372 protein-coding genes, 9 tRNA genes, 6 rRNA genes and 2 pseudogenes (2 of these 389 only partly in view) are annotated in these 461,373 nt (G+C 42.9%); 166 read left to right on the top strand and 223 right to left on the bottom strand.

Features of this window, described 5'->3' with window-relative positions:
* The 3 genes from JMX18_RS08015 to JMX18_RS08025 all read right to left on the bottom strand — a co-directional run.
* Positions 1-407: the 5' portion of a hemerythrin domain-containing protein gene (locus JMX18_RS08015; protein WP_201586620.1), read on the bottom strand. 208 nt of this gene lie to the left of the window's left edge; only the first 407 of its 615 coding nucleotides appear in the window; its start codon is at positions 405-407; its stop codon lies beyond the left edge, outside the window.
* 260 nt (positions 408-667) lie between these two features.
* The gene (locus JMX18_RS08020) at positions 668-2,215 is read right to left on the bottom strand and encodes an AbgT family transporter (RefSeq protein WP_227674700.1); all 1,548 of its coding nucleotides are present in this window, start codon (positions 2,213-2,215) and stop codon (positions 668-670) included.
* Between the two features lie 262 nt (positions 2,216-2,477).
* Positions 2,478-2,738 (bottom strand): hypothetical protein, encoded by a 261-nt coding sequence (locus JMX18_RS08025; RefSeq protein ID WP_201586622.1) that lies wholly within the window; start codon positions 2,736-2,738, stop codon positions 2,478-2,480.
* A 227-nt stretch (positions 2,739-2,965) separates the two neighbouring features.
* Here JMX18_RS08025 and JMX18_RS08030 point away from each other — a divergent pair, with 227 nt between their 5' ends.
* Positions 2,966-4,075 carry an ABC transporter substrate-binding protein gene (locus JMX18_RS08030; RefSeq protein ID WP_227674609.1) on the top strand — a complete coding sequence of 370 codons (1,110 nt, stop codon included), beginning with the start codon at positions 2,966-2,968 and terminating at the stop codon, positions 4,073-4,075.
* A gap of 116 nt (positions 4,076-4,191) precedes the next feature.
* On the opposite strand, the gene JMX18_RS08035 is transcribed toward JMX18_RS08030, so the two are convergent.
* The 9 genes from JMX18_RS08035 to JMX18_RS08075 all read right to left on the bottom strand — a co-directional run bounded on the left by JMX18_RS08035 (position 4,192) and on the right by JMX18_RS08075 (position 14,450).
* Positions 4,192-5,424, bottom strand: a complete 1,233-nt coding sequence (locus JMX18_RS08035) for an FUSC family protein (RefSeq protein ID WP_201586624.1) — start codon at positions 5,422-5,424, stop codon at positions 4,192-4,194.
* A 449-nt stretch (positions 5,425-5,873) separates the two neighbouring features.
* Positions 5,874-6,947 (bottom strand): hypothetical protein, encoded by a 1,074-nt coding sequence (locus JMX18_RS08040; RefSeq protein ID WP_201586626.1) that lies wholly within the window; start codon positions 6,945-6,947, stop codon positions 5,874-5,876.
* 153 nt (positions 6,948-7,100) lie between these two features.
* Positions 7,101-8,210, bottom strand: coding sequence for a 3-dehydroquinate synthase (aroB, locus tag JMX18_RS08045; protein ID WP_201586628.1), 1,110 nt, complete (start codon positions 8,208-8,210; stop codon positions 7,101-7,103).
* 45 nt (positions 8,211-8,255) lie between these two features.
* Positions 8,256-8,816 carry a shikimate kinase AroK gene (aroK, locus tag JMX18_RS08050; protein ID WP_201586637.1) on the bottom strand — a complete coding sequence of 187 codons (561 nt, stop codon included), beginning with the start codon at positions 8,814-8,816 and terminating at the stop codon, positions 8,256-8,258.
* 172 nt (positions 8,817-8,988) lie between these two features.
* Positions 8,989-11,418, bottom strand: coding sequence for a type IV pilus secretin PilQ (pilQ, locus tag JMX18_RS08055; RefSeq protein ID WP_201586638.1), 2,430 nt, complete (start codon positions 11,416-11,418; stop codon positions 8,989-8,991).
* A 26-nt stretch (positions 11,419-11,444) separates the two neighbouring features.
* The gene (locus tag JMX18_RS08060; protein WP_201586639.1) at positions 11,445-11,972 is read right to left on the bottom strand and encodes a pilus assembly protein PilP; all 528 of its coding nucleotides are present in this window, start codon (positions 11,970-11,972) and stop codon (positions 11,445-11,447) included.
* Complete coding sequence (gene pilO / locus JMX18_RS08065; protein WP_201586640.1) at positions 11,972-12,721, bottom strand: type IV pilus inner membrane component PilO; 750 nt, start codon at positions 12,719-12,721, stop codon at positions 11,972-11,974. The genes JMX18_RS08060 and pilO overlap by 1 nt, the downstream gene beginning before the upstream one ends.
* Positions 12,718-13,395, bottom strand: coding sequence for a PilN domain-containing protein (locus JMX18_RS08070; RefSeq protein WP_201586641.1), 678 nt, complete (start codon positions 13,393-13,395; stop codon positions 12,718-12,720). The genes pilO and JMX18_RS08070 overlap by 4 nt, the downstream gene beginning before the upstream one ends.
* Positions 13,395-14,450, bottom strand: coding sequence for a pilus assembly protein PilM (locus JMX18_RS08075; protein WP_201586643.1), 1,056 nt, complete (start codon positions 14,448-14,450; stop codon positions 13,395-13,397). The genes JMX18_RS08070 and JMX18_RS08075 overlap by 1 nt, the downstream gene beginning before the upstream one ends.
* A 190-nt stretch (positions 14,451-14,640) precedes the next feature.
* On the opposite strand from JMX18_RS08075, the gene JMX18_RS08080 reads away from it, so the two are divergent.
* Positions 14,641-17,307 (top strand): penicillin-binding protein 1A, encoded by a 2,667-nt coding sequence (locus JMX18_RS08080; RefSeq protein ID WP_201586651.1) that lies wholly within the window; start codon positions 14,641-14,643, stop codon positions 17,305-17,307.
* Between the two features lie 235 nt (positions 17,308-17,542).
* Here the strand turns inward: JMX18_RS08080 and rpoC are convergent, their stop codons facing one another.
* The 14 genes from rpoC to JMX18_RS08150 all read right to left on the bottom strand — a co-directional run bounded on the left by rpoC (position 17,543) and on the right by JMX18_RS08150 (position 37,485).
* Entirely contained in the window at positions 17,543-21,760 is a 4,218-nt protein-coding gene (gene rpoC, locus JMX18_RS08085; RefSeq protein ID WP_201586652.1) for a DNA-directed RNA polymerase subunit beta', read from the bottom strand.
* A 147-nt stretch (positions 21,761-21,907) separates the two neighbouring features.
* The gene (gene rpoB / locus JMX18_RS08090; protein WP_201586653.1) at positions 21,908-26,026 is read right to left on the bottom strand and encodes a DNA-directed RNA polymerase subunit beta; all 4,119 of its coding nucleotides are present in this window, start codon (positions 26,024-26,026) and stop codon (positions 21,908-21,910) included.
* A 602-nt stretch (positions 26,027-26,628) separates the two neighbouring features.
* Positions 26,629-27,003, bottom strand: coding sequence for a 50S ribosomal protein L7/L12 (rplL, locus tag JMX18_RS08095; RefSeq protein ID WP_201586654.1), 375 nt, complete (start codon positions 27,001-27,003; stop codon positions 26,629-26,631).
* A gap of 136 nt (positions 27,004-27,139) precedes the next feature.
* Positions 27,140-27,667, bottom strand: a complete 528-nt coding sequence (gene rplJ, locus JMX18_RS08100; RefSeq protein WP_201586655.1) for a 50S ribosomal protein L10 — start codon at positions 27,665-27,667, stop codon at positions 27,140-27,142.
* A 427-nt stretch (positions 27,668-28,094) separates the two neighbouring features.
* Positions 28,095-28,796 carry a 50S ribosomal protein L1 gene (rplA, locus tag JMX18_RS08105; protein WP_201586657.1) on the bottom strand — a complete coding sequence of 234 codons (702 nt, stop codon included), beginning with the start codon at positions 28,794-28,796 and terminating at the stop codon, positions 28,095-28,097.
* Complete coding sequence (gene rplK, locus JMX18_RS08110) at positions 28,797-29,228, bottom strand: 50S ribosomal protein L11 (RefSeq protein ID WP_201586658.1); 432 nt, start codon at positions 29,226-29,228, stop codon at positions 28,797-28,799.
* Positions 29,229-29,328: 100 nt separating this feature from the next.
* A complete protein-coding gene (gene nusG, locus JMX18_RS08115; protein WP_201586659.1) occupies positions 29,329-29,859 on the bottom strand; it encodes a transcription termination/antitermination protein NusG in 531 nt (176 codons plus the stop codon).
* Positions 29,860-29,916: 57 nt separating this feature from the next.
* On the bottom strand, positions 29,917-30,405 hold the full coding sequence (gene secE, locus JMX18_RS08120) for a preprotein translocase subunit SecE (RefSeq protein WP_201586660.1): 489 nt from the start codon (positions 30,403-30,405) through the stop codon (positions 29,917-29,919).
* A 52-nt stretch (positions 30,406-30,457) separates the two neighbouring features.
* Positions 30,458-30,533: transfer RNA gene (locus JMX18_RS08125), tRNA-Trp, on the bottom strand.
* A gap of 357 nt (positions 30,534-30,890) precedes the next feature.
* Positions 30,891-32,081: an elongation factor Tu gene (tuf, locus tag JMX18_RS08130; RefSeq protein WP_201586661.1), complete on the bottom strand. Its 1,191-nt coding sequence runs from the start codon at positions 32,079-32,081 to the stop codon at positions 30,891-30,893.
* 250 nt (positions 32,082-32,331) lie between these two features.
* Complete coding sequence (gene fusA, locus JMX18_RS08135; protein WP_201586662.1) at positions 32,332-34,458, bottom strand: elongation factor G; 2,127 nt, start codon at positions 34,456-34,458, stop codon at positions 32,332-32,334.
* 386 nt (positions 34,459-34,844) lie between these two features.
* Entirely contained in the window at positions 34,845-35,318 is a 474-nt protein-coding gene (gene rpsG / locus JMX18_RS08140; RefSeq protein WP_201586664.1) for a 30S ribosomal protein S7, read from the bottom strand.
* A gap of 231 nt (positions 35,319-35,549) precedes the next feature.
* Positions 35,550-35,924: a 30S ribosomal protein S12 gene (gene rpsL / locus JMX18_RS08145; protein WP_011281154.1), complete on the bottom strand. Its 375-nt coding sequence runs from the start codon at positions 35,922-35,924 to the stop codon at positions 35,550-35,552.
* A 370-nt stretch (positions 35,925-36,294) separates the two neighbouring features.
* On the bottom strand, positions 36,295-37,485 hold the full coding sequence (locus JMX18_RS08150; protein ID WP_201586666.1) for an EcsC family protein: 1,191 nt from the start codon (positions 37,483-37,485) through the stop codon (positions 36,295-36,297).
* A 547-nt stretch (positions 37,486-38,032) separates the two neighbouring features.
* Here JMX18_RS08150 and JMX18_RS08155 point away from each other — a divergent pair.
* Positions 38,033-39,274 (top strand): beta-ketoacyl-ACP synthase II, encoded by a 1,242-nt coding sequence (locus tag JMX18_RS08155; RefSeq protein WP_201586668.1) that lies wholly within the window; start codon positions 38,033-38,035, stop codon positions 39,272-39,274.
* Positions 39,275-39,277: 3 nt separating this feature from the next.
* On the top strand, positions 39,278-41,044 hold the full coding sequence (locus JMX18_RS08160) for an anthranilate synthase component I family protein (protein WP_201586670.1): 1,767 nt from the start codon (positions 39,278-39,280) through the stop codon (positions 41,042-41,044).
* Positions 41,045-41,148: 104 nt separating this feature from the next.
* Here the strand turns inward: JMX18_RS08160 and hisC are convergent, their stop codons facing one another.
* The 8 genes from hisC to JMX18_RS08200 form a co-directional block, all read right to left on the bottom strand.
* Positions 41,149-42,288, bottom strand: coding sequence for a histidinol-phosphate transaminase (hisC, locus tag JMX18_RS08165; protein ID WP_201586672.1), 1,140 nt, complete (start codon positions 42,286-42,288; stop codon positions 41,149-41,151).
* A gap of 116 nt (positions 42,289-42,404) precedes the next feature.
* The gene (gene hisD / locus JMX18_RS08170) at positions 42,405-43,700 is read right to left on the bottom strand and encodes a histidinol dehydrogenase (protein ID WP_201586674.1); all 1,296 of its coding nucleotides are present in this window, start codon (positions 43,698-43,700) and stop codon (positions 42,405-42,407) included.
* Between the two features lie 428 nt (positions 43,701-44,128).
* Positions 44,129-44,836, bottom strand: a complete 708-nt coding sequence (gene hisG / locus JMX18_RS08175) for an ATP phosphoribosyltransferase (RefSeq protein ID WP_201586679.1) — start codon at positions 44,834-44,836, stop codon at positions 44,129-44,131.
* A 75-nt stretch (positions 44,837-44,911) separates the two neighbouring features.
* Positions 44,912-46,180 (bottom strand): UDP-N-acetylglucosamine 1-carboxyvinyltransferase, encoded by a 1,269-nt coding sequence (murA, locus tag JMX18_RS08180; protein ID WP_201586681.1) that lies wholly within the window; start codon positions 46,178-46,180, stop codon positions 44,912-44,914.
* Positions 46,181-46,272: 92 nt separating this feature from the next.
* Positions 46,273-46,518, bottom strand: coding sequence for a BolA/IbaG family iron-sulfur metabolism protein (locus JMX18_RS08185; protein ID WP_201588293.1), 246 nt, complete (start codon positions 46,516-46,518; stop codon positions 46,273-46,275).
* Positions 46,519-46,628: 110 nt separating this feature from the next.
* Positions 46,629-47,663 carry an alpha/beta hydrolase gene (locus JMX18_RS08190; RefSeq protein ID WP_227674610.1) on the bottom strand — a complete coding sequence of 345 codons (1,035 nt, stop codon included), beginning with the start codon at positions 47,661-47,663 and terminating at the stop codon, positions 46,629-46,631.
* Between the two features lie 185 nt (positions 47,664-47,848).
* A complete protein-coding gene (locus tag JMX18_RS08195; protein ID WP_227674611.1) occupies positions 47,849-48,652 on the bottom strand; it encodes a BON domain-containing protein in 804 nt (267 codons plus the stop codon).
* Positions 48,653-48,851: 199 nt separating this feature from the next.
* Positions 48,852-49,349, bottom strand: a complete 498-nt coding sequence (locus JMX18_RS08200; protein ID WP_201586682.1) for a YraN family protein — start codon at positions 49,347-49,349, stop codon at positions 48,852-48,854.
* 171 nt (positions 49,350-49,520) lie between these two features.
* On the opposite strand from JMX18_RS08200, the gene rsmI reads away from it, so the two are divergent.
* Together rsmI and JMX18_RS08210 are read left to right on the top strand one after the other, a co-directional pair.
* Complete coding sequence (rsmI, locus tag JMX18_RS08205; RefSeq protein WP_201586684.1) at positions 49,521-50,450, top strand: 16S rRNA (cytidine(1402)-2'-O)-methyltransferase; 930 nt, start codon at positions 49,521-49,523, stop codon at positions 50,448-50,450.
* 69 nt (positions 50,451-50,519) lie between these two features.
* The gene (locus JMX18_RS08210; protein ID WP_201586686.1) at positions 50,520-51,542 is read left to right on the top strand and encodes an adenosine kinase; all 1,023 of its coding nucleotides are present in this window, start codon (positions 50,520-50,522) and stop codon (positions 51,540-51,542) included.
* 108 nt (positions 51,543-51,650) lie between these two features.
* On the opposite strand, the gene JMX18_RS08215 is transcribed toward JMX18_RS08210, so the two are convergent.
* Both JMX18_RS08215 and nfuA read right to left on the bottom strand, forming a co-directional pair.
* On the bottom strand, positions 51,651-52,955 hold the full coding sequence (locus JMX18_RS08215) for an O-acetylhomoserine aminocarboxypropyltransferase/cysteine synthase family protein (protein WP_201586693.1): 1,305 nt from the start codon (positions 52,953-52,955) through the stop codon (positions 51,651-51,653).
* A gap of 192 nt (positions 52,956-53,147) precedes the next feature.
* Positions 53,148-53,822: a Fe-S biogenesis protein NfuA gene (gene nfuA, locus JMX18_RS08220; protein WP_201586701.1), complete on the bottom strand. Its 675-nt coding sequence runs from the start codon at positions 53,820-53,822 to the stop codon at positions 53,148-53,150.
* A gap of 610 nt (positions 53,823-54,432) precedes the next feature.
* Here nfuA and JMX18_RS08225 point away from each other — a divergent pair.
* The 3 genes from JMX18_RS08225 to JMX18_RS08235 all read left to right on the top strand — a co-directional run bounded on the left by JMX18_RS08225 (position 54,433) and on the right by JMX18_RS08235 (position 57,039).
* On the top strand, positions 54,433-55,473 hold the full coding sequence (locus JMX18_RS08225; protein WP_201586702.1) for an alpha/beta fold hydrolase: 1,041 nt from the start codon (positions 54,433-54,435) through the stop codon (positions 55,471-55,473).
* A gap of 305 nt (positions 55,474-55,778) precedes the next feature.
* Positions 55,779-56,126, top strand: a complete 348-nt coding sequence (locus JMX18_RS08230; RefSeq protein WP_201586703.1) for a carboxymuconolactone decarboxylase family protein — start codon at positions 55,779-55,781, stop codon at positions 56,124-56,126.
* A gap of 283 nt (positions 56,127-56,409) precedes the next feature.
* Positions 56,410-57,039, top strand: a complete 630-nt coding sequence (locus JMX18_RS08235; RefSeq protein ID WP_201586706.1) for a glutathione S-transferase family protein — start codon at positions 56,410-56,412, stop codon at positions 57,037-57,039.
* An 88-nt stretch (positions 57,040-57,127) separates the two neighbouring features.
* Here JMX18_RS08235 and JMX18_RS08240 read toward each other — a convergent pair whose 3' ends face one another.
* Complete coding sequence (locus tag JMX18_RS08240) at positions 57,128-57,595, bottom strand: CinA family protein (protein WP_201586714.1); 468 nt, start codon at positions 57,593-57,595, stop codon at positions 57,128-57,130.
* A 192-nt stretch (positions 57,596-57,787) separates the two neighbouring features.
* Between JMX18_RS08240 and JMX18_RS08245 the strand changes: the two genes are divergently transcribed.
* The 4 genes from JMX18_RS08245 to JMX18_RS08260 all read left to right on the top strand — a co-directional run bounded on the left by JMX18_RS08245 (position 57,788) and on the right by JMX18_RS08260 (position 62,014).
* Positions 57,788-58,435 (top strand): dual specificity protein phosphatase family protein, encoded by a 648-nt coding sequence (locus JMX18_RS08245; RefSeq protein WP_201586724.1) that lies wholly within the window; start codon positions 57,788-57,790, stop codon positions 58,433-58,435.
* A 117-nt stretch (positions 58,436-58,552) separates the two neighbouring features.
* Entirely contained in the window at positions 58,553-59,608 is a 1,056-nt protein-coding gene (locus JMX18_RS08250; protein ID WP_201586726.1) for a bifunctional nicotinamide-nucleotide adenylyltransferase/Nudix hydroxylase, read from the top strand.
* Between the two features lie 124 nt (positions 59,609-59,732).
* The gene (locus JMX18_RS08255; protein WP_201586728.1) at positions 59,733-61,130 is read left to right on the top strand and encodes a nicotinate phosphoribosyltransferase; all 1,398 of its coding nucleotides are present in this window, start codon (positions 59,733-59,735) and stop codon (positions 61,128-61,130) included.
* Complete coding sequence (locus JMX18_RS08260; protein ID WP_201586730.1) at positions 61,124-62,014, top strand: SGNH/GDSL hydrolase family protein; 891 nt, start codon at positions 61,124-61,126, stop codon at positions 62,012-62,014. Before JMX18_RS08255 ends, JMX18_RS08260 begins: the two co-directional genes overlap by 7 nt.
* A gap of 127 nt (positions 62,015-62,141) precedes the next feature.
* On the opposite strand, the gene JMX18_RS08265 is transcribed toward JMX18_RS08260, so the two are convergent.
* Together JMX18_RS08265 and JMX18_RS08270 are read right to left on the bottom strand one after the other, a co-directional pair.
* Positions 62,142-62,414: a type B 50S ribosomal protein L31 gene (locus JMX18_RS08265; RefSeq protein WP_201586737.1), complete on the bottom strand. Its 273-nt coding sequence runs from the start codon at positions 62,412-62,414 to the stop codon at positions 62,142-62,144.
* A gap of 326 nt (positions 62,415-62,740) precedes the next feature.
* Entirely contained in the window at positions 62,741-63,175 is a 435-nt protein-coding gene (locus tag JMX18_RS08270; protein ID WP_201586739.1) for a COG4315 family predicted lipoprotein, read from the bottom strand.
* 553 nt (positions 63,176-63,728) lie between these two features.
* Between JMX18_RS08270 and JMX18_RS08275 the strand changes: the two genes are divergently transcribed.
* A complete protein-coding gene (locus JMX18_RS08275) occupies positions 63,729-65,366 on the top strand; it encodes an FAD-dependent oxidoreductase (protein ID WP_201586741.1) in 1,638 nt (545 codons plus the stop codon).
* A gap of 122 nt (positions 65,367-65,488) precedes the next feature.
* Here JMX18_RS08275 and JMX18_RS08280 read toward each other — a convergent pair whose 3' ends face one another.
* Positions 65,489-66,172, bottom strand: coding sequence for an LOG family protein (locus tag JMX18_RS08280; protein WP_201586743.1), 684 nt, complete (start codon positions 66,170-66,172; stop codon positions 65,489-65,491).
* A gap of 310 nt (positions 66,173-66,482) precedes the next feature.
* Here JMX18_RS08280 and JMX18_RS08285 point away from each other — a divergent pair, with 310 nt between their 5' ends.
* Positions 66,483-67,418, top strand: a complete 936-nt coding sequence (locus JMX18_RS08285; RefSeq protein ID WP_201586746.1) for an alpha/beta hydrolase family protein — start codon at positions 66,483-66,485, stop codon at positions 67,416-67,418.
* Here JMX18_RS08285 and JMX18_RS08290 read toward each other — a convergent pair.
* Entirely contained in the window at positions 67,408-68,103 is a 696-nt protein-coding gene (locus JMX18_RS08290; protein WP_201586747.1) for a putative quorum-sensing-regulated virulence factor, read from the bottom strand. The genes JMX18_RS08285 and JMX18_RS08290 overlap by 11 nt on opposite strands.
* Before the next feature lie 140 nt (positions 68,104-68,243).
* Between JMX18_RS08290 and JMX18_RS08295 the strand changes: the two genes are divergently transcribed.
* Positions 68,244-68,837 carry a M23 family metallopeptidase gene (locus JMX18_RS08295; RefSeq protein WP_227674612.1) on the top strand — a complete coding sequence of 198 codons (594 nt, stop codon included), beginning with the start codon at positions 68,244-68,246 and terminating at the stop codon, positions 68,835-68,837.
* Positions 68,838-68,954: 117 nt separating this feature from the next.
* Here JMX18_RS08295 and dtd read toward each other — a convergent pair whose 3' ends face one another.
* A complete protein-coding gene (gene dtd / locus JMX18_RS08300) occupies positions 68,955-69,407 on the bottom strand; it encodes a D-aminoacyl-tRNA deacylase (protein WP_201586748.1) in 453 nt (150 codons plus the stop codon).
* Between the two features lie 112 nt (positions 69,408-69,519).
* On the opposite strand from dtd, the gene asd reads away from it, so the two are divergent.
* Positions 69,520-70,353, top strand: coding sequence for an archaetidylserine decarboxylase (gene asd, locus JMX18_RS08305; protein ID WP_201586749.1), 834 nt, complete (start codon positions 69,520-69,522; stop codon positions 70,351-70,353).
* 48 nt (positions 70,354-70,401) lie between these two features.
* Here asd and JMX18_RS08310 read toward each other — a convergent pair whose 3' ends face one another.
* From JMX18_RS08310 to fadB, 6 genes are all read right to left on the bottom strand, one after another.
* A complete protein-coding gene (locus JMX18_RS08310; protein WP_201586753.1) occupies positions 70,402-71,055 on the bottom strand; it encodes an HD domain-containing protein in 654 nt (217 codons plus the stop codon).
* A gap of 174 nt (positions 71,056-71,229) precedes the next feature.
* Positions 71,230-71,775 carry a DUF1287 domain-containing protein gene (locus tag JMX18_RS08315; RefSeq protein ID WP_201586755.1) on the bottom strand — a complete coding sequence of 182 codons (546 nt, stop codon included), beginning with the start codon at positions 71,773-71,775 and terminating at the stop codon, positions 71,230-71,232.
* Positions 71,776-72,003: 228 nt separating this feature from the next.
* Complete coding sequence (locus JMX18_RS08320) at positions 72,004-72,579, bottom strand: isochorismatase family protein (RefSeq protein ID WP_201586756.1); 576 nt, start codon at positions 72,577-72,579, stop codon at positions 72,004-72,006.
* A gap of 224 nt (positions 72,580-72,803) precedes the next feature.
* Positions 72,804-73,601: an acetoin reductase gene (locus JMX18_RS08325; protein WP_201586758.1), complete on the bottom strand. Its 798-nt coding sequence runs from the start codon at positions 73,599-73,601 to the stop codon at positions 72,804-72,806.
* A 176-nt stretch (positions 73,602-73,777) separates the two neighbouring features.
* Complete coding sequence (fadA, locus tag JMX18_RS08330; protein WP_201586765.1) at positions 73,778-74,950, bottom strand: acetyl-CoA C-acyltransferase FadA; 1,173 nt, start codon at positions 74,948-74,950, stop codon at positions 73,778-73,780.
* 125 nt (positions 74,951-75,075) lie between these two features.
* Positions 75,076-77,235, bottom strand: coding sequence for a fatty acid oxidation complex subunit alpha FadB (fadB, locus tag JMX18_RS08335; protein ID WP_201586767.1), 2,160 nt, complete (start codon positions 77,233-77,235; stop codon positions 75,076-75,078).
* Between the two features lie 628 nt (positions 77,236-77,863).
* Here fadB and JMX18_RS08340 point away from each other — a divergent pair.
* Positions 77,864-78,904 carry a polyprenyl synthetase family protein gene (locus tag JMX18_RS08340; RefSeq protein WP_201586769.1) on the top strand — a complete coding sequence of 347 codons (1,041 nt, stop codon included), beginning with the start codon at positions 77,864-77,866 and terminating at the stop codon, positions 78,902-78,904.
* A 128-nt stretch (positions 78,905-79,032) separates the two neighbouring features.
* Positions 79,033-79,851, top strand: a complete 819-nt coding sequence (locus JMX18_RS08345) for a DUF72 domain-containing protein (protein WP_201586771.1) — start codon at positions 79,033-79,035, stop codon at positions 79,849-79,851.
* 327 nt (positions 79,852-80,178) lie between these two features.
* On the opposite strand, the gene JMX18_RS08350 is transcribed toward JMX18_RS08345, so the two are convergent.
* Positions 80,179-80,808, bottom strand: coding sequence for a superoxide dismutase (locus JMX18_RS08350; protein ID WP_201586773.1), 630 nt, complete (start codon positions 80,806-80,808; stop codon positions 80,179-80,181).
* Between the two features lie 371 nt (positions 80,809-81,179).
* Between JMX18_RS08350 and rdgB the strand changes: the two genes are divergently transcribed.
* The 5 genes from rdgB (at position 81,180) to JMX18_RS08375 (ending at position 87,458) form a co-directional block, all read left to right on the top strand.
* Positions 81,180-81,857: an RdgB/HAM1 family non-canonical purine NTP pyrophosphatase gene (gene rdgB / locus JMX18_RS08355; protein WP_201586779.1), complete on the top strand. Its 678-nt coding sequence runs from the start codon at positions 81,180-81,182 to the stop codon at positions 81,855-81,857.
* 339 nt (positions 81,858-82,196) lie between these two features.
* Positions 82,197-83,534: a trigger factor gene (gene tig, locus JMX18_RS08360; protein WP_201586780.1), complete on the top strand. Its 1,338-nt coding sequence runs from the start codon at positions 82,197-82,199 to the stop codon at positions 83,532-83,534.
* Positions 83,535-83,889: 355 nt separating this feature from the next.
* Entirely contained in the window at positions 83,890-84,525 is a 636-nt protein-coding gene (gene clpP, locus JMX18_RS08365) for an ATP-dependent Clp endopeptidase proteolytic subunit ClpP (RefSeq protein WP_201588297.1), read from the top strand.
* Positions 84,526-84,673: 148 nt separating this feature from the next.
* Positions 84,674-85,951 carry an ATP-dependent protease ATP-binding subunit ClpX gene (gene clpX, locus JMX18_RS08370; RefSeq protein WP_201586785.1) on the top strand — a complete coding sequence of 426 codons (1,278 nt, stop codon included), beginning with the start codon at positions 84,674-84,676 and terminating at the stop codon, positions 85,949-85,951.
* Between the two features lie 559 nt (positions 85,952-86,510).
* Positions 86,511-87,458, top strand: coding sequence for a c-type cytochrome (locus JMX18_RS08375; RefSeq protein WP_201586787.1), 948 nt, complete (start codon positions 86,511-86,513; stop codon positions 87,456-87,458).
* Positions 87,459-87,559: 101 nt separating this feature from the next.
* Here the strand turns inward: JMX18_RS08375 and JMX18_RS08380 are convergent, their stop codons facing one another.
* The 3 genes from JMX18_RS08380 to argS form a co-directional block, all read right to left on the bottom strand.
* Positions 87,560-88,657: a PTS transporter subunit IIC gene (locus tag JMX18_RS08380; RefSeq protein WP_265088821.1), complete on the bottom strand. Its 1,098-nt coding sequence runs from the start codon at positions 88,655-88,657 to the stop codon at positions 87,560-87,562.
* 140 nt (positions 88,658-88,797) lie between these two features.
* Complete coding sequence (locus JMX18_RS08385; protein WP_201586789.1) at positions 88,798-89,610, bottom strand: SPOR domain-containing protein; 813 nt, start codon at positions 89,608-89,610, stop codon at positions 88,798-88,800.
* An 81-nt stretch (positions 89,611-89,691) separates the two neighbouring features.
* Positions 89,692-91,521, bottom strand: coding sequence for an arginine--tRNA ligase (gene argS / locus JMX18_RS08390; RefSeq protein WP_201586790.1), 1,830 nt, complete (start codon positions 91,519-91,521; stop codon positions 89,692-89,694).
* Positions 91,522-92,075: 554 nt separating this feature from the next.
* On the opposite strand from argS, the gene JMX18_RS08395 reads away from it, so the two are divergent.
* Positions 92,076-92,294 (top strand): DUF2788 domain-containing protein, encoded by a 219-nt coding sequence (locus JMX18_RS08395; protein WP_201586791.1) that lies wholly within the window; start codon positions 92,076-92,078, stop codon positions 92,292-92,294.
* A 112-nt stretch (positions 92,295-92,406) separates the two neighbouring features.
* Here JMX18_RS08395 and cmoB read toward each other — a convergent pair whose 3' ends face one another.
* Together cmoB and cmoA are read right to left on the bottom strand one after the other, a co-directional pair.
* Positions 92,407-93,453 (bottom strand): tRNA 5-methoxyuridine(34)/uridine 5-oxyacetic acid(34) synthase CmoB, encoded by a 1,047-nt coding sequence (gene cmoB, locus JMX18_RS08400; RefSeq protein WP_201586792.1) that lies wholly within the window; start codon positions 93,451-93,453, stop codon positions 92,407-92,409.
* Positions 93,454-94,121: 668 nt separating this feature from the next.
* A complete protein-coding gene (cmoA, locus tag JMX18_RS08405) occupies positions 94,122-94,925 on the bottom strand; it encodes a carboxy-S-adenosyl-L-methionine synthase CmoA (RefSeq protein ID WP_201586794.1) in 804 nt (267 codons plus the stop codon).
* Between the two features lie 186 nt (positions 94,926-95,111).
* Here cmoA and msrA point away from each other — a divergent pair, with 186 nt between their 5' ends.
* From msrA to JMX18_RS13260, 4 genes are all read left to right on the top strand, one after another.
* Entirely contained in the window at positions 95,112-95,633 is a 522-nt protein-coding gene (msrA, locus tag JMX18_RS08410; protein ID WP_201586795.1) for a peptide-methionine (S)-S-oxide reductase MsrA, read from the top strand.
* 161 nt (positions 95,634-95,794) lie between these two features.
* Positions 95,795-96,487, top strand: coding sequence for a thiopurine S-methyltransferase (gene tmpT / locus JMX18_RS08415; protein WP_201586796.1), 693 nt, complete (start codon positions 95,795-95,797; stop codon positions 96,485-96,487).
* A gap of 48 nt (positions 96,488-96,535) precedes the next feature.
* Positions 96,536-96,871, top strand: a complete 336-nt coding sequence (locus tag JMX18_RS08420) for a DUF1499 domain-containing protein (RefSeq protein WP_265088822.1) — start codon at positions 96,536-96,538, stop codon at positions 96,869-96,871.
* Between the two features lie 23 nt (positions 96,872-96,894).
* Entirely contained in the window at positions 96,895-96,969 is a 75-nt protein-coding gene (locus JMX18_RS13260; RefSeq protein ID WP_265088834.1) for a DUF1499 domain-containing protein, read from the top strand.
* 3 nt (positions 96,970-96,972) lie between these two features.
* Here the strand turns inward: JMX18_RS13260 and JMX18_RS08425 are convergent, their stop codons facing one another.
* The 4 genes from JMX18_RS08425 to JMX18_RS08440 all read right to left on the bottom strand — a co-directional run bounded on the left by JMX18_RS08425 (position 96,973) and on the right by JMX18_RS08440 (position 103,222).
* Positions 96,973-99,864 (bottom strand): restriction endonuclease, encoded by a 2,892-nt coding sequence (locus JMX18_RS08425; RefSeq protein WP_201586797.1) that lies wholly within the window; start codon positions 99,862-99,864, stop codon positions 96,973-96,975.
* A 78-nt stretch (positions 99,865-99,942) separates the two neighbouring features.
* Positions 99,943-100,728 (bottom strand): SMODS domain-containing nucleotidyltransferase, encoded by a 786-nt coding sequence (locus tag JMX18_RS08430; protein ID WP_201586801.1) that lies wholly within the window; start codon positions 100,726-100,728, stop codon positions 99,943-99,945.
* Positions 100,718-101,218 (bottom strand): SLATT domain-containing protein, encoded by a 501-nt coding sequence (locus JMX18_RS08435; RefSeq protein ID WP_201586802.1) that lies wholly within the window; start codon positions 101,216-101,218, stop codon positions 100,718-100,720. The genes JMX18_RS08430 and JMX18_RS08435 overlap by 11 nt, the downstream gene beginning before the upstream one ends.
* Before the next feature lie 9 nt (positions 101,219-101,227).
* Entirely contained in the window at positions 101,228-103,222 is a 1,995-nt protein-coding gene (locus JMX18_RS08440) for a site-specific DNA-methyltransferase (RefSeq protein ID WP_201586803.1), read from the bottom strand.
* 311 nt (positions 103,223-103,533) lie between these two features.
* Here JMX18_RS08440 and JMX18_RS08445 point away from each other — a divergent pair, with 311 nt between their 5' ends.
* Positions 103,534-104,976, top strand: a complete 1,443-nt coding sequence (locus JMX18_RS08445; RefSeq protein WP_201586804.1) for a lytic murein transglycosylase — start codon at positions 103,534-103,536, stop codon at positions 104,974-104,976.
* 155 nt (positions 104,977-105,131) lie between these two features.
* Here JMX18_RS08445 and JMX18_RS08450 read toward each other — a convergent pair whose 3' ends face one another.
* The 3 genes from JMX18_RS08450 to JMX18_RS08460 form a co-directional block, all read right to left on the bottom strand.
* Complete coding sequence (locus tag JMX18_RS08450; protein WP_201586805.1) at positions 105,132-105,434, bottom strand: hypothetical protein; 303 nt, start codon at positions 105,432-105,434, stop codon at positions 105,132-105,134.
* A 313-nt stretch (positions 105,435-105,747) separates the two neighbouring features.
* Positions 105,748-106,614, bottom strand: coding sequence for a glutamate racemase (gene murI / locus JMX18_RS08455; RefSeq protein ID WP_227674613.1), 867 nt, complete (start codon positions 106,612-106,614; stop codon positions 105,748-105,750).
* Positions 106,615-106,922: 308 nt separating this feature from the next.
* Positions 106,923-107,645: a DUF1285 domain-containing protein gene (locus tag JMX18_RS08460; protein ID WP_201586809.1), complete on the bottom strand. Its 723-nt coding sequence runs from the start codon at positions 107,643-107,645 to the stop codon at positions 106,923-106,925.
* 532 nt (positions 107,646-108,177) lie between these two features.
* Here JMX18_RS08460 and JMX18_RS08465 point away from each other — a divergent pair.
* Positions 108,178-109,815: an electron transfer flavoprotein-ubiquinone oxidoreductase gene (locus tag JMX18_RS08465; protein ID WP_201588299.1), complete on the top strand. Its 1,638-nt coding sequence runs from the start codon at positions 108,178-108,180 to the stop codon at positions 109,813-109,815.
* 95 nt (positions 109,816-109,910) lie between these two features.
* Here JMX18_RS08465 and JMX18_RS08470 read toward each other — a convergent pair whose 3' ends face one another.
* A complete protein-coding gene (locus JMX18_RS08470; RefSeq protein ID WP_201586811.1) occupies positions 109,911-111,407 on the bottom strand; it encodes an alanine/glycine:cation symporter family protein in 1,497 nt (498 codons plus the stop codon).
* 1,114 nt (positions 111,408-112,521) lie between these two features.
* Between JMX18_RS08470 and JMX18_RS08475 the strand changes: the two genes are divergently transcribed.
* The 3 genes from JMX18_RS08475 to JMX18_RS08485 all read left to right on the top strand — a co-directional run bounded on the left by JMX18_RS08475 (position 112,522) and on the right by JMX18_RS08485 (position 115,364).
* On the top strand, positions 112,522-112,782 hold the full coding sequence (locus JMX18_RS08475) for a DUF4212 domain-containing protein (protein WP_201586814.1): 261 nt from the start codon (positions 112,522-112,524) through the stop codon (positions 112,780-112,782).
* Positions 112,783-112,786: 4 nt separating this feature from the next.
* Positions 112,787-114,655: a sodium:solute symporter family protein gene (locus JMX18_RS08480; protein ID WP_201586815.1), complete on the top strand. Its 1,869-nt coding sequence runs from the start codon at positions 112,787-112,789 to the stop codon at positions 114,653-114,655.
* A 163-nt stretch (positions 114,656-114,818) separates the two neighbouring features.
* On the top strand, positions 114,819-115,364 hold the full coding sequence (locus tag JMX18_RS08485; RefSeq protein WP_201586817.1) for a hypothetical protein: 546 nt from the start codon (positions 114,819-114,821) through the stop codon (positions 115,362-115,364).
* A gap of 111 nt (positions 115,365-115,475) precedes the next feature.
* On the opposite strand, the gene JMX18_RS08490 is transcribed toward JMX18_RS08485, so the two are convergent.
* From JMX18_RS08490 to JMX18_RS08540, 11 genes are all read right to left on the bottom strand, one after another.
* Complete coding sequence (locus tag JMX18_RS08490; protein ID WP_201586824.1) at positions 115,476-116,081, bottom strand: rhomboid family intramembrane serine protease; 606 nt, start codon at positions 116,079-116,081, stop codon at positions 115,476-115,478.
* A gap of 84 nt (positions 116,082-116,165) precedes the next feature.
* The gene (locus JMX18_RS08495; RefSeq protein WP_201586826.1) at positions 116,166-117,218 is read right to left on the bottom strand and encodes a 5'-nucleotidase; all 1,053 of its coding nucleotides are present in this window, start codon (positions 117,216-117,218) and stop codon (positions 116,166-116,168) included.
* 226 nt (positions 117,219-117,444) lie between these two features.
* A complete protein-coding gene (locus tag JMX18_RS08500; protein ID WP_201586828.1) occupies positions 117,445-118,734 on the bottom strand; it encodes a TRAP transporter large permease in 1,290 nt (429 codons plus the stop codon).
* Entirely contained in the window at positions 118,731-119,258 is a 528-nt protein-coding gene (locus JMX18_RS08505) for a TRAP transporter small permease (RefSeq protein ID WP_201586830.1), read from the bottom strand. The genes JMX18_RS08500 and JMX18_RS08505 overlap by 4 nt, the downstream gene beginning before the upstream one ends.
* Before the next feature lie 21 nt (positions 119,259-119,279).
* Positions 119,280-120,338: a TRAP transporter substrate-binding protein gene (locus tag JMX18_RS08510; protein ID WP_201586832.1), complete on the bottom strand. Its 1,059-nt coding sequence runs from the start codon at positions 120,336-120,338 to the stop codon at positions 119,280-119,282.
* 335 nt (positions 120,339-120,673) lie between these two features.
* Positions 120,674-120,788, bottom strand: a 5S ribosomal RNA gene (gene rrf, locus JMX18_RS08515).
* Positions 120,789-120,912: 124 nt separating this feature from the next.
* Positions 120,913-123,768, bottom strand: a 23S ribosomal RNA gene (locus tag JMX18_RS08520).
* Positions 123,769-124,075: 307 nt separating this feature from the next.
* A tRNA-Ala gene (locus JMX18_RS08525) sits at positions 124,076-124,151 on the bottom strand.
* Between the two features lie 8 nt (positions 124,152-124,159).
* Positions 124,160-124,236: transfer RNA gene (locus tag JMX18_RS08530), tRNA-Ile, on the bottom strand.
* Positions 124,237-124,488: 252 nt separating this feature from the next.
* Positions 124,489-126,027 (bottom strand): 16S ribosomal RNA (locus JMX18_RS08535).
* The 16S, 23S and 5S rRNA genes sit together here with 2 tRNA genes alongside, the layout of an rRNA operon.
* A 763-nt stretch (positions 126,028-126,790) precedes the next feature.
* Positions 126,791-127,495 (bottom strand): DNA glycosylase, encoded by a 705-nt coding sequence (locus JMX18_RS08540; RefSeq protein ID WP_201586834.1) that lies wholly within the window; start codon positions 127,493-127,495, stop codon positions 126,791-126,793.
* 107 nt (positions 127,496-127,602) lie between these two features.
* On the opposite strand from JMX18_RS08540, the gene upp reads away from it, so the two are divergent.
* Both upp and JMX18_RS08550 read left to right on the top strand, forming a co-directional pair.
* A complete protein-coding gene (gene upp / locus JMX18_RS08545; RefSeq protein WP_201586840.1) occupies positions 127,603-128,262 on the top strand; it encodes a uracil phosphoribosyltransferase in 660 nt (219 codons plus the stop codon).
* Positions 128,263-128,328: 66 nt separating this feature from the next.
* Entirely contained in the window at positions 128,329-129,081 is a 753-nt protein-coding gene (locus JMX18_RS08550; protein ID WP_201586843.1) for an SDR family NAD(P)-dependent oxidoreductase, read from the top strand.
* A gap of 80 nt (positions 129,082-129,161) precedes the next feature.
* Here the strand turns inward: JMX18_RS08550 and JMX18_RS08555 are convergent, their stop codons facing one another.
* Complete coding sequence (locus JMX18_RS08555; RefSeq protein WP_201586844.1) at positions 129,162-129,863, bottom strand: hypothetical protein; 702 nt, start codon at positions 129,861-129,863, stop codon at positions 129,162-129,164.
* A gap of 205 nt (positions 129,864-130,068) precedes the next feature.
* On the opposite strand from JMX18_RS08555, the gene JMX18_RS08560 reads away from it, so the two are divergent.
* A complete protein-coding gene (locus tag JMX18_RS08560) occupies positions 130,069-131,031 on the top strand; it encodes an alpha/beta fold hydrolase (protein WP_201586845.1) in 963 nt (320 codons plus the stop codon).
* 10 nt (positions 131,032-131,041) lie between these two features.
* Here JMX18_RS08560 and JMX18_RS08565 read toward each other — a convergent pair whose 3' ends face one another.
* Both JMX18_RS08565 and tyrS read right to left on the bottom strand, forming a co-directional pair.
* The gene (locus JMX18_RS08565; RefSeq protein ID WP_201586846.1) at positions 131,042-131,272 is read right to left on the bottom strand and encodes a DUF1653 domain-containing protein; all 231 of its coding nucleotides are present in this window, start codon (positions 131,270-131,272) and stop codon (positions 131,042-131,044) included.
* A 120-nt stretch (positions 131,273-131,392) separates the two neighbouring features.
* The gene (tyrS, locus tag JMX18_RS08570) at positions 131,393-132,604 is read right to left on the bottom strand and encodes a tyrosine--tRNA ligase (protein WP_201586848.1); all 1,212 of its coding nucleotides are present in this window, start codon (positions 132,602-132,604) and stop codon (positions 131,393-131,395) included.
* A 129-nt stretch (positions 132,605-132,733) separates the two neighbouring features.
* Between tyrS and JMX18_RS08575 the strand changes: the two genes are divergently transcribed.
* From JMX18_RS08575 to JMX18_RS08585, 3 genes are all read left to right on the top strand, one after another.
* Positions 132,734-134,116 (top strand): anhydro-N-acetylmuramic acid kinase, encoded by a 1,383-nt coding sequence (locus tag JMX18_RS08575; RefSeq protein WP_201586850.1) that lies wholly within the window; start codon positions 132,734-132,736, stop codon positions 134,114-134,116.
* A gap of 173 nt (positions 134,117-134,289) precedes the next feature.
* The gene (gene fabF, locus JMX18_RS08580) at positions 134,290-135,654 is read left to right on the top strand and encodes a beta-ketoacyl-ACP synthase II (protein ID WP_201586859.1); all 1,365 of its coding nucleotides are present in this window, start codon (positions 134,290-134,292) and stop codon (positions 135,652-135,654) included.
* A 137-nt stretch (positions 135,655-135,791) separates the two neighbouring features.
* Positions 135,792-136,472: a hypothetical protein gene (locus JMX18_RS08585; protein ID WP_201586861.1), complete on the top strand. Its 681-nt coding sequence runs from the start codon at positions 135,792-135,794 to the stop codon at positions 136,470-136,472.
* A gap of 155 nt (positions 136,473-136,627) precedes the next feature.
* Here the strand turns inward: JMX18_RS08585 and JMX18_RS08590 are convergent, their stop codons facing one another.
* The 6 genes from JMX18_RS08590 to JMX18_RS08615 form a co-directional block, all read right to left on the bottom strand.
* Positions 136,628-138,463: an aminopeptidase P family protein gene (locus JMX18_RS08590; RefSeq protein ID WP_201586863.1), complete on the bottom strand. Its 1,836-nt coding sequence runs from the start codon at positions 138,461-138,463 to the stop codon at positions 136,628-136,630.
* Positions 138,464-138,695: 232 nt separating this feature from the next.
* Complete coding sequence (locus JMX18_RS08595; RefSeq protein WP_201586865.1) at positions 138,696-140,252, bottom strand: peptide MFS transporter; 1,557 nt, start codon at positions 140,250-140,252, stop codon at positions 138,696-138,698.
* Between the two features lie 215 nt (positions 140,253-140,467).
* Positions 140,468-141,670, bottom strand: coding sequence for a cytochrome-c peroxidase (locus JMX18_RS08600; RefSeq protein WP_201586873.1), 1,203 nt, complete (start codon positions 141,668-141,670; stop codon positions 140,468-140,470).
* A gap of 146 nt (positions 141,671-141,816) precedes the next feature.
* Positions 141,817-142,239 carry a hypothetical protein gene (locus JMX18_RS08605; RefSeq protein ID WP_201586875.1) on the bottom strand — a complete coding sequence of 141 codons (423 nt, stop codon included), beginning with the start codon at positions 142,237-142,239 and terminating at the stop codon, positions 141,817-141,819.
* 154 nt (positions 142,240-142,393) lie between these two features.
* The gene (gene lnt / locus JMX18_RS08610) at positions 142,394-143,971 is read right to left on the bottom strand and encodes an apolipoprotein N-acyltransferase (RefSeq protein ID WP_201586882.1); all 1,578 of its coding nucleotides are present in this window, start codon (positions 143,969-143,971) and stop codon (positions 142,394-142,396) included.
* A 254-nt stretch (positions 143,972-144,225) separates the two neighbouring features.
* Entirely contained in the window at positions 144,226-145,125 is a 900-nt protein-coding gene (locus tag JMX18_RS08615) for a CBS domain-containing protein (protein ID WP_201586885.1), read from the bottom strand.
* Positions 145,126-145,384: 259 nt separating this feature from the next.
* On the opposite strand from JMX18_RS08615, the gene JMX18_RS08620 reads away from it, so the two are divergent.
* Complete coding sequence (locus tag JMX18_RS08620) at positions 145,385-146,665, top strand: Lnb N-terminal periplasmic domain-containing protein (RefSeq protein ID WP_201586886.1); 1,281 nt, start codon at positions 145,385-145,387, stop codon at positions 146,663-146,665.
* Positions 146,666-146,699: 34 nt separating this feature from the next.
* Here the strand turns inward: JMX18_RS08620 and JMX18_RS08625 are convergent, their stop codons facing one another.
* On the bottom strand, positions 146,700-147,500 hold the full coding sequence (locus JMX18_RS08625; protein ID WP_201586888.1) for a hypothetical protein: 801 nt from the start codon (positions 147,498-147,500) through the stop codon (positions 146,700-146,702).
* A gap of 114 nt (positions 147,501-147,614) precedes the next feature.
* Complete coding sequence (locus tag JMX18_RS08630; protein ID WP_201586890.1) at positions 147,615-148,181, bottom strand: YcgN family cysteine cluster protein; 567 nt, start codon at positions 148,179-148,181, stop codon at positions 147,615-147,617.
* 183 nt (positions 148,182-148,364) lie between these two features.
* Between JMX18_RS08630 and JMX18_RS08635 the strand changes: the two genes are divergently transcribed.
* The 5 genes from JMX18_RS08635 (at position 148,365) to mutY (ending at position 152,438) form a co-directional block, all read left to right on the top strand.
* A complete protein-coding gene (locus JMX18_RS08635) occupies positions 148,365-149,102 on the top strand; it encodes a dienelactone hydrolase family protein (protein ID WP_201586892.1) in 738 nt (245 codons plus the stop codon).
* Between the two features lie 253 nt (positions 149,103-149,355).
* The gene (gene ylqF, locus JMX18_RS08640; protein ID WP_201586894.1) at positions 149,356-150,309 is read left to right on the top strand and encodes a ribosome biogenesis GTPase YlqF; all 954 of its coding nucleotides are present in this window, start codon (positions 149,356-149,358) and stop codon (positions 150,307-150,309) included.
* A 170-nt stretch (positions 150,310-150,479) separates the two neighbouring features.
* Positions 150,480-150,749 carry a type II toxin-antitoxin system RelB/DinJ family antitoxin gene (locus JMX18_RS08645; protein WP_201586895.1) on the top strand — a complete coding sequence of 90 codons (270 nt, stop codon included), beginning with the start codon at positions 150,480-150,482 and terminating at the stop codon, positions 150,747-150,749.
* On the top strand, positions 150,736-150,993 hold the full coding sequence (locus JMX18_RS08650; protein WP_201586896.1) for a type II toxin-antitoxin system RelE/ParE family toxin: 258 nt from the start codon (positions 150,736-150,738) through the stop codon (positions 150,991-150,993). Before JMX18_RS08645 ends, JMX18_RS08650 begins: the two co-directional genes overlap by 14 nt.
* A gap of 179 nt (positions 150,994-151,172) precedes the next feature.
* On the top strand, positions 151,173-152,438 hold the full coding sequence (mutY, locus tag JMX18_RS08655) for an A/G-specific adenine glycosylase (protein WP_201586897.1): 1,266 nt from the start codon (positions 151,173-151,175) through the stop codon (positions 152,436-152,438).
* A gap of 20 nt (positions 152,439-152,458) precedes the next feature.
* Here the strand turns inward: mutY and JMX18_RS08660 are convergent, their stop codons facing one another.
* Positions 152,459-153,361 carry an acyl-CoA thioesterase gene (locus JMX18_RS08660; RefSeq protein ID WP_201586898.1) on the bottom strand — a complete coding sequence of 301 codons (903 nt, stop codon included), beginning with the start codon at positions 153,359-153,361 and terminating at the stop codon, positions 152,459-152,461.
* Positions 153,362-153,695: 334 nt separating this feature from the next.
* Positions 153,696-156,614, bottom strand: a complete 2,919-nt coding sequence (gene rapA, locus JMX18_RS08665; RefSeq protein WP_201586899.1) for an RNA polymerase-associated protein RapA — start codon at positions 156,612-156,614, stop codon at positions 153,696-153,698.
* A 509-nt stretch (positions 156,615-157,123) separates the two neighbouring features.
* Here rapA and JMX18_RS08670 point away from each other — a divergent pair.
* The 4 genes from JMX18_RS08670 to JMX18_RS08685 all read left to right on the top strand — a co-directional run bounded on the left by JMX18_RS08670 (position 157,124) and on the right by JMX18_RS08685 (position 162,555).
* Positions 157,124-159,442, top strand: coding sequence for a sensor histidine kinase (locus JMX18_RS08670; protein ID WP_201586900.1), 2,319 nt, complete (start codon positions 157,124-157,126; stop codon positions 159,440-159,442).
* A gap of 114 nt (positions 159,443-159,556) precedes the next feature.
* Complete coding sequence (locus JMX18_RS08675) at positions 159,557-160,522, top strand: response regulator (RefSeq protein WP_201586902.1); 966 nt, start codon at positions 159,557-159,559, stop codon at positions 160,520-160,522.
* A 128-nt stretch (positions 160,523-160,650) separates the two neighbouring features.
* Positions 160,651-161,601, top strand: coding sequence for an NAD(P)-dependent oxidoreductase (locus tag JMX18_RS08680; RefSeq protein ID WP_201586903.1), 951 nt, complete (start codon positions 160,651-160,653; stop codon positions 161,599-161,601).
* 9 nt (positions 161,602-161,610) lie between these two features.
* Positions 161,611-162,555 (top strand): D-2-hydroxyacid dehydrogenase, encoded by a 945-nt coding sequence (locus tag JMX18_RS08685; protein WP_201586904.1) that lies wholly within the window; start codon positions 161,611-161,613, stop codon positions 162,553-162,555.
* Between the two features lie 33 nt (positions 162,556-162,588).
* Here JMX18_RS08685 and JMX18_RS08690 read toward each other — a convergent pair whose 3' ends face one another.
* Together JMX18_RS08690 and JMX18_RS08695 are read right to left on the bottom strand one after the other, a co-directional pair.
* A complete protein-coding gene (locus JMX18_RS08690; protein WP_406947369.1) occupies positions 162,589-164,211 on the bottom strand; it encodes a flavin-containing monooxygenase in 1,623 nt (540 codons plus the stop codon).
* A gap of 343 nt (positions 164,212-164,554) precedes the next feature.
* Positions 164,555-165,268: an RluA family pseudouridine synthase gene (locus JMX18_RS08695; protein ID WP_201586906.1), complete on the bottom strand. Its 714-nt coding sequence runs from the start codon at positions 165,266-165,268 to the stop codon at positions 164,555-164,557.
* Positions 165,269-165,567: 299 nt separating this feature from the next.
* Here JMX18_RS08695 and trxA point away from each other — a divergent pair, with 299 nt between their 5' ends.
* From trxA to JMX18_RS08710, 3 genes are all read left to right on the top strand, one after another.
* Positions 165,568-165,894, top strand: a complete 327-nt coding sequence (trxA, locus tag JMX18_RS08700) for a thioredoxin (protein WP_201586907.1) — start codon at positions 165,568-165,570, stop codon at positions 165,892-165,894.
* Positions 165,895-166,380: 486 nt separating this feature from the next.
* Positions 166,381-167,649: a transcription termination factor Rho gene (gene rho / locus JMX18_RS08705; RefSeq protein WP_201586908.1), complete on the top strand. Its 1,269-nt coding sequence runs from the start codon at positions 166,381-166,383 to the stop codon at positions 167,647-167,649.
* 309 nt (positions 167,650-167,958) lie between these two features.
* A complete protein-coding gene (locus JMX18_RS08710) occupies positions 167,959-168,195 on the top strand; it encodes a glycine zipper family protein (protein ID WP_201586910.1) in 237 nt (78 codons plus the stop codon).
* A 180-nt stretch (positions 168,196-168,375) separates the two neighbouring features.
* On the opposite strand, the gene ypfJ is transcribed toward JMX18_RS08710, so the two are convergent.
* Positions 168,376-169,263: a KPN_02809 family neutral zinc metallopeptidase gene (gene ypfJ, locus JMX18_RS08715; protein ID WP_201586912.1), complete on the bottom strand. Its 888-nt coding sequence runs from the start codon at positions 169,261-169,263 to the stop codon at positions 168,376-168,378.
* 521 nt (positions 169,264-169,784) lie between these two features.
* Between ypfJ and JMX18_RS08720 the strand changes: the two genes are divergently transcribed.
* Positions 169,785-170,147, top strand: a complete 363-nt coding sequence (locus tag JMX18_RS08720; RefSeq protein ID WP_201586914.1) for a hypothetical protein — start codon at positions 169,785-169,787, stop codon at positions 170,145-170,147.
* Between the two features lie 114 nt (positions 170,148-170,261).
* On the opposite strand, the gene JMX18_RS08725 is transcribed toward JMX18_RS08720, so the two are convergent.
* The 8 genes from JMX18_RS08725 to rpmI all read right to left on the bottom strand — a co-directional run bounded on the left by JMX18_RS08725 (position 170,262) and on the right by rpmI (position 177,977).
* Positions 170,262-170,699, bottom strand: a complete 438-nt coding sequence (locus JMX18_RS08725; protein ID WP_201586916.1) for a BLUF domain-containing protein — start codon at positions 170,697-170,699, stop codon at positions 170,262-170,264.
* Between the two features lie 31 nt (positions 170,700-170,730).
* Positions 170,731-171,255, bottom strand: coding sequence for a BLUF domain-containing protein (locus tag JMX18_RS08730; protein ID WP_201586918.1), 525 nt, complete (start codon positions 171,253-171,255; stop codon positions 170,731-170,733).
* Positions 171,256-171,325: 70 nt separating this feature from the next.
* Positions 171,326-171,949: a hypothetical protein gene (locus JMX18_RS08735; protein ID WP_201586920.1), complete on the bottom strand. Its 624-nt coding sequence runs from the start codon at positions 171,947-171,949 to the stop codon at positions 171,326-171,328.
* Between the two features lie 774 nt (positions 171,950-172,723).
* On the bottom strand, positions 172,724-173,023 hold the full coding sequence (locus JMX18_RS08740) for an integration host factor subunit alpha (RefSeq protein ID WP_201586922.1): 300 nt from the start codon (positions 173,021-173,023) through the stop codon (positions 172,724-172,726).
* A 217-nt stretch (positions 173,024-173,240) separates the two neighbouring features.
* Positions 173,241-175,655, bottom strand: a complete 2,415-nt coding sequence (gene pheT, locus JMX18_RS08745) for a phenylalanine--tRNA ligase subunit beta (RefSeq protein ID WP_201586924.1) — start codon at positions 175,653-175,655, stop codon at positions 173,241-173,243.
* A 78-nt stretch (positions 175,656-175,733) separates the two neighbouring features.
* On the bottom strand, positions 175,734-176,789 hold the full coding sequence (gene pheS / locus JMX18_RS08750) for a phenylalanine--tRNA ligase subunit alpha (protein ID WP_201586925.1): 1,056 nt from the start codon (positions 176,787-176,789) through the stop codon (positions 175,734-175,736).
* Positions 176,790-177,316: 527 nt separating this feature from the next.
* Entirely contained in the window at positions 177,317-177,673 is a 357-nt protein-coding gene (gene rplT / locus JMX18_RS08755) for a 50S ribosomal protein L20 (RefSeq protein WP_201586926.1), read from the bottom strand.
* A gap of 106 nt (positions 177,674-177,779) precedes the next feature.
* The gene (gene rpmI, locus JMX18_RS08760; protein ID WP_201586927.1) at positions 177,780-177,977 is read right to left on the bottom strand and encodes a 50S ribosomal protein L35; all 198 of its coding nucleotides are present in this window, start codon (positions 177,975-177,977) and stop codon (positions 177,780-177,782) included.
* Positions 177,978-178,399: 422 nt separating this feature from the next.
* On the opposite strand from rpmI, the gene hisIE reads away from it, so the two are divergent.
* The 6 genes from hisIE to JMX18_RS08790 all read left to right on the top strand — a co-directional run bounded on the left by hisIE (position 178,400) and on the right by JMX18_RS08790 (position 184,347).
* Complete coding sequence (hisIE, locus tag JMX18_RS08765) at positions 178,400-179,230, top strand: bifunctional phosphoribosyl-AMP cyclohydrolase/phosphoribosyl-ATP diphosphatase HisIE (protein ID WP_201586929.1); 831 nt, start codon at positions 178,400-178,402, stop codon at positions 179,228-179,230.
* 312 nt (positions 179,231-179,542) lie between these two features.
* Positions 179,543-179,839, top strand: coding sequence for a Sec-independent protein translocase subunit TatA (tatA, locus tag JMX18_RS08770; protein WP_201586930.1), 297 nt, complete (start codon positions 179,543-179,545; stop codon positions 179,837-179,839).
* Positions 179,840-179,886: 47 nt separating this feature from the next.
* Positions 179,887-180,630 carry a Sec-independent protein translocase protein TatB gene (gene tatB / locus JMX18_RS08775; RefSeq protein WP_201586931.1) on the top strand — a complete coding sequence of 248 codons (744 nt, stop codon included), beginning with the start codon at positions 179,887-179,889 and terminating at the stop codon, positions 180,628-180,630.
* A complete protein-coding gene (gene tatC / locus JMX18_RS08780; protein WP_201586933.1) occupies positions 180,617-181,477 on the top strand; it encodes a twin-arginine translocase subunit TatC in 861 nt (286 codons plus the stop codon). The genes tatB and tatC overlap by 14 nt, the downstream gene beginning before the upstream one ends.
* Before the next feature lie 158 nt (positions 181,478-181,635).
* Complete coding sequence (locus JMX18_RS08785; RefSeq protein ID WP_201586935.1) at positions 181,636-183,132, top strand: UvrD-helicase domain-containing protein; 1,497 nt, start codon at positions 181,636-181,638, stop codon at positions 183,130-183,132.
* Between the two features lie 147 nt (positions 183,133-183,279).
* Positions 183,280-184,347, top strand: a complete 1,068-nt coding sequence (locus JMX18_RS08790; protein WP_201586937.1) for a tRNA dihydrouridine synthase — start codon at positions 183,280-183,282, stop codon at positions 184,345-184,347.
* Between the two features lie 84 nt (positions 184,348-184,431).
* Here JMX18_RS08790 and JMX18_RS08795 read toward each other — a convergent pair whose 3' ends face one another.
* On the bottom strand, positions 184,432-184,857 hold the full coding sequence (locus tag JMX18_RS08795) for an MAPEG family protein (protein WP_201586939.1): 426 nt from the start codon (positions 184,855-184,857) through the stop codon (positions 184,432-184,434).
* Positions 184,858-184,871: 14 nt separating this feature from the next.
* Positions 184,872-185,285 carry an OsmC family protein gene (locus tag JMX18_RS08800; RefSeq protein WP_201586941.1) on the bottom strand — a complete coding sequence of 138 codons (414 nt, stop codon included), beginning with the start codon at positions 185,283-185,285 and terminating at the stop codon, positions 184,872-184,874.
* A gap of 403 nt (positions 185,286-185,688) precedes the next feature.
* On the opposite strand from JMX18_RS08800, the gene JMX18_RS08805 reads away from it, so the two are divergent.
* Complete coding sequence (locus JMX18_RS08805) at positions 185,689-186,204, top strand: RNA pyrophosphohydrolase (protein ID WP_201586942.1); 516 nt, start codon at positions 185,689-185,691, stop codon at positions 186,202-186,204.
* Positions 186,205-186,336: 132 nt separating this feature from the next.
* On the opposite strand, the gene JMX18_RS08810 is transcribed toward JMX18_RS08805, so the two are convergent.
* Together JMX18_RS08810 and JMX18_RS08815 are read right to left on the bottom strand one after the other, a co-directional pair.
* Complete coding sequence (locus JMX18_RS08810; protein WP_201586944.1) at positions 186,337-187,143, bottom strand: NRDE family protein; 807 nt, start codon at positions 187,141-187,143, stop codon at positions 186,337-186,339.
* Between the two features lie 71 nt (positions 187,144-187,214).
* A complete protein-coding gene (locus JMX18_RS08815; protein WP_227674614.1) occupies positions 187,215-188,864 on the bottom strand; it encodes a DUF4139 domain-containing protein in 1,650 nt (549 codons plus the stop codon).
* A gap of 265 nt (positions 188,865-189,129) precedes the next feature.
* Here JMX18_RS08815 and lgt point away from each other — a divergent pair, with 265 nt between their 5' ends.
* From lgt to JMX18_RS08830, 3 genes are all read left to right on the top strand, one after another.
* A complete protein-coding gene (gene lgt, locus JMX18_RS08820) occupies positions 189,130-190,014 on the top strand; it encodes a prolipoprotein diacylglyceryl transferase (RefSeq protein WP_201586947.1) in 885 nt (294 codons plus the stop codon).
* A gap of 70 nt (positions 190,015-190,084) precedes the next feature.
* Positions 190,085-190,945, top strand: a complete 861-nt coding sequence (locus tag JMX18_RS08825) for a thymidylate synthase (protein WP_201586949.1) — start codon at positions 190,085-190,087, stop codon at positions 190,943-190,945.
* A 34-nt stretch (positions 190,946-190,979) separates the two neighbouring features.
* Positions 190,980-191,561 (top strand): dihydrofolate reductase, encoded by a 582-nt coding sequence (locus tag JMX18_RS08830; RefSeq protein WP_201586951.1) that lies wholly within the window; start codon positions 190,980-190,982, stop codon positions 191,559-191,561.
* A 191-nt stretch (positions 191,562-191,752) separates the two neighbouring features.
* Here the strand turns inward: JMX18_RS08830 and uvrC are convergent, their stop codons facing one another.
* The 3 genes from uvrC to JMX18_RS08845 all read right to left on the bottom strand — a co-directional run bounded on the left by uvrC (position 191,753) and on the right by JMX18_RS08845 (position 195,937).
* Positions 191,753-193,600, bottom strand: coding sequence for an excinuclease ABC subunit UvrC (uvrC, locus tag JMX18_RS08835; protein ID WP_201588300.1), 1,848 nt, complete (start codon positions 193,598-193,600; stop codon positions 191,753-191,755).
* 239 nt (positions 193,601-193,839) lie between these two features.
* Positions 193,840-195,363, bottom strand: coding sequence for a DUF3360 family protein (locus JMX18_RS08840; protein ID WP_201586953.1), 1,524 nt, complete (start codon positions 195,361-195,363; stop codon positions 193,840-193,842).
* A gap of 223 nt (positions 195,364-195,586) precedes the next feature.
* Positions 195,587-195,937 carry a hypothetical protein gene (locus tag JMX18_RS08845; protein WP_201586955.1) on the bottom strand — a complete coding sequence of 117 codons (351 nt, stop codon included), beginning with the start codon at positions 195,935-195,937 and terminating at the stop codon, positions 195,587-195,589.
* A 202-nt stretch (positions 195,938-196,139) separates the two neighbouring features.
* On the opposite strand from JMX18_RS08845, the gene JMX18_RS08850 reads away from it, so the two are divergent.
* Positions 196,140-196,694, top strand: coding sequence for a DUF4442 domain-containing protein (locus JMX18_RS08850; protein WP_201586957.1), 555 nt, complete (start codon positions 196,140-196,142; stop codon positions 196,692-196,694).
* Between the two features lie 181 nt (positions 196,695-196,875).
* On the opposite strand, the gene rplS is transcribed toward JMX18_RS08850, so the two are convergent.
* The 4 genes from rplS to rpsP form a co-directional block, all read right to left on the bottom strand.
* Positions 196,876-197,295, bottom strand: coding sequence for a 50S ribosomal protein L19 (gene rplS / locus JMX18_RS08855; protein WP_201586959.1), 420 nt, complete (start codon positions 197,293-197,295; stop codon positions 196,876-196,878).
* Positions 197,296-197,479: 184 nt separating this feature from the next.
* Positions 197,480-198,241: a tRNA (guanosine(37)-N1)-methyltransferase TrmD gene (gene trmD / locus JMX18_RS08860; RefSeq protein ID WP_201586968.1), complete on the bottom strand. Its 762-nt coding sequence runs from the start codon at positions 198,239-198,241 to the stop codon at positions 197,480-197,482.
* Positions 198,242-198,319: 78 nt separating this feature from the next.
* Positions 198,320-198,850, bottom strand: coding sequence for a ribosome maturation factor RimM (gene rimM, locus JMX18_RS08865; RefSeq protein WP_201586970.1), 531 nt, complete (start codon positions 198,848-198,850; stop codon positions 198,320-198,322).
* Between the two features lie 162 nt (positions 198,851-199,012).
* A complete protein-coding gene (gene rpsP / locus JMX18_RS08870) occupies positions 199,013-199,282 on the bottom strand; it encodes a 30S ribosomal protein S16 (protein ID WP_201586978.1) in 270 nt (89 codons plus the stop codon).
* A 385-nt stretch (positions 199,283-199,667) separates the two neighbouring features.
* Here rpsP and JMX18_RS08875 point away from each other — a divergent pair, with 385 nt between their 5' ends.
* On the top strand, positions 199,668-201,134 hold the full coding sequence (locus tag JMX18_RS08875) for an ATP-binding protein (protein WP_201586980.1): 1,467 nt from the start codon (positions 199,668-199,670) through the stop codon (positions 201,132-201,134).
* A gap of 35 nt (positions 201,135-201,169) precedes the next feature.
* On the opposite strand, the gene JMX18_RS08880 is transcribed toward JMX18_RS08875, so the two are convergent.
* The 13 genes from JMX18_RS08880 to JMX18_RS08940 all read right to left on the bottom strand — a co-directional run bounded on the left by JMX18_RS08880 (position 201,170) and on the right by JMX18_RS08940 (position 213,858).
* The gene (locus JMX18_RS08880) at positions 201,170-201,349 is read right to left on the bottom strand and encodes a hypothetical protein (protein ID WP_201586982.1); all 180 of its coding nucleotides are present in this window, start codon (positions 201,347-201,349) and stop codon (positions 201,170-201,172) included.
* 104 nt (positions 201,350-201,453) lie between these two features.
* Positions 201,454-203,151 (bottom strand): ATP-binding protein, encoded by a 1,698-nt coding sequence (locus JMX18_RS08885; RefSeq protein ID WP_201586984.1) that lies wholly within the window; start codon positions 203,149-203,151, stop codon positions 201,454-201,456.
* Positions 203,152-203,341: 190 nt separating this feature from the next.
* Entirely contained in the window at positions 203,342-204,058 is a 717-nt protein-coding gene (locus JMX18_RS08890; RefSeq protein WP_201586986.1) for a response regulator, read from the bottom strand.
* A gap of 582 nt (positions 204,059-204,640) precedes the next feature.
* Positions 204,641-205,057: a F0F1 ATP synthase subunit epsilon gene (locus JMX18_RS08895; RefSeq protein ID WP_201586994.1), complete on the bottom strand. Its 417-nt coding sequence runs from the start codon at positions 205,055-205,057 to the stop codon at positions 204,641-204,643.
* A 137-nt stretch (positions 205,058-205,194) separates the two neighbouring features.
* A complete protein-coding gene (gene atpD, locus JMX18_RS08900) occupies positions 205,195-206,628 on the bottom strand; it encodes a F0F1 ATP synthase subunit beta (RefSeq protein WP_201586996.1) in 1,434 nt (477 codons plus the stop codon).
* 37 nt (positions 206,629-206,665) lie between these two features.
* Entirely contained in the window at positions 206,666-207,547 is an 882-nt protein-coding gene (gene atpG, locus JMX18_RS08905) for a F0F1 ATP synthase subunit gamma (RefSeq protein ID WP_201586998.1), read from the bottom strand.
* Between the two features lie 218 nt (positions 207,548-207,765).
* Entirely contained in the window at positions 207,766-209,310 is a 1,545-nt protein-coding gene (atpA, locus tag JMX18_RS08910) for a F0F1 ATP synthase subunit alpha (protein WP_201587000.1), read from the bottom strand.
* 97 nt (positions 209,311-209,407) lie between these two features.
* Positions 209,408-210,031 (bottom strand): F0F1 ATP synthase subunit delta, encoded by a 624-nt coding sequence (locus JMX18_RS08915; RefSeq protein ID WP_201587002.1) that lies wholly within the window; start codon positions 210,029-210,031, stop codon positions 209,408-209,410.
* A 13-nt stretch (positions 210,032-210,044) separates the two neighbouring features.
* Complete coding sequence (locus tag JMX18_RS08920) at positions 210,045-210,515, bottom strand: F0F1 ATP synthase subunit B (protein WP_201587004.1); 471 nt, start codon at positions 210,513-210,515, stop codon at positions 210,045-210,047.
* 131 nt (positions 210,516-210,646) lie between these two features.
* On the bottom strand, positions 210,647-210,895 hold the full coding sequence (atpE, locus tag JMX18_RS08925; protein ID WP_105244316.1) for a F0F1 ATP synthase subunit C: 249 nt from the start codon (positions 210,893-210,895) through the stop codon (positions 210,647-210,649).
* A 39-nt stretch (positions 210,896-210,934) separates the two neighbouring features.
* Positions 210,935-211,801, bottom strand: a complete 867-nt coding sequence (gene atpB / locus JMX18_RS08930) for a F0F1 ATP synthase subunit A (RefSeq protein WP_201587006.1) — start codon at positions 211,799-211,801, stop codon at positions 210,935-210,937.
* 533 nt (positions 211,802-212,334) lie between these two features.
* Positions 212,335-212,736 carry an ATP synthase subunit I gene (locus JMX18_RS08935; RefSeq protein WP_201587009.1) on the bottom strand — a complete coding sequence of 134 codons (402 nt, stop codon included), beginning with the start codon at positions 212,734-212,736 and terminating at the stop codon, positions 212,335-212,337.
* A 198-nt stretch (positions 212,737-212,934) separates the two neighbouring features.
* Positions 212,935-213,858, bottom strand: coding sequence for a metal ABC transporter solute-binding protein, Zn/Mn family (locus JMX18_RS08940; protein WP_201587013.1), 924 nt, complete (start codon positions 213,856-213,858; stop codon positions 212,935-212,937).
* A 200-nt stretch (positions 213,859-214,058) separates the two neighbouring features.
* On the opposite strand from JMX18_RS08940, the gene JMX18_RS08945 reads away from it, so the two are divergent.
* From JMX18_RS08945 to gluQRS, 6 genes are all read left to right on the top strand, one after another.
* Positions 214,059-214,604, top strand: coding sequence for a transcriptional repressor (locus tag JMX18_RS08945; protein ID WP_227674615.1), 546 nt, complete (start codon positions 214,059-214,061; stop codon positions 214,602-214,604).
* A 128-nt stretch (positions 214,605-214,732) separates the two neighbouring features.
* Entirely contained in the window at positions 214,733-215,497 is a 765-nt protein-coding gene (locus tag JMX18_RS08950) for a metal ABC transporter ATP-binding protein (RefSeq protein WP_201588301.1), read from the top strand.
* A 57-nt stretch (positions 215,498-215,554) separates the two neighbouring features.
* The gene (locus tag JMX18_RS08955) at positions 215,555-216,364 is read left to right on the top strand and encodes a metal ABC transporter permease (protein ID WP_201587018.1); all 810 of its coding nucleotides are present in this window, start codon (positions 215,555-215,557) and stop codon (positions 216,362-216,364) included.
* Between the two features lie 243 nt (positions 216,365-216,607).
* Positions 216,608-217,441, top strand: a complete 834-nt coding sequence (locus tag JMX18_RS08960; protein ID WP_201587020.1) for a metallophosphoesterase — start codon at positions 216,608-216,610, stop codon at positions 217,439-217,441.
* 502 nt (positions 217,442-217,943) lie between these two features.
* Positions 217,944-218,384 (top strand): RNA polymerase-binding protein DksA, encoded by a 441-nt coding sequence (dksA, locus tag JMX18_RS08965; protein ID WP_201587027.1) that lies wholly within the window; start codon positions 217,944-217,946, stop codon positions 218,382-218,384.
* 157 nt (positions 218,385-218,541) lie between these two features.
* Entirely contained in the window at positions 218,542-219,570 is a 1,029-nt protein-coding gene (gene gluQRS / locus JMX18_RS08970) for a tRNA glutamyl-Q(34) synthetase GluQRS (RefSeq protein ID WP_227674616.1), read from the top strand.
* 170 nt (positions 219,571-219,740) lie between these two features.
* Here gluQRS and ftsW read toward each other — a convergent pair whose 3' ends face one another.
* Together ftsW and murD are read right to left on the bottom strand one after the other, a co-directional pair.
* Positions 219,741-220,940 carry a putative lipid II flippase FtsW gene (ftsW, locus tag JMX18_RS08975; protein WP_201588303.1) on the bottom strand — a complete coding sequence of 400 codons (1,200 nt, stop codon included), beginning with the start codon at positions 220,938-220,940 and terminating at the stop codon, positions 219,741-219,743.
* 281 nt (positions 220,941-221,221) lie between these two features.
* On the bottom strand, positions 221,222-222,655 hold the full coding sequence (gene murD / locus JMX18_RS08980) for a UDP-N-acetylmuramoyl-L-alanine--D-glutamate ligase (protein WP_201587028.1): 1,434 nt from the start codon (positions 222,653-222,655) through the stop codon (positions 221,222-221,224).
* A gap of 591 nt (positions 222,656-223,246) precedes the next feature.
* Between murD and JMX18_RS08985 the strand changes: the two genes are divergently transcribed.
* The 3 genes from JMX18_RS08985 (at position 223,247) to JMX18_RS08995 (ending at position 226,455) form a co-directional block, all read left to right on the top strand.
* Positions 223,247-224,746, top strand: coding sequence for a SulP family inorganic anion transporter (locus JMX18_RS08985; protein ID WP_201587030.1), 1,500 nt, complete (start codon positions 223,247-223,249; stop codon positions 224,744-224,746).
* 164 nt (positions 224,747-224,910) lie between these two features.
* The gene (locus JMX18_RS08990; protein ID WP_201587032.1) at positions 224,911-225,765 is read left to right on the top strand and encodes a universal stress protein; all 855 of its coding nucleotides are present in this window, start codon (positions 224,911-224,913) and stop codon (positions 225,763-225,765) included.
* A gap of 351 nt (positions 225,766-226,116) precedes the next feature.
* A complete protein-coding gene (locus tag JMX18_RS08995; RefSeq protein WP_201587034.1) occupies positions 226,117-226,455 on the top strand; it encodes a P-II family nitrogen regulator in 339 nt (112 codons plus the stop codon).
* Positions 226,456-226,627: 172 nt separating this feature from the next.
* Here the strand turns inward: JMX18_RS08995 and JMX18_RS09000 are convergent, their stop codons facing one another.
* The 3 genes from JMX18_RS09000 to JMX18_RS09010 all read right to left on the bottom strand — a co-directional run bounded on the left by JMX18_RS09000 (position 226,628) and on the right by JMX18_RS09010 (position 228,528).
* Complete coding sequence (locus tag JMX18_RS09000; RefSeq protein WP_201587035.1) at positions 226,628-227,011, bottom strand: DUF2147 domain-containing protein; 384 nt, start codon at positions 227,009-227,011, stop codon at positions 226,628-226,630.
* Between the two features lie 218 nt (positions 227,012-227,229).
* Positions 227,230-227,493 (bottom strand): hypothetical protein, encoded by a 264-nt coding sequence (locus JMX18_RS09005; protein ID WP_201587036.1) that lies wholly within the window; start codon positions 227,491-227,493, stop codon positions 227,230-227,232.
* A gap of 99 nt (positions 227,494-227,592) precedes the next feature.
* The gene (locus JMX18_RS09010; protein WP_227674617.1) at positions 227,593-228,528 is read right to left on the bottom strand and encodes a DNA/RNA non-specific endonuclease; all 936 of its coding nucleotides are present in this window, start codon (positions 228,526-228,528) and stop codon (positions 227,593-227,595) included.
* A gap of 223 nt (positions 228,529-228,751) precedes the next feature.
* On the opposite strand from JMX18_RS09010, the gene JMX18_RS09015 reads away from it, so the two are divergent.
* Together JMX18_RS09015 and JMX18_RS09020 are read left to right on the top strand one after the other, a co-directional pair.
* Positions 228,752-228,842: transfer RNA gene (locus JMX18_RS09015), tRNA-Ser, on the top strand.
* 282 nt (positions 228,843-229,124) lie between these two features.
* Complete coding sequence (locus JMX18_RS09020) at positions 229,125-230,480, top strand: tyrosine-type recombinase/integrase (protein ID WP_201587042.1); 1,356 nt, start codon at positions 229,125-229,127, stop codon at positions 230,478-230,480.
* 68 nt (positions 230,481-230,548) lie between these two features.
* Here JMX18_RS09020 and JMX18_RS09025 read toward each other — a convergent pair whose 3' ends face one another.
* On the bottom strand, positions 230,549-231,916 hold the full coding sequence (locus JMX18_RS09025) for a hypothetical protein (protein WP_201587044.1): 1,368 nt from the start codon (positions 231,914-231,916) through the stop codon (positions 230,549-230,551).
* 507 nt (positions 231,917-232,423) lie between these two features.
* On the opposite strand from JMX18_RS09025, the gene JMX18_RS09030 reads away from it, so the two are divergent.
* The 6 genes from JMX18_RS09030 (at position 232,424) to JMX18_RS09055 (ending at position 237,446) form a co-directional block, all read left to right on the top strand.
* Positions 232,424-233,338, top strand: a complete 915-nt coding sequence (locus JMX18_RS09030; protein ID WP_201587046.1) for a YagK/YfjJ domain-containing protein — start codon at positions 232,424-232,426, stop codon at positions 233,336-233,338.
* Positions 233,339-233,465: 127 nt separating this feature from the next.
* On the top strand, positions 233,466-233,765 hold the full coding sequence (locus JMX18_RS09035) for a hypothetical protein (RefSeq protein ID WP_201587048.1): 300 nt from the start codon (positions 233,466-233,468) through the stop codon (positions 233,763-233,765).
* A 28-nt stretch (positions 233,766-233,793) separates the two neighbouring features.
* Positions 233,794-234,789 carry a DUF932 domain-containing protein gene (locus JMX18_RS09040; RefSeq protein ID WP_201587050.1) on the top strand — a complete coding sequence of 332 codons (996 nt, stop codon included), beginning with the start codon at positions 233,794-233,796 and terminating at the stop codon, positions 234,787-234,789.
* A gap of 199 nt (positions 234,790-234,988) precedes the next feature.
* Positions 234,989-235,993: a YqaJ viral recombinase family nuclease gene (locus tag JMX18_RS09045; RefSeq protein ID WP_406947370.1), complete on the top strand. Its 1,005-nt coding sequence runs from the start codon at positions 234,989-234,991 to the stop codon at positions 235,991-235,993.
* 102 nt (positions 235,994-236,095) lie between these two features.
* Positions 236,096-237,007 carry a recombination directionality factor gene (locus JMX18_RS09050; protein ID WP_201587053.1) on the top strand — a complete coding sequence of 304 codons (912 nt, stop codon included), beginning with the start codon at positions 236,096-236,098 and terminating at the stop codon, positions 237,005-237,007.
* A gap of 178 nt (positions 237,008-237,185) precedes the next feature.
* Complete coding sequence (locus tag JMX18_RS09055; RefSeq protein ID WP_201587058.1) at positions 237,186-237,446, top strand: helix-turn-helix transcriptional regulator; 261 nt, start codon at positions 237,186-237,188, stop codon at positions 237,444-237,446.
* Positions 237,447-237,562: 116 nt separating this feature from the next.
* Here the strand turns inward: JMX18_RS09055 and JMX18_RS09060 are convergent, their stop codons facing one another.
* Entirely contained in the window at positions 237,563-238,288 is a 726-nt protein-coding gene (locus JMX18_RS09060; RefSeq protein WP_201587059.1) for a GntR family transcriptional regulator, read from the bottom strand.
* Between the two features lie 147 nt (positions 238,289-238,435).
* Here JMX18_RS09060 and JMX18_RS09065 point away from each other — a divergent pair, with 147 nt between their 5' ends.
* The 3 genes and pseudogenes from JMX18_RS09065 to JMX18_RS09075 all read left to right on the top strand — a co-directional run bounded on the left by JMX18_RS09065 (position 238,436) and on the right by JMX18_RS09075 (position 241,599).
* Positions 238,436-239,725, top strand: a complete 1,290-nt coding sequence (locus tag JMX18_RS09065) for an SLC13 family permease (RefSeq protein WP_201587061.1) — start codon at positions 238,436-238,438, stop codon at positions 239,723-239,725.
* An 18-nt stretch (positions 239,726-239,743) separates the two neighbouring features.
* Positions 239,744-240,544, top strand: coding sequence for an amidohydrolase family protein (locus JMX18_RS09070; protein ID WP_201587063.1), 801 nt, complete (start codon positions 239,744-239,746; stop codon positions 240,542-240,544).
* Between the two features lie 162 nt (positions 240,545-240,706).
* Positions 240,707-241,599: pseudogene (locus tag JMX18_RS09075) on the top strand (IS3 family transposase).
* A 203-nt stretch (positions 241,600-241,802) separates the two neighbouring features.
* Here the strand turns inward: JMX18_RS09075 and JMX18_RS09080 are convergent.
* Both JMX18_RS09080 and JMX18_RS09085 read right to left on the bottom strand, forming a co-directional pair.
* A complete protein-coding gene (locus JMX18_RS09080; RefSeq protein WP_201587066.1) occupies positions 241,803-242,402 on the bottom strand; it encodes a hypothetical protein in 600 nt (199 codons plus the stop codon).
* A 47-nt stretch (positions 242,403-242,449) separates the two neighbouring features.
* Complete coding sequence (locus JMX18_RS09085) at positions 242,450-242,635, bottom strand: hypothetical protein (protein ID WP_201587068.1); 186 nt, start codon at positions 242,633-242,635, stop codon at positions 242,450-242,452.
* Between the two features lie 183 nt (positions 242,636-242,818).
* On the opposite strand from JMX18_RS09085, the gene JMX18_RS09090 reads away from it, so the two are divergent.
* The 10 genes from JMX18_RS09090 (at position 242,819) to umuD (ending at position 256,205) form a co-directional block, all read left to right on the top strand.
* A complete protein-coding gene (locus tag JMX18_RS09090; RefSeq protein WP_201587070.1) occupies positions 242,819-245,293 on the top strand; it encodes a type I restriction-modification system subunit M in 2,475 nt (824 codons plus the stop codon).
* 2 nt (positions 245,294-245,295) lie between these two features.
* On the top strand, positions 245,296-246,597 hold the full coding sequence (locus JMX18_RS09095) for a restriction endonuclease subunit S (RefSeq protein ID WP_201587071.1): 1,302 nt from the start codon (positions 245,296-245,298) through the stop codon (positions 246,595-246,597).
* Positions 246,598-246,635: 38 nt separating this feature from the next.
* Positions 246,636-248,273, top strand: coding sequence for an RNA-binding domain-containing protein (locus tag JMX18_RS09100; protein WP_201587073.1), 1,638 nt, complete (start codon positions 246,636-246,638; stop codon positions 248,271-248,273).
* 160 nt (positions 248,274-248,433) lie between these two features.
* Entirely contained in the window at positions 248,434-251,487 is a 3,054-nt protein-coding gene (locus tag JMX18_RS09105; protein WP_201587074.1) for a type I restriction endonuclease subunit R, read from the top strand.
* Positions 251,488-251,568: 81 nt separating this feature from the next.
* Positions 251,569-252,150: a hypothetical protein gene (locus JMX18_RS13210; protein WP_227674618.1), complete on the top strand. Its 582-nt coding sequence runs from the start codon at positions 251,569-251,571 to the stop codon at positions 252,148-252,150.
* Positions 252,147-252,452, top strand: coding sequence for a hypothetical protein (locus JMX18_RS09115; RefSeq protein ID WP_201587075.1), 306 nt, complete (start codon positions 252,147-252,149; stop codon positions 252,450-252,452). Before JMX18_RS13210 ends, JMX18_RS09115 begins: the two co-directional genes overlap by 4 nt.
* A gap of 68 nt (positions 252,453-252,520) precedes the next feature.
* Positions 252,521-253,605, top strand: a protein-coding gene (locus JMX18_RS09120; RefSeq protein WP_201587076.1) for an IS3 family transposase whose coding sequence is annotated in 2 segments (ribosomal slippage) — positions 252,521-252,986 and positions 252,986-253,605 — 1,086 coding nt in all. Because the reading frame shifts where the segments join, the coding sequence is not laid out codon by codon here.
* A gap of 8 nt (positions 253,606-253,613) precedes the next feature.
* Positions 253,614-254,261 (top strand): DUF4868 domain-containing protein, encoded by a 648-nt coding sequence (locus JMX18_RS09125; protein WP_227674703.1) that lies wholly within the window; start codon positions 253,614-253,616, stop codon positions 254,259-254,261.
* Between the two features lie 207 nt (positions 254,262-254,468).
* Positions 254,469-255,779, top strand: coding sequence for a Y-family DNA polymerase (locus tag JMX18_RS09130; protein WP_201587077.1), 1,311 nt, complete (start codon positions 254,469-254,471; stop codon positions 255,777-255,779).
* On the top strand, positions 255,780-256,205 hold the full coding sequence (umuD, locus tag JMX18_RS09135; protein ID WP_201587078.1) for a translesion error-prone DNA polymerase V autoproteolytic subunit: 426 nt from the start codon (positions 255,780-255,782) through the stop codon (positions 256,203-256,205). It abuts the gene before it with no gap.
* A 330-nt stretch (positions 256,206-256,535) separates the two neighbouring features.
* Here the strand turns inward: umuD and JMX18_RS09140 are convergent, their stop codons facing one another.
* The 8 genes from JMX18_RS09140 to JMX18_RS09175 form a co-directional block, all read right to left on the bottom strand.
* Entirely contained in the window at positions 256,536-256,961 is a 426-nt protein-coding gene (locus JMX18_RS09140; RefSeq protein WP_201587079.1) for a PaaI family thioesterase, read from the bottom strand.
* Positions 256,962-257,007: 46 nt separating this feature from the next.
* The gene (gene trhA / locus JMX18_RS09145; RefSeq protein WP_201587082.1) at positions 257,008-257,634 is read right to left on the bottom strand and encodes a PAQR family membrane homeostasis protein TrhA; all 627 of its coding nucleotides are present in this window, start codon (positions 257,632-257,634) and stop codon (positions 257,008-257,010) included.
* A gap of 126 nt (positions 257,635-257,760) precedes the next feature.
* Positions 257,761-258,486, bottom strand: a complete 726-nt coding sequence (locus JMX18_RS09150) for a DUF3726 domain-containing protein (protein ID WP_201587084.1) — start codon at positions 258,484-258,486, stop codon at positions 257,761-257,763.
* Positions 258,483-260,243, bottom strand: a complete 1,761-nt coding sequence (locus tag JMX18_RS09155) for a hypothetical protein (protein WP_227674619.1) — start codon at positions 260,241-260,243, stop codon at positions 258,483-258,485. Before JMX18_RS09155 ends, JMX18_RS09150 begins: the two co-directional genes overlap by 4 nt.
* A gap of 80 nt (positions 260,244-260,323) precedes the next feature.
* Positions 260,324-262,015, bottom strand: coding sequence for a BCCT family transporter (locus tag JMX18_RS09160; protein ID WP_201587086.1), 1,692 nt, complete (start codon positions 262,013-262,015; stop codon positions 260,324-260,326).
* 202 nt (positions 262,016-262,217) lie between these two features.
* Entirely contained in the window at positions 262,218-263,207 is a 990-nt protein-coding gene (locus tag JMX18_RS09165; protein WP_201587087.1) for a membrane dipeptidase, read from the bottom strand.
* 138 nt (positions 263,208-263,345) lie between these two features.
* A complete protein-coding gene (locus JMX18_RS09170) occupies positions 263,346-264,809 on the bottom strand; it encodes an aldehyde dehydrogenase family protein (protein WP_201587089.1) in 1,464 nt (487 codons plus the stop codon).
* Between the two features lie 244 nt (positions 264,810-265,053).
* A complete protein-coding gene (locus tag JMX18_RS09175; RefSeq protein ID WP_201587092.1) occupies positions 265,054-265,443 on the bottom strand; it encodes a RidA family protein in 390 nt (129 codons plus the stop codon).
* Positions 265,444-265,749: 306 nt separating this feature from the next.
* Between JMX18_RS09175 and JMX18_RS09180 the strand changes: the two genes are divergently transcribed.
* Positions 265,750-266,676: a LysR family transcriptional regulator gene (locus tag JMX18_RS09180; RefSeq protein ID WP_201587093.1), complete on the top strand. Its 927-nt coding sequence runs from the start codon at positions 265,750-265,752 to the stop codon at positions 266,674-266,676.
* A 119-nt stretch (positions 266,677-266,795) separates the two neighbouring features.
* On the opposite strand, the gene JMX18_RS09185 is transcribed toward JMX18_RS09180, so the two are convergent.
* Complete coding sequence (locus JMX18_RS09185; protein WP_201587097.1) at positions 266,796-268,574, bottom strand: FAD-dependent oxidoreductase; 1,779 nt, start codon at positions 268,572-268,574, stop codon at positions 266,796-266,798.
* Positions 268,575-269,240: 666 nt separating this feature from the next.
* Here JMX18_RS09185 and JMX18_RS09190 point away from each other — a divergent pair.
* The gene (locus tag JMX18_RS09190) at positions 269,241-270,386 is read left to right on the top strand and encodes a CynX/NimT family MFS transporter (RefSeq protein WP_265088823.1); all 1,146 of its coding nucleotides are present in this window, start codon (positions 269,241-269,243) and stop codon (positions 270,384-270,386) included.
* A gap of 61 nt (positions 270,387-270,447) precedes the next feature.
* On the opposite strand, the gene JMX18_RS09195 is transcribed toward JMX18_RS09190, so the two are convergent.
* A complete protein-coding gene (locus JMX18_RS09195; RefSeq protein ID WP_201587099.1) occupies positions 270,448-270,693 on the bottom strand; it encodes a hypothetical protein in 246 nt (81 codons plus the stop codon).
* 388 nt (positions 270,694-271,081) lie between these two features.
* Between JMX18_RS09195 and trhP the strand changes: the two genes are divergently transcribed.
* From trhP to JMX18_RS09220, 5 genes are all read left to right on the top strand, one after another.
* Entirely contained in the window at positions 271,082-272,455 is a 1,374-nt protein-coding gene (trhP, locus tag JMX18_RS09200; protein ID WP_201587102.1) for a prephenate-dependent tRNA uridine(34) hydroxylase TrhP, read from the top strand.
* 14 nt (positions 272,456-272,469) lie between these two features.
* Positions 272,470-273,273 carry a YdcF family protein gene (locus JMX18_RS09205; RefSeq protein ID WP_201587104.1) on the top strand — a complete coding sequence of 268 codons (804 nt, stop codon included), beginning with the start codon at positions 272,470-272,472 and terminating at the stop codon, positions 273,271-273,273.
* A gap of 1 nt (position 273,274) precedes the next feature.
* Positions 273,275-273,532, top strand: coding sequence for a YfhL family 4Fe-4S dicluster ferredoxin (locus tag JMX18_RS09210; RefSeq protein WP_201587106.1), 258 nt, complete (start codon positions 273,275-273,277; stop codon positions 273,530-273,532).
* 296 nt (positions 273,533-273,828) lie between these two features.
* Positions 273,829-274,467 (top strand): hypothetical protein, encoded by a 639-nt coding sequence (locus tag JMX18_RS09215; RefSeq protein ID WP_201587107.1) that lies wholly within the window; start codon positions 273,829-273,831, stop codon positions 274,465-274,467.
* Positions 274,468-274,744: 277 nt separating this feature from the next.
* Positions 274,745-276,268 carry a phospholipase D-like domain-containing protein gene (locus JMX18_RS09220; RefSeq protein WP_201587109.1) on the top strand — a complete coding sequence of 508 codons (1,524 nt, stop codon included), beginning with the start codon at positions 274,745-274,747 and terminating at the stop codon, positions 276,266-276,268.
* A 95-nt stretch (positions 276,269-276,363) separates the two neighbouring features.
* Here the strand turns inward: JMX18_RS09220 and JMX18_RS09225 are convergent, their stop codons facing one another.
* From JMX18_RS09225 to rsmH, 7 genes are all read right to left on the bottom strand, one after another.
* Positions 276,364-277,335 carry a putative RNA methyltransferase gene (locus tag JMX18_RS09225; RefSeq protein WP_201587111.1) on the bottom strand — a complete coding sequence of 324 codons (972 nt, stop codon included), beginning with the start codon at positions 277,333-277,335 and terminating at the stop codon, positions 276,364-276,366.
* 126 nt (positions 277,336-277,461) lie between these two features.
* Positions 277,462-278,580, bottom strand: a complete 1,119-nt coding sequence (gene mraY / locus JMX18_RS09230) for a phospho-N-acetylmuramoyl-pentapeptide-transferase (RefSeq protein ID WP_201587113.1) — start codon at positions 278,578-278,580, stop codon at positions 277,462-277,464.
* A gap of 3 nt (positions 278,581-278,583) precedes the next feature.
* Complete coding sequence (locus tag JMX18_RS09235; RefSeq protein WP_201587121.1) at positions 278,584-280,050, bottom strand: UDP-N-acetylmuramoyl-tripeptide--D-alanyl-D-alanine ligase; 1,467 nt, start codon at positions 280,048-280,050, stop codon at positions 278,584-278,586.
* Between the two features lie 144 nt (positions 280,051-280,194).
* Entirely contained in the window at positions 280,195-281,937 is a 1,743-nt protein-coding gene (locus JMX18_RS09240; protein ID WP_406947353.1) for a UDP-N-acetylmuramoyl-L-alanyl-D-glutamate--2,6-diaminopimelate ligase, read from the bottom strand.
* 54 nt (positions 281,938-281,991) lie between these two features.
* Entirely contained in the window at positions 281,992-284,091 is a 2,100-nt protein-coding gene (locus tag JMX18_RS09245; protein WP_201587123.1) for a peptidoglycan D,D-transpeptidase FtsI family protein, read from the bottom strand.
* On the bottom strand, positions 284,088-284,528 hold the full coding sequence (ftsL, locus tag JMX18_RS09250) for a cell division protein FtsL (RefSeq protein WP_201587125.1): 441 nt from the start codon (positions 284,526-284,528) through the stop codon (positions 284,088-284,090). Before ftsL ends, JMX18_RS09245 begins: the two co-directional genes overlap by 4 nt.
* A 240-nt stretch (positions 284,529-284,768) precedes the next feature.
* On the bottom strand, positions 284,769-285,911 hold the full coding sequence (gene rsmH / locus JMX18_RS09255; protein ID WP_227674620.1) for a 16S rRNA (cytosine(1402)-N(4))-methyltransferase RsmH: 1,143 nt from the start codon (positions 285,909-285,911) through the stop codon (positions 284,769-284,771).
* A 242-nt stretch (positions 285,912-286,153) separates the two neighbouring features.
* Here rsmH and gltX point away from each other — a divergent pair, with 242 nt between their 5' ends.
* The 4 genes from gltX to JMX18_RS09275 all read left to right on the top strand — a co-directional run bounded on the left by gltX (position 286,154) and on the right by JMX18_RS09275 (position 289,752).
* Positions 286,154-287,689 (top strand): glutamate--tRNA ligase, encoded by a 1,536-nt coding sequence (gene gltX, locus JMX18_RS09260; protein WP_201588308.1) that lies wholly within the window; start codon positions 286,154-286,156, stop codon positions 287,687-287,689.
* A gap of 307 nt (positions 287,690-287,996) precedes the next feature.
* Positions 287,997-288,072, top strand: a tRNA-Ala gene (locus JMX18_RS09265).
* Between the two features lie 138 nt (positions 288,073-288,210).
* Positions 288,211-288,286 (top strand) — tRNA-Glu (locus JMX18_RS09270).
* Between the two features lie 425 nt (positions 288,287-288,711).
* Positions 288,712-289,752, top strand: a complete 1,041-nt coding sequence (locus JMX18_RS09275; protein WP_201587127.1) for a hypothetical protein — start codon at positions 288,712-288,714, stop codon at positions 289,750-289,752.
* Between the two features lie 124 nt (positions 289,753-289,876).
* Here JMX18_RS09275 and JMX18_RS09280 read toward each other — a convergent pair whose 3' ends face one another.
* The gene (locus JMX18_RS09280) at positions 289,877-290,770 is read right to left on the bottom strand and encodes a DMT family transporter (RefSeq protein ID WP_201587129.1); all 894 of its coding nucleotides are present in this window, start codon (positions 290,768-290,770) and stop codon (positions 289,877-289,879) included.
* 236 nt (positions 290,771-291,006) lie between these two features.
* Between JMX18_RS09280 and JMX18_RS09285 the strand changes: the two genes are divergently transcribed.
* On the top strand, positions 291,007-291,660 hold the full coding sequence (locus JMX18_RS09285; RefSeq protein ID WP_201587131.1) for a LysE family translocator: 654 nt from the start codon (positions 291,007-291,009) through the stop codon (positions 291,658-291,660).
* 121 nt (positions 291,661-291,781) lie between these two features.
* On the opposite strand, the gene JMX18_RS09290 is transcribed toward JMX18_RS09285, so the two are convergent.
* Complete coding sequence (locus JMX18_RS09290) at positions 291,782-292,330, bottom strand: rhodanese-like domain-containing protein (protein WP_201587133.1); 549 nt, start codon at positions 292,328-292,330, stop codon at positions 291,782-291,784.
* 255 nt (positions 292,331-292,585) lie between these two features.
* On the opposite strand from JMX18_RS09290, the gene JMX18_RS09295 reads away from it, so the two are divergent.
* Positions 292,586-292,936: a glutaredoxin family protein gene (locus JMX18_RS09295; protein ID WP_201587134.1), complete on the top strand. Its 351-nt coding sequence runs from the start codon at positions 292,586-292,588 to the stop codon at positions 292,934-292,936.
* 11 nt (positions 292,937-292,947) lie between these two features.
* Here JMX18_RS09295 and JMX18_RS09300 read toward each other — a convergent pair whose 3' ends face one another.
* Entirely contained in the window at positions 292,948-294,072 is a 1,125-nt protein-coding gene (locus JMX18_RS09300) for a Fic family protein (RefSeq protein WP_201587136.1), read from the bottom strand.
* Between the two features lie 291 nt (positions 294,073-294,363).
* Here JMX18_RS09300 and JMX18_RS09305 point away from each other — a divergent pair, with 291 nt between their 5' ends.
* On the top strand, positions 294,364-298,260 hold the full coding sequence (locus JMX18_RS09305; RefSeq protein WP_201587138.1) for an esterase/lipase family protein: 3,897 nt from the start codon (positions 294,364-294,366) through the stop codon (positions 298,258-298,260).
* 211 nt (positions 298,261-298,471) lie between these two features.
* On the opposite strand, the gene acnA is transcribed toward JMX18_RS09305, so the two are convergent.
* Both acnA and JMX18_RS09315 read right to left on the bottom strand, forming a co-directional pair.
* Entirely contained in the window at positions 298,472-301,258 is a 2,787-nt protein-coding gene (acnA, locus tag JMX18_RS09310; RefSeq protein ID WP_201587140.1) for an aconitate hydratase AcnA, read from the bottom strand.
* A gap of 315 nt (positions 301,259-301,573) precedes the next feature.
* Positions 301,574-302,575 carry a DUF3025 domain-containing protein gene (locus tag JMX18_RS09315; RefSeq protein WP_201587142.1) on the bottom strand — a complete coding sequence of 334 codons (1,002 nt, stop codon included), beginning with the start codon at positions 302,573-302,575 and terminating at the stop codon, positions 301,574-301,576.
* A 144-nt stretch (positions 302,576-302,719) separates the two neighbouring features.
* Between JMX18_RS09315 and JMX18_RS09320 the strand changes: the two genes are divergently transcribed.
* Positions 302,720-303,433: a metal-dependent hydrolase gene (locus tag JMX18_RS09320; RefSeq protein ID WP_201587145.1), complete on the top strand. Its 714-nt coding sequence runs from the start codon at positions 302,720-302,722 to the stop codon at positions 303,431-303,433.
* A 102-nt stretch (positions 303,434-303,535) separates the two neighbouring features.
* Positions 303,536-304,093 carry a YchJ family protein gene (locus JMX18_RS09325; RefSeq protein ID WP_201587147.1) on the top strand — a complete coding sequence of 186 codons (558 nt, stop codon included), beginning with the start codon at positions 303,536-303,538 and terminating at the stop codon, positions 304,091-304,093.
* On the opposite strand, the gene JMX18_RS09330 is transcribed toward JMX18_RS09325, so the two are convergent.
* The 3 genes from JMX18_RS09330 to JMX18_RS09340 form a co-directional block, all read right to left on the bottom strand.
* Positions 304,090-304,998 carry a class II glutamine amidotransferase gene (locus JMX18_RS09330; protein WP_201587149.1) on the bottom strand — a complete coding sequence of 303 codons (909 nt, stop codon included), beginning with the start codon at positions 304,996-304,998 and terminating at the stop codon, positions 304,090-304,092. The two genes, JMX18_RS09325 and JMX18_RS09330, sit on opposite strands and share 4 nt — an antisense overlap.
* 42 nt (positions 304,999-305,040) lie before the next feature.
* Entirely contained in the window at positions 305,041-305,340 is a 300-nt protein-coding gene (locus tag JMX18_RS09335) for a hypothetical protein (protein WP_201587151.1), read from the bottom strand.
* A 275-nt stretch (positions 305,341-305,615) separates the two neighbouring features.
* Entirely contained in the window at positions 305,616-306,788 is a 1,173-nt protein-coding gene (locus JMX18_RS09340; protein ID WP_201587152.1) for a homoserine kinase, read from the bottom strand.
* Positions 306,789-306,966: 178 nt separating this feature from the next.
* Between JMX18_RS09340 and hisF the strand changes: the two genes are divergently transcribed.
* The 9 genes from hisF (at position 306,967) to JMX18_RS09385 (ending at position 317,056) form a co-directional block, all read left to right on the top strand.
* Positions 306,967-307,752, top strand: coding sequence for an imidazole glycerol phosphate synthase subunit HisF (hisF, locus tag JMX18_RS09345; RefSeq protein ID WP_201587153.1), 786 nt, complete (start codon positions 306,967-306,969; stop codon positions 307,750-307,752).
* A 271-nt stretch (positions 307,753-308,023) separates the two neighbouring features.
* Positions 308,024-308,545: a 6,7-dimethyl-8-ribityllumazine synthase gene (gene ribH, locus JMX18_RS09350; protein ID WP_201587154.1), complete on the top strand. Its 522-nt coding sequence runs from the start codon at positions 308,024-308,026 to the stop codon at positions 308,543-308,545.
* A 181-nt stretch (positions 308,546-308,726) separates the two neighbouring features.
* The gene (gene nusB, locus JMX18_RS09355) at positions 308,727-309,569 is read left to right on the top strand and encodes a transcription antitermination factor NusB (RefSeq protein ID WP_227674621.1); all 843 of its coding nucleotides are present in this window, start codon (positions 308,727-308,729) and stop codon (positions 309,567-309,569) included.
* Positions 309,570-309,659: 90 nt separating this feature from the next.
* Positions 309,660-310,697 carry a thiamine-phosphate kinase gene (gene thiL / locus JMX18_RS09360; protein ID WP_201587155.1) on the top strand — a complete coding sequence of 346 codons (1,038 nt, stop codon included), beginning with the start codon at positions 309,660-309,662 and terminating at the stop codon, positions 310,695-310,697.
* A 3-nt stretch (positions 310,698-310,700) separates the two neighbouring features.
* Positions 310,701-311,300 carry a phosphatidylglycerophosphatase A family protein gene (locus tag JMX18_RS09365; RefSeq protein ID WP_201587156.1) on the top strand — a complete coding sequence of 200 codons (600 nt, stop codon included), beginning with the start codon at positions 310,701-310,703 and terminating at the stop codon, positions 311,298-311,300.
* 160 nt (positions 311,301-311,460) lie between these two features.
* Positions 311,461-312,843, top strand: coding sequence for a bifunctional UDP-N-acetylglucosamine diphosphorylase/glucosamine-1-phosphate N-acetyltransferase GlmU (glmU, locus tag JMX18_RS09370; protein ID WP_201587157.1), 1,383 nt, complete (start codon positions 311,461-311,463; stop codon positions 312,841-312,843).
* A 159-nt stretch (positions 312,844-313,002) separates the two neighbouring features.
* Complete coding sequence (glmS, locus tag JMX18_RS09375) at positions 313,003-314,847, top strand: glutamine--fructose-6-phosphate transaminase (isomerizing) (RefSeq protein ID WP_201587159.1); 1,845 nt, start codon at positions 313,003-313,005, stop codon at positions 314,845-314,847.
* Between the two features lie 187 nt (positions 314,848-315,034).
* Positions 315,035-316,030: a diaminopimelate dehydrogenase gene (locus tag JMX18_RS09380; protein ID WP_201587161.1), complete on the top strand. Its 996-nt coding sequence runs from the start codon at positions 315,035-315,037 to the stop codon at positions 316,028-316,030.
* Between the two features lie 390 nt (positions 316,031-316,420).
* Complete coding sequence (locus tag JMX18_RS09385) at positions 316,421-317,056, top strand: LysE family translocator (RefSeq protein ID WP_201587163.1); 636 nt, start codon at positions 316,421-316,423, stop codon at positions 317,054-317,056.
* Positions 317,057-317,388: 332 nt separating this feature from the next.
* Here the strand turns inward: JMX18_RS09385 and JMX18_RS09390 are convergent, their stop codons facing one another.
* The 13 genes from JMX18_RS09390 to JMX18_RS09450 form a co-directional block, all read right to left on the bottom strand.
* Positions 317,389-318,819, bottom strand: a complete 1,431-nt coding sequence (locus JMX18_RS09390; protein WP_201587165.1) for an MDR family MFS transporter — start codon at positions 318,817-318,819, stop codon at positions 317,389-317,391.
* A gap of 35 nt (positions 318,820-318,854) precedes the next feature.
* Positions 318,855-319,469, bottom strand: coding sequence for a TetR/AcrR family transcriptional regulator (locus JMX18_RS09395; RefSeq protein WP_201587167.1), 615 nt, complete (start codon positions 319,467-319,469; stop codon positions 318,855-318,857).
* 316 nt (positions 319,470-319,785) lie between these two features.
* Positions 319,786-320,643, bottom strand: coding sequence for a sulfite exporter TauE/SafE family protein (locus JMX18_RS09400; protein WP_201587169.1), 858 nt, complete (start codon positions 320,641-320,643; stop codon positions 319,786-319,788).
* A gap of 129 nt (positions 320,644-320,772) precedes the next feature.
* The gene (locus JMX18_RS09405) at positions 320,773-321,276 is read right to left on the bottom strand and encodes a flavin reductase (RefSeq protein ID WP_201588309.1); all 504 of its coding nucleotides are present in this window, start codon (positions 321,274-321,276) and stop codon (positions 320,773-320,775) included.
* A 253-nt stretch (positions 321,277-321,529) separates the two neighbouring features.
* Complete coding sequence (locus JMX18_RS09410) at positions 321,530-322,558, bottom strand: methionine synthase (protein ID WP_201587176.1); 1,029 nt, start codon at positions 322,556-322,558, stop codon at positions 321,530-321,532.
* Positions 322,559-322,609: 51 nt separating this feature from the next.
* On the bottom strand, positions 322,610-323,632 hold the full coding sequence (locus tag JMX18_RS09415; protein ID WP_201587177.1) for a DUF1852 domain-containing protein: 1,023 nt from the start codon (positions 323,630-323,632) through the stop codon (positions 322,610-322,612).
* Positions 323,633-323,861: 229 nt separating this feature from the next.
* Complete coding sequence (locus JMX18_RS09420) at positions 323,862-324,575, bottom strand: ABC transporter ATP-binding protein (RefSeq protein WP_201587178.1); 714 nt, start codon at positions 324,573-324,575, stop codon at positions 323,862-323,864.
* A gap of 4 nt (positions 324,576-324,579) precedes the next feature.
* The gene (locus tag JMX18_RS09425; protein WP_201587179.1) at positions 324,580-325,782 is read right to left on the bottom strand and encodes an ABC transporter permease; all 1,203 of its coding nucleotides are present in this window, start codon (positions 325,780-325,782) and stop codon (positions 324,580-324,582) included.
* Complete coding sequence (locus JMX18_RS09430; RefSeq protein WP_201587181.1) at positions 325,779-326,930, bottom strand: efflux RND transporter periplasmic adaptor subunit; 1,152 nt, start codon at positions 326,928-326,930, stop codon at positions 325,779-325,781. Before JMX18_RS09430 ends, JMX18_RS09425 begins: the two co-directional genes overlap by 4 nt.
* On the bottom strand, positions 326,930-327,535 hold the full coding sequence (locus tag JMX18_RS09435) for a TetR/AcrR family transcriptional regulator (protein ID WP_201587183.1): 606 nt from the start codon (positions 327,533-327,535) through the stop codon (positions 326,930-326,932). Before JMX18_RS09435 ends, JMX18_RS09430 begins: the two co-directional genes overlap by 1 nt.
* A gap of 254 nt (positions 327,536-327,789) precedes the next feature.
* Positions 327,790-328,419 carry a YceI family protein gene (locus tag JMX18_RS09440; protein WP_201587185.1) on the bottom strand — a complete coding sequence of 210 codons (630 nt, stop codon included), beginning with the start codon at positions 328,417-328,419 and terminating at the stop codon, positions 327,790-327,792.
* A gap of 44 nt (positions 328,420-328,463) precedes the next feature.
* The gene (locus tag JMX18_RS09445; protein WP_201587187.1) at positions 328,464-331,571 is read right to left on the bottom strand and encodes an efflux RND transporter permease subunit; all 3,108 of its coding nucleotides are present in this window, start codon (positions 331,569-331,571) and stop codon (positions 328,464-328,466) included.
* On the bottom strand, positions 331,568-332,896 hold the full coding sequence (locus JMX18_RS09450; protein ID WP_201587189.1) for an efflux RND transporter periplasmic adaptor subunit: 1,329 nt from the start codon (positions 332,894-332,896) through the stop codon (positions 331,568-331,570). The genes JMX18_RS09445 and JMX18_RS09450 overlap by 4 nt, the downstream gene beginning before the upstream one ends.
* An 838-nt stretch (positions 332,897-333,734) precedes the next feature.
* Here JMX18_RS09450 and JMX18_RS09460 point away from each other — a divergent pair.
* Positions 333,735-333,899 carry a hypothetical protein gene (locus JMX18_RS09460; RefSeq protein WP_201587191.1) on the top strand — a complete coding sequence of 55 codons (165 nt, stop codon included), beginning with the start codon at positions 333,735-333,737 and terminating at the stop codon, positions 333,897-333,899.
* Positions 333,900-334,020: 121 nt separating this feature from the next.
* Here the strand turns inward: JMX18_RS09460 and recG are convergent, their stop codons facing one another.
* Complete coding sequence (gene recG / locus JMX18_RS09465; RefSeq protein ID WP_201587193.1) at positions 334,021-336,339, bottom strand: ATP-dependent DNA helicase RecG; 2,319 nt, start codon at positions 336,337-336,339, stop codon at positions 334,021-334,023.
* Positions 336,340-336,675: 336 nt separating this feature from the next.
* Here recG and JMX18_RS09470 point away from each other — a divergent pair, with 336 nt between their 5' ends.
* The gene (locus tag JMX18_RS09470; RefSeq protein WP_227674622.1) at positions 336,676-337,554 is read left to right on the top strand and encodes a patatin-like phospholipase family protein; all 879 of its coding nucleotides are present in this window, start codon (positions 336,676-336,678) and stop codon (positions 337,552-337,554) included.
* 189 nt (positions 337,555-337,743) lie between these two features.
* Here JMX18_RS09470 and JMX18_RS09475 read toward each other — a convergent pair whose 3' ends face one another.
* Positions 337,744-339,312, bottom strand: coding sequence for a phytoene desaturase family protein (locus JMX18_RS09475; protein WP_201587197.1), 1,569 nt, complete (start codon positions 339,310-339,312; stop codon positions 337,744-337,746).
* 352 nt (positions 339,313-339,664) lie between these two features.
* Positions 339,665-340,252, bottom strand: coding sequence for a hypothetical protein (locus JMX18_RS09480; RefSeq protein ID WP_201587199.1), 588 nt, complete (start codon positions 340,250-340,252; stop codon positions 339,665-339,667).
* A gap of 478 nt (positions 340,253-340,730) precedes the next feature.
* On the opposite strand from JMX18_RS09480, the gene argA reads away from it, so the two are divergent.
* Positions 340,731-342,053 carry an amino-acid N-acetyltransferase gene (argA, locus tag JMX18_RS09485; protein ID WP_201587200.1) on the top strand — a complete coding sequence of 441 codons (1,323 nt, stop codon included), beginning with the start codon at positions 340,731-340,733 and terminating at the stop codon, positions 342,051-342,053.
* A 224-nt stretch (positions 342,054-342,277) separates the two neighbouring features.
* On the opposite strand, the gene JMX18_RS09490 is transcribed toward argA, so the two are convergent.
* Positions 342,278-343,009 carry an FKBP-type peptidyl-prolyl cis-trans isomerase gene (locus JMX18_RS09490; protein WP_201587201.1) on the bottom strand — a complete coding sequence of 244 codons (732 nt, stop codon included), beginning with the start codon at positions 343,007-343,009 and terminating at the stop codon, positions 342,278-342,280.
* Between the two features lie 410 nt (positions 343,010-343,419).
* Between JMX18_RS09490 and JMX18_RS09495 the strand changes: the two genes are divergently transcribed.
* On the top strand, positions 343,420-345,135 hold the full coding sequence (locus JMX18_RS09495) for a mechanosensitive ion channel (protein WP_201587202.1): 1,716 nt from the start codon (positions 343,420-343,422) through the stop codon (positions 345,133-345,135).
* 88 nt (positions 345,136-345,223) lie between these two features.
* On the opposite strand, the gene JMX18_RS09500 is transcribed toward JMX18_RS09495, so the two are convergent.
* On the bottom strand, positions 345,224-346,636 hold the full coding sequence (locus tag JMX18_RS09500; RefSeq protein ID WP_201587203.1) for a hypothetical protein: 1,413 nt from the start codon (positions 346,634-346,636) through the stop codon (positions 345,224-345,226).
* A 290-nt stretch (positions 346,637-346,926) separates the two neighbouring features.
* Here JMX18_RS09500 and JMX18_RS09505 point away from each other — a divergent pair, with 290 nt between their 5' ends.
* Complete coding sequence (locus JMX18_RS09505; RefSeq protein WP_201587204.1) at positions 346,927-347,607, top strand: SDR family NAD(P)-dependent oxidoreductase; 681 nt, start codon at positions 346,927-346,929, stop codon at positions 347,605-347,607.
* Positions 347,608-347,723: 116 nt separating this feature from the next.
* Here the strand turns inward: JMX18_RS09505 and JMX18_RS09510 are convergent, their stop codons facing one another.
* From JMX18_RS09510 to JMX18_RS09520, 3 genes are all read right to left on the bottom strand, one after another.
* Positions 347,724-348,461, bottom strand: a complete 738-nt coding sequence (locus JMX18_RS09510) for a lysophospholipid acyltransferase family protein (RefSeq protein WP_201587205.1) — start codon at positions 348,459-348,461, stop codon at positions 347,724-347,726.
* Positions 348,462-348,559: 98 nt separating this feature from the next.
* Positions 348,560-350,449 (bottom strand): DNA topoisomerase IV subunit B, encoded by a 1,890-nt coding sequence (parE, locus tag JMX18_RS09515; protein ID WP_201587207.1) that lies wholly within the window; start codon positions 350,447-350,449, stop codon positions 348,560-348,562.
* Between the two features lie 118 nt (positions 350,450-350,567).
* The gene (locus tag JMX18_RS09520; protein WP_201587209.1) at positions 350,568-351,161 is read right to left on the bottom strand and encodes a YqiA/YcfP family alpha/beta fold hydrolase; all 594 of its coding nucleotides are present in this window, start codon (positions 351,159-351,161) and stop codon (positions 350,568-350,570) included.
* 145 nt (positions 351,162-351,306) lie between these two features.
* Here JMX18_RS09520 and JMX18_RS09525 point away from each other — a divergent pair, with 145 nt between their 5' ends.
* On the top strand, positions 351,307-351,567 hold the full coding sequence (locus JMX18_RS09525; RefSeq protein WP_201587211.1) for a DUF1289 domain-containing protein: 261 nt from the start codon (positions 351,307-351,309) through the stop codon (positions 351,565-351,567).
* A 99-nt stretch (positions 351,568-351,666) separates the two neighbouring features.
* Here the strand turns inward: JMX18_RS09525 and nrdD are convergent, their stop codons facing one another.
* Positions 351,667-353,460, bottom strand: coding sequence for an anaerobic ribonucleoside-triphosphate reductase (gene nrdD, locus JMX18_RS09530; RefSeq protein ID WP_201587213.1), 1,794 nt, complete (start codon positions 353,458-353,460; stop codon positions 351,667-351,669).
* Positions 353,453-353,911, bottom strand: a complete 459-nt coding sequence (gene nrdG / locus JMX18_RS09535; protein WP_201587215.1) for an anaerobic ribonucleoside-triphosphate reductase activating protein — start codon at positions 353,909-353,911, stop codon at positions 353,453-353,455. Before nrdG ends, nrdD begins: the two co-directional genes overlap by 8 nt.
* Before the next feature lie 402 nt (positions 353,912-354,313).
* On the opposite strand from nrdG, the gene JMX18_RS09540 reads away from it, so the two are divergent.
* Complete coding sequence (locus JMX18_RS09540) at positions 354,314-355,207, top strand: pirin family protein (protein WP_201587219.1); 894 nt, start codon at positions 354,314-354,316, stop codon at positions 355,205-355,207.
* Between the two features lie 228 nt (positions 355,208-355,435).
* On the opposite strand, the gene JMX18_RS09545 is transcribed toward JMX18_RS09540, so the two are convergent.
* The 7 genes from JMX18_RS09545 to JMX18_RS09575 all read right to left on the bottom strand — a co-directional run bounded on the left by JMX18_RS09545 (position 355,436) and on the right by JMX18_RS09575 (position 366,036).
* Positions 355,436-356,971: an OmpA family protein gene (locus tag JMX18_RS09545; RefSeq protein ID WP_201587220.1), complete on the bottom strand. Its 1,536-nt coding sequence runs from the start codon at positions 356,969-356,971 to the stop codon at positions 355,436-355,438.
* Positions 356,972-360,145 carry a hypothetical protein gene (locus JMX18_RS09550; protein ID WP_201587221.1) on the bottom strand — a complete coding sequence of 1,058 codons (3,174 nt, stop codon included), beginning with the start codon at positions 360,143-360,145 and terminating at the stop codon, positions 356,972-356,974. It abuts the gene before it with no gap.
* 539 nt (positions 360,146-360,684) lie between these two features.
* Positions 360,685-360,799 (bottom strand): 5S ribosomal RNA (gene rrf / locus JMX18_RS09555).
* A 122-nt stretch (positions 360,800-360,921) separates the two neighbouring features.
* Positions 360,922-363,777 (bottom strand): 23S ribosomal RNA (locus JMX18_RS09560).
* Positions 363,778-364,084: 307 nt separating this feature from the next.
* A tRNA-Ala gene (locus JMX18_RS09565) sits at positions 364,085-364,160 on the bottom strand.
* A gap of 8 nt (positions 364,161-364,168) precedes the next feature.
* A tRNA-Ile gene (locus JMX18_RS09570) sits at positions 364,169-364,245 on the bottom strand.
* 252 nt (positions 364,246-364,497) lie between these two features.
* Positions 364,498-366,036: ribosomal RNA gene (locus JMX18_RS09575) — 16S ribosomal RNA — on the bottom strand.
* Between the two features lie 1,525 nt (positions 366,037-367,561).
* Here JMX18_RS09575 and thrS point away from each other — a divergent pair.
* The 4 genes from thrS (at position 367,562) to rnr (ending at position 374,225) form a co-directional block, all read left to right on the top strand.
* Positions 367,562-369,496, top strand: a complete 1,935-nt coding sequence (gene thrS / locus JMX18_RS09580; RefSeq protein ID WP_201587223.1) for a threonine--tRNA ligase — start codon at positions 367,562-367,564, stop codon at positions 369,494-369,496.
* A 23-nt stretch (positions 369,497-369,519) separates the two neighbouring features.
* Positions 369,520-370,023, top strand: a complete 504-nt coding sequence (gene infC / locus JMX18_RS09585) for a translation initiation factor IF-3 (RefSeq protein ID WP_201587224.1) — start codon at positions 369,520-369,522, stop codon at positions 370,021-370,023.
* Positions 370,024-370,556: 533 nt separating this feature from the next.
* Positions 370,557-371,801 (top strand): toxic anion resistance protein, encoded by a 1,245-nt coding sequence (locus tag JMX18_RS09590; protein ID WP_201587226.1) that lies wholly within the window; start codon positions 370,557-370,559, stop codon positions 371,799-371,801.
* Between the two features lie 144 nt (positions 371,802-371,945).
* Complete coding sequence (rnr, locus tag JMX18_RS09595) at positions 371,946-374,225, top strand: ribonuclease R (RefSeq protein ID WP_201587228.1); 2,280 nt, start codon at positions 371,946-371,948, stop codon at positions 374,223-374,225.
* 119 nt (positions 374,226-374,344) lie between these two features.
* Here rnr and JMX18_RS09600 read toward each other — a convergent pair whose 3' ends face one another.
* The 3 genes from JMX18_RS09600 to hisA form a co-directional block, all read right to left on the bottom strand.
* Complete coding sequence (locus JMX18_RS09600) at positions 374,345-374,635, bottom strand: hypothetical protein (protein WP_201587230.1); 291 nt, start codon at positions 374,633-374,635, stop codon at positions 374,345-374,347.
* A gap of 88 nt (positions 374,636-374,723) precedes the next feature.
* Complete coding sequence (locus JMX18_RS09605) at positions 374,724-376,436, bottom strand: mechanosensitive ion channel family protein (protein ID WP_201587233.1); 1,713 nt, start codon at positions 376,434-376,436, stop codon at positions 374,724-374,726.
* 78 nt (positions 376,437-376,514) lie between these two features.
* Positions 376,515-377,255, bottom strand: coding sequence for a 1-(5-phosphoribosyl)-5-[(5-phosphoribosylamino)methylideneamino]imidazole-4-carboxamide isomerase (hisA, locus tag JMX18_RS09610; RefSeq protein WP_201587243.1), 741 nt, complete (start codon positions 377,253-377,255; stop codon positions 376,515-376,517).
* An 884-nt stretch (positions 377,256-378,139) separates the two neighbouring features.
* Here hisA and JMX18_RS09615 point away from each other — a divergent pair.
* From JMX18_RS09615 to JMX18_RS09685, 15 genes are all read left to right on the top strand, one after another.
* Complete coding sequence (locus JMX18_RS09615; RefSeq protein ID WP_201587245.1) at positions 378,140-379,489, top strand: Na(+)-translocating NADH-quinone reductase subunit A; 1,350 nt, start codon at positions 378,140-378,142, stop codon at positions 379,487-379,489.
* A 5-nt stretch (positions 379,490-379,494) separates the two neighbouring features.
* Positions 379,495-380,730, top strand: coding sequence for an NADH:ubiquinone reductase (Na(+)-transporting) subunit B (locus tag JMX18_RS09620; protein ID WP_201587247.1), 1,236 nt, complete (start codon positions 379,495-379,497; stop codon positions 380,728-380,730).
* Positions 380,711-381,619, top strand: coding sequence for a Na(+)-translocating NADH-quinone reductase subunit C (locus JMX18_RS09625; protein WP_201587249.1), 909 nt, complete (start codon positions 380,711-380,713; stop codon positions 381,617-381,619). Before JMX18_RS09620 ends, JMX18_RS09625 begins: the two co-directional genes overlap by 20 nt.
* A 1-nt stretch (position 381,620) precedes the next feature.
* Entirely contained in the window at positions 381,621-382,292 is a 672-nt protein-coding gene (locus JMX18_RS09630) for an NADH:ubiquinone reductase (Na(+)-transporting) subunit D (RefSeq protein ID WP_201587251.1), read from the top strand.
* Positions 382,292-382,900: an NADH:ubiquinone reductase (Na(+)-transporting) subunit E gene (gene nqrE / locus JMX18_RS09635; protein ID WP_201587252.1), complete on the top strand. Its 609-nt coding sequence runs from the start codon at positions 382,292-382,294 to the stop codon at positions 382,898-382,900. The genes JMX18_RS09630 and nqrE overlap by 1 nt, the downstream gene beginning before the upstream one ends.
* 87 nt (positions 382,901-382,987) lie before the next feature.
* Entirely contained in the window at positions 382,988-384,223 is a 1,236-nt protein-coding gene (nqrF, locus tag JMX18_RS09640) for an NADH:ubiquinone reductase (Na(+)-transporting) subunit F (RefSeq protein WP_201587253.1), read from the top strand.
* A 184-nt stretch (positions 384,224-384,407) separates the two neighbouring features.
* Positions 384,408-385,208 carry an SDR family NAD(P)-dependent oxidoreductase gene (locus JMX18_RS09645; RefSeq protein WP_201587259.1) on the top strand — a complete coding sequence of 267 codons (801 nt, stop codon included), beginning with the start codon at positions 384,408-384,410 and terminating at the stop codon, positions 385,206-385,208.
* A 192-nt stretch (positions 385,209-385,400) separates the two neighbouring features.
* Positions 385,401-386,480, top strand: coding sequence for an FAD:protein FMN transferase (locus JMX18_RS09650; protein WP_227674623.1), 1,080 nt, complete (start codon positions 385,401-385,403; stop codon positions 386,478-386,480).
* A gap of 153 nt (positions 386,481-386,633) precedes the next feature.
* On the top strand, positions 386,634-388,136 hold the full coding sequence (gene nhaD / locus JMX18_RS09655) for a sodium:proton antiporter NhaD (RefSeq protein WP_201587271.1): 1,503 nt from the start codon (positions 386,634-386,636) through the stop codon (positions 388,134-388,136).
* A gap of 164 nt (positions 388,137-388,300) precedes the next feature.
* The gene (gene nqrM, locus JMX18_RS09660) at positions 388,301-388,546 is read left to right on the top strand and encodes a (Na+)-NQR maturation NqrM (RefSeq protein ID WP_201587272.1); all 246 of its coding nucleotides are present in this window, start codon (positions 388,301-388,303) and stop codon (positions 388,544-388,546) included.
* Between the two features lie 318 nt (positions 388,547-388,864).
* On the top strand, positions 388,865-390,121 hold the full coding sequence (locus JMX18_RS09665; RefSeq protein WP_201587273.1) for an MFS transporter: 1,257 nt from the start codon (positions 388,865-388,867) through the stop codon (positions 390,119-390,121).
* Position 390,122: 1 nt separating this feature from the next.
* Positions 390,123-391,160 (top strand): alpha/beta hydrolase, encoded by a 1,038-nt coding sequence (locus JMX18_RS09670; protein WP_201587274.1) that lies wholly within the window; start codon positions 390,123-390,125, stop codon positions 391,158-391,160.
* 63 nt (positions 391,161-391,223) lie between these two features.
* Entirely contained in the window at positions 391,224-392,021 is a 798-nt protein-coding gene (locus tag JMX18_RS09675) for an arylesterase (protein WP_201587275.1), read from the top strand.
* A 27-nt stretch (positions 392,022-392,048) separates the two neighbouring features.
* Positions 392,049-392,750 carry an ABC transporter ATP-binding protein gene (locus tag JMX18_RS09680; RefSeq protein WP_201587276.1) on the top strand — a complete coding sequence of 234 codons (702 nt, stop codon included), beginning with the start codon at positions 392,049-392,051 and terminating at the stop codon, positions 392,748-392,750.
* A gap of 55 nt (positions 392,751-392,805) precedes the next feature.
* A complete protein-coding gene (locus JMX18_RS09685) occupies positions 392,806-395,394 on the top strand; it encodes an ABC transporter permease (protein WP_227674624.1) in 2,589 nt (862 codons plus the stop codon).
* 17 nt (positions 395,395-395,411) lie between these two features.
* On the opposite strand, the gene JMX18_RS09690 is transcribed toward JMX18_RS09685, so the two are convergent.
* Genes JMX18_RS09690 through JMX18_RS09700 form a run of 3 tightly spaced genes read right to left on the bottom strand, consistent with a single transcriptional unit; the run spans position 395,412 to position 398,221 of the window.
* A complete protein-coding gene (locus JMX18_RS09690) occupies positions 395,412-396,434 on the bottom strand; it encodes an RES domain-containing protein (protein WP_201587279.1) in 1,023 nt (340 codons plus the stop codon).
* Positions 396,435-396,436: 2 nt separating this feature from the next.
* Entirely contained in the window at positions 396,437-397,369 is a 933-nt protein-coding gene (locus JMX18_RS09695) for a sce7725 family protein (RefSeq protein ID WP_201587280.1), read from the bottom strand.
* Positions 397,370-398,221 (bottom strand): sce7726 family protein, encoded by an 852-nt coding sequence (locus JMX18_RS09700; protein WP_201587281.1) that lies wholly within the window; start codon positions 398,219-398,221, stop codon positions 397,370-397,372. It lies immediately after the preceding gene.
* Between the two features lie 629 nt (positions 398,222-398,850).
* Here JMX18_RS09700 and JMX18_RS09705 point away from each other — a divergent pair.
* A complete protein-coding gene (locus JMX18_RS09705) occupies positions 398,851-400,182 on the top strand; it encodes a valine--pyruvate transaminase (RefSeq protein ID WP_201587282.1) in 1,332 nt (443 codons plus the stop codon).
* Between the two features lie 78 nt (positions 400,183-400,260).
* Here the strand turns inward: JMX18_RS09705 and JMX18_RS09710 are convergent, their stop codons facing one another.
* From JMX18_RS09710 to hisB, 4 genes are all read right to left on the bottom strand, one after another.
* The gene (locus JMX18_RS09710) at positions 400,261-401,193 is read right to left on the bottom strand and encodes a DJ-1/PfpI family protein (RefSeq protein ID WP_201587287.1); all 933 of its coding nucleotides are present in this window, start codon (positions 401,191-401,193) and stop codon (positions 400,261-400,263) included.
* A 330-nt stretch (positions 401,194-401,523) separates the two neighbouring features.
* Positions 401,524-401,901, bottom strand: a complete 378-nt coding sequence (locus JMX18_RS09715) for a hypothetical protein (protein ID WP_201587289.1) — start codon at positions 401,899-401,901, stop codon at positions 401,524-401,526.
* A 117-nt stretch (positions 401,902-402,018) separates the two neighbouring features.
* Positions 402,019-402,663 (bottom strand): imidazole glycerol phosphate synthase subunit HisH, encoded by a 645-nt coding sequence (hisH, locus tag JMX18_RS09720; protein ID WP_201587291.1) that lies wholly within the window; start codon positions 402,661-402,663, stop codon positions 402,019-402,021.
* The gene (hisB, locus tag JMX18_RS09725) at positions 402,664-403,302 is read right to left on the bottom strand and encodes an imidazoleglycerol-phosphate dehydratase HisB (RefSeq protein ID WP_201587293.1); all 639 of its coding nucleotides are present in this window, start codon (positions 403,300-403,302) and stop codon (positions 402,664-402,666) included.
* A 236-nt stretch (positions 403,303-403,538) separates the two neighbouring features.
* On the opposite strand from hisB, the gene JMX18_RS09730 reads away from it, so the two are divergent.
* From JMX18_RS09730 to JMX18_RS09750, 5 genes are all read left to right on the top strand, one after another.
* The gene (locus tag JMX18_RS09730) at positions 403,539-403,961 is read left to right on the top strand and encodes a hypothetical protein (protein ID WP_201587295.1); all 423 of its coding nucleotides are present in this window, start codon (positions 403,539-403,541) and stop codon (positions 403,959-403,961) included.
* 141 nt (positions 403,962-404,102) lie between these two features.
* Positions 404,103-404,178, top strand: a tRNA-Phe gene (locus tag JMX18_RS09735).
* Between the two features lie 176 nt (positions 404,179-404,354).
* A complete protein-coding gene (locus tag JMX18_RS09740; protein ID WP_201587297.1) occupies positions 404,355-404,855 on the top strand; it encodes a DUF4385 domain-containing protein in 501 nt (166 codons plus the stop codon).
* Between the two features lie 34 nt (positions 404,856-404,889).
* Entirely contained in the window at positions 404,890-405,564 is a 675-nt protein-coding gene (locus tag JMX18_RS09745) for a phosphoglycolate phosphatase (RefSeq protein ID WP_201587299.1), read from the top strand.
* A gap of 67 nt (positions 405,565-405,631) precedes the next feature.
* Complete coding sequence (locus tag JMX18_RS09750; protein ID WP_201587300.1) at positions 405,632-407,341, top strand: formate--tetrahydrofolate ligase; 1,710 nt, start codon at positions 405,632-405,634, stop codon at positions 407,339-407,341.
* A 7-nt stretch (positions 407,342-407,348) separates the two neighbouring features.
* On the opposite strand, the gene JMX18_RS09755 is transcribed toward JMX18_RS09750, so the two are convergent.
* Complete coding sequence (locus JMX18_RS09755) at positions 407,349-408,938, bottom strand: YifB family Mg chelatase-like AAA ATPase (protein WP_201587303.1); 1,590 nt, start codon at positions 408,936-408,938, stop codon at positions 407,349-407,351.
* Positions 408,939-409,197: 259 nt separating this feature from the next.
* Here JMX18_RS09755 and JMX18_RS09760 point away from each other — a divergent pair, with 259 nt between their 5' ends.
* A complete protein-coding gene (locus tag JMX18_RS09760; protein ID WP_201587311.1) occupies positions 409,198-410,160 on the top strand; it encodes an arylamine N-acetyltransferase family protein in 963 nt (320 codons plus the stop codon).
* Between the two features lie 268 nt (positions 410,161-410,428).
* Positions 410,429-411,952, top strand: a complete 1,524-nt coding sequence (hemN, locus tag JMX18_RS09765; protein ID WP_201587313.1) for an oxygen-independent coproporphyrinogen III oxidase — start codon at positions 410,429-410,431, stop codon at positions 411,950-411,952.
* A 67-nt stretch (positions 411,953-412,019) separates the two neighbouring features.
* On the opposite strand, the gene JMX18_RS09770 is transcribed toward hemN, so the two are convergent.
* The 6 genes and pseudogenes from JMX18_RS09770 to grpE all read right to left on the bottom strand — a co-directional run bounded on the left by JMX18_RS09770 (position 412,020) and on the right by grpE (position 419,097).
* Positions 412,020-413,426, bottom strand: a complete 1,407-nt coding sequence (locus JMX18_RS09770) for an esterase-like activity of phytase family protein (RefSeq protein ID WP_201587315.1) — start codon at positions 413,424-413,426, stop codon at positions 412,020-412,022.
* A 146-nt stretch (positions 413,427-413,572) separates the two neighbouring features.
* The gene (locus JMX18_RS09775; RefSeq protein ID WP_201588310.1) at positions 413,573-414,433 is read right to left on the bottom strand and encodes an SPFH domain-containing protein; all 861 of its coding nucleotides are present in this window, start codon (positions 414,431-414,433) and stop codon (positions 413,573-413,575) included.
* A 309-nt stretch (positions 414,434-414,742) separates the two neighbouring features.
* Positions 414,743-415,198: pseudogene (locus JMX18_RS09780) on the bottom strand (NfeD family protein); the annotation flags it as partial.
* Between the two features lie 199 nt (positions 415,199-415,397).
* Complete coding sequence (locus JMX18_RS09785; protein ID WP_201587319.1) at positions 415,398-415,949, bottom strand: porin family protein; 552 nt, start codon at positions 415,947-415,949, stop codon at positions 415,398-415,400.
* A 313-nt stretch (positions 415,950-416,262) separates the two neighbouring features.
* Entirely contained in the window at positions 416,263-418,203 is a 1,941-nt protein-coding gene (gene dnaK, locus JMX18_RS09790; RefSeq protein WP_201587322.1) for a molecular chaperone DnaK, read from the bottom strand.
* A gap of 288 nt (positions 418,204-418,491) precedes the next feature.
* Complete coding sequence (gene grpE, locus JMX18_RS09795) at positions 418,492-419,097, bottom strand: nucleotide exchange factor GrpE (protein WP_201587323.1); 606 nt, start codon at positions 419,095-419,097, stop codon at positions 418,492-418,494.
* 433 nt (positions 419,098-419,530) lie between these two features.
* Between grpE and JMX18_RS09800 the strand changes: the two genes are divergently transcribed.
* Complete coding sequence (locus tag JMX18_RS09800; protein WP_201587324.1) at positions 419,531-420,835, top strand: alpha/beta hydrolase; 1,305 nt, start codon at positions 419,531-419,533, stop codon at positions 420,833-420,835.
* Here the strand turns inward: JMX18_RS09800 and JMX18_RS09805 are convergent.
* The 6 genes from JMX18_RS09805 to JMX18_RS09830 form a co-directional block, all read right to left on the bottom strand.
* A complete protein-coding gene (locus JMX18_RS09805; protein WP_201587326.1) occupies positions 420,812-421,939 on the bottom strand; it encodes a metallophosphoesterase in 1,128 nt (375 codons plus the stop codon). The genes JMX18_RS09800 and JMX18_RS09805 overlap by 24 nt on opposite strands.
* A gap of 162 nt (positions 421,940-422,101) precedes the next feature.
* Positions 422,102-423,193: a metallophosphoesterase gene (locus JMX18_RS09810; RefSeq protein WP_227674625.1), complete on the bottom strand. Its 1,092-nt coding sequence runs from the start codon at positions 423,191-423,193 to the stop codon at positions 422,102-422,104.
* Positions 423,194-423,346: 153 nt separating this feature from the next.
* Entirely contained in the window at positions 423,347-424,324 is a 978-nt protein-coding gene (locus tag JMX18_RS09815) for a TIGR01777 family oxidoreductase (RefSeq protein WP_201587328.1), read from the bottom strand.
* A 259-nt stretch (positions 424,325-424,583) separates the two neighbouring features.
* Entirely contained in the window at positions 424,584-425,225 is a 642-nt protein-coding gene (locus tag JMX18_RS09820) for an L-threonylcarbamoyladenylate synthase (RefSeq protein WP_201587332.1), read from the bottom strand.
* A gap of 122 nt (positions 425,226-425,347) precedes the next feature.
* Complete coding sequence (dprA, locus tag JMX18_RS09825; RefSeq protein ID WP_201587338.1) at positions 425,348-426,640, bottom strand: DNA-processing protein DprA; 1,293 nt, start codon at positions 426,638-426,640, stop codon at positions 425,348-425,350.
* 35 nt (positions 426,641-426,675) lie between these two features.
* A complete protein-coding gene (locus tag JMX18_RS09830) occupies positions 426,676-427,713 on the bottom strand; it encodes a LysM peptidoglycan-binding domain-containing protein (protein ID WP_455237863.1) in 1,038 nt (345 codons plus the stop codon).
* 473 nt (positions 427,714-428,186) lie between these two features.
* Between JMX18_RS09830 and JMX18_RS09835 the strand changes: the two genes are divergently transcribed.
* A complete protein-coding gene (locus tag JMX18_RS09835; protein WP_265088824.1) occupies positions 428,187-429,350 on the top strand; it encodes a cytochrome-c peroxidase in 1,164 nt (387 codons plus the stop codon).
* A gap of 107 nt (positions 429,351-429,457) precedes the next feature.
* Here the strand turns inward: JMX18_RS09835 and thrC are convergent, their stop codons facing one another.
* The 4 genes from thrC to fmt form a co-directional block, all read right to left on the bottom strand.
* Positions 429,458-430,879 carry a threonine synthase gene (gene thrC, locus JMX18_RS09840; RefSeq protein ID WP_201587343.1) on the bottom strand — a complete coding sequence of 474 codons (1,422 nt, stop codon included), beginning with the start codon at positions 430,877-430,879 and terminating at the stop codon, positions 429,458-429,460.
* Positions 430,880-431,261: 382 nt separating this feature from the next.
* Complete coding sequence (locus tag JMX18_RS09845; protein ID WP_201587345.1) at positions 431,262-431,729, bottom strand: hypothetical protein; 468 nt, start codon at positions 431,727-431,729, stop codon at positions 431,262-431,264.
* Positions 431,730-433,343, bottom strand: a complete 1,614-nt coding sequence (locus JMX18_RS09850; protein ID WP_201587347.1) for a transcription antitermination factor NusB — start codon at positions 433,341-433,343, stop codon at positions 431,730-431,732. It lies immediately after the preceding gene.
* A gap of 84 nt (positions 433,344-433,427) precedes the next feature.
* Positions 433,428-434,486: a methionyl-tRNA formyltransferase gene (fmt, locus tag JMX18_RS09855; protein WP_201587351.1), complete on the bottom strand. Its 1,059-nt coding sequence runs from the start codon at positions 434,484-434,486 to the stop codon at positions 433,428-433,430.
* A gap of 335 nt (positions 434,487-434,821) precedes the next feature.
* Between fmt and JMX18_RS09860 the strand changes: the two genes are divergently transcribed.
* Positions 434,822-437,527 carry a hybrid sensor histidine kinase/response regulator gene (locus JMX18_RS09860; protein WP_201587358.1) on the top strand — a complete coding sequence of 902 codons (2,706 nt, stop codon included), beginning with the start codon at positions 434,822-434,824 and terminating at the stop codon, positions 437,525-437,527.
* Between the two features lie 88 nt (positions 437,528-437,615).
* Here JMX18_RS09860 and JMX18_RS09865 read toward each other — a convergent pair whose 3' ends face one another.
* The 8 genes from JMX18_RS09865 to rpmH all read right to left on the bottom strand — a co-directional run bounded on the left by JMX18_RS09865 (position 437,616) and on the right by rpmH (position 444,963).
* Positions 437,616-438,290: a riboflavin synthase gene (locus JMX18_RS09865; RefSeq protein WP_201587360.1), complete on the bottom strand. Its 675-nt coding sequence runs from the start codon at positions 438,288-438,290 to the stop codon at positions 437,616-437,618.
* A gap of 387 nt (positions 438,291-438,677) precedes the next feature.
* On the bottom strand, positions 438,678-439,742 hold the full coding sequence (gene ribD, locus JMX18_RS09870) for a bifunctional diaminohydroxyphosphoribosylaminopyrimidine deaminase/5-amino-6-(5-phosphoribosylamino)uracil reductase RibD (protein WP_201587362.1): 1,065 nt from the start codon (positions 439,740-439,742) through the stop codon (positions 438,678-438,680).
* 81 nt (positions 439,743-439,823) lie between these two features.
* Positions 439,824-440,291, bottom strand: a complete 468-nt coding sequence (gene nrdR / locus JMX18_RS09875) for a transcriptional regulator NrdR (protein WP_201587371.1) — start codon at positions 440,289-440,291, stop codon at positions 439,824-439,826.
* A gap of 45 nt (positions 440,292-440,336) precedes the next feature.
* Positions 440,337-441,788: a tRNA uridine-5-carboxymethylaminomethyl(34) synthesis GTPase MnmE gene (gene mnmE, locus JMX18_RS09880; protein WP_201587372.1), complete on the bottom strand. Its 1,452-nt coding sequence runs from the start codon at positions 441,786-441,788 to the stop codon at positions 440,337-440,339.
* Between the two features lie 112 nt (positions 441,789-441,900).
* Positions 441,901-443,586 carry a membrane protein insertase YidC gene (yidC, locus tag JMX18_RS09885; protein ID WP_201587374.1) on the bottom strand — a complete coding sequence of 562 codons (1,686 nt, stop codon included), beginning with the start codon at positions 443,584-443,586 and terminating at the stop codon, positions 441,901-441,903.
* 227 nt (positions 443,587-443,813) lie between these two features.
* On the bottom strand, positions 443,814-444,188 hold the full coding sequence (yidD, locus tag JMX18_RS09890) for a membrane protein insertion efficiency factor YidD (protein WP_201587376.1): 375 nt from the start codon (positions 444,186-444,188) through the stop codon (positions 443,814-443,816).
* 11 nt (positions 444,189-444,199) lie between these two features.
* The gene (gene rnpA / locus JMX18_RS09895) at positions 444,200-444,562 is read right to left on the bottom strand and encodes a ribonuclease P protein component (protein ID WP_201587378.1); all 363 of its coding nucleotides are present in this window, start codon (positions 444,560-444,562) and stop codon (positions 444,200-444,202) included.
* A 266-nt stretch (positions 444,563-444,828) separates the two neighbouring features.
* Complete coding sequence (rpmH, locus tag JMX18_RS09900; RefSeq protein ID WP_007394757.1) at positions 444,829-444,963, bottom strand: 50S ribosomal protein L34; 135 nt, start codon at positions 444,961-444,963, stop codon at positions 444,829-444,831.
* A 577-nt stretch (positions 444,964-445,540) separates the two neighbouring features.
* On the opposite strand from rpmH, the gene dnaA reads away from it, so the two are divergent.
* The 5 genes from dnaA to JMX18_RS09925 all read left to right on the top strand — a co-directional run bounded on the left by dnaA (position 445,541) and on the right by JMX18_RS09925 (position 453,724).
* Complete coding sequence (gene dnaA, locus JMX18_RS09905; RefSeq protein WP_201587380.1) at positions 445,541-447,013, top strand: chromosomal replication initiator protein DnaA; 1,473 nt, start codon at positions 445,541-445,543, stop codon at positions 447,011-447,013.
* 275 nt (positions 447,014-447,288) lie between these two features.
* Entirely contained in the window at positions 447,289-448,464 is a 1,176-nt protein-coding gene (dnaN, locus tag JMX18_RS09910) for a DNA polymerase III subunit beta (protein WP_201587384.1), read from the top strand.
* A gap of 119 nt (positions 448,465-448,583) precedes the next feature.
* Complete coding sequence (gene recF / locus JMX18_RS09915; RefSeq protein ID WP_201588313.1) at positions 448,584-449,771, top strand: DNA replication/repair protein RecF; 1,188 nt, start codon at positions 448,584-448,586, stop codon at positions 449,769-449,771.
* A gap of 565 nt (positions 449,772-450,336) precedes the next feature.
* A complete protein-coding gene (gyrB, locus tag JMX18_RS09920) occupies positions 450,337-452,982 on the top strand; it encodes a DNA topoisomerase (ATP-hydrolyzing) subunit B (RefSeq protein ID WP_227674627.1) in 2,646 nt (881 codons plus the stop codon).
* A 103-nt stretch (positions 452,983-453,085) separates the two neighbouring features.
* On the top strand, positions 453,086-453,724 hold the full coding sequence (locus tag JMX18_RS09925; RefSeq protein WP_201587385.1) for a manganese efflux pump MntP: 639 nt from the start codon (positions 453,086-453,088) through the stop codon (positions 453,722-453,724).
* Between the two features lie 140 nt (positions 453,725-453,864).
* On the opposite strand, the gene rlmF is transcribed toward JMX18_RS09925, so the two are convergent.
* The 3 genes from rlmF to JMX18_RS09940 form a co-directional block, all read right to left on the bottom strand.
* Complete coding sequence (gene rlmF, locus JMX18_RS09930; RefSeq protein ID WP_201587387.1) at positions 453,865-454,932, bottom strand: 23S rRNA (adenine(1618)-N(6))-methyltransferase RlmF; 1,068 nt, start codon at positions 454,930-454,932, stop codon at positions 453,865-453,867.
* A 76-nt stretch (positions 454,933-455,008) separates the two neighbouring features.
* Positions 455,009-455,674, bottom strand: coding sequence for a LysE family translocator (locus JMX18_RS09935; protein WP_201587394.1), 666 nt, complete (start codon positions 455,672-455,674; stop codon positions 455,009-455,011).
* A 215-nt stretch (positions 455,675-455,889) separates the two neighbouring features.
* Positions 455,890-456,945 (bottom strand): fructosamine kinase family protein, encoded by a 1,056-nt coding sequence (locus tag JMX18_RS09940; protein WP_201587400.1) that lies wholly within the window; start codon positions 456,943-456,945, stop codon positions 455,890-455,892.
* Positions 456,946-457,256: 311 nt separating this feature from the next.
* On the opposite strand from JMX18_RS09940, the gene JMX18_RS09945 reads away from it, so the two are divergent.
* From JMX18_RS09945 to JMX18_RS09955, 3 genes are all read left to right on the top strand, one after another.
* Complete coding sequence (locus tag JMX18_RS09945; RefSeq protein WP_201587402.1) at positions 457,257-458,054, top strand: crotonase/enoyl-CoA hydratase family protein; 798 nt, start codon at positions 457,257-457,259, stop codon at positions 458,052-458,054.
* Between the two features lie 82 nt (positions 458,055-458,136).
* Entirely contained in the window at positions 458,137-459,084 is a 948-nt protein-coding gene (locus JMX18_RS09950; RefSeq protein WP_201587405.1) for an AEC family transporter, read from the top strand.
* Positions 459,085-459,241: 157 nt separating this feature from the next.
* Positions 459,242-461,373, top strand: partial view of a cation-translocating P-type ATPase gene (locus tag JMX18_RS09955; RefSeq protein WP_201587407.1) — the 5' portion only. Its footprint extends 547 nt past the window's final position; 2,132 of the gene's 2,679 nt are visible here — the first part of the coding sequence; its start codon is at positions 459,242-459,244; the stop codon falls past the right edge of the window.

Raw genomic sequence — 461,373 nt, forward strand, 5'->3', positions numbered from 1 at the left:
TCAAAGCCTGCTTTTAATTGTGGATATTCCTGTATAAAACGAGGAAAGTATCTTTTGTCCTCAATACTATGATGTTGATGTAGTTTAAAAACATGTTCCTCGATACGTGGCAATACTTGCAAGCGATAGTTCGACCAATTTAGTGCGCCCATTTGATACTCGGCGCTCAGCTGCTTCAAAACTTTCTGGCGTTTGCGTATGCCATTATGAGTATTAAGCCAGTTGGCAGTTCTATTGACATATTCAGCATTACGCCAGTGACTGGCAGGCAGTTTTTCATATAGAAACAACCAGTCTAGCTGCAGTCGACTGTCAGGATGACGGGGAGATATTTTCGCTAGCTTTTCATTTGAGGTATTCTGATTATCTTTATTGTGAGTAGCGTTTTTTGTGTCGAAGGTATCCACTTTATCGTCCTCATTTGTAATCGACTGGTTGCCAGCTCTATAAGCTACTTATTAATAATACTAATACAACTCAGTCGATTATATAATATACATATCTAATATATAAAGGCTATAAAAGCAAAAACAAGCTGACTTTAGACACTTGTGCCTTCAATAGAGTGGTCCTTAAATTAGCCCGTTATAAAGACCAACATCAAAAAACCCTTGCCATTAATAGCAAGGGTTTTCTGTTTTTTAAAATAGCTTTTATAATTTAACCATTATTTTGCTGGATAAAAAGTTTCCGCACCTGGACCTACAGGGAGACCAAACACAAATACCCAAATACAGAATAATAGCGTCCAACCAATGAGGAAAGTTATAGAGTAAGGCAACATCATAGCCATCAAAGTCCCTACCCCAGTATCCTTTTTATAACGCATGGCTACCGCCAAAATAAGCCCAAAATAGCTCATCATTGGGGTAATAATATTGGTTGTCGAGTCGCCAATACGATAAGCGGCTTGAATCATTTCAGGAGCATAGCCCGTTAGCATAAGCATCGGCACAAATATCGGTGCGGTCACCGCCCACTGGGCAGAAGCTGAACCTAACATCAAGTTGACCATCGCACAGATAAGGATGAAGCCAACCAGTAGCAAAGGTCCTGTCAGACCTATATCATTTAGGAAGGTCGCTCCTGATACGGCCATGACCGAGCCTAAGTTTGACCAGTTGAAAAAAGCAGTAAACTGGGCAGCAAAGAATACCAGGACAATATAAATACTGAGTGAGCTCATGGCTTGGCTCATGGCATCTACCACGTCTTGATTGTTCTTTATGCTCCCAGTAATCTTGCCGTAAATATAACCCGGTATAGCAAAGAATACAAAAATAAAGACTACAATACCTTTCAAAAATGGCGAGCCAGATACTAGTCCGGTCTCAGCGTTACGCAATATACCCTCAGTAGGCACCACCGTCCAAGCCAGTAGTAAGCAAAATATCAGCATACTGATACCTGCCCACATCAGACCCTTTTTCTCAAGAGACGTTACTTTTTCAATTTGAGTTTCTAATACTGAAGGATCATCAGCATCACTCGGATTGTATTTACCAAGGCTGGGCTCAACGACTTTTTCAGTGATAAGATAACCTAGCCCACTAATCAGGAAGGTACTGGCCACCATAAAATACCAATTGGCCTCTGCCCCAACAGTATAAGCAGGATCGATAATACGCGCCGCTTCTTGGGTAATTCCTGATAATAAAGGGTCTACCGTGCCCAGTAACAAGTTAGCACTATAGCCTGCTGAAACCCCAGCAAATGCAGCAGCGATACCTGCCAGCGGATGCCTCCCAAGTGAGTGGAAGATCACTGCCGCCAGCGGGATCAATACCACGTAGCCAAGCTCAGCGGCGGTATTTGACATAATACCGGCGAACACTATCGTTAGCGTGACTATCTTTGGTGGGGCATTCATTACTAGTCCGCGTAGTGCCGCTGATATCATCCCTGAATACTCAGCGATACCCACCCCTAGTAATGCCACTAATACCGTACCCAGAGGTACAAAACCTGTGAAATTGGTGACTAGGTTTTCGACGATACGAGCAAGTCCTTCACCGTTTAATAAGTTAACCACATAAATAATGCCATCGGCACTACGGCCTGCTGTGCCTTCAGGTCTAGGATCGATAACCGACACGCCAAAATAGGATAATAGAGCCGATAGGAGCAATAAAAATACCGACATCCAGACAAATAGAATTACGGGATGCGGTAATAAATTGCCTAACCATTCCACGCCTCTTAAAAAGCGCTGCATACGAGAGCTTTGCGCTCTGGTTTCAAATTCATTATCTGACGGATTTGGCGGGCTGCCATTGGGAGATTGACTTCCTTGCATAGCTTATGATTTCCATATAAGGTTTGAATGAGATTCATGTTTAATGAAACACGGATGGTTTATAAAAATGTGGGATTGAACCACAGTTCTATCTTAAAAACAAACCTTTTTAGTGGGCTATACAAATTTTTAGGAATACGAGAAAGATACTGTATCAGCACCATTTGACGCCAAGTATCTTTTAACGAGGCCTAGTCAACAAGCGATAAATCCCACTACCCAGCATATAACAGACGACAATCATCACAATAAATACCAACGCCGCTAAGATATAAACAAACCAGGCTGGCAAACGGGTTAACCAACCGATAGTAAAAGCTGCACCCAAGTAAGCTTCAATGGGCCAGTAAATCACCGGTGTAGAAGTACTAGCATTCAGCAGAGCAATTAATCCTCCTAAACCCAAAATAGCGGTTATTATTCCAACAGTTCTATGGTTCATCCTTTAATCCTTTTTTTTAATTAGATAACGCTGTGTTGATACTAGTAGCCTTATCCATAATTACTTTATTGCTGCTACTCGATGAAAACCAAATCAATTCAAGTCGTTACCTATCAAATTACGGTGTACAATAGGTAGCATATTATAATCTTTGACCCTGCACCCATGATACAATTTAGGGGTTATGTCTCAGTCATTCATTTGTTGTTTTATTTAGGAGAGCTATTTTGTCACGTTTATCTTCACAGACTTCTACTCATATTGTCCCTAAAGTCCTGCTATGTGGCGCTATCGGACTTGCGCTTGCCAGTTGTAGTAACTCTGATAATGGCACCAATGCTAACGTCGCTGATAATGATGTGACCCTAAATTTATATAACTGGTCAGAATATATGCCGCAAGAAATTCTTGATGGCTTTAAAAAAGAGACTGGTATCAATGTCAATTACACTACTTTTGATTCTAACGAAGCCATGTACGCCAAACTAAAGTTGTTAGATGATTCCAGCCAATATGATCTTGCCATTCCGTCCACTTATTATGTTGAAAAAATGGCTAAAGAAGGCTTATTACAGGAGCTTGATAAATCAAAGCTGAGCAACTTCAAAAATCTAGACACTTCCTTTACTAATATTAAAGTCGATCCCGAGAATAAATACTCAATCCCCTATATGTGGGGCAGCACAGGTCTGGCTATCAACGGTGATGTCATCGACCCTGCCACTGTAAATAGCTGGAATGATTTATGGCGCCCTGAATACAAAAATCAAGTCATGTTGATGAACGATATGCGCGAAGTATTTGGCATGGCGTTATTAACCCTTGGCTACTCCGGCAACAGCAGTAATCCTGATGAGATTAAAGCCGCCTACGATAAGCTCACCACTCTTATGCCCAATGTTAAAACCTTTAACTCCGATGCGACCCGCATCCCTTATATCGAAGGTGAGACCAATATAGGCATGACCTGGAATGGTGAAGCAGTTATGGCTAATGACGAGGGCTTGACTAGCTTGGTCTATAAATATCCAACCGAGGGCGCGATACTTTGGATGGATAACTTTGTGATACCCAAGAACGCCAAACAAGTAGATGCCGCTCATCAATTTATCGATTATCTGATGCGCCCTGAAAACGCTAAAATTGTTAGTGAAGAGATTGGTTATGCCTCGCCCAATATGGCAGCGCGTGAGCTTATGGATGAGGACGTTCGTAACAATCCAACCATTTATCCTTCTCAAGCAGTGCTTACCAAAGCTGAGTTCCAAGAAGACGTCGGTGATGAAGCGTTACAAGTCTATCAGCAGTACTGGGATATGCTAAAGACTGGCCGCTAGTATCTAACCAATGCTTAAGCCTTTATTATTAATAAATAAAAATTAATAAATAAAAACGCTAGTGGATCTCCACTAGCGTTTTTTTAGTTTTAACCTCTGTGCTTATTAATTCTCTATTAAAGATGCAAATCTGTCTCCCCGCCTCGCTCCTCAATTCGGCGCTGCTCGCGGCGTTGGTAGCGTAGACCGGAGGCGTTATACCACTGCGGACTGGTCTTTTGCAATAAGTCGCTTAAGCGTTGTAGCTGTGATTGCAGCGTTTGAGTTAGCCAAAAATAGCCTTGCCATTCAAAGGCTAGATTTTGCACACTCGGATAGTCTGACACCGTAATACGAGTAATGGGGCGAAAGACTTCATCACTAGGACTACGAAGCACTGCTGCCATATGCTGCATAGCTTGGGTCAACTCGTGCTGATAATGGGTGAGTAAAATATGATTATCTTCATCAATCTCAATACTTGCTAACCGCGGCGCCGCTGACAACAGTAAGTCAATAGTACCAATGATATTGCGATGAGTTCGCTGAATAGTCTCAATGGTCTCTTTTTTGATACCGGATTCACTGATAGTCGCTGCCATGTGGGGGCGTACTGCTAACAGGCGCTTGTTGATCTCTTTTAACTCTTTAACCAATGCTTTGTTGACCGGGATGTCAGGCACTTTATTGGTAGCATAAATGACATTAGTAGAGTCACCGTTTTTAATAGGCTGAAACGTATGATGGGTCAAGGTATCAGCACCGATATGGTCGCCTACTCCTGAATATAAATTGCTACAAGCTTCCAAATTACTGGCTAATAAAAAACGCCACATCAAAGTCGACTTGAGCGGTAATATCAAGGTAGCTCCTACCGCCACACCAGCCCCAATCAGAATATTAAAAGCGCGATATAAGCCATCTTGGCTGACATTGCTTTGGTCAGGGCTTGAGACAATCATTAGCATAGTAATGCCAGTCAGCAAACCAATATAACCTAATTGCTTGACCGCTACATAACCGATGATGCCGCTAATAGTGCCAATCAACAGGCAGTACAACCATAACCAGTTGCCCATATCTTGACTTAACCACAAAAAGCCCAAGCCGACAACCACGCCCAATAGCGTCCCTAAGATACGCTCTTTGGCTTTGGTATAAATAGCTCCTTGATACTGTAACAACCCTAATATCACAAACACCGTAATGGTCGTCCATTCACCGTGCGGTAAATGAGTAAGCGTATTGAGCAACAACGCTACTAATACCGCTACACCCAAACGTATGGCATGTAAAATGTCAGCGTAAAGGTAACGAGCATAAGGTTCAACAAAGGGCGCAATAATACGCTGCCAAAGGGTCAGTTTCACTTAACGGCACTCTTCTCTTTCAGAGGATTAAATAATATAGGTTAAAAAACAACGTCTTCTATCTATTAAAAGATAAAAGACGTTAAAGGTCAAAGGATGCTAACACATAATATAAAAAACACCCTAATTAACAAAGGTTAAAATTACCAAGTATTACACTGCAAGTAGATCTGAGAGGCTTACAGCGGCTTGCCAAGCTGCTCAGTAAGCAGACTATAAATATAATATTGGATAGAAATACAAGCCCCCTCATTCTCAAGCATTTTAATCATGATAGAAAAAAGTAAGCAAATAGTATCGTTTTTGATGAGCAGAATATGCAATAAAAAAATATTAAAGCAAGTGCTTGCGCTTAGATCATGACAGCAATCAGAATATAAAAACCCCATTATATCAATAATATAACGGGGTTTTAGTTACTCTAATTAGCAGTAGTTATTATGAGCATCTTAATTGGTCTTTTCTTCAATTAACTCTTTAATGCTATCATTATTACCTTTATTCGCATTAGTCTCACTATTGCTATTTGAGCCAGCACTATTATTAGCATTAGCGCTATTTTTATTAGCATTCGCACTACTGCCATTGTTACTACTAGGTGGTTTTGGAGCAGCAACAACAGGTGGTTTACTGGCTTCCGCAGCTTTGTCTTCTTTTTTCACAGAGTCAGAAGGTTGGCCCCCTTCAACACCAACCGTGCGCTCTTCATTTACGGACAAAGTCGCAGAAGTATCCGCTGACTGACGGATGCTTTCATTAGTATTAATACTGCTATCACTACCATTTCTCGCAGGTGATTTATCAGTATCGGACTCTGCATTTTCCGCTGCAGGGGTAGTTTCTTGACGTACCGGTACCTCACGCTTAGTAGGCTGCAGCTTAACCGAGCGGGAACGTTTGGTACTCAAATCCTTAAGGGGTTCAGGGCGCTCATAGTTATCAATAATACTAACATAACGGTTAATCTCCTCTGGTATTACCCTGACGTCAGATGGCAAGCCAAAATCCACTAATTTTGCTGCTCCAACCGCCTCTTGAGGACTGCTCATCAGCCCATAAGTGAGCATATAACGCAGCTGATTGTCTTCATCACGGTAGCGGAAATAGGAAAACTTATTACGGTCCTTACGGCCTTCTAAATAGCTGACAATTACGTCGTTTTCAGCTACGTTCATTACCTGTACAGTCCACTTGCCCTTATTCGCCAACAGATAGCGTTTGTCTTTAAATTCATCAGGATAACTACGTAAATCTCGTACCGTATCTTCAAAGTTAATCGGCTGTACGTCAGTATCAAGTTCATGTAACGCCTCGATAGAGAGCGGCTGCTTGAGCTCTTGGACAGTTACATTGGGCGTAGCTATCGGAGCATTTTCTATTTTCGTTCCAATCGCCGGGGTTTGCACAAACATCCACAGTAATGCTGTTATCACCCCAAGTATCAAGGTCATCATCAACCATATTAATGCCTGGCGGCGATAGGACTTGCTAGCTTGGCGAGTCGTTGAAGGTGATACAGCCATGAAGTTTCCTTGATAGAACTATTATGATAAATAGAGCCGTTATGTTAAAAATATAATAATAACAAAGACAGCCTATCGCTTGATAATCACCATTAGTTGAACGGACTATAAGCTCAGGTTTTATTGGTATTAGTAAAGCTACATTATAACGCCTTATTGCACCGGCATGGATAGTACATCCGTTAATAACTGGCTCTCAAAGTCATCTGTTAATGCCGCCTCTCCTAATGATTTTAACAAAATTAGCCGAATTTGTCCGCCTTTGACCTTTTTATCATGACCCATTAAATTCAAAGCAATAGCAGGATCGATAGGCGGCGGAGTCACTGGCAGATTAGCAAGTTTTAGTATGTGCTTAATGCGAGCTACCTCTTCTATAGTCAGCCAGCCCATGCGCTGTGATAGCTCGGCGGCCTGTACCATGCCGGCCGCGACCGCTTCACCATGCAGCCAATTACCATAGCCTTCGTGGGTCTCAATCACATGACCAAAAGTGTGACCAAAATTGAGCAAGGCACGGACGCCCGCCTCCCTTTCATCTTGGGCTACCACCTCTGCTTTATACTCACAGCAACGCTTGACAGCTTCACCGAGTACAGCCAAATCAAGCGCCATCATCGCCGGCAAATTTTCTTCAAGCCAACTCAAAAACTCCGCATCCATAATCAGCGCATACTTGATAACTTCAGCTAAGCCTGCTGATAGCTCACGCGGCGCTAAAGTCTGTAAAGTACTCATATCTGCAAGCACCATTTGTGGCTGCCAAAAGGCACCAATCATATTTTTGCCCTGCGGATGATTGATACCGGTTTTGCCGCCTACACTAGAATCTACTTGGGATAACAAAGTGGTTGGGATTTGAATAAAGTTAACTCCGCGCATAAAACTTGCCGCTGCAAAGCCCGTCATGTCTCCAATAACGCCGCCACCAAGCGCAATTAAAGTAACATCACGATTGAAATGCTGTGCCATTAATACGTCATAAATCTGATTAATACTGGACTGGTTTTTATATTGCTCACCATCCGGCAGAATACAAGTCGCTACTGTGAACTGTGCCTCCAGCTCTGCTTGTAAAGGCTGCAAATATAAAGGAGCAACCGTATCATTAGTCACAATCAATACTTGCTGACCACTAATATAAGGGGTAATCTGAGTCGCCATACTGCTGTTATCAGCGCTACTTTTTTCAGTAATGACTATAGGGTAGTCATGACTTTGGGCATGTACTATTAAACTATCATGAAACAACGACCTTACCATAAAACATTCCTATCCAATGATACCATTAATATTGAGCCAGCTAAATTATGATGATTGTTGGTCAATGTCTACAGCTTCAGGCAACAAAAAAGACTCCAGCTTATGTATGAGCTGATTGACCATGTGCCTTGGATAAGTATGACCGGTGGGCATGACAATATGCGCAATTTCCCGATATAAAGGATCGCGAACACTATACAAATCTTGTAATATTTTTCTAGGATTAGGCTGCTGTAATAATGGTCTTGATTTGTCCTTGGCGGTACGTGCCATTTGCACATCAACCGGTGCATTAAGATAAACCACCACACCGCGCTGCTGTAAAAAATCACGATTTTCAGCCGATAAGACGGCACCGCCGCCAGTGGCAAGCACAATTTGCTTACGCTGGGTCAGCTCATCTATGGCTTTGGTCTCGCGTTCACGAAAACCTGCTTCACCTTCCTTGGCGAATATCCAAGCTATATCAGCGCCAGTCTGCGCTTCGATATACCAGTCACTATCCACAAAATCACGGCCTAGCTGTTTGGCCAATAATCGTCCAACCGTGGTCTTCCCCGCTCCCATCGGCCCGATTATAAATACCGACGGCAATTCCTCCAACATAATACTTACTCGGCTAAATTAACTATCATACAACGTCAAGGATATTCTGGCTAGTAACAAGCGGTGATTAATAATCGCAAACCAATCAAAGCATCCTAAAAATTAGACCCTAAAAAAGCAAGCACTGAGGCTTGCTTTTTAGTAGGAAGATAAAAACTTCGGCTAGGGCTCTTTAATCTAAACGGCTCATGCCATTATTAATAAGCTTGGGCGTGACAAAGATCAGTAATTCTTCTTTATTGTTACTGCGCACATCTTTACGGAATGCTCGACCAATATAAGGCAGATCACCTAAGAAAGGCACCTTATCAACGCCATTATTTGAGCGATTTCTAAAGATTCCGCCTAGTACCACCGTCTGTCCATCTTCAACGATGACATTGGTAGAGATAGAATCCTCAGAGATAGCCACCTGATTATTAATAATCATGGGTGTACCATTAGTAATCAATAACTGTAAGCCGATTTTGCCATCTGGGGTAATGTTTGGGGTAGCTTCCAAACTTAGTGCCGCCTCCTTAAAGCTAGTAGAAGTGGCACCACTAGCCGCCGCTTCTTGATAAGGAATTTGCGTACCTGATGAGACTTTCGCAGTCTGCTTGTCCGCTGTCAAAATCTTCGGCGTCGAGATAACTTCACCGCGATTGTCCGCTTGCAGGGCTGATAACTCTAAATCCAGCATAACATCTGACATAGCCAGCAAACCAAAAGCAATACTGCCCGCTGGATTCGCTACGCCTAAGTCCACATTTAAATTGTCTGGACGGCTGATATCATAGGAAGGATAAGATACGGTTTGTCCATTCACCGTAGTAGTCTCTATATCGAAGTCTTTTAGATCCCACAAGGTTTGATCACTACCACCAACTAATAGATTACGATTATTAGCAGCACCATTCGATAATATCCCCCAACGTACGCCAATCTCTTTACTAAAGCTATCGGTCGCGCTGACGATCCGCGCCTCAATCATAACTTGCCGTACTGGAATGTCGATTTTACTGATAAGTCTGCGAATATTCTCGATGCTCTGCGCCACATCTTTTACAATCAAGGTATTAGTACGCTCATCAATAGTCACCGTCCCACGATTGGATAGTAGCGTATTGTTATCTCCAGCTCCATCTAGACGGCTATTTATACCACTACTGCCTCTATTTGATGGCCCACTGCCTTGAGAAATTAAGTTGGAGATATCTTTGGCAATAGCGTAGCTGAGGCGAATATATTCCGTGCGTAGCGGTGCATAAGCTTCAACCGCTTGCTGTGCTTCTAACTCTTGTGCTTCTTGGGTAGCAAGCTCAGTAGCAGGTGCAATTAAGATAACATTGCCATTTTCACGCTTATCGAGATTTTTACTTTTTAGGATAATATCAAGTGCTTGATCCCAAGGTACGTTGATGAGACGCAAAGTGATACTGCCACTTACCGAGTCGCTGGCAACAATATTCATATCGGTAAACTGGGCTAGAATATCCAGAACACTGCGCACCTCTACATCTTGGAACTCCATAGATAAGGGTTCGCCAGTATACACTTTTTCTTCAAGCGTAGGCTCGCGTAGGAGCTTAGGTTTTTCGATGCTGATATTTAGCTGATTGCCTGATTGATAAGCTTGATACTCATAATCATCCGTCATATTAATAGTAATGACACCATTTTGACCTTGATTCCTAGTATCAATGCTGTCAACCAAACCACTATTAACATTGAGACGACGCAGCAGATTTCTGGGTATAGTGCTTCCGGTCATGCGCACTACCAGCTTGTTACCTTGACGTTGTACATCAACTGGAATGGCTTCGCTGACCAAAGCCATACTGATATTGCCGCCGCCATTACCTCCAGCGGTAAAATTAAGTGCCGATAAACCATCATAGCTATACTGTCTACTGACCTGAGAGGCTGCGAGATTGGGATCCAACAATGGATTGACTCGCACTACCATAGTATCAGCAGGGACAGTGGTTTTGATAACCGACGTACGACTAACGCTTGGGGCAACCACGACATTACTAGCTTCTACAATAGGGGTGACCATTGGCGTAGTAATGAGCGTATTGGTATTGCTGATGACATTATTTGTGGTGGTAACTGGGCTAATCGTAGTCGCTGTGACAGCCGTTGGGGTAATAGTAGTCGTTGAAGTAGTAGCCGCTGGCGCTCTTAGCGCCCTACTGCCATCCGTCAGGGTTAATAATAACTCATTGCCATCAATCGCCGTAGTGTAATTACCGCTTTGCTCTAAACCTACAATCAGCCGAGTCGTGCTATCATTACTCAGGGTGGTAACATCCTTAACCATACCGATATTATAATCACTATAGCGACTGGCAAGTCCATTTTGCACCTGCTCAAAATCTAATACCAAGCGGCTGGGAGCATCTAGCTGATAGGCGGTTGGCAACACAGGTTCACCAGTAAACCCTAAGCGTAGCTGCGTGACGGCAGGTGCTGTTTGTACTACCGAGACATTATTGATCCGCGGCTCAGCATAGGCGTTACTACTTATTGCAACCATACTGACTGCCAATGCTGAAATGGCAAAAGTAGAGGAAACTCGGTTACTCATCATCGTTACCTTGTTATTACGTCCTGTCATTACTTATTCCTCAAAAACTTACCAATTTAACTTATGGGAGAAACCAGCGACTGCGGTCTTTCAATAAACCCTGCGCGGCTGTCTGGTACAATTTCAATCAAATTAATCTGGGTGGGAGTGATCTCAACCACGCGTCCATCATTGAGTCCAAGATAATCACCAACGGTTATGCTGGCGACCGAACCATCTGGACGCTGGATCAAAGCATATTGCAGCCCCTCAGGTGAGATAACCATCCCACGGAAGGTTAATTGTGCAAGCTCATACTGCTCGAGTGCATCCTTAGCTCTCGTAATATCTGGGCGTACACCATCTATAGAAGTCTGAGTATTCTGTACATTTACCAAACTGGGAGGTAAAAACGGACTACGTAGCAAGCTAGCACTATAAACAAAGTCTTCTATCAGCTCAGCTTGAGGTGGAGGCTCGATAGGCTGAGCCTGCTCATTACGAATCTCATTCATTGACTGCTCTGCCATTCCAATACGGTCTGAACAACCTGTCGTCAAAGTTGCCATACTAACTATCAATAACGCCGGTAACTGCTTCATCATTAGTTGCTCCCTGCATCATCAATAACGGCATCATCTTCCGATGCTGAGTCTTTCGAGCGATAAGTTTTGGTTTGCAGCACCAAGTTCAGCTCAGGAATAGCCTCTAGCGTTGGTTGTGGGTTACTAACTTCAAAGTCATGCATAGTGATAATACGTGGCAAAGCAGCAAGGCCACTCATAAAGCTGCCGAACTGATGGTATTCACCCAATGCAGCGATACGAATAGGCTGCTCAATGAAGAATTCATTTTCAACTTCAGGCTCTACAGAGATATCTTGGAAACGTATATTACTACCGACACCAGTCATATTAATGCCTTCAACCAACTCAGATACTCGGGTGTCTTTAGGCAGCTGATCTAACAGGGTATTGAATTCTGTTTCCATCTGCGCTACTTGGAGCTTATAAGCTTCCAGATGACGGGCACGTGATTCTTTTTCGCGGTAGCTATCAAGTAAGGTTTGTTGCTCACTTTCAGCGGCATTGATTTGATCAATTTTACTGCTGATGGGCAACGCCCAAGATAAAGCGGCAATAAAAGCGACGATGAATATTAATACCGTAACTTTGACCACTATTGGCCAACTACCATAGTTTTCGCTGTCTAGCGACTGAAAGCTGCTACGAAAATCATTAAAAGTAAACGGTTTTTTTGCGCTAATCACAGCATTAGTAGTGTTTGTTTTTTTAACGACACTTTTTTTGAGGTTGCTTTTATTAAGCAGACTGCTTTTACGGGTAATTTTCATGAGTCACCTCCAGCTTTAGCGGTAACACTAGCCAGCGTAGCTGTCTCATCAACGGTTGGCACGGTATTTTGCGACTGTACTTGAGTAGTGACTACAAACTGTACATAACTATCTTCAGGATAGACGGGGCGTGGTTGCCCATTGACAGTCTGAGTCTCATTTAGATCAGGTGCAGGCTGATAAGCACTGATATTCTGCTGAATATTACGTACTGCTGAGTTGCCCATCCATTGACTGTCATCGAGGTTGCGAATTAGACTTGATACCACATTTGGATTGTCAGCAAGACCCGTTAAGGTTAATAAATCCCCTTCTCGCTTTAAGCTATTTAGATACAGTGCTGGTGGCAGAGCTCTAGCCATGTCGTCCCATAAATGCACTGGTACTGGTCGACGGCCTTGCAAGTCTTGAATAACCTGCATGCGCGAGATAATATCTTCTCGGCGCTGCTCTAAAGTATCGATTTCTACTAAAGCGGCATCTAAGCGACTGTTTTCTTGTTTAATCAGCGCATTGGCATCAAGCTGCTCATCAAGCTCACTATTAAAATAACTCCACGTTGCAAGTGCCGCTAATAGCGCCAACAAAGTAACGGTTGCCACTAACATGATAAATTCTTTGTTACGGCGCAAACGCTCTTCTTGTCGCCACGGTAGTAAATTAATATGAGCCATTAGTCAAAGCTCCTTAGGGCTAAACCACACGCAGCCATTAAGCTCGGTGCATCATTTATTAGCTGCTCGCTATCAATATGGGAGTTGATGGTCATATTAATAAATGGATTGGCAACCGAGACTGGCACATTAAGTTTTTGCTGTACCATGCCAGCAAGCCCTGGAATAGCGCTACTGCCACCAGCGATTACCAAATGGTCGATAGTATTGTATTGGCTAGAAGAGAAATAAAACTGTAGAGAGCGGGTAATTTGTTGCAGGATACTTTCCATAAAGGGCGTCAAAATCTCAGGATAATAATCATCCGGTAGAGTGTTGGTACGCTTATTAATCATGGCCTCTTCAAAGGATAGTCCGTAACGATTTTGGATAGATTCTGTGAGTTGTAGACCACCAAATAGCTGTTCACGGTTATAAACAAACTCACCATTTTTGGCTATATATAAGGTCGTTTGATTGTGGCCGATATCTACCAAAGCCACCAACTCAGGTAAATAAGGCAAGCTATCAACCATTAATTTAAAAGCACGCTCAATGGCATGAGACTCAATGTCTATCACTTTTGCCTTCAACCCCCCAAAAGCTAGCGCATCGATACGTTGTTCGACATTCTCTGAACGTGAGGCGGCCAATAATACCTGCACCATATTATCGCCTACTAAGGAAGGGCCTAGTACTTCAAAATCTAGGTTGACTTCATCTAGTGGATACGGAATATATTGATCGGCATCTAAGCGAATTTGCGCTTCACGTTCAATATCACTAAGTGCCATATCCATATCGATAACTTTAGTAATCACTGATGAACCTGATACTGAAGTTGCCGCCTCATTAGCGCTTATTTGGCAGCGTTTTAGCAAGCGGCCAATAGCTTCTCCCACAGCTTCAGTATCAACAATAAGCTTATCTATCACCACCCCCGGTGATAAACTTTCAATACCATAGGACTTCAGATGAAATAGGCCTTGCTGACGCTGAACGTCAGCTAGCTTCACTGAAGTGGCACAAATATCCACTCCAATAAAATGTTGACTCTTAGAAGGAAATATCTTCACGAACTCTACACCTTACATGGGAGGTTTAGGTTAACATTAATGCAATAATTAGATACAATACTTTACTTTGTAGTAATACTCAAGTATTTAAATAGCTAGACGTGATAAATTACACATTTAGTATGACCCACCTGTTTTGTTCAAGGTATAATGTGCTATTCGTTGCAATTTTTAATCGATAAGTCTTATTATGACCCAGAAAAATACTACCGCTCGTCTTCTTCACTTTTTGGTAGGGCTTGTCATTGCTTGCTTAGCTCTGGCCATCATCCTAGCTTTAGCCGTGCCCATTGGGTTCTATGGCATGGCGATGTATTTATCGCCAACCTTGCCTAGCATTCAAGAGATTAAAACCGCTAATCTAGAAATGCCGCTACAAATTTATAGTCAAGACGATAAGCTTATTGGTCAGTATGGCAATCGTTTGTCGTTACCAGTTACCTTCGATGAGATTCCTGAAGATCTAACTAATGCTTTTTTGGCAGCAGAAGATTCTTCCTTTTTTCAGCATAGCGGTATTAGTATTAAAGGACTTGGTCGGGCAGTCACTGAAGCAGTCACTGACGATGAGGGTCAGACCGGCGGTTCAACCATCACCATGCAGGTAGCAAAAAACTACTTTTTAAGCTCAGAGCGTACTTTAAACCGTAAGCTTACTGAGCTTTTTTTAGCTCGAAAAATGGAAGATGAGCTTAGTAAAGATGAGATTTTGACTTTATATGTCAATAAAATTTATTTGGGTGAAGGCGCATACGGGATACGTGCAGCAGCCAAAAAATATTATAGTAAATCTTTAGAGAATCTCACTATTGCTGAAATGGCTATGCTTGCAGGCCTGCCAAAAGCCCCTTCGAAATATAACCCTGTAGCCAATCCTAGTCGTGCCCTTACTCGTCGCAACTGGATTATTGGGCGCATGCATGAGCTTGGTTATATCGATGCAGCGCAACAGGATGAAGCTATCAATTCGCCTGTTGGTCTCAACTTGTATCAAGAAAAGCTTGATGTAAATATGCCTTATTTGGCAGAAATGACTCGTTATGCTTTGGTCAGTCGCTATGGTGAACAAGTGGTTAATGGGGGTTGGCGTGTACGGCTAACGATCGATAGCCAAGCCCAACAAGATGCAGAAGCTGCGGTACTCAAAGGCTTGATTGCCTATGATCATCGTCACGGTTGGCGCGGTCCCGAAGCAGTTGATGAGCCGGTTGAGAACTTCAGACGTTATAGCAGTATGTATCCTGCTAAAGTAACCAAAGTAAACTCTCGTAGCTTTGAGGCAACTATGCCCTCAGGCGAGAATGTAACGGTTAACTGGTCTGGCATGAGCTGGGCACGTAAGTACATATCCGCCGACCGTTTTGGTCATCTACCAAGTAATGCCTCCCAAGTCGTTAGCGAAAAAGATATTGTGCGTTTAATCAAAACTGATAACGGCAATTGGCAGTTAGCGCAGATACCAGATATTCAAGGTAGCTTAGTCTCCTTAAATCCAGATACAGGCGCTGTTAGAGCACTCGTTGGCGGTTTCGACTTTAATCACAGTAAATTTAATCGTGCTTTACAAGGCTGGCGTCAGCCCGGATCAATTATCAAACCCCTGATATATACTACTGCTCTTGAAAAAGGCTATCGTCCTGACAGTATTGTCTCAGATCGCCCCATTCAAGTTGGAGATTGGAAGCCAAACAACTCTGATGGTCGTTTTTTGGGGGATATTACCTTGCGTCGTGGACTTTATTTGTCGCGCAACTTAGTCTCTATTCGCTTATTACAAGCGATTGGTATCTCTGATTCTCGTGATTTATTAGACCAATTTGGCCTCGATAAAGAAAAGCTTCCAACCACACTGTCATTAGCTTTAGGTACTGGTCAAGCCACTCCTTTACAGATGGCAACCGCCTATGCAACCTTTGCTAATGGTGGGCATCGTATTCAGCCTTACTTTATTGAACAAATTTATAATTATGATAATGATTTATTATTTCAAGCCAACCCGCAACAAGCTTGTGCTCTATGTTTTAACGACCAGCTTGATGAGCTTAATGCGCAACTAATAGCGGATGGTCAGGAAGGCGAAGAAGATAAGGATAGCCCTGACAGCGAACAGCTTACTACCACTGATGCGACAGAGAGCAGTGAGAGCGAAAAAGATAGCGAGCAGGTAAACTCAACTGTGGATTTGAGCGTTTATGATGCTAGTCCAACAGCGGATCGGCTAAAAGCTCCCGTAGTGCAATACCTACCTGCTGCTCAAGCACCCCGTATTTTGAAGCCAAGAGTAGCTTACGAGATGGCTGATATCTTACGCGACGTGATACAACGGGGTACGGGTGTGCGCGCAAAAGCATTGGGCCGCAATGACGTAGGTGGTAAAACAGGGACCACTAACGAAGCAAAAGATGCTTGGTTTGCAGGATTCCATCCTACTAATACTACGGTAGTATGGATGGGTTTTGATCAGCCCTCCACTATGGGTCGCCGTGAGTATGGCGGTGTCGCTGCTCTACCGGTTTGGATAGACTTTATGCGAGCACAATTGAAAAACACTCCCAATCAATGGGTATCGCTAGACAATCGTTCAAAATCTGAAAAGCAGCGTCAGCGTATTATTGAAATGACGGACGCTGGTGTAGTTACCTCTGATGAGGAAAATGGGGCTAATAGCAGCAATACCTCCAAACCTGCTAAACCTAAAGTACAGCAACGTAAAGCACCTGAGCCTGAACCGTCAGTAGAAAATGATGCTAATGAAAGTGGCAGTAATACTACTAACCGCAATAACGGTGGCAGTAGTACTAGACAAAACCAACTACCATTAACCCCTGTAGAACAAATGCCTCCAATGCCAGAATAGTAATGTTTCAATAACTGACTTATTTCATGAATAATTAAATCACTATTAAAAAGGCCCGCTCAATGCTATTGAGCGGGCCTTTTCACTTCAACCTGTTAGCCTTGCTGCAAACGCTAGACTTCGATTAATAGCTTGAAGAAACTCTAAAAAATTATTTTTCCCTAAAATTCAGCAACAAAAAAAAGCCAGCAACAAGGCTGGCTTTTTGATTATGATATCAGAATTATTGAGACAATTAGTTGTCTTGATTAAGCTCTTGTGCAAACGCTTCATCGAAGCTGGCGAAGTCTTTACTATCCGTACTAGCACCCATATCGAACGCTGCATTAAGATCTTTATCTTGCAACTTCTGCTCAGCTTTCTCTTTACGAGCTTTATGATACGCAAGACCCGTACCTGCAGGGATTAAGCGACCAACAACCACGTTTTCTTTCAAGCCGCGCAGCTCATCAACTTTACCCGTTACCGCTGCTGCTGTTAATACTCGAGTAGTCTCTTGGAAAGAGGCAGCTGAGATAAAGCTTTCAGTGGCCAAGCTGGCTTTTGTGATACCTAGCAATTGACGCTCATACTGAATTGGGAATTTATCTTCTTCAATCAGCTTAGCATTAAGGGCTTTGATATCAGCATATTCAACTTGATCGCCTTTAAAGTAGTTTGAATCACCAGCGTCAGTAACTTCAACTTTGCGCAGCATCTGACGAATAATAACTTCAATATGCTTATCGTTGATTTTTACCCCTTGTAAGCGGTAAACGTCCTGTACTTCGTTAACGATATAGTTAGCAAGCGCTGTCTGACCTTTTAGACGCAAAATATCGTGCGGATTCTGCGGTCCATCAGCGATAACTTCACCACGTGCTACCGTTTCGTTTTCAAAGACGTTGATTTGACGCCATTTTGGAATCAGCTCTTCATGCACTTCACCATCTTCATTGGTAATGATAAAGCGGTTCTTACCTTTAGTCTCTTTACCAAAGCTTACTACACCCGTCATCTCAGCCATAATAGCGTGATCTTTCGGACGACGTGCTTCGAATAAGTCAGCAACACGAGGTAGACCACCGGTAATATCTTTAGTACCTGAAGTCGCTTGTGGTACACGGCCTAAAATAGAACCAGCCGCTACTTTTTCGCCATCACTAACGCGAATGATAGTCTCAGCAGGTAAGAAGTAAACCACTTCTTTACCTTCGTCAGTATTCAAGATAATAGCGGGACGTAAGTCTTTTGCTGTACTTGAACGATCACGAGTAGCCAAGATCTCAAACGAGCTCATACCAGTGGCATCATCGACTTTAACTGTCGCAGTCATACCGTCAGTAATATCACTGAAACGTGCCGTACCGGCGAATTCAGTAATAATAGGATGCGTATGCGGATCCCATTTAGCGATAGTCTGGCCGCCTTCAACTTGCTCTTCATTTTTGACCAAAACGCTTGAACCATAAGGTACTTTATAACGCTCACGCTCACGGCCAAGCTCATCAGTTAGAGCAATTTCAGCTGAACGTGACACAATAACTAAGTGCCCATCGGTATGCTGAACCGTTTTCATATTTTCAAAATGTGCTTGACCGGCATTACGTACCGAGATGCTGTTATCTACTGAAGCTGAGCTTGCGGCCCCGCCCACGTGGAAAGTACGCATAGTTAACTGAGTGCCTGGCTCACCGATAGACTGGGCAGCCATAACCCCTACTGACTCACCAATGTTAACTTTGTGACCACGAGCAAGGTCACGACCGTAACACTGTGAACAAACACCATGCGGTACATCACAAGTAATAACCGAGCGCACCCAGATATCATCAATAGCGTTTTCGTCAAGAATATCAACCCAGTGCTCATCGATCAGCGTACCTGCTGGAATCAGAACCTTATCGGCATCATCATTGTAGGTCACGTCACGTGCGGTTACTCGACCAAGAACCAGCTCACCGAGTTTTTCGATGATCTCGCCACCTTGGATATGCGGCGTCATGAGTAAACCTTCTTCAGTACCACAGTCTTCACTAGTGATAACTAAATCTTGCGCTACGTCGACCAATCGACGAGTCAGATAACCAGAGTTAGCGGTTTTCAATGCCGTATCTGCCAGACCTTTACGTGCACCGTGAGTAGAAATAAAGTACTGCAGTACAGTTAGACCTTCACGGAAGTTGGCTTTAATCGGGGTCTCAATAATTGAGCCATCCGGTTTTGCCATCAAACCACGCATACCTGCCAACTGACGAATCTGTGCGGCACTACCACGAGCACCTGAATCGGACATGATAAAGATCGAGTTAAACGACTTCTGCTCTTCTTCTTCACCTTGCGCATTGATTACTTTGTCAGTAGCTAAGTTGTCCATCATCGCTTTGGCGACTTTATCATTGGTACGCGACCAGATGTCGACCACTTTGTTATAACGCTCACCAGCAGTAACAAAACCTTGCTCGAACTGGTCTTCAATTTCACGCACTTCAGCTTCTGCTACGCCAATAATTTGCTTTTTGCTTGGCGGAATAACCATATCATCGATACCGATAGATACCCCTGATAAGGTCGCTTGAGCGAATCCTAAGTACATCAATTGGTCAGCGAACATTACGCTGTCTTTAACACCCATCTTACGGTAGCAAGAGTTGATTAAACGTGAGATGTTTTTCTTAGTCATCTCTTGATTGCACTCATCAAACGCCATACCTTTAGGCATGATGTTCCAGATAAGTAAACGACCAGCAACCGTATCTTTTAGACTGGTTGTTTTAGTTCGATTACCTTCTTCATCAATGTGTGTTTCTGTCACACGAACTTTGATTCTAGCGTTCACATGCAAATCGTTTGAACCAATAGCGCGTAATGCTTCATTGACGGTAGCAAAGATCATGCCCTCGCCTTTAGCATTCACTGATGAGCGACTAATATAATACAGGCCTAAGACCACATCTTGTGACGGTACGATAATCGGATCACCGTTAGCGGGCGATAAGATGTTGTTGGTTGACATCATTAAAGCGCGCGACTCAAGCTGTGCTTCTAAGGTCAATGGCACGTGTACCGCCATTTGGTCACCATCAAAGTCAGCGTTAAATGCGGTACAAACCAGAGGGTGCAGCTGAATCGCCTTACCTTCAATAAGTACTGGCTCAAACGCTTGTAGACCCAAACGGTGCAAAGTCGGCGCACGGTTTAGTAGTACTGGGTGCTCACGAATAACCATCGCTAGCATATCCCACACTTGCGGCTCTTCACGCTCAACCATCTTTTTGGCAGCTTTGATGGTGGTAGCCATACCGTGTGACAGCAGTTTTGAATAAGTGAATGGCTTGAATAGTTCAAGCGCCATTTTCTTCGGCAAACCGCACTGATGCAAACGCAGTGTTGGACCAACCACAATAACCGAACGACCTGAATAGTCGACACGCTTACCTAGTAAGTTCTGACGGAAACGACCTTGCTTACCTTTGATCATGTCTGCCAAAGATTTGAGAGGACGCTTATTACTACCGGTAATCGCACGACCACGGCGGCCATTATCAAGCAGGGCATCAACTGATTCTTGTAGCATACGTTTTTCGTTACGCACAATGATATCAGGGGCGCTGAGCTCAAGCAGACGCTTTAGACGGTTATTACGGTTAATAACGCGGCGGTACAAATCGTTTAGATCTGAAGTCGCAAAACGGCCGCCTTCTAGAGGTACTAGTGGACGCAAGTCTGGTGGCAATACTGGCAAAATGGTCATCACCATCCACTCAGGCTTATTATTAGAATCACGGAAAGCTTCTAATAATTTAAGACGCTTAGACATCTTTTTAAGCTTGGTTTCAGAACCCGTTTGCGGAATCGCTTCACGTAACTCGTCAATCTCGATATCTAAATCGATATCTTTTAACAAGTCTTGAACCGCTTCAGCACCCATTTTGGCGACGAATTCATCACCGAACTCTTCAAGCGCACGATAATAATCTTCATCGTCCAGCAATTGATACTTCTCTAAGCTGGTTAGACCTGGCTCAGTAACGATATAGCTCTCAAAATAAAGGACACGCTCAATGTCACGCAAGGTCATATCGAGTAGCAAACCGATACGGCTTGGTAATGATTTTAAGAACCAAATATGAGCAACAGGACTGGCAAGATCGATATGACCCATACGGTCACGGCGAACTTTAGCGGTAGTGACTTCAACGCCACACTTCTCACAAATAACGCCTTGGAATTTACGACGCTTATATTTACCACATAGACATTCAAAGTCTTTTACCGGGCCAAAGATTTTGGCACAGAATAGACCATCACGCTCAGGCTTAAAAGTACGGTAGTTAATCGTTTCAGGTTTTTTAACTTCACCGTGTGACCATGATTTAATCACATCAGGTGAGGCAAGGGTAATCTGGATACTATCAAATTCCTGATTACCACTTGCGGTAGGGCTTTGCATGATATCGAGTAAATCTTTCAAGTTGCTTCTCCGTTATCTTTATAATCATCTGATAGCGTATTACTGACGCAAATAAGATGAATGAAGGCAATGAATAGGGTTGAGATAAAAGGTTAATAGCAGCCCCAACCTAGCTGGTTGCTGCTTTTAACCTTACTTAGAGCTAGCCTAGTTGCTTTGCTTTAACTCAATATTAATACCCAATGATTTGATTTCTTTGGTCAGTACGTTAAATGATTCAGGCATACCTGGATCCATGTACTGCTCACCATCGACGATGTTTTTATACATACGAGTACGGCCTTCAACGTCATCCGATTTCACCGTCAACATCTCTTGCAAGGTGTAAGTCGCACCGTAAGCTTCTAGTGCCCACACTTCCATCTCACCGAAGCGCTGACCACCGAACTGAGCTTTACCACCAAGTGGCTGCTGAGTAACCAGTGAATAAGAACCGGTAGAACGCGCATGCATTTTGTCATCAACCAAGTGGTTAAGCTTCAGCATATACATGTAACCTACCGTCACTTTACGGTCAAACTTCTGACCGGTACGACCGTCATACAAGGTTTGCTGACCATCACGTGCTAGACCTGCAAGCTCTAACAGATCTTTGACTTGGTGCTCATGCGCTCCGTCAAATACTGCCGTACCCATAGGTACACCGCCACGCAGGTTATTAGCTAAGGCCATGATATCGTCGTCTGACAAGCTATCAAGGTCAACGCTCTCGCCGCCCACTTGGTTGTAAATTTTATCTAAGAAATCACGCAAGTCTTTCATCGCCGCTTGCGCTTTTAGCATCTCATCAATCTTATCACCCAAGCCTTTTGCTGCCATACCCAAATGGGTCTCTAGCACCTGACCGATGTTCATACGTGATGGAACACCTAGTGGGTTCAAAATGATGTCAACGGTATTACCATTTTCGTCATAAGGCATGTCTTCAACCGGCATAATGCGCGACACCACCCCTTTGTTACCATGACGACCCGCCATCTTATCACCGGGCTGGATACGACGTTTAACCGCTAGATATACCTTAACGATTTTTTGTACGCCGTGCTGTAGATCATCACCAGCCGTTAGCTTGCGTTTTTTCTCAGCAAACTTACTATCGATATCTTTTTGCTTGTCGACTAAATAGTCAGCGATCTGCGTTAGACGCTCAGAGATCTCTTCTTCAACCGGCTGAATATCAAGCAAGGTCTCAAGGGTCATATCTTTCATATCAGCAGCAGCCATAACCGTACCAGCTTTTAGACCGGCACCGCCACTAACTTTTTGACCGTCAAGTAGCGTACTAATACGTCCACGAGCGGCCTCTTCAAAGATACGGAGCTCTTCTTTTAAATCTTTACGGTAGCTATCGAGCTGCGACTTTTCAATCGCACGTGCTCGCGCGTCTTTTTCTACGCCATCACGGGTAAAGACTTGCACGTCAATAACCGTGCCTTTGCTTGATGTAGGTACACGTAATGAGGTGTCTTTTACATCAGCAGCTTTTTCACCAAAGATGGCCCGCAGTAGTTTCTCTTCTGGCGTTAGTTGGGTTTCACCTTTTGGCGTAACTTTACCCACTAAAATATCACCAGCGTCTACTTCGGCACCGATATAAACAATACCGGCTTCATCGAGACTAGATAGCGCTGCCTCACCGACGTTTGGAATATCAGCAGTGATCTCTTCTGTACCCAGCTTGGTATCACGGGCCACACAAGTTAGCTCTTGAATATGAATAGTAGTAAAGCGATCTTCTTTCACTACTTTTTCAGACAGCAAGATGGAGTCTTCAAAGTTATAACCATTCCAAGGCATAAAGGCGATGCGGATGTTCTGACCCAAAGCCAGCTCACCTAAATCCGTTGAAGGACCGTCAGCTAAGATATCACCTGAAGCGATAGCATCACCTTGGTTAACGATGATACGCTGGTTAATACAAGTGTTTTGGTTTGAACGGGTGTATTTGATCAAGTTATAGATATCAATACCCGCTTCACCAGCGGTCATCTCATCTTCATTTACTCGCACCACAATACGAGACGCATCAACGTCTTCGATCACACCGCCACGCTTGGCAATCACACAAACACCAGAGTCACGAGCTACGTGACGCTCCATACCCGTACCCACTAACGGCTTATCAGCACGTAGGGTTGGCACTGCCTGACGCTGCATGTTCGAGCCCATAAGCGCTCGGTTAGCATCATCATGCTCTAGGAATGGAATCAGACCCGCTGCTACCGAAACTACCTGACTTGGTGATACATCCATATGCGTCACTTTGTCAGCGGGCATCCGTACAAACTCACCATAGCTACGCACACTGATCATCTCTTCACTGAGCTCACCTTTATCATTCATTGGTGAATCAGCCTGTGCAATAACAGTACCGACTTCTTCAATCGCTGATAAGTACTCAATCTCATCAGTAACCTTACCATCAACCACACGGCGATAAGGAGTCTCGAGGAAACCAAAACTATTGGTCTTAGCAAAAGTTGCTAACGAGTTAATCAAACCAATGTTCGGACCTTCAGGCGTTTCAATAGGGCAAACCCGGCCGTAATGAGTATCATGGACGTCACGTACTTCAAAACCTGCACGCTCACGAGTCAAACCACCAGGCCCTAACGCAGATACACGGCGTTTATGGGTAACTTCAGACAACGGGTTGTTCTGATCCATAAACTGCGATAATTGGCTTGAGCCAAAGAATTCTTTTACCGCCGCCGCTACTGGCTTAGAGTTAATCAAATCCTGTGGCGACAAGTTATCAGATTCAGCTGACGATAAGCGCTCTTTTACCGCACGCTCAACACGGACTAAACCAACACGGAATTGGTTTTCAGCCATCTCACCTACTGAGCGAATACGGCGGTTACCTAAATGGTCAATATCATCGACTTCACCGCGGCCGTTACGAATCTCGATCAACTCTTTGAGCACATTAACAATATCATCATTAGTTAATACACTACGTTCGCGCTGAACATCTGGATCATCAGTATTCTCGAAATCCAGACCCAAACGACGGTTGAACTTCATACGACCAACGTTAGACAAATCATAACGATCAGCGTTAAAGAACATACTGTCGAATAACTTCTCAGCAGTCTCGACCGTTGGTGGCTCACCTGGACGCATGACTTTGTAGATTTCAATCAATGCTTCTTCACGACTTGAAGTACTATCAGCACGTAGAGTATCGGCAATATAAGTCCCTTGATCGATATCATTAGTGAATAAAATAGTGAACTCTTTTATTGAATCACTCGCTTCAAAAGCACTTAACTTAACCAATAATTCATGATCAATCAAAGTGTTAGCATGAGCGATAACTTCATCACCTACTACAATATCTTCTGCTAAAATACGCTCGTATAGATACTCATCAGGCACCGCAATACGAGTCATACCCGCTTCTTCGATTTGACGAATACGGCGCGCATTAATACGTTTACCTTGCTCGACCAGTACTTCACCTTCAGGTGATACGATATCGAACTGCGCCATCTCACCGCGTAGGCGATCGGGAACAATGTCAATCTCGAACTGCTCTTCGCCTTTATAAACCGTTGATTTTTCAAAGAAAGTTTCTAAAATCTCGCTAGTAGTAAGGCCTAAAGCACGTAGAATAATAGACGCTAGCAATTTACGACGACGGTCAATACGAGCAAAGACTAAGTCTTTAGCATCAAACTCAAAATCGAGCCACGAACCACGGTAAGGAATAATACGAGCGTTATAAAGCACTTTACCACTTGAGTGCGACTTGCCTTTATCGTGATCAAAGAAAACGCCTGGCGAGCGGTGCAATTGCGAGACGATAACACGTTCAGTACCGTTAATAATAAAGGTACCGTTATCAGTCATGAGCGGCATTTCACCCATATAGACACTTTGCTCACGGATATCTTTGATCGCCGCTTTGCTGTCTTTGTCCTTACTATCTTTATCTTTGATAATAAGACGGATTTTTACGCGCATAGGAGCGGCGAAAGTCGAGCCGCGCAAAATACATTCGCGCTCATCAAACTCAGGCGTACCTAAATAATACTCCACGAATTGCAGCTCAGCATTGCCAGAGTGACTTTCGATAGGGAAAATAGAAGAAAACGCAGCTTGAAGACCAGAATTCTCACGAGCTTTTGGCTTTTTGTGCTCTTGCAAAAAGTGCTCATAAGAATCTACTTGAATAGACAGTAAATATGGAATGTCCATTACAGTGGGCAATTCAGCAAAACTTTTGCGAATACGCTTTTTTTCAGTATAAGAATATGCCATCGAGAGTCCTTACAGTAGACGTGAAAACAAATGAAAAGCGTGACCAACCTGCACTAATACTAGGCAAACTTGGCGACGTAAACGACAATAAAAAAATAACGCAATAATAGAATGTTAAAACCTGTCTGAGCACGGCTATATGGTTGCGTTTGCTCAGAATTCAACCGTAAATAAAGTAGAACCATCCATTCTAAATCATCTATCTTTTAGCGCTATGAATATACAGAAGCAAATATACAAAAAACATATAAAAGTAGTATCGTCAACTCTATCTACCGTCTATGAGCCTACGTACTGACAGTAAAACCATTTAGATAAGAAAAATAATTAGGATAATGAGCAGTTAGGGTTAATACAAACTACATTGTTAATAGAGAAGTATGCAGACACGAAAAAATGCCAAACATCTACGGACGTTTAGCCTATATCAACTAATTTTCAAAAATGGCGTGTTTGCTTGCATGTATATTGTCTGTCCTTTTGATGGGTATCCACCGCTTGTGATACGTATGTTGGTAGACACAAAAGGTCAAGCTCACAATTATAATAAAAAAAAGCTGGCAATGCAAGGCATTACCAGCTTTTTTTGTAGCACGATGAACTTATTTTAGTTCAACAGTAGCACCAGCTTCTTCAAGTTTCTTTTTCAACTCTTCAGCTTCGTCTTTATTAGCAGCTTCTTTGATTGGTGCTGGAGCACTTTCAACCAAGTCTTTTGCTTCTTTTAGACCAAGGCCAGTGGCTTCACGTACGGCCTTAATGACAGCAACTTTCTTCTCGCCAAAGCTAGCAAGAACAACGTCAAACTCGTCTTTTTCTTCAGCAGCAGCACCGCCTTCAGCAGCAGCAGCAGGTGCAGCAGCAGCTACAGCAGCTGTTACGCCGAATTTTTCTTCCATATCACTGATTAATTCAACGATATCCATTACTGACATTTCAGCGATTGCGTTTAACACATCTTCTTTAGATAGTGCCATGGGAACTCTCCGTTATCTGATAAAATTTAGTTGATTTAAAATTGTTAAACTGTTGGTCTATTAATAGCGTTATGCCAATATTTAGTACCTTGGAAAACAGCTGACAATGTTAATAAATTTACGTTAAAACAAGCTATTAAGCCGCTTCTTTTGCGTCTTTGATTGCTGCTACAGTACGAACAAACTTGCCAGGAACTGCGTTCATAGTCTGGACTAGCTTGGTCACTGGTGCATTCATAGTTGCCATGAGGATAGAGATTGCTTCGTCGCGCGTTGGTAGCTTCGATACACGCTCTAGCTCTTCAGGACCATAAACTTCACCGCCGACTGACACTAATTTGGTTTCTAAAGCTTTGTTATCTTTACTAAAGTCGAAAACGACTCTAGCAGCAGATCCCAAATCTTCCATAGAAAAAGCCAAAAGTAATGGACCAGTCATACTGTCTGACATGCTCTCAAACTTAGTGCCTTCAAAAGCGCGTTTTGCTAGGGTATTTTTTACCACTTTCAAAACGACACCTTTTTCACGGGCTTGTTGGCGCAGCTCAGTGAGCTTTGCAACACCAATACCGTGATAATCGGCAGCTACTGCTGAGTAAGCATTAGCAGCAACTTCAGACATTTCAGCCACAACTTGTTGTTTTTGCTCTAGCGTTAATGCCATAAGTTGACTCCTTTAATCTTACCAACCAAGTCGTTAATTAAAGCTTAAAACGATAGTTTAACCATCAACTAAGGAGCTTGATTGACTTGATACGATACATCACCAATAAGTCCTATAAAAATAACACCTATTGATAATGACTGATTACGGCACCGTTATCAGAATGACGTTGAGTAATAAGTTACCTTATCCGCTCTTATCAAAATGGGTGGGTCACCGTCTGCGTAGGACAATTAAGATTTTCATCTTTCATCGATTAACAAGATCAGCTTTTAATCATTAAAAATAACCCTTAGAGCCATTAATAACACTTTAAAACTGCTCTTTACCTACGGTCTTAGACAGCGTAGCAAATACTACGCTGACCTAATTTGAAAATTCTTTAGTTATTTATTGAGTTATCTATAAGACAGAAAATCAAAAATACTTATTTAGCCATACGGTATGGTACAGGATCAATAGTGATGCCTGGGCCCATAGTGCTAGATAAAGTGATTTTCTTAATAAAGATACCTTTAGAAGTTGCAGGTTTCGCACGCTTTAGGTCAGATAATAATGCTTGAGCGTTTTGGATGATTTGCTCTGCAGTAAAACCTACTTGACCAATAGTGGTATGGATAATACCTGCTTTGTCAACACGGTACTGTGCTTGACCGGCTTTAGCGTTAGTTACCGCTTCTGCAACGTTAGGCGTTACCGTACCCACTTTTGGGTTAGGCATCAAGCCACGTGGACCTAGGATAGTACCTAGCTGACCAACTACACGCATAGCGTCAGGAGCAGCAATAACTACGTCGAAGTCCATATTGCCCGCTTTGATCTCTTCTGCTAGGTCTTCAAAACCAACGATATCTGCACCGGCTTCTTTAGCCGCTTCAGCAGCAGCACCTTGAGCGAAAACCGCAACACGTTTAGTTTTGCCTGTACCAGCAGGCAGGTTAGTTGCACCGCGTACGACTTGATCAGATTTACGTGGGTCAACACCCAAGTTAACTGCAATATCGATAGACTCTTTGAATTTAAGCGCTGGCAAATCGTTTAGAATTTGAACGGCTTCTTCAATCGTGTACTGTTTTTCGTTATCAACACGGCTTTGAATTTCTTTTTGGCGTTTGGTTAACTTACTCATTTACACACCCTCCACGGTAATACCCATTGAACGAGCAGTACCGGCGACAGTACGAATAGCAGCATCAAGATCAGCTGCCGTTAAATCGGCATCTTTAGTTTTAACGATTTCTTCTAACTGCTCACGGTTCACTTTACCTACTTTGGCAGTGTTCGGAGTACCTGAACCTTTAGCGATGCCAGCAGCTTTGCGTAATAAGAACGCCGCTGGTGGTGATTTCATGATAAAGGTAAAAGATTTATCACTATAAACGGTGATTTCAGTTGGGATCGGCAAACCTGGTTCTTGGTTAGCAGTCGCAGCGTTAAATTCTTTACAGAACGCCATGATATTCACGCCTTTTTGACCCAGTGCTGGACCAATTGGTGGTGAAGGGTTGGCTTTACCTGCTGGGACTTGTAGTTTGATGTAACCATCAATCTTCTTAGCCATGTTACTCTCCTAAATGGGTGATAGCGCTAGCCTATTAATCACTGATATAGTAATCATTAATTAATAAACAACAGCTCCCCGGTTGATGAATTTTTGCTGTTTAGTCTAGTTTTTCGACTTTACTAAACTCAAGTTCAACCTGAGTAGGTCGATTAAATACGTTTACAGTTAAGTGTAGTTTGGATTTCTCGTAGTCTACTTTTTCAACCATGCCTTTGAAGTCAGTGAATGGGCCATCAATAACCAATAGCTCTTCACCGGGCTCAAATAAAGTTTTCGGACGTGGTGCCGCTTCAGTTTGGTTCAAACGATTGAGAATACGATCTGCCTCTACCTGAGTAATAGGCGCCGGGGTTTCTGGTGTACCACCAATGAAGCCCATAATACGCGGACATTCATTAACAATGTGCCAAGTATCATCGTTCATCTCCATCTGAATCAATACGTATCCAGGAAAGAACTTGCGCTCACTTTTACGTTTTTTGCCGTCTTTCATTTCGACGACTTCTTCGGTAGGTACTAAGACATCACCAAAAGATTCAGCAAAGTCACTACGATTTATGCGCTCGATTAATGAGCGTTGCACTTGTTTTTCATATCCTGAAAACGCTTGGACAATATACCAACGCATATGACGCTCCTAATCGTATAAGTAAAATTTGGGCAAAAAGGGACTAATACGTACCTCTTAGCCAATAAACAGACCAACAAACCAATTAAAAAAGTTATCCAATAACCAGATAAAGAAGCCGACAATCGCAATAACCACAATAGTCTGCCAAGTGTACTGAAAGGTTTCATCTTTACCCGGCCAAGTGACTCGGCGCAGTTCAACAGCAGCATCTTTTAATAAGGTTTTAAAAGCACGGCCTTGATTGGTCAGTGCTAAACAAATTAATGCAAAAACAGCTAGAGCAACTATGAGTCCAATTCGTACCCAAATATCATTGGCAGGTTGCCAATAACCTGGTAAATATTGGTTGACTAAAGTCGCACCTATTAAAGCTACAATGGCTAATAGCCATAACACCACATCTTTTGCAGATCCGGTCTTAGCCACTTCAACTGCAGTGGTCTTATTAGTTGCGGATACATGTTTACCTTTGCTCAGCATTCCACCAGCCCTCGCCTTGGCATCAGATAACTTGGAATCGAGGTTATCCTGATTATTGCTCATAAAGAACTCGCTTTGGAGAAGAAGGTATACAACAGAAGGTGTGGTAAGAAGATGGCAGGCGATGTAGGACTCGAACCTACAACCCTCGGTTTTGGAGACCGATGCTCTACCAATTGAGCCAATCGCCTATGGGTGTTAAAGCACAGCATTATACAATATTGAGTATAGAATGCAAGCTTTTGAGATAAAAAACTTGTTAGTTAATCGCTAATTTAACAGTTAGTCGGCCTAACTAACCTAGCATTTAAGATAAATGCTATTAAGACAATAGTCAGCTTATATTAAAACCATAACTTTTTTAGCGAATAATATAGATTATCTGCAGCGTCAATATAGCAATCCTAAACCTTAATTACAATAGAAAAGCAGCAAATTTTATGACGAATTTGATTTTGAGATGTTATGTACACACCCACAAAAAAGCCGCCCTCAACAAAGAGAGCGGCTTTAGACTAATCTGCTAAATCATCAGTAATGATTAAGTCTTAGTCTCTAACGTTTGCAACAACACCAGCACCTACGGTACGGCCGCCTTCGCGAATAGCGAAACGTAGGCCTTTGTCCATAGCGATTGGGTGGATAAGCTCTACGCCCATCTCAACGTTATCACCAGGCATTACCATTTCTGTACCGTCTTGTAATTGGATTGCGCCAGTTACGTCGGTAGTACGGAAGTAGAACTGTGGACGATAACCGTTCAAGAACGGAGTATGACGACCACCTTCTTCTTTGCTTAACACGTATACTTCAGCGTCAAACTTGGTGTGCGGGGTGATTGAACCTGGCTTAGCTAGTACTTGGCCACGTTGGACGTCTTCACGCTTGGTACCACGTAGTAGTACGCCACAGTTCTCACCAGCACGACCTTCGTCTAGTAGTTTGCGGAACATCTCTACACCGGTACAGGTGGTTTTTTGAGTGTCTTTGATACCAACGATTTCGATTTCGTCGCCAACGCGAACGATACCTGATTCAACACGACCAGTAACTACGGTACCACGACCTGAGATTGAGAATACGTCTTCAATAGGCATTAGGAATGCTTTGTCAACGTCACGCTCAGGCTCTGGGATGTAGGTGTCTAGAGTTTGTAGTAGTTCTACAACTGCAGGTTCGCCGTATTTGCCGTCGTCGCCTTTTAGGGCTTGGGTGGCACTGCCTTTCATGATTGGGGTGTCGTCGCCTGGGAAGTCGTAGTCGTTAAGAAGTTCACGAACTTCCATTTCTACGAGCTCAAGCAATTCTTCGTCATCAACTAGGTCGCACTTGTTCATGAAGACGATGATGTACGGTACGCCAACCTGACGTGATAGCAGGATGTGCTCACGGGTTTGTGGCATTGGGCCATCTGTAGCTGATACGACTAGGATTGCGCCGTCCATTTGAGCGGCACCGGTGATCATGTTTTTAACATAGTCAGCGTGACCTGGGCAGTCTACGTGAGCGTAGTGACGAGTCTCGGTGTCATATTCAATGTGGCTGGTGTTAATGGTGATGCCACGGGCTTTTTCTTCTGGGGCGCTATCAATGGCTGCATAGTCTTTGGCTTCGCCGCCAGAGGTTTTAGCAGCTACGGTGGCGATAGCAGCGGTTAGTGTGGTTTTACCGTGGTCAACGTGTCCGATGGTGCCGACGTTGACGTGGGGCTTGTTGCGTTCAAACTTGGCCTTTGCCATGGGTATTTCCTCTTTATTTGGGATCAATTAATCAAATAATAGATTTAATGATTGTTATCCAATGACTAAAATCATGCTATTTGAAATAACTTTGATCACTTTAAGATAATTGATAAAAGGTTGCACATGCAATGTGCAGATATTATAAGAAAATTACCACCAATAACAAGTCTTTTAATAAGTTATTGGCGTATTCTCCACTGACAATACAAAGATAAGCTCTATATTGTCAGGATTAACGATCTTGTATTTACTCTTCTTCGTCTTTACCGGTGAATTTCTTCATGATTTCTTCAGCGACAGACTTAGGTGTTTCAGCATACTTTTGGAATTCCATAGAGTATGTTGCACGGCCTTGAGACTGTGAACGAAGGTTGGTTGCATAACCAAACATTTCTGCTAATGGTACTTCAGCACGAATCTGCTTAGTGCCACCAGGTAGATCATCCATACCTTGAACCATACCACGGCGACGGTTTAGATCACCCATGATATCACCCATGTATTCTTCTGGAGTCTCTACTTCTACTTTCATGATAGGCTCAAGAAGCGCTGGATTGGCAGCCATAAAGCCTTTTTTGAAAGCAATCGAACCTGCCATCTTAAATGATAGCTCATCCGAATCCACGTCATGGTACGAACCATCATACAACGTCGCTTTTACGCCAACGATAGGATAGCCGGCCAAAATACCATTTTTCATACGCTCTTGAATACCTTTATCAACAGCATTATGGAACTCTTTTGGTACTACACCGCCAACAACTTCTTCAGCGAATTCATACTCAACGTCGCCCGCTGGATCAAGTGGCTCAAGACGTAACCAAACGTGACCGAATTTACCACGACCACCGGTCTGACGTACGAACTTACCTTCTTGTTCGACACCATTACGGATAGTCTCACGGTACGCAACTTGTGGTGCACCGATGTTAGCTTCAACTTTAAATTCGCGTTTCATACGATCTACTAGAATCTCAAGATGCAGCTCACCCATACCACTGATGATCGTCTGGCCCGACTCTTCATCCGTATGTACACGGAATGATGGATCTTCTTTAGCCAAGCGACCTAATGCCATTGACATTTTTTCTTGGTCAGCTTTAGTCTTAGGCTCAACCGCTAGGCTGATAACTGGATCTGGGAATTCCATACGTTCAAGAGTAATGACGTTGTTTTCATCACATAGAGTATCACCAGTACCGACATCTTTCATACCAACTAAAGCGGCGATATCACCAGCACGAATCTCTTCTAGCGTTTCTTGAGACTCAGCGTGCATCTCAACGATACGGCCGATACGCTCACGCTTCATTTTAACTGGGTTATAAACACTATCACCCTGTTTAATTACACCTGAATAAACACGTACGAAGGTTAAATTACCTACGAACTTATCATTCATTACTTTAAAGGCAAGTGCTGAGAACGGCGCATCATCAGACGCTGGACGCGTAGCTTCAGTCTCGTCTTTATCATTCAAAATACCAGCAATCTCAGGTACATCCATTGGCGCAGGCATATATTCAATAACCGCATCCAACATTCTCTGAACACCTTTGTTTTTGAACGCTGTACCACAAAGCATTGGAATGATTTCGTTAGCGATAGTACGCTGACGAATAGCATCATGGATCTCTTCTGGCGTTAGCTCTTCACCTTCAAGATATTTATCCATCAGCTCTTCATTCGCTTCAGCAGCGCTTTCAACTAGATTGTTACGCCATTCTGTAGCTTTTTCTAACAATTCAGCTGGGATTTCACGCGCTTCAAACTTCATGCCTTGAGATTCTGTATCCCAATAAAGCGCTTTCATCGATATTAAGTCGACCACGCCTTCAAAGTCGTCTTCTTTACCAATTGGAATAACGATTGGCACTGGGTTACCACCAAGACGAGTTTTAACTTGTTCTATGACACGATAAAAGTCTGCACCAACACGGTCCATCTTGTTAACAAATGCAAGGCGTGGAACCTTATACTTGTTAGCCTGGCGCCATACGGTTTCAGACTGTGGCTGAACGCCGCCTACTGCACAATAAACCATGCAAGCACCGTCAAGTACACGCATTGAACGCTCTACTTCGATCGTAAAGTCAACGTGGCCCGGGGTATCAATAATGTTGATACGGTGTTCTGGAAACTGCTGATCCATGCCAGACCAGAAACAAGTAGTAGCCGCTGAGGTAATAGTAATACCACGCTCCTGCTCTTGCTCCATCCAGTCCATAGTAGCTCCACCATCATGAGTTTCGCCCAGTTGGTGGTTTTTACCAGTATAAAATAAAATACGTTCTGTCGTCGTTGTTTTGCCAGCGTCAATATGCGCTGAAATACCAATATTACGATAGCGTTTTAGGGGTGTTTTACGAGCCATAGTATTTTCCTAGGGAAATTCGTGTATGTATAAATTAATGGTGTTGCTCTACCTCGTAGTATCAATAAAAGCAGTCGGCTTTTACATATTGTTCGTCAAGGTATCTAATAAAAATTATATGTAGATAAAAAGAGATAATATGAAGAATATGGAGGCATCGAATTTGGAATACCAACCTTAGAGCCTAACTTTATAAAAAGGTTTCTAAGCCAGTACCATGATAGACGTCCGCCATTTGGACTTTTTTGTATTAAATAATACAGCTTAAGCGACTTGGCTTAAACTATAAAAAGCTAAGACCCAAAAGTCCAAACTAAAATGGCGACAATCAATAGAATAACTAAACAGTATAAATCTACTATTATAAGTCAAAGACCTATAATAATTTAGAAGCGGTAATGTGAGAACGCTTTGTTGGCATCAGCCATACGGTGAACTTCATCACGCTTCTTCACAGCATTACCTTTACCTTCTGAGGCATCTGCTAATTCACCGGCTAAACGTAAAGCCATTGATTTTTCAGAACGCTTAGAGGCAGCTTCGGCTAACCAACGCATAGCCAAGGCAGTACGACGGGAGGGACGTACTTCCATTGGTACTTGGTAGGTTGCACCACCAACACGGCGAGCTTTTACTTCGACCATTGGACGAACGTTTTCTAGTACTTCTTCAAAAAAAGCTACTGGATCTTCGATATTACGTTTTTCACTTACAGTATCAAGAGCACCATAAACGATACGCTCAGCAGTAGATTTTTTACCATGGCTCATCACGTGGTTGATGAATTTAGCGATGGTTTGGCTACCAAACTTAGGATCCGGTAGGATCTCACGGGTAGCGACAATGCGACGTCTTGGCATAATAAATTTCCTTGTCTTCAGGAGTGTCTGACATTCACAATTACGTGCTAGCTCTTAATTTTTAGCTATTGCTGCTCTAAAAATTAGCGTTTAGCTATAAATTGTCAGTCAGCCTTACTGCATGGTGGTATGTAATTACTGGTTTTAGTATTAGTAACGACACCAAACCCATGCACAGTTAATGGGTAATGCAAAAAAGCGAGGTTAATAACCGATTAATAAAATCAGTTATTAAACTTTAGGCTTCTTCGCACCGTACTTAGAGCGACCTTGTTTACGGTCTTTAACGCCTGCACAGTCAAGTGCACCACGAACGGTGTGATAACGTACACCTGGTAGGTCTTTTACACGACCACCACGGATAAGAACCACGCTGTGCTCTTGTAGGTTATGACCTTCGCCGCCGATATAGCTTGATACTTCATAGCCTGAAGTCAAACGTACACGACATACTTTACGCATGGCTGAGTTAGGTTTTTTTGGAGTAGTAGTATATACGCGAGTACATACACCACGGCGCTGTGGGCACGCTTCCAACGCAGGAACTTTTGATTTTTCCTTGATGGTTTTGCGACCCTTACGAATCAATTGGTTAGTTGTTGCCATAAGGCATCCTTCTCCCGTTTGGTATGAAACAAAAAAATGGGCCAATCCGCAAGCCATCTGACCGAAGTCATTGGTTAGGGGCTACCCATTTTTAGGACAATGTATTATAAAGATATGTTGTTGCTATTTCAACCACTTATACGTAGTTTCACTTTACAATGTTCAATAGATATGCATCAGCTATCACTGATTCGCTTTAGCATAGTCTAATTTATGATGAAATAATAACAACGCTACCATTTAATGGTGATAGTTGCCTATTTTTCAAGGTTATTGACTATAAAAAACCTAAGCTAGAACTATTCCAGCTTAGGCCATTACGCTATGCAAATTAAATTGTGCAGCATCGAGTACTTACCACCGCTCGCAATTATTTATTATTACTTGACTGGGCTTTTTTATAATTCTCGTCTACGGACTCTTCATCAGTTACCTTTGGATCTGACTTTGCGTCTTTTTTTGACTTTACATCATCAGCCTTAGTGCCATCATCGATAGACTTATCTGACTTTTTGTCGGCGCTGCTATCCGTATTATTTTTACCTTTATTGTCTTTATCTTTACTATCTTTCTTTGTAGCGTCAGCGTCTTTGCTGACTTTAGCTTCACTACTGCTATCATCGGTAATTGAACGATTAGCCAGCTTTGGTTCCGGGGCAAAAGTCGCTTGGGCAACCCCAATCACCTCATCAATCAAGCGACTGTTATAGCTCATGCCTATAGCAACAGCGGTAACCGGTAACAGACGACGTAACCAAGATAAGTTAATCTGATCAAGATCGATACCCACTTGTCCTGCAATGCTATCTACTTGCTCTGCATAATAATTAACATTCTGGTTCTTAAGACCCAAGTTTTTGAGTTCGCTATGTAAACCACGGCTTTGAGCGTTATCAAGTAAGCCTTTACCTACGCCTAGACCTGCGAGCAACGCTTGTTTTTCTTGCATTTTACTTAAGTCGGCATTGGCTAAAAGCTCATAAGCCATTTTTACCCCTTGCTTACCAGTAAGCGGCTGGTCATAAACGGCTGACAATTGATAAACCGTACGCAGTGAAACTAATAGTAGCCACAGTGTATCTGCTAACAAGCCAGGTAAACCCGCTAAACCTGTAAGGCCACCTAAAGTTGCTAGAGCACGATTTTGGTTGGCGATATCAGTGGCTAAAGCATAACGCTGCTCGTCATCTAAAGCGCTAATATCAGCAAAACGATGATTATTAGGTAAGTCTAATTGGCTCCATCTGGCGGCCAGCATAGCAACTTGAACAAATGTTCCATCAATAGTATTTTTAAATAGACTATTAGGTACTATTTTTTTGGCGTATTTACCATAAGTGGCAAAGCGTGGACCTAGCAGCTGCTGCGTAGTTTTTAGCGTCTGTTCGCGGAACAGATCTTGCTGATAGTCTTCATCCCCCAAATCTACCGCCTTATACTGACGTGGTTTACCAGTCTTAGCATTTACGCTATCAATAAATGAGCCCATACGCTCAAGGTTGTCACGGGTAAAGTGACTAACTGTGCTGATGCCTTTATAAAGAGTGCTGCGCTTTGCCATAATCATATCCTTGAAGTTATAAATTTAGCTACTGATTTAAGTGGTGAATGTCATTTGATAGTTAGTATAATTATTTAATGGGTCAATTGTATAGCTATATACTGCTTCCCTAACCCGCCTTATAGATAATTTAATACGATACATCTTATCTTTTATTATAATCTTATCTTTTATTATAAGAATAGCTTACTGAATTTATCCTCGTATTGATGCATTATTCTAGAGGAATTTTACCTGTTATGTCAGTGCTAACAATGTTATTAACCTTGCAAAGTTTGTATCTAAAAGTATTCGTAACTTATTTTTGCGTTCTCTTATAATACCGTGGAAACCAATCACTTTAAAATGCTTACATATAGTTATCAATAAACCAGATAAAAACTGGGTTTTTCGACTATTTTCAAGCAGAATAAAGCTTTTATGTGACTGATACGTTATTATAGCGTGACGTGAATCATCATCAACCCTGACCTACAAGATTAGAAAGGTTGATGTAAAAAAGTTATGAATAAGCCATCAGAATAAGCATTTAAAAAAGGAATAGAATATGCGCCGAGTGGTTATCACAGGAGCCGGGATTGTCTCTTGCATCGGACACGATTTAGCGACCGTTACTACTGTCCTAAAAGAAGGTCAGTCCGGTATTGTCTTCAATGAAAGCTATGCTGAACATGGGTTTAAATCCCAAGTCAGCGGTAGTGTGGATAAAAGTGAGCTGGACACTAAGTCTATCGACCGTAAATTAAAACGGTTTTTTAGTGATGCCAGTCTCTATGCTTATGTTAGCGCCTTGGCCGCTATCGAACAGGCAGGCTTGGCCATTGAGACCGTAAATAACAACCCAAGAGTAGCGCTGGTCGCCAGCTCAGGCGGTGCCTCTACAGAAAACATCGTCAATGCGGTAGATGCTATGCGCGAAAAAGGACTGCGCGGCGTCGGTGCGATGGCGGTACCCAAAACCATGGGCAGCTCCGTATCAGCAGCACTAGCGACGGGGCTTAAAATTCAAGGGGTCTCCTACTCGCTGACCTCTGCTTGTGCCACTTCAACCCATTGTATCGGTCATGCCGCTGAGCTTATTCAGTTGGGTAAAGCCGATGTGGTGCTCGCTGGCGGTAGTGAATCTGAGCATTGGACTCAGTCTTGCATGTTTGATGCGATGGGCGCGGTTAGCACCCAATATAATGAGACGCCAAAAAAGGCCTCAAGAGCTTATGATAAAGACCGTGATGGTTTTGTGATTGCCGCTGGCGGCGCTATGCTGGTGGTTGAGAGCCTTGAGCATGCCACCGCACGCGGTGCTAATATCTTGGCAGAGATTGTCGGTTATGGTGCTAGCTCTGATGGCGCTGAGATGGTGGCACCTAGCGGCGAAGGTGCCGTTCGTTGTATGCAGCAAGCGCTAGATCAAGCGGGCTTAACTAGCGTCGATTATATCAACAGTCATGGCACCAGTACGCCGCTAGGCGATATCACCGAGCTTAAAGCCATTGCTAAAGTATTCTCTCAAAATGATAATAAAGACAATGTACCACCCATTAGCTCCACCAAATCGATGACTGGTCATAGCTTAGGAGCGGTCGGCGCGCAAGAGCTCATTTATTGCCTGCTTATGCTCCAAGACAATTTCATTGCCCCTAGTATCAATGTTGAAACTTTGGATGCTGAGGCTGAAGGCTTCGATATTGTCACCCAAAAGCGCGACGTTAAACTGGATACGATTATGAGCAACAGCTTTGGCTTTGGTGGTACCAACGCTACCCTAATTATTAAAAGGTTTGAACCCTAGTTTATGAGCTCGCAGAAGCACTTACAGCAAAATAAAGACCTATCCCTACCAACGCCAGCTATTAAAAATAATAGCTGGCGTTTTGGCGACTTATCGGCAGCAGAGTTATTACCCTTATTACAGCGGCATTTACTAGCGCAAGATAAACAGGCGCATTGGCAAATCGTATGGCTAAACAATGAAGGCCGACAAGTTATTGGTTTACTGCCTAAAGTAAGCTGGTCGGTTTATTTTTCGGCTATTGATACGGATATCACTAATGTCGAAAAATTAGCTTCATTTTATAATCCAGATGCACCTTATAATCCGAACTCACTTTATAGCGTAGTCAAAACTTGCCGTGACGATCACGACAATTACTCTACTAATAAAGCAGTCATCACAACTCAAATGAGCTATAGCGCTTGGCAACAGGAGCTAATCGATTATAGCCAAACCTACGAAGACGCTAGCGATAATATAAATATAAAATCGGCAAAAGTAGCTGACGATACCCGTTATAACCACGGACTTATCGGTTTTATAGGTTACGATATTGCTGCGCATGAGTTCAGCGCAAAGCTTGATATCAAGCAGTTATCTCAGCCTTGCGCAGTGTTAGGACATTATGATATTTATCTGACGCCAGCTAATGATAGCTGTGATACAGATAACCATATAGATAACGCAGGCTGGCAGTTAAACGTCAATACCGTCAATACCACCCCTCATTCTGATGATGATTCACATGAGGTTGTAGCTAAACTGCGTGCTTATTTGGACACGTTAGATGCCAAACTAGCTCATAAAAAACCCGTTGAATATACGCCAGCGCCATTAATCCTAACGGCAAATTGGCAACAGAGCGATTATCAACAAGCGTTCGAACAAACCCAGCGCTATTTAGAACAAGGGGATTGCTATCAGATTAATCTAACTCAAAGCTGGCAAGGTCAATTCGATAATTCAAAAGTGGATAAACTAACCTTAGCGCTGATTGATTATTTGCCAGCCTTACAGCGTAATACTAATGCCCCCTTTGCCGGTTATTTGGCGGCCACAAAACCTGTCAGTGACTGCGATCACTTAGGCTCTGATTCTGATTCTGATTCTGATTCTGATTTTGGGTATAGGTATGATAATTTTGAGCTACTTAGCTGCTCACCTGAGCTGTTTTTTACCTTTATAACCGACTCTACAACCAATACCCAGCATATTCGCACCAAACCTATCAAAGGCACGATTCCGCGTGGTGATAATGTTGAGCAAGATTTAGCTCTCAAACAACAACTGATTGATAGTGATAAAGACCGCAGCGAAAATGTCATGATCGTAGACTTGCTACGTAATGATTTGGGCAAATATGCCAAGACCGGTAGCGTCAAGGTTCCGCAGCTGTTTGACATCGAAAGCTTTAGTAACGTCCACCACATGGTTAGCACCATTACCGCCGAGCTCAAGCCAAATGTGCATCCACTGACCGTACTATTTAATAGCCTGCCAGCCGGTTCAATTACTGGCACTCCTAAAAAGCGAGCGGTTGAAATCATTACTGAATTGGAAGCTGCTCCACGCGGTGCTTACTGCGGCACTTTAGGCTACATGAACTTTGATGGTAGCGGTCAATGGAATGTGCTGATTCGCAGCCTACAAGCGTATAGCTCTAATAAAGAGACGCAAGTTAACCTGTGGGCAGGTGGCGGGATTACGGTGGCTTCTGACTGTCGGTCTGAATACCAAGAATGCTTGGATAAGGTAGGTAATTTGCTGGCGGTATTGGCTCAGAAGTAGCTTTTATAACAGCAAAAAGCTGGATTAAAATCCAGCCTATGCCAATAGCTTTACTTACTTATTTACGAGTGGAACGGCTATAACTAAAACCCAAATCAGCTGGTTTATTCAGAGCTAACGGACTTATGAAAAGCCTCTAAGGCTTCGATAAGGCGCTTATGCTGCTCTTTGGTGCCAACCGTAATACGCAAATATTCGCTAATACGCGGCTGATTAAAGTGACGCACAATGATGCCTTGTGCGCGTAACATGTTAGCGATCTCGCTAGCGTTGCCCTCTTGAGGACGCGCAAAAACAAAGTTAGCCTGCGAAGGTAGCACTTGGTAATCCAATGCCTTCAGGCTCGCTGTTAATGACTCACGCAAATCAATAACCTGCTGACAAGTTTGCTCAAAATACTCATTATCGAGCACACTAGCCGTAGCTCCAGCTTGCGCCAACTTATCTAAGGGATAACTGTTAAAGCTATTTTTCATCCGAGTTAGCGCTTCAATCAAGGATGCATTACCAAACGCCATTCCTACCCGTAAACCTGCAAGCGAGCGCGACTTGGAAAAGGTTTGGGTAACCAGTAAGTTATCAAATTCATCAATTAAGCTTATCGCTGAAACCGCTGTCTGCTTGCCATTCTCGTCAGTAACTGCAGCGCTATTAGCAAAATCAATATAAGCTTCATCAATCACGATCACGGCATTCGGATGCTCGCTGGCAAGCTTGCTAATATCTGCCAGCGATAATAGTAGCCCAGTTGGCGCATTGGGATTAGCAATAATGATGCCGCTACAAGGCTGACGATAGGCATCAGGGTCGATACTAAAGTCATCTTCAAGCGCAATCTGTACCAAATCCACACTAAAGGTTTGCGCATAAACTGGATAAAAACTATAGCTGATATCAGGAGCCAATAAAGGGCGCTCTTTCATAAAGAAGCTAGCAAATACCAAGGCCAAGACTTCATCTGAACCGTTTCCGACGAACACTTGGTTGATATTAAGATTATGTCGCTCAGCCAATGCCGCACGCAAATCATCAGATTCAGGCGCAGGATATAAACGCAGCGCATCCGCTTGTGAGGCTAATAAAGCGCTCACCGCTGTGCTCACTTGAGGCGATGGTGGAAATGGGTTTTCATTGGTGTTGAGCTTGCATAAATTTTCGTGCTGAGGCTGCTCGCCCGGTACATAAGGTGACAAGTTGCGTGCTTTGGCTGACCAAAGTCTATTATCAATTTTCGTTTCACTCATAATTTACCCTACTGCTCACGACCTAACTACTTATGGTTACGGATTAATGGTTACGGATTATAAAATGACTAAAAGCAGATTATTTTTCTCGCAATTTTAATATAGCTTACATTCTCTTATTTATAGCGATAACGAGCTGAGCGTGCATGCGCCTCTAAGTCCTCATGCTGAGCTAAGATATCAGCCGTCTTTGCTAAAGGTTTACTGCCGCTCTCACTGCAATAAATGAGCGATGATTTCTTTTGAAAATCATACACCCCTAATGGAGATGAAAAGCGTGCCGTACCTGACGTGGGCAACACATGGTTGGGACCTGCGCAGTAGTCGCCAATTGCCTCTGGCGTATGACGACCCATAAAGATCGCCCCAGCGTGACGAATATCATTCAGTAGCGCATCAGGATCATCAACGGAGAGCTCTAAATGTTCAGGGGCAATGCGATTAATGAGCGCCATGCCCTCGCTTCTATCTTTGACCCATATCAAAGCACCACGATTCTGTAATGAATCGCGAGCGATATCTGCTTTTGGGAGCTCTGCTAAGGCTTTTTCGATCTCTGCCGCCACAGCCGTTAATTGCTCGCGGCTGGTAGTCACAAAGATAGCTTGGGCAATACGGTCATGCTCAGCTTGCGATAATAAATCCATGGCTAGCCAGTCCGCCCGATCGTTCTCCTCACCTTCAGCATAGACTAGCACCTCGGAAGGTCCGGCAATCATATCGATGCCCACTTGTCCAAAGACCGCCCGTTTTGCCGCTGCTACGTACTTATTACCCGGCCCAGTTATCTTATCTACCGCTGGAATAGTTTGGGTGCCGTAAGCTAAAGCAGCAACCGCTTGAGCACCACCAATAGTAAAGACTTTATCAACCCCTGCCAAATGAGCGGCGGCCAATACTAAGGGATTCAGCACGCCTTTGGGCGCTGGCACTACCATGATGACTTCTTTTACTCCGGCTACTTTTGCAGGAATAGCATTCATTAATACTGAAGAAGGATAAGAAGCCAAGCCGCCCGGCACATAAATACCGACACGGTCGAGCGCCGTTACCTTTTGACCCAAGCGGTTGCCGAGCTCATCAGTATATTGCCAAGTCTCTTGTTGCTGGCGTTCATGAAAGGTTCGTACGCGAGCAGCCGCTGTGGTTAGCGCCTCTCTGACCTTACCATCAAGATTATCAAAAGCTTCAGCCAGCGCCTGTTGCGATAGACTCAATTCGTCCATCGAAGTCGCAGTATGCTGATCAAACTTCTGGGTCAATGCCAGTACTACGCTGTCACCATCATGACGAACTTGAGCGATTATATCGTCCACGGTCTTTAATAATTGGGCATCATTGACGGTTTCAAAAGCTAGTAATTTAGATAATTGCTGCTCAAAATTGCTATCTGAGGTACTTAATTGGCGCATAACTTAATCCTAGGTTAAGGGCGCTCACTCTTTATTATATGCGGTTGCTGTTCTTTTAGAGTACGCCATTCATTAGTTTATAAAACTAAAAGTAAGATAAATACGGGAACTTGCCTGAACTTGATACTATAATTAGCAAAAACAATGAGTAAAAAGTTAGTCACAAAGTCATTGTAAAATAGTATTTATATTTAGTTTAACGGATTCAGCTGCTAAAGGGTATAGGCATCATAAAATCCAAAATATATTCATCCTAAATATGAGACATAATAAAACCAGTTTAGCATGCCTAATTAAAATCCAAGGGCTAAACTGGTTTAAAAAACTTGATGATTAAAGTTAATATTGTTAATAGGAGCGTTATTAATTACTACAAATCCAAAAACTTACTAGTCAAAGAGCAAGCCTAGTACTTAATAATAAGTGCCCTATGAAACCGCAGCAACACTGCCTTTAAAGCTCTCTATTATCGGCTCAAGTAACCAAAATTTACGCTTATAACTGACTTGATTGACAATAAGGCGCGAAGACACATCGCAGATATGCTCAAGCGGCTCTAAACCGTTAGCGATTAGAGTATTGCCGGTATCGACCACATCAACGATCAAATCTCCTAAACCGACCAAGGGCGCAAGCTCCATCGAGCCATAAAGCTTGATAACATCGACTTGCTGACCTTGACTAGCAAAATACGCACGCGCCACATTGACATATTTGGTTGCAATACGCAGACGACGATTGGGCAGGGTTGCGCCTTTTACCCCAGCTGTCATCAGCTTACACTGAGCAATTTGCAAATCTAACAGCTCATAAACATGATTAGCACCATGTTCAAGCAAAACATCTTTACCTGCTACGCCAAAATCAGCAGCGCCGTGCTCTACATAAGTCGGTACGTCGCTGGCACGTAAAATCAACACCCGCACATCAGGATTGGTGGTCGGAAAAATAAGCTTGCGAGAAGCTGCCGGGTCTTCTAATAATTCAATGCCAGCGGCCTGTAACAAAGGCATGGTCTCTTCTAAAATGCGCCCTTTCGATAAGGCTAAGGTCAGGCCATTGAACTCGTTATCTACTTCATTTATCAGAGTGTTTGTCGATGAGCCTTTTTGCTCAGTCTGTTGTTGTTCAGTCATAGTAGCTAGCTACCCGTTGTGGTCTAGGTTGTAGGTATTGCGCCTTGGCAGTTTTATAAGTAACTTAGTAATGAACTAATCATTAGTATTAATACGCTCAATGGTCACGCCCAGCGCCCGTAACTTATTTTCAACATCTTCATAGCCGCGGTCGATATGATAAATGCGGTCAATAAGACTCTGCCCTTCAGCGGCAGCGGCAGCCATTACCAATGACATCGAAGCGCGTAGATCCGTTGCCATAACTGGAGCGGCAGTAAAATTTTCGACGCCTCTAACCACTGCGGTATGACCATCTACTTGAATAGAAGCCCCCAAACGATTAAGTTCAGGGACATGCATATAACGGTTTTCGAAGATATTTTCAATAATCGTACTGGTACCATCGGCTAGACAACAAACCGCCATAAGCTGAGCTTGCATATCAGTAGGAAAGCCTGGATGAGGCTGGGTACGAATATCGACAGGTTGTGGACGCCCCTTCATCTGAGCACGAATCCAATCCTCGCCCGTAGTGATAGTCGCCCCCATGGCTTCGAACTTTTCTAGCACCGGATAAAGCAGGTCTGCCCTAGTATTTTTTGTCATGACATCACCGCGGGTCATCAGCGCACCAGCTAAATAGGAGCCAGTTTCGATGCGATCTGGGACTACTGAATACTCACAGCCATGCAAACGATCTACCCCTTCAATGGTCATCGTTGCCGTACCAATACCGCTAATCTTTGCGCCCATGGCTACTAGCATATTGGCCAAATCAACCACTTCTGGCTCCAGCGCACAGTTACCAAGAATAGTTGTACCCTTAGCCAATACCGCTGCCATAATAACGTTTTCAGTACCACCAACGGTAATCATATCAAATGAGAAGTTACAGCCAATTAGCTTGCCGCCTTTAGGAGCACGCGCTTTTACGTAGCCGTTTTCTACGCTAATTTCAGCTCCCATAGCTTCAAAAGCTTTTAGATGCTGATCCACCGGACGTGAGCCAATAGCGCAGCCACCCGGTAATGAAACCTCAGCTTCACCAAAACGTGCTAGCAATGGCCCTAGTACCAAAATTGAGGCGCGCATAGTTTTGACCAGATCATAAGGCGCATAAAAGCTATTGATACTATTGGTATCACAGGTAACGGTATCATCCTGTTTTTGAATATCAATACCCATACCTGCAATCAGCTGGATCAAGGTACGCACATCCTGCAACCAAGGTACGTTATGGATGGTAGTTGGGGTTTCAGCCAATATCGTTGCTGCTAATAAAGGTAAAGCGGCATTCTTGGCGCCTGAGATAGTGACTTCTCCGGCGATACGACTACTTCCGGTAATTAAAAACTGATCCATAACGTTGATAACCTAGCTGTTGATATAAAATGTGAGTGTAGTAGAGATATAGATTGCTATAAAAGACCAGCAAGCACCAGCCAAATATAAGCTTAGCCTTTGGACTGAGCTTCCCATTCAGCAGGGGTCAACGCTTGAATATTAAGCGCATGAATATCGCCACTGGCAATTTTGTCATTAACTAACGCATAGACCGCCTGTTGGCGCTGTACTAAGCGCTTGCCCTCGAAGCTTGTATCAACTACGCGAACATCAAATTTATTACCTTGATTGGCCGCTTGAATGAAAGCGTCTGGAAAGTGCTGTTGTAAAAATGCGATTAGATCGTCAGCATTCATGCTCATAAGAGATCCTATTTTTAAAAGGTGAGATAATAGTTATATGTTAAATGGCGTCATTATAACAAGAGTTTGACGCTCTTACAGTACTGTCTACGATTAACCATTTATTAATTAAGCTGTTTATGCAAATAACTTAGTACTTGCGCTCGTACACCATTGACCCAGCGTAAGGGCGGCGCCATCGCCCCAATACTGGTAGCATGACTTGCCCCTTTAATCTCACCATTTTCGACGGTAGCGCCAAAATCTTTTAAGGCTTGAGTCATTTTGATCGTATTGCTCTCATGGACGGTTTTGTCATTCTCAGCGGTGAGCAATAAGTAAGGCGGCTGATTGCCTTTAATATGTCTATCCGGCATCACCTCATCTGGGGTAGCCGTACTGGCAAAAGCCGTACTGCCGCCGTATTGGCGAAAGTCATAACTATAAGGGCCTGCAATACCAATGACTGCACTGATGTCGTTGGGACTGATTCCGTAAGGCGCTAAAAAATCTTCGTTTGAGACCGCCGCTAGCGCATTAAAAGCACCTGCTGAATGTCCAATGACTGCAAAGCGCTGAGGATCGGCATGCAGGTTAGATGCGTTGTTATAACTCCATGCAATCGCTTGAGCGGTATCTTCAACATAATCAGGATAGACATGCTCAGGCGCTTTTCGATAGTTAATCACAGCGGTGATATAACCTGCCTGCGCTAAGCTTTGTCCGACAAAGGCGTATTCATCCTTATTGCCACTTTCCCATGAGCCGCCGTGGACAAACACTACCATCGGATAGCTCACATTAACAGTACGCTTGGCTTGCATAGCTTGCGCTAGAGCTTTGGGATAATAAACATCTAAATCCTGTAAGGGCTCATCACCATATAAAATATTTTTACTAACCCCAACACCGCCACTTGATGTAATACCATTGACTACAGCTAGAGCTGAGAGAGCTTGAGCCTGTTGAGCGGCCATCAAGGTACCACCCAGAGCTATAGCCGCAGTAATGCCCGCACCTACCCCTTTTAGTGAAAGAGCTTTGCTGGTCGCATTGCTTGTACCGTTATCGATGGTTTTTTGGTCTGTAGTGTTTGTTTGATTTATAGCATGGGCATTTTCTCGATTGCTATTATTAGGCGCTTTTTTCGAACCTTTCATAACTTATATCCCTATTATCATTTAAGCGTTAGGTAACCACCTATCCATAGCCGCAGTATTTTAATGGTTGATATGCGCAACCATTATCATTCTCTACCACTGATATAGTAACGGATTACTAAAAGTAGGCCGTGCGCTTACTGTTAATAATATTTAGGGTTCTTGTGAACAAACTATAGTAGGTGCTAATTGCCATACAAATCAACATAAGTGCTTGAAGGGTCTTGTTCAGTAGGTACTGGTTCGTTAACAGAGCTGGCTGGTACGCTTGTTGAAGCGGCATTTCTGACAATAGGAGTGGCTACCAGCGGCTGAGCATCCGCAGAAGCGCTCACGTTATTTTCAAACATAATATCTTCATCACTAATAGGCGCACCGGTATCGTTGACCAGAGTCGTTAGTAATACCAGCTCGGTAACACCAGCTGTACTATTAGCAATATCGATTAAATGGCTCTGCTGGGTTGGGGTCAACCGCCCCATTACATATACCACGCCAGTGTTTGTCACTACTTTAATTTGTGAGGATTTGATGCTGTTGTTTGCCAAAACCTTTGCCGTTATCTTTGAGCTGATATAACCGTCTTGCACGTTTGAGCTGTAGCCACGGGCAACACTGACATTGAGCTCATTATAAACCTTGCGTACATCAGGCATAGAACCGATAACTTCCTCGACCTGAGTCTTGAGCTCCTCAGTAGGAATCTCACCAGTCAATAGTACTTCACTATAAAAACTATCAATACTCATACGGCTGTTCTGCTGTAAATTTTGCTGCAAACCATAAGCATTGATTTTGGCCGTATGCTCAATACTACGATCAAGCAGACGCTGCGGAATCGTGCGCTCAGTCACGGGTACGCCGTAGGTTCCCTCTGTGCTATTGGTAAGATAATTGGTGGTACAGCCGGTACTGACTATGCTAGCTATGAGTAATGTGCTTAGCATAGTACGGCGAGGTAAGGTAGAAATAGTAGTGAGCAAACGCATCCTTGTCATCATTGACCTCTTAGAGCTTAGGATTGTAGATTGAATAAATTAAGCTACTTTACTTAGTTTTTATCATGAGCAGTTAGGTTTTTGGTAACGGCAACTTGTTGAGAAGTTAATAACTCTAATTGATAACTATAAATTAGGTAAATAAATACTACAGTCATAAATATACTTATTATCAATAATCATATAATACTTACCAGGCGCTAGCTACAAAAGCAGCCGCTAACCATTCTGGCTGATAGCTGGCATCTAAATTTTCATGGTCTACACTATCATGCTGATCATCCTTGATAGGTGGGTATCTGATATCATAGGCAATCACATCAAATCGGCATTCATAGTTGGCATATTGAGGATGATACTGTAAAAAGTATTTAGCGGTTTTGGTGATTTTACGTTGTTTTGCCGAGGTAACACTTAACGCCGCATCACCAAAGCTGGAGCGCAGGCGCTGACGTACTTCAATAAATACTAGCGTTGGCCATGCTTGCCCGGCTTCAACCATGATTAGATCCAATTCACCGGTTTTTGGTTGCTGCCAGTTTTGCGCAATCAACACCAAACCTTGGGCTTGCAGGAATAATAAAGCTTGCTGCTCAAAATAGCGACCTTGACGCTGCTTAGGAGAGCTCACAGCCAATGGTCGGCGACTATTCTTATTAGCACTGGTTTTCGAGCTTTTGGGCGCCATAATCTTGGCTTCTGTCTATGAACATTTAAGAATTATCATAGCACAACATGCTAAACTAGGGCGGTTCATAACTTATATTTAATATTGGATTTAATATGAGAGTGTATTGAATATATAACTCCCTATTTAGCTTTGAATATTTTTAACTTTTATAACGCCTGTGAGGTTTTCATGTCTACCCCTACCGCGATGCCGGCTCGCCTTTACATCGTTGCCACCCCTATTGGCAACCTTGGCGATATGACGGCACGCGCCATTGACACTCTAAAACAGGTGGCTATTATCGCTTGTGAAGATACTCGCACCTCAGGTAAATTGCTGGCGCATTTTGGCATTGATACCAAAAGCGAGCAGACTATTAATGATAGCTCTAATGATAAAACTGATAAAACAGCAGATAAGAAAGGTCATAATAAGCTGTGGGCGTATCATGAACACAATAGCGCTATTCAAACCCCCAAAATTATTGAGATGATTCAGCAAGGTCATTCGGTGGCCTTGATTAGTGATGCGGGCACACCACTGGTTAGCGACCCTGGTTATCAGTTGGTGCAAGCGGCGCATAGCGCTGGTGTTACCGTCGCGCCTATCGTTGGCGCATCAGCGGCAATCGCTGCCTTGTCAGTAGCAGGACTGCCCTCTGACCGTTTTAGCTTTATTGGATTTTTACCCGCAAAAACTCATGGTCGTCAAAAGCAGCTTGATGCTCTAAAATCCCGTACTGAAACCCTGATATTTTATGAAGCACCGCACCGTATTATTGCCAGTTTAAAGGATATGGCGGAAATATTCGGCGCTGATCGTGAAGTTACTTTTTGTCGTGAGCTCACCAAAACTTTTGAGACTGTCTATAAATCTACCTTAGGCGCTTTAATTGATTTTGTTAGCGCTGATGATAATCAACAACGCGGTGAAATCGTAATTGTAGTTGCTGGCAACAGTAGTGCAACTGACGACGATGACATTAGTACTCATGATGCATTATTGCAGCGCTTATTAGAAGATTTATCAGTCAAAAAGGCGGCGGCTTTGGGGGCGGATATTACCGGTGTAAAAAAGAATGCGCTGTATCAGCGGCTGCTTGAACTCCAAAATGAGTAAAAGCCACTATTTGATTTTTATTTTGATACTTTTTATTTTTTATTTTGATATAAAGGTAGGAGAGCTAAAATGTACGATGTAATGGCGATAGGTAATGCATTGGTAGATCATGAATATGTGCTGATTGATGCCGCCTTAGAAGATACCGGTTTAGTCAAAGGTCAGATGACGCTGGCAGGGCTTGAAGAACAAAAAGAGCTGCTTGCCTTTCTTGATTTGGCTGATATTGAACCTTCAAAACAAGCAGGTGGCGGCTCAGCAGCTAATGCGATGTTTACTTTTGCTAGTTTGGGCGGCAAACCCTTTTATGCGTGCCGAGTTGGAGATGACGAGCCTGGCCAATTCTACCTGCAAGACTTAAACCAAGCAGGCGTTGCTACCTCCAAAAAGTCTATCCATGCTGGCGGGGTAACGGGGTCCTGTGTGGTCGCTGTCACCAACGATGGCGAGCGCACTATGCAAACCTATCTTGGTACCTCAAGCGATATCACCGAAGATAACGTCGATTTTGAGGCATTAACCCAAGCCGACTGGTTATATATCGAGGGTTATTTGGCCATGTCTGAAAGTATTCAGCCAGCGATGACCAAACTGCGCCAACAAGCAGGAATTCATGGTGCCAAAATTGCGGTAAGTTTCGCCGATCCGGCGGTAGTAAAGTTCGCTAAAGACGGTTTACTTAATATGCTGGGCAATAAAGTAGCGGTGATATTTTGTAATAGTGAAGAGGCCAAGCTATTTACCGATAAAAAACAAATAAAAGCTTCAGCACGTGCTTTGTTAGATTATTGTCAAATTGCCGTAGTAACCGATAGCGCTAATAATACTATTATTGCGCAGCAGCCTGATGACGAGAATGGCGAGATTATATTTCATGAAGTACCCACCCCTACAGTCACCAATGTCGTCGACACCAATGGTGCAGGCGACAACTATTCTGGCGCTTTTTTATACGCATTATCGCAGCAGTATAGCTTACCGGAGTGTGGCCGGTTGGCTGGCGAAATCGCCTCTCAAGTGGTGCAGCAATTCGGTCCACGCCTAGAGCCACAAGAGTACCAAGATATCGCTCGCCGGGTACTGACCGTTTAGAAACTCAAAAATTAATAAATTTAACACTTATCAAAGCGTGAAAAAGCCCATATTTATAATACGGGCTTTTTGCTTATGCTAAAGATGAAAATCTAGTACAAAGTGCTTTTAAGCGGACGCTAAAGCCTGCTCTAAATCGGCTTTGATATCGTCAATATGTTCAATACCAATAGACAAACGTACCATATCTTCACTCACGCCTGCTTGCTCAAGCTCTTGCTCATTCAACTGACGGTGGGTAGTGGTTGCTGGGTGGCTAGCTAGAGACTTGGCATCGCCAATATTGACCAAACGAGTAATTAAGTTTAGCGCGTCAATAAAATGCGCACCAGCCTCGCGGCCGCCTTTTACGCCGAAAGTCAAAATCGCTGAAGGCGTACCTTTCATATACTTTTGTGCCAGCTCATGATCAGGATGATCGGTGAGTCCTGCATATTTAATCCAAGCGACCTTATCATGGTCACGTAAGTATTCAGCAACTGCTTGCGCATTTTCTACATGGCGCTCCATACGCAGACTCAGGGTTTGCATACCTTGCAGAATACTAAAAGCGTTCAGAGGACTGAGCGCTGCCCCTGTATTACGCAGAGGAGCCACACGAGCTCGGGCAATATAAGCTGCTGCGCCCACGTCTTTTACAAAGTTTACCCCATGATAGCTGACATCAGGCGTATTCAATAATGGAAAACGCTCGGGATGATCGCCCCAAGAGAAGTTGCCACTATCGACAATAGCGCCGCCGATTGAAGTACCGGTGCCGCTCATATATTTAGTCAACGAATGAACGATAATATCAGCACCAAACTCAAACGGACGGCAAAGCGCGGGCGTAGCCACAGTATTGTCAATCACCACTGGCACCCCATATTCATGAGCGATATCACTTATGGCCTGAATATCAACAATATTACCCAAAGGATTACCGATACTCTCGGCAAAAACCATTTTGGTTTTTTCATCGATTAAGTCATGAATAGCTTCTGGATTTCGATGATCAAAGAAGCGCACCTCGATACCTTGACGCGGCAAAGTATGGGCAAAGAAATTATAAGTGCCACCATAAAGGGTAGAAACCGCTATGATATTGTCGCCCATCTCACAAATAGTTTGCACCGCATAAGTGATAGCTGCCATTCCAGAAGCTACCGCCAAGGCACCAATACCACCTTCTAATGCCGCCACCCGCTCTTCTAATACCGCATTGGTTGGGTTCATGATACGAGTATAAATATTACCTGCGACCTTTAGATCAAATAAATCTGCGCCGTGCTGGGTATCATCAAAAGCGTAGGAGCTGGTATGATAAATCGGTACGGCTACGGCTTTGGTCGTCGGCTCAACACTATAACCGGCATGAATGGCTAAAGTTTCTAAGCGCTGATTATTAACATTATTTGCTTGATCATCACTCATTATAGGTTCCTTATAAATTACAGAGGTAAACTAAAAACTATCGATAAATGGAGCGCTAACAAAACGTTAGCAATAAAAAAGCTGGGTTAATCATAACCCAGCTTCTATATGAATAAAACCGCAATTTTTTCATCAATTTATGACGATTATTCATAACTAATGAAAAACAATGCCATTCTTAGTCTTTAATCGTTACTTATAATAAGCGTTTGCCGCATAAGTATGGTCAGTGTCATCAATAACTTGCGTGAGCTCTGGAATTTGCTGCTTAAGCTGTACTTCAACGCCTTGACGCAGCGTCATCTCTACCGCTGAGCAGCCTTGACAACCACCGCCGAACTTCAATACGGCGGTGATACCTACACCATCTTCTTCGATAAGCTCAAGCAAATCTACCATACCGCCATGAGCCGCTAGGCTTGGGTTAATCTCAGCCTGCAATACATAGTTGATACGCTCTTCAATACTAGCATCAGCGCCCACTTTGGGCACTTTTGAGTTCGGCGCACGGAAGGTTAACTGACCCCCGAAACGATCCTTATTATAATCGATAACCGCATCTTCTAAATAAGGCACAGAAGCGGCATCGATAAACGCATCAAAATCCTCATAGCTGAATTTTACATCAGCGTTATCTTCTTCACCCGGTTGGTTATATGCCATGCAGCACTCTGCACGCGGCGTACCTGGGTGCTCAACAAAAATACGCACACCAATACCAGCGGTATCTTGCTTAGATAACAACTCAGCTAAGTAACCTTGAGCGGCTTCAGTGATAGTAATATTGCTTTTAACTTCAGTCTGCTCGGTATCCAGCGCTGATTCAAATTCGGTAGGCTGGTTAGCAGTTGGGTTCTGTTCACTCATAATGCATCCTATAGATTATGACACCAGCGCTCTTTTAAACGTATTTTTGGTGTCGTTAATTGGGGAGATAGAGGCTATCAAGCATCAAGTTGCATGGATTATCTTGTCATCAACCTGACGGGTTATGTTCGATTGAATATAGTGAGTTCAATATAAAAAAGATACAGCGGGACTGGTATGAATTTTGCGCAGCATCGAAACGGCGTAGGCACAGCACGCCAGTAAAATTTATACCAGTTCCGCGTTTAAATATAATGTATCTATTTTAGTTAAAATTGACTATAACTAGACTCATAACCTTGATAGCTATCCATTTATAAGGTCTATTATAGCGCACTTATATGATAATTCCGACCATGCTACTGCGATTTACTAGTCACCGCAATAAAGTCAAGGCTATAAATAGTATCATTGGCTTACTTAATAGCTTTTAGCATGTACAAAAAATAAATAATATAACCAGTAAACTATCTGCTATGGTCTATATTAAGGTTGGTTTGCTGATTATCAAGCATTGAGTGTCCTATTAATAATTTAATAGTAGCCTCAGTAAATCAGAGCAAAATCTGTCTTATTACCCCACTGATTTTAATCTAAATGAGCTGTTTTTATGACTACAGAAACCTTGACCCTAGTAAACACTAAAGATGGTGAGAAAATTGCAGTATGGAAAGTCACAGCTCATAAAAACCCTAAACCTATTAATAATACGGTGGTTAAAGGACAAAACGTCTTCTTGACCCACGGGACTTTCTCCAACAAAAAAGTCTGTTTGAGAATCGCAGAGTATTTGGCTGAAATAGGTCATGACTGCTATATCATGGAATGGCGCGGGCATGGCGATAGCTCGATACCAAAGCATAAATTTAACTTCGAAACCATCGCTACTTACGATTATGAAGCTACTTTTCGTTACCTCTTTGAGGAGTTAGAGCTGGATAATCTACACTGCGTAACTCATAGTGGCGGCGGGGTGTGCTTAGCGATGTTTTTGGTGCAGAATGTGCACTATATCGACAAATTAAACAGTATCACCACCTTTGCTTGCCAAGCATACGGAGCGATATCAAGCCCTAAAAGCCACGCTAGAATTGTCGCCACCAAACTATTCAATCGACTTTTAGGTTATATTCCTGCAAAAAAGCTTAACATGGGCCCGGTCAATGAAAGCTACTACACTATGCGCCAATGGTACGACTGGAACCTAAATAAAGACTTTAAAAGTAGTTTTATCCATAAAAACGACATGACTCAAGAGGGTATTAAACAAGATACTCTTTATCAGCATTCTCTTTATCAACATACTTTGAATAAAAACAATTCCTGTAGCAACAAAACTAATAAAAAACCTAAAACTTCAAGCCCTAATGATAAGGAGTATATTGACTATCGCCAATATATGTCCAAAATTACTACGTCCATTTATGCTATCAGCGCTAAAGGTGATAACTTCATTTCCCCTACCAATGGTTGCCAGCTATTTTTCGCTAACTTTACTAACCCTACCAATATCTTTCATGAGTACTCAAAAGCGAATGGAAATTTAGAAGATTACGATCATACTCGTATTTTGGTAAGTCGTAATGCTGCGACCGAGATTTGGCCAACAGTCGCTAATTGGATCGCAGCACATATAGTGAGTTCAGTATAAAAACGATACAGCGGGACTGGTATGAATTTTGCGCAGCATCGAAACGGCGTAGGCACAGCACGCCAGTAAAATTCATACTAGTTCCGCGTTTAAATATAATGTATCTGTTTTATTTAGAATCGACTATACCTCAGCCTCTTAATGACTATCAAGTTCAATCATTACTCATACATTACTATTCAGCACCTTGATTTAATATACATTTTTATATATTATAATTATACATAAAAACTAATGATAAAAATTATTGGTTGCTCAGTTTTTTATTTCTTAAACTATTAGTACTGCTAAATGAGGATCATCCCATGAGTAAGTCATTTAACGATATCACCAAACACGTCTCGAGCAATATGGTTAAGCTGCACAAAAACATTCCAGAGACTAGCAAAGCCTTTTCTCAGCTTAGTAGCGCCTCAACCGTAGATGGTGTTTTAGATAAAAAAACCAAAGAGCTTATCGCGCTAGCATTAGCGGTCGGGGCACGCTGTGATGCCTGTATCGGCTTTCATACCAAAGCATTGGTTAGGCTTGGTGCTACCGAACAAGAAGTCGCTGAAACCCTCGGCGTATGTGTCGCGATGGGCGGCGGCCCGTCAATGATGTATGCTGCCGAAGCGGTTGCCTCCTTTGAAGAGTTTAGCAAAGATAAGTAAGCCTTTATTGAAAGTATAAAAAACGAAACTGCCAATAGTTATTGAACTTTTGGCAGTTTTTTATGGCTTTTTTTATAGTTATTTTAAAGTGATAACCAGGCTACTAAGGAATTTACTTGAGAAATACTAAAAGTTTGAGCTAATAAGTGTTTAAAGTCATTTTGTACCTATTACATCTATTCAAATTAACTTCACATAAGATAACTGAACAAACTTTTATGATTGGTTAGACTTTATATTGTTAATACAACGATATAAATAAACAATTATAAAGGAGTATGTTATGAAGTTATACGTGATTCCAGGTACCTGTGCAGTGGTTCCGCATACCGCTCTTGAGTGGGCCGACGCAGATTATGAGCTGGAGCTTTTAGATCATGACTCTGTCAAGTCAGAAGCCTACTTACGTATCAATCCGCAAGGTGCAGTACCATCGATAGTAGATGGCGCTACGATTATCACCCAAAACATTGCTACTCAGGTTTATATTGATGCCTGCTATCCTGATGCTCATATTTTTGGTAAAAACGACTCTCCTGCCGAAAAAGGTCAGCTGATGCATTGGTTAGCTTTCTTGAACGCAGATCTGCATAAAGCATTTGCCCCGCTCTTCGGTCCTGAGGGCTTTATTGAAGATGAGTCTGCACAGCAGCAGTTAAAAGCTAAGGCGAAAGAAAATATTGCGCACCTGCTAAGATTGCCAAACGAGCAACTGGGCAAGCAAGATTATCTAACGGGCAGCAAAACCACAGCCGATATCTATCTTTATATCACCTTAACATGGGCGAAGAAGTTTGAGATTGATCTGTCTAAATATAATAATCTAAACGGCTTTATCAAGCGTATTGAAGCTGACGAAGGGTTGACAGCCGTTATTGAGCAGCAAGGTTTAGAGAAGATTGAATCGCTGTAGATACTAATTATTGAGAAAATTTTATAACCAAAATTTTTATTATCTAACCTTTCTAACTTTTAGAGAGGTTTTTTATATTCTCAGCGCCTCACCCTGCCACAACCTCGATAATACTCTTACAAATACGAGCACTTAAATTACTCAGCTTCTCATCTGGCGAACCCTCACAAAAGCAATGAAAGTCATAAATCTGATCTTTATAATCGATACAGTAAAAAAACGTGCCGACAGGCTTCTCTATGGTTTCAGAGCCGCCTTCTTTTACTAAGCCGGTGCAAGCGACATAAACATCGGACTCAAAGATAGCTTTAGACTTCTTTATCAACTCTCTAGTGACAGCTAACGACTCAGAGGTATGCTCGCTCATTATTTGGCTAGAAATTTTTAACACATTCTTTTTGACCCAGTCGTCATAACAAACCAATCCACCCATCAATATATCACCTGAATAATCGGTGAGTGAAAATTTATGCGCTAGATAGCCTGCCGTTGCACTCTCAATAAAGGTAATGGTTAGCTGGTTCTCTGCTAATAGTTTGGCACATTTATCAAACATGATGAGCTCCATAAAGTCGATTAGTCTTGTGTATTATAGATGTGGTTATCATAAGGTGTTAGGGCAGCCTATCCCTTTATTAAAAGCCAGCGTTCATTGATAGTATGGTGTTAACTCTGCCAGCATTCGTTGTCAATGAATAGACATAGTTAAGCCTATTTATTACATAACTTTAGTAAGTTAAGGTCAACCATGAATCCATTATCTAGTAGTCGCTTGATCAATAACCGCCCAACTAAGCATTGGCGACAGCGCTATAAATCAGCACTGAGTCTGAGCCTCATAAGTCTACTAGTAAGCTGCCAGTTAACTGCTTGTAGTCCCAATCAGGAGGTCGTGCCTCTACCCGAGAGCGCAATCGAAATTGACGATTCAGTTAATTTATATCAGGTTGATAATTTATTATTTCGCAGCGAGCAATTGGGTTTAGCTGACATTCCATTGTTAATAGATAATGATATTGACGCTATTATTAATCTGCGCTACTTCAATCAAACAGCAAACGATGAGCTATTAGATAAGATCGTTGAAGATACGTCCGTGACTTTATACAATCAACCTCTTAAAGCATGGAATGTAACGCCGCAGGAGATTGCACAAGTACTCAGCCAGATAAAGGCTCTACAAGATCAAAACAAGCGAGTTTTGGTTCATTGCTATCATGGCGCGGATCGAACAGGATTGATTGTAGCTATGTATCGCATTATTGAGCAAGGCTGGTCGATTGAGGATGCCAAGCAGGAGATGACGGCTGGAGGGTATGGCTATCATCCCATTTGGATAAATCTTGAAAAAATGCTAGACCCTATAACGCTCAATGCGGTACGTGAACAACTATAACCGTAGCATCCTAAAACATCTTTACACTTGTCAGCCAGTCATCGGCTGTGGCAGTATTAGCGTCATTGTGCCCTAGTCGATAAACGATTAATAGATTTGCTGCAAGGAGTTGCGTTTATGAGTGCCGAACAAACTAAAAATAATATAGATGAGTTAAACGCTAAGCCTTATAAGTATCTGGTATTTATCGGGCGTTTTCAGCCATTCCATTTTGGTCATAAGGCGGTTATTGATAAAGCCTTAGAATGTGCAGAAAACGTGATTATGCTTATCGGCTCTGCTAACTTGCCGCGCAGTTTACGCAATCCTTTTTCAGTCGCTGAACGTACTGCCATGATCAAAGGGGCCTTTTCAGATCAACAAGCGGCTCGCATCCACTGCGTTGGTCTCGATGATGCTCTGTATAACGATACACGCTGGCTAAAATACGTCCAAGCTGGGGTCAAGTCCGTAACCCATGACTTAAATGCTAATATCGGTTTGATTGGTCATTCAAAAGACAACTCCTCTTATTATTTATCTTTATTTCCCAATTGGAAATCACTGTCAGTACCCAGCTATAAAAACTTATCGTCAACCCCCATTCGTGACAGTTATCTCATGGGCGCTACCCCAACGCCTGAGCGTACGCCAGAATCGACCCGTGAAGTATTGAATGAATTTAAGCAAACCGCTGATTATCAGCGCTTGCATGAAGAAGCGGGCTTTATCGATAAATATAAGAAGCAATGGGAGTCTGCGCCTTATCCGCCAACCTTTATGACCGCTGATGCGCTGGTAGTGCAGTCAGGGCATATCTTACTGGTCGAGCGCCGGAGTATGCCGGGACGTGGACTCTGGGCGTTGCCGGGTGGTTTTATTAATCCCAAAGAAACCTTGTTCGATGCCTGTATCCGTGAGCTACGTGAAGAAACCCGTCTTAAAGTACCAGAACCCGTATTACGTGGCTCCTTTCATAGTCAGCATACCTTTGATGATCCCTACCGCTCGGCGCGTGGACGCACCATTACCCAAGCCTTTTATTTGCAATTAAAGAACGATGCTAAAGGTTTGCCAAAAGTGAAAGGTAGTGACGATGCTGCTCGAGCCTTTTGGTTACCGCTGGCTGAGCTTGATGCCAAGATGATGTTTGAAGACCATTATGCGATTATTACCAAGATGGTTGGATTGTAATGGTTTTTTCTACTTGAGCTTTAGGCACTTATATTAATTCTCTAAAAAATGTCGACTGAGCCGATAGACGGCAAAGGCCATTCGCTGCATGGTTTGCAGCATATTAAAGCAGAGGAGTTCTGTGATGTACACTGGTAGTTTTAATAATTTAATCTTAAATTCAGACAGCTATAAGACCTCACACTGGCTACAATATCCGCCGGGTAGTGAATATATGTCAAGCTACGTTGAAGCTCGTAAAGGTGACTACGATACGGTGTTTTTTGGCCTGCAAGCCTTTATTAAAGAGTATTTGCAAGCGCCCATTACCAGCACTCATATTGATGAAGCTGAAATGGTCATCAAAGCGCACGGTCTACCCTTTAATCGAGCCGGTTGGGAGCGCTTGGTCGAAAAACATGGCGGTTATCTGCCTATACGTATTCAAGCGCTTCCGGAAGGCAGTATCGTACCGGTATCAAACGTGGTCTGCCAAATCGTCAATACGGATCCTGAATTTTACTGGTTACCCAGCTACCTTGAGACTACCCTGCTGCGGGCTATTTGGTACCCTTCTACCGTCGCTAGCTTATCTTACTATTGCAAAAACGTGATCAAAACGGCGCTAGAGAAATCTGCTGATAATACTGACAGCTTACCCTTTAAACTGCATGATTTTGGTGCGCGCGGGGCTTCCAGCATGGAGACCGCTGCACTCGGTAGCCTTGCTAATCTGGTCAATTTCTCCGGTACCGATAGCATGACGGCATTGGTTGCCGCCAGTCGCTGGTACGGTATGGATAAAGACATGCCGGCGTTCTCTATTCCTGCCGCTGAGCACAGTACCATGACTGCTTGGGGACGCCAGCGTGAAACCCAGGCTTATGAGAATATGTTGGATCAGTTCGGTGGGGACGGCAATACCGTGGCGGTAGTCTCTGACAGCTATGACTTATGGAATGCTATAGATAATATCTGGGGCGATGCGCTCAAAGATAAGGTTGAAACTATGGGCGGCACCCTAGTGATCCGTCCTGATAGCGGCGATCCGGCTAAAGTAGTACGTGAAGCGCTGGAGCGCCTAGCAGTGAAGTTTGGCACCACCATTAATAGTAAGGGCTATAAAGTCTTGCCTGACTATATACGTCTCATTCAAGGCGATGGTATCAATCCGCAAAGTTTAGGCAAAATACTTAATACTATTATGGAAGCTGGCTTTAGTGCGGAAAACGTCACCTTTGGCATGGGCGGCGGTCTGCTGCAGCAAGTCAACCGTGACACCATGAGCTGGGCGATGAAAGCCAGCGCTATCCAAATCGATGGCGAATGGATAGATATCTTTAAAGACCCCATAACTAGCCGTGCTAAACGCTCCAAAAAAGGCCGCTTGGCGCTGGTTAAAGACAGTAACGGCACGCTTAACACTATTAAAGAACAAGCCTTAGAAAATCCGGCGGATAATCTATTACAAGACGTGTTTGTCGATGGCAAATTATTGGTTGACGATAGTCTGACTACTATTCGGGAGCGCACGGGATGGTAACGGCTACTAATAAAAAAACTACAGAACAAACCACTCTTGGCTTTAAAGCAGCAGCAACCCCCAAAGTAGCAGCTATAGCCAAGGATGTGCTCCTAGCTCCCATTTATCTGTACCAAGGGCACAAAGTAAAGCGCGATACCGTACGTTTACCAGAACCTGAAGGCGAGCGTCATGGCAGCGTCAAGCTAAACGTAACCGAGGCTGCAAATGATAATCTGCCAACCTTCCAGCTTATGATTGTTGGTGATTCATCGGCAGCGGGCGTTGGTAGTGACACGCAAACCGATGCATTGGCAGGTAAATTGATTCCGGCATTACAGCAGCAGCCCGCCATCGATTCAAGCTTTGCTCAGCTGGACTGGTCACTGCAAGCGACGACCGGCCATACCAGCTTTGATATTTTGCGTAGGCTTTATGTATTGCCCACGCCCAATGAAGCTATTGATGTGATGATACTCAGTCTTGGGGTAAATGACACTACTGCTAACGTCGCTACCGAGACTTGGCAACAACAGCTTGAGGAGATTATTGCCGTAGCCAAGCGCAAATTTAAGGTCAAGACTCTGATATTTTCCAGCCTGCCCCCAATGGCAAAAATGCCCGCTTTGCCCTCACCGCTAAACGGCTTTATCGGTGCCAAAGCCACGAAGCTTGATGATATATTGCAGCAAGTTTGTAGCGAACATGACGGCGTATACTATATGGCAGCTGACTTTGCACGTATGGCCGAAGAGCATAGCAATGGCGAGCCTATAGATGGCACCGTTATGTTTGCTCGTGATGGCTTTCACCCCAGCTCTATTACCTACGGCTACTGGGCACTGCAATTAAGCGATCTGATCGCTCAGTTACTTACTAATACCAATAATAATTTATCGAATTAATAGAAAGGCTGGCTCAAAAACAACGCAAAATCAAACAAAAAAAACCGCTGATTATTCAGCGGTTTTTTTATGATTTTACTAAAAATATTGGCATCTAATAAAATTGGTGTCTAATAAATGAGAAAATTTACTCAGCAGAAGATTTTTTGCTACGGCCACCAAAAGCACCAAAACGCTTGTTAAAGCTAGCAACACGACCTTCAGTAGAGCTTTTACGCTGCTCGCCAGTATAGAACGGATGCGAGGCACTTGAGATATCAAGTGGGTAGTATGGGTATTCTTTACCTTCGTATTCACGAGTCGCTTTAGTATTAGCGGTTGAACGAGTCAAAAAATACACGTCAGCGTTAGTGTCGTGGAATAATACTTCTTGATAATTAGGATGGATATCTTTACGCATAATAAACTCTCTAGGTCCGATGTATGCAAAGTACGCTTGGCATAGCTATTAATAATATACCAAACTGAGCACACGTAACTGAGGCACTAAGGACATCTCAAAGCTGGCAATCGCATCACTGGCTTATTCCAGCACCCGACACCATACCTCTGCTCTCTTAGCCTTTCCCCAGCGGGAAAATGAAACCGAGATTTTAACGGTTTTTGGAATTTGATGCAAGTTACATTTCTAGGATAGACCAGGCGTTATCAGATTGATGATATTTTGCTTAAATAAAAAACAGTAGCTATCTATGCTACTGTTTTTTTATTGTTTTCACTACGTTTTTATTTGGTCTTAACCACGTGCCAGACGCCGCCTTTATTGTCACCATCGACGTCACCTACTTTGGTGTCATTGGCATAAAAATATAGCGGTTTGCCATTGACTGCCCACTGATAGCTGCCATCTTCACGCTGGAAGGCGGTAAACTGACCGGTGGCTTTAGCGTTGCTGGGTGCTTTAAATGCTGGCCACGCAACCAAGCAAGCTGCGCCGCACTCTGATTTATTCATACTGTCTTTGTCAAAGGTATATAGCGTCATGTGATTTTTTGAATCAACTAGCACACCGTTTTTACTGGTTACGGGTACTGTATTACTGGCGGTAGACTTGACTTCGTGTGTCCCTGTGGTGTCCATACCAACCATATTTTTCATAGTCGTACAACCACTGACGGCCAGAACTCCTGTTAGTGCCGATAACATCAAAATACGCTTCATAATAACTTCCTTATCATTATTGAAATAAAAGTAACTGCTAAAGAGCATCCAGCCTAAGCTAAGCGGTGCCATTTGTTGAACTATTTCAATATAGCACAAGCTTTAATGGATTAATTTTCCTAAAGCATAAACTTACAAAAACTATAAATTAATAAAACTAAAAATGGCTTACTACTTTAAGTTGACACTCTATTTATAGGTGCCAACCACTTTTTATTCTTACTAAGAATTATTTATCTTTATTGTTAACTAAAAACACATTAGAAATATTTATTATTTAGTACCATTTATCTATATCTATTGACAAAAGTTACTCATTTATCTACTTATAAACTAGGATAAACTTCCGTAGACTGTATCTATTGTTGATAGACATTTTTATAAAAACTGTGACTGTAGCGGTTTGTTATCTACATTGAACTTAGCGCTCTCCATACACATATCAATAGTCTTACCTCGGTAAACACCATACGATTAAAAACAGCCGCTAGCAACAGCTCTAAAATAAAAACTATTGCCAACGGCTGCTAATAATAAGGATATGACCAAAATAATGACTCAATCTTTAAAAGACCAAGCCTTCAAGGCTGATACCGCATTTGATAATGGGCTTAGCGCTGCAAATAATCAAACACCCGCGAAACGGGTTGGTATTTTAGGCGGCGGCACAGCAGGTGCGACGATAGCCATACGACTTGCGGCGCTTGGACTTGAGACCTATATACTTGAAAAGAAAACCTCGCTTATCGATGGCCCGCCCATGTGCCATCTGCACGCGGGTGGCAACTTATACCGTGAGATTCCAGATGAAGACTGTGTAGCGCTGCTAGAGCAATGTATCGATATCTTGCGCCTCTACCCTTATACCATCGACGTGCGTCCGACAGTTTTTGCAGTGCCGACTCGTGATGACGGCACGCCCGAGGATTTGCTACCGCGTCTCGATATTTTAACCAACGCTTATCGTGAGCTGATTGAACGTGATGTTAATAATAAAGTTTTGGGTGAGCCTGAAGAATACTACCAGCTCTACAGCCAAGAGCAGCTGATTGAGCTATCAGAGCGTGAACAAGTGGCGGTGCCAACCTGCGTTGATGAATGGATGATACCGGTTGCCAAATATTTGGATTTAAATAAAGTTAAATATCCGCTCATTGTAGTTCAGGAATACGGCTGGAATATCTTTCGTCTAGCCGCTTCAGCGCAGTTGGCGCTCGAAGGCTATGATAACGCTCATGTTTACACGGATACCCGAGTTCAGCAAGTAGTAGCGGTTGGGTGTGAGAATTGTACCAATGCCGATCACCATGTGGTGAAATGGCGTATCGATTATCAGCAAAATGCTAATCAAAACAGCGAAGAGAATAAGACAAACGACTTTGACGGCTCTGAAACTCAGTCTATTGAGGTCGATTATCTGGTCAATGCTTGCGGTTTTCGTACCGGTATCATTGATGATATGGTTGGGGTTGATGTCAAGCGCATGGTTGAGTTTAAGTCCTCTTATATTACTCATTGGGATGATGCCGGTGGTCAGATTCCAGAGATTATTATCTATGGGCAGCGTGGCACCCCTGATGGTATGGCGCAGTTAACCCCTTATCCAGGCGGCTATTTTCAGATTCACGGTATGAGTAAAGACATTACTTTATTCGATGATGGATTAGTAGCATCTTCCACAGCCAGCGCCCAGCCCAAGCTGCCAGCTGAATACTTGCATTATATCGAAGATGGCTGGGATAAAGCCCCACTACAAGCGCGTAGCCAGCAGTCGATCAATTATGTGGCCGAATTCGTCCCGACTTTTAATAGTGCTCGCACCGTTGGTAACGCTCTGTATGGTGGTCAACAAATTCCGGGAGAGGATGATACCTTACGGGTGGCTGATGTGAGCTTGTACCCCAATCTTAGTTATGCGCGCGCCGAAAACGTCAAAGCGTCCTCAACCTTGATTGCCGCTGATGAGATTGTCAGTCAATTAATAGAGTTAGGACTATTAGATAACAATTCGACGGCTAATCACCACCGCTATCATCATGAATGGGACTATCTCGTTCATAATGATAGCACTACTATCGACAATGTTGCCCGCAAACTGGCAGGCGAACGTGGATTTCCGCTAGCAATGGCAGGCGTTAATCATAGCATCCGTGAGATAGCGTTAGATGACTTGACTCCGATTCAGGGTTAACGCTAGCTTCAACATCTCCTTATGTCTTATTAGTGATTACTAAAACCAAAAGGGAGCAAATAACCCATTACTGGCTATTTGCTCCCTTTTTTATACCCCTTAATAGTGCTTAAAGCATCAACTTAACGCTTATTCCCAGCCATTTTGTCGGTATCAACCTCATCGTCAATTTTGACAATCTTATGCAATAAATCAACGGCTTCGTCGATAGTATTGCAAACAATCAACCGATCGAGGTCTTGCTGCTTCATAAAACCTTGCTCAGCGGTGAATTTCAAATGCTCAATCAGACGGTCATAAAACCCATTGATATTAAGGATAATCATTGGTTTTTCGTGTTGATATAGCTGCCGCCAAGTCGCAATTTCCATGATCTCTTCTAAAGTACCGAGTCCACCTGGGAGGGTAATAAAAGCGTCGGCATACTCTGCCATTACTGTCTTACGGGTGTGCATAGTATCGGTGAAATGCAAGCGTGTCAGCCCCTGATGCGCTATCTCATGCTTGAGCATAAAGGTTGGAATTACCCCAACTGCTTCGGCGCCGCCATCAATGACTTCATCGGCTACTGCGCCCATTAAACCAATACTAGCGCCGCCATAAACCAAACCCAAGTGATTACGCGCTAAAGCCCGACCCAGCTCGCGTGCGGCAGCCTCATAAAGCTCACCATTACCCAAACGTGAGCCACAATAAACGGCAACTAGCGGCATAGTAAGACTTGATCTATCTACCGCCTTTTCAATATGCGCAATATCTTGCCCGGTTAATACCTCATAAGTTTGATTATTAATTTTCATTTGCATATAACGCCCTTAATTTTACTTAGTTTAGCCTTTGAGTGGTTTATCTAAATTATTTTTGCTAATTTATAGCGTTGAATAGACCGTGTTGACCCGCCATTCTTAATATCTTCTTGTTACTTATAATAGAGAGAGATAATATTTTGTATCTACTATTATTGGATTACTCTTTTCAGTATTTATCTTAACATAAGCCGTGCTATTACATATTAGCCATCGTGCCATCATATAATAGCGGCGATTTAGCACTACGCAGTAACTACATTTTGTAAGTTAATAAAAACGATAAAGTCTATCAAATTAAAGGAAGAACATGTCTAATAATCATACCTTATCGGCAGCAGGCCAGCAGAGCCAGAGTAACGATACGCATTCATTAACTCCAATAACCATTATCAACGAGCGTAATCAACCCTTAGCAGCCACCATTTATCGTCCTAACAATGCGGTAAAAAAAGCGGTAATGATTGCGCCTGCAACCGGTATCAGGCGTCAGTTTTATCACAGCTTTGCTAGCTTTTTGGCCAATCAAGGTTTTGGAGTCATTACCTTTGACAATGAAGGTATTAGCGAGTCGCTCACTACCGATTTGGCTAAATCTGATGCCTCCTTAGTAAGCTGGGGACGTCATGATATGCCAGCCGTCCTTGATACTCTACAACAGGAGTTTGCAGACGCCAGTTATCATCTGCTTGGTCATAGTGCGGGTGGTCAGCTCATTGGACTGATGCCCAACTATAAAGTCATCGACTCCGTGTTCAATGTGGCGTGCTCATCAGGACAAATCAAAAATATGGCTATGCCTTATAAAGCCAAAGCGATGGGCTTTATGGATGTATTTATTCCTCTGGGTAACTTAATCTTAGGCTACACGCCCGCTGATAAAATCGGCATGGGTGAGCCGTTACCTCGCAGTGTGGCTCGGCAATGGCGTGAGTGGTGTAATGGCGCCGGCTACATAAAAACCGTGTTGGGCAAAACCATTCATAACCATTTCTATAATGAGATTGATATGCCCGCACTGTGGCTGGGCTTTAGTGATGACGATATCGCCAATAGTAAAAATATGGATGACATGATAAGGGTCTTCCCGCAAATGCCAGTAGAAAAAAGGTTTTTACACCCAAAGGATTTTGGTCTTAATCATATCGGTCATATGCGTTATTTTAGTAGTAAAACCTACGCCAAAGCACCGGAGCTTTGGCAAATGGCGGTGGATTGGTTAAATAAAAACCAAACTACTCCCTAAACGATAAGTCACTTTTTTCAGCCTCTAAACGTTTATTCAAAGCTGAATAAAGTGACGGCTGCAGATTGTGAATATTACCCAGCATCCATTTTACATAGCCGATGGGCACTTCTTTGATTAGCTGACCTTTATATTTGCCAAAAGGCATTTTGCTAATGGGATGGGCAGTGTTGGAAATGGTATGAGCTGCGGCAAAATCAGTCGGCTCAATCTCTAAACGCTCGCAGCACGCTTTATACAGCAGATAACACATGCGTGCATCCCCTAACGCATCGTGAGCGGCGATGGTCATTTGATTGGCCTCAGCCTTACCTAGTAATTGTTCGATACATTTAGACTGACTATAATAACGCCACTCTGGAAAGGCCACGCGCGCCAATCTCACAGTGCAAATCAGCTTGGTAGAGGGTCTACCAATTACTCGCCAATCGAAGCGTATATTGTGGCCGATAAGGTACTCTGGCAGCTCAAACTGCGCCAACTCAAAGCGCTCAAGACCGGCGACATCAGCATCAGTGATGCCATGAATTTTAATCACAACGGGTGATATCGAGCGACCACTATTAAAATATTTCATCCACTCAAAACCGGTAGCCACGTTGATAGTTGCTACCTGAATAGGCCGTGGGTCACGCCCTTGGTCAGTTTCGGTGTCGATAATAAGCGCGGTGGCAGGGTTGTTCATAAATCAAAACCGTTATAAGCTAAAAGGTGAGTCATAGCAGAACCTATATAATATAGAATTAACACAGAATGAAATTGATAAGTTGATATCAACTATAAACAATCATGCGACTCAAAACTATTTGAGTAACAGAGACATTAATGCCAACTAACCAACAAGGTCAGCCGTCAAAACCATCGCTTTTTAGCCGTTTGGTAAGCCTAGCTATCAGAGCAGTTATATTGATGGCTTTGTTGTTTGTGCTCGATAAGCTACTACCTGATATTAGCCAACAAACCCAGTCTTTTATCATAGCAAAATGGCAGCAGCTTAGTCTTATGCAGCAAGAGCTACCTACAGAGAATAGTCTGCCCAGCCCATTACCCGGGCAGCACTTGACAGACACTTGGGGCGCGGCACGTAGTCAAGGCCGTAGTCATGAGGGTATCGATATATTTGCGGATCGTGGCACCCCGATTCAAGCCACCACGCAAGGTATTGTTAGAAGAGTTGGTCATAATAACTTAGGCGGCCGCGTCGTCGTCATCGTCGGGCCTGGCGGTGCGGGGCATTATTATGCGCATTTGGAAGATTATGCTGATATTGAGCCCAATGACTGGGTTGATGTGGGTGACACGATCGGCTATGTCGGGGATAGCGGTAATGCTAAAGGGACACCGCCGCACGTGCATTATGGTATCTATATTAACGGGCAAGCGGTCAACCCTTATCCCTTACTGATAAAGCCTGAATAGCTTAAACTTATATGCACCTGACTCTCAACTTAATATGAATGTTTTTAAGCTGGGTTAAAAACCCAGCCTACGTCAAAAAAGCTAGCTAGTTGAGAGTGGGTTTATATGTCTAATAATTTACACTTCTAATATAAAATTTAGCGGCCCATCATTGATACTTTCTACTTGCATATTCGCGCCAAATTGACCACTAGCAATATTGATATACTGGGTTTGAGCATAGGCAACCATCTCATTAAATAAAACCTCTGCCTTATCAGGTGCCATCGCCGCGCCAAAGTCAGGGCGGCGGCCTTTATCGGTCTTGGCCATCAAAGTAAACTGCGGTATCAATAACAGCCCGCCCTCTACCTGCTGCAAGTTCAGGTCCAACTTGCCTAATTTATCAATATCGGCTGTATTTTCAAAAATGCGATAAGTGAGAATCTTATCCACCATACGCTGAACACTTTGTAGATTATCCTCATGTCCTAAGCCAATATAAGCCAGCACGCCATACTCAATAGCACCCACACAATGCCCTTCTACCTTCACATTGGCGGTATTAACTCGTTGAATAAGTGCTTTCACTCCTTTCCTCCGTAGCAGATTATGAACAGACGCTGATAAGCGGTTCATGATAAAATACTAATATTCATTTGTTTGTTTATATTCTTATTCTAAAAATACTGGTAGCTTTATTATGACTTTATTTACTACTATGCAGCACCTTGTCCCGCAAAAAAAACTCAGTGAGGTTGCTGGACGCTTAGCTGCGAGCCGTCATCCTGTCGTTAAAAAGACCTTTATACGCAGCTTTGCAAAGGCTTACGGGGTTAGCTTAGATGAATATGAGCGCCAAAGCCTTAATGCTTACGAAAGCTTTAATGACTTTTTTACTCGAGAATTAAAAGATAATGCACGCCCCATCGATAGTACCCCAAATGCGATAACCAGTCCGGCCGATGGGGTGATATCGCAGCTGGGACAAATTGATAAAAATAAACTACTACAAGCCAAAGGTCGCCATTATGATATTGGCCAGTTGCTGGCAGATAGCGCTGATGCAGAGTTGTTCACTGACGGCAGCTTTGCGACGGTTTATCTAGCCCCGAGCAATTACCACCGTGTTCACATGCCCTTTGATGGCATCTTGACTAAGACTCGTTATGTTCCCGGCACTCTGTTTTCGGTCAATAATAACACTGCTGCCAATGTACCGGATCTATTTGCCCGCAATGAGCGTTTGGTGTGCCTGTTTGATACCCAGTATGGTCCAGCGGCGGTGGTTATGGTTGGCGCCATGATTGTTGCGGGTATCGAAACCGTTGCTACCGGCAGAATCATTCGTAAAGATGATATTCAAGAATCCCCGCACAGTATGAAACTGGCAAAAGGGGATGAGCTTGGGCGTTTTTACTTAGGCTCAACCGCAATTGTAGTGATGCCCAAAGCGGCAAAAACCGACTGGCTAGAGGGTTTACATGCCGATAGTGTGGTGCAGATGGGGCAGTTATTAGGCACAGCTAAGGCTTAGCGGTTTATGCGTTAAGCTTAGCAAAACTCATAAACTCAAACTTGAAACTTAGTCATCAATCAACCAGCCTTGCTGGGTAGCATACTCAATTTGTGCCGCTAGCCAAAGGTGTACCTCAGGAAAAGTATCGGCGATAAAAGCATGAGCTCCAGCCACTTGTGAGCGCTTGATACCAAGCTCTATCCACGTTTTACCTTGGGTATTTATATTCAGTAAAAAAGGCAGTAGCCGATCGACTACTTTTAGGAGTTGCGCCTCGATGCTATTGCCTGTTTCCTGCGCTTCCCAAATCTCACTTAAGTTATCAATCCCATTACCTTGCTGCGCTTGCAGCCGTGCGATCCCGTCACGCTCTTTGATATGCGCATGACTGCGGGCGCTAGCATATAAAAAGGTATCGCCAGCGTCAATCTCACCCAAATCGTGCACCAAGGCCATTTTTAGTAAGGTTTCAAGATTCACGTCCAACTCAAATAATTCAGCTATCGACCAACAAGCCATTGCCAGATGCCATGAATGTTCGGCTGAGTTCTCTACTCGCACCCTACCAGCATCATTTGCGGTGATGTGATTACGACGATTGACATGTTTTAACGCATCAAGCTCTAATAGAAAGTCAGTTATGTTGCTCATGTCAATATGGCGATTGGTTTTATTAGTTTTGATTACTTTATCAGTTATAGCAGAAAGGGTGGTTGCCATTAGAAAGCCTATTTATAGTCAGTATTGTAATGCGAGCTAAGGTATCGCTATCAGCGTTTTTAGTCAAACAATACCCATAAAAAATGGGACTAATTCTAGCCAACACTCTTTCTAAGAGTAAACTAAAACTAACCCACCTTTTAGCAACTATAAGCCAAATTTCAAGCAAGAGCGCTAATAACGAAAGTGATGATGAATAGGATAAGCAAACAAGATGTTTTCCTCTTGAGTGCCCCGTCCGATATTATGAATAATTAATGGTGTGCCATCAGCAGCTTTATGATTTGAAACGATTCCTATATGCGGTAGATTGCCATTCGGCAAACGCCAAGTCACGATATCGCCCGTTTTAAAACTATTTTTATCAGTGGTGGATAGTGACTGCCCATAACGCTCAAAAAATGCTTCTAAATTGGGTACACGGCGATGGTCGATATTCCTATCAGTTGATTTCAGCCCCCAGTTCTTTGGATAGGCTGACCAATTTGACTTCATATCAACGTTGACCCGCTGTTGCAGATCAATATTTTGCAAACGATAAGCGCGAACAATGACATCGGTACAAACGCCCGTATTTTGCGGCACATCGCCGCGCGGAAATTCAAGGTTACGATAGGCAGGATCATAACTGACCGTTACCCCGATTTGCTTTTTGGCATCTAGAGCTAACTTACTCCCGCTACTAATAGGGCTTGCAGCGTTGACTGGTTGTATCAACATTACTGAAAACACAGTTATTAAAAGGTATTTTAAGCCGTACTGCTTTGCCCTTGCCCTATTCATTACATTACCTTGATTATATTGCTTTCTGGCTTAGCTAGCTTTATTGAGGCTGGCGAAGAATGAGAATGCGCTAGCTTTATTTTTACTTATCTTAAAACCTTCTCATTTAATCGATAGGATGTTTGGACTATTGAGTGTTTTTACTGCTTAGCCAAACTATTACTATTACTTAATCAAATTACTAATGGTTTTGAACGCTGGGTCTTTACTACTTCGACACAGCTCAAACAAGATTGATTCAACAGTGCTAATCACCCCGCCAGCACGGCGAATACGGCGAATGGCTTGCTTTTTATCATAAGGGAACCTTGAGCCAACCGCATCACCAATGATAACTGGCTGCATGCCGTTATCAAGCAAATCAAGCGCAGTTTGCATAACACAAACGTGGGCTTCGGTTCCGAATAATAAGACAATACTACGATTTTGCTGGGCAAGGTGATTCCATGAGTCATCATTATCACAGGCACTAAAAGTGACTTTCTCAAAGCTCTTATTATTTGTATCGTCTAACAGGTCGTATATCTCAGGTAGCGTTTCACCCAGACCTTTTTTGTATTGTTCGTTGAGCATAATGGGGACGTCTAACGCTTGTAAGCCTTTAATCAAGGTCGTTATCTTTTTGACGATATTCTCGTTATCAAAGATATGGGGCGTCAAGCGCTCTTGCACATCGATGAGCATGGCTTGGGTGTTTTCACGGACGATACGATAGGTGCGATCAGTAATCATGGTAGGCATAGTACACTCCTTGTACGGCTACAGCGGCGCGCTATAGACTGCTGTGTTGTGAATTTATACTTTGTAAATTTTTTATATAAGCTCTCTTATTTAGTCACAGTTTAATGAAGGCGTCAATGAGATAAGCTCTCTTAATAAAAGAAAAAGGCTCTACAATTAATGTAAAACCTTTGTTTTTCAATTTAAGTCTATATATTTTCGTTATCTTAAGTTAACGTCTAACCTTATCTGAACACCATACCGCCATCGGTAAGAATCGTTTGTCCGGTGATATAGTCTGCATCCTTCGATGCTAAAAATGAAACTAAGTTTGCGACATCTTCAGGCTGCTGAGGACGACCTACTAAGATTCCACCTGTAAACTCGTTCCATGCCTGCTTTGGCTCATAGCCTTTATGATCGACGAACGCTTGATCGATGCGCTCCCACATCGGCGTATCAGCGACTCCTGGGCAATAAGCATTGACTCGAATATCATACTCAGCCAACTCTTTCGCAGTGGCGTAAGTAAAAGAGCGTACCGCAAATTTAGTAGCGCAGTACAGACTCAACATCTCATAGGACTCATGACCGGCAATACTACAAGCATTTATGATCTTGCCGACACCATCTTGCTGCTTCATCTGCTCAGCAGCCGCTTGCGTACCGAAGATGACTCCTTTTATATTAACATTGAATAGTTTATCGATTTCAGACTCTTCAATATCTAGAAAAGGTGCTACCGACTCGACGCCAGCGTTATTAACGAAGACATCTATCTGACCGAACTTATCTACCGCCTGTTTTACTAAGTTAAACTGATCATCCCGACTTGAGACATCGCCTACTACCGCAGTAACCTCAAAACCAGAATCTCTAAGTTTCTTTTCTGCTTGTTTGAGATTCTCTTTATCAATATCATGCAATACGATTTTGAAACCGTCATTGGCTAATCGTGTTGCAATAGAATTCCCTAATCCTACTGCTGAACCCGTAATAACCGCCACTTTTTTAGGGGTTGATGTTGTTTCATTAGCTGACATAATTGACTCCTTGTTTTTATGATTTAGTATTGAGATATGTTCTTAAAGCATAACACTTTCATAATCAACTATTGTCGAAAAACCAACAACATACACCAAAAAGCCCCCAATCGTTACAATTGGAGGCTTAGCTATTAAACGTAAAAAGCTATTTCATCACTAGAAAGCAATAAATCTTACACACGCTCAATAACCGTAGCAATACCTTGACCGAGACCGATACACATAGTGGCTAGACCAATCTCAGTATCCATCTGCTCCATAGCGTTTAGCAAGGTCACCGTAATACGTGCGCCTGAACAGCCTAGTGGATGACCTAAGGCAATGGCGCCACCATTGATATTGACGATATCTTGCTTATCTTGCAGGTTCATAGCTTTTAGTACAGATAAGCTTTGCGCCGCAAAGGCTTCGTTCAGCTCGATAGTTTGAATATCATCAAGGCTCATGCCAGCACGTTTAAGTGCTTTTTGGCTGGCGGGTACTGGACCATAACCCATAATAGCCGCGTCACAACCGGCAATAGCCATACTGCGAATGCGTGCCCGTGGCTTCAGACCTAAGTCTTTGGCCTTTTGCGCGCTCATAACCAGCATTGCTGAGGCACCATCAGATAGAGCTGATGAAGTCGCTGCAGTGACCGTACCACCTTTAGGATCAAAGGCTGGACGTAGTTTTTGCATTTGCTCGATAGTAGCATCCGGACGAATCACTTCATCAACGGTACAAAGCTGCAGGCGACCCGCTTCATCATGGCCTTCGATACCGACTATTTCATTATCAAAACGGCCTTCAGTAGTCGCCTCCCAAGCTCGGCGATGCGACTCAAGACCAAAAGCATCTTGCTCTTCGCGGCTAACGTTATTCATACGGCCGAGCATCTCAGCGGTCAAGCCCATCATGTTTGAGGCTTTAGCATAATGCTTGGAAGCCTCAGGGTTCAAATCAACGCCGTGCATCATCCCGACGTGACCCATGTGCTCGACACCACCAATGATGAAGGTATCACCTTGATTGGTCATGATTTGTGCAGCCGCAGTGTGCAGCGCTTGCATTGATGAGCCGCATAGACGGTTAACCGTTTGACCGCCGGTAGTCTTGGGAATACCTGCTAGTAAACCGATATTGCGACCGATGTTCAGACCTTGCTCTAGGGTTTGGTTAACACAGCCCCAAATAATGTCTTCAACATCTTTTGGATCAAAGTCATTGCGCTCAACTAGTGCACGTACCAACTCAGCTGATAAGCTATCAGCACGCACATGGCGGAACATACCGTTTTTTGATTTACCCATCGCTGAGCGTACACCGTCTACGATGACTACGTCTTTTGGACTTAAAGTTGTCATACTATCTTCCTTTTAATTTTTTATTGTCAGTAGCCGTAGGCGCTTTATGATGATTATCAATAGTCATCTACCACAGAGCGCGTACGGCACTTATCCTAATATGCTATATATAGATACGAGCCTTATTATGCTGTTGGGTAAAAGGTCTCACCAGCAGCTGCCATATCACGAATCTTTTGCGGGGCTTCATAGGCTTTGCCAAGATGAGCATACTTTTCACATAGCGCTAAGTAGTTCTCTAGACCCATCTGATCGATGTAACGGCAAGGACCACCACGGAATGGTGGGAAACCAACGCCCATAATCATCGCCATATCAGCCTCAGCAGGGGTATCTACGATATTATCTTCTAAGCAGCGTACAGTTTCATTACAGAAAGCCAGCATAGTGCGGTCGATAATCGTTTGATCATCGAATTCTTGCTTGTCGCTATCCGTAGTGGTTTTTAGCAGCTCATAAGTGGCTTCATCAGCAACTTTTTTCGGCTTACCACGCTTGTCAGTCTCATATTTATAGAAACCAACACCGTTTTTCTGACCCAAACGCTCATTTTCATACAGATGCTCGATGGCACCTTTATAGTCAGGCTTCATGCGATCAGGGAAACCTTCCGCCATCACTTCTGCGCCGTGCACACCGGTATCCAAACCGACCACGTCGATTAGATAAGCTGGGCCCATTGGCCAGCCGAATTTTTCCATAACTTTGTCAACATGGACGAAGTCAGCGCCTTCTTTAAGCAATAAATCAAACGCACCAAAGTACGGGAATAACACACGGTTCACAAGGAAGCCTGGGCAATCATTAACCACAACCGGTACTTTACCCATTTTGCTAGCTAGCGCCACGGTAGTAGCGATGGCTTCTTCAGATGATTTCTCACCACGAATGACTTCGACCAGTGGCATACGATGTACTGGGTTAAAGAAGTGCATACCCACGAAGTTCTCAGGACGCTCAAGCACCGTTGCTAAATGGGTGATAGAAATAGTCGAGGTGTTAGAGGCTAGAATCGCATCTTTCTTCACCAACCCTTCTACTTCTTTGAGTACGGCGTGCTTAACTTTTGGATTCTCTACCACCGCTTCGATAACGATATCAGTTTCAGCAAAGTCGCCATAATTCAAAGTAGGACGAATACGGCTTAGGGTTTCGCCCATTTTTGCTGGGGTCATTCTGCCGCGATCGACCATTTTACCTAACAGCTTGCTGGCCTCGCCCATACCCAAATCTAATTGCTCAGATTTGATGTCTTTCATAATGATTGGCAAGCCTTTGCTCGCCGCTTGATAAGCGATACCGCCGCCCATGATACCGGCACCTAATACAGCGGCTTCATTGATATCGTGCGCTTGCTTGCTGTGTTTTTTGGCTAGTTTTTTGACCAGTTGATCGTTTAAGAATAGACCAACCAAGCTCTCCGCCTGTGGGGTTTTGGCTGCTTTGGCGAAATAAGTCGCTTCAACTTCGATAGCTTTATCACGGGGCAGATTAACGTGCTTTTCGATAGCTTCGATAGCTAAAGCTGGCGCCGGATATTGCTTTGGATTGGCTTTGGCAAAGATCATACCTTTAGCACTGTTGAATGCCATCGCTTGCTCAAGCTGGTTTAGTTTAACTGGGTTTAGCTTCTCTTCACGCTTCGCTTGCCAATCAAGCTCACCTGAGATGCACTTTTTAACCAAGTCAACGGCCGCATCTTGTAGATCGTCAGCAGCGACAGTAGCGTCAACCAAGCCTAATTTTAGCGCTTCTAGTGGCTTTTTAGGTTTACCAGTGGCAATTAATTCAAGCGCATTATCGATACCGATGACACGGGTACTACGTACCGTACCGCCAAACCCTGGGAAGATACCTAATTGAGTTTCTGGCAGACCAATCGTAGCTTTTTCGCTCATAACGCGGTATTCACAAACCAGCGTCATCTCACAACCACCGCCCAGTGCGGCACCATTAATTGCGGCAACTTTTGGGAACGGCAGGTCTTCAAAACGATTGAAATCGTTGTTAATATTAATAACCCAGTCTTTGATCTCATTCTCTGGCTGCTTAAAAGAACCTACGAACTCAGTGATGTCAGCACCAGCAATAAATACGCCTTTAGCTGAAGTGACGATCAAACCTTTAACGTCGTCAGCCTTTTCTAAAGCGCTGATGGCTTCACCAAATTGCTTATTGGTTTCAGCATCAAATTTGTTCACGCTTTCGTTTTCGGCATTGTACTGCATATTGGCAATGCCATCCTCTAGCATGCTTACAGTGATGCGATTTCCTTGATATACCATTTGGAACTCCTTGCTGTATAGTAAAAATTACATAATAAAAGCTACTTCTAAAAGTAAAATGAGTAGCTGGTTATGGGTAGTAGAACAGTTAATAACACGGTTAATAGGTAAGCTTATTGGATTAATAGCTTAGCCTATTAAACAGTGATAAAGTTTTTATTATTCAGCGCCACATGCAGCGCTGCCTTGTTATATGAAGTAGGTGGCTTTAGTTAAATGACAACTAATATTAACCAGTCAACCGATAACGGGCTTTAACCAACTGATAGCTCATAAGTAGTCTACAGCTAGCCTGTATCGCTAATTAGTGTAGGGGATTATGCCCCCCGCTGTCACAAGCTAATACCAGACTCGTAAGTCACTCTTAAATTCATAGCCGCTATTTATCTTATGATAAGTCCATTTTATGGTTTAACTAGCGTCTGTTAACAATCCAAAATATTCATTTTAAGTTATTTGCTAATCCCTTTATCAAAACATATTCAGCGCCTAAGTTAAATCACCAATACGTAACCAAAACGAACAACCCGCAAAGTAAGCGTGCAAGCCTTATCTGCTATCATGCTAAACTAGCAAGAAATCTGTTTTTATCGCTACTTTATCTATTCACCTTTTGGTTGGTTGAGTTATGTCTGTTTCTTCTTTGCCGCGTTTCACCCCTTTTAATACTTTTGAGCAATTTCATAGCGCCTTACGTGCCCAGCTGGCACAAGACATCGAGGTGCTATTTGCCTATGCTAATTTACCTAGTCCATTGGCAGAGGCTTGTCGTTATGTGATGACCGGACAAGGCAAACTGGTAAGACCATTGTTGGTTGCTAGTAGCTTTGCTAGTAGTACCGCAAATATTGATAATACTATTAATGAAAATGCCCATAAAAGTACGGATACCATAAATCTGCCAGATACGGCTATCGATAATGATTTAATCACGCTTTTAGACGATGATTCACGCTACGATATGTGCCGGCGAGCGGCATTAGCCGTGGAGTTATTGCACACCTATTCGTTGGTACATGATGATCTGCCTTGTATGGATGACGACGATTTGCGCCGTGGACAGCCAACCGCTCACATTGTCTTTGACGAAGCTACAGCGTTATTGGCAGGGGATATGCTACAGACCTTAGCCTTTGAAGTATTAACTGCTGAAATGCCAACCTTTGCGCCCTTTGATGCAGAAATAGCCAGCAAATTATCAGCGGTATTTGCGCCACGAGCTCGGCGCATGGTCGCCGGTCAAATGCTAGACCTAAATGCTGAAGCAAGTAGCGATATTACCCAAACGGACTTGGAGGCTATCCACCGTGACAAAACTGGCGCTTTGATTGAAGCAGCAATGCTGATGGGCGGGATTTGTGCAGGTGCAACTGCGCCGCAGCGCATGGCTCTAGAAGACTGTGCTCAGCATATCGGTCTCGCCTTTCAGGTGCAGGATGATATTTTAGATGTCACTACCAGCACCGACGCTTTGGGTAAACCTGCCGGCAGTGACGAAAAGCTGGATAAATCGACCTACGTTAAATTTATGGGCGTAGACGCCGCCAAAGACTACGCCCAATCGCTATTCGATGAAGGGCGTAATGCCGTTACTCGTGAGCTTGGCGGCAACAAGGATAGCAATGTGCTGCTGGCGTTGATAGAGTGGCTTTGGGCAAGGAAAAAATAGATCTTATCCAACCAACTATAATATAGTCAGTTGAAAGTAAAACGGTTATGTAGATTTAAACGTACTGCTGAACGCTAACGCTTTTGAAGCGACTCAACTATAATTAAAAATGGTAATAAGCACCCTAAATGAACACTATCCCCTCCCCGTGTATTTACCTTGGCACTGGCGGCTATAGCGACACTGACCTGCTCGGCACGCTTTACCCAAAAGGCACCAAAAAGGCGGACTTTCTGCGCGAGTATGCTAAGCAATACGGCGCCGTCGAGATTAATAGCAGCTTTTATGCGCCTATCGGTCAAAAAGCCTTTGCGGGTATGGTCAATAAGGCTTATGTGCAAGCCGATAGTGAACTCAAATTTGCAGTGAAACTACATCAAGACTTTACTCATGCTAGGAAGGGCACAAGCGAGCATGCGCAAGCTTTTCTCAATGCTTTAATGCCTTTAATAAAAGCGGATTGTCTTGCACCCCTACTACTTCAGTTCCCTCACGGTTTTGATCGCACCCGCCAGCACCGGCTTTATCTTGCCAATTTGGTCAGCTGGTTTCAAGATTATCCGCTGGCAGTCGAGTTTCGCCACAATGGCTGGCATACCCCGCAAGTTGTTGATAGCTTCAAGGAGCAAGGTCTAATTTGGTGTAGCGTTGATTACCCCAAAGTCAGTGGATTACCACCGTCGAGATTGATCTTTACCCAACGTACCGGTTATTTGCGTATGCATGGCAATAATCTAAACTGGTGGGATGCCATGAGCGCCGCCGACCGCCACGATTATCGCTACACTGAGGTGGAAATGCAGGACTGGGCACAAGCGATTGCCAATCAGCGCCAGCATTTTGATACTTTATATATATTCTTCCAGAATACAGTTAACGCGCATGCTTATTATAATATTGCGATGTTAAGAGAGGCGTTAATCGCGCATAACTTTGAAGTGTTGTAGGGTGTCGCCTTGCGCACCTTTAAAACTACAATATTAATGCTTAATAATCTAACAAATATCGCTGCGTAGGGTGCGGTTAGTTTTATCAAATCCTCGTAGAGAATGCAGATAAAGCGTAACCCACCGTTTTGAGATTCTAATTAACTTTAATGAAAAATCCTATTTAAAGTATTTTCCTTGCAAGCCTAACGAAGCAGTGCTCCGTTTTTACGGCTCTCAGGTTACGCTGCGCTAACCACACCCTACAACCACTTCCAAAATCAAACCAAAAAAAAAGGACGCCTCTCAGCGTCCTTTTTTATTAATCAAATACTTAAGTTTTAAATATTACTCTTCAACACCAGCATCTTGACCTTTATACTTCGCATTCGCGTAGTCCCAGTTCACTAGCTTGTCTAGGAACGTGTCAACATAGTCAGGACGACGGTTGCGATAATCGATGTAGTACGCATGTTCCCACACGTCACAAGTTAGTACCGCTACTTGACCGTGAGCTAATGGGTTATCAGCGTTGCCAGTCTTAGCGATAGACAGTTTGCCGCCTACTTTGTCAGCAACTAGCCATGCCCAACCTGAACCAAACTGTGACGTTGCTGCGTTTTTGAACTCTTCACGGAACTTCTCATAGCTACCAAAATCTTCTTCGATTTTGCCTTTTAGATCGCCTGTTGGCTCACCGCCACCATTTTTTGGCGTCATGCAGTTCCAGTAGAATGTATGGTTCCATACTTGCGCTGCTTGGTTGAACATCGTTTGCTTGCTGTCATCTTTCGCAGTCGCTTCGATGATCTCTGGCAATGTCTTGCCTTCTAAACCTGAACCCGGTAGCAACTCATTAAGCTTATTAACGTAAGCAGCATGGTGCTTGTCGTGGTGATATTCTAGCGTTTCAGCACTGATATGTGGCTCTAACGCATCTTTTGCATAAGGTAGTTCTGGTAAATTAATCTTTGACATAGTTATTTTATCCTTTATTTTGTCCTTGCTCGTTTAGCCCAGTTTATGATGTTTGGATGATATTGCAATCATGCAACAACGCATAATATCGGACTAAATTGGCTGAGTTTATTGTTGATGAATAAGGGTTATCGCTTTATGTGCTTGCGCACACTGTGATAAAGCTAACTTGAAAAACATAGTTAACTTTAGATTCACAAGCTATAAGCTATCATTCACTGTAGCTTGCCGACTAGTATAACAAAAGGGCGGATGAATATCCGTTACCGAATGTTATAGAGCGTATCATCGGTGCTATTAGCTATTCTAGGGTTAGCCGTTTAAAATAGCCAATAAATATTATTAAAGCCTTATATTACGGAATATCATCTATGCGTAGTTCTTTGTCTCAGCAGCACTCTCAAAACTCTTTATCTAAACACCCCTCAGCTCAAAAATGGGTACTTGCTAGCAACAATAAAGGTAAGCTTGCGGAGTTTAAACGATTATTTGCCGCCGCTAACTTAGACGTGACTATTATGCCGCAAGGTGAGCTTAATATCGAAGATGCTATTGAAGATGGTTTGAGCTTTGTGGAAAATGCCATTATAAAAGCACGTCATGCCAGCCGTAGCAGTGGCCTGCCCGCTATCGCTGATGATTCAGGCTTGTGTGTACCAGCTTTGGGTAATGCACCGGGGATTCATTCGGCACGCTATGCGGGTGTCCACGGCGATGATGCCAAAAATAACGCCAAACTTATCGAAGACTTACAACCTATACGAGTGCAAAACCCCAACACTTCCATAAAAGGGATGTTCGTCTGCGTATTGGCTATGGTGCGTCATGCCGACGACCCACTGCCCATCATAGCCCAAGGCTTATGGCAGGGCGAGATATTGGAAGCACCAATGGGTGATGGCGGCTTTGGCTATGATCCATTATTTTGGTTACCTGAATTAAAATCAACCGCCGCTAGCATGAGCGCTACTGACAAAAACAAAATGAGCCATCGCGGGCAAGCCATGGCACAGCTATTACAGTCGATTCAGCTCAAAAGTAACACGTGACGGTTAGCATAAATAATTGACTCCTTATAAAACAGATAATTTTTACTTTAATTAACAGATAGATTATACTGTTCTACTTTTGAAATTTTATTATTAGCTACTATTTATCCCTTTTACTCATCCTAAAGCTATATTGGGGTTTAGTGGTGGTTTATTACTGATACTCAATGAAGGCTATCGGTAATGTGGTTGGTGATTGCCAAACGCATTATTTATCTCATAATTGGATACCGATTACGGCTTATTGATATCCCCTATTCATTCCAGCGGCAATCAACATAATGCGTAGGTATTTGCAGCGCGATTGCCAATTATTTTAATCCTAAAGGTGTAACTAACATGGCCACAGATTTACAAATCACCACCAACAAGTTATCTGATAAAGAAACTCAGCTGACCGTTAAAGTTCCTGTCGAAAAAATTCAGAACAAAGTCGAAGGACGTATCAGCCAAGTTGCGAGAACCGCTAAAATTGATGGTTTCCGTAAAGGCAAAGTACCCATGTCGCATATCCGCTCACAGTATGGCGCTGGCATTCAGCAAGAAGTCATCAACGATGTGATCCGTGACACCGTATTTGAAGCCATTAAAGCCGAAGACATCCGCGCTGTAGGTATGCCAAACATTGATGATGTTAAACTTGAAGACGATTTCTTAGTTTATCAAGCGACCGTTGAGATCTTCCCAGAAGTTGAAGTACAAGGTATCGATGAGATCGAAGTTGAGCGTCATACCGCTACTGTCAATGACGAAGATGTCGATACTATGATCGAAAACTTACAAAAGCAGCGTGCTGAGTTCGTTGAGAAAAAAGGTATGGCTGCCAAAGACAACCAAGTTACTTTTGACTTTGAAGGCTCAATCGATGGCGAGAAGTTTGAAGGCGGCAGTGCCGAAGACTTTAAACTTATTATCGGTAGCAACCAGATGATTCCAGGCTTTGAAGCCGGTATCAAAGGTATGAAAGCTGGCGAAGAAAAAGTCATCGACGTGACCTTTCCAGAAGACTATCAAGCAGAGAACTTGGCCGGTAAAGAAGCCCAGTTCAAAATCAATGTAAAACTAGTGGAAAGATCTAAACTACCTGAAATCGACGATGAGTTCCTTGAGCTGTTCGGCGTGACTGAAGGTGGCGTTGAGAAGTTAAAAGAAGACGTGCGTAAAAACATGGAACGCGAGATTAAAAATGCAGCGCGTAGCCAAGTTAAGCAAGCTGCTTTTGACGCCCTACTAGAAAAGAACGAGTTTGACGTCCCAAGTGCGATGCTAGAGCAAGAGATTGAGCGTCAGCGCAATATGATGATGCAGCGTTTTGCCCAGCAGTTCGGCGGCAACACCGATGCTTTCGATAAAGACATGCTGCCAAATGAACTGTTTGAAGAGCAAGCGCTACGTGCTGCCCGTCTTGGTATCATCGTTGCTCGTCTAATCGACACCAAAGGCATCGAAGTGGATCAAGATCGCGTAGAGAACTTCATCAAAGAAGCCGCTGAGAACTACGAAGATCCAGCAGAAGTTATCGAGTACTATACCAATGATCAGCAGCAACGTGCCAACATTGAGTCTGTAGTGCTAGAAGACCAAGTCGTTGATTATATTATCGATCAAGGTAAAGTAACCGATAAAGAAGTCAGCTATCAAGATCTATTAGCCGCTCAGCAGCAGCAAGCTATGTAAGTTAGCATTTTTTGTACTGAGGTTTAAAAATATTTTTAAGCCTTAATATCAGATTAACAACTTATCAATGCCCTAACCCTATTGTTAGGGCATTTTTTATGGTGATTACTGGCCTAGCCCTTGATAAGTGCAGACAGACCCCTTATTAAGAGGGGATAATTTATTATTTTTCACATTAAAACGTTATTATTGTTATCCTAAAAAAGTTACCATAACCACATTTATTATTGGCTGGTCTACCATACCATTATACTTATTAAATCAATTTTTAAATCCTTACTTATAAATTTATCAATAGGACCTTTCTATGACAGATTATGATCGCATTACCGCTAACCCGCATTTTGATATGCTGATGAGTGCCCACAATGAAACTCAAGGCGCGCAAAATATTCAAAGCGCTTTAGTTCCGATGGTGGTTGAGCAGTCTTCACGCGGTGAACGCTCATTCGATATTTTCTCACGCCTACTCCGTGAGCGTGTTATCTTTTTGACCGGTCAGGTTGAAGACCACATGGCTAACCTTATCGTAGCGCAGTTGCTATTCTTAGAAGCTGAAAACCCTGACAAAGATATTCATTTATATATCAACTCGCCAGGCGGTTCAGTGAGCGCCGGTTTGGCTATCTTTGATACGATGAACTTTATCAAACCTGAAGTTTCTACCATTTGTATGGGCGGTGCTTATAGCATGGGCTCATTCTTGTTAGCCGCAGGCGAAAAAGGCAAACGTTATGCCCTGGCCAACTCGCGCGTGATGATTCATCAGCCTTCAGGCGGCGCTCAAGGTCAAGCTACCGATATCGAGATTAACGCCCGCGAGATTCTAAAAACTCGTGCTCGCTTAAATGAGATTTTGGCTGAGCGTACGGGTCAACCTTTAGAGAAAATCGAAAAAGACGTTGAGCGTGACTTTTGGTTAGATGCTAAAGAAGCTAAAGAATACGGTTTAGTTGACGAAGTACTTGAGCGTCGTCCTACGTCGTTATAAGGTATAAAGAAGTTAAAGGCAGGCTGTACTTTAGTTACTAAAGCTTCACTTATTAAAAAGTGTGGTCTGCTAATTTTACTTTCTGTACGCTATAACCGCTCTCTTGCGAGTCAACTAGATAAGATTTAAATTTTAGGAGTGCCTGTATATGGCAGAAGATAAAAACCCGCATTGTTCGTTTTGCGGTAAAGCCAAAAGCGAAGTTGAACAACTCATAGCCGCCGATGACGCCAATATTTGTAACGAGTGTATCGAGCTTTGTACCGACCTAATCGCTGATAGCGCTGACAGTGACGATGATAATGATAGCGAGATTGATACCACTTGGGTGAATAAAAAACTGCCCACCCCCAAAGAGCTACGGGCAAAACTTGATGAGTACGTCATTGGGCAAGATGCGGCCAAAAAAGCTTTGGCAGTAGCGGTTTATAATCATTATAAACGTCTAAAAGTCAGCCAAACTTTAGCCAGTGATAGCAAAAAATCAAAGATTGGCGCTGATGATGCAATGGTTGAATTGGCTAAAAGTAATATCTTACTAATCGGTCCAACCGGCTCTGGTAAAACTTTATTAGCCCAGACCTTAGCACGCTTGCTCGATGTGCCTTTCGCCATGGCAGACGCCACCACCTTAACTGAAGCAGGTTATGTGGGTGAGGATGTCGAGAATATTGTTCAAAAACTATTGCAAGCCTCTGATTATGACGTAAGCAAGGCTGAACAAGGCATCATCTATATTGATGAGATTGATAAAATCAGTAAAAAAGGCGATAACCCTTCTATCACTCGTGACGTTTCAGGTGAAGGGGTGCAACAAGCCCTGCTTAAGCTTATTGAGGGTACGGTTGCTGCTATTCCGCCGCATGGTGGTCGTAAGCATCCGCAGCAAGAGCTTATCCAAGTCGATACCAGCAATATCCTGATTATCGTTGGCGGGGCGTTTGCAGGACTCGATAAAGTCATTCAGCAGCGTACTGAAAAAACCGGCATTGGCTTTAATGCTGATGTGAGCTCAAAAGATGACAGCAAACGCAGCTCAGACTTATTGCAGCAAGTTGAGCCTGAGGATTTGATCAAGTTTGGTCTAATCCCCGAGCTGATCGGTCGTCTGCCAGTATTAGCGGCTTTAGAAGAGCTAGATGAAGAGGCATTGGTGCAAATATTGACCGAGCCCAAGAACGCTTTGGTCAAACAATACAGCTATCTATTCGATATGGAAGGTGCTGAGATTAGCTTTACCAAAGAAGCCTTGGATGCGATTGCCAAAAAGGCTATGGCACGTAAAACAGGGGCTCGTGGTCTACGCTCTATCGTTGAGAATGCGCTACTCGAAACTATGTACGAGCTGCCTTCAATGGAAAACGTCAAGACTGTGCTCGTTGATGAGCAAGTGATTAATGAAGGGAAAGTCCCTAAAATTGCTTAAAATATTATTCTAAGTTATATAGTACATAAAACGGCGTCTGGCTTATCGTATAGCAGACGCCTTTTTTTATGGCTTATTACTTCGATACTCGCTTGGTTATCTTGCAAGCGGCAGCTACTAGTCAGCCGCGCTGCTTGATTAATAATAACGCCAAAATAATGGACGTTATCCAGCGAATTATAATAGCGTCGTTAATCAAGCTAATAAGCTATGGCATAAGCCTAAAGGTAAGAAAAATAGGAAAGATAAGTCCGTTACCCAATCATAGCTATCTAAATCAATCAACTTAGAATACTTAATAAATTGGGCTATGATAATTTTCAGACGTTTTATAACTTTAATTTGGTACAATGATACTATTAGGGCTTAATTAACACTTTTAACTGCCATTTAAGCCCTAACTAAATAAAACTGTACTATCTAAAATAGTGCAGTTTTTATTGCTTATATTTATGACTTGTTTTTTCAGGAAAATTTGATTATAGAATGGACATTCTGCCTATAAATATAGCATATAAGTATGCATTCACATATTATTTTTTATCATAAGGATATGCCAATGAAGCCATTTTCATCAGCCAAATATTCTGCCTTTGCGGTCACTCTTTTTACTATTAGCGCCATCGGTATTGCAGGTTGTAGTGACGATCAAAGTGTCAAAGCAACAGAACGTGTCGAAGAAGCGGAAGCTTTAGCAAGAGTGAAATCACTTGAAGCTCGTGCAGAAGCGCTAAAAAGCGATGCTTCTTCAGCGCCGAGTAGTAAACTAACTATCAGTATGCCTGATGAATCTACCATTCCTGATAACGAATATGGAGAGTCCGTACGCCGAGGTCTACAAATCGTTAACAACACTTATAAGGAACTACCTGATCACGTGGGCAACCAGCTAAACTGTACCAGTTGTCACCTAAACAATGGCTCAGAAGCTTATGCGGCTCCATGGAATGGTCTGCCCGGTATTTTTCCTATCTATCGTTCACGTGATGCTCGAGTTAACTCATTACAAGAGCGTGTCAATGGTTGTTTTCAACGTTCGATGAATGGTAAATCCTTGGATTTGGGCTCAGATGATATGAACGCCATAATCTCCTACATGACTTGGCTATCACAAGATATGCCTATTGGGGTTTCTCCAGAGGGTCGAGGCTTTGTAGAAATCGACAATACCCTGACGCCTGACCCCGAAAAAGGTAAAGAAATATTTGCCTCTACCTGTGTCACTTGCCATGGCGAAAACGGTGAAGGACAGTACACTGACGGAGGTACTTACATCTACCCTGCTATCGCTGGAGATAACTCGTTCAATGACGGCGCAGGGATGGCGCGTACTTATAAAGCAGCTTCGTTTGTCAAAGGCAAGATGCCATTTGGGCAAGGCAACACTTTAACTGACCAAGAGGCGATTGATGTCTCGAGCTACTTTACTCAACTGCCCCGTCCGGTAAAAGCCAATAAAGACAAAGATTGGCCAAAAGGTGGTGCTCCAGTAGATGTGCGTCGTTAATAGTTTCTAGCTCTAGAGTTATAAACTACTAAGAAAAACCCCAATTACTGCAAAATAATTGGGGTTTTTTATGGTTAACATGAACTTTTATCTCAGAGGTTTTAAGGCAACTTCATATCGCCAGCAACCAGCAAACCCATACGGCGCATCACATAAGCGACTACACCGGCGATGATAGCAGGTAATATAAACATCAATAAGATAATAGCCGTCCACATTTGGGTATTACTCATAATGCCTTGCGAGGCTTCAATAACCCCAAATACGCCGACCAAACCAGCAGTGCCCATGCCTGCCCCAGTCGCCGTGCAAGCCAGCCCAAAAACCACGGTCGCAATAGGGCCAACGACAGCACTAGCAACAACGGCTGGCAATAAAACGATTGGCTTTTTGAGGACATTAGGAATCTGCAACATACTCGTACCTAAGCCTTGAGAGATGACGCCGCTCATGCCATTATCTTTAAAACTCGCCACTGCAAAGCCGATCATATGCGCCGCACAGCCAACCACTGCCGCACCGCCCGCTAAACCACCAAGACCGATAGCAATACAAATAGCCGCGCTGGAAGTCGGCAGCGTCAGTAAAATGCCAACCACCACCGCTATCACAATGCCCATAAGTAGTGGCTGTAACTCAGTTGCCGCTTGGATACCCTGCCCAATTGCATTTACCGCAGCAACCACTGGCGGATTGAGCAGCGCACAAACAATTAATGCCACACCGCAGACCAATAATGGGATAAGTAAAATATCCAGTTTGGTCTTACCCGCGACCCAAGTACCCGCACGATAAGCGAATACTGAGGTCAAATAAGCCCCAATCGGATTACCGGGTAGCGCCAAAAAGGTGGAAGGACCCGCTTCTTGCGGTATAAATAACGTCCCCGCCATCAGCGCTTCAGAATGCGCGCCTAACATGCCAGCGACCAAACAGCTGAGCATGACTAGCGTCGGCGCTTTAAGATAATAAGCAATACCAACGCCAATACCTGCGCCCATCATTACAGAAGCTAATTTACCGACATCGACTAACGCCGGCAGGTTTAACCAGCCCCCAATTTGCGAGATGATTAGTCCAGCAATTAAGGTGACAAATAATCCTAATGCCATGCCCGTAAAAGCATCGATAAAGTACTTTTGAAAAAACGCTTTGATAGGACTTGGCGCTGTTACCACGGTATTAGATATAGTCATCATTAGGCTCTTAGCTTAGGATTCTTAGGTTAGGGCTCTTAGATTATAAAAGTTAACTTATAAAAAAACCTTATAAAAAAAGCGTCCTAATGACGCTTTTAATTCGATAAATAATTAAACATTAGGATCTGTTGACTCTTACCCTAACGGCGCTGTTCAACGATAATAGAGTCAATACCATTATTTTGCAAACGCTGCTGAGCATTGGCAACCGCTTGGCGATTATTCATTGGTCGTGAGATAACTTGATAGATAGGCAAGCCATTACCGGTCATATTCTTCACCACTCTAGCATCTACCCCAGCCATAAGCACTTGCGCCCGGCGACGATCCGCTTCATCCGCACTGCTAAAACTATTAATTTGTAAGATATAAGTAGTGGCTGGTGCGGCTTGAACACTAGCGGCTGCATTATTAGTGTTTTGACGGTTTGCAGCATTATTACTGCTACTATTAGCGGCCGCGCTATTATTGACTGGTGTACCATCATAAGTGGCTTCTTCTTCAACGATAACAATATCATTATCACTGTCGGCATTTGCAGCATTGTTAGTACCACGGCTAGGCTCAATGACGGTACTTTCAGATATTCCAAAGTTACCCGGATCATCGCTACGCTCGGGTTGAGTGACTACTACATCAGGTTCAAAATCACCCGTCCCATCGTTGCTCATCTCACCCAAATCTTCATCAGGAATGGTAGCCATTTCTTGATTGGGTAAAATATCGTAAAACTCATAATCGCTATTATCGGTATCAGTATTGACACGAGGCTCAATCTGCCGGTCTTGTTCTCCTGCGGTGCTCCCAGCAGGACTGAAATCAAACAAAGGTGACAAGTATAAAAACACGCCAATCATAAGGGTCAATACGGCCCCAACGAACATCCATAGTAAGCCTGATACGCTACTCGATTTACGCTTTTCTGTGGCGCCTTTGGGTTTTTTGGCTAACATGGACTACTCTCTCCTTAGTGCATCTGTGGTTGCTATTCATCACTGAAAGTCTACGATTAGCAGTTATCGATTTTAACTATACTACATGCTCGACGGCGCTGATAGTCCCAGCAAGCTCAAACCATTTGCCAATACTTGGCGCACCGCTTTTGATAAGCGTAAACGGGCTTGCATCATTTCAAGCTCATCTGGGCTTGGGGTCTCACCTGAGGTTAAGCTGACCGGCATGATACGATTGCTGTCATACCAACCATGGAACAATCCTGCTAAGTCTTTTAGATAATTAGTCAAGATATGGGGCTCATAGCCAGTTGCGGCTCTCAATAAAGTAGCTGGGTAACCCGCTAAGAGCTTGATAAGCTCTTCTTCATTAGGCGCAGTCAGCCGTTGTTGTTGCTCAGCACCCACCGTGTCATCGACACTAAAGCCCTTGGCTTCTAGCTTCTCTAATACTCGGCAAACACGAGCGTGCGCATACTGAATATAATAGACTTGATTGTCTTTACTTTGCGACTTAGCCAGCTCCAAATCAAAGTCAACGTGCACCTCAGGCTTACGTGCCACATAATAAAAGCGCGCCGCATCGTTGCCAACCTCACCGCGCAATTCACGTAAAGTCACAAATTTACCCGAACGTGATGACATGGGCACCTTTTCATCTCCGCGCCATAACGCAACGAACTGTACCAGTACCACGTCTAAACGCTCAGCATCAATACCCAGTGCTAATAATGCCGCTTTCACCCGAGGCACATAACCGTGATGATCGGCGCCCCAGACATTAATGACTTTATCAAAACCACGATCGAATTTGTTTTTATGATAAGCAATATCAGAGGCAAAATAAGTGGTTTGACCATTAGCACGGCGTACCACCCGGTCTTTTTCATCGCCAAACTCAGTCGACTTAAACCAGATATTGCCATCTTTTTCGTATAGATATCCTTTGTCGTCTAGTATCTGTAAAGCAGGCTCAATCTCAGCATCGATTGATTTTTCACTGAACCAGCACTCATAACGTACGCCAAAGTCATTTAAATCGTCTTTAATATCAGCCAATATACTACTTAATGCCGCATTGAGAAACAGCTCATAATTGTCGCCAAGTAGCTTTTTACTATTAGCAATAAGTCCATCGATATGCGCTTCTTTATCGCCCGTAACCAGCTCCTTTACGCCAGCAGCATTGACTTCATACTGGGCATCGGCGGGCACATCTTTAACCACCTCGCTGAAGTGATAAACATAGCTATCACCATGTTGTAGCTTTAGTGTTTCGGCGATATCACGTACATAGTCGCCTACATAAGCATTTGATGGGAAGGTTACGCTCTCGCCGTTAGCTTGTAGGTAGCGCAAATAAGTACTGGTCGCCAAGATATCCATCTGCCGGCCCGCATCGTTGACATAATATTCACGGGTCACGTCATAACCAATAGCTTCTAATAAATTAGCCACGCTCATACCAAAAGCGGCACCGCGGCCATGCCCAACGTGCAAGCTTGAAGTCGGATTGGCAGAGACAAACTCTACTTGTACCTTTTGACCTTCAAACTGCTCACTTAAGCCAAATCTATCTTGCAACTTAAAGATATCATCTAGTACCGCAAATTTAGCATCACTATTCAAAAACACATTGATAAAACCGGGCCCTGCAATATCTATCTGACGAATATCTTGGTTGTCAGGCAGCGCATTGACAATCTGTTCAGCCAAGGCACGCGGATTGCTTTTAGCCGCTTTTGAAGCTGTCAAAGCGATATTACTAGCAAAGTCACCATGACTAACGTCTTTAGTACGGGTAATTTGACTGTTGTTTTGCCAATCAGCAGGCAGAACCTGTTGTTGTTTAAGTGCTTCAATGGCTTGGTTAAATAGTGAGGCTAGCGTATCAATTTGAGCTTGTGACATAAGAATATGGACTCGGATAAATAATAAGGTAGAGCAAAATGAGGAAAAACATCAATAGTCAGTAACGAATTATGGCACTGAACTATGTTAATAAAACGCTAAGTTAATAAAATGCTAATAAAATATAGAAATTTTATCTCTTTCTAAGCGGTCAATGCTAAGAATTGCTGATTAAATCAGCAACCTATAAATATAACAACCTTTAAAGGTTATTGCACCATTTGAACCAAAAATAACACCAAAATCTTACAGCATCGGCTTGATAGAATCGTTGAGGGATTAAAGATGATTGTAGGGTTACTGTTATGTTGCGATAGGGTTTATTTATAGCGCCCGCATTCCACGTTATAATACAGCTTACTATTTCACACCGTGAAGATATCTGAAGTTTATAATACATCCTATCTTTTAGATATTGCTCTAACTATCTGTTGATTGCTGATACTCTTTTGAGCCTAGGTGTTGTAAGGTATCGCTATCATCTTTGCAGAAATTTTATAAAAACAATAAACCCAGAGTAAACTACTCTACTATTTTATATATAGGATAAAACTATGTTTGCTATTGCTGCCAGCACCGTTACCAGTTGGGGAATGTACATTTTATTACCCATATTTATTGCCTTTTTATTTTTTATTATTTGGGATTTATCAAAGCAATCTAACGCTGGTCGCGCGGGTACCTTTTGGATGTTTTTAGCACTTGGAGCCGGCTTTATAGGATTTATACTCAAGGTGCTCATAGAGCTAGCATTTGAGAGATGGTTTATTTAACCCGTATTTATTAGGAAAAACTATCTTTTTTTCAACCATGACCTCACTGAATCGATAGCCATAAATATGAGCTCAAGATAGCCCAACCTTCATATGATGTTGACACTCAGGGTTACTTCTTCGCAATCAAGGTCGCCCGCTTCGGTGCTGGATAACCTTCAATGGTTTTAGTTAGATCATCAGGGTCTAAAAAGTCTGCGAGCGAATGATAGGTCATCCACTCGGTTTTGCGCTGCTCATCAAGGGGTGTTACCGCCACATCAACGCAGCGTACTTCGCTAAACCCTACCTTTTCCAGCCAGCCAGTTAATGCGGCGACCGACGGCAAAAAGTACACATTGTTCATTTGCGCATAACGATTGTGCGGCACCAGCACGGTATTGGCATCGCCATCAATCACTAGCGTTTCAAGTACTAGCTCGCCACCTTTTATCAGCTGCCCTTTGAGCTGCTGCAAATGCTCAAACGGTGACTGCCGATGATATAGCACTCCCATACTAAACACCGTATCAAACAGCTGACTGTGCTCCGGTAGTGCCTCAAGCGGCACGGGAATATAATGCGTACGGTAGCCGCCTGTTTCATGAGCATCAGCCGCACCTATAAAGTGCCGAATCGCCATAAACTGATGATAAAACAAGCACGACGGATCAATAATAATTACCGTATCTGCGCCCGCCCCTGCCATGCGCCAACCGTGATAACCTGAACCGCCGCCCACATCTAAAATGCGCCTATTTTTAAGCGGACTCAGATGCGGCGCGACTCGATCCCATTTCCAATCGCTACGCCATTCGGTATCTATCTTGATACCTAAGTCATCGCTACCGGTTTGAGTGCCAATCTGAAAAGGTCCTTTGCGCCATGGCATCAGCTGCTTGAGTAGCGCAGTAGTTTGTTTGCGCTCAGCATCATTCATCTGAGCATCAATCGTTATAGTAGCGTTATCTAAGTTGACGTTATCAATGGTCAATTCAGGCAAACGTGCCACTGCCGCTTGATACGCTGGCGCATGAGCGTAATTGGCTTTATCTTTGATATCATTTAGCCACTTGGGCAATTGCGCCAGCCACTCGTAAGCCATAGGCTGATTTTGCGCCCAGTCAAATAAGGCAAGATAGAGTTCACGTTCAGCATTGATGATGGTTTGATTGGTCATAGAAGTTTAATTCGAGTGGATTGGTGATATTAGCGGGTATTTTAAAAGTTAAAGATCACAAAAGCAAAAAGATTGGCCTCTAGATTTGAGTTCTTTAATGATGGGCAAATATGCAAGGCATGGCTCGGGTTTCTTTACAGGTTTATGCGCGCCTCGTCCCTCGGCAAGAGCGAAGCATAGCTTTCGTCTTGCGCTTAGGCAGAGCAGTACTCTGCTTAATCCTCGCTCACCCTCGGCGAAAACGAAGTATTATACAAGCTTAGCATTTAGCGATATTATATAATTTCCATAGGGTGCCGCCCAAATTTAAGTCAGGCGTAGGGTGGGTTAGCGAATGCGTAACCCACCAAATTAGAAGATCATAATTTCAATCGGTGGGTTACGTTTTTCGCAACGCTCTACGAGCGTTTAAAAACTAACCACACCCTACGCAAATCCCATCTTTAAAAAACCTCAACCCGAACCATAATAAATAGCCGTAAAAAAACCGATCTCGACAATAGCCTCGATTGTAGCGGTTATCCTGCTGGGTTGGATGAGTTGCGAGGGCTTGGTTTTGGGGCGGCTCGCGGAGCAAGAGACGCGCCAAACCTTAGCCGCTTGCCTCATACAAACCAGCAGATAATAGCGAAAAGCGAGATTAGCTCCCACAAATCATTTAAAACACCCTACTTAAACGCCACAATAGACACAAAGTTTAAAAACTGAAACCACGTCAGATGGCGCTTAAAACCGACTTGGTCTAAACGCTGATGATGCTCATCCAACGTATCGGTAATCAGCACGTTTTCAAGCGCATTACGCTTCCCGCTAATCTCCATCTCGCTATAGCCATTGGCACGTTTAAAATCATAATAACGCTCGACCAACCACGCATCGTATTGCTCATCAAGCGCATGGGTCTTTTCAGTCAATACCAATATGCCGCCCTCCTCTAGTGCGGCATATATTTTTTCCAATACCGCCACTCTATCCTCAGCGGGTAAAAACTGTAGGGTTAAATTCAAAATCACCATATCACAGGGTTCAAACTCGATATCACGAATATCGGCGGTGATCACTTCAATGTCATGTTCAGGATAATTATCGCTGAGTAAGGTTTTGGCCTCAGCGGTCATCGCAGGGGAAATATCGACTGCTTTAATTTGTAAATCGTGCGGCGCAAACTCACCTGCCAGCGCCATGCTAGCGCCGCCAAGCGAGCAGCCCAAATCATAAATTCGACTAACCCTTTGACCGCTAGCATTTTGCTGGCGATATTTGCAATGACGACGGGCAAATATCGGTAGCATGGCGAGCACTTGCCCATAACCCGGCACGCTACGGCGAATCATATCCGGAAAGCAAGCCACTACTTGTTCATCAAAAGAGAAGCGCGCCGCTTTATCCAGCGGCGTGGTAAAAGGCTTATCAAAAAGGGTGTCGTGTTTGACAGTGTTATTAGAAGGATTGTTGTTGGTAGATTGACTCATGATACCGCTCTAAAAATAGCAAAAGCCCATTATAACATTACTGTTTGTTACTTATCGCTATGAGCTTGCCTGCTAAGCTAAACGAATGCGAATTTAGATAATAAAACATTGAAAAATACAAATATTATAACAATATAAATAACTTAGCTCTTATTTATAATAACAGGTATAACAATAGGAAAAATTATGCAAACGATCGTATTAGGCGGTGGCTGTTTTTGGTGCACCGAATCGGTATTTTTATCGGTAAAAGGCGTGCAATCTGTAGTTTCAGGCTATATGGGCGGTGAAGCGGCTACAGCAAATTATCGCACAGTGTGCGGCGGCAATAGCGGTCATATCGAAGTGGTTAAAGTTGACTATGATGAGTCTGTAGTACCGTTAGAAGTGATATTAGACATCTTCTTTGCTACCCATGATCCTACCACTCGAGACCGTCAAGGTAATGATGTTGGTAGTCAGTACCGCAGTGCGGTTTTTTATACCAACGAAGACCAAAAGCCAACCATTGATCGCACAGTCAATAAACTACGTGATATGGGTATCGATGTGGTAACTGAGGTTCATCCAGCCGTTGAATTTTACAAGGCTGAGGATGAACATCAGGATTTCTTTAATAGAAACCCTAATCAAGCTTACTGCAACTTCTCCATACCGCCAAAGCTTGCCAAACTGCGTAAAGAGTTTAACCAGTATATGACCAACTAGTGATAAAAATAGACAACGAATAGTACAAAATCAGTTTGTCATCTGATAGATTTAGGTGCAATCAAAGCCAAGTGTCATTACACTTGGCTTTTTCATTGCGTTTAGCGCTATGATAATAAACAAATATATTTTTAATAAAAGAAACTGTTTCGGAAAAAAATATGAATCTAGAATTTTGGCAATCGCGTTGGTATGAGGGTCGTATTGGCTTCCATAAGTCTGCCGTTAATCCATTACTCACCCAATACTTCTCTGAGCTTGACCTACCAATAGGTAGCCAAATTTTTGTTCCATTGTGTGGCAAATCGGTAGATATGGTTTGGTTAGCTGCTCAAGGGTACGATGTAGTTGGTGTCGAATTGTCGGAGATTGCAGTAGAAGCTTTTTTCGCCGAACAAAACATCACACCTACCATACATCAATATAGCGACAACCCAGCAATCAAATACTATCAAGGTCAATTCACCAGTCAGACCACTGAGCAGACTATCACCTTATGGATCGCTGATATTTTTGCTGTAACGTCTAAAGATATTGGACATGTTGACGCTGTATATGATCGAGCCGCTTTGATAGCTTTGCCCGCTACTATACGTTCAGCTTATGCTGAACAAATACTTAGAATTTGCGGCAAGTCTAATGATAATAATAAAAAAGCGCCGCAATTATTGATTACCCTCGATTACGATCAAACTAAAAAAGACGGTCCACCTTTTTCAGTAACTAATACTCAAGTTGAACAATATTATGGTAATCATTATCAAATAATAGCGCTCAAAAGTAACACTTCTACTCTAAATTCAGCTAAAGAACTAACAGTAACAGAGGATGTTTGGCTGTTGAAAGACCTTTAATTGAGACCGCTCATAAGAATTATAGTTATCCTGCTAAGCTTCATTGCGATGTTAATGGTTGTATTGCCCGGGCCTTTTTATAAATATGAGGTTGTCGATTTGCAGACTGCTTTTTCAGGGTTCAAATTTAGTCTATATGCAGGGATTGCCGCACTCATATTATTGATCATTCAAATCCTATTCAAACGTGAAACAGTCAGCCTTAGTAGCACATTGACAGCCGAGTTGGTAGATGCAGCTGAGCAGGCCGCTAATAATTTAGGCTGGGAGCTGGTTAATGTCGATGCTAACATAAGCATCGCTAAAGCTACTGATACCACCGCTTGGTTTGGCTTTAAGGATGATGTGCTGATACGGGTGACTGATGATGCAACCAACGTTTGATCGATATTCGCAGTAAATCAAGAATGGGTAAGAGCGATTTGGGTAAAAATGCTGAGCGTATTCGTAATTTTATTAAGGAGTTGAATGGGATTTTATAAGCCTCACAACTGCACTGCCTTCTCGACCACTTTAAAGCTCAGCTCATTGTCTAGCGCTTTGAAATGCGCCTTACCGCAGCGGATTTTTTGTTGTTGCGGTAGCGGCAGTTTAGCCATATCTACCGCATGTCCTGCTGCGCTTTTGCCGCCTGTGTTTTTAGTTTCAGCAACGAAGTACAGCTGGCTCACTTCCCTACCATCATCACCGTCCTCTTTGATAACCGCCCAGTCAGGATTATAGCTACCTAGCGGCGTATTAATTTTAAACCAATTGGGCAGCTTAAAATAAAAGCGCACGCTCTCCATACTCTCACAATCATTTGCAAATTGGTGCTCAGTATTTGAGTCCAGCGGTATCAAATTATCAAAAATTGTTTTATGCGTATCGGTAACCTCGAAATGATAGTCGCTGGCATAGACATCCGTTGGCTGAGCCTCTAGCCTATCTAATAATCGCTGGGCATAAATTTGACCGTTCTTTTGGTACTCAATGCCTTTTACCATGAGGTCAGTCTGGGCTTGTTTAATAATCGCAATTAAGCGCTCTAGAAAGACTTGCGGATTGATAAGCATCTCATCAATACGTCCACTTTGACGCAATATTTCAACCAAGGTGGCACGAGTCAATTTGGTATGGCGAGCCAGATAAGCTAAGATATCAGGCAGTTGCCACACGCGCTGATTGACAGACGATTGATTAATGGTTGATTGATTAATATCGTTATCAGCGCCAGCATTACCACTGTTATCGCTATTATCCGTAGCATAATGCTGACGTTGGCTATTGACGGCTAATAAGCGACTCTCCACGCCGTCATCACTCATGGTCAGGCGTACTTTATTGGCTGCAATTTGCGGCGCGACTATCTCTTCCATATCGGCTATTAATTCGATAACGGCAGTGATTAATTCATCAGTATCAAAGCAGACTTGATACTGAGTCTTTTGTTTAATCTTATCCCAAATGGCTTTAAAGTTATCATCGAGCATAAAGCCTTTACGGTACTTAACCACTTGCTTGTGCGCTTGATTTTTTACCCGTCCTGCGAAGCTCACACCGCAATCCTCTGCAATCTCGTTTTGTAAGCTCTTAGCAAAGTCATCATAGCTTTCATTGGCAACGACAGTCAGAATATTAATCTGCTTATCATAGACCCGATGACCATCTGCACCGACGCATAGACGTAGACCACGACCAATTTCTTGGCGTTTTTTTAGGGTGGATTTGGTCTCGTTGAGGGTACATATCTGGAATACATTGGGATTGTCCCAGCCTTCACGCAATGCCGAATGGCTAAAGATAAACTGCAGCGGATTATTTAGATTCAGCAGCTTTTCTTTATCTTTCATAATCAAGCTATAAGTATCATCGTCGCCCTTGGTGGTACCAGAGGTGTCTTTAGCGCGCCCCTTTTTATCGACAGAAAAATAACCATTATGAATATCGCTGACCCCAGCCTGATAATGCGCCGCTAATTGCTGCTTTAAATCACGATACTTAGGCTTGTCTAATAACGTCTGATATAGCTCTTCAAACCACTGGGCAAATTTACCTGAGCGCGTATAGCCGCCTGTTTGATTAACCAAGTCATTATTAACCAGATAATTATCGACGCGGTCAATAAATAGTAGGGACAATACTTTAATGCCTTGCGGCAAGAGCTTACGCTGCTTATCTAAATGCGCCTCAATAGTGCGCTCAATTTGATAACGCATGACGCTATCGGTCATACCGCCAGTTTGCTGACCTTGATAAATCACTACGCCATTATCAAATTCAATGTAGCCCTCCACAGCGTTAATGCCGCTGACGATATAGCCATTGGCGTATATTTCACGCTCGGTCTTTTTATACAAATCATCGTTGTCACTGATGCTGATGGTTTTCTTTTTGACCACGCCTTTGACGTTGGCATAGACGCTGACCTTGGCGGTGATTTTGGTCTTTTTGGCGGTGACGCCCAGCAGCTCGATATAAGCCTCATTAAAGGCATCATCGCTCATGACGGAATCGACTTCGATTTGCTTAACCAGACCGGCATCATAAGCTTTGACCGGATTTAGGCTATAAAGCAGATGACGGCTGTACTTGTGCGTCGCTGAATAGCGCAGGGTAATCAGCGGATGTAGACTAGCAATAGCCTCCAAGCGCTTAGTAGTCTCCATATTTTGCGGTTCATCAACGATGACGATAGGATGGGTCGCTTGGATATATTCAATCGGGGCAACGCCTTGTTCACGGACTTGGTTGATGATGTTTTCGTCTTTGGCAAAAGCGTCAATGTTCATCACGAGGATTTGAATATTATGACTGGTGGCAAAGTCGCGTAGCCTATTTAGGTTTTTGCTATCGTATATACGCGCGTCCACGCGGGTATTGTCATACAGGGCGGCAAAATGCGCTTTGGTCATCTCGATAGACTTCATCACCCCTTCACGAATCGCTACTGAGGGCACGACAATCACAAATTTGCGCATGCCATAAGTCTGATACAGCTCGTAGATGCTACGCAGATAGACGTAAGTTTTGCCGGTGCCGGTCTCCATCTCTATAGAGGCGTTAAGTCCATATTGGGCAAGGTTTTTGTCGTCGTCATAGAGTGTGATTGACGGCTCGATATTATGTTCACGCTGCACCGCTTGGATATTATCCAGCACTTGCTCATCGCTAATAATGCGCTGATTGGCTATGGCTTGGCTGGTGATTTGCTGGCTAATCATTTGCTGATTAATGAGGGTCTTACTGCTTGCCACATCAATCGGCTGGGCTAAGGCAAAGTTATCAAGAGATGCATTTGTATCGAGCATGGAGGGCTGCCCACGAAAGATATCAACCACGGCATTGATAGCGTGGCTTTGGTGTTCAAGGTTTGGTTCAAAGATGAGGGTTATCATGGTTGTTTTGGCACTTTTATATGGGCTATATTTATGGTTTTTAGGCGTGGTTTGAACTACTAAGGATTGCTTAGGAGTTCATTCAAACAATTTTTTAATATTAGATTCTGCTAGATTAGGATAACCATCCACATCATCTTGGTAAGCTTCGCTGATAACCTTTTTAGTTTTTACAATTTTATTATATTTATTACTATTAAAAGTAAACTCCCATTCACTTAGACTCATCATAAATGAATAAAAATAACCTCTAAGGTTGTTATTTGATCCATAGAAGTAGTGTGCTTTGATCATTTCTTCAATTTTAAAAGAGTAATATGGTCTTCCATTTTTGACATTCCAAAACTTTACTAAGCGTGCTAGCGGCTTTATGAGGTTATAATTATCAATATTTTTCTGTGTAAACTCATTATTAAAGGAAAACGGCTCAGAATACATCCATGATTGATAATCGCTTCCCTTATTGGGAATTTGATAACCATACCACTGTTGATCCAATGCTGGAACTAGTTCGAATTTTATATGATTGAGTTCTAATACTATTGTAGGATGTGATTGTCTAATTTGAGAGCTACTATAATACTTATTCACGAAATTTCTTAACCAATTTAGATAAGTTTGAGGCTGATAGGACTTATCATCGAAAACAATCATTAGGTCAACATCTGAGCCTTCATCGTAGCATCTTGGTAAGATTGTACCTCTAGGGTATGATCCAAAAACTCTTTTATCTTCAATATTATTACCAAAATGGTAAACCAACCTACTCTTCAGAGTATCAACAGATTTCTTTATAGAATCTTTTTCAGAGTCACGAATGATTAACTCATTAGACTTTTGATTCAAAAAGGAATTAATGCTCATTATCTACCTCATAATCAGGTTCACCAGACTCAATCCCCTTTTTGGCTTTTTGATAAGCGTATTTTGGAATTCCTAGTGCTTCATTATTTATTTTATTTTTACGTTCTCGGATATTATTTGCCTTAGCAATAAAATCATTATCATTTAGAGTAGATGACTCTATATTACTTAAAAATCTTGCATCGCTTCTAATGGCATAAAAACTGTTTCCTGATGATTTATGAGCTTGTGCTTTTTCCGATGCGTTGAGAAACGTATTAATGCCTATAATTGTTGCCGAAAACAGAGCTGAAAGCGTAATAAGCCACTGGTAACCTTCTGCTAATGAAGTCAAACCTGCGATAGCTGCTGCTATTGCGCCAGTGACTCCCATAAAAATATTGATTTTACTCCAAAAATCAGCAGCGTTAAAATGTCCTTTCATACTATATAGACTGTCTTCTTCAATACGTCTCAGTTCCTTGTATAACTCCTGCCTGACATTATTCATACCCACCCCCTAAACACACCCAACCACCAACCCAGCATCCTCAAACTGCAACACGATATTGGCCTTATTGGCATCATCGCTAAAAGCTCTATCCATAATCAAAGTTTTATTGGGGGCGGTGGTGATAATTTGCGTGGCTTTGCTAGTGGTCATGTCATCTAGGACTATCGCTAGGCTCATTGATATGCCTGTGCCCTCAGAACTGTCAGCATCATCATTACTATATTGTAGCGCATCGTTTTGGGTGACCAGATAATAGCCGTCAGCTTCACTGACAGTAGCGGTCAAAGTATAGCCTTCTTTAAGCATCAGCTCGGTGATGATACCGTCAGTGGTGGCATTATCGCTGATAGGGTCAAGGTGCTTTTCTAACTGCGCCATTAGACTGTCGGCGTCATAATTGGCGGGCTGCTGCCACGGGATAAAGTTACTGTCGGCAAGCTTGTACGCCTTAAAACCAAAATCAAGCGCCTTGCTATCGACGGATTCAGGCAGCTCGGAGGTGATATGGGCAGCGGCACGGCGGATACGCTCTTTGGATATCTCGGCAATATTGCTGAATCCTGCTTTATAAGCTTCGCTGTCTGCTTCCGTGGCTTCGGGGATTTGTACCATGATAAACTTGCGCTTGCCCGCTTCGCCATTTTCTGCCTCTTCAGCATTTAACGCCATGACAGCATGAGCGGTAGTTGAAGAACCTGCGAAAAAGTCGAGAATAATCCCTTCATTACACGCTATACTAATAATATGTTTTAAAAGCTCTATTGATTTTGGAAAAGAGAAATGTAATTTATTTTTTTTGATCCATTTTGTAGATGCTTGTGAATCAAAGAAAAGAATTGATCTAGGAGTAGATTTTTCATTACCCTCTAGATAGTTCTTCAAACGTGGTATCGTTTCTTCAGTTGCTCCAAAAGCTATCATATCTTCTTTAATAAGGGCATCTAAACTTTCCTTTGAAAAAGCCCAACCTCTAGTGCTAGTTGCGCAAGGCTTCTTAGTTATTGGATGAATAATATCGTAAAAATTCTTACTATTAGGTGCAGTTAGATCGCCTGCATGAAACAGCCCTTTGCTGTCCATATTTGTATAGTGATCAAATTCATAAAATTTAGGATACTTCGTTAAGGCTCTTATTTCTTCAACTATCTCTGTGTTATCCGAAGTATTTCTAAAAACAGCGTTAGCTCTACTTTTAAACTCATCAACAAAGTTCTTTTTGACTTTCCACGTTCCTAAGTTACTTTTAGCCTTGCCGTAAATCAAAATATACTCATGAGTAACGGAAACCAACTGAGAGTTGTTTTTACTCGAATTAGAAGCAACAATTATCTCAGCTACAAAATTCTCCTCCCCAAATATCTCATCCATCAGCAAGCGCAAATTCGCCACTTCATTGTCGTCTATCGACACAAAGATAACGCCATCATCACGCAGTAAGCTTTTTGCCAGTGCCAATCTTGGATACATCATATTCAGCCAGTTGCTATGATACTGACCATTTTCTTTTCGATTTGATTGCATCCCATCGCTATGGGTCAGATTACCGTCCGCATCGGTTTGCCCTGCCCGCGCCTTATAGTCCGCAATGCTCTCACTAAAATCGTCAGCATAGACAAAGCGGTCATTGCCCGTATTGTATGGCGGGTCGATATATATCATCTTAATACGGCTGTGATAGCTCTTTTGCAGTATCTTCAGCACCGCCAAGTTATCGCCTTCGATAAATAGGTTTTGCGACGTATCAAAATCGACCGATTCATCAGGTGCGGGCACTAGCGTCTGACTGGTTGGCGTTTTTAGCTCACGATAGACCTGATGCTTGCCCGCCCAGCTTAGCCCATACGCCTCTTGCGCGGGTGCGATATCTTGCTCGGACAGCAGCGCGGTGAGTTTACGGATATCGAGCTGCCCTTCACTGAACGCCTCTGGCATTAACTGCTTGAGCTTGGCAAGGGTTATCTGTTGCGGGGTTTGGCTGGTAGGATGTATCGGATTACTCATAGTTGCGGCTACAATATTCGTGAAAGGACAAGATAATTAACATATACAAGTTAGCATCGGGACAGTATAGCAATAGCGTTATGGATAGTGCGACTTTTTCAGCGATTCAGACGACATTGAATGACGTTAGACTTCATTCCAAAACCCACCCCAACCTCACACCTATATCAATCTATAGTAATTATTTATAGCCATAGTCCTTCGATAGCTTTTCTTTATAACCAATATTGGTTACTCTAAAGCACCACTATCATATTGAATTTTTGATTGTTTTATCCAAACTGCCACTTTTACCTTTATAGGATATTTTCATGCGTTTGACTCATTTTTCTACTTTATCGCTATTGGCTGCTGCTATCGGACTTAGTTTTGCCAGCACCGCTGGGGCCGCTAGACCACCTGCGCCCGACTTGTCTAATAGCGAGTTTCAGCAGTGTCTAGATAGATTACAAAGCTCTAGCAAGTTTCGCGGAGTTGATAGCTATACCTTTAACACCTATCGTCCTAGCCAGCCTGATCCTAGCGTCATCCAATCGCTGAACTATCAGCCTGAATTTCAAAAAGACGTTTGGGATTATCTGTCCGTATTAGTAGATAAAGAACGGGTTGAAGACGGTATTCGTGCCAAGCGTCAATGGGGCGACACGCTACGCCAAATTGAATCACGTTATGGCGTCAAGCCTGAGCACGTCTTAGGCGTGTGGGGTGTGGAGTCCAATTTCGGTCAGACTTTGGGCAAAAAGCCGTTATTTGAATCCTTAGCGACGCTATCTTGCTTTGACCGTCGTCAGAGCTATTTCCAAGGTGAGTTCGCCAATGCGCTCAAAATCGTCCAGCGTGGTGATATTGCGCCAAGCGACATGACTGGCTCATGGGCAGGGGCATTTGGACAGACCCAGTTTATGCCGAGTACCTTTTTAGAGTTGGCGGTGGATTTTGATGGTGATGGTCGCCGAGATCTCGTTAATAGCGTACCGGATGCACTTGCTTCTACCGCTAACTTCTTGGACAATCGTGGTTACCGCACAGGTGAGCCTTGGGGCTATGAAGTCAAACTTCCTGATGGCTACTGGGCGGCCTCTAACCGCAAAGATAAAAAGTCGATGAGTCACTGGCGTAATCAAGGCTTAACACTGGCTAATGGTAGCCCATTGCCTTACGACTTGAGCAGTGCTGGTTTATTATTGCCAGCAGGCAAAGATGGCCCAGCATTTTTAGTAGGTAAGAATTTCGATACATTTTACTCTTATAACGCTTCAGAGAACTATGCGCTAGCTATTGCTCACTTGTCTGATCTAATCGCTAAAGAGGACAGCAGCAAAACAGACTTTATTACCGCATGGCCGACCGATGATCCCGGCATTAGCCGTCAGCAAGCCAAAGATATCCAGCAAGCATTACTTAATGCCGGCTATGATATCGGCGGTGTTGATGGCATTATTGGGGATAATACCCGCACCGCTATTCAGCAATACCAAACCAGTCGTGGTATTTTCCCCGCAGATGGACGTGCTGGACAAAGGTTCTATAGTCAAATCACGCAAGGTCAAACTCAAACACCAAGCGCTAGACCTTCTATGCCTGTACCAACTGATCGAATGGGACAGTTGATCGAGCATCAAACCACCATTACTCCAAGCACTTCTTCGTATTCAGCACCGAGTCAGCCAACAACTTCAGGCAATACTCGCTATCGCCGTATAATAGGAAGCGATGGGGTAACTCGTCTGGTACGGGTTGATGAAGGCTCGTAATAATGGGCGACTTTCTAGTAGTAAACTGACAGTAAAAAGCCACGCTTATTAAGCGTGGCTTTTTATTGCTATTACTGACTATATGCTACTTTCTTTGAAGCTACAGACCTCTAAATCATAGGCCTTAAATAGTAAGCATTCAACCAGTGGATTAGTTATACGATAGGTGGGGGATTAGGTTTACCTGTGTCGCCATCCCAGTTCTCGCGCGCTTTTTCATCAAGATCTTCTGGCGTTTTGGGTTCCCATTTACCATTTTCTCTCCACGTTTTATCGCCCCAGTCATCGTCATCGTCTTCGTCATCATCCCATTTCTTATAAGTCTTACTGGGATCAATACCGCGGCGCTTCATCTCTGCCACTTGCTCTTCTAGCGTACGAAACTGATCCGCATCGATCATGGTCTCTTCTAACTTATCAAACTCTTGCTTTAAATCTTTATTTTTAGAATCGGTCATTATATTCTCCTTAATAAGTCAAAAATCATTCAAAATTTAAGTGGTCATAGCATAGTATTATTTTACTTCGTAACACTGCTAATAATTATTTTAATTGTAGTGAGTAGAAATAAAAGTATGAGCAAAAAGCTAACGGAATCTAATACTAACAGCGGAAGCAACTCTCTATCATTTATTATCGTAGCTACATAATAAGAGATTAACAATGGCTAGCACGTATGCTTTGTATTACAAAACGTAGCAGTGCTCACTTGCACACTTAACTCTACCACAGTCTAGCGGATATTAACCAACCGTAAAGCTCAGATTTATATCAACCAAGCATCTCTATTTCGGCAGACGCTCCTACCAGCTGCTGCACCCTTCTACTCAAGTTATCATTGTATTTGCTGGCATAAAAAACCAAAGGCTGACTGAGCTCAGGGTTATGCGATAAAGCTAACATCTTATTGACCACTAATAAATGTTGTACACGAGCAGCGATAGCTTGTCCCGAATCTACTATTTGTATAGGCAATTGCTGCTCTTTTATTTCCCGTAATAAAAAGTCCTTAAAGAAAGGATAATGCGTACAACCGAGCACCAGATAATCAACACCTACACTTGCAAACTCACGTATTCGTTGGCGCAAAGTATCCGCAGTTGCAGAATGCTCTGGCATACCGTCCTCAACCCAAGGCACTAGCAGAGGGTCAAAATATTTGGTCACAGTAGTATTATTAGGAGCGGCAATCTCAGTAATCACCTGGTTAAGTAACGTTCCCTCTAGTGTAGCTTTGGTAGCCAATACCGCTACATGTCCAGTCTGGGTAGCAAGTACTGCAGGTTTTAATGCCGGCACTAAACCCACGATAGGTAGGTTAGGATAGCGATAACGAGCCGCTTCAAGCGCATAGGCTGAGGCACTATTACAGGCGATGACAATTAGCTTACAGCCTTGTTGATATAACCAGTCAATGGCATTCAAGGTCAAGGCTTCAATATCCTTACTGTCACGCGTACCGTAGGGCACATTTAAAGTATCTGCATAATATATATAACGTTCGGCTGGGAGTTGCTGGGCTAAGTGCAAATAGACCGAAAGACCGCCAATACCAGAATCAAATAAACCGATGGGCGCGCTGCTTTTATTATTAGCGTTTAAGTCAACAAGCTTAAATTGAGCAGAACTATTTTGCACCCTACTCTTTTGAGCCTGACATCCTCGGCCCACGTTATCTACCTTGGTTTGATGACTGAGCGTTTTACTATCTGTTGTTAGACTTACTATTGTCATATCAAAGGTGCCATCATCGCTATACCCACTCTCGTACTCTCGTACTCTTAGTTTTTATTACGTGCTTGCCTTGCTACTTATTGCCCCAGTCAAAGCTTAAGTTAAAACCGTTTGCCCTGAACCTCTCAGATAAGGAGTGTCATTAACTAGATTATGAAATATGAAAATAAAAATGCAAATGTTTTAATCGACGACTGGTTCTAGTATATATGTTAATGATTAGGCATAGACAGCTGATAATCTTTTCCGCCACTATTTAAGGTTAATATAGTGATATCGTCTTCTTCAGTCAGCTCACCGATTTCGATTAAGTGATAAAAAGTATTACGCCCAATTAATGCCGTCAAATTATTACGAACCAGCATATAAGGTCGAACCTGCTCTACAGACTCTTGAAGATTAGCATCATCGATCCCAGCTTCTTCTCCATTTTTCTGCTCATCTGTTGCCTGATAAGCGTGCAATGTCATCGGATGTGCTTCATCTAACCGTACCACATCACCAGTCGTAGTCGTAAATTCCAACCAATTCACTCCCTCTTCTTTTACGATACCCACATCATTGATAAGTAGCGGGGCATCTTCAACAGTGATACGAAGTTTTTGTACTGGCGTTTTTAAAAAATATTCACTTTTGCCGTCTTTTTTTTCTTTCCATAGCACCGTTGCAAACAAGTCCACTAATGACTGCCTAGTCACTAGCCGACCTTCATGCCACCATTCCCCATTGGCTTTAATCACCAAATCCATATCCATGACTTGCTTAGGCTCCCACTTATCAAGTGGCGGAATACTGCGACCTTGGCGAGTACCTGCTGAAGACTTTAAATACTGATCAAGAGCCCCCATGTCATTTAGGTCAGAAGGCAGACTCTGCAAGCTCTCAGCACTGTTTTTATTATTATCATTTTGGGACTTATTATTATTATTTATCATACAGTTTCCTAATGATTAATTAAAGTTTGGTATATTGGCTATTACTATCAATTATGCTTTCAAACATGATAAAAGCCCTTCACTACTGTAGAATCGATATCTTGATTCTACCTTAACACTGATACCTATAAATGCGTATCGTGTTTATGAGACTTTTCTTTTATAATGATGTGTCAATTTATACCACAAAAAACAGCTTTTATCGGGTAGCCATATATCTAAGACTTATCACGGTTGCAAGTCTTACTATTTATTGCGACGTAATCCATGTCATAGATAAGCCACTAGGAATTTAGGAGTAGGTATGCAAGAACAAGATAAGCAAACGCCAGTCGTTGATGAGAATATAGACACTAATACGCCTGTAAACACTGAGAAAACTAATACTGCGAACACTGAAGCTGAAACGGTAGAAGCTGATGTAGTAGAGACTGAAACACCTGTAGCTGAACCTGAAGTTGCTCCTGAACCTGAAGCTTTAGTTGAGCCTGAACCAGTGGTCGAGCCCGAGCCTGAAGTCGAACGTGAATCTATGGAGTTCGATGTTATCGTTGTGGGTGGTGGACCTGCCGGTCTGTCAGCCGCTATTCGCCTACGTCAACTGGCTATCGAAGCAGGCAACGATGAGTTTATGGTGTGTGTAGTCGAAAAAGGTTCTGAATTCGGTGCCCACATCTTATCTGGAGCCGTTATTGAGCCGCGAGCTTTGAATGAGTTGATTCCAGATTGGAAAGAGAAAGGGGCACCATTAAATGTGCCTGCTATTGAAGATCGTGTCTATATGTTGAGCTCCGCTACGCGCTCAACCAAGCTTATGGATTCAATCGTTCCAGCGACTATGCACAATGAAGGCAATTATATTGTTTCACTAGGCAATGTGGTGCGTTGGCTCGCTGAACAAGCAGAAGAGCTTGAAGTTATGATGTTCCCAGGCTTCCCTGCCGCTGATATCATCTATAACGATGATGGTTCTGTAAAAGGTATCTTGACTGGAGATATGGGTGTTGCCGCTGACGGTGAAGCCAAACCTAGTTTTGAGCCCGGTTATGAGCTCCTAGCCAAGTATACTATCTTTGCTGAAGGCTCTCGTGGTCACCTTGGTAAGCGTCTAATCAGTCGCTTCAATTTAGATGCTGATAGCGATCCGCAACACTACGGCATTGGCCTTAAAGAGCTTTGGGAGGTTTCACCCGAAAAGCATGAAGAAGGCGTGGTCATGCATGGTTCAGGCTGGCCTTTAACCGATACCAACTCCTCTGGGGGCTGGTGGTTATACTTTGATGAAGGCAATCAAGTGAGTTTCGGTATGGTCATAGACCTCTCCTACTCAAACCCTTATATGTCACCATTTGATGAATTACAGCGCTTGAAGCTCCATCCATTGATTCGTAACATCTTAGAGGGCGGCAAACGCATCTCTTATGGCGCTAGAGCTTTGACCAAAGGCGGACTCAACTCCTTGCCAAAATTCACTTTCCCAGGTGGGGTTTTAGCGGGTGATGATGCTGGTTTCTTGAACCCTGCTAAAATCAAAGGCACACATACCTCAATGAAGTCAGGTATGCTGGCCGCCGAAGCTATCTTTGAAGCGTTGCAAGCAGGTCGTCAACATGATGATGTGATTGCTTATAGCACTATGTACAAAGAATCATGGCTCTATCAGGACAATTACGAATCTCGCAACTTTGCACCGGCGATGCATCGCATGGGTCAATGGATGGGAGGGGCTTTTACCTTTATCGAGCACAACTTGTTACGTGGCAAAATGCCTCTAACTATCCATGATAATTTACCTGACTACGATCAGCTCGAGCGTGCCGCACTTGCCTATCAGCCCGTTTATCCCAAGCCTGATGGCAAGTTAGTATTTGATAAGCTCTCATCAGTGTTTATCTCTAACACCAACCACGCTGAGGACCAACCAGCGCATTTAAAGCTGACCGATCCTACTGTGCCGGTTTCGATCAACCTTCCATTATATGCAGAGCCTGCACGTTTATATTGCCCAGCTGGTGTTTATGAAGTGGTCAAAGACGCAGAAGGTGCTAAGTTCGTTATCAATGCGCAAAACTGCGTACACTGTAAAACCTGTGATATCAAAGACCCTTCACAGAATATTACTTGGGTAACTCCTGAAGGTGGCGGTGGTCCTAATTACCCTAATATGTAAATGATCCGCTATAATTACAAACGGACAAATCGCCTCAACCAAAAGCCCCGCTCATATGAGTGGGGCTTTTTATGGTTTACCGCTAACAACACCAATTAGTCTTTCCAAGCTTCGCGATTGGCCTCGTCTTTTAGTTTTACAAAGTCATCAGGATCAAAAGTAATTTGATCGCCTGTTTTGCCTTCTTTAACTTGACGCTCATAATCACGCAGTATTCTAAGCGCTACGGGAGATAAAATTAGAATCGCTACCAAGTTGGTTAAAGCCATCAAGCCCATTGATAAATCCGCAAAGTTCCATATCGCAGGTAAACTGGCAATCGCACCAATAAATACCATACCTAGCACTAAAAGGCGGAAAACCATAATCATAGCTTTGGCATTTTTACTGCCTGAAATAAATTCAAGATTCGACTCGCCATAACTATAGTTAGCAATAATGGAGGTAAATGAGAAAAAGAAAATAGCAATCGCTACAAAAATAACACCCCAATCGCCCACATACTGAGATAGAGCCAACTGGGTCAACTGGATCCCTTCTTGCTCAACACTTGGATCTATCACACCAGACAAAATGATGATTGACGCTGTTGCTGTACAAATCACCAAGGTATCCATAAACACCCCTAGCATTTGCATAAAGCCTTGTACAGCGGGATGGTCAGGATGACTTTTGGCGGTTGCTGCTGCATTGGGCGCTGAGCCCATACCCGCTTCGTTAGAGAATAGACCCCGCTTAATACCGTTTATAATTGCTTGGGCGATACCGTAACCTATCACTCCGCCTGCTGCCTGCTCAAAGCCGAATGCTGACTTTACAATCAATGCAATTGCCGCTGGAAACTGACTGAAGTTAGTAATGATAATAAATAATGCTAATAAGATATACAAAATAGCCATCACCGGTACCACCTTGCCAGCGATACGAGCAACTGAGCGCAGCCCGCCAAACACTACTGGCGCAACCAGTGCTACTAAAACTAAGCCTGTCATCCAAGTTGGGATACCAAATGCTTCATTAGTAGCTTGGGCGATAGTATTCGACTGCACCCCATTAAAAGCCAAACCAAAGGCAATGAGCAAACAGACTGAAAAGAATATGGCCATCCAGCGTTGGCCCAAGCCTTTTTCAATATAATAAGCGGGCCCGCCACGGTAGACCTTATCAGTATGCGGCACCTTGTAAGCTTGAGCCAAGGTTGATTCAATAAAACTGGTCGACATCCCTACCAATGCGGTCATCCACATCCAAAATACCGCACCAGGTCCCCCTAAATAAATAGCAATCGCTACCCCAGCTAAGTTACCGGTACCCACGCGCGCCGCAATAGAGGTCATCAGCGCTTCAAAGGAGCTGATACCGCCATCTTCTCGTCCTTGGTTAGAGACTAATAACAGTTTCCACATATGTCCAAAATGCCGGAACTGCATAAACCGTGTTACGATAGTAAAATAGATACCCGCCCCAATAAGCACGAACATCAATAATCCATACCATGGATTACTCGCTATCAGCCAATCGTTGTTACCCCAGATGACACTAACACCATAATCGACGATGCTGTTAAACCAATTCGCTAACCCTTCACCCATAATGTCACCTTCATATAATATTACTATTTTTCATAAGATCTAAAATTTTATAACGCCTACTAATTACACCTAATATTTCATTAACGTTACTTATTGTCATCAAATTAGATATGATTATCTATCTTTTGACTATTATGCCTACCTTGTGCTCACATAATAATCTTTAAGTCAGTTATATCAAGACAAAAAACGTTGTTTATTACCAGATTTTTTCTCGAAGCAATTACCAAAATAATTTTTGCTTATGCCTTTTCATTACACATTTCTGATCTAAATGGTAGATAAAGAATATGAGCTTCAAGGCAATCTCAAATACTAAACTCAGCTTAATTGGTGCCTAAGTATGCCATGAAGTAATTATTTCTATGAGCTTTAGACCATGAATAGTTAAAGCTTTCGTATTATGAAAATATCTAGTTACATAAAGTAATTTAAATTTATTTATTGTTAATTGAACAAATATTGTATATATTCTTAATAGCTTTAAGGTTATGACCCAGATTTAGCAAGTTTAATAGAATTCTAATAAGTCTGATTAATATAAATAGATCATAATTCTTAATTAGAAACTTTTGGCACAGTACTTTTGGTACGGTATAGTAATGATATAAAATGCTTTAGGAGCTTATCTTCAACCTAATAAATGATTAGGTTCTCTTAAGCTAAATCAACTAAGTCCAACCAGTTATTTAATGGAAAGTCTTATCAGGAAGATGAGACCGGTAAAAGACAGCGGATTGTCATGCCCCATCGACCCTCTCCTGCAAACTACCCCTTCTTGATAACTTTTAATGGCTTAAGACTTAGGTCCTATCTATTGTCATCATGTTTAAACTTTAGTAATACCTAATTTAGTAGTACTAAGCAGTACCGAGCTAACTATTGAACTTTGCTATCAGTATCAAGATAAGCTCTTAAAAGTATAATAGCTGCTCATTTTTTGGTAACTTTAGTTATCAATGCCAGTCGCTCATTTTATTAAAGCTGTTTATATCGACTGTTTTAACAATGATATAAATCTTATATTACTCTAGGTAATTAAAGCTAATTGGTAATAGTTGACTAGGCTCAAATCAGTAACCCTGTATTTATTTAAGGCAAAAGGAGTTGTCCTATGGAGAACCACAACGATCCATCCGGTTATTGGCGCGCTAATATCCGTCTTATTTTAGGCAGCCTAGTCATCTGGGCTTTATGTTCTTATGGATTTGCAATTTTATTGCGTCCCCTATTGGCAGGGATTAAAGTTGGAGGTACTGATCTAGGCTTTTGGTTCGCTCAGCAAGGATCCATTGGGGTATTTATCATCTTAATTTTCTTCTACGCTTGGCGTATGAATAAGTTAGATAAACAATATGGCGTAGACGAGGAATAGCCCCATGAGTCAATTTGTAATTAATATTATTTTCGTAGGTCTGTCCTTCGCTCTTTACTTCGGTATTGCAATTTGGGCACGCGCTGGTACCACCAGTGAGTTCTATGTGGCAGGCGGCGGTGTACACCCGGTTGTAAACGGTATGGCAACGGCTGCTGACTGGATGAGTGCAGCATCATTCATCTCTATGGCAGGTATTATTGCCGCTGGTGGCTACGGTGCCTCAACCTACTTAATGGGTTGGACAGGTGGTTATGTACTACTCGCCATGTTGCTTGCTCCCTATTTACGTAAGTTTGGTAAGTTTACCGTACCTGATTTCATCGGTGACCGCTTTTATTCAAAGACCGCTGCAATGATTGCTGTGGTTTGTCTAATTATTGCATCAACCACTTATGTTATCGGTCAGATGACTGGTGCTGGTGTCGCTTTCTCGCGCTTCTTAGAAGTTGAGAACACTACCGGTCTAATTATTGCTGCTGTCGTAGTTTTCTTCTACGCCGTACTTGGCGGTATGAAAGGCATTACTTATACACAGGTTGCGCAGTATGTAGTACTGATGATTGCTTACACGATTCCAGCTGTGTTTATCTCGCTTGAATTAACAGGCAACCCTATTCCAGGTCTAGGTTTATTCTCAAACCATGTAGAATCTGGCGTTCCGATTCTAACTAAGCTTGACCAAGTCGTTACTGACTTAGGTTTTACTGCCTATACTGCTGACGTACCGAACAAGCTCAACATGGTGCTGTTCACTTTGTCACTAATGATTGGTACTGCGGGCTTACCACACGTTATCATTCGCTTTTTCACTGTACCTAAAGTAGCTGATGCGCGCTGGACAGCGGGTTGGACATTAGTATTTATCTCACTTCTATACTTTACCGCTCCTGCAGTTGGTGCTATGGCGCGCCTAAACCTAATTGATACTATCTATCCACAAGGCGTGGAAGAACCTGCTATCAACTATGATCAGCGTCCAGACTGGATGAGAACATGGGAAGATACTGGTCTTATCAAATACAACGACCTAAATAACGATGGTCGTATCCAAATGTATAACGATAGTGGATTAGGTGCAGCTCAGTTAGCATTAGCTACTGCTGAAACTGAAGGCGGCGACGTTGCTGCAGCACAAAACGAAGTTGCAGAAGCACAGGCAGCCCATGATTTAGAAGTTGATGGCCGTTTTGCTAATGCAGGTTGGGCAGGTAATGAGCTTGATGTCAACGCTGATATCATGGTTCTAGCAAACCCAGAGATTGCTCAGCTTCCACCTTGGGTTATTGGTCTTATCGCTGCAGGTGGTTTAGCAGCAGCATTGTCAACAGCAGCTGGTCTACTACTCGCTATTTCATCAGCAATCAGTCATGATTTAATTAAGCGAAACCTTAATCCAAATATTACTGATAAAGGTGAATTGCAAGTTGCTCGTGTCACGATGGCTGTCGCAATTGTGGTCGCTACTTGGCTTGGTATTAACCCACCAGGGTTTGCCGCACAGGTAGTTGCGCTCGCCTTTGGTATTGCTGGTGCCTCACTGTTCCCAGCACTTATGATGGGTATTTTCTCTAAGCGTATTAATAGTCTCGGTGCTATTTGTGGCATGCTAGCTGGCTTGATTAGTATCTTAGTTTATATCTTTGTATTCAAAGGCTGGTTCTTTATTAGTGGTACTGCGAACTTCCCAGATACTGCAGAGTACTGGTTGTTCGGTATCTCGCCACTATCATTCGGTGCAATTGGTGCGTTGATTAACTTTGCCGTAGCGTTTGCTGTCTCTTATGCTACTGCCCCACCACCGGTACATATTCAAGAGTTGGTTGAAAGTGTACGTTCTCCTCGCGGAGCCGGCGGCGCAATCGACCACTAAGCTAGGTTATTGAATGATAGATATAATTTAAGTATCACTCACAGGCACCTGTTGCTTGTGAGTGATTTTTTTACCCATCGTTATTGTAAAACAGGGTGACAAAAGACTGTTTTGTTAACCATGATTATTTCGTTACCAACGTTTATGCCGTTAAGGAAATTTTATGCTTTATGAGTTTATTGCAACTATGGCCGCAGGATTTGGTTTGGCTGGAGTGGCGCTGATTATAACTCACCTCAGTAAGCTAGCCGGTAAAAAGCCCCCCAAAGGACTTGTGCCATTATTCGCCGCTATTGGGATCTTTGCTTTTCAAATACATCAAGAGTATAACTGGTACGATCAACAAGCAGAGCAATTACCAGAAGGAGTCACCGTTGTCAAAACGGTTGAGGAAACTGCATGGTTCCGTCCATGGTCATATATTAAGCCACAAATTGTCCGCTTTATGGCGGTAGATAGCGGTCAAGCACGTGCTCGAATAGACAATCAAAATATGTATCTAGTTAACCTATACCTATTTGAAAGACGTATGAGCGTTAAACAAATTCCACAAGTTATCGACTGTGCTACTCCAGCACGTGCCGATTATGTCTTACCTGCAGCGGATAGTACATTATCTATTGATGAGCATATTAACCAGACCACCAAATGGCATCCTTTAGCGACTGATGAACCATTATATATAAGTGTCTGTACCAATAAAGCTTAGACCCCAATAAATAAAGATGCAACGATAGTAAAAGTTTATTAGCATTTTGACAGATGTTTATTAGACAGTAATAGTATGAATACACAGAATGTAGATGATATTTTGAATATATTAATAACGGTTAATCGTGTTGGTATAGGCATGCTTTGAATTGGCTCCTAATAATAGGCCAATACCCAAACCACCAAAATGACCTGCGAATGATACTCCAGGCTGCGGCATCAAACCTTGTTTGATAGTAAGCCAGTAGCCTGTACCCATCACAATACAAGCTAGCAAATAGCCCCAACGTCTGGCAAATAAAGCCCCGCCGATCATAAATCCAAGCATTGCAAAACAAAGCCCAGAAGCGCCAATATGTATGGATAGTGGCGAGCCAATTATCCAAGTTACCACACCTGAAGCTACGATAAGCTTAACAATCGTGCGATAAGCATTATTTTCAAAAAGTCCAAATAAAAATAAGATTTGCAGTAAAGTAACAGTATTTCCCAACAAATGAGGGAAGTTACCATGCATAGTCCATGAAGCAAAAATACCCACAATACTACCCAAATCTACAGTACGGGGTACAATACCAAATATATTCCAAACACCAAATAATACGATCTCATTTAAGAAGAACATGCCCCACATTGGTATTAATACAAACGCATATAAACCAATAACTTGTTTTAGACGTGTCAATATTAAAGATGTTAGTTGCTGCACGTTCATATCTATCCTCTTTTTATTTAGACTAAACTTCTACTCACCTTTATTTTATTAACTAAAACCTTTATAGGTATACCACAGAATAACCTAATTTTTTATAGCAAAAAGTGGCTGGTTAACTGGAGTGAAATATAATGAATCTCTATCTTTCTTAATGTCAAAGTCACTATTAGCATGCAATAAAGAGGCTGAGTGATAAGGTACTAGCGCTGTAGGTATAAAGTGGCGGGCGGCATCAATATGTTTGATCGAATCATCAAAAAAGATATGCGGTGCAAAAGTCTTCAGTACCGCTGTCTTTTCTAGACCTCCTAAAAAGAATGCCATATCAAGGTCTACTCCCCATTCACGTAATGTCTTAATGGCTCGCAGATCAGCTGGGGCATTACGCGCTGTCACCAGTGCAATCTTCATCGGACAATCGTTTAGACGTGCAGGTAAACGCTCTTGTATTTTAGATAGTTTAATCAATAGCTCAGCATAAGGGCCTTTCTCAATAGGCAAATCACGCATTTGCGCTTCACGCTCATGAAAAGCTCGCAGGCCCTGTTGTTTATAGAGCAGCTCCCCTGAATCATCAAATAATACCGCATCACCATCAAATGCTATACGCAGCTGCTGGGTATCAAGCTCATAAGTATTAACAGGTGTAGCATCAAGTATCGCACACGCACATATATTAGCATCGGTTACTTGCTGAGCATCAGCATGATTGGTCGTCAAAAATAAGTCAACATTGAAATCAGCAATATAAGGGGCAACGGGGCTCCCGGATATAAAGGCTGAACGCGAAATAGTCAGGCCATTTTTGCGAATAGCATTTAATACTTGAATCCCTGTATCGGGGCTACTTTTAGAGACGATAACCACTTCGACCAAAGGCGTTTGAATGTCACTTCCTGGTTGCACGCAGTTATTACAGTACTTATTGAGGTTCAGTAAAGCTTCAATAAGCGGATAGCCTGCGCCAATATTCAATGGCTCATCTTCACGCTCTGCCATATAATCACGAAACTCTTTTACTGCTTCAGTAGGACGTTGCTGTAATAGTTTCAACAAATGATTTTCAGACTCCGACAAATCGAATAAAGCAGTTGCTGATATTGCAACTATAAGAGTATTACTAAAATCAACAGCCATAACTTTCTACTTGTATCTTTATTTATGAATATAAAAAAGGAATAAATTCTGCTAAGTTTACTACATTTATAGAGAGTTATAATGATAAGAAGCGTTATGGTAACGTCACTCTATTGCTCCATGACTAAACCTATAAAAAAAGCCATACTGTCATTACGACAATATGGCTATAAAGCTTAAGATTTTTCGTTTTACACTGCCCTGCAATAAATCCGTATGAATAATCTTAGTTTAACAACACTAAAGATATTGCTGGGAATGCTACCAAAATAACTAAGCGAATCAAATCTGAGACAATAAAGGGCGTTACCCCTTTAAACATATCACCAAGCTTGATATGGGGTGCCATCGCTTTGATTACAAAGATATTCATGCCCATAGGCGGGGTAATTAATCCCAGCTCTACAGTCAGCACTGCAATGATACCAAACCATACCGGATCAAACCCTAATGCTAAGATAATCGGGAATACAACGGGAATAGTAATGACTAGCATCGCTAAGGCATCCATAAACAGACCCAGCAAAAAATACATAATCAAGATACAGATTAGTACAATCATAGGGCTTACAGCCAAGCCGCCAATCCAAGTCGCTAGCGAATAAGACAACCGTGATACTGAGATAAAGTAGCCTAATGCCTCAGCACCTAATAGCATAAAGAAAACCACTGCAGATAATGCTAAGGTTTCAATCAATGACTGCTTAAGACCTTGTAAACGCATACCTTTAACGGCTGCATATGACCAAGAGGCGAAAGCACCTACGGCCGCTCCTTCTGTTGGGGTAAATAGCCCTAAAAAGATACCTGCTATAATAATAATGAAAATAAAGGTAAAAGGAATAAGACCTGTAAGTGAAAAAATCTTAGCTTTCCAAGAGGTTTTTTCACCGCGCTGTGCTAAGTGTGGCTTCCAGCGTACCATAATCATCACGGTAATAGAGTACATAACCATGCCTAAAATACCCGGCAAGAAGCCTGCGATAAACATGTCGCCAACCGATTGCTGAGTTAATACTGCATAAACCAGTAGCGCAATACTAGGCGGAATCATAATACCGAGCGTACCACCCGCAGCTAATATACCGCAAGCAAAGCCAGGCTGATAACCATACTTTTCCATTTGCGGCAAAGCAACACGGGTCATGGTAGAAGCCGTTGCCAAAGAGGAGCCTGATATGGAAGCAAAGATGCCGGAGGAGCCAATACCCGCAATACCTAAACTTCCTCTGACGCCTCCAAAAATAGTGCGGGTGGCATCAAAGAGTTTAGCCGCCATACCTGAGTGAGTGGCAAAGACCCCCATCAGAATGAATAGTGGAATAGCACTGAAATCATACTTAGCTAAAACGTCTACTGGGATATCTTTGAGCATTTGTAGCGCACCATCAGAGCTGGTAACTGCTCCAAAGCCTACTAGGCCTACACCTAACATGGCAAGCGCTACAGGTACCCTAACCACCACCAATAAGATCATACATACTAGACCGACTGCACCGATAATTTCTGGACTCATGCGCCTGTCTCCTCGGCGTCATAAAACTCGCCCGTTTTAAAAATATTGATAGATTCGATTAGTGAGCGAATAGCGAGAAAAATACTTAGGATAGCGCTTATACCATAAATAGGCATCATGGAAAGTCTTAGGTCTTGAGTGACTTTGCCAAACTCTACAGCGTCAAGAGCACTTTCATATAACCCCCAAGTGAAAACTACACCGATAACAAAGAACCCCATCATAAAAATGCCCATCATGTAGCCTTTTACAGACTGGGGCATCTTTTGGGTAAAAACATCCACTATGATTTGGGAGCGTTCAACGAATGCGGCAAAAGCCGCTAGTAATGCAAATAACATAAAATAGGAAACAATCTCAACACTACCCTTGACCGTAAAGCCAAACTCACCACCCGTTATCTTAAAAATATAACGGGCAGCAACGTCAGCAATAGTAACAAGAACAATGATAATGAGACTGATACCACCTATAAACTGACATAACCTGGAGATAAAGGTACTGATTCTGACTAAAAAAGCCATGATATGACGGTCTCCAGTTGATTAGACTTTACAGGCAGCACTAGCAGCTTTGGCTTTTTCATAAACACCATCAGCATCTAGACCTAAAGCATTAACGTCAGCAAGATATTTTTTTGTCCCTTTTTCGAGCGGGCCTTTCCAATCTGGGTCATTAAGTGGATCAGGAATCTCTACAATCTCATCTCCTTTATCTTTGGCAGCCTGTATCGCCATCTGATCATGCTTATCGAACACTTCACCGACCTTATTAGCAAGCGCCATTCCTGAGTTTTTATCCAGAACTTGTTTTAGATCATCGGGTAGGCTTTCATACTTATCCTTATTCATAGTAACCATGAGGGCTGAACTATAAAAAGGAATATTGGTATGATACTTGGTGATCTCATCAATTTTAAAAGCGGTTACTGCTTCCCAAGGGAAACTCAACCCATCAACGACACCACGCTGTAAGGAGGTGTACATATCGTTAGCAGGTAAACCGACAGGAGAGGCGCCAGCGCTCTCAATAATATCACCAGCGACGGCAGAAGGACGGCGAATACGCATACCTTTCATATCTGCAGGTGTTCGAATGAGCTTATTAGTAGTATGAAGTGAACCTGGCCCCGCACCATACATAAATAGCAGATGTGAGTCCTCGTATTCACCAGCTAAAGTGCCATCTTCATATAGAGTTTGTAGCATACAACCCATCTGTGTCGCTGAACTAGATAACCCAGGTAGCTCTGCAATCTGAGTTAGAGGAAAACGACCACTGGTATAGCCATGGGCTTGAGAACCAATATCGATAGTTCCTTTTGCAGCAGCATCATAAGTGACATCCGCTTTAGCTAGACCAGCTGATGGATACAGCTCAATCTTTAAGCGTCCATCAGAATCAGCTTCTACCTGCTGTGCCCAAGGTTCGAACACTTCTTTGCTAATAGAAGAGGTAGCTGGCCAAAAATGTGAGAAACGCAGAGTAGTGGTTTCTTGAGATGAAGTGGCGGTGCTATCTGTATTACTGTCAGATGGACCAGAACAGCCAAGTAGACTGACAGCAGCTAATGCACCAATAGAGAAAAGTGGAGCTAATTTCATTATCAATTCCTTTTGATAATTAGAAGAAAATAAAAAGCACTGTGATTAATAGTTTTCTAAGTGATTCAAATCTTATTGATTCAGAATCCTTTGAATCAACCTAAATTCTCTATAAACAGTACTCAGAAATATTATAACTACTTATTATTAACTCTTTTTAATAAGATTGTCTAGAATTAACAACACTATCTGAAATTAACAGCTAAAACGATAACTGTCAAATCATTTTATAACAAATAGCTTTTATAGTGATAACTTTTCAATTATATTTTAAATGCCCCAGCCATAAAAAAAGCCCCCTCTACATAAGTAAAGGGGGCTTTTTAGGAATAGAGAGCTGACGATGACCTACTCTCACATGGCCGGAGCCACACTACCATTGGCGCTACGATGTTTCACTGCTGAGTTCGGGAAGGGATCAGGTGGTGCCATCGTGCTATTGTCGTCAGCAAAGGGGGTTAGATATGAGTCTGTTGTTTGTTTTACTTATTTGACTAAGTATCACTTATCCTAACTGAATCAAGGATAAAGGTGATATCGATATAATGCTTGATACAAACCACTTGGGTGTTGTATGGTCAAGCCAAACGAGCAATTAGTACAGGTTAGCTACACGCATCGCTGCGCTTCCACACCCTGCCTATCAACGTCCTAGTCTTGAACGGCTCTTTAGGGAAATCTTATCTTGAGGTGGGCTTCCCGCTTAGATGCTTTCAGCGGTTATCCCATCCGAACGTAGCTACCGGGCAATGCCATTGGCATGACAACCCGAACACCAGTGGTTCGTCCACTCTGGTCCTCTCGTACTAGGAGCAGCTCCTCTCAAATTTCCAACGCCCACGGTAGATAGGGACCGAACTGTCTCACGACGTTCTAAACCCAGCTCGCGTACCTCTTTAAATGGCGAACAGCCATACCCTTAGGACCTGCTTCAGCCCTAGGATGAGATGAGCCGACATCGAGGTGCCAAACACCGCCGTCGATATGAACTCTTGGGCGGTATCAGCCTGTTATCCCCAGAGTACCTTTTATCCGTTGAGCGATGGCCCTTCCATACAGAACCACCGGATCACTAAGACCTACTTTCGTACCTGCTCGACTTGTGGGTCTCGCAGTTAAGCGCGCTTTTGCCTTTATACTCTTTGAACGATTTCCGACCGTTCTGAGCGCACCTTCGTACTCCTCCGTTACTCTTTAGGAGGAGACCGCCCCAGTCAAACTACCCACCATACATTGTCCTCGGTATTGTAATACCTGAGTTAGAACCCCAACATGACCAGGGTGGTATTTCAAGATTGGCTCCACCAAGACTAGCGTCTCGGCTTCAAAGCCTCCCACCTATCCTGCACAAGTCAGGTCAAAGTTCAATGTAAAGCTGTAGTAAAGGTTCACGGGGTCTTTCCGTCTAGCCGCGGGTACACAGCATCTTCACTGCGATTTCGATTTCACTGAGTCTCTGCTGGAGACAGCGCTGCCATCATTATGTCATTCGTGCAGGTCGGAACTTACCCGACAAGGAATTTCGCTACCTTAGGACCGTTATAGTTACGGCCGCCGTTTACTGGGGCTTCGATCAAGACCTTCGCTTACGCTAAGCCCATCAATTAACCTTCCAGCACCGGGCAGACATCACACCCTATACGTCCACTTTCGTGTTTGCAGAGTGCTGTGTTTTTAATAAACAGTTGCAGCAGCCTGGTATCTGCGACTGCCAACAGCTCAAGGAGCAAGTCCTATCACCATCAACAGCGTACCTTCTCCCGAAGTTACGGTACCATTTTGCCTAGTTCCTTCAGCAGAGTTCTCTCAAGCGCCTTGGTATTCTCTACCTGATCACCTGTGTCGGTTTAGGGTACGATTCGTTTATGACTATTGCTTAGAAGCTTTTCCTGGAAGCATGGTATTTGCCACTTCACCGTACAAGTACGGCTTGCTATCAGATCTCGGTATTAACAGCCCGGATTTACCTAAGCCGTCTACCTACATCCTTCCACCTGGACAACCATCGCCAGGCTGGCATAACCTTCTCCGTCCCTCCATCGCATCATAAACAAGTATCGGAATATTAACCGATTTCCCATCGACTACGCCTTTCGGCCTCGCCTTAGGGGTCGACTCACCCAGCCCCGATTAACGTTGGACTGGAACCCTTGATCTTCCGGCGTGCGAGCTTTTCACTCGCATTATCGTTACTCACGTCAGCATTCGCTCTTGTGATACCTCCAGCATGCTTTACAACACACCTTCACAGGCTTACACAACGCTCCCCTACCACTTGAAAACAAATTCAAATCCGCAGCTTCGGCTCCTAGTTTGAGCCCCGTTACATCTTCCGCGCGGGCCGACTCGACTAGTGAGCTATTACGCTTTCTTTAAAGGATGGCTGCTTCTAAGCCAACCTCCTAGCTGTCTATGCCTTCCCACCTCGTTTCCCACTTAACTAGGAATTTGGGGCCTTAGCTGGCGGTCTGGGTTGTTTCCCTCTCCACAATGGACGTTAGCACCCACTGTGTGTCTCCCGGATATCACTCATCGGTATTCGGAGTTTGCATCGGTTTGGTAAGTCGGTATGACCCCCTAGCCGAAACAGTGCTCTACCCCCAATGGTGTTCGTCCGAGGCGCTACCTAAATAGCTTTCGGGGAGAACCAGCTATCACCGAGTTTGATTAGCCTTTCACCCCTATCCACAAGTCATCCCCTGGCTTTTCAACGACAGTGGGTTCGGTCCTCCGGTGCCTGTTACGGCACTTTCAACCTGCTCATGGATAGATCACTCGGTTTCGGGTCTATACCCTGCAACTAGACGCCCTATTAAGACTCGGTTTCCCTACGGCTCCCCTAACGGTTAACCTTGCTACAGAATATAAGTCGCTGACCCATTATACAAAAGGTACGCGGTCACCACGCAAGGTGGCTCCCACTGCTTGTACGCACACGGTTTCAGGTTCTATTTCACTCCCCTCACAGGGGTTCTTTTCGCCTTTCCCTCACGGTACTGGTTCACTATCGGTCAGTCAGGAGTATTTAGCCTTGGAGGATGGTCCCCCCATCTTCAAACAGGATTTCTCGTGCCCCGCTCTACTTAATATGTTAACTCTAGAATTTAAAATACAGGACTATCACCTACTATGGTCAGCTTTCCCACGCTGTTCTTCTATTCTAAAGTTAATCGGCTCCTCCCCGTTCGCTCGCCGCTACTAGGGGAATCTCAATTGATGTATTTTCCTGAGGGTACTGAGATGTTTCACTTCCCCTCGTTCGCTTCTTGTACAAGTACAAGATACCTAGCTTATGCTAAGTGGGTTTCCCCATTCAGAAATCTCCGGATCACAGGATATTGCCGCCTCCCCGAAGCTTATCGCAGGCTGTCACGTCTTTCATCGCCTCTGACTGCCAAGGCATCCACCATGTGCGCTTAATTACTTGACCATACAACCCCAAAGGGTCTTTGTCAGCAATTATAACGATATCACCTATGTTTACGCTTGATTCAGTTCTCTTTACTTTTTTAATAACTTACCCCTGGGATAACAACGGATGTCGTTAAGAGGTAAGTTATTAAGGTTAGGAGCGACGCGTGAACACGTCATTCCTAACCCAGACTCATATCTATGTTTTTAAATAGTTCCTAATCCTTCGTCAGGTATTAGGTTCTGTATAAAACAGAAGTAAATAATCTTCTTAAAATTGGATTACTTAATTCTGTATTATTATATTTAAAGCTTGCTGTTTATTATGGTGGAGCCAAACGGAGTCGAACCGTTGACCTCCTGCGTGCAAGGCAGGCGCTCTACCAACTGAGCTATGGCCCCATGATGTATGGTGGGTCTGATAAGACTTGAACTTATGACCCCCGCGTTATCAACACGGTGCTCTAACCAGCTGAGCTACAGACCCTGAGCGAGGATACCATCAAAGCACTGCTTTGATCCGAGCGCAAGAGTAATTTCCTTAAAGGGAAATTGCTAAAAGCCCTGTATCTTCTTACACTTTATAGCGTAATTATACTTTTTTAGCTTCGCAAGGAAAATCCTTTAAATAGGATTTTCTATTAGCGTGACTAACAGTACCATGACGCTTAAGCTTTAATAAACTAGCTTAAACTAAAGAACAACTTGTTGTGAATTCTTGCTGACCGAATGCCGTCTATAAGGAGGTGATCCAGCCGCAGGTTCCCCTACGGCTACCTTGTTACGACTTCACCCCAGTTATCAACCACACCGTGGTGAACGCCTTCCTAAAAGGTTAGGCTATCCACTTCTGGTGCAATCAACTCCCATGGTGTGACGGGCGGTGTGTACAAGGCCCGGGAACGTATTCACCGCGGCATTCTGATCCGCGATTACTAGCGATTCCTACTTCATGGAGTCGAGTTGCAGACTCCAATCTGGACTACGATAGGCTTTGAGAGATTCGCATCACATCGCTGTGTAGCTGCCCTCTGTACCTACCATTGTAGCACGTGTGTAGCCCTGGTCGTAAGGGCCATGATGACTTGACGTCGTCCCCGCCTTCCTCCAGTTTGTCACTGGCAGTGTCCCTAGAGTTCCCGGCCAAACCGCTGGTAACTAAGGATAGGGGTTGCGCTCGTTGCGGGACTTAACCCAACATCTCACGACACGAGCTGACGACAGCCATGCAGCACCTGTATTCTAATTCCCGAAGGCACTCCCGCATCTCTGCAGGATTCTAGATATGTCAAGACCAGGTAAGGTTCTTCGCGTTGCATCGAATTAAACCACATGCTCCACCGCTTGTGCGGGCCCCCGTCAATTCATTTGAGTTTTAACCTTGCGGCCGTACTCCCCAGGCGGTCTACTTATTGCGTTAGCTGCGTCACTAAGTCCTCAAGGGACCCAACGACTAGTAGACATCGTTTACGGCGTGGACTACCAGGGTATCTAATCCTGTTTGCTACCCACGCTTTCGAACCTCAGTGTCAATATGATGCCAGAAGGCTGCCTTCGCCATCGGTATTCCTCCAGATCTCTACGCATTTCACCGCTACACCTGGAATTCTACCTTCCTCTCACCTATTCTAGCTCAACAGTATCAGATGCAGTTCCCAGGTTAAGCCCGGGGATTTCACATCTGACTTATCAAGCCACCTACGCTCGCTTTACGCCCAGTAATTCCGATTAACGCTTGCACCCTCTGTATTACCGCGGCTGCTGGCACAGAGTTAGCCGGTGCTTATTCTGCAGCTAATGTCATCGCATACGGGTATTAACCGTATGGTCTTCTTCACTGCTTAAAGTGCTTTACAACCAAAAGGCCTTCTTCACACACGCGGCATGGCTGGATCAGGGTTGCCCCCATTGTCCAATATTCCCCACTGCTGCCTCCCGTAGGAGTCCGGGCCGTGTCTCAGTCCCGGTGTGGCTGATCATCCTCTCAGACCAGCTACAGATCGTCGCCTTGGTAGGCCTTTACCCCACCAACTAGCTAATCCGACTTAGGCTCATCTAATAGCGAGAGCTGTAAACAGCCCCCTTTCTCCCGTAGGTCGTATGCGGTATTAATTCGAGTTTCCCCGAGCTATCCCCCACTACTAGGTAGATTCCTAAGTATTACTCACCCGTCCGCCGCTCGTCAGCATCTAGCAAGCTAGATCTGTTACCGCTCGACTTGCATGTGTTAAGCCTGCCGCCAGCGTTCAATCTGAGCCATGATCAAACTCTTCAGTTTAATCTTGCTTGAAGTCTTCACTATAAATAGTAAGATGACTTCTAATCTTGGCTCATCTAATCTGGCATGTCGCTCTAAATTATGTTCGTAATGAATTAACTTTGAGTTTTCTTGCTGATTAAATGATAATTTTTATAGTTAGAGTTCCTCCCGAAAAGAGAAGAAAACCAACTTTATTTTTAGCATTCTGTGTCAGCAAAAATCCACACAAGTTGTTCTTTAGTTTCGCTTTTAAATAGTGTCTTACTTCTGTCGTCCAGTAAGTAAGTAATACTGTATTCTGTTTGCTAAGATAGTCTTAATCCCTTGCGGGTTGTTCTATCTAGCGAGCCGACTATCATATCATAACGATTTGGTTTGTCAAGCTTTTTTATAATTTGTTTCAGTAAGTTAAGAAGTTGATTTGGCTAATAATGTTAGCCTGTATCTCGTCCTATCCCTTAATGAGGTGCGTATTATAGACGCTTTATTTATGAAGTCAAGAAGTATTTTAAGTTAGTTTGAAAGTTTTTATCTTAAAAGATTTGAACTCAAACTGTGGCTGGTTATCAATAGCTTCGCTATTTAATAATTAGTCAGTGGTAAAACCACTTTCCATACCGCCTTCCCTCTCGACTGGGTGGCATTATACGTGGTTTTAATTGGGCGTCAAGCGGTTTTGAAAATTAATTTTATTTAGTTTGTTTGGTACGCGGGGCGCACCCTGCTCGCTTGAATCAGTTTGGTGGGTTACGCTGCGCTAACCACACCCTACACCATCGCCTTACAGCTTACCCATTTTTTCAAAAAACGCTTTATACGCCGCTATCTTTTTATCTAATGCTAAAGGATACGCACGTGAGGTAGAAGGTAGCCTATATAAAGTTAAATCATTTATCTGCTTATTCGATAAATCTGCGTCATTACTTTGCCATTGGTAAGGATAGTCCATACTTTGATTGGTCTTAGGATATTTGGATTTAGCCGGAGGCTCATTTAATAAATTGAGCAACACCTCTGTTGCTTTGCCGCCTGTAGTAAATAGTGCTTCTACTTTCGGCACTTGCGGTAAAATTAAATCTAAATCAACTGTGGTTACTACCGTTAAGTTTTTATCCGAAGCATTACCAGTTTCACGAATAGCTTGTTTTACGGTAGGGCATGACGCAATACCACGCTCGAATAAAAAGTTGCGAATGCGCTCAGGGTCAAATCGTTTTTCATCCCCTATTCTAAAGTAGTCAATATCATCGAAAAACACCCCACCATAAATACGCCACATGTCATTGTAAAAATTGGGATAATGAAACTTCATTGCCCATTTGTCAGAAGTTGGCGGAAAGGTTCCCATCATCATTACCGTTGCATGGGATGGTAGCACAGGCTCAAAGGGATGGGTTTCTACTTCTATAGTTGATTGCTTTGCATTATTTAGAGGGTTACTGCCTTTATCATGATTGCTTGCAGTCGTATAAGTTTCATTAGTCATAACATTCTTCATTAGAAAAGCGGTTTTTTTGTTATCATAGCATACGATAAAAAATTGATATCGAAATCCCGTATTAACAACGTATTTTAAAAGATAAGAGAGTACTCATGAGTGACTTAAATAACGATTTAAAAATTACCGTAATCGATCATCCATTGGTACGCCACAAACTAAGTCTAATGCGTGAAAAAGACTGTAGTACTTATAAGTTTCGCACCCTAACCAAAGAGCTTGCGCGCCTAATGGCCTATGAAGCAAGCCGTGACTTTGAAATTGAAACCTTTCCCATGGAGAGCTGGTGCGGTGAGATAGAAGGCGAACAAATCATCGGCAAAACCGCTACGGTTGTGCCTATTTTGCGTGCAGGATTAGGTATGCTTGATGGGGTGCTTGATTTGATCCCAACGGCTAAAATCTCGGTGGTAGGACTACAGCGAGATGAAGAGACTTTGCAGCCAGTGCCTTTCTTCGAAAAATTTGTCAGCCACATGGACAAGCGCCCTGCCCTTATCGTTGATCCGATGCTCGCCACAGGTGGCTCAATGGTCGCTACTATTGAGATGCTCAAACGTCATGGCTGTAAGAATATCAAAGCATTAGTACTGGTTGCAGCTCCTGAAGGTGTGCGTTTGGTCAATGAAGCGCATCCTGATGTGACTATTTTTACCGCCGCTTTGGATAGCCATTTAGACGATCACGGCTATATCATTCCAGGCCTTGGCGATGCTGGTGATAAAATATTTGGTAAACAACTCAATCAGCATTAGTTGTGACGATAACCACTTAACTTCAAGGGTTTTAGTAAGGTAATTAAGATAATAAAGGAATAGATTATGAACGTATTAATTACCGGAGCGAGTGCCGGATTTGGTAAAGCTTTGGCAGAACGTCTGGTCGCGCAAGGACATCAGGTCATTGGCTGTGCTAGACGTCTGGATAAACTGAACGAGATGGCTGAGACCTTGGGCGAGCTGTTTTTGCCAGTGGTCATGGATGTCAGCGATACCGAATCAATTCCACAAGTTATGGCTAATCTGCCAAAAAGTTTTAGCCAAATTGATGTGCTGGTCAACAACGCCGGATTGGCATTAGGCACCGAGCCTGCGCAAAAATCCGAGCTTGATGACTGGATGCAAATGGTCAATACCAATATAAAGGGATTAATGGCGCTGACTCATGCCGTCCTGCCAGCAATGGTTGAGCGCGATAAAGGTTATATCATTAATGTGGGCTCTATCGCTGGCAGTTGGCCTTATTATGGCGGCAATGTCTACGGCGCGACTAAGGCTTTTGTCAAGCAATTTAGCCTGAATTTACGTGCTGATCTCATTGGTACGCAAGTGAGGGTCACCAATCTTGAGCCGGGTAACGTGGCCGGTACTGAGTTCTCAAACGTACGCTATCATGGCGATGAGAATAAGGCGGCACAGGTCTATGAAGGCTTCAAAACCATGACTGGCGAAGATATTGGCGATATTCTACTTTGGTTAATTGAGTCCCCTGCGCATATTAATGTTAACCGCTTAGAAGTGATGCCAGTAGCGCAAACCTACAATGGTTTAACTATTGCCAAGCAAAACAGCTAAATTGTCTATTAACATGGCTAATTTATCAATATAGTGGTTTATTAACGTAGCTATTTATTAACGTAAATCTTAATATCTTATTAACGTAACTCGTAATATCTAATCAGGGCAGTGGTTTCTATAGGAGCTGCTGCCCGATTTGCTTCTATATTTTGCTTATCTAGCTTTTGTTCATTTAGCTGTTGCTCATTGACCAATCGCAAATCATTAAAGTCTAAAACTAACACCTCGTTTCGAATGCGTTCGCTGGTACGTTTATTATGTCGTATCGGAAAGCCAACCACCTGCTTGCCCACAACCTTTATTTGATTAAGTATTAAAACTTGATGACTTATTTGCCCTGATTTTAGGGCATTTTGAGATATATTTTGCGCACCAAGCATAGCGGTGATAGGGTTGACGGTGCTGGTGAGCAGCTTAGCACTGCGAACACTTTGCGGTATATTACCAGCGACAAATAACTTCTGCTCCATTGGCATATATTGAGCATGGCGCATAAGCTCATTACGAAATAATGCTGGCATATCCATGTTAAAACTATCTTCTGTCTGTTGATAAAACGCAGCAAAATTACGCTGAATATAACGGCCAAATACGGTCGCATTGATCCATTCTTGATAAGTCTCATTGGCTAAAAGTTGTTTGGTGAAAGCATTAGCATCTAAAGTTAGGCTACCTGATAAAAGGGCTATCCATATACTGTGCCCATCTATAAAGCTTTGTTGTTCCCAAACTTGTGGATAAAGGCTGCTGTCTAATAATGGTAGCGTCGATCTACTCATAAACATTTATCCTCTCTTATTATTATAGTCGGCTATTTATTATTTATGACTACCTATAAGTATAGATTAGTTTTTATACGCATTTTTGTGCTATGGTCAATATAGCTGTTTTAACTATAGCAGTCCCCTCTCGACAATATAAGGATATTTTAAGCTCAATGGATTGGGCTTAGCGTATTTCGATAATGTTAAGTGATGCTACCCTATGATAAAAAATCTACTTACCCTACCTAAGCAGTACCAATTACAAACTAAAAATGTCGAAGTTACTGACGATACTTCACTTCCGGTCACAGTAGTGGGGACTGGCTCTCCCGTATTAATACTCCATGCATACGGTATGGATGCACGCGAGTTTTTGCCCTTTATATTACCTTTAACCAGAAAGTATCGATTTTATTTGCCGCACTTTAGAGGGTTTGGTGAGGCCAAGGATATCCCTTTGACTCAGTTTGACTTTGTGCGCCAATATGCTGATGATTTGAATATAATAATTAACCACATTTGTGATAGCCATAAAATAGAGGCATTACCTGTTGCCGCCATCTCGATGGGCGCACAAGTTATGTGGGCATATTTTGAAAAATATGGCACCTCAAAAGTCAGTCGCTATCTGAACATTGACCAAAACCCTGCTATTCACAATCAGGCTAATTGGCAAGGCGGACTGTTTGGGGCGCGCCAGCAAGAGGTGTTCGATATTTTTCATGAGGTGATTGATAGGACGTTGCCTTATGCCGATGTTGATAGCTTTACCCACCTGCCTTTTGCTCTCAAACGCCGTGCCACCGATGTCGAGCGCCTGTTTTCTTTATTGTCTGTCAATCGAACACGTTCAAAAGCTTTTATACAAGTGATGACTTACAAAAATGACCCGAAACTCGCTCTTTATGATCACAGTATTTGGCATCATAAAATGCAGTGCTTGCAAGCTTATTTAAAACTGCCTTATGACTTTCGGGGCGCAATGGATAAGGTCGCTATACCGGTAGTCAACCTCATCGGTGGTCGCTCTAAGCTCTATGATTCTAAATGGCAGCAAAAAGTGACCCAGATGCTACCTAATGCTAGTGAGATCATTTTACCTAAAGCGGGACATGCGATACCGCTGGATGAGCCGATCAAATTTTACAAGGTATTAAAAGGCTTTTTTGGAGAGGAGCTGTAAATGATAATGACTAATCCGCTAAGGCTTTAATCAGCTCAAATCTTGGCACTTCTTTACCCTCTACTGTAACGGTTTCTGCAAACATTGCCAGCGGTCGCACCCAAACGCCATATTCGCCATAAAGACAGCGATAAACCACTAATGATTCTTCGGTTTCGGAATGATGCGCGGTGTGCAAAACTTGGTAAAGGTTGCCTTTATAGTGGCGGTAAATGCCTTGGGCGATGGAATGTTCTGTCATGATTAAATCCTAATTTTATATTCAATAGAAAACTAACTACGGTCGCAATATTTTCGATTAGTAGAAATAAATAAAGCCGACTATAAATGCCGACTTTATTAAGACCAACTTATAAGCTACTTATCCCACAGTGACCTTAGCATAAGCCTTCTTGCCCGCCTGAATAACCACGCTCTGACCTGAAGTTAAGCTAAAGCTACCATCAACCACTTCGCCATCAACTTTTACCGCGCCACGTTTGACCATGTCTTTGGCCGCTGAGTTGTTTTTGGCTAATTCTGCTTGGTTCAATATTTGGGTAATAAATAAGGCGTCTTGCCCTTCTAAATCTAACATTACTTCCGGTAAATCTACTGGTAGCTCGCCATCGGCTAATACGTTACCTGCAGATTTGTGCGCATTGGCAGCCGCATCGGCGTCATGGAAACGCTCGATTAGCTCTTCGGCTAGGATACGCTTAATCTCTTGTGGATTGCGACCGTTTTCCATCTCTACCATTAACCCATCGACCTGTTCCATGGGCTTAAAGCTTAAAAACTCAAAGTAACGACGAATTAGCGTATCTGGCATCGAAAGGATTTTTTGGTACATGGCGCCTGGCGCATCATCAATAGCGACATAATTGCCGAGTGACTTGGACATTTTATTGACGCCATCTAAACCTTCTAGAATGGGTACGGTGATGCAAACTTGCGGCTCATGACCATAACGACCTTGCAACGTACGACCCATCAAGATATTAAAGGTTTGGTCGGTACCGCCCATTTCTACATCCGCTTTTAGGGCTATAGAATCATAGCCTTGCACTAATGGATAGAGAAATTCGTGAATGGCGATAGGCGTCTGCGATGCGTAACGTTTGGAGAAGTCATCACGCTCCAGCATACGCGAGACGGTAAGTTGGCTTGCCAGCTGAATCATATCGCCAGCACTCATATCGTTAAACCATTCAGAGTTAAAGACGATTTTGGTTTTGTCTTTATCCAAAATCTTAAAGACTTGTTCAGCATAAGTCTTGGCGTTTTCTTTAATCTGCTCTTCACTAAGCGGCGGACGTGTGGTGTTTTTCCCCGAAGGATCGCCTATCTTGGCGGTATAATCACCAATTAAAAAATAAATCTCATGACCCAAGTCCTGAAAGTGCTTGAGCTTGTTAATAAGTACCGTATGACCCAAATGCAGATCAGGCGCAGTAGGGTCAAAGCCCGCCTTAATGCGTAGCGGACGACCCAACTTCAGCTTAGCGATTAAATCCTCTTCGGATAGAATCTCTTGAGTACCACGCTGAATAAGGGCAAGTTGTTCTTCTAGGGTAAATGATTGTTCAGTCATATCGGTCTCTTTATTATGTTTTTTAAACAAGGAATACCTTTACAGGTTTAGAACTTCTTTTGAAGCCTAAAGGCTTACAAAAATGTTAGAATTTGGCAGATATACTAGCGTTTTTTAAGGTAAATTGCCATGACCAACCCTATATCTACTACTAATAATGAAAATATGGATGATAGCAGTCTTATAACCGATGATAATGGTGACAGTTTAGAGGCTGAATTAGACTATGCTGCCCTAACAGACGTCCTCGAACAAACCATGTTTGAGAATTTCGATGGCGGCTTATATATCGGTATGATGTCGGGTACCAGTTTGGATGGTATGGATGCAGTTTTGTGTCAGTTTCATGATAGTCACGATCTTAATGCGCAAACTGTCAAGCCTATGCAATTATTGGCGACCTATAGTAAAGACTTCCCACCCCTTTTGCGTGAAGTACTATTGGCGCTGTCTCAGCCCAACGGTGTCAAAGAGTTAACAGCGCAAATTAATGAGCCAACGACTCAATCTAACAACGAACCCAATAGCCAATCGAATAGTGAGCTGGACTGGTTTGGTTGGGCCAGTAAAAAATATGGTGAGTTTGCTAGTGAAGTAGTTAATGCTTTGCTGCAACAAGCTAATGTAGAAACAGAGAGCATACTGGCGATTGGCTGCCATGGTCAAACTGTGCGTCATCGCCCGCAAATGGGTTTTAGCTTACAACTGCTCGACGCCAATATTATCGCCGAGCGTACGGGTATTAGTGTGGTGAGCGACTTCCGTCGGCGTGATATGGCGGTCGGTGGTCAAGGTGCACCTTTAGTGCCCGCCTTTCACCAAGCTTTATTCGCTAATCCTGATAGCACACGAGTTTTATTGAATCTAGGTGGTATTGCTAATATTACCGTTTTGCCCGCAAATACAAGTTCAGAAAATACAAGCCCCGTCGTCGGTTATGATACTGGCCCTGCTAATCTTTTATTAGATGCATGGACAGCGCTACATACAAATGAAAGCTATGATGCAAAAGGTACTTGGGCGCAGTCCGGGCAGGTCATCGAGCCTCTGCTCAACCAGCTATTAGAACATCCATTTTTTAACAGAGCCTATCCCAAAAGTACAGGGCGTGAAGACTTCAATATAGAATGGCTACAAAATGAGCTGCAAAATTTTGATAAAGCATCCGCTCATATTCGTTACTCATCTGCTGATGTGCAGGCCACCCTTACCGAACTAACCGCTATCAGTGCTTGCGATCAAATCAATCAATTTATCAAAAATGATGAAAGCAGCGCAGTTTATGTTTGTGGGGGCGGATCGCTAAACGATTATTTAATGACTCGCTTGCAAGCGCATTTGCCGCGCTGTGAGGTAAAAACTACCAATGCGCTAGGACTTGAGCCGACTTGGGTGGAGGCCGTAGCTTTTGCTTGGTTGGCACGGCAAACATTAATGGGCGAAACTGGTAACTTGCCTGCAGTAACTGGCGCTAATAAAGGCGTGGTATTAGGTCAGGTTTGTTTTGCTTAACTAAGACATATGGATATCAATTTTGGATTATTTGCACTCTACCAAACTTATCCATTAATTTAAGTTTACAGACGTGCACTAATGTGTTTTATAATAGAGGTTAAAACATTCTAATAACGCTATAAAAGTAAGCCATACCAACCTTTTAGGTTAGACAGTACAGGATATATCACATGAGCCAACACCGTCACTCAAACCCATCGACAAACCTTGATGAAGCCCAACCATTGGGAAAAAGAAAACAAAAACCTCCGCATTATGAGCGTGCTGATGATAAGCGCATCGTAGTGACTGGCATGGGCGCTATTACTCCTCTAGGTCTAGATGTTGAGACTACGTGGACAAAGCTATTAGCAGGCGAAAGTGGTATTGATACTATCTCCCACTTTGATGCGACAGATTATCGTGCCCAAATTGCAGGAGTGGTCAAAGACTTTGATGCTAAACAATATATGAATGCCAAAGATGTACGACGTTATGATGAATTTATGCATTATGGTATGGCGGCATCAACGATGGCGTTAAAAAATGCAGGATTCATTAGTGAGGCCAATGCTGAGAATGAACCTGTCACAGATGTAGATCCAGAACGTTTCGGTATTATTTTAGGTTCAGGTATTGGCGGCATTCAAACTATTGAAAATAGCCGTGACACCCTGCGTGATAAAGGCGCTAAAAAAGTCTCCCCTTTTATAATTCCAGGTTCTATTGTTAACATGGCAGCGGGGCTAATCGCTATTAAACATGGTTTACAGGGTCCGAACCTTGCAACCTCAACCGCTTGTACCACTGCTACTCACGCTATCGGCCTAGCCGCACGTTTAATCGCTTACGGTGATGCTGATGTCATGCTGGCAGGTGGTAGTGAAAAAGGGTCAAGCCCTCTAGGTATCGCTGGGTTTGGTGCGATGCACGCCTTATCTACTCGCAACGATGAGCCAACCAAAGCCTCACGCCCTTTTGATAAAGAACGCGATGGCTTTGTGCTGGGTGATGGTGCAGGCGTAATGGTGCTCGAAAGTCTTTCCCATGCCAAGGCTCGAGGCGCTACTATCCTTGCGGAAGTGGTCGGTTTCGGGATGAGCGATGATGCCAGTCATATTACCGCGCCGCCAGAAGATGGTCGCGGTGCGGCACGCGCTATGCAAAATGCGCTGCATGATGCGGGCATTGAGCCTTCAGTAGTCGGCTACGTCAATGCCCATGGTACTAGCACGCCAGCGGGTGATGTCGCTGAATCTATAGCGATTGAGACTATCTTTGCACCGATAAAAGACAGTATCTTGGTCAGCTCAACCAAATCAATGACCGGTCACCTGCTGGGTGCAGCGGGCGGTATAGAAGCTATCTTTACGGTGCTAGCATTGCAACATCAACAAGTGCCGCCAACCATTAATTTAGATAATGTCGAGGATAACTGCAATCTGGATTATGTTGCCAACCAATCACGTAAGGTAGAGAACCTGAATTACGCCATTTCCAATAGCTTCGGTTTTGGTGGTACTAATGGTTCGCTAATCTTTGCACGCTGGACGTAAGCCTTTTAATTACTATAATTGATGATTTCTGTTCTCACGCCTCTTTATTGTAACGCGGGTGTCAGATTTACTACGTTTGTCCCCTTGCAGCCCCTTATCGTACTTGCGTATGATAGGGGGTAATTTTTGAGATACTTATGGAAGATACCATGTCAAGCTATTCATTTTCCCATCAATTTTATCAGCGCTGGACACGAGCACCAGAAACCGTACGCTCAGCTATTGTGCAAGAGTTAACTGATATAACAACCCTGCTACAGACTCAGACCCCTTTTGAGGAATTTGTATTTACTACCCATGACCTAGATGCTCATCTAGATGAGCTCTATGATACTTACGCGTCCGAGCAAGCCGCTGCACAAAAAATTGCTGAAAAGCAAGCGCAACAAAGAGCCGAAGCGGAACAACAACGATTAGCAGAAGAGAAGCTAGCGGCGCAAAAAGAAACTGATGAAAAACGAAAATTGGCTCAAGAAAAGCTAGCACAAGAAAAACAACAGGAAGAGGAACAGGAAGAACAGAAACAAAAGGAGGCTAAGGAAAGCTCTACGGAGTCCTTGCCCAATAATGAACCACAAAGTACTATTATCAAGCCTAAAAAAGGTGCGGCTATCGACTTATCCCCCACTGACCCGAAGCTTAGCGCTGCTCACGCCGACTTAATCAGTGAGCTTGAAATGCATATTGATGATTATCTCACTGAGCAGATGATGCAGATATCTGAAGACCTAAAATCTTGGCTACGTGCAGAGATGGGAAGGCAACTGATTGAAATTGCAAAAAAAGAAGAACCTACCGAGAAGACTGCTAAGAAATAACCCGCCTGTTAAAAGCTGTTGATATCAGTTGGCTAATAAAAAGCGATTAAGAGAACTATTGAACAATAGATTGCCAATAAAAAAGCTCAGTTCAATTATAAACTGAGCTTTTTATTATATCAATTTTATAAAAATTTACTGAATGAACAATGCCTCTAAATAGCTTGCGTACGCTCATTTAGCCACTCAAGTGCAGCGCCTTTCACATAATCTTTTAGCTCATCATAAACTTTACTATGATAATCATTTAACCAATCAATCTCGATTTGGTTCAATAGCGACTTATCCATTAAACGCGTATCGATAGGGCAATAAGTGACAGTTTCAAAATGCAGAAAGTCACCGAACTCAGTTTCGCTAGGGTTAGCAACAGGCTGATTAACCACCAAGTTTTCGATACGAATACCCCATTTGCCTTCACGATATAAACCGGGCTCATTACTTGAAATCATACCTACTTTCATCGCCCGCTCTTTAGGAGTGCTGGCACTGTAAGCGATGACTTGCGGTCCTTCATGGACGTTCAAGAAATAACCTACCCCATGACCCGTGCCATGACCATAATCCATCTGCGCTTGCCATAATGGTGCTCGGCAAATCGCATCAATCAGTGGTGAGGCAATACCATCAGGGAAGTGAGCACGTGCTAGAGCAATATGAGCCTTTAGAACCGTAGTAAAATCACGCTGATGGGCATCGCTAACTTGTCCAATACCAACTACACGGGTGATATCGGTGGTGCCGTTTTGATACTGTGCGCCTGAATCAATGAGCAGTAGGCCACCCTCTCCCTCTGCCACATCTAGATAGCTAAAATTCTCTGGAGTTGCACGGTAATGTGGCAGAGCACCGTTTTCATTAAAGCCTGCAATCGTTGGAAAACTTGGCGATACATAGTGCGGCTGTTTGCTACGCACGTCTATCAGCATACTATCGACATCCAGCTCACTTAAACGCTCGCCATTAGCTAGACGTTTTTCAAAAGTAGCAAAAAACTCACACAATGCCGCCCCATCTTGACGCATCGCCTCACGCACATGCTCGATATCGGCATCAGACTTAACCGACTTGAGCAAAGTACTTGGTGCCATTTGTTCAATAAAACCAACGTCGTCTGCCATTTTAGATAGGGTACCAATAGCGACTTTGCTTGGATCTAATAACAATAAATCATCAGCCGTTAATGTGCTTAAAGCTTGTTGAATCTCGTCGTACTCAGCAATAACGATACCGCTATCTTTTAACCCTTGTTCAATAGCGCTACTGACTTTATTATTATCAACAAACAATGTCGCTTTATCGCTATCAATAAGCATATGCGCTAGAAATACCGGGTTGTAATCGACATCCGCACCGCGCAAGTTAGTCAACCAAGCGATATCATCTAAGCTTGATAGCAAATGATGACTGGCCCCCGCAACACTCATGCCCTTGCGCACTGCCGTAAGTTTATCAGCTGCCGACTGAGCGACAAACTGGCCGTTGTGCTCATATAACTTAGCAGTCGGTAGCGCTGGACGATTTTCCCAAATATCGGTCAAAATATCTCGATCCGTAATCAAGGTAATTTCATTAGCATCAAAAGCATCTAACAAACGATCTTGCTCAGAGATTGATAATACATTGCCATCTACAGCGACACTATAGCCCTCGGCCAAATGCTCACTTAACCAATCGATATGATTTGGCTTGCCGGGAGCGAGTTTTTGCAGGTCAATGCCGGTGCCTTCTAGCTGGTCAGCAGCGTGTACCCAATAGCGACTATCGGTCCATAAACCAGCAAAGTTGGCGGTGACTACCAATGTTCCTACTGAGCCGGTGAAACCTGACAGCCACAACCTTCCCTGCCAATATTCAGGCAAATACTCAGACAAATGCGGGTCTGCTGATGGAACAATAATCGCCGTTAAATCTTGCTTGACGAGTACCGCACGCAGATCCGTAATACGCTGTTGAATATCAGTTTTGGACGTGGCAAGTTGAGTAGACATAAGACCTCTTTTTTTAATATAAATTTTGATACAGAATACGGCTTTTTCTTATAAGCTAATATAACGATATAAGGGCAATAGACTATTTATAAAGGCTACTGGCGCTTAATGAGTGAAATACCACCATTTTATGATGCTATAAACTCAACATTAGACCCTTTAAGCTACAATAAAAAAAGAAGCCTAGTGGAGACGGCTTCTTTTTATCAAGTTATCAGCTAATGATAATCCATTACATTTTAATATTACTGCTGTTCTTGATCATCTTGCTCATAGGCTTAGATAGTAACAGCAAAATAACCGCGGTCACGACTAAGAATAGTGCCATTATAGAGAAAAGACTAGGTAGACCTTCGATTTTGTCAGCAGTGACAAACCCACCAAAGAAAGCAGCCACCAAGTTACCCATAGCGACAGAGGCAAAGAACAGCCCCATAATTTGTCCTTGCATACCTTCCGGTGCAAGACGAGTCATTGACGACAAGCCAACGGGACTAAGCGCCAGCTCTCCCAGAGTTAACAAGAACAAACTGCCCACTAGCCATAGCGGCGAAGCAAGTGCCCCTGGCGCAACCAAAATGCTTTTTGACGCCATAACCATTAGTCCAAAGCCTGCTGCTGCCAACAGCATGCCCATAGCAAACTTCACCATGCTGTTAGGCTCTAAACCTCGATTATTGAGCTTGACCCAAAGGATACTGACTATCGGCGCTAGTAGTAAAATAAAGAACGGGTTGAGTGACTGAAACCAAATGCTTGGAATACTAAACCCCATGACATCCAAGTCAGTATAACGATCGGCAAATAAGTTAAATGAGGTGGGCTGTTGATCAAAGCTTGACCAAAATAGGGTTGAACCAATAATCAATAAGAAACAAACCAGTAAGCGCTTTTTATCAGCTGAGCTTAAGCGTGGCGAGATAAACATGACTAAAAAATAAAGCAGTACTACAGTAGCAATAGTATAAGTCATATACTGAGCCACCAATACTGGGCTAAAAGGCATGATCCCAAAGGCGATTAAGATTACCAGTAGCGCCAGTAGTGCCATAATACCCGTAACCCAGCGTCCTACATTATGAAAGCGACCACTGATCTGCTCCCATTCAGGATTAATGTTTTTGGCACGTGCATAATAATTAAGGGTCTTTCTAGCAGAAAATCTATAAATCAGTAACGATACCAGCATACCGATACCGCCGACACCAAAACCTAAATGCCACATTTCGCCTTCTTTAAAGACCCCGACAATTAAGGCAGCTAGTAAAGAGCCTACGTTGATACCCATATAAAATAGAGTAAAACCAGCATCACGACGGCCATCACCTTTGGGGTAGAGTGCACCGACCATGACCGAAATACAGGTTTTAAATAACCCTGATCCCATTACAATGAACATCAAACCTATAAAGAATAGCGTCATACCGAACATAGCAGAGAGTGCGATACATAAATGACCTAGGGCGATAACAATACTACCCCACCACAAGGCCCGCTCTTGGCCCAGCCAGTTATCAGCTAGCCAGCCTCCTGGTACAGCCGCTAAGTATAAGGAACCAGCAAAGATACCATAAATGGCAGAAGCCGTAGTCTCATCAAAACCAAAGCCGCCATTACTGACGGTTGCTACCATGAATAGCACCAACAGAGGGCGAATACTATAATAAGAAAAACGCTCCCACATCTCGGTAAAAAAGAGTGGACGCAGTGGTGTGGGATGACCCATAAAACCATCGTCTAGTTTTGCTAACTCAGCGGCACTCAGCTGCGGTTGTGACTCCGTGCTCATAACTTATTCCTTACCTTTGATATCATTACAACGGTGACCAAAAGCTGCCGTTATTTTAACCAGTGATCATATAGACGCAATATTGTTTCACCAGACTTAATATAAGTAAAGAATTAAATTGTTCATTAAACGCACAACAAAAAGCTCGCACTCAATTTTTGAGTACGAGCTTTGGAGTAACTTCAACCTTAATTTTGAGACTTTCAAATTAATCGTTAAGAGGTTGTTTTTTCAAAAGGCTCTGGTAATGGTGTGTTTTCATTCGATGGAGGTAAGATAGGATAATCTATCTTGGGTTGATCACCAGTCAAAGTTTTTAAGAAAGCCACAATATCCTTAGTTTCTTCTTCGGTATATTCTCGGTTCAGCTGAATTCTACCCATGATATTGACCGCTTCTGCAAGTGAATCTACTTGACCGTCATGGAAGTACGGATAAGTTAGTTCAATATTACGCAAGGTCGGCACCTTAAATACATGTTTATCTTCTTCTTTACCCGTTACCGCATAACGACCTTCAGATAGGTTTTGGGTAGTATACTTTTCAAAAACGCCAAACTTCTGGAACGAGCTACCACCTAGAGTAACGCCGCTATGACAAGCAACACAGCCACTCTCTTTAAATACTTTATACCCATTTAGCTCTTGAGCGGTTATGGCGTCATCATCACCGCCAAGCCACTGATCAAAACGTGAATTAGGCGTTACTAAAGTATCTTCAAACATAGCAATAGCACTAGTGATTTGCTCGATAGTAATGTCATCCTCTGTACCAAAAGCATCATTAAATAGCGTTTTGTACTCTGGAATTGAGTTAAGCACTTTCACCACATGTTCGTGACTCGATGCCATTTCAATTGGGTTTTCGATTGGACCGCCCGCTTGCTCCATCAAGTCCTTAGCACGACCATCCCAGAACTGCGCTAGAAAGAAACGGCTATTTAGAACGGTAGGCGAGTTGATAGGTCCTTCTGCCCATCCATGTCCAATTGAGGTAGGAATATTATCCGTTCCACCCTTCGCTAGATCATGGCAGCTATTACATGACAGGCCACCCGATTTAGATAAGCGCGTATCGAACCAAAGCATTTTTCCTAAATCTACTTTTTTAGGTTCAGTAACAGCAACTACTGGAATAGGCTCAACGGGCTCATCACGAACACTAACGATAGATTGAGCTGGCTCTTGTTCAGTGCCTGAATCAGTATCTGAATCTGAATCCACTGCAGCGGTAGTCTCAGCAGAGCTTTCATCTGCGACCATTTCTTCATCTGCTGAATCTTGGGTTTGTATATGCTCACCCGCTGGTCGTAAAAAGGCGGAGATACCAACGATTAAAACAATCGTCAGAAATAAGGCAACACCGCCTAAGGCGTATAGAAACTCTTTTTTGGGGTTATTTTGGCTGGAGTCGCCCATAGATCACCTTTTTATATTCATGCGTATGACAATGACTTAATTTTTAAAGTTTACGCTTGCCTTTAAGGTTCAAGCTTCTCATGGTAAAAATTTTATTAAGCTGATAGATACTGGAAGTATCTATCTGAACGAGTTATCGCGATAAATTATTGTGCAGCGCCTTCTAAATCACCATCGGCTTGTTCAGCAGTCAGGTCGGTATCTGCAGCGGCAGCTTGGCTAACGGTATCATCAGCAGTTGCTGTACCAGACTCGGCGGCTATTACTGCATCGCCACTATCTACAGGAGGAGTAATGGTTGCATCGGCAGGAGTAGCTACTTCTGTGCTATCCGTAGTATCTTCAGCAGTAGCGGTGCTATTTTCAACTGGTGCAGCAGCTTCTTCCGCAATAACTTCTTCATTAACAGCAGCTGATGCGTCTGTAGTCTCTGCGGTAATATGCTCACCCGCTGGGCGCAAAAAGGCTGAAACACCAACGATTAAGACAATCGCCAAAAATAGGGCCACACCGCCTAATGCATATAAAGACTCTTTTTTTGGACTATTACTTCTGATATCTGCTGACATACCTTATCCACCTTGCACAGAAAATATTTAAAATTTTAGCCATTATATCGCAATTTATACCAATTTGTTAAAACCCTTAACCATTTAAAGGGATTATTATCAAATAGTTTTGTTAAAAATTTCTTTAATGGGCCTTACTACTTGATGAAGAATCCTAACTATTTAGCCGACGAGAGCGACTAGCAGTTTTTTTACCTAGATAACTTAACAACAGTAATAAAGCAATAATAGCCAAGATTGGATAGTTACCCATGCGGGTAAAAGGTGTACTACCTACTCGAGCTTGAACCTCACCACGTAATACAGTGCGCTCAAACTGCGGGGCGCGCGCTACAATCTCACCTTTGTGATCGATAATAGCGGTTACCCCAGTATTAGTGGCGCGCATAAACCAACGACCATTCTCAAGAGCACGCATTTGCACCATTTGTAAATGCTGCAATGGCCCTGCTGAAGTACCAAACCACGCATCATTTGAGATGGTTAGTAAAAAATCCGTATTGACGGCGTTTTTACGGGTAGTATCCGGATAGGCTACTTCATAACAAACCGCCGCTCCTAAGTTGTGACCTCGTACCTGCAACGGTGACTGCTGATCGCTACCCCGACTATAGCTCATAATATCTTGACTACCCGCCAAACTTGGTAAGATATCTAACATGCCTTCAAAAGGAATATATTCTCCAAACGGCACCAAGCGCTGCTTTTTATAAAGCCCTTCTGCTTCACTGCCAAGCGCTATCACACTGTTATAAAAAGGCGGATATTTATCGGTATTAGGATTAAATCCAGCCTCGTCTTTATAAGGAATACCCGTAACCCAAGTGGTATCGGTCTCCTTGGCCATCTTTACCATTTCATTGATAAAACCTATTGCTTCGGTCTGAAACATAGGAATAGAGGACTCAGGCCAAACTATAACATCTCGCCCCCACTCACTACGAGTCAATGTAGCGTAGATCTCTAGGGTCTCAACTTGATATTCGGTTAGCCATTTTAGATCTTGCGGGATATTACCTTGAATTAAAGAGACTCTTAAATCCTCACCCCCTTTGGGCTTGGTCCATTGCGGATCAATCAGCCAAAGACTGACGCTGATTACCAAAAGCACTACCGAAACTATCATGTAACCGGCACGGCGGCGCAGCAACTCGACCACGCTACTCGCCAATAGTATCGCCACAAAAGAGACCGCAAAAACTCCTGCAACTGGCGCTAAAGACGACAACCAATACTGCTCAGTGAACGCATAACCGACGAATAACCATGGAAATCCTGTGAATAGCCAAGTCTTCAGCCACTCTTGCAATACCCAAAGAGCCGCAAATGCTAAAGGTTGACGACCCACCATCCGATTAAATATCAGCGCCAAAAATCCATGGAATAATCCCATGCCCAAACCCATTATTGCAATTAGAATGAGTGCCAACCATGAAGGCGTGTCACTATAATCATTAATAGAAGTATAAAGCCAAAAAGCGCCAACACACCAAAGCCCAGTACCATAAGCCTCACCAATCAGAAAGGCGCGCTTGCCGCTCATATCAGGCAATAGCAGCGCATACAAAATAGCTGGAGAGATTAAAGCTATCGGCCAAAGGCCATAAGGCGCCAGCGCAAATATGAATATTGCACCTGCCAGCAATGCTCCCAATAGCGTCAGCCAAAGCGGATATTGTTTGGGTTTATCAGGGTTCAGACGTTTTTGTAAATCAACAGTAGACAGGCGCATAACAAGTTATCCAAAATTACAAATCTTAAAAACTGTATCTTTTTTGATTTCAGCGCAAAGCTTCAGTAAGCATGTTCTAACTGCCCTAAAGCCCAGCCAAAATTAAACCGCTCATGATACCAGTATCAACCCATAAAGGGGTGAATTTGCTTTGTAATATTAAGCTCACAAACGTGGTGCATAAAAAAACACGATCTCAATCGTGTTTTTATAAAGATAGCTTATTAACAATAACGTTATTTGGGTTTAAATGCTTAATGGCTACCTATTAATAACTTCTCATTAGTATCCGCTTTGGTTAGCTCTAAGTTCTGGATAAAACGTCCCTCTACATTGGTAATGGTAATTTGCCAGTCATCAATTTTGACGCTCTCACCTTCCAAATCACCCACATAGCCTAGTGCTTGCATAACCAAACCGCCCATAGTATCTACATCGGTATCATCGAACTCAGCACCCAATTCATCATTACAGTCTTCAATCATAGTCGAGGCCTGTACGCACCAAGTCTCAGGTTTTTCAGGATGTTTGACGATATTATTGATATCACTATCTTCATCAAAGTCATCATGTTCATCGACGATATCGCCAACGATTTCCTCTAGTAGATCCTCCATGGTGACCACGCCGGCAAAACTACCAAAGTCGTCAACCACAATCGCCATATGCACTTGCGTCCGTTGCAAGGAGCGCAGCAGGGTATCTGAGCGGGCGGTCTCACTAATATATAGCGGCTGACGTACCAGATCTCTTAGACGCTTGCTATCAATTTTCTCATCTTGGTCGCGTACCATATATACCAATAGCGGAATCAAATCTTTGGCAAGTAAGATGCCGATAACTGCATCATCATCTTGACTATCAAACACCGGATAACGTGAATGAGTGGTGTCGAGGATGATATCCATCACCTCAGCAAGACTGGTACTTTCATGCAAACCAATAACTTGCGGACGCGGAGTCATGATTTCACGTACTTGCGTCGCTGGCAAATCCAATACGCCTTCAAGCATATCAACGGTATCAGGCTCTAAAAATTGGCGCGAATCTTGTACCAAACGAATCAATTCATCGCGGGTTTCGGGGGCGGTCGATAGCCAGCGTTTTAAGCCGCGCATCGACCAACTACTCGGGCTTGGAGTGTCATCAGACATGGTGATGTGATTTAACCTCTTCAGTTAATGGACATTAGCACAATAAATACTAACCAAAACAGTAAATGGGGATAAAATATAAAATAAAAAGCGAACAGACTAACTGCTAAAAATAGTCTAAGATCAATAAGCCACGTTAGGTTAATCTCACTTTATCGCAAGCCTAACAGACATTCAACGACAAATTTATGCAAATTGTATTGTCAGTGTGTTATAGATTTTTCAATGGTCCAAACCTTCATTAACTCGATTTATTCCTATGTCTCTTCGCTCGTATCTTTCACAATTATTCTCTGCTAATAAGTCAAGCTTAGATCGCCACCAGCCTTTAAGTAGCCGCCCTCAATCTAGTTGGCGACGCTATATCGTGCAATTTTTATTTGCTCTAGTACTGATCTTATCTGCCATCTGGTTATTGATGATGATTTGGTATCAATTTGGCGTCTCTAGCCCTATCACTTGGGCAACGACCATAGTAACTGTCGGCTTGCTCGCTCCCTTATTATTAACCAAGTATCGGTTAAAACTTATCCGTAAAATTACTGCTAAGTCATCTTATAAGAAGCTCAACTCTAGTCATGTTGGCAAGTGGCTATTGGCCAGTTACGCTTTTGTTTGGTGTATGGGCGTAGGTTGGTTTTTCTCTATCGAAGCTAAGGAGAATCGTGACTGGCAAGCAGAAGTCAGCCAGCGGGTCACCTATGAGCGTGATGCAACTAATCCTGATCTAATAACCTTCACCAATGTGCGCAACTTTGATTGGCACACTAGCGAAGATGCGACCCAACACTGGGAAACCCGTACAGTTGATATCTCCAAGTTATCCGGTATTGATGTGACCAACTCTTACTGGATGGGCCCGCTGATTGGTCATACTTTGGTCAGCTTTCGCTTTGAGGATGATCGGCCGCTGGCTTTCTCCTTTGAGATTCGTAAAGAAAAAGGGGAGTCATTCTCTGCGCTGGCAGGATTCTTCCGGCGTTATGAGCTCAGCCTTATTGCTGCCGAGGAGCGTGATATCATCTACACTCGCAGTAATGCACGCGGTGAGCAAGTTTATATTTTTCCTATTAGCCATCTTCAGCAGCATGAAGTCAAAGCATTATTTGAGTCTTATTTAAGAGCGGCTGATGAGCTTAATGCCGAGCCTGCTTGGTACAACACTTTAATTAGTAACTGTACCAATATTATCTTTTATATGGCGCGTATTGTAAGCGGCGATCGCCTGCCTTGGGATTACCGAATTTGGGTTTCGGGTTGGTTGCCTAATTATCTATATGATGTCGGTATGCTCGATGCCAATCCGCAATCCCATCAAGAACAGCAGAACAGTCAGTCATGGTCGATGGATAAGTGGTATGAGCGCACGCACATTAATCCAAAAGCTCGAGGCTTTGATAATCAAACCGGCGATAGCGCTGTTAATAGCCGCGAGTTCTCTACTCTAATTCGACAAGGTATTCCTATCCCGCCACTGGCTGATTCAAAAGCGCAAGCGGAGAGATATGCTCAATCAGCGGCTATGGCTTCTGAGGAATAAAATGGCAGCAGCGTTAAATAAATAGTATTCATTATTAAAGCGTTGTTATCCGATTTTCAATAAACTCTACAACCACCGGATGCCCAACCAGCTCCGTTAATTCAGCTTCTATATGCTCTCGTTCGGCTTCATCTGCTATTTTACGATAAATCATGACATTAATGGTATTGGTCATTGGGCTAAAACCAATCGATTGGGTATCAGGATAACGTTTTAATATTTCAGGAGTCGCTTTTTCTTGTAGAGCAAAAATCTGCTGCTGACTTTTATCACTACTCGCTTGGATATAAATAGGAATTGAGAAGCGGTTAAATTCATCTTGCTTAAAATGATAGACAAACTTTGATGGGATGGCTTGTACTGAGGTCAAAGTGGTTATCTTGATAGAAAACTCATTGGGATTATTATTTTCATAATAAATAGCGGCAACCGACTCACCCAAATACTCTGCGACCGCTTGAATCAAAGGTCCGCTAATGCCTTGTAATAACAATCGGTTCTGCGCCTCTGTTATCGTGACGTTAAAATCTTGTGCATAAAACCAAGGAGCGGCATTCCTTTCTTCTTCTGATAAGATATTTAAATAATAATCTGCTAATGGTTCCTCTTGATATTTTTGGTCAGCTGCCGCCTCTATTTTTTGCCAATCCACAGTCAGGGTTGTTACAGGTTCAGTAGCTGGCTTATCAGGACTCACCGGGTCTGAGACCACCTTTGTAGGTATGGTTTGAGTTGTATTAGCATTGGTTTTAGTTAAAGGTGAAGTGTTCGAACAGGCGCTCAGTAAAGCAATGCTTAGCAATAAGCTTGCTGTCAAATAGTTTTTTTTAATCATATTCTAGTCCTTAGGTTAGAAAACTTTACACGAATAAATAGCAACTTTGCAAAGTTAAAATGCTGGGTTAAAAACCCAGCCTACGCCAAAAAGCTAAGCTTAATAACGCTTGCATTAAGGCGTTACCCAAGTAACCACCCGAGTCTCCATCTCCTCATCAGACATACCGATCTCAGAGACGCAGCGCCCTGCTACACCAATATTAGCGGCGCGCATTTGCTGCTGAGTCACTACCGCATCCTCAGTCAAAAGCAAGTGCCAACTGGGTAGTGACTGCCCTTTATACAGGCGCTTATAGGCACAATGCGCTGGCAGCCACATCATATCGGGTAGTTTATCAGGAGTGAGTTGAATACAATCGGGCACGTACTGTTGGCGCGACTCGTAATGCCGGCAATAACCGGTAGCACAATCCATCAGCTTGCAGGTAACATCGGTATATTCGACTTCTTCTACTTCATCGTCATTGTCGATATATTTAATTAGGCAACAACAGCCGCAGCCATCGCATAAAGCCTCCCATTCGCTAATATTTAATTCTGCCAGCTCAAAGCGCGACCAAAACTGAGGACGCAGCGGTTGTTGATCATTGACGTCAGCTGGGTTTTTTGTGCTCTCATTGATTTGAGTATTAGCAGTATCAGCGCTGACATTCGAAGCAGGTAATAGATTTGATTTCATAGGATAGCAGTAGCATTTTTATAAAGAGCGTTACAGTATTATAGCTGTTTTTATTCGCATTGGGCGTTAAGGTAAGAGAAATCAGGCAGTTGCAAGGTATAACTACAAATGACTGTCATGATCGATATTCTTCATTCATAAAAATATATGTTAAAAAACTCACACTATAAAAAGGACAATACTATGTCAATTAAGACTTTTGAGCTAATAAGCACTACTGAAAATGGCGTTGAGCTAATCAGCTATGTGGCGCTACCAGAAGGCGCATCAGAGGACAATCCGGTCGCTGGAATTATGGTTGCACCAGAATGGTGGGGCGTGGTAGAGCACCCCAAAGCCACTACCGAAAAGCTAGCAAAAGCGGGTTATGCGGCCGTCGCCATGGACGTCTACGGTGAAGGTAAACTGACAGCAGATGCGGCCATGGCAAATATGTGGATGACCCAAGTTCTTGAAGACCAAGAAATGCTAATGGATCGTTGCCGCCTGATTCTTAATGACTTTAGTGATCAACTTGCCGTTAATGGCGATAAGCTGGGCGCTATTGGTTTTTGTTTCGGCGGTAAAATTGTCCTTGATATGGCTCGTGAAGCTATGCCACTCAAAGCCGTCGCTACCTTCCATGGCACTTTGGCACCTAAGCAAGCCGCTGACAAAAATTTCAAAGCCAAAGTACTGGTCGCTCATGGACGTGATGACTCTATGGTCTCTATGGATGATGTTGAAGACTTTAAAAAAGAGATGGACGCTGTCGATGTCGATTACACCATCGACGTTTATGACAATGCCAAACATGGCTTTACTAACCCGAATGCTGACGAGCGTGCTGCCAAAAACGATATTGATCTGGGCTACAATGAAAACGCCGCCAAGCAAAGCTGGGATAATATGATGGACTTTATGAAAACCAACTTAGGTTAATTCAGCTTCTCTTAGGCTAGTAAAATCATAATAAAGCTCAAAGCAGAGTATGCTTGTCATGCTCTGCTTTTTTGTAGAGCTTATCATCTATAGGACGTTTATCAGCTCTATTTTAACTTTTAAAGTCTTTCAATAACCGCACCCCTACTTTAGATTCATTCAATCCTTAATTGTGTAGTAAACTGAGCTCATTACAAAAACGAGCATTCAATGCTTTGTTTTTGCACAGCATTAATAAAAGGTAGCAATAGTCATGAGTCAAGCAAGTATTCAATGGTTCCCCGGGCACATGAATAAAGCCCGCAATGAAGTCAAAGAGATTATGCCAGAGATGGATGTGGTCATCGAAGTCATCGACGCCCGTATTCCTTATAGTAGCGAAAATCCAATGGTTGCCGCCTTGCGTGGACAAAAACCGGTGATTAAAATACTGAATAAAGCCGACCTTGCTGACCCTGAATTGACCCAAGCTTGGATGGATTATTTGGAGGCGCAAGACGGGGTCAAAGCCATTGCTTGCGATGATAACAAAGCTGACGACGTTAAGCGCATCGTGCAATTATGCAAAAACTTAGTTCCTAATAAAGTCGGCACCGGACGCCAAATCAAAGCTATGATCATGGGCATTCCCAACGTTGGCAAATCAACCTTGATCAACACCTTAGCAGGACGCGCGGTAGCCAAGACTGGCGATGAGCCTGCGGTCACCAAATCGCAGCAGCTAATTAAGATTGATAATGACATTATGCTCTATGACACCCCCGGTATGCTCTGGCCAAAGGTTGAAAACGCTCATTCAGGTTATCGTTTGGCGGCAACCGGCGGCATTCGTGATACCGCTTTTGACTTCGCTGATGTTGCGGGTTACACCGCTGAGTATTTAATTGAGGCGTATCCTGAACTGCTCAAAGAGCGCTACAAAATAGAGGATTTACCGCAAACCGATTGGGAATTCTTCAAGGTGGCGGGTCGTAATCGCGGACTGCTAAAAAAAGGCGGCGTTGTTGATACTTACCGTATGTCAGAGATTCTTATCAATGAGTTGCGTAGTGGTACGCTGGGTCGTATTACGCTGGAGAAGCCTGAAATGATGGCGGCCGAAGAAGCGGTCGTGGCTGAGCAAAGGCTAGCCGCTGAAGCCAAAAAAGAGGCGAAACTTGAGGAAAAAAGACTGCGTAAAAAGCGGGCGCGCAAGAATCGCAAGTAGACTCGGATTTTACAAATAAGAATTTTTCGTAGGGTGCGCCCAGCGCACCGATAAAATAAATATTTTTCAAAAATGATGAGTGGAACGCATCGCAATTATATATAATCATATTGATTTAACTATACAATTGCATTACATTGAATGTACACACGTAATTTGTAGGTGATAAAATGACTACTACCAATTATAATATTAGGCTTGATAAAGAATTAAAGGATAAAGCTTTTTCAGTTTTTGAGAGCTATGGTTTAACGCCTTCTCAAGCTATAAAGCTATTTCTTAATCAAGTAGCAGATACCAACACCGTGCCGCTATCTTTTGATTATCAACCAGCGCCTAGCACCAGCACGCTACAAGCCCTAGCAGAGCTTGAAAGCGGTCACTATACCGAAAGCTCCTTAGATGAGATGTTGGAGCTAAAAGAAAATGCGCAAAGTTAGACGTACAAGATCATTCGATAAAGATTTTAAAAAAGCAGAATTATCAGAGAATCTAATAGAAGTGCTTTATTGTATGGTAAAGAGCGAACCTTTGCCGCCAAAATATCGGGACCATGCACTAACAGGCAACCTAAAGAGTTATCGTGATTGTCATGTTAAGCCAGATTTGGTTCTCATTTATCGTATTGAAGATGATGTCGTAGAGCTGGTTCGACTTAATAGCCATTCTGAAGTTTTCCGCTAATATAGATTCTAATTTTTATAAACTCTCATACATTGCGCAGCTCGCGTAGGGTGCCGCCCAGCGCACCTAGAGATTATAAAAACTAGGTATAGTCCTTTAAATAAGAGTTCCTATTATAATCATTTGCTATTTCACATTATCGGTGCGCGGGGCGCACCCTACCTGCCAAGACCAAATCTATGAGCCAAAAAAATGCTAGCCCAAAAATCAAAAATTCAGAAGAAAGTTTTCATCACTCTACACAAGCCCTAAACTCCTTCGCACCCCGCCTACTCGCTTGGTTTGAGACCAGCGGTCGCCATGATTTGCCTTGGCAACAGCACCAAACTGACACGCCCAATCCTTATATCGTTTGGCTATCAGAGGTCATGCTGCAGCAAACCCAAGTAACCACAGTGCTGCCCTACTTTGCACGTTTTATGGCATCTTTTCCGACTGTGCAAGATTTAGCCGCAGCGGACTGGGATACCATCGCTGAGCATTGGGCAGGCATGGGCTATTATGCGCGAGCGCGAAATCTGCATAAAGGCGCGAAGCAATTGGTTGAGGTGATTAATGAGACCGGCGATTTTCCACAAACCTTAGCAGGTTGGGAGGCGATAGCAGGTGTTGGCCCGTCGACGGCTGGGGCGATTATGGCGATGGGTTTGCATAAATACGGGGTTATTTGTGATGGCAATGTCAAACGAGTACTAACACGCTGGGCAGCGATTGACGGTGATATTACCAAGTCTGCTACCAATAAAGAGCTGTGGGCATTGGCGGAGCGTTTAACTCCTAAAGAGAACTCAGGTTTATTTGCCCAAGCGATGATGGATATGGGCGCAACCTTATGTGTGCGCCGTAATCCTGCTTGCTCATCATGTCCGTTAAAAGAAGATTGTATCGCTCACGCAAAAGGGCGCGAAATGGACTATCCGGTGAAAGCCAAGAAAAAACCCAAACCAAGCAAATTTAGTAATGCCTTATTAATTGAAAACGCTAAAGGTGAAATATTATGGCTACAGCGTCCTGATACTGGAATTTGGGGTGGTTTGTGGAGTTTGCCGCTAGAGTTTGTGGAAAAAGTTGATGGTAAAACGGCTAGCAAAATAGTAAATAACCAAACAGACGATAGGCAGCGCCTTGACGTGCGTAGTAATGAAAAGATATACGAAACAGAATTTACCACCGCTGAGCAGATTATAAATGAATGGTTAATAGAGAATAATTTAGTAGCCAAATCTGTGAGCAATACCTTATTAGATGACGCCCCTATCAAGCATTCACTGACGCATTTTCATTGGTATTTGCAGCCGCAAAGATTGGTTCTTGATAGTGAGAAAATTGCAGAGTTAAAAGGTAAGCTGAATGCTGCCGATATAGAATTTAAATGGCTGGATAATAAAAAAGCGCAAGACAGTCTAGGACTACCTCGCGCTATGGTGAAGGTTTTAGAGATTTAAAATTAAATTAAGACCGAACCCTAAGACTTCGGCACCCTTAACCGCATCAAACCCTCTTGTTGTACCGTCGCAACCAGCTTGCCATCTTGCCAAAACTGACCGTGATTTAGCCCTTTTGCGCTCGAGGTGGTATCGCTCCACATGTCATACAATAACCAATCATTGAGATCAAACGAGCGATGAAAGTGCATCGAGTGATCAATGCTGGCGGCTTGCAAACCGCTGGTCATAAAGCTAACACCATGCGACATCAGCCCTGTACCCACCAAGTAAAAGTCTGACGAAAAAGCCAATAGTGCTTGCTGAATCGCTACTGGCTGCGAGCCAAGCTCACGAATACGTAGCCAATTAGCCTGTTGCGGCTTCATGGGCTCCGGATTTATCGGATTTCGGGGTTTTATCGGTTTGATCTCCACATGACGATGACGCATAAAACGGGCTTTTAGCGCATCTGGCACTTTACCGACATACTCTTCTTTCAGCTCTTGCTCGGTCATTAAATCTTCGGGTGGTGGATAAACTGGCATATCTTCTTGATACTCCAACCCTTCTTCTATCGGTGCAAACGAAGCAATCATCGAGAAAATAACCTGCTCTATCGGCGGCTTACCCTTTGCTTGCTTATACTGAATGGCGGTCACTTCACGTGCTGATAGACTCCGACCATCACGCAAACGGCGCACTTGATAAATAACGGGTTGAGTAATATCACCACCACGCAAAAAATAACCATGTAACGAATGACAAGGTTTATCTTCACCAAGGGTATGAGCCGCGGCCATAATAGCTTGAGCTAGCACTTGTCCGCCAAAAATACGTGCACCTACATAGTCATGGCTTTTGCCTTCAAAGACATCAGGAATCACTTCAATAAGTGTCACCGTAGCAAGGAGCTCATCAATGAGTTGTGAATAATTAGACATGACGGTAAGTCCTCTTTATATTTTATAACCAACACTGATGAGCAGTATTGCTGCGATACGGTTCAAGACCGTTTAAAATAATATTTATATCAATGGTTAATGTCAATCAATAACAAGTCTTTTAATTATCAGATAATTGACAAAGCTTATTAATCGCCTTAACAGGAGCAGTCAAACATCTTACCCAATATTGGTAGCTTTGACCAGTTAATGGCTTTTTTGAATATCTATATTAGGTTCTGCTTAGAATAGCGTCTTATTATATTATAAGATAATAAAAGCTTATTAAAAAAAGAGGCGCACTTTGCACCTCTTTTTTATCTTAAAAAATTGGCTACGGTTTGACCGCTACCAACACTCGAATAGAATCCGGAACTAAAGATAGGTTGGACAAAGCTTGTTCACCTTGCGCTTTTAGGTTTTCTAAGCGCTCAATCTCTTCAGGACGCACATTAGGATTGATAGTTTGCAAATGTTTTAGGCGTTTGATTTCTCTTGACCACTGTTGATTGAAGCGCTCACTCGCCTGCGCACCAATCTCGGTCAATTGAGCACGCGCAATATCCTCTGCTTCATAGTAACGTTGTTCAATCACATCACTGCGTACCTTGATAACTTGCCGGGCCCTATTATTATCCAAACGCTCAATATGAGGCATGATCATCTCACTACTGATGCGCTCTGACAAATCACTGCCTTGCTCGCTAATAAAAACACGGATATTTTGTTTAGGTAAAGTCGCCGGCAGGTTTAGCATTTTCGGTGCAATTGCTTCTATGCGGAAATTAATCTCGAGCATAATCATGCCTTGAGGTACGGCTACGCTTTTGAGCATGGCGACCGTAGTATTGCCAAAAGTGCTGGTGCTAGCAAGCTCATAAATAGCTTGCATCAGCGGGTGCTCATGGGTAATAAACTCAATATCCTCTCGTATTAGCGCCTGCTCACGATCAAAGGTTAAGGTCATACCGTCTTCATCACCGAGTGGGAGTCCTTCGACATATTCGCTACTCTCCGCACTATCAGGCGGCGCAATCACCCACGAACCATCACGCTGCACACTATGGTCGATATTAGCTGATGCTAAAAAACGCTCCATAAATGGCGGCAACAAATTATAGCTATCAAAATCACGCATGGCTTGAGCGATACGACCAGCGACCCGTGGACGACACGAGTTGTATTCAAGCAGACGATCACGGCCGGCCTGTAGCTGCGCCTCTAGATCCAATCTGGTTTGCTTCGCTTCTGTAATTAGTGCTTGCAGTGACGAGCGATTATCTTCTGTATCAGCCCCTTCTAGTAGTGGCTTAAGGGTTTGAATATACTGCTCTTGAACACTTTGAGCGGTTGGCGATATCTGATTGAACATGTTTAAGGCTTTATCGTACCAGTGATACAAACGCTCTTGCGCCGTTCCTTCAACATATGGCACATGCAAGGTAATTTTTTGGGTCTGACCAATACGGTCTAAGCGGCCAATACGCTGCTCTAAGGTATCCGGATTAGCGGGCAAATCCCACAATATCAGCTGGCTTGCAAACTGAAAGTTACGCCCCTCTGAGCCAATCTCTGAGCACAGTAAAATCTGCGCCCCTTCACTATCAGCAAAGAATGCTGCCGCTTGGTCACGCTCAAGTAAAGTCATCTGCTCAGTGAAAATAGCGGTTTTTATACCCGCATGTAGACGCAGTACCGCCTCTAAACTCTCAACTGTAGCACCACTACGGGCAATGAGGAGCACCTTTTTCTGCTTTAATTCACCTTTTAACAGCTCAATAAGCCAAGGTACACGAGGATCATCTTCTAACCAGCCGCCATCTGGCTGATTTTCTTCACCCCAAAGCTGTTCACGCAGCTTGCCATTAGTTTGGTAGCTGTCTTGCCAGCTCTCAGGTAGCGCTTGAGGATGCGGACGACTGCTGCGCCCATGAAAGCCTTTAACGCTCTCACGAGTATTACGAAACAATATTCGTCCGGTACCATGACGATCCAATAGTTCATTGAGGACATAAGTACGCAGCTTATCGTCTTCATTGATGGGTGCCAGCTCCTCTATGCTCAAGTCTAATAGAGCGCTCAAAGCTGCAACCTGACCGGCAGTTAGCGGCTTTTCTTCTATTAACACCTCAGCCACTGCCGCAGTCTCACCAAAGGCGTCTTGGCCGGCAATGAACTCATCTAAATCGTCAAAACGATCGGGATCGAGCAAACGTAAACGGGCGAAATGACTTTGCGTGCCTAATTGCTCAGGAGTAGCGGTCAATAGCATAACCCCAGGAGTTTCATCAGCAAAATCAGCGATTAGCTCATATTTATCATTACCACCTTGAGCCTCATCCCAGTGCAAATGATGGGCTTCGTCAACGACCAGCAAATCAAATCCAGCCTCCATCGCCTGCTCATATAAATCGTGATGATCAAGCAACAAGTCCATACCAGCGATAATACACTGCTCAGTGGCAAATACGTTTTGCTCAGGATCGTGCTCTTTAATAGCAGCCGTACGTACCAAGTCAAACAAAGCAAAGTTTAGATTAAAACGGCGGCGTAGCTCAATCATCCACTGATATTGCAAGCTATCTGGCACTAAAATTAAAACGCGCTCAGCCTTGCCTGCTAGTAACTGCTGATGAATAATCAAACCAGCTTCAATAGTTTTGCCAAGACCAACCTCATCAGCGAGCAACACGCGCGGAGCAATACGCTTGCCTACTTCGTGAGCAATATAAAGCTGATGTTCAATAATATCGACACGCGCTCCCATCAAGCCTTTTAAAGGATGACCAACAAGCGCTGCTTGCATACGTAAGATATCTTGACGTAGATCATACCAATCACCACGCTCAACCCGCCCTGCAAGTAAGCGCTCAAGTGGTTTTGCTAAGGTAATGTTAGCGGCCAAGCGAGTTTCCATAATACTTTTATTAGCAGTCTCGCTATCGGCGGACTCTTTATCATTAGACTCGACACTGTATTTCAGTACCCCCATCACTTCATCAACAGCGGTGACAATATAGTTATGACCTTCTTGATCATAAATACTATCGCCAACCTTAAATATCACTCTTGATAAAGGGGCAGAGTTTTTGGCGTAAACGCGAGTCTCTTCACTTTGTGGAAATAGGATGTGCACGCAGCGGTCATCTACATCGATAACCACACCCAAGCCAAGCTCGGACTCAGTATCAGATAAATGGCGTTGACCAACGGCGAACTCGGTACTGTGCAATGCAGCGGCAGAAATAGTCATAGGGCGATGTCTTTTGTACTCAGATAGAAAAAAGCGGATATCACAACTAGGGTGATAATTAAATACCTACGCAGGCAAGCTATCAAGCCTAGCGGGTAAGCCCAATTAGTAGGCTTAGTTATCTGCATAATAAAGCGATAACACTGACCTATTATATAGGGTTAGCGGTTAGATGCGTACGCTAAGCTGATTTTTCAAGAGCAGATTAACATGTACGGTAAACCGTCAAAACAGTTATAAAATCTTGCTCTATAAAGCTTTGATAAAGCACTGATCAACTTACAATAAGTAACTTAATATTAATATCAGAAATAATATAGCAATTATATTTACATTAATATATATTAATAAACTTAAACAATACCTTTAGACATTTAGTAGACAGAATGCTATTGTTTTAAAGGTTTTTCTAAAATAGCTCCTGGCAGCTCTAATCCCTCCCTCCTACCCAAGTGGATTATAAGTAGCCTAAATATCTGTAGCTTATATGTTTCAAGGATGAAGTCATTATGAGTACCTCTAAAAAAGTTGGTTTTTTTAACCAAGTCAGCACCCAGATTACCTTTGTTTTATTTTTAGCCTTCACAGTAGTTCTAGCGGTAGTTTTTTACATAGTAGACCAACAAGGCTACGAAAAAATCCGCGTAGAATCTGAAAAGCTAATTATTCAAACGGGTAATACTACGGTTAATAGTATCTCCTCAGATATCAGACGGGTGATGCGTAGTGCGCTGGAGTTACAACAAAGTGCGCAGACGCTACCAGTACAAGAGAACCTGTTGCAGATAGGTTTAACCAATGCTTTTGACCAAAGTGACTACGGCATATTGGGTAGTGGCGGCATTTGGCCAGACCAAAACGCTTTGGGTGATGAGGTAGCTACTCATCCCTTTTTAATGGTACGCCAAAATGGTGCTTATCAGCCTATATTTACTGACCCCAATCCTGCCAACCCTTATTATCAAGAGGACTGGTTTCAGGTAGTCAAGGCGATTAAGCCCGAAGGCTGCTTGTGGCAACACGTCCGACCTTCAAGGGCTGGAGGGGAGCTTGCCATGAGCTGTGGTCTTGCCATCGAACGTAATGCTACCTTTTGGGGTGCCAGTACCGTTAACTTTACTCTAAATCAGATTCAGGACAATATTGTCAAATTAAGCGAACGTACGGGCTCAGGTTACATCCTTTTGGTTGATAACAGTGACAAGGTTATCGCCTCATCTAACCCTGAGCGTCTAAATTATATTGATGAAGAAACAGGCACCCCGCTTGATGTTCAGCAGGTTATTAATTCAGATCCAGCATGGCAACCTATACTCGATTTCTTAACTACGCGGCGAGCCCGTACGGTGGAAGAGGTCGCTGGACGTATATCGCCGCAAGTACAGCAAGCTTTGTATGGTATTGACCAATCTCAAGGTAATGGTACAACCGAAGGTTACGCTTTGGTCAATTACGGTGCTTACCTAAATGTTAGTGAAAACAATCAAGATACTTTAGATGAGCATTTACTGCAAAGCTTTGATCTTGCCAAAGATGAGTACTATCGGGGTAGTCAGGCCTATATATTTGAGATTCCTGAAACTTATTGGAAGCTAATACTTGTTCAGCCTGACTTTGAGATTAACGCTATTGCAGATAATCTGAGTAAAGATTTGATCAACTCGGTCATGTTTACCCTGTTTATCACTGTAGGTCTGATCTACTTTATGTTGACCTTTTTAGCCTTTAACCCCCTGCAAAGAACCACTGATAAAATTCTAGAAGCTGAAAAACTCATTGATGACAAGCAATATAATAAGTTAAGCGCAGTCAAATTTTCTAAGGGACGCAATGAAATCGGCCTAGTTAATAGCTCTATTAGTGATCTATTAGACCGGATTCAATCCAACGAAGGTAAGCTGGCTAACATCAATCAGCAGCTGGAGGTCAAGGTAGAAGAGCGCACCGCAGAGCTGCAAGAGACGTTAAAAGAGCTAAAAAACTCCCAGCTACAATTAATTCGTTCGGAGAAAATGGCAACCTTAGGTCAAATGGTTGCAGGGGTTGCGCATGAGGTAAATACGCCGCTGTCATATGTGCAAAACAATCTGGAGATTATTGGACAGCTCACTGAGCAATACGAAGACCTTATCGAGCTGGTACAAGGTCTAAAAAATATCCAAAATGATAAAGCCGCATCAACTGCTGAGATTGAGCAATTACTGACAGAGATTGTGAGCGCTTCTAATGAGATTGAAGAAGATGAGTTGTCCAACGAGCTCAAAGAGTTGATCAAAGACTCTTTATTCGGCGTAGAGCAAATTACCGAGATGGTTTTGAACCTGCGTAACTTTGCCCGACTTGATGAATCAAAAGTTAAGACTATTGATGTGCGTGAGTGTATCGAGTCCTCGCTAAAGATTGCGGGTAACTCGATCAAACATCAAGAGATTGTCACCGACTTTGCACCAACGCCTGAGATTAAGTGTTCACCCTCACAGATTAATCAAGTCTTAGTTAACTTGCTAAACAATGCCTCACAAGCGCTAGGCGATAACCTTAACGGTAAGATTGAGCTGCGCACGCACGCCGATGATACCAACGTCTATATTGAGGTGGCTGATAACGGTAAAGGCATGAGTGAGGCTGTGCTCAAGCAGATATTTGAACCCTTCTTTACTACCAAAGGCGCAGGCGAAGGAACGGGACTGGGTATGGCTATCAGCCAACAGATTATGGAGCAGCACAATGGCGATATCAGCGTGGTATCGACAGAAGGCGTGGGCACCACCTTCACTTTGACACTGCCTATTGACAATAACTTAGATGAACAGAGATTGGCGGCATAAGCTATTGGTTTACGACGTTGGTCATTTAGCGCTTATTAAGATGAACGTAAGATGCTGACGTCGATAATAGTAAAAACTTGCCATTCTACCATCATGAATTATAAGGATATAATTATGACTGAGCTCCAAATTACTGAAACCACTGACAGTTTTTCTGAATCAGCTATTGATTCAAAACCCAAACTGGCATTTATCGATGATGAACAGCGTATTCTGCGCTCGATGAAGCTCTTGTTTCGCAAGAGTCATGATGTTTTTGTCACTACTGACCCCAATGAGTATATTGACTACATTAAGGACAACCATGTCCATGTGGCGGTCAGTGACCAGCGTATGCCGGAACGGGTGGGTGTTGATATTCTACGTGAGGTTAAGGACATCTCACCTTCTACCATGCGAATTTTGTTAACCGGCTATGCGGATCTAAACGCTATTATTGGCTCTATCAATGATGGGGAGATTTATCGTTATCTAACTAAGCCCTGCAAATCTGAAGAGCTACAAACCGTAGTTGGACGTGCCACTGAGATCGCCTTAACTTATAATGCTGACGAGGATGCGGATCAAATCGATAACGTGGGCTACAAACAAACATTATTGGTCATTGATGAGACCGATGAGCTTATAGCACAGATTCGTAAGCAATTCTCAAACAGCTATAACGTGCTGCATGCGCAAAGCCTAGAAGATGCTTATGACTATCTTGCCAACTACGATATTGGCGTCTGTATTACCGACATTAACGTCAGTGGGGAGAATATCGCCCCTATTATTTTCACCTTGAAACAAGACGCCCCGCATCTAGTGGTACTAGTACAGACCCAGTTTCAAGATGCCGGCTTGCTCATTGATTTGATTAATAAAGGTCAGGTTTATCGCTGTCTGCCCAAACCCATGCGTGCCAGCCTACTAGAGATTAGTGTCAACCGTGCCTTTCGTCATCATACTAAATTAAAAGCCAGTCCTGAGCTGGTAAAACGTTATGAGGTTGAGCACGACCCTGATAATGATGTGCGTATCGACCTTTCTAGTCGGGTGCGCAGCTTTATTGGCAAACTGCGTAAACGCTTTGCTTTATAGGTTTTAGCTCTTTGATACCACACCAAACCTCTGCTTTATTTTAAAGTAGAGGTTTTTGGTTTTAGCGTAGTCATGCTACATTGAAGGCTTTATAGCTATCTATTATATTAAAAATAAAAGGAGCGATTATGAAAGCCGTATTATTAGATGAAGTAAGATTCTTAGAAGGTATTGAGCTACCTAAGCCTGAAAGGGTAAGTGAGTATGTAACTTTTGAAAGTACCTCACAAGACAATAAAACCATTATTGAACGCTGCCAAGATGCGGACATTATGATTAGTGGTTCGCTTCGAATTGAACGTGAAGTTATCGAAGCACTACCTAATCTAAAGCTGATACAGCTAACCTCAAGTGGGATGAATACCGTAGACCATGAAGCTTGCAAAGATAATAATGTTGAACTATATAATGCCGCGGCGTTCGCATCCAAGGCTGTTCCCGAACATACCTTTATGCTTATGTTAAATGCCCTACGTGCAGGGGTTCATTATCATCATAAAGTAATCGATGGCAATTGGCGGGAAGCAGGCAGCGCAGAGATCAATCAAGCACCTATGATAGATATGGAAGAGCAAACCTTAGGAATTATTGGCGTCGGCACTGTGGGCAAACGGGTCAGTGAAATCGCACAAGCCTTTGGTATGACGGTATTGTGGGCTGAGCATCAAGGCAAAACACCACGCAATGAGGATTATACCGACTTTGATACCGTCCTAGCAGCCTCCGATATCATCAGCTTACACTGCCCTCTCACAGAACAAACTAAGCATCTCATCAATAAAGATACCTTAGCTAAAATGTCTAAGAAGCCTTTAGTGGTTAACGTAGCTCGCGGTGCAGTAGTAGACTCAAAAGCTATGGTGCAGGCGGTACAAAACAACCAAGTTCTGGGTTATGCTACCGATGTCTTCGAAAAAGAACCTATAGCAAAAGACGATCCTTTACTTAAACTGGTAGAGCAGCAGCATCCCCGTGTTATTTTTAGCCCTCATGTTGCTTCAGGTAGTAAAAATGCCCATCATAAGTTGTGGGAGATTGTTCAAGAGCAAATTAACGAATTTATTGATAATTACAAATAAGGTGACAATATGAAAGCAGTATTTTTAGATAAGGGCACTTTTTCTGAAGGGGTCGATTTGCCAGCACCAGCAGGCGTTAGTGATTATGTTACTTATGGTGACACTCAAGATGATGCTGCGACTATCATTGAGCGCTGTAAAGATGCTGATATTATTATCGCTAATAAAGTAAAGATCGGTGCTGAAGTCATCAGTAGCTTACCTAAACTTAAACTTATCCAGCTCACTGCTACCGGCATGAACAATGTGGATAAAGATGCTTGCGATAAGCATGACGTAGCACTTTATAATGTCGCAGGCTATGCGGTTAAAAGTGTGCCAGAGCATACTTTTATGCTCATGCTAAACGCCATGCGAGCAGGGTTTTATTACCAGCAAAAGGTCACTGATGGCTCTTGGGGCAATGACGGTAGTTTTTGTCTACTTGATGTGCCGTTAATAGATCTAGAAGATAAAACCTTAGGCATCATTGGGGTGGGTACTATCGGCAAGCGGGTAACCGAGATTGCTAAGGTCTTTGGTATGAAAGTATTATGGGCTGAGCATCAAGGCCGAGAGCCTCGTAATAAGGACTATAGCGCTTTTGATGAAGTGCTCGCACAAGCGGACGTTATTAGCTTGCACACCCCTTTGACTGAGGAAACTAAGCATTTAATCAATAAAGATACGCTAGAAAAAATGCAACAGCAGCCTCTACTGGTTAACGTGGCCCGTGGCGGTATTGTTGATAGCCAGGCTTTGGTTGAGGCTATTAATAATGAGCAGATTATTGGTTATGCCACTGACGTCTTCGAGCAGGAGCCTATTGTTGATAATGACCCTTTATTAAGTCTTAAAGAGCATCCGCGCGTCATCTTTAGCCCGCACAATGCTTGGGGCAGTAAAAGCGCTCAGAATACCCTATGGGAGATTCTGAGTAAGCAAGTTACTGATTTTATTAACGAGCAAGCTTAAAAAATTAGGACTAAAATTTTATAGAGATAGCAACTAACGCTCAAATATCAGCCAATCATCATCGAGCTTGCGATGTTTCAGCATAATACGATCGCTTAAGTAGTTATTAGTCACTTGCCAAGGATAGCGGTCGCCCTGTTTGGGAAGCTCGTCCTTGGCACGTTGTACGTAGCCGGCACTCAAAGAGCCCAATACCGTATCCGACAAGACTCGTGCTTGCTGCTCATCAGTTACCGCTTGCGCGCGTACGACTTGATAATTGTGTTTGTGCATGTAACCTAACAGCCGCAGTAGATACTGGCAGGCCAAATCAATCTTTAAAGTCCAAGAGGCGTTAGTATAGCCAAATAACACCGCCAGATTAGGCACACCCTCTAACATCACCGCTTTATAAGTCATCAGCGAACCTACATCAATCGGTTCGCCATCGATATATAAATCTGCACCGCCCAACATCTGGAGCTTGAGGCCCGTAGCAGTCACAATAATATCAGCCTTCAAATGTTGCCCAGAGGCCAGTTCAATACCAGTGTCAGTAAAGCCTTTAATTTGATCAGTAACCACGTCTGCTCGCTCGCCGTGTAAGGCGGTGAACAAATCACTATCGGGTACCGCACATAAACGCTCATCCCATGGGTTGTAAGTCGGCATAAAGTGGGCCGTATCGACACCGCTGCCTTTCAGCTCTTTTTTGACCCCATGCTGTAGAAAGGCTTTCATCAGCTTAGGCGCATGAGTCGCTGCTTGATAGACTCCTTGCTGCATCAGCACATTACGTGTTCGCAATAGAGTATAGGCTTGATGCCTCGATAAAGGTGACAGTTTACCCGAAAGCCAATCTAGCGCCGAATCTTCACCGGGCACGCTCGCCACATAAGTCGGCGAACGCTGTAGCATAGTTACATGACGCGCGCATTGCTCACTCTCTTCATCGACCAAGGCGGGTAACAAAGTCATTGCCGTGGCTCCGCTACCAATAATTACGACTTTTTTGTCTTGATAATCCACATCTACCCAGTGCTGGGGATGAATAATTTCTCCTTGAAACTGCTCTTCATTTTTGAAGTGAGGCCGATATCCTTGCTCATAATCATAATACCCCGTAGCACCAACGACAAAATTAGCCGTCAAAGTAAACACCTCTCCGCTACTATGGTCTTTTACCATCGCTGACCATTGCTGCTTAAGGCTTGACCACGACAATTGCTGCACTTCATGCTGATAGCGAATATGTTCAGTGACCTTAAACTCGCGCGCAGTATCGGCCATATAATCTTTAATAGCTTTCCCACTTGCCAGCATTTTACGATCCAGCCACGGCCTAAAGCTATAGCCAAAGGTCAAGGCATCAGAGTCAGAGCGGATGCCTGGATAATTAAATAAATCCCAAGTGCCGCCCAAATCTGTGCGTTTTTCTAAGATTATAAAAGGTTGAGAACCCGATGGCTTTTCGTGCTTGAGCCTTTGCTTAAACCTTCGCTTAGTAGCAGCTGTAGGCTTAAAGAAGCTTTTGCGCTTTTGTTGTTGCAAACGACAGGCCATCCCAATGCCAGCAATGCCAGCACCGATAATTAGAATCTCATAATCAGCAGGTTGTTGCGCGGATGGCGTTGAACGAGAAAATCGGTTCTTGAGATTTTTCTTAGCAGATGTCATACCTAGCATAGCCCTATTCCTTTATAGTCGATTATTTATAGCAACCGATAATCACTTACCTCTAGTCGCTCATTATCCTTAATGTCTAGCCTTATAAGGTATCTTAGCCCCTTTCATACCAAGGCTTCATAGCAGCGCTCAAGCTCAACGCTTTAAGCTGTTATCAATACCAATTACCAATGCTTATTATCAATAGTAGGACAATCAAAAGACATTAAGTAAATAATATCTGACTTAGGGTTCACAGCTGTGCACTACCGTTTTCTCAAGCTATAACCGTGCCAAATAATCATCCGGCTATTACTGTTACTCATTATTTGTTGTTGTTTTATCGCTGAATATCCTAAAAAGGCACCGGACTTTCCCAGTCCATCCATGCTTCAAGTACCGGATGCTTAAGGCGCAGCTGCTGGGCATGCAAGTTTAAGCGCGGCGCAATATCTAATGCCACTCCTTCTGCATAGATAGGGTCACCAATAATGACATGGCCAGAATGCACCATATGTACCCGTAGTTGATGACTGCGTCCTGTTACCGGTTTCAATAACACTCGGGTAACAGTCTGACCATTACACTGCTCGTAACCGAGCACTTCGTACAACGTCAGAGCATTTTTTGACCAATTGTGATCGACGATATGGCGTGGCTTAGTAGTGGGCTCATAACGCACGGGTACTGATATCTTACCAGTGGCACCTACCGACCCCCACTCGCCAATAACTCGGGCTTGATAAGTTTTCTGCGGTAAACGGTCGATAAATTGCTTGCTTATATGCGTCTGCGCAGCGGCATTTTTAGCAAATATCAATAGCCCGGAGGTGTCCATATCGAGACGATGGATAAGCTTAACCTTTGGATTAACACGCTCCAGCCGAGACAATAAGCTGACTTTAAGCGTTTTACCATCGACACTAAGTAGCCCTGCAGGCTTATCGACTATCCAAATATCATCATCTTCATAAATGGTAATTTTCTGGGCAAAATTTTGAAAAAATTCAGTGGGATATTGATATTCCTGCTTATTTAAAGCTGCTACATTTTCATCACTAAAAAACATAAAGAACTACTTATTTTGGTTTAATACGATTTAGTTTGGTATATTTTTTGCTAAAGTAAAGATAAAATACTAACTGAAAACATCTGCTAAATTTACAATAATAGCTATTATATTGATTGTACTGATAACGATGGTTAAATAATTTAACCAGACTGCATCTGTTATGATGGTTCAAACATGTTAATATAGCCTTAAATATTTAATTCACTTTTTAGTCATTTGCTGATAAGTATTATTATAGGCTAATCATATTTTAGTCAGCAGATGATACCAAGATAATAGAATAAGAGAGAAACACTATGTCAGATTTAATTGTTAATACTACGGATGCTAACTTTGATCAAGATGTGCTACAAGCTGATACCGTGGTTTTAGTAGACTTTTGGGCAGCTTGGTGTGGCCCTTGTAAAGCAATTGCCCCTATTTTAGAAGATTTGGCTACTGAATACCAAGGCAAAGTCAAAATCGTTAAAGTCGATGTGGATAACAACCCACAAGCCGCTAGCCGCTTTGGTATCCGTAATATCCCAACGCTATTTGTCTTTAAGGATGGCGAAAAAGTAGATTCAGTAATGGGTTTACAGCCAAAGTCTGAATTAGCAAAAGTATTGGATAAACATCTTTAATTTATTAAGCACTTAGCATTAATAATATTAAATTTAATTCCTGAAAAGCCGTTATCTGGTCCAGATAATGGCTTTTTTGCTGCTTTTCTAACCATAAAGTCGATTTATATTAAATTTTTAGCAAAAATTATTGACAACACTGTCCTGAAAACCGTATAGTCTGCTGACAAGAAAAACATAATCGTTTTCCTTAGCGCCTAGTCGCTATTCTCCTAGTGTTTATCAACATAGAACACAATCACACTATTAAATACAATTACTGATACTGAGCTCTTATCGTAGACTCTTATGTAACTATCTGTATTCGCATTTTGCCATTCAAATAATACTTTGGCGATTGAAAGCGTCTAGTGCATAGTAATCCATACGACCTAAGACTTAACTCTGTGCGCACACCTTTTTACTACGCTATTGCTGTTTTAACCAATATCGTGGAATGTGCTGCTAATGGCATCTCTCGCCCGATAAATTGCTAATGACCTACCTATGAATTTAACTGAATTAAAGAAAAAATCAATCGCCGAGCTGTTGGCTATCGCCAAAGAAATGGGTCTTGATAATATGGCGCGTAGCCGTAAACAAGATATCATCTTTGCTATCCTAAAAACTCATGCCCGTAATGGTGAAGCCATCTATGGTGATGGGGTATTAGAAGTGCTACCGGATGGCTTTGGCTTTTTGCGCTCATCAGAAGGCTCGTATCTAGCAGGTCCTGATGATATCTATGTCAGCCCTAGTCAGATAAGACGCTTTAGTCTTAAGACCGGTGACAGCATTGCGGGTACTATCCGCCCACCGAAAGATTCTGAGCGTTACTTTGCATTATTAAAAGTCGGTGAAATCAACTTTGATACCCCAGACCGCTCACGCCATAAGTTAATCTTTGAAAACTTAACTCCCCTGTTTCCGACCGAACAGCTAAAGCTGGAGTTGGGCAATGGGACCACTGAAGATTTAACCGGTCGTATTATTGATCTCATTGCTCCTATTGGTAAAGGTCAGCGCTCAATTATCGTAGCACCGCCTAAAGCGGGTAAAACGATGCTATTACAGACCATCGCCCAATCTATTACTCGCAATAATCCTGAATGTTATCTAATCGTGTTGCTGATTGATGAGCGCCCAGAAGAAGTGACAGAGATGGAGCGCACCGTTCGCGGTGAAGTGGTTGCTTCAACCTTTGACGAGCCACCACAGCGTCACGTACAAGTTGCCGATATGGTGATTGAGAAAGCCAAGCGCTTGGTCGAACATAAACAAGATGTGGTTATCTTACTGGACTCCATCACTCGTCTTGCTCGTGCTTATAATACGGTCATTCCTTCATCTGGCAAAGTATTGACTGGTGGACTTGATGCCAATGCGTTAGAGCGTCCTAAACGCTTCTTTGGGGCCGCACGTAACGTTGAAGAAGGCGGCAGTTTAACCATTATTGCCAGTGCGCTTATTGATACCGGCAGTAAAATGGATAGCGTTATCTTTGAAGAGTTCAAAGGAACAGGTAACCAAGAGATTACCCTTGAGCGTGATTTGGCGGAGAAACGCGTATTCCCAGCTATTAATATCAAAAAATCTGGTACACGCCGCGAAGAACGTCTATTGGATGAAGATAAGCTACGTAAGGTTTGGATTCTGCGTAAATTATTACAGCCTATGGATGGTGTGCAAGCGACTGAGTTCTTACTTGAACGTCTCAAAGAGGCCAAGACTAACGATGAGTTCTTTGAACAAATGAAGCGTAAATCACAGAATTAGTTTTAGTAGTCCTAGAACACGCCATAATCTTTTTATAATAAACAAAGGTCGCAATAATGCGACCTTTGTTTATTAAATAGTCTATAAAACTCGAATATGAATAGCGGATTATACTTCTAAATACAAGAATACTAATGATAACCCCCACTAATGATACATAGTGGTAACAAGTTTTACAGGCTAATTGCAAAGCTTAGCGCTTTTACTACGACTAGAAATACATGAATCAGCTACTATGATAGGCAGTAACAGCACCGCTGAGAGTATCAGAGCTGTTGTATATTAATTTTTTAATTTATAGGTGATCATATGAAATTTGCTAAAACTATCGCAATGACGGCTATTACAAGCTCAGCGCTAATCATGACAGGTTGTAACTCTGGCCCATACGGTAACATGAATAACACCGCTAAAGGTGCTACTGCTGGCGCTGCTGCTGGTGCTTTAATCAGAAGTAAAGGCGACAGCAAAGACATCGCACGTGGTGCTCTAGCGGGCGCTGCTCTTGGTGGTGCTGGTGGTTATATTTACGACCAAACTAAATAGCTCTTTATGACTATTGAGCTTTAACTAACTATATTTATAGCTATAATGATAAAAACCTGCGATCTAGATTGCAGGTTTTTTTTGGATTCTGATTAGAACAGTGTTAATAATAAAAGTATTATAAAGGTTTCCAACTCAAAAACGACGGCTTGAGTACTGTTTATCAGATGTCACTTTTTATTAGAGTCCTCCACTAAAAGTATCGCAAGTTTGCACATCTCCACTTTCTAACCCACGAGTAAACCAGTTAACGCGCTGCTGACTAGTACCATGCGTAAAACTATCGGGCGTCACTGCACGGCCACTGTTACGTGCCAAACGGTCATCCCCAATTTGACTGGCCGCATTGATAGCCTCGTCTATGTCGCCTGGCTCCAAAAACTGCACACGTTGCTGATTACGATTAGCCCAAACTCCTGCAAAACAGTCTGCTTGTAGCTCTTGTAATACCGAGAGTTTGTTAGCTTGAGCTTGGGTCACTTGGCGGCTAGCTTGGTTAACTTGTTGAGTAATACCTAATAGGGTCTGGACATGATGACCAACTTCATGTGAGATCACATAAGCTTGAGCAAAGTCGCCCGCTCTACCTTGATTCTCAATATCACCTGAACCTTGCTGGTCACCAGTTATACCTAAATTCTGACGCATTTCTGCAAAGAAAGAAGTATCTAAGTAGACGGTTTGATCACTTGGACAATAAAAGGGTCCTGTCGCTGAGGTAGCGCTACCACAAGCTGAGCTAACTTGACCATTAAACAATACCAATGAAGGCTCTTTATAGGTCTGACCGCCTTCACTAAACACTTGATTCCAAACATCCTCGGTATCTGCTAATACGACTTTGACGAACTGAGTATCACGATCATTACTGGTTGCCGGCTCAGTAGTGGTGGTTGAGCTACCAGCGGTTACAGCCTGCCCTGTTTGTAGAGCGGTCATGGGGTTTACGCCAAATACCAACCATAAAATACCAGCAATAATGATCCCACCAATACCACCACCAATCATTTTACCGCCACCACTACTAGTACGTACGTTAGAGCTACCTCTTCTATCTCGCCATTTCATAATTCTCTTCCCTAAAGGTATAAATATTTACCTTAAATATAATTAAGTGCCTTGCAATCTATAAGACCTATAACCTATAACAACAGTCATCTAAATAGCCTAACTTTTAGTTGGCTTTAAAACCGTGGTTAATAATCTTTATTATAACGGTGATGACGATCAACCTCTCGACCTTTAAATCTCTCAACCTTTAAGTTTCTAGCTCTTGAAATAAAATGCCTAAAGTTGTTTAATAGAAGCTCATAGTTTATTATAAGTTTAATCTAGCTTGGCTTTTGAACTAATTATACGGAAAACATTTTTAGAAAGTGTATTAAAAACAATAATAAAGGCAGATTAGTAAAGTTTATTTACTAATTTATTGTTACTTAATTGTACAAGTGCTTTTCTTTTATAAGGAAAGTATATAGAATACGGGTAAGCTGAGTAGCTGTAAGTAGGATTAGTTGACTTTCGAAATAATTCGGATGTTCAACCTTTTTTTGTGGCTACTGCTCATTTCATTTTTTGGAGAATACACTATGAAACTTAAATTACTTGCACTTGCTGGTATCATGACTGCTTCTATGGGCTTAACTGCTTGTGATAGCAATAAAGAAAATGCTGCTGAAGATTTATCTGATGCACAAGAAGAAGTACAAGACGCTCAAGAAGAGCTAAACGAAGCTGCTGCTGAAGGCGAAGTTGTTTCTGCTGACGCTGAAGCTGCTGTTGCTGCTGCTGAAGCCGATATCGCTGAAGCCCAAGCTGCTACCGCTACTGACGAAATGGATGCTGAAGTACCTATGGACGGTACTACTACTAGCATGGATGTAGCTAGCGAAACTGATACTGCTGCTGTTGACGCTGCCGACGAAGTTGTTGTTGTAGAAGAAGCTCAGTAATTCATTACTAACGATTATAAACATCGTCTGTAACTGATAGTTTTTAACTGATATTCAGTATAATAAAAAAGAGAGCTTGCGCTCTCTTTTTTTATGCTCGCTTTTTAACTTTATCTATTGCTTTTGTGCGCCCAAATCATGCATTAAATTATGGGCGGCTTCGGCACTTAGTAAGTAAGGGTTAAAATCCACAGTCGTAGAGTACTTAAGATAAACCGCCGCATTTGCTTCGCTTGGAGAAGCATAGTTCATCGACCATTTAGCCCATTCTCTATGTTTTAGTTCGCGACTTCCCAAAAGCTGTAAGTCATGATGGCGTTGATCTGCTATCAAGCTATATAACAAACGATTGATCTTTGCTCTTGGACCCTCAATAGTTTGTAAAAAATAATTCCTATTGAAGATAAGCATGCCAGTAATTCCATTAGCAGCATTATTAGTTTGTGCTTGCTTTAAAATCTCATTAAAATCTTTGGCTGACACATCTGGGTTTGCGCGGCTAGCATAGGTCATGCTTACTAAAATGTGCGCATCTGAAGTCGATTGGTTCATATCTTATCCTTATTTAAATTTTTAAGTCTAACTAGCCTATTGAAAACCAAGATTTTTTCTTTTTAGGGCTGTCTTTTTCCGCTTGTACTTGCTCTTGAAGGGTAGACAATCTATCAATCAACATCATAATTTGATTGGTACTCATTAAATAAGGATTAAACTGAGAACCAGTTGAATATTTGAGTGCCAGCTCTTTATTGTCATCGCTAGGGATCAAATACTTCATCGACCATTTATTCCAACGACGCTGTTCGACCTCACAACATTCAATAATCTGTAATGAGAAATGGCGATCATCTTTAATCAATTTTCTCAGTAGCTCATTAATGACTGGTCTAGCACCCTCAATACTTTGTAAAAAGTAGTTATGGTTAAAAACTAAAGCGCCAGTAATACCATTACGTTCATTATTTTGCTGGGCTTGGGCGAGAATACGAGTTACTTCACCATTCTCATTGTGGTTGTTATAGCGACTGATGTAAGTCAGACGCAAAATGATATGCTCCCCATGTAGCATTCTTGAATTATTGGTTTCTGCAAGCTCAGCTAGTCCCATTTGGTAGTGCTCCGATTGTTTAAAAATGTTGGTTGAAGACTACAGCCAAACGAATAGCTGCGATGAAATATTAAAGTTGACGTTTTATCTTTTTAGAAAATTCATCCATACCGCGTGACAAATGCGCATTATTAGCGTTTTGAATATCTTGGGCTAAAGCTAATAATTGTACGGCTCCCTCACACTGCTCCAGACGCAACAAATAACCCCAAGCTTCTTCAGGCGGCGCATTATCTTCAATATAAGTTGCCAACTCTGATCTTAATGATTCGTAACTAATATCTGGTGTTATAGCTTTTGAGGAAGTATCTACTCTATTAATCTCATTAAATCCTTGATTATTAAAGGCTTCATCAAATTCTGGATCATTACTCTGCGTAGGAGGTTGGATATTTTGAGAGGCTAGTAAAGTTGCAGGGATCTGAGAGGATGCAGAACTCTTATTAGCAGACGTATCAGGATCTATAAGCTCAATACATTGAAAATCCAAAAGTAATTCAAAAAGTGGTGCTACACCCCCAAACTCAAAAAACATTTTGCTTTTATCGAGTGAATCAAAATAGTTTTGATAAGTCTTTTTGCCATCAATCATAATAAGCAAGGTTCTAGCTTCTCGTGGCAATACTCCTATACTTTGATTCTTGATTTCTTCCCGACCTAAACTACTTTTTCGATATATGTCATTACTATTCATTTTGATAACCTACCCTAAGTATTTAAGCCAATCTTCAAGCTATAGATATGGTTTAAATAATATTGCGTATCTTAAACTACAAGATAGCATAACCCTGACTGAACTAAGCATTTTTTATAAATACTCAGAATATCGAAAATGCTTACTAATGACTAACGGTCTTAGATTAATCCAACAATAATGCCAGACTAGTATGTCAATAGTTATTAAGTATATATTCAATTTATTATAACAGAAAGGTTTCTGTAATGTTTCTTTAGACTAAAACTAAAGTGACAGAAGGTTTAAACAAAGGATGAATGGTTTTTTATAGCCAAAAAATGCTCTTATCTAATTTTAATCAAGGATTTAAGCAGCAAATAAAAGGCATTACGTCTGACATGATAAACAGCTAAGCTATAAAGGTATTTAACTCTAAAACAATACTACGCTCTATCGAAAGGTTTTAGCCACATAGAAACCGCGTAGGACTCGCAAGCAGCGAGCAAGAGTTTATGGAAGTAGGACGTAGGGTTTGTACTTTCTATCTAGGAACAACCCTATCAAGACAGATGGGGTTAGGAGAGATAAAGGTCTGTTTAATTCCAATTAGCGCATGCGCAGTAATTCTCATGGATATAATAGTTGGGGGCTGATAAAAAATCAGCCCCCAATTATTAATTATTACAATCTTTTGAGCCATGCTAACACGGTTCAATTTGATACAAGCACAGAAATAGAGGCGCTTAGCAACTTATAACGGAGCAGTATCTATTAATGCGGCTAGCAAATTTTTTAAGCTTCAAATAAATGCTCATCAACCTTTTGGCGAAACTTCTGCCCCGTTTTGAAGGTAACCACCCGACGAGCGGAGACTGCGACCGGCTCCCCAGTTTTTGGATTACGGCCTGGACGACTATTTTTATCTTTAAGCTCAAAATTACCAAAACCTGAAAGCTTGACTTCTTTGCCTTCTATTAAACTGTCGGCTAGCTCGTCAAAAAAACCCTCAACCAAACAGCGTCCTTCTTGGCGAGTTAAGTTAAGCTCATTCATCAAATGCTCAATCATATCAGACTTGGTTAGGGTACTCACAGTACAACTCCTATACTATTATTTATCTCTCGAGCGCTATCGTCTACTAATCTAACGTATAACCCTTGCTATTATAAAGGTTTTTTACTGTCTTTATAAATAAATCGCTTAATAAAACCTTTATTTATAAGTAGTTAACCATTTTATGAGCACCTTATTATTAAATTTTTAATTAATAAGGCTTAACAATATCAATTAATAAAAATGTTATTAGTTCTTAGCTATCACGCAGCTGGGCATCATGCTGCTCTGCTAAAGCATGGATGACCTTATCCGTAGCAACTTTTACCCCTTCATCAGATAAAGTCTGAGCGCTATCTTGCCAGATTAAGGCAAAGGCTAATGAGCGTTGACCTGTAGGTACATGCTCCCCTTGATAGACATCAAACAGCCATAAGTCAGCTAACATTCTTCCGGCAGCCGCTCGAATAGTATTTTGCAGGGTTTGCACACTAATATCACTATCGACCAAAATCGCAATATCTCGGCGTACTTGCGGGAATTTACTGGGCGTGGTTATAGCATGCTGTTCACGAGCAAGGCTTAATAAAGGCGCTAGATTTAACTGCGCCACCCAAGTTGCAGGCAAATCAAGCTGCTTAGCGATAGAAGGATGTAACTGTCCTAGCCAGCCTAGATATTGATCATCAACATAGAGTTTGGCACTTTGGCCTGGGTGCAGAAAGTCAAGCTCACTACGCTCATAACGAACACGACTACTATCAAGCTGCGCAGGCAATAATAGCTCAACATCGTGCTTTAAGTCATAAAAGTCTGCAGCACGGTTTTGATAAGCTTGCTCATCCCAGACATCGCCGACCGCTACTAGTGCGAGACTTGGCGTTTGTACCAGCTCGCTAATACTCTGACCGACAAAGCTCAGACCGGTTTCAAAGAAACGAATACGCGGCTGTTGCCGATTAAGATTATATTGCACACAAGGTAGCAAGCTTGATAATAAAGTACGGCGCATAACGGCCAAATCACTGGATATTGGATTGGCCAAAGCCAGCACCGCTCCTAACCCATTATCATCAAGCAAAGTTTCTAACTTAGCATCACTAAAGCTAAAGCTAATAGCTTCCATATAGCCGTTATCAACCAGTGCCAGTTTCATATTATGAGTGAGATCAGCGGTATCGTCATAATCCATGCTCACCTGCAAATTTGGCAAGATACTGGGGATATTATCGTAGCCATAAATACGAGCAATCTCTTCGATTAGATCTTCTTTAATATGCATATCAAAACGATAAGAGGGCGGCGTACACTTAAGACTATCAGCGCCCTCTTCGACCACGAACCCGAGCTGCGTCAAAATACGCACCATGGTTGCAGGCTCAATATCGATACCAATGACATCACGTACCTTGGTTAAAGGTAAATCAATTGGCGCGCGCAAAGGCAGTTGACTGCTAGCTTCAGCCTTGACGACTTGCCCCGCTTTTCCTTTAGCTATACTAGTAATCAAATCGCCCGCTCGTGCTAAAGCCAGCGCCGGTAGCTCAAAATCTACCCCGCGCTCAAAACGCTGAGAGGCATCGGTATGCAAGCCAAAACGACGCGCTCGAGCCGCAATAGCAAGCGGACTAAAAAAGGCACTCTCTAAAACGATATTAGTGGTGCTATCAGTGACACTACTACGCTTCCCGCCCATAATGCCAGCAAGGGCAAGCGCACCTTTGTCATCTGCAATAACCAACTCATCGCCGGTGAGGCTGATGGTTTGATCATTTAGCAAAATAATGGTCTCAGCAGGTTCAGCCAAACGAACTTGAATATCACCTTTGATCGTATCAGCATCAAAAGCATGTAATGGTTGCCCAAGCTCCATCAACACATAGTTGGTCACATCGACCAAAAAATTATGCGAGCGTAATCCTGATTGTACCAAGCTATCTGCCATCCATTTAGGCGTATCAATACTGCGATCAATCTGGCTAATTGACTGTAGTAAGTAACGTGGACAAGCTTGTTTTGCACTCACGTTAACCTTAGGAGTGGCAATGCTAGCGCTATTAGAACCTACAGCACTTTCAGTAATATTAGGGACTTGCATAGACAAGTCATTGAGCACTGCCATCTCACGAGCTATGCCGCGCACGCTAAAACAATCCCCGCGGTTGGGAGTAATAGAGATATCAAATATTTGATTGTCTAATCCCAAATACTCACGGATATCCATGCCGACAGGGGCATCAACTGGCAGCTCAAGCAGACCATCTATGCTATCGACTAAGTCAATCTCAGAGGCTCCGCACAGCATCCCATTAGACTCGATACCGCGCAGTTTGCTTTTCTTAATTTTAAAGCCAGCGCTACCATCATTGCTAGGTAATACCGCACCAACCGTAGCGACCGGCGCTTTCATGCCCGCATAGACATTCGGCGCACCGCAAACGATTTGTATCGGCGTATCGGTACCAATATTGACCTGCGTAACCCGTAACTTATCGGCGTCAGGATGGGGCTCAACGCTGACTACTTCACCAATAACGACTCCATTAAAAGGACGTGCCACGGCATAACGATCATCAATCTCCAGCCCTGCCATGGTTAATTGTTCGGCCAATTGCTCACTATTAATCGCGGGGTTTACCCATTGACGTAGCCATTGTTCGCTGATTTTCATAAGTGTCTCGAATCAAATTTCAAAATAAATGTGGGCGTATTATTGAGTGTATCTATCTGACTTTTTAGAGCTACAATCTTAACTAAATTGCTTTAAAAAACGGACGTCATTTTGGAAAAATAAACGCAAATCATCAATGCCATAATAAAGCATAGCAAAACGCTCGATGCCCATACCAAAGGCAAAGCCAGTATATTTATCCGCATCGATATCACAGTTAGTGAGCACCTGAGGATGCACCATACCGCAGCCCATCACCTCCAGCCATTTGCCGTTATCATCTAAGATATCAACTTCAGCTGAAGGCTCAGTGAACGGGAAGAACGAAGGACGGAAACGTACGGTTAGCTGTTTACCAAAAAATGCCTCTAAGAATTCACTGATCAACCCTTTAAGCTCAGCAAAGGTACTCGATTCTGTGACCATAAGACCTTCTAACTGATGAAACATCGGCGAATGCGTTTGGTCAGAGTCATTACGATAAACACGGCCAGGACAGATAATACGAATTGGCGGTGCTTTTTTCTCCATAGTACGAATTTGTACCGGACTGGTATGGGTACGCAGCAGATAGTGTGCATCAAAATAAAAGGTGTCATGCATAGCACGGGCAGGATGATGCGCCGGAATATTTAACGCTTCAAAGTTATAATAGTCGCTTTCTACCTCAGGCCCTGTCGCTACATTAAAGCCCGCTTGCACAAAAAACTGCTGCATACGCTGGGCAGTCATAGTGACGGGATGCAAATGACCCTTTTGACCGCCGCGCGCCGGCAGAGTGATATCGATACGCTCACTTTCCAGCTTAGCGCTCAAGGCATCAGCTTCTAATTGCTGTTGCTGCGCGCTCAAAGCCTCCTGAATACGGCTACGCACCCCGTGTAGCCAGCCACCATAGGTTTTTTTATCGCTACTATCAAGCTTGCCCAGCTGTTTCGACCAGCCGGTTAGTGCGCTTTTTTTACCGGTAAATTGCACTCGTAGATTTTGTAGCGCTGGCACATCAATAGCTTGCGCTATCATGGTTTCGGCAGCAGTAGCAAAGTGGTTCAGCTGCTCTTCATTAATGTCATGCAGCTCAGTAGAAAGGGTCGGTAGCGCCGACAAATCGTTGGTGGCAACAGGGCTAGTCATAAGACGCATCATTCCTGATTTAAACAGTATAAGGGTTGGCTTCAATTAGACTATGGGTATATTTGGCTTATAATTTAATTGAGCACATGCCTAGTAATTGTAAGGGTTTGACCAAATATTGCAAATTATTTACTATGTCATTTAGGGCTATAGTCGATACACTTTAAAAATGTCATAGCGCTGCTGGGATGAATTTTATGCAGCATCGAAAGGACGCAGCACGCAAGTAAAATTTATACCAGCAGCGCGTTCAAATCTATAACAGTTTTGCATTCAACTGACTATATAATTGCGATGAATAATTTGAATATTTAGACCGTGTCAGATGTCATTAAGTGGAAGTCGCTCTAATCCATGCTCTAGTCAGTATAATAGAAATCTAGGGAGCGGTAACCAATCAGCAAATAACAGTTATAAAAAAAGCCACCGACTAGCGGCAGCTTTTATTAATATCGTGCTATTAATTAATATTATCTTGATCTTTAAACACCAACCTTGCGGCTAAATATCTAAAGAGCAGTTAATATTTAGGCCAATTCCGCTTTTGCTTTTTCGACCAATACGCCAAAAGTAGCTGCATCATGCATAGCAATATCTGCTAGTACGCGACGATCAATGGCGATTTCAGCTTTCTTTAAACCATTGATAAAACGGCTATAGCTTAAACCATTTAGACGGGCACCAGCATTGATACGAGCAATCCAAAGGCGACGGAAAGAGCGTTTTTTGTTGCGACGGTCACGATAAGCATATTGACCAGCTTTAGTTACTGCTTGTACCGCTACACGATAGACGCGTGAACGGGCACCGTAGTAACCTTTTGCGCGTTTTAAGATTTTTTTGTGACGGCGATTTGCCTGTACACCACGTTTTACACGGGCCATAATTTACTCCAAGATGTTAATCATTATTAAGCGACAAACGATGTTGTCTATTTACCAAATTTCAAAGTCAAATACGTTTTATTAACTATAAATGACGGTAGTCGATTTAGAGATAAGGGCACATACGACGAACAGCTGCTTCGTCAGATTTATGTACCATCTTCAGACCACGCAATTGGCGAATACGCTTAGGTGATTTCTTGGTCAAAATATGGCTTTTGAAAGCTTGCTTACGCTTAAAGCCATTGGCTGTCTTTTTGAAGCGTTTAGCGGCACCGCTTCTGGTTTTCATCTTTACTTTCATGAAGATCTGCCTCTTTATCTGTGTTAGAACCTGGTCGTCAAACCGTTGATATCAGCAGGTTTTATATAAACAACCGTTAATCAACCATTTGCCTCGAGGTGGGAGGCGGTATTTTAACAGATGTGCCATCATTTTGCCAAGCATATCTTTGCCTGTTATCTTTAGAAGTTAATATCCACTAAAACCAAAGTGCAAAACCCAGTACACCCTGATAAATACTTGATAAATATTTATTAGTTACCATCAATCAAATCATAGCCGTTATAATTACACCTGATTTCAATTTTGGTTAATATCAGGCCATATTGCGATGCTTATTCCAGCCCTGTATGATGGTTTATTGGCAAAAAGCGCTTAGAGCCTATAGTTGATTCATTTTAAAATTTAGATTTTACTATCCACTTATTATACGACGATAAATTATGACCGAACCTAATTGGCTAGATGCTATAAAGTTTAATACTGATGGTCTGATACCTGCTATTGCCCAAGATTATACATCTGGACGGATTTTGATGATGGCTTGGATGAATGCCGAGGCGTTGCAATTGACGGCAGAAACGCAAACGGCGGTTTATTTTTCACGCTCGCGCGCCAAGCTGTGGCATAAGGGAGAGACCTCTGGTCATACGCAGCAAGTACATGATATCCGTCTAGACTGTGATGCCGACGTTATCGTCCTTAGCGTGACCCAAATAGGCGGCATCGCTTGTCACACTGGACGCCAATCCTGCTTTTATCAGCGTCTGGACTTATCAGGTGCAGAGCCTAAGTGGCAAACGGTTGATAAGGTGTTAAAAGACCCAGCGGAGATTTATAATACATCGGCGGCTGAACCTTTTAGCTCTCAAGACAGCATTGCTCAAAGCGCAGAGTCCGAAGCTCACCATAATATGTCTGGTGAAGCGATTCTGAGTCAACTCGACCGGGTACTCACAGAGCGCAAACAAGCAGATGCTGATAGCTCTTATGTCGCAAGCTTATATGCGCGTGGTCTTAATAAGATATTAGAAAAAGTGGGTGAAGAAGCTACCGAGAGCATCATAGCGGCTAAAGACTTGGCTCACTGTGATCAGCGGCTAGATAAGAGCCAATTTGAAGCGGCGCGTCATGAGCTTATATATGAAGTGGCCGATGTTTGGTTTCATACCCTAGTAGGGTTAGCTTGGTTCGATATTGAGTCAGAGGCGGTATTGGCTGAGCTTGCACGCCGCTTTGGGTTGTCGGGCATCGATGAAAAAGCGTCACGATAGTTAAAAATAAACAATGGTTAAAATAAATGACGGTTAAAATACTTATTAGTTGACAACACCTACTAATTGAAAACTAGTTATTGAAATAAAAAGCCATTTTAGGATATTAATTATCTGACACGACTAAAGAGTTTTTCATTTTTATCAATAACATACGTTATAATATAACTATCCTTCACTAACTCTATTTTATTTGGAGTTAACCCTTTGAACATTTTAAACTTATTGAACACGCCCTATTTATAGCCAGCGGCTACTGCGCTTAAAATGCTATAATATACATTAGTTTCACTCAGACATAAGGATAACGTTATGGGCAGTTTTTCCATTACACATTGGCTTATTTTATTGGTGGTGGTGGTAGTGGTATTTGGTACCTCCAAACTCAAAAATGCCGGCAAGGATTTAGGCGGTGCAGTAAAAGGCTTTAAAGAAGCGGTCAAAGACGAAGAGGCAGAACATGCCAAAAAGCATCGTGTACTTGATCATGATACCAGCGGTCAAAAAGTAGACAGCCGAACCCCTACTGCAGAAAATGCTCACACCAGTACTCAGGTTGAAGACGCAAAAGTCAGCTCAACCTCTGTCGATGATCAGCATAAAGTATAAAACACGCAGTTTTAATTACTGCATTTATAGAGTGATATTTAACCATTATGTTTGATATCGGGTTTTCTGAGCTGTTCATGTTCGGTGTGATAGCTTTAATAGTATTAGGTCCTGAGAAGTTACCACAGGCTGCACGCACGGCTGGGCAATGGTATGGCAAACTACGTCGTACGGTCTCGACCTTACAATCAGAAATAGAAGCTGAGCTTGATTTGGCGGAAACGCGGCAACAGATGCAACAAGAGCTGGCTAAAATCCGTCAAACTGAAGCTAATATGAAGCGGCAAATGGATGAACTGCGTGGCAGTATGAGAGAGTTTGAAAATTCTCAGAATGAAAGTCTAAAGACCGACTCTTCCTCGTCTACTCAGCCTGATACAAGTGATCATCAGCAAGAAGATTTTCAGCACAGTGCGCCTAAAGACTTTTCTTACGCCTATGAAAAACAAGCCGCTGCTGTAAATGAGCAAGACATAGATAGCCCATTGGATGATGCTTTAGCAACTACTGCGCTAGATGACCCTACTCCCGCAATTGTAGCACCCATTATTACCAAACCTTGGGAAAATATGTGGTTCAAGCTTGGAGCGTATGATAAAGCCCGTCGCCTGCCTGCAGCGCCGTATTTACCTAAATATCGAGCCGATGCTTTGTTGCATCATTCCAACGCTAGTGATATCGACAGTACAAGCCGAAGTATTGATAAAAAAACAGAGCACAATGCAACGGAAACCTTATCGAATCCTCCTCCCTCTTTAGATAAGCAGGAGGGAAGTAATGAAGCTATTTAAACGCCAAAAAAGTCGGCAAGAAAAGCTAACGGATCCAGATATTGATGCCGCAATAACTAATGATAAAGCCAGTCAGTCTGATAGTGTGATGGATACTCTAGCAGATATGCCTATTACTGAGCATTTAATTGACTTACGTGCACATTTAATCAGGATATCAGTTGCTGTATTGATCATATTTTTAGCTTTAGTTGGCTTTTCACGTGAGCTCTATGACTTTTTATCAGATCCATTGGTCGCTCAGCTGCCAGCTAATTCGACCATGATCGCTACTGATATTACTTCAAACTTTATGGCGCCCATTCGTTTAACTATATTTGTGGCGGCCTTTTTTGCCATGCCTTATATCCTGTATCAGATTTGGTCGTTTGTAGCGCCGGGGTTATATAAGAAAGAGAAGAGAATTGCTATTCCGGTACTACTTTCATCAATATTTTTATTTTATGCTGGGGTGGCTTTTGCCTACTTTGTAGTACTTAAAGGCGTATTGAAGTTCTTTATCATGTTTGCGCCGCAGAATGTGTTGCCAATGACTGATATTGATAGCTATCTAAGTTTCGCTATGAAACTATTTATGGTTTTTGGCTTAACCTTTGAGATTCCAGTAGTGACTTTCTTACTGATATTAGTAGGTCTAGTCTCTATAAAAAGCCTAGAAGACAAACGAAGGTATATTATTGTGGGCTGTTTTGCTATTGCCGCAGTCGTTACCCCGCCCGATGGGGTATCCATGTTGATGTTGGCTATTCCTATGTGGCTATTGTTTGAGCTGGGATTGTTATTAGCAAAAGTATTGATAAAAGAGAAGAAAAGTGCAGCGGTATCACTACCCCAAGACAGTCAATAATATCAAGACAATCAATAATATATAGTCAAATAAACTTATTCAGTTGAATTGATGACCCCCTCTACTCCTTTTAATTTATGAGCCATTGTTTTATCTATGCAGTGGCTTTTTTTACCCCCATTATTTTTATTCATGCTTTAGCATTTAGGTAAGTTTTTATGTCCGCATCAATGCCCGCTTATATGAGTGACCCTACCGATGAGCAGCTGAGCGCCCTCAATATGGCAATGGATCAAAAGTCATTTAAAGTAGTGGCTTATGCCGGTGCAGGTAAAACCACCACCCTGAAACTAATCGGGGAGCGTTTGCGTGGACGCGGCTTGTATTTGGCTTTTAACAAAGCTATTGCTAACGATGCGCGCGCAAAATTCCCCGGTCATGTCGATTGTCGCACTTTTCACTCGCTGGCCTATCGGCATGTACCACGTGATATCACCGCCAAGTTGTCCCTACCCAGATTCTCACCCAAACGTTTAGGTGATGATTTGGGCTTACAGCCAGTGCAAGTGCGGCGGCAAATGGAGGGATTAAATAAATACATTACTCTGACTCCAGCACGGCTTTCACGCTTTGTCAGCGATGCGGTCAGTAACTTTTGCAGCACTCACGCCAGCTATCCGGCACCTAGACATTTATTATTCCCAAGCTGGCTTGATGAGTCGGATAGCGAGCAGCTGCGTGAAATGCTCTACCCTGCCGTTGAACAGCGCTGGCTACAGTCTATTGACGCGCGCCATCCAGCGGGTATTGGTCATGATATCTATCTTAAACTGTGGGCATTATCTAAACCTAGTATTCCAGCTGACTTTATCTTATTCGATGAAGCGCAAGATGCTGACCCCTTGATGATGGGTATTTTGACCCAACAGTCCAAACAGGTTATTTATGTTGGTGATGCTCATCAGCAAATTTATGAGTGGCGCGGCGCCGTCAATGCGATGAAAAAGTTGCCTTTGCCACAGACCTTGTTAACTCAATCGTTTCGCTTTGGTGAGCCTATCGCTGAGATTGCCAATACTTTACTCAAAGCCTTACAAGAAGAAGTACCCTTAAAAGGTAATCCTAATAAAAAGTCGTCGACTGAAAAAGGCTTGGTACACAGTAAAAAAGACGCCATCCTTTGTCGTACCAATGCCGCTGCTATGTCGCAGTTATTGACCGGTCTCAAACTTGGTCACCGAGTTGCCTTGCAAGCAGATACCGAGCGGATGCTGAGATTCTGTCAGGCGGCTCAGAACTTAAAAAATGGTAAATCCGCTTATGGAGTGCCCGAGCTGGCTTATTTTTATAATTGGTCTGATGTGCAAGAGTATGCTGAAACCAACGAAGGTAGCGATCTCAAAACTTTGGTTAAATTGGTCGACGATCACGGCACCAATGTACTAAGTAAAGCGGTTAATAGCTTGACTCGCATTGAAAATGCGGATTATGTGATCTCAACGGCGCACAAGGCCAAAGGGCTTGAATGGGGACGGGTGCAGCTCGATGATGATTTTTATTATGATCTGACCACCAATGCGGTAAAGATTAGCCCTGAAGAGCTGCGCCTGCTTTATGTCGCCTGTACCCGCGCCCAAGCTAATTTGGATATTCATAATATTAAAGATTTGATATCGGGGTTACAGACTGGGAAAAAAGTGATTTATGGGTCTTGATATTGCATCGGACTGTATTTTACGACGTTTAAGCTTAGCGTGAATTTTTGTAGGCTGGCGCTTTTAGCCCAGCTTCAAGACCTTGTAAGATATAAATGCTGGCTTCAAAATCCAGCCTACGATTACTAAACACAGCTTATTATATATATGTCATTTTCAAATCAATTCTTTAAAAACCCCGTCCGTCTTCTAGCCCCGATGGAAGGCTTGACTGATCCTTTAATGCGGCAAATTCTAACCCAAATTGCCGCAGATTTGGGGCGCCCTTATGATTGGTCAGTGAGCGAGTTTATTCGGGTAACTCAGACTGTCTTGCCGGCGCATGTGTTTTATAAATACGTACCTGAGCTCCATCATAATGCCAAAACCGAATCCGGCACCCCTATTCATGTGCAGCTCCTCGGTAGCGAGGCACAGCTTATGGCTGAAAACGCCGCCTTTGCTTGTGAGCTGGGTGCACCCGCTATTGATATCAATTTTGGCTGTCCGGCTAAGACCGTTAATAATCATCGGGGTGGCTCAGTATTGCTGGAAGAACCTAAGGTTATGTATGAGATTATCAGCGCAGTACGCCGTGCGGTTCCTGCTCATATCCCGGTGTCAGCAAAGATACGTCTAGGCTATACCGATACCAATAGAATGGATGATATTCGCAGTGCCATTGCTGATAGCGGCGCCGATTGGCTGACTATCCATGCGCGCACCAAGACCCAAGGGTATAAACCACCCGCTTATTGGGACAAAATCCAGAGCTTTAACTCGCTTGAGATTCCAGTGATTGCCAATGGTGAGATTTGGAATAGCGCACAGGCACAAAGCTGTATGGCGCAAGCCGGCACCAAGCATCTGATGTTAGGGCGCGGTGCCGTTACCCGTCCGGACCTCATTGCTCAAGTAGATCAGTTGGAGCATAGCTTGAGCAGTAACTTTGATAAAGATGGTCTTATTAATAGTGATTTAAATAACAATGATTTAAATCACAGTGCTCATTTAGCCTATTTATCATGGCAAGATTTATTAGTGCATCAGATTAAATTTTTGCAAGGGCAAGCGAAAAACGATGTGGTATTGGTAGGTCGATACAAACAGTGGCTGGGGATGCTAACTAAAGGCTATAGCGAAGCGCAAAGCTTGTGGGATACGATTAAACGAGAAAAAGACAAAGCCACTATCATTAACGCGCTACAAAATAGCGCGTTTGAGTCAATAATTTAAATCTAGTGTAGATAGTCTTTTTAATACTTTAACCCGTTTTTTGGAATACTCTATTTTAGACGGCAATACTCTAAGCGCTGAACTCTAAGTGCTGATACGAATAGCTAAGTAAAACAGCATCAAACAGCAGACCATAGAGAGTGCCCAAAGTATCGAACGAAATATCGATAAGTTAGCAATATAGGCAACACAGAAGCCTATACGAATCAACACATATAGCCAGGCTAAGGTATTAATAATAGTCTGGGGTACAAAGAATAGCATAGCTACCAAAACGGCTGCTAAAAATACTGGCAGGGTTTCATAACTGTTCTGCTGGGCGGCATTCGCACGGGCTGCGGCTCCTGTGGTATTTTGCAAAAAACTACGCGGATGCGCATTATCAGCTAGATTGAAACCACCCAAACCTTTGGCTGCCATCGCCATTAATAACGGCAATAAGCTGGCTACTACCATCGCCCAAATGGCAGATGCCGCCGTATCGGAGATAAACCCAAAAAATAAACTCATTAGCATCTTTATCCTTATCCGGCATCGATTTCAAAATCGTGAGTAATATTTACGCCGCCTTGTACCAGCATCCGGCTGGCTGAACAGTACTTTTCCGCTGATAATCTGATAGCCTTTTCGACTTGCTTATCAGCAATATCTTGACCTTTTACCACAAAGTGCAAATGAATATCAGTATATACCGCTGGTATAGTCTCAGCGCGCTGCGCGGTTAGTTCACAGCGTACATCCTGTACCTCTTGACGCGATTTTTGTAGAATTGATACGACATCGTAGCTAGCACAGCCACCGAGCCCTAACAAAATCAGCTCCATAGGACTTGCGCCTTTCTCTTTATCTGCATCAATCTGGACATTATGCCCCGATGGGGAAACTCCCATAAAGGCTTTATTATCTTGCCAAGTAACGCTTGCTTTTGACTCTGCCATCTTAAATTATCCTTATTATAAAAATACGGGTCTAACGGTTATCGATATTAATTGATTAATTTTGGGATTGTTGCTGCCCAAAATACATGGTAAGTGTAACACAGGCCGAAATGAGATTTTATAGCGTAACTGACATTATCTATAGCCTTCTTCCTGATTTCATTGTTTACCAAACGTTCTAAATTTAAACAGATAATAACAATTCAATAGTTTTGCTTCATAATAAAGTTCCGTGAAACATTTTATAGCAAAATAGGGTTACACATTTACGTCAATTCTTGGTTTAATAATGGTAATTAATCTTATTTTGAGAAAATGATGAGTCAGTCACCTAATAATAATTATGACTAACTCTTCTATCTATCAAAATAAGCTATTTTTAAACATTTTAAAAGGTTAAGTCATGATAGATGCAGACGGCTTTCGCGCCAATGTCGGCATCATCTTGGCAAATACACAAGGACAAGTCCTGTGGGCAAAACGTATTGGTCACAATGCCTGGCAGTTTCCTCAAGGCGGTATCGACCGCGGGGAGACGCCGATGGATGCAATGTATCGCGAACTCTGGGAGGAGGTCGGGCTATATCCGCGTCATGTCGACTTATTGGCTGTAACACAAGATTGGCTTCGTTATCGACTGCCAAAACGCTATGTACGTCATGGACAATATCCGCTGTGTATTGGGCAAAAACAAAAATGGTTTTTGCTACGCTTAGATGAGCCGAACACCCAACATATTCGCTTTGATTCGGGTAAGCCTGAATTTGATCACTGGCAATGGGTCAGTTATTGGTATCCGTTAGGTCAAGTGATTCATTTTAAACGCGGCGTATACCGCCGGGCTCTACAAGAGCTGGCACGCGAATTACCGCTTAAACAGGAGCTCATTATTCCTGAGCAAAACAATCATTTACTGTAGATTGTTTTGCAGCGATATTCTTATTGGGTAAATTTAATGTATTGTATATAAACAAGCCTGTATCTAGAGATACGGGCTTGTTTGCATTTATAGATATGAGTACAGCTATGAGAATTAGGGTCTGTTAAACATTTAGATACTAGGCTTAAACTCGCGGCTAATCAAACTAGCAATAGGCTTAGCTAGGTCAGAGTTCTGAGAGGGTTGCTGAGTACGCAAAGTTAAGATGCTTTGGGTGCGCGTGCCATAATTTGGCAATGCAGCATTACTGATACAAATTGAGGATAAGGATTGTTCAATCTCCGGCGCTATCCCCGTATCTGGCAATTGATTGTCAGGGGCTTGCTGGTCGTCGGATAACACCTCCCATGCAGCAGCTTGCCAATACTCAAGCGAGCTGTCCTCGCTAATAAGTGGTAGTACTTCTTGCCGTAATCTGCCACGCAAGCGCTCAGTCTTAAACCAACTGTCGTCCGGTTGACCATTCGATAACACGTGCAGTCCTGCATATAACGGCGTCGGCGCATAGCCACGATTATTGACCATAACGGCTTGCTGGGTATCACCAACAATCAAATTAAAACCAGCATAATCTTGCAAATTAATTTGTCTAGCAAAGGCCATCGGGCTTAAATCACTGGTCAAAAAACCCGCTACCAACTCGCCACGTGAGCGCTCATCCTCACTGGCTTGCACCCCATCACGGAAATTTAGTACGGCGGCCCAGCGGCCATTTTGCTCCAGCCTTGAATTTTGATCTTTATACTGATGAATACCTAACCAAGTGCCGCCACTCCTATCATCGCGTCCAGCAAAGATAGGCGCATCTTGCCATTGATGCACAGCGGTGGTGGGACGTTCAAGGAACTCGTCACGGTTAGATAATATTACTAATGGCATCTCATCAAATAATTGCCACGCTATAGCAATGATACACATACAACCTCTTTCCTTTAATCATGAGCTTTTAGTATTTTATTTTCAACAGCTCTCAGTTACTAGCACAGGCCCTAATTACCAGCCAACACTTTATTAGCAGGATAGCTCACCTGAGAAGTGGACTGTACGACCTGCGACTGCTTACTTGGTAAATCAAGCTCCCAAGCAACCATACCTTTATTGTCATTCCAGTTGCGCTCAGTAACCGGCGGCGTATGAGTTACCGTAACTTTTAGGCTGTCATCACGGCTAATGGGCTCACTACCTAATACTTGCAAACGTATAGTACGATTGTGCTGATTGGTAAATTGATAAGCCTGAGTGGTGGTTAAGGTTTGAGTGCGATTAAATGCGCCCTTTTCACCCTGTTTGGATTCATCCGTCAGCTCTTTTACCAGCATATTGGTATCAATACCAAAGCCAATGCCCTGCTCTTTTAGAGTCTGATAGCTATAACGCGACTGCCCAACATAGTTATTATCACGATAGAGTTGGAGCGATCCATCGACCCAAGCTGGGGTCAAAAATGGCGCTGAGGCGTACCAATAGCCTGCTTGCTCCTGACTTGGCGTACTACGTATCCATAGCTTACTATTACCAAATTGCTCGTCAATAACCGTACGTACACGCCGGCCATCACTGGGAATACTGACAAGCTGCGGCAGACGATATTCTACGATGCCATTTTTATTTTGGCTACTCACCGTAAAATTAGGTAGCGGCGCTCTATTTGAATCCGCGTCTTCTGAGTAACCAGACATCGGTGACGCCACGACAACCGAAGCTTCTTGCATCATCGGCGGTGCTACCCGTTTAGCCAACTGCTCGGACTGCTCTTCATACAAGGATAAACGCTTGACGTACGGTAGTTGACCTGTGGTTTTTTGCTTAGGATTAACCGAGCTCAGTGTCAACGGTACATTTAACCAATTCTCACCGGTCTGCTGCGCAATAATAGCGGATGCGATGATAATCAGCTGCTGATTTTGGGTATTGAGCCGTGCTTGATAAGTGGGCTCCCAGCCAGCGCCGCGCACTTGATAATGTAGCTTAAGCGTAGTTGGCGTTCGACTTGCCGTACGGACACTGACTTGGGTCACCGTATTACGATTCGAGGTAGTGCTCCCTGCCATTAATTGATTTAGATTATCTTGAGCGCGAGCTCGCTGTTGCTGAATAGCCAAAATTCTTTTATTAATAGCCACCGCTTGTCTCTCTAAATCTTGAGCATTGCTAGCAAGCGAGCCCTCTGTACTTATTTGAGTCACTTTAGTCAGATTCTGTAGATAAGACTTTGCAAGCTGCGCTGCTTCTAGCTCAGCATTTATATTGGCTAAGTTATCCTGCTGCGCCCGTACTTTCGTATCACCTTGATATTGGCACTGAAGGGCTTGCTCACCACTCAAGGTTTCGATACTGACTTCGCCAATATTCACATCTTCAGGCGCTTGTACGCTCAAACTGTCTTTATCAATGAAGGGCGACAAGCAAGAAAAAACCAGGCGCTGCTCGCCGCTACCACTAACAGGTAGCGTACGGGTGACACTAGCTAGACCTTGATAGATAGTCACTTGCTCTATATTGCTAACTGCCGCTTGGGCGCTAGTCGGACTAAATATAGTCAAGCTCGCTATAGCAGCGGCGCTAAATAAAGAGCATAGTAGCCATTGGCTTTTTAATAACAGCTCATCAGACTTTGCCGATACTCTCTGTCGCTTCAACCTATAAGTCTTTAATAAAGGCGTTTGCATAGTATTCCCTTAAAATGATATTCCTTTAAAATAGTATTCCCTTAAAAACAATCATTCCTCAATATTCAGCACGCTTTTTCATATTATCGGTTTTCTTAGTCTATTACTATCTCATGCTTTGAGTATATAGTTTTGTTATCGCTAATAGCAGCATCTTATCTCATCATCATAGTGTTCATAACAGCGAAATTTGCTATCATAAGCAACATTCTATTGCCAAATTTATGATGCCCTTATGATGATTCATCCGCAGTATGATCCCGTTGCTATGTCGCTGGGTCCGATAGAGGTCCATTGGTATGGGCTGATGTATTTGTTAGCCTTTGCCGCCGCTTATGGGCTGGCATGGTATCGCAGCACCAAACGTGAGGCATGGTCAACTGACATGGTCTCTGACTTGGTGTTTTTCGGGGCGCTTGGGGTAATTTTAGGCGGCCGTATCGGTTATGTGTTGTTTTATCAATTCGGCGAGCTGGTACAAAACCCGGCTTACCTGCTCAAGGTTTGGGAAGGCGGTATGTCCTTTCACGGCGGTTTAATTGGTGTCGGGCTGGGCATGCTGTACTTTGCACGTAAGTATAAAAAGACCCCTTTTCAAGTGCTCGATTTTATTATCCCTTGCGTACCGACTGGACTGCTATTTGGCCGTATAGGTAACTATATCAACGGTGAGCTATGGGGACGAGTCTCCGATGGCGGTTATAACTGGCTGACTTATTTTCCTCAAGCCGCTGCTTTTGATATGCAGCAATTACAGGCCAATCCGGCGCTGCAATCTTTAATGCTGGAGGTTAATGGTCAGTACCTACTACCTCGCCATCCTTCGCAGCTTTATGAAGCCTTTGCCGAAGGGTTACTACTATTTATATTTATATGGTGGTACTCGTCCAAACCGCGTCCTCGTATGGCAGTAACTGGGGTGTTTATGTTTGGATACGGACTGGGTCGCTTTATCATCGAATTCTTCCGTCAGCCTGATATTGACCAAGGCTACATCTTATTAGGCTGGGTGACCAAAGGGCAAATTTTGAGTGCGCCGATGATTATTATCGGCTTGATATTACTCATTCTCGCTTATAAGCAAAATATTTATGATTGGGGCAAACAAGCGGCTTATTAACTATTATTGTTGATAGAGCTATTGTTCATTAAGCCCTATTTATACCCAGTATTGAAAAAAGAGCATGATTATGATTATTAGTAAAAATGAGCAAGCTTATCTTGATTTGCTCACTCACGTTTTAGCTAATGGCACTGAAAAAGGCGATCGTACCGGTACTGGTACACTAAGCCATTTCGGCGCTCAGTTGCGTTTTAACTTAGCGGATGGTTTTCCTTTATTAACCACCAAGAAAGTGCATTTTAAATCTATAGTTTACGAGCTATTATGGTTTTTAAGTGGTAGCACGCAAGTAGATTATTTACAACAAAACGGCGTGCGCATTTGGAACGAATGGGCAACGGGTGAGCAAACCGCACGCTTTAATCGTCCGGCTGGAGATTTAGGGCCGATTTATGGTCATCAGTGGCGTAATTATGGGGCAAGTAAAGACGACAGTGGCAACTATCTGACTGATGGTGTCGATCAAATCAGCCAAGTGGTTGAGCAAATCAAAACCAATCCAAATTCAAGGCGTCTAATCATCTCTGGTTGGAACCCTAAGGAAGCCGATCAAGTAGCCCTGCCCCCTTGTCACACCTTATTTCAGTTCTTTGTGGCTGATAATAAACTGTCTTGCCAGCTTTATCAGCGCTCGGCTGATTTGTTTTTAGGCGTGCCATTTAATATCGCCAGCTACGCGCTTTTGACCCATATGGTGGCGAAAGTTTGCGATTTAGAAGTTGGCGAGTTTATTTGGACGGGCGGTGATTGCCACATTTATCAAAACCACCGTGAACAAGTTAAATTGCAATTAACCCGCAAGCTTTACGACTTGCCAACCCTAAAGCTCAATCCAGCAGTAAAAGATATTTTTGCTTTTAATTATGAAGATATCAGCGTTGAAGGTTATGAATCGCATCCGGCTATTAAAGCCAAAGTCGCCGTGTAGTCATCGACTATAAAATAAATACTAAGGATATTTTATGAGTTACGCCCATACCGAAGTGGCTCAAATCGCCGCCATCAGTAGCAATCGCTGTATTGGTAAGGACAACGAGCTACCTTGGCATATCTCAGAGGACTTGCAGCACTTTAAAAAAATGACCACCAAAAAAAATGACCATACCAGTGATAAAGGTATTCAAGGTATCGTCATCATGGGTCGTAAAACTTTCGAATCGATGGGTAGTAAGCCGCTACCTAAGCGGGTCAGTTTTATTATCTCTACTCAACTAGACTATGCTAAGCAAAAAGGTCTTGAGAATAAAGACAATGCCTATGTGGTGCATAATTTAGATGATGCGCTAACCCAAGCGGCAAGTTTGGCTCATGGCGCCCATTTAGATACTATTTGGGTTATTGGCGGTGAGCGGGTCTTTAAAGAGGCGCTGATGTATACCGATCGAGTCGAGCTGACCCATGTCGATATAGAGATTGAAGATGGTGATGCGTTTTATCCTGAGCTACCAAGCGAGTTTGCAGTAGCTGCCGAGTCTGAACAAAAGCATGACGCAAAAAGTAACTTGGACTTTAAATTTGTGACTTATAAAAACAAAAGCCGCTAAACTTCAAGCAAGTCGTAGCGGCTTATTGATAGTTAATACTAAATTAAATGGATACACTAAATTATAACGCGAGACTGGTATAAACTTTACTTGCGTGCTGTGCCTACGCAGACAGAGGCTGCGCAAAATTTATACCAGTCTCGTTGTATCTTTTTTATATCGACCTGACTATATTAGTAATCTAATTTAAACTATTCATGCAGTACTTTATAAATGGTATTCGCCAGTACCGGCCCGATACCGGTTACCCCTGCCAGCTCCTGCTGGGAAGCGCCAAGCAGTTGCTGCATACCGCCAAAGTGATTAAGCAAATCACGGCGGCGCTTCTCGCCCAATCCGGGAATAACCTCCAGCACAGAGGAGGAACGGCGCTTATCGCGCTTTTTACGGTGGGCAGTAATGGCAAATCGGTGCGCTTCATCACGAATATGCATGAGTAGATGCAGCGCCTTGCTATCCATAGGCAGATCCAGCGGTTCATGATCTAAGAAATGCAGCACCTCAAGCCCAGCTTTACGCCCCTCGCCTTTAGCGACCCCAACCAGCAAGGTATCACCCAAAATACCCAATTTGCTCAGCACTTCTTTAGCCATACTCATCTGACCTTTACCACCATCGACCAGTAGCAAATCAGGCAACGGCTGCTTTTTATAGCGGCGTTCTAACACTTGCTTCATCGCCGCGTAGTCATCGCCGCCTTGGATACCATGAATGGCGTATTGACGATAATCTCGCCTGCGTGCGCCGCCTTGATCAAAGACCACGCAGCTACCAATGGTTGCCTCACCCATGGTATGGGAGATATCAAAACATTCTATCCGATCAATCGGGCGATCAGTAACCTCAGCAAGCGCATCTTTTAACGCGTTAAAACGAGCGTGCAATTCTAGATAATCGCCCAGCTTGGTTTTAAGCGCGTTATTGGCGTTGAGGGTCGCCAAATCTAACCATTCAGCACGATGCTCTCGCACATTAGTTTTTATTACTACTTTACTGCCAAAGTGGGTCGCTAATGCCTCACTCACCGCCGCTTGATCTGGCAATTCATGGCTTAAGATAATCTCACTCGGCAGATCATCAGTCACTTGAAAGTAAAATGACATAATAAAGGCCGATAAGTTATCGGCTAATGGCTCGCTGCTATCGACATCAGGAAAGTAGTTTTTACCGCCCAAAACTCGGCCACCACGCACGGTTAGTACATTTACGCAGCTCATGCCGGCCTGACTATTAATAGCAATCACGTCCGCCTCACCCTGCACAGTATAAACCGCTTGCCGTGCTTGCACCTCACGCAGCATGGAGAGCTGATCGCGATAAAATACCGCCTTTTCAAAGTCTAACTCTTCAGCAGCGCTCTCCATCTTTTCAATCAATGCGTTGTGAATATCGCTTGAATCGCCTTTTAAAAAGCGAATGGTGTTGTTGACATCTTCTGCGTATTCTTCCGGCGACACCAAGCCCACACAGGGCGCACGGCAACGCTTGATTTGATACTCAAGACAGGGGCGCTTACGCTGTTTGAAGAAAGTATTGGTACATTGGCGCATCTGAAACATCTTTTGCATGAGCACTAAAGTTTCTTTGGCGGCATGTGCGGATGGGAAAGGCCCAAAGAAGCGTCCTTTTTGATGATTGCCTTTGCCGCGCCCATAAGCCAGCCTTGGATAAGGCTTATCTGCAGAGATAAAAACATACAGATAAGACTTATCATCACGCAGGAGGACGTTATAAGGCGGACGATGCTCTTTGATTAGGTTTTGCTCAAGCAGTAACGCCTCGGTCTCACTGCGAGTAATAATGGTTTCAATATTATGAATACGGGCGACCAATGCCCGAGTTTTGGGATGGTCAATGATTTTAGCAAAGTAACTATTGACCCGGCTTTTGAGCGATTTGGCTTTACCTACATACAGAATATCACCATTTTTACCCAACATTTTATATACGCCCGGTAAGTTTGGTAGGCGTTTAATAAGATGCTTTAGACGGGCTTGTCTGTCATCCCGGCTTTCTTCTTTGGTGTTTTTATCAACCATATTTTCATCAGTGACCTCTGATTTTGTAGCTTTGTCCATAGCACCTTATTCTCTTTTTAAAACACTAGTTCTCTTTTAAAACGCTGGAGTATGACTATTTATGGGGCAATTTCAAGCAAATTGCAAGCTAGGTTCTTAGCGGCCTTAAAGTCTTTTTATTTCAAAAAATATATAATTAGACTGATAAAAAAAAGCCAGCGCAAGGCTGACTTATATAGAAAGGGCGGATAAAAAGTTTACTAGCGGAAAGTCGGTAATAGCGCAGGAATACCTGGCAGCATACCGACCATAGCCATCACTCCGGTCAATATCACAAAGGTGACCACAGGGATAATCCAGCGGCTCATTTTAGTCAAATTGGCACTACGCTCCTTTGAACCAATAAGTCCTAGGTTATCTAACACCAAGGTAATTGACCAGCCGAAGGCCGGATTAACTAACGCTGAGGCAAACACCACAATCGCTGCAGACTGAGTAGTTTTACCTTCACGAGTCATCTCCATGCCCGCTTCTAGTAGCGGTATGAATACGCCAACAATCAGCGCCACACACATGACTGGCTCCCAAATAGCCAGATCCATTGGATAGCCCCAAATACCGGCAACTATACAAAATAGCGCAGTCAATAACGCACCCGCTGGAATAGGACGCTTAGCAATCGCTGCAGGAACGATATAAGTTCCCCAAGACGACGCAAAGTTAGTACCGCCCAATACCGAGCCGGCTACTTGACGAAATGAAGCACTGATCATAGTGTCATCAATGTCCATCTGTACCCGTTCGGTGCGTTTAGGATAGCTTATTTTCTGGAAAACCTGATGCCCTAGGAAATCAGGTGACCACATCGCTACTGCCAACACCGCAAATGGTAGAACCACAATGAAGCTCTCAATCGTAGGTAAACCTAGCATCCACCCGGTGTTTTCGCCCCACCAGTACATAGGACTCATATTTGGCAAACCAGGCCCAGTGTGAAATTCAAACGGAGCACCCAGCAAAAAGGCCGTCGTACCACCCAAAAAACAACTTAGCGGTACTGCAAGCCAACGCTTATTAAAGTTCTCTAATAAAGCGTACAATACAATAGTGCCCAGGATGACTATAAAGGCGATATGCGACATGCCAATACCTTCTGCCCACGCAAATAAATTTTTAACCTGCGATGTCGTACCAATAAAGCCTAGATACAACAGCAGACCACCGCACACGCCTTTACTGGTCAGGTTTGCCAGCAAACTGCCCCCTTTACTAATCGCTAGTAGTAGACCAAAAGCACCAATTAGCAGACCAAAAGCCATCGGGTGACCACCAGCAGCGACCACAATAGGAATCAGTGGGATTAGCGGGCCATGAGTACCGGCTAGGTTGGCGGTCGGTAGCAAAAATCCTGAGAACAAGATAATAAAAAATGAAACAATTAACAGCTCATAACGAACGTTTTCTAAGATAAAGTCTTCGCCAAGCCCTAGCGGCCCTGCGAAAGTTGCCGCGATAGCGCCAACCATAACGACCTTACCAATCGTCGCCGCCATCGCCGGAATAGTATCTTCATATTCAAAGCGATAATCACGGAACGGCAGGTTGGGCCGCCAGCGTTTGGGCTGCATGATTTGCAATTCACGATTGAGGTAGGCATCACGATTTTTAAAGCTGGAACTTGGCTTATGCAGTTCTGCGTAAGTTTTTGACAATTCATTGTCGTAATCGGATGGATTTGTTTGCTGAGGATTAGGTTCTGAAGTGCGAACCCGAGCATTACTCATCACATCTCCTTATGTTGACTGAGGTTTAAGTTTTTACGGATAGTTTAACGATTTATTAGATAGTTTATTTGATAAGTAGTACCTTGGATATTATTTGTATAAAAAATAAGCTATCTGCTATAAATTGGCAGCTATTGTATGTCATCAAAGCTTTGATTGCGAGTTTTTGCACAAAAATATAGAGGAATTATTGGGAAAAGTGGGTATTCTGGCAGGATAATTGTTAACGCCTAACCCTGATTTTAAGACCCGCTGGACGCTTTTTAACCCAGTTTATAAACTTTTGTACTTCACTATGAGCTTGCAGACGCTCAATAGTGTGATAGTAGCTGGCGAGCTCATGATTATCAAAAATGCTATGGATTTGGCTGTGACAAGGGCGACAAAGCATCGCGATATCGGTCTGCATTTCCCGTCGACTAAAATGACGCTGGGTACGCTTTTTATTATGGCGTGCGCGTGGAATCAGATGATGACGAGTTAATTTCACCTCATCACGCTGACACAGCTCACAGACGCCTTGTTTATCGTCTATATCTGCAGCATGACTAAAATTATCTTCAACAATATCCATAGTAGCCCCCGTTTGTCTTATGGTTATAATATAAATTAGGGCAATTTAAAGATAAGCAAGATATTTATTGCTAGTGTAAGCTTTGTGGTTAGTGACCATTCCAATTTTTAATGATGAGAATTTTTACTAAAAAAGTATTTAGAAAAGGTACAATTACTGATATTAGTCAACTGAAGATTGTTAAAATACTAAAGGATCCAGTATGAGTTTATTACCCAAAAAACTAGAAATACTAAAACGTAATACCAAAAAAAATATCATGCCTTTACTTACGCCGCATCTTCTCAAGCTGCGTATCAATACTTATGCACCTTATGTTGGTGCCGGTATCAAAATTGAGCACATTAACTTGGATCAAGGGCTATGCGTGGTGAGCATGGGTCTAAGCCCGCTGAATAAAAATATCGTAGGCACCCAGTTTGGGGGGAGCTTATATTCGATGGTCGATCCGTTTTATATGCTGATGTTAATGCATCAGTTGGGTAGCGATTATGTGGTATGGGATAAAAGCTCACATATTGATTTTGTGGCGCCCGGTAAAAGTAAAGTAACGACAAGGATAAAAATCCCTAGTAGCGAAATTCTGACCATTCAAGAGTTAGCAAGAGAAGGTGAAGCGGTTTTCCGTGAATACCGCACCGACATTGTTGATAGCCAGCAGAAAGTCGTTGCTACGGTCACCAAAACCCTTTATATCCGTCTAAGAAAGTATAGCAAGTCTAAAGACCAAAGCATCCGCATCGATACGGTTGATTAACGCACTGACTTAAAATAATTAATCGTATATCCCACATACAAAAACCCCAATCTGGTAGCAACACAGATTGGGGTTTTGTCTTTTTTGGTACGCCCGCTTATTAATAAATAAACCTATAAATAAGGGCTTGTTGCTTGTTTTAAAGCGCGTAACTTAGTTAGAGTTTAGCGCTTTAAAAACATTAGATACCAGGTGCAGTTTCAACCGCATCAGGTACGCCTGCGTCAGTCTTTTTCTGAGCAGGACGGCCGCCAAGCTTCTCGCGGATACGTGCAGACTTACCAGAACGCTCACGTAAGTAGTATAGTTTCGCACGACGAACGGCGCCACGGCGTTTCACTTCAATGCTATCAATAATAGGTGAATGCAATTGGAAAGCACGCTCAACACCAATACCGCTTGAAATTTTACGAACGGTAAAGGCTGAGTTTAGACCACGGTTACGCTTAGCGATAACCACACCTTCAAAGGCCTGTAAACGCTCACGCTCACCTTCACGTACTTTTACTTGTACGACAACGGTATCGCCAGGGCTAAAACTTGGACGCTCAATCAACTGAGAATTTTCAATACTTTGAACCAATGGATGCTTGTTGCTCATGAGAGTTATCTCCTCACATTAGATAATAGAGGCTTCACGCATATCACCTGTTTGTAATAATTAATCGTATTTTTCGCTAATAAACATTAATAGCTATTAACAAGATACAACATAAAAGGGTTAATAAACGGCCATACATTGATGACTGGTTTTATACTGCTCAAACTTATACTGCTTAATTGTTCTAGCGATCTGATTTTGCTAGTGCTTTTAGCCATTTAGCTTGCTGCGCCGTTGGCGTAAATGCTTGCCACAAGTCGGGACGTCGCTCTTTAGTACGAGTCACTTGTTGCTCAAAACGCCACTTAGCGATATTGGCATGATGACCTGACAATAATACTTCAGGTACGCTCATACCAGCAAACTCATGAGGTTTAGTATAGTGTGGGCAGTCCAATAATCCATCAACAAACGAATCTTGCTGCGCTGATTGATCATCACCCATAACATCAGGCAAACGACGTATCACACTATCCATCAGTACCATCGCTGGTAACTCGCCACCAGTGAGGACATAATCCCCCAGTGATACCTCCATATCGACATATTCTGCTAATAAGCGCTCATCAATACCCTCATAACGACCGCATAATAAAATCATGCCATCGTACTGGGTCATATCGACCACACTACTCTCAGTTAACCTCTGACCTTGTGGTGACATATAAATCACCGGGCAGTGCGCCTTGTCAATACGGCAACCTCGTTGACTGGCTCGTGATTTGGCATCTTCGATAGCTTGTGCTAAAGGTTCAGCCATCATCACCATACCAGGACCACCACCATAAGGACGTTCATCAATACGGCGATAGTTGTCAGTGGTATAATCACGTGGATTAATGCATTCTATCGTGACTTGCTCCTGAGTAACTGCTCGACCCGTAATACCAAAATCGCGAATCGATGCAAACATCTCAGGAAAAATACTAATCACGGCAAAATACATCTGACCTCTACTTAAGCAATAACGATTTCATAAATAACATCTAATTAATGAGATTAACTCAATAGCTTTGATTTTGAGTTAATAATCGCTAGGCCATGCCACATTAACAGTTTTACCAGTCATATCGACTTGTAGTACTGTTTGTTTATGCCAAGGTATTAAGCGTTCTTCATCATCCAAACTGTCTGAGTTTGCCGTCACTCGCATTACATCGTGAGCGCCAGTCTCCAACATTTCGGTAATATTACCAAGATACTCGTTTTGCTCATTAATGACTTGCATGCCGACTAAATCTGACCAGTAATACTCGTCTTCATCGGTCTCTGGCAAGGCATCTTGCTCAACCCAAACGGTAACACCATTCATAGTTTCGGCAATATTACGATCAGGTACTTGCTCAAACTGAGCTACAATCCCTGAGCCTTGTTTACGCCAAGCTTTTACCGTTAAGGGCTGCATGCCAGTGGCAGTTTTCATCCACCAAGGCTGCATATCAAATATGGCAGCGCGGTCATCAGTCTCACTAAATACCCAAAGCCAGCCTTTGATGCCATAAGGCTTTTTGAGCTGGCCGATTTTCATAAGGGTACTAACGTCTGGTGCTGACATAACAGTTAACCTAACAGTAGCTAGCAAAGCTGTCGTTAATAAACAGAAGCTAATAATAGAGTAGTAAACAATTAATGGCGTACACTGGTCAGGCCAGTTACGCTATGTTCTAAAGCGAATCAAACAGCGCAGCGAAGCGCTATTGATAATCTATAACTAAACTTAAGCAGTAGCCTCAGTTTCAGCTGCAGACTTGCTGTAAGACTTTGCTAATGAAGCAACGCGGTCTGAAGGCTGTGCGCCTTTTGCGACCCACGCATTGTATGCTTCCATATTCAGACGTACGGCTTCTTCTGAATCTTTAGCAAGCGGGTTAAAAAAGCCAATGTTTTCGATGTAGCGGCCATCGCGCGCGCGGCGCTGATCAGCAACAACTACTTGATAAAATGGGCGTTTCTTGGCACCGCCCCGTGCTAAACGAATAACAACCATGTGAATTCTCTCTTTCGCAGGTATACCAAAAAGGGCATAATTATATCACAGTCTTATTTCATTGAAAACATAAACCGTGTTTATTTAATTATTCTATTACAATAACTTAAATACAGTTTGAGATAAAATATAGCAACTAATTATAGAGATTATTACGTATGCTATAGTTAATTCATTCTAAGAGTCATACCCTACTACTGGAATGAATTTTTTTGTAGCTTCTATCACTCTAACTTACAGCACAGTACCGTACGCCTGAAAAACTTCGGCCGGTATCACGCTGATATACATGCCTCCATTTTATTTCTTACCGACTATATGCGGTGGCAAATTGATACCAAGCCCACGAACTACCTAATATTGTTTTTATCAACCTTGGATTTTTATGACCACTCCCACTTCTCGCTCGCCCCAAAAAAACTGGCTAACCCGCTCATACTCTAATAGCTGGCTGACCACTTTAATGGTTGCGTTTATTGTAATCATTAGTGTCGGCCTGTCGATTTGGTTTTTCTGGCGTAGTCTTTATTTACCCGAGCTTAAAAACCATGCTCGTTATCTGACTAGTGAACTTCGCTTGATGAGTAGAGCCAAAAAGGATTGGCCAGACAATCTGAAAGTACAGCAATGGGTCCACAGGTACTCGCACGTGGTCGTAGTTGAAAACCCTAGAGAGTTTCCAGAGGTTGCCGATAAGGCTTTTGTTGGTATATTTACTGATGTATTACAAAAAGAAATCAGTGCTCAGCTGGGTCGACCAGTTGAAGTTTATTTTAAATTTAAGCCGACACCGCAGTTGTGGGTACAAGATAGCTATGATACTAGCTTTTGGGTTCGCGAATCAGTAGTGTATTACTCACAGTACAGTACTGGCTTATTGGTTCTCTTTCTACTTGGGTTACCTATATTAACTTTACTAATTATCGCCTTATTGGTACGCCAATTGAACCGCCCACTACGTTATTTGCAACGTGCGGCTACTAACTATATTCGTCTAGGTCATGCTACCACCCTACCAACGAACACGGGGCCTACTGAAATTCGGCAGGTAAATTTGGCCTTTAATCGTTTGTTTACCACTCTCAACCAGGCACAAAAAGAGCGAACTATTATGCTGGCTGGTATTTCTCATGACTTGCGCACTCCACTGACACGTATGCGCTTAACTGCCGAGATGCTGCCGGATGATTTTTTCCGTGAAGGTCTAATTTATGATATAGAGGATATGGATGCGATTTTAGAGCAGTTTATCTCTTTTATGAAAGATGGCTCTGATGAACCTGTACATTTGACGAATCTGAATACTATATTTAATGAGGTTATGGTGCAGTTTGCACCCATGAAGTTTGTGTATGAATCAGACTGTCATAAACCGGTACCTGTACGTCCTCTATCAATAAAACGTTTGGTAATTAATTTAGTCAATAATGCCAGTCGTTACGGAGAGCCGCCTATTTACTTGTCTGCTACTATAATTCCCACCCCTACTCTGGAGTCAGAGTCTGCTGATGGAAATAATATTGTTAGTGAAAACGAAGTGAATAAAGAGGCACAAGAGCAATTAATAATCTGTGTGCGTGACTGCGGCGAAGGGGTTGCAGAGGATCAGCTTGAACGCATCATGCAACCTTTTGAGCGTGGTGAGACTGCACGTACCACTCAAGGAAGTGGTTTAGGTTTGGCTATTGTTAATCGCATTACACGCTTGCATCATGGTACTGTTGAAGCTATCAATCATCCAGCTGGTGGACTACAAGTCTGCGTACGTATTCCTTTGATATCTCAGGTGGCTGGAACAGCTACTATAGCAGACGAACCGCCTGCACCTGAGAATGTTATAAAAGGTGAGTGAAACTAAAAGTTTAAGAAGCCTCAAGAAAAGTAGTCCTATTCTTTATTACCAATACGGGGTGCTATATATTTAGCATTATTAGTAAAAGGAATGGGCCGGGTCAATTCTGCTTGTGCAGCCTGTATAGTCTGAGTAGACGTAGGCTGCTGAATAAATAAATAATAACCTAACGTAATAGCATTTAATACTACCAGCCCACCAAATACGTAGGGCATGCTCTATCCTCCTAGCCAGAAATTATACAGTAGGCTATAGCATATAGTTAAGATTATCTACACGCAAGTGTCATCTAAAAATAAAATATTAGACTAGGGATAGATTAGTTATTATTTTTTTCATCAAAAGCCCGATCGCTAGTACCCTGAGTAACCTGATCAACAGAAATAGTCTGAGTCAAAGGCTTAACAGGCCAGGTCATCACGAACCGGGCACCGCTCAGCTTCGGACTTTCATCAACACTCATACTGCCATTAAACCAAAACGCAATACGCGATACAATTGACAACCCTAGCCCGTACCCACCAGAAGCACGGGTACGACTATCATCCAGACGGGCAAAGGGAATGAAGACTTTTTCACGATCAGACTCAGGAATACCATGGCCATCATCTTCAACACTGACAAAGGCATTACCCTTTTTCACTCCAGCGCTAATAATTATAGTAGTCTCTGCATAACGTAGTGCATTACCAGCGAGGTTCTGAATAACGCGATGTAGATAGCGTCTGTCTGCAATAGCGGTGACCTTTGCGCTTGGAGGATTGCCAACGACTTCAATGGATTTACCTAAAGCATTGGTTTCTCGTACCACTTGTTCAACCAATTCCTTGAGATTAACCGCTTCTAAATCAAGTTTTGGTGAGCCTTCTTCAAGTTTTGCATAGGTCAAAATCTCATCAATGAGACCATTGAGAGACTCGATATCTTCATCGATATAATCTCGCTGCATAAAGCGAGATTCTTCATCATCTGTGTCTGCCAGCATATCGACCGCAAAGCGTATGCGAGCAACTGGAGTGCGCAGCTCATGCGATACCGCACGGGTAAGCTCGCGCTGTGATTCTATCAAGCGTTTAATATGCTCAGTCATAGCGTTAAAAGTAGCGGATAACCGGGCAATCTCATCTTGACCAATAACTTGTAGCTGCACATCAAGATTTCCCTCGCTAACCTCATTCACCCCCATTTGAATCAATTGCAGTTTTCGTTCAAGAGGGAAAATCAGCGCATAAACCCCTAAACTAATCAAAAACATACTGATTAGTACCATACTGATAATCAAATTCAGTGGGAACCAGTTAAACAAGGATGCCGGGCCCATCACAATAACAATGTCGCTAATTTCAGAGGGTACAATGATGCGGATAGATGAGCTACCTTGATTCGAGCTGCTATCCTTGAACAAGATAACGACCTCATCACGACTCAAACGTGCCATCTGATCGCTGTCCAAATCAAGCGAGCTAATACTCTCCAAAGATAAAGGAAAAGCGAACTTCTCTGATAGTTCCTCGAGACGGGCACGCTTAGCTGATAGCGTTGTATAGTAGGATAGATCATCTAATAAGAATACCGACATGGCACGTATTTGTTGCTCATTAACCTGAGATATCTTTACCGTTAAGACTTCATTACTATCGGCTAAACGATGATAAATATCGGCATACATATCTTGATCAACATAACGTACTACTGTCTTACCATCATTAAGGCGACGTAGATCACTTGAGCTAAAATCAATCTCATCGATCGGTACTACACGGAAAGTCGAACCAAATAAACTACTAGCGTCTGATAACCAATATTCGCGCTGCTCCACTGTTTCTTGCCGATTTACCCCTTCACTAACCAAATGAAAGGCTCCAGTCGACATGTTTTCACGATAAGACTGTATGCGCTCCTTATTGATAGTATCCACTAATAGCTGCGCAAATAAAGCCACGCATAAACAAACTATCAGTAGTCCGGCATAAATCCGAACAAAAATGCTGTGTTTTAAAGAGGAGACTAATGACATACGTACATGACCAAACTGTTGAGTACTTAGATGATTTTAGGCTGTTAACCATGATGAAGTTTTAATTAAACCATATAACTGAATATATAACCTTAAATAGTTAACCTCTGTCCATAAAAAAACCAGCTTAACACTGGTTTTTTTATAAGATAACTAGTATTGATAAAGCATAGCGCTTAATAAAACTAGATTAGTTGCCTTCTTTCACAAACAAATAACCTTTACTACGTACGGTTTTAATACGTTTTGGGTTTTCTGGGTCATCACCAATTTTAGGGCGGATACGAGAGATACGTACGTCAATAGAGCGGTCTTGACCGTCGTACTCGATACCACGCAGGCGCTCAAAAATATCTTCACGAGATAGTATGCGCCCAGCATTTGAAGCTAATAACCACAATAAATCATATTCAGCGCTGGTAAAATCAACCAACTCATCACTTAAGGTTACTGAACGACCACCATTATCAATAACCAATTCACCAAACTCTAAACGCTGTGGCACATCTTCAGAAGGCGCATTTTCTGAGCGGCGTAACAAAGCACGAATACGAGCTAATAATACACGTGGCTGTGCAGGTTTGGCAACATAATCATCCGCACCCATCTCCAAACCTAACACTTGATCCATATCTTCAGTACGTGCGGTCAGCATCAAAATTGGGTTGTGATAATGTGAACGTACTTCGCGGCAAACGGTCAGACCATCACTGCCAGGCAACATCACATCAAGTACTACTAAATCTGGCTGTTCGTTAACAATACGACGAATAGCACGATTACCATCAGTTTCGATGGCTACTTCTAAACCATTTTTAACCAAATAATCTTGGGTTAGCATCGCCAGGCGCTCATCATCCTCAACAATTAAAATTCGCGGGGTATTGTCTTCTTCGGTCGTTGTCATTGTTATATCCTCTAACGTATAAAATAATTAAGACAGGTAAATTAATCGCATAATAAAAGGGAACCTTATAAGGTTCATATTGATGGTACATAGGTGGTGACACATTATACTATTAAACGCACAGCTAGCTATACTATAGCTTATTGTCGTTAACAAAACCTATAAACAATCCATGCAAAAGATTAGTTTGCGTCCAAAAATTTTTACATTACACCATTCATGCGATTTAGTAAATAGGATGGTGTAAAATGTACGATGAACCCTAGATATGCATTATATCTAATAGTTACTTTACCTTATAAACAAGATTAACCTTTTGGTTAAAACATAATTTCAATAATGAAAATAAAGATATAATGAATTACAGTAAAACGATTATATAGATTTAAATGTGCTACTGGTATAAATTTTCATTGCTGGCGGCTTGCGTATACTTCACAAAGGCTGCACAAAATTCATCCCAGTAATTCTATGTTCTTTTTATAGTTCATAGACTATCCTGTCAAAATAAAAAACAGTCCCTTGAGGACTGTTTTTATATAAAAAATACCAAATCAGCATATATTTAAATAATAAACCTTATCAAGCTCGGTTTTTATACTTGCGAATAGTTTGCAACTGAGCAACTGATTCTGCCAATGAGGCTAAAGCGGCGTTAGTTTGTACCGTATCAGACTGGTTGACTAACATTTGCTCTGCTTTTTTGCGGGCTTCAACAATCTTGCTTTCATCAAGGTTGTTTGCACGGACCGCGGTATCCGCTAATACGGTGACCATTTTAGGCTGAATTTCTAATACCCCGCCCGATACGTAAATGACCTCTTCTTCGCCATCTGGTGTTTGGACCCGCATTGGACCTGGTTTTAGTAAAGTAATCAGTGGAGTATGGCCGGGCAATACGCCAATCTCGCCTTCACTACCACTAGCGATTAACATGCTAATTTCCCCTGAATATAACTCTTCACGGGCGCTTACGACGCGGCATTGTAATGTTGCCATACTAATTCCTTATTCTAAAAACAGCTATAGAAGCAGTTTGAAAGCAGTGGCGTAATAGCCAGTTACCGATAGTCCAGTTAGCAAATAGCATAGTGCTTATAGATAGCTATTTGCTAAAAGGCTTACGCTTGAAACTATTACGCAGCGGTAGATTTCATTTTCTCTGCTTTAGCTACGACTTCATCAATACCACCTGCCATGTAGAATGCCTGCTCTGGTAAGTCATCATACTCACCAGCGATAATAGCTTTAAAGCTAGCAATAGTATCGCGTAGTGGTACATATTTACCAGGTGCGCCGGTGAAAACTTCAGCGACGTGGAATGGCTGCGATAAGAAGCGCTGAATCTTACGAGCGCGATAAACGACAAGTTTATCTTCTTCTGATAGCTCATCCATACCCAAAATGGCGATGATGTCTTTTAGCTCTTTGTAGCGCTGCAATACTTCTTGCACACCACGAGCAACGTTATAATGTTCTTCACCAATAACTTGTGGATCAAGCTGACGTGAAGTTGAATCAAGTGGATCTACCGCAGGATAAATACCTTGTGAAGCAATATCACGGCTTAGTACTACCGTTGCGTCCAAGTGAGCAAACGTCGTTGCAGGTGATGGATCCGTCAAGTCATCCGCTGGTACGTATACTGCTTGTACGGAAGTAATTGAACCTGACTGCGTCGAAGTAATACGCTCTTGGAGCAAGCCCATCTCTTCAGCTAGCGTTGGCTGATAACCAACCGCTGATGGCATACGGCCAAGTAGTGCTGATACTTCAGTACCGGCTAGCGTATAACGATAGATGTTATCAACGAATAATAGAACGTCGCGACCTTTACCAGTAGCAGGGTCTTTAGTATCACGGAAATACTCAGCCATAGTCAAACCAGACAAAGCAACACGTAGACGGTTACCTGGTGGCTCATTCATCTGACCGTAAACCATAGCAACTTTAGATTTACTAAAGTCTTCAACGTTGACAACGCCAGCTTCTTGCATCTCGTGATAGAAGTCATTACCTTCACGCGTACGCTCACCAACACCAGCAAACACTGATAAACCTTCATGCTTTAGAGCGATGTTGTTAATCAACTCCATCATGTTAACCGTTTTACCAACACCAGCACCGCCGAACAAACCAACTTTACCACCTTTAGCAAATGGGCAAAGTAGATCAATAACCTTGATACCAGTTTCTAGTAGTTCAGTACTGTTGGACTGCTCTGCATAGCTTGGAGCGTCACGATGGATAGACCATTTTTCATCGGCTTGTACTGGGCCTTCTTCATCAATAGGACGACCAAGCACATCCATAATACGACCAAGTGTGCCGATACCTACTGGCACAGAGATTGGCGCACCAGTATTAGTGACCGGTAGGTTACGCTTAAGGCCTTCAGTTGAACCCATAGCGATAGTACGAACAATACCATCACCTAACTGCTGTTGTACTTCTAGGGTGGTTTCGGTGCCATCTACTTGCAAAGCATCATAAATTTGGGGGACTTCGTCACGGTTGAATTCAACGTCAATAACCGCGCCAATAATCTGTACAATACGACCGCTACTCATTGCGCTCTCCTTGAAATTCTATATTAGGTATAGTCAATTATGAAACAGCAGCAGCACCGCCAACGATTTCCGAGATCTCTCGGGTAATCGCCGCTTGACGCAGCTTGTTATAAACCAACTGTAAATCGTTAATTAGGTCACCAGCATTATCTGTTGCCGCTTTCATAGCGACCATACGTGACGACTGCTCAGAGGCAATATTTTCCATTACCGCTTGATAGACAATCGACTCTATATAGCGCCCAAGCAAATCATCAATCAAAGTTTTGATATCAGGCTCGTAAATATAATCCCAGCTAAGCTCAGTCTCCATACCACTATCTTCATCGCCAAATGACCCTTCAGGTAAAGGTACTAGCTGACTGACGATTGGTTTTTGAGTCATCGCATTTACAAACTTATTGTAAACTACGTAAATACGATCAAGCTTGCCGTTAGTATAGTCATCTAGCATGGCTTGCACAGGAGAATTCAGCTGTTCAAACGTAGGCTTATCGCCATAATCAGTTACGGCTGAAGTTACTTTACCACCAAAATTCTTGAAAAAGCTGACACCTTTGGCGCCAATAACCGCAAATTCAGTTTGTACTGATTGATCTTGGTATTCTTGAATACTTTTAGATAGTGCTTTAAATAAGTTAATATTTAGACCACCTGCTAGACCGCGGTCAGAAGTAATAACGATATAGCCTACCGTATTAATTGAACGTGATTCCATATACGGATGTTTATAATCCGCTGAGGCGTGCACCAAATGTGAAATAACCCGGCGCATACTGTCAGCATATGGGCGACCCACGTCCATGCGCTCTTGAGCACGGCGCATTTTACTCGCAGCAACCATTTGCATAGCCCGAGTAATTTTTTGAGTGCTTTTAATACTGGTGACTTTGGCACGTATCTCTTTTAAGCTTGCCATAATGATTCCAATATAAGAGGGTTAAAAAAGCATTGGTGAATGCAGCAATATCTTAGTATGACCTACTGCATTTACAAAATGATGTCTTAATATCTTGTGATACTATGCGGTTATTTATTATAGCTGGGAATACAGCAGCGCGATTGCCATCAAAGACAACGCGCTGAGTAATAGGCTTTAAAAAGCTTTAACCAACCAAACCGCCTTAACCCATTAAATTAATAACTGTGATTTTGTTTAAAAGTCTCAACTGATGACTTCAAACGACCTGCAATATCATCATTATAGTTTGCAGTTTCATTGATTTCCGTCATTAAGTCCGCTTGCTCGTCATGCATATAGCGGAGGTAAGACTCTTCAAATGAACCAATTTTTTCAACCGGTACATCTGCTAGATAACCTTCGTTAGAAGCATAAATAACTGCTGCTTGCTCTGCGATAGACATCGGCTGATACTGCTTTTGCTTCATCAGTTCAGTCACACGCTCACCATGATCAAGCTGCTCACGAGTCGCATCATCAAGATCTGAAGCGAACTGAGCGAATGCTGCAAGCTCTCGGTACTGAGCCAATGCGGTACGAATACCACCAGATAGCTTTTTGATAATCTTAGTCTGAGCAGCACCACCAACACGCGATACCGAGATACCAGCGTTAACTGCTGGACGGATACCTGAGTTAAATAGGCTTGATTCTAAGAAAATCTGACCATCAGTGATTGAAATCACGTTAGTCGGTACGAATGCTGATACGTCACCCGCTTGGGTTTCGATAATAGGTAGAGCCGTTAATGAACCGGTTTTACCTTTCACTTCACCATTGGTGAACTTTTCTACATAATCAGCGTTCACGCGTGAGGCACGCTCAAGTAGACGTGAGTGTAGATAGAATACGTCACCTGGGTAAGCTTCACGACCTGGTGGACGACGTAATAGTAATGAGATTTGACGATAGGCAACCGCTTGTTTTGACAAGTCATCAAAGACGATTAGCGCATCTTCACCGCGGTCACGGAAATATTCGCCAATAGTACAACCTGAGTACGGTGCAATATATTGCAAAGCAGCAGGCTCTGATGCCGAAGCCACTACTACCGTAGTGTATTCAAGGGCGCCGGTCTCTTCAAGCTTACGAACCACGTTAGCGATAGTAGAACGTTTTTGACCAACTGCTACGTAGACACACTTAATGCCAGAGCTTTTCTGAGCAATAATAGCGTCAATAGCTAAAGCCGTTTTACCTGTTTGGCGGTCACCAATAATAAGCTCACGCTGACCACGACCGATTGGAATCATGGTATCAACCGCTTTATAACCGGTCATTACGGGCTGATCTACTGATTGACGATCAATAACGCCTGGCGCAATTTTTTCGACTTTATCAGTCATTTTAGCGTTGATAGGGCCTTTACCATCAATAGGATTACCCAAGGCGTCAACAACACGTCCTAATAATTCAGGACCTACAGGTACTTCAAGAATACGGCCAGTACAATAAGCCTTTTGACCTTCTTGTAGCTGTAGATAATCACCAAGTACGACCGCACCCACTGAATCACGCTCTAAGTTCAACGCCATTCCGTAGATTTCGCCTTCAAACTCAATCATTTCGCCGTACATCGCATCTTCAAGACCATGAATCTGCACGATACCGTCAGATACTTTGACAATCGTGCCTTCATTCTTTGCAGTTGCACCCGCATCAAGGTCTTGAATACGCTGCTTAATCAGATTACTGATTTCCGCTGGATTCAATTGTTGCATTGCCTTGTTTCCTTTAATTTATGATAACCCGCTCACTGACTCAAATGCTTTCACTATCACGTAGCTTTATTTAACAGGGCTACGCTCATGACTGGCACTAGGCCGTTAGCTGTGTTTTTAACTGTTGTAACTTGCCGCGCATCGAATCATCAATGACTTTGTCACCGACTTTAATCGTAGCACCTGCCAAAAGACTAGGATCAACGGTTTCGTGAATCACTACACTGGCATTCAACGAGGCGGCAAGACGGGTTTGAAACATCTCACGCTGCTCATCAGTCAGTGGATAGGCAGTGGTCACATAAGCGTCAAGCTGTTTTAGACCTGAGGCTTTATGACGGCGATAATGCTCATAAACTTCAGGAAGCAGTGTCAGACGCTCTTGCTCTGATAACTGTTTAACGAAGTTGTTAAGCGCTGTTGATACTTGTGGATAGCTGGCGTTGCTGTCATCACGATGCCCTTTAGCATCGTTCAGTAACTGTTTAAAAGCAGAATCGCTAACGCTTGCTACTTCTGTATCATAAAGATCGACCAAAGCGGCTGACTTTTGCTCAGCAGAAACGGCTGGATTGTCTAGCCAGGTATGGAACGATTTATCTTTGACAATCATGCTGGCAATAAACAGGAAGTCTTCCCATTCACTAACCACTCCGTTTTCATTGGCATAGTCAAACGCGGCTTTAGCGTAGGGTCGTGCTAAGGTTGATAAGTCAGCCATTATATCCTCACAGTTACAGCTTAGCCGCCAGTTGTTCTAACATGCTGGAGTGTTTTTGCATATCGACTTTATCTTGCAAAATCTTTTCAGCACCAAGCACTGACAGTTCAGCGACTTGAGCACGTAATGCTTCACGTGCTTGATTGATCTCTTGATCGATGGACGCTTGTGCTTGTTGACGAATACGCTCACCTTCTATTTGAGCTTGTGATTTAGCGTCTTCAACCAGCTGATTGGCACTTTTGTTCGCTTGCTCAATCAAAGCGGCAGCTTTAGTCTTAGCGACATTCAGCTCTTGCTCTGCATCTTGCTCAGCGGTTGCCAAATCTGCTTTTGCTTTTTCAGCGGCATTTAAGCCTTCAGCAATTTTATGCTGACGTTCGTTGATAGCACCAATAAGATGTGGCCACACGAACTTCATGCAAAAAATCACAAATATTGCAAAAGCAATGGCTTGACCGATGATGGTAAAATTGATATTCACGTGATCACCTCTTTGTTAATGAAAAATCAGTTTCATTGTTTAGGTTTGATCGTCAAATTTTGACTGGCTGTCTTTGACGGGCTTTTACAGACAAACTTTGACAACCAAACTTTGACAACTGAGCTTTCTGATTAACCTGCTAGAGGGTTTGCGAATAATAGTAGCATCGCAATACCAACACCAATCATTGGTATAGCATCAAGAAGACCTGCTACGATAAACATACGAGTTTGCAATTGTGAACCAAGCTCTGGCTGACGTGCAACACTTTCTAGGAATTTGCCACCTAAGAGAGCAAAGCCAATACCTGTTGCAAGGGCGCCTGCGCCAATAAGCAATGCAACTGCGATAACTGTGTAACCACCTAATACTGGATCCATTGATGTATCCTCTTTACCTATTTATTGATGAGTGTCTAATTAATGTTCAGTCGATGAAGCTAATGATAAGTAAATTATCGTGAGCATCATAAAAATGAACGCTTGAAGGGTAATGATCAAAATGTGGAAGATAGCCCATGGTACTGATAGTGCCCACTGAATCCAGAATGGCATCAAGGCAATCAAAATAAACACCAATTCACCGGCATACATATTACCGAACAGACGTAAGCCGAGTGAGACTGGTTTTGCAATCAAAGTCACGACTTCTAAGATGAAGTTGACAGGGATTAAAATAATTTTTAAGATAATATTATTTGAGCTAAAAGGGTGCAGCGTTAACTCGCCAATGAAGCCACCGATGCCTTTTTCTTTAATACTGTAACCGATAATCAGTGCAAATACTGAGAACGCCATACCCAAAGTAATATTAGGGTCAGTGGTAGGTACAATTTTAAAGAATACATGATGGGGATCATGCCCCATGGCTGCACCGATTTGACCGGCAAGCCCAGGAATGAAGTCGATAGGCAATAAGTCCATCGCGTTCATCAGGAAAATCCATACGAAGATCGTCAGAGCAAGCGGTGCAATTAGTTTTGAAGTGCCACTATAAGAGTCGCGGACGTTATTATCGACAAACTCTACGATTAACTCAACAGCGGCCTGAGTCTTGCTCGGAACCCCTGAGGTAACCTTTTTGGCAACCATCCAAAAAACGGCGCAAAATAAAATGCCCAAACCAATTGACCAAAGCATAGAGTCTAAATGGATGGCATTAAAACCCATTTGTCCCGCTTCTTCAGCGGTATAGGCAACCTTCCAGCCTTCGCCTGGCAAATAGCCATACGTCCAATTGGTTAAATGGTGAGAGATATAGTCTGTTGATGATTGTTCGGCTGCCATAATGTAAGCTTCTTATTAATCAAATATTTAATCAATTACCAGAAAATACGGTTGTTATCTGATGAGTTAGTTAGTGGTGCTATCCAGGGCACTATTTTAAATGCTAAACAGACCTGACTAAAACGCTCATGTAATCAACAACATCCAACCCATAGTTCTATTGAATTACTATTAGCCTGAATAATTTTCAATAAATTTTAGCTATCAAAAAAGGGCTTATGAGTATTCATTACTAGCCCTTGGCGCTTTCATGTGAAACTATTTGTGAATATTCGCTTATGCTTTTATAAGGACTTACCTTCAGGTAAGTAGCTACAAGCAGAATAATTAGGCCACTATATTAATGCAGCGTTGTATTCATGTAAAGGGAATTATGTATTTTTATCTATGGTATTAATGAGGTAATCAGCTGTCACTGTTTAGTAACGTAGGTTTAAGTCTATAAATTATTTGTAATGTAGCGTTTATTTATAATTAATTCAACCCCATTTCACACTATTTTTATAATACCGACTCCAGTACCGACTACGATTTTAACGAATTCGCCATAATATAAGGATATGGCTGAACTTCATAAAAATAAAACCGCCGAATAATGCCGGCGCCGATAAAGGCTTAATATAGATAAAAATAAGTGCAAAACCAATAACTGTTATCAACCATTTAACCATTTGGCCTCGATACAACTGCCCTACTATATTCCTGCGAGCACGGTATCCGGTATGCCGAAAAACGAAGCTTGCAAATATAGCTTGAGTAACAAAACTTAGTAACGCTCCAATGGCGACACCTTTTGCTACTATAAGCTGCTCACTACGCAGCCAACTGACATCTAGCAATCCTACTATAGCAATAAGGATAAATAATACCCAAGCTTGGCGCTTGATATATAAAGCCACCTCTGTAGTTTGCGTACGTTTTGCAGGTCTGGTCATCAGCTATCCTATAGCGTCAGTATTGGAATAATAACCGCAGCATCGGGATAATCTAATTAAAGAACCGCTTACTGGTAAATGGCTTACTTATGGCATCCATTTAGCCAAAACAAAACGCCACTTATTATAGGGAGCTTGCTGCGGTTAAGCAAGCAAAACATAACGTTTATCTGGTTTTAAGCTTTTGAAGCTTTATTATCATTGGATACAGTAGCGTATTTGTTGAGCCATAGTCTGCCAACCACTGATAAAGTCTTTACTGCCACTCATATCTTCAGCTTGTATAGTGGTATTCACTGGCTGCAATTTAGCCACCAATCCTTTAGCAGGTTTGCTTTGGGTAACTAAGCACATGGTTTTGTTTGGACGCTGTGCATTGAGCCAACGTAGCTGACTGGCCTTAGGCGCTAGATGATGATCGGTACTCAAACTTCCAACTAACCTTAATTGGAGTGCATTTTCTATATATTGATAAGCATCATGATAGACCCAGTAAGGATAAGTTTTTTGCTTATTCTGCTGAGCCGTAACCATCCTATTCATACGTTGAGCGAATTTTTGCGCATTGGCATGATACAGGGTTTTATATTGCGGATTGGCATGACTATGAATAACTGCCAGTGCACGAGTAATGGCTTTAGCATTTTCAGGATCAAGCCAAATATGCGGATCTAGGGTGCCGGCAATAGGCTGACCTTTAACATCACGCAGTGGATAACGCTTAAAAGCCTTAAAGGCAAATAGTGAAATGGCATTGGGTGCCGTATTCAAACTTGCCGCTAAATTATTCTCCAGCGGCTCTCCAAACCAAACGACGAACTTACTGTCTTGAATGGCCTTGATATCGCTTGGACTCACGCTGCCATGGTGACCTACTTCGCCTGGTTGTAACAGCCGTTTAGCCGATGGTGCGCCCTCAGTCACCGCTTCACTTAATAAAAATAAAGGATAATTACTAACGCTGACGGTAGCCGCTTGCCCATTGAGGCTTATAAATAAACCTAGCAAGATAGTAGTCAACCCTACTATCCAACGCGGCAATGGGCGTGACGATAAATGTGGTGATAAATGTGATGATGAGTTTGTCTTATACTTGTATAAATAGTTATATAGGTTCAGCATGTAATAATTATCCTTTAGATGGCAGCTCAAAAAACTCAATAGCTTTACCCAGCTATGCTTTATGCAGCTATATGAGCATTTTAAGAATAAGAGCTTTGAAAACTATGCTTTAAAATTGTAATGTTATAACTTGTATTATGTTATACTATAACAATATAAAGTGCTACATTATTTTGGGGGTTCATAAGGTGTCTAATCATTTGTCCGCTTCGTCTGTATCTAATCATGTGCATGATGTTCAGTACTTTACTGCCAAAGACATCACCAAACGTTTAGATGCCGCAAAAGAGCAGTGCCGGCTACGTGGTGTTCGCTTTACCCCTTTACGCCAGCAAATATACCAACTGGTCTTGCAAGCTAACCAACCCGTCGGCGCTTATGATTTAATTACTCAGCTGCAACAAGCACGGCTAGCACAAAATATTGACTCAGATAACAACAGCACTGATTCAGCTAATATGCAGTCTGTAAAAAATGTTGCACCGCCAACCGTTTATCGTAGTTTGGAGTTTTTATTGGATGAAGGTCTTATTCATCAACTGACTTCAATTAACGCTTATGTGCCTTGCTGCCATCCGCGGGCTGAGCATACAGCGGCATTTCTTATCTGTGACGACTGCCGGCGCGTGCAGGAGTGTAGTAGCTTGCCAGTTCAAGAGATGATGAGCTTCGCTGAGCAGGATGTGGGCTTTACGGTAAGCCATAGCGTGATTGAGTTAAGTGGTCGCTGCCAAGCTTGTCAATAATTGGCTATGGGTTAACCCTTAACGCCAAGCTTTTTAACTACATTAAGCAAAATATCAACCACTCCAACCATAGTAGTCATAAGATGAATAACCTTATCAAGCCTGTCAATCATAAGTCTGCTAAGCAAATGCAGGCCTCTGTAAGTGATACTATCCATAGTAAGCAAAAGCTATTGAGCTTAGAGAATATCGGTTATGAGATTGGCCCGCAACGCCTACTATCCCATATCAGTATGGATATAGCGGTTGATGAGACTATCAGTATCATTGGGCCTAATGGTGCTGGTAAGTCGACGTTAGTCAAAATAATATTAGGCTTGCTTACCCCCACCATAGGTAAGGTTAACGCTCATCAGCCCTTGCAACTAGGCTATGTCCCGCAGCGCTTTGCAGTACCGCCGATATTGCCGCTACGGGTAAAAGACCTGTTAGCCCAAGCAAACAAACATCGTTTGACCCCTGAGCAGCGCCAGTTTGTCTTTGATAAATTGTCCTTGAATCATTTATTATCACGGCAAATGCTGCACTTGTCTGGCGGCGAAACCCAGCGGGTATTATTGGCACGGGCATTATTAGATAAGCCCAACTTACTTATTTTAGACGAACCTATGCAAGGGTTAGATCCTGATACCGAGGTTTGGCTGTATCAATTTATTGACGAGCTGCCTGAGTTCCTGCGCTGTGCCATGCTAGTCATCTCTCATGATTTGCATTGGGTGATGAAAGGTAGCCGGCGGGTGATATGTTTAAATAAGCATATTTGCTGCGAAGGACAACCCAGCGAGCTCGCTATTACTGCTGAATTCCAAAAGCTATTTGGGCACCACTACGAACAGCCTTACGTGCATAAACCCCATGACTGCGAACATCATGCTCCCAGCGAAGTGTTGTAGTTTTTAAAAGCAGTAAAACTTCTAGAAGTTTATTTTTAAATTTAACGGATATCATTTATGAGTGCTTGGTTAGCCATCATTGCGCCTGCTTGGATTGCTGGCAGTATTTTAGCGTTACTTTCAGCCCCGCTAGGCTGTTTGGTATTATGGCGACGGATGGCATTTTTTGCCGACGCTTTGGCGCATGGCACCTTACTGGGAGTGGCATTAGCGGTTTGGTGGCAACTGCCTATGGGAATCGGCATCGCTTTGGTCAGTATTATGGTGGTGGTAGGGCTAGTGGTAATCGATGATGAGCGCCTGCCTGTTGACGCTGTGCTGGCAGTAGTTGCGGTCTCGCTATTATGTTTAGGTTTACTGACTTTAACCCAATTAACCGATCAGCAAGCTAATGTTCTAGGATTTTTGTTTGGCAATCTGTTAGAGATTGACTGGGCAGATTTACCTTTGATTGCGGCTAGCGTACTAGTAGGATTGGGCTTATTAATTTACATCTGGCCTGCACAAATCAAATTAGCTACTCACGAAGCTCTAGCTCGTATCCAAGGCATTAACCCCACCAAGCAGCGGTTATTCTTTATGGGGGTGTTGGCTGGATTTTGTGCCATTGCCATGCAAGCTGTGGGCAGTCTACTGATTAGTGGGCTGTTAGTTTTGCCGGCGCTGACCGCACGTTTATGGTCATTAGCACCTAAGCAAATGGTTATATCCTCACTTATTATTGCTCAGCTCGGGGTTACGTTAGGCGTTTGGGGCAGTATTTTAGTGGACGTACAAACAGGACTGGCCATTGTCTTGGTGTTAGCCCTGATATTTTTTGCAGCGCTAATCCTATCAAAGCTACTGGCTTTGAAAACTCATTCTTGATCGGCACTTATTGTGGTCTTTAGATTTCAGTAGCTTACTCTCACTTATCGACCTTATTTTATTAATTCGTTGGCAGTTTAAGCAAATTATGCTATAACCCACTTATCGATTAATGATTTAATCAGCTTTTTTAATAAAGTGCTAGTTAATGAAGGGTTAGTTAATGACGTGTTAGGCATAGTCTGCAAAACCTGAGAATAGTGACAACCTATGACTGTTTTGATATAAAAGAGGTATGTTTCTATGGCAAGCTACCCTGCCCATAAAATTAGTAGCCCAGATATGCAAGTCAACGTGCTACAGCTAACAGACTTACATTTATCGATGCCTAAAGAACTTTTTACCGCCGATCGTACCCAGTCTAATTGTCAACAAAGCTTTGAGCAAGTTGTTAAGCAAGCACTAGATGAAGATATTCGCTGTGATTTAATCTTGGTTACTGGTGACTTGGTTAATCAAGTTAACCGCACTATTTATGACCATATTTTTGCTGTCTTACAGCGAACCCAGATACCTTTTGCCTGTATCGCAGGGAATCATGATGTCACTGATGAGCTATATTCTGAACGACCTTTTTTTCAGCGAGAGCTGGTTCCACAGCCTGCCGATCCACGCTTGCTGAATCAACATGTGATTGAGACGGATTATTGGCAGATACTACTGCTGGACTCTGCGGTCGCCGGTAAAGTTGCTGGTAAAGTGCAGAATAAGGATATCGAATGGTTATGCAGCCAATTGAGTACTTCTAACAAGCCTGCCCTTCTTGCGCTGCATCATCATGTATTGCCGATGCAGTCAGAATGGATAGATGACCATATCGCTCAAAACGCCGAAGTCTTCTGGCAGCGTATTAGTCCTTTTAAGCACCTAAGCGCTATTATTAGCGGTCACACTCATCAAGAGCAAGTGCGTTGTCGACAAGGCGTTACCGTTTATAGCACGCCATCAACCTGCTACCAATTCAAACCTTATGAAGATGATTTTGCTTACGACAAAAATGCACGTCCCGGTTACCGTTGGTTGCAATTGGCTAACAATGGCAGCATTGTAAGCTGGGTTAAAAGATTAGATACTTAACCGAAAATTTCTATAGCATTCATTAGCTTATGATATAACTACTGTCATTTTACTGAAAAACATATAACCAAAATCAGTGATGCTAATCCAGTATAGTAAACAGGATGAGTATTAAAATAATTAAGGCAATATACACGCTGGCTATTTACAATTGCCCCTACATAGGTCATGATTTTGAACCCCTAAAAAACAGTAAATGGAATACTATAAAGAATAGGATAAAACAGGAGTACCTCTTACCTGCCACACGAGGTAAGGGTAATAAGTAAAGGAATAATGGCTAGGACAGCTAAAACGACCACCAGCCAGATTTTTCCAATCAACACTCTATCAATTAATGATTGTTAATCAGTATTATTTATTATTAGGTAAGCTGTGTTATTTGCGTCACCCCGTGGTAAAACGTTTCGGCAAAGCTTTTAATAGTCTACAAGGATGCTCTTAGGCTTTGTCTTTTACAACGTCGTTTTGTTGAACTAATTTGAGAAAGTAGGATATTTATATGAACAGCCCAACCCAAGATCCAAACGATGTGAAGTTTACGCCTTACGAGCCAGCCAAGGGCGAAGAATATATGTCAGATGCTGAATTAGAGCATTTTAGAACCATATTGTTAGACTGGAAACAGCAGCTGATTGGCGAAGCCGATCGAACTAAAACTTATATTCAGGATGAGTCTAGCGCCATGCCTGATATTAATGACCGCGCTACTCAAGAAGAAGAGTTTGCTTTAACTTTACGTACCCGTGATCGTGAGCGTAAATTGATTCGCAAAATTGATAAATCTATCGCTGAAATTGAGAGCGGTGATTATGGATTCTGTGAAACCTGCGGTGTTGAGATTGGTCTACGTCGTCTAGAAGCACGCCCCACAGCTACTCAATGCATCGACTGCAAAACTTTGTCTGAGATCAAAGAGCGTCAAAACCAAGGTCACACTTAAGCCAGTATGGTTGAATCATACCAAACTATATAAGTATAAGTAGTCTTGACTGGTAATCAATAAGTTGGTTGCCAGTTATTTAAAGTTAACTTTATATTGAATTTCACCTAGCCAACCTAGATTTCTTTTAGGTGCCTAACTACTGTTGTCCCTTATTTTGAATACCTCCCATATCCTTACGCCTAATCATGCAGCAAAAGCTCAGCCTATAGGCCGTTTTGCGCCCTCACCTACTGGCGAGCTCCATCTGGGCTCATTGACTACCGCCTTAGCCAGCTACTGTCATATCAAATCTTTAGGTGGTCAATGGTTATTGCGCATGGAAGATACCGATACCGAGCGCTGTGATCGTCAATTTAGTGAACAAATCCTGATAGATCTAGAAGTCCTTGGTCTTCATTGGGATGGAGATGTTATCTACCAATCCGAACGTCTTGATATCTATAATGATTATTTATCATCAAACCTAGCCGCACTTAGTTACGCTTGTCAGTGCTCACGTAAGAGCTTGGCACAGTATTGGCAGCAGCAGGAGAAAAATGAGAATAAGCAATCTCTAACCGCCAATACAGAGTTGTTAGCCAGTAAAGCTCTGGATAATAATAAAGCGCTCAATGATCCTGCTTTAATCAATAGACAGCGCTACCCACGCTGCTGTCTAAAGGCCTTTCTTAATAAGCAGCAGCATAAGCTACGCTTGCAGTTGCCAGACTATAGTATCGGATTCTTGGACCATATTCAGGGGATTCAATGGAGCAATCCGCAGCAGACCTTGGGTGATATGGTGGTGCGTCGCCAAGACGGTATGATCAATTATATTTTGGCTGCTAGTATCGATGATGGCCTGCAACAAGTGAGCCATATCATGCGTGGTTTGGACATTATGCCGCTGACTACGGCGCAAATCAGCGTTATGACTGCCGCCAACTTACCCACCGTCGATTACTGGTATCATTTGCCACTGATCTGTCATCCAGATGGTCAAAAACTCTCAAAACAGAATCTAGCCCAGCCTATCGATACCCGCAGTCCAAACAAGCTCATTGCTTTAGCCCTGAACTTATTACAGCAGCCAGCCGTTGACTTAGATACCCCTGAGCGCATGCTAGCACAAGCGGTTAATCAGTGGAGTAATACGCCATTGCAAGGAAAACGCTCCTTATTGACTGCCGATACTGAAAAATAAAAACGCCACTAATTATTTTATTAGTGGCGTATTTTTACTTAATATACTTATTTTATTTGCTATTGACTCTATTACTTTATGCGCACGTCTTACTCAACCAAGATACTCTCTATTTATTTATCAAGCGCATTTCTCTTTGAAAGCAAACTTTTCTTCGTTTATTTTTCTTATTAATAATAACGACCTTGGCTCTTTTCTATAGTTGGACTTTCCTTTTGAATCTTAAGTAGCAGTGCTACCATAACCAAGCTTATGAGCATTGATGAACCACCATAACTAAAAAACGGCATGGTCAGACCTTTAGTAGGCATAGCACCCATATTCATGGCGGCATTAATAATGGTTTGCGCAATAAAGATAATACCAATACCAAAAGCGGTGTAACTCATACGCATTTGCCGACGTTTTAGCGCATTATAGCTGATACGCATAGCACTACCGATAATCAGCGCTTCCAGTAACAAGATCATAGTAACGCCCACAAACCCCAGCTCCTCACCGGTAATCGCTAATAAAAAGTCCGTATGGGCTTCGGGTAAATGCGATAACTTTTGCACACTTTCACCATAGCCAACGCCGGTAAAATTACCACGGCCGAAAGCAATCAGGCTGCGTGCCAGCTGATAGTCGGTATCCTGAATATCATCAAATGGATCTAAGAATGATAATACGCGCGTCAAGCGATATTGTGCCATAGTTACCGCCAGCACTCCGAGCACAGTAACGACCGCACCTAACGCCACAAATTGTTTATAGGGTGCTCCAGCAATATAAAATATCGCAAATACTGTCCCTACCACAACTACCAATGAACCAAAGTCAGGCTGGAGTAATAGCAAAAATGTTAATAGGCCAATGACCAACGATATACGTAAAAAACCGTCCCAACCGTTGCGCACTTCAAACGAGCGCCGGACCACAAAGTCAGAAACGAATACAATCACCACCAGCTTAGCCAACTCAGCCACTTGAAAATTGATAAAGCCTAAATCAAGCCAACGTTTAGCGCCATTAATAGGCGTACCAAACAAAGTCAGGATAAGCAGCAACGCCGTGATTCCCAGTAGAAAAAACTGGGTGCCCGTTTTATATAAAGTTTTGAGCGGTACTAGCCAATAGGCAAGCGCAGCGATTACTACTCCAATACCCATAAATAGTAATTGACGTTCAAAAAAATAAAGCTCACTCATTCCTCGACTGAGTGCAAAGGGAATCGATGCCGAGGCTACCATCAGTAAGCTGAGTACCAGCATACAACCCACACTGGCTAATAACACAGCACTTGCTGAAGGTAAAGAAAGAATGCCACCGTCGCTACTGGTAGTCGATTGAGCTTTGCGAGAGGAACGAGAAAAAGAAGAGAACGCCATAATATTCAATACACTAAAAAGCTGAAGAACACGGCGTTTATGAAACGCCACCGTTTAACCATCAAAACAATAACACAAAACCGTACGATGAAAATATAAGGAGCAAATACGAAAACACATTCTAGGCCGTCCCCTAATGCTATGTCCTAACTTTATGCTCTAATATTTTATGTCAATATAAAGGATGCTTATAACTGTTGACAGTAGCAGTAATTATTAAGCAAAACAATCATTTATGCTACTGATAATGCTATTAGTCATATTTGCATACTTAGCAAACCCTACACTTTTGTTGCGGGGTTATCTGTAGCCATTTGCTGTACCAGTTGACCAAAATGCACTCCGCGGGCCTCATAACCACTGAATTGATCAAAGCTGGCGCAGGCAGGTGACAATAATACGGCCTGAACTTGCGATAAGCTACTGGCAATCACCTGCTCGATCACATTAAAAGCTTCTTCTAACGTATGGCATTGATGAACGTCTACCTCGTCGGTATTGAGATTTGCGGCGCGCAAATGCTGTTCAATGAGCTCAGCATCTTCACCAATAAACAATACCTTACTGACATACTGATTGATAAAGGACGCCAGCTCACCGAACTGTTGACCTTTACCCTGACCGCCTAGGATTAGGAGTAATTTGCCATCTTTCGGTGCATAAACTGCACCTAAGCCTTCGATGGCTGCCATAGTTGAGCCAACATTAGTACCTTTAGAGTCGTTAAAATAATCAATACCAGCTATTGTCGAGAGGTACTGGCAACGATGCTCAAGACCAGTAAAATGCTGCAAAGTATTCAGCATACTATCAAGTGGTAGTCCTGCTAACTCCCCAAGAGCTAAAGCGGCTTGAGCATTTAGGAGGTTATGACGGCCTTTAATCGGTAGCTGGTCCGCTGCTAATAAACGCTCGGCACCACGCGCCAAATATATCTGTCCATCAGGCGCAGTGATAAGACCGTATTGGCCTTTATCAGGAGCGTGGATACCGGTACTTATCCGAGGTAAATTATCAGCCACCAGCGGACGAGTCAATGCATCTTCACGGTTGATCACTACCGACTTGGCCCCTTGAAAAATGCGATGTTTGGCCTGATGATAACCCAACATATCGCCATGACGATCCAGATGATCGGGCGACATATTGAGCACCGTTGCTACTTGCGCCCCTAAACCAGTCACCGTCTCCAACTGAAAACTTGAGAGCTCCAGCACGGCCAATTGCATATCAGGATTAGACAGCAAGCTCAGCGCTGGTACCCCAATATTGCCACCAACTCCAACATTCAGACCGGCATCAGCTGCCATTTGCCCTACCAAAGTGGTTACCGTACTTTTGGCGTTAGAGCCAGTAATAGCGACTATCGGCACGTCACACGCTTCACAAAAAAGCTGAATGTCACTAACTACGGGTACCTGCGCTTGCCGGGCAGCGGCGATAGCATCCGTATTAAGTGCAATACCTGGGCTGATGATAATACGATCAGCCTGCTGCAATAATTCGGCATCTAGAGCACCAAACTGACGAATAGTTATCGATTCAGGTAATTTGTCGGCTAATACAGGGGCTGGTTGACCATCGGTAACGGCAACACGAAAACCTTTTTCGGCCAAATATACTGCCGCTGATAGCCCTGACTGTCCTAGGCCCACCACTACTTGTAGTCCACTACTTTTATGTACGAATTTATCTGTTGTCACTGGGTTCGACATATATCTTCCTTATATTGAGGCTTACATGAGCTCAAGCTCTCAACTATATAAATTTTGAACTTATAGTCTTTGATATCATGATGAGCATCATAACGGTATCGTTCAGGTTTCGATACAGCTTTGTCATCACTTTGTGCTATTATGCGCATGTTTTTTATATTAAATTATATATGCTCAAAAGCGTTGTTGGATTTGCATTTTAATACAGGGTTGTTGCCATATCTATTATGCTAATCTCACTCGTCTCTAGCAGTAAATCATACGTCATTATGGTGGGCGCATCCGATTTTATCATAGGCTCTATTGTAGCTTTGCTCATCTCACCTGACAATCTATCCGCTACGACAATATATCGTAGCCACTTATATAATACCTTAGGTTTTACGCAATATTGATTTTACGCAATACTTTAAACGAACTATTGATAGTAATATCGCAGGGAATACTTTAAACACTAAAACGCTTAGTAACATTCGCTTGCTCAGCGCCGCCGTAGTTTTATTACTGAATAATATTCTTGGTATTGCTATTGAATAATATGTTCAGTGCCTAATAATTACTTTTTTGCTTCTAACTATATGCAGTTTACTTATGACCTCTTTTTTTGATAGCTTACGTGACGAGTGGTTTTCTAATGTACGCGGCGATGTTTTATCAGGCATAGTAGTAGCGCTAGCTCTGATTCCTGAAGCCATAGCTTTCTCTATTATCGCTGGCGTCGATCCAAAAGTAGGCCTATATGCCTCATTTTGTATTGCCGTAGTGATCAGTTTTGTAGGTGGGCGCCCGGCCATGATTTCAGCGGCTACAGGAGCAATGGCGCTGCTAATGGTAGATCTGGTCGCCGATCATGGGTTGCAATATTTATTAGCAGCAACGCTACTATGCGGAGTCATTCAAATTGTCATGGGGATTTTGAAGCTAGGTAACTTAATGCGCTTCGTTTCTCGCTCGGTGGTGATCGGTTTTGTCAATGCGTTAGCGATATTAATCTTTGCCGCTCAATTGCCAGAGTTAAACCCAATGACTGAACGCGTTGGTCTGACGGTCTATTTGATGACTGCAGCCGGGCTGGCGATTATTTATCTTTTCCCATTAATTCCTCGTGTGGGCCGTGTCGTTCCCTCCCCTTTAGTATGTATTGTGGGGCTGACCGCTGTCGCTCTATATATGGGACTCGATATTCGTAATGTTGGCGATATGGGCGACCTGCCAGATACGCTCCCTATGTTTTTACTGCCTGATATTCCGCTCAATCTTAATACTTTAGCTATTATTGCCCCTTATTCTATCGGTCTAGCTATTGTAGGTTTACTGGAATCCATGATGACTGCGACTATTGTCGATGAGCTTACAGATACGCCTAGTAATAAAAACAAAGAGTGCCGTGGTCAAGGTATGGCTAACGTAGTCTCGGGCTTCTTTGGTGGAATGGCGGGCTGTGCGATGATTGGTCAATCAATGATCAACGTCAAATCTGGTGGTCGTACTCGTCTATCTACTTTGATTGCCGGTGTGGTGCTACTCATCATGGTGGTGTTCTTAAGCGACTGGGTCAGTCAAATTCCTATGGCTGCACTCGTAGCCGTAATGATTATGGTCTCTATAGGTACTTTTAACTGGCAGTCTATTCGCGAATTTAAGACCCATCCTATGTCGTTTAATATCGTTATGTTAGCCACAGTCCTAACTACCGTATTTACTCACAATCTAGCTTATGGTGTTGGGGTTGGTGTGCTGCTATCTGCGTTGGCTTTCGCTAATAAAATTGGCCAGTTCTTGACTATATTTAGTGAATACGACGAGAGTAGCAATACACGTTATTATTATGTACAGGGCCAAGTGTTCTTTGCTTCTACTACTCAATTCCTAGATAGCTTTGATACTAAAGAAGCGCTCGATACTATCTATATAGATGTGAATCAAGCGCACTTTTGGGATGTCAGTGCTGTGGATACTTTAGACAAACTGGTCATGCGTTTGCAACGTGAAGGGATTGATGTCAAAGTGGTAGGACTGAACAAAGCTAGCCGCACGTTGATCGATCGCTTCTCTATCCATGATCGCCGCGATATTGGACTATTAGATTAACCCCTTTAGTTAAAAAATGGACAATAACGCTTATTAGGCTGCCTATGTACGGCAGCCTTTTACCTCATGTCGTTTTTTCTAGCCTTACTTTTTTAGTTTTACTTTTCCAGTTCTAAAAGTACCGTTTAGTGATACTTTCTTTATTGAGATGGTGTGGTGGTATTATGAGTAACTTAAAGCCTAACAGTGTGATTGCTTGTTTAGACTGTCCTGATCATGTGCAGGCAGTATTAGATGCCAGCATTTGGGCTTCCATGCGGCTTCAAGCTCCGATCGGCCTGCTACATTCTGTTCCAAGCTTACAACAAAAAGCAGCGATTAATTATTCGGGCTGCATAAATATCGATGATGAAAACATGCTGCTGGATCAATTTACCAGTCATGAACACTCAGGGAATTCTGAGCTGAAGGCGCATGGGCGGCTACTTTTACACCAAGCAGCCACTTATTGCAAACAGCAGCAGCTTAAGTGTAAAACCTATACTCTACATCGACACGAAAACCTTATTGAAAGCCTCGATTATGTCGATGATACCGCTCAATTAGTGGTGGTTGGCCATCATCTAACCTGCAAATCCACTTTAAGCCAGCTTATACGCTTAAGTAATTGCCCTATTTTGGTGACTCATGCATCCTTTTTGACTCCGACGAATGCTTTATTTGCCTTTGATAACCGTCCTACCACCCACAAGATGCTCAATTGGTTATGTAAGACTCCACTGGTACGTGCTCTAACCATTCATATCGTAATGGTCGGTAAAGAGAACTCTACCAACTGTGATGCCTTACGAGAGGCGTATGCTCGGCTTAAGCAAGCGGGAATCAACTGTAAAAAAGTATTGTTAGACTGCCGGGATGTTAGCGCCGCCCTAACTTATTATCAAAAAGAGCATGATATAGGTCTATTAATGACTGGAGCATTTGGTCAATCAAGACTGCGTGAGCTCATACAAGGCAGTGATACTAAAAAGCTACTAGGCAGTACCAAAACTCCTTATCTATTATTTCCTAAAGTTTAAACGGTGCCATCCTTGTACTTAAGAAAACTGCTTCTATGGTGGGGAGCTATTAAATCATAGTCCTGGTTTTTATTTAAGATCCTCAAGGGCGTTTATCGATGCTTTTTTGGTGGTGGTTTTAGCAAAACATCACAGGATAGCCTCCCCGCAAGCTATAAAAGTTGGTTATAATAAAAGCCACATTACTGTAGTTACTATCACAACTAAGCTCATTCATGACTGATTCACCCATCGATAACTTCCCCTAGAGCGCACTTGTCATGAGTCTTAAATAACTATAAAAGTGATAGTTACTCAATATGCTAGCAAATACTTACCAACCTGCGACACCATCTATATAAGGAAAATTCCATGAAGTTAATCACTGCGATTTTAAAACCATTTAAACTTGATGATGTGCGTGAAGCATTGTCCGACATTGGTGTCAAAGGCGTTACGGTTACCGAAGTTAAAGGATTTGGTCGCCAAAAAGGACACACTGAGCTCTATCGCGGTGCAGAGTATGTGGTAGATTTTTTACCTAAAGTAAAAGTTGAAGTAGCAGTGGTTGATGAAATGGTTGATCCGGCTATCGAAGCCATTACTCGTATTGCCAGCACTGGCAAAATCGGCGATGGTAAAATCTTTGTCACCGCACTTGAGCAAGTCATTCGCATTCGCACGGGCGAAACTGGTCCTGATGCTATCTAAGGTCAATAGAGTTCTCAAAAGTTAAGACTTCACTCTAGACCGTTAATGTTTCATCAATAAAAAACGCCAAGCACAAAAAATCCCGCAATAGCTTGTTAGCAATGCGGGATTTTTATTAATAATCTAGCGAGTATGATGACTGAGCACCTAACTACTCAATAGAATCATAAACTTACTTCTTTTTCCACTCTTGGCTACGAGAGAATGGACCAATATAACCTTTCAAATTCAAGGTGTTACCATTTAATTGAGCAGTCATACGGTAGTCTTTACCTTTTTCAGGATCTGTAATCGTACCCCCACTATATTTACCACTACCATCAGCTTTTAGACCTTTAATGACTTTCATGCCAACGTGTTTTTTACCTGTTGCTGAGTTAGTATCAACTAGCGTACCGGTTAGCACACCATTTGATTCGGTAATCTTAACCGTACCTTTTGGTTTGCCTTCATCAAAAGTTTGCCAAGTGGTATTGTGTAATGGATCAGCGGCAAACGCCATAGTGGCTAAACTGATACCAGCGGCAGCTAAAGCGGTTTTTGTAAATAATTTCATAAATCGACTCCTTTCGTACGATGATTGTTCAAAACAGATGATTATTAAAGCGATTGGCTGTTTTGCATCCATAGCTTTGGTTAAGCCACTAGGGTATAAACCAAGCTATAGTCCAAGTTCATAATTACAACTTAATTTATTATAAACAAATTCTAAGCTTTGCCTAGTAAATTTTTTATATAGTATTATTGCTGTAAAAATAAAACTATATCAAATACTTACAAAAAAGGATTGTCTATAAATCTGTCTGATTGGTCACTATTTTCCTTTGACTCAAGCTCTTTATTAAGATCCCTATCGGTGTTTTCAAACGCTTGTAATATCTTACTGGTCAGCTCGTGCAGCTGCTGCGCCTGTTCATATCCGGTCTTATTAAGATACAAATCTATATCGCCATAAATGATAATTTTGTCTTGTTGGTTCTCTATAACTAGCTCGCCAATCTGTATACTTTGATGATTATTAGCAAAAGGATCAATCATGGGACGCTCCTATTCATTTATCGATTTTATAGGTTATAGAAGAGGTTAAGTAAACTATCGAGCCAATATTTAAATCATTTACTGATTATCAGACCTTTACTATGCCTGAAACTGCGCTAATAACCAATCGATAATCGCCCAGACAAAGATCATCCATTCAGGCTCGTTATTTTTTGATGGCTCTACTTCTAACTCCAGCTCCTCACCGGCTTTTAGGGGTAACTCCAGAGCGTTGGATCTACTCGAACGATCTAAAATAGGCATAACATCAATCCCTATCTGTTGTTCTAGCTGATCAATACTAATTACCTCTATACGCTCGGATTCATCATTAGGCGCATAATAAACGCCGGCTTGATTAATCGCTGGAATATAGACCGCCTTAAAAAAGTGACTGGGCACTAATACTCGTCCCGAAAGCTGTTTGATTTTTTTATCAGTAAAAGCCACCCCAGTCACGCTATAAACCTCCCCATATTGCTGGGTTAGGTAGCGAGTAGCAGATTCGATATTGCGCCAGATATAACGGTTATTGCGCGGCGATTGCGGCGCGATATTGGCCAAACTAAAACTGTCGTATTGCTGGCTACGGGTTGCCATATTGCCATTGGGCGCTAAATGCCCACGATCATAACCTGAGCCTGAATAATCTGATAGTTTCGCCCGTGCAGACTTAGGCAGACGACTTTCTTCATGGAAGCTGTCTTCACGATCAATCTGCTTGGCTTGCTGGATACGCTGGCGGGTCAAATGCTCAGCTGACCACAAAGGCGTACGCGATAAGCCTGAATACATGACCGCAAAGCCATCCATACATAACGACTGAGTATTAGCGCTTAGCTTATCACTGGTAAATTCAGGATAAACACCACCATAAAAAGACTCGCTACACTGCGACAAGTCATCAGCATGAGCGGGCAATATCATTATCATCAAAATGCTAGCAATCAGCACCGCATTCAACACTGCTTGGTTCATCTTACGCCAAACGATATGCTGCTGAATATGAGGCTGTTGCCCAAATATATTTATCATTACTTTACTTTTAGCCTTCATCTAAATCTTAATATCTGCCATTAGGTTATATTGGCAGACCCTAATTATAAACAAAGACAGGCAGTATAGATATAAAAGGGAATAAAAGCGCAAGCAATGAGTTTTTAGCAGTGACATCAAAGAGGTTATCGGCTATACTATCGGTCTTAAAAACTAAGCCCCTTAAAAATCAACGTCTTTGCAAACTAGGCGTTCTCAAAACGGTGAAGTGGGTGAGTGGCTGAAACCGCACGCCTGGAAAGTGTGTATACGTTCATAGCGTATCGAGGGTTCGAATCCCTCCTTCACCGCCAATCTTATTAAAAGCTAGTTTTCCTACCTTGTCCTAAACACTCCTATATACCTCTGTAACCCTTTATAAATAACGCTTTTAGCGTTTTTTTATGTCTGCTATTTTCCCAATCTATCCGAACATAACCTACCTATCCCGTGGCTTGTGTTGGTCTATCTGTTGGTTTATGATTTCATTAGACCTCAAAAAGACCAACATTTAGGCTTTATGATTCGGCTTTAGACCAACGTTTTAGTTGTATCGCCTGAGCCATATAGCTTGTAGACATAGGGAATAGACCAACATGTTAAGCGATAGTAAGATTCGCAAGCTTAAACCTAGTGAAAAATGTACACCTTCGCGTCCTGACAAATACAGTGACCAGCAAGGGCTACAGCTTTTGGTACGCAATACAGGCACAAAGACATGGATAAGCGCCTATCGCTTTGATGGTAAGCAAACGCGTATCACACTTGGTACTTACCCCATTATGTCGCTCGCTGAAGCTAGACAAGCCAATACTGAGATTAAAGCGCTACTAGCAGATGGTATCGATCCAAAAAATAAAAAGCGTCAAGATAAGCTTGCTAATATCCATGCGCAGAAATTTAATGACTACGCGTTAGACTGGCTCGCTGAGCGCAAGCGTAACGTCAAGCCACGGACTTATCAGCAAGACTATAACCGTATGCATAAAGACGTGTTGCCACACTTTGAAGGCATTGCGCTAAAAGATGTAAGCTTTGATGATTGTAAAGCTATGGCAGACAACATTGAAAGCAGAGTGAACGCTGAAAAAATGCCACCAAGAGAAGTGACTAGACGTACAATTGACTTGGTTAGCAACATACTCAGAAGAGCACAAAGAGAGCGTTTAATCGAAAGCAATCATACGGAAGGGCTAAAAGAGCTATATCCAAAAGCCAAAACTAAGCACATGAAGCATGTTGAGCTTAAGGAGCTGCCTAAACTCTTGCAAGATATCGAGAGCTATCACGGTCACGAGCAGACACGCCTAGCGATGAAATTTCTAGCCTATTCTTTTTGTCGTACCATTGAGCTTAGGATGATGAAATGGGAGCATATCGACTTCCCTAATCGCTTATGGCGTGTTGATATTGATAACCTTAAGATCGCACGTAAACACGTAGTTCCCTTATCTGATCAAATGCTAGCAGTACTAAAGGAAATGAAAGCTATTACTGGTGAATATGAATACGTGTTTTATCATACTGGTATGCACCAACCTTATAGTGCAGAGTTCATCAATAATGCCCTAGATATACTTGGATATGCTGGTAAACAGACTGGACACGGCTTTCGTCACATTGCCTCAACCAACTTAAACGAGCTTGGCTATATGGGCGATGCGATCGAGAAGCAAATGGCACACGATAAAAAAAGCAGCATTCGCGCGGTTTATAACCACGCGCAGCATTTAGAAGAGCGCCGTAAAATCATGCAAGTTTGGGCAGACTTTTTAGACCTACTCAGAGACACAGGCGAGGTCGTAGACTTTCAAACAGCGCGGCAGCAGATTGAGAGTTCGTTAAATAACTATCAATCTGATGGCCTTGAAGCAATCGATAAACGAGACCTTATTCAAGCGCTCATTAATAAGGGTATCACGAAGATAGAGTTGCAAATGCTATTACAATAATTCATTCTTACAACGTTAGTTATTAAAAATATTATATCAAATCGAGTAGCTTTGCATACTAGAGCCATCTATTTCTTATTAAAGATTCTGTCATGTTCATCTTTAATCAACTGACCTACAACTTTTGAGGCAGAAGTGGTTCCTTCTGCTTTCTTAATAGAGTCCAGTAGATCTTGGTCTTTTTTATAAATCTTTATTTGGCTTAGATCTTCGTTCTTGTTGCTCGCTGAAAATTTAGCCCATGCGTCTTTCATGTTCTCTATGACTTTAGCTCTATATGATATTTCTGGTATTGACTCAAGATCAATTGTAGGGTCGCTTATATCTATATCTCGAGTAACAGTCTCATATGTGTACTTTACATTTGACAGGACATCAAGACTCGCTAAGATTAAATTGTACTTGTCTTCCAAAGAGACCGGTATGAATATATTCTGAAGTATAAGGTGGTCTCTCTTATCTGAGCTCAGATAGTTGTAAGCCCATTCAATTTGATCGCTATTATCACACTCAAGCCAATCAATTTCTTTTTTAGCGCGATTACTAAAATAGTGGGACTTAACTGATTCGAATTTGCCTATCAATGGATGCTCGTTTAAATATACATCGTTTGCATAATTTGGAAGTTCAATATTGGTATTGTTGAAATGAGTAACCTCATATTTCAAGTAATTTAAAATGTAATTAACTAATTCCTTATCTCCAACTAAAGCTTTATCACTTAAAGTATCACGGACTAGATAAGCGAAGTGCAGAGCGCTACGGAGATCTTCTTTTATCCACTTTATTGAAATATCTGGTAGCTGGTTATTAATTTCAAATCGCATTAAATCATTGAAGTACTGAATTGGATATTGCTGAGATTTAAATATATTTACTAATTGTGATTTAAAAGCCAGCTCACTAATCTCAATGTTAGCTGATGAATTCTGCTCATACATATTATGCGCAAATACCAAGCTCTTGCAATCATCATGATTCAAGCGATCAATCTTTTTGAAAAAATTGTCTAATTCTTCCCTATTACGTTTTTGGTAATGAATACTTGAGTCAACATCAAGCTTAAGTTGTTTAACTAAGCCATATGCATTGGCTTTATGTAGCACCTCACAAATGAGTTCAGAATTTGACTGATCATCACTCTTGATGAAACCTGCGTTAGGGGAGTTCGAAGTGACCAACTTTGAATTGGAATTTTCATTTCGTATAAGTGAAGTATTCTCTTCAGAAGTAGATGATTCATAAAGTACACCATTGCTATAGGTGTCGCTGTCGAAGTCGTCATCATCGAAGTCGTCATCATCGAAGTCGTCATCATCGAAGTCGTCATCATCGAAGTCGTCATCATCGAAGTCGTCATCATCGAAGTCGTCATCATCGAAGTCGTCATCATCGAAGTCATCATCATCAAAGTCATCATCAAAGTCGTCTTGCATATAAAAACCCCTATAAAAAAGCTCATAAAAAGTGGTATAAAAGTCCATATAAGTACTAAAAAGCTATTAATAAATTACTTTGAAACTCCCTAATATAGGAGCTTGAGCAGTCTTATGCCCTTCTTTTGGCTTAAAATAGAATGTATTTAGTCTTCCATCTTCTTTTTTCAACTATACATCGAATACAAACCTCGTTCTAGCAATAAATTTAGATAGTTTAGTTCTAATACCATCGGTTCATTTAGGTGTTAACTACGTTATCTGAATCAGGTAATTGAAGATATATTTTAACAGCCTCAATCTACTAACTCCATTTTGTGAATGCTTTACTAAATTCTTGTCTCACTCGCATTCAAACGTTACAACCTAAAAAAGCAGCTTGCGCTGTAGCGCAACCTGCTTAGTGGGTTATTTATATTATTAATAAATACTAAATAATTATGAGTAATTTAATACGCACTTCATTGATGGTTATGTACACCAAACTAAAATCAATGGAGCATAATCATGTCACACTCACTTATCAACCAGTCACACCTCATCGCTAATATCGATAGACTCGTCAGAGACACCATTTTTAGTCCTGTCAATTTTGACGATATTAAAAATCGTTTGAACGCTTTATATTTCCCCTTCATGGAAACTCTAAATCCTGATTTATTTTATTCACAAACTATCGACTCATTTGTCTATAGTACCGATGCTATTGTCGGTGATTTATACCCGTCTGATGTTATTTGGGATCACGGTAAAACACAGCAATTCGTTAATAACATAGCTTGTTATAAACAGGACATTGAGACCGAGGATAACGCTTGGCGCTATCAAGAGAGTCAGAATCGGCAAAACTTTGAGAGCTATGTCAGAAGTTTGCTTAGTCACTATTCAAGACTGCTATTCGTTCGTATCGATCTAAAGTACTCACAAGAGAGTAGTCACACTGTGACCATTGAAGATTTTAATCATCACATGAGTAAGCTCAGAGAGCTGATTGGTAACAAGAAAACCTGCTTTGAGCATTTGCAAGGTAACGCTTGGGCATTAGAACAGGGGTATGAGAATGGCGGTTTACATTGCCACCTACTGCTCATCTACGATGGATCAGAGCGTCAGAGCGACTGGCATATTGCTAAGGAGGTCGGGGAGAAATGGAAAGAGATAACCGCAGGCTTAGGTAAGTATTACAGCTACCATGATCCAGAGCGTAAGCAGCGCTATGAGCGATATGGTAAATTAGGCATTGGTATGATCCACCGAGATAACTCACAGCAGGTAGAGAATGCTATCTGTACAGCATTATACTTAACCAAACCTGATAAGGTAGGTCAACACTTAAAAGTATGGCTGCCTAGCATGCGTACCTTTGGTCATGGCATATATAGAACGGCTAAGCGTAGAGGTCTACCACCCATAACAAACTAATTTCAGATACATACTACATTCATGAGATACCACCGCTCACGCTTTGTGAGTGGTTGATCTAAATACTCCCTTTCAAGGTCTGCTATTAAGCAGGCCTTTTTTTATGCCCTAAATTTAAGGAGCCCTTATGAAACCAGTATGTCCACGCTGTCAGTCCACTGCAGTATATGAAAGGACAGATAGTGTCAATCAACCACTGATCAGTGAGATGGCCTTACCTGCAGTACTCGTCCCTCTTAGTATCGGCTTATGTAGGACACTCAATATCCACCCTGTCATCGGTATTGTGGTTGGCAGTGTCTTAGCCACAGCTATTGAGCAGGCAGTACCTCATCACACGCTACCGATCACTCACCAGCAGTATCGCTGTGATCAGTGCTCTCATGTTTATCACACCGTGAATAACTCACGCTTTGATACCCCTTAATTTAATAAACAACACAAGGAATATTCTTATGGCACATTTAATAGAAACCATGGCCTACGTTGGTGACACCCCTTGGCATGGCTTAGGTCAAGAGCTATCGCCTAAGCAGCCTATCGAGATCTGGGCGAAGGAGGCCGGTATGGACTGGCGTATTGAATCCTCAGACGTCAGCTACATGGCGAATAATGACAAAGGTCAGAACCTCATTATGCCCTTTGACAACAACAAGGTATTGTACCGCTCAGACACACTTGAGCCATTATCAGTGGTCAGTCAGCGCTATCAAGAAGTACAGCCTCATGAGATCTTAGAGTTCTATCGTGACTTGACCGAACAAGCAGACTTTGAGCTTGAAACCGCAGGCGTCTTAAAGGGTGGCCGTAAGTTCTGGGCATTGGCACGGACAGGTCAATCAGCGACCCTAAGGGGTGGTGATGTCAGTCATGGTTACTTGCTACTAGCAACCGCTTGTGATGGCACACTAGCGACCACCGCGCAGTTCACCAATATTCGGGTAGTGTGTAATAACACCCTAGCGATCAGCCTCGCTGATGGTAGCGGCGGCGTGGTGAAAGTACCGCACAGCACTACCTTTGATGCTGAGAAGGTCAAACGTCAATTAGGTGTATCCGTCAGCCAGTGGGATGCGTTTAACTATGAGATGAAGCAGTTAACCAATCGACGAGTCACCCAAGCAGAAGCGGCCAATTACTTAAACCGTGTGTTTAACGATGTACAGGACGATGGCCTGATTCTTTTCAATACCGCTAAGAAAGAGAAAGACGCCGTACCCAATGCTCGTGCCATGAATCAGGTGATGAACATGTTTAACGGTCAAGGTCGCGGGGCTGATCTGGCCTCCGCTAAGGACACCGCTTATGGGCTACTGTCTGCAATGACTGAATATGTCGATCATGAACGCCGTGCCATGTCGAGGGATCATCGTTTGGATTCTGCTTGGTTTGGGGCTGGGGCTAAACTGAAAGATAAAAGTCTTGATGAGGCGCTACGCTTAATCGCTTAACGACTGTACTTACCTAATAAATCAACCACGCCTTTGAGCGTGGTTTTTTTATGCCGCTTATTTCATTTGACACCCACAATTAATCTATAAGGAGTTCATCATGAACCTAATTGCTTTACAAAACACACCTACCACTCAGCTCAGAGCTAAACGCTCAACGGTTAAAGGTAAGCCTATAGCCACGCTCAAGCAAGCTAGGATGGCGGATAAAGCCATTCAACCTGACTCCTCAGCGGCCGCTAAGCGTCTGATCAGCACCAAAGACTTAAGCCGTGACAAATGGCTTGAGATAAGACGCCAAGGCATTGGCAGCTCTGATGCCGCTGCCGCTTGCGGCATTCACCCTTATCTATCCATGCTTGAGCTATGGCTGATTAAGACCGGACGTATGACTTCAGATTTAGATAATAGCATCGAAGGCTACTCGCCTCTGTATTGGGGCAATACCTTAGAGCCGATGGTGGCTAAATACTATCAAGAAAAGACAGGCAATAAGGTCAGGCGGGTTAACGCTATTTTGCAGCACCCTGATGCTGATAAAGCCTTTATGCTAGCTAATTTAGACTATGCGGTAACAGGCAGTGAGGAGGTGCAAATACTAGAGTGTAAAACTGCTGGTGAGCATGGCACTAAGCTGTGGCGAGATGGCGTCCCTTTATACGTGACATGCCAAGTACAGCATCAGTTAGCGGTTACTGGTAAAAGTGCTGCTCATATCTGTGTCCTGCTATGCGGACATGAAGCCAAGATATATAAAGTAGAGCGTGATGAGCGCTTAATTGAGTCTATCACTCAGCAGGAACGTCTATTCTGGCAGTATGTGGAGACCGATACCCCGCCCACTCCTGATCATAGCGAGTCAGCAGCCAAAGCACTAAAGCTGCTTTATCCAGCGCCCAAACCAGCTAGCAAAGTCGATTTACGAGACGACGACGGCGCTAATAAGTTATTTGAGCACTTGCTGCGCTACCGTGCTTCTATGGACGAGCTCGAGCAGCGCCACGATCAAGTTAAACATCAACTGCAAACCTTGATTGCTGATAATGAAGTCGCTGTCTTTAAGCAAGGCGCTATCTCATGGAAACGCTCCAAAGACAGTATTGGTCTTGATAGTAAAGCGGTGATGAAAGCTCATCCTGAATTGTTTGAGCAGTTTAGTAAAACCAAGCAGGGCAGTCGCCGCTTTGTCATCTTGAGCGACTAAGCACCTATGCAGTCAAGCAAATAAAGCAAGCGCATAACCGCCCACCTATCACAGGTGGGCTTTTTATGTCTAAAAAATCTATTCAACAAAAGGAATACCACTATGATTAAAGGTCTAACGATAACGCCGCCCGTACTTGGTCGTATCAGCATTGGACGTGTCATCGTAAAAGATGGCAAGCGTCTACCTGCTAAAGATGACCAGTTCACCATTACCAGCCAAGTGCAAAATAAAGATGGTTGGGTCAATCATCCTTTAGATGCCAAACTGCGTAAGGGTAAAACCGATAAGCTGCGGCATATACCAGTACGTATGCTGTTTAATGACCCTGAGCTGAATCTGCGAGCAGAATATACTTTGTTTGACAGGCAAACGGGACGTCCACTATGTGTCGGCGATGGTGAGCAGTGCCAGCGTAGAACCAATAACGGCGTTGAGCAATTGCCTTGTCCATCACCTGACCGCTGTCCCTTAGCTAAAGGCGGAGCCTGTAAGCCATACGGTCGTCTCTATGTGAATCTTAGTGAAGACGATGAGCTTGGCACTTTCATCTTTCGCACCACAGGCTTTAATAGTATTCGCACCCTAGCCGCGCGCCTAAGCTACTTTGCAGCGGTGTCAGGCGATAAGCTGTCATGTCTTCCACTACAACTAACTCTTAGAGGCAAAAGCACGACACAAAGCTATCGTACGCCTATTTACTATGTGGATTTAACCTTACGTGATGGCGTGACCCTCAAAGAGGCGGTACAACATGCAAGCGCCATTGATAAGGAGCTTAAGGAGCATGGCTTTGACCAAGCGGCTTTAGAAGCAGTTGCCAAACAAGGCTATATCAACTCAGCCTTTGGGCTTGATAGCGAGGATGGGTTTGACGTTGCGGAGGAGTTTTATTCAGTCGAGACTGGTAATCAAAGCGATGATCAAGAAGCCAACATACAAAAGCGCTTACCTCCTCATGAGATAAGCAGTATCGAGCAGGGTCTACGGCAAAGTGTAACGGCTGTCAGTTAGTACAGCCATAGCAATTAATAGATAGACACATCATAAAAAGGAGCTGAATAAATCAGCTCCTTTTTTTATTAGCTGCATCAAAGGCTAACTGTCGGATGGTATGGGATGCGGTAAAAAATTATAGGACTCGGTAAGTATATGAGGGCAAACGCTCTCATTCACTTATAAGGAGCACATCATGGAAAATTTAAATATTAACAATCAAACTGAAACTAACAACCTAAGTGCTGTACGCTTACCAAGAATGTTGCCACTGAAAGAGGTAACGTACCATACGGGTCTCAGTAGTACGACTATTTACGATATGCTCGATAAAAGATCTAATCGATACGACCCCACCTTCCCTATTCAGGTTAAGCTATCGAAGGGGCGTGTAGCATGGGTTGAGAGCGAGATTGCGGAATGGTTAGGATGCAAAATAGCCGCTAGGGTTCACTAAGTAATAAAACTAAAATAAGCTACTGACTGTAAGTGGTTTATTTTTTTAGTTATTTTCAGGATAAGTTAACAATAGCTCTTACAACTTACAGTATGACTGATCACATATATTAGTACTCAATTAATATTAACTTCGTAACTAAAGTTATCTGCTAGCCCATAGGACTCTCTATATTCAATTGGTTCGCCTTTAAGATTCTTTGCAATACGGCAAACTTTGACCAAATCTTTCTTCCCATCGCTATTTAAATAGATGTCAATATGGTTTTTTATAAATGACAGCTTCTCAACTGCTGAAGAAACGAACTGTCCACATTTTTTATAGTAGAAAGGATATAAAAGATTTTCGAACTCTTCTGGTGCTAGCGTTACCAAGTTTTCAAATAAACTTCGAGGTAACCAAATTTTTTCACTTAAAATAATTTTATTATCAACGATACGTACACGCTCAATGTAGATCAAGCTTTCATTATTATGTAGGTTTAATTTCTCATTAATTATATTAACACCTGATATAGATACTATCTTTTTTACTAAGCCAGTTGGAGTTAGATAGCCAACATCCTTATCACGGAACTTAAAAAATCTTAATAATGAAGCCTCAAAGTTAGGTTGTTTTAGAAAAGTACCGCGACCTTGCTGTTTAAATAAGATGCCGTCTTCGACTAATTTTTCAACAGCTTTACGGACTGTACCTACTGATACTTTGTACTTGTCTGACAGCTCAGATTCAGTAGGCAGAGGTGTATCCTTATCCCACTTATTTTCAGTAAGTAGAAGCTGTATCTGCCACCGTACCCTTTCGTAGCGTGGCATATTAAACTTTTCAAATGTCTCTATCATTTTTCTCTTCATAAATTAAAGTCATGGAATAGCATATCGCCTAAAAAACTATTTGACAACACGCATAGGATGCTTTCTAATGTTTTTATAAATTCATATATATGTTTATATGTTTGTTAGAAGTCTATATCAAGTCAGGGAGCAGACATGACACTCTATATTTTAGCCGCAATCGTAATCTCTATTTTTCTAGGGTATACCACAAAAATCAATATAGGTTTATTTGCTATTGTATTTTCTTACCTCATTGGTTGCTTTGGCCTTGGGCTAAAAGCCTCTGAAGTAATTGAGTTATGGCCTATCAAGATTTTTTTTATCATTTTCGCTGTCACGTTATTTTATAATTTTTCTTTAGCGAATGGTGCTCTGGAGAAGTTATCTGGTCATCTAATTTATAAATGTCGAAACTTTCCAGCATTATTACCGATGGTTATATTCTTTGTTGCTACTATTATTTCGGGATTAGGAGCAGGTTACTATACTGTTTTGGCATTCATGGCGCCTATGACCCTACTATTATGTAAAAAAGCAAATATGAATATCGTGATCGCTGCACTAGCTGTTAACTACGGTGCGTTAGCGGGTGCGAATTTTATGACCTCACAGAGTGGAGTTATTTTTAGAGGGCTTATGGATACGGCAGACATAGCAGCAGATACTGCTTTCGCTTATTCATCAGGGGTGTTTGCTGCAACTTTTTTAATTCCTGTCGTTGTATTGGGAGTTTATAGTCTAATTAATGCTAAACATAATAAAGTAGCAATTGAAGCCGTATTACCAGAGCCTTTAGATAGCAAACAAAAACAATCCATCATGCTAATTTTTATCATGATGTCCATTGTGCTTATTGTACCAATTTTAAACTTATTAATGCCACAAGTAGAAGCTATTAGCTTTTTGAACGCTCGTATTGATATTGGTTTTATCGCTATATTTTTCGCCATAGTTAGTCTTTTTATGAGGCTAGGAGACGAAAAAACTGTTATTAGTTTAGTACCTTGGAGCACACTCATTATGATTTGTGGTGTAGGAATGCTAATTAGTTTAGGTGTAAAAGTAGGTGTTATTGATGAACTGACTGAATGGTTAAGCACTAATGTTCCTATATGGATGATACCTATTTTAGTATTTATTATCAGCGCCATTATGTCAGTATTTGCAAGCACATTAGGAGTAGTGGCACCTGCACTATTCCCCATTGTACCTGCGCTGGCTATAGCTTCTGGATTAAACCCATTATTGTTATTTGTATGTATAGTCGTCGGTGCTCAAAGCTCGTCTATTTCTCCATTCTCGTCTGGAGGTAGCTTAATATTAGGTTCAGCGCCAGTAGATATAGATAAAAGTAAACTTCTGAATGCACTATTATTTAAAGCAGTTCCTATAGGTATAGGAGCAGGATTAATTGCCACTTTGATTATTCAGTTCGTATTTTAAATATAAAAAGGGATTTATATGACTTACATCGATGCACATGCTCATGCATTTTCACATCACGCTAACTTTTTGCCTACTGCACGTTATACACCCAGTTACACTGCTAGTGTAGAAGATTATATTCAAAATCTTGATCATCATGGCTTTGATAAAGGAATTCTCATTCAACCAAGTTTCTATGGTACCGACAATAGCTATATGCTATCTGCTATCGCAAGTTACCCGGAACGACTAAAAGGTATTGCGGTATTAGATAACAATAGAGATATTATGAGCTTAAGGAACTTAGACAATCAGGGTATCGTCGGTATACGGCTTAATTTGTTCGGCCTTCCGTGTCCTGATTTGAATCAAGTAGATTGGCAAGTATTTCTAAAAAATATTGCTGATATGAATTGGCAAATAGAACTTCATGCGCCACCTACTTATTTGATTCAATTATTACCCAAACTTAAACTGTATGCTATCGATGTCACTATCGATCACTTCGGCCGATTTGATCCTATAAAAGGGGTTGATGATACTGACTATAAGCACTTTTTAGACCTTCTTGATCCTAATCAACATTGGGTTAAAGTATCTGGTTACTATCGTTTAGACGATGAATTAAGTATTAAAAATGCTACTGACGCATTTAAACTACTAATGCAGCGTGGTATGAAGAACCATCTTATTTGGGGCAGTGATTGGCCGCATACTCAACATGAGAGCCAAATGAGTTTTGACAAAGCACTTAGCAGTTTTAAAAAAATTATCGATGATGAAAAACTAGTGACTCAAATATTGACTAGAAATAACGCTGATTTATTTGGGTTTTAAATTGATTATTTTGTTCGATAAAGAGTAAATTTTTCAAAAAATCGGTGATAGAAAGTATCGATTTTTTATTTTTTAAACTGTCATGATAATCTCTGTGTGAGCTATGTTGAAGAAACCGTAGAGGCAAGCTTGGTAAACTAACGACTCGATGAGGAGTTTACCATGACAAAGAAAGTCAGAACTTACAGCAGAAGCCATTAAGAAAATAGCGGACAACAACGGTAATGTTTCAGCCACTGCCAAGCAACTTGGCATAGCGATGCAAACCTTATCAAACTGGCAGAAAAATATGATCCTGAGCTTATAGCCGCTATTCAGGAAATAAAGCAGCTTAAAGTGACTGAAGAAGAGCGAGAGATATTAAAAAAGGCGACGGCGTTCGCCAAGCACAGCTAGTAAAGTACGCCTTTACTAAAGACAATCAGCCACTCTTTCACATCAGTAGCATGTGCCGTGTACTAAAGGTTAAACCCTCAAGCTATTATGACTGGATAAATCGTAATATTAGCGCCCAGCAGATACATCGTAACCATTGTGAACTATTGGTTGATGCCAAGTGTCCTAATCAGGCGTGGATCAGTGACATCACCTATATCTGGACAAATGAAGGCTGGCTGTACTTAGCTGAAGTGAAAGACTTATATACCAAAGAGCTTGTCGGCTATGCTATTAACAAGCGCATGACCGCTGATTTAGTTTGCAAAGCATTAAACATGGCAGTCAAAAACAAACGACCTAATCAAGGTCTAATTGTTCACTCAGACAGAGGCAGTCAGTATTGTAGCCACGCCTATCACAAGATCATCAAACAGGATCAGTTTACAGGCTCAATGAGCGCTAAGGGAAATTGCTATGACAACACTCCGATAAAGAGCTTCTGGGGCGTATTAAAGAATGAGCTGGTATATCATAAAGATTATAAAACCAGATGTGCCGCCATCAATGACATTATCGGTTATAACGAGCTGTACTATAACCAGACGAGAATTCAAAAAAGCTTGGGCTATAAATTACCAAAACAGGTGTGGTTTGACTATTACCGTCAAGCTGCGTAACTAAAATCTCCCAAGTTTAGGTCTACGGATTTGACGGCAGGGGTCATATGATTGGCAGGGCTGTTTTAACTATGACGTGACTCTTGATTTATCATTAGATCATTAAGTTACTTTCATTAATATCGATAAGCTAGATATATGACATTTAAAAAGTTAAATGACCAAAAATTTATTTTATAATTCTTAGCTTATAAGTGGTTAAGTTAAGTACAGGCATTGGCATACTCAGCTTCTGTCAGGTCTGGGTTACGACAGTCTTCTGATGCATCATACCCGTCTCCATAATTTGATCGTTCGATAATGAATTTACGTAAAGTATCCTCCTCACTACCATCAAGTGTAAAATCATTCAGTAAGTCTATCATCTCTTGTGATACTTCAATATCGTTATCAACGAGATAATCAATGCGTGCTGCTTGTGCTGGTGTTAGTGGTCCGGTTATTTGTTTGTGGTTAGCACCAGTGCCATTATTGTAATAATCTTCTTCATATGAGACATTAGCGATAGTACTACTTGCTTCACCAGCTGCGATATTAGCAGCATAATGACGCTCTTTTAATTGAGCAGCGCGAAGATCTTGTAGCACATCATCAATGCAAACTCCAAAGCTGTCTTCTTCACAAAGAATGATTCCATCCAAATCGTAATGGATTTTGCTTACTATTTCTGTTTCTTTTTCAAATGATACCGATTCTACCACTTCCTCTGATAGCGCTAGGTCACTTGCCTGATTACCTGCGTCAGATTCACAACCCACCAAAAGTGTCAGAGCGGATATAATTCCTAAAAAGGCACTTCTCATGTCCATATTCCCTTTTTATTTCTTCCTAATTATGATAATGATACTATTTAATCTTTATATATACTTTCGTCAATAAATACACCTGGCGGTACCCCTTCTGGAAAATCTGATTCAGTTAAGCCTTGCTTTGCCAACTCTACTTTTAAATCATGTTGACGTTGCTTTTGCATTGTCGTTAACTCTTCATCGTCTTCATCGTCTTCATCTTGATCATCGCCATATGGATTACCCATTTTACTCTCCCCATAATTAATAGTTGGATAAGTAAGTAGTCTTAGACGATTGAAAAAATATTTCAAGGTATTTTCTATAATGTTACTAAGTGCCCCTTAATATCTTTATTATATTTGCATAAGCCTAAACGAACTCCTTATACTAGGTAGTTTGAACCCTTACCTTTAAAACCGAGCCATTTCATGAGTCAACCCGCCCATAAACAACTACAAACCGTTCATAACAAACTTATCGCCTTTATTTGGTCTATCGCCGACGATTACCTAAGAGACGTGTACGTCCGAGGAAAGTATCGTGATGTTATATTGCCAATGGTGGTACTACGCCGCTTAGATAGCCTGCTTGAGCCAACCAAAGATAAAGTGCTAGAAGAGGTCGCTTTTCAAAAAGAATCTAACTTTGACGAAGTGGACGAAGATGGGCTAAAAGACGCTTCAGGCTACGTGTTCTATAACACCAGTAAATGGACATTAAAGTTACTGAGAGAAACCGCTAGCAACAATCAGCAAATCCTACTGGCTAATCTTGAAGAGTATTTGCACGGTTATAGTGATAACGTCAAAGAAATCATCCAATGCTTTGACTTATTTGCACAGTTCAAACACATGGCTAGTAAGCAAGTGCTATTAGGCGTACTTGAGCAGTTTGTCTCGCCTTATAGGAACTTCTCGCCCAACGACAAAATTGATCCCGATGGTAATAAAATTCAAGGCTTAAGCAACTTAGGTATGGGTTACGTATTTGAGGAGTTGATTCGCAAATTTAACGAAGAAAATAACGAAGAGGCAGGAGAGCATTTTACCCCGCGTGAAGTTATTGAGCTGATGACGCATCTTATCTTTGACCCTCTGCAAGGCAACCTACCGCCAAGCATTACCGTATATGACCCTGCCTGTGGTAGTGGCGGGATGCTCACCGAGTCGCAAAACTTCATTATCGAGAAGTATCCAAGCACGGATTATGAGCGCAGTATTTATCTTTACGGTAAAGAGATTAACGATGAGACTTATGCCATCTGTAAATCGGATATGATGATTAAGGGCAATAACCCTGAGAACATCAAGGTCGGCTCTACCCTATCAGCTAATAGCTTTGCAGGTAAGCATTTTGACTATATGCTCTCCAACCCGCCTTATGGTAAGAGCTGGTCAAATGATAAAAAAGATATCATGGATGGTAAAGAAGTCGGTGATAGTCGCTTTACCGTTGAGTTAGCTGATTACTGGGGCACAGTCAGCACTGAGGCTGCTACGCCGCGCTCAAGCGATGGTCAGCTCTTATTCTTGATGGAAATGGTAGATAAGATGAAGGCGACCGATAGCGGTAGCCAAGGTTCTCGCATTGCGTCAGTACATAACGGCTCAAGCCTGTTTACGGGGGACGCCGGTTCAGGCGAGAGCAATATTCGTCGATACATCATCGAAAACGATTACTTAGAAGCCATCATTCAAATGCCAAACAATCTGTTTTATAACACGGGTATTACTACCTATATTTGGCTGTTATCGAACAATAAACCTAAATCGCGTCAAGGCAAGGTGCAACTGATTGATGCCAGTCAAATGTACCGTAAGCTTAGAAAGAATTTAGGCGATAAAAACTGTGAGTTTAGCCCAACAGATATCAAAGCCATTACCCAAACTTACCTAGACATGGCAACTATTGAACGTCAGCCCGATGACTTCAACGAAAAAGGCGACCCTATCGGCATCGCCAGTCAGATATTTGATAACCAAGACTTTGGCTATTATAAAGTCAATATCGAACGCCCTGACCGCCGTCATGCGCAAATGCGTGATGAGCTACTTGAGAGCTTACGCTTTGACAATCAAGTCAGCGACGCTATGAGTCAACTGTATGATGAGTTTGGCGATGAGCTATACGACAAGGCATTCTTTACCAGTCAAAAAGAGGTGCTAAAAGAATGGGCGGAAAAAGAAGACTTTGGGCTGTCCGCTAATCAACGTAAAAAGCTGCTCGACTTTAAGACATGGCAAAGTCAGTTAGCGATACTTGGATATGCCACTAGCATTCGTCAAGCGATTAACGACGATATCAGTAATGAGTATAGCGACGATACGCTATATACCGACTTCAATGTATTTACCGATTTGGTAAAAAGTATAGTCAAAGCTAATGGTATCAAGCTTAAAGCCAATGAGCTTAAGCAGATACTCGATGCGGTGAGCTGGTATGACGAAACTGGCGCTAAAGTGATTAAGTCTATCAGTACCTTTAAGCCTGAAAAGCTTGAAGACTTGACGGCGCATTTGGGCTGTAGCATAGATGAATTAGCAGATTACGGCTACTATCCTGCGGCAAGCGTTGGTATAAAAAATGCAAAGCCCAACCAATATGTAATTTATGAATCAAGCGCAGACTTGCGTGATTCAGAGTCGATAGCGCTCGGTGATAGCATACATAAGTACTATTTAGACGAGGTAAAGCCACACGTCGATGAGGCATGGATAGACGGTGATAGCGTCAAGATAGGTTATGAGATTAGCTTTAATAAATACTTCTATCAGCATAAGCCGCTACGCTCATTAACTGAGGTGGCAAATGAGCTGGTTGAGCTTGAGCAACAAGCGGATGGCTTGATAGCGCAAATCCTAAGTGCGCAAACGCTGTCAAACTCATCAAGCGTGGAGGGATAATCGTGGATAAGACAATCATTGATAGCTATCCGCGCTATGAAAGCTATAAAGATAGCGGTGTCGATTGGTTAGGCGATATTCCTGAGACTTGGAACTTAGGTCGTATAAGTTCTTTCTTCACTGAGAGAAGAACAAAAGTATCAGATAAAGACTATCCTGCTTTATCGGTAACAAAATTGGGCGTTTTTCCTCAATGGGACAACGTTGCTAAAAGCAACGATGGCGATAATCGAAAATTGGTAAAACAGGGTGATTTTGTAATCAATAGTCGTTCTGACAGAAAAGGGTCTAGTGGTATAGCGAAACAAGATGGCTCTGTATCTTTGATTAATATAGTTTTAAAACCTAAATATATTGAGCCTAGATTTTCTGAATACCTTTTTAAAAGTAGTGGTTTTATTGAGGAATTCTACAGAGTAGGTCATGGTATAGTTGCCGACTTATGGACGACTCGATTTGATAATATTAAGAATTCTCTAATGTCATTTCCAAGTGATGACGAACAAATAAAAATTGCTGATTTTCTTGATAAAAAAACAACCCAAATTGACCAAGCCATTAATCTAAAACAACAGCAAATTGCTAAGCTTGAAGAGTATAAGCAAATCATTATTCAAAATGCGGTGACCAAAGGTCTAAACCCTGATGTGCCGATGAAAGATAGCGGTATCGATTGGATTGGCGATATTCCTGAGCATTGGGAAGTTAAAAAATTAAAGTTTTTGACCACAAAAATTGGTAGTGGTATTACACCTTCCGGTGGTTCTACGACCTACATTGATGACGGTATTCCACTTTTAAGAAGTCAAAACATTCACTACGACGGAATAGTTTTAGAAAATGTGGCAAGAATATCAGATAGTGTTCATAAGTCTATGAGCGGTAGCCAAGTCATTAAAGGCGATGTTCTACTAAATATTACTGGTGGTTCATTAGGAAGATGTTGTTACAATGATTTCGTAAATGAAATGAATGTCAATCAACACGTATGTATAGTTAGACCGAATAATAAAATTAAAACAAAGTACTTGAACTCATTATTGGCTTCGCATATTGGACAAAAACAGATTTGGTTTTATCAGCAAGGAGGAGGAAGAGAAGGTTTAAACTTCCAAAACTTAAAAAACTTTGTATTTCCAATAGCGCCATTGAGTGAACAGCTAGAACTAGTTCATTACCTAGATGCTAAAACTAGTGAAGTAAGAGTTGCTATTGAAAGTATAAAAGCCCAGATTGACCGCTTAAAAGAATACAAAACTATTCTTATCAATCAAGCGGTGACCGGTAAGATTAAAGTCAGTTAACCTTTGTATCTCCAACACTAGACAGCTAAGTGACCCTCATGTCAAATGCCATCAACCAACTATCTGAACTGCTCGGCACCAACGAAGATGAAGTCGTTGAGTTTAAAGAAGCCAAGATGCAGTATGACTTTAAGAAGTTATGCAAGTACTTCTCGGCGCTTAGTAACGAAGCCAACCTAAAGGCTAAGGATTGCGCGTGGCTAGTACTAGGTGTCAATGTTGATAAGAACATCGTCGGTACGCAAGCTTATTCGGATGACACGACTTTAGATAAGCTAAAAAAGGACGTGGCTGACCGTATGACAGGCCGCGTGACCTTTATTGATATTCATGACGTCTCCCACCCTAATGGCAGAGTGCTGATGTTACAGATACCAGCAGCACCGCAAGGTATGCCCATTGCGTATGATGGGCATTACTACGGGCGCGATGGCTCCTCCCTTGGGGCATTAAACATCAGTGAGCTTGAGACCATGCGCGCACCATCACAGACTGATTGGAGTCGGCACACTATTTCTGAAGCCAGCATTGATGATTTAGACCCCGATGCCATTGCCTTTGCTCGGCTAAGATTCGCTGATAAAAACCCAAAGCTCAAAGAGGACATGACAACTTGGGATGACCATAAATTTTTGGACAAAGCCAAGCTGACCATAAAAGGACAAATTACCCGCGCCGCTATTTTGCTATTAGGCAAAAGCGAATCTGAGTATTTAATTAACCCTGCTTCAGCAAAAGTCACTTGGATACTCAAAGACAAAGACGGTGTCGAAAAAGATTACGAGCATTTTACCTGTCCCCTACTACTGGCGGTAGATGAGGTATTTGGCAAAATTCGTAATTTGAAATATCGCTACATGCAAGGCAACACCTTGTTTCCTGAAGAGGTTGACCAATATGACCCATATCTAATTCGAGAATCATTGAATAATGCTATCGCCCACCAAGACTATACACGTGGCGGTCGCGTGAGCCTCGTTGAGTTTGAGGACGGTAGGTTAGTCATAAAAAATGAAGGGCGGTTTATCCCTGTCAGTGTTGAGGCTGTGGTCAAACAAGATGCTCCTGAGCATCGCTATCGTAACAAGTTTTTGGTCGATGCGATGGTGAACCTAAATATGATAGACACTATCGGTAGTGGCATCAGAAAGATGTTTATCATTCAGCGTAAAAAGTTTTTTCCGTTGCCTGAATATGACTTAACCAATGACAAGGTTGAAGTGACTATTTACGGTAAGATTATCGATCCCGCTTATGCGCAAAAGCTGGCACAATCCCCTGACCTATCACTTGAAGACATTATCCTGCTCGATAAGGTACAAAAGGGTAAGCTATTAGATGACCATGAATTTAAGTATCTTAAAAACCGTCAGCTAATCGAAGGTAGAAAATCAAACTGCCACATTGCCAAGCATATCGCAAAACAGACTGACGAGATGGCAAACTATATTAAAAATAAAGGACTTGATAACCAGTATTACAAGGATATGATCTTACAGTGCCTTGAGAGCTTTGGAGCAGTTAAGCGTTCTGTGATTGACGACCTTCTTTTAGATAAACTGCCAGACGTACTGTCAGAGCAGCAAAAAAAAGACAAAGTGCGAAACCTACTACAAAGCTTGCGCAGAGAGAATAAGATTACAACAGAAGCAAAAAAATGGAAGCTGAAAGACTGACAAATGAGCTAGTCTAATTTTTAAACACTCAGGTGTAGTTTTACACGTTGAGGTGTAATTTTTAAACATTCAGGTGTAATTTTACACGTTGAGGTGTAATTTTAGACATTCTTGATAACGCACCATCTAGCCACATTGATAACAATAAAAAGGATCTGACATGGCAAACCAACCGACTACATTTAGCGAACGTGAGCTTGAAGACCATATCGTTGGTAGCATGGTCAGCATGGGCTATATCCAAGGCGACTATAACGACTTTGATAAGCAGTTCGCTATTGATAAGGTATTGTTTTGGCAGTTCTTACAAGACACTCAGCAAAAAGAGCTGGATAAACTTATCAAATTTAACCCACATGATTGGCAAGATAAAATCCTGCATAGGCTCGACCGCGTCATCAAAAACAACGGCGTACTTCATGTCCTCAAGAACGGCTTACAAGTAGATGATGCCTCGCTCAACCTGCTATACCCTGCTCCTCTCGCTAGCAGTAGCCAAAAGGTAAAAGACAACTATACAAAGAATCTGTTTAGCATCACCCGCCAAGTGTATTACTCTACTAGTGAGCCCCTAAAGTCTATCGACCTCGTCTTATTTATCAACGGCTTAGCCATTGCCACATTTGAGTTAAAAAGCACCCACAAGAGCCAAACGGCGAGGTTTAACGCTCTTAAACAATATCAACAAGACCGTGACCCCAAAGAGCCTTTGTTTAACTTTGCGCGTGCTGCCGTGCATTTTGCCTTAGACAATCAAGAAGCCTTTATGACCACGCGCTTAGCTGGGGCAAAGACGTTCTTTTTGCCGTTTAATAAAGGCTGTAACGGTGGTAGCGGCAACCCGCCCAATCCTGATGGCTTTAAGACCGCTTACTTATGGGAAGAGGTGTTGGCGCAAGATAGCTTAATTAATTTACTTAGCCACTTTGTACGCTTAGGCTGCGACGACCCTGACATCAAAAACCCTAAGCTACATGACAAGACGCTATACTTCCCGCGCTATCATCAAATGAACGTAGTCAGACGCTTAATGGCTGACGTACAAGAGTATGGCGTCGGCAAGCGTTACCTTATCCAGCATTCAGCAGGCTCAGGCAAGTCTAACTCCATAACATGGCTGGCCTATCAGCTTATCGAAGCCTATCCCAATCCAAGCGATAATACAGCTATCAATGCGGCAGAAATTGAGAAACCGCTCTATGATTCCGTTATCGTAGTCACTGACCGCCGATTACTCGACAAACAAATTCGAGATAACATCAATCAGTTTAGTGAAGTCAAAGGCATTATCGCTCATGCTGAGCGCTCTCGTGACCTGCGTGATGCGCTTGAGTCCGGTAAGAAAATTATTATCACTACCATTTTTAAATTTCCGTTCATATTGGATGAGATTAGCGAAATGGCAGACAAGAAGTTTGCCATTCTTATTGATGAGGCGCATAGCTCACAAGGCGGTTCAGTCAGCGATGATATGAACAAAGCGCTTGGGGTTAAAGATGACAGTGCTAATGAAACTGACAATGCGAGTGAGGATGTAGACGTAGAAGATAATCAAGATAAGATTATCAAAGCCATTGAAGCTAGAAAAATGCAAGGTCATGTTAGCTACTTTGGCTTTACTGCCACGCCAAAAGACAGCACGCTTGAGAAATTCGGTATCAAACAAACTGATGGTAGCTTTGAGCCGTTTGATATTTACTCAATGAAGCAAGCTATTCAAGAAGGCTTTATCCTTGACGTGCTTAGCAACTATACGACGTTCAAATCGTACTATCAGATTCAAAAGACCGCCGAAGATGACCCCAAGTTTGATACCAACAAAGCACAAAAGGCGCTAAAAGCATACGTTGAACATACCGAGCAAACTATCAATACTAAAGCTGAAATCATGCTCGACCACTTTATGGACAACGTATACGGCAAAAACCGTTTGAATGGTCATGCCAAAGGTATGGTCGTTACCCAAAATATCCCAATGGCGATTCGCTACTACAAGGCACTAACCAAACATCTCAAAGATAAAGGCAACCCTTTCAAAATACTCATCGCCTTCTCTGGCGAGAAAAAAGTGGACGGTATTGAGTACACTGAGCCGTCAATGAACGGCTTTGAGGAATCCAAAACCAAAGACAAGTTTGACACCGATGAGTACCGCTTATTAGTGGTGGCGAATAAATATCTAACAGGGTTTGACCAGCCGAAGCTTACCGCTATGTACGTGGACAAAAAGCTTAAGGGCGTCCAAGCGGTGCAAACGCTATCTCGGCTTAACCGCTCAGCACCTAAGTATGGCAAAAAAACCGAAGACTTATTCGTGCTCGATTTTTATAACAGTACCTCAGATATCAAAGTGGCATTTGACAGGTACTATACCGCTACGACGTTATCCGAAGCGACTGATATCAATGTCTTACATGAAATTAAAGATAATTTAGATAGCAAAGGCGTATACGAGCTACACGAGGTCAAAGACTATGCCGACCTATTCTTTGATAACGAGCCTATGGAAGTACTTGACTCAAAGATAGACGTGTTTGCCCATCGCTTTAACCACGAGCTTGGGTTATCAGATGAGACCAAGATTGAGTTTAAGATGCAAGCGAAACAGTTTGTTAAGCTTTATGGGAGAGTCGCCGCTATCATCCCATTCAATATGGTTGATTGGGAACGCCTATATTGGGTGCTAAAGCCATTGATACCTAAGCTGAACGTCCAAACTACTGAGGACGAAGCATTAGATGAGCTACTCGAATCAGTCAATCTAAATACCTATGCGATTGAACGTACGGCATTAGGGCAGAAAATAACCCTCAAAGATGAGGGTGGTAAGCTCACGCCTTCTAACAGTAACCCTATAGGGGTTTATGACCCTGAGTCCAAAAAAGAGCTATTAGATAAAATAGTCGAAGACTTCAATCAGCGCTGGTTTGAGAACTGGCACGCGACGCCGGAGGAACAGCGCTTTAAACTAATCAACCTAGTTAAGCGTATCCAAGAGCACAAAGACTTTGAGTATAAGTATAATACTCTTCAAGATGAGCAAGCGCGCAAGATGGAGTTCGCTAACATCGTTAAAGAAATCATTGTTTCAGACCGACGCAAAGAAGTGGACTTTTATAAGAAATTTGTAGGCGATGAAAATTTTCAAATGGCGTTTATGCATAGCTTGCGGCAGCTGGTGGATAGAGAGTCTGACGGTAGAGATAGCATATGATAATAAGAAGCTATATCAAAACCTGCATTGAAGACGCTTAATGAATATAATATATAAAATGATTATAAACGGAGTACTGATATGCAGTTTAAACTTATTTCAGCCTTTATAATCTTTATAGGCTCTTATTTACCATTAGCATTAATTCTCGCTGTGCAGGATATACCAATAACATGGTGGCAAAGCCCTTTTTGTAATATCTCTAATTTTTCGTCCTGTAGTTTTATTCCTTTTATGAATCCAGTACTATCCATATTATTTATAGGTATTACAGTTGTTGCAGTACTATTATCTAATAAACTACTTAACGAAACACCCATGCCTTTTGAAGCTCGAGTCGACTCATCAAAACCGATTCCTAATGACATAATCAATTACGTCTTCCCTTATGTCGTTGCATTTATGGGCTTAAGTTATAACACTCCTGATAAGCTTCTTGGGTTTTTAGTTTTCATACTCTGGATGTTTGCTATAACTTATAAATCAGGACAGATAATAATGAATCCACTTCTCTTAATGTTTGGATGGAAACTATACGAAGCAAAGATAAATATAAATAATCATGTAAAAGAAGTTAGGGTTCTAAAAAAAGGTGATCTACCAGAAGGTGATTATGCAGTACAAACTATTCAAAACTTCTATATTGCAAAGGATAAAGAATGACTAGCGATTTTCAGGCTCTGAAAGATTTTAATTTTAATAAATCCACAGTCTATTTATGGGTATACAAGAATAGTGAGAGAGACATAAGGTTTCGAACGCATTACGTTCAAACGGATAGAGAGCTTAACGATGATTTTAAAAGTATTGCTAACACTGAACTCAATAGAATTACTGAACAAAGTCCATATAGCCCTATTACACAAGTTAACGAAAGTGGTTGTTTAGCACTTACTTGTAACGATACCGACTTTGATCTGCTTAAAACACAAGTAAACCGCTTGGAGACTGAAAACAGAGGGTAATCCCCCCAATAAATAAGAACACTTACAAATAGAGATTAACTGCTAAAATACACCAGCAGGAGAATCCTATGAAAAAGACACGCTTTAGCGACAACCAAATCGTCAACATCCTAAAACAAGCCGAACAAGGCGTCCCTATTACCGAGCTATGCCGTGAGCATAACATCAGCCAAAGCACCTTCTACAACTGGCGATCTAAATATGGTGGTATGGACGCCACACTTATCAGCCGTCTTAAAGAGCTTGAAGTTGAAAATGCCCGCTTAAAGAAGATGTACGCTGATGAATGTCTTAAATCCGACATCCTACAGGATGCTATGTCAAAAGTGGTAGCGCCCCAAGGGCGCAAAGCGTTGGTTTGTCACTACATTGAAGATCGTAGCATTAGCATACGCCGTGCTTGCCGTATCTTTAACATCAGCGTCACCTGTTATTATCACAAGTCGGTGGTAACAGATGAGAACCAGCAAATAGCGGACTTACTTATCAAACTGACTGATGAGAACAAGAACTGGGGCTTTGGCTTGTGCTTTTAACCTTGCGTAATGTGCTAGGACTGCCGTACAACCATAAGCGGGTATATCGCATCTACTGCGAGCTTGAACTCAACCTTAGAATCAAGCCTAAGCGTCGCATTAAACGTGCTAAACCAATACCATTAGCAGTACCTGATAGGATTAACCAAAGCTGGAGCATGGACTTTATGCACGACAGCTTAACTGATGGCCGCGGCTTTAGACTGTTCAATGTCATTGATGATTACAACCGTGAGGCACTCACCGTTGAAGTTGACTTCTCGCTACCGGCCGGGAGGGTCATACGCAGTCTTAATCAGCTTATTGAGTACCGAGGCAAACCTGTGCAGATAAGATGCGATAACGGCCCTGAATACATCAGCAATGCGCTCAAAGACTGGGCTGAGCAGCAAGGCATCATCTTAAGCTATATTGAACCTGGCAATCCACAGCAAAATGCGTATGTAGAGCGCTTTAACAGAACCATGAGATATGATTGGTTAAATCAGGAGCTGTTTGATAATCTAGAGCAGGTACGCGCACAAGCAGAAAACTGGTTATACCATTATAATCATAAGCGCCCAAACATGGGCAATGGCGGTTTTACACCGATACAGAAACTCAATCAGGCAGCTTAATTCTATTTATTAGGTGTCTTAAGTTTGGGAGGGTTACCAGAGTAACATCAGTTGATCAATTAAAAGGAACTAAGGGATACGTAGTAAAATTCATTCATAATAATATTACTGTTTACGGTGTAAGACGTTCATCATCGTCGTTTCAAACTAAGTATAATAAATCTTTTATTAACATGATGTTTTCCAATGGAGTATTATCAGGCATCGCAGACAATAGTTTTTCTATAAAAAAGGATTTTGACTTTTATGTCATTAATAATACGATTTTTATCGCAAATAAACGTGGTTTTGAAACAGCTATGCAGCATAAGGATGCATATGTTGATGCATTTATTCAATTAAAACAATCCTCCCCCTTTCTTTCCCTATTTACTGATATTCAACCAATCGACGAATATGTAGGTACTAATTCTATGCAACTCAGAAGAATGACTGTTGTAGAAATGAAAGGGATTTATAATAACCCTAACTTTCTAACTAGTCTCCAAAATGTCAACAATACACGACAATGGGGAATAAACTTTGATGCTGCGTCTGGAAAAATAATTCCCTGTGCTAATACAATGCAAGTAATTTTACAAATACTTTTAGATCACCGTCTAATAAGTGAGGTTACAAGTAATATGTATGATGTTCCTGATGCAATACAGTTGTGATGAATGGGGTAAAACTTGATTTTACTAGGTTTATATTAATTATATAAAAACCGTTTATCCTAAACCCTCACGACACCCATCGTCGTCTACTATTTATTTACTCTTGAAATTTAAACCGCTATATCTCTACACTCAAAGGCGTAACCTATCACAAGTATGGACGTGATTGGATATGCCTTTTTTTGCCACCTACCTTACGAGTACGCCATGTATGCGCTCATCGACTGTAACAGCTTTTATGCCAACTGTGAGAAGCTCTTTCGCCCTGATTTAAAGGACAAAGCGGTGGTGGTACTGTCTAATAACGATGGCTGCGTAGTCGCTCGCTCACCTGAAGCAAAGCAGCTGGGTATTAAAATGGGCGTGCCCTACTTTCAGGTCAAAGAGTTCTGCGTACAAAACGACGTTACTGTCTTTAGCTCCAACTACACTCTTTATGCCGATATGTCACATAGGGTGATGACCACGCTTGAGACCCTCTGTCCTACCGTTGAAGTCTACTCTATTGATGAAGCTTTTTTATACCTCGCTGATTATCCGGTTGCTATGCACGACCTTAACGCTTATGGCAACAAGCTTAAATCTATCGTAGAGATGTATACGGGCATACCTGTCAGTGTCGGTATAGGCAGTACTAAGACGATGGCGAAGCTTGCCAATCATGCGGCTAAAAAATACCCGGCGACCAAAGGCGTCTGTGTATTAGACAATTTAAGATGGATACGTCGTATTATGCAAATTACCGATGTCGGTGAGGTATGGGGTGTCGGTCGACGATATAAAGTCAGGCTTAACAACATGGGCATTCATACCGTACACCAGTTAGCCATCTGCGAACCTGCTAAGATAAGACAGCACTTTGGCGTGGTATTAGAACGTACCTGCTTGGAATTAAATGGTCAACGCTGTATCGGTATCGAAACCATCGAACCTAAGAAGCAAATCATTTCATCTCGTTCTTTCTCTAAGCGCATTACCTGCCTTCAAGAGCTGAGTGAATCCATCTGTAGCCATGTATCAAAGGCAGCCGGTAAACTACGTAAGCAAGACAGCTTGTGTGGTCATTTGGGTGTGTTCGCCAAGAGTAGTCCCTTTACGCCAAATGAGACGTATACTGCAATCTCCGGTCAGTGTCACTTTATCACCCCTACGGCTGATACACGGGTGATGGTAGCCGCTGCTCGGCAAATACTTATACGAATATTTAAAGAAGACGTGCGCTATGCGAAGGCTGGCGTTATGCTGTTTGATATCATTCAGCATGATGAGATACAACCTGACTTATTTGCAGAAAAGGGTAGCGAGGATAAAAGTAGTGGTCATTGCACTAAGAAAAACACCAAGGTTATTGCTATTATGGATAAGCTCAATAAAAAATACGGACAAAATAATCATCAGCAAGCAGCAGTGTTTATCGCTAGTGAAGGCATTAAAGACAAGCAGTCGTGGCAGATGAGTCGTAACATGCTATCGCCCCGTTATACCACTGACATCAACCAAATACCCAAGGTGGACTAAATGACGGTCAAGGTAATCGGTAAGCTGACAGATGAAGGTGAGACGGTATTATTGTCCCTATATAGCGATAGAGTCAAAGCAGGCTTTCCGAGCCCTGCTACTGATTATGTGCAAAACCGTATTGACCTAAATACACTACTTATTCGCCATCCAGCAACTACCTACTTGGTTGAGGTCGAAGGTGATAGCATGATTGATGTAGGTATTTTCCCAAAAGATATATTAGTTGTTGACCGCTCTTTGACCGCTTGCCATAAAGATATCGTGATTGCGCTAGTCGATGAAGGATTTACAGCTAAGCAACTGATACTGGGTGAGAATATTATTTTACGTGCGCATAATAAGAACTATGCAGATATCGTAGTGAGAGGGTCTCTTGAGCTGTTCGGAGTGGTGGCTAGTAGTATTAGACGATTTAAGCAATAGAGCAGAATGAAAATCAAAACTACTAAAAATAGTTTTTTGGTAATAATATATATTTGAATCAAGCTTATCATATTTGAATATTTAGTTACAATTTAATGTAAAATGAATCCCATTATTTACCTTACATTCAATACTAAATATCTGTTGGTCTATTTGTTGGTCTAAACCCCTAATTAATATATAAAAACACAATAAAATCAATCACTTAAATCTATAGTTAGACTTCCTCCTTCACCGCCATTTATTTTCTGCTTAATAAAAGCTTTCTAGCTTTCCTATCTTGTCCTACCCTTCTCTAAATATCTCTGAAACCTTTTACCATAAAGCTGATTATAAAGTTACTTCATCACGCTTAGGCGGGACAGAGTAAGTACCAACCACGTGTGCGACCCTATCATCGGATCCTTCTGAGTAGAGTGAAACCTCGCCGACGATTAGCGTGCGCCCTACTTTCATTAAGGTGCATTCAGCAATAATACGCGCCTTGGCGGATGGTTTACGCAAAAAATTAATAGTAAGACTGGTCGTCACGGTCAACGGTACAATGCCAATGGTGCCAAGTATCGCCACATAGATGGCCACATCAGCGACGCTCATCAATACAGGGCCGGACACCGTGCCACCAGGGCGCAGCTCGTCTATTCCGATATCATGCGATAAGGTCGAGCGATTATCACCTACGGCCTCAACCTTGTATTTGGCTTGCGGAAACTCTAATGCCATAAAGGCAACTATTTCTTCTTTGGTGGCAGACATATATATCCCTTAATCGTCTAGCTAAAACCATTTAAAATAACGAGCATCAAATTACGTAGTTTAAAATCACTAAATAATGACAAATAGCACCCGCCAGCACGAATAAATGCCAGATCACATGGTTATAAGGTATTTTTTCTATCGCATAAAAGATGATACCAATAGTATAAAAAAGACCGCCGGCTACTAAATAGATCATTCCGCCGAGTGGCATTACTGCTTTTAGTGTTGCAAAGTCAAAGACGATAATCCAGCCCATTACTAAGTACAATAAAGTTGAAAATACCTCAAACCTTCCGGTAAAAAATAGCTTCATGACGATACCTAAGGCGGCAATCGACCAAACCACAATCAGAAGCGAGGCTCCTTTACTCTCTAACAAGCTGATCACCAGAACGGGGGTGTATGTGCCCGCTATCAATAGATAGATACTGATATGATCTAAAATTCTAAACGCAGACTTTAAACGGTAACTCCTTACCCCATGATAGATTGCAGAGACGGCAAATAATGCGATAAACGATAAGCCATAAATAAAAATTCCAATTTGGCTATATTGAGTTTTATAAGTATTTTTAAATAATAGTAAGATCAAACCTAAGACCCCTAACACTGCTCCTATGGCATGAGTTAGGGCATTAAGCCGCTCTTCTGATAAAGTTTGTGTATACATAGCTCACTTAGACCATTATTAGCTGCCCAGAAAACCAAATCTTAACGCAGTTTTCAGCTTGTCTACACCCCTTTATTGTAAGTTTAATGATAGTCAGTCATTAAACGTAGTCTATAGCTCATGACTTCATACCCCGCCCGCCCCTTTACTTGAGGCTTCGCTATTCTCCACTAATATAGCCGCCGCTGTTTTCTTCAGCATTTCCCACTGCTCATCATCGACATAGATACCTTCTTTCCAGGCCCTCTGATGGGTAGCATACAGCTCATCGGTCGATATTTTGTGATCAAAATGCTGAATGTCTTGCTCAATATCGAAATTAGAAGTGGCAAGCTCAATGACCATATCATTGGTATTATAGTTGGCTTGTTCTTTATTAAAGAAATAAATATCGGGATAAACAAAACCTTGATTTAAGGTAAATAAAGTATGCTTGGGCGCTGTACCATTATCCCATTTGGCCAGACAAGCAATGCCTTTTGCAGCCAGATTGACCAGCTCACTATAAGCCAGCCAGCGATTATGACAGTTTTGCAAGTAGATCTTAAGATGATCCCGATCACCCATGGCCTCAAGCGCATAATCTATGACGGCGGGCAAATGACAAACTAAGCTGCTGCCTTGCAAGTCTAAATGGATTAAACCTTCTTCTTCATAGACGATATCGATGGGTGTATCGCGCTCATACAAAATATAAGGACTGGCATTATTAAAATGGCGCACGCCGTCCAGTCCTGCCATTTGCAGCTCGGCAACCATGGTCGCTACTAAATCGGCCTCACCGACTTCACGGTGCATACCTAAGAAGGCTTTATACACAGTCGTGACAATCTCATTGCGTGATACGATCATAAATCCTCCTTTATCTGTGCTGACGTGTGAGACGGTTTTGAAGTGCTAGACGATGCGGCTGGTAATTTATCTAGGGTGGGTAACAGCGGAAACAACCATTCATCGCTGTGTATCTCATCAAATAAAGGCGCACCTTGAAACAGCGTCACCCTTACCCAGCGATCTGATCTGGGATCAAACTTGGTGGCACCAAACATCGATAATTTGCAGCGCAGCAGATGAATCGGTAGCGTGTCTTTTTGCAGCATGTTCATCTGAATATCGCCCATCTTTTTATGCCCCATCGTCCACGTACGACGAGCAATTGAGCGATATTTGGGCTGTTTTAAGATAAACTCTGACAGCAACTGATTGGGATCAGCTTGTTTTAATGCTAAATATAGATTGTTGGCTTGGCGTGCTATGTCTAAAAATAGCTCACGATCATCACCCGGCTCTTGGCCGCGCACACCCATCCGTGGCTCTTCTTTATCAATAGAGCGATACCAAAACCAGTATTTGTTTTCAGGGTTAGTAAAGTCAATATTGATCGCCCATTGATAGCGTCTCTCTAACACTTCAAGCAAGTCTTTGACGACTTTACCTTTAGGTAGTGACAAGGTTTCATCAGCGTTGACCTCTTCCTCAAAGCTATCGACCCGCTCAGGATATAACTCCATCAAGCAGGAGATAATCACTTCTTGCGCTTCATAACTCAGGTTGTGTTGGGCTTGCAGGAAGTTTTCCCAAGTTTGATAATCGTTGATTATTGTCGTCAAGTTACTCTGCAGGGAGGTCAGCTCTTTGACTACAGTGGCGTTTAAGTGATCCTGCTGTTCATTAATGGTGACGATTTCAGTAAAATGTTGAATAGCTCGACTTAATAAATTTGAGAAATGCGCAACTTTTTTAGGTTCAATAACACAGTCCAAAGTCGCTTGCAGTGCCTGTTCACGGGTGGTGAGCCATTGATCGACGATACAGGGATGGTTGATCAAATACGGCGCCATACCCAGACCCGTTGCATTACCAATACCCAAATAGCGTTTAATCTCTGGATATAATTTGACTGCCTTGCTACCGCCTTTTTTCTCTGCCAAATAATCTACCCAATCAAGGCTAAACTCACGCAGCAAATAAACCGCACACATCTGGGCGCGGAATGATTGATTGAAGTCTTGGCTATGATCAAGCGGTTTAAAGTCATAAATACCAAACTTGCCATTACCATAAACCGCGGTGGTACGTAGAATATAACCGACTTGCGCCAAGATATCGAGATCAGGCTGCTGTCCATTGGCAAGCGCACTTACGGTATGCTCAAACACTCGCATGCTTTTGTTAGCACGTGCCAGCACCATTACCATGTTGGAGTTGCGACCCGCCTCTTGCAGCGGTACATTGGCTTTTAGATTGTTAAATAACTCGTCACTAATTTCACCAAAAACGAGACCGAAAGTAACGTCCCATTTTTGTGCGATCACACGATCGTTACGCTCTTCATCGGCAAGCTCATTGCAAAACACCACCAAGTTATAAAGGTGCTCAGGGGTTTGCAAACGGTAAATCACTTGACCGTAGCCATTGTCATCCAAATCCCACAGATGGGTCGTGAGCGTCCATTGTTCTCTATCGATTTTACGCAATAAGGTACGCACAAAGCTAATGCGCGTCTGATGCATTGCGCCTAATCTTTGGGCATTCATCACCATATCAGGGGTGCGTAGAGACTGTTTTACTGCGTCCATGCTTTTATTTTGTTTATGAACTAAACTCATAATACCACCACCTTGAACCATGTGTTGAGCCAATAATTTAGTAATAAACAAAGTATCGGCTACTGTTAATAAATCACTATTTACTTACTGTCTTTAATAACTGTTTCTTTAACGAGCTGCTGCTCAGCTATTCGACTATCAGTCTCCACTCGGTTGGGACGATACAAATCTTGATCACGCGCCATTTGTTGAGCGATTTGTGGTCCATTCCATAATGAAGGCAGCAGGATAAAGGAAACCGGTACGGCGGTAATAACGATAAAGGATTGCAAAGCGCTTATACCGCCGGCTCCTAATGAGATCAGTACAATAGCCGTAATCCCCATCATAACGCCCCAAAAGGTACGGATAATAGCGTTGGGCTCACGCTCGCCGCTAATCACTACACTAATGGTATAAGTCATAGAGTCGCCTGTGGTCACGATAAAGACCATAGTCAAGATTAAAAATAATATCGAGATTATTAAAGGGAATGGCAGTTGCTGAGTAATAGCAAGTAGTGCACCAGGTAAATTGAATCCTTCAAAGGCGGTGCTAACACTGCCAGGATTAGCAATCTCAAACGCCAAGCCTGAACCCCCAACCACGGTGAACCAAAAGCAGGTCACAAGCGGTGCAACGATACAAACCGTGGTAATTAATTCACGAATCGTGCGGCCACGGGAGATACGGGCAATAAATATCGCCATCATCGGGCCATAACCCAAGAACCAACCCCAAAAGAATACCGTCCAACCACCAAGCCAGCCTTCATCACCGCGGAAAGTCGCCATTGGGATGAAGTTTTGCACCATTGTGCCTACGCCTTGGATATAGCCATTGATGATAAAGTTGCTGGGACCTAATATTAAAATAAACAGCATTAGCGCAACCGCTAATATAACGTTAAATCGACTGAGCAACTGCATACCGCGGGCAAGACCACTAATGGCTGAGATGGTATAAAGGATAATCGCAAATATAATAATAATCAGCTGAGTCACAAAGGTATCAGGAATACCAAATAGCTCATTTAGAGCATAGCTGGTCTGTAAGCCCAAAAAGCCAATAGGCCCAATGGTACCGGCTGCTACGGCGACGATACAGCAAGCATCAATAATAGCGCCCGTTTGACCCTTAAGTACGCGCTCGCCGAACATAGGATATAACAGAGTGCGCGGCTTGAGCGGCAAGCCTTTATCATAATGCAAATGCATAATTACAATAGCCGTCAAGCTACCAACAATCGACCATGCCAAGAACCCCCAATGCATAAAGGACTGTGATAACGCATTAAAAGCCCGTTGTTGAATGTCAGCGCTCTCACCATAGACAGGCGGCGCTGACACGAAATGAGCAATAGGTTCAGCAGCGGCCCAAAACACTCCGCCACCAGCCAATAGCGTACAAAACAAGATTGCCATCCATTTAAAACTGTCCATTTCAGGCTTGGGTAAGTTACCCAAAATAACCCTTCCCGTACGACCTGCACCGACAGCCAATGCAATAACAAAAGTGGCTAACAGCAGTATTTGCCAAAAAGGCCCAAAGATATTGGCCGACCAGCTGAACGCTGTATTAACGATGCCTGCCAGCTGTTCTTCTGCGAAGACAGCCATTAGTACAAAGAGGATAATAAAGCCGCCACTGTACCAAAACGCTGGGTTTTTGAGCCCTAAGGTATCGGAGTCGCTAGCTGTAGAGTTTATGGGATGAATGACCTTTTCCGCTGCGACATTATTAGCGGTTGAGCGTCCTTGCTCATCTCGGTTAAATCCTTTTAAATCAGTCATGGTGTAATTCCATATGTGATTAAATCATTTAAATAAGGAGGGTATCCAAACAGTCTCCCTATTTCATATCACTCGAATTTATTTATCTAAAACTTTGCCTCTGAAAGGGGCTAAATGCTATAAAACATTAAATGTCTTATAGCGGTTTTGAATAATAACTTGCAAACATCGTCCTTTAACTTCAAGCCTTTAAAACGAGCTTTTAAGCCAAAGGTTTTAAACCACTCTCTAAAAAGTCAAACCAGTTTTGCCCGATAACCTTGCCAGCGTCAGCTTCATTGAAGCCATGTTTAAGCAAGCCGTTATAGATGTTTTCCATACCGTCTTTGCCGGCAAACCACGGCAAAGTATCCGGCCAGCCTGAGTTATTGGCACTGCCTTCGCCATAATCCATCGCTTTTGACCAGCGTCCATTACGCATCCATTCGAGCACCGATTTGGGCTGATTGAGGCACAAGTCGCTACCAATGGCTAAATGCTCAACGCCGTACTTGTCAGCGCAGTTGGCAATCATGGTGCAAAAGTCATCAAGCGTACAGTCGCTACCATTGGGCAAATGAAACGGGTATAAGCTAAAACCCAATAGCCCGCCCGCTTTAGTTAAAGCGCTGATAACGGTGTCCGATTTATTACGCAGCGCATCATGAGCGGTAGTTGGATTAGCATGGCTAATACAGATGGGACGCGTAGATATCTCTATCGCCTCCAGCGTTGATTGCTCGGCGCTGTGTGACATATCGACAATCATGCCGACCCGGTTCATCTCCGCTATCGCTTGCTGACCGAAACGGGTGACGCCGCTATCGTTTGACTCATAACAGCCGGTCGCCAGCAAGCTTTGGTTGTTATAAGTCAGCTGCATAATCAGCAAGCCTAAACGGCGCATCACGCTAATCAAGCCAATCTCATCATCGATGGGCGAGCAGTTTTGCGCGCCGAAGAAGATACCGACTTTGCCCTGCTCTTTGGCGCTTTTGATATCGGTAGCAGAATAAACCGGCAAAATTAAATCACTATTTTGCTCAAAACGGGCGTGCCATTCGGCGAAGCGGGTCATGGTCTGACGCGCATCTTCGTGATAGACCAAAGTAGCGTGTACCGCATTGATACCACTATTTTGGAGCATCTTAAAATAGTCTCTATCCCAGTTGCTATATTGCAAGCCGTCAATGACGATATGGTCTTGGTACATATCCATTCCTTGTTGTGCTTTCTTAATTTTTATGAGCAAAGGCGTAGGGTGCGCCTCGCGCACCAATTTGAAGAGATAAGTTTTTTTCGGTGCGCGAGGCGCACCCTACGCAAAATACGCCGACTACCCTTTATCCTATTAATACGCTTTTTGATAAGCGGTCTTAACAATGGTATAAAACTCTTTGGCATATTGACCTTGCTCGCGCGGGCCAAAGCTCGACTCTTTACGGCCGCCGAACGGTACGTGATAATCGGTACCTGCCGTTGCTAGATTGACCATCACGCAGCCGGCTTGTACTTGCTCTTTAAACATCGCACTATTACGCAAGCTTTTGGTGATGATGCCGCCCGTTAGACCGAAGCGCGTATCGTTGGTCAGGGCAATCGCTTCTTCTAAATCCTTAGCACGCATGACACAAGCCAGCGGGGCAAACACTTCTTCTTGGTTGATATCCCAGCTGTTATCGGTCTCGGTAAACAAGGTTGGCGCCATATAATAGCCATCGTACTGCATCTGTAGGCGCTCGCCACCAAAGGCTAAGTTGGCACCAGATTGTTTGGCTTTTTCGATCCAATCTAGGTTTGAGGCCAGCTGCTTGTCATCTACCACCGGTCCCATAAAGATACCGTCATCAAGTGCATGACCAACTTTTAGGGTTTTCATACGCTCAACCATAGCCTCGACAAAAGCGTCGTGGACACTGTCCATTACAATGAGACGTGAAGAAGCGGTACATTTCTGCCCTGAACCACCGAACGCACCAGCGATGGCCGCATCAATAGCGACTTGCATATCGGCATCATCAGCGATGACCAAAGCGTTTTTGCTGCCCATCTCCAGCTGGCAACGGACGAAGTTTGGCGCGGTAGCGGCAGCAACCTTACGACCGGTCGGTACTGACCCTGTAAAACTGACCGCATCGATATCTTTTGAATGAATGAGCGCATCACCTACCGATGAGCCGCCGCCTAATAGCAAATTAAACGTACCTTCTGGCATGCCTTGACGATGGATAATTTCCGCTAAAGCGACTGCACTGGCTGGCGTTAAGTTCGCCGGCTTCCAGATAACGCTATTGCCAAACGCGAGTGCTGGCGCAATTTTCCAAACCGCCGTTGCCGTTGGGAAGTTCCAAGGCGAGATAATCGCAACGACGCCAACCGCTTCACGGGTGACTTCAACTTTCACGCCCGGACGGACGGAGTCGGCCAAATCGCCCATTTGGCGCAAGACTTCGGCAGCATAATAATGAAAGAATTGACCGGCGCGATAAATCTCACCGCGACCCTCTAGAAACGGCTTACCTTCTTCACGTGAAAGTAGCGTACCCAGCTCATCACAGCGCGCAATCAGCTCATCACCAATTGCTTGCAGGATAGATTGCTTTTTCTCAAGCGGTGTGGCTTCCCACTTAGGCTGAGCTTGGCGCGCGGCCGCAATGGCGTCTTTGACTTGGTCCGTACTTGCTTGCGCAAACTCGCCTAAGTTTTCGCTGGTATCTGAGGGGTTAATGTTATCGACGGTATCGCTGCCCGCTTGCCATTCGCCATTGATATAAAGGGCTTGGGTTGGGTCTTGTTTGAGGGTTTGAGTTGACATAGAAAATCCTTAATGAAACGGTTTTTAAATAAATTGAATAGAATTTTTGGTTAAAAAATTAAAATAGAGTCAGTTAAAAGTAAAACTGTTATATGGGTTTAATAGCGCTACTGGTATAAATTTTACTTGCGTGCTGCGTTCCCAGAGGCTGCGCAAAATTCATCCCAGTAGCGCTATGTTCTTTTTAAAGTGCATCTACTATATAAAATACGATTATATTTATAGTTGGAAAGGTATAAAGAGATTACGGCACGGCCGCATAAACCACCAACTCAACCAGCATCTCCTCACGTGCAAGTCCTGCTATCACTAGCGCCGCACGATTGGGATACGGGGCTTCAAAGTATTCGGCATAGACTTGATTGACGGTTTTTAAATACTCACGGTCAGTCACGTAGATAAGCACTTGCAGTACGGCATCCATGCCAACGCCTGCACTCTCTAAAGTGTGCTTTAAATTCTCTAGCGTTTGCCGAGTTTGCGCTTCGATACCGCCTGCGACTACCTCTCCTTTATCATCGATAGGAATTTGCGCAGTATAAAGGGTGCCGTTATTGGTGACTGCCCACTCAAGGGGCGATTTTGAGGCATAAAGAGAGGTTTTTACTGCTTGTTTAGTTGAGTGAGTCGTCATTACTCTATCTTCCTTGAATATCATAAATATAAATCATCATTTGATAGTTCTGATTAATAGTTTTGATTAATAGTTCTATAGTTAGCATTTATGCTACTCGTTTAGCTGCGACAAATCTAACTAATTAAATATTAATAATGATAGGTTTTATTTATCATGTAGGATAATCTATAGCTAAAAGCACCTTACTTCTAGTTATATAAAATTATTGGTGTAGGCTGAGTTAAATACCTGGCCTACAATAGTTCATGATAAGTTTAGAGTCAGGCTAAGAATATAAATCAGCATATCGGAACGATAATCCATATGAAATTACAGCAATTACGCCATTTTTTATTAGTCGTCGAAGCAGGCGGCTTTCGGGCAGCGGCTGACCGTGCTAATCGCACTCAAGCAGCATTATCAGCCTCTATAAAAGAGCTGGAAAAAACCTTGGGGCAGAAATTATTTGAAAGTGGTAATAAAGCCACTCTTACCTCTTTTGGTGAGACCTGCCTGCCAAAGATTGAACAGTTTATAGCTATTGCGCAGGCATTAGAGGAAGACTTAAAGTCGGTAGCTACGGGTGATAAAGGCAAGATAAGAATTGCTAGCGTGCCGTCGTTAGTGACGAAGCTATTACCCAATGTCTTATTTGCCTACTCACGAAAGTATCCAGACATTGAGATTGTGTTGATAGACGACAATTCGGTCGGAGTAACCAAGCGCTTATTGGCAGGAGAAGTTGATTTGGCGCTGGGTAACTGCACTAGCGTCAGCCAAATGGAAGTTGATTTTAAGCCGTTGATAACAGACCCTATCGGTGTCGTTTGTCTAAAAAGCAATCCGCTAAATAGTGTCATCAACTCGGCAGCAGCACAAAAGAAAGCAGGGTTAGAACAAGGGGCAAAAGGCTTAAAATGGCAACAGCTCACCGAGCAACCTTTTATTTACAATGGCACCTGTCGTCTACTTGAGAACACGCCCGCTGAAGTGCTCAATCGGCAAGCGCGTTATACGGTTGAAAACATCACTTCTTTATTTTCCTTGCTGCGTCATGATTTAGGTATCACCACCCTGCCCAAACTGGCTTTTCCATCCAATGAGCCTGAGCTGGTTTGGTTACCGCTGCTTAAGCCCGCCTTAACGCGGCAGATTGGGATTTTTAAACTAGCGAATAGGACTATCTCGCCCGCCGCACAGAGATTCTATGAGCTATGTGTGGCGTATGTGGAGGCCGATAACTCATTATAAGATGGGTTGGTGGAACCATGTCAGAGCTATTATAAACCCTACCAATTTGGCGATTAATAGGTTTGTTTTGATAGATGTATAAGCTGGGCGCTGCTTACGACACCCAGCTTTATAAGGCGCTAAGGCAGTATATTAGCCGCTTTACTTAATGCGCTTACCAGCGGGTCAAGATATTTATAACGCTGTTGATGGGTTAAGGTAGCGGTTTGTATATTGACTTGCTTGTCACTACCTAAATAATCAAACAGCGCCTGAGCCGCTTGCTTACCTGAGGTCGCCGCTTGCTCCATCGTCGGGATTTTCCAGCGGCCTTGCACTGAGATAATCTCGCCAGCCAGCACCATATTGTCATGCTCAGTTGTGGTCTCAATCAGCTCATCCTCGGCATTACGCACATAGATTTGCGCCAGATTAACCCAGCGCTTACCATTGTCCTGCAAGATACCCATCTCCGTGGTTTCAACATCGGCATGCGCCTGCCACTCATCGGTATATAGCAAATTCACCGGGTCGATAACACCGTTTTTGGCAATCGCTTTACGCTGCTTACTATCGGTAATGCCAAGCTGATAAAGAATCTCTTCTTTCGCTTCCTCTGGACTACATTCCATAAAACGCTTACCAAATAACAGCCCCTTATTAAACGGCGAGCTACAAGTGGCGGATAGATTGTAATCAAAGGCAGCTGGGAACTCGATATCTTGCCAAAAGCCATCTCGATGCTGAATTTGAAAGACGATATTCCACGGCGCATCAAAGCATAAATTATAGGATTTACCCAAAAACGGCTCAAACTCAGTGGGCACTCTAGCTAAAGGAAACTGAGTACCAAACGACCATTCATCGTTAAACGGCTTTTTCACTTGTGGCAGCAATCCCATTTTCCACAGCACCTCATGTGGCATTGCCATCACCGCCGCATCAAAGGGCTGTGCTAGTTGCTGACTAACGTTGTCAGTATTAACATCGTTAGCGCTAATTTGAGTACTTTGTTCAGTATCAATCTCAATCTTCCCATCGTCTTTATGATGCAGGTTGACTATCCGGGTTTGGGTGACAATATTGACCCCACGTTGTTGCAGTTTATCGACCAAAGCTTCTATAACATCAGAGGTTGGACGATTAAAACAGTAAGATTTAGAAGGCTCGCCAGGCGGTAACACCGGAGCTTCGGTCATCGGCAAAAACATGAGCACAAAGCTGTCCATAATATCGACCGCTTTACTATGCATTCTAGCGCCAGTTAAAATGCCAAACCAGTTTTCAATAAACTGTCTGGTATCAGCATCAAAGTCATCGATACCAATGATGTCGCCCGCCTTTTTATAAGCCATCTTGGCACGCTCATCATCGCTTGCATTAACGTGATGGACGATACGCTGTACCAGTTGTAGCATATCTTTTTTATTCAAATCAAAGGTTTCAATCATCTTTTCGATGGTTTGCAAATCTATTGCGGCGCGTCTATCGACTGCGACCTGTTTGCCTTTATTATTGTTATTATTGTCTTCCCTGTCTTCGCTAATATCACGATTATTGTCTTCGCTAACATCACGCTCGTCACTGCCGCTTTGATAAAACTTATAATTATCGACTGGGGTTAGCATAGAGAGCAAGCCGGCGCGGTCGAAGATATTAAATAAGGAAAAATAAGTTGAGCTAAGCGCGCGAATAGAGTGCTCTTCAAAGCGTTGTTTATCCTCATTGAAATAGCCAATCATTTTGCCGCCGTAGCGCTCACGCGACTCTACAATAGTGATGTCTAAATTAGGATCTTCTGACAGCTCAAAAGCAGCCGTTAGACCTGATATACCGCCGCCGGCTATTAGGATTTTCTTTTTATTAGCAAGGGTTTTATTGGTAGGATTTTTATTGATAGGGTATTTCATAGCAGACATGTACCTCATATTTTTATTGTCGTTATCATTGTTAATTTTATTAATTAGTTTAAGCGCTATAAAACGCTTAATCAGTCTTGCAAAGGTTAAGTCTCGTTGGCAGTGTAATTTGGTGTTTCTAACCTCTTTCTATAAAAGCTTAATTTTAAGAATGCTCCGCAAACCATTTATTCCCACTTGCTCGTCTAATATGCAAAATTGAGAATCTGAGTAACCAACCCTTTGCAGAAAATAACAACAACCCTGCTGAAACCCTTATATGTTATTGTTAAATTAAATTGTCTTTCATAAATAAGGAGTTTTTATGACTTTTTTGATAAACAATACATTTGATTTAGTACAGATGATAGATAGCGCGACTTGCAGTTGCACCAAATGCAATTGTAGTAATACCGCCACTTGTAAAACCTGCAACTGCTGTGAAAAATGTTGCCAGTGCGGTTGATTACTAGTATGGCTAAAGATAAATTAGCTTTTGCAGCTCTTTTATAGCGCTTTAAATGACTAAAAACAGCACCCTATACACTTATGGGGTGCTGTTTTATTATGGGTTTAGCCCGCCTTTATCATCCCCAACTATGAGAAATACAGGACGTCTAGTTCACAATGCGTAGCTATCACCCCTCCTCTTATATCCACCCATCACGACTGGCTACGTTTTGGCCCATGTTAGTGATTGCTGCACTTGCAATGACCCTACGCCCGACTATAACGGCGACTGGCCCGCTGCTAGATGAGATTATTCTAGCCACGGGTATAAGCTTGCAAACGGCGTCTTTGCTGGTAGTGTTGCCGATGTTTTGTATGGGTATTTTTCCTTTATTGTTGCCGTGGATTGGGCGACTATTTAGCGAGAATATCTGGATAAATGGCGGACTACTCGCTATTGCCTTATCAGGACTATGGCGGTTTTGGCTAGAGTCAGGCTCAGCGCTTATTGCTAGCGCTTTCATCGGTGGTAGCGGTATAGCTATCGTACAAACGCTAGCACCAGGCATCGTCAAACGCTGGTATCCAAGGCGTGTACCACTGGCAATGGGGATTTATTCAGCGGCGCTGATGATTGGTGGCGGCGGTGCCGCTATTTTGAGTCCGCTGGTGGCACGACATTACAGCAGTTGGCAAGCAGGACTTGGCGTATGGCTACTCGTGCCTGTCATTGCCTTGGTGCTGTGGTTTTTCAGACCTATTGAGGCTAAGGAACCTAAAGATGACAGCCCTGCACTAAACTTCTTTGCCAATCAACGTGCTTGGCTCTTGGCGGTTTATTTTGGGCTGGCAAACGCCGGTTACGCTTGTATGATTGCTTGGCTACCTAGTTATGCACGTAGTCTTGGCTGGAGCGCACAAGGTAGCGGCGAGCTGATTGGCTTTATGACTATCTTTCAAGTTATAGGCGCGTTAGGGATTCCAGCGCTGTCTGGCAGTCGTTTAGATAGGAGACCTTGGTTATGGTTGGCGATTGGCATTCAAGTTATCGGCTTTGCAGGATTAATTATGATGCCAAGCTCACTGCTGCTACTTTGGGTAGCGCTGATTGGCGGCGGGCTTGGCGCTTGTTTTTCATTGACGCTAACGGTAGCACTTGACCATATTGCTAAGCCGAAACTGGCCGGAGCGCTGGCGGCCTTTGTACAAGGGATTGGCTTTATCATTACTGCCATTGCGCCTTATATCGCCGGAATGCTGCGTGAGTGGAGCGGCAGCTTTCAGAGCGTTTGGTGGATGCTAATGCTTACCCTTATCGGTATGATGGTGGTGACCATTAAGTTTGCGCCGTCGGGTTATGCTAAGGCTATTAATGTAAGTTAGGTTTAGAAGTTTAAAGCAGAAGTTCAACTTCATTAACCGAGCTAATAAAAAAACGGCCACTTTAAAATCCCGCCTCCTCTGAAGTTAATGGGCTTATCTTGATAGGCACAGCAAATGACCACTCCATACCACCAGTGCAGCAGAATTTACCATCATCAAAAGACACAATACGAGCTTTAAAGTCATGATCGTTCTGATCCGACATGGTTTCTGCATCGTTCTCATCACCGACGGCACACCAGACTTCCTTATCCCCACGAGCTAACATAGCACGTGTCAGATCACTACCTGTTAACTGCTGACTCATTCTAATCTCTCCTAGTTATGATTTATTATTAATAAACTAAAAAGGCTTTTATAAGGATGCTGTACGAGAGCAATTATTTTTAGACTCAGTTCAGATTCTATAAGCTCTTGCAACTTTAACTGTATTTTATTATCTAGAAGGGTGTTTTTATGGTATGAACGGTTATTTAATGAAAAAACCTAGCCTATGCTTCGCTCATCTTCGCTTCTTAAAAGCAATCAAAAGTCTGATATTATCTTAGAAAAATTTGTCAGATGATTTTGTTAGATAGATATCATGATGGCATGACATATCTTATAATAGAAGCCCATCTATCTTCCTTTAACTTGACGAGCGTTGTTAATTTTTAACAGGGTTTTCAATGCGCTATCAATAGACAGGTAACTTCATGAGTCAGACCAATCAAAAACCGTCCACCCCGCAGACGCCAGAGCTATTATGCCCAGCAGGAACTTTCAAAAACATGCAATACGCTTTTGCCTACGGGGCAGATGCCGTCTATGCTGGACAGGCTCGCTATAGTCTGCGCGTACGTAATAATGACTTCGATGAAGAAAACTTACAACGTGGTATCGACTATGCTCATAGTTTGGGTAAAAAGTTCTACGTAGTGGTCAATATACAAGCGCACAATGCCAAGCTAAAAACTTTTATTGAGGATATTCGTCCGATAGTCGAGATGCAGCCTGATGCGCTGATTATGTCGGATGCTGGCATGATCATGATGGTACGTGAGCACTTCCCGCAGATGGAGATTCATTTATCGGTACAAGCTAACGCGGTGAACTGGGCAACGGTCAAATTTTGGCAGCAGATGGGTATCAGCCGTGTGATTCTCTCTCGTGAATTGTCGCTAAAGGAAATCGGTCAAATCATCAAAGAAGTGCCAGATATGGAGATTGAAGTATTCGTCCATGGCGCATTGTGTATGGCTTACTCAGGACGCTGTCTGCTATCAGGCTATATCAATAAGCGCGATGCTAACCAAGGCACTTGTACCAATGCTTGCCGCTGGAATTATAATACTTATCAAGCTAAAGAGAATGAAACCGGTGATATCGTACCGGTGACGGCGCTATCGCCGTCAGACCCCGTCCAGTTGCAAACGCCCAGTGATGAGGTAGTGTTGCTTGAAGAGCAAAATCGTCCGGGCGAGCTGATGGCGATGTATGAAGATGAGCATGGCACTTATATTATGAACTCCAAGGATTTACGTGCGGTAGAGTTGGTGCCAGAGTTGACCCGATTGGGCGTGCATTCGCTCAAAATCGAAGGTCGTACCAAGTCGCATTATTATGTGGCACGTACGGCGCAAGTTTATCGCCAAGCGATTGATGATGAAGTAGCAGGCAAGCCTTTTGATAGCTCATTGATGGGTGCCTTAGACGGACTGGCAAACCGGGGTTATACCGAAGGATTCTTACGCCGTCACGTTCACAGCGATTATCAAAACTATGAATACGGCTCTTCCAAGACCGATCACCAGCAGTTTGTAGCAGAAGTGACTGACATCATCGATGACAAGCTGATCCTTGAGATTAAAAATAAAGTAGAGGTCGGCGACACCATAGAGATTATGACGCCCAAGGGTAATTTGACCTATACCTTGGAGCAGATGTGGGACAAAAACGGCAATCCTATCGAAGCAGCGCTAGGCTCAGGCTGGATCGCTCAAATTAATAACCCGTTCAAAGATATGAGCGCTGACAGCCTAAAGTTTGCTTTGATTATGCGCAATATCAAACAGCCGATATTTACTTAACCCTTATGCGTCCTATGCCAAAGATATTATTAAAAGTGACTCGTATTGTCCTGACCGTAGCGGGCGCTATTATCATGGTCGATTGCGCCGTATTGATGGCGATGGGCAAAATCAATTTTGGGACGGTAGTGCCTTTTTTATTGGGTACAGTTTTCGTTGCGCATGGATTATATTGGCAGAAAATAAGTCAGTTTGTTAATAAAAAGCGCGGGTTAAAGTGGTCTTGGTACGGACTGTGGGGCGGCTTTTCGCTTTGGCTACTAAGCTTTGGGCTGTTTGTTAACGCTTTGCAGCAGCAGATTGCGCTCAGCCGTCAACCGCTGCCCGATGTTGCCGCTATTATCATTTTGGGCGCTGGCACGATTAACGGCAAGCCGACGCCGACGCTTGCCAAACGCTTGGATGCCGCTGTGCCGCTTATCAATGCTCAGCCGCAAGTCCCAATCATTACCAGCGGCGGCATCGGGCTTGGGCGCAGCCGTAGCGAGGCCGATATCATGGCAAGTTACCTAAATGAAGAGCATAGCGTTGCCCTTGAGCGCATCTTTGAAGAAGGCAAGAGTACCAGCACTGAGGAGAATCTCATTTACAGCCAGCCTATTCTTAAAGATCAAGGTATTGCTATAACTGACCCTAATACTCCCATCGCTATAGTTACTAGCGACTTTCACACCGTGCGCTCAGCGGCTATTGCTCGTCATCAAGGCTATCAGCAGCCGATTATGGTCGCCAGCCCCACGCCGCTATCGACTCGCTATAATTCTTGGTTTCGCGAGTACTTTGCATTTGTTAGTGGCTGGATTTTAGGAGAATATTAATATGGCACTAAAAATTACCACAGATTGTATTAACTGTGACATTTGCGAGCCTGAATGCCCTAATGAGGCGATTAGCTACGATCAAAAAGGGCAAAAAACTTACGTCATCGACGCCGATCTGTGCACTGAGTGCGTGGGATTTTATGATGAACCCACTTGCGACAAGGTGTGCCCGATAGACTGTATTGTCAAAGATCCGGATCACCTTGAAAGTGACGATGAGCTATTGGCTAAGCATCAGCAGATATGGAGTAAATAAGTCATCAGTTATTGAGCAGTAGTATAGCGCCGCTCCAAGTGAGCGTATTGGAGTTATGTACAGCTGTGACATAGACTTACTAGATTGGGTAGTAATATACGTTTGAAGGGCAATCGTTACCTTTCTTAATGTTTCCTTAATGTTCTTAACCTCCATTTGTTCTACTATAGAGACATCCACATCGCGTAAGGCCTTTAACAGCCTCTGATGTCAATCATATCGAAACTATTAGCTCTCATATTAAAACTTAACTTTTGAGCTAATAAATAAAATTAAAGTAACTTATGGAGAATATTATGAGAAATTTAGTATTGGGTTCTGTAGTAGCCGTATCAAGCCTATTTGCCCTTACCGCCTGTGCTAACGTTGGTGCTGCGACAGATAATACGCCACGCTACAAAACCATGCCACAAGGACAGATGCAGGCACAAAGACAGAACATGATGTCCGAGCTCAATTTAACCGCTACCCAACAAGCGCAAATGCAAGCCATTAGACAAAATAACCGTGGTAATCGTGCCCAAAATCATGAAGCTATGATGCAAATATTAACCACTGCACAGCGCCAACAAGTGCAGCAAATGCAGGCACAGCGTATGAGCCAAGGCGGTCGTATGATGAATCAAGGACGTGGTGGTCATCATATGAGTCAAGGTCAAGGTGGTCGTATGATGAATCAGAGTCAAGGTGGCCGCATGATGAATCAGGGTCAAGGTGGCCGCATGATGAATCAGGGTCCATGGTCTCAGCTAAACTTAACGGCCGACCAGCAAGCTAAGATACAGGCTATTAGACAAAATAACCGTGGTAATCGCACCCAAAACCACAATGCTATTATGCAAGTATTGACTCCTGAACAGCGTCAAAAACTGCAGCAAATGCAGTCTCAATATATGAACCAAGGCGGTCGTATGATGAATCAAGGTCAAAACTAAGGTTAGCTTTATAGGTATTAACCTTTAAGACTCTAATCTTTAAGGCTCTCAAGTCACTTAAAGCGTATCAGTTTAATGCTGATGCGCTTTTTTGGTTTTTATGAGAGTATTAAAGCTTTCTGATCAAGATTTTTAATAAACTGATAATTTAATAAATTAATAAGCATTTTTGGATATAACGGGGTTTGCCAACCCTATACCAATATCTTTTAGAATTCATGTATAGTAAATACGGTTTGCTTATAAATAATAACGATAACAAGATCGGACTGCGCTTATGCTGCTGGATATCTTTTTAACCATTCACTTCATATTATTACTACTGGTATCACTGCGAGTGCTCGCTCGTAACAATCTAACTTCACCTGCTCGTCTAGCTTGGTTGGTGGTGTTATTTATATTGCCTTATTTGGGGTTACTGGTCTATTGGATGTTTGGTGAAATTCATCTGGGACGCAATTTTGAGCGTGAATATAAAAAGATTATTGAAAAACTCCATAGCCATAACCCAGAAGTATTGGGTAGCGATGCAGCATTGGCAGCCATAAAACCTGAATATCAGGCCGCTTTTGCTTATTCAGCTAACGTCACTGGTTACCATACCACCTTGGGCAATCGCGCTGAATTGATGGCCGATGCCGCTGAGACTCAAAAGCGCATGATTGCCGACTTTGATGCCGCCACAGATCATATTCATGTCCTATATTATATCTGGCTTATCGACGGCATGGGTATTGATACCGCTCAAGCATTGATGCGAGCAGCAAAGCGCGGAGTAACTTGCCGAGCGATGGTTGATGGGATGGGTTCGCGTAAGCTAGTACGCTCTAAGCTATGGAAGGAGATGGAGGCAGCGGGCGTAGAGGTCAGTGTTGCCCTGCCCATTCGTAATATCATCAAGGTCATGCTATTTAGCCGAATTGACCTGCGTAATCACCGCAAAATCACTGTAATAGACGGCAAGATTGGTTACTTTGGTAGTCGCAACTGTGCCGATCCTGAGTTCCGAGTAAAGCCTAAATACGCGCCTTGGGTAGATATCATGATGCGCATGGAGGGGCCAGTAGTCGCTCAAAATCAAATGCTATTTGCCAGCGACTGGCTCACCAAAAATCCAGAGACACCCTTTGATAGCTTCCCTTATTTTACTGGGCCGGCTAAAGCTTTAAAGGCAGATACGCACCCAAACGAGCTGATAAATTCAGAGCAATTAAAACTAGAAGAATTAAAGCTAGAAAAATCAAAATTAGAAGGCTTTGCAGCCCAGATATTTGTCGATGGCCCGACTCAGCGTCAAGGTACAACCCCGCAGTTCTTGGGTGCGCTTATTAGCCAAGCCCAGCATACTCTAATTATCTCGACCCCTTATTTTGTACCTGATTACTCGCTAATCAGCGTGCTATGCGCTACTGCTTATCGCGGGGTTGAAGTGACGATGATTTTCCCCAAACATAATGATTCGCTTATTGTGGCAGCGACTAGCCACAGCTATTATTGGCAATTATTAAAGGCTGGGATAAAGGTTTATGAGTATAAACCGGGCTTGCTGCATGCCAAAACCTTGACCGTTGACGGTGAAATCAGTCTTATTGGCTCCAGTAACTTAGATCTACGCAGCTTTGATTTAAATTACGAGAACAACGTGGTCTTCAGCGATAAAGCTTTAAGTAGCAAGATTATTGAACGCCAATATCAATATATTGCTGACTCTGATGAGATTCAACTTGAGGATGTCGAAGATTGGCCATTAGCATATAGAGTTTGGAATAATGTCGTCGCTACTATGGGACCAGTTTTATAGCTCAATGGTTTGGTTAGATAGTTACTATTTATCCATGTTAGTCATGTTAGTCATGTTAGCCATTTATTAAGAAAGCTATTAAGTTAGAGTCTAAATTAGGTATTAAGGCTTACTATTTTTTGTAGAACATAAACCACAAACTTGGCTTCGGTGTTAAATGGCATACCTTCAGCCATTGCTAGCAGGGCTTGACGTTTCTCACTGCGAGCGCGGTAAGCATAGGGTGTCATGGTTAATAAATCAGCCAAATCTGGTGCCGACAAGCTCAATAAAGTACTGATATGCTGAGTCTCTATTAGCTTAAAATAAGGCGCTAAAGTCGGCAAAAACTTGTCAGAGTCATGCTCTCGCACTTCATCAAATAAGGCTTCACGAATACGGGCTAAATGGCCAACATCGGGCTTAGCAATGACTAAGTAGCCGCTCTCTTGCAAAATCTCATTAAACGCCTCTGGCAATATCGGACTAAAGATACTACTAACACCCATCATACTATTAGCACGTAATGGCAGATGCGCAGCGCTGGTCACCAAGGGATAAATAGCAGCGGTCTGTTTGTCTTCTGGCTTAACCTCTTTAGCCTTCTGATACCAAAGCCGATTAGCCGCTTTGCTGGTTTTAGCAAGCTCGACGAGTGCAGGTTTACTGATATCAGCGGCTATCAAGGTATCGATTCTTAGGGGCGCCATTGCCTGTGTATAGTAGCCCTCGCCGCAGCCAATATCTAACCAGCGCACCGTTGAGCTATTTTTATTTTCGGTGCTTTTATTGAGGCTAGCTCGATACTCTACCAACAGCTTATCCATCTGCTCACAAATAAGCGCTTGCAGTGGTTGATAATGACCCGCCGCTAAGAAGCGTTGACGGGCGGTAATAGACTCTTGACTATCACCCGGCGCTTTGGACTTCTTTTGCTGGACGGGCAATAGATTAACGTAGCCTTGACGCGCCACATCGAATGGATGCGCTATCTGCTTAGGATTGAGGCTACCATCACAGCGCCACGTATCGGGTGCAGGATGCAATGGAGATTGGCAAAGCGGGCAAACAAACAAGGACACGAGCATCTCACAGTGATATAAATATAATGGGTATTTTAACAAAAGACAGAGGCGTTAAGCGAAAAAAGCTACCTTAACCTGACTATTAAGATAGCTTTTTATGGCTGAAATATAAGCTTAAAGTGCCAAATTTTAACGTAGCTTTAAGGTCATAAGACCTAATATCACCAGCACAATAGCGATAATCCAAAAGCGCACCACCACTTTAGTTTCTTTCCAGCCAATTTCTTCAAAATGGTGATGCAGGGGCGCCATGCGAAAAACTCGCTTTTTGCGTAGTTTATACGAGCCCACTTGCAGCATTACTGATAAAGCCTCCGCCACAAACAAACCGCCCATAATCGCAAAAGCAATCTCTTGCCGCGACATCACTGCAATCGTTCCTAGCATCGCTCCTAATGCCAAGGCGCCGACGTCACCCATAAACACTTCTGCTGGGTGGGCGTTGAACCATAAGAATCCGAGGCCGGCACCAATCATAGCGCCGCAAACGATAATGACCTCAGAATTATAGGCAATGTAAGGCACATGCAAATAGTCGGAAAATATAAGATCGCCTGACACATAGGTCATGACGCCGAGACCCGCAGCCACCAATACTACTGGTAAAATAGCCAAACCATCTAAGCCATCGGTCAAATTGACCGCATTCGAAGCGCCATTGATAACAAAGTAAGTAAAGATAATAAAACCAAGACCGAACGGTACTAGCGAGAACGGGATGACCCAATCTTTAAACACCGGCAATAACAAATCCTGCATCGCATAAGTGGTTTCTATATCAGGCTGCAAGGTGGAGATGTAGTATAAAGAAACTCCAACGAACAACGCCCCCATCGATAACCAAAAATACTTCTTGCGTGCAATTAAGCCTTTGGGATCTTTGTATTTTATCTTTAGCCAATCGTCAGTCCAGCCTACGGCCCCAAAAATGATCATGACAATAAGCAAAATCCAAACATACGGATTAGTCAGACGCGCCCACAGTAAGGTCGAAACCCCAATGGAGCTTAAAATTAATACCCCGCCCATGGTTGGGGTGCCGGTTTTCACCAAATGCGTTTGGGGCCCATCGTTACGAATGGCTTGCCCGTATTTAAGCGTGCGCAAATGCTGAATGACCCGCTTGCCAAAGAATAAACTAAATGCCAACGCCGTAACCACTGCCAGCAGCGCTCGTAGCGTTAATGAAGATACCGCAGAAAACGGCGTATAGTACTGACTAAGCCAGCCAAATAACCAAACTAACACCGCTTACTCCTCGATTAGCGTATGAATAAGGGATTCCATTTGCATGGAACGAGAGCCTTTGAACAGTACCGTACAAGGCTGTTGTTGCTGCGCTTGCAAGTATTGCTGCAAATATTGTAATAAGCTGTCTTTATCATCAAAAGCATGCGCTTCCGTCGTACCGACCTCTTGCGCGCCAGCGACACTATAAGTAGCAAACTCGCCCACACAAAGCAGCATATCAATACCAGCGGCGCTAATAGAGCGCCCTAAACTTTGATGCTCACTCACCGCCGCGGCGCCAAGCTCAGCGATATCGCCCAGCACCATGACCTGCGTACCGGTTTGCGCCGCCAACACTTTTGCCGCCGCCCTTACAGAGTGCGGGTTGGCATTATAAGTATCGTCAATGAGGCGGTGCATGCCTAGCATTTGACTATTGAGACGACCTTTAGCCGGACGAGCATTCTCAAGACCGGTAACAATATCATCAATATCGATATTTAGTGCATAAGCACAGGCAGCAGCAGCCAAGGCATTATTGACGTTATGCTCACCTGCCAGCGGCAGATTGATATCATGAACATGGCTGCCGATATGCAGCTTAAACTCACTACGCTCGGGCTCCACATCGAGATGACTGGCACTCACATCAGTATTACCAAAACCTATCACGTGCGAGGTATGCTGTTCTGCAATTCGGCGCAATTGATTGGTAAAATCGTCTTTATCAGGAACAATCGCAAACTGCTCATCATTTAAGGTATGAAAAATCTCCGCTTTGGTCTGGCAAATACCTTCACGGCTACCAAACTCGCCCAAATGAGCGGTACCAATGTTCAAAATACAAGCGACATCGGGACGAACCAGCTCAGTGGTATAAGCAATCTCGCCGATATGGTTGGCACCTAATTCTAAAATAGCATAGCGATGATGGTCGGATAACTCCAGCAGCATCATAGGCACGCCTAAGTCATTATTTAAGTTGCCACGAGTAATCAAGGTAGGCGCTAGGCGTCCAAAAATACTACCCAGCATCTCTTTACAGGTAGTCTTGCCGCTAGAGCCGGTGATAGCAATAACGGTCAAATCTTGATGCTGCTGGCGACGATAAGCGCCCAGTTGACCCAGTGCTAAGCGTGTATCGCTGACAACCAATTGCGGAATACTGGTTGAGATTGGCCGTGACACGATAGCCGCAATGGCGCCTTGGCTAGCCGCCACATTGATATAATCATGACCGTCAAAATTATCACCGCTTAGTGCCAAAAAGATATCGCCGGTTTTGATAGTACGGGTATCGGTAGCAATGCGATTACTGGTTACAGCAATATCAAAAGTAATATCAGCTTCAGCTTGTACTTGTTGCCCTGCCTCCGTCGCTTGAGCCGCTTGCCAGCGACTATCAAGCGCTTCGGTCGCTGCAAGCAGGTTATCTGCTTGCCAAACATAGAGTCCCTGTGACTGGATGGTATTATTGTCAGCGGTCATAGATTTGCCTTTATAATGACTGTTGTTACCCAGCTCAAAAATGAATTAGCCTTGCTTGCTTGACTATTTTTATTTTTGGAAAAAGGTATTATTTATTAAGTTATTTATTAAGTTGATTATTTATTGGATGCTTTAATAGAGCCGCTAGGCACGATTAGCTTGTTGTAATGCGTTTTGTAAAACCACGCTGTCATCAAAGTCATAACGGACGTTATTGATCTCTTGATAGGTTTCGTGACCTTTGCCAGCGATAACCACAATATCATCAGCCCCAGCCTGATTTACCGCATATTCAATGGCTTTTTGCCGCGCCGGTTCGATATAACTACGCTGGTATTGCTCAGGGCTCATGCCCGCTTGCATATCTTGCAAGATAGCCTTGGGATCTTCGGTGCGAGGATTATCAGCCGTCAATACGACTTGGTCGGCGCCAGCCAGTCCCGCCTGCGCCATCAACGGCCGCTTGCCGGCATCACGATCGCCGCCGCAACCAAACACCGCCCATAACTGCCCGTTACAGTGCGTCCTAAGGCTATCAAGCACTTGGGTCAAAGCGTCTGGCGTATGGGCATAATCGACGATAAAGCAGCCATCATTTGAGGCAACGCGCTGCATACGCCCGATAGCGCCTTGTAGCTGCGGTATCACCTCCGCAATGCGCTTGATGTCAATGCCACGCGCCACGCTGGCGCCGATTGCCGCTAGTAAGTTAGCCACGTTAAAGCGGCCTAATAACGGACTGACAATATCAATAGTTTCTGAATTACTGCCAGCAGATTGACTGCGCAAAGTAATTTCTACCCCTTCAAGGCTGGGGCTAATGCTAGTTGCGACAAAAGTGGCCTCACTACCCGCTTGCAAGCTATAAGTCCAAACTATCAAGCCGCTCGCTTGAGCGGTATCTAGCATCACTTGGGCATATTCATCATCGCTATTGATGATAGCGTGGGTCAGACTAGGAAAATAGGCTTTATCGAAAAGTTTGGCTTTGGCGGCGACATAATCGTTCATATCCGCATGATAATCTAGATGATCACGGCTTAAATTGGTATAAACCGCTACTTTGATCGGCGCACTTTGCAAGCGCTGCTGGTCAAGCCCGTGGGAGCTGGCCTCAAGCGCTAATATATCAGCACGCTCTGTGCCCATTTGATATAAAAACTGCTGCACGGCGAGCGCATCACCGGTAGTATGACGAGCTTGAACTAGTGCTCCCAGCCTGCCATTACCAGCGGTGCCCATCACCGCACTACTCATACCTGCTAACTGAGTTAATTGCGCCACCAGCTGGGTGATAGTGGTCTTGCCATTGGTGCCTGTTACTGCAACGATAGACGGCAATTTAGCTGGCTGCTGCGCCTGCAAACGTGCTTGTATCAACGCTCCCAGAAAGTCACGAATATTAGGCACATAAACTACCGGGCAAGGTAATGCGGCGAGCTGCTGTTGCGGGTCAGGTTTTAAATTAGATTGGGCATCAATCGACAGCCCATTATTATCGTTATCCTCATTACTATTGTCATCGTCATTGAGGGTAATATTTACATGGGGCGGGATATGACCAATAGTTAGCAGCGCTAATGGATCCATCTCCGATAAGATAAAGGCCGCATGGTTTGCGGCTTGGTAGAGATAATCACGGCTTTTTTGACAATTGGGCACCTGACTCTTGAGCAATACAAACACATCGTTAGCATTAACTTGACGGCTATCTAACCGCAGTTGCTCAAAGGGAATATTGAGCACTGAATCAATATCTTTATTGCTCGGATTCGTCTGTTCTATACCTGTCCTCTGTAATAATGCCGCTGCTATAGTGGTACCGCTAGCGGCATTATTGTCGATAAGCTGTTGCAAAGTTATCATGCTTTCAGAGGTGGTAGTCATATTAATCCTAGACGTGTAAAAAGAGCCATGGTTAACCACTATATTAAATGGGGCTTATTCTGTTTTCAGGGGTTTATCCAGTGGCACATTATATAAACGTAGCGCTTCTTTCATCACATTATGAAAGACTGGCGCTACTGTTAAACCGGCATAAATCTGGCTACGAGGGTCTTCGATTAACATCACCCCGACCAATCTTGGGTTAGACGCGGGTGCCATCCCCGCAAAGACGTTACGGTATTGATCGCTATAATAACCGCCATCAGGATTGATACGGCGCGAAGTACCAGTCTTGCCTGCCACCCGGTAACCGTCAATAGCGGCAGCTTTTGCGGTACCGCCTGGCTCGGTGACCGCCTCCAACATCTGTACAATAGACATGGCTTGCTCACGCGCCATAATGCGTTTACTAGGCAGAGGCTTGTCGGTTTTGATCAAGGTTAAGGGATGCATGACCCCGCCTGCACCTAGCGCTGCATAAGCCTGCGCAACCTGTGCTAATGTCACTTGTAGACCATAGCCATAACTGACCGTCGCACGACGAGCGGTTTCTTTCTCTTTGGGAGTAACCACCAGCCCACTACCCTCACCCGGGAACTGTAACGGGGTCTTACTACCAAAGCCAAATTGTTTTTGCATATTGGTGATGGCATCCGGCGGTAATGACAAAGCAATCTTGGTAGAGGCGACGTTACTGGACTTCTGTAACAGCGTTGCCATATTAATCGTACCGAGATTATTGTGATCACGAATAGTATAGCCGCGCACCCGAATGGAGCCCGGATTGGTATCGATCAGCGAGTTTGCAGTATATTTTCCAGAATCTAAAGCCGCCGCTACGGTAAAAGGCTTCATCACCGAGCCGGGCTCAAACACATCAAGTAGGGCGCGGTTACGCTGATTCTCGCCGGTCATCTCATTAAGATTGTTGGAGTTAAATGACGGCCAAGTTGATAACGCCAACACCTCACCGGTCTGTACATCCACAATCATACCGGTTGACCAACGGGCTTGTTGTAAACGCCCTGCCTTTTCTAGCTCCTTATAGAGCAAATACTGCAAGCGTGAATCAATGGTCAAGGCTACATCTTGACCGGGCACTTCAGGCTCTAGCTGCTTGATCTCTTTTAAGCTATTTTGTCTGGCATCTTTTAGGATTAGAACCTTACCATCTTCCCCTGCTAATATTTTTTCGAACTGACGCTCAATTCCTGCACGCCCTTCATAACCGCCCTCGGGATCATTAGCATTTTGCCCCATAAAGCCTAGTAGTTGAGAGTTGGGCTGCGGCTGCGGATAATAGCGCTGGAAGAAGTTTTTCTCGTAAACTCCAGGAAAGTTAAGCGAGCTGACACTTTGGGCAATTTCAGGAGTGACTTTATTAAGTAGGGGTAGATAGTGCGATCCCGGGCCTGAAGGTAGAGCCGCTTTGACTACCTCTTCATTAGTAAAATCAATACTGTCATCAATAGCTGCCGCTTTTTTTAACTCTGCGACTGGGATATTAGCTGCCGCTGCCAAAATAGTCAGATCCATATTCTCAAGGCGCTTTTTTACCCGAGCTTGTAGTTGCGGCTGATCAGGATTTTCAATTCTGATACGATTAAGCTCGTAGTATTCTTGGGCATAATCGTGCGGGCTAAAAGAAACCGTCGCTAGCGGAGCACTAACCGCAAGTGGCAGCTGATTACGATCAGTAATCATACCGCGATACGAGGTTTGCGTGCGTACACTGGTAATCAGCTCGTCACCTTTATCTTGATAAAACTTAGCATTAGCTACTTGTATGTAATAGGCTCGACCGATAAGCAGCGCAAGCATAATCAGCGCCAAGCCCCAAATCATCCGAAAGCGATTTTTATCATACTCAAAACCACCACGTGAAGAAGCACCAGACGCTTTATTAAAAATGGCTTTTTTACGGTTTTTGACACTGGTATAAGCGCCTTCAGTTTCATGGTTTTTTAGACGTCCGAATAGCTTAGCTGAGCGATCTTTAGCTTTGTTTTTTGCACCCGACGCCTTATCGGCATTTTTATTAGCAGATTTGGCAGTGCTGGCTCGGCGTAAGGGCTTAATAACTTTGCCGCTTGCTGCTTTTTTGTTATTGGCGTCATCTTTACCTTTGGGGCTCGCTGGCTTTTTATTACTCATTGACCAGCCTCCTCAGTAGTAGTCTTTGCTACAGGCTCGGTAGCCGTGGCCGTAGCAGCGATAGCTACTGGCGCACCGGGCTGAATGATCAGCTTATCTTTCAAAGTTGGCGAATACATACCAAGCTCAGCGACAGCGCGGCTGGCTATCTGCGGCGTAGCACTGAAAGTCTGCTGCTCAATAAGTAAACGCTGGTGTTCAACTTGTAGTTTGCGCTGTTGTTTCTTCATATCTTGCAAGGTTTTATAATCCTGATGATATTGCTGTACACTTTCGGCCGTTTTGATACCGCTCCAGACGATAGTAGCGGCCAGCAGCAGCAATACTACTACGTAGATACTAACGACGTTAAAGCGCTTGGCAAATAATTCACCAACATCAGGCTGAGCTGGTGATTTTGTATTGCGACGGTTGGTAGGTTGGTCAGATATTGCCATGACGCTCTCAAAAGTTAAACTTAAAATATAAACGATAAGATAAATAACAAGGTTATTTAATTATCAATGCTTATCCAACAGGGTGGCAGTATTTCATCAGAATTTTTCATAGTAACGATGCTTGTAACGATATTTTTTTATAATTAAGCTCATTTTGACCAAAATAGTTATTAATCACCACTTAAAAAACATTTGATGAGCCTAGCAGCTAATCTTTACAGCTTTTTAACAGTGGCGTAGTTATTCGAACATAAACGCCTCATCCGTACGGGCAGCCACTCGTAACCAAGCACTGCGGGCGCGTGGATTATTAGCAATCTCTGCTTTACTAGGGCCAATACGTTTGGGTTTACTAAAATAGCGCGGGCGCTTAGGCGGCATAGGCAGTTGCTCATCTTCGGGATACTGACCTTTACTATGACGCTGCAAAAACTGCTTGATACGCCGATCTTCTAATGAGTGAAAGCTAATGACCGCAAGCTGTCCACCAGCCTTTAATATCGGGATACTTTGCTGCAAAAAGCTATCGACATCGCCCAGCTCATTATTAATAAAAATGCGCATAGCCTGAAAGCTTTGCGTCGCTGGATGCTTGCCCTTTTGCCAATTAGGGTGCGCCACTTTAATCACTTCTGCCAGCTCAAGCGTAGAGTCGTAGCTGTCCATCTGCTTGATAGCTCGGGCGATACGGCGACTGTGACGCTCCTCGCCGAACTCATAGAGTACATTAGCCAAAGTTTCATCGTCGACATATTCAAGCCATTCGGCGACCGACTGCCCGCGGCTGGTATCCATGCGCATATCGACGGCGCCATCACGCATAAAGCTAAAGCCGCGACTGCCATCATCAATTTGCGGCGATGATACGCCCAAATCTGCCATCAAGCCATCAACTTGGCTAATGCCCATGGCGGCTAAGCTAACAGTCAGATTGGCAAAGCTATCATGAACGACCTTTACTCGGCTATCCACGCTTGCCAGCTCATGAGCGACGGCGATAGCGGTCGGGTCTTTATCAAAGACAATGAGCTGCGCATCATTGGCTAGCTGAGACAATAGCAAACGGCTATGACCACCACGGCCAAAGGTAGCATCGACATAGATACCCGTAGCTTTTTTATTATTACTAGCGTTAGGCAATGATTTGACACCCAATACGGCGGCAACGGTTTCTGGTAGCAGCACAGCATCGTGTTCAAAGCTTAAAGTCTCTGGTTCTGACTCTGTCTTTAAAACGGGCTGTGTTGTTAACTTTATATCTAACTCTGAGCTCTGTTGAGCCGTTGAGTACGGGGCAGCTTCCATTGAAGCCGAGCCGATTCTCTCATCGGCGGCAGATAAAGGGTTTGGTTTAGAATTTGACTTAGACGGTGGTAGGGACACAAATAACTCAATAAATGACGACCAATTAGGCCATTAATAATAAAAAATGGATGAAAATAAACAAGTTATGGCTTGTCTAGCGTTATTATCGCAAGGATAACACTGTAGTCAAGCGCTAGAACGCCTTTTCGTTAAAAATATTCTGCATCCCTGCTATACTAGCGCTATATTTTACGCTATCTACCTACTTAATTGATAACACTTTTCAACTCCAAATATTTTCTGAGGCTCCTATGACAAAAATGTCGACCCAACCGACTTCTGCTAGCACCAATCGTCCGGTGCGCACCCGTATCGCTCCCTCTCCTACCGGCTTCCCTCATGTAGGTACCGCCTATATTGCGCTGTTTAATTTGGCTTTTGCTAAATCAAATGGTGGCGAGTTTATTTTACGTATTGAAGATACTGACCAAAGCCGCTCAACTGAGCAATCTGAACAAATGATTTTAGATGCCCTGCGCTGGGTCGGTCTTGATTGGGCGGAGGGTCCTGATGTCGGCGGCCCGCATGCGCCTTATCGTCAAAGCGAGCGCGCGGATATCTATAAACAGCACGCCCAGCAGTTGTTAGACGCTGACCACGCTTTTCGCTGCTTTTGTACCTCTGAAGAGCTCGATACTATGCGTAAAGAGCAAATGGCACGCGGCGAAACCCCGCGCTATGACGGTAGCTGCGCTCATCTACCCGCTGCTGAAAGTGAAAAAATGGCAAGCGACGGCAAACCACATGTGATCCGGATGCGCGTTCCGACCACAGGAACTTGCCGGGTTGAGGATATGCTACGGGGTACGGTTGAGATTCCGTGGGAGCAGGTCGATATGCAGGTTCTACTCAAGACCGATGGCTTGCCCACTTACCATTTAGCAAACGTTGTCGATGACCACTTGATGGAGATCAGCCACGTGATGCGCGGCGAAGAGTGGCTCAACTCTGCCCCCAAGCATCAATTGCTTTATGAATATTTTGGTTGGGAGATGCCAGTACTTTGCCACATGCCACTACTGCGTAACCCTGATAAGTCCAAGTTGTCTAAGCGTAAAAACCCAACTTCTATCACCTATTACCGTGATGCTGGGGTGTTGCCGGAGGCGCTGCTGAACTATCTAGGCCGTATGGGCTACTCTATGCCTGATGAAGCCGAAAAGTTCACTTTGGATGAAATGATAGCCAGCTTTGATATCCATCGGGTGTCTCTAGGTGGGCCTATTTTCGATATCGAAAAGCTTAATTGGCTCAATGCCGAATGGTTACGCGAGCTGACCCCAGAGCAACTTAAAAATAAAATACTCGATTGGGCGAATGATAGCGACAAGCTAACGGCGATGGCAGCCGCAATTCAGCCACGTATCGAGCTGCTCTCTGATGCCATCAATTGGGGCGGATTTTATTTCCAAAACCTACCCGATATCAGCAGCGATGACTTTACTCATAAGACTCTAACCCCTGAACAAGTGATGGAGATGCTACAACTGGCCATATGGTCGCTAGAAACCCTACCGGAGTGGACGGAAGAAAATATTTACGCCACTATCAAAGGTTTATCGGCAGCACTAGATATCAAGATGCGCGACTTTATCGCCCCCTTCTTTATCGCTATCGCTGGCAAATCCTCATCCACGCCAGTGATGAACTCCATGTGGATCATTGGGGCGGACATGACCTTGATACGTTTGCGTCACGCCGTTGACGTATTGGGCGGACTCGGTAAGAAAAAGCTGAAAAAATTAGAGAAGACGGCAGCAGATTTGCCCGACTTTCTAGCTGACATTGATGAGTAAGCTTTTAAAATAGCTAATGCGTAAATCTAGAAATGTAAAGTAGCGTGGGTGGTGCGGTATAGTTAGGTGAAAGCAAAACTGTTATGCAGATTCAAATGTACTGCTGAACGGTAACGCTTTTAAAGTGACTCAACTATAGCAACACCCACGTTTTTTATCCGTATTCACCGATAAAATAGGAAACATTTTAGCTAATCTACTTTATTTTTACTTTTAATTCACTTTTTAACCTATTTATTGCCATTTTGTGAAAATAGCTGTTGACAATACCTTGAGGGTTCCCTAAAATACGCATCACTCTTAGCGAGGGGCTATAGCTCAGTTGGTAGAGCACTTGCATGGCATGCAAGGGGTCAACGGTTCGACTCCGTTTAGCTCCACCATACTATTCATTATAATATTTTAACCTTTATAATGAGATTCGCTAAAAGGTCAGCATCAGCACCTAGGCAGCGCTTATTATTAAGCTATCTGATGTTGTGTACTACCGTTATATTTGAACAAGATATAACACTCTATGCGTCCCCATCGTCTAGAGGCCTAGGACACCGCCCTTTCACGGCGGTAACGGGGGTTCGAATCCCCCTGGGGACGCCACTATTCGGCGTCAGTTATTAGCACTTTTACTACCTAGTATCAGGTTAGACTAATAAGCGCAATATAAAAAATCCCAGTCATCGCATGATGACTGGGATTTTTTTATGGTTGCTACTTGGTTAGCATTAAATAGTAGCTCGTGATCAATATAAAGGGTTAAGCAACTTAACGAGACTTTCACGCAAGTTTACATTGGGCTCATTCTGTGACATAAGTTGACGCATTATACACTCTGGTTATGATTCACTACGCAATAGTATTATTAATGTCCCATGCTATTCCTTATGCTGGTTTTATGTTTATTACTGCTACTTATTTATTCTTAATTAAGAACAATGAATAAGGACCTCACTTATAACCCTTAGCAGTAGTGGATACGAGAATTTTATAAATAATGATAAAACAATCTTTGATAAGGAATCACTATGTTACCTACTTATTCGCCGCAGCGCCGCCCTTCTTGGCGTGGTGTGCTTGCAGGCCTCGTTATGGGACTCATAGTAGTCATGGCGATGATTGCTATTGCTTTGGTTTTAAGCTCTTTTTTACCTTTTGATTTAAAAGGCAGCAGCATCGCTGGTGGTATCTATGCCGCTATTACCGCTCTAGTTAGTGCTTATGTGGCGGGTTATTTTGCAATCAAATACTCTGCGCCTGAAGCTTTATTCGGCGATGGCACTGACATCGATCCAAAAGACGCTAACTTAACGGGCATGTTAACTGCCGCTTTAATCGTCTTATTTACTACGTTTTTTACTATAAGCAGTGCGACTGGTATCCTAGCATCAGCCGGTAATGTCGTTGGTGGTACGGTGAGTACCGTAGCTAAAACTGCAGGCGGCGTAGCAACAGCAGGCGCTACCGCAGTAGGTACCGCAGCCCAAGACAGTACCGTCCAGCAGAAAGCTCAAGAAGCCTATCAGCGGGTATCAGGCAACATCAGCCGTGAAGATGTACGCGCTATGGTTGCTAAGAACACCCAAAACTTAAGTGAGCAGCAACTGGCAGCGGTTTCAGGTGTGCTAGAAAATATCGTTAATGAAACTAAGAGCGATGTTGCTAACTTAGACTTTACTGATATGAACACTTGGCGCAACATTGATGAGTATGCTAAGCAGCGTATGGCATCAATCCAACAAACTCTAGAAGGTCCTGAGTTTATTACTCGCCTACAACAGCAGGGTCTAACTGAAGCACAAGCGCTTGAAGTACGTACTGAAGTAAGCCAGTCGTTTAACGAGTATAAAATGAAAACTGAGCAATATATCGCTCAAACTCGTCAATCGGTTGAACAGGCTGCGCAGCAAGCTGAAGATATCGCTCGTAAAGCTGCTTTATACACTGGTCTATTCTGGTTAATCAGTACCATCCTAACCTTTATCGCCGCTACTATGGGTGCTAAAAATGCAGCGACAACTTATCGCTTAGATAAGCCTATCGTAACTTGGGGTGACAACGTACGCTAAACCAAGCGGTTAAATAACCCATAGCTAAAGAGCTATTATTAATAAACAAAACGCCCAATCTTTAAAAGATTGGGCGTTTTGCTGTTCAGTGGATAACTCTTAGTATAACAAGCAGATCAAATTATCACTTAACTAATTTTCTTATCGATAAATTTAAAGATAAATAAGTACCGAACAATATCACTACCGAGCCTACAATCGCAAAAGTATCTAAAGCCTCACCTAATAAAATATATCCAAATATTATCGCAAAAATCGGTATCACCAAAGTAATACTGGTGGCACGCATTGGGCCAATATTTTTGATCAATTGATTCATAAAGATAAGGGCAATAGCGGTAGAGAACACTCCGATACAAATCACCGAACCCCAAGCTTGTAAGCTGATACTCTTGCCATAAGGGAACTCATATAGCCCAATAGGGAGCATCACCATACTGGCAATAATAATCGAACCGGCGGTGATAGGTATCGGTGAGAGCTCTTGCAAATAGTTCTTGGTGATATTTGCGCCCGTTGCATAACCAACACAGCCTAACAAGGCATAACCCATCGGTAGCAATGCTGCGCTCAAATCTGAGCTTTGTCCGCTAAATAGATTCTCGCTCATGAGAATGACTACGCCTATAATGCCTATTATCAAGCCCAAAATCTGCTTTTTTGATAACTTATCATTAAAAAAGGTACTGGCAATAAAGCCGCTCATCATGGGTACCGAAGCATTGAGCACCGCTAGTACCCCAGCGTTTACCGACTGCGCTGCAAATGAGAATAAAACAAAAGGAATAGCGGTGGAGAATAAGCCAACCAGCGTCAGCAGCTTCCAGTGCGCTTTAATACCGCGCCGATTGTTTGGATTTAGCAATATAAAAACCAGCATCGTAAGGCCGGCGAATATCACCCGCAAACTGGCAAAAGCCATAGAGCCAAACTCGGGCACCCCTACCCGGTAAAAGATAAAGGAGAGCGACCACATAAAGGACAGGGCAAAAAAGGTTATTAGGTCACGTTGGGTCATTGTTAACTCTATTGGACAAATGAGCTTCTACTACGTCATTTAAACGGTGAGTGCTCAATTATTAAAATAGGGTGATGATAACTTTTTAATCGCTTTAGGGGTGGTGTTTTTTTGTGTTTAAGACTGGAGTAGAATAACCTCTAGAGTGTCAATCATCTATAGGGTCTGTTGAACATTCAAATCTGAAAAACTTTTGCGGCGTAGAAATGGCGTAAAGAGGTAAGGGAGTTTTGGCTATGTTTGGTATTGAGAACTATCTAGGATTTATCGTCGCTGCTATGTTGTTGAACCTGACGCCCGGGACAGATAGCATGTACATCATCACCCGTAGTATCTCACAAGGGCAAAAAGCGGGGGTTTATTCTGTATTGGGTATTGTCTCCGGCATCTTAGTGCATACGCTACTGGCGGCGCTGGGGTTGTCTATAATATTGGCCAACTCTCCCCTAGCCTTTATGATCGTCAAATATATCGGTGCCGCCTATTTGTGCTATCTGGGCTTCAAGATGTTAGTCCTTAACTCAGCGCCTCTGATAGCTAATAATTTGCCAGAAAACAACCCTCATACGGCTGCTAAGTCGTCAAGTTATGGGAAAATATACCAGCAAGGGGTATTGACCAATACTTTTAATCCCAAAGTTGCTTTGTTTTTCTTAGCTTTCTTTCCGCAGTTTATTGATCCTAGCTATGCTTATAGCACCTTATCGTTTTTGATTTTAGGGCTTACCTTCGCTACCACCGGCTTGATATGGTGTTTATGTTTGGCACTATTGGCCGCCCGGTTTAGTCAACGCTTACGAGAAAACCCGGCTATCGAAACCATTTTGAACAAAATAAGCGGGATAGTATTTGTTGGCTTGGGTATTAAACTGTTGACTGAAAAAGGGTGAATAACCATAAATCAGCCATAAAGAATCCTAACTGGCTTTTTTTAATATCCCAGATTTTAGTAACCTATCTTTAATATCCTTTCTTTAATATCCAAGCCTTATTATCTAAATGATCTGCTTACTATTTAGTCGTGCTAATCTTACTTGGATTCATCTTTGGTGACCAAGGCAATCCTGAGTTTTGCCAGCCATTCATTAGACGAAAGCCTTTATTCTTACCCTCTTCTATCGTATCTCCCTGAAAGCCGTGATCGACATATTTGACGTTGGTAAAGCCTTGACTCAATAAGTAGTCGGCGCTAGGCTTACCACGAGCAGAGCCCGAACGGCACATAGTGACCACTAACGCATCTTTGTCTAGACCTTTAGCTTTAAGTGCGGCTTCGACTTCATTAGCAAAGTCTGGATTAAGTGGCATCGCAAAAACCGCCTTGTCTTCGTTGAGCTCAGTGCGCTTGACGGTTCTAAACGGAATATTGATGTCGACCGCATCGGTAAAGCCGATAAACATAATCTCCACTGGGTCTCTGACATCAACGAATAATATCTCATCAGCATCTTGTTGCACCATATTCCAGACAGATTCTGGAGTCACAGATAATGCGTCTTTGGCTATAGCATGAGTACTTAGCCCAAACAGCAGCAACAATGACAATATAATAGCTTTCATTTCCTACTCCATATATTATTATTTAAAATAACATTATATTAATGATTATAATAAATAGATATCCTACAATTAATAGAGTAAGAGTGCAATAGAGAGGTGATATTTTAGAGATCACAATCTTGCGCAGATTAGATAGGTTGAGCCCGATAACTATTTAACTTGGCTGATTAACTTTACTGATTGAACCAAATGTAATATCTAAGATGCTATCATTAGTCTTTATTGAAAAAGGGTTTAAAAAGTAAAGATAAGTCTATGAGTTTTATAAAAATATTTTCGTTCGGGCTTGGTGCAGTTGTGTTAATCGCCTGTATCTACCTTATAAATGCCAGTACCGTCGTTCCAGAATCTGTCGCCTGTGACCCATCAGCGAGCAATGACATTGTTTTGTATGGTACCGTCTGGTGCCCCTATTGCGAGCAGACCAGACAGTTGCTCGCCTCGCACAATGTCGACTACTGTGAATACGATATAGAACGCTCGGCTGAGGGCTTTCGACAATATGAGAGCCTAGGCGGTGGCGGCGTGCCCTTGATGCTATTTAATGGTGAAGTGATAAGAGGGTATAACAAACCTGAGATTGAATGGCAGGTGCAGAATCAGTGATTTGCGATTGCTTAAACCCGAACCAACTGCATCAGCGGCTCAAAGGAATAAAGCGTAGAGGTTCTGCCAGCGCCTTCTTCGACTATTTTTAAAATGTTATTTTCTTCTAATACCTTACTAAACCTAGCTGCCGTAGAGACAGGAATACCGCTTTTACTAGTGAAGCTAGTGTTCCTAAAAACAGGATTGGTAAAAATGAACTCTAGGGCATTTAATGACCATTTTGATGACAGCAAATCGCTAAACTCTCTTTTCATAGTCTCATACAGCTGACCAATCTGCTCAGCAATCTCTAGATTATTGGTGGCTTGCTCCTTAACTGCTTCCAGAAAAAATACGCACCAATTATCCCAATTGCCAGTCTCTGAGACTTCTCGCATCAAATCAATATATCTATCTTTGTTCTCTTCAAAATAACCACTGATATAAAAATGCGGCGCAGAAATCGTCTGTGCTGACCATAATATTAAGGTAATCAACATTCTACCAATTCTGCCATTGCCATCTTGAAAGGGATGCAAAGCTTCGAACTCTAAATGACTGACGGCCGTTTTTAGCAGTATTGGTGACGAGTCGTTATTAATATAATCAAACAAATCATCCAAGCCGCTTTGCAGTTTTTCAGGACTAATCGGCACAAACAATATACTTTTTTTCGAACGGTCAGCCAAATAGTTTTGTTCGTTTTTGACCTGACCTGGTGACTTTCTCGCGCCTCTACCCTTTGATAATAGCTGCTCATGCATAGTTTTTATCAAAGATTTGCTGAGAGGATAACCATCGCTCATCGCCTGCTGTACATTTTTTAGCGTACGTTGATAAAGAATAGTTTCGATAATATCACTACGAACCTGCGCCGAATGCTCTTTGCCGTCACCATAGTCTGCCTCGTACTGCATAATCTCATCTAAGGTACTGATGGTGCCTTCCATACGTGAAGAGATGACCGCTTCTTGATTACGCAGTGGTGCCAGCAAAATCTCACTGTTGTGCATGCTTTTGAGCATTTGGTCAAAGCGAGATATCGCTTCAGTCGCGCCTATCATAGCGTCCATAATAACTTGATAATTGATAGACTGAGGGGGAAAGCCGCCATAATGATAATGTACGGCGTGTTCTAAATTGAAATCGGTCATCTTTATATACCTTGTCTCTCAAAATGAGCGTTTTTTGATTCACAAGTTGTATTGTGGCTGCTATTTGAGAGACAAATTGGTTTGTTTCTCAAAAATGGCGGAAAGTGAAAGACTAAATGGATTACTTCTTGAATTGAGTGGTTTTGGAAAGACAATATAGTTTTTTCAGTCTAATATTACAAAAGTTCGATAAGATTAGAGGCGATAATAAATCTGAGATTGTACATCACAATTAGTTTATCGGAGTATACTAATTTTAAACTATCAAATTACTTACATATGGATCTTTAAATGGCAAAAAAAATAATCTTGGTTCACGGATTGGGTGGCATTGCAGATGGTACTTGGGGGAAATTCCCACACTTACTAGAAAGAGACAACGATATAGATTTTAATATTATTTCTCTTGGTTATGAATCTCCAAGCCTATGGAAATTCTGGAAGCGTGCTCCAAGTATCTTAAATATTGCTGACGGAGTTCTTACAGATATTAAAGCTCGATTTGATATAGAGAATGATGAGATAATTTTAGTTGGTCACAGTTTAGGTGGAATTATAGTAAAGAAAGTCCTTCTTTTATTGCACAATCGACAGACCTCCCACAAAATTTTTAAAGTATGCTTTTTTGATGTTCCACATGATGGCTCAGGTTATGCTAACGTTGGAAAGTATCTTTCTTTTAGAAATCGCCATTTAAAGAGTTTGACTCGAGATTCGAGTGAACTAGATGATATAAATGACCAGTGGATAAGAAGTAATTTAAATAGCTCATTAGTTATATTAAGCATTATCTCTGCTAATGATGACATTGTATCTTCTTCTAGCTCAAAAAGTATTTTTAGAGAACATGAAGTTGAAACTATAAACAATGTTAATCATATTACAATCGTCAAACCTGAAAGTGAAGAGTCCTTATCCTATATAGTATTTAAAAAATTTATTTTAAAAAAAAATTCCGTTAATAGATATAGAAATCTAGCCTCTCGTGACCTTGAGGACTGGAAAAATATAGAAAGAAAACATAATTACCATTACGTAAGCGATGAGGCAAGAAAAAATGATTTTGAAGCTCTTACTACTGCACTAGAGTTAGATCAAGCTATGGTGCGGTTAACAGGCGCATCTGGGCTAGGTAAAACACGCTTATTACTAGAAGCTATTGAGGCCTCTACCTCTATTGATGATTCCTGTGTGCTTATTTTCGATGCGTCTGAATACGATACAACCATTAGAGAAAGTATTAGAACAATGGTTGAAGATCGCGTTCATGGCCTAGTTATTATTGAAAATTGTAATATTAATTTGCACGAACAAATGACGAAAGAAATCAACAAAACAGAGTGCTTACTAAAAGTTGTCACTGTTGGTTACTCTGATGAACAAGTAGACAACTCTATTCATATTAAACTATCTCCTTTAAATAATGATTCTATAAAACAAATTCTATTGCCAATACTGGTCGGAATGGATTCAGGTGAGGTTGATCGAGTAGCTCAATTTGCTCAAGGCTACCCGTTGATGGCGACACTTATAGCTGAGCAATATCAAAAAGAAGGCCAATTACTTGGCTCTATTGAAAGTAGTTCTGTAGTAAGAAAGCTGATCGATGGTGACGGAGGTATAACAGATGCAGAAAAAGAAATGTTATCTGCTTGTTCATTGTTTGATGTTTTTGGTACAGAAGAAGGTATAGCTGGTGAAGAAGCTAAGTATATTGCAGAAAATGTTGCTGGATGGAACCTGAAGACATTTGATAAAGTAATAAAAGAGTTCACTCGCCGGCAGATTATAAATCGTGCAGGAAGATACGCTAGGCTAGTTCCTAAGCCACTTGCTTTGACGTTAGCGTCTGAGTGGTGGGAAGAGGCATCTTATGAACGCAAACAACAACTAATTGATACTATGCCTGAATCTCTCATGCAAAGCTTTTGTACGCAAGTAGCATATCTTGATAGCCAGCCAAGCGTTCAACGATTTTCAGACCAATTATTTGGAGGAGCTAGCCCTTTTGTCCAAGCGGAAGCGTTGCTTACAGAGAAGGGTTCGAAACTCTTCCGCGCATTTGTCGAAGTAAATCCTGAATCAACTAGCAACGCCCTATATCATACTTTATCTACATGCAGTCACGAAGAGCTTGAGGCTATAGATGGAAATACTAGAAGAAACTTAGTCTGGGGATTAGAAAAACTGTGCTTTCATGCTGATGTATTTGAAAAGTCAGCATGGTGTATGCTACTGCTTGCATCAGCCGAAAATGAAAATTGGAGCAACAATGCGACCGGTATGTTTGCTCAGTTATTTCGAGTAAATCTATCTGGAACACAAGCAAAGCCCAAAATTCGCTTCGATATATTAAAGCAAGCTATTGATATTAACCAACCCAATATCGATATAGTGGTTCTAGAGGCTTTAAGTCAAGCAATTGGTACTTACGGAGGCACACGAACAGTTGGTGCTGAATATCAAGGAACTAAAGCTGCGCTTGAAGAGTGGCGACCAGAGCTATGGCAAGAAATTTTTGATTTCTGGAACACGGCTTTTGATTTAATGTTAGTTCTGTTTGAACGAGGCGATGCTCAAAAAGATAAGGTTCTATCAGTTATAGGTCATTCAATGAGAGGTTTTATTGCTCAAGGTCGTATTGAAATGCTGGATACGGCGATAAAAAAGATAGTAGATATCAATGGTCGTTATTGGCCAGCAGCTCTAACCAGTATTAAAAATACTTTAAAGTATGATTCAGAAGGTATGAATCAAGAAGTAAAAGATACGCTAAACAGTTGGTTATATCTGTTAAGCCCTCAAGATTCTGAGTTACCAGAGAAATTAAAGATTATTGTAAGTAACCCTCCTTGGGAGCATTATGAGGATGAGAATAACCAGTACATTGATGTAGCTGCGGAGAAAGCTAAAGCACTTGCAACAGAGCTTTCTAATAATATTGAGGAACTTTTACCTCATATCGGCTTATTATTGCAAGGTGAGCAGAAGCAGTCCTACGCTTTTGGATATCAACTAGCCTACGACTTAACTAATATTACTCCAATAATTGATTTGACATTAAAATGCTTAGTTAATATTGAACAGCCTGACTCACGTTTAATTTTAGGGTTATATCGAGGACTCTTTGAGCAGTCACCAGAACTATGGCAAGAAAATATTGATCGATTAATTTCAGATGATTTGTTAGTCCACCTTTACCCTGATTTTATACGAACTGGCGATATTCATAAAGCACACTTAGACACGTTATTAAAGCTCATTCAACGTGAAATATTAGCGCCAAATAGCGCGAATGTTCTCAGCTATGGCAGTGTAACTAATAGTGTAGAGCCCAATGTTATAGCTAATTTCTGCTTACAGCTTTCAAAGTTGGGAGAGCAAGCAAGTTGGACAGCGCTCAATGTGATCTATATGTATTGCTTTAGCAATGCAGATAGTATTAAAGAGTTGCGTTGTACGCTTAAGCAATTAATTATTACTGTACCTTTAAATAATAAATTGAATAATATACATGTAGATATTCATCACTGGCACGATTTAGCCGAAAAGATTATGAATGTGGATGATCCTGAATTTGCTGTTGCACTATCTAATAAAGTCATAAATGATTCTGAGAATGGTTTAAATCATGGTGATACATGGTCCTATATCAAGCCTCTGATACTAAGCCTAATGAATGATTACAATGATACGCTTTGGCCATTATTTAGCGAGGCTATTATTCAAGCAGACTTAAGAAAGCGATATTGGCTAAAACAACTCTTAGGTCGGACAAATTCCTTGGTAAGCAATACACCAAGTATGCTATCTGTAATACCTGTAAATAATATTATGGATTGGTGCAAAGCACATCCAGAGATTGCGCCAGTTTTTACAGCTAGTTGTTTAAATGTTCTGGAAACGATCAATAACAAATTACAGCCAACCCAATTGTTTGTAACATTGCTTGAAAATTTTGGTGGGGATCAGAGGGTTGCTAATTCGCTTGAAGCAAATATAAGCTCTCGTGGTTGGTCAGGCTCACTCGTTCCTTACTTAGAGTCTGATAAAACTGCACTTACTCCTCTTCTCAATCATGAAAACATTCATGTAAGGCATTGGGTTAAAGACCATATTGCTTATATTAATCGCCAAATAACTGAAGAGTCGAAGCGAGATGAAGAACATGGTTTTGGGTTTTATTGATAGCTGTAAAATTATTCATCTAAACTTAAAAAAGTATAGATATTGCCTGTGATATCATTAGTTATGGTTACTTTTTTTGAAAGCTTATCATTAACCTCACATTTTCCAAAAACTCTTTATTAGAAATAGTATATTCACCTTAACCACTTAAAAAAAGCCCAATCACAAAGATTGGGCTTTCTCTAATGCTAAACTAACTCTTACTCAACCATTAAGCAGCATCTTTACTCTCAGCTGCTAGCTGACGTAACACATAGTGTAATACCCCGCCATGACGTACGTATTCGCGCTCTTTTGGCGTTTGCAAGCCAACGTTGACTTCGAAGTTTTCCTCTGAGCCGTCAGCACGAGTGGCAGTGACTTTGGCGGTTTTGCTCTCACCATTATCAAGACCACTAATACTAATCACTTCTGAACCATCAAGATTATAGGTGTCTGCGTTCTCGCCATCTTTGAAGGTCAATGGCAACACGCCCATGCCCACTAGGTTCGAGCGGTGAATACGCTCGAATGAGGTAGTCAATACCGCTTTTACACCAAGCAGAATCGTACCCTTTGCTGCCCAGTCACGGCTAGAACCCGAACCATACTCTGCTCCGCCTAATACCACTAGCGGACGGTTGTCTTCTTTATACTTCATTGCTGCGTCATAGATGGCCATTTCTTCGCCATCTTCTAATTTAGCTTTGTCATCTTTGAAGTAGTAAGTATAGCCACCTTCTTTCCCTTTCATCATTTGGTTCTTGATACGAATGTTGGCAAAGGTACCACGAGTCATGACGGCATCATTACCACGGCGTGAGCCATAGCTATTGAAATCAGCTTCCATAACACCACGCTCTTGCAAATATTTACCGGCTGGCGAGTCGGCATCTATATTACCCGCTGGCGAGATATGGTCAGTAGTGATTGAATCACCGAATAAGCCTAGGATACGAGCACCTTCGATATCGGGGATACCTTCTGGTTCCATGGTCATACCATCAAAGAACGGTGGGTTCTTGATGTAAGTAGACCCTTCATCCCATGGATACAGCTGGCTATCAGACGAGCTAATAGCATTCCATGCTTTACTACCATCGAACACTTCACCGTAGTTTTTGCGGAACATGTCAGCGTCAATGTTATTAGCAATCAACTCGTTAATCTCTTCAGAAGTTGGCCAGATGTCTTTTAGGAATACATCATTGCCGTCCTGATCTTGACCCAGTGGCTGCGTCGTCAAGTCGATATCGACCGTACCTGCCAATGCATAAGCAACAACCAATGGTGGTGAAGCCAAGTAGCTTGCTTTAACGTGCGAGTGGATACGACCTTCAAAGTTACGGTTACCCGATAACACCGCCGCAGCAACTAGATCATTTTCTTCAATACCATCTTCAATGGCGTCAAGTAGTGGCCCTGAGTTACCGATACAAGTGGTACAGCCATAACCAACTAGATAGAAACCTGTTTTTTCTAGCTCATCCATCAGCTTAGTTTTTTCAAGATAGTCAGTAACAACCTTTGAGCCTGGTGCTAGTGAAGTTTTAACCCAAGGCTTGGCAGTCAGCCCTTTTGCCGCTGCTTTTTTAGCAACCAGTCCGGCACCAATCATTACTGCTGGGTTTGAGGTGTTAGTACATGAGGTAATCGCCGCAATAACGACTGAACCATCGCGTAATTGATGTTTTTTATCATTGATATTAACTTCAGAGAAAACGTTTGGCTTGGCATAAAGTCTGTCGGCTTGCTCTTGTTCGCCGCCTTCTTGATCAAAGCGTACTTTGCCTTCGACTTCTGATTTGCGATCTTTAGTCATTTTTTCTAAGGTTTCGCCAAACTTTTCGTGCATATCAGATAGATTGATCCGCTGCTGTGGCAGATTAGGACCGGCAAGTGCTGGCTGTACCGTAGACAGGTCTAAATGCAGGTTACTTGAGTAAGTCGCTGCTGGCGTATCAGCATCATGCCACATGCCTTGTGCCTTAGCATACTTTTCAACCAACTCAATCTGATCTTCTTCACGGCCTGATAAGCGCAAGTAATCAATCGCCATTTGGTCGATCGGAAAGATACCGCAGGTTGCACCATATTCTGGTGACATATTAGCAATCGTAGCACGATCCGCTAGCGGCATGCTGTGTAAGCCTTCACCATAGAATTCGACAAACTTACCTACCACACCATGTGCACGTAGCATCTCAACCACACGCAATACTAAATCGGTAGCTGTGACACCTTCTTTTAATTTACCGGTCATCTCAAAGCCGACCACTTGTGGAATCAGCATTGATGAGGGCTGACCTAGCATCGCTGCTTCCGCTTCGATACCGCCGACACCCCAACCAAGGACGCCGATACCATTAATCATGGTGGTATGACTATCCGTACCGAAAACCGTGTCAGGATAAGCGGTGAGCTCGCCATCAACGTCTGCTGCCATCACCACCCGCGCTAAATACTCAAGGTTAACTTGATGCACAATACCGGTCGCTGGCGGTACTACCACAAAGTTTTCAAAAGCATTTCTGCCCCAATGTAGGAACTCATAACGCTCATTGTTACGTTTAAATTCGATCTTTTCGTTTAGATCAAGTGCGTCTTCACGGCCATAAGCATCGACCTGCACCGAGTGGTCAACGACCAACTCACTTGGAATAAATGGGTTAATTTGTTCGGCTTTACCGCCAAGCGCAACCACCGCATCTCGCATCGCAGCCAAATCAACAACCGATGGCACCCCAGTGAAATCCTGTAGCACTACACGGGCGGGCATGAAGGCAATCTCTTTTGAAGCTTCGGCGCCGGCATCCCAATTGGCAACCGCTTCGATATGGTTTTTACCAACCGACTGACCGTCATCTTCGTTACGTAATAGGTTTTCTAATACGACTTTCATACAGTACGGTAGCGTATTAATATTGTCATATTTTTCAGCAAGTTTGGGCAGGCTATAGTAAGCATGCTCCTTGCCGTCGACACTAATGGTGTCCTTTACATTGAAAATATCACTCATGATAGCTTCCTTATCTCATTTATGGAGTGTGATGAATTTATTGTTATAACGCTGGCTTTAGGCTTGCTATATTTAGCAACTGCTTCGTTATGCTGATAATCGCTATGCTACTGGCTATACTAACTATAAGCACTATATTCATAACGCTTCACTAATAACTACTTATTAACAAAGGTTATCAATAAAGGAGTAGCGATTAACAGTAACGCACTACTACCATAACAAATAAGCTTCACTTTGTTAACGCCAACTGGTTAACAAATGGTGGCAGAATCGTAACTAGAACCTATACTTGGTGATATGACATTAGTGGGTTTAGCGTGCTCTACGCTGGCGCCCACTCCGAAAGACGTAGCTGTCCTTATAAAACTCAGCATTAACGTTTTCCGCCCAAAAGTGCGGCACACCTAAAATTGGCAGTGGTGCTAAATAGCGTGGTGTGACCTCATTTTTTGACAACAACTCATCCATATAGTCCGCAAGGGTAGCGTCCAAAAACGTCATGCGCTCAGATGTGGATAAGGCAAAAAAGTCTTGGCTCACGTTAATGACCACACTATGGGCGCATAACGGCTTGCGCGGCTGTACCAATTGCTCAATGAGTGCATGCCCAAAGATATAAACTGCAGCTTGAGCGTGTGAGTTTGGCTGCTTTGGATCGTCCCATTGAGCACGAGTCTTGACCAAACTTCCTTGCCAATCAAAATCAATCAATGCCTTGCCAATGCTGGGATTTGAGGTGACCAAAATGGCACCGTTCTCATCAAATACCGTAATAGTATCCCGAACCCGCCCCCGACTCTCGCCTATACCTTGCTGGGCAATCTCTAGCATGTGATAGTAATTAAGTAGCGCTTTGGTCTTGGGAAAGGTCAGCCAAATACTGCCGTTAAACAAGTCATGCAAATTATCACGAGTCGGAATATTACCGGTAGTGGCGATAAAGTGCTCATACGCCTCGCCCTCAGGTAGTGCATTTTGCGAGACAAACTTTAGCGTATGTGCTTGCTGTTCTTTGGTTGGCTTAGTGCTCGGCAATAGCGTTTGCTGCTCTGTGCTTTGCTGCTTTAATGCGCTGTTTAAAACCTTAGCGATAGTATCTAGTGATTCATGTGGTTCATTGTCATGAGCTGAAATATCTGCTTGCTGATTGACCTCACTCCGTTGTTTTACGGTTTTACTCAAGTCATTTAGCTGACTTAAATGACATAACCACGGTGCTTGCCAGTCTATTTTAGCAAAGCTATCGTCAAGCGCTTTATTAACATTCGACAAATTTTTATCCTGGGTGTCATTAAGTAGATCAGAGGTGTTCATAGCAAATATCTTTATTAGAAGTACAAATTGTAGACGGCTATTTCGAGACTGTTTTTTGGTTTGGCTATGGTATCATAGGACGCTTTTTTGCCGCTAGGCGATAAATTAAATCGCCTTTTGAGAGATTATCTACAACGAGTTTTTATGGCAAATTTTAATACCCACTTGAACGGCGCTTTTATGGTCAGTGGGGTAATGAGTTTAACGGTTTATAAAGCCGGTCTCATCGACGATTCTGGCTTTATCATGTGTGTGGTACTCGGCACTATCGGTGGGTTGTTGCCTGATTTGGATTCTGATAATTCGACACCGATTAAGCTTGGTTTCAATCTTGCATCCTTTGTATTCGCTTTTGCACTGGTAATGCACTGGCGTAGCGAGCTGAGTTTATTAGCATTAATGGCGCTATGGTTGGCAGGCTATGGCTTTATGCGTTACGTGGTGTTTTATATTTTTACCACTATGACCGTGCATCGCGGGGTTATCCATTCTGTGCCTTATATGGCAATTTTGGGATTGGGTTTGACTTATCTAAGCTATTTTGTATTAGAGATTTCACTTACCGCCAGCTGGTTCTACGGCTTGTTTTTATTTGGCGGGGCGATGGTGCATTTGCTGCTTGATGAGATGTACAGCGTGAATTTGATGGGTATGAGAATGAAGCGCTCATCGGGTACTGCGATGAAGTTTTATCAGCATAAAGATAAATGGTGGTATCTGCTACTGTATGTGATTCTTGCGTTACTGCTGTACTTTGCACCACCATTTGAGTCGTTTTGGCAGCAAATAACAGATCCTGCGCCTTGGACCAAGCTTAAACTTGGAGTGTTACCGACCATGATAGAAAACAGGCTATAGTCAGTTCTAAATAAAATTGACAACTAATATTGCCAGTTTTATAGTGATTCAACGATACATTAAACCCTGTCAGATAGCTAAAAGAGGAATTTAGGATAAACCATGCAACCTTCAACCCAAACTTGCCCTTGCCAAGTCAATCCTGTATCCCCTATCGAAAATCCATTATCTTATAACGATTGCTGTCAGCCTTATCATGACGGGCTTTGTCATAGCAATATTGATAAAGCGGATGCCATTAAAGCGGAAAATGCTGAAAGATTGATGCGCACTCGCTATAGTGCTTTTGTGCTGGTCAAGCCCGACTATATCGTCAAAACCACTCTACCGGCGCAGCAAGCTCTGCTTGATATGAAAGCGATTGAAAAATGGGCAACCGATACAGATTGGGCAGGACTTGAGATTATTAAACACACGCCAAAGCTTGGCAAACGCCATGCGCAGGTTGAGTTTAAGGCTTATTTTAATAGCTCTGATACAGCTGAAAAACTGCAAGCGCATCATGAGCTATCTACCTTTGTAAAAGTTAAAGATCAGGCTAATAATGATAAACGTTGGTATTTCTTAGATCCGACGGTAGCGATGAGCGTAACGCAGAAACAGCCGTGTCTTTGTGGCTCAGGGGAGAAGCTTAAAAGGTGTTGTGGACTGTACCCCTAAACACTCGCCCCAACCGCTCTTGCAATCGAAATCCCTTCTTCAATCGTTAAAAACTTACGCTGGCTGGGACTGTTTTTATAGATAATCTCACCATCTTGAAAGATTAGGCACTCATTGACCGCTATCTGTTGCCATTTTTCATTTTCAGTCAAAGGCACAGTGACTAAAATGGTCACTTTATCGGTGTCGGTGGTCACGTCTTTAAAGTTAATGGCTAAATCATTATCGGCCAACTTGGCTTCACCGAATGGCGCTTGGCGGGTCAGATAAAACAGTAAGCTGCCAGCATAAGCCAATTGCCAACGACCGTTAGATATCAGACAATTAAATAACCCATTAGCGGATAAATAACGGCACTGCGTGGTTAAAAAGTTAAATAGGGTTTGGTCATCAGGACGCGATTTAAAGCTACTTTTTAGCCGATTGACCAAGTAACAAAAGGCAATTTCAGAATCCGTATTGCCCACTGGCTGACAATGGACGGCGTTACCATTTTCCTGCAAGCGCTGGCAACGTTTTATAAACTCGCTATTCATCTGACCGTTATGGGCAAACACCCACTGCTCGCCCCAAACTTCACGTACAAACGGATGGGTGTTCGCTAAGCAATTCTGCCCCTGAGTCGCTTTACGAATATGGGCAACGACATTCATGGCTTTGATAGGATAGTTATTGACCAAATCAGCGACTGGCGATAAGTGGCTCGGTCGATTATCATGAAACAAGCGCAGACCAGTCGAATCATTGCTGTCCTTATCCCCACCAGCGCACTCACTGCGCTCAAAAAAGGCAATCCCAAAGCCATCTTCATGGCTATCGGTCATGCCGCCGCGCTGGCGAAAGCCTGCGAAGCTAAAGCCAATATCAGTTGGGGTATTACAGTTCATTCCTAAGAGTTGACACATTGATACGTTACCGCCTTGATTGCTTTTACTATTGGTCTTGATTTATTGATCATCTGGAACTGGTTTTTCTTGACTATCCGGCCCGATGCCCAGCTCAGCATCGCTCATACTCTCTAACAGGGTTTCGCCGTCAATAGCATTACTATTCAACAGCTGCTGAGCCTGAGACAGATCTTCATCTTGTACCCATAGCACGATACCAGAATTCATACCCGGAATGGCGCTTAGCGCTTGTAGAGAAACCGTAATACCATTATTGCGCAGCAAATTGGCGTGCAGCTCGCCTTGCATATTGGTATCGAAACGTGCCAATTTATGCCAGTTATCGACTTGATCGGTCATGAGACTATCCTTAAAAGGTTAAAAATTAAATACTGAAATAACGGTGGTTTAATCGCTTCAAGATGAACCATCAACTAGGGTCTATTGAACATTCAAAGTTAGGTTTTAATATAGTAAATCCTAAATAAAGCTGACATATTTAGCCACGTGCTACTGGTATTAGTTTTGCGCAGCCTCTGGCTGCAACGACACAGCACGCAAGTAAAACTAATACCAGTAGCACTAAGTTGTAACACTTTTAAAGTGACTCAGTTATACCTTTAAGCCTAATAAGATTAAACCCATTGATCCAGTGTATATTCTTTAACCTCTAATGTATTGTCAGCATTGTCATTTAAACGCTCACGTGCCTGCTCAGCTTGGGAAATACTACTAAAAACACCCTTTATTTGCTGGTCAGCGTTTAGCAGCACAAATACGGTATCTTGCGCTTTTTCCACATGCGCCCAATGATAGGCGGCGAGACGTTTCATCAGATCAGGGTTTTTGACCATGATATTATCGCCCGTACGGCCTTCAGTACGGTTGTAATGAATGACATTCAAGCGCAATAGCCAAAATATCACCGCCGCTTTGGCGAGCATCACTGGCAGAGCACGTTTTTCATCGCTATTCAGCGCCCGCTTTGACTCATAACCTTGCAAAAAGGCAGTCATTTTTTCACGGTCGAAGTGAACTCTTTCGCCTTGTTCCGCATCGCCCCAAGTGGTACAAAAGTCATTAATAGTAATGGCAATATCCATCACATAGTGCTCAACGCTGACCTCGGTGAAGTCCAATAATCCGGTTAATTTTTCTTTACCCTCAGTCAAGTCCCACAAGGTATTATCAGCGAACATATCCAAGTGACACAGTCCTTTGGGTAAGCGCTCTAATGGCAGATCATTATAAGATTGCCAAATATCGCGCATTAGTTTGGCTTCGTCGCTTGGCATAAACTGTATTTCACGGTCACGCACCTCACCCCATGGATAAAGAGGTACGCCGTAATCCTCTGCTGGCTGCAAGTCTTGCAGATTCTCATGCAACATAGCTAATGCCGCTCCAATCTCGTGACACATTGCTTGCGTGGTCTGTTTGGGGTGCGCGCCTGCTAGACAGGGTACTAAAGTGATGCCTTTATCTTCATAATGAATAACGTAGCGTTTGTCGCTATTATTGGTCGTATTAGTAGCCTCTGAATCAATAAGAGCCAGCGGGGCGGCAACGGGCAATTTGCCATCCAATTGACTCAGAATAACCGCCATTTTTGCCACATCAGCAGGCGGACGCTCTTCATATAAGGTAAAAACATAAGAGTAGTCACCCTCGGCGTCATCGGTTGTCTGAATAAACCAGTTAGAGTTTTTGATACCTTGAGTAATCGGAATAGCTCGGGCAAAAGACACCCCATAGCTTTGGCAAAAGGTAGCAAATTGATCATTAGTTAACTGGGTATAGACGGACATAACATCTCACTTATGACAAGTAAACAGAGGTAAATTTAAACGTTAATGGCAATAATGACACCACATACCAGCAGACTTTCACAAAAAACGTATTAATCTTACTAAAACCCGCCTGATATGCTAGTGATTTTGCTAAACTAGCGCTTATGAATGAATTGATTATAAGGTGAAACCCCCTATGTTAGCAAAGCGTATCATACCTTGTTTGGACGTCGATAATGGACGCGTAGTCAAAGGCGTTAATTTTATCGATATAAAAGACGCCGGCGACCCGGTAGAAGTCGCCAAACGCTACAATGAGCAAGGCGCAGATGAGATTACCTTTTTGGACATCACCGCTACCAGTGATGCACGCGAGACCACTTATCACATGGTTGAGCGTATCGCTGAGACCGTATTTGTGCCACTAACCGTTGGCGGCGGCGTGCGCAAAATTGCTGATATTCGTAACCTGCTCAATGCTGGCGCGGATAAAGTAGCGATTAACTCGGCGGCAGTATTTACCCCAGAGTTCGTTGGAGAAGCAGCGCAGAAATTTGGTAGCCAATGTATCGTCGTCGCTATCGATGCCAAACGTGTGGATGATATCGATGATGGCACTGGTGAGGTACAGCCGCGTTGGGAGATTTTCACTCATGGCGGCCGTAAGCCCACGGGCATTGATGCGGTGGCTTGGGCAGTAAAAATGGCCGACTTGGGCGCTGGCGAATTACTAGTCACTTCAATGGATGGTGATGGCACTAAAAAGGGCTATGATTTGGCACTGATGCAAGCCATTACCAGCCAAGTAAACATACCGGTTATTGCTTCGGGCGGTGTGGGTAATTTGCAGCATTTAGCCGATGGCGTCCTCAAAGGCGGCGCTGATGCGGTGCTGGCCGCCAGTATTTTCCACTTTGGTGAGCACACGGTGATGGAAGCCAAAGAATACATGGCCGCTCAAGGTATCACCATGCGTCTGTAATAGGGCGCTAAAGTAAAAACTTATCTAGAAAAAATGCTATCATAGTCAACTACTTATTTTAGCTCGTTTAGTTGTCGTAGGCTAGGTTTTTCACCCAGCTTTGCAACATTGAAGCTTTGCAAAAGCAAAATGCTGGGCTAAAGCCACAGCATTGTATCTTGACTAGATGATCGTTCATGCCAGTTGAGAGTTAGGTATTTATTCTATTTTTAATCAAATTTCAATCAAACAATAATTTTAATTATTCATTAACCAATCAAAGGATCTTCTCATGTCAAATTTACAACAGCAGCGCAATGACGTCACTCATATCGATGGTAATCTGCACCAAAATGAAGAGGTTCGTATCGGTATCGTTGTTGGGCGTTTTAACGGTTTTGTAGTGGAATCATTAGTAGATGGTGCTATTGATGCGCTACTTCGTCATGGCGTTTTGGGTAGCAATATTACCGTCGTTCGGGTACCCGGCGCTTATGAACTACCACTGGTTGCTCAGCGTGCCGCAGAGTCTGACCGTTTTGATGCTATTATTGCCTTAGGCGCGATTATCCGTGGCAGCACGCCACATTTTGACTTTGTCGCCAGCGAATCTGCCAAGGGCTTGAGCAATGTCGCCACCGATTATAATATCCCGGTTGCTAATGGCGTATTGACCACCGATAGCATCGAGCAAGCGATTGAGCGTGCAGGGACTAAAGCCGGCAATAAAGGCTCAGAAGCGGCGATGGTGGTGCTCGAGATGCTAGCGGTATTGTCGCAATTAGATATTGATGACGATAGCGATGAAGATTAATTTTAGCTATTAATCTATTAATCTTTTATTGTACGAATTAATCTTGGCGCTGAGGCTGCTGCTTACAGCGTCAATGCACAAAACTTAACTGTCAAAGCCGACAGTCGATTACTATTTAACCTCTCTTATCTTATGACACCTCATATAACATTGTTATTTAAAATTTAGGTATTGACCCTCTATGACTGACCAACTCAAGCGTGCTATTAACGCTGCGAAAACGGCACAAACCGATGCTACGACCACTGATAAAGCGAGCATGAGTGCTGATGAACAACACTTCGACATGAGTGAATCTTCTTACAAGACCAGTCACACGGCTGTGCGTAAGGCACGGCGTTTTGCTATGCAAGGCTTATATGAATGGCTGGTTACTGACCGCCGTTTCGATCTAGATGGCAAGCTGGGTTGGAAAGATAATGCACCGCACGATATTGCAGCACGCACACGGGCAACCAACGCTATGCATACGGTTCATATCGGTTATTATCACGAAATGATGCGCGATATTCCAGAGCAGATCGATGCGCTAGATGCACTCATTGCGCAGCATTTAGACCGTGGTATCGATAAGCTTGATACCGTTGAACATGCCATTTTGCTTATCGGGGCTTATGAGCTACAAAATCGTCTTGAGATTCCTTATAAAGTGGTGCTTGACGAAGCCATGAAGCTCAATAATCATTTTGGTGCCACCGACGCCCATAAACTGATCAATGCGGTACTCGATAGAATGGCTATTGAGGTACGTGCTATAGAAGTACAAGCAGATACCAAGGCTAACTTACGTACATCACAAAAAGCAGCAGCTAAGCAGGCCAATGCTACAAACGATACGCAAGATAATGCTAACAGCCAGCCTGAACCAACGCCAGATAAACCAACCGCTTCAACCAAACCGCGTATTAGCGCTAACAAAACCAACGTTAAACGCAATCGTCCTAATAAAGCCGATGCCAATAAACAGAGCACTGTTACTGATTCTGCTGCTGATACTGTGCCAACAGACAACAGTGATAAATAGTAATTATATAAACAGTACTTATATAAACAGTACTTATATAAACAGTACTTATATCAGTATGGATATGAAAGGTAAAAACTAAGACTAGCTATGAATGAGTTTGAACTGATTGAGCAAATATTCTCCCAGCTACAAAATGATCCTGCTTTTATAACGGCTAGCAAAGCGGCTGGTATAGAAAAAGCGATCGGCGATGATGCGTCAGTTATGGCGCTGCCAGCAGGCGCACGCTTGGTCAGTTGTATAGATACGCTAGTGCAAGGACGCCACTTTAGCGCCGATTGGGATCAAGTTAACGATTTAGCCTTCCAGATCGGTTATAAAGCCGTAGCGGTAAACGTCTCAGATATCGCCGCTATGGGCGCAACGCCGCACAGTATTTTATTGGCATTAGCACTTCCTGAGCGCCTAGCGACTGAGCAGTGGCTTAGCGCCTTTGCTCAAGGTTTATTTCATGCCTGCAAATTATTCGGGGTTACGCTGATCGGCGGTGATACTACTCGCAATGACACTTTGGTCTTGAGCGTTAGTGCGCAAGGCTTTCTCAGTGCAGACACGCCAGCCGTTTACCGCTCAGGCGCCCAAGTTGGCGACAAGGTTTATGTGTCAGGAACGCTCGGTGATGCCGCTTACGCTCTACAGCACCCCGATGATGAGATTGGACGAACGTTAGTCCATCGACTGCACATGCCAACTCCGCGTATCACCCTAGGCGCAACACTCGCAAAACTTGGTGCTAGCGCCATGATAGATATCTCCGACGGTCTTTATCAGGACTTGGGACATATCTGCCAACAAAGCGCCGTTGCTATGCGCCTCAATCTTGAGCATCTGCCTACCAGTCAGCCCCTATCAACTATCGATTTGTCCCAAAGATTAATCCATCAACTGACCGGTGGTGATGACTATGAGCTGGCTTTTACCCTGCCAGCCGGCATCGAGCCGCCCTTTGATAACGCTGATACTCCTGTGACCTGCATTGGTGAAGTGGTGACATTGACTGACGATAAGGACGAGGCTGATGGGTGTCCGCAACTATTTTATCAAGGGCAAGCAGTAACCCAAATGCAGCCTGCGCCTTTTAACACTTTACCCAAGCTTATGGGTTATCAACATTTTATAGGTTAGCCCATGACTGATAATGCTCCTAAAAACCATCATAAACCTGATATTAGTAAAGCTAATGACTGTCCGCCCCTGCCTGCTAATGCCAATGTATTCGATGGTATTATTTATTGGTTAGCGCTTGGTTTAGGTAGCGGCCTCCCTCGCCGTGCTCCTGGTACTTGGGGCACAGTTGGTGGCTTGATTGTGGCGATACCTTTATTAAGTTTAGGCTTTGTGCCTTTTTTAATGGTGACTATCTTGTCTTCTATTATCGGCGTGTGGATATGCGGCCGGGCGTCCGAGCTGATGCAAGTCCATGATGATCCGCATATTGTTTGGGATGAGTGGGCAGGTATTTGGATTACTTTGCTGCCGTTGTCATATATGGGCATCGCTAATGGCAATTTTTGGCAAAACATCGCCCAACCTTTTTCTATCTTTGCCTTAATCATCGCCTTTATATTGTTTCGCTTCTTCGATATCATTAAGCCGCCCCCTATTGGCTGGGCTGATAAAAAGGTCGCTGGCGGTTTAGGTATTATGCTTGACGATATTATTGCCGGCATTATGGCGGCAGTCGTTTGGGTAATTATTTACACGGCTATTTTTTATTTTGCAGACTAACCGTATCTTTTGCTCAGACTACATTTATTAAATATAGTATTTATTGCTTATAGTTACTTCAAGCTATATTTAGTTTACAAAGAGGGCACGACATACCGTTTCTGTTAGCCTGTCATTTACGCTATAATTTATTATATTTTGTTACATTTATAGAGCTCATATGAAAAAATCCCTATCTGTCATTATTCTTGCGGCCGGTAAAGGCACTCGTATGCAATCGGCTAAGCCCAAAGTATTGCAAACTTTAGCCAGCAAAACGCTGCTTGGTCATGTTCTTGAGACCTGTCATAACCTTACCGTTGATAATACGGTGGTGGTTTACGGCTTTGGCGGCGACCAAGTTCAATCAGTAATTAGCAATCATTACGCTGATATGTCTATTACTTGGGTAGAGCAAACTGAACAGCTAGGGACCGGTCATGCGGTAAAAGTTACTCTTAATGAGCTGCCAAAAGAAGGGCAAAGCTTGATTCTATATGGCGATGTGCCATTGGTCAGTGCGCAGACTTTAGCCAATCTACAAGCGGCCAATACCGACGGCATGTCAATGTTGACCTTGACCGTAGATAATCCATTTGGGCTTGGTCGTATCAAACGTGATGCTGGTGGCAATATTGAAGCTATTGTTGAACAAAAAGATGCCAGCGCTACCGAGCAACAGATCACTGAAATCAATAGTGGTATCTATTGTGTCGATAATGCCCTTTTGCATAAATATTTACCCAAACTGTCCAACGATAACGCCCAAAACGAATATTATCTGACTGATATTGTCAAAATGGCGGTGGCTGACGGTATTACTATTGCCGCTATTGAACCGGACTATGATTTTGAGATCGAAGGGGTCAATAATCGCCAACAACTGGCAAGCTTAGAGCGCTCTTGGCAAGCTAAGTTAGTCGCTGACCTGCAAGAAGCGGGTGTGCAATTTGCAGATCCTAAACGTGTCGATATTCGTGGCACTTTAAGCGCAGGCCAAGACGTATTTGTGGACGTCAATGTGGTATTTGAGGGCGATTGTGTCTTAGGCGATAATGTCTATATCGAAGCGGGCTGTGTCATTAAAAATGCGCAAATCGGCAATGCTTGTCATATCAAGTCTCATTGTGTCATTGATCAGGCACAGGTTGGCGCTGGTGTCGATGTTGGACCATTTGCTCATTTACGCCCCGATACGGTTTTGTCTGATAATACTAAGGTCGGCAACTTTGTCGAGATCAAAAAATCAGTGATTGGTCATGGCAGTAAGGTGAATCATTTAAGCTACATTGGTGATGCCACCATCGGTGCCGACGTCAATATTGGTGCTGGGACTATTACCTGTAATTACGATGGGGTTAATAAGTATCAGACTACTATCGGTGATAATGTTTTTGTTGGTTCAAACTCAAGCCTTGTAGCGCCAGTCACTCTTCATGATACCGCCACCATTGCAGCTGGTTCGGTTATCACTAAAGATGTCGATACTAATGCATTAGCGTTTGGCCGTGCACGCCAAGTACAAAAAGAGGGCTATCAGCGCCCCCAGAAAAAACAGAAGTAATGACCTTTTTATTTAGACAGTTTTTGATTAGCATTGAATAAAACACTTTAAGCAGCACAGCGATAATCATTGCAGTGCTGCTTACTATTATTTATCAACCGACCTTAATCAACACTCTCTTTTTATTATCAACAGTACACTTTATTATAAGGAATAGCTATGTGTGGAATCGTAGGCGCAGTTGCTGAGCGTAATATTGCCAATATTTTACTTGAAGGGTTAAAGCGTCTTGAATATCGAGGCTATGATTCTGCCGGCCTGACCGTCATTCGTGATGGCGAGCTCCATCGTGAGCGTCAAGTGGGCAAAGTGCAAGCTTTGGTGGATGCCGTAGAAGTTAACCCAGAGTTTTTTAATGGTCATATTGGTATCGCTCATACCCGCTGGGCGACTCATGGCGAGCCTGCTCAGCGTAACGCCCATCCGCATGTCTCTGGCAAAATTGCGGTAGTTCATAACGGTATCGTTGAGAATTACGCTGAGCTTAAAGAGGACTTGCTGGCTAAAGGCTATGAATTTACCTCGCAAACTGATACCGAGGTGGTCGCTCATTTAATCCATGACGCTTATAAACAAACCCCGGATCTGATGGAAGCCGTTCGCACCGTTACGCCTTTATTACAGGGTGCCTTTGCCCTTGGTATTGTCCATGTCGATAGTCCAGATGAGCTGATTACCGTACGCCTAGGCTCACCCCTAGTAATCGGTGTCGGTATCGGTGAGAACTTTATCGCCTCAGATCAGCTAGCGCTACTACCGGTAACCAACCGTTTTATGTACCTAGAAGAAGGTGATATCGCTAGAATTACCCGTGATAGCATTCAAGTTTACGCTGATGGGATCGAAGTTAAGCGCTCAGTTAACGAGATAGACGCCTCGCAGCATAATGCTGATAAAGGCGAGTTCAAGCATTATATGCTTAAAGAAATTTATGAGCAGCCAGATGCCGTCGCTCGTACCCTTGAGATGGCAATAGATAGCAGTAATACATCAAGTCTGCGCAAGGATTTTTTACAATGTAACGAGGCTCAGCTGGCTGGTATTCGCCATATTCAGGTACTTGCTTGTGGTACCAGTTATCACGCTGGCATGGTGGCCAAGTATTGGTTCGAAAACCTAACTCGCCTGCCCTGCTCGGTTGAGATTGCCAGCGAGTTCCGTTATCGTAACCCCGTTGTGGTTGATAACTCACTTATCATTTGTATTTCGCAGTCGGGTGAAACTGCAGATACGCTATCGGCATTACGTGATACTCAAAAGCAAAAGCCAACAGGCTTGGTGAGCTTGGCATTATGTAACGTCCCAACGTCATCACTGGTGCGTGAAACGGATATCTTTTTACCGACTCACGCCGGCCCTGAGATTGGCGTGGCTTCTACCAAAGCCTTTACCACTCAGCTTGCAGCCTTAATGCTGCTGGTACTCAAGATCGGGGTTACTCAAGATCGTATCGATGAGCAGCGCCTAACCACTTTACTAGGTGAGCTTCATAAGCTGCCGGGTCAGCTCTATGCCAGCCTACATCTTGATGCCTCTATCAAAAAGATGAGTGAGCATTTTGAAGAGAAAAGGAGTTGCCTATTCTTAGGTCGGGGACTACAGTTCCCAATCGCTCTTGAAGGGGCGCTCAAGCTCAAAGAGATCTCCTATATCCATGCTGAAGGCTACGCGGCGGGCGAGCTAAAACACGGCCCATTAGCGCTAGTCGATAAAGATATGCCTATTGTGGTTTTGGCACCAAAAGACAGCATGTTCGATAAGCTTAAAGCCAATATGCAAGAGGTGCACGCCCGTCACGGTGAGCTATTTGTGTTTGCTAGTGAAGAAAGTAAAATGGTCGCTGAGGAGCGCATGCATATAGTATACGTTCCTGAAGTCTGCGAGATATTAGCACCTATCGTCTATAGCGTGCCCGTACAACTGTTATCGTACCATGTGGCAGTCATGCGCGGCACCGATGTCGATCAGCCACGGAACCTCGCAAAATCAGTGACGGTCGAATAGGTTTTAATTTTTAGGTGACAGCTTTTACTTGTATTAATAATCACCTAAAATAACTGCTACTTTTGCAGATGATTCATTTATTATAGGGCAGTTTACTACAAGTATTATTGCAAAATAGGCTTGATTTGGTACGTATCAGATTTGCCGTAACTGTCCGCAATACCAATACAACTTAAGGCTAATTATAATGACAGCAGTAATTAAAGTTGCCATCGCCGGTTACGGCAATCTTGGCCGCGGTGCCGAGGCCGCTATCCAACAAAGCCCAGACATGCAGTTAATAGGCGTATTCAGTCGCCGAGATCCTGCATCTGTTACCTTGATTGACCAAAGCGTGCCGGTGTACGCCATGGACGATATCGAACAGTATCAAGATGAGATAGATGTGTTGATATTATGTGGCGGCTCTAGAACTGATTTGCCAGAGCAAGGCCCTGCTCTTGCCAGTCTCTTTAATATCGTTGATAGCTTCGATACGCATGCTAAGATTCCTGAATATTTTGCGGCGCTCGATGCCCCAGCTAAAAAGGCGGGCAAAGTCGCTATGTTATCAGTAGGTTGGGATCCCGGTTTATTCTCTATCAACCGTTTATACGGCGAAGCTATTTTGCCCGTCGGCGAAACTTACTCCTTTTGGGGCAAAGGATTAAGCCAAGGACATTCAGATGCTGTGCGCCGTGTAGACGGGGTTAAGGCAGGCGTGCAATACACTATTCCCTCAGAATCTGCTATGACGCGCGTACGCAATGGCGAGCAGCCCACGCTCAGCACTCGTGAGAAGCACGTCCGCGAATGTTATGTGGTCTTAGATGATGGCGCTGATGCCGATACGGTACGCAACGCCATTGTGACCATGCCAGATTACTTTGCTGACTACGACACCACGGTGCATTTTATTGATGAGCAAACGCTTAAGTCTGAACACAGCAAAATGCCACACGGTGGTTTTGTCATTCGCAGCGGCGTCAGCGGCATTGATAATGAGCAGAATGATCAAGTAATGGAGTTTTCATTAAAGCTTGGTAGTAATCCTGAGTTTACCGCCAGCGTGCTTGTGGCTTACGCCCGCGCCGCCTATAAAATGAACTTAGCAGGAGAGACTGGTGCCAAAACCGTGCTTGATGTCGCCCCAGGTTTATTGTCGCCTAAATCGCCTGCGCAGTTGCGTAAAGAGCTGCTGTAAATGCTAGTTTTGAGATAAAATAAAAGCACTGAGTTTTAAGAGCTTGGTGCTTTTTTTTGGTTTAGTTTTTGGTATTGCTGTTCTAGTTTCTGTAAAGCTGACCTTTAAGTTTTGGAGATAAGGTCTGATAACCACTTGTGTCAGTGATTTTTTAGCTAAAATTAGTGTATGGTACCCTAGTGAGGACTCGAAACTTGGGCTGTAGGCTAATAGCATCAAGGTTTTAACTTGCTGAAATAGTTACAGTGTACTTCGTAGTGTACATGCAGTAAGCTTTTGGATTTTTATTTTTATTTACCATAAGCGCTGTTGCTCGTAATGGAGTTACAGAAAATTTCTGCTTAACGAAGCTATTCTAGTCTTTTACCTTTATCAGAACGGAGAATTTTTGTGTCAGATTTAAGTTTTTGGTTGTTATTTTTTTCTACTGCATTAGCGTTGAATATTGCACCTGGTCCAGATCTTCTTTACATTCTAACTAAGACAATAGCAAATGGGAAAAGGGTTGGGGTAGCATCTGCGCTCGGAGTTTGTACTGGAGCTCTTTTTCATGTTGGATTGGCGTCACTTGGGTTGTCAGCAATTCTAGTGTCATCCGCACTTGCATTTTCTATAGTTAAGTATATCGGTGTTGGTTATTTACTATATCTTGCATATAAATCTTTCCGTTCAGCTGGTACTAGTTTAAATATAACTCCAGCAGACAAGCACAAAGAGTCTGCGTGGAAAGCTTTTAAACAAGGAGTGCTTATTGATATATTGAACCCCAAAGTAGCTATATTTTTTATGGCATTTTTACCTCAATTTATTCGTGATGGTCATGGAACAGTTCCAATACAGCTACTTTATTTAGGTTTGTTGGTAGTTGCTGTTGCTGTCGTCGTTGAGGTAACTTACGTATTACTTGCATTTAAGCTAACAAAAAAAATAAGAAGCAGTAAGCGTGTAAGTGTGTTGCTAGACAGAGTTATCGGCACTGTTTTTGTTGCTCTAGGGATTAAGCTAGCAGTAAGCACTAGCAGATAAGATCGTGATACTCTTTGAGCAAATTATAGACAATGACTGAACTTAATACCTGCGATTTTAAGCTAGTATCTTCAACGCGAAATTAGGGCATACCCCACCGGAACCAGTTATTTTACCCTCAAAACCTATTAACAGACTACTTAAAACAGACTGCTATAATGGAACCACTTATATTAGACGACTAAGCCAGTGATCTCCATCAAAAATGAATTAAAGGCGACTAAGCTTAGGATAAGAACTGAAACGATCAAGCCTATAAAAAGTCAGCTGGAAAAACCTCCACCCTTAATAAAGAGTGGAAGTTTTCTGCTGTTATTTTAGTCTGCTTACTTTTATTGCTCACTCGATGTCTTTATAAAAAACGACATAACCAGTCCACTAATCGCTAATACAATACCTAAAATAAACGCTGTTTGCACGCCAGCAGTCAATGAAGTGCTTACCATAGAAGGGTTAGATGGATCAGCAACCGTCTTCAAAAAGTTATTTTGCGACGTAGACATTATCGTAATCGCCAGCGCCGTTCCGATGGAGCCAGAGACTTGCAATAAAGTATTTATCAAAGCGGTGCCGTCTGGATACAGGTTTTTGGGTAGGGCATTCAAACCATGAGTTTGCATCGGCATCATAACGAATGTCACCCCGATCATCAGACCTGAATGCAACAGGATAGCCATGAGAATAGAGGTCTCCGTAGTGACATTCGATAGCATCCACAGCATGATAATCATTATGATAAAGCCCGGCGTAAAGAGCCACTTAGCCCCATACTTATCATAAACACGTCCTGCTACTGGCGATAGAATGCCATTTAGTGCGCCCCCTGGCATCAATATCAGACCGGCCGTAAGTGCTGTTAGCCCCAGTCCAATTTGTAGATATAAGGGCAGTAGAATCATGCTAGATAAAATAATCATAAAGGTCGCAGAGACACTTAACAAAGCTAAGGTAAACACCGGATATTTTAAAGTACGCAGATCTAACATAGGCTTATCAAGTTTGAACTGTCTTGACGAAAATACTAGAAGAGACACTAGCCCAATAATTAGCGTACCAATGACCAGCGGACTGCCCCAGCCTTTGTGTCCTGCAATACTAAAGCCATAGACAATACCGCCAAAGCCAAGTGTTGATAAAAATATTGATAGCCAATCTATTTTAGGTTTGGTCAGCTCCGTAACATTCTGCATAAACAGCAGTCCATATACTAATGAAAAAGCCAAAAATGGAATGAGCAGCCAAAGAATCCAATTCCAGCTCAATACTTCAATAATTAACCCCGCCGTGGCCGGTCCAATAGCCGGTGCTGACATCATAACCAGCCCGATTAGCCCCATAATGGTCCCTCTTTTATGAATAGGGAAAATGACTAATACGGTGTTAAACATTAGAGGGATCAACAAACCAGTACCGATCGCCTGAATAACTCGGCCTAGGAGTAAGACATTAAAAACTGGTGCCATACCAGAGACTATCGCTCCAGCAATTGAAAACAGCAAGGAGGCCACAAATAACTGCCGCGTACTAAACCATTGTATCAATAGGGCCGACACCGGGATCAGTATCCCCATGGTTAGCAGGTAACCGGTGGTTATCCATTGTACTGTGGAAGAAACGACGCCAAATTCAAGCATTAAATTGCCAAGCGCCATATTTAAGGCCGTCTCACTGAATAACCCGGCGAATCCTGCTATTAAAAAGGAGATTAGAATGGGAATTGGTTTTATAGCAGTTTGGCTTTGTTCCATGGTAAGGGTAGACATTAAAACTCTCTTTTTTATTAGCTGATTTGCTTTTTTTAATAGGTTGTATGATTGTTTTTATCAATTTTTTCAGTAAATAATGAAGGAATCTGTTCTGCTATGGCTTCAAGTGGTTTTCCACTTTTCATCGTTAAAGCTAACAAAATACCGCCTTCAGTAAGTGCATGAAAAACGGTAGCTAAACTGGTGGCTTGCTCTTGGGGATAGCCTGCTGTAAGAAACCTCTCTGCATAAACAGCTTGCCAATCCTTAAAAGTAGCTTCACAGGCCGATCGAATCGGCTCACTGGTAGAATGCTTTTCCCCAGCAATGGTGCCAATTGGCGAGCCAATCGGATCACCGCCTGCGCCAAACATTTTGGCTAATTCGTACACATAAGCTTGCAAGGCCTGTATTAAACTGCCAGCACCTAGCTTAGAAGTACTATCAAAAACTCGCTTAATATCAGCCATAACCAGTGTTTTGGTATTATTAATCGCAGCAATCGCTAATTGTTCTTTGCCCTCTGGGAAATAGTGATACAGCGATCCTTTAGGGATACCGCTTTCTTCAATGATGTCATTTAGGCCCACACCGCAATAACCACGTACCTTAAACAGACGTGATGCAGTCTCAATGAGTACCTCTTTTGGCTTTAACTTGTCATTCATTACTATAACCCTTTTAAAATTATAACAACTGGTCTATTAGTTGGCTATGATAGTGATCCCCTTCTCATCTGTCAATACCATAAAGATAGGCTAAAAATGAATTTCGTATTCATTGAGATGACTAAAAAGGTTGATAGTGTGCTTTAACATGCTTTGTAACTGACTCATCGAGTCTTTGACGGCAATAAAAAAACACCCAATCAAGTTGAGTGTTTTTTTATTTAAAGCAAGAATGGCTAGATGGGCTTAGTAGGACTTGGTCACATCATTAATCAAATATCACTTTTTGAATCTGGAAATCGATATGATAATAATCTCAAAATAATCCCTTATAAAGAAAATAAAACCCGACTACGAATAACAACACCGAGAAGCATTTTTTTAGCAGTGACGGTGAGAGCATGTGCGCGACTTTTGCCCCTACTTTGGCAGTAAAAAAGCTCATGATGCTAATGCCCAAAAAGGCATAAATGTGCACAAAACCGATGGTATTAGGCACATCAATTTGCGCCTGTGTTCCAAATACCATATACCCTAACGCCCCAGCAATGGCAATCGGCAGACCACATGCCGCTGAGGTGCCCACCGCTTTTTGCATGACCACATTATAACGGGTGAGATAAGGCACGGTTAAGCTACCACCGCCGATACCGAAAATGGCTGAGGCGACGCCAATAACGCCGCCTGCTGCTAACTGCTTGGACTTTGCTGGTAGTGCAGCATGGGCGTGAGGGCTGTCAGTGTCATTATCAGTATTAGTATTAGTGCCACTAGCAGCATTGGTAGTTATTGGTTTTTTGGCTTTGGCAAACATCCTATAAGCGACCCACAGCAAAAACACCCCAACAATGAGCTGAAGATATAGCCCAGAGATTTGTCCTGCAATCCCTGCACCCAAAAAGCAGCCAATAGCTAGACCCGGTGCTAGATTTTTAAACACTGGCCACATGACCGCACCTTTTTTATTGTGCGCCATCAGTGAACTGATAGAGGTCACAATAATGGTTGCTAGCGACGTCCCTAGCGCCAGATGCATGATATTGTCAGGGCTGTAGCCCATTTGGGTAAAGACGATAAATAACAGCGGCACGATAATGGTGCCACCGCCTACGCCAAATAGCCCTGCAGCAAATCCTGCTAGAGCGCCTATTATTAAAAAAGTGATTAATTCCACGGGCTATTTACTTCTCAGTTAAATGCTACTCTCAACTTATTAAAAGTCTTGTAGGCTGGTGCTTTGGTTAGATCATTATTAAAGGCGGTTATATTAAACAGATTCTAAATAATTAAATTAAACGCTGACTTAAACTATCTCTACTTGACCCACTTGATGATAATTTCGATTAAAATAAATCAAACCTTCATCCGTCGCATCTTGTGGTTCAGCGTGCTTGATGGCGACCACCCGGCACATAAACACACTATGGGTACCCACTTGTTGAATATCCTCAATCTCACAATCAAAACTAACCAGCGCCTCTTCCAAAATCGGCGCACCAGTTGCTAGCTCAGTCCAAGAGCCATATTCAAAGCGTTCTTCCGAATTTAGTTTAGACGCAAAAGCATTAGATATGGCTTCATGTTGGGCGCCCAACACATTGACGCTCAAAATTTTATTTTGTATAAAATAGTCGTGTGAGCGCGCCGCCTGATTCATACAGACCAGCAAGGTTGGCGGGGTGTCGGTGACGCTACATACCGCAGAGGCGGTAAACCCATGAACGCCAGACACACCTTTGGTGGTGATAATATTGACCGCCGTTGCGAGCAAAGACATGGCATTTCTAAAATCGATTGCTTCAATCATCATTCAAATCCTAAATTTATCATAGCTTATTTTAAAACAGCGCTTAGTTGTAGGCCAGATTTTTATCCTGCTTCTATATAAAGTTACCCTGCTGGGTTAAGTGTCCAGCCTGCAATAATTACCTACAATAAGTATAACTATAAGTATCTTTATACCTGAGGTCATTTATAAGTATAAACAAGATTTTGTAGATTGAGTTTTATTTAAGATTAAGTTTCTATTCAAAAGATAATATTCGAAGCATCAAAGGAAACTAACTCGTCAGCTCTTTACGCACAATGGCTGCACCCGCACTTAACGCTGCAAGTTTACCGCGTGCCACTTGCCGTGACAAAGGCGCCATACCGCAGTTGGTCGAAGGATAAAGCTTATCAGCATCGACAAATTGCAGCGCTTTGCGTAATGTATCAGCCACCTGTTCAGGACTCTCAATATTATTAGTTGCCACATCAATGGCACCGACCATCACTTTTTTACCACGAATGAGTTCTATTAAATCCATCGGTACATGCGAGTTTTGACACTCAAGCGAGACAATATCGATATTGGACTGCTGCAACTTAGGAAACGCTTGCTCATATTGACGCCACTCTGAGCCGAGTGTCTTTTTCCAATCATTATTGGCTTTGATACCATAGCCGTAGCAAATATGCACCGCCGTTTCACACTTTAAGCCTTCGATAGCACGCTCTAAGGTGGCGATACCCCAGTTATTGACATCATCAAAGAACACGTTAAAGGCAGGCTCATCGAATTGGATAATATCCACCCCAGCTGCTTCCAACTCTTTGGCTTCTTGATTAAGAATCTTAGCAAATTCCCAAGCCAATTTTTCACGGCTTTTATAATGCCCATCATATAAGGTATCAATCATGGTCATCGGCCCCGGCAGTGCCCATTTGATAGGCTGATCGGTTTGCGCTCGCAAAAACTTTGCATCGTCAACAAACACAGATTTTGGACGGCTTACGCTACCCACCACTGATGGCACACTGGCCTCATAGCGGTCACGAATTTTAACAGTTTTACGATTCTCAAAATCCACGCCATCGAGATGTTCAATAAAGGTGGTCACAAAATGCTGGCGGGTTTGCTCACCGTCGCTGACGATATCAATACCTGCCTGCCTTTGCTCTTGTAAAGTTAAACGCAAAGCATCTTGTTTGGCTTCAATTAATTGCTCCCCTTCTAATGCCCAAGGGGACCAAATTTTCTCAGGTTCTGCCAGCCAAGACGGTTTGGGTAAGCTGCCCGCTGTGGAGGTTGGTAATAGTAGTTTCATATTAATTTATCTTCTATATTTCGGTTTTGATATTTTGAGTTATCAGATCTGCTAAGCCGCTTGTTTATCATCAGCACGTTTCTCCGCAGCACTTTTGTCTACCACAAATTTTGCCGCCCACTCTTCAAGAATGTCTTGGTAAGGCTTAATGAACTCATCTTCAGTAAACTTACCTTGGGTCACTGCCATTTGGCTACGCTCTGCGCGATCGTACACAATTTGCGTCAGTGAATAATCTTGGTACTTCAAACTAGGTTGATATACCGCACCCGCTCTTGAATTAGCATTGTAAATCTCAGGACGGTAGATCTTTTGAAAAGTCTCCATCGTAGCAATGGCACTGATCAGCTCCAAATCGCTATAGTCGCCGAGCAAATCCCCAGCAAAGTAAAACGCCAAGGGTGCCACGCTACCTGTAGGCATAAAGTAGCGCACGGTTAAGCCCATTTTATGGAAATAATCATCGGTTAAAGAGTACTCATCTTGTTTATATTCCACCCCTAAAACCGGATGCTGATTGCCAGTACGTTGATAAGTTTTACTAGTAGAGACACTCAGGCAAATCACTGGCTGTTTATCAAATTGAGCTTGGTAAGCCTCTGATTTTAATAAATGCTGAAACAATTTACCGTGCAGCTCACCAAACTCCTTTGGTGGTGTGGATTCTGGATGGTTTGCAAAATGATCTGGCAGTACCACACTAAAATCATAATCACGCACATAAGACGAAAAGCTATTGCCAATCATACCGTCAATACGAGTGTTCTCTTTATGGTCGATAATCGTTGTTTTTAAGGTCTCGATGACCGGGAAAGTATCGCCATTGCCTTCGATATCCAAGTCTGCTGAAATAATATCAACCTCAACAGAATAACGGTCCGCTGTCGGGTTATCCCAATGCGCTAGAGCGTTAAAACGGTTGTTTATCATGGTCAACGTCTTGCGTAAGTTCTCTTGACGACGCTCGCCACGCGCCAAATTGGCAAAATTCGTCGTTAGACGCGTGCTGTTAGCAGGCTGATAGTTCTCATCAAAACGAATACTTGCGATGGAATATGTAAATGATTTACTCATGATAATCCGCTACCTTTAATATCCAATATAAAACCAAAGTTCTGTATGGGATAAATCATACCTAAACTCTGACATGAATAAAAATGATACTATTTAAATATAAGATGAATAAAATTCACTATTTGAAGTTTATGGTGTGAAAAAAAAGGGGAAAGTGGAGGTTTTGAGTAAAAAGTTAAATACTAAACTTGATAGAAAAGACTAAAGATCAGTGATCAATCTATCTATGTTATCTATCAAATCCCCTCCCTTCACCAACTTCCTCATGGGTTACACCGTCGCGAATGTGGTAGATGCGCTTGAAAGTAGGAAGAATTTTTTCATCATGAGTAACGACGATGATGGCGGTCTCGAACTGCTGAGCCATCTCATTGATAATGCGAATGACTGTCATAGCGCGCTCGCCATCTAGAGCTGCTGTGGGTTCATCCGCCAAGATTACCGGTGGTCGATTAACCAATCCGCGGGCAATGGCAACCCGTTGTTGCTCGCCACCTGAGAGCTGTGCAGGCATAGCGTGAGCACGGTGGTGCACATCAAGAGCCGTGAGCAACTCTAACGCTCTTGCTCGTGCGGCAGTATTTGAAACGCCGGCAAGCATGGGTAGCAAAGCCACATTATCGGTAACATCAAGAAACGGAATCAGATACGGCGATTGGAAAATAAAACCAATTTTATCGCGGCGCAAGGCGCGCAGATCACGAACTTTCCAACCATCGTCGTAGATCACTTCATCACCTAGAGTCATCCGTCCAGCGCTCGGGTCAATCACCGCACCAAGGCACTTAAGCAGCGTGCTTTTACCTGAACCAGAGGGTCCGATCAAGCCGACAACTTCACCTGGTGCAACCTGCATGTTTACGTCTTTTAATGCATAGACAGCCGTATCACCTTTGCCAAAGCGTTTGCTTAGGCCTTCGATGTGTATTCCTGTTTTAGTCATTAGATCATCCTATCGCTTCGGCCGGATCGACCTTGAGTGCCATACGAATGGCGATAATACTGGCCAGCACACAAATTACGAGCACAGAAAAAAACCCGAGCACAGAGTCCATGGGGGTAAGTAGTACATATTTGGGAAACAGCGGCGCTGCAAAAGTAGCGGTGATTTTACCGACTACAAAGCCAATTACGCCTAAAGCCAGTGCCTGCTGCATAATCATCGCTGCAATCGTGCGGTTGCGAGTACCGATGAGCTTTAATACCGCAATCTCACGGATTTTGTCCATCGTCAACGAGTAGATAATAAAGGCTACAATCGCTGCGCTAACGATAGCTAGAATGACGAGAAACATACCTATTTGCTTCGCCGAAGTGGCAATTAACTTGCCAACCAGAATTTCTTCCATTTGTGCTCGAGTGTAGACTGTCAGCCGCTTCCAGCGCTGGATTGACTCAGCCACTTCATTCTGCGCATAGCCGGGTTTCAGAGTGACTAGCACGGCATTGACGGAGGCGTTGGTGCTCTGTGAGGCAATGACAGCATCTAACAAGCCTGGTACACCAGGACGATTGAAGGCTGGGTTGGCCTCGGTACGCCGCCGACTTTGCCAAATAGCGTCGTTATTTTTGAGGAACTGAGCCTCTTGGGCGTCCTTGAGCGGAATGAATACCATCGGATCACCACTAGACGACACCATGCGCCGTGTTAGCCCCACAACAGTATAATTATTGCGTCGAATCGATAGAGAATCTCCCTGTTTAAAGCCAGTTGCGATATCGGCTACTGCTTCGTAATGACCACGGGTAACTTGGCGTCCAGCGACGAGATAAGGCGGCCATCCAGGTGTAGCTCCTGAAGCGCTTGGCGCAATGCCAACCACCATAGCTCGTACATCGCTATTACCCTTGTGCACCTGCGTGGTTAAATAAGTCACATTCGCTGCCTGAGCGACACCCGGCATACTAAGGATCGAACGATACACATCATCATTGAGACTAGACGATTCTGCATAAGGGCCCAGCGTATCTTTTTGTACCACCCAGAGATCAGCGCCACTATTATCTAGTAAGGCCTTACCATCATCTACCATGCCACGATACACGCCAGCCATGACGAGGGTGACACCAATCAGCAAACCTAGACCAACGCCGGTGAAGACAAATTTCCCCCAAGCATGCAGAATATCGCGGCCTGCTAGGCTTATCATGGCGACACTCCTGAGATTTGATCGACCACTTTAATACGACTGCCCGCTTTTAGCTCTTTTTGGCTATAGATTACGATTTGATCGCCATCATTAAGCCCTTCCTGGACTTGCACATAGCCATCAAGATCGGCAGTACCGAGTGTAACAGGGACGAAGCTCAGATCACCATCTGTGATTCGCCAAACACCGACCTTGCCCTCTTGACGTTGAACGGCAGCGTTAGGAATTAACGGCATAGCTGGAAGCGCAGGCAACTCAACCGTGACTTCAGCCAATTCACCTAATGAAGGTAGAGGTTCTGGTTGATTATCGAATGTCACCTTGGCGAGCATCTCTTCAGTGACTTCGTCAGCCTTGAGCTCTACACGCAGCACGTGCCCCTCCAAAACTTCTCTGCTACGTGATCGCAGGGCGATACGAGCCGGTAGATCAGCAGCCAGTCCCGATGCATTGATCTGATCGAAGCGCACATTTACCCATAAGCTTTGGGGGTCAATCACTTCCACCACGGCCTGTCCTGCGACCACAGTCGTGCCGGGATCAGCATCCCGCACAGCGACGACCCCATCAACGGGTGCGATCAAGCGTAAATTGCTTTTTTGTACTATCAGTCCTTCGCCGTCGGAGCGTGCTCGGGCAATATCAGCCTTGGCAACGGATAAAGCCGCATCAGCAACTTGTAAGTCCTGTCGTTTTACGGTGATGCTTTCTTCACTGACCGCTTGCACGTCAAGTAGCTGCGCATAGCGTTGCAGTTGTTGTTCTGCAAAGACTTTCCGAGCTTCTGCTTCGACTAATGCCGCCTGCGCCCGTTTTAATACAGACTCCTGAGAACGAATCCGCTCATCTAGATCAACTGGTTCCATCTCGCCAAGTACTTGTCCAGCTTTGACGTAATCACCTACATGGACATCCAAGTTTTTAATGCGTCCAGCGAATGTAGGACCAATCTTGTAAGTGTAGCGTGCCTCCACCGTGCCGATACCGAATAAGGAGGGAGTAATAGCTCTTGACTTTACAGTTTCTACTGTCACTGAAACTGGAGCTAGCGGTCCTGATCTGAGACCGACGTAGACGAAGAGAGCCAGTAATGGAACGATGACAGCGAGCAGTGCCAAAGTGCGTCCTTGCAAGGGCAACTTTTTCATTAACTACTCCTTATACCGCGCTGATAGATCGCAAAGACCCGCGGCGCATCACGCTGCATGTGTGCCACATCACCCAGCAGTAGCGATTGCATTACCAAACCTTGGATTGTCCCTATGAACAATACTGCCGCGGCCTCACTATCAAGAGAGGACGACAGCTCACCGCTGGCCTTACCTTTATCGATTAGGCGATGTAAACGTTCGCTATAGCGCTTAATCAAAGTCTGTACCATAAGCTTAGCGGGGGTTTCTTCGGTACGCTGAAGCTCCCCAAAAATCATTCTAGGCACACCTGGATGCTCAGCCACAAACTCGATATGACTCATAAACATCGCCTCCATGGCTGCCAAAGGTGATTCGATTCCTTTTGTAGAGCGATCTATTTTCGCTAGAAGCCGCTCTGTCACCCATTCCATAACCGCCTGCCAAATAGACTCTTTGTTTGGGAAGTGACGAAACAGTGCCCCTTGAGTCAGATTCATGTGTTTTGCGATGGCCGCCGTCGTGATCTTACTGGGATTTTGCGTACCAGCTAACTCTACGACGGACTCTACCGTTACGGCTCGACGTTCATCGGCGGGTAGATGTTTTGGATGGGGATTCATAAGCACTCCTATAAAGATAGTAATTGATTACTATCTTAGTTATTAAATAAAAGGAATGCAAGAAATAAGTCAAAACTCGGTTCACTGCTAAGTGCAATACTTTGAAAAATAGCACTTTACGATTTTAATAATTAGCAAATGCAGCTTAACAGATAAGCTTCTATATAGAGTTGGATACCTGTAATAATAAAAAGGCCAAGACTTAATCAATTAAGTCTTGGCCTTTTCAATATTTAAATAAATCTCAATAAAATCTACTGCTTCGCCGCCTCAATCTGAATATCTAGATCAACCTTTTCGGTAATGCCTAATAAAGTATATTTATCAAGATTCCACTGACTTCTATCAATGGTGGTCGTAAAATCGCCGCCGCATACTGGCTTTTTGAGTAATAAGTTAAAGTAACAGTTGAACTTGGTGGCGGTTAATACTACCGGATTGGTGATACCACGTAAGGTCAGATCCCCTTCAACCTTGGTGACAGCCGCCCCTGCTTTCTTATTGGCGAAATGCCATTTGGTAGATTTAAAATAAGCCAGCGGATACTTTTCAGTATCAAAGAAATCAGCGCCTTTTAGAGTGATATCAAAAGCTTTATTGCCAGTATTCAAACTATTGACAGGAATGAGCAATGAGATATTGCCCACATTAGCGCTGGGATCATACTCCAGTTGCCCCGTTAAATTATAAAAACCACCGGTGTTAGTTGAGGTATTAAAGTGATCGATAGCAAAGCGCACATTGGTATGAGTAGGATCAAGATGATAAGTAGCAGCCTGACTACTACCAACACCGCTACCGATACCCGCAATCATTAATAACAACAACGCTGCTATAGATTGGCGATAACTTGACGCCAGAGGGTTAAATGAAAAAATGCTCATAGTGACAATCCTTTGTAGTGATTATTTTCGGCTATATTAAAAGCTTAAGGTTTTTCAGCAGCCGGGCTAGCGTTATCTTTACCGTGCGGAATGAGCCATTTGGCAAACCACCCTGATACATCATCCATAAAAGTATAAACCACCGGAATCACTACCAAGCTCAATAAAGTAGAGGTTACCAGCCCGCCCAATACCGCCGCGGCCATCGGACGTCTAAAGGTGGGATCCGCCTCCCCCCAACCAAAGACCAGCGGCAACATGCCAGCACCCATCGCAATAGTGGTCATAATAATCGGACGGGCACGTTTACGACAAGCATCCAAAATAGCTTCAAAACGCACCAGTCCGCGGCGCTGCGCAATCAAGGCATAATCCACCAGCAAAATAGAGTTCTTGGTGGCAATTCCCATCAGCATAATAAAGCCAATCATCGACGGCATCGACAAGCTACTGTTCGTAATGACTAGCCCAACAAACGCCCCACCTATCGATAATGGCAGCGCCATAAGAATGGTAAAGGGCTGTAATATACGACCAAATAATAGAATAAGAACGCCTAAAATACAGATAATACCAACCGACATCGCAATGACAAAGCCGCTAAACAGCTCGGCCATATTCTCCGCTTGTCCTTGTTCAATCAGGGTAATAGAAGTCGGTAGCTGCTGCATGCTAGGCACCGCTTTGACCGCTTGAACCAGCTCGCCAAGCTCGCCTTCGGCAGGCTGCACGGTAATGGTGATTGAGCGCTCACGGTCCAATCGATTAATCTGCGCAGGACCAGTAGCAAAATTCAGCTCTGCCACTTCGCCCACACGCACCCCTTGTCCTGCTGGACGCGCGCTAGGCACATATAAGCCTTCTAATTGATTGACGTTTTGTTTAGCGACATCAGGTACTCTTACCACGATGGGAACTTGGCGGGTATCAAGATTGAGCTTTGATAAACGCTGCTCGTAATCACCGACTGTCGCTATTCGTAGGGTGTCGGCAACATCTTGGGTCGTCACGCCTTTATCCGCCATCGCCAGACGGTCAGGAGTCACGGTCAATTCTTGACGGGGTAAGCTGCGATCACTGGTAACCGAACCTGCGATGGATAGACTTCGAATATCGGCCATCACTTGTTGCACGGTCTGCTCAAGTACTTGCGGATTGGTACTGGTCAATGAAAAGCTATAGCCGGTCTCACCGCCACTAGATAACCCTACGGTAAAGCGAGCGCTAGGGACTTCAGACAACAGCGCACTGATTTTTTGCTCAATCTCTTTTTTGGAGTGGCGCTCGGCGCGCGGAGCAAGGACAATATCCAGACTGGCAATATTCTCCGCCCCACTATTACTACCTGAGTTAGGTCCCATGGCCTCTTGTGCTTCACCTACGGCGGTAAACACATGGGTGACGCCTGGCAAGTCTAATATACGCTGGCGTGCCAGCGCCGCTATACGCTCAGTTTCTTGTAGCTCAACCTCTGGCGTCAGCTCGATACCTACTCGGGTTTGATCGATATCATTATCAGGGATAAATGAGGTTGGCAAAAACTTGACCAGTCCAAGCGATGCCACAAATAAAACGATAGTAGCGCCTATAGTTATCCAGCGATGATGCAGCGTCCACGACACTATTTTTAGATACCAAGTCATCAGCGCGCTTTGCTTTTCAACTTGCCGCTTCTCTGGACGCAGCACATAGGCGGCCATCATAGGCGTGACCAAACGGGCTACCATTAGCGAGACAAAAATCGACATCGCTGCCGTCCAGCCAAATTGGCGGAAGAACTGGCCAACGATACCGCCCATAAATGCTGTTGGTAAAAATACCGCTATCAAGGTAAAGGTCGTCGCAACCACGGCTAGCCCGATCTCTTCTGCCGCCTCCATCGCTGCTTCATAAGGGGTTTTACCCATGCGTAGGTGGCGAATGATATTTTCAACCTCAACGATAGCATCATCAACCAGCACCCCGATGACCAACGATAAAGCCAATAAAGAAATGATATTAAGACTAAAACCGAATAAATACATTCCTAAGAATGTCGGTATCACCGATAAAGGTAGGGCCACGGCCGCAACGATAGTAGCGCGAATGTTTCGTAGGAATAAAAACACCACGATAACTGCCAAAATACCGCCTTCAATCAACATGCGTAGCGATGCTTTATAATCCTCCGCTATCGGCGTCGCTCGATCATAGGCTTTTTCGATAGTGATATTACCCATATCGGCACTTAATTGTGCCAAGGCGGCATCCGTGCGCTCCATCACCTCAACTTCACTAGCGCCGCGTGAGCGCGTGATATTAAAGGCGACAACCGGTTTCCCATCTAGCTTAGCCATAGAAGTGGGATCCGCAGCGCCATCCGTCACTTGCGCCATCCGTCCAAGTGCTTGGGTGCCACCTGTAGGCACCGCGATCTGCAAGTCATTAAGCTCACGGGCACGCTCTACTGCACCCAATACTCGAATAGTTTGGGTAGTATTACCAACTTCAGCTTCACCACCTGAAGTATCTTGCTGAATACCGGCGAGCTGCTGTGATAACTGCACAATAGAGAGCTGCAAACCACTTAATAAAATGGGGTCAGCAGCAACGATAATTTCACGTTCAAGGCCACCGATACGGCTGATTGAGCCTACCCCTTGAATATCGGATAAGCGCTTGGTAATGGTGTCATCAACGAACCATGATAGATCTTCAACGCTCATATTGTCCGCGCTGACGGAGTAAGTTACTACTGGAAAACCTGCGGTTGACACCTTAGTAATAATAGGATCGTTGGCCGCAGCAGGTAGGTCGCCACGAACCTCCCCAACCGCTGAGCGCACATCGTCAACCGCCTCTTGAATGTCCTTTTCTAGGACAAATTCAGTCACCATAGTGGCGGCGCCCGTTTGTAAGGTCGTGCGTATATGCTTGATACCTTCTATACTGGTCAGCCTATTTTCAATCTTTTTGGCGACATCATTTTCAAGCTGTGAGGGTGCCGCTCCCGGCAGCGTAACCGTGACCACTACCGCAGGCAAATCGATGTCCGGAAACTGCTGCACCTTCATTTGCATAAAGCCATAGATACCGCCCAAAGTGAGCAATACAAATAGCAAAATGGCGACTAAAGGGTTTTTGATCGAATAAGTAGAGACGTTCAGATTCATGAAGTAGCCTGCACAGTTGGATTGTTAGCTACCTTATCAGTTACTTTGCCAGCTACGTTATTAGCAGTATCAACCACCCGTACCAAGTCGCCATCATTTAAAAAACTACCGCCTTGTTTTACTAAGCGACTGTCTGCTGGTAACGGCTCTAGCACTGCGACACTATCGCCGATGCGCTCGCCTAACGTCACCCGTTGCTGCAAGATGCGACCCATAGTTTGACCATCTCGGCTATTAATATTGGTGACCAGCATCACATAATCATAGCCATCGTTACTGACGATAGCGCTATTAGGTACGGTTTGTAGGTTTTCACTACCCAGTAAGAATTCACCCGTCCGATACATACCCGCTCGTGCACCCGAATCAGCAGCCAAACTAGCATAAATAGTAATCTGCCGATTATTATCCGCTGTCGGGGCAATACGGCGTACCTCACCCATAACGAAGCGCTCTTGTGGCAAGCTCACTCTAACTGGCGTACCGATATTAATCTCCCCTACCAGCTTGGGATCAATATCCGCCCGCCACTCCAAAATGCCATTTTTGATAATGGTAAATAGAGGCTCTCCACCAGATACCATGCCTACTTCAGCCATCTTATCACTAATAATACCACTGACCGGAGCGACAACTTTAGCATTATTAAGGGTTAATTGTTGATTGCTCAAACGTGCTTTAGCTGCTTGGAGAGCGGTTTCAGCACGAATCTCTGAGGTTCGGTATCTATCTGCTTCTTGTTTACTAATAGCATCAATATCAAGTAGCGGTAGCACCCGTGCGGCATCCGCACTGGCATTAGCAAGCGTTGCTTCAGCTTCGGCTACATCGGCTTGGGCTTGCACCACTTGCTGCTCCATAGCATCGGTATCAAATATCGCTAATACTTGACCCGCCTTGACCCTCGCCCCTTCTTCTACTAACACCTGCTCAATGGCAACCCCATTGACCTTTGGACTGACATTAGCGATATCTTTGGCACTAATGGTGCCATCTGCGCTTAAAGTATTGCCAATATTATCTTGACTGGGCAGCACGGTTTCGACCGATAATACGGCTTGTTCGGTAGTGATACCATCAGCACCCACACGGCTCTGAGCTTCACTGGTAGCGAAATTTTGACTGTCCATAGGGTCATCGTTAGCATCACTGCCCCAATATCTACCGAGCAGTACCCCAACGACCAGCACCGCTATCAATACCGGTATTAGCCATGGCGGCATTTTAGAGGCTGGCTTATATGCCGATGCATCAACCGCATCAGTTTGACGGTATGGTGGCAGCTCAGATTCAACTGGCCGATTGTTGTCTTCAACATCGCTCATGATAACTCTCTGTCAATACAGGCAATTGTAAGAATGGTATATAGATATAGTTAACGATATATAATTTGCAAAAAAACAGGCTAGCGTCACGATAAATCGGCATTGTTTATTATTGCAATGGTCGATAAATTTATTGAGGATAGCATATATTAAGTCATCATCTTATTCTTATATATACTGTTTTGGGTTGATAATTTTAACATGCACTAAAAATATATCAGCATGAAAATATCCAAAATAAATGCTATAAGACTGATAAGCGATGAATATCATTGATAAATCAATTAAGCTGCATAGAGCTATTATCAGTTTTGAAGTAATCAAAGGCAGCAAAAGCGGATTGGCTGAATAATAGAGGGGCAACTATGGCGCAGGTAAAAAGTACAATGTTTTTCATCGAACATCCTTGTATAAAGTTTTAATAGGAAAGCCTGACTCTTTAAAGAGTATGTGCATTAGTGAATTAAAAGCACAAAAGTCAGTCTTATTAAGACCACTAAGATTCCAACATCCTGTCAAAATCTATCTTAATACTAGACAATTATTTTTATAAGTTGCCATTTTGACCTGAGGATATCAACGCCGATTACCGAACACATGAGTCAGAGATTATTAACAAATATATTAAAAAATTAACTTTAGCGTTACTTAACCCTGTATTTCATACCAGATACCCGTCTGCTAACTCCCATTTATAACTTCATTAATAAATCAACGACATCACTTTATCAATAATCTCTAAAACACAGTGCGTATCAGTGCTATATTAATAAAGTAAGATCAGATGATCACATTCTGAAAGCAAAAATCATTTAACTTGTAGACCAAGGAGTTCATCATGGCTAATAAAGAGAAAGTAAAAGCGCTCAAAAGTGATATCAAAGACACTAAAAAAGAGATTAAAAAGCAAGAACAGAAACTTAAAGATCTTAAAAAAGATCTGAAAAAAGCAAAAAAAGAGAAACCCGAGAAAAAAGCTAAGAATAAGAAGAAAGATAAATAACATTTTTCATTAAAAAAGAAGGATAGCTAATGCTATCCTTCTTTTTATTTATACTCTAACTTAACACAAGCCGGCTGAGATAATTACGACTAGCACTTACCCTCAATATTGCTTAAGCATATCAAGCATTGGTATAACGGCTGGCCTCCGGCATCCAGCGATGAATCAGCTGGCTGACATCAGCCTTACGTGTAGGGTCTGATATTAAATGCTTAGCTAAACGCTGCGCGATGGCAAATAACTGCTCATCTCTGATTAAATCAGCTAGATAATAGCCGACATTACCTGTTTGGCGCTTGCCTAACAGCTCACCAGGTCCACGCAGCTCTAAGTCTTTTTGTGCAATCACAAAGCCATCAGTACTATCCCGCAGTACATTTAAACGTTCGGTGCCAGTCTCAGATAATGGCTTTTGGTATAGCAATACACAAAAGCTCTTAGTCGAACCACGTCCCACTCGTCCACGCAGCTGATGCAACTGCGAGAGCCCCAAACGTTCAGCATTTTCAATCACCATTAGTGAAGCATTAGGCACATCAACGCCGACCTCTATCACGGTGGTCGCTATCAATAACTCAAGGTTGCCCGCCTTAAACTCTTGCATGATAGCTTGCTTATCAGCAGATTTCATTTTGCCGTGCACGAGGCCAATACGGATATCCAAACGCTCGTTTAAATCCTCAAAGGTCGCTTCGGCTGCTTGTGCATCGAGTACACTGGACTCCTCTACTAGTGAGCATACCCAATATGCTTGCCGTCCTGCTGCGCAATTAATGGCAATGCGCTCAATCACTTCGTCCCGCCGATTACGATCAATGGTGACGGTAGTAATCGGCGTGCGTCCAGGCGGCAATTCATCGATAATGGAAGTATCCATATCGCCGTAGACACTCATCGCCAGCGTACGCGGTATCGGGGTTGCAGTCATAATCAGCTGATGCGGGGTGCTACCTGCCACACCTTTGTTAGTTAAGGCCATACGCTGCTCGACCCCAAAACGGTGCTGCTCATCAATAATGACCAGACCCAATTTAGCAAACTGCACTTGCTCTTGGAATAACGCATGAGTGCCAACTACGATTTGTACCGTATTTTCGCTCACCGCTGCTAACGCTTCACGGCGCTGCTTGGCGGTTTGTTTACCTGCCAGCCAGCCCACGCTAACTCCTAACGGCTCAAACCACTGCTTAAAATTGAGCAGGTGCTGTTCAGCTAATATTTCAGTAGGCGCCATGACTGCCACCTGCCAGCCACTATCAAGCGCGTAGCCTGCTGCGCCGGCGGCGACCAAGGTTTTGCCAGCGCCCACATCACCTTGTACCAACCTAAGCATCGGAATGGAAGTCGCCATATCGGCGGTGATATCTCGCATAACCCGCTTTTGTGCGCCAGTTAAGTTGAAGGGTAACGCTCCAAATAACTGCTCTGTCAGCAGGCTTTGGGTCGCACATTTTGGTGCTTTAAATTGGTGTAATTGTTGCCGGCGATATAACAGGCTAAGTTGATGAGCGGTTAATTCTTCAATAATTAAACGCTGACAAGCAGCATGAGTACGAGCGCTTAGCTGATTCAATAGCTTATATTGCTGTCCAGCATCGGTATAAGTAGGCGGGGTGTGCAATAACACCAAGGCCTCAAATATAGTCAAGTTATAGACATTATTATTGGCAATAACATAACTGTTTGCAGGTTCCTGCGCTGCTACAGAAGGGTTAGCAAATAGATGATTACTAGCTGGCACCTTCCGCTCTAATGTCGAAAAGATATCTTCAGGGTCCGTATCTTGCACACTTGCGGTTTTGGAAGGCTCAAAAGGCACTAATGGTAAGTCAGCTACCACCCCAAAGTCGTCCGCCGTAAATAAAGTCATGGGGAGACCTTGACTACGAACGGTTTGCAGCGCCAGCTTAATCAAGGTGCGCAGCTTATTTTGGTGCAGACCTTTTACACTAGGATAAATGGGCTGCAAGCCTGTATTGGTCAGCGCCGCTCCCTCAGTAATCACTTGATATTCAGGATGATGCATCTGTTTGCCGTAGCGGCTGACTTTAACTTCCCCAAACAGTTGTAGCTGGGCTCCTAAACTCATGGTTTGTGCCAAACCACGATAAACCTTAAAAAACCTTAGCGAGAGCGTGCCGGTACTATCCTCTACGATTACCGTCATGCCGCTACGTTTATTATCAACGTGTACCACCCGCCCCGTAATCAGTGCCGCTTGCCCATGACTCACCTCAGCTATATCAATCAGGCGACTGCGATCTTCATAATCACGTGGCAAATGCAATAATAAATCAAAGATTCGACTGATTCCTAGCTGCGCCAGCTGTTCAGCAATTTTTGATCCCACTCCAGCAAGAGCGGTCACCGGCATATCTAGCGCGGCAACTGGCTCATTATTAATGGGATAAGATGATAACTGATCGGCCGAGACGGGCATGGAGATATCCTAACGCAATTACTTTTAAATTTTGAATTCAGCTTTAGTAATGATACGGCTATAGCTTTTATATGCAAAAACCATAATAATCAACAAGCTAACTGTATATCAGCTGCCTTTATTATAACTGACAACGAGTTATGAGCTGTCAATAATTATGCTAAGCTATTTTACTTAAGATAAAATGTTCAGCTCTTTTACTAACATAGTGTTTATTATAGGGTTTTTATGCTTGCCTCTCTAAGTTTTTATAAAATAAAATTACCAGCCTGTAGCATATTACGAGCAAGCATTACTGCAACCCTAGCACTGGTGCTCAGCGCTTGTACTAGCCTTATGCCCGCAGATTCGACAGCGCCAGTTATAGATCAGCCGAATGTAGCGTTGGTACTTGGCGGCGGCGGTGCTAAAGGCTTTGCCCATGTTGGGGTCATAAAAGCACTGGAAGAAAACGGTATTACCCCGACGTTGGTGGTTGGAACCAGTGTTGGTAGCTTGGTCGGCAGCCTCTATGCTAGCGGCTATAGCGCAGCGCAGTTAGAGAACCTAGCTTTGACTACCCCTGATAGCGAGCTTATGGACTTCACCTTATCCAATCAAGGCTTCGTTGAAGGCATCAAGCTTAGAAACTTTATTAATGCTAAAGTTGGCGAGCGCTCCATAGAGGATTTCCCCATTGGTTTTGCAGCCGTAGCCGCTGAGAAACAAACCCTTAAAAAAACAGTATTTACTCAAGGTAATGCCGGCTTAGCCGTACAAGCTTCTTGCAGCGTTCCCAATATTTTTATTGCACCGCGCATCCCTGAAAAGGTAGGCAAAAAGTATATCGATGGCGGCGTGGTCAGCTTAGTACCTGTCGATAGCGCCCATGATTTGGGCGCAGATATCGTTATTGCTGTCGATGTGACTGATGCTAATGCTGACAAATCCAGCTTTAATCTGGCTTCGATAACTTCATTAACTAGCTTTTGGGGTTTACTCGAGAGTCGTTTTGCCAGCAGTAGCAATAGTAATGCTACCAGCAGTCCTACTTCCACAATCAGTGAACGCCAGCGCGCCGATATTGTTATCACCCCAAGTACTGGTCAAATCAGCTCTTTAGATACTAGCCAGCGCCGTCAGCTTATGACAGCAGGCGAGCAAGCGACCACACTACAAATTAACGCTATCAAGCAACTGATCGCCAACAAAACTCAGAGCCTCTATCCACAGTAGCTATGCAAGGTCGTTGTGCAAAGTGATTGGTTTCTTTTGTATTTATCTCATACCCTCTGTTAAAAATAGGGATAGAAAGCCTGAGCATAAAAAAACACTAGCATGCGTAATGCTAGTGTTCTTTATAATTACCGGCAGCGCCTGACCCTTTTTCAATGCCGCGCTCACAACCAACGAATGACTTCCACCCTATGTCAGCATGCGGCCCAGCAATGTACCCGGACCCGCGCCTGTGCTTGCGCCTGGCCAAACAGCTGCGCCTGTATGGTACAACCCTTCGATCGGTGTCGTGCCATCAGAATAGCCCAAAACTGGGCGGAAAATCGCGTTTTGTGACAGATGATGACTGCCGCAGACCTGATCACCACCCACTAGGTTTGGATTGTCGGCCTCCAGATCACGCGGGGACACACAGCGCATGCCAAGGATCCGGTCGCGCAGGCCGGGCGCGTGACGTTCGACGATATCCAGCACACGCTCGGCAAAGGGGGCCAGTGCTGTGTCCCAATCGGTTGCGTTGATCTGTCCGGCGCCGTCGCCTTTAATCTCGCCGGGCACCATCCGCACTTGCAGCCAAAGCGTGTGTTTGCCTGCAGGGGCGCGGCTTGGGTCAATCGCTGTGGGCTGCCCCACGACGATCATCGGTTCTGTCGGCAAAAGCCCGGCCAGTGGTTGTTGATAGGCCAGCGCCATGGCATCGAGTGTTGGGGCGATTGTGACATAGGCATAATTGCGCAGTTCCGATCCGGCGCGCCAGTCGGGCAAATCGGACAGGGCCAGGTGGATCATCACCGTGCCGGGTGCGTGCCTAAAGGTGTCAAGTCCAGAATCGTAGTCGGCATTGCCGGTAGTGTCAGTCAGACGCGCCAGTGCCTTTGGCGCAACATTAGCGATGATTGCCTTGTTTGCACTAATCCGCCTACCATCAGCGGTTTCGACAGCCTGGGCCTTACCATTCTCATGAAAGATGCGCGTCACTTCAGTGTCACACTCCACCGACCCGCCTTGCGCCTCGATCTCGGCAACCATAGCGCGGATGATGGTATCCGCCCCACCCTTACCCAGCGACAAACCGCCGGCCTGATCGCCGAACGCTTCGAGATAGGGAAAGATCGCACCGCTTGCAACGTCGGGCGCATAGTCTACATGCATGCCCCAAGGTGCCAGTGCGGCGCGGATCTTTTCGCTCTCAAACGTACGGCCCAGCCAGTCGCGCGGCGAGGACAGCATAAAGCGGATCAAATCAAACGTGCCGTCCAAGCCTTGCTGACGCAGCGCTTTGAACCCAAGGCCGCTCAACGCAGTCCATTTCATCGGACTGGACATCAAGCCGCCAATGATTGCCGCACGTGATGCAAAGCTGTCGGTTAGAGATTGCCACGTTTTGGCATCTCGTTCAGAAAATGCCGCGATGCGAGAGACGTTGGCTGCGGTATCGGTGCCGACACCAAACCAGGTTCCATCATCATATACCGAAGCAAAGCAGTTTTCTGCAGTCACAAACTCTGCGCCTTGACGTTCCAAAGCCGAGCCGAAATCCGCGTAGAATGCTGAATTCTTAAAGTTCGAAACGTTCATCGCGGCCCAGTCATGCTTAAACCCCGGTTCGGTCAATTCCTGCGTCTTAACCGCGCCGCCGGGCGTCGAGGCGCACTCTAAAACACGAACGGACCAGCCCGCCCTTAACAGGTAAAGCGCACAAACCAGGCTATTATGTCCCGATCCGATAATAATCGCATCTTGGTCATCATTGCTCATAAAACTGCTCCTTTATTTTCTTGCTCTGGTAGCTGGCAAATACCTGTGATTGGGTCGCACTTTACCATGATATAAAACGCTTCAATTTGGCTAACTCGTTGGATTAATGCTGGAACAAATACATTTATCAAAAAAATATTAGGGTCTGTTGAACATTCAATGACAGATAGCGTTAGTGCTTTGCTATTAAATATCACAAGCGATTACCTTAGCGGTAAACAAGCCCACCATCAATGATGGGTGCTTGCCCTGTCATATAATCCGAACCCAGACCCGCCAGAAAGGAAACAAAGAACGCCACATAATCTGGTGTATGCGTTCTACCTAATTGCAATTTATTTAAGGCTTAGCTTTATTTTACGCGTGCCCGATATTTAACCATTACCGTATCATTCAAGCCTATACCTTCGATATCCCAGCGTACTGCTTGATAGTATTTCAAAGGAATTTCTTGCATTTGATTATCTACTCTACCACGCAGGGGCATACGAGCAAACTTCTCACCATCAGCACTACCATAAGGGAATTCAGGAGAGACCACCCGCAGCAGCTCTACTTGCTCAGGAATAGTCAAAGTGACGGTCATTTTGCGCACACGATCAGCATTAGTATTAGTAAACAACCCTTGATACTCTATGACATTGCCTGGCTGCAAACGAGTCGCCGCTGTTACCGGTATTAATGACTCTTTTCCGTTGCCGTCTACACTAACTAAAGAAGCAGTAATCTTGGTGTTGATCGCTTGCGCAGTGGAGTTATTACCAGTCGTAGTTGCCGGTTGAACAGCCGCTGGATTATCGAGCTCAGGATACGGCGTCGGTAGCATAGCCGAAGCTTGGGTCACTGCCATTGCACCAATAAGGGTGCCAGCTACGACATGAAACAGACGATGACCACTCCAAGCACTGAAAGGACTGGCTAGATGATTGCTTTTTTTCATGATGTTCATTATTCCTTGTTGATACGTCAATAAAACGGCGCTAAGTGAATGACTTTTTAAAACTTGGGCGGTAGCCGACTATAATTTCATCGTTTTAGATCGCACCATAAAGCCTTATGGCACTATATATCAAAACCGCTAGTTATCAAAATATCAAAACGGCTACTTATTAAGCTTACAGTTAAAAACCAAGTCATGAACACGCCCTAATGACTTAGCTTTCAATAATTCTCATATGGATAATATTATTTTAAGATTTTTATATTAAAACTTGCTCTCAAGCAATAGTGCTTAGCATAGCAAAAACGTTTTGTAGGTACACTAACCCCTTGTTGATGTTGTGTATAAAAGCATATGGCTTTCGCTAAAATAAAAGATAGCTCATAACGATGTTTTTTGCTATGGTAATTCTTTGGCGACAAGCTTTTTTGTCACTCCTCTTTTAACGTTCCGACTACTATTTATTATTGCTCCTACTATGACTACTAGCGCTATGCCACAGATTAATCCTGAATACGTTCATTGGTTCCGTAACTCTGCCCCTTACATTAACACGCATCGCGGTAAAACCTTTGTGATTATGTTCGGCGGTGAGGCGGTCAAGCACCCTAACTTCAGTACGCTCATCCATGACTTTGCTCTATTACATAGTTTGGGGATTAATCTGGTTTTGGTGCATGGTGCCCGCCCACAGATTGACAAGAACTTAGCCGAAGTCGGCATAACCTCGCCACTACATCAAGATATTCGGGTTACTCCGCGTGAAGCTATGCCCGCTATTTTGCAAGCAGTAGGCGCTATCCGCTTACAGATCGAAGCTCAGCTATCAATGGGACTATCCAACTCGCCTATGTATGGCTCACGCATTGATGCGGTTTCGGGTAACTTTGTCACCGCTCGTCCGTATGGGGTGCGTGATGGGGTTGATTATCAAATGACTGGCGAGGTACGTTCGATAGATACGGATGCCATCAATAATAACTTACTACACCATCATATTGTTATCTTAGGCTCAATGGGTTATTCGGCCACCGGTGAGGTGTTTAACTTATTGGGCGAGGATGTTGCGCTTAGTGCTGCAGTGGCCCTTGGTGCCGATAAGCTTATCTTCTTAGGTGAAGAGGCCGATATCAAAGATGGGGCACGTACGCTACGTGAGATGATTCCCAATGAAGTCGATCGTTTCTTACGTGATCGCGATCTAAGTAGTGAGATGAATTACTTCTTACACTGCGCTAGCGAAGCCTGCCGAAAAGGCGTACATCGCACTCATATTATCTCTTATGCCAAAGATGGTGCTTTATTAGAGGAGCTATTTACTCGTGATGGTTCTGGCACTTTGATTAGCCACGACCCTTATGAAGAGATTCGTCATGCCAATATTGATGATGTGGTCGGACTTATTGAGCTGCTTTCTCCGCTTGAAGAACAAGGTATCTTGGTCGCCCGTTCACGTGAACGTTTAGAGCAAGAGGTCGATAATTATAGCGTCATCGAGCGTGACGGGATGATTCTAGGCTGCGCTGCGCTGTATCCTTTAGATGCCGATTCAGCAGAGGTCGCTTGTGTAGCCGTCCATCCTGATTACCGTAATGGTAGCCGCGGGGCCGATTTGCTCGCCTTTTTAGAGCAACAAGCGCGCAGTCATGGCTTGCATAAGTTATTTGTATTGACTACCCGTACCGCCCATTGGTTCGTTGAGCAAGGCTTTGCCGAGGTTGATGCTAGCGCCTTACCGGAGCCACGCCGTGAGAAGTATCATAATGGTCGTAACTCTAAGGTTTTCCAAAAAACCCTGTAGACTCTTACCTTATAGATTGTTATAGCTGAGATTTAGCTTTCGTAAAAATAGATTTTATAAAATATAGACACAAAAAACCCCTCATCTGCCATAGCACATGAGGGGTTTTCTTTAGCAGCTATAATATAGCTAAAACACTTCAAAAGCAGCACATTATAAAAACGTGTAAGCTTTATTTAGAATCGATTATACCTGCCCATTTTAGTCTTAGCTTATAAAACTAATTATTTTACTTCTAACAATTCAACGGTAAAGATCAAAGTACTGTTAGGCTCGATACCTTCAACACCGACTTCACCATAAGCGATATCCGATGGGATATACAGCTCATACTTAGCGCCTTCTTGCATCAACTGTAGACCTTCTGTCCAGCCAGCAATAACTTGATTCAATGGGAACTCGATAGGCTCACCACGCTCATAAGAGCTATCAAATATAGTACCATCGATAAGCTTACCTTCGTAGTTAACTACTACGACATCGGTAGCTTTAGGTGATTTACCGGTACCAGGTGTTAGAACCTTATATTGCAAACCAGAATCTGTTACTTTTACGCCTTCTTTTTTAGCGTTTTCTGCTAGAAATGCTTCGCCTTCTGCTTTGTTTTCTTCAGCAGCGCTTTGCATATCGGCTACGAACTTCTCTTCTTGCTCTTTTTGATACGCCATAAGCACTTCTTCCATTTGCTCTTGAGTCAAAGCGGAGTCTTTGCCTTCATAGCCATCACGGAAACCTTGTTCAAAAGTATCAAGATCTAAGTCCTGTACCGCTTCTTTATTACCTTCAGCCATCATATAACCTAGGCTGTAACCTACTTTTTCGTTAGCAGAGCTTTGCTCAGTAATAGAAACGCTCTGCGCTGCAGCTTCTTGGTTACCATTATTAGTACTACAGCCAGTTGCCAACAATACGGCACCAGCTAGTACACTGACAGACAAGGTAGTGATTTTTTTCATAAAATACTCTCAAGTAATAAAAATAGGGGCGAGATGTCACTTATTAGCCATGATAACAAATCTTAGTTTTGGGCACCACGGTCACAACAAATATTAACTTATCTTTGTATAACCTTTGTTAATATCAGTAGTAAGAATAACAAGTTATCACACAACTCTATTATGTAGTTAATGTTTTCGCCTTTAACCTTATCATTATATCAGCTAAGCTGAATCAGTTAGGCAGGTAAGTAATACAACGTAATTTATTATCACAAAATGTTAAATAGTAGCAAGGAAGCTAAAGAAACCTTATTCTACTATTATTAATAAAAAGGCTTAATCAAAAATATTTTTATATCATGTGTGGCTAGTTTAATAAGAGCATTTGCTCGGATAGCTCTTGCATATGGTAATTAAAGGAGGACAAGATGAACCCAACATTTACATCTTTTAATGGTTATCTTGGTGGGCCGATTGGCTCCATCATTGGTGCCATATTGATTTTCATTATTGGTTGGTTAGTAGCCCTTGGTATTGCTGCGCTAGTTCGCGGCGTGCTGGCAAAAGTAAATGTTAATCAGCGTATGAATACCTCAACAGGTAAAACCTACGACATAGAAGGTATTGTCTCTAAAATTGTTTTTTGGTTTATCTTTATCATCGCTATTTCAATGGCGCTTGATCAGCTTAATCTAAACTCGATTTCAACGCCCTTTGCCAATATGGTTGGTCAAGTATTATCATTCATTCCAAATCTCATTGCCGCTATTGCAGTGGGTGTTCTTGGTTGGGTTATTGCTACTGTGGCCCGTACTGCCATCAATACCGCCCTATCCAAAACTACCATGGATGAGCGTTTAAGCGCCCATGCTGGCGTAAAGCCCATGAGCAATACTATTGCTGATATGGTTTATTGGTTTATCCTTCTTATTGTACTTACTATGGTATTAGGTCAGTTAGAGCTTGATGGTTTATTTGCACCATTGACTAATATGGTTGATAAAATATTCAGCTTTATTCCAAACATCCTTATCGCTGGGGTGGTATTTGTAGTAGGTTATATCATTGCCAAGGTGGTCCGCGGCATCGTAACCAACTTAGTTTCAACCTTTAATGTGCAAGAGCTGGCTACAAGAGCAGGTATTAGCGAACAAAACAGCTTACCTAATATTGCAGGTTCTCTAGCATTTTTAGTAGTCATTATTCCAACCACTATTGCCGCTTTAAATGCGCTAAAAATTGAAGTTATTGCGCGTCCTGCGACCAATATGCTCAATAAGATAATGGAAGCATTGCCGAATATCTTTATGGCAGTAGCAATCCTAGTAGTGACTTATTACGTCGTACGTATGGTTGCTAACATTATCAAGGGCCTAATCGAAAATACTGAAATTAATCAATTACCTGCTAAAGTTGGTCTACAAGAGACTATGGGTGATAAAAAGATTTCTGACTTAGTCGGTTATGCCATCATCTTCTTTGCGATGTTATTTGCCTCTATTGCCGCCGCTGATCTGCTTGGTTTCGAGCCTATTTCAGCCATCATTACTATGTTTATTGGTTTTGGTGCTAACATTATTCTTGGCGCAGTTATCCTATTCATCGGTTTTTGGCTTGCCAATATCGTGGCTGGGGTGGTTGAGCGCTCTGAACAAGGTTCAAAATTCTTAGCCAATATCGTACGTGTCCTAATCATGGGCTTAGTACTGGCTATGGGTCTAAAAGCGATGGGTATTGCTGACTCTATCGTTAACTTAGCATTTGGTCTAACCCTAGGTGCGGTTGCTGTAGCTTTCGCCCTGTCATTTGGTTTGGGCGGCAAAGAAGCTGCTGCTCGTGTTCTTCGTAGAATGCAAGATAAGATAGATGAAGAGCGTAATGAAGCAAAAGCAAAGTCTACTGTTAAACCTAAGATGACTACTCAAGAAAAAGTAGCCGATGCTGTACGAGAATCAACTCCTAGTGCTGCTACCAAGACTACTCCTAGTGTGGTTAGTAATGATTTAAGCACGGATACTGTCGATACCAGTAAGCTAAGTAGCGACCATGTTGATATCACTCATGTCGATACCGATGGCAATAACACTGATACCTCTTCTGACCTATCCTCTCCTAATAACTTGGATAGTGATGAGAATAAGTAAGTAGTATTTTAGTTTGCTAATAAAAAAGACAGCTTAGGCTGTCTTTTTTTATGACTGATTTTTTATATTGGATGTCTTATGTTATCAACTAAGACTTTTTACGAGCAGGTATATTAATATTTAGTTTTATTTCCGGTAGCTTATCTTTACTCGACTTTTGACTCCCAGTAGAAGCTTGGGCCTGCTGCTGACTCATACGTTGCAACTGCTTGGTGAGTCGCCGCTCTTTTGGGGTCATGGCAGTAACCGGTTCAATCCAAGTATCGATATCGATATAAGTCTCGCCCTGCTCTGCAATAAAGTCTATCCCTAGTACAATGACATGGTGCAACTCTGCTAATGGCAACCGAGTAGCAACATCTTGAGCGATTTTTGCAAAATTAGGTTTAATAAGCGCCCTATTATGCTTGGCATCTGCAGACTTTCCATAAAATATTAATAGATAGTGTCGCCCGAGACTCTCATAAGAATGCTGATGTATGACGTAGCCACTCTCTATCATGGCAGGCGTTTGTTTGGGATGGTTATACAAAGTTCTTATCAATTCATGACGCGAGAATAAGGACTCATTCAATAGTTGTTGCAGTCCTAGTGGATAGCTTGAGATATTGACTTCTGCCTTATTTATCGGCTGTTGAGGTGCCCACTTATTCATTTGCTCACTCAGCTCAGACCATAACACCGCTGCTTGCTGCATATGCTGGAGATACAGCTGTGCGGTAGCGTTTCTACTTTTTTGGGCAAGGCTCATCGTTACTAGGGCGGCATTAGGCTTGTCTTGCAAGCCCGCTTTAATCAGCGCATTATCAGTCTCGATAGCGCGAGTAAACAACATAGCGCTGTTCATAAACTCTGCAAGTAGCGCTTGCTCAGAATCAAAACTAGGTGTATCGCTAACCATGGATTTTTGCAATTGCTGGCGGTGATAATCCAAAAATCGCCAAAGGTCATTCGGGGTTTGGGTAGTGGTTAGTATGTTTTGCCAATCTTGGGCGCTAAATACTTGTAGCAGCGGCGTCTCATTATTAATATCCCATGCTAGTTCCTTCGTAAAGTAACTAGCGCCAAAGCTATGCGCTATCGATGTCATAGGCGGTTTAGCAATATAACTATCCTTATCGCTTTGAGCACCAAAACTGTTATTATTAACTGCGTTTTTATTCATAAGCTGTATATCAACTATCAGCACATTGGCAGTATTCGTACTACTACCCACCCCTTGTAGAGACAGCTGTTTATGCCAAGTTAGTGCAGATTTGATAGCAGCGATACGTGATTCTTCGAGATCAACATCATTAGTATTAATAGGCAAATATACCGTTAGCTCCAGCAGTCGCAGTTCTCCTAAGGGCAATAAGTACCAATACTGCTGGGCGCTATACGAGAGCTTGGGCAAAAATGATACTGGCAAATCAATCTCTAACCCATCTGCTTGTAGATAATAGGTAAGCTCTTTATGAGTAGCAGTAATATTAGATGGCGTAACATTAGAACGAGGCACAATAAAAATCTCTGTTTTGGCTAAATATGAGGTTAAATCAAATGATTTATAATCAGATCTGTCGAACATTTAAGTACTAATATAACGCTCTACAACACCGAAAAAACAAAAGAGTATTACACATAATTGCTTAGCTGTCGCTTTCAGGGCTTTGACTTGCTATGATAAAACAAAGAGACAGTAGCATAGCTTATACTTTATAAATTAAAACGCTCATAGCCTTATTCGAAGCTATGCTGATTGGACTTCGCCCTATATTTATAACCTTATGATAGCAAGGATTGAAAATCATGAAACGTTTTAATGATAAAGCCGTAATTATCACAGGTGCAGATTCAGACATTGGTCGCAGCACTGCACTTAGATTCGCCAAAGAAGGCGCCAATTGTATATTAGTCGGTATGAACCATGACATTTTAGAATATATTTATGCAGACCTTCCGCAAGACAATACCTGGATTAATACGGGCAACCATCTTACTGTCACTTGTGATGTTAATGATCCTGCCCAAATTGCCGGCTTGATAGAGCATGTGCTTGAAAAATATCAACGTATTGATGTGATGGTAAATATAGATACTGAAATTGGCATTCATCAGTCCGTAGTCCCTGAGCTGGTAAAAACCAAAGGCAACATTGTCAATGTTACCACCCTAACCGACATTCCTAGCGGATGGGACATTGATGCTTATAGAGCTGAGAAAAATAATTTTACTAACGTAATAAGAAAGCTGGCATTAGAAAATGCAGCAAAAGGCGTACGTATTAATGCCGTAGCAGCGGGTTTAGTCACTACCGATAATAGTCCAAACCCCTTTTCGATTCACTGTCCCTTGGGGAAAACAGCAACACCTGCTGATGTTACAGCCGCTATTATGTTTTTGGCAAGTGATGATGCGCTAATGGTTACTGGTGTCAACCTTCCTGTGGATGGCGGTATTAGCGCTACTAGTGGCGAGCCAGATATTTAAAGTTTAGTAGAGCTCTAAGCTAAATAAAAAAAGTCCCTCGATAACGTTGCTAGCACTAAACTTAATAGTGCTACAATCGTATCGAGAGAGCTTTAATAAATAGCATTAGAAATTCTTTAGTCTTTCAAATTATTAACGTCTTTTAATGGCTGTGACATTCGTTCAGGATGTCTCGGCACCACCCCACGATACTGAGTATAAATTGCTGCTAAATCAGCTTTGATATCTCCAGTAGGGTGTACCAATGATAAAAAGCGCACTTCTCTAGTTTTATAATCCAAGGCTACTGGCAGTATAGGCACGTTCGCCCCCACTGCTAAATAGTAAAAGCCGGTTTTCCATTCTTTAGTATATTGACGCGTACCTTCTGGTGCCAAACCCAAAAATAGCGCCTCTCCACTCTTAAACCTATCGATACTAGCTTGCAGCACTGAACCCTTATTACCACGATCGATAGGAATAACACCCATCCAGCGTAGCAACTGGGCAAGTACGGGTACCTTAAACAAGGTATGTTTGCCCAGAATACTAATTTTTAAATCTAAAGCAAACAAACTTGGAAGCGCATAAACGCCATCAATATTTGAAGTATGAGGAAGGGCTAACACTACCGCTTGCGAGAGATTAGGGATTTCTCCAACGGTACGCCAGCCAGCCAGCTTGACCAGCACAGATGATATAAAAGGAGTGATTACTCCGCCGCGTCTAGGTACTAAGCTGCCTATGTTTTTTCTGCTCAATTTAGGCAGTTTTGGCTCTGTTTTGGCTAGCTTCGATTTAGACGACTGGGATTTTGCTGAAGTGGGGAATTTTGAAGTCATGACCGCACCATTAACAATAGATGAGGCTATCATAGCATTATCTATTGTTAACAAGCTGGGTTTTCTAAATTTTATTAACGATTAATACCTTTAAACCTTAGCTACTTGCTATCAAGTTTAACCCTATAATTTTACAGAGCAATATCTGCTAAATTCCCTTTATCCTCCAGCCATGATTTGCGATCAGCAGAGCGTTTTTTAGCCAGTAACATGTCCATGATATTATTGGTTAACACCATATCGTCCATGTCTAGCTGAACCAAGCGGCGGGTATCACGATTCATAGTGGTCTCACGTAACTGTTCAGCACTCATCTCCCCTAGCCCTTTAAAGCGGGTAATTTGAGCTTTTTTATTACCGGGTACATTGGATAATATATGCTGAAGCTCGGGCTCATCTAAAGCATAGTGCACCTCTTTACCCACATCTACTCGGTATAAAGGAGGCATAGCCACGAACAAATGGCCCGCTTCAACCAAAGCTGGGAAATGTTTGACAAATAAGGCACAGATTAGGGTCGCAATATGCAAACCATCAGAGTCCGCATCGGCCAAAATACATATTTTATCGTAGCGTAATTCAGATAAATCATTTGATGCCGGATCGACCCCGATAGCGATGGCAATATCGTGAATCTCTTGGCTAGATAACACCGTATCAGACGAGACTTCCCAAGTATTCAGAATTTTCCCTCTTAACGGTAATATCGCTTGATAATGGCGATCACGAGCTTGTTTAGCACTACCGCCCGCCGAGTCTCCTTCTACCAAAAACAGCTCGGCGCCATCACGTAGATCACCACGGCAATCCGCTAGCTTGCCGGGCAATGCCGGGCCTTGGGTTATCTTTTTACGCGCGACTTTTTTGGCAGACTTTAGACGCCGTCCGGCTTTATTAATAGCCAGCTCTGCAATCTGAGCACCGAGCTCTGCGTGTTGATTAAGCCACAAGCTAAAGGCATCTTTAGCCAGTGTTTGTACGGCTCCAGCAGCTTCACGACTAGATAAACGCTCTTTGGTTTGTCCTGAGAACTGTGGCTCTGAAAACCTAAGCGATAAGATATAATTAATCCCGTCCCATACGTCCTCTGCTGTAAGCTTTACATTACGCGGCAGCAAATTATGGATATCACAAAACTCACGTAATGCCTCGAGTATACCCGTACGCAGTCCGTTGACATGCGTCCCCCCTTGCGCGGTGGGAATCAAGTTAACGTAACTTTCTTGAATGGGCGTACCGCCCTCAGGTAACCAAGAAAGTGCCACCGTCATACCCGCTCTATCACCATCTTTAGCTTCATAATGATAATAAAATGGATCAGGCGGCAAGGTCTCAAGCCCTTGTAGTTGCTCATTGAGATATTCGATAACCCCATCGGTGAATTGCCAAACTACCTTCTCATCATTGATCTCATCAATAAATTCAATAGTCAAACCCGCTGCTAATACCGCTTTCGCTTTTAGATTATGCTTAAGTTGTTTGATATTAAATTTGGGCGTATCAAAAAAGCTGCTATCTGCCCAAAACTGCACTTTAGTCCCACGTTTGCGCTTGTTTGAGCTGACGCTTTCAGTCAGCGCCGTGACTGGCGCCCCGTTTTCAAATGCCATCTCGAACTGAGTACTATCACGCCATACAGTAACTTCGATGCGGGTCGACAAGGCATTGACGACTGAAATACCCACTCCATGCAAGCCGCCTGAAACTTGATAATTACTGGTAGAGAATTTACCGCCTGCATGCAAGCGCGTTAATATAATCTCAATGCCCGATTGATTAAATTCCGGATGAATATCTGTTGGCATCCCGCGGCCATCATCTTCTACCGAAAGTGAACCATCCCCGTGCAGCTTTACTTTGATAATTTTGGCATAGCCAGCTAGTGCTTCATCCACCGCATTATCGATAACTTCCTGCGCCAAATGATTGGGACGAGTAGTATCGGTATACATACCTGGGCGGCGGCGTACCGGCTCCAGCCCTTCTAAAACTTCTAACGATTGCGCATTATATTGACTCACAAATGCTTTCCTTAATATTCACAAACTTATAATTCTATTAGCCTATTATAACTAAAAATGATCATCCTAACGGCAACTGGCAATAATATACGTCATATAATGTCGCTTATTCAAACATTCAAAGATTTTGTAAAATGGCTATCACTTGAGGCAAGTGCTCTGCAAAATCAGTAAATCGGTGATCGCCACCCTTTTGCATGATGACCTGTGCGCCGTGCTGTCGGTAAAAATTAGCAGAGACGTCGGAGTCCAGTAATTCATCCTCTTCTTTAATTAGCGCCGCCACCTTGTCAGGATACTCAACTGGCGAAATTTTATGCGCTGCAAACCACTGCAAATCTGCATCGACAATCTCCCAACCGCCAGAGGTAGTATAAAGGATTTTCTGATTATCAGCCTCGCTAGCAAACCGCTGAAGGGTGATATGCGGCTGCGTACTGGGATTTAATAATAAAATAGGGCATCCCGTCTGGTTACTGACGAGCGTTGAAAAATAACCACCCAATGAGCTGCCTACCAAAGCAGTTTTGGCATCTTTGCTTAGTTTAACGACCAAATTAGTTAAGTCATTAAAGACTTGCTCCGGCGACTGGTTCAAATCAGGACGATGCACCTTGATAGCAGGATGATACTTCTGGCAATAGTCCTCTAATAACTTCCCTTTGGTAGAGTTGCTATCACTATCTAACCCATGAATATAAACAATGTTCACGTATAATCTCACTTATTAATTTTGTTATGATGAATAGAGAGTAGATAAAAAGCATAACATGTCGCAGGTGCCGATAATAATAAAACGATATACTATTATTTACTATCATTATTGCTAAATAAGGAATGGCAGGCAGGGAGTAGCCATGAACCAGCAGATTGAGCTCTTTGAGATTGCTAATCCGTGTATTGGGGTCTGTCAGAGTAATAAAAAAGGCTATTGCTTTGGCTGCTTGCGTAGTCGTAATGAGCGCCAGCTATGGCATAACATGACGACTGAACAACGCCGAGAAGTGTTAAGACTAATTGCAGGGCGTCGTCAGCGTATTGCGCAGATAAAGCAACGTAAAGGCGAGCAATTGGGATTTGATTTTGATGAAACACCTGAAAGTAATACTTTATTCTAAAAGACTTAACTAAGGGCGTATTATCTCGCCCTTAGTTAGTTTAGCTAGATTGGTTATAGTTTTAGCATCCTACATTTTTATAATTATTTATCCCTAAACTCAAGCCACATCGACTTGACGTTCACGGCGATAATGCCGTAATTGATGCTCTAAGCGCCGGCCCTCACTAAATGCAGAGACTCGTTTTAGATAACCAATGATACGTGTGGCATGATCCACATTGTTTGAGCCGCAAGCTTCACAGTGATAAAGGGTGCGCTTATCGATATGCTGACACTCATTACAGATCGTAGTACGCACGTTAATACAGAAATACTGACAGCCTGTGGTCGCCGCAATATCAAGCAGTTTACGATACTGCTGTTTATCGAGGGTTTCATCCAAATTTAGATGCAAAGCAGAGCCGCCATCGAGCCATTGAGTGAGCTTACGACCATGCAGCATAAATTTATCTAAAGTATTGGTTTTCTCATCCTCTACCAGATATAAATAGGAGTTGTAACACTCACGCTGTACTTCATAACCGTCTCTTTTGTCCCACTTTGCATTTTTAACGCCCAAGTTTTCTGCTGGTACAAACTCAGTATTAAACTTCAAACCATAGTGGATGCTGGCTTTACGGTTCTCATCATAAATGGTTTTTAAGATATCGTTAACAAAAGTGTGATACTCCTCATTATTGCCCACTATTATTCCCTGACTCTCCGCAGCTTCTGCCATGCCATTGATACCCAGCGTCAAGAACTGTTTATCGAGTTGAATAAACCCTGCATCGTAAACCGGTAGCATACCCGCTGCTTTATATTGCTCCATTAATTTGCGATAACTAACCTGATACTTATGGATTTTTTGTACCTCTTCGGCCAAATCTTGTCCATTTTGAATCATACGGTTTAGATTAAGGGTAATAACGTTAATGGAACCGGTAGCCACGCCGCCTGCACCCAAAGTATAGGAAAAACTGTGATCAGTAATCTCGTTACGTAAGCGACAGCAAGACGCTAAAGAATCAGGATTATCACTTTGATAAATGAAGAAGCTGTTCTTTTCTGCAAGCTCAGTGGCGAGCATGTCAGCATATTCATCATCTTTACATTGGCCATTTTCGGTTAGCATAGCGCAGGTCACTACTGGGAAAGTCAAAATGGCACGCTTACGCTCTTCATTAAACCAAGTTAAAAAATGCGCTTGTAGCTGTTTAACGGTTTCCCAGCATGGCCTATCACCGTCAGGGAAGACAAAGTTTGCAAACATCGCCTCAAAATAATGCTCATCGTACAAAGAGATGTTCCAAAACACGCTTTGATAACCGCGAGCAGCAGCAGGCTGGTTAATTGAATAAACCACTTGCTGGAAACAGTTTTCTATCAGCGATTTATGGGTCGTTAAGTAATCAATACCGTGATCTTTACGAGCGAAATAATCAAAGTAAGCAAGGAACTCAACCGTAGCCACTGCTCCTGCAAACTGTGAGCTAATAGCAAAGATTAGATTGATAAATGAGCCGCAAAACGACGCTAAATGCTGCGGCGGACTTGCTTCGCCGCCCAACTTTTTCAGACCATCCAATAAAAATGGATAGAGCGATACCGAGACACAGTAAGGTTTTAGACTGGTTTCATCATGGACATAGATTTCATGTGATTCAATTTGGCGCAAATACTCATCCGCCAGATCGTTATCAAAACAAGCCCTAATCTGTTGCTGCACTTGACTGCGGTTAATCTGAATAAAATAATCCTTCATGATCTCGCTCTCTAACGTCGCGATATTTTTTACCGTCACGTTAGCGTTAGCATCCACATGAGAGCCATCTGCCGCGTTATGGGCTTGCATATAGTTTTCAATGAAAGATAATTTATCCGCCAGTTGCACTGAATTTAACTTACTCATAATCCCTCCAAAACAAATGATTTAACACTTCACCATTAGTACAATTGATAAACCTTTGATTAGTGGTTGGGGTATCAAGTCCACCCCGCTCTATAATCCATGGCCCTGTTTTTAGATAAGTGAGCTCAGCTTGCAAACCGGCGGAGATCTCATCCAAGCCAGTATACAATGCTGTTTTCAATCCGAATTGTCGAACCTGCTGAAGAGCAGACAACAAAGCGGACGGCTGCCATTCACCACCCATAAATAGGACACAACTGATTAGACCTGTATAACGTTCCAATAGATCCGCTAAAAAATTATCAGTCAAAGGGGTACCAATTTCTGTTTTCCAAGTGTCAGCACGACTACAACCTCGGCACATTAGAGGACATCCAGCAACGGTTAGAGCTAAGCTGACCTCTGCCGGAACTTCTTGAAAGACAATGTCATACTCAACAATATTCAACATAGCAAGACTCTATACCATAGCGTGACAACCCATATATAGTATCTAAGTATTATTAATAACACAACATATAGTATATTTATTATTATGTACTGGTTAGTAACCATATCTAAATCAATGATTTAGATATCGGCACAATCTATAAATATAGAGTTTAAAGTATAAATAATGATATAAGGTTGCCGCTTATTTGGCATAAATTGATTTTTAAAAAGAAGAATTGAGACTGGTAAATTGTTTTAAGTAGAAAATATAACCATTAAATATTTATTAATAATCAATATTACTAATATAATAATTCTACATAATAACATTGAAATTTGCCCTGCTGACCTCAAAATAGATAACTGAAGATTGATAAAACTCAATGATTATCAACGGTTATTAAAGAAGCAGGAGAAGATTATGAATAACGCAACAGCGCATAGCGTAAAAGACCAAGTAACCCAATCACGCCAAGTTCAAGAGCTTTATGCTGGGGTAGATACTCAGGACGGCGCTGGTGTGAAGCTGACTCGTGTACTTACACAGCAGCTACAAAGACGCCTCGACCCTTATTTGATGCTGGATAACTTTAAGAGCGATAATCCAGATGATTATATCGCTGGTTTCCCCAATCACCCACATCGCGGCTTTGAAACCATTACCTATATGATTACTGGCCGTATGCGCCACCGTGACAGCGCGGGTAATGAAGGGTTATTACAAAACGGCGGCGTGCAGTGGATGACTGCGGCTAGTGGTGTGATTCATTCGGAGCTGCCTGAACAAGAAGATGGTGCGATGGAAGGCTTCCAGCTGTGGCTTAATTTGCCTGCTAAAGATAAAATGAATGACCCTTGGTATAAAGACTTCCAAAATGACGATTTGCCTAAATATACGACCGAGGACGGTGTAGATGTTACGGTAATTGCAGGTACATCGCACGGGGTAGAAGGTGCAGTCACGCGCGAAGTTACTGAGCCGACTTACTTGGATATCCACCTACCGGCAGGCACTAGCTTTAGCCAAGCCATTCCAGCCGATCATAATGCGTTTGCCTTTGTGTATCGCGGTAAAGTCGATATCGAAGGTCGAGAAGTACCGACTAAGACCATGGCTATTCTCGAAAACAATGACGATACTGATGGCGTCACCATTACCGCCGATAGTAGTGAGGATACCAAAGTGATTTTAATCACTGGTCGTCCACTACGCGAACCGATTGTGCAATACGGTCCCTTTGTGATGAACAGTCAGGAAGAAATTATGCAAGCCGTCACTGACTTCCAAAGTGGTAAATTTGGTGAAGGTGCTTAATCGTTAGCTTAGCGTGTTAAATAGTCCGTTGAATATTAAAGCCCGTATTAGTTTGCTAATATGGGCTTTTTTTGTGGGAAATTAATAACGATACGGAGCCCATAAAGGCTAATTATTATTTTTAATTCATCGTTTGAAGAAAACTTCTACATAAGCTGCATACGATTTACTTTTACAGACCTGCTAGAAAAGTTAAATATTTGGTAACTCCTCAACCAAATATTACAGCTAATTTATAAGATAAAATTCAAATGAAATTCTACGACAATCACTGTTGTTCCAAAGATTCATATCTGTTTTTTTTCTAAGCGTTTCATCATCCCAACATTCCCGACAATCTAACATTCCAGCTCCCAAAGTTTTAGTTCGACCTTCATCTTTAAGCAGGTTTTCAATCCCGCCTAATTCATCTTTTGATAACGTGCACAAATAATCTTGGATCGATGTGGCACGATCTTTTGATAGCTTAAGGTTATATTTAAAACTTGCTTCGCAATCTGTATGACCGATGATTGCAACACCGATGGTTGGTTCAAAAAAAAGCGCTGCATTAACAGTTTTGGCTATTTTAATTAAATCTTGTATTGCTTTATTCTTATCTACCTTTTTACCAAGCTCATTGGGAAAGTTCGACCCATCTGTTATGTATGTTAAGTTAATTTGGGGAGTCACTAGTTCATTGAGTTCATCTACAATAGTAGTGTACGCTTCTGATGATTTAGGCACTCTACTATGGCCAATCAAGTCCCTTTTGTATATAAAACTCCATTGGCCTTTGTTCGATTGAACAAATACTGGTGGGTATGACCGATGTCCATTTACTACGCTTTTATCAACATAATCTTTATCAGACTTAATGAAATCTGTACGTCGGTATGATGTTTGTCTATTTGTATTAGCCCGCTTCAATTCACTGTATACCTCAATTTCTTCATTCAGATTTAACAAATAATTCGCAGCGATTGCCAAATCACTTTTACCAACATCTTTAGGGTCATCTGGAAGTGTGGCTTCCATTACATCTTTTGTTTGTAACTGTCTAAAAACAAGCTCCATCAACGCAGGATATGAAGGGGAGAGAATATTTTTATCATTACCTCCGATAGCTTCATAAAATTTCCTATCTTGATGATTGTTCATAGAACCTTTTCTCTCAAAGTCGATCGCAGGGTTGCGCCAACTAATGGCGACAACTTTTCCTCGAGAAATAAAGCTATCACGATTGCTTGTTACCTCTATTCTGGTTTTTTGACGAGTCGAAAGTCGTAAATCTTGACCACCTACTTGTAGATTAGGCTTATATATAAGTTTAGGTACGATTATTTGCTCATTTGTGTCTAAGTGATTAAATTTACCTATTTTCGTTGCTTTATCTAGTCCTTTTTGATAAAAAAGTTTCAAATTTTGGTCAAGGATTTTTTCACGACCAGTTTTTGTAACAAAATGCTCGTAGTCAGATTCGGTCAAATTAGCTTTGAACCCATCTTTTGTAGACACATAAAAATTTATAAAATTAGTTTGTGTAAATTCTCTTTTGTGTTGCAACACCAATCCGGTTTTAGGATTTGGAAACAGCTGATCATACCCAAGTGTTTTGGCAGTATGATAAGTAACATAGACATACTGGGGTAACCCAGGTGTTTTCATAGGCCATTTTTTGTTCTTTTTCGGATCTTCTGTTTCAGTATCCTGATATGATGACGCAGATTTTTTTGCATAGGCGTCATCATATATTGACGGGTCTTTTAGAGGGTTATAACTCATCTAACACCTCACTGGATAGCAAGGCAGACAATTAGAATAACCGTCATCGCCCTGCGGACGTAGCCAGACTTGACTGGTTGGAATAACATTGTCCCACTCAGCACCAACATACACAGCGCCTACAGCATATTTTATATTGGTCATTGGATTCGGCTTGTCTGCGCAATACGCAGCTTCAACTTCACGTTCCAATGTAATGATCCAACGCATTGATTTGATGAACTCTAGATCATTTTGCTGAACTGTGCTGGTAGGTACATTCATTTGACCGTTATAGCTGCCTTCATCAATCTGAATATCGACAATCCGATAAGACTTCCGGGCAATAATGATTTCTCTATCTATATCTGCTTCGATTTTGAGATCGTCAATAGCTCCAGCATTTCCTGTTTGATCATCCCAGTCCCACCAAAAGTCAGTGCCATGAACCGCAACTTTCGTCTTATCATAGCCGTCTGAAATTCCCTGCGTATCCTGCACTTGATTGCCAAGCTGGTCGTTATAATCAAAATCAACATCCAATAGACCAGGACGATCTTGTTGGAAATTTCCTGAACGGCTTTTGATCTCTTCATACATGGCCAAAAAGTGTGGCGATTCGGGATCATAATCAGGCTCGCCCTCTCCCATCCATATTTCACCATATTGCTCATAATGTAGTGCCAAAGCCTCCATCCCAGGACGCACAGGTATTGTTACTCGAGCAGCTCCTGATGCCAAAAACTTATCGAATAAAGCGTCACCACTATCTTGATCAAATTGCTTTGGCCATTCACATTTTTGACTCCAAAAATAGGGGTAAAATAAATACATCATTTGTTGAACTTCATATACTTGCTCAAAAAATTGAATAAATGCACCTTCATCTTTGGCTTCTTGAAAGTCAAGCTGCGGATACCCACAAGGTTGAATTCTTTGTTTCATAGCATCAAAGCGATCAAAGTGTTGGCACGATAACATGCTAACTATTAACTGCCAAAGCTGCGTTCGTTCGATCTCACGATTTAAAAATGGATTACGACCATACTGCGGATTAAATACATTTTCTTTTGCTGTAATCTGTGCATCATTGTAAGCCCTTTGACTTTCCTCAACCTTTTGTAATACAGCAGAAAACACCTCTTGTTTCCAAGCGTTTTCCGTTTCAGGTAGTAACCTACAAATAATCCGCCCAGCACCTCCAGCATCTACCTTAGTGTTGAAGTGAGCATCCTCATCGTGAAAATTAGTGATTGTTCCTGTAAGAACTCCATCTTTAGGTGGAATTATGTCTACTCGTGCACTCAGGTTGTTATACCCTGATGCCCAGTGATGTCCGGCAAAAAATAACATACACTTTTCTGTACCCCAGAAGTCTATTTCAGCACTATACAACATGTACCCCTCTGGAACTGTACCCATGCTAATGGAAGCAGCGTTATGCACTTTTACAGTAAAATCGAAATGATCAACGATTTCGTTATTAGGTGGCAACATTAAACTATCAATACCATATTTTTTTTGTAGATTTAAATAGTACAAAGGGCTATCAGGGTCTCTAGAAATATCCTGAATATTAAAACTTGCTTCTAATGGAGGAAGTATTCCTATAAAGTCAGGTTTAGTCTTGCTTGCCATAAGTGATTTATAAAGGCGTGCAGGTTCTGGAATGACGAATTCATACATCATCCGTTTACCCCAATTCATTACTTGAGAAACCGTTCGTTTATTTACCCAGTAATATTGCCCTATCACGTGTTCAGATCCACCTTCAAACTTGTGCACGTTTGATTCAGTCACACGTTGTAATATGCGCCTTGTACTAAGCTTTCGAGTGTCTTCTTGTATTCGCATTAAAGATCGTTCTGTGATTTCTTTGGCATAATTCCGTGCCGTTTGCTTAGCTTCCGTACTCGCTCGAGCATACGCAACGTTAGCAGTCGCAGTATAGGTGCCAGCAGGCCCATAAGTACCACTAGCAGTAATTCCTGCATCCGCAGATAAAGCTTGAGCTACTGTTTTTTGAACAGCATCCTGCATCTCAAAACGCTCAGATTTTGCAAACTCGTTTTCTTCTTCTCGGCTCGTAGTAGCCTCGTTTTCTGAATAGTTTTCAGTTTCTTTAACGATTTCGTGTGTTCGTTCAATCGTTTCACCCGCCATCACATTTTGTATGTGCGCAATTTCACCTGGTTCATAATTCTCCAGTGTCTCTCTGACGACCATTAAATCCATGACATATGATTTTAGCTCTATGCAGCATGGATTTTGTGGTATGCAACAGTCATCGCAATCACACTCACAGTGCTCGTCACCTTTATTATTTTTACATTTTTCACGCGCAAGCTTCAAATCCCGTGCATAATTTTGTACTGCACGCAATTGTTCCATAGAGGAGTTTCCAATGAGGCGTTCCTCTAAAGGCTTTTTATCTTGTAAGCAATCACAAGGTGTTTTGAGCACCCAGTCAGGAAACGCTATTGGCTTTAGCATTGTCATACATGCACGTCGAAAACTAAGCTCTTTTTTTTCTTTAGATTGTTCATGCTCAATCATTGCTTCTTCGAGCGCATGTATGTAACGAATATAAGATCTTAGGTTTGGCAGTCCGTCGTGTGCTGACTTTTTAAGTAATTTTAGAGTACAAAGTGTTTCTACAAGCAAGTTTCGCAGGTGTTGCATATCTCCGTTTTTGAAGGACTGCGATATTTTTTCAAACTCGGAAAAAAAGAATTTATTTGCTCGGCGACGATGAAAATCTGTTTCACAGGCACGATCGAATAATTCATATGTAGATACAATCAACTTAAGAAACTTTAGTCTTCTTAATTTCTCGAAAGGCTCATGCATCATAGCGGCTTCACCGACAATGACAGTATCAACATTTAAACCCTTAGTTGTTTGATCTTTTAAATCTGGCTCATCTTTCACAACCCTATTATCTAAGCGTTTTTGCTCTTTAACGATATTTTGATCTAAGTCTTGAAGATACTGAAGATTATTGGAAGCTCGGAGTTGCGCTATATCATATGCGGACTTAAGATCACATTCGTTAATATTTATAATCATTCTTTTTAAATGACTGGATAGATCCTTATCGCTTCTAATAAGTGCTATACCACTAGAGTGAATAGCTTTATCTTTATCGGCTTTTTGTGCGTGCCTTGGAATAAAAAAATTAAAATAAATCGACATTGTGATCTCCATTTCATTATATAGTCATATCAGCATAAAACTGCTACATGTATTTGAACGCACTATTGGTACAAACTTTCAAAAGAGCACTATCTAAAGTCATGATAAAGAAGACTATCTCCCCATTAAACTATCAAATTTATACTAAGTTTCTATTAAATTACTACTCCAATTATAGATAACAAGTATTAATTAATTTAAACTTATTACAATTTACAGTATACCTTAATACCATGATAAGCAAATTTATTCTTAAATAAATCAACTAAAAAAGCCCCAATATACTTCAGTATGTTGGGGCTAGTCAGTAATAGAGTGCTGCCGAACGAGGAGAGAGCCGTAAAAATTACCTACTCACTGCGAGCATGGCTCTTGTCTTGCGTCGGGTGAAATCGTGTTTCGCTTATTCCTCCTCAGGCAGTACAAGAGAAAACGCTTTAAATAGCGTTTTCTGGTAGGTCACATGGTAATGAGTGAGAATTAAAGATAAAAAAAAGCCCCCTTAACTTAATTGTTAAGGGGGCTTTTTAGGAATAGAGAGCTGACGATGACCTACTCTCACATGGCCGGAGCCACACTACCATCGGCGCTACGATGTTTCACTGCTGAGTTCGGGAAGGGATCAGGTGGTGCCATCGTGCTATTGTCGTCAGCAAAGGGGGTTAGATATGAGTCTGTGTTGTTTTACTTATTTGACTAAGTATCACTTATCCTAACTGAATCAAGGATAAAGGTGATATCGATATAATGCTTGATACAAACCACTTGGGTGTTGTATGGTCAAGCCAAACGAGCAATTAGTACAGGTTAGCTACACGCATCGCTGCGCTTCCACACCCTGCCTATCAACGTCCTAGTCTTGAACGGCTCTTTAGGGAAATCTTATCTTGAGGTGGGCTTCCCGCTTAGATGCTTTCAGCGGTTATCCCATCCGAACGTAGCTACCGGGCAATGCCATTGGCATGACAACCCGAACACCAGTGGTTCGTCCACTCTGGTCCTCTCGTACTAGGAGCAGCTCCTCTCAAATTTCCAACGCCCACGGTAGATAGGGACCGAACTGTCTCACGACGTTCTAAACCCAGCTCGCGTACCTCTTTAAATGGCGAACAGCCATACCCTTAGGACCTGCTTCAGCCCTAGGATGAGATGAGCCGACATCGAGGTGCCAAACACCGCCGTCGATATGAACTCTTGGGCGGTATCAGCCTGTTATCCCCAGAGTACCTTTTATCCGTTGAGCGATGGCCCTTCCATACAGAACCACCGGATCACTAAGACCTACTTTCGTACCTGCTCGACTTGTGGGTCTCGCAGTTAAGCGCGCTTTTGCCTTTATACTCTTTGAACGATTTCCGACCGTTCTGAGCGCACCTTCGTACTCCTCCGTTACTCTTTAGGAGGAGACCGCCCCAGTCAAACTACCCACCATACATTGTCCTCGGTATTGTAATACCTGAGTTAGAACCCCAACATGACCAGGGTGGTATTTCAAGATTGGCTCCACCAAGACTAGCGTCTCGGCTTCAAAGCCTCCCACCTATCCTGCACAAGTCAGGTCAAAGTTCAATGTAAAGCTGTAGTAAAGGTTCACGGGGTCTTTCCGTCTAGCCGCGGGTACACAGCATCTTCACTGCGATTTCGATTTCACTGAGTCTCTGCTGGAGACAGCGCTGCCATCATTATGTCATTCGTGCAGGTCGGAACTTACCCGACAAGGAATTTCGCTACCTTAGGACCGTTATAGTTACGGCCGCCGTTTACTGGGGCTTCGATCAAGACCTTCGCTTACGCTAAGCCCATCAATTAACCTTCCAGCACCGGGCAGACATCACACCCTATACGTCCACTTTCGTGTTTGCAGAGTGCTGTGTTTTTAATAAACAGTTGCAGCAGCCTGGTATCTGCGACTGCCAACAGCTCAAGGAGCAAGTCCTATCACCATCAACAGCGTACCTTCTCCCGAAGTTACGGTACCATTTTGCCTAGTTCCTTCAGCAGAGTTCTCTCAAGCGCCTTGGTATTCTCTACCTGATCACCTGTGTCGGTTTAGGGTACGATTCGTTTATGACTATTGCTTAGAAGCTTTTCCTGGAAGCATGGTATTTGCCACTTCACCGTACAAGTACGGCTTGCTATCAGATCTCGGTATTAACAGCCCGGATTTACCTAAGCCGTCTACCTACATCCTTCCACCTGGACAACCATCGCCAGGCTGGCATAACCTTCTCCGTCCCTCCATCGCATCATAAACAAGTATCGGAATATTAACCGATTTCCCATCGACTACGCCTTTCGGCCTCGCCTTAGGGGTCGACTCACCCAGCCCCGATTAACGTTGGACTGGAACCCTTGATCTTCCGGCGTGCGAGCTTTTCACTCGCATTATCGTTACTCACGTCAGCATTCGCTCTTGTGATACCTCCAGCATGCTTTACAACACACCTTCACAGGCTTACACAACGCTCCCCTACCACTTGAAAACAAATTCAAATCCGCAGCTTCGGCTCCTAGTTTGAGCCCCGTTACATCTTCCGCGCGGGCCGACTCGACTAGTGAGCTATTACGCTTTCTTTAAAGGATGGCTGCTTCTAAGCCAACCTCCTAGCTGTCTATGCCTTCCCACCTCGTTTCCCACTTAACTAGGAATTTGGGGCCTTAGCTGGCGGTCTGGGTTGTTTCCCTCTCCACAATGGACGTTAGCACCCACTGTGTGTCTCCCGGATATCACTCATCGGTATTCGGAGTTTGCATCGGTTTGGTAAGTCGGTATGACCCCCTAGCCGAAACAGTGCTCTACCCCCAATGGTGTTCGTCCGAGGCGCTACCTAAATAGCTTTCGGGGAGAACCAGCTATCACCGAGTTTGATTAGCCTTTCACCCCTATCCACAAGTCATCCCCTGGCTTTTCAACGACAGTGGGTTCGGTCCTCCGGTGCCTGTTACGGCACTTTCAACCTGCTCATGGATAGATCACTCGGTTTCGGGTCTATACCCTGCAACTAGACGCCCTATTAAGACTCGGTTTCCCTACGGCTCCCCTAACGGTTAACCTTGCTACAGAATATAAGTCGCTGACCCATTATACAAAAGGTACGCGGTCACCACGCAAGGTGGCTCCCACTGCTTGTACGCACACGGTTTCAGGTTCTATTTCACTCCCCTCACAGGGGTTCTTTTCGCCTTTCCCTCACGGTACTGGTTCACTATCGGTCAGTCAGGAGTATTTAGCCTTGGAGGATGGTCCCCCCATCTTCAAACAGGATTTCTCGTGCCCCGCTCTACTTAATATGTTAACTCTAGAATTTAAAATACAGGACTATCACCTACTATGGTCAGCTTTCCCACGCTGTTCTTCTATTCTAAAGTTAATCGGCTCCTCCCCGTTCGCTCGCCGCTACTAGGGGAATCTCAATTGATGTATTTTCCTGAGGGTACTGAGATGTTTCACTTCCCCTCGTTCGCTTCTTGTACAAGTACAAGATACCTAGCTTATGCTAAGTGGGTTTCCCCATTCAGAAATCTCCGGATCACAGGATATTGCCGCCTCCCCGAAGCTTATCGCAGGCTGTCACGTCTTTCATCGCCTCTGACTGCCAAGGCATCCACCATGTGCGCTTAATTACTTGACCATACAACCCCAAAGGGTCTTTGTCAGCAATTATAACGATATCACCTATGTTTACGCTTGATTCAGTTCTCTTTACTTTTTTAATAACTTACCCCTGGGATAACAACGGATGTCGTTAAGAGGTAAGTTATTAAGGTTAGGAGCGACGCGTGAACACGTCATTCCTAACCCAGACTCATATCTATGTTTTTAAATAGTTCCTAATCCTTCGTCAGGTATTAGGTTCTGTATAAAACAGAAGTAAATAATCTTCTTAAAATTGGATTACTTAATTCTGTATTATTATATTTAAAGCTTGCTGTTTATTATGGTGGAGCCAAACGGAGTCGAACCGTTGACCTCCTGCGTGCAAGGCAGGCGCTCTACCAACTGAGCTATGGCCCCATGATGTATGGTGGGTCTGATAAGACTTGAACTTATGACCCCCGCGTTATCAACACGGTGCTCTAACCAGCTGAGCTACAGACCCTGAGCGAGGATACCATCAAAGCACTGCTTTGATCCGAGCGCAAGAGTAATTTCCTTAAAGGGAAATTGCTAAAAGCCCTGTATCTTCTTACACTTTATAGCGTAATTATACTTTTTTAGCTTCGCAAGGAAAATCCTTTAAATAGGATTTTCTATTAGCGTGACTAACAGTACCATGACGCTTAAGCTTTAATAAACTAGCTTAAACTAAAGAACAACTTGTTGTGAATTCTTGCTGACCGAATGCCGTCTATAAGGAGGTGATCCAGCCGCAGGTTCCCCTACGGCTACCTTGTTACGACTTCACCCCAGTTATCAACCACACCGTGGTGAACGCCTTCCTAAAAGGTTAGGCTATCCACTTCTGGTGCAATCAACTCCCATGGTGTGACGGGCGGTGTGTACAAGGCCCGGGAACGTATTCACCGCGGCATTCTGATCCGCGATTACTAGCGATTCCTACTTCATGGAGTCGAGTTGCAGACTCCAATCTGGACTACGATAGGCTTTGAGAGATTCGCATCACATCGCTGTGTAGCTGCCCTCTGTACCTACCATTGTAGCACGTGTGTAGCCCTGGTCGTAAGGGCCATGATGACTTGACGTCGTCCCCGCCTTCCTCCAGTTTGTCACTGGCAGTGTCCCTAGAGTTCCCGGCCAAACCGCTGGTAACTAAGGATAGGGGTTGCGCTCGTTGCGGGACTTAACCCAACATCTCACGACACGAGCTGACGACAGCCATGCAGCACCTGTATTCTAATTCCCGAAGGCACTCCCGCATCTCTGCAGGATTCTAGATATGTCAAGACCAGGTAAGGTTCTTCGCGTTGCATCGAATTAAACCACATGCTCCACCGCTTGTGCGGGCCCCCGTCAATTCATTTGAGTTTTAACCTTGCGGCCGTACTCCCCAGGCGGTCTACTTATTGCGTTAGCTGCGTCACTAAGTCCTCAAGGGACCCAACGACTAGTAGACATCGTTTACGGCGTGGACTACCAGGGTATCTAATCCTGTTTGCTACCCACGCTTTCGAACCTCAGTGTCAATATGATGCCAGAAGGCTGCCTTCGCCATCGGTATTCCTCCAGATCTCTACGCATTTCACCGCTACACCTGGAATTCTACCTTCCTCTCACCTATTCTAGCTCAACAGTATCAGATGCAGTTCCCAGGTTAAGCCCGGGGATTTCACATCTGACTTATCAAGCCACCTACGCTCGCTTTACGCCCAGTAATTCCGATTAACGCTTGCACCCTCTGTATTACCGCGGCTGCTGGCACAGAGTTAGCCGGTGCTTATTCTGCAGCTAATGTCATCGCATACGGGTATTAACCGTATGGTCTTCTTCACTGCTTAAAGTGCTTTACAACCAAAAGGCCTTCTTCACACACGCGGCATGGCTGGATCAGGGTTGCCCCCATTGTCCAATATTCCCCACTGCTGCCTCCCGTAGGAGTCCGGGCCGTGTCTCAGTCCCGGTGTGGCTGATCATCCTCTCAGACCAGCTACAGATCGTCGCCTTGGTAGGCCTTTACCCCACCAACTAGCTAATCCGACTTAGGCTCATCTAATAGCGAGAGCTGTAAACAGCCCCCTTTCTCCCGTAGGTCGTATGCGGTATTAATTCGAGTTTCCCCGAGCTATCCCCCACTACTAGGTAGATTCCTAAGTATTACTCACCCGTCCGCCGCTCGTCAGCATCTAGCAAGCTAGATCTGTTACCGCTCGACTTGCATGTGTTAAGCCTGCCGCCAGCGTTCAATCTGAGCCATGATCAAACTCTTCAGTTTAATCTTGCTTGAAGTCTTCACTATAAATAGTAAGATGACTTCTAATCTTGGCTCATCTAATCTGGCATGTCGCTCTAAATTATGTTCGTAATGAATTAACTTTGAGTTTTCTTGCTGATTAAATGATAATTTTTATAGTTAGAGTTCCTCCCGAAAAGAGAAGAAAACCAACTTTATTTTTAGCATTCTGTGTCAGCAAAAATCCACACAAGTTGTTCTTTAGTTTCGCTTTTAAATAGTGTCTTACTTCTGTCGTCCAGTAAGTAAGTAATACTGTATTCTGTTTGCTAAGATAGTCTTAATCCCTTGCGGGTTGTTCTATCTAGCGAGCCGACTATCATATCATAACGATTTGGTTTGTCAAGCTTTTTTATAATTTGTTTCAGTAAGTTAAGAAGTTGATTTGGCTAATAATGTTAGCCTGTATCTCGTCCTATCCCTTAATGAGGTGCGTATTATAGACGCTTTATTTATGAAGTCAAGAAGTATTTTAAGTTAGTTTGAAAGTTTTTATCTTAAAAGATTTGAACTCAAACTGTGGCTGGTTATCAATAGCTTCGCTATTTAATAATTAGTCAGTGGTAAAACCACTTTCCATACCGCCTTCCCTCTCGACTGGGTGGCATTATACGTGGTTTTAATTGGGCGTCAAGCGGTTATTGGGGTTTATTTTGAATTTATATAAGCTGTTCTGATTTGTTGCGTGTTTTCAAGGGGTTAGCTATACCAACCTTTACTACTCAAAGCCCGTTGTTATTAGTTGCTACTATATAGTAGTTTGTTCAGCCCTGTTCTCTACCATGATGGCTTTGACGTGTGCAGGCTTACCTTCTCTACTCATATCATTAGGCTTCTTCATTTTGGCTCTATTTTTTGCGCTACTCTTTACCCTCTTTTTTGATTCTATTCTATATAGCACTCTACATAGAGTAGTAGCTTAGCTAATTTTAGCAGTAGAGTATTGATATCTACTGGAGAGATACCTATATAGTAACACCATTAGTAGTACCATTTTATAAAAATCCTACTTAAGTAGCCGATACACCTTTCATTCATTTATTCCCATCCATTTTTATCATTATTAGATGAGAGCTATATTATATAGATGGTCTATAGATAACGGTGTACCACTATAAGCGATATGAAGCTGTGATTAGTGGATAATAACTTCACTCCTCAGCGTAATGTAAAAGAGATTACGCCTTACCCTTCATCCCTCGCTATCTAGTGTTTTTAGAGGTTTTTTGCTATAGTAGTTGCTTTTATGGCACTACTCGCTTGCATTGTCAGTTAAACGTACTTAAAGGACAGCGCTGCGCTTATGATTAGTTGGTTTTACTTATAATAGATGTATTAGACGCTATTGGTTTTAAGTAACAACTGCCCTTATAAAGGGTTAGCGTGATGGGTAATGTCGATATAACAAACATTTCACGATTGGTGAATATAATTGATGTGGTCTTACGGTCATATGATTGATGGTTGCAATCATCACTGCCAACGGACCCAAAAAGGTGAATAGATTATGGTAGCAATTACTTTACCCGATGGTAGCGTAAAAGAGTTTGAAGGCCAAACTACGGTTATGGAAGTGGCACAAAGTATCGGTCCGGGTCTTGCTAAAGCGACGGTCGCTGGACGCGTAGATGGTCAGTTGGTTGATGCCTCTGACCCTATTACTACCGATGCTAAAGTGGAAATTGTTACCCCGAGAGACCAAGATGGCGTTGATATTATTCGCCACTCTTGTGCTCATTTACTAGGTCATGCGGTCAAGCAGCTCTATCCTGATGTCAAAATGGTCATTGGTCCGGTGATCGAAGATGGCTTTTATTATGATATTTATAGCGAAACGCCATTTACGCCTGAGCATATGGAAAAGATCGAAAAGCGTATGATGGCGTTGATAAAGCAGGACTATGACGTCATAAAGAAAATAACACCTCGTGATGAAGTCATTAAAATCTTTGAAGAGCGCGGTGAAGACTATAAGCTCAAGCTTATCAACGATATGCCGGGTGAAGAAGCCTTTGGTCTATATCATCATCAAGAATACGTCGATATGTGCCGCGGGCCGCACGTACCAAACACCCGTTTCTTAAAAGTATTTAAACTGACTAAAATGTCTGGTGCCTATTGGCGCGGTGATGCCAAAAACGAGCAACTTCAACGTATTTATGGTACCGCATGGGCAGACAAAAAAGATCTAAAAGCCTATATTCAACGTATTGAAGAAGCCGAAAAACGTGATCATCGTAAAATTGGTAAAGCGCTTGATCTGTTTCATATGCAAGAGCAAGCGCCGGGCATGGTGTTTTGGCACGCTAATGGTTGGACGATTTATCAAGTACTCGAGCAGTATATGCGTAAGGTACAATACGATAATGGCTATGAAGAGATTAGAACGCCACAAATCGTTGATCGTAGCCTGTGGGAGCGCTCAGGTCACTGGGGTAACTATGCGACCAATATGTTTACTACTTCTAGCGAAAACCGTGATTATGCGGTAAAACCAATGAACTGTCCTTGCCATGTGCAAGTATTCAATCAGGGCTTAAAATCTTATCGTGAATTACCTTTACGTATGGCAGAATTTGGTTCATGTCACCGTAATGAGCCTTCAGGCTCTCTACATGGGTTGATGCGCGTACGTGGTTTTACTCAGGATGATGCGCATATCTTTTGTACACCAGCGCAGATTCAGCAAGAAGTAGCAGAATTTATTAAGCTAACTTTGGCGGTATATGAAGACTTTGGCTTTAAAAACATCATTATGAAACTCTCAACCCGTCCAGAAAAGCGTGTTGGTAGCGACGAATCATGGGACTTCGCTGAAAAAGCCTTAGCTGATGCTCTAGATAGCTCAGGACTTGATTGGGAATATCTGCCGGGTGAAGGCGCATTCTATGGTCCAAAGATTGAATTTAGTCTAAAAGATAGCTTAGGACGAGTTTGGCAGTGCGGTACTATCCAGGTTGATCCTAATATGCCTGAGCGTTTGGATGCTGAATTCGTCAATGAGCAAGGGGAGCGCGAAACTCCTATTATGCTACACCGAGCAATCCTAGGTTCGTTTGAGCGTTTTATCGGTATTCTGATCGAAAACTATGCCGGATGGATGCCAGTATGGCTCGCTCCCAAGCAAGTAGCGGTCATGAATATCACTGATAAACAGAGTGATGCTTGCAAAAATGTCGTCAATGAGCTCAAAAATGCAGGTTTGCGTGCTATTAGTGACTTGCGTAACGAAAAAATTGGATTTAAGATACGAGAGAAAACATTAGAACGTATTCCCTATATGCTAGTATTGGGGGATAAAGAAGTTGAGTCAGGTAGCGTTAACGTCCGTACCCGTGAAGGTGAAAACCTTGGCGTTATGTCTGTCCCTGAATTTATTAAATTAGTACAGCAAGCTGTCAGCGATAAAGGCCGACAAAAACAAAAAATAGATGAGGAGTAATACCTATTAAACAGTCAAACCGTTTGAACATCAACGAAGATATCAGTGCTAAAGAAGTCCGTCTGGTCAAAGAAGATGGCGAACAGATGGGCGTGGTTGATATCGATACCGCGATGAAAGCGGCTCGTGATGAAAACCTAGATTTGGTTGAATTGGTTCCTGATGCCAAACCGCCAGTATGTAAGGTCATGGATTATAAACATTATCTCTATGATCAAAAGCAAAAGGCGAAAGAGGCTAAAAAGAATCAAAAGCAGACCCAGCTTAAAGAGATGAAACTGCGTCCTAGTACTGATGAAGCAGATTATCAAGTGAAACTGCGTAAGATTGTCAGCTTCTTAGAAGATCAGGATAAAGTTAAAATCAGTATTCGCTTCCGTGGTCGCGAGATGGCACACCAAGAACTTGGTCGTAAACAGCTCGAGCGTATTATCGAAGATACCGCTGATATCTCAAACGTCGAACAGCCTCCAAAAATGGAAGGTCGACAAATGGGTATGCTATTAGGACCTACTAAGAAAAAATAGTCACATAGCTTACGGTTAGTAGGCCGTTGTGACTCAGTAGCTATAAGCTAATACTATTTATATATCTAAGCTTTTTGACCATCAATATGCTGCGGGATATTGATGGTCTTTTACTATAAGCTTATAAAATCTCTTCCTTCTTTATTTCTCAAATCTAGTTTCTTTGACAAGTTTTTAATATTTGCCCTCGAAATACCCAACCTCTATGAATACAAAAGTACATTTTAAGGGTTTGAGTTAAAGATTCGAGAGTTAGAGCTGTAAAGGCTGTAGCATACGTACTATATTTACCCAACATATTTTACAAAACCAGCCTTCATCATCCTCTCATTAAGCGTTAATCTAAAGACTCAGCTGCAATCAGCCACTTAAAGTAATTTATCTAGGTATATTTATGTCCATTTTAGCTATTAGATAGCCCTATATACATTTATGATACTGGCACCCTAAAACGATAATTACTCTAATTTATTACCCTACTTTAATTATACTATCGCTAAATTTATTCTCATTTGGTTATTATAGGAAATTTCATGCAAGAATTGACTCCACCTGAAAATGCCTCAACTCCTAGTATCTCTCTAACGCCGCCTGAGCCTGTAAAAGAGGTAGAGAGAAGTGAGGCGGATCAAATGGTCAAGTTGGATGAAAGTCAGATTCCAGAGCTTGACGCTAAAGTAGATGCTTTTGTCGATCATGTACTGACCAATTCAGTACATAGCCCTGAGTTTCAGCAAAATGTGCAGTCTATTCATAATTTGGGCTCTAAAGAAATCCGTGAATCGGCACAGGTTTCTAATCGCATGCTAGAGCTACCGGCTAAAAGTCTTAATGATAGCTTGTTTGATAACTCGCCTATTGCTAAATCATTGACTGAGCTGCGCGGTATTGTAGAGGATTTGGATCCCAGTAAAAAACAGCTGACCAGCTCACGTAAGTTGTTTGGTTTGATTCCTTTTGGTAATAAGGTACAAGACTACTTTCGTCAGTATGAGTCCGCACAGTCGCATATTAATGCCGTAGTGACTAGCCTATATAATGGTAAAGATGAGCTGCTCAAAGACAATGCTATGATTGAGCAAGAAAAAGTCAATATGTGGGAGCTTATGCAGTCTATTCGCCAGTATATCTATGTGGGCAAAAAGATTGATGAAGAGCTTGAGCAAAAAATTTATGCTCTAGAAGCCACCGATCCTGAAAAGGCACGTATTATAAAAGAAGAGATGTTGTTTTATGTGCGTCAAAAGAATACTGACTTTTTGACCCAATTAGCAGTGAACGTGCAAGGTTATTTAGCACTTGATACCATTCGCAAAAATAACTTAGAGCTGATTAAAGGGGTAGATCGAGCCACCACTACCACTGTTTCGGCACTACGCACGGCGGTGGTCGTTGCTCAAGCGATGACCAATCAAAAGCTGGTGCTCGATCAAATTACTGCGCTCAATAAAACCACCAGCAGCCTTATTGAATCAACCTCAGAGATGCTAAAACGTCAATCAGGCGAGATTCATGAGCAAGCAACCAGTAGTACTATTGAGCTTGATAAATTACAAAACGCCTTTAATAACGTCTATGACACCATGGATATGATTAGTAATTATAAAATTGAAGCGCTGGAAAATATGAAGCAAACCGTCAACACTTTGACGACTGAAGTTGATAAAGCGCAAAAATATCTAGATAAATCGAATCAAACGACTGTTTTGGAAGTCTCAAAAGAGCTGGACAGCAAAAAGATAGCCGATAAATCTAGTAACACTGATATCGACATTTAACTGCGGCGTTATTGATTAAAATAACGCTAAATACAGAGAGTTAATACGAGTGCTATAAGTTATTGCAATGTCACTCGTGTTATGCCTCGTGGTTCGTGTTAAGATGTCTACTATTAATAATTTTAAAAACAGATACGGTATTTTATGAGTTGGAATGATCCAAACGCTTCGAGTGAAGCACAGAGATATGTCAATCCCATCCCTAGTCGTGAGCTAATATTGCGCACGATTACTGAGTTTGGTGATGCGACACATCAACAGTTAGCAAAAGCTTTTGATATTGATGATTCAGATCAGCTTGAAGCGTTAGCTAACCGCCTAAAAGCCATGGTACGAGATGGACAAGTTAATCGTGAAGGACGTCCTTCTCGCTTTCGCGCAGTGACCCAACAAGATGTGGTCACTGGCATAGTCGCTGCTCATGCCAAGGGCTTTGGCTTTGTGGTCTTGGCTGATATGCCAGATCTATTTTTGCATGAAAAGCAAATGCGCTGGGTATTCAACGGTGATAAGGTTGATGCCGTCGGCACCTCGATAGATAGTCGTGGCCGCACCGAAGGCCGCATCGTTGATATCGTCGAGCGTCAACAAAATCAGTTTATTGGTACTTTAGCTCGTGATGAAGAAGGCTATAATGTCGAGCTTAGTAGCCCGAATAATCACCAACCGATCACCGTGACTGATGATAATGTGCAAGCACTGAACGCTAATAAAGGTGATGCGGTCAAGGTTGATATCATTGACTGGCCCAATCAGCATGAATTTGCTACGGGTAAAATTACTGAAGTACTCGATGATGAAAATGATCGTGAATTGATTATTGAAACCACTTTACTCAATTATGATATTCCATCTGAATTTAGTGAAGCCGCTTTAAAGCAAGCCAATGCTTATGAAGAGCCTACTGAAAAGGATCTAAAAGGTCGTACTGATCTACGCGACCTGCCTTTAGTGACTATCGATGGCGAAGATGCACGCGACTTTGATGATGCGGTGTTCGCTGAAAAACGTTCTGGTGGTAACTACCGAGTAGTAGTAGCTATTGCCGATGTCAGTCATTATGTGACTCCAAATTCTCCGCTTGATCAGGACGCTTTTGAGCGTGGTACTTCAGTATACTTTCCTCATCGAGTCATTCCGATGTTACCTGAGGTACTATCAAACGGTTTATGCTCATTAAATCCTGATGTTAACCGCCTTTGTATGGTTGCTGATATAAAAGTATCACGCGCCGGTAATGTAACGGGCTACGACTTTTATCCAGCAGTTATCCATTCACAGGCTCGCTTAACTTATAATCAAGTAAATAGTTATTTTGATAATCCAAAAGATAAGAGTGTACCGAAATCATTAACCGGTAATAAAGACGTTAAAAAGTCTATTGATACTCTACATCAGCTATTTGATTTACTGGTTAAAAAGCGTGAAGAACGTCATGCGATGGAGTTTGAAACCGTCGAGACTTATATTAAGTTTAATGAAAAAGGCGGTATTGCCGCTATCGTTCCTCGTACTCGCGGCGATGCGCATAAACTTATTGAAGAGTGTATGTTGCTCGCCAATACCTGTGCTGCGAACTTTGCCCTGAAAAAAGAGCTGCCGGTTCTTTATCGTAATCATGATAAGCCTGATAACGAAAAATCAATGCGTATTCATGAATATGCGAAAAACTTTGGTTTATCTTTCCCAGAAGAGAGCCCAACGCAAGCAGACTATCAGCGCATTATCGAAGCTACCAAAGATAGACCCGATGCCATTAGTATTCACAGTATGCTATTACGTTCAATGATGCAGGCGAACTACTCTCCTGACAATATTGGGCACTTTGGTTTAGCCTATGACGAATATAGTCACTTTACTTCGCCCATTCGTCGTTATCCTGACTTAATGCTACATCGGGCGATTAAGGCAGAAGTGACCAATAGTAAGCAACCGGTCATGGACTTCTCGCTAGAAGACGCTGGTACACAAACCTCAGATACTGAGCGCCGAGCTGAAAAAGCTTCCCGCTATGTCGAGTCATGGCTCAAGTGTCATTATATGAAAGATCATGTGGGTGAAGAGTTTGAAGGTGTGGTCACCACAGTAACTAGCTTTGGATTATTTGTCACCCTGACTGATTTATATATTGATGGCTTGGTACACATCTCCAATGTTGGTGATGACTACTTTGTTTATGATGAGCAGCAGCAGCAGCTTATTGGCAAAGACAAAGGCACCTTGTTTGGGCTTGGTGATTTGGTAAAAGTCAAAGTCGCTGGTGTTAATATGGACTTGCTACAAATTGATTTTGATTTGACCGACAAACTAAAAGCCAGTCAGATGAATCAAACTAAGAAAAAGAGTCGTTCTAGCTCTAATGGCAAAAGTACTAAAAACAGCAAGAGCAAAAATAACAACCAAAACAGTAGCAAAAAGAGTTAAGCTTGATTCGCTATAAATGTTTAGTTATGAATGACAGTGACTAGAATAAAAGGGGGCTAAAGATATCTTTGGCCCCCTTTTTATATCCGTTAGTTCTAATAGTACTCAATAACAATAACCTACTGATCATTTTTGATTTGTTCTAATCGTTGACTCTCAGCTTGCTGTACTTGATTTACCTGAATGGTCGCCTCATCGATAATGGCTTTAGGCTGCTCCCCCAAAGATTGGCTGCTAGCATCAGCACTGCTAGCCTTATTGGCTTCCGCATCGAGCGGCGTCTCAACTATTAAGCTACCATTAGCTATCAGAGCTCTATTTTGCTCATGACGACTGCTATTAACGATATTAAAGCCGATAAGTAGCACCATACTAATTAGTGCAAATACAATCAGATGTTTTAACTGCATAACTCATGTCTCGTATATTTATGTTTAATGAACTCATATACGATTTACTGCATTATTTATGCCTGAATATTACCACTATTAATACGCACTACTCTTGCGGACTGTTTTCATCTAATAAATCCGTTTCATCTGAGCCTTCTGCAATTTCTTGCTCGACTTTTTCCATAAGCTTGGCGTTAGGACGAGCGTCAAGTACTTCATCTGCATTACGACCCTGCAAAATATACTTAGCACGTGCTTTTGCTCTTCTTTTCTCTTCATCCTCAGGTCTGGTTTCATCACTAGGCTTTTTGTCAGTTTCTTCAGGTCTAGTAGGGGTTACGGTCATTTCCGCAGCCTCTTTAGCTATCCCTTCTTGTTTTTGTATATGTTCAAAAGCTTTTTCTAACTTTTCATTGAAACGTAAACGATAGATAGGTTCTGGCAAGCTAAAGCCCTCATTCTCTAAGGCATGCTTAGTCTCTCGAATGGCAATACTACGGGCTTTATAATAATCGGTGTCTGACTGATTGACCCATACCTGAAACTCAAGAATAATATTAGAATCACCAACGTTGCTAATGACAGCAATAGCTTTGGGCTCGTCTAAAACAAAGTCTAAAGTATGAATGGCATCAATGCCTACTTTTATAGCTGCTAAAGGATCATCATTGGCATCAACACCCAGCTCAAAAGTAAAGCGACGCTCAGGGTTTTTAGTATAATTTAGAATTGTGCCTTTAAAGACCTCAGCATTAGGAATTCTTAGCTGATCACCATCTAGGGTCATTAAAATAGTCGCCCGTGAAGTCAGGCGTACCACAATGCCTTCTTTATCGTTTATGACAATATGATCGCGTGCACGAAAGGGCTGACGAATACTGAGCATCAAGGAGGCAATATAGTTCTCAATGGTATCTTTTACTGCAAAACCAACCGCAATACCTATTACCCCAGCACCGCCAAGTAGCGTACCTAGAACCGTCTCCGCCCCTATGAGACTGAGCGCTAATATCAAGCCAAAGGTGATAAATATAACCTTGATAGTCTGCGCCAAAAGCTCAGCGACAAATGGATTGGGCGTCAAGCGTTGCCAAACTCTTTGGCGATTGGATAACCAACTACCAAACCAAGCCACAATACCAAAAACCACCAACCCCACCAATAATAAGGGTATAGCTTTCAGCAAACTTTTAAATTGGTTCTTTAAACCTTGGTAGACCGTTGAGACGTTATCCTGTACATCAAGGGTTCTATTAATCTTATCCTCAACGGTGACCACATCCGTCAATCGATTGGTTAAATTAATAGCTTGTTGCGCTTTTTTCTCATTGGGAGTCTCACCTGTTAGGGTGACTACGCCCTGAGTCACACTAATATTGATCATCTCCAGACCTTCGATCTCAGAGAAAATACCGCTGATACGTTGACGGATATCGTTATCTTTTTGCAGCGTTGGTTTGGTCTCAATTTGGGAGTTGCCACTCTCTTCGCTACTGACGGCTGGCGTAGAGATAGTGGGAACGGTAGGACCGGTGGTTACCAGTCCGCGCTCCTCTTTAGTTTTTTTAACATTAATATCAGAGTCAGCAACTTCTGAATCGCCAGCTTCGGTACCAATAGCCGTACTATTCTCGCTACTATCGCCGTCAGTGCCAGCTCTTTGTACAACCGTTGCTGTGCTAGGATCAACCAATAGACCTGCACCATCGGGCAACTCTATAGCAGCAGATATCGGTAGACTGTAACTAAGACTTAACAGCAGTATTTGACCGGATACCAGTAGCCGTCTAGGTACTAAACGATCAAAATATGCACTCATAGTCATCCTTTATATAGAGGTTACTCTTAGTGGCTTGCTGCTTTAAGCCGATTATCTAAGTGACTTAAATCATTTAAGCTATTTAAGATCTAAATAACTCTGAGCTTCACCAAGATCTAGCGTACCTTCATAGATGGCACGTCCCGTAATAATTCCTTCTAGGCAATCGCCGTAAGGCTTTAGCAGTTCGATATCTTGCATATCAGTGACGCCGCCAGAAGCAATAACGGGCAAACCCCCTTCTCGTGCCAGATTTACTGTCTGTTCAACATTGACCCCTTCCATCATGCCATCACGGGCAATATCGGTATAAACGATAGAGGAGACCCCGACATCAGCAAAACGTTTGGCAAGCTCGGTCGCTTTGGTATCTGTAACATTTGCCCAACCATGGGTAGCTACCATACCGTCTTTGGCGTCGATACCAACGATGATGTGACCGGCAAACTCGCGGCAGGCTTCTGCAACGAATTTAGGGTCTTCAACGGCTTTGGTGCCGATAATAATGTAAGTGAGACCCGCAGTGATGTATTGCTCAATCGTTTGCATGTTGCGCACACCGCCGCCTAGCTGGATTGGTAACTTGGGATAGGCTTTAGCAATATCATGTACCACACGTTTATGCACAGGGACCCCATCAAATGCGCCATTCAAATCTACCAAATGTAGCCGGCGAGCGCCTTCATTGACCCAGCGGGCTGCCATAGCAACAGGATCATCGGAGAAGACGGTATCATCTTCCATACGTCCTTGTTTCAGACGCACACATTTGCCATCTTTCAGATCAATGGCTGGTATAATTACAGGCGCAGCGCACATACTATATTCCTTATAAAAAATAACGCTAATAGCATTAATAATAGTCGGGTAGGGTTAGAAAGTAAAAAATAAAATAATATCGATTGCTATAAAAGAAAATAGCTTCAGCTATAAAGTCTATCAAAATATGAATAATAGTTTTGATTATCTCACAACGCTGCTAGTCTTAAAATGGGCCGTTTATAATTATAAGTATAACCATAAGTTTGGTTGGCTTGGATAAGGCTGACTTTAAATGGATTCAATTACTGGCTGGCAATTTTAGGTCAATTTAGCGTATAATCCTAGATATATTTGTACTTGTTTCTAGGAATGAAGCCTTGTGCATTAGTTTTTACCACTTATATTTTTTGTAGAGTAGTAAAAGCTAATGATAAACTAACATCGGTTCATTCCTAACTTATGTTGTGACAGTTTTCTATGGGTTTAATCATTAGATCATCTGCTTTAAGCGCTATTTTAAGATAGTCTTAATTAGACAATACTGCCACCATAAGTTTGTATGGTTATAAAAGTATGATAAAACTTTTTTATACTACTGAACGTTGCTGGTTTGCACTTAAATCAGGAGCAGTTTTAACTATTATAAAAAGGTTATATCTATCATAAATCTAGGTAGCCGGTCGCCACTTTGGTAATTCGAGTAAAGTATTAACGTGTTGTTAAGGAGTCTAAGGTCAGCGTTGATATTTTTATTAGCAGTCAAGCTTAAGCGTATTTTTCAAGGTACTTAATCCCATTGCCGTCATCAATAGTAAACATGCTACTGATGTCTGAGACTCTATTTTGGGACTGAGCGCTTTTTATTATCGTTAATAGTAAAACTGCCGTTATACCAACAGGACGTCTGGTATCGTTTTGGACTATGGACTAAGTTTTCGCTTATGATTACCATTAAAAAAGGTTTGGATTTGCCCATCGCCGGTGAGCCCTCCCGCGAGATATCAGAACACAGACCCGCACAGGTGGCAATTGTTGGCTACGATTATGTAGGCATGAAACCTACAATGAATGTCAAAGAAGGTGACATCGTAGCAAAAGGCCAGCCCGTTTTTGAGGATAAAAAACGAGTTGGCGTTATTTATACTGCCCCTGCTGCTGGTAAAGTTATCGCTATTAACCGTGGCGAACGGCGTGTTTTTGAAAGCCTTGTGATTGCGGTTGACCCCAATGGTGAAGAAGTAGAGTTTCAGCGCTACGACTCCCAGCAACTTGCTGACTTAGACTCTGAAGCGGTTGAAAACCAATTGGTTGCTTCGGGTGAATGGACGGCGTTTCGCACCCGCCCTTATAGCCGCTCTCCAGATCTAGGCTCTCGTCCGCACGCTATCTTTGTCACCGCTATGGACACCAATCCGCTAGCGTTTGACCCGATGCTGCTAATCAACGAACAATTGCAAGCGTTCAATGATGGCATCACCGTCTTATCTACACTCAGCCCTAAGACCTTTGTTTGTCATCATGCTGATGCTAATCTATCGCCAGCGCCGCATACCGCAGCTGATAATGTGACTGAGTATCATACTTTTGCCGGCAAGCATCCAGCAGGTTTGGCAGGAACGCATATTCACTTTTTGCATCCTATTAGCCGCGGTGTAACGGTTTGGACGATTGGCTATCAAGATGTGATTGCCATTGGTAAGCTATTTACTACTGGTCGTCTATATACCCGTCGTCTATTGAGCTTAGCGGGCCCTTCAGTCAAAAAGCCTCACCTAGTCGCCACTGAACGCGGCGCAGAGATTACGGCATTAACTAAAGGCGAGCTAATTGAAGGTGATAATCGGATCATTTCAGGCTCAGTACTTTCTGGTCGTAAGTTATTTACTAATGTGTCCTATCTTGGACGCTTTCATGATCAAGTCAGCTCCTTGCCTGAAGGCTACGAGCGTCCAGCCTTTCATTTCTTTAGCCCTGGTATGAACCGCTTTTCTAAACTGCCGATCTATATCTCGCAGTTCTTTAAGAAAAAGTATAACTTCACCACTAGTACTAACGGCTCACCTCGAGCGATGGTACCTATTGGAGTTTATGAAGACGTTATGCCGCAGGACTATTTGCCTACGCAACTATTAAGGGCATTGATTGTCGAAGATATTCTTACGGCAGTAGATCTTGGGGTACTTGAGCTGGACGAAGAAGATTTAGCATTATGCACTTTCGTCTCTCCTGGTAAATATGAATACAGCGATATTTTGCGTGATAACTTGACGCGCATTGAGCTGGAGGGCTAACCACGATGAAATTTATTCACAACATATTCGATCGTATGGAGCCGTCCTTTACCAAGGGTGGCAAACACGAGAAATATTACGCCGTTTTTGAGATGTTTGACACTTTCTTTCGTCAACCGGGCTCAGCAACATTTACCTCATCGCATGTGCGTGACGGTGTTGACCTTAAGCGTATTATGATTACCGTTTGGCTTTGTACTTTCCCAGCTATGTTTTGGGGTATGTACAACGTCGGTCATCAAGCGCTCACTGCCATTACCCAGCTTGGACTACAGCCTGAAGGGTGGCGCACTATCATTACCAGTATGGTAGGTTACAACCCTGATAGTATTTGGGCTAGCTTCGTCTACGGGGCCATGCAGTTTTTGCCCATATATATAGTGACGTTCGCTGTAGGTATCTTATGTGAGATTATATTTGCCGTCGTCCGTGGGCATGAAGTGAACGAAGGTTTCTTTGTGACTTCGATACTGTATGCGCTGATTATGCCGCCTGATATTCCTTTATGGCAAGTGGCTCTCGGTATTATCTTTGGGGTAGTTGTAGCCAAGGAAGTCTTCGGCGGTACAGGTAAAAACTTCTTGAACCCTGCCCTATCGGGTCGAGCATTCCTATACTTTGCTTATCCGGCTTATATGTCTGGCGATTCGGTCTGGACAGCGGTAGATGGGTTCTCAGGAGCAACGCCGCTTGGTCTGGCAGCGCTGGGCGTGACACCAGATAAGTTCGTCGACGTTTATGGTCAAGCCATTACTTGGGGCGATGCTTTCTTTGGTAATATCCAAGGCAGTGTCGGTGAAGTATCAACGCTCGCTATTTTGATCGGGGCGGTGTTCTTATTATGGTCACGTATCGCTTCTTGGCGCATTATGGCCGGTTGTGTAATTGGTCTGATCATCACCTCACTCGTATTCAATATGATTGGCTCTGAAGATAACTTGATGATGAGCTTGCCATTTTACTGGCACTTAGTTATCGGTGGCTTCGCTTTCGGTACTGTCTTTATGGCTACTGATCCGGTTTCAGCTGCACATACTAATAAAGGTCGCTGGGCTTATGGTATCTTGATTGGCTTTATGACCGTCTTGATTCGTGTGGTCAACCCAGCCTTCCCAGAAGGTATTATGCTCGCCATTCTATTTGCCAACTTATTTGCCCCATTGTTTGACTATTTTGTCACCCAAGCAAATATCAAACGCCAAACAGCACGGAGGGTTCGCTATGTCCAAACCCAAAAGTAATAATATGACCACCATTAGTGTAGCGTTGACGCTATGCTTGGTGTGTTCCGTATTGGTCTCAGCGGTAGCGGTTGGTCTAAAACCAGCCCAAGTCGAAAACGCTAGAATTGACCGTAATAAAAACATTTTAGTTGCCGCCGGCATGTATAACCCTGATTCAGATACTCCTGAAGATGTGGTAGAACGTTTCAAAGATTTTGAAGTTGAAATCGTCGACATGACCAAAGGCAGCTACTTAGATGACGACGCTCTAAAAGCGGTTGGCATCCCCGATCGAAACGCTTACGATACTAGCCAAGCCACTAAAAATCAGGCGCTTAGCGAAGATTTAGGCAATAACGATCCTGCAGGTATTGGCCGTAAACCTAAATACGCTAAAGTCTATGTCAAAAACGATGATGCCGGTCAACCTGAAATGGTGGTACTACCCATTCAAGGCTATGGTCTATGGGGCACTATCTATGGCTTCTTAACGCTTGAGAGCGATATGAATACCATCAAAGGTATTAGCTTTTATGAGCATAAAGAAACCCCAGGTTTGGGTGCTCGTATCGAAGAGCCAGAGTGGCGTGCAAAATGGACAGGCATCGAGTCGTATGACGAAAACGGCAATGTCGCTACCGGTGTTACCAAAGCGGGTAATCCTAAAGAGAATTGGGTCGACGGTATTAGCGGCGCTACATTGACTGGCCGCGGTGTCAGTAACATGATTCAGTTTTGGTTAGGCGATCAAGGTTATAAGCCTTATCTAGATGCTTTGCGTGAACAAAACGGTGCAAGCGTTGAAGATACAGCTACCCAAGCCCGTCAAATGCAGGATACAAACCAGACAAATCCCGTAACCGAGCTGGCTGCCAGTGTAACCCCAGCAAACGGCAAGGAGGCATAACATGGCTGACACTAAAACTATTTTAACCTCGCCAATCTTTGATAATAACCCTATTGCGCTACAGATCCTAGGTATCTGTTCAGCATTAGCGGTAACCACTACCGTGTCCAATGCGTTGGTCATGTGTGTGGCACTAACCTTAGTAACGGCATTTTCAAGCTTCTTTATTTCTATCATCCGTAACAGAATTCCATCTAGTATTCGTATTATTGTACAGATGACGATTATTGCTTCCTTGGTTATCTTGGTCGATCAGATCCTAAAAGCGGTCGCTTACGATGTGAGTAAAGGGCTATCGGTATTCGTTGGTTTGATTATTACCAACTGTATCGTTATGGGACGTGCTGAAGCATTCGCTATGAGCAATCCACCGGTTCCAAGCTTTTTAGATGGTATTGGTAACGGTCTTGGCTATTCAGCAGTGCTGCTATTCGTAGCCACTATTCGTGAAATCTTTGGTTCAGGCACTTGGCTTGGTCTTACGATATTACAGCCGGTTACTGACGGTGGTTGGTATCTACCAAATGGTCTATTATTATTGCCACCTTCAGCGTTCTTTATCATCGGTTTGTTTATTGCCATTATCCGTATTTGGAAACCTGAACAGGTGGAAGAAGCTGACTTCGTCATGAAGCCCCAGTCTAAAGGTATGGCACATGGAGGCGGTCACTAATGGGACATTATATTAGTTTATTTATTACCTCAGTCTTTATCGAGAACATGGCCTTGGCCTATTTCTTGGGTATGTGTACCTTTTTAGCCGTATCCAAAAAGGTCTCAACCGCTATTGGACTTGGGGTTGCTGTTGTGGTTGTGATGGGCATCACGGTTCCATTAAACAACTTACTATTTCAGTTCATTCTAAAAGATGGTGCGCTGGCTTGGGCAGGGTTCCCTGATATCGATTTAAGCTTCTTAGGTTTACTAAGTTACATTGCTTTAATCGCTGCTACGGTACAGATTTTAGAGATGTTTTTGGATAAGTTTGTTCCGGCTCTATATAACGCCCTTGGGGTGTTCTTGCCACTGATTACCGTTAACTGTGCTATTTTGGGCGGTGTACTATTTATGGTTGAACGTGACTATAACTTTGGTGAGTCTGTGGTATATGGTGTTGGTGCAGGCTTTGGTTGGGCAATCGCTATTACCGCTTTGGCTGGTATTCGTGAAAAGCTTAAATACTCAGATATTCCAGCACCTCTACGTGGTCTTGGAATTACCTTTATTACCGTTGGTCTAATGTCGCTTGGCTTTATGTCGTTCGGTGGTATGTCAATTTAAGCTATTTAATTCATTTATCTGGTAGGGGTTCGAAAAAGTGCAAAATTTTGCCGCGCACCCCTACCCCATAGATTAAGGATAACTATCATGGATTATGCTACGGCGATTGGCGGCGTTGCTATGTTTACCGTGATTATCATGAGCTTAGTTGCCATTATTTTGGCAGCACGCTCAAGATTAGTCAGCTCGGGTGACGTCACTATTCGTATTAATGAAGATCCTGAAAATGATGTGGTGACGCCAGCGGGCGGTAAACTGCTACAGACCCTTGCTAGTGAAGGTATATTCTTATCTTCAGCATGTGGCGGCGGTGGTACTTGTGGTCAGTGTACTTGTAAAGTGATTGAAGGCGGTGGTTCTATTTTACCTACCGAAGAAGGTCATTTTACTCAAGGTGAGATCCGCGACAATATGCGTCTTGCCTGTCAGGTTGCAGTTAAACAGGATATGGAAATTGAGATTGATCCTGAATTCTTTGATGTACAAAAATGGGAATGTGAAGTTATCTCTAACGAGAACGTTGCTACCTTTATTAAAGAATTGGTGCTCAAGATTCCAGAGGGTGAAGCAGTTAACTTCCGCGCCGGTGGTTATGTACAGTTAGAAGCGCCGCCGCATGAAGTACACTATAAAGACTTCGATATCCCTGAAGAGTATCGTGAAGATTGGGAAACCTTCGGTTTATTTGATCTGGTCTCAAAAGTAGACGAGGAAGTCATTCGTGCTTATTCGATGGCTAACTACCCAGAAGAAAAAGGTCTAATCAAGTTTAATATTCGTATTGCTACACCGCCACCGCGCGGTCCTAAAGGCATACCACCGGGTCAGATGTCGTCATGGACGTTCAATCTAAAACCTGGCGATAAAGTCACGGTATCAGGTCCTTATGGTGAGTTCTTTGCCAAAGACACCGATGCAGAGATGATATTCGTCGGCGGTGGTGCCGGTATGGCACCTATGCGCTCGCACATCTTTGACCAGCTCAAGCGTCTAAACTCAGATCGTAAGATTAGCTTTTGGTACGGTGCGCGCTCTATTCGTGAGATGTTCTACGTTGAAGATTATGACCAACTCGAAGAAGAATTTGATAACTTTGAGTGGCATGTAGCCCTATCTGACCCCCTACCAGAAGATAACTGGGAAGGTCCGACTGGCTTTATTCATAATGTGCTACTAGAGAATTACCTCAAAGACCATCCCAACCCAGAGGATTGTGAATACTACATGTGTGGGCCACCGATGATGAACGCGGCGGTGATCGACATGTTGCACAGCCTAGGGGTTGAAGACGAAAACATTATGCTTGATGACTTTGGTGGTTAAGCTTTGTTAAGCGTAATTGCTCAACTAAGTCTGAAGCAAATACGATAACTTCGTTAATATATGATAAATTAAGAGTCTCAATTGAGGCTCTTTTTTTATGAGCTAGATTTAGTACAACCCGTATATTTTTACTATCATCATGGTTTAAATGTTAACCGTTTTATTATTAAAGGAAAGGAATCCCATGCAAACTAAAGTAAAAGATTTAACGATTTGGATAACAGGTGCTTCAAGTGGTCTTGGCGAAGCATTATCGGTCGCCTTTGCCAAAAAAGGCGCCACAATTATCCTAAGTGGTCGAGATAAGGATAAGTTAGAGGCTGTCAAAAAGCGTTGCAAAAAATCCAACAAGCATATCGTAGTGCCTTTCGATATCAGTAATGCTGCACAAACAGAACAGGCCTATCAAACTGCCAAATCTCAAGCAGGAAAAATAGATTGGCTGATTAACAATGCTGGTGTCAGCCAGCGCTCACTGATTATGGACACTACTGAGGAAGTTGAACGCCAAATAATGGAGATAGATTACTTTGCGCAAACTCGTCTGACCAGACTGGTATTACCCGATATGATTAGTCAAGGCGGCGGCAAGATAGTCATGGTATCGAGCGTTGCTGGCTTATTAGGTACGCAGTATCGGGGCGCTTATAGCGCAGCTAAAGCCGCTATTCACATGTGGGCTAACAGTCTACGAGCTGAATTACATGATCAAGGGATAGCAGTAGCAACGGTTTTCCCAGGATTCATCCAAACCAATATCTCTATCAATGCCTTGACCGGAGATGGTAGTGCGCAAGGCACCATGGATGAGGCGACCAATAAAGGGTTGACCGCTAGCGCCTTTGCTAAACAGGTTAGCCAAGCCTTAATAAAAGGTGAAGAATATATTATTGCCGCCGGTACTAAAGAAAAAATGGCCGCAACAATTAATCGAGTATCACCGCCAAGACTGTATAAGCTCATCCGTAAATCCCAAGTAAAATAAGCTTAATCATCAGGTCGTATCTAGCTTATTACCATGATTATTGGAGTTACTAGGGCTAAGGGGTGTAGAATGGGTCACTGTTATTTTCTCCCTTTAACCCTACGCTATACCAAAAATCTTATGACAAAATTAATTCATTCCTTTTGCCTCAAAACCTATAACAACCCTGTTTTAGGGAGCATAGTGCCTATTATGGCTGCCACTGCCCTTTTGAGTCTTAGTGCCTGCCAGCAGCCACCTGAGTACGACTACTTGAGTGGCGAGACTATGGGTACCAGCTACCATATCAGCTATAAACTGCCAGAAGGCGCCGATGAAAGCGCTATACAAGCTGCTATAGATTCACGCCTGCAAGACATCAACGATAGCATGTCCACTTATCAAGATGACTCTACTATTTCCAAGTTTAATAAACTTGCTAAAAATCAACCGATTATTATTGATGCCGACTTTGACCATGTGCTGGCTATCTCGCGTCAAGTTTATGAGCAATCAGGTGGAGCGTTTGATCCCACTGTTATGCCACTCATTGACACTTGGGGCTTTGGTAGCACCATGACCGTTGAGCGTTTGCAAAGCCCACCTACTCCGGCGGAGATTGCTCAAGCAAAAGCCTTAGTCGATTTTGAGAGTGTAATACAAGATGATAATACTATCTATAAAACTAAAAATGGCGTCGGACTGGATTTTTCAGCGGTAGCTAAAGGTTATGGCGTCGATGTCATTGCTGATGTTCTAAGGGATGATTATCAAATTCGCAATTATATGGTAGAGATTGGCGGGGAGATTGCTACCTCCGGGGTTAATAGTCAGCAGCAACCCTGGCAAATTGCCATTGACGCTCCTATTGAGGGCAGTACCGTCAGCGAGCGTCAGACCATCACCGGTATCCGCCAACCTATTAATAACGCTAATAAAATGTATTTGGCGACCTCAGGTAATTATCGCAATTCAGTAATATTTGATGGTAAACACTATAGCCATACTATCGACCCAACCACTGGTGAGCCTATTGTGGGCGGCGCACCTTCGGTGACCGTTGCCGCTGACTCAGTCGCTCTCGCCGATGCTTGGGCGACTGCCTTAACCGCCTTACCTTATGAAAAAGCATTAACCCTAGCTAAAGAGCATGATATAGCTGCATTATTTGTAGTACTAGCGGATGGGATAAAGCCTGCTGATATTGAAAACGCCAAAGAAAACGGTATAGACCATTGGCAAGTAGTACAGACCTCAGCAATGCAAAACTTGCGAGCCGACAAAAAGTCTTAAGCGATGATAATGACAAGAGTTATCAGGGTCTGTTGAATAGCTTACGACTCACTCTTACAGTCACCTTACTGGCTGTCTTAATTATTGTAAAAGGCTTACAATATGACGTTTTAGAATACTGTTATCGAAATGTGCTTGCACTAAGGATATGAGATGATTTATACATTGATGGCGATAACGTTTGTCTTGGGCTATATTGCTATCGCACTTGAGCATAACATTCACGTCGATAAGGCCGCCTCAGCTCTGTTAACAGCAGTTATAGTTTGGACCTTGCTGGTCATTGGATCTGAGACCTTGCTTGCCAATCAACTCACCGATGGCCTCAATGCCACTGCCCTACTGAATACTGAGCTGCGACATCATTTGTCGGAGATTGCAGAGATTCTGTTTTTCTTAATGGGTGCTATGGTTATCGTTGAATTGGTTGATGCGCATGATGGCTTTGCGGCTATTACCAACCGTATCCATACGACCAATGCGGTGACCTTGCTATGGACAATCGGCGCGCTTACTTTCTTTTTCTCCGCACTACTAGACAACCTTACCACCACTATTGTCATGGTTTCGTTATTACGCAAACTGGTAGCAGACAAACAGCTACGCTTGTGGTTCGTAGGTACGGTTGTCGTCTGTGCTAACGCAGGTGGTGCGTGGTCGCCCATTGGTGACGTCACCACCACCATGCTGTGGATTGGTAATCAAATTACTGCCAGTAATATCATTGTTGATTTGATTGTACCGAGCTTAATTGCTGCAGTTGTACCTCTACTAATACTAACCTTTATGTTTAAAGGTCAAACCGTACGTAGACCTCAGCCTCCTAAAGCAGCCGTTGAATCCTCTAACGTCAACTATCTTGGTGAATATACTGGGGCTTCTGCGATGGCAATGCAGGGAGCAGAGGGCGCTCAAACTCAGACTTTTGATGCCTACTCAAATGGAACCAATGGCGCAGCTACGGCAAACCCACTTGATGCCGTGACGCCTAGAATGCGTATTAGTATTTTAGCCTTAGGTTTAGGTGCACTAGCATTTGTACCGGTATTTAAAACTCTAACCAATCTACCTCCTTATATGGGTATCTTGTTCGGTGTAGGTGTACTTTGGGTATTTACCGAGCTGGTACATCGTCATGACCAGTGGCATGTTAAGCAGCAGATGACCGTTGTTGGAGTACTTACTCGAGTCGATATGTCGAGTATTTTGTTCTTCTTAGGTATCCTCCTAGCGGTATCAGCACTAGCGACTGCTGGACACTTGATAGATATGGCAACATGGCTGGATAATACTTTTGGCAACCTATATGTTATCAACGTATTTATTGGCTTGCTGTCATCATTGGTAGATAACGTGCCTCTAGTAGCTGGTGCAATGAAAATGTATCCTCTACTTACCGATTCTGCTATGGCAGGACTCACTGGTGATGAGCTGGCACGCCAAAGCATGTTTTTACAAGATGGTGCCTTTTGGCATTTCTTGGCTTACTGCGCCGGCGTTGGTGGTAGCTGCTTAATTATCGGTTCAGCGGCTGGGGTTGCGGCTATGGGTATGGAGAAAATCTCCTTTATGTGGTATCTCAAGCATATCAGTGGCCTAGCCCTTATCGGTTATTTAGCGGGTGCAGCTACTTACATTGCTATTCACGTTATGTAGAGCAATGTTATGTAGATACTGTATCGTTGTTGTTTTGCTATATATTATCTCAATTGGCTAACTATGGTAGAATAAGACTATAAATTAATTATAGCCGGCAGTTATGGTATTTAGTTGTCAATTATTACCAGTAACTACCGGCTGGATAAAGCGAGGTTTCCCCCATGCTTAGTCAATTACTCCCTATGCTTGCTATTACCTTTACCGTCTTTGTGTTGTTCTTTTTATTGATGGGCATTGGTTATATGTTCAAGAAACAGCCGCTCAAAGGCTCATGCGGTGGTGTGGCCAAACTGATGGGCGATGAGTACTGCTCGTTTTGTGGCGATGACCCTAACAAATGTGAATCACAAGGGTCTGAATCACGAGCCAATGCACTCAAAGCAGCTCAATTAGGTAAGTCAGTATAAATATCATGCTCGTTACCATAGGCTGATAGCATTTGCCTATCATCTATTCTTATAATAGCGTCAAGTCCTTTTAATTCTTAAAAGCGACTGGCGCTATTTTTAAATTGTACTATGCAATTTTCTCTAGAGCTTTTCTTGATAGATCATACTCAGGTTATTTGCTGCCACCACGCTTATAGATAAGCTGAATATGATGATCTTTCTGTCTTGTGCACCTTACTCATTTAGTGATAGTTTTTGGTGTCACCATCTTTATGCGCTTTTATTAGCGCTTAAATAGTGACTGGTTTCTTTTCTCATTTTTATTGTCGTGCTGCTATGTCTACTGATTCCAACTTATCATCTACGCCGAACCTTACTAATTCGCAACCTGCTAAGCTACCTTCTGCAAAATTTACTTTTTGGTTGGTACTGTGCGCGATGATTTTGTTGGCAACCAATATGCGTGCGCCTATTGTGGCACTTGGCTCTATTGCGCCAGTAGTTCAAAACGCTTTAAATATCTCTGAAACTCAAATTGGTTGGCTTGGCGCCATACCTATGCTGACCTTTGCTATAGGAGCGTTAATCTCTCCAGCTATTGGTAAGCGCTATGGACTTGAAAACACTTTGATTACGATGATAATCCTGCTCACGTTAGGGATGGTCGTACGGGTGGTGGTGCCGACTTGGATAGGGTTTTTGAGTGGTACGGTGATGCTGACTTTAGCTATTGGTTTTGCCAATACTTTAGCAGCTCCGGTCATCAAGCAGCGTACGCCCCATCATATTCCACTAATCACTGGCCTATTTAGTCTTACTATGACGGTGAGCGCAGGGATTGTCGCTGGGGTGGTACTGCCATTATCCGAGCATGTCGGTTGGCAATGGGCATTAGGGGGTTGGTCACTATTGGGGTTTTTTGCCATTATTATTTGGATATTTTTACGCTTGCGTTTAGGCTCATCAAGCCATCAAGCCGTGCCACTTGCTACGCTAGGTGATTCAGATATCTCTATGTGGCGTACGCCTTTTGCTTGGCAGATTGCGATATTTATGGGTATCCAGTCTTTGCTTTATTATACTGTCGCTAGTTTTCTGCCTTCTATTTGGGTGAGTAAAGGCTTGAGTCCCGTAGCCGCTGGACAGATGGGCTCAGTGTTTCAGTTTATGGCACCACTAGCTATATTAAGTTTAACTTGGTTAGTCAATCGTGGTCGACCTATTCAAGCGCTAGCTGTCTTTGCAGCGATTCTTAACGTTATTGGGGTTTTAGGATTAAGTTACCTTTCCGCTGATTTGGCGTGGCTGTGGTCAGGCATGATGGGCGCTGGCTGTTCAGCAATTTTTACCCTAAGTATGATGCTATTCTCATTACGGACTTACACCACCAATCAGGCAAGCGAGCTGTCCGGGATGGCTCAAGCGGTTGGTTATTTGCTGGCCTTTTTCGGTCCACTAGGTACTGGCTGGCTGCATGAAGCGACCGGAAATTGGGACTTGCCCTTATTAATAACGCTTATCTTAATGATTATAAATGTCGTTATTGCATGGATGGTCAGTCGTCCAGTTATGGTTGATGGCAAGAGGGCTTAAAATGACTAACTCTAGCAAACAAAAACCAGCAGAGACGCAAAATCAAGCTGATTTATTGCCTGAGATAACTCATTATCTAAATGTATTGAATTATCAAATATTGCCAGCTTTTATCCAAACGGGCAGTATTGCTAATGCGATCAATGCTAGAGAGGGTTTGGCAAATCTAACTCATAACTTGCTCACTGAAAAAGTGGATGTCCCTTTAATAGTGGATGACATCATCGAGTGTGAGGCGTCAACTAGCGATGTTTATGATGTACCAGTGCGCCTTTTTTATCCCAGCTTGCCAGCCTATACTGACCAACCTGAGCCCACCTCTTTACCCATAATGCTGTATTTTCATGGTGGTGGCGGGACGGCGGGTAGCGTCGCTGTTTATCATCAGATTTTATGCCGTTTGGCAAAACATACCGGGCATATTGTCATTGCCCCAGAATATCGCCTTGCACCAGAAAATCCTTATCCTTGCGGCCAAAACGATGCTTGCAGCGCTTTACTTGGGTTACCCAAATTGCTCGCCCGCCAGCAAATCAGCCCTACTAATATTGTCGTGGCAGGCGATAGTCATGGCGGGGCTTTGGTGACTAATCTGCTACGTGATCCTAGAGTAAAAGATTCAGATGTAATAGATAAAATCAGCGCCCAAGTACTGATCTACCCCAGCGTTGACTTTACTATGAGCGGTCCTTCTATCGAGAAATATGGCGATGGCTATCTGCTTAGTCGCCAGCGCATCAGCTGGTATTTTGACCAGTACTTTCAAAACAATGAGAACAGAAAAGCCAAATCTGCCCTATTTGCTACCCCAAATGAGCTTAAGGATCAGCCACCTGCGCTTATCATCAATGCAGCAATTGATCCCTTATATGATGAAGGCGCCACCTATGCTAATAAACTTACTGAAGCAGGGGTTAATACCCAGCACATCACTTATGAGCAAGTCATTCATGCTTATCTGAATATGGAAAATCTCAATCCTGACATCTGCCAGCAAACTTATGAGGCTATAGCTGAGTTTTTGAACAACCAAGCTTAAACAGCCAACTGCTATCAAATTTGTTAAAGTAAATAATGTTAATTACTATATAACGGAACCTCTATGTCACAACCTTTGATAAAAGCGGCTGCAGCCAAATTACTAGTAGCAAAAAATATCAGCTTAGCGCTACTGGCCAGCTTAGCGCTAATCGCCTGTAGTCCAGCTGCTGATAATGACGCTGATGCTAATGACCCTATATTAGAGGTGCCGCAAACAGAGGCTGCCAATCAAGTTTCACATGTATCTGTGGCTGAACAAGGCGACATAGAAATTATCGAGCAGCCTATTACCATTCTAGCGCTTGGCGACTCCCTCACCGAAGGCTTAGGCGTTGAGCGTGACGGTAATTACCCAGCGCAATTAGAAGCCCAATTAAAGAAGCTGGGCTACGTCAATGTCGATGTGGTCAATTCAGGGCTTAGCGGTGAGACTAGCACCGGTCTTGTCAATCGTCTGGACTGGGTGACGCAAACTGAGCCTGATATCACTATATTAACGATTGGCGCTAATGATGCTATGCGCGGTCTCGATGTGGCAACCGTTGAGGAAAATATCCGTACCGCTGTGAAGCACCTACAAGATAATGGTAGCGAAGTTATCTTAGGCGGCATGCAAATTTATGACAATTTGGGCGACGAATACGTCAGGTCATTCTCAGACATCTATCCCCGTATCGCTGAAGATATGGATGTGCCAATGATTCCCTTTTTCTTGGAGGGCGTGGGCGGTATTGCTGACCTCAACCAAGCTGATGCCATTCATCCAACCAAAGAAGGCTATACCATTATCGTAAATAATAATATCTTACCGGTGCTACAACCTGAGCTTGAGAAAATGGTAGTAAGTGAGCCTAATTGAAATCATCGCCATTAAAAGAAGAAAAATATGACCGCTACAGTTTCTAGCAATAAAGCGCTACTCACCGCCGCAAACTTAAACAAAACCGTACAAGTTGGCGAGCAATCGCTAGCGATTATCAAAGATGTCAGTATTCATGTTGATGCTGGCGAGTTTGTAGTGATTATGGGGAAATCAGGCTCAGGAAAATCTACTTTGCTAGGCTTGCTTGCCGCGCTCGATTATCCTGATAGCGGTTCGGTTAAACTCGGCGAGCAAACGTTAAGTGCGCTTGGTGAGGATGCGCTGGCGGCTATTCGTCAGCGTGAAATGGGTTTTGTATTCCAATCTTTTCATTTATTGCCCACTTTGACCGTGGCAGAAAATATTGCCTTTCCACTCGATATTGCGCGGCGTCCTGATCAAGTTCGTGTCGATGAATTAATAGAAGCAGTCGGGCTTGGGCATCGGCGTGATAGTTTACCCAACCAACTATCCGGTGGTGAACAGCAGCGTACCGCAGTGGCACGAGCCCTAGTTTCACGCCCCAAAATTGTCTTCGCTGATGAACCCACGGGTAACTTGGATGAACAAAATGCTGATCAGGTTATGCAATTATTATTAGATTTGCGTCAACAAACCGGTTCAGCACTCGTGGTGGTCACTCACGACCCAGCGCTTGCCGAGATGGCGGATCGAGTGATTACCATGCATGATGGTGTAATAAACGGGTCAAAAGTTAATGGATAATGCTGCTAAGAATAAGAAGAAAGAATGGTCTAGCGATGAATTAAATGCAAACTTTATGGCTACTTTAAACTCGGTTTTTACTTCCACCTTAGGTACCCAAGCTCTTACCCGTAGCTGGTGGCGACGCTGGGTTTACCCGGTATTATTCTTAATCACCCTAACCTTATCGCTCGCCACTTATCTGACTCTTGATTCCATTCAACAAGGAGTCAATACCTACATCACTGACAACCAGCGGGCGCTGGTTGGTGGCGATTTGGTACTAGAGAGCAATCAAGAATGGCCGGCGCAAGTCTTAGCACAAGTGCGTACCCTGCCCGACAATCAAGTCGTCTACGATTATCAGTTTAGCTCCATGGCTGTGACCGATGAGCAAACCTTGCTGGTGCGCGTCAAAGGCGTCACGCCCGCCTATCCTTTATACGGAGAAGCTGAAACCGCTTCAGGCAAGCCGTTGTGGCAACAACTCAAGTCTAACACTGTAGTCATCGCCCCAGAAGTATTGCAAGGGTTAAATGCCAATATTGGCGATACCGTTACCATTGGCGATGGACAGTTTACCATCAGCGATGTGCTGACCAAAGAGCCAGATAGACCACTTAGTGCCTTTGATTTTGGTGGTCATGTCCTTATGCAGGATCAGGCGCTGCAGGCAACCAATCTACTTGGTCAGCGTAGCCGCGTGCGCTATCGTATTGAAATGGCAGGAGATGAAGAAACCATAGCCGCACAGCAAGAGCAGCTTGAGCAAATACTGACTAGCTATCCTGATATTAGGCTGTCCGACCTCGATTCCGAGGACACTCAAGTCTCACGTATCTCTGATAATGTGTTGATGTTTTTAAAATTGTTGGTCATTGCGGTACTGCTATTATCCGCCGTCGCCATGTATGGCGTGATTACCGCCTTTGTGACCAAACAGCAGGCCAACAACGCCATTCGTATGGCGATGGGCGAACCTGCCCGTCAAATCAAAGCCAGCTACTATCGGCTATTATTAGGCACCTCCATCATTGCCAGTGTCGCCGCTGTGGTTCTTAGCCTTGGGCTCTTGCAAATCGGGCAGCCCTATCTCACTGCTATTTTGCCAGAAGATATTGGCTTAGCGATTAACCCCATTAGCATTATTAAGACGCTGGTCATCGCCATCATATTGACGCTGGTCATTACCCAGCGTGGTCTCAATGAGCTTGGTACCACCACCCCCGCTACCCTGCTTAATCAAGGTGCGAGCCAACAATCGGGTAAAAAGCTACCATGGTATAAAGGGTATCAACGCTTGCCCCTACTTTGGTACGGGCTGATGTTTGTCGGTCTATATTTATTCTTCACTTATGAAGTCGGTTCTTGGCGACTCTCCGCACAACTGCTTATCGGTTTGATTGGCTTTGTTGCTATATTTTGGGCGCTGGCACGGGGTTGGCTGTGGTTATTATCACGCCTAGCAAAAAATAAAAACGTCAGCTGGATGCAGCGTATTGCCATTCATAATCTGGCACGTAAAGGCAATCAATCGGCGCTGTTCTTCGTCACGCTATCGCTCTCGGTGGCGGTATTAACCTTGATTACTACTTTAAATCACAGCATCAACGCCCAGTTTGTCAACGCCTACCCTGAAGATGCACCGAATATATTTTTGCTCGATGTGCAAAGTGCGCAACACGACGAGATTAATAACATCATTGGCGCACCGGTCAGCTACTATCCCGTTATTCGAGCACGTATCGTTACCGCTGGCGGCGTGGCGGCAGAAGATATCGATGCCGACGACGACTTCGATGAGCCAACTCGAGTTTTTAACTTAAGCTACGCTGATACGGTTATGGACACCGAATACATCGTCGATGCGGTCACCAATAACGAGCTATATAGCCCTATCGATGGTCAAGACTCTCCAATAAAATCAAAGCAATCCCCACTGCAACAAGTACAGCCCTTATCCATATTAGACAGCGCCGCTGAGATGCTAAACGTCGGTATGGGCGATGAGGTAGTGTTTAACATCCAAGGTATCGAGCTGACCGGAGAGATTACCAGTATCCGCTCACGCTTTGAGCGTGGCCCCAGTCCCTTCTTTTATTTCTTATTTGAACCTAAGCTGTTAGCCGCCGCCCCGCAAATCCAGTTTGCCACTGCGCATATACCTGAGGACAGCATCGCTGAGGTACAAGGTCAGCTGGTACGCCAGTTCCCCGCCGTCACTACAGTTGACGGTACGGCTATCGCTGAGCAAATCCAAGGACTGGTGCAGCAGATGAGCCGCTTGGTCTATGTCTTTACCTTGCTGGCTCTTCTCACGGGCATTATGGTACTGATTAGCTCTTTGCTCTCTACTTCACAAGACCGCATGCAAGAGAGCGCCTCATTCCGCTTACTGGGTATGCAAAAGCGTGATTTATATCTGCTTAATATCTTGGAGATTGGCGTACTTGGGGTTAGCGCCGCGGTGTTTGCGATGACGATTGCCAGTGCTGGCGCATGGTTTGCGATTACTCAGTGGTTTGATTTGCGCTTTAGCGTGCCGTGGGCGAACCTAGCGATTGGTGGCGGATTGCTGCTTGCCTTGCTGCTGGGTATTGCGATTATTTATGTCAGATTGGTGATTGGACGCGGGATTATGGCTCGGGTTCGGGCTATGGTTTGAGAAACTAGTAATACATATTACTTGATAGGTCTATGACTGATTTCTACCCTCGACACCTGTACTTTATTAACTTCTATACATGTCATGATGTTTTGATCAAAAATAACATAATTTATACCTGTATTGTGTAATGAGCTACGAAATTTTATCCCATCAACATCCGTATATAATCGAATAAATTCACAGATAAATTGAGTAGGTATATAGTCTAATTCCGAATCATACCTTCTAACAGGTTGAGATAAATCACGACTAATACGTTCTTTAAGTAATCTTGCCTTAATTCTTTTATCAACTTCATTTGGATGGTATAGGGTAGGTATTTCAGTAAAATCGGATATTAATACCTTTTTATTTAAATTAGGTTTAATAGAGAACTTAGCAACAGTTACATCGTCTAGATATGTAGCTCTAATTTCATACAATACTGTATCTTCGTTATTAGATAAATATAAGTAAGGAATACCCAAAGGGTTTGCCCTTCCAGATGTAGTTACCTCTTTTGGCGGACAAGACATGGAGTTCAAATTAAAACATTCATTTCCACTACTTTGATGCAATCGTGCTCTATATAAAATATCATCTTCGCAAATTTGAGACTGACTTTCAAAAAAACCATCCCAACCTAAATCATTTATCAAGTAGTCTATATCGGATAAGTACCTTCTTTCCCATTTCAGCTGCTCTTTCAACTTATACCAGTAATTAACATTATTTTGAATCTCTTGACTATAATCTACTTGAACCTCTGCATTATGAAAAGCTAAATTAAGTTTATTAATGACTACATTTAATACATCACTAGCAACCCTATTGCTAACGAATAAGTCCCATTGACCATGTATCAAGCTTGCTAGACTTTTCCCATCAGCTTTTGTTTCGAAACAGTTTAGAAGCTCTTGAAAGAAGTCTAGTAACTCATCTAAAGAAATAACATTATTTATATTAGATTTGCAAAAATTACATGTTCCAACTTTACCTTCTGAGTTTATGAACCCTTTTAGCTCTTTATCTCCAAAACAACTTTCACATATATTCATAATTATCTATCTAAATAACTTTTAATAACTAGGAGATGATTTTTTATAGTGATCTTCTTGACTGTACCTAAACCAGGGTATTTAGAGTCTCTCAAGTAACCACTAAGTTCATCAATACCCGAATTACTTAAAGGTAACTCATTACAAAAGCGAATAGCTTTTCTTGTCGCTTCAGCAAATTTCCCCTGAACGTTTGAGATAGAGTCATTAGTATCTGAAGTAAAGTGCCTAATCCAAATTTGATTTTCAGCTTCTACATTTATGTACGTAATATTAATTACTACAGCTCTAGGAGTGCTTCCACCTTCAACATACTCTCTAGGTAAAACAGTAAAGTCTCCAAATCCTTGATAATTATCTTCTTCATAATATAAATGCTCTTCAGAAAATTTATGTTCTGGGATACTCAAGAAGTCTGAATTTCTTTGTTGTTTTTCGAATAAATCATCTAATCTTATATAATTTTTATTTAGTCTCTTTATATGTCTATCTAAAGTTCTATATCTATGCGGTTCTAACAATACTATATGATTAATACGCTCATCTTGACAAAGCAAACTAAATTCATCTTCATTAGTAAAACTATCTAAACCAATTATCATACAATGGTTTAAATTGTAACCATTTAAGCAATCTAAAATATAATTTGCGTTGTCTGAGTAAAGGAAAGCATGTCTATACATTGAGTTTTCAAGATCTTCTACATACCTTAAGTAATGCTCAATATCTCCACATGTCTCTCCTACTTGAGGGTTCATAATAAGAAATGGTTCTATTCCAGCTTCGAAAAGGATTTTATTCGCAAGATTAAGACTATTCAAACTTTCTTTAACAGGCTCAATGATTGGAGTTATTTTTCCTAAAGCATCTTCTAAAGCTAAGTCTCTTATAGCAATTAGTTCAAACTGTCGTCCTCTCAAATATGGAAAATACATTTAAAGAACCTTATTGTTTTTGAGCTTATCAATTAAATTCTTCCTCTCTATCTCTTTCAGATTTAAAGAAAGACTCACTTGATTAAACTCGTTGTTAGTTTTTTTAAAAAAAGAATTATGAATCTTTCTGTTTTTCATGGTTTCAAGAAAAATTTTATTTAATTCTTGATATGATATAGTAGATATTAATTTTTTACATATATCGAATTGATTAAAAGAATTTAAATCAGGAATTGTTCCGAAATAGTTATGAACAATACTTAAGTATTCCTTTGAATGCAATACATTCATTAAAGTATCTATATCAATTACTTCATTTCTTATAGGCTCTCTAATTAACTCAAATTTATTGAGATTAGAATCATAAGAAAAAACTGCCACTTCATCATCAAATTTCAGATACTTCTCAACTTGTTGTTCTGGTACAATTATATAAGTTTCGTTAAATATTTTCTTATAAGTTTCTATCTGACTAGATAATCTACATTCTTTATCTAATATGGTTTTTATTTCAAAAGCCTTGGAAACTCCATTAAAGATAGCTAGATCCGAAATTGAGTTACCAAGCCTTAATTCATTGAAGACTATTGAATCTTTATTTATAACATTCTCAACTAAACACTTATTCAAAAATTCATTCTTTAATACATATTCATTTTGATAATTCTTTTGAATATGTTTATATGCTTCTTTTAAGACTTTCAAATAAGTACAACCACGTTTTTCCTCAATTAGATCATAACGATGTAGTTTAGTATTCAATGATTCAAAATCACTTTTGAATAGACGCAGTACTTCACTTCTAGTGAAAAAAGTCGAAAAATCTCTTAATTGGTTTATATCTGTTGCCATCTTGCATCGCCGACCATCTAATTATTGAAAAATATAGTATCAATGAATTTGCTTATTCAAAGGTAAGTAACACATTGTTACTTTACGTCATACTACCCCTATTAGTAAAGCTTTGATTGTATATACATAGTCATTTTGTGAAATAAAAATAGCTATTTTATAAGATGTTTTTCTCAATTATTAAAGCACTCGAAAGCTCAAATTCAAACTCAAATTAAGATTTTAATTATCGTAGTGAACTCTGCCTTAATAAGGCTTTTTAGCCCTGATTGCAGCGGTAGCTTGGTGGGCTGTGGCGCTTACAGCACCTTGCACAGGAGTGATCGCTCGAACGTTGGAACGCTACTGTGCCTAGGTGCTGTGCGCCGCAGACTGCCAACTACAAGCGTAAAGCAGGTCTCCGCTTCAAAAACTACAAAACCCCAATCTCTAAAATCGCAAACCAAAACGCTCGCTATTGATTTAGAGAGCGTTTTTTGATTTATGCGCAGCCTAAATATATCGAGATAAACGGCGATCAGCGCTTTACGCCACGCACATCAAAGCTGGCATTTGCTATACTAACGCCACGCGAACCCGCACACTCACCTAATCAAACAGTCAGATACTGACAACCTCACGGTAACCTTATGAAATTCTCCAAGTTTGGTCAAAAGTTTATTCAGCCTACAGGCATCTCGCAATTGATGGATGATTTGGGCGATGCGCTCAAAAGCGATAAGCCGGTCAATATGCTGGGTGGTGGTAACCCTGCCAAGATTGAGGCGGTAAATGAGCTTTTTTTGGAGACCTATCAAGCGCTTGGCGAAGATAATAGCAGTGGTGAGACCAATAGTAGCGCTATTATTAGCATGGCGAATTACTCTAATCCGCAAGGTGATGCTGAGTTTATCGATGCTTTGGTCGGTTTCTTTAATCGTCATTATGATTGGAAGTTGACGGCGGACAATATTGCGCTGACCAATGGCTCGCAAAATGCGTTTTTCTATTTATTTAATCTGTTTGGCGGGGCCTTCAGTGATGATAAGCTTGATGAAAGCAGTCAATCAGTAGATAAGTCTATCTTGCTACCGCTCGCACCTGAATACATTGGCTATAGCGATGTGCACATCGATGGTCAACACTTTGCCGCAGTACTGCCGCATATTGATGAAGTTACTCATGATGGCGAGGCAGGATTCTTTAAATATCGCGTTGATTTTGAAGCATTAGAGAACTTGCCTGCGCTAAAGGAAGGCCGTATTGGGGCGATTTGTTGTTCGCGCCCGACCAATCCAACGGGCAATGTATTGACCGATGAAGAGATGGCGCATTTGGCGGAGATTGCTAAGCGTTACGAGGTACCGCTGATTATCGATAACGCTTATGGCATGCCTTTCCCTAATATTATTTATTCAGATGTACAACTGAGCTGGGATGACAATACCATTCTCTGCTTTAGCCTATCCAAAATCGGCTTGCCGGGGGTGCGTACGGGTATTATTGTTGCCGCTCCTGAAGTTATCGAAGCGGTCAGCGCGATGAATGCAGTGGTTAATCTCTCACCAACACGCTTTGGTGCATCTATTGCCACGCCACTGGTCAACAATGACGCTATCAAGCAGTTATCTGATAATGAGATAAAGCCGTTTTATCAGCAGCAAGCCAAAACCGCAGTTGCGCTACTTAAAAACGAGCTGGGCGATTATCCATTGTCTATTCATAAGCCAGAGGGCGCGATATTTTTGTGGTTATGGTTTAAGGATTTACCGATTACCACCCTTGAGCTGTACGAGCGTCTCAAAGAAAAAGGCACGCTTATTGTGCCAAGCAAATACTTCTTCCCTGGCGTTGATGTGGATAATTATAAGCATGCGCATGAGTGTATTCGTATGAGTATTGCTGCTGATGAAGACACGTTGACCAAAGGTATTGCGGTTATTGGTGAGGTAATTAGAGAGCTTTATGATAAAGCTAAGTAAAGATCTTGAAGAGCTTTAACCCTAAAAAAAAACGGACTAATGAATAGTCCGTTTTTTATTTTAATGAAAACCTCTCTTTTAATTAAGTGCTTTCAGTAATTCATTAACACTAAGCTTACCAAAGTCATTGGCCGCTAAAGGTCCATCGCCTGAGATCAGCTTTCTATCTTGATGCGTCTGTCCTGAAGCCAGTTTATTATCAATAGTGACGCCCAAATCTTCTAGCTTTTCGCCAAAGTACCACGGCATCGTTCCGGGCAGATAACCGATTTTTGGCATTTGCTTATCCATAACAGTCGGGAACGCGACCATTTTGTAGCCTTTAAAAATAAAATCACCCTCAGCGGTATCTGTCTTATCAGAGCTATCAGGACTTTCTAAATGAGCCGCCAATAAAGCTGCAGGACCATGGCAAATCGCTAAAGTAAATAAATCGTTTTCATGACCCCAACGCAGTAATGCGCCAAGATTTTTATCTTCAGGTAAGCCTAGCATGGCACCATGACCACCCGGGATAAAAATCGCTGCATAGTCATTGCTATCTGCCATATCGTTGGCGACAAATCCTGCGATACTATTTGGGTTCTCAAGCTTGGACTCATAATCGCTATAGATTTGTTTAACGTCGTCATCGTCCTCTGGCATTGCCCACTGCTCAACTTTGACAGCATCGCCTGTTGGAGTAAATACATCTACCTCGAAGCCCGCTTTTTTAAAGTGCAATAAAGGCAGCATCATCTCAACGGGATGATTACCGGTATCAAACTTATGACCATTCTCCATGGTCATATACTGCTCTTCGGTGCAGACCATCAGGATTTTTTTATTGCCCGTATACGGATTGTCATACTCGGTGTGGTCATAGTTGGTTTTATTGGGTGCTGCTATCTTTAGCGAAGATGTCGAGGGAATATAAACCCCGGCTTCGGTTTCTTGCGGCTGTAAACCTAAGGTATCTTTGGCGTTGTCTAAAGTGTCTTTAGCTTTGTCTATTAGATCTTGAATGTTCATAGCTTTTCCTTTTTATTATGTATTTAGGTTTGATAGTTAAACTGAATAACTAAAAATGATACCTTTAAAGTAACAAAAGAAAGCGACATTAAATAGACGAGAGTTTTTGTGTTTCGTAAGCTTTGTAAAGCGCAAGTGGTTGAGTTGCTGATCTTACAAATTAAAAGGGCTATGGATGAGTTACTTTGAAAATATTGTTATTTAGTGCTACTGATATTCATTTTGCGCAGCCTCTGTCGGCGTAGGCACAGCACGCAAGTAAAATGAATATCAGTAGCACGGGACTAAATTTGTCAATTATATTTACTACTGAATAGGTGTCAGCTGTTTTTAACGGGTTTTCTTTAACATCTTATTTGGTGAACTACTAGACTGAAAAATCGTTGTCCATTTATTCAATGCAAACAGTATAAAAGGTAGCAAACTAGTATTGAGAAGATCATGGAGACTAGCCTTTATATCTGCGCCTTTTAATGCCCAGATACCTTTTGGCAGAATAATATGACGGTTATCAAAATACTCTCCTAGCAATGCCACACCAACAACTATCAGTAACGCTAGAAATGCCCTGATATTATGATTCTTGATGATAGGACGCAGCACAAACAAGCACAGCAGGTAAATACCGACACCGACATAAATGTGCAAAGCGTCTTTGGCAAGACCCGTGGTCTCCACGATATTAATCTTAAAAGTAGCAAAATCCACTGATGCTTCCACACATAATAGCTAAAACAAATAATAAAAAGGTGAGTTACGCTGTCGTGAACTCACCTTACCATTTAATCGTATATTTTGTTAATCTTATATCTTGCTGTTATTCACTTACACATCCCAAGCTACAAAATTCTTCAATAACTGCAAACCTGCAGTATGACTTTTTTCGGGATGGAACTGGGTGGCGAACAAATTATCTTTAATAATACTGGCACAAAACGGCTGACCATAATCACAAACAGCAGCGACTTGTGAGCTATTCGCAGGATCACAGTAGTAGCTGTGCACAAAGTAAAAGTGCGCATTATCTTCAATACCGTGCCATAGTGGATGCTCAAGATCCATACTATTAATGGTGTTCCAGCCCATGTGCGGTATTTTAATCGCCGCGCCCTGCTGGTCTTTCCAGGTCGGATCAAAGGCTTCTACGCTGCCCTTTAGGATGCCCAAACAAGCGGTGCCACCATTTTCAGCGGATTGCTCAAACAAAGCTTGCATACCCACGCAAATCGCCATTACCGGCTTGTTAAAGATAGCATCACGTACGACATCATCGATGCCCGCCTCGTGCATGCCGATCATACAATCACGCATGCCGCCGACGCCGGGGAAGACGATCTTATCGGCGGCGGCGACCACTTTAGGGTCGTTAGTGATGATCACATCTGCGCCGACGTTCGATAGTGCCTTGCTGACCGAGTGCAAATTACCCATGCCATAATCTAGTAGAGCTACTTTAGTGGCTTTACTCATCTAGAACGCCTCTTTGGTCGATGGCAAGGTATTTAATGCCCGCTCATCATATTCGCAAGCCATACGCAGCGCACGAGCAAAGGCTTTAAAGGTAGATTCGATTTGGTGATGGCTGTTTTTACCTTTGAGGTTATCCAAATGCACCGTCATCCACGAGTGATTAACGAAACCGAAAAAGAACTCGCTGAACAGATCGACATCGAAAGTGCCAACATGCGAGCGGCTAAAAGGAATGTCCATATGTAGACCCGGACGACCTGATAAGTCGACAACGGCGCGCGTAAGAGACTCGTCTAATGGCGCATAAAAATGCCCATAACGACGAATACCTTTTTTATCTCCAAGAGCTTTGGCAAAAGCTTGGCCTAAAGTAATACCGGTATCTTCAACGCTATGGTGATCGTCAATATAGGTATCGCCGACACATTTGATATCTAAGTCAAATAAACCGTGACGCTTGATTTGATCAATCATATGATCTAAAAACGGTACGCCGGTATCGACCGTGCCTTGACCGGTACCATCTAGATTGACGGTACAAGTAATCTGAGTCTCAGCGGTGTTACGCTCAACGGTAGCAGTACGTGCTGGGCGACCGTATAAAGTTTGGTTATCCGATTGGTTTTGATTGGCGCTCATGGCTACTCTCTATAAATATAAAGTCAATAAAAATAGGGCTAAAAGCCCAGCGTGTTTAAAGTACAACAAAGATAAAGAAATCAAATATTAACTATATCATAGCAAAGTGCAGCAATTACGGCTATGGCAGGACGGTAAAGCACGCCTATATTTGTACTATTCTGCTAAAATAAAGGATTTAGTATTCTTAATCAACGTATTACAAGCCGCCCTTTTATAACCGTTAGGAGTTGATCATGCCTTTAGAAGCCATAGCTATTAACAGCCTAGATGCGCCCTTAATAAAAAAGCCCGCCCGTGACAATGAGTTAGCCGAGCGCTTGCAAGCTTTATATGATGCCGATGATAATCAGCCTAGTGGTACAGAGGTGTTAAATATCATTGAGCAAGGCTTTAAGCGCGGGCAATATCTCTATGTCGGCATGTTCAATGATAAGCCCATCGCCGCTGTGGGCTGCTTCGATGATGGGCAAACAGATGCCAAACGCTTGCAATATCTAACCGTACATCCACAAAATCGTGACCGCGCTATCGATGCCAAGTTTATCAAACTGGTTTATGATAAGGAGGTCAAAAAAGGCGTGCGCCAGTTTGTACCGGTTGATAGCGATATTCATCAGATTATGAGCGAATATGAGTTACTACAAGTCAAAAACTAACATATAGTTGATGCCAAATTAAATAAATACACTAAACTATAGCGCTAAAATAAAAGTAAATTTGCGCTTTTACGATAAATAAAGCAGAAATAACTTGACAGCATGGCTTATATTTAGTTTAATAGCGTCCTCAACGAAGACGGCTCGATAGCTCAGTAGGTAGAGCAACGGATTGAAAATCCGTGTGTCGGCAGTTCGATCCTGCCTCGAGCCACCATTTCGTTACCCAATTTCAGTATAAATAAAGAGCCCTAAACAGCGATGTTTGGGGCTTTTTTATGGGCTATCATAATTACCTTAGTTCTCTGTACTCACTGACTCATAACACTTTTACGCTATTTTATCCTTGCGCGCTCAGTATACTTAATAAAACAATTATAAAAAGTGGGTGCTATGAGAGAATTTGATTATGATTTAGACTATAAAAGTTTAGATTTGCGTAAGCATCCTGAGCTCTACCGAATTGGTCGTGGTGAGCAAGGCGTATTATTGGTTGAGCCTTATAAATCAGAGATTCTGCCGCATTGGCGCTTTGCTACCCCTGATATCGCTCTTGAAAGTAGCGAAACTATTTATCAAATGTTTTTAGATTATCTAGCAAATGATGATTTTGTTGGTGCCGATATGGCACGCAAATTTATCCAAATGGGCTATACTCGTGCAAGGCGCTACGCCAATCATAAAGGCGGCAAAAAATACAAAGGCCCCGTCCCTGACGATAAAAAAGGTCAAAGCGGCGCTCATGGGCGCGAAGAATTGCCTCGTCAAGTTGAAGACCCTATCAAAGCTGAATCGGCGCGTATTTTTAAACAAAAATGGGATCTATGTCGTAACAATGAAGACTACCTAAAAATGAAAGCCGAGCATCGCGCACGTTATAAAGACGTAGAATAATAGCCATATCATTTATTAAATAATAGGTAAAATAATGCAAAAACAACTTTTGATTTTTGATTTTGATGGTACTTTAATCGATAGCGTACCCGATTTGGCTACCGCTACTAATACTATGCTAAAACAGCTTGGGAAGCCGACTTACTCCCTAGATACTATAAAAGGCTGGGTCGGTAATGGCTCACGGCTACTGGTAGAGCGCGCTTTGGTAGGGAAGACAGAAGTGCCAACAGAGGCGTTAACTAAAACAGAAGCTGATTACGCTGAGCAGCTATTTCTTGAAGCTTATAACAATATTAAAGATAGCAAAACGGTAGCCTATCCAGATGTCGATAATGGACTGAAAAAGCTATACGACGCTGGCTTTACCTTAGCGTTAGTGACCAATAAACCTATTCGTTTTGTGCCCAAAATCCTGCAATCATTTGGCTGGCAAGATTTATTTGCAGAAGTGCTAGGCGGTGATAGCTTACCTACCAAAAAACCTGATCCGGCGCCGCTACTCCATGTTTGTGACGTGCTAGGCGTCATGCAAGATAAAGCAGTGATGATCGGCGACTCCAAAAATGATATCTTAGCGGGTCAAAATGCCAAGATGGACACTATCGGACTGTCTTACGGCTATAACTATGGACAAGATATTCGCGACTTTCAGCCAACCAAAGCCTTCGATAGCTTCGCTGAACTAGTCGATTATCTTTTAACCTGATGACGCTCTTATCAATCGATCTATAAAGCCTTCTTTAAAAACTGTAGCCACCAACGGAACTTGTGACATGACCGTCCCTAGCGATATTACTATTGCCCAAAATACTATTTTACAGCCTATCAACACTATTGCCCAACAGCTGGGTTTGTCGATAAATCATATAGAACCGTATGGACACTACAAAGCTAAAATAGATCCGAATGCGGTGTTTGCAGCACCTGCCAAAACCAAAAATAGTAAATTAATATTGGTCACCGCTATCAATCCTACTCCTGCTGGAGAAGGTAAAACCACAGTCACTATCGGCTTAGCTGATGCTTTAAACCGAATTCATAAGCAGCAGAATAATGGTAAAAAGACCACCGTTGCCATACGTGAGCCTTCCTTAGGTCCGGTATTTGGCATGAAAGGCGGCGCAGCCGGTGGCGGTTATGCGCAAGTGCTGCCAATGGAAGATATTAATCTACATTTTACTGGGGATCTGCATGCCATTAGCGCGGCTAACAACCTACTGGCAGCTCTGCTAGATAATCATATTTATCAAGGTAATGCGCTGGATATCGACCCCAAGCAGGTGTTTTGGCGGCGGGCAATGGATATGAATGATCGCCAACTGCGTAATATCATCGGCGGCTTAGGGAGTAGGACTGATGGGGTCGCTCGTGAAGATGGCTTTGATATCACCGTGGCTTCAGAGGTCATGGCGATCTTCTGTTTGGCGACCGATTTAGCTGATTTAAAACAGCGTTTGGGCAATATTTTGGTGGCGCTTAATAGAGATAAACAACCGGTTTATGCGCGTGAGCTTAATGCCCACGGCGCTATGGCTGCGCTGTTAAAAGAAGCTATTAAACCTAATTTGGTACAGACTATTGAGGGTACGCCCGCTATCGTACATGGCGGCCCGTTTGCCAATATCGCTCATGGCTGTAACTCGGTGATTGCTACCCGTGTGGCTATGCACTTGTCCGATTATACTTTGACCGAAGCGGGGTTTGGTGCCGATTTAGGGGCACAGAAGTTTTGTGATATTAAATGCCGATTATCAGGGTTAACCCCAGATGCTGCGGTTATCGTAGCGACTATTCGTGCGCTGAAATATAATGGCGGCGTTCCGAAAGAGGAGCTGACGCAAGAGAATTTATCAGCGCTGGAGCAAGGTTTGCCTAACCTGATGAAACATATTGAAAACATGGAGGACGTTTATGGTTTGCCAGTGGTCGTCGCTATCAATCAGTTTATTAGCGACAGCGACGCCGAGATTGAGCTGGTGCGTCAGGCCTGCGCTGATAAAGGGGTCAAGGTTGCGCTAACTCAAGTATGGGAAAAAGGCGGCGCTGGCGGTGAAGCATTGGCGCATACTTTGCTTGAATTACTCGATAGCCCAGAAAACCAGTCCAGCCCATTCCGCCTAGCTTACGCTAGTGATAATAGCATTGCTGACAAAATCTGCACGATAGCACAGCGTATTTATGGGGCTGGCGATATTGATATAAGTAGCCTTGCCCAATCTAAGATACGCCAGTTAGAAGCATTGGGTTTAGATAGAATACCCATTTGTATCGCCAAAACTCAGTATTCGCTCAGTGATGATGCCAAGCTACTGGGAAGACCTACTGGCTTTACCATTCATGTGCGCGATATCAGTATCTCGTCGGGTGCAGGGTTTATCGTGGTGATCTGCGGCCCTATTATGAAAATGCCGGGGTTGCCCAAGATGCCTTCAGCCGAGCGCATCGACGTGGATGCAGCGGGTAATATTACTGGGCTATTCTAGTTACAAACTACTTACTTCTATAGCTTAGCGCCTCAGAGACATGGGCGCTAGTAATATCGATACTATCGGCAAGATCAGCAATGGTGCGCGCCACCCTTAATACCCTATGATAACCACGCGCCGATAGATTAAGACGCTGCTGAGCCAGCTGTAATAGTTGCTGCTCGCCCTCGCCTAGCTGAATATATTTATCAATTTCGCTAGGACTCAGCTCATTATTTACTTTTTGTTGGCGCTTTAACTGGTGTTTATGCGCAACAGCTACTCTAGCCCGGACTTGTTCAGAGGTTTCTCCTGCCTGCGCATTTTGCAAATCAGCGATAGGTAGCGCTGGCACAGTAATATGCAAATCAATACGATCAAGTAGTGGCCCCGATAGTTTATCCTGATAGCGTTTAATCTGCTCAGGACGACAGCGGCAACGCCCTGAAGCATCGCCATCATAACCACAAGGACACGGATTCATCGCGGCTACTAATTGAAAGTTAGCGGGGAATGTCATTTGTGAATTGGCCCGGCTGATGGTAATTTGCTTAGCCTCCAATGGCTGACGTAATACCTCCAAAACACTACGCTCAAACTCAGGTAGCTCATCGAGGAATAAAACGCCTTTATTGGCAAGCGTAATCTCGCCAGGTTTGGGACGTGAACCCCCACCCACCAAAGCCACAGCGGATATAGTGTGATGAACCTGGCGAAAGGGTCTAGTACCGTAATCGTAGTCGCTGTCAGCCACCGAATAAGTGCTGGCGACCTCAAGCGCATCTTCAGCACTCAGATCTGGCAAAATAGTAGGCAGACGCGAGGCCATCAAGGTCTTGCCAGAACCGGGCGGCCCTGTAAATAATAGCGAATGTCCCCCTGCCGCTGCAATCTCAAGGGCACGCCTAGCATGATGCTGACCTTTGACATCGGACAGATCCACTTTATAAGCCACCTGTTTTTGGGCAGTCGTAGGAATAACCACTGTTAAGCTATTATCGTTTGCGCTTGGATCAGCTAACGATTGTAAATGGTCACAAACGGCTTTTAGGCTCTCAGCGCCTAGTACCTCTACCCCTTCAACTCGGCTAGCCTCAGCACCATTATCGAGAGGGACTATTAACTGCAGGGGTTGCTGAAGAATTTGCTGCATTAATGCCAATTCTAGATTATCAGCCGTTAACACTTTTGCAGCTTTTGATTTTTTGGCCGCTATTCCCTCAGCTTTTATCGCCCGTGCTACAGCCAAGCTACCAGTCACTTGACGTAGATTACCGTTTAGTGCCAACTCACCGATAAACTCAAACCCTGCTAGCACTTCTGGATCAAGCTGATCACTAGCGGCTAGGATACCGATGGCGATAGGTAAATCAAGACGAGCACCGTCTTTTGGCAGATCAGCGGGCGCTAGATTAATAGTTAAACGCCGATTAGGGAACTGAAAACCGGAATTGAGAATGGCGGAGCGTACTCGATCTTTACTCTCACGAACCGCCGCTTCTGGCAACCCTACAATAGTCAGAGCGGGCAAGCCCTGCGATAGATGTACCTCAATGATGACCTTGGGTGCGTGCAGACCGACGACCGAACGGGTATAGACTTGGGCAAACGACATGAGCGTTTCCTAGTGAGAGGTCTTTTGATAATAAAGCATCATCTGTCAGTACGCAAATGTTGTCTTCTATTATTTAAAATTGTGATAAATTTCTAAAGTAAATACCTAATATATTCACTTAAAATGGACAATCGGTTTAAAAAAACCCACTAAGCATTAGATATTAAGGTAAGCATAAACTGACTAAACCCTAATCAAAAACACTTTAATTAAATAGTATGAAACATAATATGAAAAATAGCATGAAACTAGGATTTTTATGACTAACTTCGATTATACCCATTACCTCAAACAGCTTGGGTTTACCCAGTCCGAGATTGATAAGCCCATTACACCGGATTTAGAGACTCTAAAGCGCTTACAATTGGCGCATTTAACCCAATTTCCTTTTCAGAGTGTAACTACCGTCTTAGATCGGGCTGTGGATTTAGAACAAGCTAGCGTCTATAACAAGCTGATTGAGCGCCGCTTAGGAGGCTACTGTTATGAGCTCAATGGTTTGTTTTTAGCCTTGCTACGCCATTTGGGCTATGAAGCAAGAATTATTACTGGCACTGTCATTATTGATAATCAGCTAGAGCCTCGTAATGCTCGTACGCATATGGCTATCATAGTGACTATTGAGGCTCAAAATTATTTAGTTGATGTCGGTTTCGGGGGTTTAGCCCCCAGCGCACCTCTATTATTTACTTACAATCAATCGGGTGAAAAACCTAAAGGTCAAAGTACTAACCAGCAACAACAGCCGCAAATACAAACCACCCCGCATGGGCGCTATAAAATAGTTAAAGATGAGCGTTTTAATAATCAATCCACCCGCCCCATCCTTCCAAACACTACCGTAAACTATGAGCGCTATATTCTATGCTGCGAGGTCAAATCAGAATGGCAAATGCTCTATCTCTTCGACTTATTGCCCCAAACCAAAATGGATATGATCGTCGGTAACTGGTATATCTCCACTTATCCCAAATCCCCTTTTAAAAGTAGGATTATGGCCTCAAGAATGGAAAATAACGGCATCAGACACACCTTACTAAACCAGACATATCGCAGGCATCAGGTGGGCAAGCCCAGCCAAACTAAAGTATTGGCTAGCGTTGATGAGCTTTTATCTCAGCTCCAAGAAAAGTTCTTTATGAATTTAAAAGATGAGTTGACAACTGAGGAGCATCAATGCTTACAAAGCTTTTTGGATAGTCATGCAAAAGATAAATCTTAGGTCACCTATGAATGTAAAAGTGTCAGAAGCCTAAAGGGCATCTCACCAATATTGAGAATGAAGTAGGCAAAATATCCTTATTATAGAACTCACTAGACTGCGCACTACAGCCCATTAAAGTTAGGGATTTGTTATAATGTGATTATTTTCAAGCTATAAATATTGCTGTAGAAAAGCTAAATAAAGAGTGCTGACAGATCAGTCTACAGTCAATATCAAATAGCTATTTATTCATCTTGAATAGATAGCATAAAACGAGGAATGTCGTATGACAGATTCTAATAATCAGCAAATACCAAGTGAACAACCGACTACTGTCCGCCCCGTTGCCCAAGCAACCAATCCATACGCCAGCACGCGTGGTAGTATAACCAGTAAGCAGCTGCCAACCTTTGATGAAGCTATTATTAATAAATATAATCGCTCCGGGCCGCGCTATACCTCCTACCCAACCGCTTTAGAATTCTCAGAGATTCCTGATGGTTTAGAAACTCAGATACTGCAGAATCGTGAAGTTAATGCGCCAATATCGTTATATTTCCATATTCCGTTTTGTCGCCATCTTTGCTACTACTGTGCTTGTAATAAAATTATCACTAAAAAGAATAGCGACTCTGGCGACTATTTAGAGTATTTATTTAGTGAGATTAAACACAAACGTAGCCTATTATCTACGCCAGAAGGTAGAAAAAACCCACTGGTTAAGCAGCTACATTTAGGCGGCGGTACACCCACCTTCCTAAGTGATGAAGAAATGGTTCAACTGTGGGAATTTTTGGGTACACAGTTTGATTTTTTACCTGAAAATGAAGGCGATTATTCTATTGAAATTGACCCACGTGAGTTGGGTGATAATACTCTGAAAACTTTGCGAGGTCTTGGTTTTAACCGAGTCAGCCTCGGCGTCCAGGATTTAGATGAAACCGTACAAATCGCCGTTAACCGAGTACATTCGGCTGAGCTGATTGAAAATGTATTAAATGAAGCACGGGGATTAGGCTTTCACTCAATCAACCTTGATTTGATTTATGGGCTGCCACACCAAACATTAGCTACTTTTGAGAAAACCGTAGCGCGTATTATTGAGATGTCACCAGATCGCTTATCAGTATTTAACTATGCCCATCTGCCGGAGCGTTTTAAGGCCCAGCGCCAGATTAAAGAAAAGGATCTGCCAAGTCCTAGTGAAAAACTTAAGATGCTGGGCAATACCATCGATACCTTAACCCAAGCGGGCTATCAGTATATCGGTATCGATCACTTTGCCAAGCCCGATGATGAGCTGGCAATAGCCCAGCGCGAAGGTCATCTACATCGTAACTTTCAGGGCTATACCATCATGGGCGACTGTGATTTATTGGCATTTGGGGTTTCGGCTATCAGTCAGATTGCTAACAGCAACACGCGCTATATCCTACAAAACCATACCGATTTACAAGTCTATCAAGACCGTATTAATGCGGCGCGTAGCAATCCTAGCGTTATGCCTGCGGTCAAATATATTAAGACCTCTATTAAAGATCGCTTGCGTGAATATGTGATCATGAACTTACTCTGTCATGACTATATCGACTTTAAAGACGTCAATCAGAAGTTTGGCATCGATGCGATTACCTACTTTATTGAAGAGATTGAACAGCTGGGCGAAATGCAAAAAGACAAGCTCATTGATATGGATGCGGCGGGTATTCGAGTATTACCCAAAGGTCGATTGCTGGGTCGTAACGTCGCCATGGTATTCGATGAATATCTGGATAAAAAGCATAAAAATCGCTTCTCTAAAGTGATCTAGAATAGCCTAGAACTCGAAAAAAAAGACCTCACGTGAGGTCTTTTTTAGGTTCAAAATAAAAACAGCACTATTCAGAAGGTATGACGATATACAGCCTAGTAGCATCCTCGATCGTTTTTTCTCTATCCAAGTATTTTTGTTCAACGCTGCTTTTGCTATGATCTGTAGTCAAATCCTGAGTGTCCGAATCTGTCATAGCAAAATCATCATCATTTAATAATCCAAGCGAACCATCTTGACGCAGCCACAGACCTTCAAGCTTGTCGTGTGGATAGTCCAGCGCCCCAATCACATCAACTACCAGCGTCTTGTTAACTGATTTAATACCCCTCTCATCTAAAGTTAACCAATTACTCTCATCTGCTGCAATAAACTGCTCTAGCGTTTGATTATTGATAATTAGACCTAAAGCTTTATCTTGCCTGACTACATCTTGTTTAGCATCGCTCTTAGCAGTGATAGTAGTAATATCAGTAGCCTCTGTAAAGTCAATTTTATAAATATGCTTTTGTGCAAACTTGTCTTGTAGGGGAAACTTACGATCATGCTCAATAATATAGAACTCATAGCTGTTTAATGCGGCAATGCCCGACGTCACATGCTGTGGATCATTTAACCGATAGAGATACTGCGCCACTTGTCCACTAACTAGATTAATCGTTATTAGGCGCACCAAGCTTGAGCGCCGAACTGAGTTATTAGGATTATCCAAAGACGACTCCATAACCCCAACTAGGGTGGTTTGATCTGGCGTAATCGTCAGGCTCTCCATGCCTTTATTAGGGTGGCGCTTAGCAAAATCAGGTGGTAACAATACGGTCTGGTTATCAACAACTATATTATTGCGCTCATCATTAGCGAACGGATTGATACGCTCAATCTCCACCCCATCAGCATTATAGTGTACCAGATGTGGGCCGTATTCATCGCTGATCCAAAAGCTACCATCGTCTAAAGCCGCCAGCCCTTCGGGATCTAAACCATTAATATCAGTCTTAATGGGATTAATTATCTCATCAAAAGGTAGCTCAGGATTGACAGTCATCGGCTGTCCATCAAGATCATAAGGTATCTCGTCAGTACCCCCAAACGCCTTTGGATTGGGTAAACCGCTAATAGGATTACCTTGAGAGTCTTTAAGTAAAATCTCTTTAATTTTGACGATTTTACTATCCGCTTGGAGCTCAAATAACCCTATACACGGCGTATAATCGGGGATTAAGAACTGCTTACCACTGCCGGCACTACCTTCATAATCAGCATTGGGCCCACGATCAGTTAACGCATAAAATCGACTGGGATGAGTAGGATGAGCGGCGGCATCGGAACCGAAACCACCTTTACGAATTTCCAAATTTTCGTTAGGGTAAGCTGCATTGATAAATTGATTATTTAATATCTCATAAGGTAATGGGCTGCCTTGTCGAAAGCCGCTTATAGGGATTATTTTTGTAAAGCTATCTTGTTTAGCCATTTTTTATTCCTTCGTTTTAAATTTTTTGTAGAAGAATATTTTTATTTTTGATAAAGCTCTGTTGCACAATAAAAAACAGCCAGTAGCAAAATACTAGCTGGCTATTTTTGTGCTTTGACATAGAAACACTAATAAAAAACAAGCTATTAAACTTTTAGCTTATCACCGACCATACCTTTCACTGTACTTAAGATATCAGCAGGCAGCACCACCATTTTTGAATTATCAGACTCGGCAAGCTGACGAATCGACTTGATATACTGCTCACCCAGCAAGTAGACAATCGGCATTTCTTCATCACCCATCGCCGCAGTAATCAGGCGGATAGACTCTTCTGAACCTTTTGCCAATACTACTTGTGCTTCAGCATCACGGCGTGAGGCTTCTAGGCGACCATCTGCTTCCAAAATAGCAGCTTGCTTTTGACCGTCGGCACGGGTAACGGTTGCACGGCGTAGACGCTCTGCCGCCGCCTGCTCTTCCATAGAGGCTTGCATGGTTTGTGAGGGATTAATATCTTGAATCTCCACTGTCTTTAACGTGATACCCCAATCGGCGATATCTTCTGAGATTGCGTGCTTAAGCAAGGCTTTAATTTCATCACGGCTCGATAAAGCATTATCTAAATCCATCTCACCAATGATTGAACGCAAAGAGGTTTGTACCAAATTACGAATGCCATACTCATAATCTTCAATACCATAAACCGCTTTATCAGGACGGACAATATTAATATAAGCAACCGCATTAGCAATGATAACCACGTTATCACGAGTAATCACTTCCTGTGACGGGATATCAAGGACGATGTCTTTGGTGGTAACTTTATAGGCAATCCTATCAACAAAAGGAATAATGATACTGAACCCAGGCTCTAGGGTTTGTTGGTACTTACCTAAGCGCTGCACCACCCATTTATAGCCCTGAGGCACAATACATACGCCTTTATAGACAGTAAAGATGACTAGAGCAGCCAATACCAGCATCACAATACTGATACCATTCATGCTACTTAAAATACTATTCATAAAGCTCTCCTTGAACCATTGCTATCAAGGGCGCAGCAATGTCTTATTTGTTTAATCTCTACTAATCCAATGTATGTTTGCCTATGACTGGCTCTTACTAATGGTTAGGCTAAATAAAAACTCCAGCAATCATTTATCGGTAAACTTCTTTTTAAGGCGAGCTCTATCAAGATCTTCTTTATTGAGGCTCAACTTACTCTGCTTAACCTTACTACGATTCACTTCACTGGATTTAAACTGGTTAATATTGGGACGATTAGCAAAAGTGGGCGCAGCAATACGTTTGGTCGGAGCTACTACTAGCTCGTTACCAGTAATATCAGTTACCACCACTCGATCACCCACTTCAACAGTCTCATCTATAGTGCGACAAAACCATTCATCAGCGCCCACTATAGGGACATTAAAGCGGATACGTCCAGGAATGCCATCTTGGGGTTTGACTACAATCATACCCGTTTCCCCGATGATTACGCTACCACCTAGCCCAGCTTTAGTCCGATCTATGGATAAAGGTTTGATATATTTGGCCCAAGCGAACATAAATATTACTGATAGAGTTAACCAAATAATCACTTGTAAGAATAAGGGGACCGGTAATAACCAAGCTAGGGCAGCGACAATAATAGCGGCCGCACCAAACCAAAGACTGGCAAAGGTAGGAATGAATATCTCAGCAATCATCAATAAAAAACCCAACACTAGCCAATGCCAAGGTTCAATCATCCAAATAGTCTCAATCATTGCTATCTCCTCCTCTGCATTCCTACCTTTTAATGTAGCACAGTTTGGTTATATACATTACCTTAAAAATCAATAATTTACTGTTATCTATCGCTTAATAGAATTAACCACAAAAAAGTTATTAATAGAATAACAGACAAAAAAAATGACCGCCTAAGCGATCATTTTTTGTTTATAAGTTAACAGTTATCAGCTGTATTTAGAACTTAAGGTGGGCACCAACAGTCCATAGGTCTGCATCGCTACCAACGATATCGTATTCAGCTTCAATACCAAAGTCAGGATTCACTGAATAACCTAGACCAATACCACCAGCCAATCTTGTACTGCTGTCAGAAACTGATACATAAGGATAGTTAGTGTAAGGAAGATAAGCGTCACCTTCGATCTTAGTACGTGCTACACCTAACTTACCTTTAGCATATACCGCTGTGTTTGGAAAAGCATAGCGATAAGTACCGTACAGACCATAAGTCTTAGCGTCTACGTCACCTCTATCATAATAATCGGCGTCATCTGAACCTACATACTCTGCTTCTAAACCAAAGTTAGGATCAAAGTTATAACCACCATAAACACCATATGCCGTTGGGTTGTCAGCACCAGAAGTATCTAAGTTAAACTGACCGACTTTCACACCAACGTATGGTTGACCTGCATAGCCACTGCCATAAGTAACCGCTGCTTGTGCACCTACAGTCAATAACGAACCAGCTGCTAATGCAAGTAATGTTTTCTGTAAAATCTTCATCGTCATCTCCTTAAATTAAATTTCTTTTGACAGATAAGTTATCTATTTATTCAAGTTATTTAAACCTTATCGCCTTATCTGCTAACGATGTATACATAGTAACAAAGTATTTCGAATACTGTGTCAGTGTTTGATAGTATGAGAGTTAAGATTTGCAAGCGTTTGTCATCATCTGGGTTACAAAGGCCGAGATATGAAATATTATGTTACATTGATAGCATTCTTTTAATATTTATGAGCATACGCCTACCGAACTCATATAAAAGCGCACCTCAGGGGTGCGCTTTTATCATACTTTCAAATCAAAAATGAATTATTTTTTATCGTCATCTACTTCGGTAAACTCAGCATCTACCACATCATCGTCAGCTTGACTTGCATCAGCGGATTCAGTGCTTTGCTGGAATTGACCTGGATCCATACCTTCTGCCCCAGCACCTGCATCACCGTAGATCTTTTGGCTGATCGGTAAGAAAGCGTTATCTAAAGCTTCAAGCTTAGCTTTGATATCGTCATGATCGTCTTCTTTAGTAGCGGTTTCAAGCTCAGAGATAGCCGTTTCTACCGATGATTTCTCATCTTCAGTTACTTTGTCTTCTGCTTCTTTTAGCGCTTTTTGTACCGCATGGATACGACCATCGGCTTCGTTACGAACTTGGGCTAGGTTAGCGAATTTCTCATCTTCAGCAGCGTTCGCTTCAGCATCCTGTACCATTTGCTCGACTTCTTCATCCGACAAGCCAGAGTCTGCTTTAATCTGGATACTTTGTGCTTTACCCGTACCTTTATCGGTTGCTGAGATGTTCATGATACCATCAGCGTTGATGTCAAAGGTAACTTCGATTTGCGGTAGACCGCGTGGCGCTGGTGGAATATCTGTCAAGTCAAAACGACCAAGCTGTTTGTTTTGGTTAGCAATTTTACGCTCACCTTGATAAACCTGAATGGTTACCGCTGGCTGGTTGTCTTCAGCCGTTGAGAATACTTGTGATTTCTTGGTAGGAATCATCGTGTTTTTCTCAATGATTGGCGTCATGACACCGCCCATAGTTTCGATACCTAGCGTTAGTGGAGTCACGTCAAGCAATAGGACGTCAGTTTTGTCACCAGACAACACCGCCCCTTGAATTGCTGCACCTGCTGCAACCGCTTCGTCAGGGTTCACGTCTTTACGTGGCTCTTGACCAAAGAACTCTTGCACTTGTTTTTGTACTAGTGGCATACGAGTCTGACCACCCACCAAGATTACGTCATCGATGTCGCTTGCTTTCAAGCCTGCATCTTCAAGGGCAATCTTACAAGGATCCATCGTACGCTTAACCAAATCTTCAGTTAGGCTTTCAAGCTTTGAGCGGCTAATGGTAATCACCAAATGCTTAGGACCATTACTATCAGCAGTAATATATGGCAAGTTCACTTCAGTACTTTGCGCGCTTGATAGCTCAATTTTCGCTTTTTCTGCCGCTTCTTTTAGACGCTGCATCGCTAGTGAGTCACCTTTTAAATTGACATCCTGCTCTTTTTTGAATTCATTAACTAGATAATCAATCAAAGCTGAGTCAAAGTCTTCACCACCTAAGAAGGTATCACCGTTGGTTGCTAATACTTCGAACTGCTGCTCACCGTCAACGTCAGCGATTTCGATGATTGAAACGTCAAAAGTACCACCACCTAAGTCATATACGGCAACGGTGCTATCGCCTTGCTTTTTATCCATACCATAAGCAAGTGCAGCAGCTGTTGGTTCGTTAATAATACGCTTAACGTCTAAACCAGCAATTTTACCCGCATCTTTGGTAGCTTGACGCTGTGAGTCATTAAAGTAAGCAGGTACAGTAATAACCGCTTCGGTAACTTTCTCACCTAAATAGTCTTCTGCTGTCTTTTTCATTTTTGTTAAAATTTCAGCAGAAACTTGTGGTGGGGCTAATTTTTTACCATTAATCTCGACCCAAGCATCACCGTTATCAGCCTTAACAATTTTATAAGGCACCATACCGATGTCTTTTTGCACAACTTTATCATCGAAACGACGACCGATTAGACGCTTAATTGCGAATAGAGTGTTATTCGGGTTAGTAACTGCTTGACGTTTGGCCGACTGACCTACGAGCGTTTCGTCGTCTTTATAGGCAACGATTGAAGGGGTTGTACGTGTACCTTCAGCGTTTTCAATGATTTTGACGCTATCGCCTTCCATCACCGCTACGCAAGAGTTGGTCGTACCTAAGTCAATACCAATAACTTTAGCCATACTAAATTACTCCTAATTTTTTGATCATTTGATGTTCATATTTGGTGCTAGCTGTCCTATCAACCGTACTTATTCAGCATTATCACTTTATTAATACTGCTTTTAGCGATAAATATTCTTTTAACGGTTGCTGTATTACAGCTGGTATATCAGACCATAATTGGTCACTTGTTGCTATATATCGGTTTGTCTTGTTATTTTTCAAGGTAACAAACACTCAAAAAACTGCTTTTATGTGATTTTTTGTGAGTATCCTTATTTATAGTAAGGATTGAGCCCTGATAAGACTTATTGACCAACGCGCACCATAGCAGGACGCAATAAACGGCCATTTAGGCTATAACCTTTCTGTAAGACGGTTCCAACTTTCTCAGCTTCAGCGGTTTCATCAATCCCAACAGCTTCATGGAAATCAGCGTTAAAAGTCTCACCTTGTGGGTCAATGACTTCTACGCCATTTTTGTTCAATACGTCTAATAGCGCTTTATGCGTTAGCTTGACCCCTTCAGCAACTGGGTCATCTTCATTAGCATTCTCAATAGCGCGCTCAAGGTTATCAACCACTTCTAATAACTCTTTGGCAAACTTCTGCAAGGCGAATCTTTTACTTTTCTCTGTTTCTTGTTCCATGCGTTTTTGTGCATTATAAGCTTCGGCATTAGCACGTGCGGTACCTTCTTTGGCTTGCTTGACCTCACCTTCAAGCTCAGCAATACGAGCTTCATAAACACTAATATCAATATCATTTTCAATAGTGGTTTCAGCGCCAGAGTTATTTGCAGGATCAAACTCTTCCATAGTTTCTGCTAAAACGCTTTCTTCACGATCAATATTGCTATGGGCCGCTTGTTGGCTTTTCTTATCGAACCCCTGGTTTTGATTTTGTTCACTCATGATAACTCCTTATAAGTATCTAATAATGGTACTGATTAATAATGGATTGTTTTTAATAATAAATAAAACTGCGGACAGTCTATAGATATAAGTGTTGGTTGAGCACGTCATCACTCTTTAAATACCTAGTTTAATAATAGTGTCCTGATAGCTGCTTGATAAAGGTTAATAGTATATATTTCAAGCCTATCACCATGAATTTTTCGCTTTAGCCAAGTTTATGAGTATAGATAGCTAAAATTAGGCCGGATAACTAACCCTATTCTCTTATGATAAGGTCTGCTGATGGGAATGCTGTCAGCAAATGTTAACTGTATTTAGGTTAGTCAACCTTAATTCTATTGCAAGAGGTGATGACTATAAATACTATAATATGAAGTATGCCGAGTTTATTGGCATACTTTAAATTAACGCCAATAATACAAGGAGTGTTATGTCTATTTTTCCTATACCTTCAATAAATGCAGTATTAACTAAAGCAACTGGTGTGATCAGACGCCATTCACTATCTGAAGCAGCTAACGCCCAAGGCTATGAAGTAAAAAACAGCTATCATCAGCACAAACTTCATTATTTTTTAAAAGGTGTGGGCCAACTACCAGCGCCATTAATTGCACATCTTAACCGCTATTTAGCAGCACCAACGGCTGAGCAATATCCTCATGCCGATGCTCACATGCGCTTAATTATTGCCGTCAATAATAAATTGAAGCGTCCTTTAAAATTAGATAGTTTACTTAAATTCCGTCAACAATTTGCTACTAACGCCATCTCCATACAAGCCTTAAGCGTATGGGAGCAGCCCGATGCAGATATGGTAAGTGTGAATTGGCAGGATAAAACCATTGCTAATGCTGGTCATGAGGACATGACCATACGCTGCTATCGACAGCTGCCACAAAATAATGAAGAAAATATTGAACATAAAGCTAAGGATGAGACCGTCATGCTATTCTTTCACGGCGGCGGGTTCTGTATAGGCGACCTTGATACTCATCATGAGTTTTGTCATACGCTATGCGCGCAAACCGGTTGGTCAGTAGTCAGTGTTGATTATCGTCTAGCACCTGAACACCCAGCGCCAGCGGCTCTTAAGGACTGCATAGCCGCTTATACTTGGCTGACTGAAAACTGCCATACGCTAGGTGCCAAGCCTTCACGTATCGTACTATCTGGTGATAGCGCCGGCGGCTGTCTGGCTATAATGGTCGCTCAGCAGGTTATTAATCCTGATATCAAGGTGTGGGAGAACCTGGCGAAAAATAAAATGGCCGATGAGGCTTTTATAAAGTTATTACAAGACTTGCCTAAACCTTTGGCGCAGTTGCCCCTTTATCCTGTTACTGATATCGAGGCTAACTATCCAAGTTGGGAGCTTTATGGTCAAGGGTTACTACTCGATCATGACGATATTGAGGTTTTTGATGCCGCTTATATGCAGCAAAGCCCTTTACCCCAGTCGCATCCATTAGTCGCTCCTATGCATGGAGATAGTAAGCAGCTCTGCCCCAGCTATATTATTGCTGCTGAATTAGATATCTTGCGTGATGAGGCGCTTGTGTTTGCCAAGCAGTTGCAGGGATATGATATCGAAGTGCGAACTCATACGGTACTAGGCGCTCCGCACGGATTTATTCACTTAATGAGTGTGCATAAAGGTATTGGCAAGGAAACTAATTATATTATTAATGAGTTTAAGGATTTTGTTCAACAATTAATTGCCCCTCAGAGTAATTAACCAAATCTCTGAGCGTGATCCTAAGCGAAATGGAATACCCCAAAAGCCATATCCAGAAGAGACCACAAAGTGACCGTTGCCAATCGCTTCATAACCATAACCTAGCCTATTGATAGCATTGACGATGAAGTTGGCGGGGAATATCTGTCCATTGTGCGTGTGACCTGAGACCTGCAAATCAATAGGCATCTGACTGTGCTCAACAATATCGCTAGGTCGATGATCCAATAAGATAATCGGATCAGTGGTATCTACTTGCGCTAGTAGCTTGGATGTCGCCACTCGCTGGCGTTTATGATTATCAAAACGCCCCATTAACCAAAAAGCCTGCCCTTGATGGTCAAGCTGTAGCACTTCATCATTAAGCAACTGCACGCCAGCGCTACGTAAAGCATCCGTAATAGGCTGCTCATGACCATACAAGTCATGATTGCCCAAAGTGGCATAAACCCCGTACGGTAAACTGGCGCATAACTCAGCCAGCTGTTCATGCATGTTGGTGGCTGAAAAAGCTTGGGTATTATCATCCATGATATCGCCTGGCATCAGCAATATATCTGCCTTTAATTGGCTTATCTTATTATGTAGCCTCTTAATAGCAGCATTACCAAACAACTGCCCTAAGTGTAAATCGCTAGCCAGCGCAATACGAAGCTCATCCGTTAAGGGTTTATTAATCCTAATGCTAACTTTGCGCACTACCGGGGCGTAAGCATTATATAGAGCATAAATAAATAGCCCTATAAAGACAGTCAAAGCAAAAATACGCCCATACATTGATAATACTGCTACTGGCACTGCCGCACTACTTAGCAGCATTACCACTAGCGCATAAGCACCATGTAATAATAAGGTTAATAAAGCGCTTAGCATCATAAAATGCATAACTAGCATCCAACCACTTATCCAGCGATAGCTATTGGCAAAGCGTTTGCTAATGGTCAGTAATAACAGGCCGTTAGTAATAATAAACACCGCTATAAATACTGCGGTTAACCCTTGTTCTGCTAACCATGGTCGTAACCACCACTGCAAGCTCAGCGCCGCGCCAAAGCTAAACGACTCTAGCAGCACAATGATGGTAATAATAAAGGCGTAGCGCATGAGTCATCCCAAAATGGTTTAGGTCTGGCATAAAAAATAATAAAAGCCTCTATTTTAAATAGAGACTTTTACGGCAACTTTTAATTAGCGCTGAGCTTAGTTTGAGTTCTTAACTGTCCGGCGAGCTTTATTATAAAGCTGTTGATTGCCAATGCCTTGATATCAAAGCCCTGACTCTAAAGTTATTGCCCAAACCTCAGAGCGAGTGCCGAGTCTAAAAGGTACTGCGCCAAAGCCATAACCTGAAGTGACTAAGAACTGTGAGCCATCTATGCGCTTATGTCCGTGCACCAACGGTTTAAACCACTTTAACAGATAGGTTAAAGGAAAGATTTGTCCCCCATGAGTATGCCCCGCTAGATGTAGATCAAAGGGCAACTCACTAATAAATTCAATCTCCGAAGGGCTGTGCTCCAAGACTATGACTGGTTTTTTGCTATCAACCTGCGCCAATAAATCAGCCGCTAAAGGTCGACCTATATCGGTCTCATCGGAACGTCCGACCAACCAAACCGCCTCATCCAATAATACAGTTTTATTATCAATAACCTCTATACCTGCGCGCTGAACCGCTTTAGCAATCGCGACCTCATTGCCCGAATAGTCGTGATTGCCGAGTACCGCATAGACTCCCAGTGGCGCTTGTAGCTTTGACAACTGCTCATGCATATTGCTTTTATCATAATAATAGGTAGTGTCGTTCATCACATCACCCGCTATTAATACGACGTCAGGGTTTTGCTTATCAACCAAATTCACCAGTTTATCCAGTTGGCGGCTACCAAACCATTGACCTATATGAGTATCAGAGAGCAAAATCATCTTTATAGGCTGATCTAATGGCTTATCTACTGTCACCGTTAGACGTTTTACTACAGGCGAATAAGCATTGAATAGCGCTAGGCTTACTATCCCTATAAAGACCATTAAACTCAGCAAACGAATGAGCTTCGGTTTATACGGCTGTCTTAATACTTTGTTATAAATAAAGGCAATAGCGCCGGTTATCAGTAACGCATAAACCATAAACCCTTGCAAAATACTGATAACCAAATAGATATGGAAGCGCTCACGCCAGTAGTCACTGAGTCCATAAAACAAGGCGATATTATTGATAATAAAAACGCTGGCGATAAGCGCTATTTTACTAAAGGCGCTTTTTGGGCGTATCAGCCACCAAAGCATAGCACTGCTAACCATAGCCAGCAGTTGAGTCAAAACAATAAATAGCCACATATCAATATCTAACCGCATAAAGGTGGGGCTATGTTACGTCAAAATAGTTACGCTCGGGCTACAGACTCATTGTTTTCATTTAAACTTCATCACTTTTACATAAAATATAACCATAAACTTTGTCCAAACTTAGGTTTCACGTGAAACCTTGATCCGGTTATATTAGTTACGTTAGTGCTGCTGCTCTAACGCCTGCTTAAACGTCGGCTGCTTAAACTCGTAGCCAGCTTCTTGTAGTGCTTGCGGCAATACCTTTTGTCCATCAATCAGTAAGGTCGACATCTCGCCAAACATCAGCTTTAGTAAAAAATTAGGCAAGGTAAAAAAGGTCGGACGATGAAGCCACGAGCCTAGCGCCTTAGTAAAAGTATGGTTGGTCACAGGATTAGGAGCGGTTAAATTATAAACCACTGCTGGCGTATCAGTTGCGGTCTGCAAAATGTTATCCACCGTTACTAAATTATGGTCTGATTGAGGATTATTCTGAGCAGCCAAATGCTTCTCAATAATAAAAATAGTCGCTCCTACCCAATCGGCACGGCTAACCCAGCTCATAATTTGCTGACCGTCACCTAATTGCCCACCAACGCCCAGTTTGAAGGGTAATAACAGTTTACCGATCATACCACCGTCAGGATGAATCACTATCCCCGTGCGCACGATAGCGACTGGTACACCGTAGTCTGTGGCTTTAAGGGCTAATTGTTCCCAGTCATCGCACAGCTTATGTGAAAAATCAGTTTCATAGCTGCTACTTTCGTTCAGCGGTTTATCGCCTTGCGTACCATACCAACCAACAGCTGAGCCACTCACCATTAGCTTTGGTTTATACTTATTACGGGCGATAAACTCTAATAAGGATTCCGTTGGTTTGACTCGGCTGGCGAGCAAAGTTTGTTTACGCTCGTCGCTCCAGCGCGAATCAGCGATACCAGCCCCGGCAAGATTCACTATCACCTCAAAACTGGCATTAGACGTTGCAAGTTCGTCATAAGTCATCATACTGACCTCAACAGGATGCTGCTGGCTGCTATCACGCGTTAACCACGTAATATAAAGCTCTTGACCTTTATTCTTATAACGCTTTATTAGCTCATCTGTTAATGCACTACCTAAAAATCCTGAACCGCCACTGATTAAAATATTCATGTTGTTATCCTTGTTTTATGAAACTGTCTTTATAATCTTAAAAGACGGTAATCCTTTATAAATATCGTGGTCTTTTTTATGCTGTTTGTCAAAACTGGTTTTGCAGGATTTTGGTAAGGTAGCGCTCAACAGTAGGCTTATCGGTAGCAATATCGAGATTTGCAGCCACAGCAGAATAGCGCCTGAGCGCAAATCAGAACAGCATAGATAAAGTGGGTTTGATTAGGGTTTGTTCAACACTCAAATATGAGGGCGGCTGCTAACGAATGATCTCTCCGGTTAGCGCATCGCATATCTGACTGGGCAAAGTATAGTGTAGCGTTTCGCCTTGTAGATAAGCCATTTGATCAGCGAATTCGTTATCTATAAAGTACGCCTGCGCCTGTGCTAACGATAGCGCAGGCGGATGCCCAGATGGATTACAGCTGGTAGAAACTATAAAGCCATAAGGATTGGTTGGCGCCACCATTTGCGCGCACAGTTGCTGGATAAGCGGATGAGCAATGACTCGTACCGCTACACTATCATGGGCACCGGTTATCCAAGAGGGGATAGGTACTGTTAGCTCCAGCGTATCAGCTAAAGGCAGTAGCCAAGTATGGGCCTGCATTTGGTTACAATGATACCAGCTATCAAGCACCGTTTGGCGCTGTTTGTCATTCAAATGCGCCAGTAATGGCTCAATGCGCTCTGCACTATCAGTGACTACAATCATACCCTTAGATTGCGTACGCTGTTTAATAGCAAGAATGCGCTCAACAGCCGCTTTATCAAAAGCATCACAACCTATCCCCCACACGCTTTCAGTTGGGTAAGCCAGCAATCGGCCCTTTTTTAGCCATGCAGCAGCTTCTTTAATAGAGTCAGTAGTAAAGGTTTGTAGGCGAGGTGCTTGAGACATAAGATAACAGCTTTGAGATGATGGAAACGATAATTACTCATTATACAGGAACAGCCAACCAGCGGGGTGGTGTCGACTTAGACAATATTAGCAATAAAAAGTAGACCTATTAAGTTTATTAGCTAAACTCGCAGATAACGCCCGCCTTGTTCACTTATAGCGCCTAATAATTCAAGCTCCATCAGCTGAGCAATCAATTGCGGGGTGGTCAATTTGGTTGCTAGCAATAAAGCATCCAAATCTTGGCCATGCCAGTCGAGCTGCTCGTAAACTACGGCCAGCTTTTGTGGGACGGTAATAATAGCTGCTGATTTTTCCTGCTTGGTTTTAACGGAATTAGTAATAGAGCGGTTGCTATTGATTTTTGATGAGGATAGCGCTGAAGAGGATAGCGGAGTGTTATCGTTAAAGGGGTTGGGCTGATGATTTGTATCGCTGCCACCAGCTGCGTCAGTCTGATTTAATCGATAGGCCAAACTATCTTTATTATGTAGCTGAACGCCTACATCATCTAAGACTTGCTGGGGATGATAAATCAGCGTTGCCCCCTCACGGATTAAGTGATGGCAACCTTCAGCATTAGTGTTGTCAATGTGGCTTGGGATAGCAAAGACTTGTTTGCCTTGCTCTGAGGTCAGCCGAGCGGTAATCAGTGAGCCGCTTTTGATAGTCGCTTCGGTAACGATAGTGGCTAGACTCAATCCAGCGACCAAACGATTACGCCGCGGAAAAGTATGTTTGTGCGGTAAAGTGTGCGGCAGTAGCTCGCTCACCAGACAGCCGCCTTGATTGATAATTTGGGTAAATAACTGGTCATGATGATTGGGATAGCAGACATCAATCCCTGTACCCATCACCCCTATAGTGCGCCCTTGATACTCGGTTTGCTCTTGAGCAAGTGCCCCTAGATGAGCACGTTTGTCTACACCCATCGCCAAGCCACTAGTAATCACGTAGCCTGCTTGTGCCAAATACTGAGCCAAATCAAAAGTAATCTTTTGCGCATGAGTCGTCGGCTTTCGGCTACCTACAATAGCTATTTGCGCTTGGTATAATAAAGCGCTATTACCGCGGCAGAATAGCAATGGCGGTGGATCATATATTTGTAATAACTGCGTAGGATATTGATCTTGCTCAGCGAATATTAACTGATACTTTTCTGTATTTAGCGCTTGCTCAATATTATCAATACTAGCGATAGTCTGCTCAACTTGTTCATGACGTTTGAGGTGCGTTTGATGAATACCCAGCTGTTGCCAAGCGCCAACTTTGGCGTTCCATGCTTGCTGCGCACTACCAAAATGGCTAAGCAGTTTATGGTAGGCGCTCAATGAAGCATTAACTTCATACCATAGCGCTAATGTAGCGCGCTGATCATCAGATAACCTAGATATGACTGGTGTTATAGCCGCCATTAGTGGTTTGCTCGTCTTGGTTAGATTTTATACTTTTATAAATAAGGCGGTGGCAATAGCTGATCACCAACATTGATAAGTAGCTCTGAATCTAATACATAGGCATAACTTATATCTTCAAAGCTGTTAAATACCATCACCGTACCGCTAGGCTCACTAGGCAATCGTACTGAAGCGTCGTTATCGATAGTGTCTCTGACCAAGGGGCCTTTTTGATAAACGGTTAAGACATCGCCAGGTTTTGCTCCTTGATTACTTCCTAAGTTTATCGCTACTACGCTGCCTCGTGCCGCAGAACTGATTGAATCCATGACTCTGACAATCATACCGCCGCGGTTAACTGTCGCAGGGGTGGGATAGAATATAGGCGGTATTGAGTTACCAAGCTCAACAAACACCCGATCGCCCTCTCGAACCTCTTTACCGTAGCTCTCTGTCAACTGCAAACTGCTAACGCCGTTATTAGCAACATCCGTAACTAAGCCAGTGGCTACTTGCGTAACCTCTAAACCTATTACCTTTTGTGTTTTAGGATCAACATAACGCTCGCCTTCACGATAAACGCCGTAACGCTGCCCTGTAATGAGCGTAACGCCTTTAACATAAACCTTATCCCCACTAGCTGTGATTAAATTACGGTTTTTGGACGCCAATACATAAGGGGTAGTATTAAAGTCAGCAGGATTAACGATGAGGGTTTTATCTAACCAATGTCTGATTGCCGATAAAGGAATAGCTGGGACACTATTAGCCGTCGAGGTAACCGCCACACTACTAGCCACAAAATCACTGGTAAGCTGCTTCTCTACTCCAGCACAGCCTTCGCCAGTATCCACGCCTATCAAGGTTTTACCTTGAATAATACATAAGATAAGAATGTCATTAGGATAAATGAGATGAGGGTTTTTAATCTGCTTATTGGTAGCCCAAATCTCTTTCCAGCGCCAAGGACTTTCCAAATAGCGACCTGAGATATCCCATAAGGTATCGCCCTTTTTGACGATATAACGATTGGGCGCATCCGCTTTGATAGTAGGTGCAGGGTTATTGGCATGGGCAGTGCTCATTAGCATAACGCTACTAATAATGCTACTGAAAGCAATGATTGGCAGAGATTTTACCAAAGAGCTTAGATTTAGGCTTTTTTTCATCGTTATATCCATAAAGTGTTAAGTAAACCGCAGCTAACTATCAACAAATCGATATCAATCAGTATTCTATGATTGATAGTTATGAATGACTCCAACAACACAATCAGCAACACTTTGTTAGGGATTACTACGGTTAAATTTACAATTAGACTCACAATAGCATAGTTCTAGAAGCTTTTTTACAAAAATATAACCTTTTTAAGCAAATATTTTTATTTTAAATAGTAGAGCTGTCAATCGAGATTAACGACTATTTACTACTAATCTAATATTACAAAATAAACCCTTATTAATAGTAAGGTTTTATATACAGAATTTATCCCTAATGATATTATGGTTATTTACTTATGGATAACCATAATTGAATATATTTCGATAACTTTAGGAGATTCACTTTGGCCCACTTACACCCTTCCTATAAGCGACTTCTTGCTATCGCCATTAGCAGTAGTTTTTTGGTATTGGCGGCCTGCTCCGAGCAGCCTAATGATCCCGTTATAGGTAATATCAATACGTCTGACACTCCATCCTCCACCGCAACTGCCGAACGAGCGACTGAACAAGCTGGAAATGTAGATGGCTCAGAGGCGGCGCAAATAGCGGCGCAATCAGGCAGCACTCGTAGTGAGCCCATCCAGCCCATTGAAGTAGTAGCTGTCTCCTCACCTAAACAGGTCGATTTAGGACGGATGTTATGGTTTGATACTAGGCTGTCCAAATCCGGTGGGCTATCTTGTAATAGTTGCCACGATTTGGCCAAAGGGGGTACGGATAATATGCCAACCTCGATTGGTCATGGCTGGGCAGAAGGCCCTATTAACTCCCCTACAGTATTGAATAGCCGCTATTCTTTGGCCCAATTTTGGGATGGTCGTGCTAAAGATCTAATGGAGCAAGCAGGCGGTCCGATTGAGAACCCTATTGAGATGGCTTCTAGTCATGAGCATGTGGTCAAAGTACTTAATTCTATTCCTGAATACAAAGCTTTATTTCAAGAAGCGTTTGACGATAATAATGAAATAACGATTGAACAAATCACCAGTGCGATTGCTCAGTTTGAAGATACTTTGGTTACTCCTAACGCTCCCTTTGATAAATGGTTAAAAGGTGATGACAACGCTATAACGGCGCAAGAATTAAATGGCTACAAGATATTCAAAGAAAGCGGCTGTGTCGCTTGTCATAATGGAGTTGCTCTCGGTGGTAGCTCCTATCAAAAGTTTGGGGTTTTTGATGAATATACCACTCAAAACTTGTCAGAAGGTCGCTATGCAGTGACCGGTAAGGAACAAGATAAAGGACTGTTTAAAGTGCCAACATTACGCAATATTGAGCTGACCTATCCGTACTTCCATGATGGTCAAGTTAGCTCATTGAGCGAAGCGGTAAATATTATGGGTAAGATTCAGTTAAACCGTGACTATACGGCTGAAGAAACTGCTGATATTGTCGCTTTCTTAAAAACCTTGACGGGTGACCAGCCTAAAATAAAATATCCTACTTTACCTCCATCCAATGAGAACACCCCATTGCCTGAACCTTTTAAAAAGCAAAGCTAGGGACTGTTAAGTAAGTTTTTCGCTAACCATTAAAAAGCCCCCACTATCTATTTTTAAATAGTGGGGGCTTTTTTAATATTTATACAATGTTTCACGTGAAACAATAATTAGGATAGATTGGGCTGCACATGCTGACGAATCTGTTCGGCAACTAATTCAGCATCATTGTCCAATACTGTCACATGCTGCTCTAAATCTTCCAAGCCTTCGGTATGCGCCGGACGCTTAATATCTATTGGCCCAATAGCTTCGACGATGGTTTCGGCAAACTTCACTGGCAAGGCAGTCTCGGCACAGATAATCACCTCACCATCCAACTGTAAATCTTTGGCGACTTTAATCCCATCAGCGGTATGCGGATCCACCAATTCACCATGTTGCTCATAAAGAGACTTGATGGTTTGCAAACGGTCGCTATGAGTCGACTTACCGGCGGCAAAGCCATAATGTGAATTAACAGTTTCCATCACCTCGGACAAATCAAAGCCTTGTCCCGATTTTACGCCTTCAAATAGCTCATGTACGCGCGCTGTATCTTTATCTAGTAATAAATAAACAAAACGCTCGAAGTTCGAAGCTTTGGAGATATCCATTGATGGGCTGGAGGTCACATAAGTTTTCTCTGTTGGACGCGGCTGATAAGTGCCTTTATTGAAAAAGTCATTTAATACATCGTTCTCATTGGTCGCTACGATTAAGCGTCCAATAGGCAGACCCATCTCCCGCGCAATGTGACCCGCGCAAATATTACCAAAGTTGCCTGATGGCACACAGAAACTCACTTGCTCATCGTTGCTAGCAGTCACCGCAAAGTAGGCTTTAAAGTAATACACAATCTGCGCTAAGATGCGACCCCAATTAATGGAGTTGACCGTACCAAGACTATAAGCGGCTTTAAACTCGGCATCTTGTTGCAGTGCTTTGACGATATCTTGGCAATCATCAAACATACCCTTGATAGCGATATTATGGATATTATCGTCGGTCAAGCTATACATTTGTGCGCGCTGAAACTCGCTCATTTTTTCATGTGGCGAGAGCATAAAGACTTCGATATTATCTTTACCACGCAAAGCATATTCAGCAGCGCTACCGGTATCCCCACTAGTCGCCCCTATAATGGTAATACGCGCGCCTTTTTGCTTAAGCACATATTCAAAAGCATTGCCCAAAAACTGCATCGCTACATCTTTAAACGCCAAAGTCGGGCCATTAGATAAGCCCAAAATGTATAAATTATCTTCCAGCTTGCGTACCGGCACAATCTCTTTATCACCAAATACTTCAGTAGTATAAGTACGCTCGATGATATCTTTTAAATCAGCATAAGGAATATCGGTGGCGAAGCGCTGCATAATTGCCAATGCTAGTTCTGGATAGCTCAGCTTGCGCCATTCTGCTAAAACTGCGGTATCCACTTCTGGATAATATTCAGGTAGCATCAAGCCGCCATCGGGAGCCAGCCCCATCAATAGCACATCGCTAAAATCCATCGGCTGAGTCTGACCACGGGTACTAATATATTTCATGATTTATCCTGTTAGAGAATTGTCTTATTTATCTGTGAAATACAAAAAGGAGAAATAGCAAAAGGGTAGCATATTTTTAATGGGAAGCTCTATTAAATAAAAGGCTTATAGGTTTCTAAGGTGAGTTTTGTGGCTGTAGCTCATCTAGATAATCGCTATCAGAAAACCCCCTTTAAGGGATTTTCTTTTGCGAACCTAAAATTGCAGTGCAATTTTTTAATGGTTCTCAAGGCTAAAGCACACCTAAGGCAAAGTTAAACTTATTAATTATCAAAATTTCGTTCTGTAGGTTGGCGTGGAGCTTGCGACACCCAACTATTTAATCTGTTGGGTCTCGTACCTCGACACCAACCTACCGATAAGCCAAAGTCGTAGTCTTTATTTAATTAATATCTAGTTCTTTATCAATCACCCAAGGCAATTCAACAAAAACTTCAATTTGAATAAATTTGTCGTTATCCTGAGCCAAATACACACCTGTTCGGCAAAAACCAATTGAAAACTTATCATCTACTGGCACTGTTTCTACAGTTGAGGTGCCATCATCTAGTTGGACTCTGGAGTCTTTACCTATTAATTTACCGCAGTAAAAAAACCAACCAAAATACCAGTAGACTCCTTCATGATGTCCTATATAGCTAGCTTCATTGTCCTTAGTATAATCAATTCCTAATTGCGAAAATAAATCTTTAATTTCATTAGGATAAATAGAGTCTCCATTAGCAACAAAATTTTGGCAATTATAACATCCGCAGGCTTCCGCACTTCCTATAGGTTGTTTTGCATAAAAACGCTTTGTAGCTTCTACATCTACAATTAGAGTCCAATCTTTATAATTAATTTCTTTCATCTACTGCTTCTGTAACAACGCATAATAAAACCCATCACCACCCGCACTATCAATCGGCAAGCACTGACGACCAACTGCCTGTTCAATACCCCAATTGCACTCATCGGTAAATTCAACAGCGGTAGCATCATCATGATGTTTTAAAAAGTCTTGCATCTGCTCGACGTTTTCTTGCTTCAATATTGAGCACGTTATGTACAGTAAATAACCACCAACTTTTAATTGTGGCCATAAATTATGCAAAATATCCGCCTGCAATAATGCCGTTTGCGCGACGTCTTCTTCATTACGCAAGATACTGATATCAGGATGACGACGAATGACGCCAGTTGCCGTGCAAGGCGAGTCGAGTAAAATAGCGTCAAATACCGCTAAGTCCTCCGCGCTTTCTTTCTTATTTTGTTTGGCTTTTTGCCATCTCGTGGCATCAGCGCAGACGATATTAAGACTGATATTCTTACTGTTATTCTGTAGCTGGGATTGCTCTAAATTTAATCTTTGTAGATTTTCATGAATACGGGTAATCCGTGGCGCTTCGTTATCGATAGCGGTTAGCTGAATATTGGTGATTTTACTATCCGTATTTAAATTTGAGCCGCTATCTGAATTATTATTCAAATTGCTATGTTTCACATGAAACAATGACTGTTCGTTATCGCTAGTTAATAGCTCTAACCAATGGGCTAGCTTGCCACCCGGCGCTGCACAAGCGTCTAACAAATGCAGTTTGGACGTATTATCATTACTATCATCAGTTTCTATCTTATTAGTTAGCGCCAACTGAATCAGCGGTGCGGCAAGTTGGGCGTGCATATCTTGTACACTAACGGCACCATTGGCAAACTCGGGTAAAAAACTCACCGCCGTGCTTTGCTCCAAACGTAGTACTGGCGTTGTTATAGTGGATACAGTGGCATTAGATGCGTCAGTTGAATTAGACAGTTGCAAACCACTCGTTAACTCAACCAAATTAGCACTGATATCGGTATCTACTAAACGCTTATGATAATCCTCGGTTGAACGGACAGCAGTATTTACTCGTAAAAACATCGGTGCAGGCTGGCGCAGGCCCTGAGTTAATTCATCATACTGCTCGCTCCAGTCTTGTTTCAGCTGATAGGCCAACCAATTGGGCAGACTGTGCTTTTTGTCGCTCTTTTTGCGGAATTTGTTAGGGTTCTTGGCGACTTTACGCAAGATAGCATTGATAAGACCGGCCGCCCTTGCAAATTCAATCTCTTTTGCTGATTCAACGGTTTCATGAATCGCCGCATGGTCCGCCACTTCCAAATAAAGCAGCTGTGCCAATCCCACTTGAATGATGGTGCGCACTTCTATCTCATCGATAGGATTGTCCGCCAAGCTATCAAGCAGTCTCGCTAGGGCGTACCACTGGCGCAGAGTGGTCAAAAGCAGCGCATGGGCAAAGCCTTTGTCGCCTTCGTGCAAGCTGTTTAGTAGGGGGTCAAGGACGCTAGATAACGACTGACCTTGCTGAATAGCTAGTAAGGTACGAATCACGCGCACTCGTACGCTACCGGTCATTTTAAGGTTGCTTGAGGGCTTGTTCTTATTGCTTTTGTGGTTATTAGACGCTGTTGCGCTGTTTTTCATATTGATTGGTTTCCGATACGCCTTGCAGCGTCTGTATGGATTGATTTGGCTTCGTTTCTGAGAATACTGTTTTTAGAATTACTATTAGCCAGGCTCGCTAGTAAACTTATCACCATCATCAAGCTGATTACCATGACAAACCTGTTCGGCGCTCACCGGCTTGCCACCTGCAAATTGCAATTGAGTTATCCGTAAAGTACTGGCCTCAGTATAAATATGAGTGTCGCTATTATCGGCCTTGCCACAAGCGACAAGAATCGCCTTGCGTCCAACGCTGATGACGGTGCCAGCAGGTTTGACGGTTGGCTGGGTCTCATTAACCGGCATACTGGCTAAAACCTTGACTCGTTGACCATCCAAAAAGGTATAAGCACCCGGCCATGGATTCAAACCACGAATTTGACGTTCAATGACTGCAGCGGGCTGCGTCCAATCAATCTCGCCTTCGGATTTTACCAACTTTTCAGCATAATTAGCTTCATGGTTATTTTGCTTAACCGCCTTTGCTTGATAGCTGGGCAAATCTTGCAGTACCGTAGCGATGGCTGATGCGCCCAGATCGGCAAGCTTATCGTGTAAACTGGCGGCAGTATCGTCACTCTCAATAGCACATTTAACTTTATAAAGCATATCGCCAGTATCCAGCCCTTTATCCATCTGCATAATGGTAATGCCGGTCTCAGTATCACCAGCGAGCAGCGCACGATGAATAGGCGCCGCTCCACGCCAGCGCGGCAATAGTGAGGCGTGAATATTTAAGCAGCCATGTGTAGGTATGTTTAACACTCCAATCGGCAAAATCAGCCCGTAAGCAGCGACAATCATCACATCAGGATGGTAGGTACGTAAGGTTTGCCGCGCTGCAATGCCCTCAGTGCTCGACTTTTTGAAAGTAGCGGGCTGCTCAACAGGGATAGCAGCGTTGAGTGCGACCTGCTTGACTGCGGAGGCGGTTAGCTTTTGACCACGACCGGCCTTGCGATCAGGCTGGCTATAAACGGCGACAATCTCTATATTGAGCGCCTCTTGCTGCTCAATGAGCGCTTCAAGCGCCGTAGCAGCAAATTCGGGTGTACCAGCAAATACTACGCGCAATGCCTGAGATGGGACGGTATTAGATAAGTTTTTTGCGGTATTATTCATAGCAGGACTCAAAATCGTGGCAGCGTGTTTTATTTTAATAAGGGTTAATAATTATCTTACTGTTAGCCTATTATAAGTGAGTTTGTAAAGTAGTGCTATGGCTGTCCTGTTTAGGTTAACCATAGCTAATACAGAATTAGTAGCGTCAATACTGCTAAGATTTTATATAAAGCCATGTATTTTTAGTTTTTTAGCTACTATAATAATTATATTTATAGAGGTATCTCTAGCTACTTATATCCATGATAATAAGATAAGATTACCTTATAAAAACATCAAAAATTTATATCTTCTACCCTATACCTCATAGCGTATGGATATAGGACTATACTTGCATGCAACAGTTTCAGTCATTAATACGTTTGCTCTTCTTTTATACATTGACGTTACTGATCATGTTGTTCCTATACTATTCTATGCTATTTAATGAGCTTAAAAATCATAGCCAACATCATACGGTTATGATTTTTGAATCACTGCAACACGAGATTACGGAGCATATAACGCCGAGCAATGATGAGCTTGAAGAGATATTAACCAAGCCATTTATGCAAGATGTCAGTTATCAGTTGATTCTGATGTTACCTTCTGGACAGACTTATATCCATCGCCATACCCAACCTTATGAAGCGACCTTTAATACCGTTGCCTTTCCTACATTATCCTTACCTTCTAGTAATATCAGTGCTTACGAGATAAATAGCCGCAACCTTAAAGGGGTTATTAAATTAGAGAGCGGTCATCAATTATACGTAGTGCTACGCCATCAAACGACTCCTATAAACTGGATATCTTACCAATATTGGCTCCCGGTTATGACCGCTATATTTTTGTTTATACTCGCTTTACTGTATATGCTTAAACGCCGGACAAACTGGGAACAGCTGCTACAATATACTGAGCAATTAACCACTTCATCTAAAAAAACATACGCCCCTTTACCTCTAACCAAAGAAAACGCCACCTCTGAGTTTATGCGCTTAGGCCACGCCTTGAGCCGAGTAAGCTATCAGCTGCACTATGACTATCGGCGAGTACAAACGCTAATGCATCGACTAGAACGGCTGGTAGATCAGTCGCCTCTACCGATGTTAATGGTTATGCGTCAGGGCCAGGTCAGTTTTTTTAATAAGCGCTTTGAGCAAGTCTTTGCTACTTCCTTTCAAAAGGGCAATCAATATCTATTGACTGATTTTGTTATGGGTAGTGATAAGTCAACCCAGCAGCTACTACAAAACCTATCCACACAGCGTGTAACCCGCACTTTATTGGTAAAAAACATTGTAAACCAGCAAACCTATCAGCTCCATATGACCCCTTGGTTCGGTGAGCATGGTCAGGTTCATGGCTTTACGGTTTTAATCAATAATATAGATGAGTTTAGGCGTCAAATCGATACTATGCAGCTACAGATTCATGGCTTACAAATGCAGATTAATGAGTTTGCTAAGCTGAGATCTATTATCGGCCATGAGCTTCGCACTCCACTGAACGCTATCATAGGTACACTTGATCTTATAGAGCCGCATACCTCATTTACAGAACAACAAGAGTTAATAACTACGCTAAAACAGTCCAGTTATTCGATGTTAACTATGCTGAATGACATGTTGGATATGGCGAAAATAGAAGCCGGCAAAACCTCTATTGCTAATGAGTCAGCAGATATTTATAAAATTACTCAGCAAGTCAGTGACTTAATGGTCGGTAGCGCCCGCAGGCATGAGATTGAGCTATTATACTTTTTCACCCCTGATTGTCCTCGTTATATCACTACCGATGCCAATAGATTACGTCAAATCCTACTTAATTTGATGGATAATGCGATTAAGTTTACTCACTCAGGCTATGTGGCACTATTGATTGAACCGGTCTCTAAAAACAATGTCGAGCACCAATGGATCCGTTTTAAAATTAAAGATACGGGCATCGGTATCGATAAAAATGAGCAGCAGCATTTATTTTCTTATTTCAATCAGGCTAACGCTCAAATAGGTAAAAACTTCGGTGGAACCGGGCTTGGATTGGCTATTTCTAATAGTTTTGCACAGCTATTAGGCGGTTTTATTGAGCTTGAAAGTGACGGTCATACAGGCAGTACATTTAGTCTTTATTTACCGTGCCGCCAGCCCATTTATCAGCCGGTATATCATTTCCGCGATAGTTTGGCGCGCCTTCATCTGACTGCAATACTATACAATACTTTGTGTGTAGGATTCTTCGAGCAACTGTGCTCTTACCTATCGATCAGTGCCAATATTTATCATGCTAACGATATGCCACCTATTGAACAGATTAAAGCTGAGCTAACAAATTCTGCTGGAAAACTGGTGCCTGTATTACTAATAGACCAAAAGTATCATGATAATATCACTCAGAGTAATGACAATAATGCGCACGCCTTTGATGACTTATTAACCTCGTCGACGGTCCCTAAGTTATTACTGAGTATGAAAACTGAACGCAGTATTCCTTTTACTTTCTTAAAGCATTTTGATGGGTTTTTGAATAAACCTTTAGATGTTACTTTACTATTATCAGAGCTGATACGTCTAACTCAGCCCTTAAATGCAGTAGAGGAAGATAAAAGTAGCGCTATCGATGAGGAAGATAGAGTAGAGCACAATAAAATAGAATCAACTCCCCAAAATCATGCTGAATCATTAACTGTAAAACCTTTAGTGTTAATCGTCGACGATAATAAAACCAATCAAACCATTACCAGCAAGCTCCTTAGCAAGCTTGGCTATCCGAGTATAGTGGCTAATGATGGTCAGCAGGCTCTAGAGAAGCTAAAGTTGCAACGGGCACAGATTGCACTTATTTTGATGGATTATCGGATGCCAGTAATGGATGGCTTACAAGCTACTAAAATCATTCGAGCGCAAGGCGATGATATTCCTATTGTGGCTCTTACAGCGAATAATACAGCAGAAGATTACGACGCTGGTATGGCTGCCGGTATGAATACCTTTTTAGAAAAACCTATCAATAAAGACCAGTTAGGTAGGATTTTGCAGCAGTTTATGACTTATAACTAGCCTCTGTATCAGCAGCACGCAAGGAAAATTGATACCAATAACGCATTTGAATTTATGACAACTTTATTTTCAACTGTCTATATAACCTTTATTTCATAAAGCCATTTTCTGCCAAAAAGCTCTCGGTAATAGCGCTCGATGGTGAAGAGCTGTTCATAGTAGTATTTGAAGTTTTGGTTAATAAACGCTCTAAATAACGCGCCACGATATCCACCTCGACATTGACTTTGTCGCCCACCAACCAATGCTGTGCAATATTAGTTACTTTTGCCGTATGAGGGATAATATTTAGACTGACAATATTGTCACGTACCAAGTTCGTAGTCAGGCTGATGCCATCGAGAGTAATTGAGCCCTTGGTCGCCGTATAGTGCGCCAACTCTTTTGGTATCTCAATTTCAATATAAATAGAGCGGGCATCTTGTTGCAACTTGCTGACTACCCCTACACCATCAACGTGACCGGCAACGATGTGCCCACCAAAACGAGTGGTTGGCAGCATGGCTTTTTCTAAATTTACGATATGACCCGGTTTCAAACTCTCTAATGCGGTACGAGCAATAGTTTCACGTGAAACATCGACTGCATAATAGTTATCGCCCATATCTACTACCGTCAAACAAATACCATTTGATGCAATAGAATCTCCTAGTTTGACATCACTGAAGTCTAAATCATCAGACTCAATAACTAAGCGAATATCACCGCCGACAGGCTGCATCGATTTAACTTTACCTACGCTTTCAATAATTCCAGTAAACATATAACCTCTTCTTATTATTCAAATTAGTTTAGATCTCGGTAAGTTACCAGCCTATCTACATTTATAACTATTTGCGGATAAGCTGTGGATAAGTTGATAGCTATCATAGCATTTTAACTCAAATATACCTATTAACCCAAAGTTATCCACAATCTGTGCATTTTTCGGTTTACGCTACCAATATAACCTATAGGACCTTGAAAACCTTGACACGCATAGCTTTCAGAAAATTTATAGCAAAGAACTAAGACTTATGGTTTCATGTGAAACAAAGTTATACACAGTTTCATGTGAAACATCGTACCTAGAACCCGACTTATCCACATTTGATCCTCTTTTGAGCACCATTGTGGATAAATAGCTTTGGTGACACCATTGTTCGTTGATTTATAAAGGTAGTAAAATCAGCTTAAGGTCATTACCTATTCGCTCATGAGCCTGATAATCAAAGCGTAACTGCTCAGCCAGTGATAATGGATTAAAGTCGACCATTGCACGAGCATCACTACCTAGTAAGCAAGGCGCTTGGTAAACGATAAGCTCATCAACCAATTGTTGACTTAAAAAACTACCAGCCACACTCGCTCCCGCTTCTACCAATACCTCATAACAATGATACTCACTGACCAACGTTTTCAATAACTCAAGTAAATTATCATCACGCCAATAGTAAGTCTCTGGCTGTCTACACAAGTGATAATCTGCTTGAGCATCATACGCTAAACGTTCGCGCCTATCGAGAATGACTACCATAGGCGCTGGAACTTGCTCAGCGGCGACGCCCAAACTCTTGGATCGAACATTTAGCTGAGGATTATCGGCAATCACAGTTTGACTACCAGTAATAATCGCCCCACTTCGAGCGCGTAGCTTTTGCACATCTTCGCGAGCGGCAGCGCCTGTAATCCATTTTGACTCACCACTTGCCATCGCCGTACGGCCATCAAGACTGGTGGCGATTTTCAAGCGCACATAAGGCATTTGCGTGCGCATCGCTTTTAAAAAGCCACGATTTAATGCCTCTGCCTGTTCAGTTAATACACCTACTCTAACTTCAATATTTGCTCGTTCTAACAATGCCACACCCCGTCCTGCCACTTGAGGATTGGGATCGAGTCCAGCGATAACCACCCGCTTAATCCCCGCCTCTATCAGAGCTTTAGCACATGGCGGTGTCCGTCCGGTATGACTACAAGGCTCCAAGGTCACATAAGCGGTCGCGCCGACTGCTTGCGTGCCTGCATCACGTAGCGCAAATACTTCAGCATGCGGCTGACCTGCTTGGGGATGAAAGCCTTGGCCAACCATCACGCCTGCTTGCACGATAACGCAGCCTACTGCTGGATTAGGTCTGGCCGTATACTGTCCACGCTCAGCTTGCCCGATCGCTAGCATCATAAAATAATTATCTTGAGCATGTTGGGCGTTTTGGGAATAGTTAGAATGGGACATAGTAGGCTCTTAAGGGCTTATAATTATTTACTAATAGTTATGACTGGCTATGGCTAATAGGTATTTACGGCTATTTATAACCTAACTGTCTTTTTTATCCGTAGGCCGAATATTAGCAATCTCTTGATGAAAGGCATCTATATCTTGGAAGTCGCGATAGACGCTGGCGAAACGTACGTAAGCCACGTCATCGAGGGTTTTGAGCTCACTCATGATAATCTCACCCAAAACCTTGCTGCTGATTTCACGCTCGCCCATTTGTCGAACTCGCTTTTCAATTCGACTGATCATCGCTTCTTGCTCATCGATGGTGATAGGCCGCTTTTGCAGGGGTAGTAAAATCGATCGGCGCAGCTTTTCATTGTCATAAGGCTCAATTTTGCCGCTTGATTTAATGATACGTGGCATCACCACTTCCACCATCTCAAAGGTGGTAAAGCGCTCTTGGCAGCTGCTACAGATCCGGCGGCGGCGGACTTGCGCTCCTTCTGCTGCTAAGCGTGAATCTATTACTTTAGTCTCAAAGGCATTACAATAGGGACAATGCATTGCTTTTTCCTTTTATGAATAGCCTACTATTTATGTGCAATTAAACTATTTACCAATACAAAAACTACCGAATATTTTACCTAATAAATCATCAGCGCTAAATTCACCAGTAATCTCGCCTAAGCTCAGCTGGGCTTGACGTAAGCTTTCAGCAACCAGTTCACCGGCTTGAAAGACGATCAATTGCTCATGGGCTTCTGCTAAATAATCAGCGGTACGTCTTAGCGCATCAATATGACGAGTACGGGCAATTAGGCTATTCTCAGGAGGATGAAAACCGACTTTATCGCACAAGGTTTGTATCAACGCCTCAATACCAAAACCTGTTTCACATGAAACATTGACCTGCTCGTAATAGCTATCATTATGCTGGATTTTTGTGATAGCGCTAATGTCATTAGTGATTAATAAGTCGCTCTTGTTAGCGATAATTAATAATCGTTGGGCGTCCGGTAATTCGCCAAACAGCTGTTCTACAAGCTGTAACGGAGTACTTTCTTCTTCAAGGTCACGGGTAACATCATAGACTAATAGTAGTATATCAGCCTGAGTAATGGCTTTACGCGCCCGTTCGATACCAATACGTTCGACTGTATCCTCGGTATCTCGTAATCCTGCAGTGTCGGTTAGATGCAAGGTTAAACCGTTTAACACTACCGTTTCTTGGAGAGTATCGCGAGTGGTTCCAGCAACCTCAGTCACGATGGCACGCTCTTGCCCCGCTAGGCGATTAAGTAAGCTTGATTTACCTGCATTAGGTCTACCTGCTAATACCACGTGAATACCGTCACGTAGCAACTGACCTTGCTTGGCGGTTGCCAGTACCGTCTGTATTTGTGCTTGGGTTTGCTCAAGCTTCTCTTGTATAACGCCATCGGACAAGAAATCCACGTCTTCTTCATCAGGAAAATCTATCGCCGCTTCCACATGCAAACGCAGATGAATAAGCTGTTCTAATAAGTGATTAATCTTTTGTGAGAACTCGCCGCTCAAGGAGCGAATCGCACTGCTAGCAGCAGCGGCGCTGGTTGCATCAATAGCATCTGCGATGGCTTCAGCTTGCAGTAAATCTAATTTATCATTATCAAAAGCTCGGTAAGAGAACTCTCCTGCCTGCGCTTGCTGAGCGCCCAACTCAAACACCCTTGCTAACAATTGATTCTGCAATATCATCCCACCGTGGCCTTGCAGCTCAATCACATCCTCGCCGGTAAAAGAGTGCGGCGCTTTAAAATACAGCACCAATCCTTCATCGATAACCGTGCCATCCTGCTGATAAAAACGACAAAAGCTCGCCATGCGCGGAGTAAAGCTAGACTTCCCAGTTAACTGCCGAGCCATAGTATAAGCTTTTGGCCCCGACAGACGTATCACACCTACGCCGCCACGGCCAAGCGGCGTGGCAATCGCAGCAATCGTAGAGCTACTAGCTATTACAGACGACTCAAAAGAATCCTTAGGTGATAATACTACGTTGGAATCCACACTTACTCTCATTGGCTAAAAACTCCATTATAGACGGCTGGGCTGAGCCTGACAAAATAAACTTTAAGGTTATATATAAAAAAACCACCGCTAGAGCGATGGTTTTTTTAGCAAAAGCAGAAGACTAACCAAGCACTTTAACCGTGCGTTTCTTTTGTTCTTCTTCGACTTTCTTATTCACAATATATTGATGAGTCATGCTAAATAAGTTGTTCACTGTCCAATACAGCACCAAACCTGCGGGGAAGAACAGCATGAAAGCGGTAAAGATAATCGGTAAAAACTTCATAACTTTTGCTTGCATGGGATCAGCGGGCTGCGGGTTTAACTGCTGCTGGATAAACATCGATGCACCCATCAGTAGCGGCAGAATGAACCAAGGATCCATCGCAGACAAATCCTGAATCCATAAAATCCATGGCGCATGACGAAGCTCAACACTCTCGACTAGTACCCAGTATAAGGCTAAGAAGATAGGCATCTGCATCAATATCGGCAGACAACCCGCCATGGGGTTAACCTTCTCTTCTTTGTAAATGCTCATCATCTCTTGCGACATCTTCATCCGATCGTCGCCATGCTCTTCTTTTAATGCTGCCAATCTAGGTGCGATAGCCCGCATTTTTGCCATTGAATAGTAACTCTTATTAGAGAACCACATTAAGGCAAATTTGACTAGAATCGTCAAAGCAATAATAGACCAACCCCAGTTACCAATAATATTATGAATACCATCAAGTATCGCAAATAATATTTTTGATATCGGCCACAACAAACCATAATCAACGGTCTGATTTAGACCCACTGCTACATCCTTAAGCTCAGACTGTACTTTAGGCCCACTATATAACGTTGCATTTAAAGTTACTTGCTTATTGGTAGCCACATTAATCGGTTGGCTGTTAAACCCAATAAAATAATCACTACCAGTTTCACGGCTAAAGAAATTAGCGGTAAAGTTATCCGGCGTCCAAGCAGAAACGAAGTAATGCTGTACGATCCCGACCCAGCCTTTATCGCTAGTCACATTTAATTCGCCATCACTAAACTTACCGAACTTGAGCTTATTATAAGGATCGTCAGGCGTACCCCAAGCACCGCCAAGATAAGTGGCCATACTGAGCGCCCCTTTATCCGACATGCCCGGATCTTTACTGTCGTCACGCTTTAGTTGTGCAAACAGTTGACCTTGCCAGGGCTCAGCAGAAGTATTTTGGATCTTATAGCTAACATCGATCGGATATTCACCGCGGGTAAAGGTGAAGGTTTTGGTGATTTTTACGCCATCTTTTTGATAGGTAAGGGGTACCGATAATAACGGTTGACCTTCTTCCATAACGTAATTATTAGTCGTATAGCTATAATTAGCTCGACCTTCGGCGGTATCAATACCATCTTTGCCAATCAGACCTGATTGAGCCACGTAGACACGATTGCTATTATTTTCCAGCAATACAAAAGGCTCATCACTATCTAGCGTCGCATCGTACTCTTTTAGAGCTGAATAAACGATATCACCGCCTTCTGGATTAATTTTCACATTATAGCGATCAGTCGTAACCGTAATAAGCCCTGTCTCTTTAGCTGGTGCCGTAGTGGCTCCTACACTAGCTTCGGTAGGTAGCGTCTGCACTGGAATGTCACCAGCAGCACCCGAAGTGGAGGGGATATCAGCGCCTACCGAGGTTACCGTTTCTGGCACCGGATCGACGACGGGTACATCGGCATAATCATCTCGCCATGCCAAAATTAGCAGATAAGCGGTGATTAGCATCGCAATGATGATCATCACCCGAAATATCTTTTGCATAAACCTTTCCTAAATTAAAAATAGGGTATAAAAAATTAGGGCATGTGCCACGACTACAGATCGCAGTTGCCTGTATATATACGAAGCTATCTATAGAGCTATATATAAAAATAACCACAATAGGGGCAGTCATTTACATAAAATGTGCATCATTTTACTAAAAAAATGGTCTAAATGATACCAACAGTGTTGATAAGCTGTGGATAACTCATTATAAACTATGGAACTTATTTTATTCTCATTAAATAGTTCAGGCGAGCAACATAACTGTAGCGATCACGATAAACCCCTATTCCTTGGGCTTTGTGATCTAAAGGAAGCGTAGAGGGGAAATACTGATAATTATAAGAAGCTAATGGGAGGGGTACAAAATCGATGCCATGCCCTCCTAAGGGGTGACAACGTCCAATACGTTTTAATAGTAGCCAACTCCCTGACCAAACACCGTGCCATGCTAACGCTTGCTCACCATATTGTGAACAGGTTGGATAGTATCTGCAGCGCGCAGGAATAATTGGACTAATTATTTTCTTATAAAATAAAATAATATTAATAAATAATAAATAAAATATTTTATTTATTCTATTAATTAAATAATCCATTTTAATTTTTTCTATTTTTTTAAAATATTATTTATTTCTTTTTTTATATCTTTTTTATCTAATTCATTAATTGATTTTTTTACTATAAAAACAATATCCTTATTTTTTAAATCCAAAGCCTTTAAACGAAAGCTTTCACGTATTTGCCTTTTCACTAAGTTTCGCGCCACAGCAGTGGGCACTTTTCGCTTGGTAATCGCCATTCCAACCCTTGCTTGCTGCTGATTATTAGAGCGTACAAAGGCCATCAGATGACTTTGATGTATCTTACGCTCAGGAGCATCAAAAACCTCTCTGAAGGCTGCTGGGGTGAGCAGACGCTGCTCTTTAGTGAAGCGGCAAGTGGTTGGGACTGGTGGAATAGTGTTAGACATAGTGCAACCTAGATGAATGCTAAGAAAAGCGCTAGTATAATATAGTTGATCCTAAATAAAATCGGCACACTCGGTGATCTGTATTGCTGGTATCAACTTTAAAGTGTGTTAACTATAATACAAAATACTGAGACAAAAAAAAGCGCCGATATGGGCGCTTTTAAAATATGGTATAAGTGAAAGTCACGTTCAATTCGTGTTGTTCCCCATAAAATAAATATAGGTCATCAACAAACACTATCAACCATAGGCATCGACTGTAACGATTAAACCGTTAGACGATGACGGCCTTTAGCGCGGCGACGTGCTAAAACTTGACGACCTTTTTTCGTTGCCATACGAGCACGGAAACCGTGAGTACGCTTACGCTTGATCACGCTTGGTTGGAATGTACGTTTCATAACTCACCTATCAAATAATGGACTAAATTCACAATAGCGCAGGATTATACCACTGCATTATATCATGGTCAATCATCTAATTGATTGTTTTATTCTAACTATGATTGACTAGTCCTAGTTATCGGCTTTATTCCTAGGGTTTATCAAGCTTGATTATTGAGCTTTTAGTGTCTTGTTTGAAAAGTTATCCACAGAATTCATCGAACTCTATAATAACTAATTAATTAATATATATAAGTATTGTTGTTATTGGGGCCCTTATTATCTGTGGTTAAGTCGATTTTATCTTTTATTATCAATAGATTAGCCTATGGGTAACCCTGTGGATAAGCTGTGGGTAGAATATGGATAACTTCGAGGTTCAACTTATCCACAAAACTATCCACAGTCTTATCCACAAAAAACAGGATGTTATCCACAGGCTATTTGTGTTAGATTAGCACCTATTCGATATGCTAATGCATTAGTGGTTTGGACAGCTAAATCTCTCTTGTTATTTACAGAATACCTGTATAAAAAGCGCCGGTATAAACCACTCCTACAAATTAACTATTTTAAATTTAAGGCCATTAGTTCCATGATAGACACCGTTACCCTATGGGATAAATGTTTAGATGATCTACGCTATCATGTCAAAGATAACGTGTTCACCATGTGGCTGAGACCGCTATCAGTACATCAAGAATCAAGTACCTTGGTTATTCGAGCACCTAACGATTATTTTGTTTCTTATATCAAAAAGAATCATTTAGACGATATCCAGCAGTTGGTTGCTAAGCACAGTCAAGATAGTATTGAAGATGTCATTGTGCGTGTTGATAATGCTGGGCACACTACTTCTACTGACAACTTAGAGCTAAGTAACAACTCTCAGTCTTCGGGGCTGCTCTTTGAGAATAATTCAAACTCAACAGCGGCGAACCCCTCCCCTACCCTAGCTTCTCAAAATAATAAAACAGATCGCCTGAGTGTAGATAATGATATCAATAGACAGCATGCCAATCTTATTGATGCTACTGATGCTAAGTCTCTTAGCTACCTCAATCCTGATTTTACCTTTGAAACCTTTGTTACTGGTAAGTCCAACAGCCTTGCTTACAAGGCTTGTTATGAGCTCAGTAAACGTCAGTCAAAGAATCGTCACAATCCTTTATTTATTTATGGGCCTTCAGGTTTGGGAAAAACCCATTTAATGCATTCTGTAGCAGATCGCTATTTAAAAAATAATAGAAGTTTTTATTATTTCACTTCTGAGAAATTTATTAATCAATTAGTTTATTCTTTAAGAAATAATAAAATAGAAGATTTTAAAAAGAAAATAAAAAAAGTTGATTTGTTGATTGTAGATGATATTCATGTTTTGGCTGGTAAGACTAAAAGTAGTAATGAGTTTTTGACTTTATTTGCCGATTTTACTAGTGGGGATAAACAACTGATATTGGCATCTGATCGTCATCCCTCACAGATGACTGAATTTGATGAGCGTTTTCGCTCAAGGTTTTCTTGGGGGTTGACGGTGGCAGTCGAGCCTCCTGAGATTGATACTCGAGTGCAGATTTTACAAAAAAAGGCGGCGTCCTCGGGTATGACGTTACCTAAAGAGTGCGCTTTATTTATTGCGCAAAATGTAGTCTCTAATGTCAGGCGTTTAGAAGGTGCTTTAAACCAAGTTTTTGCTAATGCTAATCTGACTGGTGCGCCCATTACCCTTGAGATGGTGCAATATGCTTTAAAAGATATCGTTGCTATGCGGGTGCAGGCAGTAAATATGGATAATATTCGTAAAGTGGTGGCCGAATATTATGATGTTTCCGTCAAAGACTTGATGGGGCGCAAGCGTACCCGCAGCATTGCTAGGCCGCGTCAGGTTGCCATGGCATTATCACGAGAGTTGACCGGCGACAGTTACCCTGATATTGGCCAGTCATTTGGTGGTCGTGACCATACCACCGTTATGCATGGCTGCGATAAAGTGGCACAGCTGCGCGCAACTGATCCTGCTTTTGATAAAGATTACAAAGCGTTGGCAATGATGTTACAAGCAGGTTAAAGTAGATAGGTTTAACAGTGTTTCGCTAAGGTTTTAGTCCGATGTTTTAGTTGGCCAATATGGTTTATAATGGTTAAAAATAAGTAGCTATGTTTATAGTGTATATAGTTATGGGTGGTATATAGCCTTGGTTGATATTAAATAAAAAAATGAGCGATTACCCTCAATCGAGCGTTAGAAACAATTAGGCGTTGAAAATTGGCGCCAAAAGATGATCCCCTAGTTTTTTGGACAAGATCTTTGAATCAGCATTCCTAAAATAAGAGTAACTGAGTATGCAATTATCGATTAATCGAGAGTCGTTATTAAAAGCCATTAATTTGATCGCCAAAGCTGCTGATAAAAGGCACAATATGGTGATTTTGGGTAATATCAAACTACAGTTGTCTGAATCAGAGCTTATTTTAACCGCTTCTGATTTGGAGGTGGAGTTGACTTCAACTCTCAAGTTACCGGCAGGGGCTTGTATTGAGGCTGGTGCGACGACTTTACCTGCGACTAAGCTCAGGGATATCTGTAAATCACTGCCGGCGCAAGCGCAAGTCAATCTGACCACTCAAGAAAATGAGCGCTGCTTATTAACCAGTGGTAAGAGCCGCTTTACCTTGGGCACCCTGCCTAGCGAGGACTATCCTAGCTTGGGTAATCCGGAGAACATCACCCCGATAGTGATTAGCCGTAGCCGTCTAAGCGATCTGATTCATAAAACTCAGTTCGCTATGGCGATTCAAGACGTACGCTACTATTTGACTGGGATGCTGTTTGATGTCTCAGAGCAGCAGCTGACTACGGTGGCTACTGATGGACACCGTTTGGCTTTAGCTCGAAGTGTGGTTGAGGTTAATAGTGATCTAAACATGCAAGCTATTCTGCCGCGTAAGGCGGTGATTGAGCTTGAACGACTGGCTTCTGAGCTTGGCAAAATGCTTGGAGAGCAAGATAATGCGGTTACTTTAAGTTTTGGTCGCGAGTTCTTGCAAGTCAGCTTACCCTTTGGTGATGTTGATAGTGCAGGGCAGGTGAGCACGGACTTGATGGTTACCTTTACCGCTCGTTTGATCGATGGTAAGTTTCCAGACTATCGCCGAGTAATGCCTAGTAATACTGATAAACTAGCGCTATTAAGCCAAGATAAATTAAGTGATGTACTGCGCCGAGTGGCAATTTTGAGTAATGAAAAATCGCGCGGGGTAGTGTTCAATTTTGCTAGCGACGGTATGGTAGAAGTACGGGCTAATAATGCCGAGCAAGATGAAGCGGTGGAGATGCTGCAAGCTAAATATCAAGGCGATCCTATGGAGTTATCCTTCAACGCCGCTTATCTACAAGACGTACTGAGTGTTATCCAAGGTGACGTACAGATGCATATGAGTCAATCGAATGCGTCTGTATTGGTCAATCAGCTTAATGATAATTTGCATCAATATGTGATCATGCCGATGCGTATATAGTTGACTCACTATTTAGTATCAATTATACGGTGTAATACCAACAATAGCATTGGATAATCAGTAATCTAAAAAGATAGACGCTGATGCGGGAGTTAATAAAATGGGCGGTTATCAGCATTATGATTGAACGTCTCCAAGTCTCGCATCTGCGTAACCTTAATCAGTTAACTCTACAGACAGCGGCCTGTAATGTCATTATCGGTGCTAACGGTAGTGGTAAAACATCCTTGCTTGAAGCTATATTTTTGTTGTCACGGGGCAAAAGTTTTCGTCATCATCAGCCCAAGCGCTATATTCAGCACCATCAACCCGCCACTACCGTCCATGCCATACTATCTGACGACCGCACCATAGCTATCCAAAAACAAACGGATGCCGCTACTATTCTACGGCTCAATCAAACTACTGTTTATAATCAAAGTATCCTTACCGAACAGCTGCCAACCTTGCTAATCGACCCTTCTACTATGGATATGTTAGAGCAGGGGAGTGCCAGTCGGCGTCAATTGCTAGACTGGCTAGTGTTTCACATGAAACAAGGCTTTCATCCTCAATGGGTCTCTTATCAGCGTTTATTAAAGCAGCGCAATAGTCTACTTAAACAGACCAACAGCTTAAATAAAAGCCAGCTTGCCGAGTTAAGAGCGTGGGATAAAGGGCTGGCCAATCATGCAGCTCTTATTCATCATTACCGAGAGCAAGTATTTGAAGCATGGCAGCCTTATTTTGCTAAAAGTAGTGTACAGTTGCTACCCACTTACGCTGAGCAACTAAGCCTAAGTTATAATCCTGGCTATGATGCCAGCAGACCTTTAGATGAACAGCTTTATGAGCGTTTGAATCAGGATTTACAGCTGGGTTATACTCGTATTGGCAGCCACCGAGCTGATGTTCATGTGCACTGGCGCTCAAGCAGTGATAGCGAGGGTCCGATAACTTCAACGGATACTGGGGTAAAGCTACCCGCTCTAAAAGAGCAAGCCGCCAATATCTTGTCCCGTGGAGAAAAGAAGCTGTTAATTACCGCATTACGTTTATCGCAGTTGCCTTTATTGCTTGAGAGCGATATTGGAAACCCAATGTTATCTAATGCAGCTCCAGACGCAAAAGCGACTCCTGTAGTGCTACTAGATGACATCACTGCAGAGCTTGATGATAGAGCCATAGATATTCTGTTATCAACCTTAGCCAAGCTGCCCTGCCAAGTATTTATAACCAGTTTAACCGAAGACGTTCTGCCATTAATTAATAAGTACTGGTCAATTTCTACAGTGTTTCACATGAAACAAGGTGAGATTTTTGTATAAGGCCGCAACAGTCTTTTACGGAAGCTGCTTGAGCGGTTTCTTGCTATGCGCTTTAAATAGAATCAGCTATAAAATAAGTGCTGTAGCCCCTTAAATTTACTGACTTTCACAGCATTTATTATCAAACCATTTATTATCCTGTATGACTCGAAGAGTTGTCATAAAACCGCCAGTAAACAGTGACTTACGGCCAAAAAAATGTTAAAATAAGGCTTTATTTATGTCCTGTTTTCAGCAAGTTATCTAATAACTGTAGGTTTCTATTAACAACGCTCATAGAGCTTTAAGTGTTTGATAGTATTAAGTTTTATTTAGCAATTATCTAATGGTTATCATTTGTACTAACTTTAGAGAAATATAGAAGCGTTTAGAGTAGTCATAAAGTGAAATAAGTTTTTATTCACGGCTGTTAATTCTAAATGTAAGTTTAAATATAAAAGTTATTAATGCGGATTTTACTAAAATATTAACGTCAATAGAACCAATTCAAGATAACGTCGTAAGCTTATGCCGTAGTGGCAAACTTATGATTAATAGCTGATTACGGCTTGATTAAGGAATGCACATGAGTGATTCATTACCTACCGATAACGACCAGATAATAACAGATAGTCTGATTTCTGATACTAGCTCTAGCACTGCTCCTGAAGGGTTACCCTCCGATTACAGCTCCAAAGATATTCGCGTATTGCGCGGGCTTGAAGCCGTGCGCGTGCGTCCCGGTATGTATATCGGCGACACTGATGATGGTACTGGCCTTCATCACATGGTCTTTGAGGTAGTGGATAACTCTATCGATGAAGCGCTGGCGGGTCACTGTGATCAAATCGATATCGTCATTCATGAAGATGAGTCAGTGAGTGTTAGTGACAATGGACGCGGTGTTCCGGTTGATATCCATCCCGAGGAAGGCGTATCTGCCGCGCAGGTCATCATGACCGTGCTTCATGCTGGCGGTAAGTTCGATGATAACAGTTATAAAGTGTCAGGCGGCCTGCATGGGGTAGGCGTATCTGTGGTTAACGCACTGTCCAAAAAGCTAGAGATGAATATCTGGCGTGAAGGTTATCACTATCAGCAAACTTATACTGATGGCGTGCCTGATAGTGAAATACAACAAATGGAAGCGACCGATAAAACCGGTACTCAGATCCGTTTCTATCCTAGTACCGATGTATTTACGGGTACTGTTTTTGAATACGATATTTTAGCTAAGCGTTTACGTGAATTATCTTTTCTAAACTCAGGTGTGCGTATTGTTTTGACCGATGAGCGTATCGATAAGCGCCATGAGTTTGAGCATAAAGGCGGCTTATCAGAGTTTGTCAGTTACATAAACGCTGGTAAAGACGGTGTTAATGAAGTGTTTCATTTCACCAGTGAACAAGATGATGGGATCAGTGTCGAAGTGGCGCTACAGTGGACTGATACTTATAACGAAAAAGTACTATGTTTCACCAATAATATCCCGCAAAGGGATGGCGGAACGCATTTATCGGGCTTTCGTTCTGCATTGACTCGTGTTTTGAATAGTTATATGGATCGTGAGAACCTGTTCAAAAAAGAAAAGGTAGTGGCGACCGGCGATGATGCTCGTGAAGGTTTGACCGCCATCGTTTCGGTTAAAGTACCTGATCCTAAATTCTCCAGCCAAACCAAAGATAAATTGGTATCTAGTGAAGTAAGATCAGCGGTTGAATCAGCGATGCACGATCGTTTTAGCGACTATCTGCTAGAGAATCCGACTGCCGGTAAAGCTGTGGCTAATAAAATCATTGATGCGGCGCGGGCACGAGATGCAGCGCGTAAAGCTCGTGAGATGACTCGTCGTAAAACTACTTTAGATATTGCTGGTTTGCCGGGTAAGTTGGCCGATTGTCAAGAAAAAGATCCGGCCTTATCAGAGTTATATATTGTGGAAGGTGACTCTGCGGGTGGATCTGCTAAGCAAGGTCGTAGCCGCAAAACTCAAGCTATTTTGCCCCTCAAAGGTAAAATCCTAAACGTTGAACGGGCGCGTTTTGATAAGATGTTATCATCGGCTGAGGTCGGTAACCTCATTACAGCATTGGGCTGTGGTATTGGTCCTGATGAATATAATCCTGATAAAGTTCGCTATCATAAAATCATTATCATGACCGATGCGGACGTTGATGGGTCGCATATTCGCACCTTGCTGCTGACTTTCTTCTTCCGTCAAACACCGGAATTGATAGAGCGTGGCTACATTTATATCGCTCAGCCGCCGCTTTATAAAGTGAAAAAAGGTCGTCAAGAGCTATATTTGAAAGACGATGAAGCGCTCAAAGCTTATCTATTATCTTCAACGATTGATAATACTAAGCTTCACGTTAGCGCCGACGCACCCGCTATTACTGGGCAAGCACTTGAAACTTTGCTTAACGATTACAACCAAACGCAATTAATTAAAGCACGGTTGCAAATCCGTTTTCCAGCGGTATTGCTCGACGCTTTAACGCATACGCCAAAGCTTAGCACTGATATGACTTATGATAAATCAGTGATGGAAGCGTGGAAAGAGAAGCTCCAAACTCAGCTCAGCCACTTTGGTAGTGATCTAAGCCCAGAGATCGAGTTGATTAATATTCATGCACCGGTGTCTGAAGCAATGGATGCGGTTACCGCCGATTTATTAGGTATGAAACCGCAGCCTACGCCCGAGCCTGAAATCGATAATCTGACTGATGATAACATTGAGTCTGCACCCGAAAGTGAGATGTTATCTACCAAAGCTCAGTGGTTACCACGGATCACTATTTATGTGCATCAACTGGCGCACCATTATTTACTGGATGCTGGCTTTATCAACTCTGGTGAATACTCGAAGTTATTGCGCTTATCAGCTGAATGGAACACTTTATTAGAAGATACTGCCTTCATTCGTCGTGAAAGTACTACGGGTAATAGTAAAGATATTGCAGTGCGTGACTTTGATTACTTGTGGCAGCAAATGATGTTGGAGGCCCGTCGTGGTTTGGCTATTCAACGTTATAAAGGGCTAGGGGAGATGAACGCCGATCAATTGTGGGATACTACCATGGATCCGGAGAATCGCCGGATGCTACGAGTAACTATTGAAGACGCTATCGCTGCCGATCATATGTTTACTTGTCTGATGGGTGATCATGTTGAGCCGCGCCGTATCTTTATTGAAGAAAACGCATTAACAGTATCTAATTTGGATATTTAAATATAGAGTTTGAATATTATTAAAAAGCCACTTTGTTAACAAGGTGGCTTTTTTTGTTTCACGTGGAACTTAATAGAAATACGTTTTAATTAGTGAAAAAAAGATGATAGAAGTTATATTACTTGCAGTAGCTTTAGCTATGGACGCCTTTGCCGTAGCGATTGGGCTGGGCGCAAAAAATCAAAAGCAAAGCTCTCGGTATTTGCTACGTTTGGCTATTTATGCGGCGCTATATTTTGGTATCTCGCAAGGGTTGATGCCGATTATCGGCTATCTGTTAGGCGCAGCACTATTAGGTTGGCTAGCAGCTGCTGCGCCCTGGATTGGCGGTATTATTCTTATCGTCCTCGGTGGAAAGATGCTCTATGAAGTATTTGCAGCGAACAAAGAAGATATTGCAGATGGTGGATTTAGTCTGAAAACTGACGTTATTACTGAAGCTATTGATAGGAGTAGGGATACTGTTGCTGTGATGCATAAAAGTCAAAAGAACATCAGTCATCGTACCCTGTTTACCCTTGCTATTGCGACCAGTATCGATGCCATGGCAGCAGGGTTCACCCTTAATTTATTAGTGCTTAATGCTTGGCTAGCCTGTTTGATTATCGCTATCATCACTGCAGGGTTTAGTTTTTTTGGTGTTTATCTGGGTAAAAGATCTGGTACTTGGCTTGAAGAGAAAGCGGAAGCATTAGGTGGAATAGTTCTTATCGCTATCGGTATAAAAGTCATGCTGTTTTAACTGACAAGTTATCTTACCTCGGCCCAATTTTGTAATAAAAAACCGCTGTGGTAATCCAAGCGGTTTTTGTTTCACATGAAACCTCTATAGTTTACTAACTATGATGTTTCATGTGAAACGTTCCAAAAAAATCAGTCTTGTTATTGTTCAACTTCCTCTACTGTAAAACGCCAAGCTAATACCCTAGTGCTCTTTTGACCTTGGCTCATCTCAATGATACGCATTTGGGTAACGTCGAGCTGCTTCAACAGCTGTTGTAAAGGCTTGATGTTTTCAGACTTCGATACCAAAGAGGTAAACCAGCCTACATGTTCGGCAAAGTCTTGACTCTCTTTAATCATTTTGGTCAAAAAGGCAATTTCACCACCCTCACTCCACAGCTCTTTATGCTGACCACCAAAGTTTAAGTTCTGTGCCGCATTACCTGACTTTGTTGAATGACGACTGACTTGCTCGCTTTCATTTTTGCCGCGGTGCCGTTGCAGATTATGCTGCTTACGGCTATTGGCCTGCATCGCTTCCTCGAGTGAGGCGTGAAACGGCGGGTTGCATATCACCACGTCAAAGTAGTCTTGACGGCCAATGATGTTTTTAAAAATATACTTAGGTTCAGGCTGCAATTTAACTTTAACGGCGCCTTTTAGTTTAGGATTAGCTTCACAAATTAACGCAGCGGTATTGACCGAGACTGGATCAATATCGCTTGCGGTAAAGCGCCAGCCATAGCTTTGGCTACCAATAATAGGATAAATGGCGCTGGCACCAGTACCGATATCGAGGGCATGAATTTGCTTACCGGTCGGCGGAGTATTATCACTATTTACATGAGTGGTTTGCGCCAGCAGATCAGCGATATAGTGAATATAGTCCGCACGTCCCGGAATAGGCGGGCACAAATAGCCGTCAGGAATGTCCCAAAACTTAATACCATAATGCTGCAATAATAGTGCTTTATTGAGCGTACGTACCGCCTGATGGTCAGAGAAGTTAATGGTCGGCTCGCCTTTTGGGTTAGTAATGGTGTAGTCGGCAAGCTCGGGTAGGGCACGAGTTAACACCGTAAAGTCGTAACGACCTTGATGCGGATTGCGCGGATGTAATTGTCCTAGCTTTTTGGCAGTCGCAGGCGATCTATTTCTGTGATTGGTATTAGGTTTATTGTTAGATTTTTCACTTAAAGAGGTGTTTTTGATAGGCTTGGTTGTCATAGTATGGGGCTTTGATAGAGGGATATAAGCCGTCAGTGTAGCAGATTTTGCGACTAATCAAAGATTAATCAACGCCTTATCGACTGCGGAAAATTAGGTTTAATCCCAATACAATCATCGCTGTACCCAATATGCGATCTATCCAATGCTCAAAACGCTGAAAGCGGCGCAGAATTGTAGGAATCGATAGTAACATCACCACCGTACTAAACCAGGCCATCTGCAGGATCATCATCCATACCCCATAAATGGACAGCTGCCAAAGCGGAATATCGGGCGAGAGCACCAAGGTAAATATTGCTACAAAATATACTGGTGCTTTGGGATTAAAGACATTGCAGAAAAATCCACGGCGCAGCGTAGCAAAGGTAGATGCTGCTGAAGCTGAGTTTTTTATTAGCTGTGCAGTAGAATGCTCTTCTGAAACTTGGTCTATAGTGGCTGTCGGCTGTTTTGGCTTAGCTTGAATACCTTGCCAACCGAGATAAATCAGATATGCACCACCTAACCATTTAATAGCGGTCAATAATGGCTGTGAGTGTGCAATTACTGCCGCCAGTCCTAGCACTGAATAGATAATATGCACGGCTAGACCGATGGTAATGCCTAAACTACAAATCAAGCCACTACGCCGACCTTTAGTTAAGGTTTCACGTGAAACTAAGACAAAATCAGGACCAGGCGAGGCAGCGGCTAGTAAATGCACACTCGTGATAAGCAAGAAACCGTGCCAAAATTCCATAAATTATCCTGAATAAAGTCTTAATACTAAAGTGAATGTTAATAATAGGGTATTAATGAAAATAAGGTCAACTGTTATCGAAGCTCGTTTTTCACTTTACTCTATGCATTACCTATATTAGAAGCAGAATCTAGGTTTGGCGTAGGGTGTGGTCAGCGCAGCGTAACCCACCATTTTATCTACAGGTTTGACAAAGATTTATACTTAAACACACTCTAACTCCCAAAACGCTGCGCAATGCGCTGCACAGCATTTAAATAACCGCTGCCAAATAAGTTTAAATGATTTAGGTAGTGATAAAGGTTATAGATATCTACCCGCTCGGTAAATCCATCCTGCACTAGACCATGCTCTAGGTAAGCGTCATAAAACTCTGATGTAAATCCGCCAAATAACTGGGTTAAGGCAAGATCGGTTTCAGGGTGACCCACATAAACGGCAGGATCTATCAAGTAACCAAGCGCTTTATCTTCACTATTATCAGCCGACTGACCGAGCATAGCGTTACCCGCCCACAAGTCGCCATGCAGTAAGCTCGGTCTGGGTTGTCCTGCCTCGTCTGTGAGCGGATAGTTTGGCAAAAGCTGTTCTAACTTATGCTGAATGCGCTCGATTTGTTGTAGAGTTTGGCGATTTATGCGCTGATTATCAAAGGCCATTTGCGACTGTGCGCCCAATCTTTGACTGGCAAAAAATTCATGCCAGTTAGCCGTCCAGCTATTACGCTGGGGACTACTACCAATGAAATTATCATCAAACCAGCCGGCGTACCACTTTGAGTGCTGGTTGTTATCAAAGTTATCAGGGTTATCCGGTTGCGGCGGCTGTGGTGGCTGGGCTTGATGCAGTGTCGCCAGCTGCGATGCCAAATCATGCCAGCCTTCTTGCGCATGGGCGTTTGAGCCCTTAAAAGCATGAATCACTGAGAGTAATAAAAAACTACGCCCGCGCTCGTTATCAATACCAAACGCTAAAGGCTGGCAAGTCCGCGCACCCGTCGCACGTATGGCTGTTAACCCTTCTACTTCAGCCTCAAGTACCGGCGCTTTCTCAATAGTGTTTTGCTTTAAAAAAACCTGCTGGTTTGAATCGCCTATGGTCAGTAAGCTTGCCTCATTGATATCGCCGCCCGAGACCGGCTGTAAATCCACATCGTCTAATGAGCTAATAGAGCGGTTGCTTAGGGCGTTTACCGCTTTAAGTAAGCTATCAAAACGTGGGATAGTATTATCATAAGTATTATCGGAATGGGTAGAAGTTGAATCAGCCATTATTAATATTCCTTACCCTTTAAAATGGGTTTTATTAAAATTATATTTATAGTCAGTTCGAAATAAAATTGACACGCTAATATTACCAGTGCTACTGGTATAAATTTTACTTGCGTGCTGTGTCTACGCTGACAGAGGCTGCGCAAAATTTATCCCAGTAGCACTGTATCCGTTTTATAGTAATTTAACGACATCGTTAATGAGTCATTCTGCATACTACGCTTTTATTTTTCGTCTTGTGTTATAGCGTAAGGATGTCTATATTAAAAGTCAGTAGCGTTATCTTAAAAGTACTTAAAAGGGACAAATTCATGACCACTCAAAACAATACCAACAACCGCATCACTTTTGAGACCGACGGCTATATCTGCCTTATCGGACTTAATCGAGCCGATAAACGCAACGCCTTTGACAGCCATATGATTAAGCGGTTATCCGAAGCATTAACTCGCTATGAAAATGATGATAATCTGCGTTGTGCGCTCATTTTTGCTCATGGAGAACATTTCACCGCTGGTCTTGATTTGATGGAACTACAAGATAAATGGGACAAAGGCGCGTTTGAATTCAATGATGACGAAATCGATCCATGGGGCATTGGCGGTAAGCTGCGTACTAAGCCTGTGGTGGTGGCGATACAAGGCACCTGCTTTACTGCGGGCATTGAGCTGATGCTCAATAGTGATGTAGTCATCGCTAGTGATAATTGCAACTTTGCGCAGATGGAGGTGCAGCGCGGTATCATGCCTTTTGGCGGAGCGACGGTAAGATTTATCGCGGCAGCGGGTTGGCAAAAAGCTATGTCTTACTTGCTTACGGGTAAGGCATTTGACGCACAAACCGCGGATAGACTCAATCTAGTTAGTGAAGTGGTCGCAAATGGTGAAGAATACGAGCGCGCTCTGACGATTGCCAAAGAAATTTGTACCGCAGCTCCGCTTGGTGTGCAAGGGCTACTGTCTTCGGCGCAAGATGTGAGTCGTAGTGGAATTGCCGCTGCCCTAGCCAATATTCATAGCTATTTGCCGCATTTATTTCATTCAGAAGATGCCCGCGAGGGAGCGATGGCGATGGTTGAGAGACGCGAAGCGAATTTTAAAGGGCGCTAGCGCTTGATTTTATATTCATCCGAAGGTTGATTGATTATAATCGCTTGACTATACCCACGCCTATAAGCGGCTGATCACTACTATGTTAGACATTATTAACATCACTGCCCCTATTTTTATTATCATTGCGCTTGGCTACCTATGTGTCCGTATTAAAGCCATCGATCCTAAGCACGCTAAAGGTATGGGTAGTCTGGTGTTAAATATTGCGCTACCAGCATTGATGTTTAACGCCATTGCCGACCTGCCTTTTCAACAGGTTATCCTACCGTATTATCTATTCATTTATGCTCTAGGCTCGGTCATAGCTTTTATGGTCGGTGTGGTATTGACCAAAATGATTTGGCGACAAGATAATGTGTCAGCGGCTCTCAACTCCACGGCGCTCTCGTTCTCTAACAGTGCCTTTATCGGCTATGCGGTAGTCTCCATGGTTATCGGTTCTGATAAAGCGGCGACTTACTTATCCATGGGCATTCTGATTGAAAACTTTTTAATCTTGCCAATGCTATTTATCATGGCGGAGATGAATCCTGATTCAGATAAGTCTCTAGCCAGCGTGCTGCTCGGTATAGGTAAAAACTTCACCCGTAACCCACTTATCATCACTATCGTGATCAGTGTCATTTTCTCTATCTTTAGTATTCCTGTACCGCAAGTGGTCGCCCAAACCGCACAGATACTCACTGGCGCTGCGGCACCAGTTGCCCTATTCGTGATCGGGATGAGCCTATATGGGCTGGAGCTAAAAGGTGATTTACCAAAAATCACTACGGTCGGTTTGGGTAAGCTGGTGCTGCATCCGCTAATGATTCTGCTGGCTATCACTCTAATCCCAGGCGGCACGCTGGAGGATAAATATGTGGCTATGCTGTTCGCCTCAGCGCCGGTGTTCTCGACCATCGCTATCATCGGGCAACACTATGGCTTGGTCAATCGGATGTCGGCTATCGTGATTATTTCTACCATTGGCTCGTTCTTTAGTATGAGCGCGGTGCTTATTTATTGGCAGATGACGGTTGGGTTTTAGGGGATGAAGGAGCGTATCCTGCTTTCACATCCATCAGCCAACTCTCAACCCACTTCCTAAACTAACTGTTAACGAATATTACATTTTTACTTCAATATCCTTAGTGTCATAATGGACTAGCCATCAACAGATAATAACAACGATAAGTGAGGCAAGCATGTGGCATAGCAAAACCAAGGAGCAAGTAGAAGACGAGCTAGACGTCGATCCCTCCGAGGGGCTAAGCGAGCAACAAGTAGCGGCGAGGCTAGAAAAATATGGCAAAAACAAAATTGAAGGCAGCAAAAAGAAAAGCCTGATAGCGATGTTTTTTGCGCAAATGCAAGACGCCTTGATCTATGTGCTGCTGGCGGCGACGGTGATTACCTTTATCATTGGTGAGTATATCGATGGCACTATAATTCTGCTGGTGGTGCTGATCAACGCCGTCATTGGCGTGGTGCAGGAGTATAAGGCTGAGCAGGCCATTGAAGCGCTGCAAAAAATGTCCAACCCCAAAACTGTGGTGCGCCGCGCCGGTAGCAATCAAGAGATTGATTCAGAAGACCTAGTGCCGGGCGATGTGGTACTCATTGATGCTGGACGTTTTATTCCAGCAGATTTGCGTTTGATTCAATCCTCCAATTTGCAGATTGAAGAGTCGGCCCTGACTGGTGAGTCGGTGGCGGCGAACAAAGATGCGAGCGTGGTTATTGATGATAAGGGTATCAATATCGGTGACCGTAGCAATATGGCGTTTCGCTCGACCACCGCCACTTATGGGCGCGGCGAAGGGATGGTTATCGCCACCGGTATGCAGACCGAGATGGGTAAGATAGCTAGCATCTTGGACAATGAAGACGATACCATGACCCCGCTACAAAAGCGCTTGAATGAGCTGGGTAAGACGCTCGGGCTGATGGCGATTGGGGTGTCAGTAGTGATTTTAGCGATCAGCTTGTTTCAGGGCAGAGATACCTTTGAGATGTTCTTGACTGCTATTAGCTTGGCGGTGGCAGCGATTCCAGAGGGGTTGGCGGCGATTGTGGCGATTGTATTGGCGCTGGGTGTGACCCGGATGTCAAAGATTAACGCTATTATCAAAAAGCTACCGGCGGTTGAAACACTGGGATCGGTGAATATTATTTGCTCAGATAAAACCGGTACCCTTACCCAAAATCGTATGACTGTGGTCGAGCACTTTACCTTGCAGGGTGATAAGACTGTTGTTGGACATGCTGAGGCTGATACTCATATTGAGCTAAACGACGATGAAACACTGATGGTGCGTAGTTTTTTGCTTTGTAATGATGCCTCAATCGAAGGTGGGGAAGAGACGGGCGATCCGACCGAGATTGCGCTGGTGGCTTATGCTGAAAAGGCGGGTTTGCTTAAGTCAAAACAAGAGGCCAAATATCCACGTATCGATGAGCGACCTTTTGACTCTGAGCGTAAATTGATGTCGACCTTAAACCAGCTGGATGCCAATCAGACAAGTAAATGCTATAGAGTGAATATAAAAGGAGCGATCGATCAAGTGCTGCCGCTTTGTACTCATGTTTTAGATCATGGCGAGGTAGTAGCGATTACCGATGCGCATAAACAGCGATTTCTTGCAGCGTCAAAAGCGATGGGTAGCAAAGCGTTACGGGTATTGGCAGCGGCTTATAAAGAGGTTGATAAAGTCATCACTCCTAAGCAGATGGAACAGGAGTTAGTATTTGTCGGCATGGTCGGGATGATGGATCCGCCGCGAGAGGAGGTCAAGGACTCCATTCGTGAAGCCAAAAACGCTGGCATTACGCCCATTATGATTACTGGCGATCACGCCGATACCGCTTTTGCGATTGCTAAACAATTGGATATGGCGTCAGAGCGCACGCAGGCTATTTCAGGCTACGATATCAATCAGATGAGCGCGGACACCTTTACTAAAGAGGTCTTAAACTACCGAGTATTTGCTCGGGTTAGCCCAGAGCATAAAGTGCGCATTGTCAAAGCCTTACAGTCACATGGCAATATCGTCTCGATGACCGGCGACGGGGTCAATGATGCGCCAGCGCTCAAGGCGGCTGATATTGGAGTGGCGATGGGCATTACTGGCACCGATGTGTCGAAAGGCGCCAGCGATATGATTCTGACCGATGACAACTTTACCACCATCGTTCATGCTATTGAAGAGGGGCGTAATATCTATAAGAATATCAAGAAGGCGGTGGTCTTCTTGTTATCTTGTAACTTGGGCGAAGTGATTACTATCTTGGTCGCTATCATGCTCTCATGGCCGTTACCTTTACTAGCGACGCAGAT

Origin of the sequence: Psychrobacter jeotgali, assembly GCF_904846315.1 — a bacterium.
Classification (GTDB): domain Bacteria; phylum Pseudomonadota; class Gammaproteobacteria; order Pseudomonadales; family Moraxellaceae; genus Psychrobacter; species Psychrobacter jeotgali.

What these genes read in the sequence shown, in the direction of transcription:
- JMX18_RS08020 (WP_227674700.1), bottom strand. Translation starts at nt 2,215, where the DNA reads ATGCAGCGCTTTTTAAGAGGCGTGGAATGGTTAGGCAATTTATTACCG.
- JMX18_RS08025 (WP_201586622.1), bottom strand. Translation starts at nt 2,738, where the DNA reads ATGAACCATAGAACTGTTGGAATAATAACCGCTATTTTGGGTTTAGGA.
- JMX18_RS08040 (WP_201586626.1), bottom strand. Translation starts at nt 6,947, where the DNA reads ATGGCTGTATCACCTTCAACGACTCGCCAAGCTAGCAAGTCCTATCGC.
- aroB (WP_201586628.1), bottom strand. Translation starts at nt 8,210, where the DNA reads ATGGTAAGGTCGTTGTTTCATGATAGTTTAATAGTACATGCCCAAAGT.
- aroK (WP_201586637.1), bottom strand. Translation starts at nt 8,816, where the DNA reads ATGTTGGAGGAATTGCCGTCGGTATTTATAATCGGGCCGATGGGAGCG.
- pilQ (WP_201586638.1), bottom strand. Translation starts at nt 11,418, where the DNA reads ATGACAGGACGTAATAACAAGGTAACGATGATGAGTAACCGAGTTTCC.
- JMX18_RS08060 (WP_201586639.1), bottom strand. Translation starts at nt 11,972, where the DNA reads ATGATGAAGCAGTTACCGGCGTTATTGATAGTTAGTATGGCAACTTTG.
- pilO (WP_201586640.1), bottom strand. Translation starts at nt 12,721, where the DNA reads ATGAAAATTACCCGTAAAAGCAGTCTGCTTAATAAAAGCAACCTCAAA.
- JMX18_RS08070 (WP_201586641.1), bottom strand. Translation starts at nt 13,395, where the DNA reads ATGGCTCATATTAATTTACTACCGTGGCGACAAGAAGAGCGTTTGCGC.
- JMX18_RS08080 (WP_201586651.1), top strand. Translation starts at nt 14,641, where the DNA reads ATGACCCAGAAAAATACTACCGCTCGTCTTCTTCACTTTTTGGTAGGG.
- rpoB (WP_201586653.1), bottom strand. Translation starts at nt 26,026, where the DNA reads ATGGCATATTCTTATACTGAAAAAAAGCGTATTCGCAAAAGTTTTGCT.
- rplL (WP_201586654.1), bottom strand. Translation starts at nt 27,003, where the DNA reads ATGGCACTATCTAAAGAAGATGTGTTAAACGCAATCGCTGAAATGTCA.
- rplJ (WP_201586655.1), bottom strand. Translation starts at nt 27,667, where the DNA reads ATGGCATTAACGCTAGAGCAAAAACAACAAGTTGTGGCTGAAATGTCT.
- rplA (WP_201586657.1), bottom strand. Translation starts at nt 28,796, where the DNA reads ATGAGTAAGTTAACCAAACGCCAAAAAGAAATTCAAAGCCGTGTTGAT.
- rplK (WP_201586658.1), bottom strand. Translation starts at nt 29,228, where the DNA reads ATGGCTAAGAAGATTGATGGTTACATCAAACTACAAGTCCCAGCAGGT.
- nusG (WP_201586659.1), bottom strand. Translation starts at nt 29,859, where the DNA reads ATGCGTTGGTATATTGTCCAAGCGTTTTCAGGATATGAAAAACAAGTG.
- secE (WP_201586660.1), bottom strand. Translation starts at nt 30,405, where the DNA reads ATGAGCAATAATCAGGATAACCTCGATTCCAAGTTATCTGATGCCAAG.
- tuf (WP_201586661.1), bottom strand. Translation starts at nt 32,081, where the DNA reads ATGGCAAAGGCCAAGTTTGAACGCAACAAGCCCCACGTCAACGTCGGC.
- fusA (WP_201586662.1), bottom strand. Translation starts at nt 34,458, where the DNA reads ATGGCTCGTAAAACACCCCTAAAACGCTATCGTAATATTGGTATTTCA.
- rpsG (WP_201586664.1), bottom strand. Translation starts at nt 35,318, where the DNA reads ATGCCAAGACGTCGCATTGTCGCTACCCGTGAGATCCTACCGGATCCT.
- rpsL (WP_011281154.1), bottom strand. Translation starts at nt 35,924, where the DNA reads ATGGCAACAACTAACCAATTGATTCGTAAGGGTCGCAAAACCATCAAG.
- JMX18_RS08150 (WP_201586666.1), bottom strand. Translation starts at nt 37,485, where the DNA reads ATGGCAAAGCGCAGCACTCTTTATAAAGGCATCAGCACAGTTAGTCAC.
- JMX18_RS08155 (WP_201586668.1), top strand. Translation starts at nt 38,033, where the DNA reads ATGCGCCGAGTGGTTATCACAGGAGCCGGGATTGTCTCTTGCATCGGA.
- JMX18_RS08160 (WP_201586670.1), top strand. Translation starts at nt 39,278, where the DNA reads ATGAGCTCGCAGAAGCACTTACAGCAAAATAAAGACCTATCCCTACCA.
- hisC (WP_201586672.1), bottom strand. Translation starts at nt 42,288, where the DNA reads ATGAGTGAAACGAAAATTGATAATAGACTTTGGTCAGCCAAAGCACGC.
- hisD (WP_201586674.1), bottom strand. Translation starts at nt 43,700, where the DNA reads ATGCGCCAATTAAGTACCTCAGATAGCAATTTTGAGCAGCAATTATCT.
- hisG (WP_201586679.1), bottom strand. Translation starts at nt 44,836, where the DNA reads ATGACTGAACAACAACAGACTGAGCAAAAAGGCTCATCGACAAACACT.
- murA (WP_201586681.1), bottom strand. Translation starts at nt 46,180, where the DNA reads ATGGATCAGTTTTTAATTACCGGAAGTAGTCGTATCGCCGGAGAAGTC.
- JMX18_RS08185 (WP_201588293.1), bottom strand. Translation starts at nt 46,518, where the DNA reads ATGAATGCTGACGATCTAATCGCATTTTTACAACAGCACTTTCCAGAC.
- JMX18_RS08190 (WP_227674610.1), bottom strand. Translation starts at nt 47,663, where the DNA reads ATGAAAGGTTCGAAAAAAGCGCCTAATAATAGCAATCGAGAAAATGCC.
- JMX18_RS08195 (WP_227674611.1), bottom strand. Translation starts at nt 48,652, where the DNA reads ATGCGTTTGCTCACTACTATTTCTACCTTACCTCGCCGTACTATGCTA.
- JMX18_RS08200 (WP_201586682.1), bottom strand. Translation starts at nt 49,349, where the DNA reads ATGGCGCCCAAAAGCTCGAAAACCAGTGCTAATAAGAATAGTCGCCGA.
- rsmI (WP_201586684.1), top strand. Translation starts at nt 49,521, where the DNA reads ATGTCTACCCCTACCGCGATGCCGGCTCGCCTTTACATCGTTGCCACC.
- JMX18_RS08210 (WP_201586686.1), top strand. Translation starts at nt 50,520, where the DNA reads ATGTACGATGTAATGGCGATAGGTAATGCATTGGTAGATCATGAATAT.
- JMX18_RS08215 (WP_201586693.1), bottom strand. Translation starts at nt 52,955, where the DNA reads ATGAGTGATGATCAAGCAAATAATGTTAATAATCAGCGCTTAGAAACT.
- nfuA (WP_201586701.1), bottom strand. Translation starts at nt 53,822, where the DNA reads ATGAGTGAACAGAACCCAACTGCTAACCAGCCTACCGAATTTGAATCA.
- JMX18_RS08225 (WP_201586702.1), top strand. Translation starts at nt 54,433, where the DNA reads ATGACTACAGAAACCTTGACCCTAGTAAACACTAAAGATGGTGAGAAA.
- JMX18_RS08230 (WP_201586703.1), top strand. Translation starts at nt 55,779, where the DNA reads ATGAGTAAGTCATTTAACGATATCACCAAACACGTCTCGAGCAATATG.
- JMX18_RS08235 (WP_201586706.1), top strand. Translation starts at nt 56,410, where the DNA reads ATGAAGTTATACGTGATTCCAGGTACCTGTGCAGTGGTTCCGCATACC.
- JMX18_RS08240 (WP_201586714.1), bottom strand. Translation starts at nt 57,595, where the DNA reads ATGTTTGATAAATGTGCCAAACTATTAGCAGAGAACCAGCTAACCATT.
- JMX18_RS08245 (WP_201586724.1), top strand. Translation starts at nt 57,788, where the DNA reads ATGAATCCATTATCTAGTAGTCGCTTGATCAATAACCGCCCAACTAAG.
- JMX18_RS08250 (WP_201586726.1), top strand. Translation starts at nt 58,553, where the DNA reads ATGAGTGCCGAACAAACTAAAAATAATATAGATGAGTTAAACGCTAAG.
- JMX18_RS08255 (WP_201586728.1), top strand. Translation starts at nt 59,733, where the DNA reads ATGTACACTGGTAGTTTTAATAATTTAATCTTAAATTCAGACAGCTAT.
- JMX18_RS08260 (WP_201586730.1), top strand. Translation starts at nt 61,124, where the DNA reads ATGGTAACGGCTACTAATAAAAAAACTACAGAACAAACCACTCTTGGC.
- JMX18_RS08265 (WP_201586737.1), bottom strand. Translation starts at nt 62,414, where the DNA reads ATGCGTAAAGATATCCATCCTAATTATCAAGAAGTATTATTCCACGAC.
- JMX18_RS08270 (WP_201586739.1), bottom strand. Translation starts at nt 63,175, where the DNA reads ATGAAGCGTATTTTGATGTTATCGGCACTAACAGGAGTTCTGGCCGTC.
- JMX18_RS08275 (WP_201586741.1), top strand. Translation starts at nt 63,729, where the DNA reads ATGACTCAATCTTTAAAAGACCAAGCCTTCAAGGCTGATACCGCATTT.
- JMX18_RS08280 (WP_201586743.1), bottom strand. Translation starts at nt 66,172, where the DNA reads ATGCAAATGAAAATTAATAATCAAACTTATGAGGTATTAACCGGGCAA.
- JMX18_RS08285 (WP_201586746.1), top strand. Translation starts at nt 66,483, where the DNA reads ATGTCTAATAATCATACCTTATCGGCAGCAGGCCAGCAGAGCCAGAGT.
- JMX18_RS08290 (WP_201586747.1), bottom strand. Translation starts at nt 68,103, where the DNA reads ATGAACAACCCTGCCACCGCGCTTATTATCGACACCGAAACTGACCAA.
- JMX18_RS08295 (WP_227674612.1), top strand. Translation starts at nt 68,244, where the DNA reads ATGCCAACTAACCAACAAGGTCAGCCGTCAAAACCATCGCTTTTTAGC.
- asd (WP_201586749.1), top strand. Translation starts at nt 69,520, where the DNA reads ATGACTTTATTTACTACTATGCAGCACCTTGTCCCGCAAAAAAAACTC.
- JMX18_RS08310 (WP_201586753.1), bottom strand. Translation starts at nt 71,055, where the DNA reads ATGGCAACCACCCTTTCTGCTATAACTGATAAAGTAATCAAAACTAAT.
- JMX18_RS08315 (WP_201586755.1), bottom strand. Translation starts at nt 71,775, where the DNA reads ATGTTGATACAACCAGTCAACGCTGCAAGCCCTATTAGTAGCGGGAGT.
- JMX18_RS08320 (WP_201586756.1), bottom strand. Translation starts at nt 72,579, where the DNA reads ATGCCTACCATGATTACTGATCGCACCTATCGTATCGTCCGTGAAAAC.
- JMX18_RS08325 (WP_201586758.1), bottom strand. Translation starts at nt 73,601, where the DNA reads ATGTCAGCTAATGAAACAACATCAACCCCTAAAAAAGTGGCGGTTATT.
- fadA (WP_201586765.1), bottom strand. Translation starts at nt 74,950, where the DNA reads ATGACAACTTTAAGTCCAAAAGACGTAGTCATCGTAGACGGTGTACGC.
- fadB (WP_201586767.1), bottom strand. Translation starts at nt 77,235, where the DNA reads ATGGTATATCAAGGAAATCGCATCACTGTAAGCATGCTAGAGGATGGC.
- JMX18_RS08340 (WP_201586769.1), top strand. Translation starts at nt 77,864, where the DNA reads ATGTCTGTTTCTTCTTTGCCGCGTTTCACCCCTTTTAATACTTTTGAG.
- JMX18_RS08345 (WP_201586771.1), top strand. Translation starts at nt 79,033, where the DNA reads ATGAACACTATCCCCTCCCCGTGTATTTACCTTGGCACTGGCGGCTAT.
- JMX18_RS08350 (WP_201586773.1), bottom strand. Translation starts at nt 80,808, where the DNA reads ATGTCAAAGATTAATTTACCAGAACTACCTTATGCAAAAGATGCGTTA.
- rdgB (WP_201586779.1), top strand. Translation starts at nt 81,180, where the DNA reads ATGCGTAGTTCTTTGTCTCAGCAGCACTCTCAAAACTCTTTATCTAAA.
- tig (WP_201586780.1), top strand. Translation starts at nt 82,197, where the DNA reads ATGGCCACAGATTTACAAATCACCACCAACAAGTTATCTGATAAAGAA.
- clpP (WP_201588297.1), top strand. Translation starts at nt 83,890, where the DNA reads ATGAGTGCCCACAATGAAACTCAAGGCGCGCAAAATATTCAAAGCGCT.
- clpX (WP_201586785.1), top strand. Translation starts at nt 84,674, where the DNA reads ATGGCAGAAGATAAAAACCCGCATTGTTCGTTTTGCGGTAAAGCCAAA.
- JMX18_RS08375 (WP_201586787.1), top strand. Translation starts at nt 86,511, where the DNA reads ATGAAGCCATTTTCATCAGCCAAATATTCTGCCTTTGCGGTCACTCTT.
- JMX18_RS08380 (WP_265088821.1), bottom strand. Translation starts at nt 88,657, where the DNA reads ATGATGACTATATCTAATACCGTGGTAACAGCGCCAAGTCCTATCAAA.
- JMX18_RS08385 (WP_201586789.1), bottom strand. Translation starts at nt 89,610, where the DNA reads ATGTTAGCCAAAAAACCCAAAGGCGCCACAGAAAAGCGTAAATCGAGT.
- argS (WP_201586790.1), bottom strand. Translation starts at nt 91,521, where the DNA reads ATGTCACAAGCTCAAATTGATACGCTAGCCTCACTATTTAACCAAGCC.
- JMX18_RS08395 (WP_201586791.1), top strand. Translation starts at nt 92,076, where the DNA reads ATGTTTGCTATTGCTGCCAGCACCGTTACCAGTTGGGGAATGTACATT.
- cmoB (WP_201586792.1), bottom strand. Translation starts at nt 93,453, where the DNA reads ATGACCAATCAAACCATCATCAATGCTGAACGTGAACTCTATCTTGCC.
- cmoA (WP_201586794.1), bottom strand. Translation starts at nt 94,925, where the DNA reads ATGAGTCAATCTACCAACAACAATCCTTCTAATAACACTGTCAAACAC.
- msrA (WP_201586795.1), top strand. Translation starts at nt 95,112, where the DNA reads ATGCAAACGATCGTATTAGGCGGTGGCTGTTTTTGGTGCACCGAATCG.
- tmpT (WP_201586796.1), top strand. Translation starts at nt 95,795, where the DNA reads ATGAATCTAGAATTTTGGCAATCGCGTTGGTATGAGGGTCGTATTGGC.
- JMX18_RS08420 (WP_265088822.1), top strand. Translation starts at nt 96,536, where the DNA reads ATGTTAATGGTTGTATTGCCCGGGCCTTTTTATAAATATGAGGTTGTC.
- JMX18_RS08425 (WP_201586797.1), bottom strand. Translation starts at nt 99,864, where the DNA reads ATGATAACCCTCATCTTTGAACCAAACCTTGAACACCAAAGCCACGCT.
- JMX18_RS08430 (WP_201586801.1), bottom strand. Translation starts at nt 100,728, where the DNA reads ATGAGCATTAATTCCTTTTTGAATCAAAAGTCTAATGAGTTAATCATT.
- JMX18_RS08435 (WP_201586802.1), bottom strand. Translation starts at nt 101,218, where the DNA reads ATGAATAATGTCAGGCAGGAGTTATACAAGGAACTGAGACGTATTGAA.
- JMX18_RS08440 (WP_201586803.1), bottom strand. Translation starts at nt 103,222, where the DNA reads ATGAGTAATCCGATACATCCTACCAGCCAAACCCCGCAACAGATAACC.
- JMX18_RS08445 (WP_201586804.1), top strand. Translation starts at nt 103,534, where the DNA reads ATGCGTTTGACTCATTTTTCTACTTTATCGCTATTGGCTGCTGCTATC.
- JMX18_RS08450 (WP_201586805.1), bottom strand. Translation starts at nt 105,434, where the DNA reads ATGACCGATTCTAAAAATAAAGATTTAAAGCAAGAGTTTGATAAGTTA.
- JMX18_RS08460 (WP_201586809.1), bottom strand. Translation starts at nt 107,645, where the DNA reads ATGATAAATAATAATAATAAGTCCCAAAATGATAATAATAAAAACAGT.
- JMX18_RS08465 (WP_201588299.1), top strand. Translation starts at nt 108,178, where the DNA reads ATGGAGTTCGATGTTATCGTTGTGGGTGGTGGACCTGCCGGTCTGTCA.
- JMX18_RS08470 (WP_201586811.1), bottom strand. Translation starts at nt 111,407, where the DNA reads ATGGGTGAAGGGTTAGCGAATTGGTTTAACAGCATCGTCGATTATGGT.
- JMX18_RS08475 (WP_201586814.1), top strand. Translation starts at nt 112,522, where the DNA reads ATGGAGAACCACAACGATCCATCCGGTTATTGGCGCGCTAATATCCGT.
- JMX18_RS08480 (WP_201586815.1), top strand. Translation starts at nt 112,787, where the DNA reads ATGAGTCAATTTGTAATTAATATTATTTTCGTAGGTCTGTCCTTCGCT.
- JMX18_RS08485 (WP_201586817.1), top strand. Translation starts at nt 114,819, where the DNA reads ATGCTTTATGAGTTTATTGCAACTATGGCCGCAGGATTTGGTTTGGCT.
- JMX18_RS08490 (WP_201586824.1), bottom strand. Translation starts at nt 116,081, where the DNA reads ATGAACGTGCAGCAACTAACATCTTTAATATTGACACGTCTAAAACAA.
- JMX18_RS08495 (WP_201586826.1), bottom strand. Translation starts at nt 117,218, where the DNA reads ATGGCTGTTGATTTTAGTAATACTCTTATAGTTGCAATATCAGCAACT.
- JMX18_RS08500 (WP_201586828.1), bottom strand. Translation starts at nt 118,734, where the DNA reads ATGAGTCCAGAAATTATCGGTGCAGTCGGTCTAGTATGTATGATCTTA.
- JMX18_RS08505 (WP_201586830.1), bottom strand. Translation starts at nt 119,258, where the DNA reads ATGGCTTTTTTAGTCAGAATCAGTACCTTTATCTCCAGGTTATGTCAG.
- JMX18_RS08510 (WP_201586832.1), bottom strand. Translation starts at nt 120,338, where the DNA reads ATGAAATTAGCTCCACTTTTCTCTATTGGTGCATTAGCTGCTGTCAGT.
- JMX18_RS08540 (WP_201586834.1), bottom strand. Translation starts at nt 127,495, where the DNA reads ATGACTAATGAAACTTATACGACTGCAAGCAATCATGATAAAGGCAGT.
- upp (WP_201586840.1), top strand. Translation starts at nt 127,603, where the DNA reads ATGAGTGACTTAAATAACGATTTAAAAATTACCGTAATCGATCATCCA.
- JMX18_RS08550 (WP_201586843.1), top strand. Translation starts at nt 128,329, where the DNA reads ATGAACGTATTAATTACCGGAGCGAGTGCCGGATTTGGTAAAGCTTTG.
- JMX18_RS08555 (WP_201586844.1), bottom strand. Translation starts at nt 129,863, where the DNA reads ATGAGTAGATCGACGCTACCATTATTAGACAGCAGCCTTTATCCACAA.
- JMX18_RS08560 (WP_201586845.1), top strand. Translation starts at nt 130,069, where the DNA reads ATGATAAAAAATCTACTTACCCTACCTAAGCAGTACCAATTACAAACT.
- JMX18_RS08565 (WP_201586846.1), bottom strand. Translation starts at nt 131,272, where the DNA reads ATGACAGAACATTCCATCGCCCAAGGCATTTACCGCCACTATAAAGGC.
- tyrS (WP_201586848.1), bottom strand. Translation starts at nt 132,604, where the DNA reads ATGACTGAACAATCATTTACCCTAGAAGAACAACTTGCCCTTATTCAG.
- JMX18_RS08575 (WP_201586850.1), top strand. Translation starts at nt 132,734, where the DNA reads ATGACCAACCCTATATCTACTACTAATAATGAAAATATGGATGATAGC.
- fabF (WP_201586859.1), top strand. Translation starts at nt 134,290, where the DNA reads ATGAGCCAACACCGTCACTCAAACCCATCGACAAACCTTGATGAAGCC.
- JMX18_RS08585 (WP_201586861.1), top strand. Translation starts at nt 135,792, where the DNA reads ATGGAAGATACCATGTCAAGCTATTCATTTTCCCATCAATTTTATCAG.
- JMX18_RS08590 (WP_201586863.1), bottom strand. Translation starts at nt 138,463, where the DNA reads ATGTCTACTCAACTTGCCACGTCCAAAACTGATATTCAACAGCGTATT.
- JMX18_RS08595 (WP_201586865.1), bottom strand. Translation starts at nt 140,252, where the DNA reads ATGAGCACGGAGTCACAACCGCAGCTGAGTGCCGCTGAGTTAGCAAAA.
- JMX18_RS08600 (WP_201586873.1), bottom strand. Translation starts at nt 141,670, where the DNA reads ATGGGCGACTCCAGCCAAAATAACCCCAAAAAAGAGTTTCTATACGCC.
- JMX18_RS08605 (WP_201586875.1), bottom strand. Translation starts at nt 142,239, where the DNA reads ATGTCAGCAGATATCAGAAGTAATAGTCCAAAAAAAGAGTCTTTATAT.
- lnt (WP_201586882.1), bottom strand. Translation starts at nt 143,971, where the DNA reads ATGCGCCTGTCTACTGTTGATTTACAAAAACGTCTGAACCCTGATAAA.
- JMX18_RS08615 (WP_201586885.1), bottom strand. Translation starts at nt 145,125, where the DNA reads ATGTCTGATGACACTCCAAGCCCGAGTAGTTGGTCGATGCGCGGCTTA.
- JMX18_RS08620 (WP_201586886.1), top strand. Translation starts at nt 145,385, where the DNA reads ATGTCTCTTCGCTCGTATCTTTCACAATTATTCTCTGCTAATAAGTCA.
- JMX18_RS08625 (WP_201586888.1), bottom strand. Translation starts at nt 147,500, where the DNA reads ATGATTAAAAAAAACTATTTGACAGCAAGCTTATTGCTAAGCATTGCT.
- JMX18_RS08630 (WP_201586890.1), bottom strand. Translation starts at nt 148,181, where the DNA reads ATGAAATCAAATCTATTACCTGCTTCGAATGTCAGCGCTGATACTGCT.
- JMX18_RS08635 (WP_201586892.1), top strand. Translation starts at nt 148,365, where the DNA reads ATGTCAATTAAGACTTTTGAGCTAATAAGCACTACTGAAAATGGCGTT.
- ylqF (WP_201586894.1), top strand. Translation starts at nt 149,356, where the DNA reads ATGAGTCAAGCAAGTATTCAATGGTTCCCCGGGCACATGAATAAAGCC.
- JMX18_RS08645 (WP_201586895.1), top strand. Translation starts at nt 150,480, where the DNA reads ATGACTACTACCAATTATAATATTAGGCTTGATAAAGAATTAAAGGAT.
- JMX18_RS08650 (WP_201586896.1), top strand. Translation starts at nt 150,736, where the DNA reads ATGCGCAAAGTTAGACGTACAAGATCATTCGATAAAGATTTTAAAAAA.
- mutY (WP_201586897.1), top strand. Translation starts at nt 151,173, where the DNA reads ATGAGCCAAAAAAATGCTAGCCCAAAAATCAAAAATTCAGAAGAAAGT.
- JMX18_RS08660 (WP_201586898.1), bottom strand. Translation starts at nt 153,361, where the DNA reads ATGTCTAATTATTCACAACTCATTGATGAGCTCCTTGCTACGGTGACA.
- rapA (WP_201586899.1), bottom strand. Translation starts at nt 156,614, where the DNA reads ATGACTATTTCTGCCGCTGCATTGCACAGTACCGAGTTCGCCGTTGGT.
- JMX18_RS08670 (WP_201586900.1), top strand. Translation starts at nt 157,124, where the DNA reads ATGAGTACCTCTAAAAAAGTTGGTTTTTTTAACCAAGTCAGCACCCAG.
- JMX18_RS08675 (WP_201586902.1), top strand. Translation starts at nt 159,557, where the DNA reads ATGACTGAGCTCCAAATTACTGAAACCACTGACAGTTTTTCTGAATCA.
- JMX18_RS08680 (WP_201586903.1), top strand. Translation starts at nt 160,651, where the DNA reads ATGAAAGCCGTATTATTAGATGAAGTAAGATTCTTAGAAGGTATTGAG.
- JMX18_RS08685 (WP_201586904.1), top strand. Translation starts at nt 161,611, where the DNA reads ATGAAAGCAGTATTTTTAGATAAGGGCACTTTTTCTGAAGGGGTCGAT.
- JMX18_RS08690 (WP_406947369.1), bottom strand. Translation starts at nt 164,211, where the DNA reads ATGACATCTGCTAAGAAAAATCTCAAGAACCGATTTTCTCGTTCAACG.
- JMX18_RS08695 (WP_201586906.1), bottom strand. Translation starts at nt 165,268, where the DNA reads ATGTTTTTTAGTGATGAAAATGTAGCAGCTTTAAATAAGCAGGAATAT.
- trxA (WP_201586907.1), top strand. Translation starts at nt 165,568, where the DNA reads ATGTCAGATTTAATTGTTAATACTACGGATGCTAACTTTGATCAAGAT.
- rho (WP_201586908.1), top strand. Translation starts at nt 166,381, where the DNA reads ATGAATTTAACTGAATTAAAGAAAAAATCAATCGCCGAGCTGTTGGCT.
- JMX18_RS08710 (WP_201586910.1), top strand. Translation starts at nt 167,959, where the DNA reads ATGAAATTTGCTAAAACTATCGCAATGACGGCTATTACAAGCTCAGCG.
- ypfJ (WP_201586912.1), bottom strand. Translation starts at nt 169,263, where the DNA reads ATGAAATGGCGAGATAGAAGAGGTAGCTCTAACGTACGTACTAGTAGT.
- JMX18_RS08720 (WP_201586914.1), top strand. Translation starts at nt 169,785, where the DNA reads ATGAAACTTAAATTACTTGCACTTGCTGGTATCATGACTGCTTCTATG.
- JMX18_RS08725 (WP_201586916.1), bottom strand. Translation starts at nt 170,699, where the DNA reads ATGAACCAATCGACTTCAGATGCGCACATTTTAGTAAGCATGACCTAT.
- JMX18_RS08730 (WP_201586918.1), bottom strand. Translation starts at nt 171,255, where the DNA reads ATGGGACTAGCTGAGCTTGCAGAAACCAATAATTCAAGAATGCTACAT.
- JMX18_RS08735 (WP_201586920.1), bottom strand. Translation starts at nt 171,949, where the DNA reads ATGAATAGTAATGACATATATCGAAAAAGTAGTTTAGGTCGGGAAGAA.
- pheT (WP_201586924.1), bottom strand. Translation starts at nt 175,655, where the DNA reads ATGAAAATCAGCGAACAATGGCTACGTCAATGGGTAAACCCCGCGATT.
- pheS (WP_201586925.1), bottom strand. Translation starts at nt 176,789, where the DNA reads ATGACTAGCCCTGTTGCCACCAACGATTTGTCGGCGCTACCGACCCTT.
- rplT (WP_201586926.1), bottom strand. Translation starts at nt 177,673, where the DNA reads ATGGCCCGTGTAAAACGTGGTGTACAGGCAAATCGCCGTCACAAAAAA.
- rpmI (WP_201586927.1), bottom strand. Translation starts at nt 177,977, where the DNA reads ATGAAAGTAAAGATGAAAACCAGAAGCGGTGCCGCTAAACGCTTCAAA.
- hisIE (WP_201586929.1), top strand. Translation starts at nt 178,400, where the DNA reads ATGACCGAACCTAATTGGCTAGATGCTATAAAGTTTAATACTGATGGT.
- tatA (WP_201586930.1), top strand. Translation starts at nt 179,543, where the DNA reads ATGGGCAGTTTTTCCATTACACATTGGCTTATTTTATTGGTGGTGGTG.
- tatB (WP_201586931.1), top strand. Translation starts at nt 179,887, where the DNA reads ATGTTTGATATCGGGTTTTCTGAGCTGTTCATGTTCGGTGTGATAGCT.
- tatC (WP_201586933.1), top strand. Translation starts at nt 180,617, where the DNA reads ATGAAGCTATTTAAACGCCAAAAAAGTCGGCAAGAAAAGCTAACGGAT.
- JMX18_RS08785 (WP_201586935.1), top strand. Translation starts at nt 181,636, where the DNA reads ATGTCCGCATCAATGCCCGCTTATATGAGTGACCCTACCGATGAGCAG.
- JMX18_RS08790 (WP_201586937.1), top strand. Translation starts at nt 183,280, where the DNA reads ATGTCATTTTCAAATCAATTCTTTAAAAACCCCGTCCGTCTTCTAGCC.
- JMX18_RS08795 (WP_201586939.1), bottom strand. Translation starts at nt 184,857, where the DNA reads ATGAGTTTATTTTTTGGGTTTATCTCCGATACGGCGGCATCTGCCATT.
- JMX18_RS08800 (WP_201586941.1), bottom strand. Translation starts at nt 185,285, where the DNA reads ATGGCAGAGTCAAAAGCAAGCGTTACTTGGCAAGATAATAAAGCCTTT.
- JMX18_RS08805 (WP_201586942.1), top strand. Translation starts at nt 185,689, where the DNA reads ATGATAGATGCAGACGGCTTTCGCGCCAATGTCGGCATCATCTTGGCA.
- JMX18_RS08810 (WP_201586944.1), bottom strand. Translation starts at nt 187,143, where the DNA reads ATGTGTATCATTGCTATAGCGTGGCAATTATTTGATGAGATGCCATTA.
- lgt (WP_201586947.1), top strand. Translation starts at nt 189,130, where the DNA reads ATGATGATTCATCCGCAGTATGATCCCGTTGCTATGTCGCTGGGTCCG.
- JMX18_RS08825 (WP_201586949.1), top strand. Translation starts at nt 190,085, where the DNA reads ATGATTATTAGTAAAAATGAGCAAGCTTATCTTGATTTGCTCACTCAC.
- JMX18_RS08830 (WP_201586951.1), top strand. Translation starts at nt 190,980, where the DNA reads ATGAGTTACGCCCATACCGAAGTGGCTCAAATCGCCGCCATCAGTAGC.
- uvrC (WP_201588300.1), bottom strand. Translation starts at nt 193,600, where the DNA reads ATGGTTGATAAAAACACCAAAGAAGAAAGCCGGGATGACAGACAAGCC.
- JMX18_RS08840 (WP_201586953.1), bottom strand. Translation starts at nt 195,363, where the DNA reads ATGAGTAATGCTCGGGTTCGCACTTCAGAACCTAATCCTCAGCAAACA.
- JMX18_RS08845 (WP_201586955.1), bottom strand. Translation starts at nt 195,937, where the DNA reads ATGGATATTGTTGAAGATAATTTTAGTCATGCTGCAGATATAGACGAT.
- JMX18_RS08850 (WP_201586957.1), top strand. Translation starts at nt 196,140, where the DNA reads ATGAGTTTATTACCCAAAAAACTAGAAATACTAAAACGTAATACCAAA.
- rplS (WP_201586959.1), bottom strand. Translation starts at nt 197,295, where the DNA reads ATGAGCAACAAGCATCCATTGGTTCAAAGTATTGAAAATTCTCAGTTG.
- trmD (WP_201586968.1), bottom strand. Translation starts at nt 198,241, where the DNA reads ATGTATTTTGCCGTGATTAGTATTTTTCCTGAGATGTTTGCATCGATT.
- rimM (WP_201586970.1), bottom strand. Translation starts at nt 198,850, where the DNA reads ATGTCAGCACCAGACGTTAGTACCCTTATGAAAATCGGCCAGCTCAAA.
- rpsP (WP_201586978.1), bottom strand. Translation starts at nt 199,282, where the DNA reads ATGGTTGTTATTCGTTTAGCACGGGGCGGTGCCAAGAAACGCCCATTT.
- JMX18_RS08875 (WP_201586980.1), top strand. Translation starts at nt 199,668, where the DNA reads ATGACCACTCCCACTTCTCGCTCGCCCCAAAAAAACTGGCTAACCCGC.
- JMX18_RS08880 (WP_201586982.1), bottom strand. Translation starts at nt 201,349, where the DNA reads ATGCCCTACGTATTTGGTGGGCTGGTAGTATTAAATGCTATTACGTTA.
- JMX18_RS08885 (WP_201586984.1), bottom strand. Translation starts at nt 203,151, where the DNA reads ATGTCATTAGTCTCCTCTTTAAAACACAGCATTTTTGTTCGGATTTAT.
- JMX18_RS08890 (WP_201586986.1), bottom strand. Translation starts at nt 204,058, where the DNA reads ATGACAACGACCGAAGAAGACAATACCCCGCGAATTTTAATTGTTGAG.
- JMX18_RS08895 (WP_201586994.1), bottom strand. Translation starts at nt 205,057, where the DNA reads ATGGCAACATTACAATGCCGCGTCGTAAGCGCCCGTGAAGAGTTATAT.
- atpD (WP_201586996.1), bottom strand. Translation starts at nt 206,628, where the DNA reads ATGAGTAGCGGTCGTATTGTACAGATTATTGGCGCGGTTATTGACGTT.
- atpG (WP_201586998.1), bottom strand. Translation starts at nt 207,547, where the DNA reads ATGGCAAGCTTAAAAGAGATACGTGCCAAAGTCACCAGTATTAAAAGC.
- atpA (WP_201587000.1), bottom strand. Translation starts at nt 209,310, where the DNA reads ATGCAACAATTGAATCCAGCGGAAATCAGTAATCTGATTAAGCAGCGT.
- JMX18_RS08915 (WP_201587002.1), bottom strand. Translation starts at nt 210,031, where the DNA reads ATGGCTGACTTATCAACCTTAGCACGACCCTACGCTAAAGCCGCGTTT.
- atpE (WP_105244316.1), bottom strand. Translation starts at nt 210,895, where the DNA reads ATGGATCCAGTATTAGGTGGTTACACAGTTATCGCAGTTGCATTGCTT.
- atpB (WP_201587006.1), bottom strand. Translation starts at nt 211,801, where the DNA reads ATGGCAGCCGAACAATCATCAACAGACTATATCTCTCACCATTTAACC.
- JMX18_RS08935 (WP_201587009.1), bottom strand. Translation starts at nt 212,736, where the DNA reads ATGACCAGACCTGCAAAACGTACGCAAACTACAGAGGTGGCTTTATAT.
- JMX18_RS08940 (WP_201587013.1), bottom strand. Translation starts at nt 213,858, where the DNA reads ATGCTGAACCTATATAACTATTTATACAAGTATAAGACAAACTCATCA.
- JMX18_RS08950 (WP_201588301.1), top strand. Translation starts at nt 214,733, where the DNA reads ATGCAGGCCTCTGTAAGTGATACTATCCATAGTAAGCAAAAGCTATTG.
- JMX18_RS08955 (WP_201587018.1), top strand. Translation starts at nt 215,555, where the DNA reads ATGAGTGCTTGGTTAGCCATCATTGCGCCTGCTTGGATTGCTGGCAGT.
- JMX18_RS08960 (WP_201587020.1), top strand. Translation starts at nt 216,608, where the DNA reads ATGGCAAGCTACCCTGCCCATAAAATTAGTAGCCCAGATATGCAAGTC.
- dksA (WP_201587027.1), top strand. Translation starts at nt 217,944, where the DNA reads ATGAACAGCCCAACCCAAGATCCAAACGATGTGAAGTTTACGCCTTAC.
- ftsW (WP_201588303.1), bottom strand. Translation starts at nt 220,940, where the DNA reads ATGGCGTTCTCTTCTTTTTCTCGTTCCTCTCGCAAAGCTCAATCGACT.
- murD (WP_201587028.1), bottom strand. Translation starts at nt 222,655, where the DNA reads ATGTCGAACCCAGTGACAACAGATAAATTCGTACATAAAAGTAGTGGA.
- JMX18_RS08985 (WP_201587030.1), top strand. Translation starts at nt 223,247, where the DNA reads ATGACCTCTTTTTTTGATAGCTTACGTGACGAGTGGTTTTCTAATGTA.
- JMX18_RS08990 (WP_201587032.1), top strand. Translation starts at nt 224,911, where the DNA reads ATGAGTAACTTAAAGCCTAACAGTGTGATTGCTTGTTTAGACTGTCCT.
- JMX18_RS08995 (WP_201587034.1), top strand. Translation starts at nt 226,117, where the DNA reads ATGAAGTTAATCACTGCGATTTTAAAACCATTTAAACTTGATGATGTG.
- JMX18_RS09000 (WP_201587035.1), bottom strand. Translation starts at nt 227,011, where the DNA reads ATGAAATTATTTACAAAAACCGCTTTAGCTGCCGCTGGTATCAGTTTA.
- JMX18_RS09005 (WP_201587036.1), bottom strand. Translation starts at nt 227,493, where the DNA reads ATGATTGATCCTTTTGCTAATAATCATCAAAGTATACAGATTGGCGAG.
- JMX18_RS09010 (WP_227674617.1), bottom strand. Translation starts at nt 228,528, where the DNA reads ATGATAAATATATTTGGGCAACAGCCTCATATTCAGCAGCATATCGTT.
- JMX18_RS09020 (WP_201587042.1), top strand. Translation starts at nt 229,125, where the DNA reads ATGTTAAGCGATAGTAAGATTCGCAAGCTTAAACCTAGTGAAAAATGT.
- JMX18_RS09025 (WP_201587044.1), bottom strand. Translation starts at nt 231,916, where the DNA reads ATGCAAGACGACTTTGATGATGACTTTGATGATGATGACTTCGATGAT.
- JMX18_RS09030 (WP_201587046.1), top strand. Translation starts at nt 232,424, where the DNA reads ATGTCACACTCACTTATCAACCAGTCACACCTCATCGCTAATATCGAT.
- JMX18_RS09035 (WP_201587048.1), top strand. Translation starts at nt 233,466, where the DNA reads ATGAAACCAGTATGTCCACGCTGTCAGTCCACTGCAGTATATGAAAGG.
- JMX18_RS09040 (WP_201587050.1), top strand. Translation starts at nt 233,794, where the DNA reads ATGGCACATTTAATAGAAACCATGGCCTACGTTGGTGACACCCCTTGG.
- JMX18_RS09045 (WP_406947370.1), top strand. Translation starts at nt 234,989, where the DNA reads ATGGCGGATAAAGCCATTCAACCTGACTCCTCAGCGGCCGCTAAGCGT.
- JMX18_RS09050 (WP_201587053.1), top strand. Translation starts at nt 236,096, where the DNA reads ATGATTAAAGGTCTAACGATAACGCCGCCCGTACTTGGTCGTATCAGC.
- JMX18_RS09055 (WP_201587058.1), top strand. Translation starts at nt 237,186, where the DNA reads ATGGAAAATTTAAATATTAACAATCAAACTGAAACTAACAACCTAAGT.
- JMX18_RS09060 (WP_201587059.1), bottom strand. Translation starts at nt 238,288, where the DNA reads ATGATAGAGACATTTGAAAAGTTTAATATGCCACGCTACGAAAGGGTA.
- JMX18_RS09065 (WP_201587061.1), top strand. Translation starts at nt 238,436, where the DNA reads ATGACACTCTATATTTTAGCCGCAATCGTAATCTCTATTTTTCTAGGG.
- JMX18_RS09070 (WP_201587063.1), top strand. Translation starts at nt 239,744, where the DNA reads ATGACTTACATCGATGCACATGCTCATGCATTTTCACATCACGCTAAC.
- JMX18_RS09080 (WP_201587066.1), bottom strand. Translation starts at nt 242,402, where the DNA reads ATGAGAAGTGCCTTTTTAGGAATTATATCCGCTCTGACACTTTTGGTG.
- JMX18_RS09085 (WP_201587068.1), bottom strand. Translation starts at nt 242,635, where the DNA reads ATGGGTAATCCATATGGCGATGATCAAGATGAAGACGATGAAGACGAT.
- JMX18_RS09090 (WP_201587070.1), top strand. Translation starts at nt 242,819, where the DNA reads ATGAGTCAACCCGCCCATAAACAACTACAAACCGTTCATAACAAACTT.
- JMX18_RS09100 (WP_201587073.1), top strand. Translation starts at nt 246,636, where the DNA reads ATGTCAAATGCCATCAACCAACTATCTGAACTGCTCGGCACCAACGAA.
- JMX18_RS09105 (WP_201587074.1), top strand. Translation starts at nt 248,434, where the DNA reads ATGGCAAACCAACCGACTACATTTAGCGAACGTGAGCTTGAAGACCAT.
- JMX18_RS13210 (WP_227674618.1), top strand. Translation starts at nt 251,569, where the DNA reads ATGCAGTTTAAACTTATTTCAGCCTTTATAATCTTTATAGGCTCTTAT.
- JMX18_RS09115 (WP_201587075.1), top strand. Translation starts at nt 252,147, where the DNA reads ATGACTAGCGATTTTCAGGCTCTGAAAGATTTTAATTTTAATAAATCC.
- JMX18_RS09130 (WP_201587077.1), top strand. Translation starts at nt 254,469, where the DNA reads ATGTATGCGCTCATCGACTGTAACAGCTTTTATGCCAACTGTGAGAAG.
- umuD (WP_201587078.1), top strand. Translation starts at nt 255,780, where the DNA reads ATGACGGTCAAGGTAATCGGTAAGCTGACAGATGAAGGTGAGACGGTA.
- JMX18_RS09140 (WP_201587079.1), bottom strand. Translation starts at nt 256,961, where the DNA reads ATGTCTGCCACCAAAGAAGAAATAGTTGCCTTTATGGCATTAGAGTTT.
- trhA (WP_201587082.1), bottom strand. Translation starts at nt 257,634, where the DNA reads ATGTATACACAAACTTTATCAGAAGAGCGGCTTAATGCCCTAACTCAT.
- JMX18_RS09150 (WP_201587084.1), bottom strand. Translation starts at nt 258,486, where the DNA reads ATGATCGTATCACGCAATGAGATTGTCACGACTGTGTATAAAGCCTTC.
- JMX18_RS09155 (WP_227674619.1), bottom strand. Translation starts at nt 260,243, where the DNA reads ATGAGTTTAGTTCATAAACAAAATAAAAGCATGGACGCAGTAAAACAG.
- JMX18_RS09160 (WP_201587086.1), bottom strand. Translation starts at nt 262,015, where the DNA reads ATGACTGATTTAAAAGGATTTAACCGAGATGAGCAAGGACGCTCAACC.
- JMX18_RS09165 (WP_201587087.1), bottom strand. Translation starts at nt 263,207, where the DNA reads ATGTACCAAGACCATATCGTCATTGACGGCTTGCAATATAGCAACTGG.
- JMX18_RS09170 (WP_201587089.1), bottom strand. Translation starts at nt 264,809, where the DNA reads ATGTCAACTCAAACCCTCAAACAAGACCCAACCCAAGCCCTTTATATC.
- JMX18_RS09175 (WP_201587092.1), bottom strand. Translation starts at nt 265,443, where the DNA reads ATGACGACTCACTCAACTAAACAAGCAGTAAAAACCTCTCTTTATGCC.
- JMX18_RS09180 (WP_201587093.1), top strand. Translation starts at nt 265,750, where the DNA reads ATGAAATTACAGCAATTACGCCATTTTTTATTAGTCGTCGAAGCAGGC.
- JMX18_RS09185 (WP_201587097.1), bottom strand. Translation starts at nt 268,574, where the DNA reads ATGTCTGCTATGAAATACCCTATCAATAAAAATCCTACCAATAAAACC.
- JMX18_RS09190 (WP_265088823.1), top strand. Translation starts at nt 269,241, where the DNA reads ATGTTAGTGATTGCTGCACTTGCAATGACCCTACGCCCGACTATAACG.
- JMX18_RS09195 (WP_201587099.1), bottom strand. Translation starts at nt 270,693, where the DNA reads ATGAGTCAGCAGTTAACAGGTAGTGATCTGACACGTGCTATGTTAGCT.
- trhP (WP_201587102.1), top strand. Translation starts at nt 271,082, where the DNA reads ATGAGTCAGACCAATCAAAAACCGTCCACCCCGCAGACGCCAGAGCTA.
- JMX18_RS09205 (WP_201587104.1), top strand. Translation starts at nt 272,470, where the DNA reads ATGCCAAAGATATTATTAAAAGTGACTCGTATTGTCCTGACCGTAGCG.
- JMX18_RS09210 (WP_201587106.1), top strand. Translation starts at nt 273,275, where the DNA reads ATGGCACTAAAAATTACCACAGATTGTATTAACTGTGACATTTGCGAG.
- JMX18_RS09215 (WP_201587107.1), top strand. Translation starts at nt 273,829, where the DNA reads ATGAGAAATTTAGTATTGGGTTCTGTAGTAGCCGTATCAAGCCTATTT.
- JMX18_RS09220 (WP_201587109.1), top strand. Translation starts at nt 274,745, where the DNA reads ATGCTGCTGGATATCTTTTTAACCATTCACTTCATATTATTACTACTG.
- JMX18_RS09225 (WP_201587111.1), bottom strand. Translation starts at nt 277,335, where the DNA reads ATGCTCGTGTCCTTGTTTGTTTGCCCGCTTTGCCAATCTCCATTGCAT.
- JMX18_RS09235 (WP_201587121.1), bottom strand. Translation starts at nt 280,050, where the DNA reads ATGACCGCTGACAATAATACCATCCAGTCACAGGGACTCTATGTTTGG.
- JMX18_RS09240 (WP_406947353.1), bottom strand. Translation starts at nt 281,937, where the DNA reads ATGACTACCACCTCTGAAAGCATGATAACTTTGCAACAGCTTATCGAC.
- JMX18_RS09245 (WP_201587123.1), bottom strand. Translation starts at nt 284,091, where the DNA reads ATGAGTAATAAAAAGCCAGCGAGCCCCAAAGGTAAAGATGACGCCAAT.
- ftsL (WP_201587125.1), bottom strand. Translation starts at nt 284,528, where the DNA reads ATGGCAATATCTGACCAACCTACCAACCGTCGCAATACAAAATCACCA.
- gltX (WP_201588308.1), top strand. Translation starts at nt 286,154, where the DNA reads ATGTCGACCCAACCGACTTCTGCTAGCACCAATCGTCCGGTGCGCACC.
- JMX18_RS09275 (WP_201587127.1), top strand. Translation starts at nt 288,712, where the DNA reads ATGTTACCTACTTATTCGCCGCAGCGCCGCCCTTCTTGGCGTGGTGTG.
- JMX18_RS09280 (WP_201587129.1), bottom strand. Translation starts at nt 290,770, where the DNA reads ATGACCCAACGTGACCTAATAACCTTTTTTGCCCTGTCCTTTATGTGG.
- JMX18_RS09285 (WP_201587131.1), top strand. Translation starts at nt 291,007, where the DNA reads ATGTTTGGTATTGAGAACTATCTAGGATTTATCGTCGCTGCTATGTTG.
- JMX18_RS09290 (WP_201587133.1), bottom strand. Translation starts at nt 292,330, where the DNA reads ATGAAAGCTATTATATTGTCATTGTTGCTGCTGTTTGGGCTAAGTACT.
- JMX18_RS09295 (WP_201587134.1), top strand. Translation starts at nt 292,586, where the DNA reads ATGAGTTTTATAAAAATATTTTCGTTCGGGCTTGGTGCAGTTGTGTTA.
- JMX18_RS09300 (WP_201587136.1), bottom strand. Translation starts at nt 294,072, where the DNA reads ATGACCGATTTCAATTTAGAACACGCCGTACATTATCATTATGGCGGC.
- JMX18_RS09305 (WP_201587138.1), top strand. Translation starts at nt 294,364, where the DNA reads ATGGCAAAAAAAATAATCTTGGTTCACGGATTGGGTGGCATTGCAGAT.
- acnA (WP_201587140.1), bottom strand. Translation starts at nt 301,258, where the DNA reads ATGAGTGATATTTTCAATGTAAAGGACACCATTAGTGTCGACGGCAAG.
- JMX18_RS09315 (WP_201587142.1), bottom strand. Translation starts at nt 302,575, where the DNA reads ATGAACACCTCTGATCTACTTAATGACACCCAGGATAAAAATTTGTCG.
- JMX18_RS09320 (WP_201587145.1), top strand. Translation starts at nt 302,720, where the DNA reads ATGGCAAATTTTAATACCCACTTGAACGGCGCTTTTATGGTCAGTGGG.
- JMX18_RS09325 (WP_201587147.1), top strand. Translation starts at nt 303,536, where the DNA reads ATGCAACCTTCAACCCAAACTTGCCCTTGCCAAGTCAATCCTGTATCC.
- JMX18_RS09330 (WP_201587149.1), bottom strand. Translation starts at nt 304,998, where the DNA reads ATGTGTCAACTCTTAGGAATGAACTGTAATACCCCAACTGATATTGGC.
- JMX18_RS09335 (WP_201587151.1), bottom strand. Translation starts at nt 305,340, where the DNA reads ATGACCGATCAAGTCGATAACTGGCATAAATTGGCACGTTTCGATACC.
- JMX18_RS09340 (WP_201587152.1), bottom strand. Translation starts at nt 306,788, where the DNA reads ATGTCCGTCTATACCCAGTTAACTAATGATCAATTTGCTACCTTTTGC.
- hisF (WP_201587153.1), top strand. Translation starts at nt 306,967, where the DNA reads ATGTTAGCAAAGCGTATCATACCTTGTTTGGACGTCGATAATGGACGC.
- ribH (WP_201587154.1), top strand. Translation starts at nt 308,024, where the DNA reads ATGTCAAATTTACAACAGCAGCGCAATGACGTCACTCATATCGATGGT.
- nusB (WP_227674621.1), top strand. Translation starts at nt 308,727, where the DNA reads ATGACTGACCAACTCAAGCGTGCTATTAACGCTGCGAAAACGGCACAA.
- thiL (WP_201587155.1), top strand. Translation starts at nt 309,660, where the DNA reads ATGAATGAGTTTGAACTGATTGAGCAAATATTCTCCCAGCTACAAAAT.
- JMX18_RS09365 (WP_201587156.1), top strand. Translation starts at nt 310,701, where the DNA reads ATGACTGATAATGCTCCTAAAAACCATCATAAACCTGATATTAGTAAA.
- glmU (WP_201587157.1), top strand. Translation starts at nt 311,461, where the DNA reads ATGAAAAAATCCCTATCTGTCATTATTCTTGCGGCCGGTAAAGGCACT.
- glmS (WP_201587159.1), top strand. Translation starts at nt 313,003, where the DNA reads ATGTGTGGAATCGTAGGCGCAGTTGCTGAGCGTAATATTGCCAATATT.
- JMX18_RS09380 (WP_201587161.1), top strand. Translation starts at nt 315,035, where the DNA reads ATGACAGCAGTAATTAAAGTTGCCATCGCCGGTTACGGCAATCTTGGC.
- JMX18_RS09390 (WP_201587165.1), bottom strand. Translation starts at nt 318,819, where the DNA reads ATGTCTACCCTTACCATGGAACAAAGCCAAACTGCTATAAAACCAATT.
- JMX18_RS09395 (WP_201587167.1), bottom strand. Translation starts at nt 319,469, where the DNA reads ATGAATGACAAGTTAAAGCCAAAAGAGGTACTCATTGAGACTGCATCA.
- JMX18_RS09405 (WP_201588309.1), bottom strand. Translation starts at nt 321,276, where the DNA reads ATGATTGAAGCAATCGATTTTAGAAATGCCATGTCTTTGCTCGCAACG.
- JMX18_RS09410 (WP_201587176.1), bottom strand. Translation starts at nt 322,558, where the DNA reads ATGAAACTACTATTACCAACCTCCACAGCGGGCAGCTTACCCAAACCG.
- JMX18_RS09415 (WP_201587177.1), bottom strand. Translation starts at nt 323,632, where the DNA reads ATGAGTAAATCATTTACATATTCCATCGCAAGTATTCGTTTTGATGAG.
- JMX18_RS09420 (WP_201587178.1), bottom strand. Translation starts at nt 324,575, where the DNA reads ATGACTAAAACAGGAATACACATCGAAGGCCTAAGCAAACGCTTTGGC.
- JMX18_RS09425 (WP_201587179.1), bottom strand. Translation starts at nt 325,782, where the DNA reads ATGATAAGCCTAGCAGGCCGCGATATTCTGCATGCTTGGGGGAAATTT.
- JMX18_RS09430 (WP_201587181.1), bottom strand. Translation starts at nt 326,930, where the DNA reads ATGAAAAAGTTGCCCTTGCAAGGACGCACTTTGGCACTGCTCGCTGTC.
- JMX18_RS09435 (WP_201587183.1), bottom strand. Translation starts at nt 327,535, where the DNA reads ATGAATCCCCATCCAAAACATCTACCCGCCGATGAACGTCGAGCCGTA.
- JMX18_RS09440 (WP_201587185.1), bottom strand. Translation starts at nt 328,419, where the DNA reads ATGAGCATTTTTTCATTTAACCCTCTGGCGTCAAGTTATCGCCAATCT.
- JMX18_RS09445 (WP_201587187.1), bottom strand. Translation starts at nt 331,571, where the DNA reads ATGAATCTGAACGTCTCTACTTATTCGATCAAAAACCCTTTAGTCGCC.
- JMX18_RS09450 (WP_201587189.1), bottom strand. Translation starts at nt 332,896, where the DNA reads ATGAGCGATGTTGAAGACAACAATCGGCCAGTTGAATCTGAGCTGCCA.
- JMX18_RS09460 (WP_201587191.1), top strand. Translation starts at nt 333,735, where the DNA reads ATGGCTAATAAAGAGAAAGTAAAAGCGCTCAAAAGTGATATCAAAGAC.
- recG (WP_201587193.1), bottom strand. Translation starts at nt 336,339, where the DNA reads ATGCCCGTCTCGGCCGATCAGTTATCATCTTATCCCATTAATAATGAG.
- JMX18_RS09470 (WP_227674622.1), top strand. Translation starts at nt 336,676, where the DNA reads ATGCCCGCAGATTCGACAGCGCCAGTTATAGATCAGCCGAATGTAGCG.
- JMX18_RS09475 (WP_201587197.1), bottom strand. Translation starts at nt 339,312, where the DNA reads ATGAGCAATGATGACCAAGATGCGATTATTATCGGATCGGGACATAAT.
- JMX18_RS09480 (WP_201587199.1), bottom strand. Translation starts at nt 340,252, where the DNA reads ATGAAAAAAAGCAATCATCTAGCCAGTCCTTTCAGTGCTTGGAGTGGT.
- argA (WP_201587200.1), top strand. Translation starts at nt 340,731, where the DNA reads ATGACTACTAGCGCTATGCCACAGATTAATCCTGAATACGTTCATTGG.
- JMX18_RS09490 (WP_201587201.1), bottom strand. Translation starts at nt 343,009, where the DNA reads ATGAAAAAAATCACTACCTTGTCTGTCAGTGTACTAGCTGGTGCCGTA.
- JMX18_RS09495 (WP_201587202.1), top strand. Translation starts at nt 343,420, where the DNA reads ATGAACCCAACATTTACATCTTTTAATGGTTATCTTGGTGGGCCGATT.
- JMX18_RS09505 (WP_201587204.1), top strand. Translation starts at nt 346,927, where the DNA reads ATGAAACGTTTTAATGATAAAGCCGTAATTATCACAGGTGCAGATTCA.
- JMX18_RS09510 (WP_201587205.1), bottom strand. Translation starts at nt 348,461, where the DNA reads ATGATAGCCTCATCTATTGTTAATGGTGCGGTCATGACTTCAAAATTC.
- JMX18_RS09525 (WP_201587211.1), top strand. Translation starts at nt 351,307, where the DNA reads ATGAACCAGCAGATTGAGCTCTTTGAGATTGCTAATCCGTGTATTGGG.
- nrdD (WP_201587213.1), bottom strand. Translation starts at nt 353,460, where the DNA reads ATGAGTAAGTTAAATTCAGTGCAACTGGCGGATAAATTATCTTTCATT.
- nrdG (WP_201587215.1), bottom strand. Translation starts at nt 353,911, where the DNA reads ATGTTGAATATTGTTGAGTATGACATTGTCTTTCAAGAAGTTCCGGCA.
- JMX18_RS09540 (WP_201587219.1), top strand. Translation starts at nt 354,314, where the DNA reads ATGAATAACGCAACAGCGCATAGCGTAAAAGACCAAGTAACCCAATCA.
- JMX18_RS09545 (WP_201587220.1), bottom strand. Translation starts at nt 356,971, where the DNA reads ATGAGTTATAACCCTCTAAAAGACCCGTCAATATATGATGACGCCTAT.
- JMX18_RS09550 (WP_201587221.1), bottom strand. Translation starts at nt 360,145, where the DNA reads ATGTCGATTTATTTTAATTTTTTTATTCCAAGGCACGCACAAAAAGCC.
- thrS (WP_201587223.1), top strand. Translation starts at nt 367,562, where the DNA reads ATGGTAGCAATTACTTTACCCGATGGTAGCGTAAAAGAGTTTGAAGGC.
- JMX18_RS09590 (WP_201587226.1), top strand. Translation starts at nt 370,557, where the DNA reads ATGCAAGAATTGACTCCACCTGAAAATGCCTCAACTCCTAGTATCTCT.
- rnr (WP_201587228.1), top strand. Translation starts at nt 371,946, where the DNA reads ATGAGTTGGAATGATCCAAACGCTTCGAGTGAAGCACAGAGATATGTC.
- JMX18_RS09600 (WP_201587230.1), bottom strand. Translation starts at nt 374,635, where the DNA reads ATGCAGTTAAAACATCTGATTGTATTTGCACTAATTAGTATGGTGCTA.
- JMX18_RS09605 (WP_201587233.1), bottom strand. Translation starts at nt 376,436, where the DNA reads ATGAGTGCATATTTTGATCGTTTAGTACCTAGACGGCTACTGGTATCC.
- hisA (WP_201587243.1), bottom strand. Translation starts at nt 377,255, where the DNA reads ATGTGCGCTGCGCCTGTAATTATACCAGCCATTGATCTGAAAGATGGC.
- JMX18_RS09615 (WP_201587245.1), top strand. Translation starts at nt 378,140, where the DNA reads ATGATTACCATTAAAAAAGGTTTGGATTTGCCCATCGCCGGTGAGCCC.
- JMX18_RS09620 (WP_201587247.1), top strand. Translation starts at nt 379,495, where the DNA reads ATGAAATTTATTCACAACATATTCGATCGTATGGAGCCGTCCTTTACC.
- JMX18_RS09625 (WP_201587249.1), top strand. Translation starts at nt 380,711, where the DNA reads ATGTCCAAACCCAAAAGTAATAATATGACCACCATTAGTGTAGCGTTG.
- JMX18_RS09630 (WP_201587251.1), top strand. Translation starts at nt 381,621, where the DNA reads ATGGCTGACACTAAAACTATTTTAACCTCGCCAATCTTTGATAATAAC.
- nqrE (WP_201587252.1), top strand. Translation starts at nt 382,292, where the DNA reads ATGGGACATTATATTAGTTTATTTATTACCTCAGTCTTTATCGAGAAC.
- nqrF (WP_201587253.1), top strand. Translation starts at nt 382,988, where the DNA reads ATGGATTATGCTACGGCGATTGGCGGCGTTGCTATGTTTACCGTGATT.
- JMX18_RS09645 (WP_201587259.1), top strand. Translation starts at nt 384,408, where the DNA reads ATGCAAACTAAAGTAAAAGATTTAACGATTTGGATAACAGGTGCTTCA.
- JMX18_RS09650 (WP_227674623.1), top strand. Translation starts at nt 385,401, where the DNA reads ATGGCTGCCACTGCCCTTTTGAGTCTTAGTGCCTGCCAGCAGCCACCT.
- nhaD (WP_201587271.1), top strand. Translation starts at nt 386,634, where the DNA reads ATGATTTATACATTGATGGCGATAACGTTTGTCTTGGGCTATATTGCT.
- nqrM (WP_201587272.1), top strand. Translation starts at nt 388,301, where the DNA reads ATGCTTAGTCAATTACTCCCTATGCTTGCTATTACCTTTACCGTCTTT.
- JMX18_RS09665 (WP_201587273.1), top strand. Translation starts at nt 388,865, where the DNA reads ATGTCTACTGATTCCAACTTATCATCTACGCCGAACCTTACTAATTCG.
- JMX18_RS09670 (WP_201587274.1), top strand. Translation starts at nt 390,123, where the DNA reads ATGACTAACTCTAGCAAACAAAAACCAGCAGAGACGCAAAATCAAGCT.
- JMX18_RS09675 (WP_201587275.1), top strand. Translation starts at nt 391,224, where the DNA reads ATGTCACAACCTTTGATAAAAGCGGCTGCAGCCAAATTACTAGTAGCA.
- JMX18_RS09680 (WP_201587276.1), top strand. Translation starts at nt 392,049, where the DNA reads ATGACCGCTACAGTTTCTAGCAATAAAGCGCTACTCACCGCCGCAAAC.
- JMX18_RS09685 (WP_227674624.1), top strand. Translation starts at nt 392,806, where the DNA reads ATGGCTACTTTAAACTCGGTTTTTACTTCCACCTTAGGTACCCAAGCT.
- JMX18_RS09690 (WP_201587279.1), bottom strand. Translation starts at nt 396,434, where the DNA reads ATGAATATATGTGAAAGTTGTTTTGGAGATAAAGAGCTAAAAGGGTTC.
- JMX18_RS09695 (WP_201587280.1), bottom strand. Translation starts at nt 397,369, where the DNA reads ATGTATTTTCCATATTTGAGAGGACGACAGTTTGAACTAATTGCTATA.
- JMX18_RS09700 (WP_201587281.1), bottom strand. Translation starts at nt 398,221, where the DNA reads ATGGCAACAGATATAAACCAATTAAGAGATTTTTCGACTTTTTTCACT.
- JMX18_RS09705 (WP_201587282.1), top strand. Translation starts at nt 398,851, where the DNA reads ATGAAATTCTCCAAGTTTGGTCAAAAGTTTATTCAGCCTACAGGCATC.
- JMX18_RS09710 (WP_201587287.1), bottom strand. Translation starts at nt 401,193, where the DNA reads ATGAACATTCAAGATCTAATAGACAAAGCTAAAGACACTTTAGACAAC.
- hisH (WP_201587291.1), bottom strand. Translation starts at nt 402,663, where the DNA reads ATGAGTAAAGCCACTAAAGTAGCTCTACTAGATTATGGCATGGGTAAT.
- hisB (WP_201587293.1), bottom strand. Translation starts at nt 403,302, where the DNA reads ATGAGCGCCAATCAAAACCAATCGGATAACCAAACTTTATACGGTCGC.
- JMX18_RS09730 (WP_201587295.1), top strand. Translation starts at nt 403,539, where the DNA reads ATGCCTTTAGAAGCCATAGCTATTAACAGCCTAGATGCGCCCTTAATA.
- JMX18_RS09740 (WP_201587297.1), top strand. Translation starts at nt 404,355, where the DNA reads ATGAGAGAATTTGATTATGATTTAGACTATAAAAGTTTAGATTTGCGT.
- JMX18_RS09745 (WP_201587299.1), top strand. Translation starts at nt 404,890, where the DNA reads ATGCAAAAACAACTTTTGATTTTTGATTTTGATGGTACTTTAATCGAT.
- JMX18_RS09750 (WP_201587300.1), top strand. Translation starts at nt 405,632, where the DNA reads ATGACCGTCCCTAGCGATATTACTATTGCCCAAAATACTATTTTACAG.
- JMX18_RS09755 (WP_201587303.1), bottom strand. Translation starts at nt 408,938, where the DNA reads ATGTCGTTTGCCCAAGTCTATACCCGTTCGGTCGTCGGTCTGCACGCA.
- JMX18_RS09760 (WP_201587311.1), top strand. Translation starts at nt 409,198, where the DNA reads ATGACTAACTTCGATTATACCCATTACCTCAAACAGCTTGGGTTTACC.
- hemN (WP_201587313.1), top strand. Translation starts at nt 410,429, where the DNA reads ATGACAGATTCTAATAATCAGCAAATACCAAGTGAACAACCGACTACT.
- JMX18_RS09770 (WP_201587315.1), bottom strand. Translation starts at nt 413,426, where the DNA reads ATGGCTAAACAAGATAGCTTTACAAAAATAATCCCTATAAGCGGCTTT.
- JMX18_RS09775 (WP_201588310.1), bottom strand. Translation starts at nt 414,433, where the DNA reads ATGAATGGTATCAGTATTGTGATGCTGGTATTGGCTGCTCTAGTCATC.
- JMX18_RS09785 (WP_201587319.1), bottom strand. Translation starts at nt 415,949, where the DNA reads ATGAAGATTTTACAGAAAACATTACTTGCATTAGCAGCTGGTTCGTTA.
- dnaK (WP_201587322.1), bottom strand. Translation starts at nt 418,203, where the DNA reads ATGGCTAAAGTTATTGGTATTGACTTAGGTACGACCAACTCTTGCGTA.
- grpE (WP_201587323.1), bottom strand. Translation starts at nt 419,097, where the DNA reads ATGAGTGAACAAAATCAAAACCAGGGGTTCGATAAGAAAAGCCAACAA.
- JMX18_RS09800 (WP_201587324.1), top strand. Translation starts at nt 419,531, where the DNA reads ATGTCTATTTTTCCTATACCTTCAATAAATGCAGTATTAACTAAAGCA.
- JMX18_RS09805 (WP_201587326.1), bottom strand. Translation starts at nt 421,939, where the DNA reads ATGCGCTACGCCTTTATTATTACCATCATTGTGCTGCTAGAGTCGTTT.
- JMX18_RS09810 (WP_227674625.1), bottom strand. Translation starts at nt 423,193, where the DNA reads ATGCGGTTAGATATTGATATGTGGCTATTTATTGTTTTGACTCAACTG.
- JMX18_RS09815 (WP_201587328.1), bottom strand. Translation starts at nt 424,324, where the DNA reads ATGAATATTTTAATCAGTGGCGGTTCAGGATTTTTAGGTAGTGCATTA.
- JMX18_RS09820 (WP_201587332.1), bottom strand. Translation starts at nt 425,225, where the DNA reads ATGTCTCAAGCACCTCGCCTACAAACCTTTACTACTGACTCTATTAAA.
- dprA (WP_201587338.1), bottom strand. Translation starts at nt 426,640, where the DNA reads ATGGCGGCTATAACACCAGTCATATCTAGGTTATCTGATGATCAGCGC.
- JMX18_RS09830 (WP_455237863.1), bottom strand. Translation starts at nt 427,713, where the DNA reads ATGCTAATGAGCACTGCCCATGCCAATAACCCTGCACCTACTATCAAA.
- thrC (WP_201587343.1), bottom strand. Translation starts at nt 430,879, where the DNA reads ATGAAATATATTAGTACCCGTGGTCAGACTCAGCCGATGGATTTTAGC.
- JMX18_RS09845 (WP_201587345.1), bottom strand. Translation starts at nt 431,729, where the DNA reads ATGAAAGAAATTAATTATAAAGATTGGACTCTAATTGTAGATGTAGAA.
- JMX18_RS09850 (WP_201587347.1), bottom strand. Translation starts at nt 433,343, where the DNA reads ATGAAAAACAGCGCAACAGCGTCTAATAACCACAAAAGCAATAAGAAC.
- fmt (WP_201587351.1), bottom strand. Translation starts at nt 434,486, where the DNA reads ATGAATAATACCGCAAAAAACTTATCTAATACCGTCCCATCTCAGGCA.
- JMX18_RS09860 (WP_201587358.1), top strand. Translation starts at nt 434,822, where the DNA reads ATGCAACAGTTTCAGTCATTAATACGTTTGCTCTTCTTTTATACATTG.
- JMX18_RS09865 (WP_201587360.1), bottom strand. Translation starts at nt 438,290, where the DNA reads ATGTTTACTGGAATTATTGAAAGCGTAGGTAAAGTTAAATCGATGCAG.
- ribD (WP_201587362.1), bottom strand. Translation starts at nt 439,742, where the DNA reads ATGTCCCATTCTAACTATTCCCAAAACGCCCAACATGCTCAAGATAAT.
- nrdR (WP_201587371.1), bottom strand. Translation starts at nt 440,291, where the DNA reads ATGCATTGTCCCTATTGTAATGCCTTTGAGACTAAAGTAATAGATTCA.
- mnmE (WP_201587372.1), bottom strand. Translation starts at nt 441,788, where the DNA reads ATGAGAGTAAGTGTGGATTCCAACGTAGTATTATCACCTAAGGATTCT.
- yidC (WP_201587374.1), bottom strand. Translation starts at nt 443,586, where the DNA reads ATGCAAAAGATATTTCGGGTGATGATCATCATTGCGATGCTAATCACC.
- yidD (WP_201587376.1), bottom strand. Translation starts at nt 444,188, where the DNA reads ATGGATTATTTAATTAATAGAATAAATAAAATATTTTATTTATTATTT.
- rnpA (WP_201587378.1), bottom strand. Translation starts at nt 444,562, where the DNA reads ATGTCTAACACTATTCCACCAGTCCCAACCACTTGCCGCTTCACTAAA.
- rpmH (WP_007394757.1), bottom strand. Translation starts at nt 444,963, where the DNA reads ATGAAACGTACATTCCAACCAAGCGTGATCAAGCGTAAGCGTACTCAC.
- dnaA (WP_201587380.1), top strand. Translation starts at nt 445,541, where the DNA reads ATGATAGACACCGTTACCCTATGGGATAAATGTTTAGATGATCTACGC.
- dnaN (WP_201587384.1), top strand. Translation starts at nt 447,289, where the DNA reads ATGCAATTATCGATTAATCGAGAGTCGTTATTAAAAGCCATTAATTTG.
- recF (WP_201588313.1), top strand. Translation starts at nt 448,584, where the DNA reads ATGATTGAACGTCTCCAAGTCTCGCATCTGCGTAACCTTAATCAGTTA.
- gyrB (WP_227674627.1), top strand. Translation starts at nt 450,337, where the DNA reads ATGAGTGATTCATTACCTACCGATAACGACCAGATAATAACAGATAGT.
- JMX18_RS09925 (WP_201587385.1), top strand. Translation starts at nt 453,086, where the DNA reads ATGATAGAAGTTATATTACTTGCAGTAGCTTTAGCTATGGACGCCTTT.
- rlmF (WP_201587387.1), bottom strand. Translation starts at nt 454,932, where the DNA reads ATGACAACCAAGCCTATCAAAAACACCTCTTTAAGTGAAAAATCTAAC.
- JMX18_RS09935 (WP_201587394.1), bottom strand. Translation starts at nt 455,674, where the DNA reads ATGGAATTTTGGCACGGTTTCTTGCTTATCACGAGTGTGCATTTACTA.
- JMX18_RS09940 (WP_201587400.1), bottom strand. Translation starts at nt 456,945, where the DNA reads ATGGCTGATTCAACTTCTACCCATTCCGATAATACTTATGATAATACT.
- JMX18_RS09945 (WP_201587402.1), top strand. Translation starts at nt 457,257, where the DNA reads ATGACCACTCAAAACAATACCAACAACCGCATCACTTTTGAGACCGAC.
- JMX18_RS09950 (WP_201587405.1), top strand. Translation starts at nt 458,137, where the DNA reads ATGTTAGACATTATTAACATCACTGCCCCTATTTTTATTATCATTGCG.